The following is a 460,073-nucleotide window of genomic DNA, read 5'->3' as shown; positions in this document are numbered from 1 at the left end:
CGGTCTTCGATATCTGCGATGGCGGCGGCCTGCTGTTCGGCAGTGACGCCAGCGGGCCAGACGATGTTGGCACGGCTGAGAACAGAGAAGCGACGGGAATAAAGCAGACCATCAACGCGGTCCACGCCGTTTGGCGCTTCGCAGTCTTTCAGGCAGACGCCATGAACGATCTGGCTACCGTCCGTCGCGGCCGGGTCCCACGCGACCAGCTTGCCGAGCTTGTCGCCGGCCGGCGCTTGCTCGGTACCGGCAATCCTGCCGACGAGCTGGCCGAGCTTGACCAGGCGGGCAGCGCCGCCAGTGCCGCCGAGCAGCGTGCCAACGGCGCGTGAGATTTCAGGATCTACTTCCTTCTTCAGCAGCGTGGACATGCCGGGGGTCTGCTGGAATTTCATGACAGGCAAAGTGCCCATGGTTCTTTCCTTTCGAAAGGAATTGGAGTTTCAGGGGTGGCGCGCGGAGCCGATCAGCTCTGTTTCATCTTGGCGGCGCGGGCATCCATGCGAGCGGACAGACCGCCCTTTGCCTTCGGCTTGCCGTTCTGCTCGCGGTTGAGGTTCTCCGCATTCATCATGCGGCGCGGAGGCTGGTATTCTTCCTCGCCGGCGTCCGCTTTAGGCGCGACAGAAAGTGTAGCCTTGGCGGCCTCAACAGTGTTGCCGGCGTTGAACAGATGCTCGGCAAGCGCCTCGCGGCCCTCGGCTTCATCCAGCGCCATGATGGCGGCGCGGCGTTCGCGGTCTTCTTTGACTGCATCGCTTGCGGATGCCGTCAGCCTTGCGACCTGTTCTTTCAGGCCATTGAGTTCCGTTTCAAGCTGCTCGGCGCGCTCTTTATCGGTCATGATAATTTCCTTTGGAGGGTTTGGCGGTTGGGTCTTCGGCGGATGGCTGGATGCCATCGACCATTTTTTTGTCTTCGCCAGCGCAACCAGTTTTTTGGGCGCGTGCGCAAACAGGCTGTAATCGAAGGCGGCAACCGGCTTTGCCTTGTCGGTGGCCGTCGCATCGGCGAAGCCTTCGGCAACCGCTTGATCCGGCGTGAACCAGCGTTCCGCCTTCATGATTTCGCGGCAGTCTTCGACGCTCTGCCCGGACTTTGCCGCGTAGACGCGGGCATAGGATGTTGCCAGCGCTTCTAGCGCTTCGATTGTCTTGCTGTGTTCGCTGGAGTTTCCGAAGGTGAAGCCGCTCGGATCATGGATCATCATCACGGAGCCGGCCGCCATGGTGACGGTTGCGCCGGCCATAGCGATCAGCGAAGCGGCCGACGCGGCAATGCCTTCGATAACAATGTTCGTGATGCCAGGGCGAGCCGACAAGAGCGCATGGATTGCAGCGCCTTCCGTCGCAACGCCGCCGCCCGAATTCAGATGAACATCGAGGTCGGACTCGCTGTCGATCTGAGAGAGCGCAACGATCACATCAGCGGCGGTAAAACCGTCATCGTAGTAATACTCGCCGACATAGCCGGAAAGCCGAAGCTTTCCGTCTTCAAGAATTGCAGCCATTTGGGATTACCTCAGTAGGGCCGGAAACGACCGCTGATAGCGTGCCGCCGAATTTTGGGTTTCTCGCCGCGCGCAATCTGGCAATTGCGGAGGGCTTCATTCAAAGCGCGCTGCACCTGGTCGAGCGAGGCGGTGGAATAGCGCATCATGTCTTCGCCGAACCGGCCTTCCGTCATCATTTCGCCGGTCAGCAACGCTTCCTCGACGCGGCGCAGTTTGGCTGCGCGCGCGCACCAATCGATATTCACGGGATCGTCACTATCAGCCATCAAGCGGCGTCCTTTGCTGGATCACGGTTGCCGACAGCAGCGGCCCCAAGCGGCCCGCCGCCCCCGCCTTGCGAGCGGCCAAACGGATGGGGAACGCCTGCGGCTTCAAACATCTTCTTTTCGATGCCGAGCTGTTCGATCTGTTCCTCGCCGTTTTTGCCGGCCTGAGCGCATTCGTCGTGAAATGTGGAAATTCCAGTTTCCAGACGAATCTTGACGGCAAGAGCCGCTTTGTAGTCATCGGCAGATGGCGCAGCCGGTCCGCTCCATTCAGACTGGTAAACGCTTTCGCGGTCCCGGCTGAAGGCCGCATATCCGCCCTTGAATGGAATGACCTTGCGAAAGATCATCTCATCAAGCCAGCGCTCGAAAACACCCTGAAGGAATGGGGCAACGATCCGCGAGCGCCGGCGCATGACGATGGGCCAGATGGTGGCTACGGCCATGCGAACGGACGAATACGAGGCGTTGGAATGATCCATCGCCAGCGCCTCGTATGTAATGCCGAGGCAGCGGGCGATTTCCTTCAGGAGACTTTGGAAGAACGGCAGATATTGAGCACCCGGCGTTGCCGCTGTGTGCATCTGGAAAGTTTCGCCCGGTCCAAGATGATTGATGCGTCCAGACTCGGACATCGAAATGCCCTTGTTCTTCAGGGCATCAATGCGATTGCCCCAAACATCCATCAAGTCTTCCTGCAGGCCGCCGATGAATTCGCCCCAATCGCCCTCATAACCTTCGGGCGGCTCCATATCGGCAAGCGTCCGGATGGCATCGAAAGCCGTCTCACTGGGTTCGGGGCTGTTGATCGTCGCGGCGAAGATGGTTTGCATCAGCGCCGTGGCCAGCGTTGCATCCGCAAGCTGGTCGGATTGTGCGATGACCTTCAGCGCCGGCGCAATGACCGAAATCCCGCGCGGGCTGTTGAGGTTGGCGGCGCGGTCCATGACATGGACAACGTCAGCCCCGTCGATAGTCCGATCGGACTCGATGCCGTTTTTGCGGACACGGAACTTGTAGCCAATCGCCCTATTGTGTTCGTCATGGTAGACGCCCTGATCAAGCCCCTCGCTTTCGTTGGTCGTGCGGGGGCAACGATGCGAGGCGAGAACCGAAACCTTCAGGCCGATATTTAGGCCGAGGCGGCGTTGCACATCCAACGGCAATTGATCGAGAACGGCAAAGCCTTCACCCGTGGCAAGGAAGCTTCGCAGAAGCGCTTCCGCCATATCCGCAATCGTCGCCTTGCCGGCGAGATCGCATTCCTTGGGGTTCCACGCAAAGTGCCGCCAAGCCCGTTCAACCTTGCGGCACCACGCCGAGGCCTGCTTTTTGGTGTAGCCAAAAGCTTCGAGCTGGGAGCGCAGATTGAGTTTGAGTTCGTCGCCGATGGTATCGGTGATGATCTGTTCAACCGCGCCCGATATCCAGCCGCTGTTCTGCATGAAGTCGAAGGCAAGAGCCGAGGCGCGTTCGGCCGACTCGCGAACATCGAGCCGGGCATCGCGCGTGACGGCGCGGCGCATGGCAAGGGTTCCTGCCGTGTCGCCGCGCAGATACCGCGCAGTCATCTTTCGCGCCAGCGGCTTGCTTGGGGCCGGGGCTGATACCCGAACCGAATTCGCCTTGACGCGATGGCGAGGTTTTTCACTCAAGAGTATGACCCCCAACGTTTGCGCTGACGCGGCTTTTTGCCGGTTGCTGGCGCTGGTTTCGGTTTTTGCTTGCTGAAGGGGCTTTCATCGGCCAGGTCGAACAAGTCGTTTATCTGTTCCGGTGTGCCGTGAAGATCACGGAGCAAATCGGCCCAGCGGTCCGTTGTCAGCCGGCGCTTGTTTTCGAGGTGCCAAGCCAGCGCGTAGGCGTAAACAGTCACGTCAAACCAGTCGTTCTGGCGACCGTTGATCTTTTTCCATTTGCGCCCAGCCTTTGGACTGACCAGCTTTTTAGAGCTGCGCTTGAGGCTGGTTCGCGCCTCTTCGGCCTCATCGACCAGCCGTTCGGCCGTCAGCTCCTGAGCGAATTCACTGTCGCAAAGGTTGGCGGCAAAATGGATGGTGCCCCGTGGCCACTGTTTATCCTCGCCGACGCCTTGCACCAAGTTGGCGAGAGCGGCGGTAACGGCAGTTTTCACATCGTAGAGGCCGACCGGATAAAGCAGAACTTTCGCAATCACGCGGTTGCGATGGTCCTTGATATCCTTCTTTTTCGGCGTTCCGAGCCATGGCAGGCCGATGGGTTCGCGACCGTCGAGGGCAAGCACATTCGGCCGGCCGGCGCAGAACCGGTAAACGCGATCCGTTGCCCAACCGGTATCGACACCGGAAATGTCGATACTCTTTTCATTACCGCTCGCCGTGACATAGGTCCGCGAGAGCGCGTCTGAAAGCTTGATCCAAGGTTCGTCCGACTTGTCGGGCGATCCCTCGAAAACCTCGCGGTCGATAAGGCAATGTTGCCCGCGCGGGCCGATGGCGTAGACACCCCACTTGATGCCGTAGCCTTGAACGTCAGCCGCCGAGACCAGCAAAGCCGCCCATTCGGGTATGACGTTGTTCGGTATGGCCTCGTCGCGGGCCGCCTGGACGATCTTTTCGTGATCGATTTCCTCGCCGCCCGGATCGTATGGCAACGCCAAATCCTGCTGATAGAACGTCTTCAGCTTTGTGGTGTTGCCTTCGGCGTCTTTCCAGCGCTTCCAGATTTCAGACCACTTTTCGCGCGGCGCATAAGCCGCCCAAAGGTGATAGCTCGGTTGCCAGTCTCGGCACCTGCCCTCTAGCGGAGGGCATTGCCATTTCGGCAGATCGGCCGGCGCTATCGCGAACGGCACGGGATTTTCATCCTCCTGAACACGCCGCGCGATCCAGTGCGCCTGTTCTTCCATCTGGCGCTTGTGGCCATCAAGGATAGGTTCGTTACATCTGACGCAACGCATGTGGACCGGCAGGCCGCGTTCCGCATCCGGACCGCGCATCTGATCGAATTCGAGCGCCTGATAGGTGCCGCAATGCGGACAGGGCATGTAGCGGTAACGCTGGTCGCCTGCCTCGAAATCTTCGGTAATGGCGCATTCGCCAGCGATGCCAGGTGTTGACCCTTGCCATTCCTTGGCAAGATCGCCGTACATCTTCTGACGCGCTCGCGCCTGACCGCGGGGACTGCCGCGACCGTCAACATCGGCCGGGTAGCCCGTGACTTCGTCCATCGCCAGATACTTGATGGACACCATCTGCAAGCCCTTGGAAGAACCTGCATTGACGATCTGGCAGAAGCCACCGGCATAGCGCTTGAACGCGGACGTGCTGCCTTGTTCGTCGCGGCTGTTAACCGGCATCACCTTATGAGCGATGCGGGGCGATACCTCGATTGTCGGCTGCAATTTGATGCGGTTGAACTTCGTCGCTTCTTCCAGCGTCGGCAGCACGATCATCATCGAGCCGGGCGCTTGATCCACGATGAAGCAGAACCAGTTTTCAATTGCGGTCGATTTGCCGAGCTGGGCGGCCCAGCGGCATGTGACGCGCCGCGCCGGATGATCCGGATGCAGGCAATCTTGCGGCTCGCGAAGATATGGAACGCGGTCCGTCAGGAAGTCACCCGGCCACGGCGAACCCGATTCCGGCGACACCTTGCGATAAGCGTCGGAAAATTCGCTGATCGTCAGGTCTTCGGTTGGCCGGCTGGCGGCGGCCATCCCGCGAAACAGGACCAATGCGCCATGGGTAAGCTCTGGAAATCGTGCGCGCGCATCGTGAATGGTCACTGTTAAGCCCGCCTTGATTACTCTTGCTGAACGAGTTCACCGCCCTCGGCTTGGCGCTTCAGCGCTTCAAGCTGCTTTGTCACCTGCTCATTGAAGGTCGCCAGACCGAGTTTGGCGAAGCCCTTCAGGGCGAGGCGAACGGTTCGTTCGTCCCAGCCGAACTTGAGAGATAGCGTTGCGGCTTCTGGCTCGATGGCGCGTTCGAATGCGCTTTGCATCAAGGCAACTGCATCGCGGCCGGCCTGATCGACCTCATCAACATTGGTGAGTTCGCCCCGTCGCTTGGCGAGGTCCATTTCCTTCAGCTCGGCGTCGGCGAGCGCTTTACGAGCGTTGCCATCGGCCTGCGTTTTGTTGCGATTTTGGACGCCGCCCGAGGATGGTGCCGGGCTGGCCACGCTGCTGAAGAGCGATCCGGCCGGAGCGGAACGGATGCGAATGTTGCCGGATCGATGTTCGACCAAGGCGATGTAATCAACCTTGTTCGACTTTCCGTCTTCGCGCAGCGGCAACGCTTCCGCGTGCTGCTTGAGGTAGCGTGAGAGCGTCGAACGATCCACCTTGTCGCCGGATTGCGTCAATCGCGCCGCCGCTTCGGTGATGGAAATCCAGTCTTCGTCCATCAAATCCATCCGTGCAAGCGTGCGTGCATCGTGCGTGTATGCGTGTACCGCTTTTCGAAAGTGCAACTAGTGAAATCCCGCAGTACCCCAGTCCCGTATGGTCGATTTTCTTCGAAAACGGTCCCTAAATGGGGGGGTGGGGGTGCCGCCCCTCAAAGGGGGCAGGGTCGAAGGGGGTCAGGGGACCAGCTTATCAAGCACCGCCGAAACGCGTTGATCAAGCAACGGAGCGGCGATCCGATGGAAGGCGGCGGCCGTCGCGCCCGATAACATCTCCACCGGAATGAAGACACCCGACCGGGCAAAGGTGATCTTGCTGCCCGACGAATTCAGCCGGTAGAAGACATGGCCGTTGAACGCGGGAACCTCTTTGCGATCCGGGAACAGCCCGCCCCGCATGAAAGTACCGGGGTAAAGCGTTGCCTTGCCGAATGGCCTTGCCACCACACCAGACGGGGTTTCCTTCGGCCGAAGATACTTGAGACGGATGTTTCCGCCCCGCGTCGTCATATCGTAGATGTACCGACCGGGCCGAGCTGCCGCAGGATTGCCAATCGCCTTGACGATAACCTGCCGTGGCAAGCCGGTCTGTTTCGTCAGCTCACGGATGACAACCGTTTTCGAGCGGTTGCCCACCTGGTTGACGATGCGAGGCAAGACTTTCGGGAATTGCGCATTCAGCGTCTGAAGGCGCTTGCCGTACTTGGCGAGGTTTCTATCGGCCCATTTCACGGACAGAACAGCCATCGTCAGATTATCCCGGAAGTTGCCTACACCCTATGCCAACGAAAAAGGCGACCGAGTTAGGGTCGCCTTCGCTCAAGTCCGCCTTTGGATATAGCTGTCGCACTGGCCTTGAATCGGCCTCTCTGGCGAGAGGGTCAAGGCAGGGTCTACCCGGCATACCCGCGTGGGAGGTTTTAACTCCACTCGCCGGTCGAGACCGGCGCGCTTGCACAGGATCAGCAGATCATCCTGTGCTATGCATAGTCACAACTTTTCGAGCAATGCAAGAGAGGTTTCGATAGGTGTTACCGCGCCAAACATCTCTACCGACACAATGGCCCCGGTCGCGATACGCTCCCCGTCAACCACCTTGTCCTTGCGGAGTTTGGCGACGTGACCACTGAAACCGGCGAACGGTCCGCTGCCAAAGCAGACCCTGTCACCACGTCGGAAGCTCTTGCAGTGCTCCAAATCAAGATCAATCTCTTGAGTACCGAAGAGCTTGAATCGATTCATTTCCTCGTCTGATACACGATGCGGCTCAATCATGCCGCCGACGAAGCCCGCGACACCTTCCAGCCGCGCAATACCGCAGACTGCTGCGGGCGAGTAAACCATGTTGACCAGCACATAACCGGGCATCATAGGCCGCATCAGATCGTGGATGACGCGACCGCGAACGACCTGTTTACCGCAATTCTCCATGGGCAAAAAAACATTGACCCCGGCTTTGCCGAGAGCGTCTTCAACAGCTTTTTCAGCTTTGTGCTTCGTCTCAACCACGAACCATTCGTGCTTGCCCGGCTGATTCTCCGCCGCCATTGAAAGCATGGTGACGGTCAGTCGCTTCTTGTTCTGCATCTGGTCGAACAGAGACGCAAAGCGCGTTAGGTCATAAATCTCCGGGTTGACCGGCTTGCTGGCGGCATAAATCTTCACGTTATGCATCATTGGAGCGTCCCTCGTTGATGGAGATAAGGAAATTGGAAAGCGCGGCATCAACAGCCGCTTCGAGATCGTCAGTCCCGTCATCGACAGCCGGGAGATAGACCCATTCGGGCGCATGCTCGATGAAGGGCCAGCCATTGCGCTCATGCAGGCGCTTCCACGCTGCAAACACATCGCTGTCGCGGTGCACCTGCCGGAAGTCCTGCACGAAGGGGAGAAGCGCGAGCGAAGTGGTGTAAGGTTCCCTGCGCCGGGCATGGTCCCGCATGGCGCTGACGACCAGCCAACCGTTGTCACGGCGCTTTTCGTGCACAAGCTGTTCGCGGGAAATCATGCCCTTGGCGATGCGGGTTTCGTCGAAGGTGGTCAGGTGCAGCGGGCCGGTCGGCTCTTTTGACAATGCCTCAAGCCGCGTTCCCATCCAGAGCTTACCGCAAACCTTTGCTATGCCCCGCGTCTGTACATGCTCCGCAAGAGCATGTTCCGGCAGGTCACGCCAGTGGCGGTTCTTGAGATAGACCGCTGCGGCCATCAGTTCGGAAGGCTTGGCCCAACGGAGATAAGCTGGCGTCCGCTCTACGCATTCGATCCGATCTTCTGGCGAAAGCGCGAACCATGCATTGCGGGCATACACCACATCGCCCTTTTTCCACGTCGCAAACCAGAGCGTGAAAGCGTGCTCAATCTTCTTTCGATCAACCTTTTTCAAAACGCCCTCTTCCGCGTCAGCGGAGGGAGAGTTGTTTGGAAGAGTATCTGGAAGAATCTTATCTTGGTGGAACTCCTCCACCACCTTCCGGTCGTCATTTCCACCACCTTCGGGAACCATTTCCACCACCTTTTCGGCGGAACGTGGTGGAGCTGCTCCACCACCTTGACGGGTCGCGGTATCATTGGAACGTGGTGGAGGATTTCCACCGCCTTCATTGTCTTCGATACCGGCTGCATTGCCGGAAAGGTCGCGGCCCGGCCAGCGCGCCACGTATTCGTTCCGCTTCCATTTCTGGCCGCGAAAACCGTGTTGCGTCACAACGATCCAGCCGCTCTGTTCGGCGATTTCGAGGTGTTTCATGACGGTTTTCTTGTCGAGGCCCGTCAGGTCCACAAGGTCCGAAATTGGCGGGTAGCAGGAACCGCCGGTCGCATCCATTTTTAGGCCAAGCGTATGCAGCACAAGGCGCGTAATAGGTGGCAGGCCGGATTTGGCAACCGCGTGCCGCCAAGACCATGCACGCGACGTTGCGCCGTGATCTGGTTCCATCACCGCACACCGCCTTTCCGCACCACGTCGCGCAGGAAAGAGCGCACGGCGTGCACCCCGAGAACGACCGTATGCGGCAACCCGCCGTCCGGCAGGCGCGTGGCGTTGATGGCCGCAAATTCCACGTCCAACGCGTTCACGCCGAGCGAGAAATGCGCTGCCTGCAAAACCCGCCGAATGTCGGTATGGTCGCGATAAATGACACCCTGCGGCGCGCGCAAAAGCCAGTCCGCGCGCGCCGCATCCGTCTGGCAGTCTGCCAGAAGTTCAACAATAGGCATGAGTTCGGTCATCGGCTGATTTCCCGCTCCACCTTGCGCGCCAGAACGCGGTAGCTGTCCATCGCCTTGCAAAGATCGCCCTGCGCCCGCCGCTGCTCGGCAGCAGCCTTTTCGGCGCGGGCGGTCGCTTCCTCGCAGGCGCGGAACGCAACCTCCACCTGCGCCGTCTCTTTCAGGAACTCGTCATAAAGCGGGTTCGAACCTGCCGGGCCGAAGAACTGTTCGCGCACCTGCGCCACCCAATCGCGCGGCACGCCCAAATCTTTCGCCACGGCGGCATCCGTCCAGGGGGATTTGTAGGCGTCCTTGGCGTAAACCTCATCCAGCTTGTCATTGATGATGCGCCGGTCCTCGCGGCTCATTTCGCGGGGCTTATCTGCAATCGTCGCTGCGGTGTCCGCCATGGCTTTCTGTCCTTTACGCTTGGCAGGGCTGGCGTGGTGCGGGCAAAAATCCTTGCGCGGATTGTTGCCGACCACCCATCCCTTGTTCTGGAAATGTTGAGTTGCCGCGATTGGCGGCTTGCGATTGACCCCGGTTTGATGCGGGAAATAGGCGACAGCGCCGCAGCAAGCGCAGGCGATCTGCATGGCCTTCGTGGACTTGTCGCCGTAGGAAATCGGAACTTCTGGAAAGATGCGGTCGCTCACACGGAAACCCTCTTTTTCCACACGTCGAAATCCGTCCGCAGCTCGATGAAAACCGATTGCGCCCGTTCGTCCGTGTTGAGTTGTGTTTTGCTGGCGATGCCGATCAGGCTCTTAAGCACCGTGTCGGCATGGCCTTCGTTGTAAATCGCGCGCGTCTTGTCCCGCATTTCGAGGAAACGGTGAAACAGCGGCTCCGCGCAAAGCCGGTCGGCCAACCCGGTAAAGTCACCCTCGCGAAGAGCAACTTGACGTGCCTGCGCGCCGTGGTGACGGACGCGAATGGCCTCATAGGATGCAAGGCGTTCGCGTGCCGCCCGGATTGCTTCCTCGTTCCCGGCGGAGATCGCCGCCGCAAGCCGAAGCTTCGCCGTGTGAATTGCCGGGCCGAACCGGTCTGTTTCGATTGCCCCGAGTTTGACCGCAAGCGCGCGCTTCGAGAGGGCGATATCGAAATGAACCCAACTGGCGTTGCGGTGCGAGCCGAAAGAGAGAACCGGATGGCCCTGAATCCACTTCCGCTGGACGCGAATGCGGTCCGCCATGGCAAGCAGTTCGTCATCCGAATCCGCCCACATGTGGCACATCACCATGTTGCCGAAAGGAGCGCGCATGTCGTCGACGTAAACGCTCATGCAGCGTCTCCGAGGGCATAACCGCCCCATTGCAACGCCGCCGCATCGGCAATACCCGGATGGGTTTGCGACCGAATTTTCCACCTGTCAGCACCCGGAGGAGCGCGATGCACGATAGACCAGCGCTTATGCTCGTCTGTCCCCACCTTTGGCGGAACAAGCCGGTTCGTTGCCACCAGCGGCGGTAAACCGCGCAAATAGAACGAAGTCGCCTTGAAGGAAGGATCGCCAAAATGCCACGGCTGCACGGTCTGCGCCGCTTTGTGATAGTTGCGGATTCGCATTTTGGCATAGCGATGCATCACGGGATTTTCGACGGCGATGCGCTGTATCGGTGCATTCCAGCAATCGGAGAACAAAGCAGCCCCTTCATCCAGGAGCCGCCACATGATCGCCAGCTTTTCATCGCGGGAAAGCAGCGCCCACGCGGCACGTTCCGCGTCCATTGCTTCATTCGGTGCGTTTGTTGGCGGCTCTTTCAGCCACCGCACACCCGAATTACAAAGCCGGGTACAGGGCGGGTGCATCACCGCCAGCAAGTCCCACCCTTCATTCAGGAGATCGCGGACATCACAGATGATATGCCGATTACTGCCATCGTCAGCAGGCAACAGGTCACAAGACCAAACATCATGGCCGAGAGCTTCAAAGGCCCGACGAACAACGCCGGACGTTTCACACCCGATCAGAACCTTGAGCGGCTTTGCGACTTTGAAATGTGTTTTCTGAAAGGAAACCGTCATGCCGCCTCGCTTTCCGCCGAGGCGGCAGCTTCCTGAGGCTGAAATTCCTTCCAGTCCACGCGGCGAACGATGGTGGCGTTGCCGTAGCTGCCGTCCTCGTTTCGCTCCCAAACAAACCACGCCGTGTTCATGCGGCTGGAGGCTTTATTGCCCTCCCATCCGTCACGGTGCATCATCGGTAGGCGGCGCTTGAAGACGTAGACGCGCGCGGGCGGGCAATCGTCCATGACGAAATTCCGGTCGTCATCCGCGAAACCGGCAAGGAAATTCAGATTGAGCAAAAGCGCCATTTTGTGCGGCTGGTAGACCCGCAGGGCATGGGCCACGAAAGCGTTCAGCACGTCGCCGTAAGGCGGGTTGGTGACGATATCGTATGAGCCGGCTTCCGGCGGTTGCGAGGCCAAGAAGTCCTGCACCGCCTGCAATTCGCCGTTGCTGTCCGCCGTGCCGTAATCGTTGATATCGGCCAGCACCACGGCGTAGTGATACGCTTCGAGCATGCGCGAGATCGCGCCGCGCCCGCAGGCTGGTTCCAGCACGCATGCTGTGAATTCTTCCAGCGCCAGCAGCGTAAACATCGCCTCCGGCGGAGTTTCATAAAGGTTTGCGCCGCGTTCTTCTTTCGTGGCGCTCGCTGTGCCGACCGCTGCGCGAAGATTGGCTTTTGTCGGTTCCAATCCGGCGGCAAGACGCGCCTCAATGGCCCGTTCGACAATACCGGGTTCGCGATGCTCCGCCGCTGCGAGTTTGCGGGCATCGTGAATTTCCTTATAAGAAAGTCCGGCATCATCGACAGAAAAAACCTTTCCATCGGGAAGGTTTTTCGGCCTGCCTCGCGTGGCTGCTTCGCCAGCCGCCTGCGCCTCGTCCCATTTGTCGGCAATCAAGATTTTCGCACGGGCTTCGATCAAGAGCGCGTCGGCCTGCATGCGCCGCGCCTTGGCGACCAGCTTTTCGGTTGCGCCGATTTGTTCGGCGAATTGCGCGGCGGTTTTGGCCTGATTATAGGCGACCGACGCAACAATGCGGGCGTTGATGACATCGCCATCATCCAGCAGCGCCCGCGCTCGTTCCACTGTGGCGACCAGACCGGACGCATCCGCGACCGGCACCACGGCGGTTTCCGTTTCGCGTTCCGGCATGTCGCCCGGCTCCGCAATGCCTTCCAGCATGGCAAGCATTTCGCGGGCGCGGTCGGTCGGGTAATAGGTTTTCCCGTTCTTCTTGTCCCGTGACAGGTAACCGTTACTGACTGACTTGTTTGCCGCAATGCTCTGCTGTTGCGATTCGACCGTCACCATGCCGTCGCGAACGGCGGCGGTGATGACGACAAGGGCGCTTGGGCCGGGCTTCGGGAGTTTCACTTGCTTGTAAGGGGCCATCAGTGCGCCCTCATCAAACGATCAAGATACGCCTGTCCCAAGCCGGTCAGCTTGGCGGTCTCACCATCGGCGGTGATATGGACGTAGCCGCAGTGGCGGCACTCTTCGGCGAGCCGTCGCCGAACGGGTGTGTAAAGCTCCAGCGTGCCGCGCTGGAATTTCACCTCGCGCAAAAAGCCCCTTGCACTATCGGACAAGGGGCGCTTCATCAGTTCGGTGATGGCCGGGTCGGTAAGGCGCTTCATTCCGCACCCCCGACGACGCTAAGCCCGACCTTGTGACCGCCATTGGCTTTCACGCTGGCGAGCGCTTTGCGAAACGCCGCCAAGCCCGCTTCCAGTTCCGCCGCATCACGGTCCATTTTCGTGGCTTCGGTTGGCGTCACCACCATGTCCGCAATCGCAACCGCACCGCCGGAGATCAAATCGCCAGCCTTGCGGACCATTTCGGAATAGGTGACGACGACGCATTGTTCGGCGGCGCGCTCGCCCTCCGAATCCGACAGCCGCCGCCCGTTAAGCTCCGCCATGGCAGAGGTGACAACCGGCACGCCGCATTCGCTTTCCAGCGCATAAACGGCGTGCAGCGGCATCAATTCCGGGTCGGTCGCGTTGTTCATGCGCCCGATATGGCTTTTCGAAATCGAGGAAACGTCCGCCGCACGCTCGATGCCGCCCACGAGGCGGATAAGGTCACGTTGCGCGGCTTTGATACGGTGAAACCATGCGTTTGAAATCATGAGACAATACCTTTCCCGCGCCGGGAAAATCCCGGCGTTTTTCCCGTGGTGGGAATTGATTGGAGGTGACAGTTTCAGGGCGTCAGGAAACTACGGAGGCCCACATGCAAAACGAGAGTTACCCGCGCCGGGCGAGAAGAAGGAAAGTGCACCGGCGCGGGTCGCAGCAGGCCGGGAGGATTGGCCGCGCGAAAAGGAAACGAGGCCGTTCATTCTGCCGCCTCGTGAAAGATTGTTTTGGACGGACGGTAAACAGAATTGGGCCATTCAAGATCTTCTGGCCAATGGTTCGAGAGCCAGCAGGTCGCCGCTTCCAGTCGGCGGACCCCAACGTCAGCGCCATTCCGGATTGCAGCCAGCCGTTTTCCATCGTTGAAAATCTTAGACGAAAGCGTTGCCTCAGCGAGGTGAGAGGCCTCGCCGTATCGGTCGGCAACAATGAAAAAGGCGGTAATAGTGAGCATACGCAACGGTATGCGGTACATATACCTAGTTGTCAACGGTTTATATACCGCTTGCCGAACTCGCGCCGACGGTAAAGATACCGCTATGAGCAAAGAAAATACCCAGAAGCGGCGTGAAGAGCTTGTCGCCAGAATCCACGAAAGGCTTGACGAGCTTGGCCTTTCGCGAAACGCCGCTGAACTCCAAGCATTTGGTAGGGCGGGGACCATTCGCAATTGGGAAAGGCCAGACAAGAATGTCTTACCGCGGACCGACAGCGTCGAAAAATTGGCCCCCGTTCTGAAAACAACCGCAACTTGGCTGATGTACGGAAACGATGCACCGAAACTCGTCAGTAGTTTTGATCCCGACGCTCAGGATTCAGAGGAAGATAATGGCGATTGGAACGATCGGGTTCGCCCAGCCGCCTTTATTAATGGTGGCCTCCACTACAAAGGAAGAATTGAAGGCGCATCGCCAGAGTTTCCAGCGGCCGCAGGCGCTGGCCAAGGCCATACGCTGGATGACCGCGCAGCCCGTGTTGAAACTAGGGGGATAGCAACAGGTCATCCGGTTACGTCGGAATGGGTTATTCCACCTGATTTTGTGCGTCACGGCCTAGGGGCTACACCATCACAAATCGCCCTCATACCCGTGGTTGGTCATTCCATGGAACCGCGCCTTTATGCGGGCGACAGGGTGATGGTGGACCTTTCGCAATCGGCTTACGCAGGTGACGCCATTTACGTTATCAATGATGGCGACGAGGTGATGAAGGTCAAAACCTTGAGTAAGATTGCAGGCTCCAATCCGGCGCGCTTCCGCATTATTTCAGAAGCTGCACCGGATCGTTTCGATGAATTGCAACATGATGATTTCAGGATAATCGGCCGGGTCGTCGGTCGCTTTTCGAGGATGTGAGAATGAGACAATCACTCGATCACGCAAACATTGTGGAGCAGGTTAACCGGCTATACGAAAAACTCGATCAACCGGCAACGAAGGGCGATCTATTGAAGCTGTATGCCGCACTCTCACTCAATCAGGAACTGATCCTTGATGCGATGACGGCACTTTCGGCGATGGTTACAAATGATGAGGTATCTGAAAAGTATAACAAGTTCGGAGAAACATTTAACAATACAAATAGTTTTATCACTAAAGAATTGCAGGCTCTAATCAGAGCGGCCAAAGAGGGGGTGGACGATGAGTGACAACAATATTGTCAACCTATTCTCAAGATTTCACGATCAACAAGAAGCTAAATTGCGTGCGCTGACCGAGGGGAAGTCCTTGAAATCAGGCGGTGGCGGTGGCACATTTGATGGCATGGAAACACGTGTCAAATCTCTCGAAGACGACATGAAGGAAATTAAGGGCGATCTCAAAACGCTCCTTAAGGACGTCGCTGAAATGAAGGGAATGCTGAGAAGCATGCCTTCTGCGGAGTCGTTCGGCCATTTAAAAGGCCGCGTCGATAGCCTTCCTACAACCGCAAAGGTAGCTACAATAATATCAATTGCTGTCGGACTAATGACCCTAGTTACGCGGTGGCAAGACGTGATTTCTTTTTTTAGGCCACACGTCTGAGTTTTAATCAGTGATTCCATTGCCCAACCCCGCCGGAGCAGCGGGGTTTTTTATTGTCCTGATATAGGTACAAATACCGTTTTGGATGTTGACAACGGTACATGTACCGAAATACGTTCCGTCCGTTCAGGCCGTTCAACCTCGTTGCGGCTCTGGCAGACGGCCGGGCGGCGCACCCTCGAAATGTAAACCTGCCGCCCGGCTCCCTCAACAGGATGGAGACAAGGCATGCATATCAATACCGCGAACGACACCGACCTGAAGCAGGCGATGGCGGAGGCCATCCAGCGCGTGGGCGAAGGCTGCACGAAAGCCGACCTGCGGGAATGGTTTACGGCTGAGGAAATCAATCGCTGCGGTGATGCAGCTATTGCGCGGTTCCACGACATGCGTGTTCAAGACGCGCGCATTGCGGCCTGAAACGTCCGCTCTGGTTTCCGCCTCACGCGAGGCGGTTTCCCGAACGGATGGAGACAAGCTTGATCCAGATTTCACCCATGATCTCGACAGATTGCCCGCAACAGCAAACGTCAGCTTATGGCCGGTTCTTTTTTGCCTGCGTTTGCGTCGTCCTCATCCTCGCCATTATCGCCGGCTCAGCGCTTTGCGCCGCTAGCCTCGCTGAGATCAAACGCCGCCAGGTCGCGGCACCCGGAACGCAGGAGGGCGGTGAATGAAAAAGCCAAGCGCCGCCGACCAGGTAACCGTCCTCTCGTTTTGTTTCGTCGCGCTCACCGCATTTAGTGAAAACGCGCTGTCACCAACACAAAAACGGTGGGCGCGACAGCGTGCCGAGAATTGCCTTTGGGCGCTTGGTATTGCCGAATTTAAAACGGATCGCGCAATGTATACCGCTCGCGCGCTTGAAGAATCCAAGAGGACCCTTGACCTGGAGGCCACCAAACTTTTGACGGAGAACATGCGATGACAGCCGCCGCCGAAGCAAGACCGGCTGGCGCTTGCCCATTGCCGTCCGTTCTTGGGTTAAACCGCGAGCAAGCCGCCGCCTACATTGGCGTTTCCAAATCCCTGTTTGACGAAATGGTGGCCGATGGCAGAATGCCGAAGCCGAAGAAGGCAAATAGCCGCACCATTTGGGACAGGCGGTCGCTCGAAAGAGCCTTCAGTCGCTTGCCCGGAGGGGAGGGCGATGAAACAGAGGAATGGGATTTCGCGTAAATGCCCAAGAAATTTGCAAAAAAATATGTAGTCGAAGATCGAACCGGGGGCAGTCTCCGGTTTTATTTTCGGCGCAAAGGCCAACCGAAAGTTCGACTGCCGGGGTTGCCCGGCACCGATGAATTCAATGCTGCATACTACGCTGCATTAGAGGGCGTCCAGAAAGAGGAAATCACCGGCCCGAAAATGGCAGGGAAGGGGACATTCCGCTGGCTATGCCAGCTCTATTTCCAGAGTGCGGAATACAAACAACTGGACACCAAGACGCGCTATCGCCGCAAGCTCATCGTTGAGGCTATGTGGAAAGAGCCAATCAAAATGGGAGACAAGAAGCTATTTGAGGATGTGCCGGTACCTGCATTTACTGCAAAAGCCGTTCGCGCTCTACGGGACCGGAAGGCGGAAACGCCAGATGCTGCGAATAGCTGGCTTAAGGCGTTACGAGCAATATTCGGCTGGGCGACAATGCCCGCCGTTGAACTTTGCGCGACCAATCCGGCCCGAGACATCCCCTATTTCAAAACCGGATCGGAAGGCTTTCACTCTTGGACTGCGGAGGAAGTTGACCAATTCATCGCAAAACATCCCATCGGGACGAAAGCTTATCTGGCCTTGATGTTGATGCTTTATACAAGCCAGCGCCGTAGCGATATCGTCCTGTTCGGAAAGCAGCACATGACAAAGGGTTGGCTCCGGTTTGTCCAGGAGAAAGACAAGAGGAGGAAGCCCCGCAGATTGGAAATGCCGCTGCATCCAAATCTTGTGAAGGCTATCGAGGCCGGGCCGTGCGGTGATCTGACCTTGCTCGTCACCGAGTTCAACAAGCCCTTCACGTCGAATGGCTTTGGCAACTGGTTTCGGAAACGGTGCGATGAAGCCAAGCTTACGCATTGCAGCGCCCACGGGCTGAGAAAAGCCGCCGCTGCGCGGCTTGCAGATCGCGGCGCGACCGAGCACCAGATTATGGCTATCACCGGCCATACAACGTCGAAAGAGGTAATCCGCTACACCAAGGCGGCTCGCCAAAAGGTGCTCGCAAAGAGCGCCGTAAAGCTCATGGATCAGGCTGTAGACGACAGCGACGACTGACCAAAAGAAGAACAAAAGTGTCCAACTTTTCTAGGTGGTATGAACTACTTGGACACTTCGGAAAAGAAAACCTAAGCAAATCAATGTGATTTTTAGGTAATGGTACCCCAAGCCGGGATCGAACCAGCACTCCTTTCGGAACCGCATTTTGAGTGCGGCGCGTCTACCAATTCCGCCATTGGGGCAACGGTGGTAATGCCACGGCGTCTATCATGGTGAGGGCCATGCGTGCAACCCCAAAGCTGACTTATCCTTTTGAATTGCGCGTGTTTGCGCGGCCGGTTTTCCGTCCTTGCCGGGGCCGCCGATCAAAATGTTACGGTCGGTGGCTGTGCCGGATCGCGACACCTGCAGTTGCGGCATTAAGGTAATATTAGGCACCTCTAATAAATTAGAATATACGCAATTACTAATTGAATTATGATGTCCGGGTGGAGTTTCCACGCGGGGCGGGAATGGCCAAACTCATAGGGAGGAAATTATGAGGGCTTTTTCTCGCAATTTATTACTGTCCGCCTGCCTGATCCTGCCGGTCCATGCCCATGCGCTGGATATCGGGATCGGCGGTGAGAATGGGGTTAATGCCAGTGTGGGTGGCAACGGCAGCGGCGGGCTCGGGGTCGATGCCTCCGTTGGCGGCAGCGGTGGTGTCAACGCCAGTGCGGATGTCGGCGGCAGGAGCGGCGGCGGATTGGGCGCGGATGTCAACGCTTCGGTCGGCGGCAGCAATGGGGTCAATGCGGATGTGAATGCATCCGTCGGCGGTTCCAGCGGCGTCAATGCGGGCGTGAACGCCTCCGTTGGCGGGTCGAACGGTGTCAATGCCAATGTCGGAGCCAATGTCGGCGGCTCGAGCGGGGTGGGCGTTGATGTCGGGCTGGGCATTGGCGGTTCAAGTTCGCCGGGTAATCCCGGCAATCCGGGAAATCCTGGGAACCCGGGAAGCCCTAACAATCCCGGCACATCGGGCCCAATGACGCCTGGCGCCATGCGTCAGGTCATTCAGGCCTATAACGACATGTCGCGGACCGAGCAGATCAAGCTCGCCCGCCGTTGTGTCGATATTCTGGGCGGCGGATACGATGCGGCTCTGACGCAATTGTGCAAGATGATCCGGACGGCTTCGCGCTGAAGCGGGCTTTACCCGCATCATAAACTCCGAAGGGCGCCGCTGGCGTCCTTCGGATCAATTGCCCTTGCGTCCGAAGGACAGGATCTTCTGCCGCAGGCTGCGGGCGAGGTTGCGGGTGTTGCGGTACATGTCCACCTGCGTGGAAACCTGCCGCACGTCGCGGTCGCTGTTCTGGGCAAGCCCCACCACCAGCGTGCCCATTTCCTGGCGCTCCTGCCAGAAGCGGCTCATGATCGGATGATCGGGCACGGCGCAGCTGTCGCTGCGCAGGATATTGGCGTCATCCAGATGCCAGTCGGTCAGTTTCTGCACCAGCAGCTTGCCGGGAGAAAATTGCGCATAGCTCTCGTCGAAAGCGGTTTTCCACGTATAGGCCTCGCCCGCCGTGATGAAGACGACCATGGAGGCGATGGCGCTGCCATTGAGATCGATGGTGTGGATACGCACCGCATCGGCCTCGGCCAGATTGGTGATCGCCTCGCGGGCAAAGGCGGCGCGATAACGGTCGTTGACCAGCGCGGTGCGTTTACGCCCTTTCCAGCCGCTCGCCTCCAGCGCCAGAAATTCCTCCATGCGATAGCGCACGTCCTTCGGCTGCCGGGTAACGGTATAGGCGAGGGGCCCAATTTTTTCGAGCTGGCGCCACTGCCTGTTCATTTCACGCAGATGGTGCGGTGCAAGGGCGTTTTGCAGGTAGGCCCTGCCATCAAGCAGGCTTTCCAGCATCGGCCGGTGATAATTGCCTGTCGTCGTCACCGGCAGGTTGCGGCTGAGCGCGATGGCTTTGAACATGCGGGCAAAAGGCCCTTCCAGCCTAACATCCGGCAACACCAGAACGTTGGGCAGACGCATGTTGCGGTCGGAAAGGGCGTCGAAAAGATTGTCGAGGGTTTCGGCGGCCCCTTCGGTATCAACCAGCGGCGTACCAAGCGGCCCGAACGGATTGGCCCAGACGCGAATAATGGAAGGGCCGATGGAAAAGCCGGGCTTTTCCACGGTGAAAGGCATCAGGAAGCGCATGCGGCTTCTGGCGCCGTTCTCATCGCGAATAAGCGCAAAGCGCACGGATTTGTCCTCGATCCGCGGCATGGCGGGTGCGAGAAGCCGTCCGGTGAAGAAGACATTCGCCTCCATCACGCGGTTGGACAGAAAGTCGAGTTCTTCCTGCATGTCGTAACCGAGCTGACCCGGATAGATGCAGAATTCCCGGCCATCGCGCCCCACGCGTCGGCTGCTGTCGGCTACGGGACGGTCACGCTCCGCAGACGCCATCAGTGCGGCGATGCGCGGGTCCTGAAAATCCGGATTCTTTGGATCGCTGGACATGCTTATCGTTACACCGCCTTCCCAGTGTTTTGGCCCGCCCGGGGATCGTTGAAGGCAAAAAGGACGATCCCGAGTGTGCGGCGAATGGCAATATGCAATAGCACAGCTTCTATGCACATGGCTATCGCCACCGCTGCCGCGGCCCCTGCCAGACCATAGACCGGAATGAGCGCCATGTTGAGTGCAATGTTGCAACCGAAGATAATAATATAAAGCACGACGCACAATTTTTGTTTGCCGGCCATATTCAGCAAGGTTTCTCCCGGGCCTATCAGCGCTTTGGCGAGAAAACCGGCGAAAAGGAAAAACATCAGCTCGTAGCCCTGAACGAAGCCGGGACCGAAAAGCGATAGCAGGAACGGGCCGGCCAGAAGCACCACGCTGCCGACGGCAAGCGACGGCCAGAAGGCCCAGCGCGCGGCCTGGCTGGCGAAACCGGCGAGCCCCTGCCTGTCATTGGCAGACATCAGGGCGGCCAGACGCGGGGCGGCTGCCGCCTGCACGGAGAAAAACACGAATTGCATCAGCACGATGGTCTTTGCCGCGGCGAAATAAATGCCCACCTGATCCGGCGGCAGATAAAGCCCGACAATCACCACATCGGAATTGGTCATCAAAAACCCGATGCCGTCGATCAGGAACATCGGAAAGGCGAACCTTATCCAGTGGCGAAAATGAACCCTTCGGGCCGTGCTGCGGAAATGCCGGTTGAGCCGGCGGTCCATGAAGACGAAATGGAAAAGCGTGGTGACATAGGTGGCAAGAAGGGCCGTGAGCATGGCCGTCGTCGCGGTTTTTTCCGCTCCGAAACCGATTGCCACCAGCATGAACAGCAGGATCAGCACCGGGCGGATAATATAGGTGGGGCTGAGAGCGGAAACCGCCCAGCCATTGGCGCGCGCGGTGCCGTTCAGCACATCGCCCAGCGCCACCATCGGCAGGGTGAAAAGCGCCAGCGAAACGGGAATGAGATAATAGGAGGCGATGCGCTCGCCGAAGAAATACAGAAAAACGAAACCGAAAATCGCAAGCGCGCTGGCCGAAAACATGGCGAAGACACGCGCCGTCGAGGTCAGTCCCATGATCTTGTCATGGGCATCCTCCATACGGTAGCCGGGTAAAAACCTGATGACGGTCGTGTGAAAACCGAGACAGGAGAGGTTGCCGAACAGGATCACCAGAACCCAGACAAAGGCGAACAGGCCATATTCGAACTCCCCCATCAGGCGGGCAAGAATGATCTGCGAAATGAAGGCGATGCCGGCGCTGACGATGCGCACCGCAAATGCAACCAGCGCCATGCGCTGCGCACGGGAAACCTCATCTCCGCCGGAAAGAAGGACGGCGACCTTCGCTACCAGCGGCGAAAGCTTCGCGCGCAGGCCTGCGGGTAAGGCTTTTTCCGCCGTGTTGAGGATAGCCATGATCCACACGCCATCATTTCCAGTTGAATAGGCAAGCCGATTATACGCGCTTCATCCTTAACGAAGGGTTTGGGAGGCGCCGGCCTGTGTGCCAATATCCTCCACCTTCTTCGGCCCGCGGATGCCATTGAACAGGAAAAGGGCGAGTGGGCTGAGGCGTATCGCCTGATGCAGCATATAGGCCACCAAGGTGGTGGCCACGACGATGATGGCGAATTCCACGATTGGCGGCAGCGCAATCAGGATGAAGAGCGTTCCGAAGGCGTAAATCAATGGATGGTGAAACAGGTAGATGGTGAAGGATGCATCCGTCATGCGTCTGGCAAAGCGGTTTGGCCCGTCGAAATATCGGCAGGCGAGGTCAATCAGCAGACGGCTCGTGGCCACCGCCGCAATTGTCGACACCAGCACCAGCAGGGCCGAATTCGAAAGGGGATTTTGCAGGCGCAGGGTTACCGCGGTTGCGATGGCGCTCGCTGCGACGATGCCGGTGAGAAGACCCGTCTGGCGAAAGCGGTGAAAGAGGGCGCGATCACGGTGTAGCACGGCCCCGACAAGGAAAAATGGCAGGTAGCGCGCATAGGGGTCGGAAGCGCGTTCATAGAGAAGAAAGAAACCGCTTGCGGTCCTTGCCGCAAGCAGGCCGGATCCGTAGATCATCAATTCCCACAAAACCGGAAGGGTGCAGAGCGCTGCGAAAAACAGTGTGACATGTCGCTGCCGCAGGCTGTCGAACCAATCTTTCGCATATGCCAATGGCTTATGTTCCGTAAGAAACAGCAGGCCGGCAAGCAGAATGGAATAGACGATAAGGGCCGGCAGGAACCACAGATGCATGATCCACTGTTCGCTCGGATGCAGCAGGCCTGGTAGGCTCTCCAGCAGCCGGTCGGCCGGGATGTCGCCCTTGGCGACACCGGCCAGTTGCAGCAGGAAAAGCTGCAATGGCCCGAGCAGAAGGACTGCCACAATAAAGGGCACGCCGAGGCGCAGGAAACGCTGCCTGAGCCAGCGCATCTTGCCTTTCTTGCCGATAACCATGATGGAGAAATATCCGGCCACTACAAAAAAAGCCGGCATGCGGAAGGTGGAGAGCGCGGCGCCAAGCGCGCTCAGGAGCGGGCTGGTTTCAAAATCCTTGATGTCCCATGGCAAGGCATGGCTGTAGATGAGGGAGGCGTGATAGGGAATGCCGAGCAGCATGAGGAGAGCCCTGAGCGGGTCCCAGTAATGCTCGTAGTCTGATTTGCCCGGTTGCATTTTTCCCCCGCGCCGCAAACGCGATCAGCAGCGACCAGCACGACTATTGGTGGAAAACGCTAATAAATTCTTCACGCGCCGGAAGGGGTGGGCGGAGCCTTTTTCTTGGGCATAAGGTCAAGGACCAGCGCACAGCCCAAAATGATGATGCCGGCGCCGAAAAGCTGGGGAAGCGAAAGCGGCTCATCCAGCACCAAAGCACCGACGAGAACCGCCACGACGGTGACGGCGAATTCAACGCTGATCGCTTTGGTTGCGCCGATCGAAGAGACCAGCTTGAAATAGGTGATGTAGGTAAGGCCGCTCATGACCACCGCCTGTATCAAAAGATAACCGTAATCGATGAGATCAGGTGTTCTCGGCAGTGGGACCACCAAGAGAAGCGGCAGGGTCATCAGGCCGCCTGTCAGGAATGAGCCTATGGTGATTTCCCAGGAACCCACGCCCTTCAGGTGGCGGCTGGCAAAATTGCTGCCATAGGCCGCGCAGATGCAGGCGGCGACAGCAGCGGCGCAGCCGATGATGAAGGTGGTTGTAACGGGAACGGCGGGAAAACCGACAAGCAGGACTATGCCGGCAAAACCGATAACGAGACCGGCAATGCCCTGACGCGTCAGACGCTCAATACCCCACAGCTGAGAGATGAGCATGGAGAAAAGCGGAATGGTCGCCACCAATATGGCGGCCATGGCGGTGCCGATCTGGGGAGTGGCGTAGGACAGGCCGATCAATTGCCCCGCGACCGTTGTTGCCCCGACAACCGTAAAGGCGCGCCAGCCGGCCGAGAATCTCAGCTTTCGACGCACCGTCCGCGCAATGAGAAAGAGGGCGGCAGCGGTCATGAGTGAACGAAGCGTGACGGCGCCGATCCAGCCGAAGGCTGCTACGACTTGTAAAAGCAGCAGAAAAGAAACTCCCCACGCGAGCGCGAGAAAAATATAGGCGGCGAGATCGCGAGGGGCCATGGAAGCAGTTTCCAGAAAATGATCAGGCTCCCTTATGGAAAGCGCCGAGACCAGTCAACAGCCGGCACACCGGCAATGGCCCGGCCCAAACAAAATCGCCCGTAACGCGGGTTACGGGCGATTGATTTCAGGCTGACAACAAGCGCCTTACGCCTGTTCGTAAACGCCGTGGCAGTGCTTGTATTTTTTGCCGGAGCCGCAGGGGCACATTTCGTTGCGGCCGATACGGCCCCAGGTGGTGGGGTTGTTCGGATCGCGTTCCTCGGCCGGCACGAAATTGACGGGCGTGGGCTGCATGCCCTGCGCCATTTCATCTTCGCCCGTATTGGGGTCGAGGTGATGCGCGGTCATTTCCGGCAGTTCCGGCTGCTGCGGTTCCTGCTGCACCAGTTCCACACGCATCAGCTGGGCGGTAACGGCCTCGCGCAGATTGGCGAGCAGGGCCTGGAACAGTTCAAAGGCTTCCGCCTTGTATTCCTGCAGGGGATCGCGCTGGGCATAACCGCGGAAACCGACGACGGAACGGAGATGATCGAGATTGACGATATGTTCGCGCCACAGATGGTCGATCGTCTGGAGAATGACCGAACGTTCGACATAGGTCATGATCTCGGGGCCGAAACGCTCCGCGCGCTCGGCGGCGTATTTGTCGGCCGCCTCGGTGACGCGCTGGAGAATATCGTCCTCGGCGATGCCCTCTTCCTTGGCCCAGTCCTCTACCGGCAGGTCGAGGTTCAGGAACTGGGCGATGCCGGCCTTGAGGCCTGCAATATCCCACTGTTCGGCATAGGCATTTTCCGGAACATGCTTGGTGACGAGCATCTCGATGACTTCGTGGCGCATGTCGGCTGCGGTTTCGCCGATATTGTCGGCTTCCATCAGCTCGAGGCGCTGATCGAAGATCACCTTGCGCTGGTCGTTCAGCACGTCGTCATATTTCAGAAGGTTCTTGCGGGTCTCGAAGTTGCGGGCTTCGACCTTCTTCTGGGCGCGTTCCAGCGCCTTGTTGATCCACGGATGGACGATTGCTTCGCCTTCCTTGAGGCCGAGCTTCTGCAACATGCTGTCCATGCGCTCGGAACCGAAGATGCGCATCAGGTCGTCCTGGAGCGACAGGTAGAATTTCGAACGGCCGGGGTCGCCCTGACGGCCGGAACGACCACGCAGCTGGTTGTCGATACGGCGGCTTTCATGGCGTTCGGTGGCGATGACGTAAAGACCGCCGGCGGCGAGCGCCTTTTCCTTCAGCACCTTGATCTCGGCGCGGATGGCCTCTTCCTTGGCGTCAAGCTCCGGACCCGGCTCCATGCCTTCCAGCTCGCGCTCGAGACGCATCTCGACGTTGCCGCCGAGCTGGATGTCGGTACCGCGGCCGGCCATGTTGGTGGCGATGGTGACGGCGCCGGGAACACCGGCCTGCGAAACGATATAGGCTTCCTGCTCGTGGTAACGGGCGTTCAGAACCTGGAAGTCGGAGAAACCGGACTGGCGCAGCATATGCGCAAGAAGTTCGGACTTTTCGATGGAGGTCGTGCCCACCAGAACCGGCTGACCGCGCTCATGCGCCGCCTTGATCTCGGTGATGATCGCCTGGAATTTCTCCTCGCCGGTGCGGTAAACCTCGTCGTCCTCGTCGATACGCTGGATCGGCAGGTTGGTCGGCACCTCGATGACGTCAAGGCCGTAGATGTTGCCGAATTCTTCCGCTTCCGTCGAAGCCGTACCGGTCATGCCGGCCAGCTTTTCATACATGCGGAAATAATTCTGGAAGGTGACGGAGGAAAGCGTCTGGTTTTCCGGCTGGATCTGCACCTTTTCCTTGGCTTCGAGAGCCTGATGCTGACCTTCGGAATAACGGCGGCCCGGCATCATGCGGCCGGTAAACTCGTCGATGATGACGATCTCGTCGTTGCGGACGATGTAGTCCTTGTCGCGGGTGAAGAGCTTGTGGGCCTTCAGCGCGTTGTTGATGTGGTGGACGATGGCGACGTTTTCGACGTCGTACAGCGATTCGCCCTTGAGCAGACCCGCCTGCCGCAGCAGGTTTTCGAGCTTTTCGGTGCCTTCTTCGGAGAAGTTGGCCGAGCGCTGCTTTTCATCGATTTCGTAATCTTCCGGTGTCAGCAGCGGAATGAAGGCGTCGATGGTGTTGTAGAGGTCGGAACGGTCGTCCAGCGGGCCGGAAATGATGAGCGGCGTGCGTGCTTCGTCGACCAGGATGGAGTCGACTTCGTCGACGATCGCGTAGTTGTGGCCGCGCTGCACCATCTGGGCGCGGTCATATTTCATGTTGTCGCGCAGATAATCGAAGCCGAGTTCGTTGTTCGTCGCGTAAGTGATGTCGCAGGCATAGGCCTCGCGGCGCTGGTCGTCATCCAGCCCGTGGACAATGACGCCGGTCGTCAGCCCGAGGAAGCGGTAAAGCCTGCTCATGGTGGCGGCGTCGCGCTGGGCAAGATAGTCGTTGACGGTAACGACATGCACGCCCTTGCCGGCGAGCGCGTTGAGGTAGACCGCAAGCGTCGCTACCAGCGTCTTGCCTTCACCCGTCTTCATTTCGGCGATGGCGCCGCCGTGCAGGATCATACCACCCGTCAGCTGCACGTCGAAGGGACGCATGTGGAGAACACGGCGCGATGCTTCGCGGGCCACGGCAAAGGCCGGGATCAGCAGGTCGTCCAGCGACTTGCCGTCTGCCAGCTGCTGGCGGAATTCGGCGGTCTTGGCCGCCAGCGCCTCGTCGGAGAGCGCCTTGGTGGCCTCTTCAAGCGCATTGATGGCTGCGATCTTGCTTTTATAGGAGCGGACGCGGCGATCATTTGCCGAACCGAACAACTTGCGGGCTATACCGCCGAGACTGACCATCTTACTGGCCCTTTCTGAAATTCCGTTTTGCCGGGCGCTTTTCTCCGTCACGCTGTTTTCAGCACAAATGACGGACTTCGCCCTTCAACGTATCTGGACGCGAGGTTGCGTGACAGATAAGAGGGGGGGCAAATGATGTCAACGGTTCTGCCCGTTACAGAATGGCCACAATCCGGTGTTTGGAAGTTTTTTCAGAGCCGGAAACCATGTCTGGAGCCGGCATTGTCCCCGAAAGGTTCAAAATGTTGCGCTATAATAAAATTGCGGCTGCGGTGATTGTGGCCACGCTCGGCCTCCAGCTTCCGGCTTTCGCACAGGAAGACAAGGTTGTCGCCAAGGTTGGCGATCTGGAAATCCACCAGTCCGAACTCGACCTCGCCATGAGCAACCTCGATCCGCAGCTCGCGCAGCTTCCCGACGAGCAGAAGAAGGTCGCAGCTCTTTCCGGCGCGATCGACGTCAAGCTTCTGGTAAAGAACGCCAGCGCCGAAGGTCTGGAAAAGACTGAAGATTTCAAGAAGCGCATGGAATTCATCCAGGACCGTGAGCTGCACAACGCCTATTTCCGCAAGCACGTGGTCGAAGCTGTCACCAATGATGAGGTGAAGGCGCGCTACGACAAGGAAGTCGCAGCCCTGCCGCAGGAAGAAGAAATCAAGGCCGCGCACATTCTCGTCGCCAGCGAGGACGAAGCGAAAGACATCATCAAGCAGCTTGATTCGGGCAAGGATTTCGCAGCCCTCGCCAAGGAAAAGTCGACCGATTCCAACAAGGATGACGGCGGCGACCTCGGTTGGTTCGGCAAGGGCCGCATGGTGCCGGAATTCGAAGAAGCCGCTTTCGGCCTCGAAAAGGGCGCTTACACCAAGACCCCGGTGAAGACGCAGTTCGGCTTCCACGTCATCAAGCTGGAAGACAAGCGCATCGCCCCGCCGCCGGCTTTCGAGCAGGTCGAGCCGCAGGTTCGTCAGCTTGTCATGCGTGACAAGTACGTTGCCCTCATCGAGAAGGCAAAGGCTGACCAGAAGATCGAAATCATGGATGAGACGCTGAAGAAGGGCTACGACGAAGCCTCGAAGGAACAGCAGGCTCAGCCGCAGCAGTAAAAATTCAGGTTACGGGGCGGCTATGGGCCGCCCCGTTTCATCTCAGGCATTCCCAGATCCTCTTTTCCAGAATTTCAGGCGCTTCCCATGTCCGTTGCCGTTTCCCCGCTCGCTCCGAAATCCTATCCCGACATGCCCGCGCTGCGCGGTGTTCGCATGGCGACGGCCGCCGCCGGTATCAAATACAAGAACCGCACGGATGTTCTCCTGATGGTGTTCGACGCGCCGGCAAGCGTTGCAGGCGTCTTCACCAAATCGAAGTGCCCCTCGGCCCCCGTCGATTTCTGCCGCGCCAATCTCGGTGGCGGTGTGGCGCGTGCCGTGGTGGTCAATTCCGGCAATGCCAATGCTTTCACCGGCCTCAAGGGCAAGGCCGCAACCGAGTTGACGGCGAAGTCCGCCGCCGCCGCCGTCGGCTGCTCCGAAGGTGAGGTTTTCCTCGCATCGACTGGCGTGATTGGCGAGCCGCTGGACGCCACCAAATTCGCCGGTGTTCTGGGCGATATGAACGGCATGGCCGAAGCCGATTTCTGGCAGGAAGCCGCCAAGGCGATCATGACGACCGATACCTATCCGAAGGTCGCGACCCGCACTGCCGAAATCGGCGGCGTCATCGTTACCATCAACGGTATCGCCAAGGGCGCCGGCATGATCGCGCCTGATATGGCGACGATGCTCTCCTTCGTGGTGACGGATGCGGATATCGAGCCCGTCGCCCTGCAATCCCTGCTTTCCGCCGGTGTCGGCCCCACCTTCAATTCCGTGACGGTCGACAGCGACACCTCCACCTCCGACACGCTGATGCTGTTTGCCACGGGTGCTGCGGCTGAAGACGGCCAGGTGAAGGTGACGAGCGCCGATGACGAGCGCCTTGCCGGCTTCCGCGCTAGCCTCAACGATCTTCTGAAGGACCTTGCCTTGCAGGTGGTTCGCGACGGCGAAGGCGCGCGCAAGATGGTGGAAGTTACTGTCACTGGCGCGGAAAACGATGCCGCCGCCAAGAAGATCGCCCTTTCCATCGCCAATTCGCCGCTGGTGAAAACCGCGGTTGCCGGCGAAGACGCCAATTGGGGCCGCGTTGTCATGGCCGTCGGCAAATCCGGCGAAATGGCCGACCGTGATCGCCTCGCCATCTGGTTCGGCGGCGTGCGCGTGGCCGTGAATGGCGAGCGCGATCCCGACTATTCGGAAGCGGAGACCACCGCGGTGATGCGTCTCGAAGACATTCCCGTGAAGGTGGATATTGGTCTCGGTCAGGGCACGGCCACTGTCTGGACCTGCGATCTCACCAAGGAATATGTTGCGATCAACGGCGACTACCGGAGCTGACCGTTGGAGCCGAAGAGAATGCAGGACAACAAGGCCGTTAATCTGCCGCTGGTTCGCCGTCTGGAAGCCGTCAGCTTCCGGGCATGGCCTGCCTCGTCGGTGATTTATGACGGCAGCTGGCAAATCCGCCTGACGGGTTCGCATCCCTCCAAGCGGATCAACTGCGTGGTGCCGCTGGACCCTTCCGACTACGGAAACAGTGCAGTACGGCTGGAAAAGGCGCGTAAGCGTTTCGAAGATTTCGGCAGACCGCTGGTGGTGCGCGAAACGACGCTGATGCCGCCACAGCTCAGGGATTTTCTGGTGAATGACGGCTGGTCCGTGTTCGAAGAGATCATGGTCATGACGGCCGATCTTTCCAGCATGGAACTGCCGGAAACGCTGGTCAGCCTGCCAAGCCACGATATCGGCCGTTTTGTCGAGGCGAGTATCAAGGTGAGCGACGGCGACCCGGCGCTGCGCCCGGCGATTGCGGAAATCGTGAGCTCGATCAAGCCGACGCTTGGCCTCTTTATCAATGAGGAAGTGGAAGGCAATCCGCTCGCGACCGTGATCTGTGTTCAGGATAATGATCTCGCCGGCATTCTCTCGCTCGATGTTGTGAAATCGCAGCGCAAAAAGGGTCTCGGCACGCAGATTCTGTCCTCCGCGCTGCGCTGGGCCAGAATAAGCGGTGCAAAAAGCGCCTGGCTGCAGGTTGATATCGCCAATGCGCCGGCAATCGCCCTTTATGAGAAGTTTGGCTTCTCCGAGGCTTATCGTTATCGCTACTGGCGCAAGGGGGCAGGCGAATGAGCGAAGCGGGCAAAAAAATTCTGCTGGTCGCCGCCTGCGCGCTCCTCGATCAGGATGGCCGCATTCTTCTGGCGCAGCGTCCTGAAGGCAAATCGCTTGCGGGCCTGTGGGAGTTTCCGGGCGGCAAGGTGGAGCATGGCGAGACGCCCGAGGAAACCCTTGTGCGCGAACTGGACGAGGAACTGGGTATCAAAACCAAGGTCGCCTGTCTTGCGCCGCTGACATTTGCCAGCCACACCTATGAGACCTTTCACCTCCTGATGCCGCTTTACGTGTGCCGCCGTTATGAGGGCATTGCGCATGGCCGGGAAGGGCAGGCGCTGAAATGGGTAAAGCCGCAGGCTCTGCGTGATTACCCCATGCCGCCGGCCGATGAGCCGCTCATCCCCTTCCTGCAGGATCTGCTATAAGCTGGCGGCGTGCCGTTTGCGCGCAATTCGGTAGGGATATCAGCCTGTCGAGTACGCACTCGTCGAGTGCGAGGCTGCTCGCCTCAGCATGACGTCATCCTCGGGCCTTTCCCAGCGATCTATCCACCCTTGTAAGATCATTCCGTCACAGCTTCGTGAAAATGCCCTGTTGCCAGCGCTTTGCCGTACCAAAACGGGGCTGTGTTAAGAGATCGTTCAGCACCCTCTGGCAGATTGTTAAGCTAAAGAAGCGGTAAACTGCGCGAGACGAGGTTGGTCATGAACGAGGATTTCTGGAAGACGGTGGAAGGTCGTCATTTGTATTCCAACAAATCCCGTCGCACCGGCGTACTCAATGTGGCGCTGTTGTTCGGCACGGCGGTTATCGCCCTTTCCCTGATCATCACCCCCATGCTTGCCGGAAAATCCACGACGCGCGTCGCGCAGTTTCCCGAAAATTACGACATGATCAGCACGGGCTCCATCAAGAAGACCGATATCGGCAAGACCTATTCCATCCGTCGCAGCATCACCCAGCCGATGCCGGAGATGCCCTGCGTGGTCACGGGTTACAGCAACGAGAGCGGTTGCTGATCGTTTACCATCAACGGTAACGGATTCCTCACGTCATCGACCTAGGATGGTGTTGATTTCAACAGGGCAGATGCCGGTTGTCGAAACGCACCGGATGGTGGATGGGGAATATCCTGTGCCGCATTTTTTTATCAATTTTTGCAAAAACGAAGACGGTGCGACAGCGATTGAATATGGCCTGATCGCGGGGCTGCTTTCCGCCGCCCTCATCGCTGGGGCAGGTGACATCAGCACCAATATCAATGCCGTGTTTCAGTTCATCGTAGACACTTTTGCTAAGTCGAACCCGTAGGGCTGATCGCTCAGAACAGCTTCACCTCTGTTGTCTTCAAGGCATCGGCAAGCCGCACCTTGGCGGAACCGGGCTTTAGCGGTTTCTGCTGGCTTTCGTGTGGCGCCCAGCCTGATACGTAAATAATCGAAAATGTCGCCCTTATCCGCCCGTCAGCATCTGAGTACCGCTCGGCGTAAAGCTCCGCTGCGCGCAGGAAAAAGGCGCGGTTGAGCGGTTTTCTGCTGCGGCTTGCCAGCGGGTTGGCCATACCCATGGCGCGCAGGTCGCGCATCAGCGGGAAAATCGAATCGTAGCGCACCGTGTAGCTTTCCGCATCGGTAACCGGGAGCGCAAACCCGGCGCGCTGCAAAAGCGCGCCGACATCGCGTACATCGGCGAAAGGAATGACACGCGGGCTGGCGCCCCCGGTCAGTTCGGCCTCTGCCGTCAGCAGCACATCGCGCAGTTCCTGCAGGGTGCCGCTGCCGGGAATGGCGCCGAGAAACAGGCCATCCGGTTTTAATGCCCGCCGGATCTGGATCAGCGCGCCGGGGGTGTCGTTGGTCAGATGCAGGGCAAGCGGTGAAACGATGAGATTGGTGGAGGCCTCTTCAAGCGGCAGATGCTCCATGGAAGCAACCTCGGGAACATTCGCATCCGTTGCAAAAGAGCTTTCGGTTTCGATACGGCGAATGGTGTCCACCTTGCCGGTCTCCGCCAGGCGTCGCGCCGTGACGCCGGTTCCGCCATGAAGTTCGATCGCGGTCTCGAACTGGCGCTCGACGATGGCGAGCCTGTCGGCCAGCTCTTCGGCCGCCATATCGAGAAGAAACAGGGCCTTGTCATCGCGTCTGGCCCACGCCCGGTGACGGTTTTGTTCGATCAGGGCCTGGTCAAAGAGAATATCCATCATCTTGCCTGCTCGGCCTTAAGCGCCTTTGGGATCGGCGGGCCGTATCGTTGGTCTCATGCCGCTGCGGGCATCATCTTCCCCGTGTCGGGATAGAACTATCGCTCTCGCAAAGGCACCCGTTCGGCGGTAAAGTCAACCTCATGGGCGCTGGTGAAAGTCTGTTTTCGGGGTTGTTGTCGAGGTCCGCGGCCGTGCCGGCGGCAGTGGGGGACATGTGGCGCGCGGCCTTGCGTATGGTTTACCCGCCAACCTGCGCGGGTTGCACCCGCATGACCGGTGGCGAGGGCGCCTTATGCGCGGATTGCTGGCGGGATGTGGGCTTCATCGGTCGCCCCTTTTGCGAGGTTCTGGGCATTCCCTTCGCGCGGGATCACGGAGACGGTTTTGTGAGCGCGCGGGCCATTGCCGAACCGCCGCCCTTTGACCGGCTGCGTGCCGTCGCAAGCCATGATGGAACCGCCCGCAAGCTCGTGCACCGGCTGAAATATCAGGACCGGACGGATCTCGCCCGCCTGATGGCGCTGTGGATGCTGAGGGCAAGTGACGGGACGGTGGATGCCTGTGATTGCATCGTGCCCGTTCCATTGCATCGTCACCGTTTCCTGCGCCGCCGTTTCAATCAATCCGCCGAGCTTGCGCGGCATCTGGCCAAGGCCGCCGGCAAGCCCTTGCTCGCCGGCGCGTTGCTGCGCGTGAAGCCGACGGAGCGGCAGGTGGGGCTTTCGGCCCTTGCCCGGCGGGACAATATGCGCGGCGCTTTCTCGCTTGCGCCCGGCCGTGAAGGTGATGTCCATGGCAAGCGCGTGGTGCTGGTGGACGACGTCTATACCACTGGTGCAACGGTGGGTGCGGCAAGCCGCGCCCTGCGCAAGGCCGGTGCCGCGGATGTGACGGTTTTGACCTTTGCAATGGCCATTTCCGGCCCTATATGAAACCTGAATGACATGACTTTATCGTGCGTTTTACCGCACGTTTGCGAGGGCTTTGAAAACATGGCACCGGTAACGATCTATACGCGGGATTTTTGTGGTTATTGCGCGCGCGCCAAGGCGCTGCTGGACAGCAAGGGCGTGGATTACGCCGAATATAACGCCACGACGACACCGGAATACCGGCAGGAAATGATCGAAAAATCCGGCGGCACAACGTTCCCGCAAATCTTCATCAACGGCGAGCATGTGGGCGGTTGTGATGATCTGCACGCGCTGGAGCGCGCCGGTAAGCTGGACGCGCTGCTGGCCGCCTGATCGGCCCGATTTGCGGGCATGGAGGATGTGATGAGTTTCAAGGCTGCCGCCATTCAGATGCGTTCCGGCGTCGATCCGGCAAAAAACGCCGTCGATATGGAACGGCTGGTGCGTGCGGCTGCAGCCGAGGGCGCCGTTTATGTGCAGACCCCGGAAATGACGGGCGCCATCCAGAAGGACAGGCAGGCGCTGCGCGCGCAATTGCGGGATGACGATGGCGATATCATCGTTGCGACGGCCGCGCGTCTCGCCCGTGAACTCGGTATTCATGTCCATGTCGGCTCGACTGCGATTGCCCGGCCGGATGGCAAGATTGCCAATCGCGGTTTTCTCTTCGCGCCGGATGGTTCGCGCATCTGCAGCTATGACAAGATCCATATGTTCGATGTCGATCTCGACAATGGTGAAAGCTGGCGCGAAAGCGCTGCTTATCAACCCGGCGAAGTCGCGCGCATTGCCGAACTTCCGCTGGCGAAATTCGGCTTTGCAATTTGTTACGACGTCCGTTTTCCGCAGCTTTTTCGCGCTGAAGCGCTGGCCGGTGCAGAGGTTCTGACGGTTCCGGCGGCGTTCACCAGGCAGACGGGGGAGGCGCATTGGGAGATCCTGCTGCGCGCCCGCGCCATCGAAAATGGCGCTTTCGTCATTGCTGCCGCGCAGGCCGGCGTGCATGAGGACGGGCGCGAGACCTTTGGCCATTCCATCATCATCGATCCCTGGGGCAAGGTTCTGGCCATTGCCGGCGGCGCCGGAGAAGAGATCATCTTCGCCGAGATCGACACGTCGATGGTGGCGGCTGCGCGTGGCAAAATTCCCAATCTGCGCAATGCCCGCGAGTTCGGGCTGGACACTGTCATTCCCCTGAAACCTGCCGGAGGTGAAGCGGCGTGATCCGTTATGCGCTGGCCTGTGAAAAGGGCCATGAGTTCGAAGGCTGGTTTGCCGGTAGCGACGATTTCGACAATCAGTTGCAGCGCGGTTTCCTGTCCTGCCCGGTCTGCAATTCCGTGCAGGTATCAAAGCTATTGATGGCGCCTTCGGTCTCTACCGCCCGCAAGAAAGACGAACGACAGACGCTCGCCATGGATACGGCCAGAAAAGAGGCGATGGCGAAAATCCGCGAGGCTGTCGCCAATATCCGCGCCAGTGCCGAGGATGTCGGCGATAAATTTCCCGAAGAGGCGCGCAAAATCCATTATGGCGAAGCGGATGAGCGCGGCATCATCGGCAATGCCTCTGCGCAGGAAGCCAGGGCCCTGCTGGATGAGGGTATAGAGATCGCGCCGCTGCCGGTCTTACCTGATGACGTCAACTGAATTTCTTTAGAATGACATCACTCAGATCGCGCCCGGCGTTAGCCTTACGCCGGTCGTTTCGCCAGCATCATGTAGTTGACCTCCATGTCAGGTGAAAGATTCCAGCGGTCCTGCAGCACGTTGTAAAAGACGCCGGTGCGGTGGATGATATCCATGCCGCTTGCCACCAGCGGCCTCTCGAGTTCTTCCGGACGAACGAGCTTTTCATATTGATGAGTGCCGCGCGGCAGCCAGCGCAGCACGTTTTCGGCGGCGAAGATTGCCAGTGCCCGGGCTTTGAGCGTGCGGTTGATGGTGGCCGCGAACATCAATCCGCCAGGCCGCACCATCTTCGCGCAGGTGGTGACGAAGAGATCGACATTGGCCACATGCTCGACCACCTCCATGTTGAGGATGACGTCGAAGGTTTCGCCGGCTTCCTGCAACTGTTCGGCGGTCACGGCGCGGTAGTCAACGCTTATCCCGCTTTCGCGGGCGTGGGTGGAAGCGATGCCGATATTCTTTTCCGAGGGATCGGCGCCCACCACATCCGCGCCCATGCGCGCAACGGGTTCGGAGAGAAGGCCGCCGCCGCAGCCAATATCCAATATGCGCAGCCCTTCCAGCGGGCGGTGCGCCTTCGGGTCGCGGCCGAAATTGTCGCAGATGCGGTTGCGGATATATTCGAGCCGCACCGGATTGAACTTGTGCAACGGGCGGAACTTGCCGGTCGGGCTCCACCATTCCGCAGCCATCGCGGAGAAGCGATCCACTTCGCTCTGGTCGACGGTCGTCTGTGCGGTTTCGCTCATGGTTCTGCTCCATATTGCTGTTGCATTGAAGTCGGATGATTGCCCCCCGAAGTCAAGACCGGCCGTCCATTCCGGCGGTAATTTGTCGGGCGCTCATTGCCGCAGGTGGAACTGATACGCCCCCTCATTTGTTTCATGCTGCGTTCATGCAGCAGCGCGTATTTTCCGATCGTGGCAGTATGCGGAACGCATACTCGTCCATCGAAAATGGTGGATGCCGACAAGGGCAAAGCGGGCCTTTGCTTGAGGAGAAAGAAGTGAAGAAAAAACTGTTTGGCGCAATTGCGCTGGTGGCCATGCTCGCCGCGCCGGCACTTGCCGAGGCTGCGACTCGCGGTTTCGCCACCGCGAATGTGAATATGCGCTCCGGCCCGAGCACGGCCTATCCGGCTGTTGTGGTGATCCCGAATGGCGCGCCGCTCACCGTCCACGGCTGCCTTTCCGATACGCCCTGGTGTGACGTCTCGTTTGTGGGCGGTCGCGGCTGGGTGGCCGGGCGTTACATTGCCACGACCTACCGGCAGAACCGGGTCTATGTCGAGCCGCGTTATTACCGCGATCTTGGCGTGCCGGTGATCACCTTCGAGGTCGGCCGTTATTGGGACCGCTATTATCGCGACCGCGACTTCTACCGCGAGCGCGACCGCTGGCGTCGTCCGCCGCCATCAGGCGGTTACTGGAACGCCCCGCCGCCGAGCGCCGGATGGGATCGCCCGCGTCCGCGTGACGAGTGGCGTGACGGACGCCGGGACGACTGGCGCGATGGTCGCCGCGACGAGTGGCGTGATCCCCGTCAGGGCGGTGGCCCCAATGACGGACGTTGGGAACGTCGTTACGGCGACTGGAACCAGGGTGACAGAAATCAGGACAGACCGCGTCGCGATGACGATCGCCGGCGCTGGGAAGATGAAAACCGGGATCGTAATCGCGATCGCCAGCCAAATCAGAATGAGGGCCGGCTCCCTGCCGAGCGCCGCCAGTGGGATGACCCGCGCCGTGCGCCTGCATCAGAAGATCTTCGTGATGGCTGCCGGGTCGGTGATCCCGGTTGTAGCCCGCGCTAAACAGATGAAGCCCGGCGAGATTTCGTCGGGCTTTTTCATTGGTGGCTGCAGCTTGATGTCGCCAGCCCTTATTTCGTGGCGGCAGCCTTGCGGGCACGGCTCTTGGGTTTTGCCGGGGCTTCCGCTTCCGATGCGTTTTCGACAGTCGCGGCCTTGGGAGCGGCCTTCTTGCGCGTTGCGGGTTTTGTCGCTTCCGATGTCTTCAGCAGCGAAAATTCATGTTTTGCCTGTTCCCAGTGGTGCGCGTCACGACCTTGGGGATGGCCTTCCTTTTCCCAGAGTGTATATGCCCGTTTGCTGATCCATTCGTGTTCCGAAACCTGCATGCTCGTCTCCCGTTGCTGTTTACAGCGCCTTTGAGAAGGCGACATTTCGCTTGGTCCGGCACACGCTCGACAGGAATCAATGCCGGCATTTCCAGACCCATTACATGCCATGATTTTCCGGGCGTCAAGCAAACATGCTGCATTGCGAAATCGGATTTTTGGCATTTTCTGCCCGTTAAAGCGGTTTGAGCGAAAGACGTTCCTGCAAGAGAAGATCAACGTTGCGTGATCGGCCCGAGGCCGCCAAGATGGCCGCATAAATGGGCAGCGGAGGAGGCGGTCTTGGAACAGACAACGGAAGCGGATGCGCAGGTCATCGTTAAGAAGCGGGGAGGGGCTGGCATCATTCGCCTCAACCGCCCGAAGGCGATCAACAGCCTGACGTTGCCGATGGTGCGCGACCTGTTTCAGGCGCTTCAGCGTTTCGAGGAGGATCCGGATGTTTCCTGTGTGGTGTTGAGCGGGGAAGGCGACAGGGGGCTCTGCGCCGGTGGCGATGTCCGTATCATTCACGATCTCGGTAAGGCGGGCGACCCGCAGGTGCTTGATTTCTGGCGGGAAGAATTTCCGCTCAACTATCGCATCGCCCGCTTCGGCAAGCCCTACATTGCCCTGATGGACGGTATCGTCATGGGCGGCGGTGTCGGCATTTCAGCCCATGGCAGCCACCGCATCGTCACCGAACGCACAAAACTCGCCATGCCGGAAACCGGCATCGGTTACTTTCCTGACGTCGGCGGCTCCTGGCTGCTGCCACGAGCGCCGGGCGAATGCGGCACCTGGCTGGGGCTGACGGGCAACGCCGTTACTGCCGCCGACGCCGTCTATGCCGGCTTTGCCGATCATATTGTTCCTTCGGACCGTCTCGACGGTCTGGTCCAAGACCTGTCGAAGGCCGCGGATATGGACAGCATCGAGACGGCGATCACGGCGCAGGCAGTTGAGGCCGATGAAGGCGTTTTATCCATAAATCGGGATATCATCGACGCGACATTCCGTTTCGACACGGTTGAGGAGATTTTCGCCGCGCTTTCGGCGCGACAGGATGCGTTTTCGCGCGAGACCCTAGAGGTCCTGCAAAAGCGCTCTCCCACCAGTCTGAAACTGACCCTGAAGCTGCTGCGCCTCGGCCGCGAAAGCGCGAGCCTCATCGAATGCCTGGAGCGGGAATTTGCCGCCGGTACGGAGATATTGCGCCAGCACGATTTTTACGAGGGAGTGCGTGCGGCTCTGGTCGACAAGGACCGCAATCCCCGCTGGCAGCCGGCACGGCTGGAAGAGGTGCGGAAGGATGACCTTGCGCCCTATTTTGCCGGGCATTCCGGCAATCTGTTTCCCGATCATCGCCTTTAGGATGGCGCAAAAGAAATCCGGCTTCTTGCCGTATATGAAATCATCCCCTTTGGAAGCGGTTCTCTTTGGGCGAAATTTCCAATCCGCGTGCCTGTAAAGCACGTCTGTTTCTCGCAGCTGTTGCCGTCGCCCGCTATGTTGAGCACCATTCGAATTGCCGGGGGTATTCATGAAACGTCTTCTCATTATCGGTACTGCTGTTGCCGCTCTTTTTGCAGGTGCGGCGCAGGCGCAGTCTCCGACCACCATCCTCAACGCATCCTACGATGTCGCCCGCGAAGTTTTTGCGGCCGAGAACGAGGCGTTCATCAAGCAGCATCCGGGCGTAACCGTCGACCAGTCGCATGCCGGCACCTCCAAGCAGGCGCGCGCCATTGTCGAGGGTCTTGAAGCCGATGTTGTCACCTTCAACCAGGTGACCGATGTCGATTTTCTGGTGAAGCAGGGCTTTGTTTCGGCCGATTGGAAGAAGGATTTTGCAAACGACGCATCGCCGTTCTATTCCTTCCCGTCCTTCCTCGTGCGCGCCGGCAATCCCAAGGGTATCAAGGACTGGGACGATCTCGCCCGTGACGATGTGAAGATCGTTTTCCCCAATCCCAAGACCTCGGGTAACGCCCGTTACACCTATCTCGCCGCTACGGCTTACGCCAAGGAGAAGTTCAACGGCGACGAGAAGAAGGTCCAGGAATTCGTCAAGAAAATCTTCGACAATACGCCTGTTTTCGACACCGGAGGCCGCGCCGCCACCACCACTTTCGTGGAACGCGAAATCGGTGACGTGCTGATCACCTTCGAAGCCGAGACCCGCGGCATCGCCAAGCAATATGGCGCCGACAAGGTGGAAGGCGTTGTGCCCTCCGTCAGCCTGCTCGCCGAATTCCCGGTGGCCGTGGTGGATAAGGTGGTCGACAAGCGCGGCTCGCGTGATCTGGCGAAGAGCTATCTCGACTTCCTCTATACCGAGGAAGGCCAGCGCATCGCCGCTGAATTCGGCCACCGCGTTCACAATGAAAAGGTCGTTGGCGAATTCAAGGATAAGTTCCCCGCCATTCGCCTCGTCAATGTCGATGACGTCTTCGGCGGCTGGGACAAAATCCAGAAAGAGCATTTTGCATCCGGCGCGACGCTTGATACGCTTTACGGCAGCCGTTAATCACAACGACAAAGAACAGATAAAGGACCCGGCGGGAAACTGCCGGGTCGCTTTTTGATTGATGGGGGCGGGTTTGAAACGGAATGTTCTGCCGGGGCTTAAATTGTCCCTCGGCGTTACCCTGACTTATGTCGCCATCATCGTGCTTCTGCCGCTCTCGGCGCTGGTGTTCAAGGCGGCAAGCCTTGGCCCTGCCGAATATTGGTCGATCATCTCTTCGCCGCGCGCCGTCGCCAGTTATCGTGTTACCGTGCTCTGTGCGCTGGCCGCCACGCTGTTCAACGTCATTTTCGGGGTGGCGCTTGCCTGGGTGCTGACACGTTACCGCTTTCCGGGCTGGCGCATCGTGGACGCCATCGTCGATCTGCCGTTTGCGCTTCCCACCGCCGTTGCCGGCATTGCGCTGACGACGCTTTTTGCGGGCAACGGCTGGTTCGGCTCGGTGCTTTCCCAGTTCGGCATCAAGGTGGCCTATACGCCGCTTGGCATCATGGTGGCGATGGCCTTCACCAGCCTGCCCTTCATCGTGCGCACCGTGCAGCCGGTGCTGGAAGACCTTGATCCGGCGCTGGAAGAGGCGGCGCAATCGCTCGGCGGTTCCGATCTCGAGATTTTCCGCAAGATCATCCTGCCGCTCCTGACGCCGGCGTTGCTCGCCGGTCTGTCGCTGTCCTTCGCCCGCAGCCTCGGCGAATTCGGGGCGATCATCTTCATCGCCGGCAACCAGCCGTTTTCGACGGAGATCACCGCGCTGCTGATCTTCATCCGGCTGGAGGAATATGATTATCAGGCGGCCGCCGCCATCGCCTCCGTGCTGCTCATCACCGCCTTCGTGATGCTGGCGGTGACCAATTACCTGCAGGCGCGTGCGCTTCGTTACACGGTGAGGGGCTGAAACATGAGCGCCGTTTCTTCACATCGCAAGCCGCCGCGTGTTGGTGATGCGCCTCTTGTTCGCCGCAGCCTGATCGCCTTCGTGCTCGTCATAGGCGCCCTGCTGGTCGTCGCACCGCTTGTCATCATCGGCGTCGAGGCCTTTTCGCAGGGCTGGAAGGTCTATTCCGCCACCATCACCCATCCCGATACCCGCCACGCCATCATGCTGACGGTATTGACGGCGCTGATCGCCGTGCCTGTTAATACCGCCTTTGGGGTCGCGGCCGCATGGGCGATCACCAAGTTCGATTTCCCGGGCCGGCGCTTCCTGCTGGTGCTGATCGAAATACCCTTTTCCATTTCACCGATCGTCGCCGGCGTCGCCTATCTCTTCGTTTACGGCCTTCAGGGGTTGTTCGGCCCGTTCCTCGATGCGCATGACATCAAGATACTCTTTGCGCTACCCGGCATCGTCATCGCCTCGATGTTCGTGACCGCGCCTTTCGTGGCGCGCGAACTGATCCCGCTGATGCAGGCGCAGGGCCGTGATCTTGAGGAGGCGGCGACCTCGCTTGGCGCATCCGGCTGGCGCACCTTCTTTTCGGTGACCTTGCCGAATATCAAATGGGCGCTGCTTTATGGCGTCGTGCTGTGCAACGCCCGCGTGATGGGTGAATTCGGCGCGGTATCGGTCGTATCGGGCAATATTCGCGGCCAGACCAATACGCTGCCGCTGCATATCGAGCTGCTTTACCACGACTATCAGACGGCCGGCGCCTTCGCGTCAGCCTCCATCCTTGCCTTGCTCGCCGTCGTCACCATCATCGCCAAGGTGGCGCTGGAACGACGCGGCGCCGGGCGCGGGGCCAAGAAGACCAACGGCGACGTCGCCATCGCCACGGAGACCTGATTCCCATGAAAATCCGCCTCGAAAATGTGGTGAAGACCTTCGATACCTTCCGCGCCGTGCGCGATGTTTCGCTGGATATCGAAAGCGGCGAGCTTCTGGCGCTGCTCGGTCCCTCAGGCTCCGGCAAGACGACGATTTTGCGCATGGTCGCCGGTCTCGAATATAGCGATGGCGGCCGTATCTTTTTCGGCGACGAGGACGCCACCAATATTCCGGTGCGTGACCGCGGCGTCGGTTTTGTGTTCCAGCATTATGCGCTTTTCCCGCATATGACTCTGCATCAAAACATCGCTTTCGGCATGAAGGTCTCGAAGGTGAAGCGGGACAAGGCGGCGATCGACGCCCGCGTCGGGGAGCTTTTGCGGCTGGTGAAGCTTGATGGTCTGGGCGACCGTTTCCCGGCGCAGATTTCCGGCGGGCAGCGGCAGCGCGTGGCGCTGGCGCGTGCGCTTTCGGTCGATCCAAAGGTACTTCTGCTCGATGAGCCTTTCGGGGCGCTGGACGCCAATGTGCGCCGCGATCTTCGCCGCTGGCTGCGCGAGATTCACGATTCGCTCGGCATCACCACGATTTTCGTGACACATGACCAGGAAGAGGCGCTCGATCTTGCCGATCGTGTCGTCATCCTCAATCAGGGCGAAATCGTACAGGAGGGCACGCCGAAGGAGGTCTGCCGCCAGCCGAACAGCGCCTTCGTCATGCGCTTTCTGGGTGATGCCAACCGGGTCTCCGGCGTGGCGCGCGGCGGCAAGGTCTATGTCGGTGACAATGAGCTGCCTTTCTCCTATGCGCAGGGCGATGGCGCCGTCGATATCTATGCCCGCCCCGGCGATCTCGAATGGGAAGATCTGCATGAGGGCATTCCGGCCTCGGTGGCGCGGGTTCTCGACCGGGCGGGTGAACGCCGGGTCATCGCCAGCACCGATGGCGGCGACATCCTGGAATTTGACGTGCCGCCGGAAAACGACGTCGCCGCCGGTGACCGCGGTTCCGTCATCATCCGCCGGGCGAAGATTTTCCCGGCGGCGTGAGCCGTTCTCAAACCAGAAGTTCGAAGGCGCTTTCTGCCACAAGCTTGCCATTGATCATCAGATCAACCCTGTGAAGGCCGGGATAGTGTTTGCGGGTGGTGAAATTACGTATGGCGCGGCTGATCGACAGCGCGCATGTCTCGCCGGGCTGAAGCTCGATTTCTTTCCACTTGAAGACCTTCGCCGATGCATCGCCGCTCTTCTTCACGTAGTGCACGGCGTAGTCGATCACCAGTTTCTGCGAGCGTTTCGCCGTCGAGGTGAAAGAGGCTGAAATCCGCACAGGGTTGCCGAGAGCCACCTTGTCCGGCGTAACCTGAAATGCCGCAAGGGAAATTTCCGCTTCCTCATGCGCGCCAAGATGGGCAAGAGCGGCTGCATCTCCCTTCTTGATCAAGGTGCGCAGGGCCTGGCGTGTAATCCAGCGCGTATGCGGATTTTCCTTCGGCCATGCATCGATGAGCGCCAGCACGAAAGCGGGATTGTCCTTGGTGATGTCGTTCAGATGATTGGCGACGGATTTGCGCACATAAAGCGCCTCATCGGCTTTCATGGCCTCGAGGATACCAGTGACCGGGGATGGATCGTCGATCAGGGGTTTGAGCTGGAACGACCATGGCAGGCGCGGCCGGCAGCCCTCGCTCGCCAGCCGCCGCACATGCTCATTCTCGTGCCGTGACCACGTTTCCATCACGGCAAGGGTGCGGGCCATATCCTTCTGCAGGAAATGACGGATGGCGAATTCCGAGGAGCCGAAACGGGTGAAATAATGCAGCGCTTCCATGGAAAGGTCGAAATCATCGAGGCCGTAAAGCGCCACATATTCCGGCAGCGAAATGGAGGCGAAGCCGTTGCCGATACCCGGCGCTGCGGCGGTCAGGATTTCGATGTTGCGGGCATAGTCGCCGGGAAGCGTCGCATGCAGGCTTGTCGCCACCTGCCGCATACGCTGCATGATCCCCAAGGCCTCGAGGTTTTCGGTGGCGAGCGCCATGAAGGCTGAGATGTCAAACTGCGGATGGACGGCCCTGGTCTGATCGGCGATGTGCCGCAGTTTCTCTTGGTTGAAGATTTCCTTCAGTGCCGGTGCCGCCTTGTCGCCCATATCGCCCTCAAAGTTCACTTTTTGTTCTTTTACGGCAGGATGAGACTGGAGGCAAGATAGTGCTGAGCAACTTTCAGGGAGTGACAATGGATCGAGTGATTGCGGCTTCGCCTTCTCCCCGTCGGGAGAAGGTCGCGGCAGCGGGATGAGGGGGTGCGCGCAGAGATATGCGGAGAGCTTGCCCCCCCCCTCATCTGACCCTTCGGGCCATCTTCTCCCCGGCGGGGAGAAGAAATTTCGGAAAACTCAGCTCATCTGGCTGACGAACTTGGTCTCCAGATAGGCCTGAACCGCTTCCGAGCCGCCTTCCGTACCGTAACCGGAATCCTTGATGCCGCCGAAGGGGACTTCCGGAAGCGCAAGGCCGTTATGGTTGATGGTCAGCATGCCGGCTTCAACCTGCTGGCCAAGTGCATGCGCGGTCTTGACCGAACCGGTGAAGGCGTAGGATGCAAGGCCAAATGGCAGGCGGTTAGCCTCGGTGATGGCGTCATCGAAGCTCGAGAAGCGGTTGATGATCGCGACCGGGCCGAAGGGCTCGTCATTCATGATCTTGGCTGACGTCGGCACATTGGCGAGAACCGTCGGCTCGAAGAAATTGCCCTTGTTGCCGATGCGGCGTCCGCCGGTCTTCAATTCTGCGCCATGGGAAACGGCGTCGTTGATGAGGCCTTCCAGTGCCGGAATGCGGCGCTCATTGGCGAGCGGGCCCATGATGACCCCATCTTCGAGACCATTGCCGACCTTGATGGCCTTTGTCGCTTCCACGAAACCTTCAAGGAAGCGATCGGCTACGCCGTCCTGCACGAGGAAGCGGGTGGGGGCGACGCAGACCTGACCGGCATTGCGGAACTTGGCAAGCGAGGTCACTTCGATCGCCTTGTCGATATCGGCATCGTTAAAGATCATGACAGGCGCGTGGCCGCCCAGTTCCATCGTGGCGCGCTTCATGTGCTTGCCCGCAAGTGCGGCCAGATGTTTTCCGATGGGCGTGGAGCCGGTGAAGGATATCTTGCGGATGACCGGATGCGGGATCAGATATTCCGAAATCTCGGATGGAACACCGTAAACGAGGCCGATGACGCCGGCCGGTACGCCCGCATCCACGAAGGCGCGGATGAGTTCGGCCGGCGATGCCGGTGTTTCCTCGGGCGCCTTGACAATGATGGAGCAGCCGGTGGCGAGCGCTGCGGAAAGCTTGCGGACGATCTGGTTGATCGGGAAGTTCCACGGCGTGAACGCCGCCACAGGGCCGACCGGCAGCTTGATGGCAAGCTGCGAAACACCGCTCGCGCGGGCCGGGATGACCTGGCCGTAGGTGCGGCGCGCTTCTTCGGCGAACCAGTCGATGGTGTCGGCGGCGCCCATGATTTCGGTGCCCGACTGCGCCAGCGGCTTACCCTGCTCGCGCGTCATGATATAGGCGATCTTGTCCTTGCGCTCGCGCAGAATGTCGGCAGCCTTGCGCATGATCTTCGAGCGCTCGTAGGGGGAGGTGTCGCGCCACAGCTTGAAACCGCGCTCAGCGGCGGCAAGCGCCAGATCGAGGTCTTCCTTCTCGGCGTGCGCAATCGCACCGATGATCTCGTCGGTCGCCGGATCGGACACGGCGATCGTCTTGCCGGAAACGGCGTCTCGCCATTCGCCATCAATGAGAAGTTTGATGTCGGGATAGGTGTGCATAGGGGCTACCTTCATGATGCGGCCGATACGGCGGAAGCCGTCCGGCCCGGAGACGTGAACAGAATTGTCCTGGCCGGACGAACCGGCATCGCGGCTTTCGCTGCGCGGAACATGTGTCTGGATATTTCCGACAAGAGGCTTCTGGAATTGCCGGAAACGGAAACGACAGCCTTTATATTAAGTTGCGGGCGGTATGTTTCAACCGTGTGCTCCGGCAATCGTCATGATTTTTCTGTGACGCGGGATTTGTCATTCGTCATTTCAATCCGGCGTGGAGATGGGGCGTCGCATGCCCGGCCGCCTCAAGCGAATCAGATGAACCTGTGCGACGGCGAAGAGTCTCTCGCCACAATTCGGCCTTTGTCGCACCTGACGAATTATCTCGAGGGGTCTCAGGGGCTTGTCGCCTGCGTCATAACAGGGCGTCGAGTGTAAAAAAATACAATAAGACGGAAAAATTATCCAAAGGGTTTACTCAAAACCTAGAGAAAATACGGATAAAATCTCAGTGAGGATATAACATCAGTTCCTGATATATATTGCTAACGTCGGTTCCTTTGACCTTCAAAGGTTGGCGAAAACCCTCGACCTGAACGTTATCGATGGAGAAAAAGTATGAGTTTCGCCCGGGTAGTTCTCAGTGCGTTCTTGTCGCTTGCGTGGCTTTCCTGTGCCGAAGCCGGGGAAATTGCCAAACCGCAAGGAAAGCCGATATTAACCATATCCGGAAACGTCAGTAATACGAATGCCGATGGCGCCGCGGTATTTGATCGTGACATGCTGGAAGCGCTCGGCATGGAGACGGTGGAGACGACGACGCCCTGGCATGACGGCCGCGTCCGTTTCGATGGTGTCTCGCTGGCGAAATTGATGGATGTCGTCGGAGCAAAGGGCACCAGCGTCACCGCGGTCGCTCTCAACGATTATGTCAGCACGATACCTATTGAAGATTTTAAGAAATTTAACGTTATCCTGGCGATCAAGCTGGATGGCAATTACATGACAGTTCGCGAAAAAGGCCCGTTGTTCGTCATCTATCCCTATGACAGCGACCCGGAGCTGCAGAAGCAGACCTATTATTCGCGGTCCGCATGGCAAGTTGCCAAACTGATAGTGGAATAAAGGTGCCGTTTGCGAAAACTTGTGGCGGTGATCATCTGTTGCTTCGTTCTGGCAACGGGCTATATCGCTTTCGTCATTGCCGAGCGGCAGACCGCTCTGCAGAAATTCGCCCGCTACAATGATTCCTGGGCCGTAAGCCAGACCGTAGCCGAATATCTGCGCCTCCAGAACAAGCTGGCCGTCTTTGCGCTCAATCCCGGCAAGATCGACCGGGACGAGTTGCAGCTGCGTCTGGACATCATGCTGAGCCGCCTTGAGCTTCTGAAGCAGGGCAATCTGGGCGCTTTCATCGACGAAAAGCAGCAGTGGCGGGATCTTGTGACCCGTCTTGATGCCGTTTTGGCCCGTCTGGAGCAGCAGGTGAACAACCTTAATCCGGCCGATGTGCCGGATCTGCTTTCGGCAATGAGCGCGCTTGACGCACCGATGACGACGCTGGCCTCGTCTTCCGTCGCTTATGACGTCAATCTCATCGATACGGCCCATGAGGATGTGCGAAAGCTGCATATCGTTTACACCGCGCTGGCGGGCGGCCTCATCCTGTGCGGTATAGCACTTGTCATATTGCTGCTTCGCCAGAACGATCTCCTGAACCGGGCGCAGAAAAGCATGCGCGGCCTGACGGACGATCTGCGTGCCGCCACGCTGGAATTGCAGGCGAAGAATGTCCGGCTCGAGCATGATGCCTATCACGATGCGCTGACGGGCCTGCCGAACCGTGCGTTGTTCCGGCAGGAATTGATCGAGAGGTTGCGCCGATCCTTCGGCGGTACGGGAACGACGGCCATCCTTCTCCTCGATCTCGACGGGTTCAAGGACGTGAACGACACGCTCGGCCACGATGCGGGCGATGCGCTGCTTCAGGCCGTGGCGCAGCGCCTTTCGGCCATTGGCGGCGATTATGACATGGTCTGCCGTCTGGGCGGCGACGAGTTCGCCGTCGTCTCCGACGATCTGAACGAAGATGCCGCCCGCCGCCTTGCCACCAAGCTCATCGACCAGATCAGCCGCACTTACCAGCTGGGTGAGCAGGAGGTCAAAATCGGCACCTGCATCGGCATCGCCATATCGCACGGCGCCGTCGATGCCGATGAATTGTTCAAGCGTGCCGACTTGGCGCTTTATGAGGCCAAGGCTATCGGTCCCGGCCGGGCGAGCGTTTTCAAGGTCCGCATGCAGAAACAGCTGACCGAGAAGAAATCCTTCGAGGCCGATCTGCAGACCGCGCTGCAGAACGACGAGATGGAAGTCTATTACCAGCCGCAGGTGGCGACGCAGACCCGCAAGCTCTGCGGCTTCGAGGCGCTGCTGCGCTGGAAACATCCGGTGCGGGGCGATGTGCCGCCCAGCGTGTTCATTCCCGTGGCGGAAAGAACCGGTCTTATCCATTCGCTCGGAAAATGGGTGATGGAGACCGCCTGCCGCGAGGCGATGGGCTGGGACGAGGACATGAAGGTGGCGGTCAATCTGTCGCCGGTTCAGTTCCACAGCACGAACCTCATCCAGAACGTCATGGGCGCGCTTGAGAAAAGCGGGCTGGAGCCAAGCCGGCTCGAGCTTGAAATCACCGAATCGATCCTGCTCAACAAAAGCGACCAGACGATCAACACGCTGTCGCGGCTGAAGGCCGTCGGCATCAAGATCGCGATGGATGATTTCGGCACCGGCTATTCATCGCTCGCCAATCTGCGCGGCGTACCCTTCGACAAGATCAAGATCGACCGCTCGTTCCTGCGCGATATCACCAGCGATCGCGATGCGCTGGCGATCGTGGAATTTGTGGTGGGTGTCGGTCGCAGTCTGCGGATGACGACGATTGCCGAAGGTATCGAGACGGAAGAGCAATATGAATGCGTCAGGCGTTTGGGTTGCGACCAGGTTCAGGGATATCTGATCAGCAGGCCATTGCCGGCCAAGGAGCTTGTAGCCTGGAGTTCCGTCTGAGACACGTCTGTTGTGACGGCGGCCGTATCTTGAATTTTTACCAAGTCATATTGTTGCTTGCGAAAACCGATACCGGTTGCCGCAACGATGCTGTAGAGCATTCCCGGTCGATATGTGATCATTCTGACAAAGCGGCCGGGTTTTGCGAAAAGGCTTGAGACATGGAAATACTGGACGTGCATGGAGTTGCCCTGCCTCTTTCTTCCAACGAGGTGTCGCCCGTCATCTGGCAGGCGCTGACCGACGGCAGCTACGAGGCGAAAGAGGCCCGCAGCGTCCTGAAAGCCATCAAGCCCGGCGATCGTGTGCTGGAGCTGGGATCCGGTATCGGCATCATCACGTCGATCATTGCCGGCATTGAGGATGTTTCCGTCTGGGCTTTCGAGGCCAACCCCTCCACGGCGGCGCTGGCAGAGCGGGTAATCAAGGCCAATTGCCGCGGCAATGTCGTGTTTTCGCAGGGACTTCTTACCGCCGACGAGCCGAGCTCCTATCCTTTTTACGTCCGCAGGGATCTCTGGATGTCGTCCATGGACGAAAACCAGGGCCCCTATGAAAAGCGCATCGAAATCTCCTCCGCCAACATCGATGAATTTATCGCCAGCCGGGGCATTACCGCGCTTGTCATGGATATCGAGGGCGCAGAACGCGACCTGCTCGGCAGGGCCGATCTGACCGGCGTGGAGCGGATATTCGTGGAGCTGCATGACCATCTTTACGGTCTCGCCGGGGTTCGCGATATCATGCAGGCGCTGACCGCCAAGGGATATGCCTATGATCCGCGAGGTTCACGCGGGCCCTGCGTCCTGTTCTCAAAGGACGAGAGCCCGAGAGAATACGATCCCGAGGTGGACTGAGGCCGAGGGTCGCGTCGAATTCAAGGAACCGTCCGCCTGTCATCTCGTTCTTACCCGTGCATGAGGGCGTGGAGCGGGTGGACGCGTGTGCCGGAATGGTATGCGGTTCGAAAAGATAATTTCATAAACAGCAATTCATTCTCAATTATTGTTGCAATTGTCGCAACCGTTATCCTGCGTCATCATCCCTCCATCAAACCGGCGCACAACAGGCTGCACCGGAGATGCCAACGCAACCGAAGGAGAAACGATCATGGGCTTTGTTAAGACGACAGACGGAACCGAAATCTTCTACAAGGACTGGGGCCCGAAGGACGCTCAGCCGATCATGTTCCACCATGGCTGGCCGCTCTCGTCCGATGACTGGGATGCGCAGATGCTGTTCTTCGTTTCCAAGGGTTTTCGCGTCGTCGCCCATGACCGCCGTGGCCATGGCCGTTCCGCCCAGGTTGCCGACGGTCACGATATGGACCACTACGCCGCCGACGCCTTTGCCGTCGTCGAAGCTCTCGATCTGAAGAACGCCGTCCATATAGGCCACTCCACCGGCGGCGGCGAAGTCGCCCGTTATGTCGCCAAACATGGCGAACCCGCTGGTCGCGTTGCCAAGGCCGTCCTCGTTTCCGCGGTGCCGCCGCTGATGCTGAAGACCGAGGCCAATCCGGAAGGCCTGCCGATGGAGGTTTTTGACGGCTTCCGCTCGTCGCTTGCCGCAAACCGTGCGCAGTTCTTCCGCGATGTACCGGCCGGCCCGTTCTACGGCTTCAACCGCGATGGCGCGACTGTTCATGAAGGCGTTATCCAGAACTGGTGGCGGCAGGGCATGATGGGCGGCGCAAAGGCCCATTACGATGGCATCAAGGCATTTTCGGAAACCGACCAGACGGAAGACCTGAAGAATATCAGCGTTCCGACGCTGGTTCTGCATGGTGAAGACGACCAGATCGTGCCGATTGCGGACTCTGCCCTGAAATCGGTGAAGCTGTTGAAAAACGGTACGCTGAAGACCTATCCCGGCTTCTCGCACGGTATGCTCACCGTCAATGCCGATGTGCTGAATGCCGATCTTCTGGCCTTCATCAAGGGCTGATCCTTCTGCAAAATCATAATGCGGCCGACCATTCGGCCGCATTTTGCGTTTCGCATCAGGCTATGTGGCCTCGCCAGGCATTGCGGTAAGAAGCGAGACCGGGAATGTCGTGTGGCGTGAAACGGCGCTCGCGACCGGCAAGCGGCTTGATGCCGGTGAGCAGGGCCGCACCAGCGCTGGTGCCCGTGGACCCTTCGACCGCCGTTACTTCGGTCGCTGCAAAGCCGGTCAGCGCCTTCAGATAAAGGGTGTTGCTGGCGAAGGGGCCTTCTACAAGGATCGGACCTTTCCGCCCGATGAGCGAGAGGCTACATTCCGTCATCAGCGCCAGATAAAGCGACGTCGCTGCGTGCCGTTCCGCCGCTGTGGCATTTTCATCGCCGATCCAGTGCGCTGCCTTGTCCGGAAAGGGGCCGGAGCCGCTGACGACGCTCGGCAGCAGCATCATGCCCCTGTCAACCACACCGCCGAGAGCCGCGTCTATCGCTTCGTCTTCCGTTGTCCCGAATTGTTGCGCCAGCATTTCATATTCCCTGCCGCCCATGAAGCGGGACGAGGGAACGGGACGGCCGAGCGCATCGACATTCAGGAGTGTGTCACGGGTGGGATCGAGTGCACCCGCCGCGCCGCCGATGGCGAAATTTACCACCCAGGTGCCGGTGGAGACGACCGAAAAATCACCGTCGCGGCGCAGAAGATGCGGCAGGAGCGACGCGTTGGAATCGTGGATGCCACAATAGACCGGCATATGCGGGGAAAGACCGGTTTCCAGCGCCAGCGACGGGCGGATTGTTCCCAGCACATCGAAAGCGGAGCGGACCGGCGCCATCAATTGCTCGATGCCGAGACGCGCGACGAGCGAGGAGAAACTTTTCCGCCGCGGGCTCCAGAGATCCGTATGGCAGCCGAGCGAGGTCGTTTCCGTGGCCTGAACGCCGGTCAGCCGCCCCGCCCAATATTGCGCATAAGTGACGATGCTGCGCACTCTGGAGAAATCGTCCGGAAAGGCCGTTTTCTGGAAATGGATTTGTGCGCCGAGGTTCAGCCCGACGGGTAGCTGCGGCGAGCCGGTCTCGGCAAAATCGGGCCTAATGCCACGATAGGCTGCCTCAATGGCTGCGGGATAGCCGTGTTCATAATCGAGCACCGGCATGGCGAGATCGCCGTTTCCATCGAGAAGTGCTGCCGAAGCGCCATGGGTGGTGATGGAAATCGCATCGAAGCCGGGCTTCTGGCCGAACCGCTGAAGCGTGGAGAGAATGAAACGCCAAAGCATCTCCACATCGTAATGCGGATAAATTCCATCGCGAAGGACGGGGTTCGCCTGTTTCTCAGCGGCAATCTCCTCGCCGTTGCCGGTGTCGATGACGACGACCTTGGCATTGGTCTTGCCGATATCGATGACCGCGACGCGGCCCGGTTTGATGCTCTCGCTCATGGCAGGTGGAACACCGTCACCAGATCTTTTGCGACCGGCGAATTATCGGGATTGCTCTCCATGATATCGGCCATATGCGCCCACCATTTCTTCATCACGGGATGATCGGGCAGTGCCGCAATGCCGTGGTTCTTCGGGCGCGTCAGCACGCCGAAGAGGATGTTGGTTTCCGGGTCGAGATGAATGGAGTAATCGCTCACACCCGCATCATGCAGCAGCGCCACCAGTTCCGGCCATATCTCGTCATGGCGCTTTTTATATTCGGCCTCTTTTCCGGGAAAGAGTTTCATCTTGAAGGCGTGTTTTTCAAGTTCCGGCATGGCTCAGCCTCTCATGGCCCGAAGGCGGCGCACAACGATGGGGATGGCGATGGTGATGATCAAAAGCAGGCCGACGAAGATCGACATGACGATACCAGGCACATTGAGCAACCCAAGCCCAAAGGTGACGAGGCCCATGACGAAAGCCGCAATAACGACGCCCGCGATGGTGCCGGAGCCGCCGAGGATGGAAACGCCGCCCAGCACCACCATGGTCACCACCTCAAGCTCCCAGCCCTGAGCGATTGACGGGCGGGTGGAGCCGAGCCGCGAGGTAAGGCAGACGGCGGCGATGCCACTCATCAGGCCGGTCAAAAGGAACAGGATGAACTTCACCCGCTCGACCGGAATACCCGAAAAACGGGCGGCGAAGGGATTATTGCCGATCACATAGACCTGCCGGCCGAAATTGGTGGCGTGTAGCAGAATGGCGAAGATGACAGCCATTGCAAGGAACAGCACGAATTCGAAGGAGATGACGGAGAAGACGTAGCCCTGACCGAAATAGGCGAAATCCGCCGGATATTTGCCATAGGCCTGATCGCCCAGCACCATGTAGGAAATGCCGCGAAACAGGCTCATCGTGCCGATGGTGACGACGATGGATGGCAGTTTCAGTCCCGCAACGAGAAAGCCGTTGAAAGCCCCGCATAAAAGTCCGGTGCCGATGCCGATGGCGACGAGGCCGGGTGTGCCGACACCCATCTGAACTGCCGCACCCATGGCGGTGGAAGCGAGCGCGATGATGGCGGCGACGGAAAGATCGATTTCACCGGCGATGATGAGGAGCGCCATGGCGAAGGCGATGATCGCCTTTTCCGTGAAATTGAAGGTCGCATCCGACAGGTTCCAGGCATTGAGGAAATAGGGCGAGGCCAGCGAATTGGCGATGAAGATGAGGATCGCAACGCCAAGCAGCAGTACTTCCCAGCTGGCCATGATGCGGCGTAGCGGCGTGCCGAGCTTGTCTGGAATGATGCGCGGATTCTGCGCTGGTTGAGGCGTCGTGCTCATGCTGCGGCCTCCCTGGCCTGATCGCTTGCTGCGCGGTCACGCAGGATGATACGGCCTTTTCGAGCTTCGGCGCGGGCGTTGAAGACGACGGCGAGCACGATCACCACGCCGGAAATCGCCATCTGTGCGAAGGGTGAAATGCCGATGACGGGCAGGGCGTTCTTGATGACGCCGAGGAACAGCGCGCCGAGCACCGCACCCGCCACCGAGCCGATGCCGCCCGCAATCGAGATGCCGCCGATCACATTCGCCGCCACACTGTCCAGCTCGAAACCGGCGGCGATGTCGACATAGGCAACCGCGTAACGCGATACCCAGAGATAGCTGGCGAGGCCGGCAAGTGCGCCTGACAGCACGAAGGCGAAGAAGCGCGTGCGGCCGACATCGATGCCCGCATAGACAGCCGCACTCGGATTACCGCCCGACGCATAGGCCGAACGGCCGAAGGAGGTGCGGCTGAGCACCAGCCAGGCGCCGGCGATGATGAGAATGGCAACCCACGAAAGAACCGGCATGCCGAGGATCATGGTGCGCGGCACGTTGAGGAAGGTGGGGGAAAGCTGGTGGGCATTCACCCAGCCGCCGCCCGACAGCACGAAAGCCATGCCGCGATAGATCGTGAGCGTGCCGAGCGTGACGACGATGGGCGGAATGCCGAGCCACCAGACCAGCACGCCGTTAAGCGAACCGAGAAATGCGCCGATGCCGACCGCCATGACGATGAGAAGCGGCAACGGAATGCCCGGAAAGGCGGCATTGGTCATCGCCACAGCCATGCCGGTGAAGGCGAGATTGGCGGCAACCGAAAGATCGATGGATTTGGTGAGAATGACGGCCATCTGGCCAAGCGCCAGAATGATGAGGATGGAGGTATCGTTGAAGATGTTGACGAGATTGGCCGGTCGGCCGAAGCCGGGGGCGCGCAGCGCAAAACCGGCGATCATGATGACAATGATGCCCGCCAGCAGCCATTCGCGATTTTTGAGTAGACGTTGCATGGTTTTGCCCCCTCTCAGGCGTTGCCGGTGGCGGCGCGCACCAGCTTTTCCGGAGAAAAATCGGCGCGTTCGAACTGGCCCGCCATCAGGCCTTCGCGCATCACGATGGCGCGGTCGGACATGCCGAGGATTTCGGGAAGTTCGGATGAAATCATGATGATGGAGAGCCCTTCGGCCGCAAGCTCGCTGATGAAGCCGTGCACGGCGGCCTTGGAGCCGATATCGATGCCCTTGGTCGGTTCATCGAGAATGATGACCTTGGGCTGTGTAGCGAGCCATTTTCCAATCACCACCTTCTGCTGGTTGCCGCCCGAAAGCGTGCCGACGGGCACCGAGAGGGCGGCGGCGCGCAGATCGAGCCGCGAGGCATATTTGCGTGCCAGCGCGAATTCATTGGCGGCGGCCAGAAACCCCTTGCGCGAAGTGCGCGCAAGAGAGGGTAGCGACATGTTCTGGTAAATCGGCATTTCGAGCGCGAGACCGTGGCGGCCGCGCTCTTCAGGCACATAAACGATGCCGGCGCGGATCGCATCTTCCGGCGAGCGGATGGTGAGCGATTCGCCATTGAGTGTAATCTGTCCGCAGGCCGGGCGGGTAATGCCGAACAGCGACTGGCAGAGTTCGGAGCGGCCGGCGCCGATCAGCCCGTAAAGGCCGAGTATCTCGCCCTTGCGCAGCTCGAGCGAAATATCGCGGAACTCCGTCTGATGGGAATAATCGCGCACCGAAAGAACTGTCGGACCAAGGCTAACGGCCTGCTTGGGAAAGGCGTTCGTCACGTCGCGGCCTACCATCAGCCGCACGATCTCGTCCTGCGGTGTGGCCGCAAGATTGCCCGCGCCAACCATCCTGCCGTCCCGGAACACCGCGTAATTTTCGGCGATCTCATAGACTTCATCAAACTTGTGGCTGATGAAGAGGATCGCCTTGCCCTGCCGCTTCAGGTTTTCAACGATGCGGAAGAGATCGTCGATCTCCTTGCGGGAGAGGGCGGCCGTCGGTTCGTCCATGATGACGATGCGCGCCTCGACGGACAGCGCGCGGGCGATTGCCACGAGGTGGCGCTGGGCAATGGAAAGATCTTTCAACCGGATCGTCGGATCGATGGTGCTTTCGAGCTGTTCCAGCAGTACCTTTGCGCGGGCATTGATGGTCTTCCAGTCGATCAGGCCGAAACGGCCCTTTGGCGCATGACCGAGGAAGATGTTCTCCCCCACGGAAAGCTCATCGAACAGCACGGTTTCCTGGTGAATGGCGGTCACGCCGGCGTCGATGGCGTCCTGCGCGCTGTGAAAATGGACGGGCTGGCCGTCGAGAAGGATTTCTCCCTCGTTAGGACGGTAAATGCCGGTGAGGATTTTGACGAGCGTGGATTTTCCCGCACCGTTCTCGCCGATCAGCGCGGTGACCTTGCCGGGATAAAGCGCGATATCGACGCCATCCAGCGCTTTGACGCCGGGGAATATCTGGCTGATGCCGCGCATTTCGAGAATGGGCGTGGCGCTCGAAGCCTCTGTCATGTTGATGGTTTGGGGTTCAGCACGCATCATCAGGTATTACCGGTCATTTTGAGTGAAGTGATTGGGGCCATCCCCCTCTGCCCTGCCGGGCATCTCCCCCTCACGGGGGGAGATCGGCAAGCGGATAGCACCCTGCCTTATGGATCGAGCGGGTGCGGCATATCGATCTCCCCCCTTGAGGGGGAGATGCCCGGCAGGGCAGAGGGGGGCGCCCTCCGCACACTGCCGTCACTTCTCAGATCAGAAAATCTTCGAGAACTGATCGATGTTCTTGGCGTCGTAGATGAACGGATCAGCCATCGCCGCTTCGCTGTTTTCGCCAACCTTGATCTTGCCCATGCGACCGGCTTCGATTTCCGAGCCCGGCTTGCCGTCTGCTTCGCCCTTGACGAGGCGATAGGCGATCTGGGTGGCGGAATAACCGAGGTCGATCGGGTTCCAGATGGCGAATTCCTTGGTCGCGCCGGACTTGATGGCGCCGGCCATCTCTGAGGGTAGGCCAAGGCCCGTCACAAACACCTGACCGATCTTGCCCGCATCCTTCACGGCCTGCGAGGCGGCGAGAACGCCAACCGTCGTCGGCGCAACGATGACCTTCACATTCGGCTGCGAGGAGAGCAGGCCCTGTGCTTCGCGGTAGCTCTTGTCGGCGAGGTCGTCACCGTAAACTGTCGTGACGAGGTTGAGGCCTGGGAAATCCTTCAGCTGCTTTTTCATCTCGTCGATCCAGATATTCTGGTTCGTGGAGGTGGTGGTGGCCGAAAGAATGGCGAAATCGCCCTTGCCGCCTTCCAGATGCGATGCGGCAAGCTGCAGGCACATCTTGCCGATCAGTGCGTTGGACGAGGGGTTGAGCTGGAGAATGCGGCCCTCAGGCGCCACGCCGGAATCCCAGGAAATGACCTTGATGCCGCGCTGGGCAGCCTTTTTCAGCGCCGGAACGACAGCGTCAGGGTCGTTGGCGGAAATGGCGATGGCGTCGACACCCTGCGCGATCAGCGAATTGATGACTTCGATCTGGCCTTCGGCCGTGGTGCTGGTCGGACCCGTATAGATGATCTCGACGCCGCCGAGGTCCTTTGCGGCCTCCTGCGCGCCCTTGTTGGCGGCTTCGAAAAAGCCGTTGCCGAGTGATTTGACCACGAGTGCGATCTTCACATCGGCTGCCTGGGCAACGCCGCCCATTCCTGCGACGGAGAGCGCCGCGCTGAGCGCCAGAGCGCTCGTCAATGTTCTGCGTGTAAGTTTCATGTCCCTTTTCCTCCCGTTTTGAACCTTTTTCCTCCCTTCGGTGCTCCTCAGGCGACCGAAGAAGAATCCTCTTCATCCGGTGGGGCGGCTGTCTTGCCATCCCTCACCGCGCCGACGACCAGCAATTCGACGCCGGCGTCTTCCACCATCCTCGCCGCCTCATCGGAAATCCCGTCATCGGTAATGATGGTCGAGACATTTTCGAGCGGGCATAAAATCAGGCTGGATCGTTTTCTGAATTTCGAAGAATCGACCATCACGATCAGCTCTTCCGCCTGTCGCATCAGCTTCTGCTCGCTCTGGATAACCAGCGCGTCTGACTCCATGATGCCGAGAGCGCCTACGCCCTGCGCACCGAGAAAAATCCGCCGTGCATAAAAATTGCGGATCGCATCGTTCTCGAAAGGCGACAGGATAAGGCTCTGGTCGCGATAAATCGCGCCGCCCGGCACGCTGACATTGCATTTGGAATGTTTGACAAGATGCTCGGCGATGGCAAAAGAATTGGTCATGACCTGCAGGCGGCGCGCCGCCATGTAATGCACCATCTGGAATGTGGTGGTGCCGCCATTCAGAATGATCGCATCGCCATCGTGGCACAGATCGACCGCTTTGCGCGCAATTGCGCGTTTCTTATCGATATTGACCGATTCGGACACACGGAATGGCCTTGCGGCCAGATTGCCGAGCTGCGGCGGATGCACCGCTTCCGCCCCGCCGCGCACGCGGCGCAACTTGCCCTGAACATGGAGCGACGCGATATCCCTGCGGATCGTCGCTTCCGACGCATCCGTCAGTTCGGCAATATCCTGCACCGTCACAACAGCTTTTTCCTGCGTGGCGCTCAAGATGATGCGATGGCGTTCGCGTTCGTGCATGGGGTCCTCCTGATTGTGATTATTCGCAATCTCTTTACGTTGTCAATCAAGAACGATCAAATTAATCAATATCGCGCTGCAACATGAAAATTTATGATCGTTTTTGATTGACATTGTGCTTTTGGATGCGCGATATCTGCCATCAAAGGAGGCGGGCCGGTATCGGCTCCGCGAATGCAGACAGATATTGGGAGGAAGACATGACGGGAAAATCCCGCCTTCTCGAAAGCCGTTGGGACGATGCCTATGCCAAAACGCTCGATGAGCCTGGCAAGCTGCTTTATCGCTCCAATCTGCTGGGCGCGGACAAGCGCATCACCAATTACGGCGGCGGCAATACATCGGCAAAGGTGCTTGAGGCCGATCCGCTGACGGGCGAGAAGGTCCGCGTCATGTGGGTGAAGGGTTCCGGCGGCGATGTCGGCACCATCAAGCTCGATGGCTTTGCGACGCTTTATCTCGACAAGCTGGAAGCGTTGAAGGGTATTTACAAGGGCGTGGAAGATGAGGACCGCATGGTCGGCTTCCTGCCCCATTGCACCTTCAACCTCAACCCGCGCGCCGCCTCCATCGATACGCCGCTGCACGGTTTCGTGCCTTATGAGCATGTCGACCACATGCATCCGGATGCGATCATCGCCATCGCCGCTTCGAAGAATTCGAAAGAATTGACGCAGCAGATATTCGGGGAGGAGATCGGCTGGTTGCCCTGGCGTCGTCCGGGTTTTCAGCTCGGTCTCGATCTGGAGGCTTTCGTCAAGGCCAACCCCAGAGCCAAGGGCGTTGTGCTGGAAAGCCACGGCCTGTTCACCTGGGATAATGACGCCAAGGCGTGTTACGAGCTGACGCTCGCCATCATCAACAAGGCGATTGAATGGTTTGCCGCCAAGACCGAAGGCAAGACGATTTTCGGCGGTGCTGTTTCTAAAAGTCTGCCCGTTGCCGAACGCCGCGCCATCGCTGCCCGACTGATGCCGGAAATCCGTGGCCGCATCGGCCGCGAGGAGCGCAAGCTCGGCCATTTCGACGATCAGGACGCGGTTCTGGAATTCGTCAATTCCAAGGATTTGAAGCCGCTCGGCGCGCTCGGCACCTCCTGCCCTGACCATTTCCTGCGCACGAAAATCCGCCCGCTGATCCTCGATCTTGATACCGCACATCCTGATGTGGACGCGTTGATGGCGGGTCTCGACAAGGCGCTGGAGGCTTACCGCGCCGATTATACGCGCTACTACGAAGCCTGCCGCCACGACAATTCACCTAATATGCGCGATCCGAATCCGGTGATTTTCCTGATCCCCGGTGTCGGCATGCTGTCCTTCGCCAAGGACAAGGCGACGGCCCGCATCGCCGGCGAGTTCTACGTCAACGCCATCAATGTCATGCGCGGCGCTTCCACCGTGTCCGACTATCAGGGTCTTCCCGAGCAGGAGGCCTTCGATATCGAATATTGGCTGCTGGAAGAGGCAAAGCTGCAGCGCATGCCGAAACCGAAGAGCCTTGCCGGTCGCGTGGCTTTTGTTACTGGCGGCGCTGGCGGCATCGGTCGTGCAACCGCCGAACGCCTGGCGGGCGAGGGCGCCTGCGTGGTGCTCGCAGATATTGACGAGACGGCGCTGGAAGCCGCCAAGGGCGATTTCGTCAAGCGTTACAGCACCGACGCGGTGCGTACGGTCAAGCTTGACGTGACGCAGGAAGATGCCGTTACTTCCGCTTTTGCGGAAGCGAGCGTGGAATTCGGCGGCGTGGATATTCTCGTTTCCAATGCCGGCATTGCCTCTTCCGCTCCGGTGGAAGACACGACGCTTGCCATGTGGAACAAGAATATCGACATTCTCGCCACGGGCTATTTCCTCGTTTCTCGCGAAGCGTTCCGGCTGCTGCGGCGTCAGAATCTCGGCGGTAACGTCGTGTTCGTCGCCTCTAAAAACGGCCTTGCCTCTTCGCCCAATGCATCTGCCTATTGCACGGCGAAGGCTGCGGAAATTCATCTGGCCCGTTGCCTTGCTCTGGAAGGGGCGGAAGCGGGTATTCGCGTCAACACCGTCAATCCCGACGCCGTGTTGCGTGGCTCGAAAATCTGGAACGGCGAGTGGCGCGAGCAGCGCGCGGCCTCGTCCAAGATCGAGGTGACCGATCTGGAGGAACATTACCGCAAGCGCTCGATGCTGAAGCTCAATGTATTCCCGGAAGACATCGCCGAAGCGATCTACTTCCTGGCGTCCGACGCCTCCGCCAAGTCAACCGGCAACATCATCAATGTCGATGCCGGAAACGCGCAGAGCTTCACACGATAGGATGGGACGGTAACAGGCGGCGGCGTCGCCGTCATTACCGGGGGAGGAAGAGATGACCGACACGAAAATCGCCGTTGATGTGATAGCGGCCGAAAATGACAAGCGCGCCGCTGCGCTGAAAGACGACTACGAGGCGCTTGGAAACCAGCTTGCGCGCCGCAATATCGATATCGACGCAGTCACGGCCAAGGTGGCGGAGTTTTTCGTCGCTGTCCCATCCTGGGGCGTCGGCACCGGCGGCACCCGCTTTGCCCGTTTTCCGGGTGCGGGCGAGCCGCGCGGTATTTTCGACAAGCTGGATGATTGCGCCGTCATCAACCAGCTGACGCGGGCAACGCCGAATGTTTCCCTGCATATTCCGTGGGACAAGCAGGATCCGAAGCGGTTGAAGGCCCATGCCGATGCACTCGGCCTCGGCTTCGACGCCATGAATTCCAACACTTTCTCGGATGCGCCGGGCCAGAGCCATTCCTACAAATATGGCTCGCTCAGCCACACGGATGCCGCGACGCGCCGGCAGGCTGTTGAACACAACATCGAATGTATCGAGATCGGCAAGGCCATCGGCTCGAAGGCGCTGACGGTTTGGGTGGGCGACGGCTCCAATTTCCCGGGGCAGAGCAACTTCACCAGAAGTTTCGAGCGTTATCTTGCGGCCATGGCCGATATCTACAAGGCGTTGCCAGATGACTGGCGCATCTTTTCCGAACACAAGATGTATGAGCCGGCCTTCTATTCCACCGTCGTGCAGGACTGGGGCACCAATTACCTCATCGCCAATACGCTCGGCGAAAAGGCCTTCTGCCTCGTCGATCTCGGCCACCATGCGCCGAACACCAATATCGAGATGATCGTCGCGCGGCTCATCCAGTTCGGCAAGCTCGGTGGTTTCCACTTCAACGACAGCAAATATGGCGATGACGATCTGGATGCCGGCTCAATCGAGCCATATCGCCTGTTCCTCGTCTTCAACGAGCTGGTGGATGCCGAACATCGCGGTGTGGAGGGTTTCCATCCCGCCCACATGATCGACCAGTCGCACAATGTGACGGACCCGATCGAAAGCCTGATCTCCAGCGCCAACGAAATCCGCCGGGCTTACGCGCAGGCGTTGCTGGTGGATCGCGCGGCTCTCGACGGCTACCAGCGGGATAATGATGCGCTGATGGCCTCCGATACGCTGAAACGGGCCTATCGCACGGATGTCGAGCCGGTTCTCGCCAGGGCGCGGCAACTGGCGGGCGGTGCGATTGATCCGATTGCGACCTACCGGGCGAGCGGTTATCGCCGCCATGTTGCGGCGGAACGCCCGGCTTCGGTGGGCGGCAGCGGCGGGATTGTATAGTCGCTAGCTTTGCTGGACGTGCAAACCCTGTGGTCAGGCCGAGTATATTGCTGAGAGCTGAAGCCTCGCCTCAACCTCTCCACCGTCATCCTCGGGCTTGACCCGAGGATCCACAACCCCACGCCATGGATCCTCGGGTCAAGCCCGAGGATGACGCCGTGCTGGGGTGTGATCAGCGCTCAGCCCGGCTTTATCACTCACCCGAAGGCGCTTGCCTGCGAACCTGAAACGTGTGCTCCGGCCCCGGAAACGCGCCGGAGCGCACCTCATCGGCGTAACTTGCCGCTGCCTCAGAAACGGTCGCCCCGAGATCGGCGAACCGCTTGACGAATTTCGGTTTGAAGTCGGTGAAGAGGCCGAGCATGTCGTCGGAGACGAGCACCTGCCCGTCGCAGGCCGGCGATGCGCCGATGCCGACCGTAGGTGCGGCGAGTTTTTCGGTCAGTTCGCGGGCCAGCGGCTCGACGGTGCCTTCCACGACGATGGCGAAGGCGCCCGCCTGATCGACTGAAATTGCGTCACGCCAGATCTTCTGCGTTTCCGCATCCGAATGTCCGAGCGAGCGGAAACCGCCGGCGGTGTGCACCAACTGCGGCATCAGACCGACATGCCCGAACACCGGAATGCCGCGGGCGACCAGAAAGGCGATGGTCTCCGCCATCTCCTCGCCGCCCTCCAGCTTCACGCCATCGCAGCCGGTTTCCTGCATCAGCCGCACGGCGTTGCGGAACGCCTGTTCCTTGGATTCCTGATAGGTCCCGAAGGGAAGATCGACGATGACGCAGGCATGTTCGACGCCGCGCATGACGGCGCGGCCATGGGCGATCATCATGTCCAGTGTGACGCCGACCGTCGTGTCCATGCCGTAAAGCACCATGCCGAGGGAATCGCCGACCAGGAGCAGATCACAATGCGGATCGAGCAGGCGGGCAATCGGCGTCGTATAGGCGGTCAGGCAGACGATGCGCGCGCCGCCTTTCATCTGCCTGATGGAGGCTGTTGTCAGCCGCTTGGGTTTTCCATGGGCGCTCATTGGGCAGCCTCCGGTTGATCTATCTTGACGCGCCCGATGACGCGCCCGATGACGCAGTTGTCGAGGAGCCTCGTGCTGCCGACCCTGACGAACAGCGCCACCAGCACCGGTCCCGCCTGCAATGAGGAAACGGGGGCGAGCGTATCGGGATCGCGCACCGCGACGACTTCCGGCGACGCCAGCGGCTCGGCGGCGATGAATTTTTCTATGGCCGCCTCGAATGCGGCGGGGTCGTCGAAGCCTTCACCATAAAGGCGTGCCGCTTCATCCAGAGCGCGCGGCACGATCACGGCGGCGGCACGTTCTTTGGGGTTTAGATAAACGTTGCGAGACGAACAGGCGAGCCCGTCGGCCTCACGCACGGTGGCGACGGGCACGACCCTGACCGGCTGGGCGAGGTCCTCTACCATGCGACGGATCAGTGTTACCTGCTGATAGTCCTTCTCACCGAAATAGGCGGCATCCGGCTGGACGAGGTTAAAGAGCTTGGTCACGACGGTCGTGACACCGGCGAAATGCCCCGGCCGCACCGCGCCTTCCAGTTGGCTGCCTAGTTCGGGCACGTCCACGACGGTCTGCATCGGGCGCGGATACATCTCGGAAACGTCGGGCGCGAAAAGAATGTCGACGCCTGCCTCTTCCAGCAATGCGCTGTCGCGGGCGAGATCGCGCGGGTAACGGGCCAGATCCTCATTCGCGCCGAATTGCAGCGGGTTGACGAAGATCGAAACCACTGTCACGTCGTTTTCCGCTTTGGCTTGGGCAACAAGCGTCAGATGACCGATATGGAGAAAGCCCATGGTCGGCACGAAGCCGATGGTCTTGCCCGCACGGCGAAAAGCTGCGGTGGCCTCCCGCAATTCGGCGACGGTTTTTACAAGCTGCATGGGTCTCCTCCGGCTCCCCCAATCGCGGTCCGGCGAAAGGTGCTGGATAGAACGCGATTTGCCCAACGGGGTCAACGCACGCATCGGGATTATATCGATTGACCCCAGGACGACTTTCGAAAAAATCGGTGCTCGGGCAGGAGTGGTCGCGATCACTCTACCCAGAGCGGCTTCCTTTTTTCGGCAAAGGCCAATCGCCCTTCCCGCGCCTCGTTGCTGCCGCTGATTGTGGCGATCACGCTTTCGGCAAAGGCGAGCCGCTCAGCGGACGGCATATCGCGCATCGTCAGCAACGCCGCCTTTCCGGCCGCGATCGCGCCCGGCGCATTTTGCCGCAGCCGGGTGAGAATATCCTCGACCACGCCGTCGAGTTCGTCCGACGGGACTGCCCTGTTGACGAGGCCAAGGCGCTCCGCGTCGGAAGCGTTGATCGGGGCGCCGAGATAGGCCATTTGCTGAAGCTGGCCCAGTGGCATCTTCGCCAGAAGCTTCGCCGCCACCATGGCCGGAAAAAGCCCGACGCGCACTTCCGGCAAACCGAATTCGGCATGAGCGGCGGCATAGGCAAGATCACAGGCGGCGACGATGCCAAGCCCGCCGGCCAGAACCCGGCCATTGATGCGTGCCATGACGATCTTGTCGCAGCCATCGATGGCGCGCATCACATCGGCAATGGGGTTCGTTCCATCAGGCGAGAGGAACATGCCGCCGGCGCTTTCCTTGAGGTCTGCCCCGGAGCAGAAACTGCGGTCTCCCGCGGCCGTTATCACCACGGCGCGCAGGCCGCCATCACTCGATGCCGCGCGGATGGCCTTCGCCAAGGCGTCCGTCATCGCAGCATTCAACGCATTGTGTACCTCCGGCCGGTTGAGCGTCAGCCAGAGAATGTCCTTGCGCCTTTCGCTCAGCAGTTCATCCGCCATGCGTGTCACCCCTCCTGTCTTGCCGCAAGCAGCGCCTTGCCGGCGCGGGCCGCATTCGGTCTGCCGAGATGCAGGCTGATCCAGTCGCCGGTTTTCGCCACTGCCATAAGGTCGATACCGGTTTTAATGCCAAGCCCCTGCAGCAGATAAACGACGTCTTCGGTGGCGACATTGCCGCTGGCGCCCGGCGCAAAGGGGCAGCCGCCCAGTCCGGCGACGGAACTGTCGAAGACGGAGATACCTTCATCCAGCGAGGCCAGCACATTGGCGACGCCCTGCCCATAGGTATCGTGGAAATGCATGGCGATTTTTTCGCGCGGAATGTTGGTCGACACCCGTTCGATGACGTTGCGAATATACGCGGCCGTGCCGATGCCGATCGTATCGCCGAGCGAGATTTCGTAACAGCCCAGCCCGATAAGCGCCTCGGCCATTGCCGCCACCTCATCGGGCGCGACCGCGCCGTCATAGGGGCAGCCCGCAATGCAGGAAACGTAACCGCGTATGAGGATGTTTCGCCCGCCCGCCGTCTCCGCGACATCGCGCAGGCGCTCGAGGCTTTCGGCGCGCGAGCAGCCGATATTGTGCTGGCTAAAGCCTTCGGAGGCGGACACAAAAACGGCGATTTCCGTCACGCCGGCTTCAATGGCGGCCTCGAAACCTTTCATATTGGGAACGAGCACCGGATAGGCGGTGCCGGATCGTCGTTTGAGGCCCTGAAATACCTCCTTCGAGTCAGCCATTTGCGGCACTTTTTTGGGCGAGACGAAAGCGCCCGCTTCCACCGCAGTCAATCCGGCTGCGGCCAGCCGCTCGATCAGCTCGATCTTGATGGCGGTTGGAACCTCGGCGCTTTCGTTCTGCAGGCCATCGCGCGCGCCCACTTCGACGATTTTTACCGTTCGGGGCCAGCTCATGTCATGCTCCCTCCGGTTCGAAATCCACCAGCACCGCACCGGCCGCGACCATATCGCCCTCGACGCAATTGATGGCCGTGACCGTGCCTTTCGCCGGTGCGCGGATCGTGTGCTCCATTTTCATCGCTTCCATCACCACAAGCGCCTCGCCGGCCTCAACCGCAGCACCTTTCCGGCTCAGCAAAGCGCGGATAACGCCGGGCATGGGTGCTTCCAGACCACCGGCATGGGTGGAGGAATCCTCGATATCGACGGGATCAGGCTGGGCGATGCGATAATGCTCGCCGTCCAGAAAAAGCGCGTAACTGCCGCTTTCTGCAAAAAAATGGCCCTGCCTTTTCCTGTCTTCCACGGTTGCACGGAGTTTGCCGTCGTCCGAGAGGCTGCCGTGGGCGCTGATCGTCCGTCCGTCGATGGCAAGCGAAAAGCCGCCCGCCTCATGCGTGACGCCGACGTTAAGCGGCTGGTTTTCAAAGGTGAAATACAGCGTTTCCCGCGACGGCGCGTTGAGGCGGAAGGCGGCTGCCGTGTTCCACGGGCTATAGGGATCGGCCTCTGAACCTGACTTTCCGTTTTTCTGCCGCGAGAGCAGCAGGCCAAGCGCGGCCGCGGCTATCTCGTTCCCGTCCTTCGGAGCCGGGGCAAAAAGCACGGCTTCATTGCGGGCTATGAAGCCGGTGTCGAGATCGGCGTTGGCGAAGGCCTCAATTCCCGCAAGCCGGGTCAGAAAGGCGGCATTGCTGGCGACGCCGCAGATTGCCAGATTTTCCAACGCCAACCGCAGACGCCGCACCGCCGATGGGCGGTCACGATCCCAGACGATCAGCTTGGCGATCATCGGATCGTAATGCACGGTAATGGCGTCCCCGGCGCGGATGCCGCTGTCTATCCTGACGTGAGGGCCTTGATCGGGAAAAACGAGATGGCTGACCGTGCCGATCGACGGCAAAAAATCATGCGCCGGGTCTTCGGCATAAACCCGGGCCTCGATGGCGTGGCCGTTTATGCCGAGATCCGCCCAGCCTTCCGGCAGAGCCTCACCATCCGCAACACGGAGCTGCCATTCGACCAGGTCGAGACCGGTAATATATTCCGTCACCGGATGTTCGACCTGAAGCCTCGTGTTCATTTCCATGAAGTAGAACTCGCCTGATGGGTCGAGCAGGAATTCCACGGTTCCCGCGCCGCGATACTCAATGGCGCGGGCAGCGGCGACGGCCGCCTGATACATGCGTTGCCTGAGCGTATCGGGCAAGCCGGGGGCGGGGGCTTCCTCTATGACTTTCTGGTGGCGGCGCTGGATCGAGCAATCGCGCTCGAAAAGTGAGAAACAATTGCCGTGGCCATCGGCAAAGACCTGCACTTCCACATGGCGCGGCCGCTCCAGATATTTTTCGATCAGCATGCGGTCATTGCCGAAGGCGGCGAGCGCTTCGCGTTTTGCACCAGCAAGTTCCGCCGCAAATTCGCGTTTCTTCCGCACGATGCGCATGCCCTTGCCGCCGCCGCCGGCTGAGGCCTTGAGCAGAACGGGATAACCTATGGCGTCCGCTTCACTGCGCAGCCGCTCTTCCGCCTGATCCTCACCGTGAAAGCCGGGAACGACGGGAACGCCCGCCTTCGCCATCAGCGCTTTCGCCTCGCTTTTTCCACCCATGGCGCGGATCGCTGCTGCCGGCGGGCCAATGAAAACAAGACCGGCGGCGGCACAGGCTTCGGCGAAACCTGCATTTTCCGAGAGGAAACCGTAACCCGGATGGACCGCTTCCGCGCCGGTCGCTTTTGCGGCGGCGATGATTTTTGCGCCGTCGAGATAGGAGGCACGTGCGGGTGCGGGGCCAATGGCGATTGCCTCGTCGGCCAGGGCCACATGCATGGCGTCGCGGTCGGCATCCGAATAGACCGCGACGGTGCGGATGCCCATCTTGCGGGTGGTGCGAATGATCCGGCAGGCGATTTCGCCCCTGTTGGCGATCAGTATTTTCGAGAACATCGTCGCCTCACATCCTGAATATGCCGAAACGGGTGGGTTCTATCGGTGCGTTGAGCGCAGCGGAGAGACCGAGGCCAAGCACGAGGCGGGTATCTCTGGGGTCGATGATGCCGTCATCCCACAGCCTCGCGCTGGCATAATAGGGATGGCCTTCCCGCTCGTATTTTTCCCGGATCGGCTGCTTGAACGCCTCTTCGCCTTCCTTCGACCAGTGGCGGCCATCGGCCTCGATACCATCGCGGCGGATTTGTGCCAGAACAGAGGCCGCCTGTTCGCCGCCCATGACCGAAATGCGGGCGTTGGGCCACATCCACAAAAAGCGGGGCGAATAGGCGCGACCGCACATGCCGTAATTGCCGGCACCGAAGGAGCCGCCGATGATGACGGTGAATTTAGGCACTTTGGCGGATGCGACGGCGGTGACGAGCTTGGCGCCATCCTTGGCGATACCATCAGCCTCATAGGCCTTGCCGACCATGAAGCCGGTGATGTTCTGCAGGAAAACCAGGGGAATACCGCGCTGGCAGCAGAGCTCGATGAAATGTGCACCCTTCAGCGCCGATTCCGAAAACAGGATGCCGTTATTGGCGATGATGCCGACGGGATAGCCATGGATATGGGCGAAACCGCAGACTAGCGTCGTGCCGTAAAGCGCCTTGAACTCGTCGAATTCGGAACCATCCACCAGACGCGCGATGATCTCGCGCACCTCGAAAGGCTTGCGCGTATCGGCGGGAACGATGCCGTAAAGTTCTTCCGCCGGATAAAGCGGCTCCGCTGGCTCGCGAATATCCAGTTCCACCTGTTTGCGGCGGTTAAGGGTTGAGACGATCCTCCGGGTCAGCGAAAGCGCGTGGCGGTCGTCGTGGGCGTAGTGATCGGTGACGCCGGATTGTCGCGAATGCACATCTGCGCCGCCGAGTTCTTCCGCGCTCACCACTTCGCCAGTTGCAGCCTTCACCAGCGGCGGGCCGCCGAGAAAGATCGTGCCCTGATTTTTGACGATCACGGACTGGTCGCTCATGGCAGGTACATAGGCCCCGCCCGCCGTGCAGCTGCCCATCACCACGGCAATCTGGGCGATACCCTCCGCCGACATATTGGCCTGATTGTAGAAGATACGGCCGAAATGATCGCGGTCGGGAAACACCTCGTCCTGATTGGGCAGGTTCGCACCGCCGGAATCCACGAGATAAATGCAGGGCAGGCGGTTCTCAGCGGCGATTTCCTGCGCGCGCAGGTGTTTCTTGACCGTCAGCGGATAATAGGTGCCGCCTTTTACCGTCGCATCATTCGCGACGATGACGCATTCACGACCCGAGACCCGGCCGATGCCGGTGACGATGCCGGCGGCGGGAACGGGTTCGTCATAGACTTCATAGGCCGCAAATTGCGACAATTCGAGAAACGGGCTGCCGGGATCGAGAAGCGCCTCGATCCGGTCCCGCGCGAGCAACTTGCCGCGTGATAAATGCCGTTCGCGCGCCTTGTCGCCACCGCCCCTCGAGATTTTTTCGACGTGCTGCCGCAGGTCATCCACCAGCCCCGACATGAAGGTGACGTTGGCCGAAAAGGTGGGGTCGCGGTTCAGACTGGATGTTAGCTTCATCGCGATCCTCACCCGTTGCCTTTGACCAGTTCGCGGCCGATCAGCATCCGGCGGATTTCGCTGGTGCCCGCGCCGATTTCATAAAGCTTGGCGTCCCGAAGCAGCCGACCCGCCGGACTTTCATTGACATAGCCGGAACCGCCGAGAAGCTGGATCGCATCCAATGCAACTCGCGTCGCCCGCTCGGCGGCAAAGAGGATCGCACCTGCCGCATCCTGCCTTGTGATGCGGCCATTGTCGCAGGCGCGCGCCACGGCATAGACATAGGCGCGCGACGCATTCATGGCCGAATAGATATCGGCAAGCTTTCCCTGCACGAGCTGGAATTCGCCGATCGGCTTGCCGAATTGCTTGCGCTCGCGGGCATAGGGCAGCACCAGATCGATAGCCGCCTGCATGATGCCCACCGGGCCTGCGGCCAGCACGGCGCGCTCGTAATCCAGCCCGCTCATCAGCACCGTCACGCCGTCATTGAGGCGTCCGAGAATGTTTTCTTCCGGCACCTCGCAATCCTCGAACACCAGTTCCGAGGTGGGTGAACCGCGCATGCCGAGCTTGTCGAGTTTTTGTGCCGGTCGAAAACCCTTGAAGCCCTTCTCGATCAGAAAGGCCGTGATGCCGCGCGGGCCAGCGGACATATCCGTCTTGGCGTAGACAACCAGCGTATCGGCCTCGTGGCCGTTGGTGATCCACATCTTCGCGCCGTTCAGGAGATAGCGGTCGCCCCTGCGTTCCGCCTTCAGCCGCATCGACACGACATCCGACCCGGCTTCCGTCTCGCTCATCGCGAGCGAGCCGACATGCTCGCCGGAAACCAGCTTTGGCAGATATCGGCGTTTTTGCTCTTCCGTGCCCCAGCGATGAATCTGGTTGATGCAGAGGTTGGAATGCGCGCCATAGGAAAGGCCGATGGAAGCCGAAGCCCGGCTTATTTCTTCCATCGCCACGCAATGGGCGAGATAGCCCATGTCAGCACCGCCGAATTCCTCAGAAACGGTGATGCCGTGCAGGCCCAGTTCGCCCATCTGCGGCCAGAGCTTTCTTGGAAATTGGTCGTCGCGATCGATCTCCGCCGCTAGCGGGGCTATTTTATCGTCGGCGAATGCTCTTGCACTGTCGCGCAATGCTGCGATTTCCGGGCCGAGATCGGCGTCGAAAATGGCGGCGAGGTTCAAACTCATCGCGTCTCCTCCTCCGGACGGCCGTTCGTCTCCGTCCTCTCGTCAGCGGCCAGCACCTCCTCCGTGCCGGCAACTCTCATTTATGGCGCGTCACCTCCGGTGAAGGCGGCGGAACGGCGCACGAATGTCTTGATGGCGAAATTGGACTGGATGCGCGACACGCCGGGAACCGTGGTCAGGAAATCCAGAAGCTGCTGATAATGCGGTAAATCCCGCACCATGGCATGAATGAGATAATCGGAACTGCCGCTCGTCTGGTAACCGCCCACCACTTCCGGAATGGAGGCGACATGGTGCTCGAACGTCGTCAGCGCTTCCTTGATCTGCCGTTCCAGCGTGACGGAAATGAAGACGCCCATATTGCCGAGCAGCCGGTTCTCATCGAACACGGCGGTATAACCGCGAATGATGCCTTCCTCTTCCAGCTTGCGCACGCGGCGCAGCGTCGGCGTGAAGGAAAGACCGATCCGGGCCGCGAGATCGCGCCAGCTCACCCGCCCGTCATCGCCGAGCACATGCAGAATCTTCTGGTCGAAACTGTCGAGCTCAATCATGGATCATTTGCTCTATGATATGACTAATTGTTGGATCAAAGATATCGCCAATCAAAAAACTGTCAATCAAAATAGCTTTGAAATGAATTCGAGATAGTGATAGCGTTCACGTCAGTCGAGGTCTGGAGGAGATCACGATGACGGTCGTTCTCTCGGTAGGAGGATGGCCAAGGGAGGTGAATTTGGCTGTGCATGACCCTGTCGTTATCGTCGGGGCCGCCCGTACTGCTATGGGTGGGTTCCAGGGCGAATTCAAATCGGTGGCTGCGCCCGATCTCGGGGCGGCGGCGATCCGCGCGGCCGTCGAACGGGCCGTAATTTCACCCGCTGATATCGACGATGTGCTGATGGGCTGCGTGCTCTCGGCCGGTCAGGGGCAGGCTCCAGCGAGACAGGCGGCCATTGCCGCCGGCATTCCCAACTCGATTGGCGCGACGACTATCAACAAGATGTGCGGCTCAGGCATGAAGGCGATCATGCTGGCGCATGACCAGCTTGCGGCGGGAAGCTCTTCCATCGTGCTTGCGGGCGGTATGGAAAGCATGAGCAGCGCGCCCTATCTGCTGGATCGCGCCCGCAATGGCTATCGTCTCGGCCACGGCAAGGTCATTGACCACATGTTTCTCGACGGCCTTGAGGACGCCTATGACAAGGGCCGGCTGATGGGCACTTTCGCGGAAGATTGCGCTCAAGACTATCAGTTCACGCGCGCCATGCAGGATGACTATGCGCTGGCCTCGCTGGAACGGGCGCGACGCGCTATCGCGGACGGTGGTTTCGAGGCGGAAATCACGCCCGTTGGTGATGTTGCCGTAGACGAGCAGCCGGGGAAGGCCCGCCCGGAAAAAATCCCGCAACTGAAGCCCGCCTTTCGCGATGGCGGAACGGTGACGGCGGCGAATTCCAGCTCCATTTCCGATGGCGCGGCCGCTCTTGTTCTCATGCGCAGATCGGAAGCGGAAAGGCGCGGTCTTTCACCGTTGGCGACCATCGTCGGTCAGGCCGCCCATGCGGATGCGCCGGCTAAATTTCCGACCGCGCCTGTGGGGGCGATGAAAAAGCTGTTCGAAAAAACCGACTGGTCGGCGAAGGATGTCGATCTGTTCGAAATCAACGAGGCCTTTGCCGTAGTCGCGATGGCGGCGATGCGCGATCTCGATCTGCCGCATGAAAAGGTGAATGTGCATGGCGGCGCCTGTGCGCTCGGCCATCCCATCGGGGCTTCGGGTGCACGCATCGTCGTCACCTTGCTGTCCGCCTTGCAGAGTCACGGGCTGAAGCGCGGCGTGGCCGCCGTCTGCATCGGCGGCGGCGAAGCGACGGCGCTCGCGTTTGAACTGCACTAAGGGAGGCGGCGATGATCCTGAATGAAGCCCAGCAGCAGATCAGGGACATGGCCCGCGATTTCGCCCGTGAGCGGCTCGCCCCCGGTGCTAGCGCGCGCGACCGGGAAAGCCGCTTCCCGAAAGACGAGTTGAAAGAGATGGGCGAACTCGGTTTCCTCGGCATGCTGGTCTCCGAGGACTATGGCGGCTCGGAAACCGGTGCCGTGGCCTATGCTTTGGCGCTGGAGGAGATCGCCGCCGGTGACGGCGCCTGTTCCACCATCATGAGCGTTCACAATTCGGTCGGCTGCGTGCCGATCCTGAAATTCGGCACGGAAGACCAGAAGCAGCGTTTCCTGCCGAAGCTCGCCGCCGGCGAATGGATAGGTGGTTTTGCGCTCACTGAACCGCAGGCCGGTTCCGACGCCTCCAATCTCAAGACCCGCGCCCGGCGCGACGGCGACCGTTATATTCTCGACGGCGCGAAACAGTTCATCACATCAGGCAAGAATGGCGACGTCGTCATCGTTTTTGCCGTCACCGATCCGGCGGCGGGCAAGAAGGGCATCAGCGCCTTCATCGTACCGACCGATACGCCGGGTTACGAGGTGATCAGGGTCGAGGAGAAACTCGGCCTGCATTCGTCCGATACCTGCCAGATCGCCTTTACCGACATGGCGGTCCCGGCGGAATTGCGGCTTGGTGAAGAAGGGCAGGGGTATCGCATCGCGCTCGCCAATCTGGAAGGCGGCCGCATCGGCATTGCCGCGCAGGCGGTTGGCATGGCGCAGGCAGCCTTTGAAGTGGCGCGGGATTATGCCCGTGAGCGCAAGGCCTTTGGCCAAGCAATCATCGAGCATCAGGCGGTGGCGTTTCGGCTTGCGGATATGGCCACGCGGATTACGGCGGCGCGGCAGCTGGTGCTGCATGCGGCGGCGCTGAAGGAAGCTGGTGAGCCCTGTCTTTCGGAGGCCTCTATGGCGAAGCTCTTCGCATCCGAAATGGCCGAGCGCGTCTGCTCGGACGCCATCCAGATTCACGGCGGTTACGGCTACATGGCGGATTATCCGGTGGAGCGGATCTATCGCGATGTGCGCATCTGCCAGATTTACGAGGGAACCAGCGATGTCCAGCGGATGGTGATCGCGCGCAACCTCTGAGAATTGTTTCGTCGTCTGGAGGAGATGGCGATGGGAGGAGTAGAATGGATATAACCGAAACACCACATCTCAGCCTGCATGTTCCAGAGCCTGCCGTGCGGCCCGGCGACCAGCCGGATTTCTCCAATGTGAAGATACCCAAGGCCGGCTCCGTGCCGCGCCCGGAGGTGGATGCCGCGCCCGAAAGCATGCGCGATCTCGCCTATTCGATTATCCGTGTCCTCAATCATCAGGGCGAGGCCGTTGGGCCGTGGGCGGGGCTGCTTTCGGATGACGACCTGCTGGTGGGCCTCAAAAACATGATGCGGCTTCGGGCTTTCGATGCCCGCATGCTGATGGCGCAACGGCAGGGCAAGACCTCCTTCTATATGCAGCATCTGGGCGAGGAAGCGGTCAGCTGCGCCTTCCGCAAGGCGCTTTCCAAGGGTGACATGAATTTCCCGACCTACCGGCAGGCGGGACTGCTCATCGCTGATGACTATCCGCTCGTCACCATGATGAACCAAATCTATTCCAACGAGCTGGACCCGCTGCACGGGCGGCAATTGCCGGTTCTCTATTCCTCGAAGGAACATGGCTTCTTCACCGTTTCCGGCAATCTCGCCACGCAATATGTGCAGGCGGTCGGCTGGGCGATGGCCTCGGCCATCAAAGGCGATACGAAAATCGCGGCCGCCTGGATCGGCGACGGCTCGACGGCGGAGTCGGATTTTCACTCGGCAATGGTTTTTGCCTCCACCTACAAAGCTCCGGTCATCCTTAATATCGTCAATAACCAATGGGCCATTTCCACCTTTCAGGGCATTGCGCGCGGCGGTTCCGGCACCTTTGCGGCGCGCGGGCTGGGTTTCGGCATTCCGGCGCTTCGGGTCGATGGCAATGATTATCTCGCCGTTTATGCCGTGGCGCGCTGGGCGGTGGAGCGGGCGCGGCGCAACCTCGGCCCGACGCTGATCGAATATGTGACCTATCGTGTCGGCGCGCATTCCACTTCGGATGATCCAAGCGCCTATCGCCCCAAGACGGAGTCGGAGGCATGGCCTCTGGGCGACCCGGTTCTGCGGCTTAAAAAACATCTCGTCCTGCGCGGCGTCTGGTCGGATGAACGGCACCGGCAGGCGGAGGCGGAAATCGCCGACGAGGTGCTGGAAGCCCAGCGCGAGGCGGAAAGCCACGGCACGCTGCATGAGGGCGGCAAACCGCCGAAAAAGGATATTTTCGAGGGCGTCTACGCCGAGATGCCGCCGCATCTCGCCCGCCAGCGCCAGAAGGCAGGGTGGTGAGACATGACAAGAATGACGATGATCGAAGCCGTCCGCAGCGCCATGGATGTGTCCATGGAGCGCAGCGACGATGTCGTGGTTTTCGGTGAGGATGTGGGCTATTTCGGCGGGGTCTTCCGCGCCACGCAGGGGCTGCAGGGAAAATACGGCAAGACCCGCTGTTTCGATGCGCCGATCAGCGAATCCGGCATTGTCGGCACGGCGATCGGCATGGCTGCTTATGGTCTGCGCCCTTGCGTCGAAATCCAGTTCGCCGATTACATGTACCCCGCCTATGACCAGATCACCCAGGAAGCGGCGCGTATCCGTTATCGCTCCAATGGCGACTTTACCTGCCCGATCGTTCTCCGCATGCCCACCGGCGGCGGGATTTTTGGCGGGCAAACGCACAGCCAGAGCCCCGAGGCGCTCTTCACCCATGTCTGCGGGCTGAAGGTGGTGGTCCCTTCCAATCCCTATGACGCCAAGGGGCTGCTGATCGCATCCATCGAAGACCCCGACCCCGTGATGTTTCTGGAGCCGAAGCGGCTTTATAACGGTCCCTTCGACGGCCATCACGACAGGCCGGTAACGCCATGGTCCAAGCATGATATGGGGGAGGTGCCGGAAGGGCACTACACCATTCCCATCGGCAAGGCCGAAATCCGCCGCCCCGGAAACGATGTCACCGTCATCGCCTATGGCACGATGGTGCATGTGGCGCTGGCGGCGGCGGAAGAGACCGGGGTGGATGCCGAGATCATCGATCTGCGCAGCCTCTTGCCGCTCGACCTCGATACCATCGTGAAGTCGGTTTCGAAGACCGGCCGCTGCGTCATGGTGCATGAGGCGACACTCACTTCCGGCTTCGGTGCGGAAGTCGTGTCGCTGGTGCAGGAACATTGTTTTTATCATCTGGAAGCCCCCGTCGTCCGCGTCGCCGGCTGGGATACGCCTTATCCCCATGCGCAGGAATGGGACTATTTTCCGGGACCTGCCCGCGTCGGGCGAGCCCTTGTCGAAGTCATGGAGGCCTGATTATGGCGGAATTTATTCTCACTATGCCTGATGTCGGTGAAGGTGTGGCGGAAGCCGAACTGGTGGAATGGAACGTCAAACCGGGCGATCTCGTCCATGAGGACATGGTGCTGGCCGCGGTGATGACGGACAAGGCGACGGTTGAAATCCCCTCACCCGTGGCGGGTGTGGTCACCTGGCTTGCCGTGACGGTTGGAAACACCGTGCCGGTGAAGGCGCCGCTCCTGCGCATTGAAACCGATGTCGCAGCCGTCGCGCCCAATGGCAGCATGCCGGAAGCGGAAGCACCCATCCAGATGACGGAAGCGCCTGCCGACATGACGGACACGCCGCCACCCATTGAAACACAGCCGACGGCGCGAGAGCCCGAGGAGGCGCCACCGGCGCCCGCAGCCGAACTGCACCATAAACCGCTGGCATCCCCCGCCGTCCGCCAGCGCGCGGACGATCTCGATATCGATCTGGCACAGGTCAAGGGAACGGGCCCAGACGGGCATATTACCCATGCCGATCTCGACGGTTTTTTAACCGTGCGGGGGCGGCCTGAACGCCCCGAGCCGATAGCGCCCCACGATAGCGCCGTCGAGGAGGTGAAGGTGACCGGGCTCAGGCGCAAGATTGCCGAGAAGATGGTGCTTTCCGCCTCCCGAATTCCCCACATCACCTATGTCGAGGAAGTCGACGTGACCGATCTGGAGGATTTGCGGGCGACCATGAACGGCAACCGCCGTTCCGGGCAACCGAAGCTGACGATCCTGCCGTTTCTGATGCGCGCGCTGGTGAAAGCCGTTGCGGATCATCCCGGCATGAATGCCACCTTTGATGACGAAAAAGGGGTCGTCAGCCACTATGAAGCCGTTCATATCGGCATCGCCACGCAGACGCCGTCGGGCCTGACGGTCCCGGTCGTGCGTCACACGGAAACGCTCGGCCTCTGGGAATGCGCAGAGGAAGTCGCGCGCGTTGCAGAAGCCGCCCGCACCGGCACGGCGCATCGGGAAGAACTAATGGGCTCCACCATCACCATCAGTTCGTTGGGAGCCCTGGGCGGCGTCGTTTCGACACCCCTCATCAATCACCCCGAAGTGGCGATCATCGGCGTCAACAAGATCATGACGCGGCCGGTCTGGGATGGAATTCGCTTTGTGCCGCGCAAGATGATGAACCTGTCTTCCAGCTTCGATCACCGTGTCGTCGACGGCTGGGACGCGGCGGTCTTCATCCAGGCAGTCAAGGCACTGCTGGAGAAGCCCGCGCTGATTTTCATCGAGTGAAGGAGACCGGCGACCACTCCGTCACGCGCTTCTCATCCCTGTGCTCGTCACAGGGATCCTTCTAGCCCAAGCCCTTGGGTTGAAAGGGGTCTCTCCGCCGCGCAGACACGCGTCGGCTGGATTTCTGTGACGAGCAGAGGAATGAGGGGGTGAGTTTTTAAGCCGCCGTTTTCGACCTTCACGGAACTGTTTCGCTGTCGGTATAGGCTTGCGTTCGTCATCTTCGGGTATAGAAGAGAAGAACGAGAAGCATGTTTTCTCACCATGATCATAGTGGCGGAAGAGGGCGCTCCGGTGCCCGGCGGTCCGCCCTCCGCCGGCAACCGAACGAAGAAGGTCCTCCCATGCAAACTCCCAAACCCGTTGTCCTGACTATTCTCGATGGCTGGGGGCTGAGTGAGGACAAATCCAGCAACGCGCCTGTTCTGGCGAACACGCCCACCATGGACCGGCTTTTCGCCACCTGCCCGAATGCGACGCTGACCACCTTCGGCCCGAATGTCGGCCTGCCGACCGGGCAGATGGGCAATTCCGAAGTGGGCCACACCAATATCGGCGCGGGCCGCATCGTTGCCATGGATCTCGGCCAGATCGATCTGGCGATCGAGGATGGCAGCTTTTTCCGCAATGCGGCGATGCTTGATTTTGCCGCCAAGGTAAAGGCCGCGGGCGGCGTGGCGCATCTGATGTGTGTGGTTTCCGATGGCGGCGTCCATGGCCATATCCTCCACGGCCAGGCGGCGGTGAGGCTGATGATCAGCCACGGCCTGAAGGTTGTGGTGCATGCCATCACCGATGGCCGTGATGTCGCGCCGCAATCGGCTGAAGATTTTGTGGCGGCGCTGGTAGCGAGCCTGCCGCAGGGGGCAAGCATCGGCACGGTAATCGGCCGTTATTATGCGATGGATCGCGACAATCGCTGGGAGCGCGTCGAGAAAGCCTATGACGCCATGGTTCTGGCGAAAGGCGAACACGCGCGGGATGCGGTGAGCGCCGTTGCCCAGAGCTACAAAAACAATGTCACCGACGAATTCATCCTGCCGACAGTGATCGATGGTTATGAAGGTTTCAAGGCTGGCGACGGCCTGTTCTGCCTGAACTTCCGCGCCGACCGTGCCCGTGAAATCCTGCTTGCCATTGGCGCCAATGACTTCGACGGTTTTCCGCGCGAAAAGCCCGTGCTTTCAGCGCTGCTCGGTATGGTCGAATATTCCACCCGCCACAGCGGTTTCATGACGACGGCCTATCCCAAGCGCGATATCGTCAATACGCTCGGCGCCTGGGTGGCAAAGCAGGGGCTCACGCAGTTTCGCCTCGCCGAGACGGAAAAATATCCGCATGTCACCTTCTTCCTGAATGGCGGCAAGGAAGAGCCGGAAGTCGGGGAAGACCGCTTCATGCCGAAATCCCCGAAAGTCGCGACCTACGACCTGCAGCCTGAGATGAGCGCGCCCGAGGTGACGGAGAAATTCGTCGAGGCGATCGGCAAGGGTTACGATCTGATCGTCACCAATTACGCTAACCCTGACATGGTCGGCCATACCGGCGATCTGCAGGCCGCAATCAAGGCCTGCGAAGCCGTGGATCGCGGGCTTGGTGCGGTCGTTGCCGCGCTCGAAAAAGTGGGTGGCGCGATGCTTGTCATTGCCGACCACGGCAATTGTGAAACCATGGTCGACCCGGTGACAGGCGGCCCGCATACGGCGCACACCACCAATCCGGTGCCGGTGATCCTTTTCGGTGGACCGGAAGGTGCAAAGCTGCATGCTGGTATTCTCGCCGATGTCGCGCCCACCCTGCTGCAACTGATGAACGTGCCGCTGCCGCCGGAAATGACGGGCAAGAGCCTGATCGACCTCTAATCAAACGCAGTCGCGCGGCAGCATTCCAGCCCCGCGCGACTGCCCGTTTCCCGCGTTCGGGACGAGCGTCTGTGCTATGGCTGTTTTGCGTAGAGACGGTCGTGGACCAGCATCCCGGCAATCATGGCGCAGACGAAAAGAACGACCGGCGTCAGCCCGAGGGCGAAAGCCGATAGTGCCGGGCCGGGACAGAAACCGGCAAGCCCCCAACCGATGCCGAAAATGGCCGAGCCTGTTATGAGCGGCCGGTCTATGCGGGTTTTGGCGGGAAGGCTGAAATCCTCAGCGAGGATGGGCTTGGCAAGACGTCGGCTGAGCAGCACACCCGGCACGGCGACCATCACTGCACCGCCGAGAACGAATACCAGGCTCGGATCCCAATGGCCGCTCGCCACGTCGAGAAAGCCGGAAACGCGGGCGGGATCGACCATGCCTGACAGCGAGAGGCCGAAGCCGAACAGCGCCCCTGCGGCCAATGCCAGGGCAACACGGGCCACGACCGGATTTTTCATGACAGGGCTCCTGCTATCGTCGCGGCACAGATGCCTGATATCAGGAAGGTTACGGTCGCGGCGATGGAGCGCCGGGAAAATCGCGCCAGCCCCATGATGCCATGACCGGACGTGCAGCCGGAGCCCATGCGCGTGCCAAAACCCACCAGCACGCCCGCAATAAGGATGAGCGGCCATGGTGCAGCGATGGTGATGGCAGGCAGACGGCCGAATGCCGTGGCGTAGATATAAGGTCCGGCCAGCAAGCCGGCGACGAAGGTGAGATCGGCAAGACGCCGCTCCTTGCCGAGCATTTTGCCCATGATCCCGCTGATGCCGGCAATACGGCCGTTAAAAAGAAACAGCATAATACTGGCAAGACCGAGCAACATGCCGCCGAAAAGAGAGGGCCAGTAGGGGCTCACAGGGTCTCCTCCTCCGGCGCGCAGAATATGGTGTAAAGGGCCTCGATCAGTTGCGCTGCTTTCGCTTCGCTCAGTTGGTAGAAGATCTGCTTGGCGTCGCGCCGGGTTTCGACCACGCCGGCTTCCCGCAGCACGCCCAGCTGCTGGGAAAGCGTCGGCTGGCGGATATCCAGCTTGACCTCCAGTTCGCCGACGGAAAATTCCCCCTGCGCCAGCGTGCAGGCGAGCATCAACCGCGCCGGGTGGGCAAGTGTTTTCAGAAGCAGCGCGACCTCGACAGCCCTCTCCTCCATGGCGGGAAGGGGAATTTCAGCAATGTGCGGGGTCTTTTCCAGCGCGTTTTCCTTTACCATGTGCTGCCCTCCAGCACGTCGAGCGGGAATTTCAGATAACGTTTGCCATTCGCTTCCGGCTCCGGCAGGCGGCCGCCGCGAATATTGACCTGCAGGGCGTGCAGAATGAGCTTTGGCATCGGCAATGTGCGATCCCGTGTTTCCCTGAGGCGGATGAAGCCCTCCTCCGTCATGCCGGCCAGATGCGGATTGCTGCGCTTCTGTTCGCCGACCGTGCTTTCCCATTTCGGAGCGCGGCCACCGGGCTGATAGTCATGGCCGGTGAAAATCCGTGTTTCGTCGGGAAGGGCGAGAATATCCTGAATAGACGCCCAGAGTTCTCTGGCGCTGCCGCCCGGAAAATCGGCGCGCGCAGTGCCTGAATCGGGCATGAAAAGCGTATCGTGCACAAAGGCGGCATCTCCCACCACATAGGTCACGGAGGCCAGCGTATGCCCGGGTGAAAACAGCACGCGCGCTTCCAGGGAGCCGATATTGAACCTATCGCCCGCCTCGAACAGCCGGTCCCATTGCGAGCCGTCGGTTTCGAGATCCGGCCAGTTATATTTCTCCTGCCAGAGCCTCTGTACGCCGGTAACTTTCGCGCCGATCGCCGTCTGCGCACCGGTCTTCTGCTTCAGGTAATGGGCGGCGGAAAAATGGTCGGCATGGGGATGGGTATCGAGAATCCATTCCACCGACAGGCCCTCGCTCGCCACATAATCCAGAATGGCGTCGGCATTCATGGTTCCGGTTGCACCGGACTTCTCATCGAAATCATAGACCGGGTCGATAATGGCGCAGCGCTTGGTCGCAGGATCGGAGACGACATATTGCACGCTCCAGGTGCGCGGATCGAAGAACGCCTTGACGTGTGGAACCGCCGCCGCGCGTCGCTCCAGCCAGCGGGTGGCGCCGGAAAGGTCAAAGCCGTGCGCCTTGCCGAAAGCCGCGATGTCGCCCCGCTCGATGCGTCCATCCAGCGCTTCGCCGAGAACATGAAGGGTGAGTGCGCGCGTGCCGCCCTTGCAATGGGCGAAAACGGGGCCGTCCGCTTCCGCCATTTTCTGCTGGAAGGCGCGGATATCGGCTTCGGAGATGGTGGGGCCGCTAACCGGGATGAAAGCATAGGCCATGCCTGCCGCGCCGGCGGCGCTTTTTTCCTGCGCATTGCCCGGCTGACCGGGCTCTTCCCCATCAGGCCGGGCGTTGATGATGCTTTTATAGCCTTGGGCGGAGAGCGACTGGAAATCGGCGATCATCGGCTGGCCCGCAACGGTCAGACGCTCGTTGATCTTCACGGCATTCATCGGCATCTCCTGTTGTAATAAATTAATATATATTATTATATAATATATATTGTTTGTTTGCAAGGGGCAGCGAGCGTCTTCGTTCCGGATATCTCCCGCTGGATTTCAAGAGAGATTCGGGAGGAAACCCTAGAGACGGGATTTCTTCGTTTTGTGACGGATGAGCGGAGATTGCCTGTATTCGGCATGCAAAAACATGCCTTGTGCCTGAAAGCACTCAGGCACAAGGCATTTCCCCGGAAGCCGGTTCGAACTTCGGCTCGTTTCAGACGGCGAGCCTGCGGCGTGTCGCTTTCCAGCCGAGACAGATGGCTGCAACAAGCAGAACCGTCTGGGCGACCACAAAGGGCGGTTCATTGCCGTTCGGCGCCAGGTTGTTGAGTGTTTCGACCTTGAGAAATGCCTGAACGATCAACACGAACATATTGAGATAAAGGCTGATCGTGGCGGTTATCGTATAAATAATGCGCGCCCTGCCATTCAGACCGTATCCGTAAAGCGCAACCAGTGCGATTGCCAGAACGATGGTCGAGATGATGCCGACGCCGAGTGCCGGCGTGAAATTTCCGATTGGAAACAGAAAGCCAGTGAGTGTGGTGGCGAGCGTGGTGACGAGGAAAAGCGCCATCATGCGCGGCATCCACCGCCCCGCCGCATAAGCGGGCAGGGCGATCAGTCCGGTTACGATACCAATGAGGCTCAGGGCAACGTGCAATGTCGTGAATTGGGGAATGGTCAGTCCGAGGATCATGATGCGTCTCCCTCTATTCGGTTTGAGTTGCACGATACCGGCTGGCGGCAAGTGCATGCGACAGATTGGGCCTCAATGCTGCGCGGGCTGCAAGGAAATTTTCGAAATCGGCCGCATCCGGCAGCGAAGGAATGGTCAGGGTCTCGCCAAGATCGAGACCGGCAAGGGCCGCATCCACCATCTCGTAAACATCCATGACCATGGCGGCCGGAATGGCCTCGAGCCGCTCCTCTTCCCAGATCGCCGTGCGGGTAATACCCGGCAGGACACCCTGAACCCGCACGCCGGACGGGGAAAGCTGCGCCTGCAGCGCTTCGGTGAAGGCGAGCACAAAGGCCTTGGTTGCCGGATAGACGGCGGTAAATGCCGCCGGCATCAGGGCCGTTACCGATGTGATGTTGATGATCGTGCCTTTGCCATCGGCGGCAAGCCGCGGCGCGATCGCCGCTGCAAGCCGGGTGACGGCAAGGATATTGAGGTTGATCATCGTCGTGACATAGGCCGGGTCCAGCGCCGTGATGGCGCCTTCACCGGCAATACCGGCATTGTTGACGAGGCCTGTGATCCGCCGGTCATCGCGCAGTCGTGCCTCGACCTTTTCGAGGTCTTCTGCTCTGGAAAGGTCGGCGGAGAGAACCTCGACCGCGATATGGTGATCCTTCTCCAGTTGGGTTGCCAGTGTCTTCAGCTTTTCGGCGCGCCGCGCCACGAGGATGAGATCATGGCCGCGTTTTGCCAGACGTTCGGCATAGACCGCGCCGATGCCGTCGGATGCGCCGGTGATGAGAAATGTATTCTGTGTCATGTCCCGTGTCTCCTGTGTCCGGTGGTTTCAGGCGTTGATGAAGGCGAGGAGGTCGGCGTTGAAGCGGTCCTGATGGGTCTGCGTCAGGCCATGGTCGGCGCCTTCGTAGATTTTGAGGACCGCGTGTTTGACGATCTTGACCGTGGAGAGTGCCGAAGCGCCGACCGGCACGATCTGGTCGTCATCACCGTGCAGAACCAGCGTGGGTTTGTCGAAGGCCTTCAGATCCTGGTGGAAATCGCTTTCCGAGAAAGCGCGAATGCTGTCGAGCTGACCCTTGAGCCCGCCCATCATGCCCTGACGCCAGAATTCGTCGCGGATGCCTTGCGAAATCACGGCGCCTTCGCGGTTGTAACCGTAGAAGGGAATGGTCAAATCCTTGAAGAACTGGCTGCGATTGTCGTAGGTGCCCTTGCGGATGCCGTCGAAAACATCGATCGGCAGGCCGATGACATTGCTTTCCGTCTTCAGCATCAGCGGCGGCACCGCGCCGATGAGGGCGATCTTGGCGACGCGGGCCGTACCATGGCGACCGATATAGCGTGTGACCTCGCCGCCGCCGGTGGAATGGCCGACCAGAATGATGTCGTGAAGATCGAGCTGTTCGATCAGTTCGGCCAGATCGTCGGCATATTGATCCATGGTATTGTTATCCCAGACCTGGTCGGAGCGGCCGTGGCTGCGGCGGTCATGGGCGATGGTGCGGAAACCCTGATTGGCAAAGAATACCATCTGCGCATCCCACGTATCGGCGCTGAGCGGCCAGCCGTGGGAGAAGATGATGGGCTGGCCGTCTTTGCGACCCCAGTCCTTGTAGAAGATGTGCGTTCCGTCTCTGGTGGTGATCGTTGTCATGGCTCTCTCTCCTGTTGCAGGGAGCTTGCTTGCGTCCCGTGGGAATAGAGATACTCTGGAGACAGCCGGGGCCGGATTGGCGCTTTTGACAGAAAGCGAGCCGAAACTGACAAAACGGGGGTGTGGGCGCATGGCGGGTGTAACGGGAAGCGCGCTGGAAGTCGGTCTCGTCCTCTATCGGGACTGTCAGATCGCCATGGTACATGGCATCACCGATCTTTTTGCCATCGCATCGGTATTTTCCCAGGATCGCGGCGGGCCGAAATTGCGGGTCAGCCACTGGAGCATGGGTGAGGGCGGTGAATTTTCCCGCTGTCACGACACTCATTCCGGGCACTCAGGACATCCCGACATTTTCGTTGTACCCGGCCGGTTGACGGGGCCTGCTGAAATCGAGGAAGCCGAGCCTTACGCCCGCTGGCTGCTGGATCGGCATGCGCAGGGGGCGACGCTCGCCGCCAGTTGCGGCGGCTCCTTCATGATTGCAGCCACGGGCCTCCTGTCCGGCCGCCCGGCCACCACCCACTGGCTGTTTGCCGAGCGTTTCCGCGAGCGTTTTCCCGATATCCGGCTGGAGATAGACAAGATCGTCATCGAGGATGGCGATATCATCACGGCTGGCGGGCTGATGGCGTGGACCGATCTTGGCCTGCGCATCGTCGACCGGCTGCTTGGACCTTCGGTGATGATCGAGACCGGCAAGTTCCTGCTGATCGATCCCTCGGGGCGTGAACAGCGCCATTATAGCAGCTTCGCCCCAAGGCTGACGCATGGCGACGAGCCGATCCTGAAGGTGCAGCACTGGCTGCAGGCCCGCGCCGGGCGGGCGACGAGCGTTGCCGACATGGCCGGCCATGCCGGGCTGGAGGAGCGAACCTTCCTGCGCCGCTTCAAGGCCGCCACCGGCATGAAGCCCATCGAATATGTCCAGCATCTGCGGGTCGGCAAGGCGCGGGAATTGCTGGAATTCACCCGCCGTTCGGTCGATCAGATCGCATGGTCGGTGGGTTATGAGGATGCCGCCGCCTTCCGCCGGGTGTTTCACCGTATTCTCGGCCTTTCACCGGGTGAATATAGAAACCGCTTTTCCAGCAGTTCGGCCATGGCTGCGGCGTGAGGCTGCCAACCGTCCCGGTGGGGCGAAGGCCCGGCCCTTGCAATGTGGCGGGTGTTTGCTAACATGCCAGACAAGTTTAAAACAGGTGGGCCGGAATGGACGTTGAGAGCAGCACGAAGCCGGGAGTATCGCTCGCGGCGAAAATCAGCTCCGCATTGCGGCGGGATTTGTCCGAAGGCGTTTTCCGCCCCGGCGACCGTCTTCCGAGCGAAAGTGCGCTCACACGGGAATATTCAGTGAGCCGCACGGTGGTGCGCGAAGCCATCGCTATTCTGCGTGCCGACGGCCTCGTTGAAGCCCGCAAGGGCGCGGGCGTTTTTGCCGTCGAAGTAAAGCCGGCCAAGGAGCTGCCTTTTAACGACCTGGCCGTGGGACGGATTTCCTCGGTGATCGAGTTGCTGGAATTGCGCACCGTCTTTGAGGTTGAATCCGCCGGGCTTGCGGCATCGCGCCGTTCCGCGGTGCAGGTGGAGGCGATTGTGGATGCGCACCGGCGCGTCGGCGACTGTCTCGCCGCCGGTTTGCCGACGCGGGACGCTGATTTCGAGTTCCATCTGGCCATTGCGCAGGCGACGCAGAACAGGCGGTTTCCCGAGTTTCTTCAGCTCATTCGCTCCGGCATCATTCCTCGCGGCGAATTGCAGGGGGCTGCGCCCGGATCGCGTCCGAAGGACTACAACCTGCATCTCCAGGAGGAGCATGCGAGGATTGTCGACGCCATCATCGAAGGTGATGCCGATGCCGCCCGCCAATATATGGCGGCGCATCTGCGCGGCAGTCTTGAGCGCTACAAGGTGCTTCTGCGCTCCCGCACTGCCGCTGAGTGATCCAGAAATTGATTAGGAGTCAATAGGTTACACGGTCGACCGCCGATAAAAGGCTAGCGAGGCGGCGAGCGTCAGAAGCGCGCCGCCGCAAATCCGGTCGAGCCACAGGGCTCCGGATTTCCGCAGTAGCCGGACGGCCTGCGAGCCGAGCAGGGCATATCCGAACATCACGATGAAATCGATGCCGGCGAAGATCAGCGCAAGCGCCGCATATTGCTGGATCTGCGGCGCGGCGGGATCGATGAATTGCGGCAGGAAAGCGGAAAAGAACAGATATCCCTTGGGGTTGGTGACCGCCACGAGAAAACTCTTGAGGAAAATCGAGTTTGCGGAAGCAGCCCCGTTGGCCTCTGCCGGTTGAAGGGCGCCATCGAGCATGCCTCTTGAGCGCAAAAGCATGATGCCGAGGAAGGCTAGATAGCAGACGCCCACCCATTTGACGACGCCGAACCAGAATTCGGAGGCGGCAAGCAAGGCCCCCAATCCTAGTGCTACTGCGCCGATCAGGACAAAATCCGAGAGAACAGCGCCAGCCATGCCGATCATGGCGCGGCGTACTCCGAATCTTGAACCATTTGCAAGGGCGAGCAAAACGGTAGGGCCGGGCGTGACAATGCCGATAAAGGCGACCACGGCAAATGCCAGAAGTGTCACGTCAGCCATATTTTTCCTCCCCTGAAGGCGCGGATGTCATCGGCATCATCGCCGGAGCAGGCGTCCGCGCATTCTGCGAGGTGGGAGAATACAGGCTTTTGTGGGTACCGCAACGCAGGTGCTTTTCCCAAAGCAAAACGAAAGCCCGACGGCTTCGGCGCGCCTTCAGCTTCCTGGGCGATACGGATTTCGCCGGTACTCGCTTGACAGCCTCCAACACCTGTGACAACTTGCGAGTAGTTGTCAGACAGGATTGCGCTTTGGTCACTTGCGCAATCGATCTCTGGCAAGGGAGGAACCATGCCAAAAAGACGCCTTTCGCTGTATGGCCTGTCCGGCCAGATCGGAAGTATTGCGGTCACGCTGCTCGGATTGCTGCTGCTGACCTTTTTCATCGGCCGCCTGATGCCCGCTGATCCCGTGCGGGCCATCGTCGGCGAGGACGCGACCCGCGAAACCTATGAGCAGGTTTACCATGCGCTCGGTTTCGACCGTCCGCTCTGGCAACAATTCATCTATTATCTCGGCGATGTGTTCACCGGCGATTTCGGAACCTCGATCCGCACGGGCCAGCCTGTCATCCAGGATATCATACGCGTCATGCCGGCGACGATGGAGCTTGCGACCTTCGCGATCCTGATCGGCGCTGGCCTTGGCATTCCCATGGGCGTTTATGCCGCGGTCAATAAAGACCGCTGGCAGGATCATCTGGTACGCGTGCTCAGCCTGTTTGGCCATTCCATGCCGATCTTCTGGACAGGCATGATCGCGCTGATCGTTTTTTACGCCCATCTCGGCCTTGTCGGCGGCGGTGGCCGCATGGACCAGTTCTACATCGGTCTTGTGGAGGAGCGGACCGGCTTTCTGCTGATCGACAGCCTGCTTGCGGGCGATATGGAAGTCTTCTGGTCGGCCATCAATCACCTCATCCTGCCCGCCGCTTTGCTCGGTTATTCCTCCTCGGCCTATATCACCCGCATGACGCGCAGCTTCATGCTGGACCAGCTGGGCCAGGAATATGTGACGACCGCCCGCGTCAAAGGCCTGTCGCAGCGGCAGACGGTGTGGCTGCATGCCTTCGGTAATATCCGGGTGCAGCTCGTCACCATCATTGCCCTTGCTTACGGTTCGCTGCTGGAAGGCGCGGTCCTTATCGAGACCGTCTTCGCCTGGCCGGGTTTCGGGCAATATCTCACCAGCAACCTTATCATCGGTGACATGAATGCCGTGATGACCTGCGTGCTTATCGTCGGCGTCATCTTCATCGGGCTCAATCTCCTGTCCGACATTCTCTACCGCTTTTTCGATCCGAGGACCCGCTGATGACGGCCCGTGCAGAAACTTCCTCTCGCCTTCCGGTCCCCTTGAACGCGCTGAAGAACATCGTTGTCTTCCTGCTGAAAAGCCCGACATCGGCTTTCGGTCTGGCCGTCCTGCTGCTGCTCGTCATCGCCGCTATTTTCGCGCCCTGGCTTGCGACGCACGACCCTTACGCGCAGGATCTCGCCAAGACGCTGCAGCCGCCGGGTAACGGCCATGTCTTCGGCACGGATGAGTTGGGGCGAGATATCTATAGCCGCCTTCTCTGGGGCGCGCGCATCACGCTCACCATCATTTCGCTGGTGTCGATCATCGTCGGCCCGGTCGGTCTTCTGGTCGGCACCGCGTCGGGCTATCTCGGCGGCAAGTTCGACACGGTGATGATGCGCATCACGGATATTTTCCTGTCCTTCCCGAGCCTCATCCTGTCGCTCGCCTTTGTCGCGGCGCTTGGGCCTAGCCTCAACAACGCGATCATCGCAATCGCGCTCACCTCATGGCCGCCGATCGCACGGCTTGCCCGCGCCGAAGCCATGACCTTCCGCAAGGCGGATTATATCGCCGCCGCGCGGCTTCAGGGTGCCTCGCCGCTACGCATCATCGTCAAATCGATCATGCCCATGTGCCTGCCTTCGGTCCTCATCCGCCTGACGCTGAACATGGCGACCGTCATTCTGACCGCCGCCGGGCTTGGCTTCCTCGGCCTCGGCGCGCAGCCGCCCTTGCCGGAATGGGGAGCGATGATCGCGACCGGACGCCGCTATATGCTCGACAGCTGGTGGCTCGTCACTTTCCCCGGCATTGCGATCCTTTCCGTCAGCCTCGCCTTCAACCTCCTCGGCGACGGCCTGCGGGATGCGCTCGATCCGAAGCAGATGAACCGGAAATAGGGCCATGGAAAAACCAATCCTCGACGTCGAAAATCTTCGCATCCGTTATGGCGGTTCGCCCACCGAGGCCGTGCGCGGCATCTCCTTCACCCTTGGCCGGGAACGGCTCGGCATTGTCGGCGAAAGCGGCTCGGGTAAATCCACCGTCGGCAGGGCCTTGCTGCGCCTCCTGCCATCGGCGACGATAACCGCCGACAAGCTTGATTTCGATGGTCTCGATCTTCTGTCGCTCAGTGAGAAGGAGATGCTGAAGGTTCGCGGACGGCGCATGTCGATGATCCTTCAGGATCCGAAATTCTCCCTCAATCCCATCCGCCGTGTCGGCGATCAGGTGACGGAGACCTATCTGCGCCACTTCAAGGCTTCGAAATCGGAAGCCCGGGAAAAGGCGCTCGCCATGCTCGATGCGGTGAAAATCCGCGACGCCGCCCGCGTCTACGAGCAATATCCGCACGAGATTTCCGGCGGCATGGGCCAGCGCGTCATGATTGCGATGATGCTGCTTGCCGATCCCGATCTTGTCATTGCCGATGAGCCCACCTCGGCGCTTGACGTGACGGTGCGGTTGCAGGTGTTGAACATTCTCGACGGTCTCGTGCGTGATCGCGGCATCGGCCTCATCATGATCAGCCACGATCTCAACCTCGTGCGTAATTTCTGCGACCGGGTACTTATCATGTATGCCGGACGCGTGGTGGAAACGCTTGCCGCACGCGATCTCGATCAGGCGCAGCATCCCTATACGCGCGGCCTGCTTGCGGCGCAGCCGCGCATCGGCGGCGCGCGCGCGCCGCTTGCGGTGCTGGATCGCCGCCCCGAATGGCTGGAGGAGAAAGTGTAATGGCCGTTTCCGTTGAAACCCGCGATCTTTCCATTACCTTCGGCAGCGGGCACACGGCGCTGAAAGTGCTGCCTTCGGTGTCCTTTCGCGTCGAGCCGGGCGAATGTTTCGGGCTGGTCGGCGAAAGCGGTTCGGGCAAATCGACCGTATTGCGCTGCGTATCAATGCTGAATGATTTCTGGAGCGGCGAAATCCTCATCAATGGCAGGTCGGTTCGCGACATGCCGCTGATCGAGCGATGCCGTACCCTGCAGATGGTGTTTCAGGATCCCTATGGGTCGCTGCATCCGCGCCAGTCGGTGCGCACCGTTCTCGGGGAATCGCTCTCGATCCACAAGCTCGGCGACCGCGAAGAGCGCATGCGCAAGGTGATTACGGATGTCGGTCTGCCAGTGTCGTTCCTCGATCGCTTCCCGCACCAGCTTTCCGGCGGCCAGCGGCAGCGCGTGGCGATTGCGCGTGCGCTGATCCTTGAACCGTCGCTGCTTCTGCTCGACGAACCAACCTCGGCGCTTGATGTCTCGGTGCAGGCGGAAATCCTCAACCTGCTGCAGCGCCTGCGCGAAGAACGCGGCTTCACCTATATCATGGTGACGCACGATCTCGCCGTGGTCGACCACATGTGCGACCGCTTCGCCGTGATGCTACGCGGTGAAATCACCGAAATCCTGCCGCGCGAGGCCATCGCCGGAAACGGCGCGACGCATCCCTATGCGCGCGAACTGATTGGCGCCTCACTGGAATATGAAGGCGCGTGACAGCTCCCAAAGCGTGATCATCCTCCTCCGGTGCATCACGAATAATAAAATCCTCCTTCCTTGCCCGGCCTTCAGTGCCGGGCAATTTTTTGGATGGTGTTTCGCTCGGATGGGCTGGAAAACAGAAAAGGCGCGGTGTTGGCCACGCCGATGGTGATGGATAGAGGCCGGAAATTTCCCTTCCGTCATGCTCGGGCTTGTCCCGAGCATCTACAACCGAGCGATTTTACGATACGTGGTTGGATCCTCGGGACGAGCCCGAGGATGACGTGGCGTGTGAGGGAGGATTTCCGATAGTCTCGGAAATCCAGTTGGAGGTCACCGCTCCTTGCTCACTTCTTCAAAGCGCGAGAGCCAGGGGCTGACGATCATGCCCTTGATATCGCTGCGGAAGGCGGCGGTGTCGATGACTTCGGAGAAGGGCTGGATGGACATCACGATCTCGTCCATATAGGCCTGCAGGTTCTCATAAAGCTTCGTCTGTTTCGCCACGTCGCGCTCGACCAGCGCTTCCTCAATCATCTTGTTCAGCTTCTCATCGAAGAAACTGGTGCGCCAGCTCTGATAATTGGTGAGCTTGGCGTCATCGGCATTGTTGGGGTTATAGGCGATCGAGCGCAGGTTGTTGTCCGGATGCGGCTGCTGGCCGCCGCCGCCGCGGCCAAGCAGCAGTTCGAAATTCCGCTCGCGCATCGCGCCGTAAATCTGGTCGCCGGAACCGCTGATCAACTCGGCCTGAATGCCGGCCTGGGCCAGCGTGTTCTGGATCGCCGTTGCCGCCTTCATGAAGGGATCTTCCGAAAGAACGCGCAGCGTGGTCTTGAAACCATTGGGATAACCAGCCTCGGCCAGAAGCGCCTTGGCTTTTTCGACATCGAGCTTGTAGCCTTGATCGGGCAGCGCGCCCATGACACCGGTGCTGAGAGAACGCTGGTGCAGCTTGCCGTAATATGGCATGACCGCCTTGTCGAGGCCGTCGTAATCGATCAGGTAACGCAAGGCCTCGCGCACCTTCTTGTTCGCGAATTTCTCATCCTTCATCGAAACGCTGAGGTAATAAAAACCGGAGCCGGGCGTGGATTCGATGGTGACGGCCTTGTCGGCCTCAAGCGATTTCAGGTCCGGGGCCTGCAGGGAGTAGGCAACGTCGATATCGCCCTTTTCCAACATAAGCCGCTGCGACTGCGATTCCGGCAGATGGCGCATGAGGATGCGTTTCATCTTGGCCTTGTCACCCCAATAATCGTCGTTGCGGGTGAGGATGATATATTCGTTGGACTTCCATTGGGTGAGCTTGAAGGGACCGGAACCGGCGGAATTCAGCGTCAGCCATGCGCCGCCGAGATCGCCGTCCTTTTCATTGGCAAGCGCAGTCTGGCTGTCGATGATCGAGCCCGGACCATTCTGTGCAAGAATCATCAGCAGCAGATTGGGATCATCGGGCTTTGGAATATTGAGCACGAAGGTCTGGTCGTTTTCGGCAACGAAGAGCTTGTCGGCCTCTTCCAGCTTGAAACCGCGCGTTTTGAGGAAAGACGATTGCGCCAGATTGCGGGCGAGCAGCCGCTTCAGGCTCCACGCTACGTCCTTTGCCGTTACGGCGTTGCCGGAGGCGAATTTGGCGTCGCCGCGCAGGTGGAAACGGATCGATTTCCGGTCCTCGGCGATCTCCCAGCGTTCGGCAAGGCGGGGCTGGACGCTGCGATCTTCAGGGGAAAGCACGACCAGCGTGTCATAAACGTTGTTGAGAACCTGCACGGTCTCGCGGCCGGTAATGGCGGCGGGATCAAGGGTCAGGATGTTGCTCATGGTCGTGGCGACGATGAGCTGGTCTTTCGGCGTTTCGGCGAAAACACTGAGCGGCATCGCGCCGATCAGCAGGGCGCCAAGCGCTGCGGTTGCAAGAAAATGTTTCATTTTTCCTCCCAATACGGCCGGTTCATACGGCCTTTCCACGTTTTGATCCACGCGCCTGGTTCCTCCACAGGTGTCGCATGATCAGCCAAGAATCTCTCTGACCGGGTCTGCGAGCGCCCGACCGATTGCGGCCGTTGCCGGCGCATCCAGATGCACGCCATCCACCGGTGAGGCGCTGGCGACCGATCCGGCATCGAAGAAGTGATGCCCCAGTTCGGCGGCGAGTTTGCGGTAAAGCGGCGCAAGCCGTAGCGATTGCGCGATATCCCGCCCGCCGGCCGGCTCTTCGCCAGGACCTGCAACGCAGGGCGGCGGGGCGACGATCAGCAGTTTCGGCACTGCCTCGCGCGGTTTGTAGATGAAGGTCTCGACGATCTGCGCCAGTCGCCGCATACCGGCAACCGCCGCTTCCGCGCGTCCGCCATGCACCGGTTTGATGTCGTTGGTGCCGAGCATGATGATGACGAGATCGAGCGGCATATGGCACGACAGCGCGACTTCAAGCGCCCGCGCGCCATTGCGGCAGGCGGGGCCGGTATGATCGTCATAACAGGTGGTGCGCCCGCCAAGGCCCTCGGGGTGAACCTTCGCCTTTCCCGCGAGCTCTGCCTCCAGTACCTCCGGCCAGCGGTGTTCGGCCGGGTGCCGGAGGCCCGTTGCCGGGTCTGCGCCCCAGGTGAGGCTGTCTCCGAAGGCGAGCACGGTTTTCATCGCCCGTTACCTCACCCGGTTGTTGTCGATGAAGGTAAAATCGATGTCCTCGCCAAGGCCCGGCCGATCAGGGACATGCACGAAGCCGTCGCGATCCATCGGGTCGGACAGTGACTTCAGATAATCGTGGCCGTCATCATATTCGAGGAAGGGGTGCAGCAGGCCACGCTCGTACCAGCGGCAATTCTTGGTGGCGGCGACAACGTGCAGGTTCATGGCCGTGTTGCCATGCACTTCGCATTCCATGCCGAAAGCCTCGGCCAGATGCATGGTCTTCAGCGCCGGGGTGATGCCGCCGACATCGTTGACGCCGGTGCGCAGAATATCGCAGGCACCGGCCTTGATCCATTCTGCCCGATGCCAATGCTTGCCGGCCGCACTTTCAGGGCCGACGACGGGAATATCGAGATTGTCGGAGAGCCACTTGTAGGAGGACAGCGACTGCTCATCCATCGGCTCTTCGATCCAGTCGAAGCCGAGTTTTTCGAGACCGCGCCCGAGAGCCAGCGCGTCGGTGCGGGAATACCAGTGGAAGGCGTCGATCATCAGCCGAATATCAGGGCCGACCGCCTCGCGCACGGCCGCGCAGGCCTTGAGATCCATCTTAACATCCGGCGCCCAGCTTACTGGCGGCATCCAGGTGTGCAGCTTGATGCCCTTGTAGCCACGCTTCACCAACGTTTCGGCAAAGCGGCCATAGTCTTCCGGCGTTGCCAGTCCGCCTTCCAGCTCGTCGCCGCACATGATGGAGCCATAGGCCAGCACCTTGTCGCGATAACCGCCGATCAACTTGTATACAGGTTGCCCGAGCGAGCGGCCGGCAAGGTCCCACAGCGCGCAATCCACCACCGCCAGCGTGCGGTCCGTCAGCTGTGCGGCCGAACCGCGCTGCCAGTGGGCAAGGTCCTGCCACAGCCGTTCCCGGTCGCGATGATCCTCACCGATCAGGACTTTCTTGACGAATTTTTCAATGACATGCGGGCGAACGATCTCCGGCGCGGTGAAGGAATGACCTTCCTGACCATCTTCCGTGCGGATGGTCAGCATGGCCTGTTCCACCTGATGCGCCGGACCCGGATGCGCGTGGCCGGCACTGTCCGAGTGCCGACGGGTCGTCGTGCGGAAAACACGGACCTCGACGTCGGTGATGATCATAATTCCTCCCTCATGCAGGTATGGCAGCGTTTGCAGCTGCTGCAATGTCATACATGTATGCGCTATTTGTCAACATGTATGATAATCTGTATTACATGTTGTCACAGGAAATCAAGGCCATTTGCGCATGGTGTTGCACAGGGCTTCGGTGTGAGAGGGCGGTGCGGGGGAGATTTTGTCTCTTCGCAGAAGAAAATCTGACGGGACGCGTGGGCGCGGCCTATGCCTACCGAATTAATCCATAATTTTAGTAGACTATTGAATCGCGCAATGATCTTTCAACAATGACCGGGACTATAAACGAACATGCCGTGCCAGCCGTGCCTGTCGTCATGCATTCTGCGTGAGCATGCGTCGCATTGAGCTGCTGTCCCGCAACAAGGATGGTTGCATCTGCGGCGCTGAGCTTCAACACTCATTTCCGGATGCACAACCATGCCTCTTTCCCATATCTCCCATTTCGCCTTTCTCGTTCCCGGCAATTATCAGGACAACGATCCGGCGCAGGGGCTGGAAGAAACCCTGCAGCTTTTCGAAGTCGGGGAGGCGCTGGGTTATCACAGCGCCTGGGTTCGCCAGCGCCACCTGGAACGGGGTGTTTCCTCGGCGGCCACTTTCCTTGCGGCGGCATCGCAGCGCACCAGCAGGATCGGACTGGGCACCGCCGTCATTCAGCTTGGTTACGAAAACCCCTTCAGGCTGGCGGAAGATCTGGCCACTGTGGATGTGCTGTCGCGTGGGCGGCTGAATGTCGGGGTTTCCGTTGGCGCACCACCCTTCGCCCATCTCATTTCTGACTATGTCGATACGGCGCCCGATGCCGATTACGGCCACGCCCGCGCCGAAAAGCTGGCGAGGGCCCTGAGATCGGAACCGCTGTCCAGCGAGACGGAAGCGGGCAATGCGGCCGGTGCGCAGGTGCCGCGCCTGCGGCCAGTCGCCGAAGGGTTGTCGGATCGGTTATGGTATGGCGGCGGATCGCAGAATTCCGCTCGCTGGGCGGGCAAGGCAGGGTTCAATCTTCTAACGGGCAATATCGTCAGCGGCGAAAATACCGATGATTTTCTGATTGCCCAGGCTGCTCTCGTTGCTCGCTTCCGGCAGGAATGGGCGCATGAGCGTCAACCGCGTGTCGCTCTTGGCCGCGTGATCCTGCCGACGGATAGCGCCAGCCCCGCGACCCGCCGCCGTTACGAGGAATTCGCCGCCGAGCGCGACAAGCGTACGACCACGGCGCATGGCGCGCGCCGCACGCTTTTCCTGCCCGATATCGTTGGGACGACGGACGAAATTCTGGAGAAACTGTCGCGTGATCCCGTTCTGCCGCTCGTCTCGGAGTTCCGTCTTGAACTACCCTATGAGTTCCAGCCGGAAGATTATCGCCAGATCGTCACGGATTTCGCTTCCGTCCTGCCGCAGCTTTCCGGCGGGCGGCCTGTTTTGAAAGTGGTGACGGGCCAATAATTTCCCGCTTCCGCCATTCCAGCTTTCAGGGGAGCGGTGGACGTGTGGCGCTTCACCTGCGCCACATCCTATTCAGTCGGGATAGGGCAGGCCATAGCGGTCGCGTATCGTCGCGCCTTCGTATTCGCGCGGATAAACGCCGCGATCCTGCAGCACCGGCACGACCTTTTCGACAAATTCAGCAATATCGTCTGGCGCACGCGGCGGCTGCAGGGTGTAGCCGTCCACCGTGCCATCCTGCCAGAGATCGATGATGCCGTCCGCCACATCTTCCGGTGTGCCGAGCAGCAAACGGTGGTGTCCCTCAGAACGACGCACGGCCTCGCGGGCTGTGAGCTTTTCGTGGGTCAGCAGATCGGAAAGGCCAAGCCCCATGCCCACCGCCCATTGGCGGTTCTGGTCCGGGATGAAGCGTTCTGCATCGAGTTTCGCATCGGGGTTGAAGTCGCGAAGATCGATGCCGTTTTCCCTGGCGAAACGCGCCAGCAGACCGTCTTCCGAACCGGCTCCACTGTATAGTTCGTGTTTGCGCAACGCTTCTTCCCGGGTCTCGCCGAGAATGACGACAAGACCCGGCACGATGCGGATGCCGGAGGGATCGCGGCCGAGAGAGGCAGCGCGGTCGCGGACCTTTTTGCCGAAGGCCTGGCCCGCCGGCCGGGACAATATGTTGCAATAGATGATCTCACCATGGCGTGCGGCGAGATCGATGCCGCCTTCGGAGGCGCCGGCCTGCGCAATGACGGGATGCCCCTGCGGTCCGCGTGGAACGTTGAGCGGGCCTTTTACATGGAAATATTGCCCCTCGTGATCGATGGTTTCGGCCGTCGCCGCATCCCAGAAACGCTCTTCAGGTACCTCGCCTTCGCGGCGCGGATCCCAGCTCGACCACAGTTTTTTCGCAACATCGAGAAATTCGGTGGCCTTGGCATATCTCTCGTTGCGCGGCGGCAGCGGGTCATTGCCGAAATTGGCGGCGACATTGGGATTGAAAGAGGAGACGATATTGACGATCAGCCGTCCGCCGGTGACGAGATCGATGGACTGGGTTCGTCTGGCAAAGTTGTAGGGCGAATTATAGGTGGAGGATACCGTTGCCACAAAGCCGATATCCGGCACCTGCGCGGCAAGCGATGTCGAGAGAATGAGCGGATCGATGGTGTGAAACGGCCGGCTTGCCGGGTCGGTCAGCAATGCGGGATGGTCAGAAAGGAAAACGGCGTCAAACCGGCCTTTGTGGGCCAGTTCCGTCAGCCGCCGGTAATAGCCGATCTCGTTGATGTCGTGCCGATTTCCGCTCCTGTATTTCCAGGCGTTAGCGAGATATCCGGTCGTGTTGATGCCGACATTGAGATTGAGCCGGCGTTTGGTCTTGCTCATGCTTTTACTTTTTCTTCTCGATCTGCTGGGATTTCCGGCCCTGGCCGGCGCAATTGCGTGAAAGCGTAACAGCCGGGCTTCGGGCCGCGAGTTAAAAATCCTTGCTGCTCGGAGAAGAAAAACTTTCATCAGTAGCGGCGCCCAAGCCGCGGTCGACGTAAGGAGCAGATAGAGGCGCGGTTGGCGATCCGACCCGAAATCCGGCCACTATCGAAAGGATATTCCGTTATCCCGGTGTGGAAGTGACAAGATGGAAACGAATTTCCTCAATCGCGCCTGAAATAGTACACTTTATCTATAGAAAATATCTTGTGGCGTGTAGCGTGCCGTTCAGATCGAAATTTCGAGGATGAACGCCATGGCTGATGCAGCCCTTCGCCAGATAACCCAACCGGTAACCGTGTGGTATACACGCTGCCCGGCGCCCACCCCGCTCTCCATCGCGGCGCAACTCGGCTGGATTGAGGACAGTTTCGCCACCCATGGCATCTCCGTTTCCTCCATTCGCGATGCGGCCGATCCGGCCATTCGCCAGAGCCATTTTGACCATCGTCTGGACTGGTCCTTCCGTCAGGGCGGCAATATCCCGCCGATCTGGGCGAAATCCGGTGGCCGGAAAACCCGGCTGGTGGGGCTGACGAGAACCGATGAGTTTCAGGCCGTCATTGCTTTGCCTGCAAGCGGGATAAGCAAGGGCAGCGACCTGAAGGGGCGGCGCATCGGTTTGCCGAAGCGCCCGAACGAAACCATCGATTTCCAGCGCGCCACATCGCTCAAGGGCATCGTGTCTGCGCTGACGGTCTCGGGTCTTTCCGTCAAGGAGGTCGAGCTTGTCGATCTCACCGCTAAAGAACCGGTGCTGCTCGGCCCGGCGGATGAGCGGTTTCACGGTCTGCGCCGTCGGCTTCCCTATGGCGAAGAAATTGCAGCGCTGTACCGGGGCCAGATCGATGCGTTTTTCGTCAAGGGAGCGGAAGGCGTCACCGTCGCCAATCTCATCGGTGCGCAGGTCGTCGTATCGACGGGCTTTCACCCTGATCCGAAAATCCGCATCAACAACGGCACGCCCCGCCCCTTGACCGTGGACGCCACCTTTGCCGATGAGCGGCCCGATCTGGTGACGGAGCTGGTGGCTACGGTTCAGCGTGTCGCCCAATGGGCGAATGACTATCCGGCGGAAGCCGTGCGTTTCATCGCCCGCGAGATCGGCGTCAGCGAGGAGGCGGTGATTGCCGCGAATGGCACGGATGTGCATCGCAATCTGAGGCTCGATCTCGATCCGGCCGAACTGGATGCGCTCAGCCACTTCAAGGATTTCCTGCTGGAATGGAAATTCATCCCCGAAGATTTCGATGTGCAGGAATGGGCTGATCCCCGCGCGCTTTCTTTACTGCAAGACGCCACGCAACACAGCGCCGGAAAGTGAGGGAGCCATGGCATCCACCATTCTTGTGACAGGTGCAACCGGCAGGCTCGGGCGACGGGTCGTCAGCCGTCTTTTGCAAAGTCAGGCAGAGGTTCGCGTGCTGGCCCGCCGGCGAGAGGGCGCGCTGAAGCTCTGGGGCGACAGGGTCGATATTTCGGAAGGCAATTTTTCCGATCCGGCCAGCCTGAAGGAGGCGGCGCGGGGAATAGACCGGTTGTTCCTGCTTTCCCCTATCGGAGAGACGCTCGCGGCAGACCAGAAGGCGGTCATCGATGCCGCTCTTTCCGCCGGCGTATCGCGGATCGTGAAAATATCCGGTTCCGACTGGACCATTAAAAATGCTGCGCGCTCCATTTCGGGGGCGGCCCATAGGGAGGTGGAACAGCATCTGGCTGCTAGCGGCATCGCGCATGCGGTGCTGCGACCGAACGCCTGGATGCAGGTTGCACTGGAGCCCGTTGTCGCCGCGCTGCGCAAGGGGGAGGATGTGCCCGCCCGCTTTGGCGATGCGGCCGTCTCCTTCATTGATGCCGACGATATTGCCGACGTTGCGGTTCACTCCCTGACATCAAGCGCGCTGGTTTCAGGTACTTTTGTGCTGACCGGCAGCGAAGCCCTGACGGCGCTGGAAATCGCCCGCATCGCGGCGCGTATCCTGCATCGCCCTGTCGGCATTTCGCATCATGCCGCCCCGGCCTTTTCGCCCCCTATCAGCGCCTTTGAACAGAGGGCGATCGGTGAGTTCGGAGAGCTCATCCGCGAAGGTCTCGCGGCATCTGTCACCGATACCATCCACCAGATTACGGGCCGTCTACCCCGCGGCATCGAAGATTATCTGCGCGCCCGGCTGGCGACGACCGCCCCGCAGGGCGAAAATTCCGAGGGAGAAAAGACATGGCGCTGACCGTTCCATTGCCCGAAGGTCCCGAGCTGAAAGGTCTTGAACTGAAAAGCCCGGCCGATTTTGAAGACAGCCCGCTCAGCCGCGCGGTAAAGCAGCCGCTGATGCTGGGCCTGTTCCTCAATCTGCAGGACATCAATTTCTCCAGCCTGCCGACCAGCAACAGCTGGACCTTCGATTACAACGTCGAACTGGTGAAGCGTGCGGAAGAGCTTGGTTTCGAAATTGCTTTCAGCCGAACGCAGTGGCTGCCCAAGGGTGGTTATGACGGCGAATCCTCGCTTGACAGCTTCATCGCGCTCGGCGCCATGGCGGCGGTCACGAAGAGCATTTTGCTGATCTCCACCATCCATGTTCTCTATGGGCCTCTGCATCCGTTGCATCTCGCCAAATATGGCGCGACGCTGGACCACATTGCTAGAGGACGATGGGGCATCAACATCGTCACCGGCCACCGCGCCGTTGAGCATGAAATGTTCGGCTGGCAGCGGATCGACCACGACAAGCGTTACGACATGGCCGGCGAATTGTTCGATGTGCTTCATCGCCTGTGGGGCGAAACCGAAAATTTCTCCTATGAAGGCAAGCTCAATCCCTGGGCGATCAACAATGGCTGGATCACGCCGAAACCCGCCTTCGGCCGCCCGCCGCTGGTGACGGCGACCGGTTCGCCCGCTGGCATCGATTTCGCGGCGCGTCACTCCGATCTGGTTTTCGTCACCTCGCCCGGCGGTGCGCATATAGACAGTGCGCTGGAAACGCTTCCCGATCATGTCGTCACCATCAAGAACCGCGCCAAAGCCTATGGCCGGCAGGTGAAGACACTCATCAACCCGATCATCGTCAGCCGCGACACGGAGAAAGAAGCGATCGCCTATGCCGACGCCATCGAAGCGGGAAAACCGCAGCCCGGCACGCGCGCCTTCGCCACCAATAATTACGACAGCGACGCGCATGCCTGGCGCGGCCGCGGCGATATGCGCCACAAGCAGGGCCGCAATCTCGGCGGCAATATCGAAATCATCGGTTCGCCGGAGCAGGTGGTCGAGCAGCTTGTCGGTCTGAAAAAGGCGGGGATCGATGGCGTTCAGCTCAATTTCTACGATTTCCGCGAAGACCTCGACTATTTCGCCGAGCGCATTCTGCCCTTGATGAAGGAGGCTGGCCTGAGGCTCTGACGTCTTTCCAGCCCTGATTTTCCATATCCGAAGCCAACCCTTCGCAATCGCCCGATTGCGAAAACGATATTTTTTGCCCTGAGGAGATACCGTGAATATCGCCGTCGATCCCATCAAAACGCCCGCTCCTGAAATCCTTGATCGGATCGGGACCTATGTTCCCGAACTCGTCTCCATCCGCCACGATCTGCACCAGCATCCCGAAATCGGTTTCGAGGAGGTGCGTACTTCCGGCATCGTCGCCGAAAAGCTCGCTTCATGGGGCATCGAGGTACATCGCGGTTATGGCAAGACCGGCGTGGTCGGTGTGCTGCGCGGCCGGCATGCGGGCAACCGCTCCATCGGGCTGCGGGCCGATATGGATGCCCTGCCGATGCCGGAGGAAACCGGTCTGCCCTATGCGTCCGTCTATCCAGGCAAGTTCCACGGCTGCGGGCATGATGTGCATACCACCATCCTGCTCGGCACCGCCCGCTATCTGGCGGAAACCCGCGATTTTGCCGGCACAGTGGTGTTCATTTTCCAACCGGCCGAAGAGGGGCTGGGCGGTGCGCGCGCCATGATTGCCGACGGGCTGTTCAAGGATTTTCCCGTTGACGAGATTTACGGGCTGCACAATTCCACCCATGCCGCGCCCAATCACCTGAAAGTTTCGCCGGGCACCATTCTGGCAGGAGCGGATTTCTTCGATATCCGGTTGAAGGGCAGGGGCGCTCACGCTGCGCATCCCGATGTCTCGCGCGATCCGGTGCCGGCGACGGGTGAGCTTATCCAGGCGCTGCAGACCATTGTCAGCCGAAACGTGTCGCCGACCGATCCTGCCGTGCTTTCGATCACGCGTATCGAGGCGGGATCAGCCTATAACGTCATTCCCGAAACGGCCGCGATTGCCGGAACCGTGCGGGCCTTTTCCGACAGCGTGCGCGAAACCATAAGACAGCGCATCCGCACCATCTCGGATCATATTGCCGCCGCCCATGGCCTCACCGCCGAGGTGGATATTCGCGACATATTCTCGGTCCTGACCAATGATGACGCATCGGTGGATGTCGTCGCCGACGTGGCGCGCGAGGTTTTGGGAGATGAGCGCGTTTCCACGGAACCCGGCCGCTTCATGGGCAGCGAGGATTTCGCCGATCTCCTGAAACACGCACCCGGCGCGTTTTTCACGCTTGGCCATTCCGGCACCGTGCCCGCCCATAATCCCGGTTTCATCGTTGACGACGACATCCTGCCCGTCGGCGCCACCTTGTTTGCCCGGCTGGTGGAGACCCGGCTGAAGGCTGCCTGAAAATTTTAAAAACAAATCTGCAAGAGGAAACATCCATGGATATTACAAGACGTAAGACATTGCTTCTGAGTGCTGCCCTTGCCGGGGTCGTGCTGCTGCCGTCCTTGCCGGTGCTGGCGGCGGAAACGCCGAAGAAAGGCGGGATCGTTACCCTTGCAGGCCTTGGCGAGCCGACGACGCTGGTGCCGCTTTCCGATTCCAACACACGAACCCGCGCCATCTCCACGAAAATCCTCGAAGGACTGGTGCGGTTCGACAGCGAGTTCAAACCGCATCCGGTTCTGGCCGAAAGCTGGGAAACTTCCGACGACGGGCTGCGCTACACTTTCAAGCTGCGCAAGGGCGTCAAATGGCATGACGGCAAGGATTTCACGTCGCAGGACGTCAAATTTTCCCTGCTGGCCTTCAAGAAGGTTGGCCCGCGCGGACGCATCACCTTTGCCAATGTTGCCGATATCGAAACGCCCGACCCGCTGACGGCCGTGGTGGTGCTTTCCAAACCCGCACCCTATCTCTTGAGGGCGCTGACGGGCGGCGAAACGCCCATTCTGCCGGCCCATGCCTATGCTTCAGAAAACTACAATGAGAGCCCGAACGGCAATGCGCCCGTTGGCACCGGCCCCTTCGTGTTTGAGGAATGGAAACGCGGCAGCTTTGTGAAGCTGAAGAAGAACCCGAACTACTGGCAGGCCGATCTGCCCTATCTCGACGGTTTCGTGGCGCGCTTCGTCGCCGATGCGGCCTCCACCACCATTTCGGTCGAAACCGGTGAGGCGGATTACACCGCCGATGTCTCCTACAGCGATCTGGAGCGGTTGCGGCAAAATCCGAAACTTGCGGTGGAGGTCTATACCGACGCCTATCTCAACAACGCCGCCATATTCGAGTTCAATCTGGAGAACCCGATCCTCGCGAAGAAGGAAGTCCGCCACGCGCTGGCCCATGCCATCGATCGCGATTTCATCAACGATGCCATCTTCTTCGGTACGGCCAAACCAGCCGGTTCAAACATCCCCGCGGTTTTCGCCGCCTATAATAACGAAAAGCCTTTCACCTATCCCTTTGATCTCGCCAAAGCGAACGAGTTGCTGGACAAGGCGGGTTATCCGAAGGGCGCGGATGGCACCCGCTTTTCGCTGCGGCTCGCCTTCCTGCCGTCAGACGTCTTTCGCAAAACCTCCGAATATCTGCGTTCCTCCTTCGGTAAGCTCGGCGTGAAGGTGGATATCGTTGAAGGCGATCTCGCCACCTTCATCAAGCGCGTTTACACTGAACGCGGTTTTGACCTGACGGTGAACGGCATCAGCCGACTGTTCGATCCGACCGCGGGCGTGCAGCGCCTCTATTGGTCCGACGGCATCAAGAAACCCGCGCCCTATGTCAATGCCGCCCACTACAACAACCCCAGGGTGGACGATCTTTTCCGTGCCGCTGCGATTGAAGTGGATGAAACGAAACGGGCGGGGCAGTTCCACGACATCCAGAAAATCACCGGCGACGAATTGCCGAATTTCTCTATCGTCGCCCTGCCGACCGTCATTCTGCGCAACACCAGCCTCCGGTCCCTCGTGACGACCATCGACATTGCCTATGGCGATCTGTCTACGGCGTGGAAAAGCGAGTGAGGGAGAAAATCTGACGATCCGGCGGAGCGAGAGTGATGACGAACTTTCCTCCACGTTCGACGTCATCCTCGGTGTTGCACCGAGGATCTGCCACGGCATCCTAATCTTGTCGATTGCAGATGCTCGGGGCAGGCCCGAGCATGACGAAGGAGAGGTTTTTCCCTCACTGTCAGCCAATATTAACCCGGCAATTTTGCCGGGTTTTTTATTGTCGAAATCCACCCTCGATCCTTTTTTTGCCTTCGCGCAGCAACGCCGTTTTCGGGAAAAACGTTGCGTGCGGCAAGGTCTGGCCGGAACAGTGATGCCTGTTATCGGAGCTCTAAAAAATCAAATTCTTCAATAATTTAGCGCGAAGGAATTCTTCGTTTCAAAGCAAGAATAGCTTTCTGGACCTCTGCTTTTCCCGCCGGCACTGTGTTCATGAAATCTCACCCGCAAATGATGGATGCCATGGCCAAGGATACGCTTTTTTTGATCGCTCCCGGTTTCGAAGACCCCAAGCACCCCGGTGTCCGGTTCGTCTGCCCGCATTGTAACCAGATCGAAGGACTGCTTGCCGCCTTTCCGGACCTTGCCGCTGGCATCGATATCCACCGAGTCGGTTTTCAGCGCCCGCGCGAGGCGGTCATCGCCGCCGTGGGGGAGGAAAACCAGTCGCTGCCGGTACTCATCTTTGCTGGCGATGCACCCGGTGACGCGACCGCAAGGGGCGACACGCACTTCATTCAGGACACCAAACGTATTTTGCAAATCCTCGCCGAGCGCCACGGGTTCCCGCAGCTGCATTGAGCTGCCGCACCTCGCATATCGGATTTTTTCGGAGACAGACATGACCTTTTCCCGACGCCAGTTTCATAAAATTACACTCGCCGCCGGCGCATTCGTGGCGCTTCCGGGCGGTTCTTTCGCTGCCGCCGAAGAGCCGGTTTCGGGCGGCACGCTCAAGATCGTTTATTTTCCCGAGCCGACCCAGCTCGTGGCGATCAATACCAGCGCTGGCGGCCCGCAGTTCATCGGGTCGAAGATTTACGACGGGCTTTTGACCTATGATTACGAGCTTTCGCCCAAGCCGAGCCTTGCCAGGGAATGGAGCGTTTCGGCCGACGGGCTGGAATATGTCTTCCACCTGCAGCCGAAGGCGAAGTTTCATGACGGCAAACCGGTGACATCGGCGGATGTGGAATTTTCCATCCTGCGGCTGAAGGAGGCCCATCCGCGTGGCCGGGCGACTTTCGCAAATGTCGAGAGCGTCGATACCTCCGATCCGCTTGTTGCGAAGGTGAAACTTTCCAAGCCGGCGCCGGGCCTGATTACGGCGCTCGCCTCCTCGGAATCGCCTGTTGTGCCGAAGCACATCTTCGAGACCTTCAAGCCAACCGACAATCCGAAGCCGGCGCAGATCATCGGCAGCGGTCCCTTTGTGCTGAAGGAATGGGTGCCGGGCAGCCATATTCTGCTGGAGAAAAATGCTGATTACTGGGATGCGCCGCGCCCTTATCTCGACCGCGTCATCATCCGCCTCATCAATGATGCGGGCGCGCGCGCTGCGGCGCTGGAAACCGGGGAAGGCGACATTGGCCCCAACCCCGTCGCTCTTGCCGACCTGGAACGGCTGAAATCCATCCCGACGCTGAAAGTGGATGACCGCATCTATGCCTATGCCGGCCAGCAGAACCAGCTGGTGATCAATCTTGAGAACGAATATCTGAAGGAATTGAAGGTCAGGCAGGCCATCGCCCATGCCATTGATGTGCCGGCCCTTATCGATACCGTGCTCTACGGTTATGCCGTGCCGTCGCCGTCGCCGATCAGCCCCGGCCTTGCGAAGTTCCACAATCCGGATATCGGTTTTGCCAAATTCGACGTCGCGCTGGCGGAAAAACTGCTGGATGAGGCGGGCTTTCCGCGCAAGGACGGCGGCAAGCGCTTCAAGCTCAGGGTCACCACCAACCCGTTCAACCCGCAGACCTATTCGGATTTCATCGCACAGGCGCTTTCGAAGATCGGTATCGAGGCGGATATCCAGAAGTTCGATTTCGGCACCTATGTGAAGGTGGTTTATACCGACCGCGCCTGGGATCTTTCGGTGGAATCCCTCTCCAATACCTTCGATCCGACGGCCGGCGTGCAGCGCGTCTACTGGAGCAAGAACTTCAAGATAGGCCTGCCGTTCTCCAATGCCAGCCATTACTCCAATCCGGAAGTGGACAGGTTGCTGGAGGCGGCGGCGGTGGAGCCTGACATCGAGAAGCGCGCCGCCTTCTTCAAGGAATTTCAGGCCGTTGTCGCCAAGGATCTTCCCGTCATCAATCTGGTCTCACCCATCCAGCCGGTCGTCGGCAGCGTTCGCATCAAGGATTATGCGACCGGGGCGGAGGGGCTGAGCGGCAATCTCGCCAAGGCCTGGGTGACGAAGGAGGCGTGAGCCTCCTCACCTTTCAGTTCGTAGAGCGAAGAAGAGGTCATTTCCATGAGCAGAAAATCCGAAAAGCTGGTTCTCAATGCGTTCATCTATCCGGGCGGACATCATGAAGCAGCCTGGCGCCACCCCGATTCGGAGCCCCACCGCGTCACCGACATAAAGCTCTATCAGGATATCGCCCGCAAGGCCGAGGCGGCAAAGCTGGACGCCATCTTCTTTGCCGATGCGCCGGTGCTGGACGCCAATATTCGCTATGCCGCCCGCCACCGGCTGGAGCCGATCACCATGCTGGCGGCTCTGGCCGCCGTCACCGAAAAGATAGGCTTCATCGCCACGGCGTCCACTACCTATTACGAGCCGTATAATCTTGCCCGGCTGTTCGCTTCGGTCGATCATATCAGCGGCGGCCGCGTGGGCTGGAACATCGTGACGACCTCGGCGGATGCGGCGGCCGGCAACTTTAACCTCCAGAAGCATCCGCCGCATGCCGATCGATACCGTCAGGCTATTGAATTTGTCGACGTGGTGACGAAGCTCTGGGATAGCTGGGAAGATGACGCCATCGTCGCAGACAAGGAGAGCGGTCTGTTTGCCGAGACCGACCGCATCCATCCCGCCAATCATGACGGCGAATTTTACCAGGTGCGCGGCGCGCTGAATGTGCCCCGTTCACCGCAGGGGCGGCCGGTTTACGTCCAGGCCGGCTCCTCGGAGGAAGGGCGCGGCTTTGCCGCCCATTATGCCGAGGCGATCTTTACCGCGCATCAGACTTTGGAGAGTGCGCGGTCTTTTTATTCCGATATCAAGCGGCGGGTCGCGGCCACCGGACGCAACCCCGCCCATGTGAAAATCCTGCCGGGTATCAGCCCCTTCATCGCTTCCACGGAAGAGGAGGCGCGCAAGCTGGAGGCTTCCTTCAACGATCTCATCCAGCCGGCCTTTTCGCTCAAGCAATTGCAGCGCATCACCGGCATAGATCTCTCCTCCGCCGATCTCGACAAGCCTTTGCCGAAAGAGGCCGTGGAAGCGACGCGGGCGCAGGCGGACAGCAGCCGCCATCAGCTGGTTCTCGATGTCATCGACAGGGAAAATCCGACGATCCGGCAATTGCTGCACCGGCTTGCCGGCGGGCGCGGCCACAAGGTGATTTCGGGAACGCCGGAACAGGTGGCGGACTGGATAGAGAACTGGTTCCGCGAAGGCGCTGCCGACGGTTTCAACATCATGCCGCCCTGGCTGAACGGTGGGTTTGACATCTTCGTGGATGAGGTGGTGCCAATCCTGAAACGGCGCGGTCTGTTCCGCGAGGAATATGAGGGTGATACGCTGCGTGATCACTATGGCCTGCCCCGGCCGGAAAACATTTACGCGGCAAGAGAGTTGCAAAGGGAACGCGCCTGAGGTGGGACGGGCGTGTTCAGGCGGCGGCCTCAAGAGAGCGCATATCCTCGCGCAACAAAGCGAGTAGAGATGCAACCTCCGGCAGCCGCCGCCTGTCAGGACTGGTCAACAGGTGATAACGGCTGGCGGTCGGTTGCGGCGTGCCAAAGGGGGCGATCAGCCGCCCGGTTTTCAGGTCTTCGGAAATCAGCGAGTGACGCACAAGACCAATGCCGTGGCCGGATGAAATCGCTTCTATCAGTGCGGTCTGGCGTGAAAAACGCGGACCCGTCGCCGAAAGCCGGAGTGGAATGCGGCAGGCGCGAAGCCAGTTTGCCCATTCGAATGCCGGGTCCAGGCCATTGCCGCGCAGCATAGCAAAGCCGAGTTCCCGCAACCGCTCCGGTTCGCCTGCAAGCCCATGGCGGGTCGCGAAATCCGTCGTGCAGACGGCGCTGACCGTATCGGTGAAAAGTGGCTCATGGATGAAACCGGGAATTTGCACCGGGGTAGCGACGATCGCGCAATCGGCATCGAAATGGGTGAGGTCGATGGCTTCACCATCAAGGGATTCGATGGAAAGCTCGACGTCTCCCAGCGCCGGAACGATATTTCCTAGCCGCGGTGCCAGCCAGCGGGCGGCAAAGCAGCCCTCGGCCAGAACCTTCAGCTGCGGTCGGGCGTTCGAAACCATCAGGTCGGAAAGGCTGCCGATCATGGTCTCGAAGGCATCTGCAAGGCCGGGATAAAGCGCGCTGCCAGCGTCAGTCAACAGCAACTCACCGCGCTGGCGGCTGAAAAGCGGCTGACCGAGATGGGTTTCGAGAATGCGGACCTGCTGGCCGATGGCAGCGGTCGAAACATGCAGTTCCTCCGCCGCCCGCGAAAAGCTGGCGTGGCGGGCGGCCACGACAAAGGCGCGCAAGGCCGTCAGCGGCGGCAGCCGGGAAAGTGTCGGCAGGCGAAAAGCCGTCCGGCTCCCGGCGGGAGCGACAAACTCCGTTCTCATTGCTAATTCTCCATTGCCGCCTGTATCCTCCGCATGGTCAGAATACCCGGCCTTCCCTAAGGTGCGTCGTGGTGCCGTTGAGGTAATAGTCACCGATCACGCGAGCCTTGTGGGCAAGCGGATTGTGGTTGTAGACCGTGCGGATGTTGCGCCAGTGACGGTCGAAATTCCGCTCGCTTGACGTTGCCGAGCCACCACCGAGTTCGTAGAGATTGGTGGCGACCGTCAGCGAAAGCTGCGAGGCGATGATCTGGGTGCGGGCGGTGGCGAGCGAACCCTCAAGCAAAGCCGCTTCTATCGCCTCTTCGTCGCCGCTGGCGAAGGCTGCGGCGGTCCGGTCGAGCGTTCTTGCCGCCTCGCGGATCAGGGTCTTGACCGCGAAAGCGCCGGCGCTGATTTCGCCGAGCATCTTCTGCACGAAGGGATCCTGATTGGCTGTTTCCGCGCTGCTGTGGAGCGTGGTGCGCGCCTGCCGCAAGACATAATCGACGCCGTCCTTGAGCGCACCCTGAACCGCGCCGGCGGCGGAGGCGGCGAGATGCAGCTGCCGCATGGCCGAGCTGTGGCGGCCGATCTGGCTGCCGAGCTTGCGGGTCGTCAACTCATGCGGCAGCACTTCGACATTCTCAAGCAGGACGCCGCCGCTCGCCGTCATGCGCTGGCCCATGCTGTCCCAGTCATCGAGAATGGTGATGCCGGTGCGATCAAGCGGAATGAGCACGCCGATCGGCTGGCCGTCGTCACCGATGGCGCTGAAGGTGCCGAAATCGGCAAAGGCCGTGCCGGTCGCATACCATTTGCGGCCATTCAGGCGATAACGCTCGCCGTCGGCGCTGAGACGCGTGGTGATTTCACCGGGGCGCTTGGTGCCCTGTTCGGTGCTGGCGCCCGCGAAGAGCTTGCCGGCGAGAACATGTTCGAGATGCCGCCGGTCCTCCAGTTCGATGGGGGAGAGAGCGAGGTTCTCGGTGAAATTGAAATGGCTGCGAAGTGCGTGCGGAATATTGCTGTCGGCTTCGCCAAGGATCATCAGCACCTCGATGTAGTCCGCAATCGAGCCGCCCGGTCCGCCCTTGGCTTCGGGAACACGCAGCGTGCCGATCTTCGCCTCCTTGATAAGGGCGAAGATGTCGAAGGGAAGTTCCCGCTGGCGTTCGCGACGGGCGGCATCCTTTGCCGCAATAGCCGCAATGTCCTTTGCCCGGGCCAGAATTTCGTCCCGGCTCGGCACGCCGGCATTGTCGGTGGTGGTTGTCTGCAGTTTCGGATTGGACATTGCGCTTTTCCCTGAGCGGATGTGAGAGCCTGCGGCACGGTCGCGCCGCAGGCATGTTCGTCTGTGGACGATCAGGCGACTGCGCGCGGCTTCAGCGCCGGGCGGTGTGCCGGTTCGATATTGCGCGGCACGCGGCCTTCGACGGGATGGCTCGGATCGTTGAAACCGGGTGTGGAGGGATGGCCTGTCGTGACGAGGCTATCGACCAGCGCCTCATCTTCCGCATCGATCTTCACATCGAGGGCGCGAACGTAACCGTCCCAATGCTCCTCGGTGCGCGGGCCGGTGATCGCGGCAGTGACGAACTTGTTGTTCAGCACCCAGGCGAGCGCAAAATCCGCCGCCGAAACGCCCTTCGCTGCGGCGTGCGCCGCAACCTTCTGAGCGATTTCGACCGATTCCGGACGCCATTCCGTTTCCAGAACACGCTTGTCGCCACGGCCGACGCGGGTATCGGCGCCCGGCTGCTCGCCCGGCTGATATTTGCCCGTCAGCACACCACGCGCCAGCGGCGAATAGGAAACGACGCCAAGACCATAGTGATTGGCGGCCGGCAGCTGCTCGGCTTCCGCCGTGCGGTTGACGATGTTGTAGAGCGGCTGGCTGGCAACGGGCCGGTCGATGCCGAGCTGATCGGCCAGATGCGAAATTTCGGCGATACGCCAGCCCCGGAAGTTCGAAACGCCGAAATAGCGCAGCTTGCCGGCACGGATAAGATCGGCAATGGCGCGTACCGGCTCTTCCAGAGGCGCGTCGAAGACGGCGCGGTGGAAATAGAGGATATCGATATAGTCAGTGTTGAGACGACGCAGTGAGTTTTCGACGGTCTCGATCACCCACTTGCGCGAATGTCCGCCGAGGTTCGGACCCTTGGTATGGGAATTGACGAATTTCGTCGCCAGAACCCAGTGGTCGCGACTGGCCTTGATGCCGCGGCCGACAACTTCTTCCGACTTGCCGTCGTGATAGACATCGGCTGTGTCGATGAAATTGATGCCCTGCTCGCGCGCCTTGTCGATGATGCGGAAGGCCACGTCATCCGGCGTCGGGCCTCCGAACATCATCGTGCCGAGGCTCAGCGGTGAAACTTTCAGCGCGCTGCGTCCGAGATAGCGATAGTCGACCATTATGGTTGCTCCTTCAGTTTATTGGGTATGGTGGCAAGCCACGGCGTGGTTCTTGCCGAAAAGGGTGTAGTCCGGCGCTTTTTCGCGACAGAGATCGGTGGCGAGCGGGCAGCGGGTGTGAAACCGGCAGCCGGATGGCGGGTCGTGCGGGCTCGGCAGATCACCGGAAATGGGGGCTGCCTGCTTGCGGCGAGCGGGATCGGGAACGGCTGCGAGAAGCGCACGGGTATAGGGGTGTTTCGGCGACGCCCAGAGTTCCGATGTCGGTGCGCTTTCGACGATCTTGCCGAGATACATGACCAGCACGCGATCGGAAAAATAACGCACCACGGACAGATCGTGGGAAACGAAGAGATAGGAGAGCGAAAGCCGCTTCTTCATCTCCACCAGAAGGTTGAGAATCTGCGCCTGTATCGACAGATCGAGCGCCGAGACCGGCTCGTCGCAGACGACCAGTTCCGGCTCCAGAACGAGCGCGCGGGCAATGCCGATGCGCTGGCGCTGACCGCCGGAAAATTCATGCGGATAACGGTCGAGCGAATCCGCTGGCAGACCGACTTGCGTAACGATGGCTTCGACAATCTCCCGCTGGCGCGCCCGGTCGCCGATGCCATGCACCTTCAGCGGGCCGGTGAGGATGGTGCGCACCGTCTGGCGCGGGTTGAGCGAGGCGAAGGGGTCTTGAAAGATCATCTGGATGCGGCGACGGATGCCGCGCAGTTCGGACGATGTCATTGCCGTGACGTCGGCGCCCTTGAAGGTGATCCGGCCCGAAGACGGCTCGACCAGCCGCATCAGCGACTTGCCGAGCGAGGATTTGCCGCAGCCGGATTCACCCACGAGCGCCACGGTCTCGCCCGCTTCGATATTGAGCGAGACGTCATCGACGGCGCGCACGGTGCCGCGTCCGCCCGTGTAATGGGTGGACAGGCTATGCACTGACAAGAGCGTCATCGGATACTTCCTTGGATGTGGGAGCAACGAAGGGGCAGGCGGCGTAACGACCTTCCGAAATATGCCGCAGCGGCGGTACGAACTGCCCGCAGAAACCGCGGGCGCTCGGACAGCGTGGTCGGAAGGCGCAGCCGCGCTCCCCCGTGGCGGAAACGATGGAACCCGGAATTTCAATGAGCGGCCCGTCGCGATAATGCTGGCCATCTTCCGCGCGCGGAGAGGCCGCAAGCAGACCGCGCGTATAGGGATGGTAGGGGTTCGAGAAAACCGGTTCCGGCAATCCCTCCTCCACCTTGCGGCCGGCATACATGACCATCACCCGGTCGGCCCATTGGGCCACGATGCCGAGATCGTGGGTGATGAGGATGACGGCCATGTTGAGATCGCGGCGCAGATTGTCGAGCAGCTGGAGGATCTGCGCCTGTATCGTCACGTCGAGCGCGGTTGTCGCCTCGTCGGCGATCAGCAGTTTTGGATTGCAGGCGACGCCGATGGCGATCATGACGCGCTGGCGCATGCCGCCGGAAAGCTGATGCGGATAATCATCCACCCGGCGGCGGGCGTCGGGAATATTGACCAGTTCCAGAAGCTCGATTGCGCGTTTGCGCGCCTGATACCGGTCGATCCTTTCATGGATGCGCAGCACCTCGATGATCTGTTCGCCGACCGTCAGCACCGGGTTCAGCGACGTCATCGGTTCCTGAAAGATCATGCCGATATCGCGGCCGCGAATGCCGCGCCATTGCCGCTCGGAAAGCGGCAGAAGATCGCGGCCTTCGAGCAGAACCCGACCGCCCGTCTTGGCGTTTGATGGCAGGAGGCCGATCAGGCCGAGCGCCGTCAGGGATTTGCCGGAGCCGCTTTCGCCGACAATGGCCAGCATTTCACCCGGGCTGACGTCGAAACTGACGCCTTTTACAGGCTGGGCCGAGCCGAAGCTGACGGACAGATCATGGACTTCAATCAGTTTGCTCATCGGCGTTCCTCCGAAAAACGGGGGTTGAGCGCATCGTTGAGGCCGTCGCTGATGAGGTTCAGCGAAATGACGGTGAAGACGATGGCAAGGCCGGGAAGGGCGGTCAAGTACCAGGCGGTGCGGATGACATCGCGGCCGGAACCGATCATCGACCCCCAGGAGACGCGGTTGGGGTCGCCAAGCCCCATGAAGGAAAGGGCTGCTTCCATGAGGATCGCGCCCGCCACCATGACGGAGGACGTGACGATGATAGGCGGTAGCGCGTTGGGCAGGATTTCCTGAAAGACGATGCGCGCATGGCCGTAACCGAGGCTGCGGGCGGCGAGCACATAGTCCTTTTCGCGGATGGCGCGGAATTCCGCGCGGGTAAGGCGCGCCACCAGCGGCCAGGTGATGATGCCGATAGCCGATGTGACCGTGGTGACGGAGGGCTGAGCGATGGCGACGAGCACGACGAGCAGCACGAAATTCGGCAGGGTCTGGAAGATTTCGATCAGCTTCACGAGGATATCGTCGATGACACCGCCGAAGTAACCGGCGAAGGCGCCAACGGCGATGCCGATCGTCAGCCCGATCAGCGTCGCCACGACACTGACGGTGAGCGAGATACGCGCGCCGTGCACAATGCCGGCCAAAACATCCCGGCCCATGGAATCGGTGCCGAGCGGATAGGCGGCATTCTGGCCGGGCCAGAGGAACGGGCGGGCCACCATTTCCAGGGGATCACCCGGGTAGATCAAGGGGGCGATGAGTGCGGTGATGATGACGGTGGCGAGAAACAGCAGGCCGACGATGGCGTTGGGATTGGTGAGGAAAATCTTCAGTTCCCGCCGCAGGCCGCGCCGAGGCACGGAGACGGAGCGGGCCGAAAGTGCATCCGGCGCATGGATATAGGGCCAGACTTTTTCTTCCGGCTTTTTCGGTCTGGGATTGGTCTCTTCAGCGCCGAGTTCGGCCGTGTCGAGAACCGCTGACGTATGGGAGGAATTCATCGGCTTTCTCCGATGCGGGGGTCAAGCCATGCCTGCAACAGGTCCACGGCCGCATTGACGATGATGACGACGAGGGAAGAGAGCAGCAGAATGCCGAGCAGCACGCTGAAATCGCGCGCCATGACGGCTTCGAAAGCAAGACGGCCAAGGCCGGGCCAGCTGAAGACGGTTTCAACCACGACAGCGCCGCCGAGCAGGCCGCCAATGTGCATGCCGGCCATGGTGGTGATGGGGATGAGCGCGTTGCGCAGGATATGGCGTGTGGTGAGCCTGATCGGCGAAACGCCCTTGGCGCGGGCCGTGCGTACATAGTCCTGCGATTTCACTTCCAGCATCGCCGCACGGGTGAGGCGGGCATAGATGGCGAGAAAATAAAGCGCCAGCGACAGGGCAGGGAGAACGATATAGCGAAGCCTGTCGAGAAAGGCTGCAAAACCGGTAAGACTGCTGCCAATGGTGCTGTCACCGCCGGACGGAAGCCAGCCGAGCTTCACCGAAAAGGTCAGGATCAGCATCAGGCCGATCCAGAAGCCCGGCACGGAATAAAAGATCAGCGATCCGATCGAAATGATCCGGTCCGGCAGCTTGCCGGAAAACAGCGCCATGATGGAGCCGAGGAACACGCCGACGAAAATCGCAATACCAAGCGCCGCGCCCATCAGTGCGAGCGTGCCCGGCAGACGCTGGCCGATGAGATCGGCCACCGGCATGCCGTAACGGGGCGAAAAGCCGAGGCTGAACTGCGCGAGATTGCCGAGATAATTCATCAGCTGTTGCAGAACGGGCAGGTCCAGTCCGAAACGATTGCGGATTTCCGCCATGGTCTCGACCGTCGCCGAACCCGCTTCCGCCGCCAGCACATCGGCCGCATCACCCGGCGCGAGCTGTAGCAGGAAAAAGTTCAGAATGACGATACCGAGAACCGTCGGAATGGCCTGAATGGCCACCCGCCTCGCCTGCGATAAAATCCTTTTCGAATTCGACATCGGCTCCAGTCCGTAAGCGTGAAATCATGAAATCGGGCCCGTTGGGGTATTGGTATTAGTTGACTAATTTTATGGAATTTGTCAAAGAGTAATAGAATTATTTTCTGAAATTTACGGAAATAAGCGCCATAAAGAAAAGATAATTCCTATTTATGAGAATGGTTGGTTCTTCATGCCAAGCGCGCTCTCGTCTGCGGAACAAACTTCTTCCTAAGCGCAACTGTTGAGTTTTGCCGGTTTTTCGCCGGTTCAATCAAGGAGAGAGTATCGAATGACTGTTTTCAACCAGACAACGCGGCGTGGATTTCTGCTGGCGTCGGTGGCGCTTGGTGTGGTGTCGTTGCCGGGGCTGAAGCTGAAGGCTGCAGAGCCGGCCCGTGGCGGCACGGCCACCCTGCTCATCTCATCGGAGCCGCCGGTACTGACGACGATTGCGCACACGGCCTATAATTCCGTCTATATATCGCCCAAGGTCACCGAAGGGCTGCTGACCTATGATTTCGATCTCAATCCCAAACCGCTCCTGGCCAAATCATGGGATGTGAGCGCGGATGGCCTTCGTTACAGCTTCAAGCTTAGGCCCGGCGTGAAATGGCATGACGGCAAGCCCTTCACCTCCGCCGATGTGGCATTCTCCATCAATACCATCAAGGAAGTGCATCCGCGCGGTCGCAATACATTCCTGAATCTCACTGCTGTCGAGACGCCGGACGAACTGACGGCGGTTCTGGTTCTTTCCAAACCCGCACCGTACCTCATAACGGCGCTTGCGGCGGCCGAAACGCCAATCGTGCCGAAACATCTTTATGAGGGTACGAAGGTGACCGAAAATCCGGTCAATCTTGCACCCATCGGCACCGGACCCTTCAAATTCAAGGAGTGGGTGCGCGGCAGTCATATCGTTTTTGAGCGCAATGCCGATTATTGGGATGCGCCGCGTCCCTATCTCGACAAGCTCATCGTCCGCTTCATTCCTGACGCTTCTGCCCGCGCGATTGCCATTGAAACCGGCGAGATCGATCTCGCCCCCAGCACGCCGGTCGCCTATAGCGATCTCGACCGGCTGAAGGAACTGCCGAGCCTCGGCTTCGAGACCAATGGCTATCAATATACCAACTCGATCAGCCGCGTGGAATTCAACCTCGAAAAGGACGTGTTCAAGGATGTACGCGTTCGCCGCGCCTTCGCGCATGTGATTGACCGCAACGTCATCTTCAACACGGTTAATTACGGTTATGGCGCGACGATCACCGGCCCGATCAATCCGAAGCTGACGAAATGGTTCGTGGATGATCTGAAAACCTATCCGATCGATCTGAAGGCGGCGGAAGCGTTGCTGGATGAGGCCGGATACAAGCGCGGCGCGGATGGCATCCGTTTCAAGCTCAATCTGGATTATGTGCCGAGCACCGAAGCCTATCCGCGTGGTGCGGACTATATTCGCCAGGCGCTGGCGAAGGTCGGCGTGGATGTGACGGTGCGGACGCAGGATTTCGCCACCTATACCAAACGCATCTACACGGATCGCGATTTCGATTTTGCCTATGAGGGCATGAGCAATCTCTTCGATCCGACTGTCGGTGTGCAGCGGCTTTACTGGTCCAAGAACTTCAAGAAGGGCGTACCCTTCTCCAATGGTGCGGCTTACAGCAATCCCAAGGTGGATGCGCTGCTGGAGGCCGCAGCCATCGAGATCGATGCGGACAAGCGCGTCGCGCAATGGAAGGAAATCCAGCAGATTCTCGTCGATGATGTGCCGGCAATCGATATCGTCGCAGCACCCGAGATTACCATCTTCAACAAGCGCATTTCCGATCACACCATCGGCGCAGAAGGCGTGGCGGGAAGCCTCGCTTTCGCGCATATCGCCGCATCCTGATCGTTTCGCCAAACCCGGCTCGCCCTTTGGTGCGGGCCGGGATGTCCCTTCAGTCGACAGGCACCGCAGCATCGCTTCTGGTGCCATCGTTTTCATTGAGGCCAAAGCCATGAGCACGACACTTTCCGAAATCTGGTACACACGCTGCCCGGTGCCCACCCCCGTGGGGCTGGCGGCACAGCTCGGTTATCTCGGCGAGACCTTCGAGGAGGTCGGCATAACGCTGAAATCCATCATCGATTCGCCTGACCGTTCCGTCCGCCAGAGCCATTTCAACCACACGCTGGAATGGTCTTTCCGCCACGGCGGCAATGTGCCTCCCATCCGCGCCCGCTCGGAAGGGCGCAATACGCGTCTCATCGGGGTTACCTGGACGGATGAGTTTCAGGCCATCATCACCCTGCCGGAAACGGGTATCCGTTCGCTTGCCGATCTGGTTGGCCGTCGTTTCGGTGTGCCGCGGCGGCCGGAGGGCATCGTTGACTTCATGCGCGCGACGGCGCTGAAGGGCATCGTTTCGGCGCTTTCGCTGGAAGGGCTGAGGGTCGAGGATGTCGAGCTCAGGAACGTCGTCATCAAGGATTCGGTGCTGGCCTCGCAGGAAGGGCCGTCGCTGTTCGGGCTCAAGCGCCGGCAATCCTTCGGTGAGGAAATCATTGCGCTGCTGCGTGGCGAGGTCGACGCGATTTTCGTCAAGGGAACGGCCGGCATTGCCGCCGCCAACCTGATCGGCGCGGTGCAGGTGGCGGAGTTCGGTTTTCATGCCGATCCGAAAATACGCATCAATTCCGGTTCGCCCCGGGTGCTGACGGTCGACGGACGGCTTGCCGATGAGCGCCCCGATCTGGTGGAGCGGCTGGTTGACGCCATCACCAGGGCCTCTCTCTGGGCGGAGCAGCATCCGGAAGAGACGCGCCGTTTCATCGCGCGCGAGGCCGGCGCGACTGAGGAACAGGTTCTGGCCGCCAATGGAGCTGAGGTTCACCGCCATCTCGGTCTCGGCCTTGATGCCGACCTCGTGGCAGCTGTGGGGCACTACAAGGACTTCCTGCACCAATGGGGTTTCCTAGAAAACGACTTTGATCTTGGCGACTGGATTGACGATCGTTTCGTCACGGCAAATGAAAGGGCGGTGGCATGAGCGTTGCACTTTCCGCCGTTGCGAACGCGCCGGCGCAGCGGACCGATCCCGTCGCCATCGCAACCGTGCTGGCCGGGGATTTCAGTCTGACGGCCGCAGACCGCGACAAGAGCGGTGAATTCGCTGCCGGTAATTTTGAGGCGCTTTTCAAATCAGGCCTGCTTGGTCTCGTCACGGCTGAAAAGGATGGCGGCTGGGGCGAGGGCATGGAAACGGCCCATGCCGTCATCACGGCCATCGCCAAGGGCGATCCGTCGACCGCTCTCATTCTCGCCATGCACTACAGCGTTCATGCCGCGATCCGGCGCGGCAAGTGGCCGGCGGCACTTGCCGCCAAGGTGCTGGCCGCCAATAGCAAGGAGCCGGCGCTTTTGAACAATGCGCAGGCGGAGCCGGGCGTTGGCTCACCGGCCCATGGCGGCCTGCCGGAGACGACGGCGCGGATCGAGGGCGATGTCTGGGTGGTTAATGGCCGAAAGAGCTTCGTCACTGGCCTGCCGGGTCTGAAATGGGCGATCGTGCTTGCCGTGACGACGGAAGAGACGCCGCGCCTCATCCAGCTTCTGGTGCCGCTCGACGCGCCGGGCATCGCCCAGGAAAAAGCATGGGAAGCGACCGGCATGTATGCCACCGCCAGCCATGATCTGGTGCTTGAAGAGGTGAAAGTGCCGCTTGCCGATATCGTTGCCGAACAGCCGGCGGACGAGCCGCTGCGGCGCGATGAGGCAGATGGCTATAATTTCTTCGTGCTGCTGGCTTCCGTCTACCACGGTGTCGCGCTGTCGGCGCGGGACGATCTGTTGAGCCACCTGAACGGCCATGTTCCGGCAAGTCTTGGCGCACCGCTGTCCTCCATCCCGCGCATTCAGGAAGGTCTCGGCCAGATCGAGGTGCTGCTGGCGGCGAACCGGCGTCTGCTTCTCTCCCTCGCCCGCGACATCGATGCGGGCGAGAGGGTGGGAACCGATGCGCTGGCCGTTCGCCATGTGGTGATCGACAATGCGGTGGCGGTGACTGATCTGGCGCTGGAGCTTGGCGGCAATCGCGGCCTGCGCCGGGATTACAATCTTGAACGCCACCACCGCGATGCCATCACGGCAAGGGCGCATGCGCCGCAGAGCCATATGATCCGGACGATTCTCGGCCGACAGAGCATCAAGGCGGCGGGTGGCTGATCAATGAAACAACAGGGCGGCCTTGTCTGAGGCGGGCCGCCCATGTTCAAGCCACGCCAATCAATCCCGCAGCAGCGGCAGCAGGCTGTCGCCCTGCCTTTCGATTTCCTTGAGATAGGGCGTGTCGGAAAGCACGAAATGGGTGATGCCAAGCGCGCGGTATTTGCGCAGGGACGCGGCGACATCTTCCGCCGAACCGACAAGCCATGTGGTTCCCGCCCCGCCGCCGCCGAATTTGCCTGGCGCGGTATAGAGATTGTCGTCCAGTACATCGCTCTGACGGTGCAGATCCAGCAGGCGACGCTGGCCGACAGCGACGGCCTGAAGGTGGTCGTTCCAGCGTACGCCGTTGTTTGCGGCCATCTCGGCAACTTTCGCTTCCGCATCGCGCCAAGCCTCGGCCGTGGTTTCGCGCACCAGCGTGGTGATCCGCAGGCCGAATTGCAGCGGCGGCAGATCGCGGCCGAGCTTTTCACTGAAATGTCTGAGCCGCTCGATCCGTTCGCGCACGCCGGCGAGCGGTTCTCCCCAGAAAAGCTGCACATCGGCCTCGGTTGCGGCAACCTGCTCGGCTGCTTCGGAAGCGCCGCCGAAATAGAGTTTGGGATGCGGTCGGCCTTCGCGTGCGGCGATACGTGGCGAGACGGTGGAGTTCGTCACCCGGAAATGGTCGCCATTAAAAGTGACGTTTTCCTCGGTCCAGAGCCGCCGTACCAGCCGCATGAATTCTTTCGTGCGCCCATAACGCTGCGCCTGATCACCTTCCTCGTCGCCATAGGCGGCAAGCTCATCCCTGCCGGAGACGATGTTGATCCGCACCCGGCCGGCGGAAAGCTGATCGAGCGTGGCGACGGCCGATGCGAGGTTGGCCGGCTTCCAGTAGCCGGGACGGATAGCGATCAACGGCTCGAATGTGGTGGTGCGCGCCGCAAGTGCTGCCGCCACCGTAAACGTATCCGGACGTCCCCAGCCGGTGCCGATCAGCGCGCCTTTCCAGCCATGGGCTTCAAGCGCCCTGGCATGGCTCGTCAACGTATCGAGACTGTTGTGGTTTTCGCTGACGGCGTCGCCCCGGTGGCCGGGTTTGACGTCGTTGGGGATGTACCAGAGAAATTCGCTCGTGCTGTTCACATTATCCGCCTGAATTTTCGTTTTATGTTGCGGTGGAATGGCTCTGCCGATGTTTTGCCTTCACCACTGGGGCTCGCGGAGGCGCAAGCCTCCACTGGTGCGAGAATGGCAAAGCGGCGGCGGCCCGGCCAAGCAGTGACGTTTCTTTTGTCATCCGGCAGGGGAAAAGCTTTCCGTCTGGAAAGACTATATTGCACATATTTTCTATATAAAAAATTTGAGGAAATGATTCCCTCTCATCGACATTATCCCCATCAAGGAGAAAGCATTTTCTGCTCTACCGAAATAGTCTGGATCTATTTTTCTCCTGCGTCCGAAAGGTGAGCAAGGCAATAGTCGACTGGAATCGCGAAATTCACCATGCTTGCCATACACCGCCCACAACTCACGGAGCAGGCATGTGTACCACCTTGATTGTCCCCGGCCTGAATGGTTCGGATGAAGGACATTGGCAACGGCACTGGTTGCTGGATGATCCCGAAGCGCAACTGGTCGATCAGGACAATTGGCAATGCCCGGTTCTTGAGGACTGGCTTGACCGTCTCGAGGCAGCGCTGGCGACAGTCGACAGCGCTTATATCGTCGCCCACAGCCTCGGTTGCCTGCTGGTGGCGAATATGGGGTCTCGACGCTCTGCTGCTAAAATCAAGGGCGCGCTTCTGGTTGCACCCGCTCATCTCGACCGCGTGGAGGCGATGCATCCCTGTATCGTCCGGTTCGGCGCGTTTCCGCAACAGCCGCTTGCTTTCCCCAGCCTCGTCGTGGGCAGCATGAACGATCCCTATATGGATGCCGAAGAGCTCTCGCGCAGTGCGAGCCTGTGGGGAAGCGGCCTCATCAATCTCGGCGCCGTCGGACATATCAATATTGCCAGCGGTTACGGACGATGGCCTGAGGGTTATGCTCTTCTCGAGCGGTTGAAGGCGGATGGCGCACCTGCAAAGGCGGTGGCCGGATCGAGACTGCGCAGATTGACTGCCCTGGGCGACGCGCATTTTTAGAGAAAGACCGGGGGTTTCCAGCCTTCCTTGCTAAACGCGATAGATGGCGGTCGGTTTATCGCTCTTTTCGATTTTTGGCATTATTTACAAGCCGGCTGCGGCAGGCGCTTCGAAGCGCGGCCATCAGCGCCTTTTCCTATTTTTGTATCGCACCGCTCGGGGTGACGGCCGAACTCGGCAGCATTGTCAGAATGACGGGGGGTGCGGCGGGTTGGGCGTCGGAAACGCTTGCGGGACTAGACACCGTGCGAGGGTGCATCAGCGCCGTTAAAACAGCGATCTTGTCGCCGAACGGCGTTTTTATCCTGGGACTGATGTTCGCGAGTCTCGCTTCCGTGCTTTCAGCAGGGAAATTTCAGCCCGCATGGCCTTCCGCCGGTGGGTTGGCGGCACGGTTTGCCGGTGGCGTTCTGATGGGCTGGGGCGGCATGACCGCGCTTGGCTGCACTATTGGCGTGTTTTGTCAGGCATCCATGCGGGCGCGCTTTCCGGCTGGGTGTTTCTCGTTTTTTGCGGTTTGGGCGCATTTGCCGGCCTTTTTCTCAAGCGCCGGTTTGCCTTGCCATGGGGCCGGACGCTTGAAATTTATCACCATGGTTAGATGAGGCGGCGACGGCCCATTCTCGGCGGCCGGAAACGGATTTTTTCCCGTCGCCGCAACCGTAGTCCACATTTGCCGGTCATCCTCCAATTATAGAATAGTAATTTTATGGAAAATATTGACGATTTCAGACCGTCGCCCGAGGATAAGGGAGTTGAGCAAAGGAGGCGCACATGCCGCAGGGACTTCATGCGTTTACTTTCGATCTGTTCGGTTTGACCCGGCGCCAGCCGCGTGGCGAGGAACAGGTTAGTCTTCATCCTCTGGATCATTCCGGACGCATCAGGCAGGAGAAAAGCGATCTCGAACTCGAACGGGAAGAGATCTGCGAAATGAACTTTGCGATGCTCGGCCTTTATCCGGTCTTCTGACGACCATTAACGAAGGCTCCTTTCCCCTTCAGAGCGCCGTTTATCGGGGAGAGAAACTCTCTTCGCCGGATGGAAATTGGAACAAAATTTCTTAAACGCGCCGGGGAATTGGCTACCCTTTTATCATCAAATCGCATTGCCCGAGGGCAGATTGCAAAGGACCTGCCGATGAGCACACCCGATAAGCCACTCGATTTTCTGTGGTTCATACCCACCTCAGGCGATGGCAGCTATCTAGGCTCGGATGATCTTTCGCGCCCTGCCGATCCCGGCTATTTCCGGGAAATAGCCCAGGCCGCCGATCGGCTGGGTTATTCAGGCGTGCTCATTCCCACCGGCGTCGCCTGTGAAGAATCCTTCATTCTTGCGGCCAATCTCGCCGCCTATACCGAAAAGCTGAAATTCCTCGTCGCCATCCGTCCGGGCGTCGCTTCGCCCGCTTATTATGCGCGGCTTGCTTCCACGCTCGATCGCGTTTCCCATGGCCGGCTACTGCTTAATATCGTGGTCGGCGGCAGCGCCCAGGAACTCGCCGGCGATGGTATTTTCCTGCCGCATGACGAGCGTTACGATCACGCCGGCGAGTTCTTCCAGGTGTTCAATTCGCTGATTGAAACCGGCAAGGGAAACCTCGACGGCAAATATATCAAGGCGGTGGACGCAAAACTCGGCCTGCCGCCGGTGCAGGAACCGCGACCGCCGCTTTATTTCGGCGGTTCCTCCGATGCCGGCATCGAGTTTTCGGCCGGTATCACCGACAAATATCTGACCTGGGGTGAGCCGCCAGCGCAGGTGGCTGAAAAAATCGCCAAGGTGCGCGCCGCCGCCGCCAAAAAGGGGCGGGAGGTCACCTTCGGTATACGCCTGCATTTCATCGTTCGCGAAACAGACGAGGAAGCATGGGCCGATGCCGAGCGGTTAATCTCGAAGCTTTCCGACGAAACCATCGCATCCGCTCAGGAGGCTTTCTCCAAGGCTTCGGATTCCGTCGGGCAGGCGAGAATGCGGGCGTTGCACAATGGCCGGCGCGACCGGCTGGAAGTCTCCCCGAATTTGTGGGCGGGCATCGGTCTTGTCCGTTCGGGTGCAGGCACGGCGCTGGTCGGTTCGCCGAAGACGGTGGCGGCGCGGCTTAGGGAATATCAGGCGCTGGGCATCGATACCGTCATCGCCTCGGGTTATCCGCATCTGGAAGAAGCCTATCGGCTATCCGAACTGCTGTTTCCGGAAATCGGGCTTGGTGGGCCCCGTAACCAGATACGGTCCTCTTTCGGCGCGAAACAGGTTTTCGGCGGCGGCGGTCATGGCGGCAACGTCAAGCTGGTGTCCGGATCCTGATTTATCGACGGGAGGCGGCTTAAATCCTTCTTCCGTTTCGGTAGACATCCTTGCGACGCAATGAAATCAGGCAACGGTATATAAGACATTATTTCTATAGAATATTATCAATATGGAAAATGATGTCTATTTCACCCCCCGCCACCGCTGCTAGCTATTGAACAATTCAGCTGTTTTCAGGAGCAACCCGATGACATTGCAATATGCAGCCAAGGATCAACACTTCATCAACCTCCGCGACCCGGTCGCCGGCAAGGCGGCGGATGCCGACAGCCTCAAGGCGGCGCTGAGAACGTTGGGCGGCGGTGTCAGCGTGATTACGGCGGGTGAGGGCGACGAGCGAACGGGGGCGACCGTGACTTCGGCCACCGCTCTGTCGGTCGATCCGCCGCGCATTCTGGTAGCGCTCAACCGTTCCTCTTCCACATGGCCGGTGGTGCAGCGTTTCGGCCATCTCGCCGTCAACATCATCGGGGCGAACCATCAGTTCATTGCCAATCAGTTTGCCGGCATCGGCGGCCTGAAGGGCCCGGATCGGTATCGCGGCGCTGAATGGACGCGGCTGTCGAGCGGCGCGCCCATCCTCGAAGACGCGGTTGCCGCGATCGACTGCACCATAGAAGAGACGATCGAACGGCACAGCCATGTCATCGTCATCGGCAAGGTGGAGGCGATCCGCATCGGCTCCGGCCATTCGCTGCTCTATCAAAACGGCCGCTATCATTCTCTGGACTGAGCGCCGGCCGTTCGGCGCTTTCACTTTGTCATTCTTTGAGGGAGTTGAGCATGGGATCTGTTACGCCTCTCGGCGAAAGACTTCGTTTCGTTCCTCCACGCCTCGGCGCGGATATCGATGTGCTGACCGTTGCCCGGACAATTGCTGAAAATTGCGCGGTTGAAAGTCCCGGGCAAATCCATGCGCGGATCGCCCGTTCCGGCCTTCTTGCTCTTTCCGTTCCAACCGAACTCGGCGGGGCGGATATCACCAATGATGTTCTGTCACAGGCGCTGGCCATCATTTCCGCAGCCGATGCGGGGGCGGCGCATGATCTCGTTGAACATTTCACTGCCCTTGAATTCATCCGAAACGCGGGTAGCGAAGATCAGCGCAAGGCGCTCTTCGCCCGTCTCGATCTTGGCGAGACCTTCGCGCTGGCAATATCTGCCGCTGAACTGGATCAGGCGGTTGTGGTGACGGAAGACGACTACGCCCTGCGGCTGCCCGATGAAGTTGCGGGGTCGGTCAAGGTCGATGCGGACTGGATTGTCGCGCCGGCTGTCAACACGGTCGGACAGCCCCTGCTTGTCGTCCTGCGCAATCGCCCCAATACGTCATGGGAGGGTCTCTTGCGCGCCGATCAGGTGGTGTTCCTTGCCCAGGGGGCCGGGAACCTGGCCGCTTCCGTTTCCACCCTTTTGAAAGCCGCGGTGGCTCTGGGGCAGAAGCAGCGTGAGCTTACAGCGCTCTTGATCGACAGGATGGCGGATGAGGGCGCGGCGCGGCCCGTGATAGGTGAAATATTTCTCGCCATCGAACTCCTGAAGGCACAGATAACCAGCCTTGCGGCCAATATCGATGCGGCGCAGGTGGGGGCGGAGAACGTCACCTTTCGCTCGGTCCGCAACAATGCCATCACGCTTGAAATCCTGATGGCGCGCCTCGGTCTTGTTGAAGGCGTCAGCGAAGCCGGGCTGATCGCGTCGCTGGACAGTGATCTGCGCAAGCAATGAGCGACGCTCTGTCGTGAAACCCGAACGAGGGGCCGTTCGAAATTCTATTCGCCGGCCGGAATAGAGCGGGCATCCTGCCCGTCCTTCGCCACGAATTGCGCAAGCGTCATATTGTCCAGAATGGTTGCGATGGCGTCCCGCACGTCCGTCATCGAAACCCTGACCTGACAGGTCTCGGGATCATCACAGTCGTCACAGGCTTCAAAGGCCGTGCGGCTTGCGCAGCGGATGGGAGCCAAGGGTCCATCCAGCGTACGGATAACCTGCCCGATCATGATTTCGGATGGCATTTTCGAGAGCGAATAACCGCCATTTGGGCCCTTCTTGGAGCGCAGAATGCCGCTATTGCGCAGTTCCAGCAGAATAGTGTCCAGGAATTTTTTCGGGATGTTGTTGCGGGTCGCAATCTCTGTCACAAAGGCGGTCTCGCCCTGGGGCAACCGCGCCAGATCGACAAGAGCCTTTAATCCGTATTTGCCTTTTTTGGTCAACATCGCACGATCCGAAAAGAGAGTCGGCACAGTTTACAGTGCCGGGCCATATTATTCCTTACTTACTAAGTAGTTTTTAGCGAATTCCGGCGCAAGCCCGTTTCGCCTGCGTTTGGCGCTGAAAGCGGCCTGTTGCCACCTAATTGAGACCTGGCCCCGGCATTGTCAGTACGGGCTTTCGAAAACATCACTGAAAACAATATTTTCTCTGATCGCGCCGCAACGTGGAACGATCATCCTTTATTAGAATATAAAATCGGTAGACAAAGTATGCATCAATGATGCGAGGTGATGATGTATACACTCAGTTTGCTGGACAAGAGCCCGGTTTCAACGGGTGAGGACGCGGCGAGCGCGTTCCGCGACACGATCAATCTTGCCAAACGCGCCGAAGAGCTGGGTTATCGCCGTTTCTGGGTGGCCGAACATCACAATTCGCCGGAACTTGCCGGTTCCGCGCCGGAGGCGCTGGTTGCATGGATACTGGCGAAGACCTCCCGCATCCGCGTTGGCTCGGGCGGCGTCATGCTGCAGCACTATAGTCCTTACAAGGTTGCCGAGGTTTTCAACGTCCTGTCGTCGCTTGCACCCGGCCGGGTCGATCTCGGCATCGGCAAGACACCGGGCGGGTTGCCGCTTTCGACGTCGGCCTTGCAGCAGGCCCATGATCCCGCCCGCAAGCCGGATTTCGAAGCGGCCTTCGGTGAACTCACCACATTTTTATCGGGCGCCGCACCGCAGGATCATGCACTGGCCGGGCTGCAGGCAACACCTGCGCCGCCGGTCGCGGCAGAGAGATTTCTGCTCGGCGCCAGCCCGGAAAGCGCAAGGCTTGCAGCTTCACGAGGATGGAATTTCGTTTTTGCCGGCCACCTCAATGGTGATCCGGAGGTTCTTCGCCGCAGCCTCTCGGCTTTCCGGGAGGAGAGCGGTGGAGCTGCCCCGATCCTTGCCCTGTCGGCTTTTGCGGCCAGCGATCCGGCCCATGCGGCGAGACAGGTCGAAGGTCAACGCATCTACCGGGTATTCCTCAGCGACGGCAGAGCGTTCAACCTCGGTCGCCGCGAGCAGGCGGAGGAATTCGCCCGCCAGTCCGGCGATGCCGACTATCGCATCGAAGAGCGCAAGCCCAACGTCCTGCATGGCGGGCCGGAGGATATTCACAAGGCGCTTCGGGCGCTTTCCGAAGAGCACGGCATCGAGGAATTCATCATCGAACCGCCCCATGTCGGGGCTGATCAGCGGCTTGCCTCGGTCGAACTCTTGGCCCCACATCGCCTTTCCCGGGCGGCATAATTTTCTCTCAGGAGGGAATGACATGACGAGAAAGAAAATCCGTTTCGGCATCATGCTTCAAGGTCCCGGCGGGCACATGAATGCCTGGCGACACCCCAAAAGCCCTGTCGATGCCAGCGTCAACTTCGACTTTTTCAGAAAGAACGCGCTGAAGGCGGAAGCAGCCGGCATCGCCTTCGCCTTCGTGGCGGATGGGCTCTACATCAACGACAAGTCCATTCCGCATTTCCTCAACCGGTTCGAGCCGCTGACGATCCTTTCGGCGCTCGCCGCCGTTACTTCGAAGATCGGCCTGGCGGGAACCGTTTCGACCTCCTACAGCGACCCCTTCACCATTGCCCGCCAGTTTGCCTCGCTCGATCTTTTGAGCGGCGGCCGCGCCGGGTGGAATGCCGTGACGACACCGCTCGAAGGCACGGCGAAAAATTACAGCCGCAATCATCCCGAACACGCGCTGCGTTACGAGATCGCCGACGAATACCTCGAGGTTATCAAGGGCCTGTGGGACAGCTGGGACGATGACGCTTTCCTGCGCAACCGCGAGACGGGACAGTTTTTCGACCGCGCCAAACTCCACACCCTCGGCCACAAGGGCCGCTTCTTCCAGGTGGAAGGCCCTTTGAACATCCAGCGTTCTCCGCAGGGTCAGCCGGTGGTGTTCCAGGCAGGCTCGTCCGATGCCGGCATCGGTCTTGCGGGCAAACACGCGGACGCAGTCTTCACCAATTCCGCTTCGCTGGAGGAAAACCAGACCTTCCTCAAGCGTGTGAAACAGAGCGCCGTTGCGCAGGGCCGGTCCGCTGCCGATGTTAAGATTTTCCCCGGCATCGGCCCGATTATTGGCGAGACGCAGGAGGAAGCGGAGGCGAAATACGACGTCATCCGCAACCTCATCACGACAGAGGATGCGCTCGCCTATCTCGGTCGCTTCTTCGATCATCATGATTTCAGCGCCTATCCGCTGGATGAGCCTTTCCCCGAACTCGGCGAGATCGGCAAGAACAGCTTCCGCTCGACGACCGACCGCATCAAGCGACGGGCCAAGGAAAAGAACCAGACACTGCGCGAGGCGGCGCTGGAGGCTGCGACCCCGCGTGAAGGCTTCATCGGCACACCGGACAAGGTGGCCGACGAGATCATACGTTGGGTGGAACACGATGCGGCCGATGGCTTCATTCTGGGCTTCCCGGTGATTGCCGAGGGACTGGACGATTTCATCCGCCTCGTCATTCCGGTGCTGCAGCGGCGCGGTTATTTCGATCCGCATCTGGAAGGCGCGACATTGCGGGATCATCTCGGTCTGCCTTTCCGGGAAAGCGTCTATGCCCGCGGCGAAAACGCGTCGGACAAGGCCATCGCCTGAGCTTGCAGCCGGGCGGCGTTCATCACTGCCCGGCGCATATTTCAAGACGCGGCGCGCAGAGGCCCCGCGCAGGAGACAGAACCATGAATATCCGCATTGACGGCGCGCGTCCGCAGGACGATGCCGAACGGGGAATCCTTGCCTTCATCGAAGAGAGCATCGCCATACGGCATGATCTCCACCGGTATCCGGAGCTTTCGCTCAAGGAGACGCGCACGGCGGCGCTCATTGCCCGTTATCTCCTGTCTTTCGGATATGAGGTTACGGAGGGTGTCGGCGGCCACGGCGTCGTCGCCACGTTGAGGCGCGGTCATGGCGATAAGCGCGTCGGCATTCGCGCCGATATCGACGCCCTGCCCATTATCGAGGAAACCGGCCTTGCCTATGCCAGCCAGACGCCGGGCGTCATGCACGCCTGCGGTCATGATGGCCATACCACCATCCTGCTTTCAGCCGCCCGTTATCTTGCCGAAACATCGAATTTTTCCGGCACGCTGACGCTGATCTTCCAACCCGCCGAGGAGATCGGCGCCGGTGCAAGGGCGATGATAAAGGACCGGCTGTTCGAGCGGTTTCCGGTCGATGCGGTCTTCGGCCTGCACAATTGGCCGGGTGTCGAGACCGGGCAGTTCGGCTTCGTCGAAGGTCCTGCCATGGCCTCCGTCGACAAGGCGAAGGTGCAGATCATCGGCAGGGGCGGGCATGGCGCGGCGCCGCATGAGACGGTCGATCCGGTTCTCGCCTCGGCAAGCTTCATCACCGCCCTGCAAAGCATCGTTTCGCGCAATGTCGATCCGCGCGAAATGGCGGTGCTGACGGTCGGCTCCATCCATGGCGGAACCGCCTCCAACGTCATTCCCGAGAGCGTCGAGCTGCAGATCACCGCCCGGGCCTTTTCGCCCGCCGTACGTGACAGGCTGGAAGAGCGGCTTCCGGCGCTGGCCAGAGCGCAGGCGGAAAGTTTTGGCGCAAGGGCCGATGTCTCCTATGCCCGCGGTTTCCCGCCGGTCATCAATCACGCCCCGCAGACGGCCTTCGCCCGTGAGGTTGCCAAAAGGCATTTCCCGTCCGCGCAGATTGCCGAAGCGTTCCAGCCGCGGACGGCGAGCGAGGATTTCGCCTTCATGCTGCAGGAGCGGCCCGGCTCCTATCTGTTCGTCGGCAACGGCGACAGCGCCGCGCTGCACAGCCCCCGCTACGATTTCAACGACGCGATCATCGCACCGGCAGCGCGCTTATGGGTGCGTCTGGCGGAAGCATACCTCTCCTGACACGAAATTTAGGACAAGGACATGAGCGACAGTTTTCTCTACACATCGGTCAAGGATCCGCTCGCAACGCCGCTTCTGGAGGAGTTGCTGTTTGAATATGACAGCCGTTACGGCACATTTTTCAACGCGGAAGGGGCGAAGGCCGAGCTGAACAAATATCCGCCGGAGGCCTTCAGCCCGCCATCGGGTAATTTCCTGCTGCTTCTGCGCGAGGGTAAGGCGATCGCCGGCGGCGCCTTCATGCGCTACGATCACGAGACGGCCGAGTTCAAGCGCGTCTGGACCCACTCGGCCCACCGCCGGCAGGGGCTTGCGAAAATCGTGCTTCAGGAGCTGGAGCAGCAGGCGATCCGGCAGGGTTACGCCCGCGTTTATCTGACCACGGGTTTCCGCCAGCCGGAAGCGGTCGGCCTCTATCTCACCAATGGCTATCGCGCCTTGTTCGATACATCGGCCGATCCTGAAACGATCAGGTCGCTCCCTTTCGAAAAGTGGCTTGCCGAGAGCGTCTCCGCCTCCATTGCGGAAGGCGCGTCAATACCGGCTGCCCGACCGCGACCTGCTCCGGCCCACCCGTGAAAGGCTCTTTCCTATGACAATAGCCTCTGATTTTCCGCATGTTGCATTGAACGAACCGAAGGCCAGTCCAGTCGAGAGCGGGCCGGTCAAGGGTGGGTATTCCCATTTCCGCATCGTTCCGGCCCGTTATCCCTTACGCACAGTGGGAACGGTCTTCTCCGTCCTCATCATTGCGGCCGTTCTGCATTCAGTTTTCGGCAATCCGCGCTGGGGTTGGGATGTCTTTGCGGAATGGTTTTTCGCTGAACCCGTGCTGGTCGGCTTAGGACGGACGCTGCTGCTGACGGCGCTCGGTGCGGTGCTCGGCTTCGCGCTGGGAACGCTGCTGGCGCTTGCCCGCGTTTCCCGCTCGCCGCTGCTGGTCGCTGTATCCTGGACCTATATCTGGATTTTCCGGTCGATCCCGCTGATCGTGCTTCTGCTGATCCTCAACAATCTCGGTTATCTCTATGAGACCGTCACGATCGGCGTGCCCTATACCGGCGTCAACTTCATCAGCTGGAATACGACGCAGCTGATGACGCCGTTTGCGGCGGCCGTTCTGGGGCTGACACTCAATCAGGCCGCCTTCGCATCCGAAATCGTTCGCGGCGGCATTCTTTCGGTTGATCAGGGACAGCTTGAGGCTGCCGCAGCGCTCGGCCTTCCGCGCCGGCGGCAGGCGTCTCGCATCGTTCTGCCGCAGGCGATGCGCTCCATCCTGCCCACCGCTTTCAACGATATCATCGGCCTCGCAAAGGGCACGTCGCAGGTCTATATTCTCGCCCTGCCGGAGCTGTTCTACACGATCCAGATCATCTATCGCCGCAATCTGGAAGTGATCCCGCTGCTGATGGTCGCAACCGTCTGGTATCTGGTGATCCTGACGGCGCTTTCCATCGTGCAGCACCATATCGAACGGCATTTTTCGCGCGGCGCGCTGCGCAACCCGCCGCCCTCGCTGTTTGCCACGCTCTACCGCACCTTCCTGCCGCGCAAGCCCCTATCTGAAGTGGTGGAGACGGCGGCGCCTGCGGTTGCCTTGTCCCAACGCCCCGCCACCGCCAAGACGGGAAGTTTCCAGCTCGGCAATCGCGGCGGTGCGGTCAATATTCACGGTGTTTCGAAATCCTTCGGAACGCTGAAGGTGCTGGACGATGTCAGCCTTTCCATTCCGGCAGGCAGCGTCACCACCATTCTCGGCCAGTCCGGCTCCGGCAAGTCCACATTGCTGCGTTCCATCAACCACCTTGAGCGTGTGGATGACGGCTTCATCGCCATAGACGGCGAGCTGGTCGGTTATCGTCAGAAGGGCGATACGCTTTACGAACTGAAGGAACGGGAAATCCTGAAACGCCGCGTCGAAGTGGGCATGGTGTTCCAGAGCTTCAACCTCTTCCCGCATCTGACCGCGCTTGAAAACATCGCCGAAGCGCCGGTCGTGGTTCGCGGCATATCGAAAGAGCAGGCCGAGGCCGAGGCGCGCGATCTTCTCGCCCGCGTTGGCCTTGCCGAAAAAGCCGGCGCTTATCCGCGCCAGCTTTCCGGCGGCCAGCAGCAGCGCGTGGCGATTGCCCGGGCGCTGGCCCTGCGGCCGAAGGTGCTGCTCTTCGACGAGCCGACATCCGCGCTCGATCCTGAACTCGTCAACGAGGTGCTTGACGTCATCAAGGAGCTTTCCCGCTCCGGCGTCACCCTCATCATCGTCACCCATGAAATCGGTTTCGCCCGCGAAGTTTCCGACAGGGTCGTCTTCATGGAACAGGGCCGCATTCTCGAAACGGGCACGCCGGAGAAGGTCTTCAACAACCCGGACCACCCGCGCACGGCTGAATTCCTCGCAAAAGTTCTCTAATCAACAACAAAGGAAACACTCGCATGGCATTTTCATCGAAATTATTGTCCCTGCTCGCCGGCGGTCTTTTCACCGCCACCGCCGTGCTCATCCCGGCTGCGCACGCGCAGGAAGTGGACCTGTCGCCGGAACAGAAGGGCCGAGTGCGCGCCGAAAAGGTGGAAGAGGCGATCAAGCTTCTACCCGCTGGCCATAAATTCATCGCCGATGGAAAGCTGACGGTCGCGACCGTGCCCTTCCGTCTGCCGCTGGTGGATTATGCGAGCGACACGAAAACGCCGATCGGCGTGGAGCCGGATATCGCCCAGCTCGTCGCCGACAGCCTTGGCCTTGAGCTGCAACTTGTTCCCATCGCCTGGGCCGACTGGCCGCTCGGTCTCACCTCCGGCAAATACGACGCCGTCACCTCCAACATCACAGTCACGGAAGCCCGCAAGGAAAAATTCGATTTTTCCAGCTATCGCAACGATCTGCTCGGCTTTTACGTGGGCAATAACAGCAAGGTCACATCAATCGGCAAGCCCGAGGATGTCGCCGGGCTGAAGGTGATCGTCGGCGCCGCCACCAATCAGGAACAGATCCTGCTGAAATGGATCAAGGACAACAAGGCCAAGGGTTTGGCCGATACCGACGTGCAATATTATGACGATCAGGCCGTGCTTGACGTTGCCCTGCAATCCGGTCGCGCGGATGCCTATCTCGGCCCTAACGCAACCTCTGCCTTCCAGGCGGCAAGCCAGAAGAAGACGAAGCTCGTCGGTACCTTCTCCGGCGGCTGGCCGGAGGCCGCGGAAATCGCCGTCGCTTCGAAAAAGGACGCGGGCATCGCCGAGGCCATCACCGCCGCGCTGAACGCCCAGATCAAGAACGGCAATTACGGCAAGGTTCTCGCCCGCTGGAATCTCGGCTCGGAAGCCATCACCGAATCCCGCACCAATCCGCCCGGCCTGCCGAAGAGCTGAGTTCTGGTTTGCTTGCCAAAAGCTGAGTTGAAGGTGGGACATCACTCAGCCGGTAGCGCGGGCATCCTCCCGCCCGCGCCGCCTCCGTCCCGCAATCATTCTATCGGGAAACCACAATGACCTTCACCTCTCGTCTCGCCACGGCCACGCTCGGTGCTTTTCTGTCCGTTGCCGGTTTCGCATCGGCTTTTGCAACGGATGTCTTCGATCTGTCGCCGGACCAGCCCGGCCGCTTCAGGGTTGAAAAAGACCCGGGTGCAATTGCCGCTATTCCCAAGGATTTCAAATTCGTCACGCCGGGCAAACTCACTGTCGCGGTCGCACCCGGTGGGCCACCGCTTGCAACCTATGCGACGGACGCAAAAACGGTGGTCGGTGCAGACCCTGATTACGCCCTTGCGGTGGCTGATAGCCTTGGCCTCGAGCTGGAACTGGTCGCCGTGGCCTGGGCGGACTGGCCGCTCGGGCTTGCTTCCGGAAAATACGATGCTGTCATCTCCAATGTCGGCGTGACCGAACAGCGCAAGGAAAAGTTCGATTTCTCCACCTATCGTCAGGGCCTGCACGGATTTTTCGTTAAGTCGGATAGCGGCATAACCGCCATCCGCGAGCCGAAGGACGCGGCCGGCCTGAGGATCATCGTCGGCGCTGGCACCAATCAGGAGCGCATTCTGCTGAAATGGAGCGACGAGAACGTCGCCGCCGGGCTAAAGCCGATTGAGCTGCAATATTACGATGACGAAGCCACACGGTTTGTGGCGCTTTCTGCGGGGCGGGCGGATGTGATCGTCCAGCCGCATGCGCAGCTGGTTTTCATCGCCGCACGCGACAAGACCATCAAGCGCGTCGGAACCCTCTCCGCTGGCTGGCCGGAACGGTCCGATGTCGCCATCACCACCCGCAAGGGCTCGGGACTGGCCGATGCGCTGACGCTTGCCACCAACGATCTGATCAAGAGCGGCGCTTACGCGAAGATCCTGGATCGCTGGCAGCTATCGGAAGAAGCCCTGCCGGAATCGTGCACCAACCCGCCAGGCCTGCCGAAAAGCTGACCAGGCTAATAAATGCGGCGGACGGCAATACCCGCAGGCTCAGGCCTTGCGGGTATTGTTTTGTCCGTCAGCCCTGGGCGGGAAGGGCGCGAAAGAGCTGTCGCAATTCGCCGACAAAGGGCTTGAAGAAACGCGACAGCGGCCGGGCCGTGTTGGTGGAAACGGCGACATTCATCGTCACCTCAGGCATGAATGGGCGCACCGTCACTCCCTCGAAACTGTTCCACCGCACCAGGCCGTCGACAAGGGCGATGCCGATACCGCCACGCACCAGCGGCACAGCGCCGACCGACGAGGTGACCTGCACCGAGACATCACGCATAAGCCCGTCGCGTTCGAAGACCTCGTTCAGCTGCGGGCCGATCTCGTCCGCATGGCTGCCGTAGGAAATCAGCGGCCTGCCGGCGAGGTCGCGGGGCGTCACCGTCATCATCTCGGCCAGGGCATCATCATGCCGCATCACCGCCACAACAGGCACGGAGGCAAGAATTTCACTGCGCACTGTTGGTGCCTGAATGGTGGACAGCGTTACCGCAAAATCGATGTCTCCCAGCAGCAGCTGCTCGGCAATTTCCTTTTTGGGCAGGGCGTTGAGGTGGATTTTGACGGTCGGATGCGTCTGCCGGAAAGCGAGCAATGCTTCAGGCAGCACGGAATAGGTGACCGGCAGGCTGGCCCCAATGCGCAGAAGGCCAAGCTTGCGCTCGCCGATGGTGCGCGTCAGTTTTTTCAGCACTTCCAGTTCACGGAAAACCCGGTCGGCATCCTCGTAGATCAGATGCGCTTCCATCGTCGGCACCAGCCGCCCGCCGATGCGCTCGAACAGCTTGTAACCCAGCTGGCTTTCCAGATGGTGCAACACCTTGCTGACGCCGGGCTGGGAAACGGCAAGCGAATTGGCAGCCGCTGTCACGGAGCCGTCGCGCATGATGGCGCGGAAAATTTCAAGCTGTCGGGCGTTCATGGAAACCTCCGGCGTCATCTCTTCCATAACCCAAGGTTCTGTTCAAGGGACCATTTGCGATTGGCAGGAAACCTCCTGCCGTGGAAATCTGTGACGGTGCAGGAGAGGTGCCTGCGAAGGTTTTGGTAAAGGAAACGCGGATGCTTGCCAGATTCAGGCGCATCGCCGAAGAGCGACGCGCGGTTTGCCCTGTCCTGATCGACGGCATGCCGGTCGAGGCGCTGGAGGGAGACACGGTGCTGACGGCGCTGATGCTGTCGCGCGGGTTTGCCCACCTTTCGGAATTCGCCGATGGCAAGCGGGCAGGTTTCTGTCTGATGGGCGCCTGTCAGGATTGCTGGGTCTGGACCGGGGAAGGGGAGCGGCTGCGCGCCTGTTCCACCGCCGTTCGCCCGGGCATGGATATCAGAACCGAGGTTCCGGAGGGGTTATGGCAGATTTGCGCGTCGTGATCGTGGGCGCCGGCCCCGCCGGTACGCGTGCCGCCGAGACGCTGGTGCGGGCTGGGCTTCGCCCCATCGTCATCGATGAGGGAGATCGCAGCGGCGGCCAGATCTATCGCCGTCAGCCGCAGAATTTCAAGCGCTCCTATACCGCTCTTTACGGCAGGGAAGCGGACAAGGCGAAGGCTCTGCACGACACATTCGACGGGCTTTCAGACCATATCGATTACCGCCCGCAGACCCTGGCATGGGCAATTCGCGACAATCGCATTCATATTCAGCGCGCAGAGACATCCGAAGCTCTGGATTTCGATGCCCTCATCATTGCATCGGGTGCGACCGACCGCATCATGCCCTTGCCGGGCTGGACGAGGCCGGGTTGTTTTTCGCTTGGCGCGGCGCAGATATCCCTGAAGGCGCAGGCCTGCGCGATAGGGCGGCGGGTGGTTTTCATGGGTACGGGGCCGCTGCTTTATCTCGTGGCATATCAATATATGAAGGCCGGCGCAGCGCCCGTGGCGGTGCTGGATACCACGCCATTCTCCACGCAGATCAAGGGCCTGCCGGGGATGGCGGCGCGACCATTGCAGCTCTTCAAGGGCTTGCGGCTTGTCGCGGCGCTGCGTGCGGGTGGGGTGAAGATTGAACGGGGTATCGTGCCGATAGAGATTATCGGCGATGCTGAGAGTGGCGTGACCGGCATTCTCTATCGGGATGCGTCCGGTAAGGAAAAGCGCCTCGCCTGCGATGCCGTCGGCATGGGCTATCATCTGCGGGCGGAAAGCCAGCTTGCCGATCTTGCCGGTTGCCGCTTCTCCTTTCATCCGCTGATCCGGCAATGGCTTCCGGATGTGGACAATATGGGACGGAGTTCCGTGCCTGATGTCTATCTGGCGGGCGATGGCGTGCGTATTCTCGGTGTAGATGGTGCGGAAGCTTCCGGCCGGCTCGCCGCCTTCGCGTTTCTTGAGGATCAAGGTTTGAAGCCGTCCCGTGCGGAGATCGGCCGCTATCGGAAACAGCTGAAGGCCGCGAGCCGCTTTGCGCAGGGAATGGCCCGGGCCTTTCCCTGGCCGCACCAGATGGCGCAGACACTTGCCGATGATACGATCATCTGCCGCTGCGAGGTGGTAACGGCGGGCGAGTTGCGCGCAAGCGTGACCGCCACGGGCGCAACGGAGGTCAACCGCTCGAAAGCTTTCTCGCGGGTTGGTATGGGGAGATGCCAGGGCCGGTTCTGCGGGCAGGCGGGACAGGAGATTGTCGCCGCCGCCTCTGGTCTATCGGTGGAATTGGCCGGACGGCTGCGCGGGCAGGCGCCGGTGAAACCGCTGCCGCTGGCGATTGTGAAGGGAGGCGATGATGCGTAACTCGCTTGCAGAGGCCGATGTCATTATCGTCGGCGGCGGCATTGTTGGAACCGCGACGGCGTTTTTCCTGCGGCAACGGGGTGTCAGCGTCATTTTGCTGGAGCGTTTCCTCGTCGGCCAGCAGGCGAGCGGCACCAATTTCGGCAATGTCCGCCGTCAGGGCCGTTATCTCGGGCAGCTTCCGCTCGCCAACAGATCGCGGGATATCTGGAGCAGGATCCCGCAATTGACCGGTGCGGATGTGGAATTCATGCCCGTCGGCCATATCCGGTTTCTCTGGGCGGAAGAACAGATCGCCGTGGTCGAGAAATATCGCGACGATGCCGCGCAATATGGTCTGGAATTACAGATCCTCTCGCGCGAGGCTGTCAGGCAGAAATTCCCCTTCATCGGACCGGAGGCGGTTGCGGGATCATGGTCGCCGCATGATGGTCACGCCAATCCGCGCCTCGTTGCGCCCGCCTTTGCCCGCGCGGCGCGGCGAGATGGTGCAACCATCGTGGAAAATTGCGAGGTTCTGGCCATCGAAAAGGCGGGCGAGGATTTCCGGGTGACGACGGCGGAAGGGGAATATCGCGCGCCCTCGGTGCTGGTCGCCAGCGGTGCATGGGGCGGCGGGTTCGCCGGCGCCCTGGGAGAGGCGGTGCCGCTGGAGGTGGCCGGCCCGCAAATGGGTGTGACGGAGCCTTTGCCGTGGTTCATTCACCCTGTTGTCGGCGTCTCCACCAAAATTCCCGGAGAGGTCATCTATATGCGGCAAATCCCGCGCGGAAACGTCATTTTCGGCGGGGTGAAACGATCCGCCGCCGCGCTGGACGAGCGCCGGGCGAAATATGATCCCGCCGGGCTCGATGCCCAGTTGCGGCAGTTGCTGCGGCTGGCGCCCGCCTTGCGTCATGCCCGGCTGATCCGCACCTGGTCCGGTGTGGAAGGCTATATGGCCGACGATCTGCCGGTTATGGGGGAAAGTGCCGCAACCTCCGGCCTTTATTACGCCTTCGGCTTCAGCGGCCACGGTTTCCAGATCGGGCCGGGTGTTGGCGACGTGATGGCGGAGCTGATAGCGACCGGAAAGACCACGACGCCGATTGCGGATTTTCACATCGGCCGTTTCCGTAGCGGTGAGCGTGTCGCATCCCCCTAAGGCAGGGTCAGAAATCGGCGACCTTGCCCCAGGACGAATCAAGGAAACGGCTGGGGTGATAGGGGGCGGCATCGACGATCGGGTTCGAGCCCGTCACGATATCGGCGATCAGACGGCCGGCACCGGGTCCGATGCCGAAACCGTGGCCGCTGAAGCCGGCGGCGAGGATGAAGCCGGGCAATTCGCTGGTTTCGCCAATGGCGGGCACACCATCGGGCGTGCTGTCGATGAAGCCCGCCCAGGCGGCGGAAATCCGGGTTTTACCGAGAGCGGGCAGAAGCTTCAGTGCCCTTTCATGGGTCTCGCGGATGGCGGCGGCATTGGGTTTCGGATCGAGAATACGAACCCGTTCCATCGGCGTCGGCGCATCGAGCCGCCAGCGTTTCAGCGTCTCGTGGCCGCCGCGAATGCCTTCCAGCCCGCCCGGCCGCAGGCTTCGCCAGCGCTTGAGAAACATCGGAACAAATTCACGGGAAAATCGCATCTGCTGCGCCGTCGGGTCGATGCGACCGAGGCCGCTGATGGCAAGCGTATAACCGCCGTTATTCCGGCGCGTTACGGAAACATCTTTTGTATGCAGCGCATCCGGCAGGCCTTCAGCACCTGATGTGACCGACAGGATGGAGGAGCGAACGGAAGCCTGCGGGAAACGAATGCCGAGCTGGCGGCAAAAGGACGACGCCCAGGCTCCGCCGGACATGATGGCGGCTTTGGTGCGGATCGTGCCTTTTTCGGTCACGACGGCGCTGACACGGCCGCCTTCCGTCTCAAGCCCGCGTGCGGCGCAATTCTGATGCACCGTGCCGCCCAGTTTGATGATGGCGCGCGCCACGGCGGGCGCCGCCATGGAAGGATCGGCCGTCCCGTCTGTTGGTGAAAACACGCCGCCCTTCCAGCGTTTGCCCGTAGATCGGCCGCGTTCGCTCGCCTCATCGGCGCTCAGCATATGGGTCGTCACGCCTGCGGTAATGGCAAAATCGCGCCAGCGCGCCCAGCCGGCAAGCTCGGCTTCATTGTCGCTCAGATAAAATAGCCCACAGCGGCGAAAACCAGTGTCCTCGCCGCTCTCTGCGCCAAACTCTTCCCAGAGCGCCAGGCTCTTGGTGGAAATCGGCAATTCGCGGGCGTCCCGGTTTTGCTGCCGGCACCAGCCCCAGTTGCGGCTGGACTGCTCCGCCCCGATCAGGCCTTTTTCGACCAGCGCCACTTTCAGGCCGCGCCGGGCGAGATAATAGGCGGCGAAGACGCCGACGATGCCGCCGCCGATAATGACGGCGTCCGCAGATGTCGGCAGTTCCGGCGATGTCGTGATCTGTTGCAACGGGGCGGGCATGGTCGGACTCCTTATATTTGTCCTAATTTACCCTAGCTGGCGTGTAAACGCTGCCAGACTGGGCGTCTTGCCGGAATCTCATGCTGTTGGTGGCCACGTCTGCAACTCTTTATGCTGCATCAAAAAAACATCTCCACGTCGACAGGGCGCACCCATGTGGTAAGATTTCCGATACCGCGCCAGAATTTTATGCCGCGTGTTCAAAAAACAAAAAAGGGGTTCCGCACGTGATGAAACTTGACCGGATCGATATCAAGATCCTCTATGAACTGCAGAAAAACGGTCGCATCACCAATGTCGAGCTGGCGGAGCTTGTCAATCTGTCGCCAAGCCCCTGCCTGATGCGGGTAAAGAAGCTGCAGGCGGAAGGTTATATCGAGGGGTATTCGGCGCAGATCAACATCAACAAGCTCGGCCAGACGCTGACTGTTTTCACCGAGATCACGCTGAAGAACCACCGCCAGATCGATTTCGCCCGCTTCCTCGGCGTTGTCGAAAAGATCGACCAGGTGGTGGAATGCCATCTCGTTTCGGGCGGTTACGATTACCTGCTGAAATTCGTCACCTCGGGCATCGTCGAATACCAGTCGATCATGGAGCGGCTGACCGATATGGATGTCGGCATCGACAAATATTTCAGTTTCGTGGTGCTGAAATCACCCATCATTAAATCGCATATGCCGCTGACCAGCCTGTTTCCGCTTTGAGGTGTGAGAAAACGGCCCTTTGCAGGGCCGTATCATCCCGTTCTCACCTCTTCGAAAACGCCCGCACCAGCTCCGCATCCTGCTGGAGGTTGTCGAGCCATTTCGGGTCGAGTTTCGGCACCGAGGAGAACAGCAGTTTCGAATAGGGGTGGGTCGGCGACTTGATCGCTTCCGTCTCCAGATGCTCCACCTTCTGCCCGCCATACATCACGACGATTTCGTCACATATGGTCTCCACCACCGAAAGATCATGGCTGATGAAGATATAGGAGAGGTTCAGTTCCCGCTGCAGTTCTCCGAGAAGATCGATGATTGCGGCCGCGACCACGGTATCGAGCGCCGAGGTGATTTCATCGCAGATGATGAGCGATGGTTCGGCCGCAAGCGCCCGGGCGAAATTGACACGCTGCTTCTGCCCGCCGGAAAGGCCGGAAGGGTGGCGGTGGCGCACCGAGCGCGGCAGCTTCACCATATCGAGAAGCTGGTCGATCCGCGCATCGCGCGCCTTGCCCTTCATACCGTGATAAAAGGTAAGCGGCCGGCCGAGGATGTCCTCGATAGGTTTGGACGGGTTGAGTGCCGTGTCGGCATATTGGAACACGATCTGCATGCGGCGAAGCTGATCGCTTGTCCGTCGGCGCGCATCGGCATCCAGTTCCTTGCCTTCGAAGATCACATGGCCGCCTGCCGCCGGCAGAATGCCGGCAATGGCGCGCGCCAGTGTCGATTTTCCGCAGCCGGACTCACCGATAATGCCGAGATTGCGGCCGGGATAGACCGAGAGGCTGACGGAATCCACCGCACGCACCAGCGGCATCCTGTCTCCGCCCTTCGTTCCATATCCGGCGATCAGCTCCTCTATATCCAGGAGGGGCGTGGCCTGTTGCTGTTTGACGGGTGTGACAACGCGCGCCTTGTCGTGAAAAGCCGTCAGCAGTTCTTTCGTATAGGGGTGCTGTGCATTTTCTAGGATATCCGCCGTGGTGCCGGTTTCCTGCACCTCGCCGCCTTTCAGCACCACGATCCGATCGGCAATCTGGGCGACGACGGCAAGATCATGCGAGACATAAACGCCGCCGATACCGCCCTTGCGCATTGCCGATTTGAAGGCGCGCAGCACCTCGATCTGGGTCGTGACATCGAGCGCTGTGGTCGGCTCGTCGAAGATCACCAGCTTCGGATTGCCGATCAGCGCCATGGCGGCGGAGAGGCGCTGAAGCTGGCCGCCCGACACCTGATGCGGGTAGCGCTCGCCGATGGTCTCAGGGTTGGGCAGCGACAGGGCCTTGAAGAGTTCCATCGCCCGCACCCGCGCCTCCTGCGACGGCATCAGATGGTGGATGCGGGTGACTTCGATCACCTGATCGATGATCCTCTGTGCAGGGTTGAAGGCGGCGGCCGCACTTTGGGGCACATAGGTCACTTTCGTGCCGCGGATCGTCGCCCGCTCGGCTTCGGAAAGCTGCACCATGTCGCGACCCGCCACCTTGACGCTGCCGCTGGAAATGCGGCAACCCGGGCGGGCATAGCCCATCAGCGTCAGCGCAATGGTGGTCTTGCCGGAACCGCTTTCGCCGATCAGCGCAACGATCTCGCCATCGGCGATGTCGATGTCCACACCCTTGATGATGTCGATGCGGCGTCCGGAATCGGTGGTGGCCTCGACTTTCAATCCGCGGATTTCAACGAGATTGCTCATTATTCGCTCCTGTCGCGGATTTTCTGCGGCAGATTGTCGATCAGCAGGTTGACGCTGATCGTCAGGCTGGCGATCGCCAGGGACGGGAATATGACGGCGGGCGCCGCGAACGGCAGGCCGCCGATGTTCTCACGCACCAGCGCACCCCAGTCCGCATTCGGCGGCTGCAGGCCAAGGCCAAGGAAGGAGAGGCCTGACAGCAGCAGCACGATGAAGACGAAACGCACGCCAAGATCGGCCAGCACGGGACGGACGATGTTCGGCAGGATTTCGGAACCGATGAGGTAGAGCAGGCTTTCGCCGCGCACGCGGGCGACGGTGACGAAATCCATGGTGTTGACGTTGACGGCAAGCGCTCGAGCGAAACGATAGGCGCCCGGCGTATAGATGACCGAGAGTGTGATGATCAGCACCGGTATGGACGAGCCGACGGCGGCGACGACCACGAGGCCGAAAAGCTTGCTCGGAATGGAGTTCACCGCATCGAGAAACCGGCTGAGCGCCGCATCGAACCAGCCGCCGATGACGGCGGCGCACATGCCGAGCACGACGCCGGAGGTGCAGGCGATGGTGACGGCTGCGAGCGATATGCCGACCGTGAAACGCGCGCCCATGAGAATGCGGGAAAACACGTCACGGCCGAGATAATCGGAACCGAGCCAGAGATCTGATGTCATCGGCCCGAAATAATCGAGATCGACGATTTCACCGACCGGATGCGGTATGAGATAGGGCGCCAAGATTGCGACCATGGCCCAGGAAAAGATGATGAGAAAGCCGAAAACGCCGACTGCGTTGATCTTGTAACCCAAACGCGAAGTCCCCGAATTTGTTTTGATATTGTCGGCCATCAGCGCAGCCTCGGATTGGACATGATGGCGATGATGTCAGCCGTCGTGATGAGGAGGAGATAACCGACGCAGAAGATCATCGCGCAGCTCTGGATCAGCGGCAGGTCGCGGGTTGCGACGCCATCCACCATCAGCTTGGCGATGCCAGGATAATTGAAGATAGTCTCAACGATGATGACGCCGCCGACGAGATAGGAAAGCGACAGCGCCACCGCATTGACGATGGGGCCGAGCGCATTGGGAAGCGCGTGGCGAAGCACGATGCGCATGCGCGGTGCGCCCTTCAAAAGCGCCATTTCGACATAGGGCGTATCCAGCGTTTCGATGACGGCGGCGCGGCTCATGCGGATCATCTGCGCTGAGACGACGAAGGTCAGCGTGATGACCGGCATGGCATAGACCCGCAGAACATCGAAAAGCGTGTGAACCTCGCTGACCAGCGACAGCGCCGGCAGCCATTTCAGGTAGACGGCGAAAAGCAGCACGGCGAGTGTGGCGATCATGAATTCCGGCACCGAGATGACGCCGATGGTCAGCACGGTGACGGCCCGGTCATAAAGCGTTCCGCGCAGCATGGCGGAGCTGATGCCGAGGGTGAGCGCCAGCGGCACGGCGATGATGGTGGTAATGCCGGCAAGCTTCATGGAGTTGACGAAGCGTGGACCGATAAGATCGGCAATCGCCATGTTGTTGGCATAGGACGTGCCGAGCTCGCCATGCAGCAGGCCGAAGAGCCATCGGACGAAACGCAGCAGGGCAGGATCATCGAGATGCATGGCGGTGCGCAGGCCCGCCACGGCCTCCGGCGTTGCCGCCTGGCCGAGAAGGATCGTCGCCGTGTCGCCGGGCAGCAGGCTGGTGGCGGAAAAGACGATAAACGACACGATCAGCAGCGTCGTCAGCATGACGACCAGCCGCCTGGCGATAAGGGACAATATCCGGCTGTTCATTCACATGCTCCTGCGACCTGCCTGATTGTGGAGGCTTCCCGCATCCTGCGGAAAACGTGCCGGGCGCATTTTCGCGCCCGGCCCCATGGTCTATCAGGCTTCAAGCCAGACGTATTCCGCGAAGGAATAACCCATCATGCCGCCGAGCGGATTGGCTTCCAGCCCCTTCAGCTTGGAGGTGATGGCGTCGACATTCGAAATATAGGCGGGGATGATGGTGCCGGCTTCGTCGGCGATCATCGTTTGCAGTTCGAAGTAGATCTGCTTGCGCTTCTCCATATCGAGCATGCCGCGTGCTTCCAGCATCAGCTTGTCGAATTTCGGCGACTTGTACTGGCTTTCGTTCCACGGGGCGTCGGAAGCATAGAGCAGCGAGAACAGGATGTCCGGCGTCGGGCGCGGGTTGATGTTGCCGAAATGGACCGGCGCCTTCAGCCAGTAATTGCTCCAGTAACCGTCGGAGGGAACACGCTGCACATCCAGCTTCACGCCGATTTCGGCGGCCGAAGCCTGGATGATCATCGCCATGTCGACCGACGAGCTTGCTGCATCCGATGCGATGACCGGAATGGACTGGCCGATGAGGCCTGCCTTCTGGAAGTGGAATTTCGCCTTCTCCGGATCGAAGGCTTTCGGCTTGAGATCCGGATTGTGATAGGGGTTCATCGGCGGAACCGGCTGGTCGTTGCCGACTTCACCGAGGCCGCGCAGGGCCGCCTTGACGATCTGCTCGCGATTGACGATCGACTTCATACCGGCAATGAAATCGGCATTGTTGCCGGGCGCCTGGTCGAGACGCATGTTGAGGTTGGTGTAGTTGCCCGATGTCGTCTTGGACAGAACGACACCTTCCTGCTTGTCGAGCAGGCGAAGCGCACGCGGGTTGATGGAGGCCGCGAGTTGGATATCGCCCGAGAGAAGGGCGTTGACGCGGGCATTGTCGTCCGAAATCGCCATGAATTCGAAACTGTCGATGTGCGGGCCGCCCGACTTCCAGTAATTGGTGTTCTTGGCCATGATCGAACGGACGCCCGGCTCGAACTTTTCGAGCTTGAAGGCGCCGGTGCCGTTGCCCTTGGAGAAATCCGTGGTGCCATCGGCAACGATCATGAAATGGTGCAGAGCCAGAATGGATGGCAGGTCGGCATTCGCGTTCGCCAGCGTGATTTCGACCGTGCTCTTGTCGAGAGCCTTGAAGCCGGTCATCTGCGCGGCAATCTTGGCGACCTTGGAGCCGACGGCCGGATCGAGATGGCGCTTCAGCGAATAGACCACGTCGTCGGCGGTCAGGGCCTTGCCGTCATGGAAGGTGACGCCGGAACGCAGCTTCACCGTCCAGGTCTTGGCGTCCTTCGTTTCGATAGCTTCGGCCAGCTCCAGCTGCGGCGTGCCGGAAACATCGAGGAAGCTCAAACGGTTATAGAGCGCGCAGCAACGAACATAATCCGTCGAAAGCGAGGCTTTCGCCGGGTCCAGCGTATCGGCGGTGGAGGAGGACCAGCCGGCGGCCTTGAGCGTGCCGCCGGAGACCGGCGTTGCGGCCACGGCATTTGAGGCGCGACCGAGAATGGCCGAACCGGCGGAAAGGGCGACACCACCCGCCAGCAGCATGTGAAGCAGTTCGCGCCGCGTTGCGCCGCGTCGGATCGCCTGTTCAACGGCGGCATCGTCGGAGCGGGTCCAGTTTGTAATCCTGTCACTCATGGTCTTCCCCTTTTGTATGATTTGTTGAAATGCATCTGTAGAAATTTCAGGCATGCCGCATCCCAGTTCGCGGCGCGCCACTGGCGGTGCGGCTTAACCGCCCGCTTGCCTTGCGGCGTCAGCAAGGCCGGCCATGGAGGTAAAGTGATAGTCCGGCTCGGTGAAGTTTTCCGGTTCGATGGTGCCGCCATATCCCTTCTGGGCGTGACGCCGCTCGATCCAGCAATTGGTCATGCCCAGTTTCCGGGAAATGCCGATATCGTGATACTGGCTTTGCGCGACATGCAGAATGTCATCCTTCGATGCGCCTTCGCTCTCCACAAAAGCGAAAACCTTTTCGAAGAATGCAGGATCGGGTTTTTCCGTGCCGGTATCATCCGCCGTGAAGGCCGCATGAAAGGGATTGCCGAGCTCCTTCGAGAAATATTCGAAGGCCCAGCGCTGGGCATTGGTCATGGCGATGAGGCGATGCGTCTTGGCAAGCTCGGCCATGGCGGCGCGGCTGTCTTCAAAGCCTTTCCAGCTTTTTGCCGCGTCGCGCAGGCGCTCGCCGAAAGCGCGTTCCGCCGGCAGTCCAAGTTGCGGAGCGATGATCAGGTAGACACGGACGAGGTCGTCCGGAAACAGGTCGGTCGCATCTGAGTAACGGGCTGTGCGATAAAGGGCGAGCGCCTTTTCACCATCGACCTCCACGCCGTTTTCCGCGCCGATTGCGGCTAGGGTCGATTTCAGGCCACCTTCGAAATCGATGAGAGTTCCCACCACGTCGAAGCTCATATATTTGAAGTCGCTCAGTTTTTTGGGCAATGTCGGTCTCCGCTTTGCCGCCTTGGCCTCTTGGGGAGGTTGCGGCAGATTATTCTGTTCCCGGACGGGATCCTTGCCCCGTTCCCATTTGTAATTACGCCCTTTTTTATGGCGTTTAGTGCCATTTGCATTAATAGTTTGGCACTTTCGGCACGCCGGATACGCCGAAATGGATCGGCTCTTCGGCAGAATATTGCGAATATGCGGTGCGTTGCGACATTTCGAGAGGGTGCCGCAACGCTGCCTTTCTATCACCTCAGGCCATGGCGGCCCTGACGGCCGGGTCTTCGAGTGTCTGGTCGAGCGTCTTCAGCGTCCGCTCGACAATGGCGTCGATCTCACTATCGGTGCAGCAGAGCGGCGGCGCATAACCAAGAATGCCGTTTGCAAAGGCGCGCACGATCAGGCCGTTTTCCCAGGCGCGGTCAAAAACCTTGCGTGCAGGGGCCGCTGCAGCCGGCAGCGGCGTCTTTTTGTCCTTGTCGGTCACAAGTTCGATGGCGGCAAGCATGCCGCGGCCGCGCACATCGCCAACAAGCGGATGGTTTTTCAGGCCTTCCAGGCCGGCCATCAGCCTTTGACCGGCACGGCGGCCGTTTTCCAGCAGTCCACCCTCGTAAAGTTTCAGCACTTCGAGACCGACGGCGGCGCTGACAGGGTGGGCGGAGTAGGTGTATCCATGCCCCACGGCGGCATCGCCGGCAAAGTCCGCTATTGTATCATAGACGTGATCCGCCATGAAGACAGCGCCCATCGGCACATAACCTGACGTCAGACCCTTTGCGGCCGTGATGAAATCAGGCACGATGTCCTCGTCCGTGCAGGCAAAGAGCGGTCCGGTGCGGCCGAAGCCGGTGATGACCTCATCGGCGACGAAGAGAATGCCGTAGGAACGGCAGAGGTCGCGCATGGCCTTGATCCAGCCCGGCGGCGGCACCAGAACGCCGCCCGAGCCCTGAATGGGTTCCGCATAAAAGGCGGCGACCCGGTCCGGGCCGATAGCCTCGATCTTGTCTTTGAGAATTTGCAGGGAGGAGGCGATGATCGCGGCCGGATCACTGCCGGCCGGATTGCGGTAGGCATAGTGCGACGGAATTTTGTGCTGCCAGTCATAAGGCACGCCGAAACCCGCATGGAAAGCGGGCAGCGCCGTCAGGCCCGATCCGGCCGTTGTGGAGCCGTGATAACCCTGTTCGATGGAAATGAACTGATCGCGCTGCGGCTGACCTTTCGCGTGCCAGTAATAGCGGATGAAGCGGATGGTGCTGTCCACCGCATCGGAACCGCCAAGCGTGAAATAGACATGGTTGAGATCGCCCGGCGCACGGTCGGCGAGTTCGGAGGCAAGCCGGATAGCCGGTTCGCTGCCGATGTCGAAATAGGCGGTGGCATAGGGCAGCTCACGCATCTGTTTGGCTGCCGCTTCGACGATGCTGTCATGCCCGTAACCGGCATTGACGCACCAGAGGCCGGCAAAACCGTCGATGAGCTGGTGACCGGTCATGTCGGTGACCGTGGCGCCGCTTGCCGATTTCAGCACCCGCACACCAAGCTTCTCATGGCCGCGGAAGGAGGAGACGGGATGCACCAGATGGGCGCGGTCCAGTTCGATCAGTGAATTGCTTAACATGGGTCTCTCCAGATTCAGCCCAGTGCCTGGCTGGTCAATGCGAATGTTTTCAGTTTTTTGTCGGCGGGGATTTCTTTTGTCGACCGGCGCATGGCGATGCCGCCGCCGACATGGGCAAGGCCGTGCTCGGCAAGCCAGGGGCCTAGACCGGTATCGGCGGTGGTATCCACGCGCAGGAATGCGCCGGGGCGCTCGGAAACGGCAAAGGCGATCAAATTCTTAGCGATTTCAGCATTGTCCGCCACGACCGGGCCGATGACCTCGCCGCGCCCGAAGGCACGAAGTGCGGCAAAACCCCTGATGACGCCCTGTTCCTCGACGATTGCGAAACGTGCCCTGTCGGCAAGCGCTGCAAAGAGCGCCGTGCGATCGGCGCCGAAAGCCTGCGCATCGAGTGCCGCAAGCGCGGATGGATCAATGGTCTCGACCCAGTTGACACCGGCTGGCTTGTCGGTCGTCACCGGAATTCCCTGATGTTGAAGCACCTCGCCGCAGGCGACGAAGCCCAGTTTTTCATAGAGCGGCAGACCGTCCGCCGTGGCGATCAGACGGCATTCGCGGTCTTCTGCTGCGTCCATTGCCGCCTGCATCAGTTGACGCCCGAGGCCACGGCCGCGCATGCTCTCATCCACGATCACCATATTGACGGTGGCGCAGCTTTCTCCGAGAAGCGTCGCCATGGCGGTGCCGACGACGCGGCCGTTCTCAACGGCGACAAAACCCTTGCTCAGGGAAAGGACCAGCGCCCAGTCCTCCTTCCGGTGCGGCCAGCCGGCCTGGCGGGAAAGTTCAACGGCCGCGTCGAGGTGGTCCGGTTGAAACATTTGGATATCGATCAGGCTCGCCTGCATGCCGGAACTCCGTTTTTTCTTACTCTTCATTGATAGACTGACGCCGGAAGAAGATTGTCCCGACAAATGGGAAGGTTCGATATGTTTCGCTGTTGCTTTTATCCGCCGCCGCATCTTATGCCGCGTCCTGTTCGCATCGGTCGATAAAGCTGGGGCAGGAGAAGGCTGTCGGTTTGCCCCAGCGCAACTCTCTGCCAAACTGGCGGCTGGATACGCAACAATCTGCTTTCGTGACCGGCAATTGCGGTGCGCCGATCAGCCAAAGGCCTCTATGATCTGATTATTGCAGCCACCACCAATCCCCAAGCAAGGATGACGACGACATGACCATCTTCCGCCCCAAATACATCACATTCGATTGCCACGGCACGCTCATTCATTTCCAGATGGCAGAGGCTGCCCGCGATCTCTACGGTGATCGTCTGGGAGAGGCGGAGATGGAAGAGTTCATCAAGAATTTTTCCGCCTATCGTCTGGACGAGGTCATGCATGACTGGAAGCCTTATGCAGACGTCGTTCACAATGCCCTGTCGCGCACCTGCAAGCGCAATGGTGTAGCTTTCAAGGATGAAGATGCTGCAATGGTCTATGAGCGGGTTCCGACGTGGGGGCCGCATGCCGACGTTCCGGCGGGTCTTTCCAAGGTCGCCAAGGAAATCCCTCTGGTCATTCTGTCCAACGCCATGAACTCACAGATCATGTCGAATGTCGCCAAACTGGGCGCCCCGTTCCATGCCGTCTATACGGCCGAGCAGGCGCAGGCCTATAAACCGCATTTCAAGGCTTTCGAATATCTGTTCGACATGCTCGGTTGCGGCCCGGAAGAAATCCTGCATGTGTCGTCCTCCTTCCGCTACGATCTGATGTCCGCCCATGATCTCGGCATCAAGAACAAGGTCTGGGTCAACCGCGGCCATGAACCTGCAAATCCGTATTACGGGTACACGGAAATTTCAGACATTTCCGGTCTTGCGGGCGTTGTCGGACTGTAAGAGAGGACATCGATCATGAAGCTCGTCTCCTATTGGCACGACACGGCGCCCCTGTTTGCGGGGGCGGCGCAAGGTCCTGTCGAAGGCCATTATGATGTGGCCGTCATCGGTGGCGGCTTCACGGGTCTCGGTGCCGCGCGTCAGCTTGCAAAAGCCGGCGCGCGCGTCGTCGTTCTGGAAGGGCAGCGCGTGGGCTGGGGCGCTTCGGGCCGCAACGGTGGCCATCTCAACAATGGCCTTGCCCATTCCTATCTCTCCGCCAAGGCAGAACTCGGCAAGGAGCGGGCCATCGCGCTATACCAGGCGCTGGATGCTTCGATCGACACGCTGGAAAGCCTGATCGCCGAGGAAGGGATCGATTGTAATTTCCGCCGGGCCGGCAAGCTGAAAATGGCTTCGAAACCGCAGCATTTCGAAAGTCTGGCGAAGAATTTCGAGGCTGTTCATGCCGAGGTTGATCCCGATACGGCGCTTCTGTCGGCTGCCGATCTCAAGGCGGAAATCGGCTCTCCCTTTTATGGCGCCATGCTCTCGAAGAAGAGCGCGATGATGCATATGGGCCGCTATGTGGCTGGCCTTGCCGAAGCCGCCAGCCGCCATGGCGCGGTGATCTTCGAAAAAGCGGCGGTGACGAAACACATCCAGAACGGCAAGATCCATGAACTGGAAACTGCCCGTGGCAAGGTCACGGCCAACAATGTGCTTGTCGCGACCGGCGCTTACACGCCCTCCGGTTTCGGTTATTTTCGCCGCCGCATCATCGCGGTGGGCAGTTTCATCATCGCCACGCGACCGCTGACGGATGCCGAAATCAAGGCTTCGGTTCCCGGCAACCGCACCTATGTCAATTCCATGAACATAGGCAATTATTTCCGGCTCTCGCCTGACAACCGGTTGATCTTTGGTGGCCGCGCGCGCTTTTCCGCAACTTCGGATCAGCGTTCCGACTCCAAAAGCGGTGCGATCCTGACGGAAAGCCTGCATCGCATCTTCCCGCAGCTTGCCCATGTGCCGATCGATTATTGCTGGGGTGGACTGGTTGACATGACCAAGGACCGTTATCCGCGCGCCGGTTTTCATGACGGTGTGTGGTACGCGATGGGCTATTCCGGCCACGGTGCTCAACTCTCGACACATCTCGGCATGATCATGGCAGACGCCATTCTGGGGCGGCCGGACAACAATCCGCTGAAGGGGCTGGACTGGCCGGCGGTGCCGGGGCACTTCGGCAAGCCCTGGTTCCTGCCGCTGGTGGGATTCTATTACAAGATGCTGGATAAGATCCAGTAGAAGATGGCGGCCTTCCGTTATTCGGATTTCCGATGAATCCCCGCCCAAATTTGACGTCGTCCTCGGGCTTGTCCCGGGGATGCAGGTCCGTCTCCTAAAATCAAACCGTCGCACATGCTGGGGAAGGGTCCGAGCATGACGGGAGGTTTGCGGGTTTTCCATTAACGTCACAGCGGCCCTTTCGGCCGCTTTTTGTTGCACCGACAAAAAAAGAAGGGCCGCAGAGCGGCCCTTTAGGCGGGGATGAGAAAAAGGCTCAAGTGAGCCCACCGATATGGAAGGTCTTAATCTCCAGATATTCCTCGATACCGACCTGCGCGCCCTCACGGCCGAGGCCGGATTGCTTGACGCCGCCGAAGGGAGCGACTTCGGTGGAGATGAGGCCGGTATTGAGGCCGACCATGCCGAACTCCAGCGCTTCGCCCACACGCCAGGCGCGCTTGAGGCTCTCGGTATAGAAATAGGCGGCAAGGCCGAAGGGCGTGCCATTGGCGATGGCGAGTGCTTCTTCTTCCGTCTCGAAGCGGAAGAGCGGCGCGACGGGCCCGAAGGTCTCTTCGCTTGCCAGAAGCATGCCGGTCGTGGCGTCCGTCAGCACCACCGGCGCCGTATATTGCGGACCCTCCGGCAGATTGCGCGGCTTGGTGATGATCGTCGCGCCCTTGGAAACGGCGTCGTCGATATGGGCGCGGATCTTGGCGATGGCCGGCTCGTTGATCATCGGGCCGATGGAGACCCCCGCTTCCGTGCCGGGGCCGACCCGCATGGCATCGACGCGATCCGCCAGTTTTTTCGCGAAGGCCTCGTAAACACCAGACTGGACGAGAATGCGGTTGGCGCAGACGCAGGTCTGGCCGCCGTTTCGAAATTTCGAAATGAGAGCGCCTTCAATAGCGAGATCGAGATCGGCATCGTCAAAAACGATGAAGGGCGCATTGCCGCCCAGTTCCAGCGACAGTCGCTTTATGCTGTCGGCGGCGCCACGCATCAAAAGCGAGCCGACACGGGTGGAGCCGGTGAAGGAAATTTTCCGAACCGTTTCGTTGGCCATGATTTCGTTGCCGATTTCCGTCGGCATGCCGGTGACGATGTTAATGACGCCCGCGGGAATGCCAGCCCGTTCGGCAAGAACGCCGAGCGCCAGAGCCGAATAGGGCGTAAATTCCGATGGCTTGATGACCACGGTGCAACCGGCCGCGAGTGCGGGCGCGACCTTGCGGGTGATCATGGCGTTCGGGAAGTTCCATGGCGTGATGATGCCGCAGACGCCAACAGGCTCCTTCAGCACCACGATGCGCCGGTCCGGCGTCGGTGAAGGAATGGTGCCGCCGCCAATGCGCCGCGCCTCTTCCGCAAACCATTTGACGAAGGATGCGCCATAGCGGATTTCGCCCTTCGCTTCCTCAAGCGGCTTGCCCTGTTCCGTGGTCAGGATCAGGCCGAGATCGTCTATATGCTCGATCATCAGCGCAAACCATCTTTCGAGAAGCGCCGCACGCTCCGCATGGGTCTTCTTCTTCCACGGGCCGAATGCGGTGTTGGCGGCCTCGATGGCCGCGCGCGTTTCCGCGCTCCCCATATCGGGAACGGTGCCGATCACGGCCTGTGTCGCGGGGTCGATGACATCGACCGCCTTGCCCGACGCCGCCGCTTTCCATGCGCCGCGGATCAAGCCCGTCTGGCGAAAGAGTTCCTTGTCCTTCAAGCCCTGCATCATAATTCTCCGAAATCAGTCGAGTGCCGCGAGAACCGCGGCGGTGATGGCGTCTGTCTTGTCCTTGCCCGGCACCGTGCCGATGCCCCGGCCGGTCGCCGTTTCCAACGCCGCCATGATGCGCACTGCTGCATCCTTTTCGCCGAGATGCTCGAGCATCATCGCCCCGGACCAGATGGCGGCAATGGGATTGGCGATGCCGAGATGGGCGATATCGGGGGCCGATCCATGCACCGGCTCGAACATGGAGGGCGCGCTGCGGTCGGGGTTGATATTGGCGGAAGCGGCAAACCCGAGGCCGCCCTGAATGGCCGCGCCGAGATCGGTCAGAATGTCGCCGAAAAGGTTGGAGGCGACCACGACATCAAGGCTTTCCGGGGCCATCACCATGCGTGCCGCCATGGCGTCGATGTGATAGCTGGAAACCTCGACATCGGGATATTCGGCAGCGAGCTTGTGTGTCACCTCGTCCCAGAAGACCATCGAATATTTCTGGGCATTGGACTTGGTAATGGAAGCGAGCTTGCCGCGACGCTTCTGCGCCTGCTCGAAGCCGAAGCGCAGGATACGCTCCACGCCCTTGCGGGTGAAGATCGAGGTTTCGACGGCGACTTCATCGTCGGTGCCCTGGTGCACGCGGCCGCCCGCGCCGGAATATTCGCCTTCCGTGTTTTCGCGGATGCAGAGAATGTCGAATCCATCCGCCTTCAAAGGTCCCTGCACGCCGGGCAGAAGCCGGTGAGGGCGGATATTGGCATATTGCACGAAGGCCTTGCGGATCGGCAGCAGCAGGCCATGCAGCGAAACCGAGTCCGGCACTTGCGCCGGCCAGCCGACTGCGCCGAGCAGAATGGCGTCGAAGCCGCGCAGGGTTTCGATACCGTCTTTCGGCATCATCGCGCCGGTTTCCTTGTAGAAGGCGCAGGACCAGGGGAATTCCGTGCCCTCAAGCGCAAAACCGGAACCCTTGGCGACGGCGTTGAGCACCTGCCATGCGGCATCAGTCACGCTTTTGCCGATGCCGTCTCCGGGAATGAGTGCGATGCGATGCATTTTCAAGACGTTTCCCCTGTTACAGTCCGATGAGGACACTTTTGCTCTTGCGGTTGGCCAGATAAGCCTCGCGGCCGAGATCCTTGCCGATGCCGGAGCGCTTGTAACCGCCTGTCGGTAAGATGTGGTCGCGGGAGCGGCCGTAACGGTTGACCCAGATCGTTCCCGCCTGAATGGCGCGTGACAGGCGCATCACACGCGAGATATCACGGCTGAAAAGACCCGCCGCCAGACCGTAAGTCGGATGATCGGAAAGCGCCAGAGCCTCTTCTTCCGTCCGGAATGTCTGCAGCGTCAGCACCGGCCCGAAGATTTCTTCGGTGACGGCGGGAGATGTCTGGTCGACATTGGCGATCAGCGTCGGCTGGTAGAAATAGCCGGGGCCGTCCATGATCGCGCCGCCCGTCAGGCATTCGCCGCCATGGGCGACCGCGGCCTGCACGATACCGTCGATGCGTTTGCGCTGCACCTCGGAGATAATAGGTGAATATTGCGTCGTCTCGTCCCATGTCGGGCCGGGCTTCACCGCCTTCATGCGGGCGATGATCGCGGCGGAAAGGGCATCTGCCGCACTTTCTTCAACGATAATGCGGGAACCGGCCACGCAGGCCTGCCCGGCATTGGAGAGAATATTGCCGGCAATGGCCGCCGCCGCTTTTTCGATATCGGCATCGGCAAAGACCAGTTGCGGGCTCTTGCCGCCGAGCTCCAGCGTCATGGGCTTGATGCCGGTGCGGGCGATATTGGCCATGATGGCGGCGCCCGCGGCCGTGGAGCCGGTGAAGCTGACCTTGGAGATATCAGGGTGCCCGGTGATGGCATTGCCCGTCACGGGCCCGTCACCCAGTACGATATTGATGAGACCGGCGGGGAGCCCGGCCTTGATCGCCAGCTGTGCCATGAAAATGCTGGAGAACGGCGTCATTTCAGACGGTTTCAGCACCACGGCATTGCCGGCGGCAAGCGCCGGGCCGAGCTTCCAGCCCGCCATGGAGACGGGGAAATTCCATGGCGTGATGGCGCCGACGACACCATAGGGTTCGGTCATGATCATGCCGAGGCTCGCATCGTCGGTCGGCACCAGATCGCCGCCTTCTTTGTCTGCGAATTCGGCGAAGAAACGGATTTGCTCGGCGGTCACGGCGATATCGCCTGTTATTAGCTGGCCCACGGGCCGCGTCGAGGAGAGCGCCTCGATTTTTGCCAGCGTCTCGGCTTCCTGTTCGATCAGGTCGGCCCAGCGCTGCAAGACCTTCGTGCGCTCACGCGGGCGCACGCCGCCCCAGTTGCTGGTCTTCAACGCGGCCCTGGCAGTCTGCACCGCTTCATCGACCAGCGCTGCATCCGCCTTGGGACAACCGGCATATCCAACGCCATCGGATGGGCGATGCATATCGATGCCGTTTGCAGCCGTAATCAGCCGGTCGCCGATGAAGTGGCCGATCGGCAGGGACAAGCTGTCTGGATCGAAGCTGAGCGTCATGTGGAATCCTCTCTGGATATGCCCCAACGCTAATCCCTGACGGCAAGCAGCATCGACCGACTGCGGCGTGGGCGGTGAATGAAAATCCTGTTTTGCCACCGGCAGACAGCGCAATCTTCGGCGGCGAAGGCAGGCCGCCGCTCAAACGCCGTAGCGTGCACTTATCCGGTCGAAAATCCCGGCCATCCGCTCGCAAAGAGGGCGGGGATCGTCGCCTTCGTTTTCGACCGCTTCAAACACCCGGTGTTTCAGGAAGAAACGCCATCCCACCGGCGATTTTTGCAGGAATTGGGTCAGAAGGTCATAACGTTCCCGAGTCCAGACCGCCTCGAAGGCAAGCCGCTCCGGTCCGTAGCTGATGATATCGTCCGTCTTTCGGCGCGGTGCGGCGCGCAGGGTGGCCGTCGTTTCTTCATCGATCTCATCACCGATGAGCGCGACCCCGTAATGTCTTGCAGCATTTTCTGCCGAGACCGCACCACGCCGCACATCGCGAAGCACGGCCTGCTGCGGGCGGGTGAAGGGGTCACCGTAACCGCCGGCTCCCGGTCCGATGACACGAATGACATCGCCCGGACCGCAATGGACGATATCGGTATTGCCGAGCGAGATTTCGCCCTGCGTATCGGGGTTGCGGAGAAAGCGGGAAATCAGCCCCGGGCCCGCGCCATTGACGCCCCAGCTTGCCATCAGCGAGCGATTGCGGTTGCGTGCCGTGACCACCGTTTCCGGTGAGGATATTTCAAACTCCATGATGGCCGAAAGCCCGCCGCGAAAACGGCCCGCCCCGCCGGTATCGCGTTGCAACCCATAACGACGGAAGAGGATCGGCACTTCCGCTTCGCTGATTTCAATCGGCGTGTTGCGCAGAAAACCGGTGGCGCCGCCGGCGCCGTCGCTGCCGTCGCAGAAGGGCGTGCCGCCGCCACCGCCGCCAACCGGGCCGATGGAAGCCATGACCGGGCGGCCGTTCCGGTCGCTGGTCTTGATGTTCATGATGGCGTTTCCGCCGGGTGAGGCGGCGGGAATAAGCTCCGGCAGGGCTTTTGCGAAAGCGCCGATGGTGACGATCTGGGTCATGGCGCAGGTGAGCGAGCGCATGCCGACAGCGGCCGGGCGTTGACAATTGACGATCGTGCCTTCCGGCAGCACGGCCCGTACCGGGCGCAGGGTGCCGGCGTTCAGAAGCAGGCTGTTGTCGAGCGTATAAAGTACATAGGTCAGGCCGACCATGACGAGTGAATGCCGCTCGCGACCGCCGGTCGGCATGTTCAGCGACGAGCCGAGCTGCGGATCGCTGCCGGTATAATCGAGGATCGCCTCGCCGCCGCGGATTTTCAGCGTCAGCGCCACGCGGCATGGCCGGCCGCCAACGGAATCCTCATCGGCATAGTCGGCAAAGAAGTAATCGCCATCGGGAACCCTGGTGAGGATTTGCCGGGTCTGCTCTTCCGCATAGTCGAAAATCTGGCGCACACCGTCCAGAAAATCGTCAAAGCCGAAACGGGCGACGATCTCCTGCATCTTGCGTTCGCCGATGTTGACGGAGGCGATCTGGGCGTGGAGGTCGCCGATATTCTGTTCCGGCATGCGAACATTGGCCTTCATCATGTTGATGATGAAGGGGTCGAGCCTGCCTTTGCGAACGAGCTTGACCGGCGGGATGCGCAGGCCTTCCTGCTCAATTTCGGAAAGCGAGCGGGACAGGGAGGCGGGAACTGCGCCGCCGACATCGGTATTATGAATGTGCCCGACCACGAAACAGGCAATTTTGCCCTCATGGAAGACCGGTTTCCAGATGTGGATATCCGGCGAGTGGGTAGCGACGAAACCGCTATAGGGGTCGTTGGTGATGCAGATATCGCCGTCTTCATACTCCTCGAACATGGAAATCAGCGGCGCGTAGTCGATGCCGCTATACCAGGGCGCACCGAATTGCCGCGGATTGGCGAAGGCCAGCCCCTCGCGCGTCACCACCTGGCAGGAAAAATCCTCGGTTTCCTTGACGAAGGCGGAATGGGCGGTGCGCATCAGCGTAAAGGCCATGGCGTCGGCGGCGGCAGAGCAGAAATTGGCAAGGACCTTGAGATTGCGGCGATCGATGGCCATGGATCAAAACTCCCTCTTGGTAATGACGAGATTGCCGAAACGGTCCACATGGACGGAGAAGTCGGGCGGCACCACGGTTGTGGTGTCGTCCTGAAGGATGATGGCGGGACCATCGAAATCGTGTCCGGCCGCCAGATCGGCACGATGATAGATAGCCATGTCGTGTTCCATGCCGCCAAACCAGCCTTTCGTGTGGAAGCGCGGCGTTGCGGGGCCGGTGGCCATGCCTGTCTCGCGAAGCGGCGGCTTCGGCGTTCGACCGGAAACGACGAGCCTGAGGTTGACCATCTGCACGGCCGCCCGTTCATCGAAATGACCATAAAGGCGGGCATGTTCCTCGTGGAAAGCCTTGTTGATGGCGTCGGCGTCGCCTTTGCCCAGCCATTCCGGCTGCAGCGTGGTTTCGATTTCGTAGGACTGGCCGCGATAGCGCATGTCGGCGGAAAGCCGCATGTCGCAATCCCCGCTAAACCCCTGTTCCTTCAGCCAGTTGCGCCCGGTCTCCTGCATTTCGGCGAGAAGGGGGGCGAGATCAGAGGCCGCCCTGTCATCCACATCGCAATAGGTGGTGCGGATGAAATCATTCTTGAGATCAGCAATCAGGCCGCCGAGCGCGGAAACGACACCGGGGGTGGGCGGCACCACCACACCTTTCATATCCAGTTCGCGGGCAAGGAAACAGGCGAGCATCGCGCCCGCGCCGCCGAAAGCGAAGAGGTGAAATTCGCGCGGATCGATGGCGAAGCGGGAGGTCAGGGCGTTCACCTCCGCATACATGCCCGAGACGGCGATATCGACGATGTTGCCGGCGAGCGCCTCGACGGAAAGGCCGAGTTTTTCGGCGAGCGGCAAGAGGGCGGCGCGCGCTGCGGCGTGATCGACGGTCACTGCGCCATAACCGAGCGGCATGTGGCCGATGAGATTGGCGGCCGCCATGGCATCCGTGATCGTCGGGCGGTCGCCGCCCCGTCCGTAACAGGCCGGCCCCGGCGTCGAACCGGCACTTTCCGGTCCGACCTGCAACAGGCCGAGACTATCCACCCACGCGACCGAGCCGCCGCCCTGGCCAACGGAACTGACGGAAACGGAGGGAACATGAATCTGGAAATCGCCGATCAGCTCACCGACCCCATATTGGGCCTCGCCATCAAGGATAACGGCCACATCGGCGCTGGTGCCGCCAATGTCCAGGCTCATCACCCGGTCAAAGCCGCTGGCCTTCGCCAGATAACCCGCGCCGATAACGCCGGAGGCAGTGCCGGAGAGGATCATCTGCACACATTCGCGCCGCGCCTGATCGATGCCCATGACGCCGCCATTGGTCTTGGTGATGAGCAGCGGACAGGCAATGCCTTGGCTGCGCAGCACCGTTTCAAAACGGTCGAGATAATGTGCGACGCGCGGCTGGACATAACCGCTGATGACGGCGGTGACGGTGCGCTCATATTCGCGGATGATCGGCCAAGTCTCGGCAGAGGAGACCACCGGCAATTGCGGTGCGATGCGTTCGATCATCACCTTCACGGCCCGTTCGTTTTCGGGGTTACGGTAGGAATGCAGGAAGGCGAGCACGATGCCGTCGCAACCGGCTGCAATTGCGCCGTCGACCGCCTTCGCCACATTCTCTTCGTTCGGCGCGAGCTTTATCTCGCCGGTCGCCAGCATGCGTTCGGCTATGCCGAAAACCCGTTCACGCGGGATCAGCGGTTCCGGTCGCACGGAATAGAGATTGTGGATCTGCGGGATTTTCAGGCGTGCAACATCGAGCACGTCCTCGAAATTTTCGGTGGTGAACAGCGCGACGTTCTGGCCGTTGCGCTGGATCACCGTGTTGACACCGACGGTGGTTCCATGGGTGAAATAGGAGACGTCCTTCGCTTCGATGCCGTCGCGCTTTTTCAGCGTATCGAGTGCGAGAAGGATTTCTTCTCCCGGCGCATCGGGGCGGGAAAACACCTTCAGGGTGGAAAGCGAGCCGGTCCCATCGTCAAACACGGCAAAATCCGTAAATGACCCGCCCACATCAACGCCAATGCGATATCCCATCTCTTCCGTCTCCTTTTCCAGTGCTGATGATGCTGTCATCGGGACCGGAAAAGGGCCAAGCATTTATGGGGTAAGGGTCATAGCTCCAGGTTATGATGATGGCCGACATGACGTGCAAGTCAGGCTGATCAGCCTTCGCCGGGTTTCGGCACCGTCATGTAATATTCGGGATGCGGCGCGGCGCGATAGCCGGCCTTTTCGTAGACACGATGGGCGTCGCGGGTCGCGAGCATCCAGCTCGACACCGTTGAAAGCTCCGGATGCCTGCGTATCTCGGTGGCGATCCAGGAAGCAAGGCCACGACCGCGATGATCCTCCACCGTGAAGACGTCGCGCAGATAGCCAAAAACGGCATAGTCAGTCACCAGGCGGGCGAAGGCGGCCATGGAACCGTCGGGGGCATAGACGCCGACCGGCAGCGAATGCGAAAGCGCCCGCTTCAGCCGGTCGGCGGTCATTCCCTGCGCCCAGTAGGAATCGCGGGCGAGAAAACCATGGACCAGATCGAAATCCACACGCGCCGGATCGGTGCTCAGCACGTAGCCGTCGCGGGTGATTTCGAAAATGGCCGGTTCCCAGTTCATCCGTTCACCGTAACATAGATCTTGCGGACGGTTTCAATGGTTTTCCAGACGCCGACGAAGCCCGGCTTCATGACGAAACTGTCGCCCGCCGTATAACGCAGCGGTGCGCCGCCTTCTGGCGTGATTTCGATGACGCCTTCGAGAATATGGCAGAATTCGAAGGTTTCGCCCTTGATCGAGCGGCTTTCGCCCGGCGTTGCTTCCCAGATGCCGGTGTGGACGGTGCCGTTGCGGGCTTCGTCCAGCGGCCAGGTCTTGAAGGAGGGATCGCCGGAAATGAGGCGTTCCGGCAGGGCCTTGGAAGCTTTCGGTTCGAAGGCGGGATGGGTGTCGATGGTCTTGAGAAGCGGCATGGGTGTCCTTTCGTGGAACGGGATGATCAATATCCGCGGTTGCGGTCGACGAGGCCGAGCGGCTCAAGGCCGGACTGGTATCGTTTGATGTTCTCGACAACGGTGCGTGCTGCCGAATGCGGCTGGGTGACGCTGGCGATATGCGGCGTCAGGAGAATTTTCGGATGGGTCCAGAAACGATGGTCTTCCGGCAGCGGTTCGGGTTCGGTAACGTCGATGACCGCGCCCGAAAGCCCGCCGCGATCCAGCGCGTCGATGAGGGCGTCATGGTCGAGCTGCCTGCCGCGCCCGGCGTGAACGAGGCCGGCGCCTTCTGGAAGCATTGCCAGACGTTCGTCGTTCAGAAGCCCCACGGTCTCTTCTGTCAGCGGCAGCAGGCAGACGAGAATATCGCTTGTCGAGAGGATGGCGGCCAATCCAGCTTCGCCGTGATGGCAGGTGACGCCGTCGATCTCGCGCGGGGAACGGCTCCAGCCGGAAAGCGGAAAACCGAAGGCTTTCAGCCGTTCCAGCGCCGCAACGCCCAGCATGCCGAGACCGAGAACGCCCACGCGGCACTCTTCGGCCTGACGCTGTGGCAATGCCTTCCAGAGTTGCTGGCGCTGCTGTTTTAAATAGATCGGCAGGTTGCGGTGAAGCGCCAGCACGCCAAGGCTCACATATTCCTGCATCATGCGGATAATGCCTTCATCCACCATGCGCACGACCTTCACATGTGCCGGGACGGCGTCGATGTGGAACTGATCGACGCCCGCACCGATGGAAAACAGGATTTCGAGATTGCGGTAGCGGCCGATATCATCAGGCACGGTCCAGGTAATGAGGTATCGAACCGCATCCGCATCAACGCTGGCGGCATCCATCGAGAAGGGCAGCTCCGGCAGGTCGCGGGCCAGGGCCTGCCGGAAAATCTCGCCGCGCTTCGCGTCGGAATTGAAGAAAAACGTCATCTGATATCCGTGGTTCCGAAGGTTTAAACCGTGCAGCGGTTCGCCAGTGTTTCCAGCATTGACTGGCAGGCCGAAAGTTCGCCGGCCGTTATGAATTCGTCCGGCTTGTGGGCGCGGCCGATATCGCCCGGACCGCAGATGATGGCGTCGATACCGGCCGCCTGAAAAAGCCCGGCCTCCGTGCCGTAGCTGACGGCGGCGATGCAGGGCGCGCCGGTCAATTCTTCCAGAAGCTTCACGAGCGGTGCATCGGCGGCGAGGGACAGCGCCGGATAATCGCTCATCGGTGCCCATTCTATGTCGATGCCCTCAGCGGCGAGCGCTTCGACGCCGTCACGCACCGGTTGGAGCAGGGTGAGCGGCGACACACCGGCAATCGCCCGTGCTTCCAGTTCGATGGCGCAGAGATCGGGAATGATGTTGATCGCCTGTCCGCCTTTCACCGTGCCGATCTGCAGGGAGGAATAGGGCGGCTCGAATGTCGCTTCGAAGGGACCCTGGCTGAGAGCCTGTGCGGTCTCGACCGCCTTTGCCATGATGCCGGTCATCAGATGGACGGCGTTCACGCCCTGATCCGGCCGCGAGGAATGGCCGGAGCGGCCGCGAATGGTGATGCGTGCAGCGGCCTTGCCCTTGTGGGCGCGCACGGCACGCAGATTGCTCGGTTCGCCGATGATCGCGCCCGCCGGTTTTGCGCATAGTTCCGGCAATCGGGCAATGAGGTGCGGGACGCCGCGGCAGCCCGCCTCCTCGTCATAGGAAAAGGCAATATGAATGGGGCGATTCAGCGCCATGCACGAAAATGCCGGTGCCGCGGCGAGAACCGTGGCCAGAAATCCCTTCATGTCGGTGGTTCCGCGTCCGTAAAGACGCTCGCCTTCCGCTCTCAGGGTGAAGGGATCGGAGGACCATTCCGGCTCACCGGCAGGCACCACATCCATATGGCCAGACAGAATGTATCCGCTGGTATCTGTCGGCCCGAAGCTGGCGAAGAGATTGGCGCGGTCACCCTCCGGGCCGGCAAGCAGCGATACTTTCGCGCCGTGACTATCCAGATAATCGGCGATCCACCCGGCGATATCGCCATTTGGGGTTCCGACGACCGATGGGAAGCCGACAAGACGCTCCAGAATTTCGATTGCGTTCATGGCTGTCTCCGCCGCTTCAACGTCGAAAATCTTAGAGCGGCCGGCGGCGTTTATCTGCTGAAATAGGGGTGTTTTCGGTAGATTGTTGTGTCTTTCCAGCGCTTTCGGAAAATTCCTGCCGGCAAGGCTGGTTATCTTCGGATGTCGTGGGCTGGGTTGCCGGGATCAAGGTTCCGCGCCGGAGGGAATGAGAGCCGTTTGTCATGGAGCTGCTCAAGGTCGATAGTTTCGAGTTGCGAACCGTGGATATCGCCGATGTGGAGGCCGATCATCTGCATGCCCTCTCCATGGCTGTCGGATGGCGATATCACGCGAATGAATGGTGTTTCCTGCGTCAATGCGGCATCGGCCTTGCCGCGCTTGACGAAATCGACCGCGTAGTCGCAACCGCCATGCTGTTTCCTTATGATGAAGGTTTCGCGACGGTCGGTATGGTCATCGTTTCCCCGCGTTTGCAGGGACAGGGCGTTGCACCGTGGCTGATGGGGCGCCTCATGGCAGATTACCCTGACGCTGCATTGCGACTGAACGCCACGGAAGCGTCACGGCGGCTTTTCGCCCGGCTGGGTTTTGCCGGAGATGCGGAAAAAGTACATCTCCTTCGTGGCAAGGCGCGCTGCCTTGCCGAGATGCCGGCGCTCGGAAGAAAACAGAGGATCGAGCCGCTTTCGGGGGACCATTTGTCCGCTGTTGCGGATCTGGATCAGGCGGCTTTCGGTGTCTCGCGCCAGCGCGTCCTGCAGCGTCTCCTGCGGGAAAATAAGGGTTATGGCCTGTTCGAGGCGGATCGTCTCGTGGCCTTTGCATTGCGACGCGCAGCGGGGCGGGGCCATATTGTCGGCCCGGTCGTTGCGAGCGACGAGACGGTGGCCATCATGCTGGTCAGGCGGCATTTTTCCGATCTGGACGATCAGCTCGTCCGTCTTGATGCCGTTCGTGACAGTGGTCTTCTGACCGATTTCCTGACGCAATCCGGCCTGGTGGTGATCGAAACGCTTACCACTATGTCGAAAAACGCGCCGCAACCGGCCGGCTCTGGTCCCGCAATGATTTTCGCCCTGGCTGGCCCGTCTTTGTGCTGAGGTGCGGCACTATCGCAATTGACGCCCCGCCCGTTGCCCCTTATGTGAGAAAGCGACGGTTCCTGCAGCCGAAAGGCGAAGGGATTAATAGGGAACATGGTGCGGGCGATCTTTTTCGCCCAATGCCGTGGCTGCCCCCGCAACTGTAAGCGGATTGTCGTTCATCCCCGTGACGCTTCAAGGCGTCATGCCACTGTATTCTCCGGAATGCGGGAAGGCAGATGAGTGACGCAAATCCGTGAGCCAGGAGACCTGCCGTCAAAATATGAACCATCGTTACGGGCGGGGAAGCCCGGAGGAGGAGATTGTAATGTTATTTCATAACATTTGGTTTGCGTCCCGTCGTCGTTCTCCGTACAAGACGTCCCGCTGTTGCTGCGCGTTCTGACGCCTGCTGCTCTGGAATAAGTTACTTTCGACTGGAGAACACATGTTTCATTCTAGACGCCTGCCGGTCCATGCCGGCTTTCTGGCCGCCGTGTTTGCGGTTTTGCCTCTTGCCAACGCTAACGCTGCCGAAACGACTTACCCCCTGACGATCAACAGCTGCGGTCAGGAGATCACCTTCAAGCAGGCTCCCGCCCGCGCCGTATCCGTCGGCCAGAGCACGACCGAGGTTCTTTACCTGCTCGGCGTTGCCGACAAGGTCGTCGGCACCGCGCTGTGGATCGGCCCGGTTCTGAAGGGTTACGAAGAGGCCAATGCCAAGGTCGAGCGACTGGCCGATAATGATCCAAGCTTTGAGGCGGTTGTCGGCAAAAGGCCAGACCTAGTAACAACGCAGTTCCAATGGCAGATCGGCCCTGAAGGCGTCGTCGGAACGCCGGCGCAATTCGCCGAACTCGGCATTCCCGTCTATACCTCGCCTGCCGATTGCGTCGGCAAGGATAATTCCGGCGGTGGCGACGGCGTGCGCAACACCGGCTTCACCATGGATCTGATCTATCAGGAAATCCGCGATCTCGCCAAAATCTTCAACGTGCAGGATCGCGGCGAGGAAGTCGTTGCCGACCTGAAAAAGCGTGAGGAAGCCGCCCGCGCCAAGATCGCCTCGGCCAATGGCAAGCTTTCCGCCGTCTTCTGGTTCTCCAGCGCCGAGCTGGATATCGACCCCTATGTGGCCGGCCGTAACGGCGCGCCCGGTTACATCATGTCCGCACTGGGCTTGAAGAATGTCATCGAAAGCGATGAGGAATGGCCGACCGTCGGTTGGGAAACCATCGCCAAGGCAAATCCGTCCGTCATCGTCGCTGGCAAGATGGACCGCCGCCGCTTCCCGGCTGACGATGTCGCCGTCAAGCTGAAGTTCCTCGCCACCGATCCCGTGGCCAGCATCATGCCCGCCGTCAAGGAAGGTCATGTATTCGAAATGGATGCGCAGGCGATGAACCCGACCATTCGCACCATTGAAGGCATCGAAACGCTGGCTGAAGCGATTTCGGCTGCCGGCCTCGCCAAGTGAACGGTCTTTCCGTCCATTTCGGCAGGGCTGGGCTGGCTTTCGCCGCGCTCGCCCTGCTGCTCGTCGCGCTGATGGCCGGGGCGGCCATCGGCGAGACCGCCATTCCTTTTGACGTCGTGGCGAAAACCATCGCCAATCGTGTCTTCCATGCGGGTTATCCGCTGGAGCCGCTGGATGAGGGCATTGTCTGGAGTTATCGCCTCAGCCGCGCCGTCGTTGCCGCCTGCTGCGGGGCTTCGCTGGCGCTCGCCGGGGCGGTGCTGCAATCGCTTCTGCGCAACCCGCTTGCCGATCCCTATATTCTCGGCATTTCCGCCGGCGCCTCCACCGGCGCCGTCGCTGTCGCGCTTCTGGGTTTCGGGGCAGGGTTCCTGACGATGCCGGCCGGCGCGCTCATCGGTGCTTTTGTGGCCTTTTCTTTGGTCAGCCTTCTCGCCGTGCGGGCGGGACATGGCAACAGCGCCATCATTCTGGCGGGGGTGGCGGGTTCGCAGCTGTTCAACGCCATGACTTCTTTCATCGTCACCAAATCCGCCAACGCGGAACAGGCGCGTGGCATCATGTTCTGGCTGCTCGGCAACCTCTCGGGCGTGCGCTGGCCGGATGTCTGGCTGGCGCTGCCGGTCAGCCTTGCGGGGCTGGCGGTGTGTCTCTGGTATGCCCGCGCGCTGGATGCCTTTGCCTTCGGCGGTCAGGCCGCCGCTTCACTCGGCATTCCCGTGCGTTGGGTCTATGCGGTGCTGATCTCGGTTTCCGCAATCATGACGGCGGCGATGGTGTCGCTGGTCGGCTCAATCGGTTTTGTCGGGCTCGTCATTCCGCATGCCGCGCGCATCTTTGTCGGCGTTCGCCATGGCATCTTGCTGCCGGTAACGGCACTGACCGGCGCGGTTTTCATGATCGTCGCGGATATTCTCTCGCGCATCGTCATTCCGGGGCAGGTGCTGCCCATCGGCGTCATCACCGCACTCGTTGGCGCACCCGCCTTTGCCTTCATCCTCGGGCAGAAGAGGGGGCGGTCATGAAGTTATCCGCCCACGACCTGCATTTCCATGCGGGCACTATCGATATCGTACGCGGCGTTTCGCTCAATGTCGGTTCCGGGGAGTTTCTGGGCATCATCGGCCCGAATGGTTCCGGCAAGAGCACGCTGCTTTCCATGCTGGCGGGAATTCGCAAGCCTCGCCGGGGGCACGTTACGCTTGGCGATGAGCCGCTTGCCTCGCTGGGACGCCGCGACCTTGCCCGCCGGCTCGCCTTCGTGGAGCAACAGGCCGAAACCACCGAGCGCATCACCGCACGGCAGGCCGTGGAGCTTGGACGCACGCCCTATCTCGGACCGCTTTCCGCCTGGTCGCAGAATGATGACGCCATTGTTGATGCGGCACTTGCCAATGTCGACATGGCCGACAAGGCTGAGCGCAACTGGCATCATCTTTCCGGCGGCGAACGCCAACGCCTGCACATTGCCCGCGCATTGACGCAGGAGCCGCATATCCTGCTGCTGGACGAACCGACCAATCACCTCGACATAGGCCACCAGATCGGCCTGCTCGATCTGGTGCGCCGGCAGGGACTGACAGTGGTTGCGGCGCTGCACGATCTCAATCACGCCGCTATGTTCTGCGATCGCGTCGCCATCATGCATCGGGGCGAGATGATCGCGGCCGGCCCGCCGCGGGACGTTCTGACACCGGCGACAATAGCCGAGGTTTTCGGAGTGGAATGCGTCGTCACCACGGATGAGGGCGGCTTTTCCCATATTCGTTTTCTGCCAGCCCATGGGCGGGCCGAGCACCCAAGGAAAGTATTGGCACGATGATGACATTGACGAGGCTCGCGAACGCCGCTGCAAAGACCAGACTGTTTTACGCCGCTGCCGCAATTGCCGTGACGGTCATGGGCTTTCCGCTTCAGGCTGTAGCCGAGACTTTCGAGGTGAAAATGCTGAACCGGGGCGAAAAGGGACCTATGGTATTCGAGCCCGATTTTCTCGAAATCGCGCCCGGCGACCGCGTGCGCTTTGTGCCCACCCACAAGAGCCACAATGCCGCGACCATTGACGGCATGGTTCCGGACGGTATCGAAGGGTTCAAAAGCCGGATCAATGACGAGTTCGAGACCGGGTTCGAAAAACCGGGCTTTTACGGCATCAAATGCTCGCCGCATTACGGCATGGGCATGGTCATGCTGATCAAGGTGGGCGATGCGACCCTGCCGCAGAGCTACAGGACGGTGGACGTGCCGGGTCGCGCCAAACCACGGTTCGACGATCTTTTCGAGCAGGCGGAAAAATAGAACAATGTCGGAGGCTGAGCTGCGGCGGTTGATGCCGCCTCAGCTTTTGCCAGTAACGTCCGGCTTCACCGCACATACCGCATAACGATGCTGCAGTCCGCGCAGGATGCCTTTCAGCAGGCTGAAGTTCTTCGCCTGGGCGCGGTGAATGGCCTGAAGCTCCTGATCGATCGAGACGGGTTCGAAACCGGTCGTGCGCAAGAGCGCCGCGACATCGCCGGCCCTTGCGCCGTTCGAAAAATAGACCCGTGAGAGGATGCTGTTGAAGGTGTTTTCCGGGTCCGCCGGCTTGTGCGGCTGGTCCGGTTTGACGAGGCCGATGTTTTCGAGGCTGGTCGCCAGTTTCTTCACCAGCTTTTCGCGCCAGCCGGTATTCACGAAATCGCCGTCAACGATCAGAAGCCGCCCGCCGGGTTTCAAGACACGGAACCATTCGGCAAAACTTGCCTGCGGGTCCACCAGCGTCCAGACCAGATGGCGGGTGATGATGACGTCGGCGCTTTCATCCGGCTCCATGGTGTTTTCGGCATCGCCGACGAAAAAGCGGATGTTGCGCCCACGGCTTTTCGCCTTTTCCCGGGCGAGCGCCAGCATCGTTTCCGACCAGTCCATGCCGGTGACCTGAAAACCGAGATCGTCCATGAGGTGGGAGATGACGCCGGTGCCGCTGGCGAGATCAAGCGCCTTGCGGCCCTCTCCGCGGCCCAGATGTTTCAGGATAAGCGCGTGCCAGGCTTCACGCTCGTCTTCGGAGAAAATTTCATGCCCGGGCGAAAGGTCGAAAGTCGCGGCGCGGCCGGACCAATAGGATTTGATTTCGTCTCTCAGACTGTCGTTTTTGCCATATTGGATAGTATCGATCATCGGTGTTCAGCTCATGTACCGGTCAGTTAAGAATGGCTCTAAAACATAAATGTTGACTAGTACAGTCAGAAAATAATACAGCCGCGCCAGTCAACACTGGAGAGCAATATCCGATGCGCATCTCAGCCAAATCTGCGGCACTTGCCCTTGGCCTTCTCGTATCCGCCGCATGGCCGGCATTCGCCGAAAAGGTCACCGTCAAGGATGTGACCGGCCGCGATGTCGAGGTCAATGTGCCGGTATCGCACGTCATCCTCGGCGAAGGTCGCCAGATTTATTTCCTGGCTGCGCTCGACAAGGAAAACCCTTTCCAGCACGTCGTTGGCTGGCGCGACGACCTGGCGAAAGCCGATCCGGAAACCTACGCCGCCTATCTCGCCAAATATCCCGAGATTGCCAAGCTGCCGACTTTCGGCGGCATGAAGGACGGCACGTTCGATATCGAGCAGGCCGTTTCGCTGAAGCCTGACGTGATCCTGATGAATATCGACGCCAAGACGGCGACCGAAGAAGCGGGTTACATCGAAAAGCTCGCCAAGGTCGGCATTCCGCTGGTTTACGTCGATTTCCGCGAAAAGCCGATGGAAAATACCGAGCCGAGCATGCGCCTCATGGGCCAGCTGACCGGCAAGGAAAAGATCGCCGAGGACTTCATCAAATTCCGCGCCGACTCCATCGCCAAGGTCACCGATACGCTTGAAAAAGCCAATCCGAAGAAGCCTGTCGTGTTCATGGAGCGCGCCGGCGGTTACTCCGACGATTGCTGCATGTCTTTCGGCAACGAGAATTTCGGCAAGATGGTGGAGCTTGCCGGCGGCATCAACATGGCCAAGGACATCATTCCCGGCACCTTCGGCAACGTCAATCCGGAACAGATCATCGCCTCCAACCCGGAGCAGGTCATCATCACCGGCGGTAACTGGAACGGTTATGTTCCGGGCGGCAACTGGGTCGGCGTCGGTTATGGCGCGGATCTGAAGGAAGCGCATCGCAAGCTTGAAAACCTGACCAAGCGTCCGGCTTTCACCGGCGTGCAGGCGGTGAAGGACGGCAATGTCCACGCCATCTGGCATCAGTTCTACAATAATCCCTATCAGTTCGTGGCCATTCAGGAGATCGCCAAGTGGCTGCATCCCGACCTCTTCAAGGATATGGACCCTGAGGCGACCTTCAAGGAGCTGCATGCCCGCTTCCTGCCGCTCGACTACAAGCCCGGTTACTTCGTGTCGCTGAAGGACGCCAAATAATACAGGGACGGTGAAGGGGAGCGCCGTCCGACCGATGGGTAAAGCCGCAGCCATGCGGCTTTATCGCTTTGTTTTGGAACTCAATGAGGACTTCTCATGCGGCTCAACGCTCTCAGGCATCTTGCGGTGCTGGCCTTCTCCCTTCTCGCCATGACGGCTCATGCCGGGGAAATCACCGATGTCACCGGGCGCAAGGTTGAGATGGACCTGCCGGCCAAGCGCGTTATCGTTGGTGAGGCCCGTCAGGTGCACGTCATCGCGGCGCTCAAGGGCGAGCAGACCTTTGACGCCATTGTCGGCTGGCGTGACGATCTTCTCAAGAAGGATCCCGACAGTTATGCCGCTTATGTCGAGCGTTTTCCGCAGATCGAGAAACTGCCGCGTTTCGGTTATGTGCCGCAGGGCGATTTCAGCCTGGAAACCGCCATCACCCTTTCGCCGGATGTGATCACCCTCAACCTGGAAGCGGAGAAGTCCGCGAAGGAAAGCGGTTTCGAAGAAAAGGCCGCCGCTGCCGGTATCAAGATCATCTATCTCGATTTCCGCATCGATCCTGAAAAGAACAGCGAGGCCTCGGTCGAGATTCTCGGCAAGCTGTTTGGCGCTGAAGAGCGCGCCAGGGAATTCATCGCCTATCGCCGTGCTGAAATCGCCCGCGTGACCGACCGGCTCGCCAGCGTCAAGGACCTGAAGCGCCCGAACGTCTTCATCGAACGCGCGCCCGGCATTTCCGGCGAAAACAATTGCTGCCGCACTTTCGGGCCAGTCAATTTCGGTGCGATGGTCGATCTTGCCGGCGGTCACAATATTGCCGACGGCATCATCAAGACGACGTTCGGCGATCTCAATCCCGAGCAGCTCGTGATTGCCGATCCGGACCACGTCATCGTCACGGGCTCCAACTGGGCGGCCGAATCCGACATCAACCAGTTCGTTCCTGTCGGACGCGGCGCGGATATGGCCCTTTCCCGCGAGAGGCTCGCCAACCTGATGAAGCGCACGCCGTTTCCTGAACTGAAGGCCGTGAAGGAAGGCAATGTCCACGCCGTCTGGCACCAGTTCTATGGCGCACCTTACGAGTTCTTTCCGATCCAGCAATTCGCCAAGTGGTTCCATCCCGATCTCTTCGCCGATCTCGATCCGGAAAAGAATTTTGAGGAGTTTCACCGCAAATTCCTTCCCGTCACCTACAAGCCGGGCTACTTCGCCTCGCTGGAAAAAGGTTTGAACCAATGAGTTCGCTGAATGAAAGCGCGGTTGGCATCAGTGGGCGCGATCAATATCGCGCCCTTGCCGCGCGCAGGATCATCATCCTCTTCGGGCTATTTATCGCCCTGTGTTTCAGCATGGCCGCCGACATGGCGCTCGGCCCGGCGCGCTACACGCTTTCCGAGGTTCTGGCGACGATTGCCGATCCGGCTGCCGTCGGAAACCAGCTCCGGGTGGTGATCTGGGATATCCGCATGCCGATCGCGCTGATGGCAGTCACTGTCGGCGCGTCGCTTTCGGTTGCGGGCGCACAGATGCAGACCATCCTGTCGAACCCGCTCGCCAGCCCCTTCACGCTCGGCATTTCCGCCGCGGCAAGCTTCGGTGCGGCGCTGGCGCTGGTTGGCGGCGTGGCGATCTTTCCGGGCGCGGTGCATTACATGGTGCCAATCAATGCCTTCATCATGGCGATGGTCGCGGCCCTTTTCATCCATTTCGCCTCGACGCTTCGCGGGGTGACGGTTGAAACCATCGTGCTGCTTGGCATCGCGCTGGTGTTCACTTTCAACGCGGCGCTCTCACTGCTTGAATATCTGGCGTCTGAACAGGCGCTTGCCGCCGTGGTTTTCTGGACTATGGGCAGCCTGACCAAGGCGACCTGGGACAAGGTCTATATCACGGCCGCCATCCTCCTCATCACCGTGCCGATGTTCATGCGCAATGCCTGGGCGCTGACGGCGCTGAGGCTGGGCGATGACAAGGCGGCCAGCATGGGCATCAATGTCCGGCGGCTGCGGTTGACGACCATGCTGACGGTCAGCCTTCTGGCGGCCATTCCGGTTTCTTTTGTCGGCACCATCGGTTTCGTCGGGCTGGTCGGTCCGCACATCGCCCGCATGGTTGTTGGCGAAGACCAGCGTTTCTTCCTGCCCGGCTCGGTGATCTGCGGCGCGCTGCTTCTGTCGGCAACCTCGGTCATCAGCAAGATCCTCATTCCCGGTGCGATCCTGCCGATCGGTGTCATCACCGCGCTTGTCGGCGTACCCTTCTTCTTCGCGCTTATTTTCGGCAACAGGAGACGCGCATGGTAGCGCTCGCACTGAAAGATGTCGGCGCCGCCTATGGGCGCATCACTGTACTCTCCAAGGTCGGCATCGATACGCTGGAAAGCGGTAGTGTTACGGCCGTAATCGGCCCGAATGCCGCCGGCAAGTCCACGCTTTTCAAACGCATCGCCAGCCTGATTTCCGGTCCCGGTCTGGTCGAGCTCTCGGACACGGCGCGTGGCAACCGCGCCATCTGCTATATGCCGCAGGATACCGGTGCGAACGCCGTGCTGACTGTCTATGAATCCGTGCTTCTTTCCGCCAAGCAGGGCGGCGGCTGGCGGGTTCACGATGATGAGCTGTTCGAGATCGATGCCATTCTCAAGGCGCTGAAAATTCACGATCTGGCTTTCCGCGGTCTCGGCGAGCTATCCGGCGGCCAGCGGCAGCTTGTTTCGCTGGCGCAGGCGCTGGCCCGCAAGCCGGAGGTACTGTTGATGGATGAGCCGACCTCCGCGCTCGATCTCCATCGGCAGATCGAAGTTCTGGGCTTCGTTACCGATCTTGCGCAGAAGACCGGCATGATCGTGCTGATTGCCCTGCATGACCTCAACCACGCGCTTCGCTATTGCGAAAATACGATGGTGATCGCGCGCGGTGAAATGGTGGTGAGCGGCAGTACGGAAGCGGTGATAACCCCTGAAATGCTGCGCGATATCTATCGCATCGATGCCCGTATCGAGCCCTGCTCGCAGGGCAGACCCATGGTCATCGTCGACGGGGCCATCTGACAGATCAAGATCCGGCCGTATGAGCGGCCGGGTCCGCTTACCGCAGACCGCACAAATTCTTGAAGATATTAGTCATGAAATATCTGTTCGAGCCATGGTTTGGATGCTAGAGCTTTGAACGGCAAAACTGCGCGGCCATTCGGGGGACGGCAGGTTTCGTCGATCCCCTCAAATTTCTCTCGGTTGAGACATGGGCATACGGGAAGATGACAAGCGTTATAACGCTTACGTCGCGCATAGGGTCGACCTGATCAAATATGCCACCCTCATTCTGGGGTCGCGGGCGGATGCGGAGGACGTGGTGCAGGAAGCATTCCTGAAATTCGTTCCCGAGGCGTCCGGCAATCCTTCCAATCTCAAATCCTATCTCTTCCGCATCGTTCGCAATCTTGCGCTCGACAATATCAGGCGCAGCCGCCAGGATCTCAGGGAGCGGCCTGACGATACGCCGTTCTGGGGCATGCCGCAGGACAGTGGTACGCCGGAGGAACATGCGCTTTTCTGCGACGAAGTCCGGCAGATGCGGACTATTTTGGCCAGCCTGCCGGTTCAGGCGCGGGTGGCATTGGAAATGCACAGATTCGGTGGTTACAATATGGAAGAGATTGCGCGTCACCTTGGCGTGTCCGTGGCCAGCGCACACCGTCTGATCAAGGGCGGCATTGCCGCGATCACCAGAGAAATGAAGTAAATAGTCCTGATTGTCCCGCCCAGTGAAAAAAAACTCTTCGTCAAACGTCTTTATAACAATGCAGAAGACGACGCTCCTGCTGCGCGCCCCAAAGGAACTGGCCCGGTTCAATGACCACTGATCCAGAGAAAAAGATTGAACTGCCGGCCGGGAAGGCGGAAGAGGCGGCCGACTGGCTGCTGCGTTTGCAGTCGGGCTCAGCCGAACCGCGGCTGAAGACGGACTTTGAAAAATGGCTGGCGGCTGCGCCGGCAAACCGTCTCGCCTGGGAACGAACATGCAAGACGTGGCGGAACCTCGGTCTGGTAGAGCCGGAATTCAAGAGCCTCTGGGAAGATGCGCCGCATCTGCCGGGTGAGTCCGCGATAAAGCCGCAGCGGCGGCGTTGGTCCGGGCGGCATTATGCCGGCGTGGCCGCAGCGGCGGCGTCGCTCTGTCTTGTAGTGCTGTTCGTTCCAGCATTTTTCCTTCGCCTTGAGGCTGATTATCAGACCACCACCGCAGAAAACCGCACCATAACGCTGGAAGACGGCAGCAAAGTGCAGCTCGCGGCGGCGAGCGCGCTTTCAACGGATTTCACGGATGGCCATCGCAATGTGACGGTGCTGAAGGGGGAAGCTTTTTTCGATGTCGTGCCGGACAAAACCCGTCCCTTCGTCGTGAAGGCAAAAAACCTGACCGTTCAGGTGCTGGGCACGGCTTTTGACGTCGACCTGACGGATGGAGTGACGCAGGTGGCGCTTGTGCATGGTTCCGTGGAAGCGTCCTTCCGCAATGCGCCGTCAACGCGGCTTGTGCCGGGCGAGATGTTGATCGTCGACGCTTCCGGCGCAATCCGCAAAGAGAGTGTTTCCGTCGAGGATATTGGCGGCTGGCGCAACGGTGAACTCTACGTGGTCGACGCGACGATAGGTTCGGTCGTGGAGCAGATCCAGCGTTACCATCAGGCATGGCTGACGATGGCCGACAAGCGGCTGGCCGAACAGAGGGTGACAGGTTTTTACGATCTGCGCGACCCGGATCGCGCGCTGGAGGCGCTGGTGGAACCCTATAAGGGCAAGGTGCATGCGATTGGCGGCAGCGCACGCATCATCACCCGTTTCTGAAACACTCCGAAACAAAAAATAATATTTATTTTCAGTAGTTTATAAAATTTCTCCTGAAAGCCTGAAAAAAATCGACGAGGCAATCGTCTTTTTGTTGAGTAATCCGGTCAAGATATATCCGGAGCGAAAGACAGGAAGACAAAAGCAATATGCGCCTCCAGACATGCAAGATCGGTTCACAGCGAAAAGCGGCAAAGCGGGCGCGCAGGGGCGTGCTGCTGGCGACAACGGCGATCGCCGTTTCATTCGCCGCGCCTATTTTTGCCCAGACCGGTACTGACATCGCAAATTCTCAGCGCCCCGCTGGTGAGCAGGGGGCAACGCGGCCATTCAATATTCCCGCCCAGTCACTATCCTCCGTCGTGGGCGCTTTCGGGCGTCAATCCGGCCTTCAGGTCACACTTGCCACGCCGTCTGCCGGCAATGTGCGCACCAATGCCGTCACCGGCAGTTTCACGGTACGGGATGCGCTGTCGCGGTTGCTGGCGGGAACGGGGGTCAATTTCCGCATCACCGGAAATGGCAGAACCGTGATCATCGGCACGGGACAATCGACTGTCGATCTCTCGGGGACGGAGGGTACGACGGTTCTCGAAACCATCACCGTGACCGGTAAAACCGGTCGCAATTCCATTGCCGGCTCTGGTTATCAGGGCACGCCCGACTGGGTTTACGAAACGCCTGCCAGCGTCAGCGTCGTTGGCCGTGAGGCGATCCAGTCGGCCGGCGTGCGCAACACGCGTGATGTTTTCAACCGGGTTTCGGGCGTTTATGCGGGCGAAGGCAACGGCAGCTTCCCAACCGTTTCGCCCAATGTGCGTGGTTTGCAGGAAAGCGGCCGCGTGGTCGTCTCCATCGATGGCGCGCGGCAGAACGCGCAGCGTGGCGCGGCTTTCGGCGGCGCGACGAGCTACACCGCAAGCGCCGGGCAGGGTTATGTCGATGTCGCCTTCATCCGTGCCGTCGAGATCGAAAAAATAACCAATGCACGGTCGGGTAACGCCGGGTCTCTGGGCGGCAAGGTCGAGTTCCGTACCGTCAGCGCCGATGATCTGATTGCCGCAGGTGAGAACAAGGGCGGGGAAGTGAATGTTTCCCGCGGCACCAACGGCTATGATTTTCAGGGCTCTGTTCTCGGCGCCGTCCGCTCGCCGGACGCTCCTCTCTCCTTCGTAGCCGGCTACAGCCGCACGATCATGGATGAATACAAGATCGGAACAAAAGGCGAGGCCCGAAGCACCGCGCTGACGATGAAAGACCTGCTGGGCCGCGATGGCTGGTCGACCTTTTTCAAGGGTGAAGGCGACTTCGGCGACGTGAAAGCGTCGCTATCCTGGATGCATCAGGAGAATGATTTCGTTCAGGGCGCTTCCACGGTGATCGACCGCGAAAGCGTGCGAAACGACAGCGTCGTCGCGAAACTGGACTGGGATCCGGAGAGCGAGCTCATCGACTTCAAGTCGTCGCTGTGGCTGAACGATAATATGACGCATGAATTGCGGGCGGCGCGTACTTATGCGGTAGAGACGAATCTCGACATGGGCCTGCGCAGCTTCGGCGGCAGTCTGGAAAATACCAGTCGCTTTGACACGGTGGCGGGCGGGCTTAGCCTGAATTATGGAGCGGAAGCCTTCCGCGATATTGCCACATCCGTTGCGACAAGCGCCAAAATCGCGGAAAATCCCTCTTTCGCCAGCAGCTACACGTCATTCAGCCCGGCCGGGCGGCGCGATGTCGCCAGCCTGTTTTTGAACGGTGAACTGGAGCCGGCCGATTGGATCACCTTGAGCGGCGGCGTACGTTACGACTGGTCGCGTCTTAAGGGATCGGCGACCTACTATAGCGTTAAGGACACAACGGTAACGACGAGTGTGCCCTGCGATCTGGTGAAAAATCATTATACGCCTCTGGACTATTTCAATCAGGTCTTTCGTCCCGCCAATCCTCCGTCGTGGGCCTCGCGATATAACGTTTTTCTCGCTAGCGTCTGGCCGCGCACGTCAGCCAACTGCATGCCCGGAACAGGTATAACCACCAATACGCCCGTCACAGAATATCCCGCGCACAATGTCGATATCGATCGCACCTACAGCGCCTGGCTGCCCTCCGCCACAATCGAACTGAAACCCGTCGACTGGTTCCGCCCCTATGTGAGCTATTCCCAGAGCCTGCGTCCGCCGACAATTCTCGAGGCTTTTTTCGCCGGTGCGCGTCCGGGCGATAGCGCCGGATACGAATATGCGCCGAACCAGGCCCTGCGCGCCGAAAAAGCGACGACCTATGAAATCGGTGCGAATATGAGCTTCGATGGCGTGCTGCTGGACGACGATTCCATCCGCATCAAAATGGCCGCCTTTCGCCGAGAGGTGAAGGACTACATCGCTCTCGGTTATCTCGTCACGGATCAGGTCCTCGACCGCACCTATACCAGCTTCGTCAATCTTGATGGCACGACCTATATGCGCGGGCTTGAATTCGAGGGCAACTATGATGCCCGGCGTTTCTGGCTCGGCGGCTCGGCGACGTTTCTGAAGACGGAATGGCCTGAAAAGACACAGGTCTTTTCCAACAGCACGACCACGACAACGGGCGAAATCGTCGCCTGGCCGGGCGACGTCGCGCCCAAGGTGAAGCTGACGCTCGATGGCGGCATGCGTTTCTTTGATGAGAAATTCTCGCTGGGCGCAAGGCTCAACCACGTCACGCCGACGCAGTCGCGCACGCTCGATACGGAGGGCAATCTGCGTGAGGTGACCGATCCCTACACGACGGTGGATCTCTACGGTTCCTATGCCTTCAACGACAAGGCCACGCTTCGCTTCGCCGTCAACAACCTGACGGACCGCAAATATATCCCGGCAGCCAGCGCCTACACGGCGCCGGGCCGCACCTTTATCGCGACGATGAATGTGAAGTTCTGAAACGCGGAAGAAATTCTCCGGGCTGGGTTGCAGCCCGTCCCGGAGATGAAACGCCTTCGCCACAGGACGAAGGTACCTCTATTGGCCAGCAAAGGAGTACACCTATGGCTACCACAATTCAACTGACGCAGTCTTCCTCCGACCTCATCGGTTACCTCAACGGTTGGACGAGCGGTTTCGGTTCGACCTATGGTGCGTTCTACGACGCTCAGACCAGCTCTCTCGCCACCACCACCATCGATCCGAACACGACCTATGAGGCGTGGGGCGATGGCAGCTCCGGCGGCAAGGGCATCGTCATGAGCGGCGCTCTGCAGTACTCCCAGGGCAACCTGACGGGTTCGGTCGACAGCATCGTTCTCGGCACCGGCTACAGCCAGTCCACGAGCGGCATCGCCGTCAACCAGCAGGAACTGCTGATCGATCCAGACAGCGCCTACTCGCTCGCCGGTGCTCGCGATCTTCTCGATCTCGCGGTTTACCAGCTTGCCCGCTTCGGTTCGCTGGCCGGCTTCTATGATTATTTTGCCGCTACCGGCACGGTGATCGAGGACACGGCTGCCTCCAACACCCTGACCGGCTTTGCCGGTGCGGATACTTTCGTATTCTCTGGCGGTAATGATGTCGTGCAGGCTGGCCCGGCCGGAACCTACGGCTATCAGGATGGCACGGATACGCTCGATGTTTCCGCCTGGGGCGCAACTTCGGTGGACGATTTGTTGTGGTATAATGATAATGGAAATGCCGTTATCCTTTCTGCAGCAGACACTTCCGTCTCCATCACGCTGAATGGCGTCGATGCAAATGTACTCGACGCATCGGACTTCATTTTCGCCAGCGCAACGGCGCTTGCCGCGTAAAGGAAAAACAGGCTGTGGGCTTTCAAAACCACCAGCAGACGCCGCCGCAGTCCCTCACTGCGGCGGTTGTTTCGCCCCTTAAAAGCACGTTTCTCGGCGTCGCGCTCGTCAGCGGCGTGGTCAATATACTCGCGCTCACGTCGCCGCTCTTCATGCTGCAGGTTTATGACCGGGTGCTGGCAAGCGGCAGCCTGCCGACACTGGTCGGGCTCGCTCTTCTCGCGCTTGGCCTTTACGGCTTTCAATGCCTGCTTGATATCATCCGCGCGCGCGTCCTGATCCGTATCGGCGAAGACTTCGACATGCGCCACTCCGGCAAGGTGCATGATGCGGTAGTGCGCCTGCCGCTCGTCAACCGCATGCCGGGCGATGGTCTGCAGCCGTTGCGCGATCTCGATAATGTGCGCGGTTTTCTGTCCGGCACGGGGCCGACTGCGTTTTTTGATCTGCCGTGGATGCCGCTTTATCTCGGCATATGTTTTCTGTTTCATTTCTGGATCGGCGTCACGGCCCTTGCCGGCGCGATATTGCTCGTCTCCCTTACGATCCTCACCAATATCTTCTCGCAGAAGCCGATCCGCGACACCATGGTGGAAAACATGGCCCGCAACCGGCAGCTGGAGGCCTCGCGCCGCAATGCCGAAGTCGTGCAGGCCATGGGGCTGGGTGGCCGGCTTGGCAAACGCTGGCGGAATTCCAACGAGGCCTATCTCGCCGCCAATCGCAAGGCAGGCGACGTGGCCGGCGGTCTCGGTAATATTGCAAAATCCCTGCGCGTGGTGCTGCAATCGGCCATTCTTGCGGTTGGGGCATGGCTTGTCATCAACCAGGAAGCCTCCGGCGGCGTGATGATCGCCAGTTCGATCATGATGGGTCGGGCCTTGGCGCCCGTTGATCTTGCCATTTCCAACTGGAAGTCCTTCGTGGCCGCCCGCCAGAGCTGGGCGCGCCTGAGGGAGCTTTTCGCGCAGATGCCGGCCAATGCCGCCGCCATGGCGCTGCCGAAGCCTGAAAAGGAATTGCGGGTCGAAAACGTCACCGTCGTTCCGCCGGGAGAGAGAAAGCCGACGGTCACCGGTCTCGGTTTTATCGTGAGCGCTGGAAACGCACTCGGCGTCATCGGCCCCTCCGGCTCGGGTAAATCCACCCTCTCGCGCATTCTCACCGGCGCCTGGATGCCGGCTGCCGGCAAGGTGCGACTGGACGGCGCAAGTTTCGATCAGTGGGACCGGGAAGCGCTCGGCCGTCATATCGGTTATCTGCCGCAGGGCGTGGAGCTGTTCGACGGCACGATCGGTGAAAATATCTCCCGTTTCGAGGATGATCCCGATCCTGACGCCATCATTGCGGCGGCCAGGGCTGCCGGCGCGCATGAGCTGATCCTGCGTTTCGAAAAGGGATATGACAGCGATATCGGCGAGGCGGGTTCGGCGCTTTCCGCTGGGCAGCGCCAGCGCATCGGTCTTGCCCGGGCTCTTTATGGCGATCCCTTCATCGTCGTGCTGGACGAACCCAACGCCAATCTCGACGCGGAAGGCGAAGCCGCCGTGGTGAAGGCGATTTCTTCGGTTAAGGCGCGGGGCGGTATTGCCGTCGTCGTCGCCCACCGGCCGAGCGCCATCGGTGCTGTCGATTTCATTCTGATGATGGAAGAGGGACGGATGAAGGCCTTTGGCCCGCGCGACGAGGTGTTGTCGAAAGTGCTGCGCGCTCCGCCGGCGCAGGCGGCCAAGGGATTTACCGCATCCGCTCAGACAATCTCGCCGCTGCGCGTTGTTGCCAATGCCCAGCCCCAGGTTGCTGTGTTGGAAGAGGTCCGTGAAGAGAACAGCCAGGAAGGAGATGCGGATGTCAAACATTGATCAGCGCAGCCATGTGTCCCGCTCCATCCGCAAACATCTTCTTGCCGGTCTTGCCACCGGCGTCGTGCTGCTTGGCGGTGTCGGCGGATGGGCCGCGACGACTAATCTTGCCGGCGCGGTGGTTGCCTCGGGCCATCTGGTGGTGGATTCCTATACGAAGAAGGTGCAGCACCCGAGCGGCGGTGTCGTCGGTGAAATTCTGGTGAACGAGGGCGACAGGGTGAAGGCCGGCGATGTGGTCATGCGCCTCGACGCGACCCAGACCCGCGCCAATCTCGCCATCGTCACCAAACGTCTGGATGAGTTGAATGCGAGGATGGCAAGGCTGGAGGCCGAGCGTGACGATCTGCCGGAACTCGTCTTTCCGCAGACTCTCATCGTGCGAAAGGACGATCCCGATGTCGCCTCCGCCATGCGCAGTGAAACCAAGTTGTTCGAATTCCGCAAATCTTACCGCGAAGGGCGCAAAGCGCAGCTTTCGGAACGCATCACCCAGTTCGAACATGAGATCGAAGGGCTGAAGGCGCAGGAAGTCGCCTATGATAACGGCCTCGCCGTGCTGGAGGCGGAAATCACCTCGCAGAAATCCCTGCGCGAACAGGGTGTCGTGTCCGTGCAGCGGCTGAACAGCCTGCAGACACAGGCCGCGACATTCGGCGGCGAGCGCGGCGAAAAAATCGCCTATCAGGCGCAGACGGCGGGCCGCATCACCGAAACCAGGCTGCAAATCCTGCAGATCGATCAGGAGCTGCGCACCGAGGTCGGTCGGGAATTACGCGAGATACAGGCCCAGATGGGGGAATTCGTCGAGCGCAAGGTCGCCGCCGAAGACCAGCTGAAGCGCATCGATATCGTCGCGCCGCAGTCCGGCATGGTGCATGAAATGGCCGTACATACCGTGGGCGGCGTGGTGACGCCGGCGGATCCGATCATGCTCATCGTCCCTGACGGCGATGAGCTTGCGCTGGAGGTGCAGATCGTGCCGAAGGATATTGATCAGCTGCAGGTGGGGCAAAAGGCGATGTTGCGCATGACTGCCTTCAACCAGCGGGTCACGCCGGAACTGGAAGGCCATGTCAGCCGCGTTGCGGCTGATATCACCACCGATCAGCGCAGCGGTCTCTCCTATTATCTGGCCCGGATTTCCGTGCCGGTCTCCGAGCGGCAGAAGCTGAACAAGGCGCCGCTGGTGCCGGGGATGCCGGCTGAGGCCTTCATTCAGACCAGCGAAAGAACGGCGCTGTCCTATATCGCCAAGCCGCTGACGGACCAGATCAGCCGCGCCTTCCGGGAGGAGTAGGAATCCGAGCCGACTTCCGGGCGTTATCCGCCTTCGCCAAAACGGAAGCCGGCGAACCCTTTCGTCTGCGTCGGGATCGCCCAGACGCCGCCCGAAGATGGCGCTTTCGCAAGCCGGTCTTCGGACATGTTGTGGCGATGCGATGTCAGGAATAGGATATTGAAATCGGCCCCTCCGAAGCAGGGCATGGTGGGGTGCGGGACAGGAGCGTTGATCACATCCGCCAGCTTGCCGTCGGATGTGAAAACGTTGAGCAAGCCCGCTGACACGCCCGCGCTGTAATAGTTGCCGCTGCTATCGAGACAGCCGCCATCGGGTCTTCCTGTCTCTTCCGTCATCTGGGCCACCAGCACGCCCTCATCGAACCTGCCGTTGCTGCTGTCGAATTTTCGCCGGCGTATCCATTTCTGGACGGAATCGCTTTGCCACATGATCGATCCATCCTGGGAGAAGGCGAGCCCGTTGGGGCATGTCAGCCCGGTCTGCATGCGCTCGGCGTTCTTTTCGGTGATCCGCCAAAGTTCGCCATATGGCTGCATGTCCGGGAGCGGCACATTGTGCATGGTTCCCACCCAGAAAGCGCCGTCAGGGCCGATCCGTCCGTCGTTCAGCCGGCAGGGGATGCCGTCCGGTGCCGGAATGGAATGGAGGAGACGCGTTTTTCCGCTTTCCGGGTCGAGGGTGATAATATCCATACCGCAGGCGACGATGAGATCGCCGTTCTGACAAAGCCCGAGGCTCGATACCGTGTGGGGAAAAGACCATTCGCGATAGAGACCCGGCTCAAGCGCTGCAGACCGCACCGTCCTGCCGAGGATGTCGCACCAGAAAAGCACCTGTCGCCGCTCGTCCCAAACAGGGGATTCCGCAAGTGTGCTCATCGTGTCGCAAAGAAGTTTCGCCTGCGACATGGCAAGCGTTTGTCCGGGATTTGCCGTATTCATGGTGCTCGAACCGTTGAAAAAGATGCCGCAGAATTATTCGAAATAGTCCTGATGGTTCTCGAAAACCTGCGAAAGAATGCCGAGGACACGCCTTAAGTGCTTGCGCAAATCGTCGGCCGCACGGGCTTCGTCCCCCGCCTTGATCGCGTCGTAAACCGCCTCATGTTCGGAGAGCAGGCGTGCCATATGCGCCTCGTCGGTGATGGCGAGTGCGCGCAGGCGATCCAGCCCCGCCTTTTCGCGGATCAACAGCGTTTCCAGTCTCTCGAGACCCGTTGCAGCGGCAAGCGCGCTGTGGAACTGGTCGTCATGCACGCGGAAAGCCTTTCTGTCTCCGCGGCGCATGGCCTCGCGCTGGCCGTTCAGGGTGTGTTCGATCTCCAGTTCGGCCTCTGCCGTCAGGCCGATCTGGCAAAGCCTGCTAACCGCTGCAACCTCCAGAGCCTCGCGGATGAATTGCGCGCTGCGGATGTTCTTTTCCGATAATCGCGAAACATAGGTCCCGCGGCTTGGCAGGGTGACGATCAGGCCGTCATCCCGCAGGCGGCTCAGCGCTTCGCGCACCGGCGTCCGGCTGGAACTGAAGGATTGACCGATTTCGTTTTCCGAAACGGCCTGGCCGGGAAAAAGCTCCCGCGAAAGGATGGCCGATTTCAGCGCGGAATAGATCTGGTCAACGACCGGACGGTGAAGGTCCAGTCGTTCCATCGTCGGCACGGTGCCGCCTGTTACGGGAATTTTCGGCATTTACCCCTCCAGCGTTTTCATAACCGGTATACCGGAACACAAGTGTGTTGACAACCGGCATACCGGTATGCAAATGATTGCGCATTGGGAAGGAGGCTCCCGAAATGCAAAATATCAAGACCTGCGTCATCGTTGGTGCCGGAATGGTGGCGAAGACGCATGTGCTTGCCTGTACGGCAAGCCCTGAGAAAATTCGCCTGAAGGGAATCGTTGATGGCGGTTCCGGCCGCGCCAGGGCATTGGCCGCGGAAGCGTCGAAACACACCGGATATGAAGTCATCGTTTATTCCTCGATCGAGGAAGCGGCGCGTGATGCGGATGTCGATTTCGCCATCATCGCGACGCCGCCCAATGCCCGCATCGATATCGTCGGAAAGCTCGCGAAAGCGGGCAAGCACATCCTGATGGAAAAACCCGTCGCGCGGAATACGCAGGAAGCCGACGGTCTTGTCGCCCTCTGTCGTGACGCGGGCGTCACGCTTGGCATCATCTTCCAGCACCGCATGCGGGCTGCATCGCAGAAAGCCCGTGAGCTTGTCGATGGCGGTGCGCTCGGAGCGCTGGGCCTCTGCGAAATTTCCGTGCCCTGGTGGCGCGCGCAATCCTATTACGACGAACCGGGCCGCGGCACCCTGGAGCGCGATGGCGGCGGCGTTCTGATCTCCCAGGCAATTCATACGATCGATCTGGCGTTGAGCCTCACGGGGCCGGTCGCCCGTGTTCAGGCCATGGCGGCCACGACGCGTTTCCATCGCATGGAAACCGAAGATTACGTTTCTGCCGGTCTGCGCTTCAAGAACGGCGCTGTCGGCTCGCTCGTCGCAAGCACCGCAAGTTTCCCCGGCGCTGCGGAATCGATCCTCCTGCATTTCGACAATGCCAGCCTGCGGCTCGCCTCCGGCCTGTTGCATGTCGACTGGCGTGATGGCCGGCACGAGACTTTCGGCGGCGCGGCCGCCGGCACGGGCGGCGGCGCCGACCCGATGGCTTTCACGCATGAATGGCATCAGGGTGTCTTCGAGGATTTCGCAGACGCCATCTCTTCAGGACGCCCGCCGGTCGTTACCGGTGACGCGGCTCTTTTGTCTCACAGATTGATCGACGCGATCATCAACTCGGCCGACATCGGCAAGGAAGTGGAACTGCAGGATGACTAAATCAATCAAGTTCGTCGCTCTTGGCATAGAGCACCGGCATATTTTCGGCATGGCCCAGAATCTGCGGGACGCTGGCGCGGAATTTGCCGGCTGGTGGACCGAAGGCGAACCCGATGTCGTGGAAGGTTTCGTCAAACGCTTCCCGAATGTGCCGCGTGCGGCATCGAAGGAGGCCCTGCTTGCGGATGGTACCATCGACCTCGTGGTGATTGCCGATATCCCCTCCAAGCGTGCCGACCTCGCCATCGCCGCCATGGAAGCCGGCAAGGATGTCATGTCCGACAAGCCAGGCTGCACCACCTTCGAACAGCTCGATCGCCTTCGCCAGACCGTGGCCAAGACCAAACGCATCTGGACCGTCGATTTCTCCGAGCGTTTTGAAGTTCCGAGCGTGACCAAGGCGGCTGAACTCGTCGCGCAGGGCGCCATCGGCCGCGTCATTCAGACCGTCGGCCTCGGCCCGCATCGTCTGAACCGCCAGATCCGTCCGAAGTGGTTCTTCGAGCGTGAAGCTTACGGCGGCATCATCACCGATATCGCCAGCCATCAGATCGACCAGTTCATGTTCTTTACCGGCTCGACCGAAGTGGAGATCGTGGCTGCCACCGTTGCCAATTATGCCAACCCTGATGATCCGGGCCTGCAGGATTTCGGCGAAGTCGTGCTGCGTGGTGACAAGGGCCACGGCTATATCCGCGTCGATTGGTACACGCCCGATGCGCTGCCGACCTGGGGTGACGGCCGCCTGACGATCCTCGGCACCGAGGGTTACATCGAGCTGCGCAAATATGTCGATGTCGGCAATACGGAAGGCACAGACCGCCTCATTCTCGTGAATGGCGATCGCTGCGAGTATATTGATGCTTCCGGTGCTGGTCTGCCCTATTTCGCCCGTATCTGCGACGATATCCGCAACCGCACGGAAACGGCAATGACGCAGGAACACGTCTTCAAGGTCTGCGACCTTTCGCTTCAGGCACAGGCCAAGGCTGAGGGAGCCTCGAAATGATCGGTGTTGCCATCATTGGCGCCGGCATCGGCGCCCAGCATCTGAGCGGCTATCGGGCGCTGCCCAAACGCTTTGTCGTCAAGGCGATCTGCGATCTCGATCTGGAGCGTGCCCGCTCCGTCGCCGGCGATGATACCTCCATTCGTTTGACCACCGATCTCGATGAGGTTCTGGCCGATGAGAGCATCCAGCTCATCGACGTGTGTCTGCCGCCGCACCTGCATTTCCCTGTCACGCTGAAGGCGCATGCTGCGGGCAAGGATGTGGTCTGCGAAAAGCCGCTGGTCCGCTCGCTGGAGGAGGCCAACGCGCTGATCGACTCTGTCAAGAAGACCGGTCGCGGTGTGTTTCCGGTCTTCCAATATCGTTTCGGACACGCCATGCGGCAGATGCGCGCGCTGATCGATGCCGGTCTTGCGGGCAAGGCCTTTGTCGCAAGCTCGGAAGTCCATTGGAACCGGGGCGCCAGCTATTACGACATTCCGTGGCGCGGTACGTGGAAGGGAGAGTGCGGCGGCGCGATCCTCGGCCACGCCATCCACGCCCATGATCTTCTCTGCCACGTTCTCGGCCCGGTCGACGAAGTTTTCGCCATGGCTGATACGCGCGTCAACAAGATCGAAACCGAAGACTGCGCGGCGCTCAGCTTCCGCATGAAAAGCGGTGCGCTGGCGACGAGCTCGGTCACGCTCGGTGCGGCCGAAGATACCTCGCGTCTTCGCTTCTGCTTTGAAGGGTTCACGGCCGAGAGCGGCACGCTGCCTTACCGCCCGGCTGAAGACACATGGCGTTTCATCGCCCGTGCACCGACCACGCAGGATCAGATCGACGCTGTTCTGGCAACGGTGGCCGATGGCGAAAACGGCTTTGCCGGTTTTGTCGAAGCCATTGCCGACGCGATGGAAGGACGCGGCGGCAAGGAAGTCACAGTTCATGACGGCTTGCAGTCGATCGAACTCGTCACCGCCATCTATCGCTCGGCCAGGGAAGGAAAGCCGGTTCGCCTGTCCGACGCCGCTGAAGGTGAGTGGATCAAGGGCTGGGCCCCGCGCGCATCCGCCAACGCATAATCATCTAAGGGAGGAAACCAGATGACCAGAAAATACAGCATGGCATTGGCGCTCGCTATTGGCGCAGCGTCCTTTGCCGGCGCCGCCCAGGCGGCGCAGGAAGTGCGCTTCACCTGCGCTTATGACGGCAATGGCTGTGAGATCCTCAAGGACATTCTCGCGCGTTATGAAAAGCAGCATCCGGACGTCAAGATCGTCACTGACGTCGTACCCTACAAGGCGCTGCTGGAAGGCCTGCCCGTGCAGCTCGCCGGCGGCAGCGGCCCGGATTTCGCAACCGTAACCGACCTTGGTGGTCTCAACCGCTATTATCTCGATCTTACGCCCTATGTGGACGCGAAATATTGGGAAGACAATTTCTCGAACGTGCTGAAATGGTACCGCAGCGGCCCTGACGACAAGGGCATCTACGGCATGCACACCCAGCTCACCATCACCGGCGCTTTCATCAACCGCACCCTGTTCGATCAGGCCAACGTGGCCGTGCCCGGCAAGGATGCAACGCTGGATGACTGGGCGAAAGCTGCTAGTGCCGTCGCCAAGGCAACCGGTACGCCCTATCCGATGGCCATCGACCGTTCCGGCCACCGCATTGCCGGTCCGGCCATTTCCTATGGCGCAAAGATTTTCGACGCCGATGGTAAGCCCATTCTCGTCGATGAAGGCTTCACGACGTTCGTGAAGAAATTCGTCGAATGGAACAAGGACGGCACCATGGCGCGCGACGTCTGGGCCGGACAGGGCGGCAACACCTATCGTGACGCCGCACAGGAATTCATCAACGGTCAGCTGGTCTATTATTATTCCGGCAGCTGGCAGACCGCGCGTTTCGACAGCCAGGTCGGTGATGCGTTTGACTGGGAAGTCGTGCCGCAGCCCTGTGGCGGCTCTGCCTGCACCGGCATGCCCGGTGGCACCGGCGTTGTCGGCTTCAAGCAGACCAAGAACCCGAAGATCGTTGCTGACATCCTGAACTTCCTTGCTCAGGATGAGAATTATCTCGACTTCACCGTTCGCACCCGCAACGTTCCGGCCCACAAGGCCGTGGCCGACAAGGGTGTGACCTATACCGGTGCGACGCCTGCGACGCAAAAGGCCATGAACGCCTGGCTGGACCAGATCCCCAGCCTCAGCCCGATTGCCTACACCTATCAGGGTTACAAGAACAATCGCGCCATGTTCAACATCTCCGTCCAGCGCATCACGCAGGCCATCGTCGGTGAAAGCACGGTTGATGAAGCCATGGCCCGCGCGAAGACGGACCTTGAGGAAGCGTTGAAACAGGCGAAGTGATCCATCGCCTTCCGGCGCGGTGCATGCCGCGCCGCGCCGGATCGAAGGAGGACCCTCATGTATAAATTTCTTGCGCCCGTGATGGGTATCGTCGAACTGCCCTTTGCCTTCCTTCAGAAGGTTCTCGGCCACCGGCGGATTGCCTGGGTGTTTCTCACACCCAACCTGATCCTGTTCGCGGTCTTCGCCTTTCTGCCGATCGTGCTGAACATGGCCTATTCCGTGACCGGCAGCGAACACATATTGCTTTCCGAACGCCCTGCCGTGGGCGGCGAAAATTTCTCGGTCCTTCTTTCCTGCCAGAACTACCTCGACCCCAATTCCTGTCAGCGCGACCTGTTCTGGCGCTCCGTCTGGAACACGGTTTTCTTCGTGGTGCTGCAGGTGGGTTTCATGGTCGGCTTTTCGCTGATCACGGCCATCGTACTTAACCGCGATATACGGGCGCGGGGGTTCTTCCGTGCCGTCTTCTTCTTCCCCGTGCTGCTGTCACCCGTCGTTGTGGCCTTGATCTGGAAGTGGATTCTCCAGCGTTTCGGCGTTCTCAACGCCGCGATGGAAGGGCTCGGCCTCGGTTCGGTCGACTGGTTGCTCGAAGCCAATCTTGCCTTCGGCTGGTCGGTCTTCCTCTCAGTCTGGGCGCATATGGGCTTTTACACGCTCATTCTTCTGGCCGGTCTGCAGGCGATCCCGCGCGATGTCTATGAGGCGGCGCAACTCGACAAGGCAAGCCCCTGGCGCATCTTCCGGCGCATTACGCTGCCGCTGCTTGCTCCCACCATGCTCGTCGTTCTCGTCCTGTCGCTCATCAAGGGCGTGCAGACCTTCGATGAAGTCTTTGCCTTCACGGGCGGCGGCCCGGGTTCGGCGACCACCTTCATCATTCAGTTTATCTATCAGACCGGCTTTGCCGGGACGCCCCGCAATTTCGGCCTTGCGGCTGCCGCTTCGCTGCTGCTCGCCGTGGTGCTCGTGGTGCTGACCGCCCTGCAATTCCGGGCAAACAGGAGCAAGGTCGATGGCTAGGATTGGCGCATTTCTGACCCGTACGCGCGGCCGTAACGGCAAGCTGCACTGGACCGACTGGCTGTCCTACGCCTATCTCGGCGTGGCCGTGCTGATGATGTTCGGTCCCGTCGTCTGGCTGGTGCTCTCCTCGTTCAAGACGGAAGCCGATCTCCAGCGCTTCCCGCCGCGCCTCCTGCCCTATAGCCAGGAAACGGTGGTGGTGGACGGGCAGGCAGCGCCGCTGCCGGCCTATGTCGACAAGGATGGCCGCAAGTTCGGCATGATCAGGCGCATCGGCCTCGTTGCCCAGGTGGTTGATCCCACAAAGCCCACTGAAGTCCTGAAAATGCAGTTCAACGAACTGAAACCGGCTGAAAAGGTGGCGCTCGCCACGGAAAACTACACCGAGCTTTTCCAGCGCTTCAATTTTCCGCTCTATTTCTGGAACTCGACCTTCATCACGGTGACCTCAACCCTCATCATGCTGATCGTCAATTCCATGGCGGCCTTTGCGCTCTCGAAATACCAGTTCAAGGGCAGGGGCGTGGTGCTGGCGCTGGTTGTCGGCACGCTGATGATCCCGCAGACCGTCGTGCTGGTGCCGCTGTTTCTCATCACCAGCCAGCTGGGCATGATCAACAGTCTCTGGGGCGTCATCATTCCCGGTGCCGCCACCCCGACCGGTGTCTTCCTGCTGCGGCAATATATGCTGACGATCCCGGATGAAATCCTCGATGCCGCCCGCATGGACAAGGCCAGCGAATGGAAGATCTACTGGCGCATCATCCTGCCGCTTTCGGCGCCGGCGCTTGCGGTTCTCGCGATCCTTGCGATCATGTGGCGCTGGAATGACTTCCTCTGGCCGCTGATCGTGCTGACCCGCAACGACAACTTCACCCTGCAGCTGGCGCTCAACTCCTTCCAGGGGGAGATGACGACGGAATGGAGCAACCTACTGGCCATGACGGTGCTGACGCTCGCGCCGATCGCGCTGGTCTTCATGTTCCTGCAAAAATACATCGCCACCGGCATTGCATCGACGGGCGGCAAATAATCCTCAGGGAGGAAACACGACAATGGCAAGTATAGAGCTTCGTCAGGTCAAAAAGACTTATGGTGCCCTCGATGTGATCAAGGGTGTCGATCTCGATATCAAACACGGCGAATTCTGCGTTTTCGTCGGCCCTTCCGGCTGCGGCAAGTCGACCCTGCTGCGCATGATCTCCGGTCTCGAAGAACTGAGCAGCGGCGATATCGTCATCGGCGGTGACGTGGTCAACACCGTGCCGGCCGCGGATCGTGGTCTCGCCATGGTGTTCCAGTCCTATGCCCTCTATCCGCATATGACGGTGCGTGAAAACCTGTCCTTCGGGCTTGAGAATATCGGCACGCCCAAGAAGGACATCGTCGAGAAGATCACCCAGGTGGCCAAGATGCTGCAGATCGACCAGCTTCTTGAGCGTCGCCCGAAGGATCTGTCCGGCGGTCAGCGTCAGCGCGTCGCTATCGGCCGTGCGGTGGTGCGCGAGCCGCGCGTGTTCCTTTTCGATGAGCCTCTTTCCAACCTCGATGCGGAACTGCGCGTCGACATGCGCGGCGAGATTTCCAGCCTGCACCGGCGTCTCGGCAATACCATGATCTATGTGACGCATGATCAGGTGGAAGCCATGACCATGGCCGACAAGATTGCCGTTCTGCGCGCCGGCAAGCTCGAACAGTTCGGGGTGCCGCTTGATCTCTACAATCGCCCGGCCAATCTCTTCGTGGCGGGCTTCATCGGTTCGCCGAAGATGAACTTCTTTGCTGGCGAAGTGACTTCGGATGCAACGCCATCCCTGAAGATCGCGACCGGCGAGTTGATCCCGCTACCGCAGACCGGTTTTGCCTACAAACCCGGTCAGAAAGTGACGCTCGGCATCCGCCCGAACCATGTGCAGGCAGGTGGCGAAGGCGCACTGACCATGTCTGTGCGCACCGCCGAACAGCTGGGCGGCGAATCCTACCTCTACGGTACTCTCGGGGATGGCACCCGGGTGACGCTGCATCTTTCCGGCCAGACCTCGACATCGGCGGACGAAGTCATCCGCCTGTCGGCGCCGCTGGAACACATCCATCTTTTCGATACGACGAGCGGGCTGACGCTCCGGCAGGACTGACAGCTCCAGGCGCAACCCGCAATGCAGGACCATTGACATGACCGATAAAAAACTCCGTTCCGACCGCTGGTTTGCGCCCGACGACCTGCGCAGCTTCGGCCACCGCTCGCGCATGATGCAGCTTGGTTATGCGGAGGAGGATTTCGTCGGCAAACCCGTCATCGGTATCCTCAACACATGGTCGGAGCTCAACACCTGTCATTCGCATTTCCCCGAGCGGGTGAAGGATGTGAAACGCGGCGTGCTGCAGGCTGGGGGCTTCCCCGTCGAAATGCCGTCGCTCTCGGTCGATGAGAGCTTCACCAAGCCGACATCGATGCTCTACCGCAACATGCTGGCGATGGAGACGGAAGAAATGATCCGCTCGCATCCGCTCGACGGCGTGGTGCTGATGGGCGGTTGCGACAAGACGACACCCGGCCTCGTGATGGGTGCGATCTCGGCCGGCGTGCCGATGATCTATCTGCCTGCTGGTCCGATGTTGCGCGGCAATTATGCCGGGAAAGTGCTCGGTTCCGGTTCGGATGCGTGGAAATATTGGGACGAGCGCCGTGCCGGCAACGTCACGGACGAGGAATGGCGCGGCGTGCAGGGTGGCATCGCCCGCTCCGCCGGTGTCTGCATGACCATGGGTACCGCCTCGACCATGACCGCCATCACCGATGCGCTTGGCCTCACCCTGCCGGGAGCCTCCTCCATTCCGGCGGTGGATGCCGAACACCAGCGCATGTCGGCGGGTTGCGGCCGGCGTATCGTGGAGATGGTGGGCGAGGAGCTGACGCCGGACCGTATCCTGACCGCGACCGCGTTTCGCAATGCCGCCATCGTCGCCATGGCGACTGGTTGCTCCACCAATGCCGTCGTGCACCTCATCGCCATGGCGCGCCGCGCCGGCGTGCCGATGACGCTGGATGAGCTGGATGAGCTTGGCCGGGTTACGCCGCTGATCGCCAATGTCCGCCCCTCCGGCAAAGACTATCTGATGGAGGATTTCTATTACGCCGGCGGTCTTCGGGCATTGATGAAGCAGCTGGAAAGCCGTCTCGACTGTTCGGCTCTGACGGTGACCGGCCGCAGCATGGGCGAAAACCTCGAAGGCGCGAAGGTCTACAATGACGACGTTATCCGCTCTCTCGATAACCCCGTCTATGCTGAAGGCTCGCTTGCGGTGCTGCGCGGCAATCTCTGCCCTGACGGCGCCGTCATCAAGCCCGCCGCCTGCGATCCGAAATATCATGTGCACGAGGGCCCGGCGCTGGTCTTTGACAGCTATCCGGAGATGAAAAAGGCGATCGACGACGAAAACCTCGATGTCACACCGGATCATGTGATGGTGCTGCGCAATGCCGGTCCGCTCGGCGGCCCCGGTTTTCCAGAATGGGGCATGCTGCCGATCCCCAAGGCGCTGATCAAGAAGGGCCACCGCGACATGGTGCGCATTTCCGATGCCCGCATGTCCGGCACTTCTTATGGCGCCTGCGTGCTGCATGTCGCGCCGGAGAGCTTCGTCGGCGGCCCGCTCGCGCTCCTGAAAACGGGCGATATCGTGCGCCTCGACCTGCCGCAGCGCCGCCTCGACATGCTGGTCAGCGAAGAGGAAATCGCCCGGCGCCGAGCGGCGTGGCAGGCGCCCGCGCCGCGGTACGAACGCGGTTATGGTTATCTCTTCTCCAAGCATGTCACGCAGGCCGATCAAGGCTGTGACTTCGACTTCCTGCAGACGGATTTCGGCCGCACCGCCGGCGAGCCCGATATTTTCTAAGGGGGCCATATGTTGAAGCGATTGCTCATCACCGGTGCCGGCGGCAAGCTGGGCAGCATGCTGCGCGGACGGCTTGGCCATGTCGCCGAAACCATCCGCCTTTCTGACGTCGTTGATATCGGTTCGCCAGCACCTCACGAGGAACTCGTTCGTTGCGCGCTCGAGGACGGGCAGGCGGTCCATGATCTCGTCAAGGGTTGCGACGGCATCGTCCATCTCGGCGGCGTTTCCGTCGAGAGGGCTTTCGACCCGATTGAGTCTGCCAATTTGCGCGGGGTCTACAATCTCTACGAGGCGGCGCGGCTGAACGGCCTGCCGCGCATTCTTTTCGCCTCCAGCAATCATACGATCGGTTATTATCCGCAGGGCAAACAGCTTGCCCCCGATACCCCCTTTCTGCCTGATGGTCTTTACGGCGTCTCGAAGATTTTCGGCGAGGCGATGGCGAGCCTCTACCATTCCAAATTCGGTCAGGAGACCGCCATCGTCCGGATTGGCTCTTGCGAAGAAAAGCCCTCCAACTGGCGGATGCTGTCGACCTGGCTGAGCTACGGCGACTTCGTTTCGCTGATCGAGGCCACCTTCTGCGCGCCGAAGCTTGGATGCCCGGTCATCTGGGGCGTTTCCGCCAATGATGACAGCTGGTGGGATAATTCCCATGTCGATTTTCTCGGCTGGCAGCGGCGCGATAATGCCGCGCGCTACCGCGCGGAAATCGAGCGCGATGTGCCGCGTCCCGATCCCGAGGCTGCGATCGCAAAATATCAGGGCGGCGTCTTCATAGACGAGCCCATTCACAGGACTTGAAACACATCCATCCGCCCATTGCGAGGAGACAGATATGAACAATGAAACGCGCGAAAAACTGACGACTATTTCCGTCGCCACCCTGGCGACGGCGCTTTACAAGCGCGGCCTGCGCAACCAGGTCATCCAGGGCGTGCGCCCGCTTGGCTACAAGGGCAAGAACATGGTCGGCCCCGCATTTACCCTGCGCTACATGCCGGCCCGCGAAGACCGCAACCAGCTCGTCGAATTCCGCAATCCCGCCCATCCGCAGCGCGTCGCCATCGAAACCTGCCCGCCTGGCCACGTGCTTGTCATGGACAGCCGCAAAGATGCGAGCGCCGCCTCGGCAGGCGATATTCTGGTGACCCGCCTGATGGTTCGCGGCGGTGCGGGCATCGTTTCCGATGGCGGTTTCCGTGATGCGGCCACCATTGCCGAGCTGGATATTCCAGCTTACCACACCCGTCCTTCCAGCCCCACCAACCTGACCAAACACGAGGCTATCGAAATCAACGGCCCGATCGGCTGCGGCGATGCGCCGGTTTTTCCCGGCGACATCATCGTCGGCGACGCGGATTGCGTCATCGTCATTCCGGCGGGCATTGCCGACGAAGTGGCGACCGAGGCGGTGGAAATGACGGCCTATGAGGATTTCGTGGTGGAACAGGTCAAGGCCGGCCAGACGATCATCGGGCTTTACCCCTGCACCAAGGAAGAACATCAGACGGCTTTTGCGGAGTGGCGCAAGAAGAACAACCGCTGAACCTTATAGCCAGCCCAGTGCTTTCGCCGCGCGGATCGCCTCCGCGCGGCGTTTGCAATCCAGCTTTCGGAACAGGTTGCCGAGGTGAAACTTCACCGTCACTTCCGAGATGTTGAGCGTCTGGGCGATCTTCTTGTTCGACATGCCGCTGGCCAGCAGTTGCAGCATCTGCGCTTCCCGCTGCGAAAGCCCGCCATGCAGGGCGCGCGCCTGCGGTGAATTCACCGAGGCGGCGAAAATCGACAGCGCGGTGCGGACATCGGAAGAGGTTTCGATGAAGCTGCGGATGCGGCGATTGTTCAGAAGCGGCGACAGGAACACGCGCTCCTCCGACAGCACGCCGCTGCAGCCAAGGCGGGTTGCCGATTCAAGGGCTGTGAGGATATGGGCGCGGGCGGCGGCATTGTCGCGACGCTGGTGCGCGGCATAGCTCTGCCATATCCTGAGCGCGACTTTCTCGCGGTTGGTGACCTTGGGATTGGCGATCATTGCGTCGATCTGCCGGGAGAGATAGGCGCGCGGCGTGAAAAGATGCACCGCATCGCGCAGCCAGGCCATGACATAGGCGATTTCATCGCGCCGCGTCAGCCGGGAGAGATCGTCATGCGCACTTTCCACCCAGTTGCGGCCCATCGGCATGCGGATCGCGGAAAGGGTCGCAGCCGCATCCGCCCAGCGGTTGGCATTCTGATAGGCGAGAGCCGTCCTGATTTCCATCATCGCGTGGAATTGCAGCCCTTCCGACAGATGAATCCACAAGCCATCGAGAAAGCCCGGACGAACGGTCATCGGAAAATGGTCGATCAAAACCTGCGAAGCATAATGCAGGGCAAACTGCATGAGGCTCGGCCATATCTCGGCCGCAGCAAAATGATCGAATTCATGTTCGACGAAATGCAGGAGATCGCGGGGCTTTCCGGCCTCATAGGCAAGGCAGGCTTCCGCCAGCCGCAGCATCCGGAACTCCTGCACCGCATCATGCGGCACCTGTTCCAGCCGCGCGCGGGCTTCCTGTGCTGCGTGGCGCGCCAGAAGTACATCACCGCTCATCAGCCGCAGCACGATCTGATGCAGGTGGATGAAGAATTCCAGCAGGGGCTGCCCGCCCATCTTGCGCAGATAGATCAGCGCACGGGCAGCAGCCGCCTCCGCCTCGCGGAAATTGCGGCGGCGAATTTCGAACTCCAGCAGCGCATTGTAATAGGCCGCCCACTTGCCGTGATCGTCCATGGGATAATCGGCCATGAACTCGGCGAGACGCGTTATCACCGCGTCATTGGGCGTCAGGTCCTCGGCAATCATCAGGTTCAGCCGGAAGGTGCGGGCGGCAAAGGAAAACCGCGAACCACGGGCGAGCACTTTCAGCGGATCAAGATAGTCCGATCCGAGGCTTTTACCGAGCAGGTGGCGCACGCGCTGCAATTCGCCCTGTTTCAGCAATGCGCGGGTGACGGCAAAGAGCACGGTTTCATTCGTTGCGATCATATCCTGCGAAAACCGCATGATGATCTCGCGAAACCTGTCGACGCTGCTTCGGTAGATCAATTCGCGGCCATGGGCGCGTTCAAGAATTTGCGCGGCATGGGTCTCGTAACCGCGATCGAGCAGCATCGCCATGGCCGCGAGCGCATGCCCCGCCTTTTCAAAAGCCGATGCGACCTCCACCACGGCGCTGCCGGCCTGCAAGGTGGCGAGACGTTCTCGCGCAGCAAGGGTCAGAAGCCGTATCAGGGTGGGGTGATTTTCGGGGCTTCCAGTCAGGAAGGGCGGCAGCAGTTCTGTCCATTCCGCCTCGGGTTCTGCGGAGGGGTTTTCGAGCCAGAACGAAAGCTCAACCGTCTGGGTGGGCGAAAGATGCGGCAGGTAGTTTTCCCGAAGATAGTCGGCACACAGCTTTTCATCCGGATGCCGGGCGAGCGACAGAAAGGCCGGCCATCCTGCATAGTCCTCCAGTACCAGACGCCGCTGTTGAGGGGGGAGGCTTTCGGTTTCATCTCGCCCTAGCACCAGCTTATCCGGGCCGATGGTAAGCGAACCGTGATGCAGGATCTGCCGGGCCAGTCCGCTGATCCGTTGATCCGGGCGGCAGGCAATGACCAAAAAACGCACCGTTTCCAGAATGGCGGCGGGCATGCGCACCGCCCGCGCGAAAACCGGCACGTCCCATAGAAGGCAGTCATTTGCGGCATCATCGCTTCGCGGCTGGTGCGTGCGACATATCTGCGTTCCCAACTCCTTTGCCAGCATTTCCAGCAGCACGCTTTTTCCCGCGCCCGCCGGAGCGCGCAGGAAGATTACGCCGGCGGTTTCGCTGGCGATGCGGCGGCAGAGGCGGGTGCGGGGCAGGAGCGTCATTCACACAGCGATAGGGTATTTAAGCTTGAAAACCTATACTCATCTTTCAAAAAACTATACCTTTCGGCGATTGTTCGAAAGGACATGTGGTGAAAACTTGTGCTCAGGCAACTGATGCACAAGGAACGTTCCAACGATGCAGCAACATCCGCTGGTCGCGATTTTCAACAGGCTCGGCGCTTTCGTGCTGGTCATGATCGCCCTGTCCATCATGATTTTCGTTCTCGCCCGCGTGGTGCCGGGCGATCCCGCCCGCATGGCGCTGGGGCCGGCGGCAACGCAGGAACAGGTGGATGCGCTGCGCGGCGAGATGGGTCTCGATAAACCGCTCGCCGCCCAGTATCTCGACTATATCGGCAATGCCCTGCACGGCGATCTCGGTTTTTCGCTGGTTTCCCAGCGTCCCGTCACCACCGATCTGGCGCAGACCGTTCCCGCGACCGTCGAACTTGTTCTGGTCTCGGTCATCTTCATGTTTGCCGTCGCCATCCCGCTCGGCGTCATCACCGCGCATTATCGCGACCGGCCGCTGGACCATATCGGCCGCATCCTGTCGCTCACAGGCGTGACGATCCCGAGCTTTCTCTTTGCGATCACGCTGCAATTGCTCGCCGCCCGCTTTCTCTCCGGCTGGCCGATCATCGGCAGGCTCGATCACTCGCTCGGCTGGCAGGGCGGCCCGACGGGCTTCATCCTGATCGACGGGACGCTTGCCGGACGGTTCGATGTGGTGCTGGATGCGCTGAAGCACCTTGCGCTGCCGGCCTTTGCGCTTTCCATGGCCGGCATCGGCCAGATCACCCGCATCACGCGTTCCTCGATGATCGAGAACCAGCGCAAGGATCACGTGCTCACCCTGCAAAGCTTCGGCGTGCCGGAGCGGGTCATCATCTTCCGTTATCTCTTGAAGCTCTCCTCCATCGCGCCGCTGACGATCATGGGGCTCGAATTCGCCTCGCTGATCGGCAATGCCTTCGTGATCGAAATGGTCTTCGCCTGGGGCGGCTTCGCTTCCTACGGGCTGAACGCCATCCTGCAGAAAGACCTCAATGCCGTGACCGCCGTGGTGCTGGTGGCCGGCCTGTTCTTCATCGTTGCGAACCTGATCGTGGATGTCCTGATCTCGATCATCGACCCGCGCCTGCGCCGCAAGGAGGCTCGCTGATGGCTGATATGAAAATGCTCGAACCCACCGATCGGGGCCTAAGCGCCGGTTACATGATGTGGTATCGCTTCAGCCGCAACCCGGCGGCGGTCATCGGCTCGCTGATCCTCCTGTCGGTCCTGATTCTGGCGATCTTTGCGCCCTGGCTCACGCCCTATCCCAAACATATCGGCGCTGTCGTCGATTTCCGTGCCCGCCACATGCCGCCGGATCTGGAGCACTGGTTCGGCACGGACAAGGCCGGACGCGACATTTTCTCCCGCACCATCTTCGGGCTCAGGGTCTCACTTCTTCTCGTCATCGGCGTGCTCGGCATTTCGGTCCCGGTCGGCACGGTGCTTGGCCTGGTCGCCGGGTATTTCGGTGGCTGGACTGAAAAAATCATCAGCGGCCTGACGAATGTAATGCTGGCCATGCCGCCGCTCGTCATGGCGCTGGCGGTCTCCAACCTGCTGGAACCCACCTTGATGAACGCCATGATCGCGATCACGCTGCTATGGTGGACCTGGCACGCGCGGCTGATCTATTCGGTGTCGAAGTCCATCGCCTCTGAAGACTACATCGAAGCCGCGCGTCTTGCCGGCGCCGGGCCGCTGCACATCCTCTTCCGCGAAATCCTGCCCAATTGCGTCTCGGTCATATCCGTCAAGACGACGCTGGATGCGGCTTTCGTCATCCTCTTCGGCGCGACGCTGAGCTTCCTCGGTTTTGGCGTCAAGCCGCCGACCCCCGATCTCGGATCGATGGTTGCCGACGGGCGCCAGTTCATGCCGGATTTCTGGTGGGAAGTCCTCTGCCCCGGTGCGGCCGTGCTTTACGTGACGCTGGGTTTCAATCTGCTGGGCGACGGCCTGCGTGACATGTTCGACGTGGAAAGCTAAAGCCATGACTGAACCGCTTCTCAAGGTCGAAAATCTCAACGTCACCTTCACCAATTATGGCCGCACGCGCCAGGTGTTGCGCGATGTCGCCTTTACGGTCGCCGCTGGTGAGCGCGTGGCGCTGATCGGTGAAACCGGATCGGGTAAATCCGTCACCGCCAAGGCGATCATCGGCACTTTGCCGAAGAATACCTCGATCACCTCCGGTGCGATCGTGATCGATGGCCGGGATGTGCTTGCCCTGCCGCGCAGGGAACGGGAGGCGCTGAAGGGCACGGCATTTTCGCTGATCATGCAGGACCCGCTTTCCTCCTTCAATCCGGTCTTCAAGATCGGCACGCATCTGGACGATGTCATGCGCTTTGCCGACAAGCGCGACGGCATCAACTCGTCCAAGGCGGAGCGTCGCACCCGTATCGCAGCGGTTTTGCGCCGCGTGCAGCTAGGCGATACCGAGAGGGTCATGAATGCCTATCCGTCCGAGCTTTCGGGCGGCATGCGCCAGCGCGTGCTGATCGGACTTGCGCTGCTGCACCAGCCGAAGCTCCTGATCGCGGACGAGCCCGGCACGGCGCTCGACGTCACCACACAGGATGAAATTCTCAATCTCATCAACCAGCTGGTTGCCGAAGAAAACATGGCGCTGCTGATGATAACCCACAATCTCGGCGTCGTGCGCAAGGTGGCGGACAGGGTCGTGGTGATGCACCATGGCGATATCGTCGAGACCGGTCCCTGCACGCAAATCCTGCATGCTCCCGCTGCGGATTATACGCGGTCGCTGCTGGATGCGGTGCCGCCGCTCTACGGTCCGCGCGTTACCGATCTGGCGCAGAGCACGCGCTCGCCGATCGTTACCATCGAGGGCCTGAACAAGATTTACGGCAGACGCAACGGTTACCACGCCGTGCGCGATGTGAACCTGACGCTGAAGGACGGCGAAATTTTCGGTCTTGCGGGCGAGTCCGGTTCTGGAAAAACCTCGGTCGCCCGGATGATCATGGGACTTTCTCGCCCGACCTCCGGCAATCTTGTCATCGACGCCCCGGCGCCTGAGCGCGGCAAGCGGCTGACGCAGATCGTCTATCAAAATCCGGGCACTTCCCTCAATCCGAAGCGCACCGTCAGGCAGACGCTGACCCTGCCGCTGAAATCCATCGGCATGGATGGGCCTGCGCGTGAAAGCCGTATGCAGGAACTGATGGGGCTGGTGCGGTTGCCGCAGTCCTATCTCGGCAAATACCCTCATGAACTCTCGGGCGGCCAGAAGCAGCGCGTGGCGATTGCCCGCGCGCTGGCTGCCGAGCCGAAAATCCTCATCCTCGACGAGCCGACGGCCGCGCTTGATGTCTCCGTGCAGAAGACCGTTATCGACCTTCTGCTGCAGCTGCGGGAGGAGCTTGGCCTGACCTATCTGATGATCTCGCACGACCTGTCGCTGATGCGCAATTTCTGCTCGCGCATCGCCATCATGCTGCGTGGCGAGATCGTCGAGGAAGGGGTGACGTCTGCGGTTTTCGCCGAGCCGAAGCATCCCTACACCCGCGCCCTTATCGCGGCGATCCCCGTCGTCACCGACGAGGAAGAGCGTCTGAAACCCACCGTGACCGAGGAAGAGCGCATGCGTTTCCTCGTAAAAACGACCGATTGATAAAAGAGGAGCCTGACGTGTATCGCGTTGGAATTGACGTCGGCGGCACGAATACCGATGCCGTTGTGTTACAGGATAAAACCGTTCTGGCGGGGGTGAAGGCCTCCACAACAGAGGATGTGACGTCCGGTGTCATCGAAGCCCTTGAAAAGGTGATCGAGGCGTCGGGCATCGACAGGGCGCGCATCGGCGCCGTGATGATCGGCACCACGCATTTCACCAATGCGGTGATCGAGCGGCGGCATATGGACGAGGTCGCCGCCATCCGGCTCGGCCTGCCGTCGGGCGCTGGTTTGCCGCCCATGGTCGACTGGCCGGATGATCTGAGAGAAATCGTCGGCAACCATGGGTATCAGGTCCGGGGCGGATATGAATTCGACGGTCGAGAAATCTCAGCCCTTGATGAGGACGAAATCGTCCGCATCGCCGCCGATATCCGCGCCAAGGGCTTGAAGGCTGCCGCCGTCACCTGCGTTTTCAGCGGCATCAATGATGCGATGGAAGTGCGGGCGAAAGAGATCCTTCAGGAGCGCTGCCCCGGCCTGCCGGTGGTCATGTCCAAGGACATCGGCCGGCATGGCCTGCTCGCCCGCGAGAGTGCGGCGATCATGAACGCCAGCCTCCTGTCTCTCGCTGACCGCACCGTCGCCGCTTTCGGCGAGGCGCTGAAGGCAGCGGGGATTACCTGCCCGTTCTACATCACCCAGAACGACGGTACGCTGATGGCGGCGGATGTGGTGCGCGGCTTCCCCGTGCTCACCTTCGCTTCCGGCCCGACGAACTCCATGCGCGGCGCCGCCTTCCTCACCGGCCTCAAGGACGCCGTGGTCGTGGATGTCGGCGGCACCACCTCCGATGTCGGGTCGCTGTCGCATGGCTTCCCGCGCCAGGCGTCCACGACCGTGGATATTGGCGGCGTGCGTACCAATTTCCGCATGCCTGACGTCTTCTCCATCGGTCTTGGCGGCGGGTCGCTGGTCGTCAATGGCGACCATGGCCTGACCGTCGGACCGAAATCCGTCGGTTACCGTGTTCGTCGCGAAGCGCTCTGCTTCGGTGGCTCGACCCTGACGGCGACCGATATCGCCGTTGCGTCCGGCAAGGCGGATGTCGGCGAAAAGGCGCTGGTTTCCAGCCTCGACAAAAAGCTTGTGGATGCGGCTGTCGACAAGATCAACGACATGCTCGAGTCCTGTGTGGAACGCAGCCGCATCTCGTCATCGCCGGTGCCGGTAATCGCCGTTGGCGGCGGTTCCATTCTGATGCCTGACCGTATCGGTGATCTGGAGGTCATCCGGCCTGAGAATTTCGCGGTGGCGAATGCCGTCGGTGCGGCGATCGCGCAGATCAGCGGCGAGACCGACCGCGTCTTCTCGCTGGTCGAGGGGCGCACGCGTGAGAGCGCGCTTGCAGAGGCCGAGACCGAGGCGCGCGAGAAGGCGATTGCGGCAGGCGCACTGGCCGAAACACTGGAAGTCATCGAGCGCGAGGACATGCCGCTTGCCTATCTGCCCGGCAATGCCACCCGCATTCATGTGAAAGTTGTTGGAGAAATGGGAGCCAATCATGGCTGAGACGCGCAAGCTGAAATATGACGAAGCGGCATTGCGTACGCTGACGCGGGAAGATCTTGACGCGCTGGAAATCGGTGCGGGCATTCTCGGTACGGGCGGCGGCGGCAATCCCTATCTGGGCAAGCTGCTTGCACTCGAGGCCATGAAGGCCGGTTACGAGATGAAGATCCTTGCGACAGACGCCATCGAGCCGGACGCGCTTTGCATGTCCATCGGCGGCATCGGCGCGCCGGTGGTCGGCGTGGAGCGCATCCGCGAGGGCCGCGAAGGCCTGCGTTGCCTGCGCGCCATGGAAGAGCTGATCCGCACGCCGGTCGATGCCATCGTCTGCGAGGAAATCGGCGGCTCGAACTCGATGAACCCGCTGGTGACGGCCGCACTTGGCGGCTTGCCGATCCTCGATTGCGACGGAATGGGCCGGGCATTCCCGGAAATGCAGATGACGACCTTCTCGATCTACGGGCATAGTTCGACGCCATCGGTGATGTGTGATCTGCACGGCAACGCCGTCATCTTCAGCCATGCCGTTTCCGAAGTCTGGCACGAGCGCATGGCGCGCGCCTGCGTCGTTTCGCAGGGCGGTGGCGCGATGCTGGCGACCGCGCCGATGCAGGCTCATTACGTGCACCAATACGGCATTCCGAAAACCTACACCAAGGCGATCGCCATCGGTGAGGCGGTGATCCGCGCCCGCAAGCAGCAGGAAGACCCGATTGCGGCGGTCTGCGCGCTTGAAGGCGGACGACGCATCTTCAATGGCAAGATCACCGATCTGAAGCGTCATTTGCGCGGCGGTTTCGCCGTGGGTGATGTCGAGCTTTCGGGCTTCGACGATTGCTCGGGCCAGACGGCGAGCGTGGCGATCCAGAACGAATTCCTGCTGTTCCGCCGTGACGGCAAGGTGGAAGTGACCGTGCCGGACCTGATCGTCCTGCTCGATGTCGACACCGGTTATCCGATCACCACCGAAGTGCTGCGCTACGGCCAGCGCGTGGCCGTCATCGCCATCCCCTGCCACGATCTTCTGCGCAGCGCCCGCGCTCTCGAGGTCGTTGGACCGGCCGCATTCGGTTACCCGGACATTCCTTTCTCACCGCTGCCCCTCCCGGTCAGCAAGGCTGCCTAACCATAAGCGGGCAAATGACCCGCAATAAAGAGGAGAACGACAATGAAAATGCCAGGACTTTCTTCCCGCCTTGCCGTGCTTGCGCTCGGCACGGCAATCGCGTTGCCGCTTGGTCCTTCCGCTGCTTTTGCGGAAGATAAGGTGTCGGTCGCGGTCAATACCATGCAGATATTCAGTTCGCTCGACCCGGCGAAGGTGACTGACTATACCGGCTACATGGCCATCGTGAACATGTATGACGGCCTGACCACGGTGAACGCCAAGGGCGAAATCGTGCCGCATCTGGCGAAGTCCTGGGATATTTCTGAAGACGGCCTGACCTATACCTTCCATCTTCGCGACGACGCGAAGTTCCAGGACGGCACGGCGGTGAAGGCTGGCGATCTCGTCTGGTCCGTGCAGCGCCTGCTCGGCATCAACAAGGGACCGTCGAACCTCATCGTCGGCGTGCTGAAGCCCGAAAACGTTACCGCGCCTGACGATGCGACGCTCGTCATGAAGATCGAACGTCAGTTCTCGCCCTTCATGGCGGCGACGCCGCTGATGATGGCGCTGAACAAGACGCTGATCGAAGCCAATGCCAAGCCCGAAGACAAATGGGGCGAGGCCTATGTCGGCGAACATTCCGCCGGTTCCGGCCCCTACAAGCTCGTCAGCTACAACCGTTCTGCCGATATGGTCATTGCCCGCAATGCGGACCATTTCCTTGGCTGGACCAAGGGCAAGCCGATCGACGAAGTACGCTTCGTCCAGACGAGCGACGACGCCACCGTGAAGGCGCTGGCTGAAAAGGGCGAACTTGGCCTTTCCTCGCACGGTCTTGGCAACGACACCTATGAATCCATCGGCCGGATGAAGGGCTACAAGCTGATCCAGACCCGCACCGCCGGCGGTTTCGTCATCAAGCTCAACACCAAGGTCTATCCGACCGATGATGTCCACGTTCGTCGCGCCATTGCCTATGCGACGGATTACAAGACGATCCAGGAAGTGATCTATCCCGGTTTCGACATGCAGGGACCGCTCTCCGACGCTTTCAAGGACGCGCATAACAGCGATATCCAGCCCGGCGTCTACGATCTGGAAAAGGCGAAGGAAGAACTGGCGAAGTCGAAATATGCCGGCCAGAAGATCACGCTCGTCAACAGCTATGTCGCTTCGCTGGCCTTCGAGGCGGAAGTGGCACTGCTTTTGCAGTCCAGCCTCGAGCAGATCGGCATTACGCTCGACATCAAGCCGGAGCCGTGGAACCGCATCGTTGAACTGTCCTCCAAGCCTGAAACGACGCCCGCATCGACGCAGGTGAACATCTCGCCCACCTATCCGTCGCCCGATGCGATGTTCTACAACCAGTACCATTCCAAGGCCTCCGGCACCTGGATGTCGATGGAATGGCTGCAGAACGCGGAAATCGACGGGCTTATCGACAAGGTCCGCGCCACCACCGATGTCGGCGAGCAGAACGCCACCTACAAGGAACTGCAGACGAAGATCGCCGATCTCCAGCCGGATGTCTGGGCGGTTGCACCGAACCGCCGTTATGCGGCGAACAAGTGCCTTCAGGGTTACGAGTTCATTCCCATGCAGAGCTGGGACCTGAACTTCTCCAACTTCCATTGGGACTGCAAGGCAGAGTGATTTCCGCCTTATGAAAACCGGCCCCGCCCAAAAAGGCGGGGTTGGCCAGACTTGGAACTTCAAAGGGAAGGAGCATCGCCTGCGGCCGGAAAGGCTGTGGCATGCCCGAGGATGACGCATGATCCAGGAATTTTCCGAAGACGATATCGAACCTCTTGCCACCGGCGCCTGGATTCTGGGAACCGGCGGCGGAGGCAATCCCTATATCTCGACGCTCAATCTGCGCCGTCTTTATGCCGAGGGCAGACGCGTGAAGGTCATGGATCCCATGGCGCTCGCCGATGACGACATGGTTGCCGTCGTCTCCAAGATGGGCGCGCCGCTTGTCGGTCAGGAACGGCTGGGAGACCCCGTTCATCTGGCTCGCGCTGTCGAGGTCATGGAGGATTATCTCGGCAAGCCGTTCCGGGCGATCATGAGCGTTGAAATCGGCGGTTCGAACGCACTGTCGTCTTTCCTCGCCGCCGCCATGCTCGACCGGCCGGTCGTTAATGCCGATGCCATGGGACGCGCCTATCCCGAAGCGCAGATGACGTCCTTCGCCATCGGCAATCTGCCGATGTTTCCGCTGTCGCTGGTCGATGTACGCGACAATGAGGTGATCGTGACGCGCGCGGCTTCATGGAAGTGGATGGAGCGCATCTCGCGCAAGGTCTGTACCGAAGTCGGCTCCACCGCCGCCACCTGCAAGGCGCCGCGCACCGGCAAGGAAGTGAAGGAATGGGGCATTCATTACACCGTCACCAAGGCGACCGAACTCGGGCGCGCGGTGATGGAGGCGCGTGCGCGCCATGACGATCCGGTTCAGGCGGTTCTCGACCATGAGGGCGGCAAGCAGCTGTTCCGTGGTAAGGTGGTGGATGTCGCCCGCGAGACCACCGGCGGCTTCCTGCGCGGCAGCACGACCATTGAAGGTATCGAGGCCGACCGGGGTTCGCGCATGGAGCTGGCCTTCCAGAACGAATGGGCGGTCGCCTTCCGCGATGGCCAGCCGGTCGCCATGACGCCGGATCTGCTTTGCCTTCTCGATACTGTTTCGGGCAGCGCCATCGGCACGGAATCGGTGCGTTATGGCCAGCGTGTCACGGTTGTCGCCCTGCCGGCGCCGGAACTCTTGACGACGCCTGCCGGCATCGCCGCCGTTGGCCCACGCGCCTTCGGTTATGACATTGATTTCAGATCGGTATTCCCATGAAACGCATCGGTATTGACGTTGGCGGCACCAATACGGATGCCGTTCTGATCGATGGAGACGCCATCGTAGCCTCGATCAAGGTTCCGACCACGCAGGATGTCCTGTCCGGCGTGAAGGCGGCATTGAGCCACGTGGCGGGCCATGTCGGCGCGGCGGATCGCCCGATCGACGCGGTGATGATCGGCACGACGCATTTCACCAATGCGGTGGTGGAGCGCGCCCGACTGGAGCGGGTCGCGGCCATCCGCATTGCGTTGCCAACAGGCTCTTCGCTGCCGCCCATGTGCGACTGGCCGAAGGATCTGCACGAGGCCGTCGATCCAATGATCTTCATGGTTCATGGCGGCCATGAATACGACGGCAGCCCGCTGGTGCCGATGATCCCGGATGAAATCCGTGAAGCGGCGATGAAAATCCGCGATGCGGGCATCACTTCCATCGCCATTTCAGCGACCTTCTCGCCGCTGACGACGGAGTGCGAGGTGAGGGCGGCGGAGATTGTCCGTTCGGTCATTCCCGACGCGCGCATCACGCTTTCCCACACGCTCGGACGCATCGGCCTTCTGGAGCGCGAGAACGTCGCACTCCTGAATGCCGCCTTGCAGACGCTTGGCAAGACCACTGTTCAGGCATTTTCGGATGCGCTGCGCGAGGCCGGTGTTAAGGCGCCGTTCTATCTGACCCAGAATGACGGCACCGTGGCGCTCGCGGATGTCGCGGCGGCCAACCCCGTGCACAGCTTCGCCTCCGGCCCGACCAATTCGATGCGCGGCGCTGCTTTCCTCACCGGGCTTTCCGACGCCATGGTGGTGGATGTCGGCGGCACCACCTCCGATATCGGTTGCCTTGTCGGCGGGTTCCCGCGTGAGGCGAACAATATCGTTCATATTGGCGGGGTGCGCACCCTTTTCCGCATGCCCGATCTTCTGCCGATCGCGCTTGGCGGCGGCACCATTGTCGATCCGCAGACAGGCAAGATCGGCCCGCGCTCGGTGGGGTATCGCATCCTGACCGAAGCCCGCGTTTTCGGCGGCGAGACACTGACGACATCGGATATCGCCGTTGCTGCAGGCCTGATCGAGATGGGCGACAGGGATCGTGTGAAGGACCTCGATCCGGCTTTCGTGCAGGCCTCGCTCCAACGTATCCGTGACATGGTGGCCGACAGTTTCGACCAGATGAAGACATCAGCCGAAGACGTGCCGCTGGTTGCGGTCGGCGGCGGCGCATTCCTGATACCGGAGCAGGTGCCGGGCGCATCCGAGGTGCTGCGTGTGGAAAATGCAGGCGTTGCCAATGCGCTGGGTGCTGCGATGGCGCAGGTGTCCGGCGAGGTGGATCAGGTCTTTTCCGGGTTGAGCCGCGACGAGGCCCTTGCGAAAGCCGAGACCGAGGCGCAGAACGCGGCGGTCGCATCCGGCGCGGAGCGGGGAAGCCTCAAGACGCTTGAGGTGGAGGATATTCCGATCGCCTATCTTCCGGGTGGCGCGCGGAGGGTCCGCGTGCGCGTTATCGGCGATATCGCCTTTCATTGATGGCAAGAGGCCCTGCCGATGGCGGGGCGACGAGGGAGTGAGCATATGACGAAGATCGCACTGGCCATTCACGGTGGTTGCGGCGTGATGCCGGAAGACAGCATGACTTCAGAGGAGTGGGCAGCTGCGCGCGACGATCTGGCAGCGGCGCTGCGCGCCGGTTACGGCGTGTTGAAGGCTGGCGGAACCGCGCTTGAAGCGGTCGAGGCGGCGGTCGTCGTCATGGAGGACAGCCCGCATTTTAATGCGGGGCATGGCGCGGCCCTCAATGAGAACGGCATTCACGAACTCGATGCCTCGATCATGGACGGTGCCACACTGGCGGCGGGCGCGATCAGCGCCTCCCGCGCCATTCGCAACCCGGTGAAAGCGGCCCGTGCGCTGATGGCGGATGAACGTGCCGTCTATCTGACGGGTGAGGCGGCTGACCGCTTCGCAAAGGAAAAGGGTCTGACCACTGAGCCTCAATCCTATTTCACCACGCAAAAGCGCCTTGAAGCGCTGGCGGCAATGAAGCGCCATGCCGCCACAGGCACGGAAGCGACGGAAAACGAAAAGCACGGGACGGTCGGCGCGGTGGCGCTTGATGCTGCGGGGCATCTCGCGGCGGCCACTTCGACCGGCGGTTACACCAACAAGCCGGATGGGCGGGTTGGCGACAGCCCGGTGATCGGGGCCGGCACCTATGCGCGTGACGGCGCCTGCGCCGTTTCAGGCACGGGCAAGGGTGAGTTTTTCATCCGCTATGTCGTCGGCCACGAGATCGCGTCCCGCGTTGCCTATCTCGGGCAGGATCTGGAAACCGCCGCCGGCAATCTCGTCCACAAGGATCTGGCGCCTTATGAGATCGGTGCCGGTCTCGTTGCGATCGATGCCGAAGGTGGCATTGCCTCACCTTACAATACCCCCGGCATGTTCCGCGGCTGGGTGACGCCATCAGGAGAGGCATGCGTGGCCACCCACGACAGGATTTATGAGGTGGAATTGTAGCCGGCAACCATACCGGCTACCTGGCGACGCCAAAAAAACGGTGACATCTAGGCTCAACGGCGGCAAAACGTCAGAACCGAAACCGGCTCGTCTCTTCACCCATGGTGCTGGCCTCATGAACATCAAGCAGCTCGAAGTTCTGCGCACGCTTCTTTCCACCGGCTCGACCATCGCCACTGCCAAGGCCATGGGGCTCAGCCAGTCCGGCATCAGCCGGCTTCTGGCGCAGCTTGAGGCGGATTTGTCGCTGACGCTGTTTGCCCGTGACAAGGGGCGGCTGATCCCGACACCGGAGGCGGTGCTGCTTGCGCGGGATGCGGAGAACGTACTGCTTGCGGTCGATCGCATGTCCGGCCACGCCGAGGATCTGCGCAATGGCGCGGCTGGCCCGGAAATCGTCCGCATCGGCCTGCCGAGCAGCATGTGGGAAAATTTCGCGCCCGCCATGCTGATCGATTATGTCAGGGATTTTCCCGGCGTTCGCATCGAGACATTTTTCGAAACGACGACCGCCATCAACAAGCTTGTCGGCGAGCGGGTGATCGATCTTGGTTTCCTGCGGATGGAGGGCGAGATTGGCCCGGGCATCGATGTCGAGCGTGTTGCGACCGGCAAAAGCGTCTGTGTGGTCCGGGAGGATCATCCGCTGGCCGCGCTTGACGAAATCACCGTCAAGGACCTGCGCAACATTCCGCTCATTCTGATCGGCCGCCAGCGGCCGAACCGCATGGCGCTCGATCAGGTTTTCAAAAAGGCCGGCGTCAAGCCGATGGTGAAGATCGAGACCCACACCAACAGTTCCGCCTGCGCCTATGTGGCGCATGGGTTGGGAGTGACGATCATCAGCAGTTTTTATGCTAACCTCTACAGGCACCTTCCCGTTGTCGCCCGGCCATTCGTTCCCCAGGCGACGCAGGAGTTCGGTCTTGCCCGCGCCTCCGGCGCACCCTTATCCATCGCGGCACAGGCGCTGAGCGATGCCCTGAAGCGAGAAATTCAGCTTTCGCAAAAAATCGACTGAAAACGGGGTTTTGGGCGGAAAATCTCATTGTCCTCATCAGGATCAAACGCGCCGTCATTCTGCATAGATATATGACGTTTATGCATAATATTGCGCCTTATTTATCAATCCGTCATAGTCGCCAGCAACGAAACCGATAGAGGCGGGGCGCTAATCCCGGCCATCAATCGTGGGGAACCGATGATAAGATTCATACTGAGCCGTCTTTTGATGGCGCTGCCAACGATCGCATTCGTGTCGATCACGGTTTTTGCGCTCATCCGCTTCATTCCGGGCGATCCGGCTGCCCTGATGCTGGGCGACATGGCGCAACCGGAACAGATCGAAGCCATGAGGACCGAACTCGGCCTCGACAAGTCCATGCCGCAGCAGTTCGTCATCTGGGCGGGCAATGTGGTGCAGGGCGATTTCGGCCACTCCATCGTCAATGACGAGCCGGTGCTGCCGCTGGTCGTGTCGCGCTTCCTCGTCAGCGCCGAGATCGTTGTGGTTGCCGTGCTGCTCGCCAGCCTGATTGCGGTTCCGGCTGGCGTGATCGCCGCCTGGAAGCAGAACAGTCTGACCGATCTTGCGCTGGTGGGAACGGCAACACTGCTGCTGTCCATTCCGACATTCTGGCTGGGCCTTCTGCTTCTTCTGTTTTTCGGCCTCAAGCTCGGCTGGCTGCCGGTGCTGGGATATGTGTCGATCAGCGACAATCTGGTCGGCGGCATGCTCTATCTCGTCCTGCCTGTCATGACGCTGGTGATCCATGAAATGGGCGTCCTGATCCGCATGGCGCGCGCCTCGACGCTGGAAGTGCTGCGGCTGGATTACATCACCCATGCCCGCGCGAAGGGTCTTTCGGAAAGCGCGGTTCTCTGGCGGCACGCCTTCAAGAACGCCTTTGGCCCGACATGGACGATGATCGGCCTCATCCTCGGCAATCTCCTCGGCGGCATCGCTGTCATTGAGACCGTGTTCACCATTCCCGGCCTCGGACGGCTAATGGTCGACAGTATTTTCGCGCGCGATTACCCCGTCATACAGGGATGCCTGCTGTTCGTTTCCCTGTCCTATGTGCTGGTCAACCTCTTCGTGGACCTTCTTTATCCCCTCTTCGATCCGCGGGTGGTTGCCGAATGAAAAAATTCACACTCAACGGGCTTATCGGCGGCTTTCTCATTGCCCTCCTGCTCATCACCTCCGTGACCGGCCTGTTCTGGACACCCTATGACCCGATGAAGCTCGGCTTTGCCTCGCGTCTGGCCGCACCCGGTGCCAGCCATCTTCTCGGCACTGACGAATTCGGGCGCGACGTTTTGAGCCGGCTGATGGTCGGCGCGCGCGCCAGCGTCTGGATCGGTTTCCTGACGGTCAGCTTCGCGACGATCTGCGGCACTCTGATCGGTCTCGTCAGCGGGTATGCGCGGGGCTGGGTGGATGGCGTCATCATGGCCATCAACAATGCGCTTCTGGCCTTTCCCGGCATTCTGCTGGCGCTCGGCCTTCTCGCGGTTTTCGGCGCAAACCAGTACGGCATCATCTTCGCACTCGGCATCGCCTATACACCATCCATGGCCCGCGTGGTGCGCGGCGCCGTGCTTTCTCTGCGTGAGCGGGAATTTATCGAGGCGTCGCTGGTGATGGGCAATGGTGAGATTTACACCATGTTCCGCCATATCCTGCCCAATTGCATAGCGCCGATCACGGTTCTCGCCACCTCCATGTTCGGCTGGGCCATCCTGTCGGAAAGCGCGCTGTCCTTCCTTGGCCTCGGTGTGCCGCCGCCGGCCCCCACCTGGGGCAACATGCTGGCCGCCGGCCGGCCCTTCATCCAGCAGGCCGTCTGGCTCGGGCTTTTCCCCGGTCTCTGCATCGCGCTGACACTGCTCGGCATTAATCTTCTGGGCGATGCCCTGCGCGACAGGCTTGACCCGCGCATGAGAGGTCTCAAATGACTGATAATAAACTTCTCACCGTTCGCGGTCTTTCGCTCGAAGTCGCCAGAACCGGCCACCGGGTGGTCAAGGATGTCTCCTTCGATATTGCGCCTGGTGAAATTTTCGGCATCGTCGGTGAAAGCGGCTCGGGAAAGACGCTCGCAACCCGCGCGCTCATCTCGCTTCTGCCTCCGGCGATCGCCGTCACCGGCGGATCGGTCGTTTACAAGGGAAAGGACGTGATGTCCCTGCCGGTCAGGGAGCTTCGACGCCTGCGCGGCGCGGAGATCGGCGTCGTTTTCCAGGAGCCGATGACCTCTCTCAATCCGTCGATGACAATCGGCCGGCAGCTGGAAGAAGGCCTGATCCTTCACACGAAACTGTCCCCGGAAGAGCGCCGCGAGAAAATTCTCGACATGCTGCGGCGGGTGGGCATCCGCGACCCCGAAGGCGCGCTGACGGCGTATCCGCATGAGTTTTCCGGTGGCATGCGCCAGCGCATCATGCTGGCGTCTGTCATGCTCCTGAAACCCGCTTTGCTGATCGCCGACGAACCGACAACGGCGCTCGATGCGGTCATCCAGCGCGATGTCATGGAACTGATGGTCGAGCTGACGCGGGCGGAAGGCACTGCCGTTCTCCTCATCAGCCACGATCTGCCGATGGTGGCCCGTTATACCAGCCGCATCGTGGTGATGGAAAAAGGCGCAATCGTCGAACAGGGCCGTACCGAAGACCTGCTGGATGCGCCGCAGCATCCCTATACGAAAAAGCTGCTTTCCTCCCTACCATTCCGCGGCGAGCCGCGCAGCATCGACACGTCCAAAGCACCGATGGTTTCGGCGCGCGATATCGTCGTCGATTATGCCGGCCGCAAATCTCTGCTGAAAAAGGCCAAATCAAAGCGGGCGCTGCATGGCGTCAGCATCGACATTCACGAGGGCGAAGTCGTGGCGCTCGTTGGCGGCTCCGGTTCCGGCAAGACGACGCTTGGCCGGACCATTGCGGGGCTCGTGCAGGAGAGCGAAGGGCATATCCGCTTTCAGGGGCGGGAACGCAAAGAGGACTGGAACGACTATCGCCTGAACTGCCAGATGGTGTTTCAGGATCCCTATTCCTCGCTCGATCCGCGCATGACCATTCAGGCGCTGGTGGAGGAGGCTCTGCGCCTCGTGCCCGGTCTCGACGAGGCCGCCAAGCGCAAGCGGGCGCTGGAAACGCTGGAAGAGGTGGGGCTTGGCGCTGACTATGCCGCCCGTTACCCGCATGAGCTTTCCGGCGGGCAGCGCCAGCGCGTGGCCATTGCCCGCGCCATTGCCCGTCGTCCGCGGTTTCTTATCGCCGACGAACCGGTTTCCGCGCTCGACGTGACGGTGCGGGCGCAGGTGCTCGATCTCTTTTCCGATCTGCAGAAACGCTACGGCTTTTCCTGCCTGTTCATCAGCCACGATCTCGGCGTGGTCGAACAGGTGGCGGACCGTGTCGTCGTCATGCAGGACGGCCGCATCATCGAAGAGGGCGACCGCGACACGATTTTCGACAGCCCGAGAGAGGCCTATACGCGCCGGCTCCTCTCGGCCATTCCCGCCCTCGACCAGAATGAAAAGGGCGGTGTGACACTGAAATGGCGTCTGGAAGAAGAAGTTTAACAGGAAGATGATAATGACTGTGGCTGCCCAACTGAATGCTATCTGTGATGCACAGCCTTTCGTGACGCGATTCATGGTGCGCAATCTCCTGACCGGCGAAGAGATCGGGCGGGGAGAAAACGAGGAGACGCCATCGGGCAGCACCCGCAAGACGTCGATCATGATGGCCGTGCTCAAGGTGGCCAGCGAAAGGCGGATCGACCTCGACCAGCCCGTCACCTATGAAAAGCGGCTGGCGGAAGAAGTGGCGAGCGGCATGTTCCGTTATATGACGCCGGGCATCGTCATTTCGCTTCGCGATGCCGTCGCCGGCATGATGGTGCTGAGCGACAATGTCTGCACCAAGATGGTGCTGGAACGGCTGACGCTGGAAGAAGTGGATGGCTATTGCAAGGCGCTCGGCATGGCCAACACGCACCACCGTTTCCTCATTCCGCCCTTGGCGCTCGCGGCCGATCATCCGCTGAAGACCGTTACCACCACCTCGGCGGCGGACCAGGTTCTGCTGCTTCAGACCATTCTCGATGCGCAATCTTCGCCAGAGGCGCAGGCAAAGCTCGGCTGCAGCCCGCAATTGTGCGAGTGGGCGATGCAGACGCTGAAAAACCAGATATTGCGCTATGGAATCCGCTCCCGCCTGCCTTTCGAGGCCGTGGTGGCGAGCAAGAGCGGCCGCGGCAAACGTGGGCGCATGGATGCCGGCATCGTCTACAGAAATGGCGCGCCAGCCTTCATCATCACCGCCTATACGGATGACGTGCCGCAAACCATGCCTGACGGCACGCCGGGCTATACCATCGCGCTCGAAACGATCGGCCGGCTGGCGCAGGCCTGCTGGGATGGCTTTTAATCACTCACAATCAACGATAACAATGAGGGTAGAACAGTGAAAAAACTTCTTCTCGCAGGCGTTGCCCTGCTCGTGACCGCCAATATCGCCGCTGCACGCGATATCACCATTGCGCAAAGCTCGGATCTGCGCAGCAACAATCCGGGCGTGAACCGCGACGGCAATACGGACGGGGTGATCCTGCACATCGTCGAAGGCCTTGTCGGTTATAACAATGCCGGCGAGGTGAAGCCGCTTCTTGCCGAAAGCGTCGAGGTTGCGCCTGACGGCCTGACCTATACGTTCAAGCTGCGCAAGGATGTGAAATTCCACAATGGCAAGCCGCTCACCGCGGAAGATGTCGTCTGGAACTGGACACGTTATCTGAAGCCGGAAACAAAATGGACCTGCCTCAACGATTTTGCGGAGGGCGGGGCCGCTCACGTCACCGGCGTCAAGGCCACCGATGCATCCACGGTCGAGATCACGCTTGAAAAGCCGTCTGGCGTTTTCCTTGGCCTCATGTCGCGACCGGAATGCGGTTATACCGGCATGATCTCGCCGGAATCGATTGCTGCCGATGGCAGCTTCGCCAAGCCGATCGGGACAGGGCCGTTCCAGTGGGACGAGTGGAAGAAAGGCGAATATATTCGCCTTTCCAAATTTGCCGATTATGTTTCGCCGGCAAATGACGGCAAGCCGGATGGTATGGTCGGCTCCAAGCGGCCGCTGGCCGACGGCATCAAGTTCATGGTCATTCCAGATGCTTCGACGGTGAAGGCGGGTCTTGAATCCGGCGTGCTCGATACGGCCGAGATTTCTCCCGATCTCATTCCGGAGTTCAAGACCAATGAGAAGATGCAGCTCATCGTCGCCCGCAACAACGGCAAGAACCTCTTCTACATCCAGACCCGTGACAAGGTGCTGAGCAATCCCGGCGTGCGCCGCGCCATGGCGATGGCGCTCGATCTCGACGAACTGGTTGCTGCTGCATCGAACGGTACGGGTGAAGCCAACGGTTCGATGGTCTCGCAGGATTCGGTCTATTTCGACGAGACCCAGAAGAAGCGTCCGGCCTATGACATCGAAGCGGCCAAGAAGGAGCTGGAGGCAGCCGGTTACAAGGGCGAGCCGATCTCGATCATCGCCAACAAGCGCGGCAACGTGCCGAGTTTCCCGGCCGCCGTCATGGCGCAGGCGATGATGCAGCAGGCGGGTCTCAACGTGCAGATCGAGGTGCTGGACTATGCCACGCAGGTGGATCGTCGCCGTTCCGGCAATTATCAGGTGATCTCGCAGTCGGTCGCTCCGCGTCTCGACCCGGCACTGATGTACGCCTTCTATGTCGGCAACAAGGATAAGAACGCATCGCTGATGTGGGATGATCCGAAGGCGATCGAACTGATGAAGGCGGCCTATGTCGAGGCCGATCAGACCAAGCGCCAGAAGATTTTCGACGAGTTTCACGAACTGATGCTGAAGGAAATGCCGGGCATCTTCCTTTACGACATGGTCGATGTCTGGGGCGCGACGAAAAAGCTGAAGGGCCAGCCGGTCTGGCAGTCGAACGCCCGTCTCTGGGAAGTCTCGGTCGACAACTGATCTACTATGACCGCGCCGGAGGCGGACTCTGGCGCGGTCTTTCCATCATAGAGCGTAAGGATTTGGCGGAGTTTCCACCGAAGCGCTTGCGCGTGCCCGCAAAGGGCGGAAATGCGAGGACAAGCCATGAACCGTGACGCCGTGATGTCGATTGCCGCTGCAGTCGAGGCAATGAAGCCCGATTTCACCACCCTAAGTGACAATATCTGGGATTTTGCCGAGCTGAAATTCGAAGAACGGCAATCTGCCGGTGTCCTGGCTGCCGCGCTCGAGGAAAATGGCTTTGATGTTCGCCGCGGCGTGGCAGGCATGGAAACGGCCTTTATCGGCGAATTCGGCAGCGGCAAGCCGGTCATCGCCTTCCTCGGCGAATTCGATGCGCTGGCCGGCATGAGTCAGTTGGCCGATGTGGCGCAGGTGCAGCCGCGCGAGGCAGGCGCCACCGGCCATGGATGCGGCCACAACCTGCTTGGCGTCGGCTCATTGATGGCCGCTATTGCGCTCGCCCGACATCTGAAAGTCAATAATCTTCCCGGCACCGTGCGTTATTACGGCTGCCCGGGCGAAGAGGGCGGTTCCGGCAAGACCTTTATGGTGCGCGCCGGCCTGTTTGATGATGTCGATGCGGCGCTGACCTGGCACCCGGCACCTTTCAACGGCGTACGCTCAACCAACAATCTTGCCGTGCTGGAATATTTCTACCGTTTCAAGGGTGTTGCGGCCCATGCCTCCAACGCCGCCCATCTAGGGCGTTCGGCGCTCGATGCCGTCGAACTCATGAATGTCGGCGTCAACTTCCTGCGCGAACATATGCCGCAGGATTGCCGGGTGCATTATGCGATCACCGATACCGGCGGCAAGGCGGCGAATGTGGTGCAGGCGAAGGCCGAAGTACTTTACCTGATCCGCGCCCCGGAAATGCGCCAGGCGCTCGATCTCGCCGCACGGGTGGACAAGGTGGCGCGCGGCGCGGCGATGATGACCGAAACCGAGGTGGAGATCGTCTTCGATACCGCCTCCACCAACCTTCTGCCCAACATCACGCTGGAAACGGCGATGCATGAAAACATGGTGGCGCTTGGCCCTGTCGCCTTCGACGAGGCGGATATCGATTTCGCCAAACGCATTCAGGATACTTTCACCGACGAGGCGATCAAAAGCAGCATCCGGCTCTACCAGATAAAGGGCGATGTTTTTTCCAACCGGAAGATCGACGGTTCGACACCGCTGCATCTCGGCCTGCGGGATTTCGAGGGACAGTCGCATTTCCGGGCGGGTTCCACCGATGTCGGTGACGTTAGCTGGGTCACGCCAACGGCGCAGTGCTGGACGCCGGCCTGGGCGATCGGGACCAATCCGCATACCTGGCAGGTCGTGGCGCAGGGCAAAAGCCCTGCCGCACACAAGGCCATGGCGCATGCCGCCAAGGCAATGGCATCGACAGGCCTTGCGCTGATGACCTCGCCGGAACTGCTCGCCAATGCCAGGAAGGAGTGGCAGGAAAAGACCGAAGGCAGCAACTATGTCTGCCCGATTCCCGCCGATGTCATGCCTGGCTCCCACCAGTAAGGCGCTACGCACATCCTTTTTGCCGCCGTCCGTCTGCCGCAGATTTCCACAGGCGGCATGGTGAATCGCATGAACGTTCCAAGATGAAGAAATCCGATGCGCCGCCGGCCTTCTGAAAAGAGGGCCGGCGGATTCCGGTTTGGAATAAATCTTCCATCTCAGCCGAGTTCATCCTGGCTCCGAACCGGGAGGCGTAATTTCAACGGCTTATGGCTTCCCTGCCTCAAGGGCAGGACGAGGCAAACGGAGCTTCAGCACCTTCATCGGCAATCCCGTCTGGAACGCTCGTCCGCTTGAATGTCCAATCATCACGGCCTTGTGCGCCGCTCCACAGCTGGGCTGCGAAGAAAGCATTGACGTTCGAACCAAAAATGGAATAAATATATCGAACAGACAGAAAATCGGTTTCATTATTCCGTTTTCTGAATGTGAGGAGGTTGCGGCGGGCTTTCGGGTTCGCCTCCGGCTGGGAGAGGCGGCGCCGGACGCCATGGAGGAGAAAAACAATGAGGAAATTTATCATCGGCGCAGCCATGTCTGTGCTTCTCGGCACTGCGGCCCATGCGGAGACAGTCGGTGTCTCGATGGCGCTGTTCGACGACAACTTCCTGACCGTGCTGCGCAACGGCATGCAGGATTATTCCAAGGAACTGAAGGGCGTCACCCTGCAGGTCGAGGACGCGCAGAACGACGTCGCCAAGCAGCAGAGCCAGATTCAGAATTTCATCGCATCCAAGGTCGATGCGATCATCGTTAACCCGGTTGATACGGATGCTACGGCGGCCATGTCGAAGCTTGCCGCCGATGCCAAAATTCCGCTTGTTTACGTCAACCGCCAACCGGTGAACGTCGACAGCCTGCCTGATGGCCAGGCCTTCGTCGCTTCCGACGAAACCGTTGCCGGCACGCTTGAGGCCAAAGAGGTTTGCCGCCTTCTCGGTGGCAAGGGCAATGCGGTCATCATGATGGGCGAGCTTTCCAACCAGGCTGCGCGCATGCGCACACAGTCTGCGAAGGATGTTTTGAAGACTGACGAGTGCAAGGGCATTTCCGTGGTTGAAGAGCAGACCGCGAACTGGCAGCGCACGCAGGGTTCCGACCTCGTGACCAACTGGCTCTCCAGCGGCATCGAGTTCAACGCCGTCATCGCCAACAACGATGAAATGGCGATTGGTGCTCTCCAGGCGCTGAAGGCCGCGGGCAAGGACATGAAAGATTATGTCGTCGCCGGCGTGGATGCCACGCAGGATGCTCTCGCCGCCATGCAGGCGGGCGATCTCGACGTCACGGTCTTCCAGGATGCGGCGGGGCAGGGCAAGGGTGCTCTCGATGCCGCGCTGAAACTCGTCAAGGGCGACAAGGTCGAGAAGAAGGTCTACATTCCTTTCCAGCTCGTCACGCCTGAAAACGTCAAGGACTACGTGGCCAAGAACTAACGCCCCCTTCCGGCATCTGCGCCTGTTTCAGGTGATCCCGGCGGCAGATGCCGGTTCCCGACAGCACTGGGGAGCAAGCTTCGGTGTGAGCGGATTGCGATTGGATTTCAGTGAATTCAAAGTGTTACAGCGCCCTTGTGTCGTGATAGGCACGGCGCTGTAAGCCTCCCCGGAGGCAAGGTGCGCCCTCTGGCAAAACCCTATCTCCGGTCATTTTTGTCTATTGTGGAGGGTGAGATGGTCGTCAGTCCATCGACAATGGCCGCCGTGCGCGCCAGCGGAGCCGTGCCGAATGCGGAGTTTCTTCTCGCAGCGGATGGCGTACGCAAGGAATTTCCCGGCGTCGTGGCGCTCGATGATGTGCAGTTCCACCTCAAGCGCGGCACCGTGCATGCGCTGATGGGCGAGAATGGCGCCGGCAAATCGACGCTGATGAAGATTCTCGCCGGCATCTACCAGCCGGACAACGGCGAAATCCGCCTGAAAGGCGCGCCGATCCGTCTCGATTCCCCGCTCGATGCGCTGGAGAACGGCATCGCCATGATCCATCAGGAACTGAACCTGATGGCTTACATGACGGTTGCGGAAAACATCTGGATCCGGCGCGAGCCGAAAAACCGGCTGGGCTTCATTGATCACGGCGAAATGTATCGCCGCACCCAGACGCTGCTTGAGAGGCTGGGTATCGATCTTGATCCGGAAACCCGCGTTGGTGAGCTTTCGGTGGCAAGCCGTCAGATGGTCGAGATCGCCAAGGCGGTTTCTTACGATTCCGACGTTCTCATCATGGACGAGCCGACATCTGCGCTGACGGAGCGCGAGGTCGAGCATCTCTTCCGCATCATTCGTGATCTCAGGGAGCGCGGCATCGGCATCGTCTACATCACCCATAAGATGAACGAGCTGTTCGAGATCGCCGATGAGTTCTCGGTTTTTCGCGACGGCAAATATATCGGCACCCATGCTTCCACCGATGTGACGCGTGACGACATCATCCGCATGATGGTTGGCCGGGAAATCACCCAGATGTTCCCGAAGGAAGAGGTTCCGATTGGCGACGTCGTTCTGTCGGTCAAGAACCTGAACCTCGATGGTGTCTTCCATGACGTCTCCTTCGATGTCCGCGCCGGTGAAATTCTCGGCGTTGCGGGCCTTGTCGGCTCGGGACGGTCCAATGTGGCGGAAACAGTATTTGGCGTGACGCCCGCTTCCTCGGGAACGATAACGATTGATGGCAAGCCGGTTTCGATCGACAGCCCGACAAAGGCTATCAGTCACCGCATGGCGTTTCTGACGGAAGACCGCAAGGATACGGGGTGCCTGCTGATCCTCAATATTTTGGAGAACATGCAGATCGCCGTCCTGCAGGACAAATATGTCGCCAATGGTTTCGTGCAGGAAAACGCGCTTTCGGAAGCCTGCGAGGACATGTGCCGCAAACTCCGGGTCAAGACGCCGCATCTTTACGAGCGTATCGAGAACCTGTCCGGCGGAAACCAGCAAAAGGTTCTGATCGGCCGCTGGATGCTGACCAAACCGCGCATTCTCATTCTGGATGAGCCGACGCGCGGCATCGATGTCGGGGCGAAGGCCGAAATCCACAAGCTGGTTTGCGAGATGGCGCGCCAGGGCGTCGCCGTCATCATGATTTCCTCTGAAATGCCGGAGGTTCTGGGAATGAGCGACCGCATCATGGTCATGCATGAAGGTCGGGTGACGGGCTTCCTTGATAGAAGTGAAGCCACGCAGGTGAAAGTGATGGATCTCGCATCGCGGTGAGGCGCGCCGGGATTTCTCGAGGAGGAACGACTATGAATACGAACGCCGCCGCCAACACGGAGTTGGATGCAAAATCCGGACGCAAGCCGCACCGGCGCATCCCGCCCGAGGCCAATATATTTTTCGTACTGATCGGCATTGCGCTGGTTTATGAAATTCTCGGCTGGATTTTCATCGGCCAGAGCTTCCTCATGAACCAGCAGCGCCTGACGATCATGATCCTGCAGGTTTCCGTCATCGGCATCATCGCGGTTGGCGTGACCCAGGTCATCATCACCGGCGGTATCGATCTTTCCTCCGGTTCCGTCGTCGGCCTGACGGCGATGTTGTCCGCCAGCGTGGCGCAATCCTCCACATGGCCGCGGGCGCTTTATCCGGGACTGACCGATCTGCCTTTCTTCATACCGCTCGCGGTCGGCATATTGGCCGGCACCCTGGCGGGGTTCATCAACGGACAGCTCATCGCGCGCACCAAAATTCCGCCCTTCATCGCAACACTCGGCATGATGGTGACGGCGCGCGGTCTTTCCAAGTGGTATACGAAGGGCCAGCCGATCTCCGGCCTGACCGACGGTTTCAATTTTATCGGCACGGGCATCTGGCCGGTGGTGGTATTCCTTGTCGTCGCCGTCATTTTCCATGTGGCGCTGCGTTATACCCGCTACGGCAAATTCACCTATGCCATCGGCGCCAATCAGCAGGCGGCCCGCGTTTCCGGTATCAATATCGAGGCGCATCTGATCAAGGTCTATGCCATTGCCGGCATGCTCGCCGGTCTTGCTGGTGTCGTTACCGCTGCCCGCGCGCAGACGGCGCAGGCCGGCATGGGCGTGATGTATGAACTGGACGCCATCGCCGCAGCGGTTATTGGCGGCACGTCGCTCGCCGGCGGCGCCGGCCGCATTACCGGAACGGTGATCGGCACCATCATTCTCGGTGTCATGACGTCGGGCTTCACCTTCCTCAGGGTGGATGCCTATTATCAGGAAATCGTCAAAGGCCTTATCATCGTGGCTGCGGTCGTCGCCGACGTCTACCGCCAGAAAAAACGCGCAAAGCGCTAAATCCTCCTCCCAGAACTTGGGGCAGGCCTTCAGGCTTGCCCCTTTTTTGTGTTCTTATGGGCCAAGGGGATCAGCAGCGGTTCAGACCTTGCTGTTTCGATAGTCGTGGACGGCCTTGCCGAAGGCCTCGAACAATGCCCGTGAGGGTGCGTCCGTCTCGGCCCAATATTCCGGATGCCACTGCACACCAACGGCGAAGCCCTTGGCGTCGATGACGGAGACGGCCTCGATGGTGCCGTCCGCCGCCGTCGCTTCCACCTGCAGACGGGGCGCGGTTTCGGCAATCGCCTGCCGGTGCAGGGAGTTGATCTGGATTTCGCCCGACATGCCGAGATGCTGTGCAATGCAGGAGCCTTCGCGCACATGCACCGGCTGGCGGATGGCGAAGGCCACATCGCGGTCGTCGTGTTCCGGCTTGCGGTGGTCCCATATGCCGGGCTGCTCCTGAATTTCCGAAGCAAGCGTACCGCCGAGCGCGACGTTCAGTTCCTGAATGCCACGACAGATGGCCAGCATCGGAATACCGCGCTCGATGGCGCGACGGATGAGCGGCAGGCTGGTGGCGTCGCGAGCCTGATCGAACGGGCCGTCGCTCTCCTGCGCTTCTTTTCCGTAAAGGGAAGGGTGCACATTGGTGGCGGAGCCGGACACGAGCAGGCCGTCCACCCGATCGAGAATGGCGTCAACCTCGTTTCCGTCCTCGAAGGCCGGGATGATGAAGGACATGACACCAGCCACTTTCAACGCGGCGGAAAGATACTGGTTCTGCGCGGCGTGCCAGTCGGCCCCGGTGAAATGCCTGATGTCGGCGGGTACGGCGATAATTGGTTTTGGCATGGTGGCTCCGGGACGAATCTTCGAAATTTGTGCGACTGCCGGCTGGCCAAGTCAAGCACGCGTTTTGCGTTCCGACTATCCCGTATGCGCCTAAAGTATAAGGCGGTGCCGGGATATTTCAGTTGTAAATAAAATGCGAAGCAGAGTTTCGGAAAATTCCCGAAAAGGCAGGTTTCTCCGCGATTAATTCTTGGTGCGGGTGCTTGTCAGCCGGGCGGTAACCGTGCTTACTTTGCTGCGATGCCTGAACAGCAACGAGGGGAATTCAAAGCTGCGGGCAGCGTTCATATCTGGGAGGATATAGATGGATCGCCGTTCCTTTATGAAAAAAGGTGCGCTTGCGGGAGCTGCCACGGCAGCCTTGGCCGCGCCCGCCATTGCACAGCAGAATACCAAGATCAACTGGCGCCTGACGTCGTCGTTTCCGAAATCGCTCGACACGATCTATGGCGGCGCCGAGGATATAGCCAAACACGTCGCTGCAGCCACTGACGGCAATTTCACCATCCAGCCCTTTGCCGCGGGTGAAATCGTGCCCGGCTTGCAGGCGGCCGATGCCGTGTCGTCAGGCACGGTGGAAATGTGCCACACCTGCTCGTATTATTACGTCGGCAAGGACCCGACCTTTGCCATCGGCACGGCGATACCCTTCGGCCTCAACGCCCGCCTGACAAACTCATGGTTCTATGAAGGTAACGGCAACAAGCTGCTCAACGAGTTTTACGCCAAACACAATCTCTACGGCATGATTTCAGGCAATACCGGCGCGCAGATGGGCGGCTGGTTCCGCAAGGAAATCAACACTGTCGACGATTTCAAGGGCGTGAAGATGCGCATTGCCGGGCTCGCTGGCAAGGTAGTGGAAAAACTCGGCGTCGTGCCGCAGCAGATCGCCGGCGGCGACATCTATCCGGCGCTGGAAAAAGGCACCATCGACGCAGCGGAATGGGTCGGTCCTTACGACGACCACAAGCTCGGCTTTCAGAAGGTGGCGAAATATTACTATTATCCCGCTTTCTGGGAAGGCGGCCCGGTCATCCATTCCTTCGTCAACCTGGACAAGTGGAACAGCCTGCCGAAGAGCTACCAGACGGCGCTGCAGGATGCCTGCGCCTTCGCCAACACCAGCATGATGGCGAAATACGACGCGAAAAACCCGATCGCCATCAAGCAGCTGGTGTCGGAAGGTGCGGTATTGCGGCCCTTCAGTCAGGAAATCCTCGAGGCCTGCTACAAGGCCGCACTGGAAGTGTACGCCAATATTTCGGCCTCCAATCCGGACTTCAAGAAGATTTACGAGGACCAGGTTGCCTTCAAGCGCGAAGGTTATCTGTGGATGCAGCTGGCGGAATACACGTTCGATACTTTCATGATGATCCAGCAGCGTAACGGCAAGCTCTGATTATTCGGTGACGGCGGACCGGGCAAAGGCCCTGGAGACTTCGGTCTCCGGGGTTTTTGTTGTGCGCGCATGCCTTCATGCATCCGACAACAAAGGATGATTTAGGATCGGGTCTGTTGCGAGCAAAAGCAGCAGGCTCCGTGACCAACCGGAGTGTCGGCGGGGATTGGCCACGCCGACCTCGGCAAAAGCATTGCTCTCAACTGTGGAGGTGATGCGATGTGGAAAACGCTGAGCATTGCATTCGTCATTAGGAAATACCGGACAGGCTGATCAGTGACTGTCCGGTTCAATTTCTAAAGAGAATAAACGGAAGGCAGGGGTGCAACCCTGTCTTCCACTCCGCAATCATAGGCGTTTCGCCATGTCCTTACAAGACAGCTCTTACGGCCCGATCTTCGGTGGTTCGCCGAGATTTGGCATGCCTGGCATCCCGCCCGGCTGGCCGAAATTGGGCATGGTGTTGCCACCCTGATTGCCAAATGAGGGTATCTCGATCTTGATGGAATTCAGATCGACTTCGGGTGTCTTGTCCAGCCAGTAGGTAACGGATTCCGGCCAGAAGATCACGATGGCGACGAGGATGAGCTGCATGCCGAGCCATGGAATGGCGCCCATGTAGATATCCGACGTCTTGACGGTCCGAGGTGCGATGGAGCGCAGGTAGAACAGCGCAAATCCGAAGGGCGGGTGCATGAAGCTCGTCTGCATGTTGATGCAGATCAGCACGCCGAACCAGATCAGGTCGATACCGAGCGCCTGCGCGATCGGGGCCAGCATCGGGATGACGATGAAGGCGATCTCGAAGAAATCGAGGAAGAAGGCGAGGAAGAAGATGAAGATGTTGACGAAGATCAGGAAGCCGATGGGGCCGCCCGGAATGCCCGACAGCATGTGTTCGATCCACAGCGAGCCGTCCATGCCCTGAAAGACAAGCGAAAAGCAGGTTGCGCCGACCAGAATGAACACCACCATCGAGGTGATATGCATGGTGGAATGCATGCCCTGCTTGACGAGATCCCAGCTGAGGCGACGGTGTGCGGCGGCCAAGGCCATTGCGCCTACGACGCCGAGGGCGCCGGCTTCGGTGGGCGTTGCAAGGCCGAGGAAGATGGTGCCGAGCACGAGGAAGATCAGCACGATGGAAGGGATCATGCCCGCCAGCACGCGGAACACCAGCTTACGGTCGAGTTCGCCGCGCGCTTCCGGCGGCAGCGCCGGCAGGTCCTTCGGCCGCACGATCGACATGAACAGGATGAAGAGCATGAAGATGGCGACTTGCAGGATGGAAGGACCGATGGCGCCGAGATACATGTCGCCCACGGATTTGCCGAGCTGGTCGGCAAGAACGATCAGAACCAGCGAAGGCGGGATGACCTGCGTGATCGTTCCCGATGCGGCGATGACGCCCGTGGCAAGCCGCGGATTGTAGCCGTATTTCAGCATGATCGGCAGTGAGATGACGCCCATGGTGATGACCGAGGCGGCAACCGTGCCGGTAATTGCGCCAAGAATTGCGCCGACGATGATGACGGCATAGGCGAGACCGCCGGGAATGGCGCCGAACAGTTTGCCGGTCCCTTCAAGCAGATCTTCCGCGAGTCCACATCGCTCGAGGATTGCGCCCATGAAGGTGAAGAAGGGAATGGCCAGCAGAAGGTCATTTGAGACGATGCCGAAGATGCGCAGCGGCAGCGCCTGAAGAAAGGCCGGTGAAAAATGCTCGGTGAAGATGCCGATGATGCCGAAAACGAGACCGACGGTGGCGAGCGAGAAAGCCACCGGAAATCCGTAAAGCATGAAGATGATCATGCCGAGGAACATCAGTGGCGGAAGAATACCATATTCGAACATGGGAATATCCTGAAGGTTCAGATCGGTGTGATCATTGCAGGGGTTTTTCGTACTTCGTATCGAGCGCATAAAGCCCGTTAAGGGCCCCTATGCGCTTGATGAGTTCGGAAAAACCCTGAAGAACCAGAAGGGCGAAACCGGCGAAGATGATGAATTTCACCGGCCAGCGGATGAGACCGCCGGCATTGGAGGACATTTCGTTCTGATGCCAGGACAGGCTGAACATGGGCCAGGAAAGCCAGGCGAGGTAAAAGCAGCCGGGCAACAGGAACAGCACGATGCCGATAATATCCACCCAGATGCGGCTGCGCGGCGAAATCGCGCCATAAATGATGTCCACCCGCACATGTTCGTTCATGCGCAGCGTATAGGATGCGCCGATCAGCACGATGAAGGCGAACATGTACCACTGGATTTCCAGCCAGCCGTTTGAACTGTAGTTCAGGGCGTAGCGGACCATGGCGTTGCCGGCGCTGACGAGGCAGCAGATGAGCACGAGATAACCGGCGACCTTGCCCAGAGCTTCGCTTGCAAGGTCTATCAGCGCGCTTAATTTTAGAAGCGACTTCATATAACTTCCCCCTCTTCCCTTTTCGGGCCCTTTGCGGGTTTATGGCGGAGAGCAAAGCCCGGTATCCCTGCTGCAGCCACGCCTCCACGTGCTTCCGCTGCCACAGGTTCCAGAGTTCCTCCCCACAGAATCCCGTGTATGGTCAGGCGGTTCGAAAAGCAACCAAAACCGCCATGAAACAGCTCGACCGAGCGCCCTTTTCAACCGTTTGCGAAAGAATGTTGCCCTATGGGATGTTTTGCCCGGTTGAGCGGCCGCGATGCGTGCCGTTGGCGCACTTTCACGCAGAACGCATTGCGCTTTTCGCTGACTTCATGTTACCTCTGGCTACGGAGAATCCGGCATGGCCCGGTGATCGTCCACGGGTAGATTTGGCCGTACGGCGGGCATGACGGATGGAGCAAAGGGGAAGCGGAATGAGCGAACACCACACGGGTCCGGTCGAAGTTGGCGCCGAGATGAATTACGCCGAGCACGAAAAGACCTATAACGGTTTTCTGGCCCTGACGAAGTATGGCACCATGTTGCTGTGCGTGCTGATGCTGGCCATGGTCGCGGGGTTCTTCACCACTGCCGGCTTCCTTGGCGGTCTGGTCGTCTTCGTCGTGCTGTCGGCCGCGGGTTTCTTTCTGCTGCGCTGAACAATCCCGTTCATGAGTGGTTTCCGTTCGGGGAACCGGGCGATGCCGGATAACCGGAGAGGCCAAGCCATGAAGCGCCTGTTTTATTGTTTGTTTCTGCTGGTGGCGATTGCGCATCCTGCTTTGGCGCGTGATCTTTCGCCTGCCGAGCAGGATAGCCTTCGCACACGGATAGAGCGGTTCAGCACGGCTTTGAATGCACAGGATTTCGAGCTTGTCGGCACGACCGTGCCGCCGAAAATCTTTGAGTTCATCGCACGTGACGCGGGTGTTACCGTGGAACAATTGCGCGGCGCCTTGACCACGCAGATGCAGATGGCGCTTGCGGCGGTCAAGATAACCGAATTCACCATGGATGCGCAGGCAATCACGCTTGCGCAAACGCCTGACGGAACGCCCTATGCGCTTGTTCCGACGAAGACGGTGATGGAAACCGGCGGCCAGACGATCGAGGCGAAATCCCACACGCTGGCGCTGATGGATGGTGCGGACTGGTACCTGCTGAGGGTCAGCGACCAGCAGCAGGTGACCATCTTGCGCAAGGTCTACCCGTCCTTTGCCGAGGTGGAATTTCCTGATGATTCCATGCAGCCGGTGAAATAGACCGGCCTCTTTCGTTCAGGAGAAACGCCCCGGACGGAACGGGTCGACCGAAATTGCCGTCTCCTCGCCGCTGGCCAGCTGCGTCACCAGACGGGCGGTGGCTGCGGATTGTGTCAGCCCCAGATGGCCATGGCCGAAGGCATAGATGACGGAGGGCGTGGCGCGGGCCGTTCCGATGACGGGAAGACAGTCCGGCATGGACGGGCGGAAGCCCATCCATTGTTTTCCATCCTCCAGCTTCAGCCCGGGCAGGAACCGTCCAGCCTTCTTCAGCATCGCCTCTGCACGGCGGAAATTCGGTTTCAGTTCCAGCCCGCCAAGTTCTACGGCGCCGCCGACACGGATGCCCGTCGCGAGCGGGGTGACGACAAAGCCATGATCGTTGAAATAAAGCTGGCGCGTCAGGTTGAATGCGCTGGCGGGAAGGGTGGTGTTGTAGCCACGTTCGGTTTCGAGCGGCACGATGTTGCCAAGCGTCGCGGCAAGCTTCCTCGACCAGGCGCCGCAGGCAATCACCACTTTGTCGGCATCAATCTTGTCGCCGTTTTCAAGCGTAACGATCGTGCTTTCGCCAACGGCATCGATGCGTTCGGCTTCGCCCTTGCGCAGGCTGGCGCCACGGGCAATCACCAGATCGAAAATCGCGCGGGTAAAATCATAGGGGTCGGAGACCTGCAGGCCATCGGGAGAGAATATGGCGTGGCGGAACTGCGGCGCGAGACCGGGTTGCAGTTCTTCGATTTCATTGCGGCCGACGCGTTCAAAGGTGAAGCCGGCGCTTTCCTTCTCGTCCCAGTCCTTGCGGGCAGCGTTGAGGCTCGCCTCACTGTCGTAAAGATCGAGCGTACCGGTTTTTGAAACGAGGTGCGAAAGTTCCGGCATTGCGGCGATGTGGGCCATTTCCAAGGCCGACAGCCGGTTGATCTCCGTCAGTGACTTCAGCCCGTGGCGGAAGTTACGCTCGGCGCTGGCGCGCCAGAAACGCCACAGCCAGGGCGCGATCTTCGCCCCATAGGCGGGCGGCACGCTGAGCGGGCCGAGCGGGTCGAACAGCCAGCGCGGCGCTTTTCTCATGATGCCGGGAGCGGGAATGGGTATGATTTCCGGGAAAGCCAGAATACCGGCATTGCCGGAACTCGCCCCCCGGGCAACCTCGCCGCGCTCCAGAAGCACCACCTCGCGCCCGGCATTCTGCAGATAAAGCGCCGCCATGGAACCGATAATGCCGGTGCCGATCACCAGCACATCGCATTTCAGGGTTTTGGTCATCGGCGCTCCTGCAACACAAATCTTTCAACCCGCCATAACAACTAATGCCGCCCGGATGAAAGGCCGCATCGTGTCGCTGGCGCAGAAATATCAGCACTGTGGCAAATAAGCGGTCCCAAATAGACAAGGCGAATATAGTCGCCGCGAAGCACATCTGCAGTCGATTCAGGCTCCGGATTTATAGTTATATGGCATCATTAATCGCAATTTAACGGTGTCACGCTAGTTTCGCGTGCAGACGGGCCGACCGTTCTTCATCTTTATATTTCGGGGATGGGGAAGGTCTGCATATGGATTACTGTTGGGGGTTCAAAAAAGATGTCTCACTTTTCTAAACTCGGTCTGGACGCTTATGCGGTGCTTGATGCGCTCAGCCGCTCGCAGGCCATCATCGAGTTCGATCTGAACGGCAAGATTTTGAAAGCGAACGATAATTTCTGCAAGGCTGTGGGTTATCAGCAGTCTGAAATCGTTGGGCGCTCCCACAGCATGTTCCTTTCTTCCGAGGATGCGGCCTCGCCTGAATACGAGGCCTTCTGGGCAAAGCTGTCGCGCGGCGAATACGATCAGGGCCAGTACCGGCGTCAGGCCAAGAATGGCGACGAAATCTGGATTGAGGCCTCTTACAATCCGGTGTTTCGTTTCGGTAAGCCTTACAAGGTGGTCAAGATTGCAACCGACATCACCGCGATCAAGCGCAAGAGCGCCGAGGATGACGGCAAGCTGGCAGCGCTTTCCCGCGCGCAAGCCATGATCGAATTTACGCCCGACGGGAAAATCCTCAGCGCCAATGAGAATTTCCTCGCGACGCTCGGTTACACGGCGGAAGAGATCATTGGCAAACATCATCAGATGTTCTGCGAGCCGGCTTATGCCCAGTCCCAGGACTATCGCGATTTCTGGAAGGAACTCGGAAAGGGTCAGTTCTCGACCGGGCAGTTCATGCGGTTTGGCAAGGATGGCAAACGCGTTTTCATTCAGGCCTCCTATAATCCGATCATCGATGACCGAGGCCGCGTCTTCAAGGTGGTGAAATTTGCTTTCGATGTGACGGACCGGATGCACGCGGTCGAGGAACTTGGTGCTGCGCTTGAGCGGCTTTCTCAATGCAATATCCGTATTACGCTGGACAAACCTTTTGTCGGCGAGTTCGAAAGACTGCGTTGCGATTTCAATAAATCGATCGCCGAATTCCAGAAGACGCTGGAAAATGTTCTCGGCCAGACCGGAGACCTGACCCGCAGCAGCCAGGAAGTCAGCGAAGCCTCCGTCAATCTGGCCGAACGCTCGCGCGAGCAGGCGGTTGCGCTGGAGGAAACGTCTGCAGCACTCGAGGAAATCACTGCGACGGTCCGGTCATCGACTGAGAATATGAAAGAGACGCGCAAGCTCGTTCAGAGCGCGCGGGCATCCACCGTGGCCTCCACCGAGGTCGTGGAACGGACGGTCGATGCGATGCAGCGCATCGAGACGGCGTCGCGGGAAATCAGCCAGATCATCGGCGTGATCGACGAGATCGCCTTCCAGACCAACCTTCTGGCGCTGAATGCCGGCGTGGAAGCAGCGCGGGCCGGCGACGCGGGCAAAGGTTTTGCCGTGGTGGCGCAGGAAGTGCGTGAACTCGCCCAGCGTTCCGCCAATGCCGCAAAGGAAATCAAGGCGCTGATCAACAATTCCGGCACCGAGGTTCTTGAGGGCGTCCGGTTGGTGGGCGAGACCGGCACGGCGCTGAAGCAGATCGACGCGCTGGTCAGGCACATTGACGGTAACGTCGACATGATCGCCAAGGCGGCGGACGAACAGGCTGTCGGCATCAGCGAGATCAACAAGGCGGTCAATCGGCTGGACCGGATGACGCAGGAGAATGCGGCGATGAGCGCCCGCACCACCGTGATCAGCACCACACTGGCGCAGGGTGCCGATGCGTTGGCGCAGCTTGTCAGCCTGTTCAAGTTGAACCGCCGCACGACGCAGCGCGAAGACGGTTCTTCCGTCCGGTCGGAGTCTCCGAATACCGCCCGGCGCAATCAGACGTCGGCGCGGGCGGCATAAAGATCGCGCCCAAGCGCCTCTTAGGCGCAGGAACCAGATTTGGTGGATGCGGATGCCTCTGATCGGGCATCCGCATAAGGTTATCCCCGCAGAGCCGGTCGTGCGATACCGAGATGGTCGCGCAGGGTCGAGCCTTCGTAGTCCTTACGGAACAGGCCGCGTTCCTGCAGGAGCGGAACGACCTCGCGGTTGAATTCCTCCAGCCCGCCGGGGAAGAAGGGCGGCATGACGTTGAAGCCGTCTGCGGCGCCGTTCTCGAACCATTGCTGCATGCGGTCAGCCACGTCTTTCGCCGTGCCCATGACGATGTGGTGGCCGCGGCCGGCGGCAACGCGCAGCGCCAGTTCCCGGATCGTCAGCTTTTCACGGCGCGCCAGTTCGGTCAGAAGTTCGGCGCGGCTGCGCAGCTGGTCGGAAATCGGCAGGTCCGGCAGTGGGCCGTCGAGATCGTATTCGGTAAGGCTGTGGCCGATGCGTTCTTCAAGCAGCGGCATGGCGCTCTTGATATCGGTCCAGCGATTCAGCTCCTTCAGCTTCTCGCCGGCCTCTTCAAAGCTCCTGCCGATGATCGGCATGAAGCCGGGCATCACGGCGACGCTGGCCGGATCGCGGCCGAATTTCTCCACGCGCGCCTTGAGGCTGGTATAGAAGGCCTGCGCTTCGGAGATTGCCTGCTGGGCGGTAAAGACGATATCGGCGGTGCGGGCGGCGAGGTCCTGTCCCGGGCCGGAGGAGCCGGCCTGGATGAGAACCGGATGGCCCTGCGGGGAACGCGGGATGTTGAGCGGTCCCTTGACCGTGAAATATTTGCCTTCGTGGTTGAGAATATGGACCTTTTCCGGATCGACGTAACGGCCCGCCTGCTTGTCCTTGACGAAAGCATCGTCATCCCAGCTGTCCCAGAGGCCGCGCACCACATTCACGTATTCTTCCGCCACGGCATAACGCTCGTCATGCTCAGGGTGGTCCTTGGAGAAATTGGCCGCCGTGCGGGCGTATGAGGTGGTGACGATGTTCCACGCCGCGCGGCCGTGGCTCAGGTGATCGATGGAAGCGAAGGCGCGGGCGGTGTGGTACGGCTCGCCATAGGTGGTGGAGGCGGTGGCGGCCAGACCGATCTTGTCAGTCACCATGGCAAGCGCTGCAAGCAGCGTCAGCGGCTCGAAGCGCGCGATCATCGAGGGATGGGCGTCGACGCCGCTGGTGAGGCCATCTGCCAGGAAAACCATGTCGAACTTCGCCGCCTCGGCCATTTTCGTAACACGGGTGAGCAGATCGAAATTCTCGCTGCCGGCTTCCGCATCCGGGTGACGCCAGCCGGAAACGTGGTGGCCTGCACCCTGCAGGAAAAGGCCCAGATGCATCTGTCTTTTGCGTGTCGTGGTGGTCATGGGGATCATGCCTTCATGTCGGTCGAGTTATATTTGCGATACCAGAAGCGTTTCGAGCTTCCTGAGGTCGGCTGCGGTTTTCATGGACCGCACCAGTGCCGGAATGCTGGCGAATTTTTCATTGCCGCCGGTCGCGTCGGCAAATTTTTCGGTCGGGTCATCGATGCCGGGGAGGCCGTCGACACGGCGCGAGAGCACCGTGCCATCCTTCTTCGTGACGTCGATGACCACGAAACGGGTGGTCGGATCGGGCGAGAGGCGGCGGGCGGTCTCGTCATGCCGGCGCGAGACCCTCGCGGAAAGGGCAAGCAGGTCGGTGCGTGTCGGATGCTCGTCGAAATGGCCGATCCCGAGTGCTCCATCCGTCAGCGCTGCGGCAAAGACATATTCGGCGCTGAAGCGCGCATCGATGCCGGTGCTGGGCGTGGCCGGTCCAACGAGGGCGGCATCGCCGCCGGGCGGGAAGGTGATGGTGACCGCCTCGACCTCATCCGGTGCCAGACCATTGCTGTTGCGGAGCGCCAGCGCGCCGACGGCAACGGGATGGCTCGCGGTGCAGCAGGGAAAGGCCTTGAGCGTCAATCCGGGAGAAACGATCTGCCAGGGTGCGCCCCAGCCGGAGAGAATGCGTTTCGGCTGCTCTGCACCAAAGGCGAAAGCGGAGTAAAAGCCGATGGGATTCTCCAGAAAATCCGGCGCGCCCTGAAAACCGGATCGCGCCAGCCGCGCGGCGGTGAGGCCGGCGCGCGTGGCGAGCCCTGCATGCAGCGGTTTCGCGTCATAGCCGAATTGCAGGCGAAGTCCGGCCGATTGCGTGGCGGCAAGGCCAAGCGCTACGGCCGTGGTCTGAGGATCGAATTTCAGGATATGCGCAATCGCCGCCGCAGCGCCGATGGGGCCGAGCGTGGCGGTGGCGTGGAAGCCGTTTTCGTAATGCTTGGTCCCGAGCGACAGGCCGAGACGCGCCATGGTTTCCAGCCCGACGATATAGGCCGCGATGAACGCGTCCGCCGTGGAGCCTTCCTCTACCGCGATAGCCAGCAAAGCGGGAATGATGGCGACCGTCGGGTGGCCGCGCACACTGCCATGGACGTCGTCATAGTCAAGCACATGCCCCGCATGGCCGTTGATGAGGGCGGCGGTAAAGGCATCCGTGCGCAGATCATGGCCGATAATGCCCGCCGTGCCCGTTGTGCCCGGTGTAAAGCTGTCGATCAGGATTCTGGTGCTTCTGTCGGCAGCTCCGCCCAGTACACAGGCGAAAAAGTCGATCAGCGCCGTGCGGGCGATGGCAACCGCCTCATCGTCGCGCGACGGATCGGAGGCAGCGATGGCTTCGGCCAGATGAAGCGTGAGTTTCTCGTCGGCGGTCATGGTGTCAGATCCCTTCGCCGTCAGCGACCCGCGCCACCTGTCCTCCGAGACCCTTGACGAAGGCATTGATGCGCGGATTGGTCGACCTGTAGAAGATGTGCTCCGGCGTGCCCTGATCGACGATCAGGCCGTTTTCGGTGAAGACGATATTATCACTGATTTCCTCGGCAAAACGCATTTCGTGGGTGACGAGAATGCTGGTCATGCCGTCATTGACGAGATCACGAATGACGGCGAGCACCTCGCCCACGGTTTCCGGGTCGAGCGCGGAGGTGACCTCATCGAAGAGCACCAGTTCCGGCCGCATCGCCAGCGCCCGGGCAATGGCCACGCGCTGCTGCTGGCCGCCGGAAAGCTGGCCGGGATAGGCATCGACTTTCTGGGAGAGGCGTACTTTTTCCAGCAGTTCACGGGCGTGGCGTTCTGCTTCCGCCTTCGGCGTGCCGAGGATTTTGATCGGCGCAATGGTGATGTTTTCCATGACCGTCAGATGCGGGAAGAGGTTGAACTGCTGGAAGACGATGCCGATGCGCTTGCGTAGTGCGATACGCTCCGCTTCGGTCTTCAACAGGTCTACGCGGGTGCCGCCGACGGTGATCTTGCCGGATTGCGGGATGAGCAGGCCGTTGATGCAGCGCAGTATGGTGGATTTTCCGGAGCCGGAAGGGCCGATGATGGAGACGGCGTCGCCCTTGTTGACCGTAAGATCGATGCCCTTCAGAACCTGATTGTCGCCGAAGGACAGGTGTATGCCTTCCAGTTCGACCAGAGCTTTTGCGGCGGTTTGTGGTGCGGGTGCGGACATGGCTTGTTCCAATCAGCGGGAAGCGAAGCGCCGCTCGAGGCGCTGCGTGAAACGGGAGACGGGATAGCAGAACAGGAAGAACGCCATCAGGACAGTGAGATAGACCACGACGGTGAAATCGTTGCGCTGCACGGCGGTGCTGGCGTCTGTCGCGGCATGCAGAAGCTCATGCACGCCAACCAGCGAGGCAAGCGCGGTGCCCATTGTGATGGAGGCATAGAGGTTCATCCATGGCGGCAGCGAGCGCTTCACGCATTGCGGCAGGATGATCCAGCGCAGCGTCTGATTGCGCGAAAAACCAAGGCCCTGCGCGGCCTCCCATTGCGCGGTGGGGATGGACTGGATGGCGCCGCGGGTGATTTCGGCGATATGGGCGCTGGCCGGAATGGCGAGACCGACGACGGCCTTGATCCAGTCCGGGAAGGGAATGTAGTTGCCGAAAGCGACGATCTCGAAGGGGAAGATGTAGGTCGCGGCAAAGATCAGCACCAGATGCGGGGCGTTGCGGAATATCTGCACATAGGTGAGCGCCGGCGCCCGCACGAGACGGTAGGGCGCAAGCTCCATGATGCCAAGGAGAACGCCGATGAAGGTGCCGATGGCGATCGCCAGGATGCTGATCAGCACATTCATGGCGAAACCCTTGGCCAGATAGGGCAGCCATTGCAGCAGCACCTGGCCGAGCGAGGGATCGAGGATCAGCCACAGGATGATGGCAATCAGCACGCCGAGCAGCAGAATGGTGCCGAAGGGCGGCTTCCTTACCGCCTGTGTTGGAGAAACCACCGCACTCATTGACCAAACCCCGGAACAGCAAGACGCCGTTCAAGCCACAGACCGGCCCTTGCGACGATGAAATTGATGACGCTGAAGAAGATGAGGATGACGATCATCAGTTCGACCACATTGTCGCGCTGCGTCCAGATCAGGATCGAGGCATAGGTGATTTCACCCACCGCAATGGCCGAGCCGACCGTAGTGAGCTTCACCAGATTGACGAGGTTATTGATGATGGAGGGCAGCGCCGTGCGGATCGCCAGCGGAAACTCCACATAGCGTAAAATCTCAAAGGAGCTGAAACCGATCGCGCGAGCCGCCTCGATGGTGGTTGCAGGCACCGCCTCGATGCCGCCGCGCAAGGCTTCCGCGTGGAAAGCGGCAATGTGCAGGCCGGTAATGGCGACGACCCAGAAGAAGGGTGTCAGCGGATTGTTCTGTGCGCCGCCGAGTACGTTGGAAATGAGCATGTTAAGCACAAGAAAGCCGCACATCAGCTGCACCAGCGTCGGTGTGTTGCGCGTCAGTTCCACATAGGCGCGGACGGGGCCGGCGAGCCAGGTTTTGCCCGATGTCAGCATGGCTGCGAAAATGAAACCGAAGACGAGGCTGAGCGGCAAGGTGACGGCGACGAGGATCAACGTCATCTTCATGCCGTCGAGCCAGATCTGAACCTCGTAACCGCTGTTCAGAAAGTCATAGTTAAGGCCGAGATGCGCGGCCAGTTCTATGAAGCGCGCTGTAAATGAATCCTGCATCGGAAATCCATGCTGTTATTGCGGGTGCCGCCAGGCGGGCGGCGCCAGAATGGCCTGCCTTGTTATAAAGCAGAAAAGAACGGCAGGCGAAACCGGCCGTTTCTGATGGTTGGGGGAAATCGCGATGATAGCCGCCGCCCTTCCGCCATGCCGGTCCCCGGAACAAGCCCGGGGATGATCCGGCATCCAGCCGCGGCACATCTGCGCCGCAAAGGAGACCCGCGCGATCAAGGACTTGATCGCGCTGGGGGTTGCCCCGGTCCTTATTGCGCGGCGGAAAGCTTCTTTTTCTGCTCTTCCATATAACCGATGCTGGGCAGACGGTTGGCCTTGGCGAATTCGATCATCTTGCCGGAAGCGTGCAGCTCCTTGACGATCTTGTCGAGGGCGGCCTGCGTGTCGGCCTCGCCCTTGCGCAGCCAGATCACGGAATCGGAAGGGATAAGGTCGGTCGGGATCAGGATGCCGTAATCTTTCCACTCGTCGGCGCGGTCCTGAAGCATCAGGCTCAGCGTGCCGTTGACGTGCACGGAAACATCGCAATTGCCGCCCTTCAACGCCAGAAGCGATTCCGGCTGGCTCGGCAGCGCCTTCACCTGTGCGCCATATTGTTCGATCAGCGGCTGGGTGTAGTTGGAGCCTTGCGAAACGCAGGCGATCTTGCCCTTCAGGTCCGGCCAGTCCTTGATGCCACTGTCCTTGCGGCCGATGGCGGCGCCACCCTGGCGGTCATAGGGGGTGGGCACATAATCGAGCGTTTTGGCGCGCTCTTCCGTGTACTGCATGTTGGCGATCAGAATATCGACCTTGCCCTGCTGCAGGAACTGCACGCGGTTTGGCGGCGTCACGGTCTCAGTCACCAGCTCGACGCCGAGACCGGCTGCGAGCGCCTTGGCGACGTCGATGTTGAGACCCTTCTGCTCCTGCGTCTTCGGATCGATAAAGCCGAAAGGCGCGCCGGAGAGAATGACACCGACGGTGAGCTTGCCGCGGCCCTTGATCCGGTCGAGCGTTGCATCCGCGTGGGCTGCGGTTGCCATCGAAGCGATGACAACGGTTCCGGCGATGAGTTTTGCAGCAAATCTGGAGAAAGAGAGGGCCATGGGTATTTCCTTTTGATTGTAGGTGGAAACTACATGAGGCACCCGCCAAGAGCGAGAATTGGCATTGCGCAAAAAATACTATGAATAAAATTGGGTTCCAATAAATCTTTTAGGAAGAAAAATTATCCTAATAATTTGAGATCGTAGAATCTTGTTCTTTGCTTCCGCTATTTTATGTCTGGCCGTGAGGGCGGGAGGATAATCCAGACGCCGTCTGTGGGCCAAATGGCCACAGGGAGAGCGAGCAAATGCCGCTTGTTTCTTCTCCCCGCCGGCGAGAAGTCCGCGGCAGCGGGATGAGGGGGGCAAGCTCTCGGTTTATCGCTAACGCCGCCCCTCATCCGACCCTTCGGGCCACCTTCTCCCCCTCGGGGAGAAGAAACGTGCTGAACGTCCCGGCCCGTCTCAACGACCGGCGTTATAGGCCGCGATTGCCGCCATATTGACGATATCGCTGTCCTTCGCGCCCATCGAGGTGATCTGCACCGACTTGTCGAGGCCGACGAGAAGCGGGCCGATGACGGTCGCGCCGCCCAGTTCCTGCAGCATCTTGGTGGAGATGGAGGCGGAATGGATGGCGGGCATGACCAGCACATTGGCCGGGCCGGAAAGGCGCGCGAAAGGATACTGGCTCTGCATGCGGTGATGGTTGAGCGCCACATCGGCCGACATCTCGCCATCGACCTCGAAATTGACATTGCGCTTGTCGAGGATTTTCACGGCCTCACGCACCTTGTCTGAGCGTTCGCCGGTCGGCTGGCCGAAGGTGGAATAGGCAAGCATGGCAACGCGCGGCTCGTAGCCGAAACGGCGCGCAAGGTGGGCTGCTTCTTCGGCGATGTCGGCAAGGTCCTCCGCATTCGGCATGTCATGCACGGCGGTATCGGCCACGAAGACGGTGCGGTTGCGCGAAACGACAAGCGAAACGCCGATGACGCGGTGGCCGGGCTTGGTGTTGATGCAGCGGCGGATATCCTCGAGCGCCGTCGAATAATTGCGGGTAACGCCCGTCACTACCGCGTCCGCATCACCCATCGCCACCATGCAGGCCGCGAAATGGTTGCGGTCGTTGTGGACCAGGCGCTGCACGTCACGCAGCAGGAAACCGCCGCGCTGCAGACGCGCATAGAGATAATCGACATAGGCATCGACCCGGCTGGAAAGGCGGGCGTTGGTGATCTCGATATTGGCGCGGTCGAGATCGATGCCGGCGCGCTCCGCATTGGCCTTGATGATATCGTCACGGCCGAGCAGGATGGCGGTGCCGAGGCCCTGCGCAGTGAAGGAAATCGCCGCGCGCATGACCTGTTCTTCTTCGGCTTCCGCAAAAACGACCCGTTTCGGAGAGCGGCGCACGCGCTCGTAAAGGCGCTGCGTGGTCGATGCCATCGGGTCGCGGCGGGCGGAAAGCTCGCGGGCATAGGCGTCGAGATCGGGCAGTTCCCGGCGGGCGACGCCGGTTTCAATGGCAGCCTTGGCGACAGCCACCGGAATGGCCGAGATCAGACGCGGATCGAAGGGAACCGGAATGATGTATTGCGATCCGAAGCGGGGGCGGTTGCCCTGATAGGCGGCGGCCACATCGTCAGGCACATCTTCGCGGGCGAGGTCCGCCAGCGCCTGTGCGGCAGCGATCTTCATCGCGTCGTTGATCTGGCTGGCGCGAACATCGAGCGCACCGCGGAAGATATAGGGGAAGCCGAGGACATTGTTGACCTGGTTCGGGTAATCCGAACGGCCCGTCGCCATGATGGCGTCGTCGCGAATGCGTGAGACTTCCTCGGGGGTGATTTCGGGATCCGGATTGGCCATGGCGAAAATGATCGGTTTCGGCGCCATGGAGCGGATCATCTCTTCGCTGAAAGCGCCCTTCTGCGACAGGCCGAACACCACATCCGCACCCTTCATGGCTTCGGCCAGCGTGCGGTTGCTGGTTTTTACCGCGTGGGCGGATTTCCACTGGTTCATGCCTTCGGTGCGGCCTTGGTAGATCACGCCCTTGGTGTCGCAGAGCGTGATGTTTTCAGGGTTGAAACCCATGGCCTTGATGAGGTCCATGCAGGCGATGGCGGCAGCACCGGCACCGTTGCAGACGAGTTTCGTCGTCTTGAAGTCGCGGCCGGTCAGTTCGATGGCGTTGATGAGGCCGGCGGCGGCGATGATGGCGGTGCCGTGCTGGTCGTCATGGAAAACGGGAATGTCCATCAGCTCGCGCAGGCGGCTTTCGATGATAAAACATTCCGGCGCCTTGATGTCTTCCAGATTGATGCCGCCGAAGGAGGGGCCGAGGTAACGCACGCAATTGATGAATTCGTCGGCGTCTTCGGTATCGACCTCAAGATCGATGGAGTCGACATCGGCGAAGCGCTTGAACAGCACCGACTTGCCTTCCATGACCGGCTTGGAGGCGAGCGCGCCGAGATTGCCGAGACCGAGGATGGCGGTGCCGTTGGAAATGACCGCCACCATGTTGCCGCGCGTGGTATAGTCGTAAGCGGTCGCCGGATTTTCGGCGATGGCTTTTACCGGCACGGCCACGCCAGGCGAATAGGCAAGCGACAGATCCCGCTGCGTCGCCATCGGTTTGGTCGGGGTGATTTCCAGTTTCCCGGGTCTGCCTTCCGCGTGGAAATCCAGGGCTTCCTGATCCGTAACCGATGTTCTTGTGCTGGCGGGTTTCGTCGTGTCGGACATGGGCTGAGCGTGCTTTCCTGTCAATATCAGTGTAAAAATATCAGCCGTTGTTATTGTATTTTTCGCGCGCCTGCCAAGCCTTGAATGTTGTTCAGTGCAGCAAATTTAAGCGTGATGAAATTTGTGGCCGATTCAATCGATTAATTCCTGTCTTTCGTGTCAGAGGCTTGGCCGATAGGCTTGACGAGCCATGTTCACGAAGGCTTCGACATGCAGGGCGAGGGCGCCACGCCTGACGACCAGCACACAATCGGACCACGCGTCCGCGCTTTCCAGTGGCACGCCGGCAATGCCCCTTGCGGAACGTACGGTGGTTTCCGGCAGGATGGAAATGCCCGCCCCCGCCTCCACGAGCGCGAGGATCGTATTGACGTTGGCGATGCGCATGCCGATTTCCGGCGCGCAGCCTGCATCCTCAAAAAGCGAAAGCGCGCTGCTGCTGAGACCAAGGCCAATTTCGTCAACCGGCAGCAGCAGTTTTTCGCGCACGATATCGCCGACCGAAATCCGCGAGCGGTTGGCGAGTGCGTGCCGTTCCGGCAAGGCGACGCAGAGTTTCGAGCGATCGAAGGGCATGGCGCGCAAGGTCTGCGGCAGCGAGGGAAGGGGCGCGCGAATGAAGGCAATATCGGTCTTGCGGGTCGCCACCTGCTCGATCAGTTGTTCCATCGTCATGCCGGGCAACAGTTCAAGCGTCACATCAGGGTGTTCATCGCCATAGCGGGTAATCAGCGCCGGCAGTTTGCGTTCCGCCATGACACTGGTGCCGTAACCGATGCGCAGCGTACCGAGCTGGCCACGCCTGATCTGCTGCGCCTTTTCCAGCGCGCCTTTGGTGCGGGCAAGGATTTCTTCCGCCTCGATGAGCATGGATTGGCCGGCCGGCGTGAGTTCCACACCGCGATTGATGCGGTGAAAAAGCTTGAAGCCCAGATTCTCCTCCAGCTGCCGGATGCGCTGGGTCACGGCAGGCTGGGCGATGCCAAGCTGCAGGGCGGCGGCGCGAAAGTTTCTGGCCTTTGCGGCTTCCACGAATATTGTGAGTTGGCGAATATCCATCGGCGGACAGGTCTTTGTGTTGTCGGACTTGGTGTGATATAAGTATAGCTTATCAAAATTGCCCGTCTTGCGCATTGTCATCTTGTCGCAGGCGACGTTATACCGCAGCCAGTGTTTCGGTCGTCTTTGCCGCTTATGCGGGCATTGGCGATGCGAGCCGGGGAGGATTTGTTCAAGCACCTTGTCCGCCGTCCATGGGGCCGGCGGTTACCTGCAGTGAATGGGTCAAAATGACAGTCACGACGGAAGTCTTCCCCACTATTGTTCCCCGTTCAGCCGCGCCGCCTCGGGCGCACCTTCGCCTGGCCGCAATGGCCGCGGACTGTCCCGGCTTTACCGGGCGCTGAACGATCATCGGGCTTCAGCCTTTTTGGCGGCTCTTCTAACCGGACATTCTTTCATGGGTAATCCAGCAACTTCATTATCGCTCCCAGCCAGATTATGGCTGTTGGTGCTCGGCGCGGTCATCATAGCCGCAGGCCTGTTCTTCGCCATTGGCGGCGGCCAGCTCGCGGCACTCGGCGGCAGCCTTTACTTCATTGCGGCGGGTATCGCGCTGATAGTCTCCGGTCTGCTCATCCTGTTGCGCAAGCCTGCGGGCGCGCTTCTCTTCGGTCTCGTCGTCGTCCTCACCGGCGTCTGGGCGGTGTGGGAAGCCGGATTGCACTTCTGGCCGCTTATTTCCCGCCTTCTGGCGATAGGTGTCGGCGCCGCTGTCGTTGCGCTCTCCTATCCCCTCTTGCGCCGTGCCGCAGGCAAGACCCCGGCATATGGCACTTCTTTCGCCATTGCCGCCATTCTCGCCATCGCTTCCGGTGCCGGTTTTGCTGGCATGTTCGTGCCGCATCCGACCGTCGCCTTCAATGGTGAGGCGGCCGCGCTGACGCCGGTAACCCCGGAAACCGAGCAGAAGAACTGGGAGCATTACGGCAATACATCCGGCGGCAGCCGCTTTGTCGCGCTCGACGAAATCACCCGTGACAACGTCAAGAACCTCGAAGTCGCATGGACTTACCATACCGGTGACACCCCGATCAGCCCCGGCGCGAATGGTGCGGAAGATCAGGAAACGCCGCTGCAGGTTGGCGACACCGTGTTCCTTTGCACGCCGCACAATAATGTCATCGCTCTCGATGCCGATACCGGCGCTGAGAAATGGAAGACGGAAATCAATGCGAAATCCTCCGTCTGGATGCGCTGCCGCGGTCTTGCCTATTTCGACGCCAAGGCGCCGCTGAAGCAACCGACCGCACCAGGTTCCACGCCGGTTACCCCGGCAATCGTGGCTGAAGGCGCGCTTTGCCAGCGCCGTATTCTGATGAACACCATCAATGCGGAACTGATTGCGCTTGATGCCGACACCGGCGCGTTCTGCCCTGACTTCGGCACCAATGGCCGTGTCGATCTGAAGATCGGTCTCGGCGATGCGCCGGACCCGCAATATGTGCTGACCTCCGCGCCTACACTGGCGGGAACGACCGTCGTTGTCGGCGGTCGTATCGCCGACAACGTACAGGTGGACATGCCCGGCGGTGTGATGCGCGGTTTCGATGTGGTGACCGGCGCGCTCCGCTGGGCCTTCGATCCCGGCAACCCTGACATCACCGGACTGCCGCCCGAAGGGCAGACCTACACACGCTCCACGCCCAACGTCTGGGCATCCATGTCCTACGATCCGGAGCTGAACACCGTCTTCATGCCGGTCGGCAGCCCTTCGGTGGATTTGTATGGCGCGACGCGCACGCCGCTCGACCATAAATATGGCGCTTCGATGCTGGCGCTCGATGCCACCACCGGTCGGGAAAAGTGGGTCTATCAGACAGTTCATAACGACCTCTGGGACTTCGATGTCCCGATGCAGCCAAGCTTCATCGATTTCCCGAAAGCGGATGGAACGACTGTTCCGGCATTGGTCTTCGGCACCAAGGCGGCGCAGATCTATGTTCTCGACCGGGCGACCGGCCAGCCGCTGACCAAAGTTGAAGAAGTTCCGGTCAAGCCCGCCAATATTCCGAACGAGCGCTATGCGCCGACACAGCCGCGCTCGGTCGGCATGCCTGAGATCGGCGCGCAGACCCTGACGGAAGCGGATATGTGGGGCGCCACCCCGTTCGACCAGCTTCTTTGCCGTATTGCCTTCAAGGGCATGCGCTACGAAGGGCTTTATACGGCGCCGGGTACGGACCTTTCCTTGTCATTCCCGGGTTCGCTCGGCGGCATGAACTGGGGCGGTCTTTCGACTGACCCGACGACGAACACCATTTTCGTCAATGACATGCGCCTCGGCCTCTGGATTCAGATGAAGGAAGCCGCACCCACCAAGGCAACGGCAAGCGGCGGCGAAAGCGTCAATACCGGCATGGGCCTCGTGCCTATGAAGGGTACGCCCTATGCCGTCGACAAGAACCGTTTCCTTTCGGCTCTCGGCATTCCCTGCCAGGCTCCGCCCTATGGGACGATGACCGCGATCGACATGAAGACACAGAAGATCAAGTGGCAGGTGCCTGTTGGTACCGTCGAGGACACCGGGCCGCTCGGCATCAAGATGGGTCTGCCGATCCCGATCGGCATGCCGACGCTCGGCGGCACGCTCGCCACGCAGGGCGGTCTCGTCTTCATCGCCGGCACGCAGGATTATTATCTGCGCGCCTTCGATACGGCGACCGGCAAGGAAGTCTGGAAGGCCCGCCTTCCGGTCGGCAGCCAGGGCGGTCCGATGAGCTACAAGTCTCCGAAGACCGGCAAGCAATATGTGGTTATCTCGGCCGGCGGCGCACGCCAGTCGCCTGATCGTGGCGACTATGTAATCGCCTATGCATTGCCGGATTGATTCTGGTTTGATCATTCTGAAAAAAGGAACCCCGGGACGTTATCCCGGGGTTTTTCTTTTCCGTGAGCCGGCGTGAGCAGCCATTCCGTGCGGAACCTCACTCTCCCTCCTGCGTTAGGAAAACGGGGCCTGCCGGCAAATTCGCCGCCATTCACCAAGCTTTCACAAGGCGAATTTATGAGCTTGCGCTTATCCGCCCGTGAACCGATGATGGCGGTATTTCGAAATATGTATATTGTCCGGCGCGCCGGGAAATTTTTAGAGTTGGAAAGGTTTTATTGTGAAGGAACAATCTCGAAAGATCACGCCGGTTCTTCTTGCTGGCGGTGCTGGTTCCCGGCTTTGGCCGGTATCGCGCGATCAGTTGCCCAAGCAGTTCCAGCCGCTGGTCGGCAATCTTTCGACCTATCAGCAGACGCTGCAGCGGGTGGGCGACAAGAGCCTTTATGCCGAACCGCTTGTGATCACCAACGAAGATTTCCGTTTCTTCGCGCGCCGCCAGGCGGAAGAGATCGATCTGCCGGCAACGGTAGTGCTGGAGCCCGCCCGCCGCGACAGCGCCGCCGCGATGGCCGCCGCCGCGGTGCTGGCCGAGCGCCGCGAGCCCGGATGCCTGGTGCTGGCGCTTGCCGCCGACCATGTGGTGCTCGATGCCCACAAGTTTTCGGATGCCGTGAAGCTCGGCGCAAAAGCCGCCGATCAGGGCAATATCGTCGTCTTCGGCCTCGTGCCGACCGAGCCGCGTACCTCCTACGGTTACATCAAGCCGGGCGAGGCGATCGACGGCGAGGAAGACCTCAGCACCGTGGATGCCTTTGTGGAGAAGCCGGATGTGAAGACGGCGATCTCCTATCTGGAAAAAGGTTATCTCTGGAATTCCGGCAACTTCCTGTTCCGTTCCGATGTGATGATCGCCGAGCTGAAGGCCTTCGCGCCGGAAATCCTGGCGGCGGTGACGCAGGCCGTCGAGCAATATGAGAGCGACCTCGGTTTCGTGCGCCTGCATCAGGAAAGCTTCGAGGCTTCGCCGAAAAACTCCATCGACTATGCGGTGATCGAGAAGACCAAACGCATGGCGGTGGTGCACGGCCATTTCCGCTGGTCGGATATTGGCAGCTGGGATGCGATCTGGGAGATTGCCGACAAACGCGGCAATGACAACGCACTGGAAGGCAACGGCGTCTTCATCGATTCCGAAGGCTGCCTCATCCACTCCACGCAATTGCTGACGACGGTGGTGGGTGCAAAGGACATGGTGGTGGTGGCCACCAAGGATGCGGTTCTGGTGGTGCCGAAAAACCGGGTGCAGGATGTGAAGGGGCTGGTAGAAAAGCTGAAGGACAGCGAACACGCGCCACAGACGCAGACCCACAAGCGCGTCTACCGCCCCTGGGGTTATATCGAACATATGTATGTGGACGAGCGCTACCGGGTGGGCCACATCACGGTCGATCCCGGCCACCGCATCTCGTTCCAGAAACATTACCACCGCTCGGAACACTGGATCGTCGTGAAGGGAACCGCGACGGTGACGATCGGCGAAGAAACCCGGCTGCTGACGGAAAACCAGTCGGTTTATATCCCGATCGGTCAGCCGCACCGGCTTGCCAATGAGGGGCAGATACCGCTCGAGCTGGTCGAAATCCAGACCGGAGCCTATATCGGCGAGGATGATGTCATCCGCATCGAGGATGATTACAAGAGGCAATAGAGCTGTTGCCAATGCCGAGGGAACATAAGGCGAGGCGGACATAGGTCCGCTTCGCTTTTTTGGTTCAAGCGGCCAGCGCGTTCACGCAATGGGCAAAGCCGTGGGACAGCATCGCCGCTTCCAGTCCCCGACGCCAGAATAGCCACCCGAAGATGAGGCCGGGAACGAAATTGCCGAGCAGCACCGCAAGGACGAGCGCCGGTTGAGGCTGAGCAGCGATCGTGAACAGAAAAGGCAGGTGGCCCGCGGCAAAGAGAGCTGCGGCGATTGCGATGGCTGCCCACACTGTGGATGGTCCAATCTGTCCGCTTCCCGTCATGCGCCAGAGGGCCCATGCAAAAAACGACATCAGGCCCCACCGGGTCAGCAGCTCTTCCGTGATGCCGCCATATAAAATCCGGGTCGCCAGCGGGACATCAAATCTGGTCATTTTTGCCAGGGTTGCCGCATCCGTGACCAGGGGCAGGATCACCGAGGAATAGATGATCATCAACACGGCGACGGCAATGCCCGCCGCAAGCGCAGGCGGCACCTGTCTTCGCAGCACTGCGCGCGCGCTGTCACCATTCAGCAGGCTATCGATCAACGGGGCGCCAAGCCCGAGTTTCACGGCCAGAGCCTGACCGGTCGCCACCGCCGCAAGGGTCAGGATTGCGGGCTGGACGAGGATCAGCAGACGCATCGCCAATGAAACCTGCTGTCCCGGGATGAGCTGCTCAAACGTTGCCAGTAAAAGCGATGCGACACCGGTCAATCCGATGATCAAAAGAATATGCCAGCGTTTCATGGTCTCTTTCGCCTGTTTTCCTCACCATGGGGTTTGTAAATGACCGGCATTGCGTGTGGATTACGCGGTCCAATCCCCTGTGTCGCCTGGCTGTTCGGCATATTTACCGCCCGTTCGAAATGCCTCCTGACGGTGGTGGCGAGATTCGTATTTTAGGCGGTTGCCTAATCAAAAATCTTCGCATACGTTCCAACTGCAACGTTTCAGTGAGGGAGGAGACTCATGCGAATGCGTGTTATTTCTGCGGCTTTTCTGGCCAGCGTCATGATTCCGGCGGGTATCGCCGGGGCCACCGATCTTGAGGTGACCCATTGGTGGACATCGGGCGGCGAAGCCGCTGCCGTCGCCGAACTGGCCAAGGCTTTCGACGCGACCGGCAATAAATGGGTGGACGGCGCGATTGCCGGTTCGGGTGGTACAGCCCGGCCGATCATGATCAGCCGCATCACCGGCGGCGACCCGATGGGGGCCACCCAATTCAATCATGGCCGGCAGGCTGAAGAGCTTGTTCAGGCAGGTCTGATGCGCGATCTTTCCGATGTTGCCGCAAAGGGTAACTGGAAAGAGGTGATCAAGCCTGCAAGCCTGCTCGACAGCTGCACCATCGACGGCAAGATCTATTGTGCACCGGTCAATATCCATTCCTGGCAATGGCTGTGGCTTTCCAATGAAGCCTTCAAGAAGGCGGGCGTTGAAGTTCCGAAGAACTGGACGGAATTCGTCGCAGCCGCACCGGCGCTGAAAAAGGCCGGCATCCAGCCGCTCGCGCTGGGCGGCCAGGCATGGCAGGCGAACGGCTTGTTCGACACGCTGACGCTTTCGATCGGCGGCAAAGATCTTTATCAGAAGGTCTATGGCGACAAGGATGCCGAAGCGGCAGCCGGGCCTGAGATGGCCAAGATTTTCGCGGCTGCCGTCGAGGCGCGCGACATGGCCAAGGGCACCAATGTTCAGGACTGGAATCAGGCCACGAATATGGTGATAACGGGCAAGGCCGGCGGCCAGATCATGGGCGACTGGGCGCAGGGCGAATTCCAGCTCGCCAATCAGAAAGCCGGCACGGACTATTCCTGCCTTCCTGGTCTTGGTCTTAGTGAATACCTCACCACGGGTGGCGACGCCTTTTATTTCCCGGTTTTGAAGGACGAGGCGAAAACCAAGGCGCAGGACGTGCTTGCCGCAACCATTGTTGATCCGAAAACGCAGGTTGCCTTTAACCTGAAGAAAGGCTCGCTGCCGATCCGCGGCGATGTCGACCTCAATGCAGCCAATGACTGCATGAAAAAGGGTCTGGCAATTCTGGCCAAGGGCAATGCGCTGACCAGCACCGACCAGCTGATTTCTGCCGATACGCAGAAACAGAAGGAAGACCTGATGGCGGAGTTCTTCGCGGGCTCGATGTCGGCGGAAGACGGGCAGAAGCGCTTCGCGGACATTATCGGTTCGGCTGACTGATTGTAATCTCTCCGGATCGGGGAGCGGTTCACCGCTCCCCTTTCCAACGTCCGGCTTGCGCCAGAACAGTTGGCGCTGGCCGGGGTTTCACGCGGCGGGCTTTTTGCTCGGTCGTTGACTGTAACGTTACAGGAGGAGGTAACATGGCAGGTCAAACGCGCTCAGGGCGTCCCAACCAGCTTTTCCGCAATCTCAATTCCAAGATTGCCTCCATTCCCATGATCCTGACCGCCATGGTGATCTTTCTCGGCGGAACGATCTGGACGGTGATTTATTCCTTCACCAATTCCAAGCTTCTGCCGCGGGCGAGCTTCATCGGTTTTGACCAATATGAGCGGCTTTGGGCCGCGCCGCGCTGGATCGTGTCCATCCAGAATCTTGCGATATATGGCGTGCTGTCGCTGATCTTCAGTCTCGTCATCGGCTTCGTGCTGGCGGCGCTGATGGATCAGAAAATCCGGTTTGAAAACACCTTCCGCACGATATTTCTTTATCCCTTCGCCTTGTCCTTCATCGTCACCGGCCTCGTCTGGCAGTGGCTGCTGAACCCGGAATTCGGCATCCAGTCCGTGGTCCGCTCGATGGGTTGGGAAAGCTTCACCTTCGATCCGCTTTATAATTCCCAGATCGTCATTTACGGTATCCTGATTGCTGCGCTCTGGCAGGGCACGGGGCTTGTCATGTGCCTGATGCTGGCCGGTCTTCGCGGTATCGATGAGGACATCTGGAAGGCAACGCGCGTTGACGGCATTCCGATGTGGAAGACCTATATCCTCATCATCATTCCCATGATGCGTCCGGTCTTCATCACCACGCTCGTCATCATCGCCAGCGGCATCGTCAAGGTCTACGATCTGGTGGTGGCGCAGACCAGCGGCGGGCCGGGCATCGCCTCCGAAGTGCCGGCGAAATATGTCTATGACTACATGTTCCAGGCGCAAAATCTGGGGCAGGGCTTCGCAGCCTCGACTATGATGCTTCTGACCGTCGCCATCATTGTCATCCCATGGGCCTACCTCGAATTCGGAGGCAAGAAGCGTGGCTAATATCAGCACATTGAACACGGTTGTCGCCGCAAGCGATGCGGTTGCCCAGGACCTTTCCGGCCCGCGCGGCAAGAAACCGAGGAAAACCTTTTCCCGTCGCAACATCATTCTTTACGGCACGCTGTTCGTTGCCGCCGCCTATTATCTGCTGCCGCTTTACGTGATGGTCGTCACCTCGCTAAAGGGCATGCCGGAAATCCGGCTCGGCAACATTTTCGCACCGCCAGTGGAAATCACCTTTGAGCCCTGGGTGAAGGCCTGGGCCAATGCCTGCACGGGCTTGAATTGCGACGGCCTTTCACGCGGCTTCTGGAACTCGGTGCGCATCCTCGTGCCGTCGGTCGTCATCTCGATCATCGTCGCTTCCGTCAGCGGTTACGCCATCGCGAACTGGAAGTTCAAAGGGTCGGAACTGTTCTTCTCGATCCTCATCATCGGTGCCTTCATCCCCTATCAGGTGATGATCTATCCGATCGTCATCGTGCTGCGCGAAATGGGCGTTTACGGCACGCTGACCGGCCTCGTCATCGTGCATACCATCTTTGGCATGCCGATCCTGACGCTGCTGTTCCGCAATTATTTTGCGTCGCTGCCGGAGGAACTGTTCAAGGCGGCTCGTATCGATGGCGCCAATTTCTGGCAGATTTATTTCCGCATCATGCTGCCCATGTCACTGCCGATCTTCGTCGTGGCGATGATCCTGCAGGTGACCGGCATCTGGAACGACTTCCTGTTCGGCGTGGTGTTCACGCGGCCGGAATATTACCCGATGACCGTGCAGCTCAATAACATCGTCAACTCCGTGCAGGGCGTGAAGGAATACAACGTCAACATGGCCGCAACCCTTCTGACCGGGGCTGTGCCGCTGATCGTCTATTTCGTCTCCGGCAGGCTTTTCGTCCGCGGCATTGCTGCAGGCGCAGTAAAAGGTTGAGTTATATGAACAAAAGCGTTTCCATTCGCGATCTTTCCCTGTCCTTCGGCGCCGTCACCGTGCTGAAAGACCTCAATCTCGATATTTACGACGGCGAATTCCTCGTGTTGCTCGGCTCTTCCGGCTGCGGCAAGTCGACCCTTCTCAACTGCATTGCCGGGCTTCTGGAGCCGACCGACGGGCAAATCTTCATCAAGGACCGCAACGTCACCTGGGAAGAACCCAAGGATCGCGGCATCGGCATGGTGTTCCAGTCCTATGCGCTTTATCCGCAGATGACGGTGGAGAAAAACCTGTCCTTCGGCCTTCAGGTCGCCAAGGTACCGAAAGAGGAGATCGACCGGCGCGTGAAACGGGCGGCGGGCATCTTGCAGATCGAGCCGCTTTTGAAACGCAAGCCTGCCGAGCTTTCTGGCGGCCAGCGCCAGCGTGTGGCGATTGGCCGGGCGCTGGTGCGGGATGTGGATGTGTTCCTGTTCGATGAGCCGCTCTCCAACCTCGACGCCAAGCTGCGCTCGGAACTGCGCGTCGAAATCAAGCGGCTGCACCAGTCGCTGAAGAACACCATGATCTATGTGACGCACGACCAGATCGAGGCGCTGACGCTGGCGGATCGTATCGCCATCATGAAAAGCGGCGTCATCCAGCAGCTGGCCGATCCCGTCACCATCTACAACAAGCCGCGGAACCTCTTCGTCGCCGGCTTCATCGGTTCGCCCTCGATGAATTTCCTGCGTGGCGAATTGATCGAAAAAGACGGCAAGGTGGTTTTCACCACCAACGGCGTCAACTTTTCGCTGGACGGTTATCAGTCGGAGACGCCGCTTATCGCCGGCCGCGCGGTGGTTCTAGGCGTTCGCCCCGAACATGTGCGCGTCGATGCCGATATTGTTGGCGGTGAGGTGCACGAAGCGATCGTTGATATCGAGGAGCCGATGGGCGCCGACAATCTGATCTGGCTCAAACATGCCGGTCATACCCTGTCCGTGCGCGTTGGTGGCCACCGTCGGTTCTCTCCCGGCACGAAGGTCCGTCTCGGCCTAGACCTTACCATGGCCTCGCTGTTCGACGCGCAGAGCGAAGAGCGGCTTTAGGAAGGTCTCGTTTTACCCCCCAACACCATCCCAAGCACCCACATCTCTATGGAGGAGATAATGACAGAACTCGGTTTCCAGCTTTACAGCGCCCGCAATTTCCAGCCTTTTTCCGACATTCTGAAAAAGCTTTCGGCGGCGGGTTATAAACATGTCGAAGGTTATGGCGCGATGTATGCCTCGCTGGATGAAGCTGGTCTGAAAGGTCTGCGCGCCGAACTCGACGCCAACGGGCTGACCATGCCAACCGGCCATTTCGGTCTCGATCTTCTTGAGGGTGATCCGAAAAAGGCGCTGAACATCGCCAAGGTACTGGGCGTGGAGGCGATCTATTGCCCTTATCTGATGCCCGACCAGCGCCCGACAGATGTCGCAGGCTGGTTCGCCTTCGGCAAGCGCCTGCAGGAAGCCGGTAAGCCCTTCGTGGATGCCGGGCTGATCTTCGGCTGGCATAACCATGATTTCGAGTTCAAGACGCTTGACGATGGCTCGACGCCGCAGGAGCAGATTTTTGCCGGAGGCCCGGACCTGAAATGGGAAGCGGATATCGCCTGGATTATCAGGGGCAATGCCGATCCGCTCGCCTGGATCGAGAGCTACGGCAAGCGCATCACCGCCGTGCATGTCAAGGATATCGCGCCCGCGGGAGAGAATGCGGATGAGGATGGCTGGGCCGACGTCGGCCATGGTACAGTGGACTGGAAGGGCCTCGTTGCCGCGCTGAAGGCGAAATCCGCCACGAAACATTTCGTGGTCGAGCACGACAACCCGAAAGATATCGACCGGCTCATCACCCGCTCGATCGCATCGTTCAAAACCTATTGAGTTTCAATTTTTCGGAGTTTTATCATGGCCAGAGATCTTGGCGTCGGCATCATCGGATGCGGCAATATCTCGTCTGCTTATTTCTCGCTGGCGCCGCTCTTCAAGGGCATCAAGGTGCTTGCCTGCGCCGACCTCAACCGCAATGCGGCGGAGCTGAGGGCGGAAGAATTCGGCGTTGTCGCGCAGTCCATCGAGGAACTGCTCGCCAACAAGGACATCGACGTGGTGGTGAACCTCACCATTCCCGCCGCGCATTTTCCGGTGTCGAAAGCCGCACTTGAGGCGGGCAAGCACGTCTATTCGGAAAAGCCGTTGGTGCTTTCGCTGGAAGAGGGGGAAGAACTGCGCCGCATCGCCCGGGAGAAGAACCTTTCCGTTGGTTGCGCGCCGGACACCTTCCTCGGCGGCGCGCATCAGCTCGCCCGGCAATATATCGACGAGGGCAAGGTCGGGCGCATCACGTCAGGCACCTGCCATGTGATGAGCCCCGGCATGGAGATGTGGCACCCGAACCCGGGCTTCTTCTTCCTGAAGGGCGGTGGGCCGATCCTCGATCTTGGTCCCTATTATGTGGCGAACCTCATCAACCTCATCGGCCCGGTCAAGCGCGTCGGGGCATTGACCTCCATGGCCAATCCCACCCGCACGGTGACCAGCCAGCCGCTCAACGGCGAGGTCATCCCGGTTGAAACGCCGACCAACATCCATGCGCTGCTGGAATTCGTGAACGGAGCAACGATCACGCTTTCGGCTAGCTGGGACGTGTGGTCGCATCGCCACGCCAATATGGAGCTCTACGGCACGGAAGGCTCTATCTACGTGCCGGACCCCAACTTCTTCGGTGGTGTGGTGGAAGCGAGCGGGCGCGATAAGAATATCCAGCCGCTGGAAGACTGGGCGCATCCTTTCGGCATCGCCAACCAGGAAAGCCCGAACGGCCCGCGCGCCAATTACCGCACCGCAGGCCTTGCCGATATGGCGATTGCCATTCTGGAAGGCCGTGATGCCCGTTGCTCGCTGGATCGCTCCCTGCATGGCATCGACGTGATGACCTCCATCCTCAAATCCGGGGAAGAAGGGCGCTTCATCGAGATGACCACGACCTGCACTCAGCCGTTAGCGCTCGGCATTGAAGAGGCGCAGGCGCTGCTGCGTTGATGTGACGACCGATCAAACAGGCGGCGGAGGCGACTCCGCCGCTTTTTTGTTTCAGCGGCAACGGCGCGGCGGCGCTAATATCGTAAGCTCTTCACAATCCCTTCGCTTTGGTTTAAAGCCGCGCCGTATCCGGTCGCAGCCCACCCGGTCAAAACAAGGGATCCTAAATTATGAAAACCATCGTCATCTGCTCCGGCGGATTGGACTCCGTTTCGCTTGCGCATAAAATCGCAGCGGAGCATGAACTTCTCGCTCTCGTCTCCTTCGATTATGGCCAGCGCCACAAGAAGGAACTGGATTTCGCCGCCGATTGTGCGAAGCGTCTCGGCGTGCCGCATCATGTCATCGACATCAGAACCATCGGTGCGCATCTCACCGGCTCGGCGCTGACGGACGACATCGCGGTGCCGGATGGGCACTATGCGGAGGAGACCATGCGCTCCACCGTTGTGCCGAACCGCAACGCCATCATGCTTACCATCGCCTTCGGTCTGGCCGCAGCACAACAGGCGGATGCGGTGGCGATCGCCGTACATGGCGGCGACCATTTCATCTATCCCGATTGCCGGCCGGGCTTTATCGACAGTTTCAACGCCATGCAGGCGCACGCGCTGGAAGGTTATGCTGATGTCAAGCTTTTTGCGCCCTATGTCACGGTCTCCAAGGCGGCGATCGTCACCGACGGTGTGAAATACGGCACGCCCTTTGGGGAAACGTGGTCCTGTTACAAGGGCGGTTTGCGCCATTGCGGACGCTGCGGCACCTGCGTGGAACGGCGCGAGGCTTTTCATCTGGCCGGCGTTACCGACCCAACCGACTACGAAGACCCGGATTTTTGGGTAGCGGCGACCCATGCCTATGCGGCGCAGGAGGTGCGCTGATGTTCCGCATCACCAAGGAGTTTCACTTCTCCGCCTCGCACCAGCTGAAAAGCCTGCCGGCTGATCACCAATGCGCCCGTCTGCATGGGCATAATTACATTGTCGAGGTCGAACTATCGGGTGAAGAACTCAACGTTCATGGTTTCGTGCGCGACTATCACGAACTTTCACCACTGAAGCGCTATATCGACGATCATTTCGACCATCGCCATTTGAACGACGTTCTCGGCCATGACCGCGTGACGGCGGAATACCTGGCGAAGCACTTCTATGACTGGTGCAAGGATCGCCTGCCGGAAACCAGCGCCGTGCGGGTGAGTGAAACCGCCAAGACCTGGGCGGAATACCGGCCATGACGGCGGCTGCACAGAAAGTTGCAGCGAAGGAAACGGCAATCCGCATCAGCGAAATCTTCGGTCCGACCATTCAGGGCGAGGGGCCGCTGATTGGCCTGCCCACCGTTTTTGTGCGCACCGGCGGCTGTGATTACCGCTGTTCCTGGTGCGATACGCTGCATGCGGTCGACAGCGAGTACCGCGATACGTGGAAACCGATGCCTGTCGAGACGATCTGGCAGGAGGTGTGTCGGCTTTCCGGCGGCGTGCCGCTGACGGTGTCGCTCTCCGGAGGCAACCCCGCCATCCAGCCGCTCGGGGCTTTGATTGCGAAGGGTCAGGGCGAGGGCTATCGTTTCGCGCTGGAAACGCAGGGCAGCATCGCGAAAGACTGGTTCGCCGATCTCGACCATCTGGTGCTGAGCCCGAAACCGCCATCGAGCGGCATGGAAACAGACTGGCAGGCATTCGAGAACTGTCTTGCCACCGCCGGCGATGGACCGCAGGTGGCACTGAAAATCGTGGTTTTCGATGATGCGGATTATGCCTATGCCAAGACGGCATCCGCTCGCTTTCCGCATCTGCCGGTTTACCTCCAGCCCGGCAACCACACCCCGCCGCCGCCCGATGATGACGACGCCCGCGTGGATATCGATGGGGTCATGGACCGGATGTTGTGGCTGGTGGAGAAGGTCAGCGAAGACCGCTGGTTCTCCGCTCGCGTGCTGCCGCAACTGCATGTGCTGTTGTGGGGGAATAAGCGCGGCGTGTAGATTGTGCGGGAATGAAATTCCACGTCGTAGTCCGCGTCTTTGAGAAAGCGCATAGCGGATTGAGCGAGCGGGTTCCACTTGTTTCTTCTCCCCGCCGGGGAGAAGGTCGCGGCAGCGGGATGAGGGGGCAAGGGTAGCAGTATTCGGAGAGCTTGCCCCCTCATCCGACCCTTCGGGCCACCTTCTCCCCCTCGGGGAGAAGAAACATGCGGCAACGTCGTGCCGCATATTGTTCTTTCACATCAGGCCGAAACGGCCAGTTCGCGCCTCTCCCGATCCGCGATGATCGACAGATCGAGTACCTTCTGCAGATTGGCCGCATGACGGAAATCCGGATCGGCGGGGCCGCCCTCCATCACCGCCTTGGCGAATTTTTCGTAATTCGTCGGCACCGGGTCGACATCGATGGTCTTCCAGATCGCCTTCTCCACATCCTCACCAATGCAGGCCCGCAGGCTGGAATAGTCAGGCGTGTGGATCACTTCCAATGCGCCCTTGTCACCATGGATGCGCAGGCGGAGTTCGTTGAGGTGGCCCGTCGCCCAGCGGCTGGCGTGGATGACGCCCATGGCGCCGTTCTCAAGCTCGGCGGTCATGGTGAAGCTGTCATTGGCGTCGAGATCGTAGACGCCGATCTTGTTGCCCTCATATTTGTCGAAGGTCTTCAGCCGCGTGAAGATGCGCTCCACATCGCTGCCCGCGCCATAGGAGGCAAAGTCGAGAATGTGGATGCCGACATCGCCCAGCACGCCGTTGGAGCCGTGCTTGGTAGAAAGCCGCCACAGCCACTTGCTCTCCGTCATCCAGTCGCCCCAGGCCTTGGAAACGAGCCAGCTCTGGAGATAGGAGGCTTCGAGATGCCGGACCTTGCCGATCTTGCCCGCCAGCACCATCTCGCGTGCCGCCTGCAAAGGGGCGACATTTCGATAGGTGAGGTTGACCATGGCGACGAGGCCGGCCTTTTCGGCCGCATCGGCCATTTCGGCGGCCTTGGCGTAGTTTTCCGCCAGCGGCTTTTCGCAGAAGACGTGCTTGCCGGCCGCCAGCAGCTTCAGGCTGGTGGGGTGGTGGATGGCGTCAGGCGTGACATTCGCCGCCGCGTCGAATTCACCCCAGGCGATTGCGTCATCCAGCGAGGTGAAGGAGAGCGGAATGTTGTGGCGGAGCGCGAAGCCCCGCACCACCACATCGTCCACATCCACCGCAGCCACCAGTTCGACACCGGGGATTTGAGAGAAATAGGTGGCATGGTTGTTGGCCATGCCGCCGGTTCCGAGAATGAGAAGTCTCATGGCTTTTTACCTGTAACCTGCTTCGCCTGCCTTGTGCAGCTTGGGGCCGCGTTCCTCGATCGGCTCCAGCGCCTTGTCGACGGGAACATTGGGGGCAGCGTGGATGCTCGTCAGTGCGCCGGCCGGATTATATGCCCATTTCACCGAATTGCTGATGACCTTTTGCACATTGGCGTCGTGATAGGTCGGATAGGTCTCGTGGCCGGGGCGGAAATAGAAGATGTTGCCCGCGCCGCGACGCCAGGTGAGGCCGGAACGGAAGACTTCACCGCCCTGGAACCAGGAGATGAATACGGTTTCCAGCGGCTCCGGCACGGAGAACTGCTCGCCATACATTTCTTCGTTTTCCAGCTCGAAATGCTCGGGCAGGTCGGCTGCGATCGGGTGGCGCGGATTGATCGTCCACAGACGCTCGCGTTCACCGGCCTCGCGCCATTTCAGTGCGCAGGGCGTACCCATCAGCCGCTTGAACGGCTTGGAGAAATGGCCGGAATGCAGGACGATGAGGCCCATGCCTTCCCAGACGCGCTTGGCGACGCGCTCGACGATCTCGTCCTGAACCGCGCCGTGGTCCTTGTGGCCCCACCAGACAAGAACGTCGGTCTTGTCCAGACGCTCCTGCGAAAGGCCGTGTTCCGGCTCCTGCAGCGTGGCGGTGGTGGCGTTGATCTCAGGGTTCTGGTTCAGCGCGTCGGCAATGGTGTTGTGCATGCCGTTTGGATAGATCGAACGCACCGTCTCGTTGATGTGTTCGTGGATATTTTCGCCCCATACAACGGTGTTGATGGTCATTTTCATGCTCCTCGGTGAAAGCCGGGACCTTGGGTGATCCCGGCGAAAGTTGAATGTTCAGGCTGCACCCCGGGCGGGGTTGCGGGCTAATGCCCGGCCTTGCGCGTCGAAACGGTGGATCTGCGCCGCATCCGGCACGATGGCGATGCGTTCGCCCGCCTTGCGACCGGTCACACCCTCCTCGCGAACGACGATGGGTTCGCCGGCGCCAATCTCGACATAAATGTAGCTGTCCGATCCCAGCATTTCCGAGTGGACGATCTCGCCGCTCCAGCCGTTGCCATCGGTGGCGATGGTGATGTGTTCGGGGCGGATGCCGATGGTCGCGGCTCCTTCCGTCTCGGCATATTTGCCGGCAAGGAAGTTCATCTTCGGCGAGCCGATGAAGCCGGCAACGAAGGTGTTGACCGGGCTTTCGTAAAGCTCAAGCGGTGTGCCGATCTGTTCGACGCGGCCATCGCGCAACACGCAGATGCGGTCGGCGAGCGTCATGGCCTCCACCTGGTCGTGGGTGACGTAAATCATCGTCGTATCATGCATCTCGCGGTGCAGCTTGGCGATCTCCAGCCGGGTTGCGACACGCAGCGCCGCATCGAGGTTGGAGAGCGGTTCATCGAACAGGAACACCTTCGGATCGCGAACGATGGCGCGGCCGATGGCGACACGCTGGCGCTGGCCGCCGGAAAGCTGCTTCGGCAGGCGTTCCAGATAGGGCGTAAGCTGTAGCATCTCGGCTGCCGCTTCGACGCGCTTTCTGCGCTGTTCCTTGTCCGCACCTGACAGCTTCATGCCGAAGGCCATGTTCTCGAACACGGTCATATGCGGATAAAGCGCATAGGACTGGAAGACCATGGCGACGCCGCGCTTGGCGGGCGGCAGGCGGTTGACGGCTTCTCCGTCAAAGGAGAGCGTGCCGCCAGTGATTTCCTCGAGCCCGCAGATGAGGCGTAGCAGCGTGGACTTGCCGCAACCGGAAGGGCCGACGAAAACCATGAACTCGCCGGAGCGGATGTCCATGTCGATGCCCTTGATGACATCGAAGGCGCCGAAGGATTTGCGAAGATTGCGCAGTTGAATGGTGGTCATAAGTTTTCTCCTAGCCTTTGACGCCGCCGGCGGTGAGGCCGGAAATGATGCGTCGCTGGAAGATAAGAACGAGGACGACGAGCGGGGCGGTGACGATGACGGAGGCCGCCATGATCGTTCCCCAGGGGATTTCAAACTGCGAACCGCCCGAAAGAAGTGCGATGGCGACGGGCACCGTGCGCTGTTCGTTCGATGAGGTGAAGGTGAGCGCGAAGAGGAACTCGTTCCACGCCGCAATGAAGGCGAGGAGCCCTGTGGTGACGAGCGCCGGCCACATCAGCGGCATGAAGACCTGGGTGATGATGACCCATGGCGTTGCGCCATCGACGATTGCCGCTTCCTCGATTTCGATCGGCAGGTCGCGCATGAATGTCGTCAGCACCCAGACAGTGAAGGGCAGAGTGAAGATCATGTAGGAAAAGATCAGCGCGAGCGGCGTGTTGAAGATGCCAGCCCAGCGGATCAGTTCGAACAGGCCGGCGAGAACGGCGATCTGCGGGAACATCGAAACCGACAGGATGGTGAGCAGAAGCAGCGAGCGGCCCCGGAAGCGAACGCGAGCCAAGGCATATGACGCCGTTACCGCAAGGAACAGCGACAATACGACGACTGAAGATGCAACGAACAGCGAATTGCCGAGATTGCGCAGGAACGTGCCGTTGCCGATGACGAAGCTGTAATTGGTCAGCGAGAATTCACGCGGCCAATAATTGACCTGGAACAGCGCCGAGCCGGATTTAAGACTCGTCAGGATCGCGTAGTAGAACGGGAATACCGAAATCACCATGATGATGGCGACCAGCGCATAAAAGGCGGTGGTTTTCAGGATGCTTGGCAGGGTCATCGCGAAGCTCCATCGGTGTTGACGCGCCCGAGCCACATATAAATCACTGTGATCGAGGCGATGATGAGAAACAGCATGGTGGAGGCGGCGGCGCCATAGGCGAACTTGTCGAAATCGAACAGGTTCTCACGCGCCAGCACCGACATGGTGCGGGTCTGGGCGTTATTCGGCGTCAGAATGTAGATGAGGTCGAAGACGCGCATCGCATCCAGCATGCGAAAGATGACGGCGACCATGAGGGCCGGCCGGATCATCGGCAGGGTAACGCGGAAGAACACCTTGACGGGGTGGATGCCGTCCACCTTCGCTGCCTCATACATGTCCTTCGGCACCATCTGCAGGCCGGCGAGGATGAGCAGCGCCATGAACGGCGTCGTCTTCCAGATATCGACGATCAGCACGGCGACCATCGCGGTATCCGGATTGGCTGTCCATGCGATCTTGTGGGAGATCAGCCCGAGATTGAGGAAGAGGTCGTTCAAGATGCCGAACTGGTCGTTCAGCATCCACGCCCACATCTGCGCCGAGACGATGGTGGGAATGGCCCATGGCACGAGGATGGCGGCGCGCACGAAGCCGCGTCCTCTAAACTCGGCGTTCAGAACCAGAGCGACGATGAGGCCGAGCACGGTTTCGAAGCTGACCGAGAGGATGGTGAATTTCAGTGTGTTCAGAACCGCACCCCACCAGGCGGGATCGGCCAGAAGGCCGCGATAGATCGTGCGGCCGCTGCTGAGCGTGATCCAGCTCAGGTAGTTCTTGAAGCCGACGAACTGCGCACCGTCGAGATTGGTCAGCGATGCGTCGGTGAGGCTGAACCAGACAGTGCGCACAAGCGGCCAGCCGGCCACCAGCGCCAACACCAGAAATGTGGGGGCAAGAAACAGCCAGGCGGATTTCAGCCGTTCCGATTGAAGATCCGAACCGGTGCCGGATGCCGCGACCGGTCTTTGAAGGGTGGTGTCATTCATGGGGACATCTCGCGGTTGGGGCGCGGGAAACGATCAGGCGAGACCGCTTCCCGCGCGAGCCGGATTACCAGCCGTTGCCTTTGAGATCGGTCAGTTCCACCTCGAGCAATTCGAGATTTTCAGCCGCCGTGCCATTGCCGGAGAGCGTGTTGTGGACCGCACCCCAGAACTTGGCCGAAACCTCGTTATATTTTACCTTGGCCGAGGCGGAAGGACGGGGAACAGCGGTCTGGAAGATCGGCTTCCAGGTCGGCATGAAGGGCTGTGCCTCCGCAACGTCCTTGTCGTCGTAAAGCGAGGCGATCGTCGGCATGTTGGAGAGCTGGATCGCACGCATCTTCTGGGTGTCTTTCGATGCCAGGAATTTCACCAGCTGGATGGCGGCTTCCTTGTCGTCGGAATATTTCGAAACGGCGAGGTTCCAGCCGCCGAGTGTCGAGGCAGGTGCTTCGCCTTCTGCGCCTGCCGGCAGCGGGGTGACGCCGAACTTACCCTTGATGGCGCTGTCGGCGCCATTTCCGAGTGCGTAGGCATAGGGCCAGTTGCGCATGAACACGGAATTGCCGGTCTGCCAGACGCCGCGCGCTTCCTCTTCCTTGTAGGCAAGCACGCCCTGCGGTGCGATTGTGCCGACCCAACCCTTGGCGGCTTCGATCGCGGCTGCGGCTTTCTCGTTGTTGATGGAGATATCGCCATTGGTCTCGACGATATGGCCGCCGCCGGCGGATGCGATCCATTCCAGCGCGTTGCAGGTCAGGCCTTCATAGGCGCTGCCCTGGAAGACGAAGCCCCAGAGGTCCTTCTGTCCACCCTCCCGCTCCTTGTCCTGAATTTCCTTGGCAGTCTCGCCCAGTTCCTTCCAGGTTTTCGGCGGCTGCTTGCCGTATTTTTCCAGAAGGTCCTTGCGGTAGAACAGAGCGGGTGCATCGGTAAACATCGGCATGGCGACTAGTTTGCCGTCCACGGTCTGTGACGCAACGATGGAGGGGAAATGATCGCCGATGACGTCCTTGGTCGCTTCGGTCAGATCCACGAACTGGTCGGAGAGCTGCGGCGCCCAGATCACGTCGGTCTGGTAGACGTCGACATCCTTGTTGCCGGCGGCAAGCCATAGCCGGTACTGGCTGAATTGTTCGCTTGATGAAGAAGGCATGGTGACGAGATTGACCTTGTGGCCGGTCTCTTTCTCGAAGGCGGCGATCCGCTCGCGGAAGAACGCGATGTTCTTGCCGGTGGAATTGGCGGCGATGGAAAGTTCGGCCGCCTGCGCCGAAACTGCCGCGGAAAGTACGCTGCCGCACAGGAACAAAGTCTTCATGGAAATATTCATTGTCAAACTCCTCCGTTGACGCTTCCGATTGTCCTCAAAATTGAAAGCGCTTTTGACTGGCGTGAGGCTCTCAAAAGCGGATCAATCTGTCAATACTCTTTCTAATTGTGTGAAAACTCGGCATTTCCGACGATGATTTTGCGGTGTTTGCTTTTCGAAATGACCGACTGTAAGGTTTCAGATGGATAAAAATTGAAATCGTTTTCAATTATTGTCCGCTTGAAAAATCTGCGGCGGCAACGCATGCAGAGGCAAATTGGCGAAAAACATGAAACTCAAGGAATTCGCAGAAAAGGTTGGGCTATCGCCCACCACCGTCAGCCGTGCGCTTGGCGGCTATCCCGAGGTGCGCGAGCAAACGCGGCAACGGGTGATGGAGGCTGCGCTGAAATACGGCTACCGGCCGAATGCCAACGCCGTGAGGCTGGCAACGGGCAGGGCGGGCGCCATCGGCGTCGTCATGGGCCGTTCGGGCGGCGGGCATTTCTTTTCGGAATTCATGGGCGGCATGGCGACCCGTCTGGAACAGGAAGAAACCGACATTCTCGTTAGCGTCACCGTGGACAATAATCTCGATGAGGAGCTGGCGATTTTCAGCCGGCTGGCGGCGAGCGGCCGGGTGGATGGCATCATCGTGCATTCGCCGCGCCCCGAGGATGAGCGCATCGCGCTGCTCAACCGGCTGGGCGTGCCTTTCATCGTGCATGGCCGCTCCAAGACGCCATTCGAACATGCCTGGCTCGATATCGACAACCACGATGTAACCTATCGACCAACGATCCATTTTCTGGAGCGCGGCCATCGCCGTATCGCGCTTATCAACGGTCCGGTGGGGCGCACCTTCGTGCAGGATCGTGAGCAGGGTTTTCGCGACGCCCTGGCAAAACACGGCATTACTCCGGATCCGCGCCTGATGATGAGCGAGCATTTCAGCGAGGATGCCGCTTTTCGCTTTGCCCGCTCGCTGCTGGAGCAGACGCCGCGCCCGACCGCCTTTGTCGCTGGTGCGATGATGACGGCGCAGGGCGTTTATCGCGCCGCAAATCAGCTGGGTCTGACGATCGGCAAGGATGTCTCCGTCATCGCCCATGACGACGTGTTTCCTTATCTCACGCCGGAAAGCATGATGCCGCCGCTTTCCACCACCCGCTCGCCCATGCGCATGGCGGGCATGCGGGTGACGGACCTGTTGTTGCAGATTATCGGCGGTCGTCCGGTTCGTGAGGTTCAGGAATTGTGGCCGGTCGAGCTGATCCTGCGGGAATCGGTCGGCCCTGCCTGAGCTTCTGGTCATAGCTCACTGATTCCACTCCGTTTTGTGAACGTCAGTTGATAACGTTCGCCTTTCGTCATCTATACGTCCGCGCTGCCTCATGTATAATCGGAACAGTTACGGGTGTTATGGAACAGGACCCGGGCCGGCGCGTTGAGGGGACGTGTCGAAGGAGGTGGACGGATGTTTGAATTTTTAAAACCGCAACAGCAGACTGTGATTGATGACGTCGAGGCGACCGGCACCTATGCCGATGCGCTGCTCAACGTTCCGAGCCCGGAACTTACCCGTTCGACCGCGCGCGAGCATGGTCACGAGGCTCATTCTCGCGATTATTGCGAAAACCGGGATATTTCCCGCAGCGCGCTCGGTTTCGCCTGAGCGTCGCAAAAACCTTCTTAAAAAACGGAACGGACCGGCCGTGCCCGCGTTTCCCTGTACGACCCGCAGGGCGGCGCAACCGGACCGAAGGGACCTGACCGGCATTTGACCGATGGGCAAATTGGGTGTTGCGCCGCCCGATTGGCGACGGCGCGAAGGCGTTGTCCAAAGAGATAAAAACGCAGCTTGTGTCCATTGCGGCAGAGCGTGTTTATCAGGAGGCCGCCAATGCAAACCGTTCCCGTCGAGCCCTATCCCGAACCGCCGATGCCCGTGCCGCCGCAGCCGGATATCCCGCCGGTCGAAGAGCCGGAACCCGACAGGCTGCCGGACGAGGCGCCGGTACCCAATCCCGACGAAAATGACGGGCCGCCGAGGGTGCTCTCGTCTTTCACGGGTCTCCATTCTCGAATTTCTTGCTGACGAAAGTCGAGTCCTTCAGCCCGAAGCGCCACGGGTATTCCGTCGCGCGGCTGATGCCGATTCGCCTGCCGCTGGTGATGGCGGCGGCTTCTTTCGGCAACCGCAGGAAAAACGGTGGTGCGTTCAACGGCGCGCCGTCCATCTCCCCCGTAATCGCGAGCGCCTGGCAAAGTCGGCCTGGACCTGAACAGAGAAGTTTCGGCTTGTCAGTTCCCCGGCGCAGTTTCATCATGTCTATACCGGTGATCGGCTCGATGGCGCGCAGAAGCACGGCGGAGCCCGGAGCGCAGACAAAGTTGGCGCACCAGTGAATGCCGTAGGACCGGTAGACATAAAGACGGCCGGCCGGGCCGAACATCGCCCTGTTGCGCGGGGTCTGCCCGTTGAAACTGTGGGATGCCGGGTCGTCTGGATGGTAGGCTTCGGTTTCCACGATGATCCCGCCGGTATTGCCGATGCGGAACTCCGCGCCGATGAGGGCGCGAGCCACATCCACCGCGTCGCGCAGGAAGAAACTCTCCTGCATTTCCGGGCCAAAGGCTTCATCCATCCGGAACCCCTTCTGCTCTGTGTAGTTCTGAAGTCAGCTTATTCGTTTCCCCGCACCGGTTTTGCCGGTGTTTCCCAAACCGGAGGGCATGTCATGCAACTTTCGACGACCTATGTAAAACGCAATAACGGGGTTATCTCCGTCGAGTTCGTCGGCAGCGACGGTGACCAGGTCTCTGTTCGCCTTGCCGATGGTCTTGAAGGGATCGATGATGCGGAGGCCATCAAGCGGGCAAGTGCGGTGCTTGTCCAGCTGACCGCCTTCGGAACGCGCCATGGCGCGGATGCGCCTTCGCAATTCTCCGCTCTCGGTACGGGGCAGGACGAAGCGCCGCACGGCAAGGCGAGCGCCCGCACATCGAAGGATCGCGACATTCTGGAGGAGGAGCTGGAAGAGGGGCTGGAGGACAGCTTTCCGGCGAGTGATCCCGTCTCGGCAACGGTCACATCCATCGCTTCCCGAAAAGGAGGGTTGTAATAGTGGCCGATCGCAAAGTTGCTCTGGTAACCGGCGCAGGCTCCGGCATTGGGCGCGCCGCCGCCCTTCATCTGTCGGCGCAGGGTTTCTCGCTCGGTCTGTTGGGCCGCACCGAATCGGAATTGAATGATCTCGCCCGGGAGATAGACCTCGCATCCGGCTCTTCGAAGGTGCTTGTGGCCGATGTGGCGGATGAGGCGGCGATGCGTCACGCGGTCGCAGCGCTGGTTGGGAATTTCGGCCGGCTCGACGTCGTGGTGGCGAATGCTGGCGTCAACGGCGTCTGGGCCCCCATCGATGAATTGAAGCCGTCCGAATGGGACGACACGATCCGCATCAACCTGCGCGGTACCTATCTCACCGTTCATGTAAGCGTGCCGCATCTGAAGGCGGCCGGCGGCGGATCGATCGTTATCATCTCGTCAATCAATGGTACCCGCACCTTCACGTCGCCCGGTGCTACAGCCTATTCCGTGACGAAGGCCGGGCAACTTGCCATGGCGCAGCAGCTGGCGCTGGAACTGGGGCGTCACCGTATTCGCGTCAATGCGGTGTGTCCGGGCGAAATCGAAACGGCGATCGATGAAAATACCGATATACGCGGGCGGGAAAAAACGGAGGTTCCTGTCCGTTTTCCAGCCGGGGATATTCCTGTGACCGACGGCGTGGCCGGGACGAGCGAGGACGTCGCCGCGCTGATCGGTTTCCTGGCGACGGATGCATCCCGTCACATTACCGGCACGCCGGTATGGATCGATGGCGGCCAGGGGCTGCTCCGATAATCAGGGCGTCCAAGCTCAACGCCAACGGCATCACGGGCTTGTGTCTCTATGATTAACGAATGGGTAACGTCTGTTCACGAGACTTTGTACATGGGCGAGGTTGCCGTGTTGTGGCCACCTTCGATAGTTAAGCGTCTGCCGGAAAGGCGGGCAAATCAGGCGGGCAGAACGATCCATGGGCATGCAGGCATTGCTGGATTTCGCGGTTGCGGGGTTGCGGCATCGGGTAAAAGCAGGGGCAAGAATGGCTGCGATCGTCGCGATCGGCGGCGGACTTGCGGCGTGCACCTCCATGGGCCTCGACAGTGTCAAGAAAGACCCGCCGAAACTGTCGTCCAAGATGATGGCGCAGATGTCGGCCAAGAGCATGCGCCCAGAAAGCCCGGTCCTCGTTCGCATTTTCAAGCAGGAAAGCGAGCTCGAGGTCTGGAAGGTCGACAAGACAGGTAATTACGCGCTGCTCAAGGCCTATCCAATGTGCCGCTGGTCCGGAAAGCTCGGCCCGAAGATGAAGACTGGTGACCGGCAGGCGCCGGAAGGTTTTTATCATGTCTCGGCCGGCATGCTGAACCCGAACTCCCAATATTACGTTTCCTTCAATCTCGGTTATCCCAACCGGCTGGAATCGGCGCTCGGTTACACCGGCGAGGCGCTGATGGTGCACGGCGCCTGCTCCTCTTCCGGCTGCTACGCCATGACGGACGCCCAGGTGGGTGAGATTTACGCTATCGTCGCGCGTGCATTGCAGGGCGGACAGGACCGCTTTCAGGTGCAGGCCTATCCCTTCCGCATGAGCGCCCGGAACATGGTGGCGCATCGGGATGACCCCAATATGCCGTTCTGGAAGACGCTGAAGGAAGGCTACGACTATTTCGAGGTAACGCGCCGGCAGCCCAAGGTTTCGGTCTGCGGCCGCCGTTATGTCTTCAACAGTGAGTTTGCCGGCGGCGAGCCTGCCGATCCGCTGGCGGCGTGCCCGCCGGCCGTCAACCAGCAGGATCCGCTGGTGGCGTCGAAACTCGGTGAAGAGCAACAAAAACTTGCCGCCGCGATGAGCGAGGGAACTTCTGCCCCGCTCAGCGCGTATGTGGACGGCGGCATGCATCCAAGCTTTCGGGCCATTCTGAAATCCAGCGGCGCCAAGGCCATGGCATCGCAGGTTTCCGGCACGAAGTACCCTATCAGCCGCCCGGAGGCGGCGCTGGCAGATCCCTTTGCCAGCGTGAGATGACGTAAATGAGGTTTTTCAATTGAACGAGACGACAACGACCCGGCGGGGTTTCCTGCTTGGAGCAGGTGGACTGGCGCTTGCCGGCCTTGCGGGCTGCAACACAACGGCGCGTGAGGCCGCCCGACCAGCGGCGCCTGCCGAAGACCCGCTGTATGCCGCCATGTACGGTCCGAGGCCTGACGAGCAGTTCCCGCTGCCGGAAATCCCCTATAAGCGGATTCCGCGCCAGTTCCTGCGGCAGATGGTGGCGAACCCGACCGGCGAACGCCCCGGCATCATCGTGGTCGATACGGCCAACCATTTCCTCTATCTCACCTATGAGAATGGTCAGGCGATGCGCTATGGCGTCGGCCTAGGCCGTGCAGGCTTCGAATGGTCCGGCCGCGGCGTCATTCAGTACAAGCGTCAATGGCCACGCTGGACGCCGCCCGATGAAATGGTCGCCCGCCAGCCGGAACTGGAACCCTATAGCAGCCGTAACGGCGGCATGGAGCCGGGCCTCAAGAACCCGCTCGGCGCGCGTGCGCTCTATATCTTCAAGGACGGCAAGGATACGATCTACCGTCTGCACGGCTCGCCCGAATGGTGGACCATCGGCAAATCGGTATCATCAGGCTGCGTGCGCCTGCTGAACCAGGATATCATCGACCTTTATAACCGCGTGCCTGATGGTACGCCGATCGTCGTGACGGCGCTCGGCCCGGCACAGCAGGGCGTGCCGATCGGCCAGGAAGGTGTGCCCGTGGCGCAATATGGCAATGGCGTAATCGGCGACGGCCTGTCGCAGCCGGTGCAGAGCTATTGATCGATGAAGATTGCCCAGACGCCAGAAATGGCGTTTGGCCAATTGCATCGTCCCACCCCGGATCTAGTCCGGCGAAAAGGACGCGTGTTTTCTTGGCGTCATCCTCGGGCTTGTCCCGAGGATCTGCAACCGATTGATCTTATTGGACGTGATTAGATCCTTGGGACAAGCCCAAGGATGACGTCAGCTTGGCGAGATTTGTCACTCATCTGATGACGCCATGCTTAGTTCATGCCCGAGATCGTCACCAACCGCTGCAGCATAGGTCGACATGACGGGGAGAGATATCCCCTCATCACCCATTGCCCTTATGCAACCCGGCGTGTCTCTCCCCGGCTGCCGGCAATTTCCATCTCAAGACGGAAACGCGATACCAGCGCGCGCAGCTTTGCCGTTTCGGCGGCAAGCGTTGCGGAGGCGGCGGTGGATTGTTCCACCATGGCCGCATTCTGCTGGGTGGCGTGATCCATCGAGTTTACGGCCGCGTTGATCTCCGCAAGGCCGGTCGATTGTTCGGCGGCCGATGTGGCTATCGCATTCATATGGCGGTCGATGCCGGCGATGCGTTCGCCGATATCCTTCAGCGCCGTGCCGGTATCGAGAACCAGCTTCACGCCGCTTTCCACCTCGGCGGATGACTGGCGGATATGATCGCGGATTTCGCTTGCGGCCTTTGCCGCGCGCTGGGCGAGATCGCGCACCTCCTGCGCCACCACGGCAAAGCCCTTGCCGGCCTCGCCGGCGCGGGCGGCTTCAACGCCTGCATTCAGCGCCAGAAGATTGGTCTGGAAGGCGATCTCGTCGATGGCGCCGATGATGCCGGTGATCTGCCGTGACGAGGTTTCGATGCGACGCATCGCCTCTTCGGCATGGCCGACCACTTCGACCGATTTCAGCGCGCTTTCGTTTGCGTCTGTGGCGGCGAGCCTTGCTTCCGCGGCGCGCTTGTTGGCGTTCGACACGTTGACCGTGATTTCATCGAGCGCTGCGGCCGTCTGTTCAAGTGAGGCGGCCTGATTTTCCGTGCGGCGGGAAAGATCGCCGGCGCCGGCGGCGATCTCGCGGCTGCTGCCGTCGATGGTGCCGATGCCATTAGATATGGCGAAGAGCGTTTCGGCGAGTTGCCGAACCGAGCTGTTGAAATCGTGGCGCAGGGCTTCAAATTGCGGGGCAAAGGCATCGTCGAGCTGGAAGGCCAGATCGCCGGACGCCAGCCGCTTCAGGCCGGCCGCGAGGCCGGAGGTGGCGATGCGCAACCGCTCGGACGCATCTTCCTCCGCCTGCCGCCGGGTTTCCTCCTGGTCGGCTTCCGCCTGCCGGCGGGCGATATCTGCCTGCTCTTCGAGCGCCCGGTTGGCAATGGCCGCCTGCCGGAATATCTCGACCGCGCCGGACATGGAGCCGATCTCGTCCCTGCGGTCGGTGCCGGAGGGTGGTTGCGACGTATCGCCGGCCGCCAGAATTTCCATGTTCTTCGACAATTGCAGAACCGGTCGGATAATCGATTTGCGGGTGAGAAGGAAAAGTCCGGCCGAGAAAAGCACGGCGAGAACCAGCAACCCCTTCAAAACGAGGTTGATGGTCGCCTTGGTCTTTTCGCTTTCGGCGGAGGCGGCGTCGGAGAGGGCTTCGATCTGGTCGCCGGCCGTTTCCATCGCTTTTTCAAGCGCCGAAAATTGCTGCATGAATTCGGGCATCAGCTTGAGAGCCTCTTCCTGACGGGCGCCGACAAGGCCGACAACCGCATTGGCGGCGTCAATATAAGCAAGAAGCGGTTTTTCGACGCCGTCGATGACGGCCCTGACATCGGTGCCGGCTGACAGAGACCTGTTTTCCTCGATCATCCGCCGGAAGGTGGATTCATGTTCCGCCAGATCGGCTTTTACCGCATTCAGGTCCAGGCCCATCTTTTCGTCGGAAGAAAGAATGGCGGCGAGCACGTCGGAACGCAGCGCGTCGTGCATCATGTCCGCCTGCATGTGGTTGCGAAGCACGTCGGCCGAAAGCGCCACATATTCGCCGTTGCGGTTTAGCGTTTCCGTTGCCCACATGCCGACACCCGTAGCGCTGCCGGCGATGAAAAAGATGGCGACGCTTGCCAATATTGTCTTCTGCTGAATCGACGCCATGGAACGTTCCCGCGCTGTTGGTTATACTGCGGGAAAATAATAGAACATGCTTAATAAATGATCTATTTTGCTATGTTCTTGATAAAAGCAAAAAAAGGCCGCAATTTTTATTGCAGCCTTTGCTTTATTAGAATTTTATATTTTAATTTGCGCGTTTCAGCGCCTCGCCGAGGATCGAGACGATATCGTCGAAATGGGTTTTTTCGGCGATCAGCGGTGGCGAAAGAGCGATGATGTCGCCGGTGACGCGAATAAGCAGGCCGCGCTCGAAGCAATCCGTAAAGACATCATAGGCGCGTGCGCCCGCAGCACCTTCGCGTGACTGCAGCTCGATGCCGGCGATGAAACCGATGGTGCGGATGTCGATGACGTTGGGAAGGCCCTTCAGGGAATGGATGGCGTCGTGCCAGACATCCTGCAACTCCGCCGCGCGGGTGAAGAGACCCTCATCGCGGTAGATGTCGAGCGTCGCGATGCCGGCGGCGCAGGCGACCGGGTGGCCGGAATAGGTATAGCCGTGGAACAGCTCGATCTGGTTTTCCGGCCCATGCATCAGCGCATCATGCACCTTGCGGCTGGTGAAGACCGCGCCCATGGGGATCGCACCGTTGGTCAGGCCCTTGGCGGTGGTGACGATATCTGGCGTAACGCCGAAATAGTTGCTGGCGAAGGTGGAGCCCATGCGGCCGAAACCGGTGATGACCTCATCGAAAATCAGCAGAATGCCGTGCTTGTCGCAGATGGCGCGCAGGCGTTCCAGATAACCTTTTGGCGGCACCAGCACGCCGGTGGAGCCGGCCACGGGTTCGACGATGCAGGCGGCTATGGTTTCCGCGCCATGCAGGGCGACCAGCCGTTCCAAATCGTCCGCAAGCTCTGCGCCGTGCTCGGGCTGGCCCTTGACGAAGCTGTTCTTCGCCGGATCATGGGTGTGGCGCAGATGGTCCGCGGGGATCTGCGGAAAAACGCGGCGGTTGTTGACAAGGCCGCCCACGGAGATACCGCCGAAACCGACGCCATGATAACCGCGTTCACGGCCAATCAGCCGGCTGCGGGTGCCCTGACCGATGGCGCGCTGATAGGCAATGGCGATCTTCAGCGCCGTATCAACCGATTCCGATCCGGAGCCCGTGTAGAAGACACGATCAAGTTTCGCCCCTTCCGGGCCGGGTGCGATTTCCGCCAGCCGCTCGGCGAATTCAAAGGCAACCGGGTGTCCCATCTGGAAGGAGGGCGCGTAATCCATGGTCGAAAGCTGGTGCTTGACGGCGGAGGCGATCTGCTGGCGACCGTGGCCGGCATTGACGCACCACAGGCCAGCTGTGCCGTCGAGAACCTGGCGTCCGTCATTGCTGGTGTAATACATGCCTTCGGCGCTCGTCAGCAGGCGGGGATTGGCCTTGAACTGCCGGTTGGCGGTAAACGGCATCCAGTAGCTGTCGAGTGAGGTGGAATTGGATCGGCTCGGGTTGTCCATGGTGGTCTCCTGTTCGTTACCGGTGATTGAAAGCTATTTTTGCGACTGAACAAGCCCTTTTCTCGCTGTGGCCAAGTCATTGAAAATGCTATAGGCCTCAACACAGATTTTCGATATTTCGAACAAGGGCAACGGGGAGCGGGCATGTCGGTGGATATAGGCGGGCGTTTGCGCCATTTGCGGCTGCGCCACAATATTTCCCAGCGTGAACTGGCAAGACGTGCCGGTGTCACCAATTCGACGATTTCGCTGATCGAATCCAACACCTCCAACCCGTCCGTTGGCGCTCTGAAGCGCATTCTTGACGGCATACCGATCGGCCTTGCCGAGTTTTTCGCTTTCGAGCCGGAGACAAGCCGGAAGGCCTTTTACCGGGCGGATGAACTGGTCGAAATCGGCAAGGGGCCGATCTCCTTCCGGCAGGTGGGCGAGAATGTCTTCGGCCGCAGCCTGCAAATCCTGAAGGAATGTTACCAGCCGGGCGCCGATACCGGCAAGGTGCCGCTGGTTCACGATGGGGAAGAGGGGGGCATCATTCTCTCCGGGCGTCTGGAAGTGACTGTTGATGAGGAGAGGCGCGTGCTCGGGCCGGGGGATGCCTATTATTTCGAAAGCCGCAGGCCGCACCGATTCCGTTGTGTGGGTCCCGTGCCGTGCGAGGTCATCAGCGCCTGCACACCGCCGACCTTCTGATACCACCGGATTTGGCGCTTGGCGCGGCGCGTGAAACGGCTCAGAGGGTAAAGTGGAGAGGATTCGATTGCCAGCTCTCGCATTTTTGCGTAGCTGCCATGTTCAGAATGCACTGTCGCGCCACTATTTTGCCGTCTTTGAGACCTTCTTGCGATTTTTCCATCGTTTTTTATTGGTGCAGTGGCAGTGTCGGGCAAAAAAATCCCCGCTAATATGTCAAATTTTATATGCATTGCCACAATCTTGCTGCGCTGCAACAAACTTTAATAGTCTTTTACAGGCATGTCTGTTCTTGGCGTTCCTGTCTCATCTGCGCAAGTCATAAGAAACACATAAGAAAAGACTGTAGACGCCACAAAACCCAATACATGCCGGCGCCACACCCATGCTCTCAACACATGGCCGCACGCCCATTTGTTGCTTTTTTATGCAACCGTTAATATTGCCCGGACGTTAATCGGCCGCTCGCGCAAGAAATCGCATAGACGGTTATGGGCAATGTGCCTTACAAAAAATCCATTAGCATCAAATTCCGAACACAGACTTGTTATCTCTTTTAGACGGAAAGACGCGCCTCCGGGCACCGACCAATCGCAAAACATAAATGGAGTTCTCTCTATGAAGTCCGCGACCCAATCGGCTGAACAGACACTCAGCAGCTCCGAAGATTTCGATGTCAGTTTCCCTATCGGGGGCATCGCAAAACGCAGCTTCGATATGACATCGGCTGCACTTGCGCTGCTCATCTTCAGCCCGATATTCCTGTTGATCGCCGCGCTGGTGAAATTGTCTGATCCCGGCCCGATCTTTTATGGCCACCGGCGTGTTGGACATAATGGCCGTTATTTCCATTGCCTGAAATTCAGGACGATGGCGATGAACGGTGATGAGATTCTGCGGCAATATCTTGCCGCCAATCCGGAAGCCGCCGAAGAATGGCGCGCCACCCGCAAGCTCAAGAACGATCCGCGCGTTACGGCTGTCGGCGCTGTGCTGCGCAAGCTCTCGCTTGACGAATTGCCGCAGCTCCTCAACATCATCCGCGGCGAAATGAGCGTGGTTGGCCCGCGCCCGGTCGTCGATGAGGAACTGAGCTATTATGAAAGTGCTGCCGCTTATTATCTCAGCACCCGTCCAGGCCTGACCGGCCTTTGGCAGATCAGCGGCCGTAACGATGTATCCTACAAGACCCGCGTCGCTTTCGACACGCAATATGTTCAGAACTGGTCGATGCGGCGGGATGTCTTCATCATCGTCAAGACCATTCCCGCCGTGTGCCTTTCACGCGGAAGCTACTGAAAACCGATATTGAGTTCGGCTTTATCGATCTTCGTTTCGACACGCACCCCGACCGGGATCCCAAGTCCGGTCTTTGGGTGCGTCATTGGTGCTAATCATACCGGCCGCTTTTTGCGGCGCTGCACAGCCGGCCTTGTCCGGTTGCGCGACGGCCGGATCGCCTGCATGGCGATCCGCTAACAGGGAGTTTCCCGATGAACGGCCTTATTGCTGCCGCCCACCGCCCATTTGTGGCCCTCGTTCTTGCCGCTTCCGTCGCCCTTGCCGCGCCGCTCTCCGCAACGGCTGCGGATGGCGCTCAATATAAGCTGGGTACGGCCGACAAGCTGCGTATCCGTGTTGCCGAATGGCAGCCGGCCGATGGCAGCATCCGCAACTGGGACGTCATCAACGGAGATTATTCCGTCGGCCCGTCTGGTGCGTTGTCTCTGCCTTTCATCGGGCAGCTGGATGTGGCGGGCAAGACACCTTCGGAGGTCAGCGAACAGATCGGCGCCCAGCTGCAGAGCAAGTTCGCCCTTCGCAACCTTCCTTCCGCTTCCGTCGAGATCGCCCAGTTCCGGCCGATCTTTTTGAGCGGCGATGTGCAGACGCCGGGTGAATATCCCTATGCCGCCAATCTCACCGTGCTGAAGGCGGTCAGCCTTGCCGGCGGCCTGCGCCGCTCCGACGCCGGGCAGCGTTTTGCCCGTGACTTCATCAATGCCCGCGGCGACGCCGCCGTTTACGACAACCAGCGGGCAAGGTTGCTCGCACGTCAGGCGCGGCTGATCGCCGAGGTCAAGGGTGACACGACCATCGCCAAGACGCCCGAAATGGAAAAGATCGGCGAAATCGACGTGCTGCTGGCCAGCGAAAGCGCGCTGATGAAGTCGCGCACCGAGCGTTACACCCTGCAGCTCAAGGCGCTGACCGACCTGCATGCGCTTTTGCAGAGCGAAGTCGAGTCCCTGAAGAAGAAATCAGAGACACAGAACCGCCAGCTTCAGCTTGCCAATGAGGACCGCGACCGCGTCAACCGGCTGAACGAGCAGGGGCTTGCGTTGTCGCAGCGGCGTATTTCCGCGGAAGAACGCGCGGCCGAGGTGGAATCCAACCTGCTCGATATCGATACGCAGTCGTTGCGCGCCAAGCAGGACATCAACAAGGCGACCCAGGACGAAATTAACCTGCGCAACGACTGGGTGGCGCAGCGCTCCAAGGAATTGCAGGACACCGAAGCGGAACTGGACAAGCTCAATCTGCAGCTGACCACCAGCCGCGAATTGATGTCGGAAGCGCTGGCGCAATCGGCCGAAGCGATCCGTTTCGATCCGTCGGGCAAGTCCGCGACGATCAGCTATGTCGTGGTGCGTGAGGAAAACGGGAAGCCGAAGGAAGTGACGGTGGATGAGAACGCCATGCTTCAGCCCGGCGACGTCATCAAGGTCTCGTCTGAAATCCTGATGCAGTGAGGTTTTTATGCGGATCGCCAAATCGGCGCTGATCGATCCCGAACGCAATGAAATCTACGGAATAACGGCGGTTGCGCTGTCATTCTTCGTTTTCGCCTATTCGTCGCGTTTCGGGCAAATCTCGGTTCTGGCCTATTATGGCATGTGGCTGCCGCTGGTGGTGGTCGATTACCGGCGCGTGCTCGGCAGTTATCCGCGTTACCTGTGGATTTTCGCCTTTGGCATTTTGACCGTTCTGTCCAGCTTCTGGTCGGAGGCGGCGTCAGTGACCATGCGCGCCTCCATCCAGTATATGACACATATCGTCTGCGCACTGATCGCGATGCGGGTGATCTCGATCCGGACCCTGACGCGCGGCGCGCTGATCGGCATCGCCGTCGTTCTGCTCTATTCGCTGCTGTTCGGCATCTATCTCTTCGATGCGCTTGACGGCACCTATAGTTTCGTCGGCGCTTTCTCCTCCAAGAACCAGCTCGGCTTTTATGCCTCGCTCGGCGTCATCTTTGCCGCCGCGTCGGTGCTGGTGCTCAAGCAAAGGGGCATCTGGCTGCCGATTGCCGGCGTCACCGGGCTCCTGTCGGCCTATAGCCTCCTTGCGTCCCAATCGGCCACATCCACTATTACCACGGCGGCGGTGGTCGCCCTCATCATCGGCTTCATTCCCATCGGCATGCTTTCGCCGGCGAACAGAAAGATGACGTTTTTCGTGCTCGGTGGACTCGGCGCATTGCTGGCGGTCGCTTCCCTGCAATTCGGCCTGCTTGACGCCATTCTCGGCATTTTCGGCAAGGATTCAACGCTGACCGGCCGCACCTATCTCTGGCAGCAGGGCATCGAGGCGGCAAAACAGACGCCAATCCTCGGCGTTGGTTATCAGGGGTTCTGGGTCGCGGGTTTTCCCGATGCCGAACGCCTTTGGAACGATTTTTTCATTACCGGCCGCACCGGCTTCCACTTCCACAATACCTATATCGAAACCGTGGTGGAAAACGGCTTTGTCGGCATGCTCCTGCTTGGCATGGTGCTTTACGGAACTTTGCTCGGGCATCTGCGCTCGGTGCTGATGCGCAAGAGCGATCCGCAGGGCGTTATCCTGTTTGCGATCTGCGCTCTGTTTGTCGTGCGTTCCTTCGTGGAGATCGACATCATCTTCCCCTACCAGATTGGCTCGTTCCTGCTTTATTTCGCAGCCGGGAAACTGTGCCTCCCGGCAAGGGCCGAAGAGGGTAGTGAGTCTCACCCGGCGATCGGCATGCGGCTACAGACGAGAGCCTAGAGATAATCCGCCGAGACATGCGGACTGGCGTGGATGAAACTCCACATGTCCTTGCTGACATCGACGATGTCGGCGATCGATTTTTCGAGTTGTCCGATTTCCTTCTCGTCCATGCGCTCGACCTTGCCGTAACGCACCTGGCTGTCATCCTCCACCAGCCGCATCAGCTGTGTGCTGGCGATTTCACCCTTCTCGTCGAAGGAATAGATGCAGTGATTATATTTGTTGCGCGTCTTCGCTTCCTTCTTCAGCCGCGCCATGATGGAGAGGATGGTCTTGCGATCCTTCGCATCAGTTGAGGGAAGCTTCGCCAGGCGCTCGATCAGATCCATACGCGCCCGCGTGGTGTTGAGGGTCAGGAACACGACGATGGCCGCTTCCTTCTCCACTTTCAGGAGATGGACGATCAGATAGATCATCAGGCTTTCGGTGTTGGTCCACACGTAATTCAGCCTGCCGACCAGCAGTAATACGTCCGACATCACCGCCATGCCCGCTTCTCCCACCCCAAAAGAATTATACGGGCATTATATGCCGACAGGGGCGGGATTGACAGTGTAAATCCCTGTTATTTCTTCATCTTTCCTTGAAAGCGCGGGACATGCTGTCGGAGATCGGCTTGGTCAGATATTCGAAGAAGGTACGCTCCGAGGTCTGGATCAATACGTCGGCAGGCATGCCGGGCACGGGATGGAAATTATGGACCTTGGCGATCTCTTCGTCGGGTATCTGGACGCGCACGATATAGACGTCCTTGACCTGAAGGCCGGCATTTTCCTCGATACTGTCGGCCGAAACGTAAAAGACCTTGCCGTTCAGAACTGGCGTGGTGCGGCGGTTGAGCGCTGAGAGGCGGATCGCGGCGGTCTGCCCTTCATGCAGCTGGTCGATGGAGGTTCTGAGCACCTGTGCCTCGAGAATGAGGGGAACATGGGCGGGCAGGATTTCCATGATCGGCTTGCCTGTCGTGATGACGCCCCCAGGCGTGTGATAATAGGCGCGCACCACGGTGCCGTTGACGGGAGAGCGGATGATGGTGCGTTCCAGCACTTCAGCCGCGCCGCGCACCTGTTCGCGCACGCTGTCGAGATCGGATTCTGCGGTTTCCAGCGCATCGAGCGCCGCCTGCTTGTTGGCGTTGACGGCGATGATCGCTTCCTGCCTGAACTTGGCGATCTCCGCCTCGCTCTGGTTCATTTCGCCGCTCAGCCGGGCGATATCACCCATCGCATCGGCAATGGCGCGCTCCAGCGCCAGCATGTCGGTCTTGCGGATGACGCCATCCTTGGCGAGCCTCTCCTTGGAATCGCGCTCCTGCGTCAAAAGCGCCAGTTGCCGGTCGAAGGACTGTTTTTGTCCGTCATAGCCCGCATAGCGGAACTCCAGCGACCGGATGTTCTTGTCGATCAGGTTGAGCTGCTCCTCCAGCTTGACGAGCTTGCTGTGGAACACGATGTTCTGGCTCTGGATGATGGAATTGATATCCGGGTCGCCGGCTTCCTTCATGACGATATCAGGCACCTTGAAGCTTCTTGCGCCCTGGGCCTCGGCACGCAGGCGCACCACGATAGTTTCGAGGCGAAGCCGGCGCAGCTGCAACATGCGTTCATTGGCAAGCGCCGTCGTCTTGTCCAGCGTCAGCAGAACGTCGCCTTCCTTGACCGTCTCACCTTCGCTGACCATCATTTCCTTGATGATGCCGCCTTCCAGATGCTGGACGACCTTGTTGTTGCCGGTGGCGACGAAGCTGCCCTGCGCGATGATGGCTGAGGAGAGCGGTGCGGTGCCGGCCCAAAATCCGAAGCCACCGAAGGAAGCGAGCAGCACGGCAAGACCAATCGAACTATGCAGGCGGATCGAGCGCGGCACTTCGCTATACCATTCGAGCTGGCCCTGGGGTTTGATTTCGGCAATGGCGTTTTTCTTCTTGAACATGATGGTCCTCAACCCTCGATCTGCGGGGACTGGCTGGCCGGGCGACCGTTGCCGGAAAGCGCCTTCAGCACATCCATCCTTTCGCCGAACATGGCGACCGATCCGTCTTTCAGCACCATGATCTTGTCGACGCATTGAAGAAGCGCCGGTCGCTGGGTGATGGTGACGGTGGTGATGCCCTGTCTTTTGGCGTGCAGCAGGGCCTTGGCGAGCGCTTGTTCGCCCTGCGTATCCAGGTTCGAGTTCGGCTCGTCCAGCACCACGAATTTGGGGTCGCCGAAGAAGGCTCGGGCAAGCGCGATGCGCTGTTTCTGGCCGCCGGAAAGCGGTGCGCCGTCTGCGGCAACCACGGTCTCATAACCCTGCGGGAAACCGGCGATCAGCTCATGCACATCCGCAAGCACTGCTGCCTCGTAAATCTGCCGGTCTTCGATATCGTCGCGCATGCGGCAGATATTGGCCTTGATGGTGCCTGGAAAAAGCTGCACGTCCTGCGGCAGGTAACCGATGCTTTCACCGAACTGCCGCTGGTCCCAGTTGCGCAGATCCATGAGATCGAGGCGCACATTGCCTGAAGTGGGCAGGATGGAGCCGACCAGCATCTTGCCGAGCGTCGTCTTGCCGGAGCCGGAATTGCCGATGATGGCGAGCGATTCCCCCTTTTTCAGCGAAAAGGAGATGCCGTTCAGGATCACCTTCTTCTGTGGCGGCGGCACGAAGAGGGATGCGCTCCACATCCAGACGCCCTTCCGGATTGGGCAGGCGCAGGCGTGGGAAGTTCAGCGGCGAATTGATGAGAAGCTGCTTGATGCGGCCATAGGCGGCGGCCGATTTGTTGAATTGGTGCCAGCCCTCGATTGCCCCTTCGATGGGCGCCAGCGCACGGCCGGAAATGATGGAGGCCGCAATCACCATGCCGCCGGTCAGTTCACCTGATAGCGACAGATGCGCGCCCCAGCCAAGCAGCGCCACCTGGGTGATCATGCGCGCCGCCTTGGAAACGCCCGAGAACATGATGTTGCGATCCTGCGCCGCGACATGAGATTTCAGGGACCCTGCGGTTTCGCGCCCCCACATCTTCACCGCTTCCGGTATCATCGCCAGCGCATTGATGATCTGCGAATTGCGCGACATGGAATCGAGGTGGAAATTGGCGCGGCTGAGATAACCGGACGCCTCGGAAAACTGTTTCGCGGTGAAGCGCTGGTTCAGCCAGGCGATAATGAACAGCACGGCGCAGCAGACCATGATGATGATGCCGAGATGCGGATGGACGAGATAGACCACCACGATAAAAAGCGGCATCAGCGGTGCGTCGAGAAAGGCGATGAGGGTGCCGGAGGTGATGAACGAACGCAATTGCTGCAAGTCCTGCAATGTCTGGTAGTCCTTGCCGCTGCCATGCAGGGAGGCGCGGGCGGCGGCCGAAAGGATCGGCGCGCCAAGCTGCACTTCAAGTTCGACGGCGGTGCGCATCAGGATGAAGCGGCGGATGGCGTCCATGAAGGCTTGCAGCAGAACTGCGCCGAGCACGGCAACCGTCAGCATGACAAGCGTATCCATCGAGCGGCTGGTCAGCACCCGGTCCGAGATCTGGAACAGATAAAGCGGGATGGCGAGCAGCAGGATGTTGATGGCGACGGTGAACAACATCACCACCACCATGTTGCGGCGCACGGCGGCGATGCCCTTGGCGAGACTTGCGGCGAAATTGATCGGCTCGCTGCGCTTATGGAAACCGCTCTGGCTTCCGCCACCACCGCCGCCTCCGCCGCCACCGCCATTGTCCGTCGGTTCCTTGCCGCCACCACCCGTTACCGGCCGGCGCTCGTTTTCACGGATCGGTCCTTCATTATTGTCGATGGTCTTGACGAAAGGCAGGTCGGTATTGTCGATCTTGGCATGTGGTTCCGGCGGGGAGACGGGTTGCCGGTCCTTTTCCGCGGGAACGTCGCGCAGCTGTTCCGCCTGTTCCGTTTTTGCATGAGGTTCGGAAAGAGATTGCGGGGGAATGATCTGCGCTGGTGATGAAATGGTTTTTGCGGCCTGTTCCGCGCCGGATAATTGCCGCAGGTTTTCGACGGCTTCATTGATGGCTGAAATACAGGCGTCCGTCAGTTTGCTGTCTTCCGCCTCCTGATCCAGCGGCAAGTCCAGCGAGCGTCCATCGGCAATGGTTTTTCTTGAAATATGATCCATTTTTTATCGGTCCCCTCGGTGATCTCACGGTGTTTGCGGTTCGGCTGGGGCGGGACGCGGTTATTGCCCCGCCAGCCAGATCTACGCGGTCACCGCCTGCATGACGTCGGCCGAATGCGCGTTCGACCAGGACAGGTCGTGACCGGCATTGATGACGCCATTGGATTCGTTTTCGATGGTGGCGGGATCGTCGTGAAGAAAGGCGATGACCTCGTTTGCCAGCTGACCCTGCTGGGGTTGCGAGGTGTCGTTTTCGATGATGCCGCCCTGAATCAGGATGGCGTCGGAATAAACGCCGCCGGCGACATAGGTGGTGGAGCCGAAGCTGTCGTAATCGACGATCTGCGCCAGATTGACCACGGCGTTGCTGCCGGTATCGATGTGGACGGTGGCGTCCTCGTTGTTTTCGAGAACCTTGGCGGCGGCCTGTGTCACGTCGTCGGAATCGCCCAGCACGCTCACCTGCTTGATGATGCTGACATCATAAAGATTGCCGGTGATATAGAGGACGTTCAGCCCCTCATAGCCGGCGAAATTGACGTCATGAGCCAGCGCATCCGGCATGTTGGGGTCGCGCGCGTTGATCGCGTTGACCGTCTGCGTCATGTAGTCAGGCATGGTTTCGAAACGGTCGTTGCCGCCAACATTGTGAATGGCGGCATCGTTCCACAGAAGGTTGTTGCCGGACTGGATGGTGGCGCCATCGGGCGCATCGGGATTGGCGCGCACCCAGTCATTGTCGTAAAGCACGGCGATCTGGCTGATCAGGTTCATATCCAGCACATTGCCGCCGACGATGATCAGGTCGTATTGCATGCCGATGCCGAGGAAATTCGCAATGTTGAGCGCAGCGTTGCCGCCTGTCAGCAGGCTGACGGTAGCGCCCGAGGTCGTTATCGTCATCGTGTCGTTGTCGCTGACGAACTGGTATTGCTCGATCCAGTGTACGAAGGAAACGTCGCCTTCCAGCACGCTGACACGCCAGGCTGTGGGGAATATTGGGGGTTCGCCCGTTTCGTGGCCATCCGCAGCGGCATTTTCCGCACCGGGATAGATGGTGCGCTCGAAGCTGGCGATGTTGAAGGCAACCGTTGCAGCCTGATCTTCCGAGTGCGTGAACACGGAGTCGATTTCGTCCCGGTCGCTATAGATATAGGCCTGGGTTATGGCGTCGATCTGATGATAATCGCCCATGACGGCGGTCACCGAAGTCATGACGCCGGTATTGACCAGAGTAGCGATGTTGGCGACGACGTTGGCGCCTGCGGCGACATCGAGGCTGTTGCCGGCCGGGCTATCCTCATGCAGTGAAACATCGCTCTTTTCCGGCTCTTCCGGCGGCTTGGCGATGCCGCGATCTGGCATGTAGTCGTCGAGCATCGGCTTTTCGCTGGCTATCGAGCCATTGATGTAAATACCGTCGATGTCGTTGCCGGCCAGAACGAAATCCTGGTTCGCACCGGTGCCAAGCGAGGTGACATCGTTTTCGCGGGCATGGTCGATATAGTCGTGCGCGGATTTGGCGAGCGCCTGCAGCGCATCGTAACTATCGGTGCGCTGGAAAACGGAAAAAGGCGTAAAGATAGCTGCTTCATTGTAGAACTCGACGGTACGCTCTGTCACGAAGCTGGTGTCGCGCCACACATAGGGGCCATCAGTCATGTTCAGATAGTCGTCGTCCTGAAGAATATTGACCTGCGCTACATGCGCGATGACCGAGCCGGGGCCGGGGTGAACCACCAGTTCATACTCCTCCTCAAAGGAAAGGCGGCCCGGGAAGCGGAAATGTGCGGCGGAAATGTCGACCGGGATGGCATTTGCAAGCTGCTGCATGTCGTATTCGACAGCGCGGGCGAAATGCGGTCGGATATAGTCAAAATCATAATAGCCGGCGCTGTATTTGACGCCGGGGTCGTAGTCCTGCAGCGGAACGTCGTAGTTCTTGTCGAGCAGCTTTGCCGCTTCATCGTCCGGCAGGCGGTCCGGGTCGGAATGGGCCGGCCCCTCGCTATAGTTGCTTCTCAGACGCGCATCCTCGATCACTGTGTCGAACAGGCCGATGAAATGCGCAATCATGTCCGAAATCTTGTCGATATGCATTGGAGGTCCCTCCCTGATCACCGCGGCAGAGCCTGGGGCTGCGCATGGCACACGTCTCAGAGGCGGTGCTTCGTTTTACGCAAACCCGGTCCTTCAACCGCGAACTGCACCGGCGGGTGCCGGTGCAGCTCTTTTCGTCAAGAGGTGGGTATCAGGAGTGATCCTCACCGACGTCGGAAACATGCGAGTTACCGCCTGTGATCGTGACGTCAACTGCGTTGGAGAGCATGTTGGCGCCCTGCACCAGTTCCAGATGGAAGCCGGAATTTGCAAGGATTGCCGATGCATCTGCAGTGCTGGTGCCTGCGGCGTCGTCGCCGGCCTTGAGGTCCCATCCCTTGCCGTCGATGCCTTCGGCGCCAAACGCGTCACCGGCATTGGCGCTCAGGTGGTTTTCCGCACCGCCATTCTGCATCTTGATGTCGTAGGCTTCATCCTGATCCGCCAGGTGGTTGGCCTGCACCATGCTGAAGCCGGTGTCGTTGCCGTCGCCATTGAGCGAGCCGTTGAGGATGTTGTCAACGTCCAGCGTGAAGGAGAAGTCGTCACCCAGGTTGAAGGTGAGGTCTCCGCCGGCGATGCCGAGATTGCCGACATCCTTGACGCCCGTGATGTTGCCGAAGTCGTCATCCGACTTGTAGAAACTGTCAGCGGAGTTGAAGCTGTCGGAGGTCGTCGTGGTCTTGGTGGAGGTGTCGTTGTCGGAATAGTTGGACGTCTTTGTGTCCGTATCCGTAATGGTCTTCACATTGGTGTCGTTGTCGCTGTACGACTTGCTTTCATAGCTCCAGTCGTAGTCGACCTTGATATCGGTGTTGGTTTCGGTGCTCGTCTTGGTGGTCGTGTCGTTGTCGCTATAGGACTTGCTGTCATAGCTCCAGTCATAGTCGTTGTCGCGATTGTCACCGTTATTGGCGGAAACATCGACCTTGGCGTCCACATCCACATTGGTGCTGTTGTCGCTGTTGTCGTTGTTACGGTTTTCACCGTTTGCGGTGCCGACGTTGCTGTCTTCCACCTTGGCGTCGTTGGTCGCCGTGTTGGCAAAACCATCGGAAAGCGCGCCGATCTTGGTGATATCGTCGCCGGACTTTGGATTATAACCCATTTCGATTTCCTCCGAAAAGCTCGGAGCAGCTTTCGAAATCCCTCTCATCTCAAACGGGATTTTTTCGCGCTTGCTCCGGGTAGCATTGAGATTGATGTTTGCAGATGCACTCGGTACGCATCATCTGCGGTTCGGTATTGACCCGTGACCGGGCTCTTTTCGTTCAGCCGCTGTGCGCTACTCGGTAAAACGGCGCACAAATCCGTTCCTCGCTCCGATGGGGGAGCGCGGTGGCTTCGTCTTTTTCGCTTTGCATATTTCTTGAAAAGGGACCGGCGTTTTCAAACACACGTCAAGGCCGGAGGTGTCTTTCCATCGGCCGCCGTTCAGCGACGGTCAGACTGTGACGCAGAAAAATTGCGCTTCCTAGATATCAATTCGGGCTAAACACATCGGCGCTCATCCCGAATATATATGTCACGAGTGGTGGTCCGGCGGTCCGTTTGCCGGTTTGGCCATAGAAAAATGCCGCGGCGCCGGGAGAAACGCGGCTTTTCGAAAAACATGGTTTATTTCGGTGAGAAAAGGCCATTATCCCAAAAAGGAACAGCCTCGGGCGTCCTTCGCCGGCGAGCTATGTAAAGGGATATCAACTAAAAGTTATATTTTCCCGGATTGCAAAACCACAGCGAAAGCTTTTCCGATGTGTTTGTTTTTGCAGCGGTTACCGGATGAATGATTCTATCTCTGAGTAACCTATTTTGTATGTCAATTGTAAAAAATAACCCGTTTGGGCCATTTATTTACACAGCTTTTCGTATTAGCGTGTGTTAATTAACGGGTGATTAATAATAGTTGACATGGCCTGAGGCGGGGAATCGTCCCTAAAGATCCAGGGGGAAAGATACCCGGCGGACAACAGACTGCACAACCAAAAGAACGTAACGCGTAAGCGCTTTAGGGAGGCGTCAATGTTCATGGGAACTTCAGATTATGCGGCAAAACAAAAAAACGCCGTTGCTCCTATAAATGGAACTTTATTGGTCATCGCGGATCCGGACCTGTTTTCCGAGTGCCTCATGGAGGCGCTGGGCAAAAAGTTCCCCACATTCGCGGTGGTGAGCATAACCTCGTCAGGTCAGATCGAGGACGATTACGGCAACAACGTGCGGTTGGTTTTGCCTTACCGGATGTCGGGTGAGCGTCTTCATGCCGTTCTTTCGGAGGTTCGGGAAAAGCATCCCGACGCGCCGATCGCACTCGTCGTCGAAACCATCGACAAATTCGAGGAGCCGCTGAAGAGGCTGGTGGGAATGCGCGTCATTGATGGTGTGCTGCCGCTCAATCTCAGGCTTGATGTCTTCATGGCGGCCGTCGATCTGCTTATGAAGGGCGGGGAACATTTTCCCGCAGCTCTTCTCGGCAAGCTCACGCCCTATTCGCCTTCCATCAACGGCAAGAGCGTTCAAAGCAATGCCGTGATCGCCAACCGCGCCGATGCCCTTGCTGCGAGCAGGGGTGACGTGGCCGCGCTGACGACGCGCGAGGTACAGATCCTCGACCTGCTTTGCAAGGGAACGCAGAACAAGATCATCGCTGATCGGCTGCATCTGTCCGAGAACACCGTCAAGGTTCACGTTCGCAATATCTATAAGAAAATGAACGTGCGCAACCGCACGGAGGCGGCGTCGCGCTTCTTCAACAAGGACGAAGACACGACCTTCTCCGGCGGCTGGAAGAACTGAGCGTCAGGGCGGCTAGAGCCGTCCGGACGCCAGTTCCCTCCGGTATCTCTTCAGGAGGCTCAGGGCCTCAGGAAGCAGCGGGATTTCTGCCCGAATCCGCTCGGCGAGCAGATATAGGGAGAAGAACCCGAGTAGGACTGCCGCGATGCCGCGGGTGTGCCCGAGGCATCGGCAACAAGCGTAACGGCTGCGTTGCCGGTTTTTTGATAACCGTAGGACGCCTTCGCCGGAGCAACTCGGCTGTTGATCGTGGCGGTATTGGCCGACGCGGTCTTGATGAGAACGGCGTCTTCGACCACGGAGCATGAGGCCGTCGCGAAAGTGAAAGTTACAAGTGCTGCGGCAACAAGCGCAAAACGACAATGGCGGGCTGTTTTGCCGCCATGGGAATAAGGCATTTCATTCATCATGTGTGTCCCCTGAAATCGACTGTCTGTCGCATCTCGCCGGGCGGTTTTGTTCCCGGTGGACCGAGCCTTACAAAACCAGGATAGCCCCGACTGGTTGAGCGAAGCTTGCGCTAATGCTCAATAAGAAAGGCATAATGGAGGCATAGTTAAAAAGTATTAAATCAAGAGGCTATTTTGAGTAATTTTGGGTAATCAATTGTAATATTTCGCTAAAATGAAGTTGACCTGTTTTCTGCCGCGCCTATCATGAAAGTTGAAATTTATCGAATCGAAATATTAAAACCTCCAGAAGAAGTAAAAACCGGAGGATGATATTCAAGATATCGTACAATCGGGAGTTTGATCCAGTTTAGTTGAATCAGCTACGCTGATTCCTCATGGGGAGGAGTGTGTAATGCGTAATTTCGTTCCCAACGAACATGACAATGGCGTCACCATCTACTCCGAGTGGAGGCCTGGCCAACGTGTTCTCGTCAATGGCGGCGCCGGTTTTCTCGGTTCCCATCTTTGCGAACGCCTGTTGAGCTGCGGTCACGAGGTGATCTGTCTCGACGATCTTTCGACCGGGCGCACCGGGAATGTGGCGCATTTGCGGGACAATAAGCGGTTTTTGCTGGTCGAGCACGATGTGCGCAAACCCTATGACATCGATGTCTCGCTGATTTTCAACTTCGCCTCACCGGCGTCACCGCCCGACTATCAGCGCGATCCCGTCGGCACGCTGCTCACCAATGTGCTTGGCGCCGTCAACGTGCTGGAGGTGGCGCGCAGATGCGGTGCAACCGTAGTGCAGTCGTCGACCTCGGAAGTCTACGGCGATCCGCACGTCAATCCGCAGCCGGAAACCTATTTCGGCAATGTAAATACAATCGGGCCGCGAGCTTGTTACGATGAGGGGAAACGCAGCGCCGAAACGCTGTTTTTCGATTATCACCGTAGTTTCGGTGTCGATATCAAGGTGGGACGCATCTTCAACACCTATGGGCCGCGTATGCGCCCGGATGACGGACGTGTGGTTTCGAACTTCATCGTCCAGGCGCTGAAGGGCGCTGACATCACCATTTACGGCGATGGCAGCCAGACCCGTTCCTTCTGCTATGTCGATGACCTGATCGACGGTTTCCTGCGCTTCTCGGCCAAGCCGAAGGATTGCACCGGGCCGATCAATCTCGGCAACCCGAGCGAAATTCCGGTGCGGCAGCTCGCCGATATCGTCATCCGCATGACGGGTTCCCGTTCGCGCATCGTGCATCTGCCCGCCGCGATCGACGATCCGCAGCAGCGTCGCCCCGATATTTCGCGGGCAAACGAACTGTTGAGATGGCAGCCGCGCGTGCCGCTCGAAATCGGCCTGGAAAAAACCATCGTCTATTTCGATGCACTGCTCGCCGGCAAGGCTGTAGCGGAGGCCGTATGAGATGCCCCGCACAATCCTCGTCACGGGCGGGGCCGGATTCATAGGCAGCCACATCTGTAAGGCGCTGGCCCAATCCGGCTTCAAGCCCATCGCTTACGATAATCTCTCGACGGGTCACGCGGATTCTGTCCGCTGGGGTCCCTTCATCGAGGGGGATATTCTGGATCGTGGTCTCCTGAAGGCCACGCTCAGGGAATTCTCGCCGGCCTTCGTCATTCATTGCGCCGCCAATGCCTATGTCGGCGAATCCGTCGAAGATCCGCGCAAATATTACCGCAACAATGTCGGCGGCAGCCTGGCGCTCCTGGATGCCTGTCTCGACCAGAATATCGGCGGGCTGGTGTTTTCCTCCAGCTGCGCCACCTATGGCGTTCCGCCGCAATTGCCGATCCGCGAGGAAACGGCACAGATGCCGGTCAACCCTTACGGGCGAACCAAGCTGATCTTCGAAATGGCGCTCGATGATTATGCCGCGGCCTATGGTCTGCGGTTCGTTGCCCTGCGTTACTTCAATGCCGCCGGCGCCGATCCGGACGGTGAGCTTTACGAACGGCATGAGCCTGAAACCCATCTGATCCCGCGGGCGCTGATGGCGGCTGCCGCACGGCTGCCGCAACTGGATATCTTCGGGGCGGATTACGACACCAGCGACGGCACCTGCATTCGCGATTACATCCATGTCAGCGACCTGGCCGATGCCCATGTCGCCGCCGTCAAATATCTTGCCGAAGGTGGAGAGACGCTGCGCGTCAATCTCGGCTCCGGTCACGGCACATCCGTCGGTGATATCATTCGGGCGATCCACCGCGTGACGGGGCAGGAAGTGCCGGTTCATTTCGGTGCAAGGCGTGCCGGCGATCCGCCAGCACTGTTTGCGGACATAAAGCGCGCGGAAGAGATGCTCGGCTTTATCCCGAAGCGTTCGGATATCGATACCATCATCCGGACGGCCGGTCCCGGTTTCGGACTGGAGGTGCGCTCATGAAAGCCCGTTCCACCCCTTCCGTTCCCTCGGCCCGCGCCGTCGCAGTCACCAGCGATCTGCGGATGCTGCCGGTCTTTGCCGGTTGGAACCGCATGGCCTATCTTCTCGGCATCGGCGGATGGATGGTGACGCTCGCCTATTTCTGGATCTGGTGGCTGGATCGCGATCGCGTCATCGACTGGCCCTATTATACTGTCGTCACGATGACGCTTGCGTGGATCACGCTTCTGCCGTCCTATTTCATCTTTATCTTTCTCAATGCAAGGGTCGTCGACCGGCGCTCCCCTCTGCCGCGGGGTAAGGTGGCGATGGTCGTCACCAAGGCGCCGTCGGAACCCTTCGCGGTGGTGCGCAAGACGCTGCTCGCGATGCTGGAGCAGAAGGGCCTGGAATTTGACGTCTGGCTTGCCGACGAGGCTCCGGATGCGGAAACGCTGAAATGGTGTGGCGCGCACGGCGTTTTCGTTTCCACCCGACAGGGTGTCGCCGAGTATCATCGCAAGAGCTGGCCTCGGCGCACGCGCTGCAAGGAAGGCAATCTCGCCTATTTCTACGACCATTACGGGTATGGCCGTTATGATTTCGTCGCGCAGTTCGATGCGGATCATGTGCCGGAACCGGATTATCTGAGCGAGATCATCCGTCCCTTTGCCGATCCGAAGGTTGGATATGTTTCGGCCCCAAGCATTTGCGACGCCAATGCCGGTGAAAGCTGGGCGGCGCGCGGCAGGCTATATGCCGAGGCGAGCCTGCATGGCGCGCTGCAGCTGGGTTACAATAATGGCTGGGCGCCGCTCTGCATCGGCTCGCACTACGCCGTGCGCACGAAGGCGCTGCGTGAAGTGGGCGGCCTTGGGCCGGAGCTTGCCGAGGATCATTCCACCACGCTTTTGATGAACGCCGGCGGCTGGCGCGGTGTTCACGCCGTCAACGCCATCGCCCATGGCGACGGACCGGTAACCTTTGCCGATCTCATCGTGCAGGAATTCCAGTGGTCGCGCAGCCTGATGACCATTCTGCTGCAATATTCGCGGCATTATGTCCCGAAGCTGTCGCCGCGGCTGAAGTTTCAGTTCCTGTTTTCGCAGCTCTGGTATCCGCTGTTTTCCGGCTTTATGGCGCTGATGTTCGTGCTTCCCGCCGTCGCGCTGATGCGCGGAGATGTGCTGGTCAATGCGTCCTATCCGGCGTTCCTGGCGCACTTCCTGCCGGTTTCGCTGATCATGATCGTCTTTGCGTTTTTCTGGCGCGCCACGGGCGCATTCCGTCCGCATGATGCGAAGCTCTTCAGCTGGGAAGCCATGGTGTTTCTTTTCCTGCGCTGGCCCTGGTCGCTGATGGGCGTGCTGGCGGCAATACGCGACACGATCCGTGGCGATTTCGTCGATTTCCGCATCACGCCCAAGGGCACGCAGGCAAAACCGCCGCTGCCGCTGAGGGTAGTCGCGCCTTACATTCTTCTGGCGGCGCTCAGCCTTGTGGCCATGGTTCTGGCGCCGCGTGAAAACGGGGCGGAGGGGTTCTTCGTCTTCGCCGCCCTCAATGTGGCGATCTATGCGGGCCTTTCGGTGTTTCTGCTCATCCGCCATGCGATGGAAAACGGGGTGCCGAGGCTGCCGGCATTGCGCGGTGGAGCGACCGCCGCCGCCTGTTCGCTGCTGCTGGTGGCGGGGAGCGCCGCAGAACTCAGCTCCCATGCGATCGGCGGGCTGGAGGCCCTGTCGCACGGGCAACCCTATGTCAGTTTTACCGAAACGCGGTTCACGGTCGCCGGCGCGGGCGTGGAAGGTGCCAGATCGGTACGTCTGAAACTGCGCATCGCCGTGCCGGGACTGCGTGGACCGCAGGAAATGCAGGCGGAACCCATCGTGCCGCCGCCGCCGGCGGTGGCAACCGGAGAGATTATGCTGGCCGACAATAGGGTCGGACAATGAAGGAGGAGGCTGTGATGAAAACAACAATAAGCAAATGCGGATTCTCCGCTTTCGTACTCTGTCTTGCGGTGGTCGCGCCAAGCGCCGTCCACGCTGCAGGCGGCACGAAGACGCCGAAACCGCTCAGAACCAGCGAAGTCGTGGACATGTACTTCGACAAGACCTGGAAATGGGAAACGGGCGGCGGACGCTTCATCGCCCAAGACCGCAAATTCGTCGCTGCAACGGAAGAAAAGGGCAAGAAGTCCATCGGTGAAGGCCGCTGGACCGTCGATGCCAACGGCACCCTGTGCATGCGCGCCACCTGGAAAAGTGCGGCAGGAAACGGCAAGGCCGATACCTGCTTCGACCATGGCCGCATTGGCAAGGTGCTCTACCAGCGCAAACAGGGCGGGCCATGGTACGTGTTCCGGCACAACCCGCCACGCCCTGGCGATGAGTTCCTCAAACTCGTCCGCAAGGACGATGTCACGCCGCAGATCGCCGCTTACGACAAGGCGATGACGGCAACAAGGTAGGGAGTAAGGTGTCATGCAGATAACAAGAAGAAAACTTCTGTTCGCAGGTGGTGCCGCCGCAGCCTTTACCGCCGGCATGTATCCGGTGCTCAAGCTCAACGCACAGGGTGTCGCCCCCATGACGTCGACGGGCATGAAGACACTTGCCGACAAAAGACCGACATTGCACGCGGACGGTATCCGTTTCGGCGCCTACGATCCGCACGGCGATTTCACGGCCCAGACCGGGGTGGCGTCGGAACATCTGTTCCTGCCCTGGGAGGACGTGGATCTCGACAGTCTCGCACTTGCGGATGCCTACGCTCTGGAGCGCAAGCGCAACGTGCTGATCACGGTCGAACCCTGGTCCTGGGACGTTAACTGGCGGCTCACCTCCGACGAGTTGCGCCGCAAGGTGATGAGAGGCGACTATGACCAGAACATGCAGGCGATCGCCGCACGCATGTCGGCAATGAAAAGCCCGCTGATCCTGCGCTGGGGACAGGAAATGGAAGACACGTCCGGCCGCTTCTCGTGGTCGGGCTGGAACCCGCGTGATTACATCACGGCGTATAAACGCATGGTGGACATGACCCGCAAGGCGGTTCCCAGCGTCAAGGTGATGTGGTCACCGAAAGGTCTGGATGGTCTGCAGGCCTACTATCCCGGTGACAGCTACGCCGATCTGGTCGGCCTCTCGGTCTTCGGTCTCGAGGAGTACGACAAGATCGAATATGGCGGGCCGAAGACCTTCACCGATCTGCTGCGCAAGGGCTATGGACTTGTCGAAACCTTCAACAAGCCGGTTTGGGTTGCCGAACTGGGTTACGAAGGCGGCGATTCCTATGTTCGTCCGTGGATGAACGACGTGACGCTGAAACAGGCGGATTTTCCAAAGCTGGAAGAGGTCGTCTATTTCAACGACAAGGATGTTCATGCCTGGCCGCACAATCTCGGCAGACCGGACTGGCGCGTCGTGCGCCCGGCCAAGGCCTGATCGACGTCGAAAACCGGCGAGCGGCGATGCCGCTCGTCCGGTGCTCCAATATTAGGTAGCCGTTGCCAGCACGGCCTCGGCCTCATAGATGGCGCAGACGATGTGATAAAAGGTGCTTGCCGGCGCCGGCTCATCGAGCATCGGCCTGTCGGCCGGCCATTTGTCGAACCAGAGACCCTTGACCGGCGTGTCAAGGAAAGGCTGCAGCGCGCCGATGGCGCTGAGACCGGAGGCAAGGTAACGCTGCCGCTCCTCGCCGTTCGTGACGCTCGCCAGCCGCACCGAAGCCTTCAGCCATTCCGTCTGCGGCCATAACCGCGCCAACCCATCATGCACCGAAAAATCGTCGTAGAGGCTCATCACGGCCACCTTTCGGCGCGGGCAGATGCCGTGCTCTTCACCGATCTGGAACAGGCGTTTTGCCTTGTCGATCGCCTCATCATTTCCGCGCAGGCTGCCCCACCGCACCAGAAGCCATGCCCATTCGAACTGGTGGCCCGGCTCCATGATCCGGCCCTTGTCGCTATCATGGGGTGTCCAGTCATGGGTGAAGAACTCGCGCAGCCCGCCATTGCCGCTATCGATGAAACGGGTCAGCGCCAGGCCGGCAATCTCATCGGCAAGCGCCGACCACGGGCCTTGCGGGTCCTGCTGCTCCCAGGCCAGCATCGCCTCGAAAAGGTGCATATGCGGATTGGAACAGAGCGGCGTGCGCGGCGGGTTTTCTTCCTCGAAGCCGGCAATGGGATGTCTGTAGTCGCGCTCGAGGATGGCAAGTATATCGAGCGCCCGGCCGCGCATCTCGTCCCTGCGCTCGGGAAGGCTCGCGGCCGCCTGCGCGGCGGCGAAAAGCGCAAAAGCCTGATTGTAAAGATCGAAGGAGGGGTCGATCAGCCTGCCGGTCTGGTCGGCAAGGTTGCCGTAGAGGCCATTTTCAAGGCGATAGACATTCTCGAACCAGGAGAGCCCGTGCAGCAGCGCTTCTTTCCACGGCCCCTGCCATCCATGCTGGCCGGCGGCGGCGAAACAATAGGCCTGACGCGGCTGCACGCGGGCGCGGCGGTCATCGGAAAAAACCGGCTTCGCATCCTGGCCGAGACGCTCGTAAAAGCCGCCATCCGGGCGGGCCGAACCCGCCTCCCACCACAGGGGCAGAGCGTCTTTATCCAGCCATTTGCGTAATGTTCCGATCTCTTCGGCAAGCGCCTGCGCGATGCTCGGAAATTGCACTGTCATATGATAACTCTCTGTTTTTACAGTTGAATTAAAAAGGTGACCAATAAAAATACGTAATAATAAACGCAAGTAGACCATGGGGCATATTGCGCTGCAACCGTAAAATTATCGGCCTGACAGGACGCCAACCCCTGGCGGCGTCATTGGTTCCACCTTCTTTCGTGGGAGATGCGGGTCGCAACGACGATTCGCGATTCATAAAGTGTCAGAAATTACAACGCAAATTTGAGATTGCTTATTCGTAGTCCTCACGTATTTCGTAGCAATGGTCTGGTCATTAGTGATTCGGTCTCCTTTTAACCTGGGCGGCGTTGGGGAAACAAAGGGGCGCAAGGCAGTGAAATTTTCTGCCTATACTTCATTGCTGTTCTCTGTTGCGGTTCTTTCGGGCTGCAATACTCCCGCGGGCGTTCGGTCGTTCGGGGGCGCGCAGATGGCGTCTCCTTCCGAGGCGCTGGTTTTCCCCCCGCCCGGCGGTCCCGAAATCGTCACCGTGGTCAACCGCACCTATTCCAACGCCGTGGCGCAGCAGGTCATTTTGCGCTCTGAGGCCGCGACCCCCGGGCAGAATTATATCAAGGCTGAGTTTTTCGGCCCGCAACAGGCCGGTGATACCGGTGGCGACGCCCTGGCTTTTTCCGGTTTCCGGGCATCTTCCGTCGCGCGGGAAATCCGCGCCGAGTTTCCGGGCGAAAGCCTCGCCATGTCGCCAAATTACCTGCAGAACGGCTATGGTGCGTTTTCCTATGCCGCCGGCCATGGCCGTGGCGACGATACCTGCCTTTATGGCTGGCAGGACATTCGCTCGCCGGAAAGCATGCGGCAGGACTTCCGCAATCTCGGACGCATCAAGGTGCGGCTGCGTCTTTGCCAGTCGGGGGCAAGCATCGAGCGGCTGCTGGCGGTCATGTATAATTACACCATTACCGGCACCTATGCTTCGCCGAGCTGGAACCCCTACGGCACGCCGCGGGCCGTCGATCAGAATCTCGGGCGACCCGGGAGCCCGATCTATCCCATGAAGGCGGAGGATGTGCCGATGCGGCCCGGCGGCGAAGTGACCTCCAGTGTGCCCGTCCGGCCGGTCCGCCGCGTGGCGGCCGTCACGCCCGCGCAGCCGGAACCACAGCCTTTGCCGCCCGTTGCTGCCGTTAATATCCCATCGCCCACATCGACGGGTTCGCCGGTCCAGCCTGTTCGATCTTCGGTGGCGGGCAGGCGGATGGACGGCGGGCCGGTGGAAAGCAGCCGGCAACCGTCGCAGGTGCCGCAGGTGTCCATTCCCTCGCCAGCTTGTCTGTCCGGTTCGGGAGCGTCACCAGGATGCAGGTGATCGTCGGAACCAGCGGAGAAGGAAGCGCCGAGGCGCATATCGCAAAATTTCCGGGCCGAAATTCCGGATGGGGACGAGAACGGAAAGTTTCTGGATGAACAAGGCCATCACAGTCATTGTCTGGTTGCTTGTGTCGCTTTGCGTTCTGGCCATCGTCACGATGCCGGTCAGCCTGCAGACGCATCTGGTGGCGACCGCGATCTCGCTCATCCTTCTGGCAACGATCAAGAGCTTCAACGGGCAGGGCGCGTGGCGCCTGGTCGCGCTCGGTTTCGGCACCGCCATCGTTCTGCGTTATGTCTACTGGCGTACCACGAGCACGCTGCCGCCCGTCAACCAGCTCGAAAACTTCATCCCCGGTTTTCTGCTTTATCTGGCGGAGATGTACAGCGTCGTGATGCTGGGCCTCAGCCTTGTCATCGTGTCGATGCCGCTGCCGTCGCGCAAGACGCGGCCCGGTTCGCCCGATTACCGACCGACGGTCGATGTCTTCGTGCCGAGCTACAACGAGGATGCCGAACTTCTCGCCAATACGCTGGCAGCGGCCAAGAACATGGACTATCCGGCTGACCGTTTCACCGTATGGCTGCTGGACGACGGCGGCTCGGTGCAGAAGCGCAACGCCAGCAATATTGTCGAGGCGCAGGCGGCGCAGCGCCGCCACGAAGAGCTGAAGAAGCTCTGCGAAGAGCTCGACGTGCGTTACCTGACGCGCGAACGCAACGTCCATGCCAAGGCTGGAAATCTCAATAACGGTCTTGCTCATTCAACCGGCGAGCTCGTGACCGTGTTCGACGCCGACCATGCGCCCGCCCGTGATTTTCTTCTGGAAACCGTAGGCTATTTCGAGGAGGACCCCCGGCTCTTCCTGGTGCAGACGCCGCATTTCTTCGTCAATCCCGATCCGATCGAGCGCAACCTGCGCACCTTCGAGACGATGCCGAGCGAAAACGAGATGTTCTACGGCATCATCCAGCGCGGCCTCGACAAATGGAACGGTGCCTTCTTCTGCGGTTCCGCCGCCGTGCTGCGGCGTGAGGCGCTGCAGGATACGGAAGGTTTCAGCGGCGTCAGCATCACGGAAGATTGCGAAACGGCGCTCGCGCTGCATTCGCGCGGCTGGAACAGCATCTATGTCGACAAGCCACTGATCGCCGGGCTGCAACCCGCCACCTTCGCAAGTTTCATCGGCCAGCGCAGCCGCTGGGCGCAGGGCATGATGCAGATTCTGATCTTCCGCCAGCCGCTGTTCCGGCGCGGTCTCTCGTTTACGCAGCGTCTCTGCTACATGTCGTCGACGCTGTTCTGGCTGTTTCCGTTTCCGCGCACGATCTTCCTGTTCGCGCCGCTGTTCTACCTGTTCTTCGACCTGCAGATTTTCGTGGCTTCCGGCGGCGAGTTTTTGGCCTATACGGCGGCCTATATGCTCGTGAACCTGATGATGCAGAACTATCTCTATGGCAGCTTCCGCTGGCCATGGATTTCTGAGCTTTACGAATATGTGCAGACGGTTCACCTTCTGCCCGCCGTGGTTTCGGTGATCTTCAACCCCGGCAAGCCCACCTTCAAGGTGACGGCGAAGGATGAATCCATCGCCGAGGCGCGGCTTTCGGAAATCAGCCGGCCGTTCTTCGTCATTTTCGCGCTGCTGGTGGTGGCAATGGCCTTTGCAGTTTGGCGCATCTACAGCGAGCCATACAAGGCGGATGTCACGCTCGTTGTTGGCGGCTGGAACCTGCTCAACCTCATCTTTGCGGGCTGCGCGCTCGGTGTCGTTTCCGAGCGCGGCGACAAGTCGGCATCGCGGCGCATCACGGTCAAACGGCGTTGCGAGGTCAAGCTTGAGGGCAGCGACGCCTGGGTGCCAGCGTCCATCGATAACGTGTCGGTGCACGGGTTGCTGATCAATCTCTTCGATAGCGCGTCGAATATCGAAAAAGGCGCGACGGCCATCGTGAAGGTGAAGCCCCATAGCGAGGGCGTGCCGGAAACCATGCCTGTAAACGTGGTGCGGACGGTTAAAGGCGAGGGTTTCGTCTCGATCGGCTGCACCTTCTCACCGCAGCGCGCCGTCGATCACCGCCTGATCGCGGACCTGATTTTTGCCAATTCGGAACAGTGGAGCGAGTTCCAGCGGGTGCGCCGCAAGAATCCCGGCCTTATCCGCGGCACGGCCATCTTCCTGGCCATATCGCTCTTCCAGACGCAGCGCGGCCTTTATTATCTGGTCCGGACGCTTCGGCCCGCCCCCAAGGACGCCAAACCTGTCGGAGCCGTAAAATGATCGGCCGTAAATCCATCCGGGATTCTCTGGCAGTGTTGGTATGGGGGGCTGTTGCGACGGGCGCGATGGCGCAGTCCTCCCCCTTCGACATGTCGCCAGAACGGCCCGCCCAGACTGCTCCGGCACCCGTGCCGCCGTCCGCCATTCCGCCGGCCGTACCGCGCCAGCAGCCTCCTGCCCAGATGCCGGCCCAAACACCGCCTCAGCCATCCGCCCCGCCGCCCTTTGCGGCTCAGCCCGCGCCGGCCCAGCAACAACGCCCCGCCGTTCCGTTGCCGCCGCCTCAGCAAAGCGCAAGACCCGTTCCGGCGACGACCTTGCCGCTCAGCGCCGACAGCCGCCGCCGATACATCCTGCCCTATGAAAAGCTCAGCCTTTCCGGTGAGATCGACCGCCGGCAATGGAGCATCTACCTGACGCCGGAGCAGGTGAATGCCGCCGTTTCGCTCAATATCGGCTATCAGAACGCCATTGTGGTCGCGCCGGAAAACTCGAATTTTCAGGTCAGCCTGAACAATGTACCGCTGGATCCAGCGCGTATCGAAGCGCCCGACAGCGAGGGCAATGTCTCCTTGAAGATTCCGCCGGGCGTCCTGCAGGTCGGCTCAAATGTCGTGAGACTGGGCGTTCAGCAACGCCACAGAACCGATTGCACGATCCAGTCCACCTATGATCTGTGGACCGATGTTGACCCTGCGAGCACCTATATCGGCTTTAATGCCGATGTTGCCGGAAGCTTTGCCAATATCGACGATATTCAGGCAACGGGGCCGGACGGCAAGGCGATGACGTCGATCGAGATTGTCGCGCCGGCACTCGGCAATCCGGCGTTTGCGGATTCTCTCCTGCGTCTCTCACAGGCGCTGGCGCTCAGAACCCAGATGCCGAACCAGACGATCCGTTTCGTGACCGCGCCTTCCACCGAGCGCAAGGCGGGCACGCTGACGGTCCTCGTCGGAACCGCCCGTGAGATTGCAGGCATGGTCGCTACGCTGCCGCCCGAGGCATCGGCGGGTGCTTTTGCCGGCTTTGGCGCGGCAGCACCTGGTGGTCTTTCGCCGCTTTTCGTCAGCGGCCCCACTCCGCAGGCGGTTCAGGCGGCAATAGAGACGCTGTTTTCCTCGATATCGCGTACGCCCGGCGCGCAGAGAACCACCTTTTCGACCCGCAGCTGGCATGCGCCAGATGTACCGCTTGTGATGTCGGACCGCCGTATCGCGCTTTCCGAACTTGGCCTTGAAAGCACCGAATTTGGCGGCCGGCGTTTCCGCAACGAGTTTTATGTCGGTATGCCCGCCGATTTTTATGCCTCGGCCTATGGCGAGGCGTCGCTTCTGCTCGATGCCGCCTATTCGTCGCAGGTATTGCCGGGCAGCCATATCGATATCTACGTCAATGACGAGATCGCCTCGACCGTGCCGATTTCCAACAATGGTGGCGGCATTTTCCGGCATCTGCCGATCAATGTGACGATGCGTCATTTCAAGCCGGGCCCCAACAAAGTCACCATCGAGGCGGTGTTGATGACGGCGCAGGATCAGGCCTGTGCGCCCGGCGCACCCGCCAGCACGACCCCGCGTTTTGCGTTGTTTGATACGTCTGAATTTCATATTCCGGACTATGCACAGATCGGTCGCAAGCCGGACCTCGCCGCAATGGCGGGTGCCGGGCAGCCCTATCGGACCGGTGGAACGCCTGTAGCGCTGTCGCTCGACCGTTTCGATACCGATACCATGTCTGCGGCGGCGACGCTGATCAGCCGGCTGGCGAGCGTGGCGGGGCATCCCATCGACATTGAGACCGTGGCATCGCCGCTGGTGATCGGCGACCGCGACGCGCTGTTCGTCGGAACAATTTCGCAGTTCCCGCAGTCATTGATCGGCCAGTTCAATCTCGTTCCTTCCAGCCAGGTATCCTGGAAAATGGGAACCGGCGTTCAGCCGCCCGCCCAGAGCAGCGAAACCCTCTTCAACGACTGGCGGGAGCGGGTGGATGGCGGTGTCTGGGAAGGGCAGGTGTCGTCTCTTGAGGAGTGGATGAAGCGGAATTTCGATCTGAGTTCGGATACGCTGCGCTTCCTGCCGGCGGCCGAGCAGCCCTATGCGCCACCCGGTAATGTCTCCTTCATGCTGGCGCAGGGCCTCAGCCCTTCCGGCCAAGGGGTGTGGACGCTTGCCACGGCACCGACGTCAGCGGAACTTCTCGACGGCATGGCGGCGATGGCGCGGGAAAACCGCTGGCGCGGTGTCACGGGGCGTGTCGCCGCATACGATGCCTCTGCCGAAAAGCTCGAAACGGTGGAGGTGGAGCGGCCGTATTTTTACGTCACGCGGGCGTTTTCCCTTTCCAACTGGAGGCTGGTCGCCGCCAACTGGCTGTCCTCCAATGTACTTTCCTATTCGCTGGCATTCATCGGTTTCGTGTCTCTCCTCGGCTTCGCCACTTTCACGATGCTGCGCATGATGGGGCGGCATCGATGAAGAACAGGATCTCGAAACTGGCCGGTATTTTCTTCCTGTCCGTGATGGCGGTGTTTGCAGGTATTTCCGTCAGCCGCGCTGCTTCTGTCTCACCGGAAGCGTGGTCGGCCTATAAGGGGGCGTTTCTGGATTCCGGCGGCCGTATCATCGATACCGGCAACGACAATATCAGCCACAGCGAAGGGCAGGGTTATGGCATGTGGCTTGCCGTGCTTGCCGACAACCTGTCCGATTTCGAGCTGATCTGGAGTTTCACACGCACCGAGCTTCTGGTGCGTGATGACGGGCTTTCCGCCTGGAAATGGAATCCACGCACCAGGCCGCACGTAACTGATATCAACAACGCCACGGATGGCGATATTCTGATCGCCTATGCGCTGGCGCTCGCGGCGGGGCAATGGAACCGGCAGGACTATGCCGAAGCATCCGCGGCCATCGCATCCTCGGTCCTCAAAAAGACCGTGGTGCAGCGAGGCGGGCGCACGCTGCTTTTGCCTGCTGTCAGCGGCTTCAGTGAAGGCGACCGGAAGGATGGGCCAGTGGTCAATCCCTCCTATCTGATTTTCGAGGCCTTTCCGGTCCTCAATCTCGTCGCGCCATCGCCGCTCTGGAAGGCGGTTGCCGATGACGGCGTGGCGCAGATCGGCGCATTTGCTTTCAGTGACAGAAAACTGCCGGCCGACTGGGTGTCTGTGAAGACGAAGCCGCAGCCGGCGTCGGGTTTTCCGCCGGAATTCGGTTATAATGCGGTGCGCATTCCGCTCTATCTTGCAATGGCGAAGATGGGCTCTCCGGAGCTGCTTTCCCGTCTGAAAACCGGCATGACGCTGGAAAGCGGCGCTGCCGGAACCTTCGACCTGAAGAGTGGCGCGGTCAAGGATGTCCTGTCCGATCCCGGTTATCGCATCATTCCGGCGCTTGCCGGATGCGCTAGCGGGGGGGCGGCCATTCCCACCGAACTTAAAAATTTCCAGCCAACACTTTATTATCCTTCCACATTGCATCTTCTGGCATTGTCGTTTCTGGCAAGGAATAACGGGGAATGCCGATGAACAAGCCATTGTCGACCTCGGCTCTCATCCTGCTTCTGATAGCGCTCGCTGCCTTCCACTGGCGCGACAGCATTCTCGGACGGGTGTCGGACGTGCATACCTCGGCGGTCGGTGATAACCGGGCCGTGCAGCGCATGTCGCCGTCAGCCAATCCGGCGCAGATCAGCGCTTTCGTCAAAAACCGCGAGATGGCGCAGGTGACTCAGCCCGCGACACCGCCGGTAACGGTGCCGGCGACCGATCCTTTGCCGGTGACGCAGGCCGGCGGGCAAGCACCGCAAACACAGACGGCGCCGGCGCCGGCCCCCCGTACGCCCCAGCCCACATCGGGTAGCATGCCGGAAGTCGATCTCAGCGCGCTGCGCTATTTTGCGGCGAGAGGCGATACCCAGCGCCTTCAGGCTGAAATCGCGCGTCTTCGCACGCTTTATCCCAACTGGACGCCGCCGGCTGATCCTCTCGCCATTCCCGAAAACGGCGATCCGCGGCTCGACGCCATGTGGCAGCTTTATACAGATGGCCGTTATGCCGAGGTGAGAAAGGCGATTGCCGACCGCCAGCAGGCGGAGCCCGGCTGGCAGCCGCCCGACAATCTGACGGGCATGCTCACCCTGGCCGAAGCGCGCCAGCGGCTCGTCAATGCCTCCGATCTCAAGCAATATGCGACGGTGGTGGATACGGCGGCCAACAATCCCGGCCTGCTGACCTGCAGCGAAGTCGATGTCCTGTGGCGGGTGGCCGACGCCTTCGCCAATACCGACCGGATGGGACGGGCGCGCGACGCCTATCTCTACATTCTCAACAATTGCACCGCCGCAAGTGACAGGCTCGCCACGGTGCAGAAGGCATCTGCGCTTCTGCCGGCGGAAATGATGGACGATCTGCTTGCCAGGGAAAAACCTGGCGCAGACGGCCAACTGGAATTCGAACCGGTGAAGAACGATCTCGCCCGCCAGTTCGTGGCCAAGGCCGGGGAAAAGGCGAAAGAAGGCGAAAAGGAAGGGGGCGCCGTCCCCTCCGCCTATGTGATGCGGCTTCAGCGGCTTGCCGAAACCGACAAGCTTGCGAGCGACGCCCTGTTGCTCGGCTGGTACAATATCCGCCAGAAGAATATGACAGAGGCGGAAAAATGGTTCCGCAAGGGGCGGGAAGAGGAAGACAGCGCGTCCGCCTCTCAAGGGTTGGCGCTGGCGCTGATCGACCGTAACGAGCCGCGCGAGGCGGAGGACGTCATGTATAAATGGCGTACGGCTTCCGACGACGCGCTTGCGACCTATCTTGCCGCAACGGCCAATCTTCTCGCGCTGCAGCCACCGGTCGTGCTGCCGCCGGATGTGTTGCAACGTATCGCCGTCGAAACGATGGCGCGTAAGGATGCGGCCACCGCGCAGCAATTTGGCTGGTACTCGCTTGCCTTCCGGCAGACCCCGCTCGCGTTGCAATGGTTCAGCACGGCGCTTGGCTGGAAGCCCGATGATGAGCCGTCCGCCTATGGTATGGCCGTCAGCTATCACGATCTTCGCAATCTCGCCGGTCTGCGTGGCATCCAGCAGCAATGGGCAAGCCGCTCCCAGCGGATCGCCGATGTCGGAACCGCAAGGATGGTCGACCAGTCCGGTCAGACGATTGCCCCCATAACAGCGCCGTCCACTGCCCCACAGGCGACCGCGCCCGTACCGACCTATGCGCCACAGGGCGAGCCGGCGGTAGTATATGCCCCGCCTGTCGTCCAGCAGCCGGAACCTTCACGCAAGCAGGCGCGCCGCCCGGTGCAGGTGCAAAGCGAAGCCAGCGCCGCATCGCGCCCACGCTCCTGCGCGGCCTATCCCGATCCGCAGCGTCTGCCGCCGCAGCAGGCGCTCGATCTCGGCTGGTGCCTGATGGAGACGAACCGGCCGGCGGAGGCGCTGAAAGCCTTCGAAGCCGCCATTGAAGGCGGTCAGTCGACAGTTAAGAGCGATGCCGCCTACGGCCAGAGCCTTGCTTATCTGCGTATGGGCTTGACGGACCACGCCGCCGTTTCGGCGACGAAATCGAGCATGGACCGCCCGCGCGCGACGGAGCTGCAGGTCTCGATCCTTGCTGATCGCGCCGTTTCCGCGTTTGGGTCGAAGCGGTACGCTGAAACGCTTCTTCTGCTCGACCAGCGGGCGCGGCTGGCGGATGAACGAACGGACCTGATGGTGCTGCGCGGCTATTCCTACCTTGCCATGCGCCGTTATGGTGAGGCTGCACAGATTTTCGAAAGTCTGTCGGCTATCGGAAACAGGGACGGCATCCGGGGATTGGCTGCGGTGCGCGCCGCCCGGCCGAGCAATGGTCCGCAGGGCGGCTAAGACAGGCCGGCGCGAAACCGGCTGCTGTTTATTTTGCGTCGGTGAGGTTGCGGATGATACGCATGAAGATGCGTGCTCCGATGCCGATCAGCGCGTCTGGAAAGTCGTAATCGGGATTGTGCAGGTTGGGATAGTCCCTGCCTGCGCCGAGAAAGAACATGGCCGATGATGAAACGGCGCGAAAGCGGCCGAAATCCTCGGAAGCCCGCATGGGCAGCCCTTCTGAACCGTGGGAGATTTTCTCCTCGTCCAACGCCTGCCGGATGTGCTCGACCGCGTCGGGCGCATTTTCGCAATGCAGGAAAATATCGTCATAGGTGATGTCGAGTGTCAGCTTCTGCTCGGCTGCAACCTTTGTCGCCAATGCTTCCGCAGCCTCGCAGAGTTTTTCCATCCGGTCGTCGGTCAGTGTGCGCAGCGTCGCCCAGATTTCCGCATCGGCCGGGGAAATACCGAAAGCGGCTTCGCCCATCACGGCATGGGTGATCGTCACCATCGAAAAATCAGGCTCAGGCGGGAAACCGGAGCCGAGTTCGGCCAAGGCCGGCATCAGCTGAGAGATGGCCCGCATGGGGGAAATGCCGTGTTCGGGCGAGGAAGCATGCGCGGTCTTGCCGGAAAGGCGGATTTTGACACCACGCGACGCGCAGTTGACCGGTCCCTCCACGACGCTGACATGGGCGAAAGGCAGGCCCGGCAGGTTGTGGAGTGAAAAGGAGTAATCCGGCTTTATGTGTTCGAAACGCGGGTCGGCAAGGACGGAGGCGGCGCCCGCACCGGTTTCTTCCGCCGGCTGGTACAGAAGGATGATGCGGCCGGTCTCCGGGCGCTGCCGGGAAAGGCCGAGCGCCAGCGCCGTCAGAATGGTGGAATGGCCGTCATGGCCACAAAGATGGCCCTTGCCTTCGGTGCCGGATCGGTATTCGGCCTCGCTCTTTTCGTGAATGGGCAGAGCATCGAGCTCTGAACGGATCAGGATCGCGGGACCGCTCTTGCCGCTGTCATAAACCGCGGCGACGCCATGGCCGCCGAGCTCCGCAAAAAGCTGGTCAGGCTGCGCTTGCTCGAGAAAGGCACGGATGCGCCGCGCTGTTTCCTTTTCTTCGCCGGAGATTTCCGGATGACGGTGCAGATCATGGCGAAGCTCAACGAGATCGAGCATGTCCTTGTTGGTCAGAAACATCAAAAATCCTTGCAAGTCGTCCGGCCGGTTTTTCCTGCCGCAACTTACAGGGCGTTGCCTTTAATGCAAAACCTTTGGCGGGTGCCATCGTTTGCCCGCCGTTTTCGGCTTGATGGCGAGCGTGACGACATCTGTCGGCAGCGGGCTTTTTGTCTTTGCCAGTTCCAGCCGGGCAAGGGCTGCACGGGCTTTTTCTGCATATTCCAGATGCGCCGCATCATCCGAATGATAATGCTGCAGCCTGTCGAGAATTTCCGCGCCTTCCACCGCCCTTTCGGCGGCAATCAGCGCCACCGCGCATTTGTAAAGCGCTTCCCTGTGGAAGGGTGCGCGATTGGTTACCTGGCGGAAGGCTTCGGATGCCTCGTGGTAGTGCTGTTGCGCCAGTCGCGCCTCGCCGATGCGAAGCCACAGGACCAGGGGTTCCTGTCCTGCGGCCAGAAGGCTGAGAAAGGCGATCTCGGCCTCCCGGAATTCGCCCCGGTCGAACGACAGATTGGCGAGCCCGAATTGCGCGCCGAGATGGTCGGGTGCTGCGGCAAGCACCTGCCTGAAGGCGATATTGGCGGACGCCTTCTGGCCGGTCTTGTAGAGTTTGAGTGCCTGTTCGTAGACAAAACGGATGCTGCGCGGGTGAAGCGTGCCGCCGAGATTGTCTCCCGAGCGGGTGCGGAACAGGGTGCAGCTCAGCTTCTGCTCCTCCGGTCCGAAGAAATATTTGTAAGGCTCGTTGCCGCGCAGGAAATCATAGGTCCTGAAACCCTGCTCGATCGCCCGGCGAATGCAGTGGCCATGCAGCACGAGGCCGGGGGAAGGGGTCTTCCAGTTCTCGTCGCGGCCGGTGATATAGAACAGGATCGACTTCTTCTGGCGGTCGATGATATTGGCGAGTGCCCCCAGCGGCTGGTCGCCGAACCACAGGACCGGGACTTCCAGATCACCGCGGATATAGACATCCATCAACATTTGTCGTGTTGCGCCGATCAGGAGCTCGGTGCGCTCCTTGCCCTTGAACGGCGCCCAGCGGATGCGCCAGAAATCAAACAGGATATCCATATCTCGCTTGATGGTGTCCCTGGTTGCGAAGGTGATGCTGTATTCATCGCCGCCCTCCACCTTTCGCAGGAAGCGCCTGAGCTTTTGACGGGTCTGGCTGCTCATGTGGCTTTCCAGATAGCCGTCGAATGTCTCCGGCAGGCTCACCACCGGGCAGATGCAATTGTTGATGTTGTAGGGATTGGTCGGCATGTTGTCGCGAAACATGACGAGTGGCCCCTGCAGCGCACGGATCATTGCGTCACGGCGCTCCGGCGGGCCGGAGAGGTAATCGAGTTTCAGTTCTGTCCAGTGCTGCTGACGTATGTAGGAGCAGAAGCCGGCAACGGCATGATTTTCATAGTCCGGCAGAGTGATGAAGCCGGTGTAATCCGCCGCCGCATTGCCGGCCATGACGATGCTGTCATGGAAGCGGCCGGTTTTCTTGTCCGGTTCGGTGACGATGCGCAGTGGGAAAAACGCCACATAAGGCGAGCCTTCCGGCCGTTCACGCAGGGCAAGGATGAACCAGCGCCTGCGGCGCGGCATATAATCCCTGAGCCATCCCCAGGAGAGGAAATGCCGGGCATGGGGATCGGCCATGAACACCGCATCCCAGTTTTCGCGGATCGCCTCAAAGCCGGCGTCCGTGTCGATGATATCGATGCGCATTTGTCCCCCTCCCAATACTGATCACACATTCGGGAGGCTTCATTTTATGGGGAAACGGTCGGCTTCAAATATTCCCTTCGGGTGAAAGCCGTACATCAAATGGGATTAGCCCGTCACCGATCCGCCATCGCTGCGCCGCGACAAAAAAGACCTTGTCAGCCGGTGGCAGCGCTCTAACATGCGGGGCTGAATGCGCGGCCGGCTCAACGGTCCGCATGGCACAGGAGTTCTCATATGGCTGTTCCTTATATGCTTCTGACCGGCGCCAGCCGCGGAATAGGGCATGCCACCGTCAAGCTGTTTCAGGAAAAGGGCTGGAGAATCCTCACCGTATCGCGGCAACGCTTTTCCGAGGAATGCCGTTGGCCGTCTGCAAGGGAGAGCCATATTCAGGCGGATCTGGAGGACTTGTCCCGCATTGATGCGCTGGCGGACGAGGTGCGTTCACGGCTGCCGGAAGGAAAGCTTGCGGCCCTTGTGAACAATGCCGGAATTTCGCCCAAGGGTGAAGGCGGAAGCCGCCTCGGTGTAATGGATACGACGGCGGATATCTGGACGCGGGTTCTGAACGTCAATCTCGTTTCGACGGCGCTGCTTGCCCGCGCGCTTTTACCGGAACTTGAGGAGGCAAAGGGCTCCATCGTCAACGTCACATCGATTGTGGGCTCACGGGTGCATCCCTTTGCGGGTGTGGCCTACGCCACATCAAAGGCGGCGCTCGCGGCGCTGACGCGCGAACTGGCGCATGAATTCGGTCCGCGTGGCGTGCGCGCCAACGCCATTGCTCCGGGGGAAATCAACACCGCCATCCTCTCCCCCGGAACGGCGGAACTGGTGGACGCCCAGGTGCCGCTCGGGCGTCTGGGCACCACGGCCGAGGTGGCGCAGACCATCTATTTCCTCTGCTCGGAACAGTCGAGCTACATTAACGGCGCGGAAATTCACATCAATGGCGGCCAGCACGTCTGACACGCTGCCGATCAACCAAATGGAGCCCATATCGATGACCATCCTGCCGAATTCCGTCGAGGCACGCGATATCGCCTATCAGATGCATCCGAACGTCAATCTGCGCAAATTCGAAAAGACCGGCGGTCTGGTGATCGAGAGCGGCGAAGGCATCTATGTGACCGACAGCAGCGGCAAGCGCTATATCGAGGCGATGGCGGGGCTCTGGTCGGTGGCGCTCGGTTTCGGGGAAAAGCGGCTGGTGGAAGCGGCGACGAAGCAGATGCAGAAGCTGCCCTATTATCACACCTTTTCCTACAAGACACACGGCCCGTCCGTTGATCTCGCGGAGCTACTGATCGAGCTTTCGCCGGTGCCGATGTCCAAGGTGCATTTCACCTCTTCCGGTTCCGAGGCCAACGATCTCGTTGCCAAGATGGTCTGGTATCGCTCGAACGCGCTGGGCAAGAAGGACAAGAAGAAGATCATTGGTCGCATCAAGGGCTATCATGGCGTGACCATTGCCTCGGCCTCGATCACGGGCCTGCCGCGCAACCATGAGAGCTTCGACCTGCCGCTGGACCGCATGCTGCACACGGCCTGCCCCTCCTATGTGCATTTCGGCAAGGAAGGCGAGAGCGAAGCGGATTTCACCGCGCGTATCCTTGGGGAGTTGGAGGATATGATCCTTCGTGAAGGTCCCGAAACCGTCGCGGCCTTCTGGGGTGAGCCGGTGATGGGAGCCGGCGGCGTTCTTTTGCCACCGGAAGGTTATTGGGAAGGCGTGCAGGCGATCCTGAAGAAATACGATATTCTGCTGGTCGTGGACGAGGTGATCTGCGGTTTCGGCCGAACCGGCAAGATGTTCGCCTGCGAGACCTATGACATCAAGCCGGACGTGCTTGTCGTCTCCAAGCAGATTTCGTCGTCCTACATGCCGCTTTCGGCGATCATCATGAATGACAGTTTCTACCAGCCGATTGCCGATGAATCCGACCGTATCGGCTCCTTCGGCCATGGTTACACCGCCTCCGGCCATCCGGTCGCAACGGCTGTGGGGCTGGAAAACCTGAAGATCATTCAGGAGCGCGACCTTGTCGGCAATGTCGCCCGTCTGGAGGGCAGGTTCCTTAGCCATCTGAAGGCGCTGGCCGATCACCCACTCATTCATTCCTCGCGCGGTATCGGCCTCATCGGCGCGCTGGAGGTAAAACCATGGGAGGGCATGAAGCCGGGCGATACCACGCTTGCGCTTGCCGCCGCCATCGAGGAGGAGGGTGTCATCACCCGGCCGATCGGTGAATCCATCTGCTTCTGCCCGCCGCTCATCATTACGGCCGAACAGCTGGACGAATTGTTTGCCGGGGTGAAGCGTGGTCTCGACAAGATTGCGGCCGCGCGAGGCTGAAGACCCTTATAATGGCGCCGGTCGGTTTATCCGGCCGGCCCTATCCCCGGTAGGCCACAAGCACGGCGCCGCAGGCGATCAGCAGCACGCCGAGCCAGTTGGGCAGCGAGAGCCTTTCGCCCAGAAACAGCACTGCAAATACGGCGACAAAAACGACGCTCAGCTTGTCGATAGGCGCGACGCGGGCGGCATCGCCGAGCTTCAGCGCCCGGAAATAACATATCCACGAGGCGCCGGTGGCCAGACCCGAAAGCACGAGGAAGGCCCAGGTTTTGCCCGAGATGGTGGAAGGCTGCTGCCAGTTGCCGGTGATGTAAACCATCAGGCCCGCAGCCGCGAGAATGACGATGGTGCGGATGAAGGTGGCGAAATCGGAATTGACGTTTTCGATGCCGATCTTGGCGAACACGGCGGTGAGCGCCGCAAAGGCCGCCGACAGCAGCGCCCAGAATTGCCAGGCCAGAAACAGGTTCTTCATGCCGCCACTCCGCTTATCGCATTGGTCAAGCTTCGGCTCTATAGCATCTTTCGGACTATAAAAACCCCCGGTGATGGGGCTGGCCTGAACAATTGAAAGCCCGGCGCATCCAGTTGATGCGCCGGGCTTTCTGTATGTGCCTGCCCGGAAAAAACCGGGACAGGCCGGACCTTGGGAGGTCGTATTATTCGGCCGGCTGGACCGAAGCCGGAAGCTGATCCACATCGGCGATGCCGGTGAATTCTTCCTTGCCGCTCAGAACGCGAGCGAGCTGATCCTGATCCAGTTCGCCTTCCCAGCGGGCGACGACGATGGTGGCGACCGCATTACCGACGAAGTTGGTAAGCGCGCGGCATTCCGACATGAAGCGGTCGATGCCGAGGATTAGCGCCATGCCGGCGACCGGAACCGAAGGCACGACGGAGAGCGTGGCCGCGAGCGTGATGAAGCCCGCGCCGGTGATGCCGGCTGCGCCCTTGGAGGAGAGCATGGCCACCAGCAGCAGCAGGATCTGTTCGCCGAAGGAGAGGTGGATACCGGTTGCCTGTGCGATGAAGAGCGCCGCCAGCGTCATGTAGATGTTGGTGCCGTCAAGGTTGAAGGAATAACCGGTGGGGATGACGAGGCCGACGACGGAGCGCTTGCAGCCCGCCTTTTCCATCTTGCTCATCAGGCCCGGCAGGGCGGCTTCCGAAGACGACGTGCCGAGAACCAGAAGCAGCTCCTCCTTGATGTAGCGGATAAGCGCGACGATGGAGAAGCCGTTGTAACGGCAGACAGCGCCGAGCACCACGAACACGAACAGGAAGGACGTGATGTAGAAGGTGCCGATGAGCATTGCGAGGTTGGTGACGGACGAGATGCCGTATTTGCCGATGGTAAAAGCCATGGCGCCGAAAGCGCCGATGGGGGCAGCCTTCATCAGGATCGCGACCAGCTTGAAGATCGGATACATCAGGGCATGCATGAAATCGGTGACGGGCTTGCCCTTTTCACCGACGATGCCGAGCGCGATGCCGAAGAGAACCGAGAAGAACAGCACCTGCAGGATGTCGCCGCTGGCGAAAGCACCGACGATGGTGGTCGGGATGATGTTCATCAGGAAGCCGGTGATGGTCTGCTCATGGGCCTTGTCGGCGTAGGTCGCGACAGCCTTGGCATCCAGTGTGGCGGGATCGATGTTCATGCCGGCGCCCGGCTGCACGGTGTTGGCGACGATGAGGCCAACGATGAGCGCAAGCGTGGAGAATACCAGGAAGTAGATCATGGCCTTGCCGGCCACGCGGCCCACCTTCTTCATGTCGTTCATGCCGGCGATGCCGGTTGCGACGGTGAGGAAGATGACGGGAGCGATGATCATCTTGACGAGGCGGATGAAGCCGTCGCCGAGCGGCTTCAGCTGTTCGCCGAAGGCCGGATAGAAATGGCCGAGCGCGATACCGGCGATGATGGCCACCAGAACCTGAAAATAAAGGTGCTTGTAAAATGGCATTTTGGCGTGGCCTGCGGCCACGGCTGTCGTATCGATCATGTTTTTTCCTCCTCGGCCTCACCCTGCCTTTATTGGCCTCCCGGGATCGCCGTGTCGTTGACGGCTTCGCGCCGATTGCGGAGTCATGTGCAATACGCATGCCAGACTTGTTTATTTGCCGTAACCGGCTGATTTCAAAAGTAGTTTTTATTGAGGCTTTGCTGGCTCACGGACGTTTGTGCGGAATTCCGGACAAAATCTCTTGCGGTCTGTGTGTAAATCCGCACAATTGACGCATGACCTATCAGGATCAGGCACCTCATTCCCAGGCGAAGCGGCGGGCGCAATGGCTGGCGCTGGCGGGCCTGTGGCTGCTCGTCAGTCTTGGTGTTCTCCTGGTGGCCGATGAGTTCGCCCGCAACCAGGCGCTGCGGGTGGCGGGTTCCGACGCTGCCACGGACGCCGAACTGAAGATCGCGCTCCTGAATGTTGCGCTGGAGCGGCCGCGCGCCATTCCGCTGGTCCTGTCAGGAGATCCCGATCTTGCCGTGGCGCTGGATGGTGGTGGTGCTCCTGCCCTCGATCGGCTGAACCGCAAGCTGGAAGGGCTGATTGAAGGGACGCAATCCTCGGTGATCTATGTGACCGGGCCGACCGGATTGACCATTGCGTCGAGCAACTGGCGGCAGGCGGACAGCTTTGTCGGCTCTAATTATGCTTTTCGCGAATATTTCCAGGCGGCGATGAAGACCGGCATGTCCGAACATTATGCGCTTGGCAATGTCAGCCGCCGGCCAGGTCTTTATATCTCCCGCCGTATCGATTCCGCCGACGGGCGGCCGCTTGGCGTCGTCATCGCCAAGGTCGAGTTCAACCGGCTGGAGACCGACTGGAACATCGGAGGCAAACCGGTCTATGTGGTCGACAGAAACGGCGTCGTGCTGATGACCAGCGTGCCGGAATGGCGCTTCAGGACCGTCGCGCCGATTGATGAGGCGCAGCGGAAAATCATTTCCGAGAGCCTGCAATTTGGCAATGAGGCGCTTTCAGCCTTGCCATTTCGCGCGGCGCGGCGCTCAAGCGAGGGCGTTCCGCTCATTCATGTCGATCAACCGGGGAGCGAGCGCGGCGATTATCTGCAGCTCGAAATGCCGGTTCCGACCACTTCATGGACCCTGCATTATCTGCAGCCCGTGGCGCCGGCGCTGAACGCCACAATCCGCGAGGGCAGGGTGGTGGCGCTGGCGACGCTGATGCCGCTGATGGCGCTTTCGGCCCTGTGGCTGTGGCGCAGGCACAGGGCGCTTAAGGAAAAGGAAGAGGAACAGCGCGCCCGCACCGAGCTGGAAATGAAGGTGCAGGAGCGCACCCGCGACTTGACCAGAACCCGCGATCACCTGCAGGCCGAAATCGCCCTGCATGAAAAAACCACCGGTGAGTTGCGCAATGTGCAGCACGAGCTGGTGCAGGCCAACCGCCTTTCCATCCTGGGGCAGGTGGCGGCGGGTGTGGCGCATGAGATCAACCAGCCGGTGGCGACGATCCGCGCCTTTGCCGATAATGCCCGCACGCTGCTGAAACGCGACCGCATGTCCGAGGCCACCGAAAATCTCGAAAACATCGCGGCGTTGACCGAGCGCATCGGCACGATTACCGGCGACCTGAAAATATTGGCCCGCAAGGGCCGCACCGCCGCCGAACCGGTCAGCGTTCGCTTGGTCATCGAGGGTGCGGTCATGCTGTTGCGCAGCCGCTTTTCTGGGCAGATGGATGCGCTGGATATCGTATTGCCGGATCAGGACCTGAAGGTGCTCGGCAGCCGTATCCGGTTGGAGCAGATCCTCATCAACCTTCTGCAAAACGCGCTGGAAGCCACTGAAGAGACTGGGGCGGCCCGTGTCGAAGTTCGTGTGCGCGAAGAAGGCGACATGGTCGTGCTTTCCGTCAGCGACAATGGCACGGGCATTCCCGAAGCCATCCGCGCCCAGCTTTTTTCGCCATTCAACACATCAAAGGAAAGTGGCCTCGGCCTCGGTCTCGTCATATCCAACGATATTGCTTCGGATTATGGCGGGCGTATCGAGGTGGCGACCAGCAAGGCGGGCACATGTTTTTCCGTATTTCTGAAGCGAGCATGACATGACGGCGGACGGAACCATATTCCTGGTGGATGACGACTCGCAGCTGCGCAAGGCGATGGTGCAGACGCTGGAACTTGATGGATTGCCGGTCACGTCGTTTTCTCGTGCAGAACAGGCGCTTGCGGCTCTGAACGAGGATTTCGACGGCGTCGTTATCACCGATGTGCGCATGCCGGGCATGACCGGGCTTGAGTTCTTCGACCATGTGCGCAAGATCGATGCCGATCTGCCTGTCATCCTCATCACCGGCCATGGCGATGTGCCGATGGCCGTCGATGCGCTTCACAACGGCGCTTATGATTTTATCGCCAAGCCATTTCCCGCCGAACGCATAGTGGAAAGCGCGCGCCGGGCGCTGGAAAAGCGCCGGCTGGTGCTGGAAAACCGCGCCCTTCGCCGGGCGGCGGGACAGGCGGAGGATGATCTGCCGCTGATCGGTCAGACGCCCGCCATGGAGCGCCTGCGCACCACGCTCCGGCACATTGCCGATACCGACGTGGATGTGCTGGTGGCTGGCGAGACCGGCAGCGGCAAGGAAGTGGTGGCGACGGCCCTTCACCGCTGGAGCAAGAAACGCTCGAAAGGTAATTTCGTGGCGCTCAATTGTGGGGCGCTGCCGGAAACGGTGATTGAAAGCGAGCTTTTCGGCCATGAACCGGGAGCTTTTACCGGCGCGCAGAAAAAACGCGTCGGCCGTATCGAACATTCAAGCGGCGGCACCCTGTTTCTGGATGAGATCGAAAGCATGCCGCTTGCGGTACAGGTGAAGATGCTGCGTGTGCTGGAAATGCGCGAGGTCTCGCCACTCGGGTCGAACGAGGAGCGGCCGGTCGATATTCGCGTGGTGGCGGCGGCCAAGGTCGATCTTGGTGATCCATTCGAGCGCGGCACCTTTCGCGAGGACCTCTATTACCGGCTGAATGTCGTGACGCTGTCAATACCGCCGCTGCGCGAACGCAAGGCGGATATTCCGCTGCTGTTCTCCCATTTCGTCACGAAGGCCGCCAACCGTTTCAACATGCCGGTGCCGCAGATCAGCTCGGGCATTTCCCGCCGCCTCAATGACCATGACTGGCCGGGCAATGTGCGCGAACTCGGGCATTTCGCCGAAAGGGTGGTGCTTGGGTTGGAGGTGGAACCAGCGGGAGCGCCCGCATTACAATCCGCGCTCCCCGCCTCCGGCACCCTGCCGGAGCGCATGGACGAGATCGAAGCGCGTATAATCCGCGAAACGCTGGAACAATCGAATGGCGACGTGGCGGAAACCATCGCCACGCTCGGCATTGCCCGCAAGACCTTTTACGACAAGCTGCAGCGGCACGGCATCAACCGGGCGGATTATGTGAAGAGTGGCGCGGCGTGAGCCGGCGCGTGGTTCAGGTTGACGCCTGATGAAAAGCCGCGGATGTTTCCGTCCGCGGCCTGACAATAACGATCGTAATTGCGCCGAAGGTCGGCTTGATCAACCCGCTACGCAGAAATGGCGCTGGCCGTCATAATCCGTATAGGTCCCGGTGCGGGAATTGAAGCTCCGGTAACGCTGCGAGCAATAGTCGTACCAGGCGTTGGTCCAGGGTTCGATGGTGCGATAGGTGGCGCGCTGGCCGTAAACCGGGCGGCTGTCATAGACAGGTTGCGGGCGATAGACCGGGGCGGGGCGATAAACAGGCTGCGGCTGCGGCCGATAATAACGATAGTCCGGCTCTTCGTAGACGTAGCTCGGCTCATAACGACGGGGCGGGTCGATATAGACGCGCTCATCATCCACCGGCGCCGGGCGCGACATTGCGGAGCCGACGGCGACACCGGCGGCAAGACCGAGCACACCGCCCAGAATGGCGGCGTCGCGACGATCATGGCGGTCCCAGTCGCCAGCGGATGCGCTGCTCAAGGGAGCAATGGTAGCGGCGGCGACAGCGATTGTCAGAACTGTTTTAGCTGCAAAGGACGACATGGTGTGTTCTTCCGTACAGGTGGCAGGGCGCTGCCAGTTGCAAATTCGATGGTTAAGGAAATACAGCCCGGCTGCTGAACGGGCGCTGAATGAATTGTGGCGGACCGGCGGCGGCCCGCAATTCCTGTTTGCGCGCGCCGTACTTCGCGCTAGAACTCAAGATCAAACAGGACGCCCCGATGAGCCTTTCCCAGATAACCGTCAATTCCGACACCTCGCATGAAGACCGCGCCCAGGCCATTCGCGATACGCTGCGTGACGCCATTGTCGATCGCAGGCTCGCACCGGGCACGAAGCTGTCGGAATCGGAAGTGGGAACGCTGTTCGATGTCAGCCGCACGGTGGTGCGCGCGGCATTGCAGATGCTGGCTTACGAAGGGCTGGTGAAGGCGGAACGCAACCGGGGGGCCTTCGTCTCCAATCCGACGCCGGACGAAGCGCGACAGGTTTTCGCCTCGCGCCGGCTGATCGAACCGGGCGTCGTGGATGCGGCAATCGAAAAAATCACGCCTGCGGCTGTGACACGGCTAAGGGAGCATCTGGTGCAGGAAAGCCGCCACCAGCATGAACGTGGCCCGAGCGCCAGACGCGCGGAAATCAAGGCATCGGGCGATTTCCACCTGATGCTGGCCTCGCTTGCCGGCAATGCCATTCTGGAAAAATTCATGGACGAACTGGTCGCCCGCTCGTCGCTGGTGATCGCGCTTTATGGCCGCTCGGGTGTCTCGAGCTGCGGCCACAATGATCATGCCGATCTCTTGGATGCGCTGGAGGTAAAGGATACGGCAAAGGCCCGCGCGCTGATGTTGCAGCATCTCGACCACATCGAGGCCGACCTTGACCTGCGCATGATGGAAGGTCTGGCGCTGAAGGATGCGCTGGCGCTCTGATTGACTGCCCATCCCGTCTCGCGGGACGGGGATGGGCGGACTAAACTCGTATCAGGCGGCGTAACGGCTGATCGCCAGATCGTGCGTATCTATCTCGGGCTTGTTCCCGCTGATGAGATCGGCAAGCACCCGTGCGGAGCCGCAGGACATGGTCCAGCCGAGCGTGCCGTGGCCGGTATTGAGATAAAGATTGCTGTATCGGGTAGCGCCGATGACAGGCGTACCATCCGGCGTCATCGGGCGCAGGCCGCACCAGAATTTCGCCTGGGTCTGGTCACCAGCCCCGCCGAACAGGTCTTCCACCGAATGAGCCAGTGTTTCCTGCCGCGCGGCCGGCAAATCCTTGCTGAAGCCGGCGATTTCAGCCATGCCGCCGACGCGGATGCGTGAGCCGAGCCGCGTGATCGCCACCTTGAAGGTCTCGTCCATGACCGTGGAGACGGGCGCGCGCTCCTCCTTCACGATCGGAACCGTGATTGAATACCCCTTCACCGGGTAAACCGGCAGAGTAAGGCCAAGCTGGCGCAGGAATTGCGGCGAATAGCTGCCGAGTGCGGCGACGAAAATATCGGCCTCCACCAGCCCCCGGGTGGTTTCCACCGCCTTGACGCGTCCTGCTTCAACGATGGGGCGCATGATGCCGGTATCGTAAAGGAAGGTAACGCCGGCTTCTTCCGCCATGCGTGCAAGTTCAGTCGTGAACATGAAGCAATCGCCGGTTTCGTCGCCCGGCAAACGCAGGCCGCCGACGATCTTCTCCTTCGCGGGCGCGAGGCCGGGTTCGACGGCGGCGCAGCCGTCACGGTCGAGAATCTCGAAAGGCACGCCGCCCGCAGTCAGCACGTCGACATCCTTGCCGATGGCGTCGAACTGCTTCTGGGTGCGGAACACCTCAAGCGTGCCCTGCATGCGCTGGTCATATTCGATGCCGGTCTCTTCGCGAAGCGCCATCAGGCAATCACGGCTATATTCGGCAACGCGCACCATGCGGCTCTTGTTGATGGCATAACGTGCCGAGGTGCAGTTGCGCAGCATCTGGCTCATCCAGCGCCAGGCGGCGGGATCGGCCGTCGGGCGGATGATCAGCGGCGCGTGTTTCATGAACAGCCATTTCATCGCCTTGACCGGAATTCCGGGGGCGGCCCATGGAGAGGAATAGCCGGGCGAAACCTCACCAGCATTGGCGAAGCTGGTTTCCAGCGCTGCGGCAGGCTGGCGGTCGATCACCGTCACCTTGTGTCCGGCTTTTGCCAGATACCAGGCGGAGGTCACGCCGACGACGCCGGCTCCGAGGATAGTGACGTTCATGATCGTCTCACTTATGGCTGACAGATGTTGAAGCGATTGCCGGGGTTTCGCCCGGCTGAATATAGGTGCGGCGGTAACGGCGTCCGAGCCCGGTCAGGATTTCATAGGCGATCGTGCCCGCATCGTCGGCGATGTCTTCCAGCGTCTGGTCTGGCCCGATCATCTGCACGAGACTGCCTTGCGTCAATGTGTCTTCGGGCAGGGCGGATATGTCGAGAATGATGCTGTCCATCGAAACGCGGCCCGCAATCGGCAGGCGCACGCCGTTATACCACGCTGCGCCGTGATTGCTGAGCGAGCGCGGCAGGCCGTCAGCGTAACCGGCGGCGATGGTTGCCAGGCGCGTCGGACCGGCCGCTTCGAAGGAACCGCCGTAACCGACCAGCGAACCTGCGGGAACCGTGCGTGTCTGGACGACGGCGAGATCGAGACGAACGACCGGCTTCATCGGATTGGGACGGGCAACAGAGGGAGCGCCGCCATAAAGCGCGATGCCGGGGCGCAGCAGGTGGTTGTGGTAATCATTGCCCAGAAAGATGCCGCCGGAGTTGGAAAAGCAGACCGGTACATCAGGGAACGCAATGGCGCCTTTGCGCATCACTGAAAGCTGCGTGGCATTGGAGGCATGGTCCGGTTCATCGGCGCAGGCGAGGTGGCTCATGACGAAGGCGATGTCGATACCATCAAGCAATTGCGGCTGTGAGGCGAGGACTTCAAGCTCTTCGGGGGAAAGGCCGAGACGGCACATGCCCGTATCGATCTGCACGGCGGCAGCAAGTCTTTTGCCAAGCTTCTTGGCGTGGGCCGACCATTGGGCGATCTGCTCCAGCGAGTTCAGAACGGGAGTAACGGCCATGGCGGCACAGGAGGTCTCATTGCCGGGCTGAAGACCATTGAGAACAAAAATCCGCGCTTCTGCCGAAAGTCGGAGCCTGAGCGCCAGCGCTTCATCGATATGGGCGACGAAGAAATTGCGGCAACCCGCCTCGAACAGGACCTGCGAGACGATATCCGCACCAAGGCCATAGGCATCGGCCTTGACGACCGCTGCCGTCTGCGATGCTGGCGCCATCGCCGCAAGCGCCAGATAATTGTCGCGCAATGCGCCGAGATCGATGGTCAGATGGCCGCTTGCACCACCGGCTGCCTGCTGGCGGCTGATCTGCATGTCCATGTCGTTCACCCTCATTCTTATCTCATCAGGGTATTGCAACGATTATCGAATTTCTTGGCGATTGTTCGAAGGAAATGCGATAGAGTTCGTAATCACGCAATTTTCTTTTGCTAATTGGAATCTTCTATGTCGTCCCTCGATGCGACCGACCGCCATATCATCCGTCTGCTTCGGCTCAATGCCCGCATCAGCAATGCCAAGCTTGCTGCAGAGGTCGGACTTTCGGCATCCGCCTGCCTTCGCCGGGTCGATATTCTCGAGCGGGAAGGGATCATCCGGGGCTATACGGCGCTGACCAGCGGCCTTGCCGGCGGCGAGGTGATTTCGGTCATCGTGCAGATCACGCTGGATCGGCAAACAGAGGATTTTCTCAACCGTTTCGAAAACGCGGTGCGGCGATATCCGGAAATCCGCGAATGTTATCTGATGACGGGCGGCTCGGATTATTTTCTGCGCTGCGAGGCGGAAAGTGCGGGGGATTTCGAGCGTATTCACAAGGAAATTCTGTCGAAACTGCCGGGGGTTTCGCGCATTCATTCGAGTTTTGCGATCCGGAATGTGCTGGCGACGCCGAAGGCGCGGTAGCGTGGAGCGTATGGCTTACCCCCCTCTGTCCTGCCGGACATCTCCCCCTCAAGGGGGGAGATCGGATGGAGCCACCGCTTGTTCCCTCGCAATCATTTACTATCAATAAAGCGGCGTCACTGAATGCCGTGGGCCAGCCACTTGTCGATCTCCCCCCTTGAGGGGGAGATGTCCGGCAGGACAGAGGGGGTAAGCCCCGCACTCTGCACTAACTCCACCACCGATAAAAATGATGCACCGGCCCCCGCCCATGTCCAACGGCAAGCCCCCGCCCGGCATCGAGCGCCCCGCTCAGATACTCCTTCGCAAGCCCCACCGCTTCCCGCAACTCACAACCCCTGGCAAGATAAGCCGTGATCGCCGCCGCCAGCGTGCACCCCGTGCCGTGGTCATTCTTCGTCTCCACCCGTGCGACGGAAAGCGCCTGCATGGCGCCGTCCGCAAACAGATAATCCGTACTCTGCGGCCCCTCACCATGGCCGCCCTTGATGAGCACGGCTTTCGTACCCGCTTTCAGGATCGCCTCGGCCTGACGGGTGATCTCCTTCTCCGTCGTGGCCATCGGTGTGCCGGTCAGCAACGCCGCTTCCGGCAGGTTCGGCGTGACGATGGCGGCGAGCGGCAAAAGCTCGCGCCGCAATGTCTCGATGGCATCTTCATGCAGCAAACGGTCGCCTGACGTCGCCACCATGACCGGATCCAGCACCACAGGCTGTGATTGCTGCCGAAGCCGTTCGGCGATGGCGGCGATGGTTTCGATCCGCGATACCATGCCGATCTTCACCGCATTGACGGCAAGATCGGAGAAAACCGCGTCCATCTGCGCGACGATGGTGGCCACGGAAATATCCTCCACCGCGGTCACGCCTCTGGTGTTCTGGGCGGTTATGGCGGTGATGACGCTGGCCGCATAGGTATCAAGCGCTGAAAAGGTCTTGATATCAGCCTGAATGCCCGCGCCGCCGCCGCTGTCGGAGCCGGCAATGGTCAATGCAATTGATGTCATGGTTGTCTTGCTTTCAGCGTTGCGTCAATTGCGGAGCGGAAGTCCTTGGCTGCACTGGCAATATCGCCCGCGCGGAAAATGGCGGAAATGACCGCGACACCATCCGCCCCCGCCTCGATGACGGAGGGTACGCGCGCAAGATCGATGCCGGCAATGGCGCCCACCGGCATATCCGGCCGCCATTCCTTCAGAAGGGTGCGCAGCGTCGAAAAACCGTCGATGCCGACCGGCTTGTCCGGATTGACCTTGGAAACGGTTTCGAACACGCCGCCGATGCAGGCATAATCGACGGGCATGGAGGCCGCCCGTTCGGCATCGGTGCGATTCTTGACGGTGAGGCCGATGATCGCCTTTTCGCCGAGAATGCGCCTTGCGGTCTTCGCATCCATGTCGTCGGCGCCGAGATGCACTCCGTCCGCGCCAGAAGCGAGCGCCACATCCACACGGTCGTTGATGACGAGCGGAACACCGGTGCCGGCGATGGCCTCATGAATGGCGCGGGCGTTTTCGATCATCTCCCGCGTCGAGCCGTTCTTGTCGCGATATTGCAGAATGGTCGCGCCATTGAGTGCGGCGGCCAGAGCAAGCTCCGGCAGCGGCGCGACATCGCCAAGGCTTGCGTCTACCAATGCGTTGAGGCGGTAATCAACCTTGTTCATGCTCTATCCTCGCGTGATTGATGATGTCCTCACCGGAAATTTCGGAAAGCGCATCCAGAAATGCCGGTTCGAATGTGCCGGGGCCTCCGGCGCGTCTGGCGGCGAGTTCGGCGGAAACGCCTGTCACGGCAAGGGCGGAGGCCGCCGCCGTCAGTGCGTCTTTTTCCACCGCCATGAAGGCGGCGATGACGCCGCCCGACAGGCAACCAGTGCCAGTCACCTTCGCCATCCACGGATGGCCATTGACGATCCTGACGCTGCGGGTCGTGTCGCTGAGGTGATCCACAGGCCCGGTCTCTATCCTCACCACATCAGGCACATCGCCGATCATGCTCATTTCGGCGTGATTACCGCGCACGATGGTCGGGGAAAGTGCGATGAGTTCGCGCGCGAACTCCAGCCGCGACGGCGAATAGTCGCAATGCACGGGGTCGACGATCCACGGCTTGCCCGATGCATTGGCGATCTCGATCGCCAGCCGGATGACCTTGCGCCGTTCGGCATCCAGTGTGCCGAGATTGACGGTCAGCGCATCCGCCTTGGCCACGAAGCTCTCGATTTCCTCGAGCGACGTGGTCATGGAAGGAATGCCGCCGACAACAGTTATGCCGTCTGCGGTGAATTTCTGCACCACGGTGTTCATCAGGCAATGTACGCGCGGGCGCGTGTTGCGCACGCGCTCCAGTATGTCGGCGGCCTTTGTTGCTGTTGGATAAGTCGTGGTCATGGCTGTTGCAGCTCCACGGCAATGTCGTCCGCCGCCGGCGCCTGCTTGATCAGCTGCATCTCCCGCATGAAAGCGCCGAAACGGGCATAACGGGTGCGGTCGAGTGCGGCGGGGCGCTTGGCGAAACGCGGTAGCGTGTCGAAGAAGGCCTGCTTGTTCAGCGCGTCATCAAGGTTCGGATAGGCCTTGATGAAAAGCTGCCAGGCTTCCTGGGGGTGGTTGGTGATGAAGATCGCGGCCTGTTCCACGGCGGAGAGGAAACGCGGCAGGCGGCTGTCTTTTACGAGATCGCGATGGGTGACGAAGATCAGCTCGTCATAGGCCGGCACGCCATGTTCCTCCGGGAAGAAGGAGCGGCCTTCATGTCCCTCCAGCTTCATCTGCGTCAGCTCGAAATTGCGGAAACCGCCAAGCGTGGCATCCACCTTGCCGGCGATCAGCGACGGCGAAAGCGAGAAGTTGACGTTGATGAGTTCGACATCATCCTTCGTCAGCCCGTCCTTTTCCAGCATGCGCTTCAGCATGGCATCTTCAAAGCCGGAAACGGAAAAGCCGACCTTCTTGCCTTTCAGGTCCTTCAGGCTCTTGATCGGCCCATCGGCGAGAACGGTGACGGTGTTGAGGGGCGTTTCGACCAGCGTACCGAAACGCACGAGCGGCAGGCCGGCATCGTGATCGAGATAGAGGTTCGGCTGGTAATGCACGCCGATATCGGCCTGTTTAGCCGAGACAAGACGCGGCACGGCGGAGGGGTCTGCGGGCGGAACCAGTTCCACCTCCAGCCCGGCATCGGCAAACAGGCCGCGTTCCCTGGCGATCACCATCGGCGCATGATCCGGATTCACGAACCATTCGAGCAATACGGTGAGCTTGTCGGCCGCCTGGGATTGCATGGGTGCTAGTGCGCTTGCCGCCGCGACGACGAGGGAAAGAAGAGTTCGTTTCATGGTGCCGAAAGTCTCCGCAAATATCTGAAAGGAGTGGTGTGTTCTGTTTCTTTGGCCCAGGGGGCGAGATGGGCTGTTGAGAGATCGACGATAAGCCGCAGCAGCACTGCCATGACGGCGAGAATGGCCATGGCGGCGAACATGGTGTCGGTCTGCATCCGGGCATTGGACTGGATCATGACAAATCCGAGCCCTGCGGATGCGCCCACCCATTCGCCGATGACGGCGCCCAGCGGGGCTAGCGGCGCCGCCACTCTCAAGCCCGAAATCAGCGAGGGTAGTGCGAGCGGCACGCGCAACCGGGTGAGGACCTGCCAGTGGCTCGCCTTTGTCAGCGAGGCGGCGTCAAGGATGGCGCGATCCGTGCGGTTGAGGCCATCAGTGAAGGAGGAAGCGACCGGGAAGAAGATGATGATCGCCGTCATGACCACTTTCGAGGCCATGCCGAAACCGAACCAGAGGACGAGAATGGGGGCGAGCACGAAGACCGGAAAGGCCTGCAACACCAGAACCATGGGCCAGACGAGGCGGCCGAGGCGCGGGATGGCGGCAATGGTGAAAGCGACGAGAATGCCGGCGGCGATGCCTGCCGCAAGCCCGAGCGCCATTTCGCTGAGCGTCACCATCGCCTGCCCGAACAGGAAGCCGGGCTGGCGCAGGAAAGCGCCGGCAACATCAGCGGGCGATGGCAGGATATAGCGGGGTGGCGCAAACAGCCACGTCCCCGCCTGCCAGAGAACCAGCAGAAGACCGACACCGTTCAGCGCATGGGTGGCACGCATGGGCCGGACCTCAGACGCAGACGCACCGTGTGCGAAGGGCGGAAGGTTTCAGCATCATCATTCGTCTCCAGATGTGACAATCACGGAGATCAGGGCAAAGCGGAGAAGAGAAAGGGCAGCGCCCCCTGGGCGCGACAGTTCCGTTCCTACGCCGGCATGACCCGGATCAGGTTCAAGGGTCCGGCTCAACGCCATCTCAGCACCGTCTGGTGCTCCCCTCGGAAGAGTTTGTTTTGTAAGTCAAGTTTCATAAATGTCAACGTCGCGCCGCCGATCCGTCGTCGGGCGCGATCGCGGATACGTATCCATCTGCGTATTAGTTATTAAGGAAATTAGATTTATCGAAAATTAGTTATCTCTTGAAACTGCATTTCAATATTGTATGACTAATTTAGCCCCGGGAAAGATTATTGGGGGCGAATTTGAAGAACTTCTGGCAGGACAAATCGGGAAATTTCGGCATTCTCAGCGCCTTGTTGATGGTGCCGCTGATTGGCGCCGCGGGCGTAGCTCTTGATGTGACGCACGGCATGGCCGTCAAATCGGACCTGCAGATGGCGGCGGATGCCGCGGCGCTCGCGGTGGTTGCCGATACGTCGTCGAGCGTTCACAAGGCAAAGGAAATGTCGAGTGACGGCGTCATTACGCTTGGCGGCGATGAGGCCTCCGCATTCTTCGAAAGTAATGAGAGAGCCAATCCCGACTACAAGCTCCTGTCTCTCGACGTGTCGGTGATCAAGCGCGGTAACGCCATTGAATCGTCGGTTGGCTTCAAGGCATCCGTCGGCACGACGCTTTCACGGGTTCTCGGAGAGGATATCATCACCGTTTCGGGCAAGGCGACCGCCAAATACGAGACGGAAACATTTAGCGACTTCTATGTCCTTCTGGATAACACCCCCTCGATGGGCGTTGGCGCCACGCCGGCCGATGTCGCCACCATGGTTGCGAATACGAGCGACAAATGCGCTTTTGCCTGTCACATCGTGAAAGACGGGGTGGTGGACAAGAACAGCTATTATTACAAGGCCAAAAGCCTCGGGGTCACGACGCGCATCAATGTGGTGGCGCAGGCCACGGCAAGCCTTATGGACACGGCGAAGTCCACCCGCAAAAGCAGCAATCAATATCGCATGGCGGTCTACACTTTCGGAGAGAAAGCCGAAGATACGAAGCTGCTCGAAGTCGTTCCCTTGACGTCGGATCTGGCGACCGCGAAGAAGAAAGCCGGTGAAGTCGACCTGATGTCGATCCCGAAGCAGGGATTTAACAACGACCAGCAGACGGATTTCGACCGGGCACTCACTCAGATCGGCGACAAGATCGGCAATTCTGGAACCGGGGCGAGTTCGGCCAGCCCCGAGAAGATTATCTTCTTCGTTTCAGACGGTGTCGGCGATAGCTACAAGCCATCCAGCTGCACCAAAAAGACGACCAGCGGCCGCTGTCAGGAGCCGATCGATATCAAATATTGCACGAAGCTGAAGGAAAAGGGTTTCCGGATCGCCGTGCTCTACACCACCTATCTGCCGCTGCCTACCAATGACTGGTATAATAGCTGGATCGAGCCCTTTCAGCCGGAAATCGGCGCACGCATGCAGCAATGCGCTTCTCCGGGCCTGTTTTTCGAAGTCAGCCCGTCGCAGGGCATCAGCGATGCGATGACCGCCCTGTTTAAAAAGGCTATCACATCACCCCGTCTGACGGGGTGATGGACAACGAACCCGCTATCGTTCAGCCGATGGTGCGAAGCTGTTCGAACAACTGACGATGGCTGCTATCGGCACGGTAGAATATCGCCGGCTCGCCGAGCGGGGCTTCGACGGTGACGTCTCGCCCGCCGCGATAATGCGCGCCGCTCCATAGATGCACCCATTCGCCGTCGCCCGGAAGATAGAGCGAACGTTGGGTTTCTCCGGCTTTCCAGACCGGTGCGACAAGCATGCCCGCCCCGTAGAGATAGCAGTCCTGGATGGCGTAGGTCCGCCGGTCATCCTCGTAATGCAGGAAGAGCGGGCGTTGCACCGGCAGGCCTGTCTTGGTCGCTTCCACGGAGAGCGACTTCAGATATGGAGCCAGCGCGACATAGATGGATGTCATGCGGGCAAAATGGGCAAGAACCGCCTCATCCTGATCGATCTGAAGATTGTCGCGCGGCCTGTTGCCCTCATGGGTGCGCATCACCGGCGTGAAAGCGGCCATTTCCGTCCAGCGCATAATGAGTTCAGCGGTCCTGACATTGCCGAACAGGCTGGTATAGCCGCCGATGTCGGAGTGGTGATAGGCATTGCCCATGAGGCCGGAGGAAAGCGCGCCGCAGATGACGGTGACCAGGCCGTCGTGACGGGAGAAGTCGACAGACTGGTCGCCGCCCCAGATCAGCGGGCAATGGGCCTGCACGCCGGTGAAGCCGGCACGCATGAAGAACAGCGCTTCGCCGGTCTTTCCCCGGCTCTCGACGGCTTTCGCATTGACCTCGGCCCAGAGTGTTGGCCAGGCATTGTGCATCAGCTTGGCGTCGACGCCGTTGGAAAGCGTGATATCGATCGGCAGATATTCGCCGAAATCGGCCATCCAGCCGGAAAGGCCAAAATCCAGCATGTTTTTGCCGATGATCTCCTCGGCGAACCAGTCGGCGGCGGCCGGGTTGGTGAAATCGACCACGCCGCAATCGAATTCACCGAAATCCACCAGCGCCGTTTTGCCCTCGGCGTCGGTTGCGAAATAGCCGGCTTTTTCGGCGACCGGGAACAGCGGGCCATCGACGCAGAGATAGGGGTTCACATAACCCAGGAAGCGGACGCCCTGATCGGAGAGTTCGGCGATCTTCTGGCGCAGATGCGGATAACGCGTATCATTCGCCTGCCAGTCCCAGAACAGGCGCGCGCCAAAGGATGTCTGGCGAAGCCCCACCCAGTCCTCGCACCAGAGGCCGGACACCTTCGTTCCGGCCGCGCGGATTTTCTCCAGCCGGGCAAAGGAGTTGGCGCCGTCCTTTAAGCCGATGATCGCACCATTATAGACCCATTCCGGCAGTTGCGGCTGACGCCCGAACCGCAGTGAAAGCGCGGACACGGTATCGGTAAAATGATCGCCGGTGAAGAATTCGATCTTTTCGGGGATGGCCCAGATTTCGATCTCGTGGAAATCGCCATTGCGGAAATCGAAGACCGAATAGGCGCTTGTTTCCACATGCAGCGCATATTTGCGTGATGAGAGCCAGGTCGGCTGCGGGTAGTTGGTGTTGTAATAATCGCCGCCCGCCTTGCCGCTGACGTCGGACTTGAAAGTGATCTCGGTGGTCTTGTCGCGGCCGACCCCCGGCTCGGAGGTCCAGAGCGGGAAACGACGGCCGCGCATGTCGAAATAGGACATCTGCTCGCCGCCGCCCCAGACATGCTCGTCCGTTTCTGCAACGATGCGCAGCCAGAGGCGGTTGATGGTCTCGTCCAGCGCCGTCAGCAGGATGGCGTTACCGTCGAGCGTCAGGCGAAGGCGCGGCGCCTGTCCCGGCGCGGACGAGAGCGTGACGCTGTCACCGTTGACCTCCGCATGGCGCAGTGCGGTTCGCTCGATGACATAGTCCTCGATATCGAAATTGCCGCGATACATGTCCATCCGCTCCTTGCCGAAACCGGCGAAGAAGGCCGGATTATCGGGCGAATGGGAAAGTAAGGTGCGGTTGCCGATCGCGAGCGTGAAGCCGTCTTTGGTCGTTTCGAAATGCATGACTTAACCTTTTAGCCCTTGAGACCACCGGCGGTGAGGCCCGAGACAACCCGTTCCTGGAAGATAACGATCAGGATCGCGACCGGCACGATGCCGACCACCAGCGCTGCCGAAATGACCGGCCAGGGGAAGGCGAATTCACCCTGATACAGCTGGATGCCGACGGGAAGCGTGCGGAGCGCCGGATTGGAATTGAAGGACAGCGCCAGCAGGAACTCATCCCAGGCATTGACGAAGGCAAGGATGCCAGCGGTGAAAACGCCCGGCGCGCAGAGCGGCACGACGACCTTGAACAGCGCGCCGATGCGGGTGCAGCCGTCGATCATGGCGGCGTTTTCGAGATCGCGCGGAATGCTTTCGAAGAAAGAGACGAGCATCAGCGTGCAGACCGGAAGAGAAAGGACCGTGTAAGGCAGGATCAGCGCCGTCCAGCTGTTGAGCAGGTTCAGCGCCCGCATGATTTCGAACAGCGGCACCAGCAGCGTCACCAGCGGGAAGGTGGAAACGGCGATGATGAGTGAGAGGATCAGCGCCCGGTATTTGAGGTTGAGCCGCGCCAGCGCATAGGCCGCGAGGACCGAAATCAGAATGGTGAGCGCGGTGGAGAACAGGGCCACCATGAAGCTGTTGAACAGGAAGAGGTGCAGCGGCTGGTCGGAAAAGGCCTGCATGTAGTTGGCAAGCGTCGGCGCATGCGGAAACCAGGTGATTGGCTTCACCGTTAGTTCCGCTTCGGTCTTCAGCGAGGTGAAGAGGATCCAGATTGCCGGGAAGAGGCCGTTGACCAGCAGGATGGAGGCCGCGATGAAGCGCAGCGGCTTGCCGGAAAAGACGGAGGACAGACCGGAATTTGCAACGGTGCTCATGGGATCAGTCCTTCGTCCTGATGATGCGGAGATAAACGGCGGTAACGCACATGGAGAGCGCAAACATCATGACCGCCAGCGCCGAACCGTAACCGAGATCAAGGAAGGAAACGGTGTTCTGATGGATATACATGGCAAGCGTTGTGGTGGATGTGCCGGGCCCGCCGCCGGTCATCATGTAAGGAATATCAAAGGTCTGCAGCGCCGTGATTGTACGGAAGATGAGGGCGACGACAATCGAGGGCTTGAGGAGCGGCAGGGTGATTTCGAAGAACTGGCGGATTTTGCCGGCGCCATCCACATCAGCCGCTTCATAGAGCGAGCGCGGAATGGTCTGCAGGCCGGCGAGGATCATCAGCGCCATGAACGACGAAGTTTTCCAGATGATCGTCAGGCAGATGGCCGCAAAGGCCCAGTTCGGCGAATTGAACCAGATGATGCCTTCAAAGCCCAGCCGGTTGAGTACATCATTGACCACGCCATATTCGTAATGGAAGAACCATGCGAAGATGAGGCCGGCGAAAGAGAGCGGCAACGCCCAGGGAATGAGCAGCGAAAGCCGCATCGGCCACTGCATGGAAAAGGGGAGGTTGGCGAGCAGCGCCAGCCCGAGGCCCATGAACAGCGCGCCGGGCACGGTGATCAGCGTTATCAGAACCGTATTCCAGGTCGTTTCCCAGAAGATCGGATCGTCAAACATCGCCGCGTAGTTTTCAAAGCCGATGAATTCCGCCGGCAGACCTGATGTCAGCGACAGACTGAAAAACGAGGTGTAGACGAGCCGCGCCACCGGATAGACGATGATAAGCGACAGCAGGATCGCCGCTGGCGCCAGCAGAAGCACGGCAAGCGACCGGTCGCCGAGATCGAGCCACCGCGTCCAGCGCGGCTGTGGTTTTTCGTCCACCCGAACCATGGTTCTATCAGGCATTGTCACCTCTGCCACTCCCGCAACTGGATTCACGTCATCGTCTCCCGATCGGACCGGTTCATATCCGGCCCGTTTATCGCGCCGTTCAGGCGGCTTTGTTCCTGTCAGTCGAAACGGCCGGAAAGGGCATGGTTTGCATGCCGCCTTCCGGCCCAAAGCTTAGCGCAGAACGCGCCGCAGACGGCTTTCCATCTGCTTTGCGCCGTCTTCCGGCGTCATCACGCCGGCAAGCACGCCGTTGACCGTGGTGCGGATCGTCTCGCTGACCTCGTTGTAACGTGGCGTCACGGGGCGGGCCTTTGCCGTTTCAACGACGGGCAGGGCATCCGCGAACCAAGGGATCGTCTTGGTCACGTCGGCATCCTTGTAGAGTGCGGCATAGGTGGGCAGAAGGGCGGCGTTGATGGCCATGAACTTCGACACATCCTGACCCGAGAGATATTCCACCAGCTTCTTGGCTTCATCCTGCTGCTTGGAATAGGCGGAGACGCCGAATTCCCAGCCGCCGAGGCAGGTCGTCTGCTCGCCGCCCTTGACGGCGGGCAGGCGGGCGACGCCGACCTTGTCGTTCACCTGCGATTCCTTGCCCTGGAAATGGGTCCAGGCGTAGGACCAGTTGACGGCGAAGAGAACCTTGCCGGCCTGGAATTCCTTGCGGGTATCGTCGGTCGCCACTTCCGAAATGTTCTTCTTGGAAATGCCTTCATCGACGAAGCTCTTCCACAGCTTCAGCGAATCCACCGCAGCCTTGTTGTCGAAGTTCAGCTTGCCGTTCTCAACCAGAGACTTGCCCTCGCTCCAGTAGGGCAGGAGGAAGGTGCAAACCGCGCCTTCGATCGCCTTGCCCTGGAAGGACAGGCCCTGAAGCTCGGGGTTCTTTTCGCCTTCCATCACCTTTTTGGAGGCTTCCTTCAGCTCGTCCCAGGTGGTTGGCGGCTTGATGCCGTATTTGTCGAGCAGGTCCTTGCGGTAATAGAGGAACATGGAGTCGGCGAAGGCGGGCAGCGCCACGATCTTGCCATCCACCGTGTTGGCTTCCGCATAGGTCGGCAGATAGGCCGACAAATCTTTGCCGGCAAAATCGCTGGTCCAGCCGGCTGTGGCGAACTGTGCCGGGCGGATGACGTCGAGCATCAGCACGTCGAGGCTGGAGTCCTTGGCCGACATCACGGTGTTGAGATATTGCGCCTGCATTTCCGAGGTGTTGCCGCCGGTCTCGATGACCACCTTCACACCCGGCGTCTTGGCCTCATATTGATCAAGCGCCTTGCGCCAGACATCGGGCTGATGCTGGCTGGAAACGAAGATTTTCAGTTCGGTATCGGCAAAGGCCTGTCCCGAAAACGCGAGCATGGTCGCGCAGAGCGCTGCACCCATGAGGGCTTGGCCCCCGATAGCTTTGAATGTCATGTGTTCCTCCCGTTATTAAACCCTTGGCCGCAGCGTTTTTTGCTCGGCGATCAATGAATCGAGCGTTCCGTTGTCGCGTCGAAAAGATGGACCTTGGATGGATCGACGCCGATCCGCAGTTCCTCGTTCGGCGTCGGCCGAAGCTGCGGCGGCATGCGTGCGGTCAGCGCCGCATCGCCAAGGCTGAAATGGACGAGCGTGTCCGAGCCCAATGGTTCCACCACCTGCACCTTGACCGCAAGCTGCGTGTCGAAGCCCTCGACGGGGCCGAAATGTTCCGGGCGAATGCCGACGATGACTTCACGCCCGTCGAGGCCCGTTTCGCGGGATGGCCGGATGGCGGCCATCGGCAGGGAATTGCCGTCGGAGAATGCCAACCGGTCGCCGCTCACCCTTGCGCGGGCGAAGTTCATCGCCGGAGCGCCAACGAAACCGCCGACGAAGACGCTTTCAGGCCGGTTATATACCTCGTCAGGTGTACCGACCTGCTCGATATCGCCGCCGCGCAGGATAACGATGCGGTCCGCCAGCGTCATGGCCTCCACCTGGTCGTGGGTAACGTAGATGATAGTCGTGCCGAGCTGCTGGTGCAGACGCTTGATTTCCGTGCGCACCTGTCCGCGCAGTTTGGCGTCGAGGTTGGAAAGCGGCTCATCGAACAGGAAGACCTGCGGACGGCGCACGATGGCGCGGCCCATGGCCACACGCTGGCGCTGGCCGCCGGAGAGCTGGCCGGGCCGCCGGTCGAGAAGGTGCTCGATGCCGAGCATCCTCGCCGCCTCGTCAATGCTGGCATTGGCCTGCGATGCGCTGACACCGCGCACCTTCAGGCTGAAACCCATGTTTTCGCGCACCGTCTTGTGCGGATAAAGCGCATAGTCCTGAAATACCATGGCGATGTCGCGCTCACGCGGCGGCAGCCGGTTGACGACACGGTCGCCGATCCTCACCTCGCCGTCGGTAATGCTTTCCAGCCCCGCAACCATGCGCAGCGTCGTGGATTTGCCGCAGCCGGAAGGGCCGACGAACACGACGAATTCGCCATCGTTGATTTCAAGGTCGATGCCCTTGACGATGCGAAGCGCACCGTAACTCTTGTCCAGCTTGCGCAGGCTGACCGAAGCCATATTTTCCTCCTCACGACCGGCGCGTCCAGAATTTGAATGGACGCAATAGCCGGTATCAACCTTCAAATTCCACGCATCGCATCTTCGAAAATCGATCCCGATTGTCTGGCGATATCGTGGGATGGCGAAACGCCTGTCTCCCTGAGGTCGTGATATTACCTTTCATAAAAAGGAAATCAATAGTGTATCAATTTTATTTCTGACAGAAATCAAAAACTATTAACCCATTGATTAAAAGAAATATAACTGCAAAATCAGCCCAACGGCAGGCTGCTGCTTGCTTGCCTCCCGTCAAATTCTTTCATCCATGTGGATCACGCGAAATTTGCGCAATCTCAACGTATGCGTGAAACGTATCGTGCGACGGTATGGTCGAACCAGGTCCATGAAACTTCGGCCACGGCGCCATCCTGCGCCTGGCTGAGGCGCAGAACCCGCGGCACCGAAACGCCGGCTTTCTGGCCGAAAACCTCGGGAGCCCATTCGGGCACGTCGCCGAGATCGATGCGATCCTCCGCCTTCGATATCCAGAGGTTGAGGCGGGTGCGGTAATAGAGGTAGAGGGATTCCGACATGTTCTCGATGGCGATTGTGTCGACGTAAGAACCATCAAGCCAGATCTCCTCGATGGCTGCGGGTTTGCCGGCGATGCGCCGCAGGCGGCGGATCCTGTGCCCTTCCGCCGATGTGCCGAAAGCGGGCAGGTCAGCGGGCTTGGCAAGGCGGGCCACATCCAGAACCTCCGCCGTCGGCAGGCCGCCGCCTTCGATCAGTTCGAGGCGGAAGAAGGCATAGACGCTTTGTGGATCGCTGACGGCGCGGATGTAGTTGCCGGAACCCTGCACGCGCTCCAGAAGGCCGCGCTCCTGCAGTTCGGCAAGCGCCTTGCGCAGCGTGCCGACGGCGATACCGAGATCTGCCGCCATATCGCGCTCCGGCGCCAGCTTCTCGCCATCGATCAACCGGCCCGCCGCCACTTCGCGCACCAGCATTTCGGCGATCTGCATATACATGGGCAGGCTGCCACCAGTGTGTTTCATGTACCGTTTCCTCCCCCGAAACAAAAATTGATACATCATTGATTTACATATTTCTTGATGTTATGCAAGAAAAACGAGAGCGGCCTTTAGGAGGAATTGCATGACCGTCGTACCCGTTACATCCGCTGATCTCGATGCTGCCGAGGTCTCCTGGTTTTCCGCTTTGTGTTCCGATGACTACGCCTATCTGGGCGTGCCTGACGGCAGCCTGCGCTCCAGCTTCGAGCATTGCTCCGACATCGTCAAAAAAGCCGAAGAACTCGGCTTTCGCAACATTCTCTGCCCTTCGTCCTATCAGGTCGGGCAGGATACGCTGAGCTTTGTGGCCGGCTGCGCGCCGATCAGCGACCGCATCAATTTCCTCGCCGCGATCCGCTGCGGCGAAATGCAGCCGATTATGCTGGCCCGAACCGTGGCGACGCTCGATCACATGCTGAAGGGTCGCCTGACGCTCAACGTCATCAGCTCCGATTTCCCCGGCGAAGTGGCAGACAGCGCCTTTCGTTACAAGCGCAGCCACGAGGTCGTTGAGATTCTGCGTCAGGCCTGGACCCGCGACACCATCGACCACGACGGCGAGATCTACCAGTTCAAGGGTGTGTCGACCGAACCGGCAAGACCCTACCAGCAGAATGGCGGCCCGCTTCTCTATTTCGGTGGTTACTCTCCCGATGCGCTGGAACTCTGCGGCGCACAATGCGATGTCTATCTGATGTGGCCCGAGACGAAGGAGCAACTGTCGGACCGCATGCGCGCCGCCAATGAGCGCGCCGCCGCCCATGGCCGCACGCTGGACTACGGCCTGCGTGTCCATATGGTCGTACGCGATACCGAACAGGAAGCCCGCGAATATGCCGAACATCTGGTTTCGAAGCTGGATGATGAATATGGCCAGCTGATCCGCAGCCGCGCTCATGACAGCGGTTCGCTCGGCGTTTCGCATCAGGCGCGGGCCCGCGAACTCGCCGACAAGTTCGGTTATGTCGAACCCAATCTGTGGACCGGCATCGGCCGGGCGCGCTCCGGCTGCGGCGCGGCTCTGGTCGGCTCGACGGATCAGGTTCTTTCGGCGCTGGAGGACTACCAGAAGATGGGTATCCGCGCCTTCATTCTTTCCGGTTATCCGCATCTTGACGAGGCGGAACATTTCGGCACCAAGGTTCTGCCGCAGATGAAAACCTGCTCCCTGCCGCATGCTTACGGTCGGGTGCCTTCTGAAACGCCGGCCACGCCGCTCGGCAACGGGGAACGCCACTGATGGAACGCATTGCTCTTTCCGACAAACTCGAACTCAGCCGCATCGTCTACGGCATGTGGCGCATCGGTGACGACGCCGACACTTCACCGGCCCATGTACAGGCGAAGATCGAGGCCTGCCTCGCGCAGGGCATCACCACCATGGATCAAGCCGATATCTACGGCGGATACACGGCGGAAGCCATTCTCGGCGCCGGCCTGAAGGCTGCACCGGGTCTGCGTGACAAGATCGAAATCGTCACCAAATGCGGCATCGTCGCGCCGGCCGGGCGTCACTCAGCCGCGCGCGTCAAGCATTACGATACGACGGCCGGCCACATCAACGCTTCGCTCGAGGCATCGCTTCGCGACATGGGAACGGATCATGTCGACCTCCTTCTCATTCATCGCCCGGATCCGCTGATCGACGCGGAAGAAACCGGCAAGGCGCTCGATGCGTTGGTGGCGTCGGGCAAGGCCAAGGCCGTCGGCGTCTCCAACTTCCGCCCTTGGGACTTTTCCCTGCTGCAATCGGCCATGAGCAACAGGCTGGTGACCAACCAGATCGAGATGAGCCTCCTTGCGACGGATTGCTTCACCAACGGCGATCTCGCCTTCCTGCAGGAAAAGCGCGTTTCTCCGATGGCATGGTCACCGCTTGGCGGCGGTTCGCTGTTCTCTGGCGCGCATGGCGGAACAATGGCTGCCCTGCAGCGCATCGGTAAGGAACAGGGCGTTGATGCGACGGCTGTCGCGATCGCCTGGCTGCTGCGTCATCCGGCGAAGATCGTGCCGGTCCTCGGCACCAATAATCTCGAGCGGATCAGAACCGCAGCCGATGCGCTCAACGTGACGATGGACCGCCAGACCTGGTTCGAACTTTACACCCTTGCGATTGGAAAAGAGGTGCCGTGATGACAGTGGCAGAGGCGATCAAGATGCCCAATGAGCATGTATTCGTTCCCGGCGGGGAAAACAGCCGCAGCTTTCGCAATGCGCTCGGCGCTTTCACGACAGGCGTGACTGTCGTGACCGCCACCACGCCGGAAGGCCCGATCGGCATGACGGTCAACAGCTTCGCGTCCGTCTCGCTCGATCCGCCGCTGGTGCTCTGGTCTCCGGCCAAAAGCTCGTCCCGTTATCAGGCCTTCAGCGGCGCGACTCATTTCGCCATTCATGTGCTGAGCGCCGATCAGGACGTGCTGAGCGCCCGCTTTACCCGCAACGGCCGCGCCTTCGACGATCTGGATTGGGAATTGAACGACGAAGGCGTGCCGGTCATCCCCGGAACGCTTGCCCGTTTCGAGTGCCGACAGGCCGCCGCCCATGATGCGGGCGACCACACCATCATCGTCGGCGAGGTACTGCGCGCCGCGCATCGTGATGGCGATCCGCTGTGTTTTTCGGGCGGCACCTTCGGTCGCTTTGCCCGGCAATAACGGAACCTTCGGTCATTCCAGACTTTTTGGTATCAGTGACGCCGTTATTATTGAAACACTCCACTTTTCTAAGGAGCGCGCTGGTCGCGCTCCTTTTTGCAAAGTAAAATAGCATTCTTCTCTTTTTATACTGACGCTGATCTCTCAAACCGGGTTAAGTGGCTGCAAGAGATGATTCGCCGGACCTAACGGGCGAAACGATGCGTCGATGATGGAGAGGTGATGGCCGGTGGTTTCTTGCGGGAAGAGGCGTCGAAGGCCGGCTCAGGTTTTAGGCCCGTCCGACAGTTCCTCTTGCGGGCATCAACGAGCCTCTTTGCGCTGGCGTTGTCCTGTGCCATCGCGCCTGCTGCATTTGCAGAATCCATCGCCTGGGTTGGCTCTTCCTCGGATGACTGGTTCTCGCCAAGCAGCTGGTTTGGGTACACGCGTGTGCCGGGAGCGAACGACCTCGCCGCCATCAACGCTCCAGGCCCGACAATAGCCGCCGGGCGTGTCGCAGAAATCGATGAACTCGGCATTGGCATTACTCTGAACGGGTCGCTGTCAGTGGAGGGCGGCCTTAAGACTTCCAATACAAAACTCGGCAACGAGGATTTGGTCGAGGGCACGTTAAATTTTTCCGGCGGCGATTGGTCGAACAAACATGACATATTTATTGGCGGCGTAGGCATTGGGGAACTCTCCCTCACCGGCAGCAGGGCGGTCTCCGGTGGGAATGTCTACGTGGGTGGCGGTTCGGGCCATGGTTGGCTCACTCTCAACAATCTATCGAGTTTCGATAATACCGGCGCCACTTTTGTCGGTGTCGCGGCGGATGATGGCTTTGATCAGTTGCAGATTCTGGGCGCGAGCACGTTCAAGACCGGCGGATTTGTGGTCGCAGATGGTATGGATTCTGTAGGCACCGTCTCCGTAGAGGGGAACGGGAGCAGCCTTACCGTGTCGCAGGACATGGTGATTGGCCACGGTGGTGAGGGGCTTCTGACGATCTCCAGTGGTGGTGTTGTCAAGAGTCTTGCGACCACCATCATCGGCAATCTCGCCACATCGAGCGGAGGTTCGCTGACCGTCAACGGCCGTGGTTCCATTCTAGAAACCTCCGGCCCCTTGATTGTTGGCAATGAAAGCTCGGCAAGTATGTTTGTCGGGACGGCGGCGGAGGTTATCAGTGGCGCTGTCGTGATCGGCCGGCATTCGGTCGGTCAGGCCACCGTCACGGGCAGCGATTCCCGGTGGATCACGGGCAATCTGAGTATTGGCGGTGATGAGAACGATTCTGGCGGTGCCGTCGGTGATGGTACAGTCGATGTAATGGCGGGCGCTACCATCAACAGTGCCTCGGTTCAACTTGGCGCCGTCTCGGGTGCCAGGGGCTCCGCCACTGTTGATGGCGCGGATTCTACCTGGACGATCGGAGACGACGGCCTTTCTGTCGGCCTTTCCGGCTCTGGCTACCTGAGCGTCAAAGCCGGCGGTCATGTCGGATCCGTCAACACGGTTGTCGGGGCAAATGAGGGGAGTAATGGTTCTATCACGGTTTCCGGGGCCGGAAGCACCTTCAACAACGCCGGCGATCTCAATGTGGGTTGGGAAGGCGACGCTTCACTGCATGTCGATACCGGCGGCACGGTAACAAGCGACAGCGCAATTGTCGGCACAAAATCGATGATTGCCGTGGTGAACATCAGCGGCGGCGGTTCGACCCTGACGCTCGCTAAGACGCTGATCGTCGGATATGAGAACGCTACCGTGGGAGAGGTTTCCGTCATGACCGGCGGCGAAATCCGGGCGAGCGAGCTTTCGATCGGCGAGTTTGGCGGTTCTTCCGGCAAGCTGAGCGTTATCGGAGCGGGTTCGATCGTTACCGTCTCCGTTGACAGCAATCTCGTCAATTCCGGTTCAACCTATGTCGGGTGGCGCGGCGGTGGAAATTTAACGGTGACCGATGCCGGTTCTCTCGACACAAATCGCCTGTTTGTTGGCACGCAGGCTGGATCAAACGGCTTCCTGCATGTTGGTGGTATTGGCTCGCAGGTTGAGGTCCACGATGCTCTCGTGATCGGTGGAGGCGGCAACGGTTCAGTCGAGGTGACTGGCGGCGGCGCTCTTGCGGCCCACACTATTGTCATCGCGGCGGCGGCAGGTTCCACTGGCGTCTTGAACATAGGCGCCCGCGCGGGATTGACGGCGCGAGCGGCGGGTGAGGTTGACGCTGCTGGAATCGTTTTCGGCGCCGGCAACGGCAGTATCGTTTTCAATCATTCGGAAGCTGATTATGGCCTCTCCGCGAATATTTCGGGGGCCGGACGTGTTGTCGCGGAGAATGGTGTCACCACGCTCGCAGGCCATAACAGCTACTCCGGCGGCACCACCATATCTGCCGGTACCTTGAAAGGCAGGGCGACAAGTTTTGGTTCTGGTCAAATCGCCAACAGCGGGCAACTCGTTGTGGATGGGGCAGGCACGCTTTCAAATAGTCTCACCGGTTCCGGTACTGTCGAAAAGACGGGCGGCGGCAACCTCGTTCTTGCCGGCAACAACAGCTATTCCGGGACAACGACGATTTCCGCCGGCACGCTGACTGGAGCGGCAAAAAGTTTTGGTTCCGGCCAGATCGTCAACGATGCGCAGCTCGTCGTGGACGGGGCAGGCACATTTTCAAATGTCGTCAGCGGCACCGGCACCTTTGGAAAGACCGGCGACGGCAATCTGGTCATGACCGGCAATAGCACATATTCAGGCGCAACCGAGGTTTCATCGGGCAAGCTCAGCGTCAACGGCGCTCTCGCGAGCGCCGTTTCCGTCCGCAGCGGCGCGACGCTTGGTGGTTCCGGCACCATCGGCGGGCTGACTGTCGCTTCCGGGGGCACGCTGTCGCCCGGCAATTCAATCGGCACCTTGACATCGACCGGCGACGCGAGATTTCTCAGCGGCTCGACCTATGCTGTTGAAATCGACGCGACGGGCAATTCCGACAGGATTGCCGTCACCGGTACTGTCACCATCGACAACAATGTCAAACTCGTCGTCACGCCGCTTGCCAGTCATTCAGCCTATAGTCTCGGCACGCAATATCCGATCCTGACGGCAACGGGCGGTATTGCCGGCACCTTTTCCGGCGTGGACGAGAAATTCGCTTATTTGATTGTGGACGTCACAAAGAGCATGGATAACGGCACGGCATATCTCTCCTTTAGCCGCGCATCACAGGACCCCGGGCTTCTTGCCTCTGAGACATCGTCGGAGAATGCCCAAAACGCCGCGAATGCCGTTGAGGCGGCACGGGAAGATCCGGCGCTTTATCAGGCGGCATTGTTTCTGGGGCAAAATGAAACCCAATCCGCCTTTTCGCAGCTTGCCGGCGAGCTGCATCCGTCACTGGCCATGGCGTTGATAAATCGCAGCCAGCTAACGCGGGCTGTCATTCTCGAGAGGTTGCGCAGCGCCTTCGACGGCGTGGATGCGCGTGCGATCACGCCCGCCGGCAATGCGACGGGCAGGAGCGGAATGCAGCGTGTGGACGAGGGTTCTCTTACGTTCTGGTCCAATGGATTCGGATCGCGCGGCCGTGTCGACGGCGATGGAAATGGCGCTACGGTGGATATCAAAGGCAAGGGCGTCCTTATCGGCCTGGATGGGGATTTGGATGACGGCCTGCGTGCTGGTGTTGCCGCGGGTTACGGCCACGACAGCATAAGCCAGAAGTCCGCATCGGCGGATGTGGATAGCTATTATGTGGCAGCTTATGCGGGTCTGACGAACGGTCCGGCATCGCTGCGTCTTGGCGCGACCCATGCCTTTCAGGATATCGACACGCGCCGCGCTCTTTCCTTTTCAACATTGCAGGAAAATCTCACGGCCAGCTATGGTGCATCCACAACGCAGGCCTTTGCCGAGGCCGCCTGGCGTTTCGACCTCGATCGCACCGTCATCGAGCCCTATGCCAATATCAGCTATGTGAACCTGGAAACGGAGGCCTTTGGCGAGAGGGGCGGTGTTGCCGCAGTATCGTCCGGTTCGGCCAGTCATGATCAGCTATACACGACGCTTGGTGCGCGTTTGCGTCGGGATATTTCGTTGGACGACATGTCCGGGCAGGCGACGTTCGATATCGGGTGGCGGCACGCCTATGGTGACCCGTCAGTGGTGAGCACATTGTTTTATACCGGCGGCGATGGATTTTCCGTCGCAGGAACAGCGATGACGCAGGATGCCGCGCTGCTTAACCTGGGGCTCAGCTACGATCTCGCTCCTTCCGCCACTTTGACATTCCGTTATGGCGCGGTCTTTGGGGCAGGAGTGCTGGATCAATCCGCTTCGGCCGAACTGGGAGTCCGTTTCTGATGTCGTTCAGACCACACAAGTCGCGGAATGTGGCGCTTGCTGTTGCAGTCTTCGCCGGGGCCATGGCGGGTGACGCCGGTGCGCAGGAAGCCGCGAACCCGGCCGTGCCGCTGCATGAAGTTCATGGAAGCTGGCAACTTGCCTGTGCCGCACCAGTGAAAAAAGATCCCGCCGATCCGAACACCACGCAGACGGCGCCGGCCAAACCGCTCTGCGCCATCGCGCAGGTGCAGCTTGAGGAAAAAACCCGCAAACTTGTCGTCTCGGTCGAATTCCGGCTTGATGATTCCAAAACGCCGGGACAGCTCTCAGGCACCATCGTCCTGCCGTTCGGCCTGGCTGTCACCAAACTCTTTTCGATAAAATCCGGCAATGTGCGGCTGCAGGAAGTGCAGGTGAGCACCTGCCTTCCTGTCGGCTGCGTCGTGTCTTTCACACCCTTCGTCGAACTTGTCTCAGCTCTGGAAACAGGCAAGACGCTGACGATCGAAGCCCCGGATCTGCAGGGAAGAACCGTCTCATTCCAGCTGCAGTCGGCTGGTTTTTCCGAGGCGTTGAAGCGCCTCGGAAGCCTGTATTAAGCCGCGACGGAATCGGGTTCTGCGGCGTCTTCCGGCTTTTGCCGTTCAGCATGTTTCTCGGCTGATTTTTTGCGGGAAAACAGCCCGGTGAGAAAGTGGCCAAACCTGTCCATTTCCACGAAGATGACGGGGGTGATAAACAGCGTCAGCAATTGCGAGACGATGAGGCCGCCAACCACGGCGATGCCGAGCGGCTGGCGCAGTTCCGAACTCGCGCCCGAGCCGAGTGCAATGGGCAGTGCGCCCAGCAATGCGCAGAATGTCGTCATCATGATCGGCCGGAACCGGCGTACGCAGGCTTCGTGAATGGCGGTAGCCGGCGGTTCGGCCTTTTCGCGCATCAGTTCCACCGCCACGTCGATCATCATGATCGCGTTTTTCTTGACGATGCCGATCAGCATCAGCAGGCCGATCAGCGCGATGATCGAGAAATCCATGCCCATCACCTTCAGCGCCACCAGCGCGCCGAAGGCCGCCGCCGGCAGGCCGGAGAGGATGGTCAGCGGGTGGATGAAGCTTTCGTAGAGCACGCCGAGAACCACATAGATGGTCAGCACCGCCGCCAGAATGAGGATGCCGGTATTGCCCTGGCTCTGCTGGAAGATTGCCGCCGTGCCGCCATAGCTGGTGAAGACATCCTGCGGCAGGCCTATCGTGCTCTTGATCTGATCGATCCGGCTTGTGGCATCGGAAAGCGCTACCCCATCCGGGAGGTTGAAGGATATCGTCGTGGAGACGAGCTGGCCCGTCTGGTTGATGGTGACAGGCGCTTGCGTGCGGGTGAGGGTGGCGAAGTTGGAGAGCGGAACCAGAACACCTGATTTCGCCGAGAGAATGTTGATATCGCTGAGGAAATCATCATTCCACGGTTTCGAGCTGTCAAACTCCACAATCACGTCGTAGCTGTCGCCGGTGGACTGGATCTGCGCCGCCGTATAACCGCCAAAAGACATTTCCAGCGTCTTGCGCAGCTGGTCATTGGTGATGCCGAAGGCGGCCGCCTTTTCCGGATCGACGGAAATCGTTGCGGCGATCGCCCCATTCTGGGCGTCCGAGGTGACTGATGTGAAGGTGTGGTCGCGGCGCATCGCTTCCATCAGCTTGTTCGACCATTCATTGGTCGTGTCGGCATTCAGGCCCTGAACGACGAGCTGGTATTGGCTGGCGGAGCTGCGCCCGCCGAAACGCAGGCTCTGCTGTGGATTGATATAGGTGCGGATGCCCGCCACTTTCGATGTGGCCTGCCCAAGTTCCGTGAGCACCTGGCTGAGTGGCGCGCGTTCTTCCTTGGGCTTCAGCTCGACGAACATCGAGCCATTGTTCAGCGGGTTACGGGAATTGCCGCCGACAATGGAGGTGACGTGCACCACCGCCGGATTCTTGCGGATCTGATCGGCGACCTGAGCCTGCAAGTCACGCATCGCCGTGTAGGAAATATCCTCACGCGCCTGTGTCGAGACTGAAAGACGGCCAATGTCTTCCTGGGGAAAAAAGCTGGAGGGCAGGGTTTCGAAGAGATAAAGCGATGCCGCGACCGAGGCGAGGAACGATGCCAGCACGATGCGGCGATGGGAAAGGCACCAGCCGACGGCGCGGCCATAGGCGCGCAGCGTGCGTTCGAAACCCGCATCGAACCAGCGGATGATCGCCGGCGGTCTGGAGGAATGGCCGGAGAGGCGTGAAGCGAGCATCGGCGTCACCGTCAGCGACACCAGCGCCGAGGCCATGATCGCCAGCGTGACGACCATGCCGAACTCGTTAAAGAGCCTGCCGATGACGCCGCCCATCAACAGGATGGGAATGAAGACGGCAACCAGCGAGATGGACATGGAGAGAATGGTGCTGCTGACCTCTGCCGCGCCCTGAAGGGCGGCTTCCCGCATGGGCAGGCCTTTTTCATGCAGGCGCAGGATGTTTTCCAGCATGACGATGGCATCGTCCACCACCAGCCCCACCGACAGGGTTAGTCCGAGCAATGAAATATTGTCGATGCTGTAACCCAGGACATACATCATGCCGAAGGCGGTGATGAGCGACAGAGGCACGGCAAGCCCCGGAATGATGGTTGCCGTCAGGTGTCCGGTGAAGAGATAAATAACCGCCACCACCAGCCCGATGGTGAGGAACAGCGTGAACTGCACGTCCGAGATCGCGTCCTTGATCGCGGTTGAGGCATCATTCATGACGTTGATATTGACTGAAGGCGGTAATTGCTGGCGAAGCGCCGGCAGTTTGGCCTTGATGGCGTCAACAACCTCGACTGTATTGGCATCCGGTTGACGCTGCACGGCAAGAATGATGGCCTGTTCGCCGTCGAACCAGCTGCCGGCATTGGTGTTGTCGATGCTGTCTGTGACATTGGCGATATCGCCGAGGTGAATCCGTGCGCCGTTGGTCGTTGAAACGACCAGCGAGCGGAACGCCTCGGCGTTGGTGCGTTGCGTGTCCGCCTCGATCGTCAGGCGTTGATTTTCGTTTTGCAGGGCGCCGACAGGCACCTGATTATTGGCCTGAGCGATGGCCGTGGTGACGGTGTCGACGCCGAGGCCTCTTGCCTGAAGCTGCGTCGGATCAAGGCCGATGCGCACGGCGTAGGTCTGAGCGCCATAAATACTGACCTGCGCGACGCCTGAAATGGTGGAAAGAAGCGGCGAGATGATGTTTTCGGCGATTTCATCCACCTTGCTGGTGGGCATTTCCTTGCTGTTGACAGCGAGCAGCAGCACCGGCGCATCGGCCGGGTTGGTTTTGCGATAACTCGGCGTCGTCGTCATGTTGCTCGGCAGCTGCCGCTGCGCGCGCGAAATTGCCGCCTGCACATCGGCGGCCGCAGCATCGATATCGCGGTTGAGATCAAACTGCAGCACGATCGAGCTGTTGCCGAGCGTGTTGGTGGCGCTGATTTCGCTGACGCCGGGAATGGTTTCGAACTGCTTCACCAGCGGTGTGGTGACCGAGGTGGCCATTGTTTGCGGCGAAGCGCCTGACAGCGATGACGAGACATTGATCGTGGGAAAATCCACTTTCGGCAGGGCCGCAACGGGCAACAGGCGAAAGCCTGCGAGCCCTGCCAATATCAGGCCTATGGCAAGAAGCGTGGTGGCGACGGGCCGATTGATGCAGAAATTCGGGATCATTGGCCGCCAACCTTTTCCTGCGGAATATTGGCGGCCAGATTGCCCGCCGCGCCGCCCTTGTCGGAAAATTGCTCGACGACGAGCTGGCCATCGGCAAGTTCCGATTGGCCCTCGACGATGATATGCTCTCCGCCATTCAGCCCGCTCGCGATGGCCGTGAGATCGCCATTCGAGCGGGCGACTTCCACCGGCGTCATATGGGCATGATGGTCGCTATCGACGGTATAGACGAAATTGCCCTTCGGACCGGGCCGCACGGCGACCGTCGGCACGACGATCATTTCCTCATCCGAAACAAAATGAGCCGTTACGTTGACGGACTGACCGGGCCATAAAAGACCACGATCGTTCTTGAATTCCGCCTTGGCCAGCACGGTGCCAGAGGTCTGGTCCACCGTATTGTCGTAGAACCGCAGCACACCGCCCATGGGCTCGCCGCCCGTCGCCGCGGGATCGACATCAACAGCGGTGTCTTTTGTCACGCCTTCACGCAATTGCGGCAGATAGCGTTGCGAAAGCCGGAAACTGACCGAGATCGGATCGTATTTGGTGATTGTCACGATATTGACGCCTGCGCTGAGATAGGCGCCGGGGCTGACAGTGATGTCTCCGAGCCGTCCGTCGAAAGGCGCGCGGATTTCCATATGCTCGAGCGTCACCTGATCAGAGGCGAGCGTTGCCTTGTCGGCATCGATCTTGGCGCTGGCGCTGTCGCGCGCTGCCCTGGCCTGATCCAGCACCTGTTGCGATTCCGCGCTTTGCTTGACCAGATTGGCGGCGCGCTGGAAGGCCGCCTCCGTCTGCTCAAGCGTTGCCTGATCGGCGGCGATATTGGCTTTATCCTTGTCGACGGCGGCGCGGGCGATGCGGTCGTCCATCTTGAGGATCAGATCACCCGCCTTGATGTGCTGGCCGTCCTTCGCCTCGATTTCGGTGACGAGGCCGGCCTGAAGCGGTGCGATATTGGTGATGTCGGCCGCAACCGCCCAGCCCGTCGCCGTTGCATCCATCGGCAGCGTCGCCTTGCCGACGGCGATGGTGCTGACGGTGGGTGGCGCGCCATTGCGCCGCCCTCCACCCTGTCTTTGTCCTTGCTGTCGGGCTGGCTGGCCGCTCTGGGCCGATTGCGCCGCCGTTTCGGTGTTCGCCTGCGGCGAAACGCTGGCGAATTGTTTAAGGTAAGGAACTTGGTCGAGCGGCAGTCGATCCCTGAAATACCAGGTGCCGGCGGCTGCAATGGCAAGAACGCTGAGGGCGGTCCAGAAACGTTTCATCTGAAAATTCCGCGTAATGAGAGCGATACATGTTTCCCGAACATGTGCGGTAAGCCTTGGGAGCAGCTTTCCCCCACAAGACACCCAATGCGCTGCGAAATCACCTTAAACTTTTGTAATGGCGGCGACAATGACCGTCGCTACATGCGTTGTCTTTCAGGGGCGGACGATTTGGATTCGTGCCGAAAGCCCATGCTTGATCACGTTCACCTTCACCGCCGGTTCCGGCCAAAGAAAAAGCCGCCTCGTTTCCGGGGCGGCTTTGGTATGGAGCGGCGAGAAGCCGACGATCAGAAGGCTCGGATGGCGTTGCGTGTGGCAAGAACGTCCTCGGCAACATTGCCCGTCGTTGCCGGAACGGAGCCGACGAGATCCAGGAACTTGTAGAGTTCGGTGGCCTGCGAATTGGTGACGTAGATGATGTCGCGATCCTGCATCGGGAACTTGGTGGCCGCGAAGAAGGTCGACGGATCGCGCAGATTGGCGCGGAAGATGACCGGAACGTCCTGTCCGGGGAACTTGGACGTGTTGATGCCGAGCTTCACGAGAAGATCGCGCTTGACGATACGATAGACATAGACCTGAGCGGGGTCGGCACGGGAATCGAGCAGCCCGCCCGCCTTGCCGAGTGCATCCGAAAGCTTGAGATCGGCATCCTCGAACTCGAAACGCCCATTCAGGCCCGAAGCGCCGAAGGCGAGATAGGTGCGGCGCTCACGCTCCACCATGATTGTGTCGCCCGGAACCACATAGATGTTTTCGGAGGGCGTGCTGACGAGGTGGTTGTAGTTGACGCGCGCAGTCTTGCCGCGGCGGATCAGCGTGACATAGGATTCGATATTCGGGGCGCTGAGGCCCTTGGCATAGGAGATGACGTCGAGAACCCGATCTCCTGCTTCCGAAAGCTGAACCTTGGTCGGCTCCTTGACGTCGCCAAGCACGGAGGCCTGCGCGGAGCGGCTGGAAATCTTGGTGATGAGAACCTGCGGCTCGATGGCGCGGTTGGCGAGACGTTCCTCGATCTCGCTCTGCACATCCTCGACATTGCGGCCCGTGGCGCGAATCTTGCCCGCGTAGGGCACGCTGATATTGCCTTCCCGGTCCACCGTCTGGTTCGGCAGGCTGATGAAGTTGCCGGGGCGGCTGCCCGCGTCGTTCGGGATAAACAGGCCGCCGGCCTGGCTTTCAAAGATCGCGACCTGCACCACATCGCCGACACCCATCGGCAGGGCCGGAACGCCACCCTTGCCGCCGCCGAAACTGCCGAGCAGGGTCGTGGTTGTGGTATCGCCGACGTAATTGAGAACGGCGCTGTTGATATCGAGCAGCGCGTAGTCGACACCTGCGGTTTTCTGTTTGTCCTTGGAGGCAAATTTCACGGAAGCGTTAGATTCTATCGACGCTGCATCGGGCCCGGAAGCCGCTGTAACCGTGCACCCCGCCAGTGCTGCGGAGGCAAGCAGAATCGAAACATTCAATAAACGCATTTGGTCCTCGAAATGAATGCCGTCCGAAAAGCAGAAATAATCCGGACATCGTATAAGTTTTTAAAAATAAGCACTTCATAAATGACACTGGTAAAGAAAATAAAAACCGGCATTACATCCGTTCAGCGGAATCGCATCCCGAGATGTTTACGCCTCCCAATCAGGCATATGCCCAGTTTCAGGCGATGCTTCAAGTTCATCATCGCTCAACTGCGCCGAAAAACTTCGGGTGAGGCACGATGTTTTAATCCCCTGATGGTGTCAGTATTGTTGTGCTTCAATATTCAGTCGGCTGCCATAATCTCTTTGATTACCGCATTGCGCTAGTGCAGTTTTGTCACGCTTGCGCGGTTTCTTTTGCGGTTGATTCAATTGAGTTCTAATCAATTGTTTTATAAATGTTTTTATTAGCTCGTTATGCCCGCTCAGCCAGCGCGAAATTCACGGTATCCGCAAATTCCCGCAGGAAACGCTCGCGCGAGAAGCGCGCGGCATTGTTGATGCAGGCGTTCTTGTCGAAGCGATCGGAATTGTCGACGAACTCCTGTACGGCGGCGCAGATCGCTTCCGGTGTCTGCTCACCGAAATAAAGGCCGGTCGGATGGTTGGAGGCGCCGAGAGGAACGACGGTTTCCAGCACGCCACCCTTGCCATAGGCGATGACCGGTGTGCCGAGCGCCTGGGATTCGACGGGCACGATGCCAAAATCATCTTCTGCCGCAAAGACAAAGGCCTTGGCCTCGGCCATATATTTGTGAAGCTCCTCATTGCCGACGAAACCGAGGATTTCGACGTTCGGCGTGGCGATTTCGCGGATACGTTTCATATCCGGTCCGTCGCCGATGACGACCAGACGTTTGTCCGGCATCTTTGCAAAGGCTTCCACGATAAGGTGCACTTTCTTGTAGGGCACCAGCCGCGACGCCGTGACGAAATAGTCACCCTTGAGGTCGGACGGGGAAAGATGGGACGTATCCACCGGCGGATAGATCACGGTGGAATCGCGGCCATAACACTTGCGCACCCGGTTGCGGATGAATTTGGAGTTGACCGTCATCAGGTCGACGCCGTTGGCGGTGCGGATGTCCCACATGCGGATATAGTGAAGAACGGCGCGCGCGATCCATGAGGCGAAGCCGCGCGTCAATCTGGTTTCCTTGAGATATTGGTGCTGCAGGTCCCAGGCGTAGCGGATGGGGCTATGGATATAGGAGACGTGAAACTGGCCCGGCCCGGTGATGACGCCCTTGGCGACCGCGTAGCTCGAGGAAATCACCAGATCATAGCCGCTCAGATCGAACTGTTCGATGGCGAGCGGCATCAGCGGCAGATAGGAGCGGTATTTTTTTCGGGCGAAGGGCAGTTTCTGGAGGAAGGAGGTGTTGACGGGACGCCCGCCGAGAAACCCCCGGTCCCGCTCGCTCATGAAATCGACGAGGCAATAGAGGTCCGCGTGAGGATAAATTTCAAGAAGGTTGTGAAGCACTTTTTCGGCGCCACCTCTGTCGGTGAGCCAGTCATGCACGATTGCCGTCTTCATAATTTCCCCAATAATTTCAACGTAATAAAAATGAATGTTCCGCCTTGGAGTAAAGTTCGGCGGTGTAGAATATCAGGTCTGTCTGCAGCCTTTAAAAATACGGCTGGCGGTGATGAATAGCGTAACGACTAATAAGAATGTGCTGGTATGTATGTGGTGATCTGATGTTGGTCCGATCTTTAATAGCACTTTGTTCGCAAATGCGAAATATCCAACCTTCTTAATTCCCTTTCTTCCTTTACAGCCTAACGCCTGCCGTCATTCCCGCCGTCCCAGCTGGAAGAGTTGGATTTTTTGGTGCGCTGCATTTTGGGTAAAATCCCCATTTTTCCATCACCTTACAACCTGTTGCCGCCTCCCGCGCAAACCTGCCTCCCGTTTCGCCGATCACGGAAAGTCATCGCCATGCCGCATTGTCATTGACACGGCGACGTATCGAGATATTCTGTTATAAAGATGCATATAACATAATAATGGAACACATAAGAGCTGGGAGCTTGACCATGAGACGTAAACTTGCATTTCTCGCCACTGCCGCTTTGCTGTTGGCACCTAACGTAATGATGGCCGCGGAGAAGGGCGGCGTCATCAATGTCGCGACGATCGGTGAGCCGCCGACACTTGATCCCATGGCGTCTACCGCCGATCTCGTCGGCATCGTCACGCAGCATATTTTCGAAACGCTCTATACCTTTGACAAGGGCTGGAAGGTGACCCCGCTTCTGGCGGAAAGCCTGCCCGAGATCAGTGCTGATGGTAAAACCTACACGATCAAGCTGCGGCAGGGCATCAAGTTCCATGATGGCAGCGACATGACGTCTGAAGATGTCGTCGCCTCGCTTGGCCGCTGGATGAAGATCGCCTCGCGCGGCAAGCAGGCAGCCGGCTTCATCGAGAATATCTCCGCACCGAATGCGGCGACGGTGACGATTACCCTCAAGCAGCCCTATGCGCCGCTGACCTCGCTGCTTGCCTTCAACAATTCGGCGGCGATCATCTTGCCCGCTGAAAAGCAGGCGGAGCCCATGGCGGAATTCATCGGCACCGGTCCCTACATGCTGAAGGAGCGCAAGGCCGACCAGTATATTCAGCTCGTCCGTTTCGACGGCTACAAGTCCCGTGATGGCGAAAGCGACGGTTATGGCGGCGCACGCCATCAATATCTGGATGAAATTCGCTTCGTTCCGGTGCCTGATCCGAATACCCGTGTCGAGGCCGCTGTTTCCGGCCAGTATGATTATGTCGATTCCATTCCGGTCGAATCCTTCGACAAGGTGAAGTCCTCGTCGGCGTCGCAGCCGCTGATGCTGAAACCTTTCGGTTTCCCGGTCTTCGTGTTCAACACCAAGGAGGGACTGTCTTCCAAGCTTGAGGTGCGCAAGGCGGTAACCGAGGCGCTGAACATGGAAGACATGCTGGCAGCCGCTTTCGGCAGCAAGGATTTTTACGCGCTTGACGGCGCCTATTATCCCGACAATTTCTCCTGGCACACGGAAGACGGCGTCGAGGGCAATTACAATGTCGGCAACCCGGAAGCCGCTGCTGAAAAGCTCAAAGCGGCCGGTTATAATGGTGAGCCGCTGCGCATCCTCACCAGCCGCCAATATGAATTCCACTACAAGATGGCGCAGGTCGCCGCGGAATATCTGAAGCTTGCCGGCTTCAAGGTGGATATGCAGGTGGTGGACTGGGCGACGCTGACGCAGCGCCGCGCCGACCCGAAGCTCTGGGACATCTATATCAGCCACAGCCCCTTCCTGCCGGAACCGGCGCTGATGGGCGCGCTGTCCACCAGTTCGCCGGGCTGGTGGGACACGCCGGCGCGCAAGGCGGCGGTTGACGCCTTCACCTCGGAGGCCGATCCGGACAAACGCATCGCGCTCTGGGCCAATGTGCAGAAGACGATCTATGCCGAGCTGCCGCTCCTCAAGATCGGTGACTTCAACGCCGTAGCGGCCAAGTCCAACAAGCTGGAAGGCGTCGATCCGGCTCCGTGGCCCTATTTCTGGAATGCCTCGGTTACGAAGTAAGGCCGGTTTGGCAATCGGGTGCCGGGTACTGCATCCGGCACTCTGTCGCCACGGACCTCCTGTCCTTGCCGCGTCTCACCCCTCATTCCTGTGCTTGTCACAGGAATCCAGCCGACGCGCGTCTGCACGGCGAGAGGAGTCCTTCCAGCCCAAGGACTTGGGCTGGCTAGATTCCTGTGACGAGCACAGGAATGAAGGTGGAGTATAAAGCGGACGTGGGAAGAGACGTTCGATCTTACGACCGTGAGTGCCGGAATTGCCGGCGCTCATCGACAACTCTATTCAACCGTCGCCTGATAGCGGCCCATCACGCGCTTTGGAGCATACATACGTGATACGGTATATTTTCCAGAGACTTGCCGGAATGATCGTGGTGATGTTCCTCGTCGTCACCATCGTTTTCGTCATCCTGCGCGTCACGCCCGGAGATCCGGCTGCGGTGATGCTGGGTCCGGATGCCTCGGCGCAGGACATAACGGAGCTGCGCACCCGGCTCGGTCTCGATCAATCGCTTGGCGTGCAATATGTCTATTATATCGGGCAATTGCTGAAGGGCGATCTCGGCCAGTCGATCTTTCTCAACATGCCGGTTGGCGCAGCACTTCTGGACCGTGCGGAACCGACCTTCTTCCTGACGATCTTTTCGCTGCTGATTGCCAGTGCCATCGCGCTTCCCATAGGCATCTATGCCGCTTACCGGCGCGGTTCCTTCGTGGATCAGGCGGCGACCACCATAGCGATGCTGGCGGCGAGTATTCCAAGCTTCTGGCTCGGCCTCATCCTCATGCAGTTCTTCGCCGTCCGGCTCGATATGTTCCCGGTGTCGGGTTATGGCGGTCCGGGCGCAAGCTTCCTCGAGCGCATGTATCACCTGACCTTGCCGGCAATCGCGCTCGGTCTCGTTTCCTCGGCCCTCATTCTGCGTTTCACCCGCGCCTCGATGCTGGATGTTCTCGGTGACGACTACGTCCGCACTGCCAGAGCCAAGGGCGTCAAGGAGCGCCGGGTGGTGATGAAGCATGCGCTGAAGAATGCGCTCATTCCCATCCTGACCGTACTTGGTCTCACCGCCGCCGTGCTTATTTCCGGCGCGGTGGTGACGGAAACCGTCTTCGGCCTGCCCGGCATCGGCAATCTCGTCGTGTCAGCCGTGTTGAGACGCGATTATCCGGTCATTCAGGGCGCGCTTCTCGTCATCGCCGGGCTTTACGTGCTCATCAATTTTGCCATCGACATGCTCTACCTGCTGGTCGATCCGAGGGTTCGTTACTGATGGCCGATATCACCTCCACCGCCCAGCCGGCGCGCAACCCAACCATCCTGTTCATTCGGCGTCTTTTGAAGCGCAAGACGGTCGCCGCCGGTCTGATCGTGCTGCTCGTCTTCGTGTTGCTCGCCGTTTTCGCACCGATGATCGCGCCTTATTCACCGTCGAAACTGTCGATCGTGAACCGCCTGAAACCGCCGAGCGAACTCTACTGGTTCGGCACCGACGAATTCGGCCGTGACGTCTTTTCCCGCACCATCTTTGCCGGAAGGCTATCGCTTCTGGTGGGGGCCGCCGTGGTGGCGCTCTCGGCGTTGATCGGCATCACGCTCGGCCTGCTTGCCGGTTTCTTCCAGAAGCTGGATACGCCGATCGCGCGGTTGATCGATGCCATGATGGCGTTTCCGGATATTCTGCTGGCCATCGCGCTGGTGGCCGCTCTCGGCCCGTCGCTGACGACTGTCATCATCGCGCTCTCGGTCGTTTATTCGCCGCGCCTTGCCCGCATCGTGCGCGCCTCGACGCTGGTGATCCGCGAATTGCCCTATGTGGAGGCGGCCAAGGCGCTGGGCATTTCCACCTTCCACATCATGACGCGGCATGTGCTGCGCAATCTGATCTCGCCGATCCTCGTGCAATGCACCTTCCTTTTCGCCAGCGCCATGCTGGCCGAGGCCGGCCTGTCGTTTCTGGGGCTTGGTGTCAGCCCCGAAATTCCGACCTGGGGGACCATGATCTCCGCCGGCCGCCAATATATCGGCCAGGCGGACTGGATGACCTATTTCCCCGGCTTTGCCATCATTCTTTCCGTGCTCTCGCTGCAAATGGTCGGCGATGGGCTGCGGGACATGCTCGACCCAAGACTGCGAAGGGATTTGTAATATGACGTCCGGTGAACAGGCGAAAACGCCTCTTCAAGCTCCCATTCTTCTCTCCAATGTGAAACCCGTCGGCTTCGGAAAGGGTGCGCCACAGGCCTCGACCGATATTCTGATCGGCGGCGACGGCAAGATCGCGGCGGTTGGGCCAGCCCTTCAGGCGCCCGCGGATGCGCAGCGCATCGATGCCAAGGGCGCATTCATCTCGCCCGGCTGGGTCGATCTGCATGTGCATATCTGGCATGGCGGCACCGATATCTCCATCCGTCCATCCGAATGCGGGGCCGAGCGCGGCGTCACCACCCTGGTGGATGCCGGTTCGGCGGGAGAAGCGAATTTCCACGGTTTCCGCGAATATATCATCGAGCCCTCGAAGGAACGCATCAAAGCTTTCCTCAATCTCGGCTCCATCGGGCTTGTCGCGTGCAACCGGGTGCCGGAACTGCGCGACATCAAGGATATCGACCTCGACCGCATTCTTGAGTGCTACGCCGAAAACAGCGAACATATCGTTGGCCTCAAGGTGCGGGCGAGCCATGTCATCACCGGCTCCTGGGGTGTTACGCCGGTCAAGCTCGGCAAGAAGATCGCCAAGATCCTGAAAGTGCCGATGATGGTGCATGTGGGTGAACCGCCGGCACTTTACGATGAGGTGCTGGAAATTCTCGGCCCCGGCGATGTCGTGACCCATTGCTTCAACGGCAAGTCGGGCTCCAGCATCATGGAAGATGAGGACCTGTTCAACCTTGCGGAACGCTGCGCGGGGGAAGGCATCCGGCTGGATATCGGCCATGGCGGCGCTTCCTTCTCCTTCAAGGTAGCGGAAGCGGCGATTGCGCGCGGCCTTTTGCCCTTCTCGATCTCCACGGATTTGCACGGCCATTCGATGAATTTCCCCGTCTGGGATCTGGCGACGACCATGTCGAAGCTGCTTTCGGTCGATATGCCCTTCGAAAATGTGGTCGAGGCCGTCACCCGCAATCCCGCCTCCATCATCCGCCTCGACATGGAAAACCGCCTCGATGTCGGCCAGCGCGCCGATTTCACGGTTTTCGATCTTGTCGATGCCGATCTGGAAGCGACGGATTCCAATGGTGACGTGTCGCGTCTGAAGCGCCTGTTCGAGCCGCGTTACGCGGTCATCGGCGCGGAAGCGATCGCCGCCAGCCGTTATATTCCAAGGGCGCGCAAGCTGGTGCGCCACAGCCATGGTTATTCCTGGCGCTGACCCCGACTGGAATGGCGGAGGGCATTGCCTTTCGCCTTCCGCAGACACGACGGCATACCCGTCCCGGCATTATGAGGAATTCGCGTGAAACAGTCTTCGCTTGATGCCGAAGGGCATCTTTCGCCCTATGACCGGCTTGCCGCGCTCGGCATCTCCCTGCCGCCGCCGCCGCCGCCGATTGCCAATTTCGTCACCCATGTGGTGGAAGGCAACATGCTTTACCTTTCAGGGCAGGGCCCGAGGGAGGAAAACGGCCATCTTTACGCCGGCAAGGTGGGCGCGGAAATCGGGCTGGAAGAGGCCTATAACCATGCGCGCCTCACCGGCATCAATCTGCTTGCCGTCATGCACGAGGCGCTGGGGGATCTGTCGCGGGTGAAGAAGGTGGTGAAACTGCTGGGCATGGTCAATGCCGTCAGCGATTTCCGCGATCATCCGAGCGTCATCAACGGCTGCTCCGATCTCTTCATCGACGTGTTCGGCGATGCCGGGCAGCATGCCCGTTCCGCCGTGGGTTTCGGCTCATTGCCGGGCAATATCACCGTCGAGATCGAAGCGATCGTCGCGCTCAAGGGGTGAGGCTATTTAATGGTTGCGCCAGCCCATCAGCTTTTCGATCCGCTCCGCCGAGACCCTGACCTGTTCGGTGTAGTGGTTCTCGTCCGCAAGAACCTTCTGCTCCGGCAGAACGATGGAAATCGTCGCAACGCATTCGCCTCTGTTATCGCAGATCGGCGAGGCAATGCAGGCCACGGCGTAATCGGATTCGGCAACCTGTATCGACAACCGGTCATGGAAGGCGGTCGCCGCCGATTGCGACAGTGTTTCCGGATTGATCTCCGCGCGACCGGTCGGCGAAGAGCGGGCGCAGCGCCGGAAAAGTTCGAGACGCTCCGCTTCCGGCAGGTGGCCGACCAGCAGGCGGCCGGACGCGGTCCAGTTCAAGGGAACACGGGTGCCGACGCGCGAGGCAACCTGAAAATGGCTCGGCCCATCGGCCATGGCCAGCACAAGCATATGGTCGCCGTCACGACCGCAAAGCTGCACGGTTTCGCCGGCGTGGCGGCAAAGATCATGCATTTCATGCGTGGCGACACCCATGAAATCCAGCGAGCGGGCATAAGCAAGGCCGTAATGGTAAAGCCGCGCCCCGAGCCAGATGTTGCCATCGGCATTGCGGGCCAGCATGTTCTTTTCTACGAGATCGTCGATGATCACATAGACCGTGGAAAGCGGCGCCCTGACTGCCTTGGCAATCGCGTAAGCGCCGGCCGGCGATCCGGTTTCGTAGAGATAATCAATCACCTGAAGAGCGCGGTCGATGCCGCTGACGCGCGAGCGCTTGGCCCCCTTCGCGTCCGGGTTTTCCGCTGCGTCGGACGGGGCGGTTGAAGGCATTTCGTCCAGTCTGTGGGCGTCCAATTTCCGGCTCCTCATGAATTTTGAGAAGCTATTACATTATTATGGCATATATGTCGATGCCCATCGCATCGCAAAGACAGGAGAAAGACATGACCGAGGATATCAGAAGCAGGATCGGCCTTCGCCCGGTCATCAACGTCTCGGGCACCATGACATCGCTCGGCGCTTCCATCGTCGTTCCGGAAGCGGTTGAAGCCATGGCGGCGATCCTGCCGCAATTTGTCGAGATCAACGATCTGCAGCGCAAGGCAAGCGCGGTGATCGCAAGGCTGACGGGCGGTGAGGCCGGTTTCATCACGGCCTCCTGCTCCTCCGGCATCAGCCTTGCGGTGGCGGGTGCGATCACCGGCAACAATCTTCTGGCCATCGAAAAGCTGCCCGATGTGACGCCGGAAAAGAACGAGGTTCTGGTGCAGATGGGGCATGTGGTGAGCTATGGCGCACCGGTGGACCAGGCGATCCGGCTTGGCGGCGGCAAGGTGGTGCTGGTCGGGCAGGCGACGTCCACTCACCGTTTTCACATGGAAAACGCAATCACCGACAAGACGGCGGCGGCGGTTTATGTCATCTCGCACCATGTGGTCGATTACGGCCTGCTGCATCTTTCCGAATTTGTCGAGATCGCCCATGCCAAGGGTGTGCCTGTCATCGTCGATGCCGCTTCCGAATATGATCTGAAGCTGTTTCTGGCGACGGGTGCGGATGTCGTGCTCTATTCCGGCCACAAGTTCCTCGGCGGCCCCACCTCCGGCATCGTGGCCGGCAAAAAGGAGTTGGTGCGCAACGCCTTCCTGCAGAATATGGGCATCGGCCGCGGCATGAAGGTCGGCAAGGAGAGCATCTACGGCGTCATGGCGGCGCTGGAAGCCTGGGAAAAGCGCGACCATGCCGGCATCCGTGAGCGTGAGACCGGCTATCTCAATCTCTGGAAGGAAACGCTGGATGGCCGCCCCGGCGTGACAGCGCTGATCGAGCCTGATCCGACCAATAACCCGCTCGACAGGCTGCGCGTTATCATCAATGCCGAGGAAGCGCATATCACCGCCTGGGACCTGACGACGGCGTTGGCCAGGGGCAATCCTCCGATCATCACCCGCGACCACGAGGTGGAGCATCGCTATTTCTATCTCGACCCCTGCAACCTTCACCCCGGCCAGGAAACCATCGTGGCGTCGCGTCTGGCGGAGGAACTGGACAAGGCGCGCGCCTCCAACGAGGTGATTGCAACTCCGTTCGACGACCGCAGCCGCCACCGCTTCGACGGCATGCTGCGCTGGCCGGACTAGTAACGACTGCATATGGAACGAGCGGATGCCGCGAGTTTCTTCTCCCCGAGGGGGAGAAGGTCGCGGCAGCGGGATGAGGGGGCGACGTCAGCGATATTCGGAGAGCTTGCCCCCTCATCCGACCCTTCGGGCCACCTTCTCCCCGGCGGGGAGAAGAAATTTGAAGCAGTTCAAACGAGAAGAAAAGAAGGGAACGATCATGACCATGCCGCAGGCCGCACCCCTTGGTGCCAATGAGCCGGTGCTTTCCGTCCGCAATCTCACCACGTCCTTTCACGTGGATGGCGGCTGGAAACCCGTTGTGCGTGATATTTCCTTCGATGTCGGGCCGGGCGAGACGGTCGCGATCGTTGGTGAAAGCGGATCGGGCAAAAGCGTCACCTCGCTCTCCATCATGCGGCTGCTGGATCGTGACAGCAGCAGGGTTCAGGGCGAAATCCTGCTCGGCGGACGGAACCTGCTGTCCCTTTCCGAAGATGCCATGCGGCAGGTGCGCGGCAACGATGTCGCCATGATCTTTCAGGAGCCGATGACCAGCCTCAATCCGCTGTTCACCATCGGTGACCAGATTTCCGAAGCCTTGCTGTGCCATCAGCCCATGTCGAAAGCCGAGGCGCGGGCAGAGACGATCCGTCTCTTGGAAAAGGTCCGTATTCCCTCAGCCGCATCGCGTTTCGACGAGTATCCGCATCGCTTTTCCGGCGGCATGCGCCAGCGCGTGATGATCGCCATGGCGCTTGCCTCGCGGCCGAAACTGCTGATTGCCGATGAGCCGACAACGGCGCTCGACGTCACCATTCAGGGCCAGATTCTCGACCTCATCAAGACGCTGCAGGAAGAGGAGGGCACGTCGGTTCTGTTCATCACCCATGATATGGGCGTGGTGGCTGAGATCGCCGACCGTACCGTCGTCATGTATCGCGGCGAGCAGGTGGAAGTCGGCGCGACGGCCGATATTTTCCATCGCGGCAAACATCCCTACACCCGGGCGCTTTTGTCCGCCGTTCCGGTTCTGGGTTCCATGACGGGTGAGGAAAGACCGCTCCGGTTTCCCATCGTCAACACCACCACGGGGCAAACGCAGCAGCCGGCGCGCCCGGGCGATACCGTCGATGCGAGCGCCCAGCCGGTGCTGAAAGTGGAAGGGCTGACCAAGCGCTTCGACATTCACTCCGGCCTTTTGGGACGGCTCAGCGGCCGCGTGCATGCGGTGGAAAATGTGTCCTTTGATCTGCGAGCCGGCGAAACATTGTCCTTGGTCGGCGAAAGCGGTTGCGGAAAATCGACAACGGGACGTGCGATCATGCGGCTGATCGAGCCGGATGCCGGTTCGGTGGTGGTCAATGGCGAGAATATTCTCGCTCTCGACAAATCAGGCATGCGCGAGATGCGCAAGACGGTGCAGATGATCTTTCAGGACCCCTTCGCCTCGCTCAATCCACGCATGACGGTGGGAGCGGCGATTGCCGAACCCTTTCTGGAGCACCGCATGGGAAGCGCCCGCGAGGCGAAGGACGTGGTGGCCGACATGCTGAAAAAGGTCGGTCTCTCGCCCGATATGGCGGCGCGTTACCCCCACGAGTTCTCGGGCGGCCAGCGCCAGCGCATCTGCATCGCCCGCGCGCTTGCGCTTCAGCCGAAGGTTATTGTCGCCGATGAGAGCGTTTCGGCGCTTGATGTTTCGATCAAGGCGCAGGTTATCAACCTGATGCTGGATCTGCAGCAAAGCCTCGATCTCGCCTTCCTGTTCATCAGCCATGACATGGCGGTGGTGGAGCGAGTCAGCCACCGGGTAGCGGTGATGTATCTCGGCGAAATCGTTGAAATCGGCCCACGTGCGGCGGTGTTTGACAATCCGCAGCATGATTACACCCGCAAGCTGATGGCCGCCGTGCCGGTGCCAGACCCGGACCGCAGAAATACCCGGCGAAATGCCGCGAATGACGAGCTGAAAAGCCCGATCCGCGCGGTCGATTACGTGGTGAAACCGCGTGAGTACCGCGAGGTCTCGCCCGGCCACCTTGTCGCCTGCTAAAGCAGGTTAAAGACCCGGTACGTCGGACGTCGCGAAAGGCACGCGGTAACCACGCTGAAATGTTTCGCGCCGTCCGAGCTGGCGATACCATTGTTGTACTGCCGGAAAATCTTCGAGGTCGATTTTGTGACGCGCGAAACGCGAGACCCATGGCCAGATGGCGATATCGGCTATGGAAAAGTCACTGGCGATGAATTCCCGGCCCGTCAGTCGCTCGTTCAATGTGCGGTAGAGGCGCTCCACATCCGAGGCGAAACGCGTCTCGGCAAAGGGCGCCTGTCCGGCATTATAGGTCAGGAAATAATGGGCGTAACCGAGTGTGGGGCCAAAGTTCGCGGCCTGCCACATCAGCCATTCGGTGACGGTCAGTCGCGCAGCCGTGGAGGCTGGCAGAAGCCGCCCGGCCTTTTCGGCGAGATAGATCAGGATCGCATTCGATTCCGTCAGGATGGTGCCGTTATCGCGATCAACGATCGCGGGGATTTTAGAGCCGGGATTGATGCGGGTATAATCGGCTGAGAATTGCTCGCCTTTTTCGATGTCGATGGCGTGGCTGACATAGGGCAGGCCGAGTTCTTCCAGCGCAATCGAGATTTTCAGGCCGTTGGGGGTGATCCAAGTATAGAGGTCGATCATGCTAATCGAACATCGCCTCGTCTAACGGCAAAGCCCGCCTGCCTTTCTTGCCGGTCACGTCGGAAAGATCCGTATAAAGACCTCGTAATGTCAGAACCAGCTGGACGATGCGCGGATCGGTGACACGGTAGATCACCTGTTTGCCTTCCCGCGAGCCTTCGATGACACCGGCGTCACGCAATTCGGCAAGCTGCTGGGAAAGCGTCGGTTGCTGGATGCCGAGCTCATATTCAAGTGCTGAAACGGAGGCTTCCGTTTCCATGAGATAACAGACGATGGCCAGGCGATTGGCATTGGCGACAAGCTTCAAAAGCTCGCTCGCCTCCACCACGCTGCGGCAGATGAGATTGGAAACCGGTTTCGTCACGACTACAGGCCCATTTTTCAAACTATAAAAAAGTAAATTGTATCGCGATAAATTTCAATGGCTTGATTAATTCCTGTTTGACCAGATCAAGCATTTTTTAAAATCTACAGGATTAGTAGATTTCTCTTTCGCTTTCCGGACAAGGATAGCCAAAACGTTCCTCGAAAACATTCTATAAAAAAGTAGATTGATTGCGAAATGAGGTGTCGACATGAAAATCGGGGTCCATCCCAACAATCTGCATTTGCGGCTCGCCCGGCTCTGGCCCGGCGCCTTTGATGAATTCGATCCGGAATTTGTGCCCTATCGCGAAGGGCGCGATACGGCAGCGCTTCTGGAAAAAGGCGACATTCATTTCGGCGGCACAGGTTCGACGCCGCCCATTGAGGCGGATGCGCGCGGGCTTTCTGCAGCCTATATCGCGGCCTCTGCGCCGAGGCCAGCAAACGGCGCGATCCTCGTGCGGCGGGATAGCCCGATCCGCTCTGCGGCCAATCTTGCCGGAAAACGCATATCGCTGATCGACGGGTCTTTTCATACCTATCTTCTGGCGCGCAGTCTGGAAGGGGCCGGGCTTGGTCTTGCGGATGTGACCCGCATCGAAAGCGGCGACAGCGACAGCCTGCGCGACCTCGTGGAAGGCCGCGTCGATGCCTGGGTGACGATGTCGCCACGGCTCGAAAAAGCCCTGACCCATGAAGAGATCAGCCTTCTGGTCCGTTGCGGCTCCACCATTCCCAACCGCTCGCTGTTCTGGACGCTTGCGCGTCACACTGTAGCACTGGAAAGACGCGAGGCGATTGCCGCCGAACTGGACCGTGTCGGCCGGGCCGTCATGGCGGATATAGACAGGGCCGCAGCCCTTCTTGCCGCCGAGCCGGGCAGCGAAGGCGACGCGCAGTCATGGGCAAAGGTGCTGCGCTCGCGCGATCTTTCGGTGGTGCCCGCCACTGAGAATATCCTTGCCGAACAGCAGGAGGAGGCCGATACGCTTTACAGGCACGGCCATTTCTCTTTACCGGTTCTGACGGGGCAATCAGCCAGCGCGGGAGACGACAGATGAATGTTTTCTGGTACATGTGCGCGCCCGATGGCGCTTATCCCTGGCAACCGGAAGGATCCCGCAAGGTCGATCTCGGTTATTACAAGCAGCTGGCGCTTGCCTATGACCAGCTTGGTTACACCGGTGCGTTGTTTGCCACCGGTGCGCATGACGTCTGGGTTCTGGCAGGCGCGCTGCTTTCCTATACCGAGCGGCTGAAGTTTCTGGTCGCCATTCATCCTGGCCTTGTCGCGCCGACGCTGCTCGCCAAGATGGCGGCGACGCTTCAGGAGTTTTCGCGCGGACGTCTGCTGATCAATGTCGTCTCGGGCGATGCGAAGATGCTCGGCGCTTACGGCATGACCATGCCGCATGACGAACGTTACGATATGGCGGATGAATATCTGCAGATCTGGCACCGTCTTTTTGCCGGGGAGACGGTCGATTTCAAGGGGCGGCATTTCCAGACCGAAGGCGCAAAGTTGGCGCTGCCGGTGGGGCAGGGCATAGAGCCGCCACCGCTATGGTTCGGCGGCTCTTCGGACAAGGCCATCGACGTTGCGGCCAAACATGTCGAGACCTATCTTTCCTGGGGCGAAACGCCAGACCAGATCGGTGCGAAGGTCGATCTCGTCAAGGCGCGGGCGGAGAAACTCGGCCGCGAGCTGGAATACGGTATTCGGCTTTATGTCATCGTCCGCGATACCGATGAAGAGGCATGGGCCGCCGCAGCCGATCTCTACGGGCGTATGGATGAGCGCGCCATTGCCGCCAACCAGCGTTTCGTCGGCAAGACGGATTCCGTCGGCCAGCAGCGCATGACGGCGATGCATGGCGGGCAGAAGCCGGAGAACCTGCGCGATCTCGAAATCGCGCCCAATCTCTGGGCCGGTATCGGTCTTGTCCGGCCGGGACCGGGCACCGCGATTGTCGGCTCGCCCGATACCGTCATCCGCACGCTGGAGGCCTATAAAAAGGCGGGCGTGAATACCTTTATTCTGTCCGGCATGCCATTGCTGGAAGAAGCATTCCGCTTCGGGGAAAAGGTTCTTCCGCGTCTTGATGTATCGCGGGAAGTCTCGTCGGCGAAACAATTCACATGGTCGACCTTGTTCGACCGCGACCTCTCGGCAAAGGCATCGTAAGCATGGCCTTCCGGGAGTGGAGAAAAAAGACATGACGGCAAGTCCGGCAACAACAATTGCACAACGGCGCATCGGCCCCCAACGCGTAGCCGAGCGGGTGCTTGCCGTGCTGGACAAGGCGCTCGGTGCTGTCGCCGCCGCAATCCTTGCCACGCTTCTCGTGGTGGTGCTGGTCAATGTCACCCTGCGTTATCTGTTTCACACCGGCTTTATCGGCGCGGAAGACCTCGGCATCTGGCTGCATGTGGCGATGATCGCGGTCGGCGCGCCGCTCAGTCTCAAAACCGCGCTCGCCATGCGCCTCGATGTTTTCGTGCGGTTTCTGCCTGAGCGTTTTCACGCCGCGACCGAAGTTCTGGCGGATGCATTTTCCTTCGTCGCGGCGCTCATCCTCGCCTTCGGCGGGGTTGAAATCGCGGCAATGCTGGGCGGCACCTCTCCGACGCTCGGCTTGCCGGAATGGGTACGCTTCGGCTTTCTCGGCGCTGGCGGCGCGCTGATCCTTCTCTATCTCGCGCTTCAGCGTGTCAGTGAAGGCAAGGCGCTTGCCGTTCTCGCGTCTCTAGCCATCGCCATCGTGGCCTATGTCGGCCTGCCGGAAGTTTTCGTCGATACGACACTGCCGCCAAGCCTGTTTCTGGCGCTGACGGCGGCGTTGGGGCTGGTGCTGGCGGCACCGCTTGCCCATGCCTTCCTCGCTGCGGCGTACGTGGCGATCGCCTTCGGCAGCACCTTGCCCGAGCCGGCCATCGTGTCCTCGACCGTGACCGGCATGTCGAAATTCCTGCTGCTCGCCATCCCCTTCTTCCTGCTCGCCGGAAGCCTGCTGACGGAATCGGGCGTCGCCAACCAGCTGGTTCGGTTTGCCGCCTCCATGGTCGGCCACAGGCGGGCGGGGCTGGCGCAGACGACGCTGTTGACCAGCGTGCTGTTTTCCGGCGCCTCAGGTTCCTCTGTCGCCAACGCCGCCTTCGGCGCTTCCACCTTCCAGCCGGAGCTCGTCAAGCACGGCTATCCACCGGCGCAGGCGGGTGCGATCATTGCCGCCACCTCGGTGCTCGACAACGTCATCCCGCCCTCCATCGCTTTTTTGATCCTTGCCACAGCCACCAATCTTTCGGTCGGCTCGCTGCTGGTCGGCGGCTTCTTTGCCGGCGGGCTGATGGCGATCTGCCTTGCGGTGGCGATTCATTTGAGCGTGCGCAGCGTCGATACCCTGCCGCGCGCTACGGGAGTTGAGCGCTGGCGCTCCGCCATCGCCGCCATACCCGCCTTTGGCCTCGGCGTCATCGTGGTGGTCGGCATCCGCATCGGCATTGTCACCACCACGGAGGCGGCAGCACTTGCGGCGCTCTACACGCTGCTTCTCGGCTTCGGTTACCGGCTGGGCGCTGGGCGCATTTTCGTGACCTTCCGGCAATCGGCGGGTGAGGCGGCGGCCATCGGCCTGCTGATCGGCACGGCGGGTCCCTTCGCCTTCCTGCTGGCGGTCGACAATGTCTCCGGCCTCGTCACTGACTTCGTGACGTTGCTCGGCGGCAGCAAGATCGCGGTGCTTCTGCTCTCTAACCTCATCCTGCTCGCGGTCGGTCTGGTGCTGGATATCGGTGCTGCCATCCTGCTGTTCGGGCCAATCCTGCTGCCCGCCGCCGTGGCGGCCGGCATCGATCCGATCCATTTCGGCGTCATCCTTGTGGTCAATCTGATGATCCACGGCCTGACGCCGCCGCTCGGCATGCTGATCTTCGTGGTCAGCGGCGTCACGCGCATTCCGGCGACGGCGCTTTTTCGGGCTGTTGTTCCCTATCTCGTCTCCCTTCTCGTTTCCCTCGCCATTTTGTGCGTCTGGGCGATTTTCTTCTAAATCCGGGGTTTTATTCATGACTATTATCGATCGGCGCAATCTCCTCAAATTCTCCGCCATTGGCGCGGCGACGCTTGCCGCACCGGCCTTCGTTCGCACCGCAAATGCCAAAACCCGCAGCCTCACCGTTGCGTCTCTTTTTGCCGACGACAAGCCGGAAACGAAGATCTGGGTGAAGATCAGCGAGCTGGTGGAGGCGAAACTGCCCGGCCGTTTCCGCTTCAACATCGTCAAGAGCGGCGCGCTCGGTGGCGAAAAAGAAGTGGCGGAAAACATCCGTCTGGGATCGGTTCAGGCGAGCCTCTCCACGGTTTCCTCGCTTTCCGGCTGGGTTCCGGAACTGCAGATCCTCGACCTGCCCTTCCTGTTCCGCGATGCCGCCCATGTGCGCAAGGTGGTGACGGGCGAGACTGGCAACGACTTGAAGACGAAGCTCGGCGCGCAGCAATTCGTCGCCGTGGATTTCATCAATTACGGCGCGCGTCATCTTCTGACCAAGGAACCGGTGACCAAGCCGGCTGAGCTCGAAGGCAAGAAAATCCGCGTCATCCAGAGCCCGCTGCACACCAAGCTGTGGAGCGCCTTCGGCACCACGCCGGTCGGTATTCCAATTACCGAAACCTATAATGCGCTGGCGACCGGCGTGGCTGACGCCATGGACCTTACCAAATCCGCCTATGCCGGCTTCAAGCTTTATGAGGTCGTGCCTTATATGACCGAGACCGGCCATATCTGGGCCTCGGGCGTCGTCTATTATGGCGCGACCTTCTGGAACCAGCTGGATGATGAGGAAAAGAAAGTTCTTTCGGAAGCCTCCAGCGAAGGCGCGCAATATTTCAACCAGCTGATCGTTGAAGACGAGACGAAGTCCGTAGAGCTTGCGCTCTCCAAGGGCGGCAAGGTGCTGCAGCCGGAAGCGCTGGATGAATGGCGCAAGGGTGCTCAGGGCGTCTGGCAGGATTTCGCCGGTGTCGTCGGCGGTATCGACAGGATCGAGGCGATCCAGTCCGCCTGAGGATCAGCACTTCCAAATTGGAGAACCCCGCGCGTCGATCGGCGCACGGGGTTTTTGTTGCGCAAGATCAGTGCGAAGCGCCTGAACCGCCGACGGCGACGATAGAATAGGGCTGGCCTTCCACCGCAAGCGTGCGGGTTTCCTTCAGGCTTTCCGCATCCACCACGCGGATGAGTGAATGGCGCGGATCGGAGATCGCGACCTGCCCATCGGCAACGGCCAGACGCGGGCGCGGATCACGCCAATGGCCGTCCTTGCTGTAGGGCTGGGTGACCTTTGCCTTGCGGGTAATCGCGCCTTCCAGCACATCAAGCACATGCAGGTCACCGTCTTCCGTCAGAATATGGGCGTTGCGCGGATTGGCGGGATCGAGGATGAAATCCACGCGCCGGGTCGGCAGCTCCACCAGACGGAAGGCGTCCTTGCTATCAGGATCGATCAGGACGACCTTGTCCTCACCGTAATTGCCGAGGAAGAACTGCATGGATTTGTCGCCAAGCAGTGTGCCGGTATAGGCTTTCGGGAAATCCTCGGGATAGGTCAGCATTTCAAGCTTCGGACCATCGGTGCCGCCCGGGCGGGCAACGAGAATGCCTTCCTTGCAGCCGAAGGCGACAAGCCGTGCGGATGTCGCCTCGCCATGCAGATCGGTGCATGCCGCCTGTTCGCCAACCTGCTTGCCCTCCCTGTCGAGAACGCGCAGCCCTATGCGTGGCGGCAGCGCATCGGGTTTTGTTTCGACCTCGGTATTCGGCACGGAAACCAGAACGTAACGCCCCATCGTCACCGCCACACCATGATGCGGTGCAGTCGTGTCGACGGTGCGGACCTTGGCCTTGCCGTCAAGCAATGCTCCCTCGTCGATTATCTCAGCCTTGCCGCCACGGTCATAAAAGAGGATCGCATGGTCATCATGCGGCACGACGTGGAAAGGGCGCTTGCCTTCGAAGGTGACGGGCAGAAGCGCGGCATCCTCCACATTCAGATCGCGATGCTCACCGTGATCGGAAAAAACGATGCCGGTCTTGATTACATGCACCATGTCGGCATCCGATTGCGTCGCGAAAACCGTCATGCCGGAGGCGCTGGCGGTCAGCGCCGCATAGCCTTTGAGATCATAGCGCCCAAGTTCCTTGCCGGTTTCGAAATCGATTGCGCGCACCACCGGCTGGCTGTGATCGGCGACGAATAGCCGCCATTCCTTGATGCTGTCACTGCTTTCTTCTGCCAGCGCCATGCCTGGAATGAGCGGCGTGGCAAGTGCAAGGCATGTGGCGAGTGCGCTCATGCCGAAATGGTGATGAAGGGAAAATCTCATGGTGTTCCTTCCAGACGTTGTCATCCTCTTGCGGGTTCGAACCGATAGCGGGTCTTTGAGAATGATTGTAATGTTATTACGTTACGAAAGACGTATTAGCATTATGCACAGGGTCCATGTCAACCGACGTGGACGCCGTGCTGCTGAAAATCTGGAAAGTGTATATCGGTGAAGCGTTGAAGCGTCGGGGCTTCCGTGAAAGGCCGCAAACGCGACGTCATCCTCGGGCTTCACCCGGGGATGACGGAAGCGGAGGTTCCGGCGCTGAAGGCAGGCGCATTGCCGCGCCTGCCTTTCAGTGATTAGCGAATGTCTTCCGGCAGAACGTCCGAAGGAATGTTCTGATAAGAAACCGGGCGCATGAAGCGGCGGATCGACATGGTGCCGACCGAAGTTGCGCCGAAGTTCGTCGACGCCGGGTAGGGGCCGCCGTGAACCATGGCTTCGGAGACTTCAACGCCGGTCGGGAAGCCGTTGGCGAGAACGCGGCCCGCCTTGCGTTCCAGGATCGGCAGCAGCTTGCGGCCGAGTTCGGCGTCGCCGGCATCCAGATGCAGGGTTGCCGTCAGCTGGCCTTCGAAGCTCTTGGCGACTTCGATCATTTCTTCCGTGCTTTCGACCGTGACGATCAGGCCGAGCGGTCCAAAGACTTCTTCTGCGAGTGCATGGTTGGCAACCCAGTCCTTGCCGGCAACACGGTAGAGATAAGGTGTTGCATTGCGCAGGTTGCAGGAGGTGGTCAACACGTCGCGCACGCCGTTGCCGGCAGCGATGCGGTCGCGGCCATCACGATAGGCCGAAGCGATGCCATCGGTCAGCATGACCTGCGGGCCGACTTCGGAAAGAGCAGCACGCGCGGTTTCCGCGACCGTGTCTGCCTGCGAGGCAAGAACGACGGCAATGCCCGGATTGGTGCAGAACTGGCCGGCACCCATGGTGAGCGAACCCGCCCAGCCCTTGGCGATGGCTTCACCGCGAGCGGAAACGGCTTCCGGCAGCAGGAACATCGGGTTGACCGAACCGAGTTCGCCGAAGAAAGGGATCGGCTCGGGGCGCTGGGCGCAGAGGTCGAACAGCGCGCGGCCGCCGGCGAGCGAACCGGTGAAGCCGACTGCCTTGATGCGCGGATGCTGGACGAGCGCGGAGCCGACATCGCGGCGGCCGCCCTGGATCAGCGAGAAGACGCCGGGATGCAGATTGTGCTTCTTGACGGCGGCGAGAACGGCTTCGGCAACGATTTCGCCGGTGCCGGGATGGGCGGAGTGGCCCTTGACGACCACCGGGCAGCCGGCCGCCAGAGCCGCTGCGGTATCACCACCGGCGGTGGAGAAAGCGAGCGGGAAGTTGGAGGCGCCGAAGACCGCAACGGGGCCGATCGGGCGCTGCATGAGGCGGATATCCGGGCGCGGCAGCGGCTGGCGATCCGGCAGCGCTTCGTCATGGCGACGGTCGAGATAATCGCCCTTACGGATATGCGAAGCGAAAAGGCGCAGCTGGCCAACGGTGCGGCCGCGTTCGCCCTGCAGGCGTCCTGCGGGCAGGCCGGTTTCGGACGAGCCGATTTCGGTGATGGCGTCGGCGCGGGCTTCGATCTCATCGGCGATGGTGTCGAGGAATGCGGCGCGCTCTTCGCGGGTGGTATAACCGTAGCTCCAGAAGGCTTCTTCGGCTGCTTCTGCGGCCTTGTTCACCAGATCGACGGTGCCGACCGAAAAATCGAAAGCTTCGCCATGTGCAGGCTCGCTGCGGAATTTTGCTTCCGTTGCGACCCATTCTCCTGCAACCAGATGTTTGCCGTGCGGCTTGAAACTCATTGTGCTCTTCCCTGAAAATCTGATCCTGTGTGGAAAATCCACCCGACACCGTGACGCCAGACCGAAAAGCGACAGCGCAAACGCCATCAGCCGCGATCCTCGCCCGGTTGCCTTCTGCCTTAGCCCGTGTGGGGCTTGAGCGAAAGCCGGTTTTTCAACTATCTGACCGAAAAGTGTGATTAATTGGGCGAGGCGTGAAAAAGACCCGCTTCCGTTTACGCACACGGCGCTTTATTGTGACGCCATGATGACAAATAGACTTCCGAAATATGTCGCCTGGTCGGTTCTGCTGCTGATCGTGATCGTTACAATCTGCCCGATCGGATTTCGGCCGCATACGCTGACGACGGTTGGCATAGACCGCGCTGCCGCCTTCGCTTTCTGCTCTGCCGCCTTCGTGCTCGCCTATCCGCGTTATTGGCTGGCGATCATTATGGCGGGCGTTGTCGCGGCTTTCGGCATCGAGGCGCTGCAATTTCTGTCTCCGACACGTCATCCGCAGCTGACGGATGCCGCCGTGAAAGCCGCCGGAGCAGTTGCCGGTGGACTTGCAACCTTCTCCTATCTCTTTTTCCGGGCGCGGTTGACCGCAGGCTGATGGGCCGTCCGCGGTCAATTCTCCTGTTCAGCCTTTGCCGTTCGCAAGACCGAAACGGCTGTGCGACAGCGTGCGCTCGATGCCGCGCAGTTCCGCCAGCCCCTTCAGCCGGCCAATGGCGGGATAACCGGGTTGCGCGCCGCGCGTCAGGTCGTCGAGAATTTCCTGGCCGTGGTCAGGGCGCATTGGAATGGTGTGGTCTTCTCGGCCCTCCGACCGGCGGCGCGCCTCTTCGGTGACGAGTGCGGCGATGACGGCGACCATGTCGGTTCCGCCTTCCAGATGTTCGTCTTCGAAGAAGGAGCAGGGCACGGTGTCCGTGTCGCGCGTCACGTTGCGCAGATGCACGAAATGGATGCGGTCGGCAAAACGGCTGGCGATGAAGGGCAGGTCGTTATCCGCCCGCGCGCCGAGAGAGCCGGTGCAGAGCGTCACGCCATTGGCGCGGCTATCGACCTTTGAGAGCATATGGGCATAGTCGGCCTCGGTGGAGAGGATACGCGGCAGGCCGAGCAGCGGCCACGGCGGATCATCGCCATGGGCGCAGATGTTGATACCGACTTCTTCGGCAACGGGCGTCACCTCGGAGAGAAAGTCGATGAGGTTCTGCTTTAGCCTTTCGCGGTTAATGCCGTGATAGGAGCGCAGCTTTTCCAGAAGCTGGGCAAGCGTATAACCATCCGCCGAGCCCGGCAGACCCGCGCCGATATTACGCCCGAGCGCTGCGATTTTTGTATCCGGCATCTCAGTGAAGCGTTTTGCTGCCTCTTCCTCCAGCCAGTCCGGATAATCGGCCGTTGCGTCCGGGCGCTTCAGGATGTGAATGTCGAAGGCGGCGAAATCGGTAAGATCGAAGCGCATCGCCTTCGCGCCGTGTCTGGTTTCCCAGCGCAGGTCGGTGCGGGTCCAGTCCAGCACGGGCATGAAATTGTAGCAGACAGTGCGGATGCCGGAGGCGGAAAGGCGGCGCAGCGTCTCCTGCCAGTTGGATATGTGGGTTTTCCAATCGCCGGTCTGGGTCTTGATATCCTCGGAAACGGGCACGCTTTCCACCACGTCCCAATAAAGACCGCCGGCCTTGATGGCCTCATGCCGCTTGGCGATCTCGTCCACCGGCCAGACATCGCCGGTGGCGATGTGGTGCAGCGCACTGACAATGCCTTCCGCCCCCGCCTGAGCCGCATCCTGAACCGTGACCTTGTCGACCGGGCCGAACCAGCGCCATGTATGTCTCATCTTAAATCCTCAAATATCATTCTGCGGAAAATGTCAGTTGCACCTTGCAGGCGGCGGATCGGTCTCCGGCCTGTTCGAATGCGGCTTTCGCCTCGCCAAGCGGAAAACTGTGGGAAATGATTGGCCGCACATCGATCTTGCGGGTGGAGATGAGCCCCGCGGCGATGGCGAATTCATCGTGGAAGCGTTGCGAGCCGCGCCATAGGATTTCCTTGCCCACCAGCGCATTGAGCGGAATGGTAATATCGCCGGTCACGCCCACTTGCACGATGGTGCCGCGCGGACGCACGCAGGCGAAGGCGCTGCGGAGCGCGGGGCCAGCGGCGGAGCAATCGAAAATAACGTCGAAATAACCCTTATTGTCCTGATAGGGCAAAAGCGCCTCGGCATCCTTCGCGACATTGATCGTGCGGTCCGCACCCATGGCTGGCGCACGTTCCAGCGCCGCATCGGTCAGATCGGTCGCAACAATGATGCTTGCACCCGAATGGCGGGCCGCAGCGATGGTCAAGAGCCCGATCGGCCCGGCCCCGGTCACCAGCACCTTCGCGCCAGCGAGATCGCCGGCCTGGGCTGCGGCATGCAGGCAGACGGCGAGCGGCTCGGTGCAGGCAGCTTCGGCCGGCGAGGTTGCGTCTGAAAATGTTGCACATTGTTTTGCCGGAACTACGAGCCGGTCGCGGAACATGCCCTGTTCGTGCGGCAGGCGCATGGCGCTGCCCATGAAGCGCATTTCAAGGCAGTGGATCGGCTGACCCTTCAGGCAAAAATGGCAATGGCCGCAGGGCTGCGAGGGATTGACGGCGACGAGCTGGCCGATCGCGAGCCCGCTGACGCCTTCCCCCATCGCCCGTACATGGCCGGATGCCTCATGCCCGCAGATGATCGGTTCACGCACCCGGACCGGGCCAAAGCCGCCATCCTGGTAATAATGGAGATCGGAGCCGCATATGCCGCCCGCCGCCATGGCGAGCAGCACTTCGCCCGGCCCTGGCTCGACGAGGTCCTGCGTTTCGACGCGAATGTCCTTCTGGCCGTATAGACGTGCCACGCGTGTCTGCATGACGATGCCCTCATGTCTGTGTATGGAATGAATGAACCCGCGCGGCGAACCGCGCGGGCAGGGGGTTCGTCAGCGAATCAGGCCCATTTCGGTCGGCAGCCACAGCGTGATGGCCGGGACGAAGGTGATCAGCAGCAATGCGATGAACAACGGCACCAGCCATGGCAGGATGGCCATGGTGGTGCGTTCGACGGAGAGTTTCGCCACGCGCGAGAGCACGAACAGCACCATGCCGAGCGGCGGATGCAGCAGACCGATCATCAGGTTGAGCGTGATGATAAGGCCGAAATGTACCGGATCGATATGGAACTGCAGCACCAGCGGCAGCAGGATCGGCACGAGGATGGTGATGGCCGCAATCGTGTCTAGGAAGCAGCCGACGAACAACATCAAGAGGTTGACCAGCACGAGGAATATCCACTTGCTGTCGGTGATCGTCAGGATCGCCGCAGAGAGAAGCTGCGCCGCCTGGCTGACGGTCAGAAGCCAGGCAAAGACCGAGGCCGCCGCGACGATGAAGAGCACCGAAGCGGTGGTCTCGATCGTATCGAAGGTCGATTTCGCCAGCGTCTTGAAGGTCATCGTGCGGTAACGCACGAGCCCGAGGAACAGCGACCAGAGCACGGCCGCGACGGCTGCTTCCGTCGGTGTGAACCAGCCCATGGTCATGCCGCCGATCAGGATCACCGGCGTCATCAGCGCCATCACGGCGGAGAAGTCGAAATACCAGTCGCAGGCGAGCAGGATGACCAGCACGATCAGGATCGACAGGTTCAGCGACAGGCCAAATGCTGTGAGGACATAGATGCCGAGCGGCACCATCATCACCACGAAGACTTCTATTGATGCACCAAAGATGGTTCTGAGGCTGAAGGGCGTATCGGAGCCCCAGCCCTTGATATAGGCGAAGACCGCAACCGTGATCATCATCAGCAGCGTCATGACGACACCCGGAATGATGCCGGCCATGAACAGCGCGCCGATGGAGACATTCGCCATCATGCCGTAAATGACGAAGGGCAGCGATGGTGGGAAGATCGGCCCGAGCGTCGCGGAAGCGGCGGTGACGCCGACGGCCGCCTCGACCGGATAACCGTGATCCTTCATGGCCTTGATTTCGATGGTGCCGATGCCCGCCGCATCGGCCAGCGCCGTGCCGGACATGCCGGAAAAGATCACCGAGCCGATGATGTTGACCTGTGCCAGACCGCCCTTCATCCAGCCGACGAGCGCGACGGCGAACGAGTAGATACGTCCCGTCACCCCTGCCGTGTTCATGAGATTACCGGCTAGAATGAAGAAGGGAACGGCCAGAAGCGGGAAGCTCTCGACGCCTGCAATCAGGCGCTGCGCCGCTATGATATCAGGCGCGACATTGTAGAACACGATGTAGAGCAGCGAGGCCGAGGCCATGGAAATGGCGACCGGCAGGCCGATCAGCATCAGCAGAAGAAATGAGCCGATAAGAAGCAGCATCTGATCAGTCCCCCGCGCTCTGGAATTCTTCGGGCCGCTCCAGAACGGAATAGCCACGCCGCATATTGTCGATGAAGACCTGCACCGACCGGAAGAACATCAGCACGAAAGCGGCCAGAACCGTGTAGAAGACGATGTTGCGCGGAAGCGCCACGGTCACCATCTCCTCATCTGCGACGATTTCCAGATAGCGCCACATCAGCCAGGATGTGTAAGCGAAGAAGAGGATACGCAGCACATCGACAAGGATCGACATGACGCGGGCCACCTGCGGCGGCACATAGTGATAAAGCACATCCACCTGGATGTGACGCGACATGCGAACGCACATGACCGAGCCCAGAAACACAACGCCGATCAGGCAGTTGATGGCGATTTCTTCCGTCCAGGCGTAGCTGTTGTTAAGCACGTAGCGGGTAAAGAACTGAAGGAAGACGCACCCCGTCATCAGCCAGAAAAGGCCGAGCGTGACCCAGTCTTCGAATGAGTAGACCTTGAGATCAACCTCGGGCGGCGCCTCGTCGAATGTATGGGCGAGTTCCTCAGGCGTGACCTGAGCATGGATTTCCTGCGACATTGAGATATCCCGTCTGGAGAGAAAGGGCGGTGCGGCAAAAGGAGCCGCACCGGATCTTGGCTCACTTGACGGCGCGAATGGCTTCCCAGTCGGCCTTGTCGTAACCGAAGTCCTCGAACTTCACTTTCTCGATGACGTTCTTCTCGAAGTCGGCCTTGTCGACTTCCGCGACGGTCAGGCCGCGTTTCTTGAAGTCTTCGACAAGGCTTTTCTCGCGGCCTTCGATGGTCTTGGTGGTCCGCTCGGCGGCCTGCTGCATGACCTCGGTGAAGATTTTCTTGTCGTCATCGGAAAGCTGCGACCAGAGGTTCTTCGAAATCACCGTGTTGAGGTGGTCGACGATGTGACCGGTCAAGACGATGTTTTTCTGCACTTCGAAGAACTTCTTCGCCTCGATGGTGGTCAGCGGGTTTTCCTGCGCATCCACGGTGCCGTTCTGGAGCGCCAGATAGACTTCCGCAAAGGCAATCGGCGTGGTGTTGGCACCGCAGGCGCGCGGCATAGCGAGATAGGCCGGAACGTCAGGTACGCGCATTTTAAGCCCGGCCATGTCGGCGCAGGCGGCAATCGGCTTGTTGGATGTGGTGTGGCGCGTGCCGTAATAGCTGACGGCGGCGATGTGGTTGCCGGTCTTGTCTTCGTAACCCTTGGCGAGGCGCTTGAAGATGTCGCTCTTGGTATAGGCGATCAGATGGCTCGGATCGCGGAAGATATAGGGGAAATAGGTGACGCCGATCGGCTTGAAGTCACGCGCGGCGAAGCTCGAACCGGAAATGATGATATCAACGGTGCCGATCTTCAGGCCCTGATTGATATCGGCTTCCTTGCCAAGCTGGGAAGCCGGAAAGACGTCAATCTTGTAGCGGCCATCGGTGCGCTTGGCGATTTCTTCGGCCGCCCAGACCGAATCCGTGTGGAACGGCTCGGAGGTTTCGTAAACATGGGCCCATTTCAGCGTGGTCTGCGCCTGCGCCGCCAGAGCGGAAAGCAGGATGGCGGCGGTTGCGCCCATCAAAGTCGACAATCTGATTTTCATTCTTAACTCCTCCCGAATTAAAGCCAGATGTGCTGTTTTTTCCGTCGCCGGTTGCGGCAACGGTCACTCTTCCCCGATCGCTTCCTCCCCGAAGCTTTCGGAAAATCTCTTCTGCGACAGCGTCAGATGCTGCCGCATCGCCTCACGGGCCCCTTCCGGGTCGTTGGCGGCAATGGCGTCACGGATTACCCGATGCTCCTGCACGGCGAGGTTCCAGGTGTGCGGGCCCTCGAAATAGCTGGCGAGCTTTTCGAAAAAGGGTGACAGGCTGCGCTCGTCATAGATCAGGCCGGTAAAGCGATTGAGCGCCGAATTGCCGATGATGTCGGCAATGGCGGTGTGGAAAGCCCGGTCGAGATTGAGCGCCTGTGGCGAATTGTCGAGCGCACCGGCCATGCGTTCGATGATATCGTCAAGCCTGGCGATGCATTCCGGCTTGGCAAGCCGTGCGGCTTCCTCGGCAATCGCGCTCTCGATGATGCAGCGCGCCTGCAGGATTTCAAACGGACCATGCGCATCCGGCACCGTCGGCTTTTCTTTAGCCTGCCTGCCGGCTGCGCTGACATAGACGCCCGAACCCATGCGGATATGGATGTGGCCCTCCACTTCCAGGACGATGAGGGCTTCACGAACCGTCGGGCGGGAAACGCCGAAGCGTTCCGCAAGGTCCCGTTCCGCCGGCAGGCGCTGACCTTCGGTCAGCTCCCCGCTTTCGACGAGCAAACGAATTTGTTCCGCGACCAGCCGGTAAAGGCGGCGCGGCTCCAGAGCCACAAACATGATGTCCCTCCCAGCGCGAAAGTCTCCCCCGATCGCGCAAGCGGTAAGATGGTCTTACCAATTTTATTAGGACGCATTTATGTGGTGCTGTCAATTGGCCGGTGTGGAAAAGTGCGGGGCGAAAGACTTGCGGCCGATACAGAGGCTTGGCATTTGCCTTACTCCGGGGCTTTTTCCATTTCCGCCATTCCGGCCTTGAACCGGAAGCCAATCAGCCCAAGTCATTGGACCGAGGGTGATGGCAAAGTCCGAAAACGTCTCCTCCGTCATGCTCGGGCTTGTCCCGGGCATCTGCAACCGCTCGGCTTTGCGATACGTGGTTGGATCCTCGGGACAAGCCCGAGGATGACGGCGCATGTGTGGGCTGGCTTTCAGCTCTTGCTACCTGCAAGCTTCAAGCCGCCGTCGTCGCCGATGATGACATCCAGCTCACCATACCCGCCAATGGAAAGATGCGGCGTTTCGATCGGGTGGGAATGGGTCACGTTGATGACAACCACCGCGGCGCCCATGCGTTCTCCGGCCTGAATGCCTGCGGGCGCATCTTCGAAGACGATGCAGCTTTCCGGCGCAACGCCCAGCCTTTCGGCGGCCTTCCTGTAACCTTCGGGATCGGGCTTGCCGTTGACGACATCGTCCGCACAGATCATGACGGGTGGCGGAGTGATGCCGGCCGCGGCGAGCCGGCGTTCAGCCAGTTCACGCACGGCTGACGTGACGATGGCCCACTTGCCTGCCGGTAGAGACGAAAGAAAGTCTGCGGCGCCCGGTATCTGAATGATGCCGTCCACATCATCCATCTCGGCGCGCAATATCATATCCGCCTCCGCATCCACATTAAGGCCGGGAATCGCCTCGCGACGGATCACCTCCGAGGCCCGCATGCCGTGAATGCGCTGCAGGAAAGCATTCGGCTCGATGCCATTTGCAACGGCCCACTCCCGCCAGACCCGCTCGACGACGGCGATCGAATTGACGAGTGTTCCATCCATGTCGAACAGGAAGGCCGCAAACTCTTGCGAAAAAATCTGGTTCTGCGGCGGGACTTTGCTGTGCATCTCATTCTTCCGTTGGAACTGTGGGACAGCCCGTATCTACAGTATCGGAAGACATAACGGAATCGCTTTTCCATCCCGGGAATCGAGGGCCGGCTCAAGGCCGGTCGGAAATCGTGTGCCAGAATCGGACGTGCTGCGATCCCGTCGAGTCGAAGTTCCAGGGCGGAGAAGGAGAGGGAGAGCGTGTCTTCGCTGAGACGTCAGCCTGCTGCAAGGATAAGCTGTCATCATAAACATTCGTAGAGGGTAGAATATCGCAAAATCAAAAGGTAACCGAGGTTTTTGAAAGTTCCGCGCGAAGAGTTTCGCATTGGGGATTTTCTTAACGATTTCCCTTCTTTGGGGCCGGCGTTAACCATTTGTTAACCATATTCGAGGTACCTAATTGTCAACGATTTATTTACCAAGATGACCAAAGTGCTAACAGACCAGCGTTCGATCCGTATCAAAGGCCGCTCCTTCCTCGCAGTCGTCCTGTCCCCCGAATCTCCGGTCGATCAATGGCTGGAGAGGCTTGATGATCTCGCCGCCCGTTCGGCGGGCTTCTTTCTGTCGCGGCCGGTGGTTCTCGACGTCTCGGAGCTGTCGCTCGACAAGGCGGGACTGAAGGAACTGCTGGCGGCGCTGACGGAGCGCAATGTCGGCATCATGGGCATTGAGGGCGTTCGCCCCTCGATGATCGAGCCGGGCATGCCGCCATCGCTGAAGGGTGGAAAGCCTGCTTCCGATGTCGAGGTTGAACCGGTCGCCATCGCCGCCGACTTGCCGGAGGAAAAGCCGCGTGCTGCCGGTGAGGTCAGGGCCGTCGTGCAGTCGCTGGTCATCAACGAGCCGGTGCGTTCCGGCCAGTCGATCATGTTTCCCGAGGGCGACGTGACCGTCATCGGCTCGGTCGCCTCGGGGGCGGAAATCATCGCCGGCGGTTCGGTGCATATTTACGGCGCCCTGCGCGGTCGGGCCATGGCTGGTTCGCTCGGCAATGTTTCGGCGCGCATCTTCTGCCGCAAGCTCGAAGCGGAGCTTCTGGCCATCGACGGCGTCTATAAGGTTGCCGAAGACATTGACGACAAGCTGCGCGGCCAGCCCGTTCAGCTCTGGCTGGAAAACGATACGATCAAGGCCGCAAAACTCGGCTGATAACAGATAAACACACAGGAACAGGAGAGAGCCATATGGGGAAGGTAGTCGTTGTAACTTCCGGCAAGGGCGGGGTCGGAAAGACCACCTCGACCGCAGCGCTTGGCGCCGCATTGGCGCAGAATAAAGAGAAGGTCGTGGTCGTCGATTTCGATGTCGGCCTGCGCAACCTCGATCTCGTCATGGGTGCTGAACGCCGTGTGGTTTACGATCTCGTCAACGTCATCCAGGGCGATGCCAAGCTGACGCAGGCGCTGATCCGCGACAAACGCCTCGAGACGCTGTTCCTCCTGCCCGCCTCGCAGACGCGCGACAAGGACAATCTGACGCCCGAAGGTGTCGAATGGGTCATCAACGAGCTGAAGAAACATTTCGACTGGGTGATTTGCGACAGCCCGGCCGGTATCGAGCGCGGCGCGACGCTGGCCATGCGTCATGCGGATGTGGCCGTTGTTGTCACCAATCCGGAAGTTTCCTCCGTGCGTGATAGCGACCGCATCATCGGCCTGCTCGATTCCAAGACGCTGAAGGCCGAGCGCGGCGAGCGCATGGAGAAGCACCTGCTTCTGACGCGTTACGATGCTTCCCGCGCCGAGCGTGGCGATATGCTGAAGGTCGATGACGTTCTGGAAATCCTTTCCATTCCGTTGCTTGGCATTATTCCCGAAAGCACGGATGTGCTGCGCGCTTCGAACGTCGGCGCGCCGGTCACGCTGGCGGATGCCCGTTGCGCGCCGGCCATGGCTTATTTCGACGCCGCTCGCCGTCTGTCCGGCGAGGATATTCCGGTGGTCATCCCGGGTGAGAAGCGCGGCATCTTCTCCAAAATCTTCGCAAGGAGGGCTGCATGAGCATCTTCAGTCTTTTCCGCAAACAGAAGTCGGCACCGCTTGCGCGTGAGCGTCTGCAGGTGCTGCTCGCCCACGAAAGGGCATCGTCCGGCTCCGATCTCGTGGCTATCCTCCGGGAAGAAATTCTCGGTGTCATCGCCAAGCATGTACAGATCGACAGCGACCGGGTGCATGTGAAGATGGATCGCGACGAGCATGTCTCCATTCTGGAGATCGACGTCGAAATCCCGCTCGGCGCGGACCTGCGCGCTGCCTGAAGATGTTTTGCCAAAGACGCCGCCCGCTTCCGGGCGGCTTTTTTATTCCGCCGTCGTGTCGACGGGTTTGCGAAACGCTTCCTCCAGGTCACCTGGCAGCGGGCGTTTCAGGTTTATCCCGTTCGGCGGGATCGGCGCGTTGAACCATTTGTCGTAGATTTTTTCGATTTCACCGCTGGCATAGATTTCGCCGAGCGCCTCGTTGACGGCGTCCCTGAAGCCTGTATCGCCGTGCCGGAGCATCAGGCCATAGGGCTGGGGCGGAGCGAGATATTCGTTGGAGATGACGTAGTATTCCGGCTTGCCCGTCTCGGCGACGAAGGATCGCAGGAGAATATCGTCCATCACAAAGGCTGAGGCGCGGTTTTCCGTCACCATGTCGAAACTGCCCTCCGTGCTGTCATTCTGCAGCACGGCAATGTTCAGCCCCAATTTGCGATTGAGCACGTTCAGCTGGCTGATATTGATGGTTCCCGTCGTCACCACCACCGTTCGTCCGGCAAGATCGGCGACGGTGTTCAGACCACTCGATTTCAGCGCGACATAACGCGTGCCGGTGATGAAGTGGCTGTAGGAGAACCACACGGCCTTGCGCCTTTCCTCCGTATTCGTGCTTGCCACGCATTCCATATCCATCGTGCCGTCATTGAGAAGCATGATGCGGTTGCTGGGGGTGCGCTTGACGAATTCTACCTTCAGTTCGGGCAGGCCGAGCTTTCTCTTGATGGAATCCGTCACCCTCAGGCAGAGTTCGATGCTGTAACCAATCGGTTCCGGCCCGGCGCCAAGATAAGAAAAGGGAATATTGCGATCGGCATAACCGAGCTTGATCGTGCCGGTTCTGGCAATGGTTTCAAGCGTCGGCGGTTGGGCGTCGTCACTGGCCGCCTGGGCGGGCAGAAGACTGAGGAAAAACAAGAAAAGCCATAATGTCGATCTCTGCATCGCGCATCTCCAGCCAAAATAATCCGTCAAAACATCTTCGTGAAAATCGATAGGGGTTGGCGCTTTGCGCTCTCAGTCCTGGTATTCGCTTGGATATTCGTAGGCGTGTTTTAATGACGCGGCCATTGGCAGGTTCAGGTTCATGCCGTTTGGGGGAATGGGCTTGGTGAACCATTTTTCATAGAGGCCGTGAATGGCCGGCCCGGTGAAGATATGTCTGAGGCTTTCATTGACCGCCGCCTTGAAAGCCGGGTCGTTGCGCCGGAAAACCAGGCCATAGGGTTCGGGTGCGCTCAGCGTTTCCTCGGAAAGCGCATAGAGGTCCGGGTTTTCCGATGTCGCCGCCAGCGCCGCGAGCAATATGCCATCCATGACAAAGGCGGACGCCTTGCCGGAAACCACGAGTTCGAAGGCCTCCTCATTGGTTTTTGTCGGCATTACCGAGATGTTGAGGTTCTTCGCCCGGTTGACGGCGTTGAGCTGCTCGATATTGACGGTGCCGGAGGCGGATGTGACGGACCGTCCGGCGAGATCGGCAAGGCTTTTCAGATTGTCCTGCCTGCGGGAGAGAAACTGCGTCGCGGTCATGAAATTGGGATAGGAAAAATCCACGATCTTGCGGCGTTCGCTATTATTGGTCGTGGCCGCGCATTCAATGTCGATCTGGCCGCTGCGGACAAGGATGAAGCGGGTCGCGGGCGTTGCCTTGACATATTCGAGCTCGATGCGGTCGAGCTTCAGCTTCCTGCGAATATCTTCGCTGATCGCCCGACAAAGATCGGTCGAGAAACCGGTGACCTCGCCATCGGGCAATTGATAGGAAAAAGGCGGTTCGGCCTCGCGATAGCCGATGCGGATCTTGGCGGTTCTGGCAATCTGCTGAAGCGTGTCGCCTTCGCTGGCGGCCTGCAAGGAGGTGATGGGAGCAAAGCATGTGAGGAAAAGGCAAAATACTGAAAGACGCATTTTATGTCCTCTGGGCCGGCGGCCGGTTTCTCAAATGGCTTTTTGTGGTGGGCAATAGGTTTCCTGTGTCGGCCGACCGATGTCGCCGAATTCACCCTGCGCAATCGGAGTGATGACGGCGCGGTTCTTGAGAATTCGGGCAAGCGGCGCGGGCTCGGCAAAATAATAGCCCTGCGCTTCGTCGCACCCGGAAAGCTTGAGCGCTTCGACCTGCTCACTGTTCTCAACTCCTTCGGCGGTGACCTTCAGGCCGATCTGTTCAGCCATGTCGATGACGGTGTTGACGATGGCCGAACACATGGGATTGGCCGGCAGGCCGGAGACGAACTCCCGGTCGATCTTGATCTTGTCGAAGGCGACGTGGGTAAGTGTGCTGAGCCCGGCATAACCGGTGCCGAAATCATCAAGAGCGAGGCGAACGCCTCTTTCCTTCAGCAGTTTCAGCGCCCGGGCGCTGCTGTCGCGTTCCAGCATGGCCGTTTCAGTCACTTCCAGTTCAAGCCGCTCCGCCGGGAAGCCGGATGTTTCAAGCGCCCGGTCGACGACAGGGACGATATCATCATTGCAAAGCTGAACGGCGGATAGGTTGACGGCGAGCCTGATATCCTTCGGCCAGGTCATCGCATCCATGCAGGCCTGTGCCAGAACCCATTCGCCCAACGGCCTGATGAAGTTGTTTTCTTCGGCAAGCGTGATGAAGCGGTCCGGGGTGATGAGGCCAAGCTTGCTATGCCGCCAGCGGGCCAGCGCTTCATAAGCGACGATGCGACCGCTCTGCAGATTGACCACGGGCTGGTAATGCAGCTCGAATTCGTGGTTTTCGAGTGCGGATTTCATGTCTATTTCCAGCGCATGCTTGTGCTGCGCCGCCATGTCCATGCCCGCCTCATAGAAAACGAAATAGCCGCAGCCCATGGATTTCGCCCGGTAAAGGCCGAGATCTGCGTGTTGCAGAAGCTGCGTGGCGGATGTGCCGTGGCCCGGCGCGCAGGCAATGCCGATGCTGGTATCGATGCTGATATCGCTGCCTTCCAGGTTGAAATTGCGCGAGACGGCATGCACCACCCGGGCGGCCAGCATCGCCGCATCGCTCTCGCAGTCACCGTTCGTCGATTGGATGATCGCGAATTCGTCACCGCCGAGGCGGCTCACCATATCGTTTTCACCGAGCACGGAGGAAATCCGCGAAGCCACCGCCACCAGCAAGGCGTCACCGGCGGCATGTCCGAGTGTGTCATTGACGGCCTTGAAGCGGTCGAGATCGAGCAGCATGACATTGAAGGGCTGGCCGGACGCCGACAGTTGCTCCAGACGGTTTTCCAGCGTCTTCATCAAAAGCACACGGTTTGGAAGTCCGGTCAGAGCGTCGTGATGGGCCATATGCTCCAGCTGCTGCGCCATATCGCGTATCTGCCGCAGGCGTCCACGCTCAAGAACCGCCTCGCGCAACGTCTCGATGGCGGTGGCCATGTCGCCGATCTCGTCCCTCCGCTCCTGAAACGGCGTAGCGACATCTGTTTCCTCACGGGCAATCCGCAGCGTCGCCTGCACGAGCGCCGGGACCGGTTTCAGGAAATGCCGGGCAATCACGGTCACAAGCACGCCGGTGACGGTCAAGACCACGATCAGGGCGGCGAGCGAATTATAGATCAGCTTGCGCTGCGCGCCATAAAGCGCGTCCGAGCCGCCGATGCTGACGGCGACCGCGCCGATCGGTTTCTTCGTTTCCGTGCTGATGATCGGCAAAAGACCGATATAATGGCTGGATTCGCCGATGGTCGCAAAACCGGTGGAAAAACGCGCGGCGACCGCATCTCTGGAAAAAATGGGATCGGTGGCGAGCGGCTTTTCATCGTCATCGGTGGCGTTGTCGAAGGCCGCCGCGATCTGTCGGAAGCCGGAATCGGCCTCATCATAACGGAAAAGCCAGACGGCATTCTTGGTCTGCGCGCCGATAAGCGCAAGCACGTCGCTGGGGTTGAAGCCGGTGACGAGAATGGAGTCATCATCGCCGATCGGCTTGTCGGTCAATATGCCGTTGACCTGCCCGTCGGTATCGGCGGTGACGCTGACATAGGTATAGATGCTGCGAAGCGTGGCGCTGGCGATCTGCGAATTGACGCGGGCCTGGTTGAGCCATTGCTCGCTGGCGGCGGCGACGAACATGTACCAGCCGACGAGTGCGCCGATGCTGTAGGAGAAGATCACGCCGCCGAGGAATATCAAGGTTATCTTGCTGGCGAGCGACCGCCGCCGCGAAAACCGGCCTGTTTCCGGTTGCGTCGGTGAGCGAAGCGTGTGGCCCGGTTCAACCTGTCTATCTGTCCCGCGATAGGCAGTCTCTTCCATTCGCGATAGTCCCCCGCGATGTCGCGTTATAATTGTTTTATGGAATTTTATAGGGCATGCGTTTCAATGATGTCTGCTAAATAATTCAACAAAGTTTAGAGGCGATTAAGAATTAATCCGTCTTTTTATAGTCGTAGCTTATATAAGAAATGGCGTTCCTGCACCTCAGGTTGAAAAATCGGAGGTTAGAGATGAAGTGTCAAGGATAGACTCTAAAATCCTGCGATCTTCGTCATGTTTCCTGATCCGGCGTCTGGGGGCATAGATGGCGCGATGATTGACCTTGCCAACGGGTCGATAAACGGCATGTTGTGCGCAACATGCCGTTTTCAGGGAAGATATCCATGGCTCACAGAGGCAAAAATATCGCGCAGCTTTCCGTTCTCATCCAGAGCGGCCATCTCGATCCGCGCGCCTTGGCGGAGGAGACGCTGGATGCGATCGGCAATGAGGCCGATCAAGCCATTTTTGTCGAGTTGACGGGCGCGCGGGCCATGGTAGAGGCGGAAGCCGCGTCAAAACGCATTGGCGAGGGCCGCTCCTGTGGCGTGCTTGATGGCATTCCGGTGGCCTGGAAGGATCTTTTTGATCTGGAAGGCATGGCGACCACGGCCGGATCGAAGGTGCTTGCTGACGATGCGCCTGCGTCTCGCGATGCGGATGTGGTGACGGCGCTGAAGCAGGCGGGCATGATCTGCATCGGCCGCACCAATATGAGCGAGTTCGCGTTTTCCGGTCTCGGCATCAATCCGCATTATGGCACGCCACGCAATCCTGCTTCTGCGGACGGTCACCGTCTGCCGGGCGGCTCGTCGTCCGGCGCGGGCGTCACTGTCGCCGCCGGCCTGGTGCCGGTGGCGATCGGCACCGATACGGGCGGATCGGTGCGTATTCCCGCCGCTTTCAACGGTGTGGTGGGTTACAAGGCAAGCCGCGGCCGTTATTCGATGCGTGGCGTTTATCCCTTGGCAAAAAGCCTGGATTCGCTCGGGCCGCTCACGCACACCGTACAGGACGCCGTCTGGGTGGATGCCGCCATGCGCGGCAAGGCGTCTGCCGATCTCTCTCGCGCGCCTCTTTCCGGCCTTTCGCTGGTGGTGCCGGAAACGGTATTTTTCGATGGCATAGAGGATGGCGTCGCAACCGCTTTCGAGCAGGCGGTGGAACGTCTTGTCCATGCCGGGGCTTCGGTGCGGCGGCAGGCATTTCCGATTTTCTCGGAGCTGTTCGATCTGATCAGGGAAAAGGGCGCGCTGGTGACGGCGGAAGCTTTTGCCCTGCACAAGACACGGCTGGAAGGTGCGGATGCCGCGCTCATGGACCCGCGCGTGGTTGCGCGAACGAAGCTTGGTGCAAATATCTCCATGTCTGATTATATCGCCATCATCGAGGCGCGCGAACGCATGACGGCGGCGTTTTCCGGTATGATCGGCATGCAGGAGCTGCTGGTATCGCCGACATTGCCGCATGTCGCGGCCAAGGTCGCGCCGCTTCTTGATAATGATGATGCCTTTTTCGCCATGAATGCGAAAACCCTGCGCAACACCCAGATTGGCAATTTCTTCGATCTCTGCGGTGTTTCTATTCCTTGCGGCACGGGCGAGGCGGGCATGCCGGTCGGCTTGCTGCTTTCCGGTCTACACGGCTCGGATGACCATGTTCTCAGCGTGGCGATGGCGGCGGAAGAGATTATTCGCGGCTGATGAAAAGAAAGGGCGGCCTTGTTTGGCCGCCTCTCAATGCATGCTTCAACGCGCCGCCCAGTTGGCGCCGCGGCGGAACATGGTCTTCATCTGCGGCACGGAAAATTCCTTGGCCTGATGGCCGAGCGCCGAATAGAAGACGCGGCCCTTGCCGTATTTGCGCTTCCACACCACCGGCATCACCACGCCATCGATCCACCAGGCGTGGTCGCCGGTGAATTTCGTCGTGGCCAGCACCTCGTTGGAGGGGTCGACATGCATGTAATATTGCTCCGACGTATAGGGGAAATCGGAAATTCCCTCCATCAGCGGGTCGTCGGGGCGGGTGATGTTGACCGTGTAATCGATGATATTGCCGGGATGGGCGACCCATTGGCCGCCGATCATGAACTGATATTCCACGCATTCGCGGAAACTGTCGCCCGCGCCGCCATGGAAACCGGCAATGCCGACGCCGTTTTCGACGGCGGCTGTGAGGTTCTTGATCTCTTCCTTCTCGATCTTCGACATAGTGACAATAGGCACGACGAGGCTGAGATCGTGCACGGAAGGATCGGCGAAAGCCTCCGTGCTGTGCTCCACATAAACCTTGAAACCGTCTTCTTCCAATATGTCCTTGACGATCGTGGCGCATTCCTGCGGCTCGTGGCCGCTCCAGCCGCCCCATACGATAAGTGCTTCGCGCATTTATTTCCTCCTGCGGATTATTTGCCGAGCTGGCCGTCGACCAGCGATGTTTCGAGCGGGGCGGGGCGCTCCGCTTTGGTGGTGATGGAAACGGTCGTGCCGCTGTCCGACGCCGTCTGGAAGGCTTCCATGACTTCCAGCACATGCAGGGCGAGATCGCCATTGGCGCGGTGCGGACGGTTCTCGCGGATCGCGTAGGCCATATCTGCGACACCGATGGAGCGGTAATTGCCGTCAGCATAGGGCGAGGACAGCGACTGCGACTCGAACTGGCCGCCCTTCTTCAGCAATTGCACCTCACCGCCGAAATGGTTGGGATCGGGCACGATCAGCGTGCCTTCGGTGCCGTAGAGTTCCAGCGGCACATGTTTGTGGCCCGCCACATCGAAACTCATGCCCACCTGCACAATGGCGCCGTTCTCAAAGGCCAGCACGCCGGACACATGGGTGGCGACATGGACGGGGATTTTTTCACCGTTCTTCGGTTCGCTGGTGATGAGGCGCTCATTGCGCGGTGCAACCGCAAAGCCCGCCACCTTGGCGACCGGGCCGAACAGGTTGACGAGGTCGGTAATGTAATAGGGGCCCATATCCAGCATCGGTCCGCCGCCGACCTCGTAATAGAAGGCCGGGTTGGGGTGCCAGCGCTCATGGCCGGGGCACATGAAGGTCGCCGTTCCGCCAACGGGCTGGCCCAGCACGCCCTCATCGATCAGGCGGCGTGCGGTCTGGTGTCCGCCCCCAAGGAAGGTGTCGGGGGCCGAACCGATGCGCAGGCCCTTGGCCTTTGCCGCATCCGCAAGGCGCTTGCCTTCCGTGAAATTGATGCCGAGCGGTTTTTCCGAATAGGCGTGTTTGCCGGCATCAAGCGCGCGCAGCCCCACTTCCACATGCGCCTTGGGGATCGTCAGGTTGACGATGATTTCCACTGACGGGTCGGAGAGAAGCGCGTCGATGCTTTTTGCCTGGAGGCCGAATTCCTCCGCCCGCGCCTTTGCCGCTTCCTCGTTCATATCCGCCAGTCCGCGAATATCGAGAATGGGAAACGACGCCATGGCCTTGAGATAGGCGCTGGAAATGTTGCCGCAGCCTATGATGCCGATACCGACCTTGTTCATATGATTCCTCCCGTAAATCAGAAATGCCTGGGCCTGCTCAACCCTGCGGGCTAGAGCGCCGGCCCGGTTGTGTTCCATGGCGATTCGTAAAGTTCGTAAAGCGCAACGGCCGCGGCCCCCTGCGCCCACAATTCGTCGCTCGCAACATCGAAAACCAGTTCGGCCACGCCGGCCAGCGATGGCGGCACGGCGGCGTTGTAGCTGTTGCGAATGCTGGCGATGAAAGGTTCGCCAAGTTCGAGGCTGGAGCCGGTGATGATGACCCGCGGCGGCGCAAACAAGGTGACGATATTGGCAAGCGTGAGACCAAGCGCCGCCCCGGCGCGCAAGGCTGCCGCGATGAGATCGTGATCTTCAGCCGCAATCAGCGCATGGGCATGCTGCATGCCACGGCCGAGCCGGATCGCTTCGGCAAAACGCCCGTCCACCGGGCGGGAGCCTAAAATGGCGTTTTCGCCCGCCTGGCTCGCCAGCCGCACCGTGCCTTCATTGGCAAGGCCTATGACGAGGTCGCCGAGATTGTGGCTTAGACCACCGGCGCCGCGAAACAGCTGGTTCTGGTGCAGCACGCCAAGCCCGAGTGTCTGTTCGAGCGAAATCAGCACCATGTCTTCGAGGTCACGCGCATGGCCGAACCAGTGGTGGGCAAGCGTGATGGCGTGGGCGTCACTTTCGATGATGGTTGGCGAATTCAGCCGCGCGGTCATTTCCTCGGCGAAATTGACGTTCACTTCGCGCAGGATAGGGCTGCTGCGGATCCTGCCCGTGCGGTGTTCGATGACGCCGGGCAGGCCTAGACAGACCATGTCCACATCCTCAAGCGAAAGACCGGCATCAACGACGCAGCGTCGTACGCCGTCTTCCACCAGATCGGCGATGACGCCGATGGGCTGGCGGTCGACGCGGATCGGCAGGGCAAGGGTTGACAGCACATTGCCGCAGAAATCGGTGACGACGAAAACCATGCGGTTTGCGGCGATCTTGGCGCCCACAACGCGGGCGGCATCCGGGTTCAGTTCCAGCATCACGCGCGGTCTGCCGCGCGCGCCTTCGGTACGGATATCACCGATATGGCGGGTGAGAATCAGCCCGTCATCGAGCAGCGAGGCGGTAATCGCCGAAACAGTCGTGGTGGAGAGCTGCGTTCTTTCGCTGATTTCCACCCGCGAGATCGGGCCATGGCGGCGGATGCTGTCTAGCACGCTCAGCCTGTTGATCGCGCGCATCAATTCGGGGTCTGCGGTCTTCATGAGGTCCTGCTGCGATCGGGTTCGATCTAAAACGAATTTATATCGGATTGCGGATTAAATAACGTCTGTCGGGAGGGGTGTGTCAAGCGGTTTGGGTAAAAAATTGGCAAACCGCCTTGACATCGGGCAGGGTGTGGGGTGAATTAATCCGCATTGGGGAATAAATGGTGAGGAACCCCAGGGAGGATCACGATCATGACGTATTGGCACGCAGGCGCAAGCCTGAGCGGCAGGCGGATTGCCTTTGCCGCAACGACAAGCATAGCCCTGATGCTCGGCGCGGCCAGCGCCTCGGCAGCGACCGTCGTTAAATGGATGCATGTGGAGCTGGACCCCAAATCCGTGGCTGTCTGGGAGGAGATTGCCAAGGAATACGAGGCCAAACATCCAGATGTCGATGTTCAGCTGCAGTTCCTCGAAAACGAGGCCTTCAAGGCAAAATTGCCGACGCTGCTGCAATCCAACGACGTGCCCGACTTCTTCTACAGCTGGGGTGGCGGCGTCCTTGAGGAGCAGTCCAAGACCGGCGCGCTGAAGGACCTGACCGAAGTTTTCGACGCCGATGGCGGCAAGCTGCGTCAGGCCTATAATGCGTCCGCAATCGACGGCCTGTCTTTTGACGGCAAGGTCTGGGCCGTGCCTTACCGTGTCAGCCTCGTCAGCTTCTTTTATAACAAGGAGCTTTTCGCCAAGGCCGGTGTGAAGGCGGAGGACATCAAGACATGGGACGATTTCAGCGCCACGGTCAAGAAGATCAAGGAAGCCGGTATCGTCCCGATCGCCGGCGGCGGCGGTGAAAAATGGCCGATCCATTTCTACTGGAGCTATCTCGTCATGCGCAATGGCGGGCAGGCCGTGTTCGATGCCGCCCGCAAGGGCGAAGGCGAAGGTTTCATGGACCCGGCGATCATCAAGGCCGGTGAACAGCTGGCCGAGTTCGGCAAGCTCGAACCCTTCCAGCCCGGATATCTCGGCTCCACCTGGCCACAGGCGCTCGGCGTCTTCGGCGACGGCAAGGCGGCGATTATTCTCGGTTTCGACAATACGGAAGCCAACCAGCGCAAGAATGCCGGTGACGGCAAGGGGCTCGCCCCTGAAAATATCGGCCGCTTCGCCTTCCCGGTTGTCGAAGGCGGCGCCGGCAAGGCCACTGATACGCTGGGCGGCCTGAACGGTTGGGCGCTCACCAAGAACGCCTCCAAGGAAGCGATCGATTTCGCAACCTTCCTGACCAGCAAGGAAAGCGAAGAGAAGATGGCGACCGCCGGCATGATCCTGCCGGTTGCCACGGGTGCCGCCGGTGCGGTGAAGAACCCGCTGCTGGCGGATTCGGCAAAACAGCTTGCCGCCTCCACCTGGCACCAGAACTTCTTCGACCAGACGCTGGGCGCCGCCGTCGGCCGTGTCGTCAACGATATTTCAGTCGAGATCGTTTCCGGCCAGATGACCTCCGAAGAGGGCGCCCAGCAGATTCAGGACGCATTCGAGCTGCGCTGATCTGACGGTTTCCATGGCGGCGCCGCGAATGTGCGGCGCTGCTTATCTGCCTCCATGAAAGCGGATAGAGATGACGGATATTTCCATGACTTCTGCGTCCATACCGGCGCGCGGCGCGGCAAAGGCCAAGCGCAAGCAAAGTTCGGTCGCGCATGACCGGGCGCTCACCCTTCTGGTGTTTCTGCCACCCGCCCTGCTGCTCTTTACCCTGTTCGTCATCCTGCCCATGGGCGAGGCGGCGTGGTACAGTCTTTACCGCTGGAACGGTTACGGCACGCCGACCGATTTTGTCGGTTTGAAGAATTTCCAGGTTCTGTTCGGCAATGCCGCCTTCTCGCAGGCCCTGATCAATAACGGCCTGATCATCCTTATCTCGATCCTGATCCAGATTCCGCTGGCGATCTGGCTGGCCATGATGCTGGCGCACCGCATTCCCGGCGTCGTCGCCTTCCGGCTGGTGTTCTTTCTGCCTTATGTTCTGGCTGACGTCGCAGCGGGCCTGATCTGGCGCTTCGTTTATGATGGCGACTATGGTCTGTTCGCCGCCATTTCCAATTTCTTCGGCTTCGCCAACCCTTACGTGCTGGCCGACAAGGATGTGGCGATCTACGCCGTACTCGGCGTCATCGTCTGGAAATATTTCGGTTTCCACATGATGCTGTTCATCGCCGGCCTTCAGTCCGTCGACAAGAACGTGCTGGAAGCAGCCGAAATCGACGGCGCGTCCGGCTGGCAGAAATTCCGTTATGTCACGCTGCCGATGCTCGGTTCCACGGTGCGCCTTTCCGTCTTCTTTGCTGTGATCGGTTCGCTGCAGCTGTTCGACATGATCATGCCGCTCACCGGCGGCGGCCCCTCCAACTCCACACAAACCATGGTCACCTTCCTATACACCTACGGCGTCATGCGCATGCAGGTGGGGCTTGGCAGCGCAGTCGGCGTCGTTCTCTTCGTCATCTGCGTGACGCTCGCCTTCGGTTACAAAAGGATTTTCATGCGCCATGACTGACACATCCACTTCCGTCCGCATGCCGCTGCAAACCAAGCTTTATCTTTATATATCGCTGAGCCTGATTGCGGCCATCGTGCTTATCCCGTTGCTCACCACCGCGCTTGGCGGTTTCAAGACGCTGGGAGACCTGCGCGTCAACCCGTTCGGCATTCCGGCCGAATGGCAATGGGCTAATTACGGCGATATTCTCTTCGGCAAGCGCTACTGGCTGCAGATTTTCAACTCGCTGGTGATTGCTCTATTGACGGTGTTCCTGACGCTCACCGTCTCGGCCATGGCCGCCTTCACCTTCGCGCATGTCAAGTTCTTTGGCTCGTCCTTCCTGCTCAATTATTTCCTGCTCGGGCTGATGTTTCCGGCGGCCACCGCCATCCTGCCGCTGTTCATTCGTATCCGCGATCTCGGCCTGCTCGATACCTATTGGGGTGTGGTGCTGCCGCAGGTAGCCTTCGGGCTGGGCATGAGCATTCTCCTGTTCCGCAATTATTTCCGTAACCTGCCGGACGAGCTGTTTCAGGCGGCCTTTGTGGATGGCTGCGGTTATCTGCGCTTCTTCTGGCATATTTCCGTGCCGCTTTCGCGGCCGATCGTGGCGACCGTTGGCATCGTCTCCTTCGTCGGCAGCTGGAACAGTTACATCCTGCCGCTGATCATGCTGAATTCGGAATCTAAATATCCCTGGCCGCTCGGCATCATGGTTTATCGCGGCGAATTCGGCACGGAATGGCAGCTCGTTCTCGCCTTCATCACGCTGACGATCCTGCCGACCGTCATCGTCTTCTTCCTCGCACAGAAACACATCATCGCGGGCCTGACGGCCGGTGCCGTCAAATCGTGACGTGAAAGGAGCAAAACATGGCTTCCGTTGAACTTAAGGATATCCGCAAGTCCTATGCCGCGCTCGATGTCATCCATGGCATTTCGCTTGTTATAGCGGATGGTGAATTCATCGCGCTGGTCGGTCCATCCGGCTGCGGCAAGTCCACGCTGTTGCGCATGATCGCCGGGCTGGAGGAAATCACCGATGGGGATATTCTCATCGGCGACAAGGTGGTCAATGGCATGACCCCGCGCGAGCGCAACATCGCCATGGTGTTCCAGTCCTATGCGCTTTATCCGCATATGACGGTGGCCGAAAACATGGGCTTCAATCTGAAGCTCGCCGGCCAGCCAAAAAACATCATTGAAGAACGTGTTGCGGAAGCCGCCCGCATGCTCGATCTCGGCAAGCTTCTGGATCGCAAGCCTTCGCAGCTCTCAGGCGGCCAGCGCCAGCGTGTCGCCATGGGCCGCGCCGTGGTGCGCAACCCGGCCGTCTTCCTGTTCGATGAGCCGCTTTCCAACCTCGATGCCAAGCTGCGCGTACAGATGCGCAGCGAAATCAAGGCCCTGCACCAGAAAGTTGGCACGACCTCCATCTATGTCACCCATGACCAGATCGAGGCCATGACGCTGGCGGACCGGGTGGTGGTGCTCAATCACGGCCGCATCGAACAGCAGGGCACGCCGCTCGAGCTCTACAAGACACCCGCCAATCTCTTCGTCGCCGCCTTTATCGGTTCGCCGGCCATGAACCTCATCGAGGGCGTGGTCGATGGCGAGGGTGACCAGCCCGCCGCCCGGCTTAAGGACGGCACCGCGATCCGCATTGCCGCCTCCCGCAAGGTCAAGCGCGGTCAGCCGGTAACGATCGGGCTTCGCCCCGAACATATCGGTTCGGCGATCGGCGGCGATATCTCGCTTACCGGACGGACGGTGCTGGTGGAGCCGACGGGTGCGCAGACCCATGTGGTCTTCGAACTGGCGGGCGATCAGGTTACGGCAGTGGTGGATGGTGAGCAGCCGGTCAAGGTCAACACCCCCTTTGCAGCCACCGTGCACCATGAGCGCGTGCACGTCTTCGACAGGACGAGCGGGCTGGCGCTTTAAGCGCCTCCCGTCTTTTAAATGAAATGCGGAAATTCTCTTGCCCCTCCGCTTTTGGGGCTTGTTTGAAAATCACGAGCGGTTAGCTTGGCGCTTGGGAACAAAGCGGGTTACCGCGCAACTGTATCGATGCAGGAGGAGATTTTTATGAGAACGATCAAAGGGCCGGGTCTTTTTCTCGGTCAGTTTGCCGGTGATGCAGCCCCCTTCAACAGCTGGGACGGCATTACCAAATGGGCGGCGGAAAAGGGCTACGCCGGCGTGCAGGTGCCGACCTGGGCCGGGCAGCTGATCGATCTCAAAAAAGCGGCGGAATCGAAGGATTATTGCGACGAGTTCGCCGGCGTCGCGCGCCGGAACGGCGTGGAAGTAACCGAGCTTTCCACCCACTTGCAGGGTCAGCTCGTCGCCGTTCACCCGGCCTATGACGAGGCCTTTGACGGTTTTGCCGCACCGGAAGTGCGCGGCAACCCGAAGGCGCGTCAGCAATGGGCGGTGGAGCAGGTGAAGCTCGCGCTGAAAGCCTCGAAAAATCTCGGCATCAAGGCGCATGCGACGTTTTCCGGCGCGCTTGCCTGGCCGTTCGTTTATCCGTGGCCGCAGCGTCCGGCCGGTCTGGTGGAAACAGCCTTTGACGAACTGGCGAAACGCTGGACGCCGATCCTCGATTACGCCGATGAGCAGGGTGTGGATGTCTGCTACGAAATCCATCCGGGCGAAGATCTGCATGACGGCGTCACGTTCGAGATGTTCCTCGAGCGGGTGAAGAACCACAAGCGCGCCAACATGCTCTACGATCCCTCGCATTACGTGCTGCAATGCCTCGATTATCTCGACAATATCGACATCTACAAGGACCGCATCAAGATGTTCCACGTCAAGGATGCGGAGTTCAATCCGACCGGGCGGCAGGGCGTCTATGGCGGTTATCAGGGCTGGGTTAACCGTGCTGGCCGCTTCCGTTCGCTGGGCGACGGGCAGGTCGATTTCGGTGCGGTCTTCTCCAAGATGGCGGCCAATGATTTTGACGGCTGGGCCGTCGTTGAATGGGAATGCGCACTGAAACACCCCGAAGACGGCGCCCGCGAAGGGGCAGAATTCGTCAAGGCGCATATCATCCGTGTCACGGAAAAAGCCTTTGACGATTTCGCATCTGCTGGCACCGACGATGCGGCCAACCGCCGTATGCTTGGGCTTTGAGAGCATTTCAGGGGAGATATTATGGCTATTGAAGGAAAGACAACCGACAAGGCGAACAAGCGGATTCGCCTTGGCATGGTCGGTGGTGGTTCGGGCGCATTTATCGGCGGCGTTCACCGTATGGCGGCGCGGCTCGACAATCGTTTCGATCTCGTGGCAGGGGCCCTGTCCTCTACGCCGGAAAAATCCCTCGCCTCCGGCCGCGAGCTGGGGCTCGATGCCGAGCGTTGCTATGGCTCGTTCGAGGAAATGGCCGAAAAGGAAGCGCTGCGCGAGGATGGCATCGAGGCGGTGGCGATCGTTACCCCGAACCATGTGCATTATCCGGCGGCGAAGGCGTTTCTGGAGCGCGGCATCCATGTCATCTGCGACAAGCCGCTGACCTCCAATCTGGAAGACGCCAAAAAGCTGAAGCAGGTGGCCGACAAGGCCGATGCGCTGTTCATCCTCACGCATAACTACACCGGTTATCCGATGGTGCGGCATGCGCGGGAACTGGTGGAGGCAGGCGCGCTCGGCACGATCCGTCTGGTGCAGATGGAATATCCGCAGGACTGGCTGACGGAAGCGGTGGAACAGACCGGCGCGAAACAGGCCGTCTGGCGCACCGATCCGGCTCAGTCCGGCGCCGGCGGCTCCACCGGCGATATCGGCACCCATGCCTATAATCTCGGCTGCTTCATTTCCGGTCTGGAGGCGGATGAGCTGGCCGCGGATGTGCATACCTTTGTCGAAGGCCGCCGTCTGGATGACAATGCGCATGTGATGCTGCGCTTCAAGCCGAAGGGCGGCAAGCAGGCAGCCAAGGGGCTGCTCTGGTGCAGCCAGGTTGCGGTCGGTCACGAAAACGGGCTGAAAGTCCGTGTTTATGGTGACAAGGCCGGCATCGAGTGGACGCAGGCCGATCCGAACTATCTCTGGTTCACGAAGCTTGGTGAGCCGAAGCAGCTCATCACCCGTGGCGGTGCCGGGGCAGGGGCTGCGGCAGCACGCGTCACCCGCATTCCGTCCGGCCACCCGGAAGGTTATCTCGAAGCCTTCGCCACGATCTATACCGAGGCGGCGCATGCCATCGAAGCCCGCCGCAGCGGCTCGGCGCTCGATAAGGCGGTTATTTACCCGACCGTCGACGACGGGGTTAAAGGCGTCGCCTTTGTTACCGCCTGCATCGAGTCCGGCAAGAAGAACGGCGGCTGGGTGAAGCTGTAAAACGATGTTGCGACCTCATTCTTCTCCCCGCCGGGGAGAAGAAGCCCCGAAGGGGTAGATGAGGGGGCACGCTTTCCGATATCTCTGACGTACCCCTCATCGCGCTGCCGCGGACTTCTCCCCCCTCGGGGAGAAGGAAACAGGCGGTACGGCCTCGCGTCATCGCTTGGTCCTTTATGCTCAGGACTAGCGGTCAAAGCCGGAAGATGAAGGCTGTGGCGATACGCGGCCGCGATGCAGAGCTTGGTCTGTTCGCCACGAGGTAATCAATTAACGCGGGTTGACTGCGTCTGCGCCCGTTCCGTTATGGGGCAACCGTCCTGAAGTTTGGTCCAGGACGAAACGTTGAGCTTCATCTCGCAGCGCGCGAGATAGGAGCCACCGTCGACCTTCAGGCAGGATATCTGGCCGAGTTCGAACATAGTGCCGCGATTTCGGCATTTGCAATTATGGGCATCCGCCAAGGCAGGAATAAGGGCCATGATCAGGCCAAGTATGAGCACTCCAGTACGCATGGCTGAGGCTCCAAAGGATATCCTGCCAGATTACTCCTGTCCGAGGGCATAGTCAAAAACGGCTTTTGCCTGATGATGCGCGCCCTTTGCGGGCAGCAGCGCTGCGAATTCCCCCGCTGTCACCCGATCAAAATCGCCCTGATATCATTCACATTCGTCAGGGTCGGACCCGTCACGACAAGGTCTCCTGCCGCCTTGAAAGCGGTGTAGCTGTCGTGGCTTACGAGCGACTGACGCGGATCGACACCGGCTTCGCGCATGCGGGCAAGCGTATCCGGCGTCACCACAGCACCCGCCGCATCCTCGACGCCGTCTATGCCGTCGCTATCGCCGGCAATGGCCCAGATGCTGCCCGCGCCCTTCAGCGTCAGTGCGAGGCTCAGCAGGAACTCCGTGTTGCGGCCGCCCTTGCCGGCTTGCCCCTTGCCAATCGTGACCGTGGTTTCGCCGCCGGAAAGCAAAACGGCCGGGCCCTTGACCGGCAGGCCCTTGCGACTGGCGGAGAGCGCTATGCCGGCCATGACAGCCCCGACATCCTTGGATTCGCCTTCCAGCGAATCCCCGAGGATGAGCGGCGTAAGCCCGAGTTTCACGGCCTCATCCGCTGCCGCCTGCAAGGCGAGCGAAGGAGCGGCAATGAGCTGGATATCCTCGTCGATATCGCCGGCCTTCGGGGTTTCCTCGCCTTTTTCTAGCACCTTGCGCACGTTTTCCGGAAGATCGAGCGCATAACGGGCGATGATTTCCCGCACGGTTTCGATGTCGCTCGGATCGGCAACTGTCGGGCCGGAGGCGATTTCCGAGGGGTCGTCGCCCGGCACGTCGGAAATCAGCAGCGAAACAACCTTGGCCGGTCTGGCGGCCAGCGCCAGCCGTCCGCCCTTGATGCGGGAGAGGTGCTTGCGCACGGCGTTCATTTCGGAAATCGTCGCGCCGCTGGCAAGCAAAGCGCGGTTGACGGCCATCTTGTCCGCAAGTGTCATGCCTTCGGCCGGCGCCACCATCAGCGCCGAACCGCCGCCGGAAATCAGCGCGATCACCATGTCGTCGGCAGTCAGCCCTTCAACGGCGGCGAGAATGCGTTTTGCCGCTTCCGCGCTCTTATCGTCGGGCACGGGATGCGAGGCCTCGATGATTTCGATACGCTCGGTCGGGACGGCATGGCCGTAACGCGTGACCACCACACCCGAGAGATCGACATGTGGCCATGCCGCTTCAAGCGCTGCGGCCATGGCGGCCGAGGCCTTGCCGGCGCCCACCACCACGCAACGACCTTTGGGCGGGGAGGGAAGGTGGTGTTGCAGCACCTTTTCCGGATCGGCGCTGGCGACTGCGGCCATGAAAATGCGGTTGAGGGCGTCTCTTGCGGACGTGTCGTTCCATGCGCTCATCGGTTCATGCTCCGATCCAAAGGAAGCCGAGCGCAAACAATGCCGGCAATGCCTGAATGAACAGGATCTTCATATTGGCTGTCATGGCGCCGAAAATACCGGCCACCAGGACGCAGGTCAGGAAGAAAACCTTGAAGCTCAGCCCTTCATCGCCCTGCGTGAGCCCATAGATCAGCCCGGCTGCGAGAAAGCCGTTATAAAGGCCCTGATTGGCGGCAAGCACTTTCGTCTGCCGGGCAAAATCCGCCGAAAGACCGAAAGCCTTGCGGCCGGCCGGCTTTTCCCACAGCAGCATTTCCAGAATGACGATGTAAATATGGATGGCCGCAACCACGGCAATCAGAATGCTGGCGATCATCGGCGGTTTCCTCCAAACCATGATATCCGTCGCCGTTGTCTGAACAGGCGGCGAGCGGACACTTCCGTTTTAACGGCGGGACGAAGGGCTGCAAGGCCAGAATCTCCTCTTCCCGTGCAAACTGTTGAAGAGCGGCAACCTGTTGCTTGACTCTTTGCTGAAATAGGAACAAAACAAGAACAATAGAGATGAATAACCGGAATTGAAACCTGTCATGCCATGCAAAAGCGCGCGGATCAGTTGCTCGTTGTCGAAGAGCTGCGTGAAAGGCTGGAAAGGATCGGTAACGGCCCTGAGCGGCTGCACGAGACCTTGCCTTTCGGCGTGGATGCCATCGACCATCGCCTGCCGGGAGGCGGGCTCAAGCTCGGCTGCCTGCATGAGGTAAGCGGCGGCGGCAATGGCGCTGCCGATGGCGCGGCGGCCGCCCTTTTTGCGGCTGGTGTGGCGGCGCGGCTTTCCGGCAAGGTTTTATGGTGCGTCACCCGGCGGGATCTGTTCATGCCGGGGCTGACGCAGGCTGGCCTGTCGCAGAACCGGCTCATCATTGTTGAATGCCGCGATGAGAAGGGCGTGCTCGACTGTTTCGAGGAGGGTTTACGCTGCAATGGTTTCGGTGCGGTGATGGGTGAGGTGGCGAAACTGCCGATGAACGCCTCGCGGCGGCTGCAACTGGCGGCGGAAACCTCCGGTGTTACCGGCATCGCCATCCGCCGCTTCCGGCGCGCGGCCGATGCGGCGCTGTACGGCGAGCCGACGGCGGCGGTGACCCGCTGGCGCATCTCCGTCCGTCCTTCTTCGCCCTTGCCGGTGCCGGGGGTGGGCAGGCCGCGCTGGTTTCTGGAGCTTTTGCGATGTCGCGGCGGCGAAAGCGCTGAATTTGAAGTGGAAGCCTGTGATGCAAAGGGTCGTCTCGCTCTACCTGCCGACATGGCCGACGGATCGCTTCCGGCGTCTTTCGGGAGAGAACGCGCCGCCGGTTGAAAAGCCGCTGGTCATGATCGGCCGCCAGGGCAGCCGCCGGCTGGTGCTGGCGCTCGACAAAGCGGCAAAGGCGGCGGGCATCCGGCCCGGCACGCCGGTCAGCAAGGCGCAGGCGCTGGTGCCGGGCCTTCTGGTGGAAGATCTGGATGCAGCTGGAGATGCCCGCGCCCTGCAGCAGCTGGCCTTTCATTTTCTGCGCATCTATGCCCCCATTGTCGCCGCCGATACGCCTGATGGGCTGGTGCTGGACACGGCGGGAGCGGACCATCTGCACGGCGATGAGACGCTGATGCTGAGCGGCATGGTCAACCGCCTGCATGCCGCAGGCTTTGCCGCCCGCGCGGCCATTGCCGATAGCTGGGGCGCTGCCCATGCGCTGGCCCGCTTCGGCCGCGAGCAGATCAGCATCATACCGCCGGGCGGGCAGCGGGCGGCGATCAGCGGCTTGCCGCTTGCTGCGCTGAGGCTGGAGGAGCGTATCGTTTCCGGGTTGAAGGTGCTCGGCTTCCGCAGCATCGGCGAGCTTGCCGAAGCCCCGCGCGCGCCGCTGACCCTGCGTTTCGGTCCCGAACTCGTCCGTCGTCTTTCCCAGGCTTTCGGGGAGATCGGCGAACCTATCGAACCGGTGCGCGTGGCCGAACTGGTGGAGGTGCGGCGCGCCTTTCCCGAGCCGATTGCGGCGGCGGAAACGATTGCCCGTTATACGCAGAAGCTGGTCACGGGGCTTTACGCAGCACTTGAAAAACGCGGCCTCGGCGCCCGCAGGGTCGATCTGGTGCTGCACCGGGTCGATAGCGGCCTGCAGGCGGTGCGCGCAGGCACCTCCAGACCGGTGCGCGATATCAAGCAGCTTGTCCGGCTTCTGACTGACCGTATCGATACCATCGATCCCGGTTTCGGCATCGAGATGATGGTGCTGACCGCCACCCATGCTGAGCCGCTTCTCGCCGTGCAGGCTCGCTCCTCGCTTCTGGAGGAAGGACGTGCGGACATCGCCGATACGGTCGATGTCATCCTCAATCGTGGCCACAGGGTCTATCGTTACGCGGCGGTGGCGAGCGATGTGCCGGAACGCTCCGTTGCCCGCGTTGCGGCGCTTGCATCTGAGGATATGCTCGGCTGGCCCGGCCACTGGCCGCGCCCGGTCAGGCTTTTTGCAAGGCCGGAACCCATCGAGACGCTGGCGCTGCTGCCGGATCATCCGCCGCGTTATTTCATCTGGAAAGGCGTGCGCCATAATGTGCGGCGCGCTGACGGGCCGGAACGGGTGTTCGGCGAATGGTGGAAACGCGACCGGGAAAAGGCAGCCGTGCGCGATTATTTCACGGTGGAAACCGAAAGCGGCGAACGCTTCTGGATTTTCCGTTCCGGTGACGGAGAACATGTCGAGACGGGCTCGCAGGGCTGGTTCATCCACGGGGTCTTCGCATGAGCACCCCCCGTTATGCCGAGCTGCAGGTGACCACGCATTTTTCCTTTCTGCGCGGCGCAAGCTCCTGCGAGGAGCTTTTCGAACAGGCCAAAAACCTCGGCATCGAGGCGCTGGGTATCGTGGATCGCAACAGCCTTGCGGGCATTCCCCGCGCTTACGAGGCGGCAAATACCTACGGCATCCGGCTCGTCATCGGTTGCCGGCTCGATCTGGATGACGATCTTTCCGTACTTGTCTACCCCATGGATCGCCCGGCTTACGGTCGGCTTTGCCGGCTGCTTTCCGTGGGCAAGAAAAGGGGCGGCAAGGGCAAGTGCCGGCTGACATGGGACGATCTCGTCGCCTATGGCGAAGGCCTGATCGTGGTGTTGCTCGCCGATCTTGCGGATGATCTCTGCGCGCTTCGCCTGCGGCGGCTGAAAGCTGCTTTTGCGGATCGCGCCTATATGGCGCTCAGCCTCAGAAGACGTCCCAATGACCAGATGCGGCTTTTCGAATTGTCGAATATGGCTCAAGTTGCAGCTGTACCGACGGTGGTCACCAATGATGTGCTGTTTCATGTGCCCGAGCGGCGCATGTTGCAGGATGTCGTCACCTGTATCCGGCACAATTGCACCATCGACGAGGCGGGTTTCCGCCGCGAGCGGCATGCCGACCGCTATATGAAGCCGCCGGAGGAAATGCACCGGCTATTTGCCCGCTACCCCGAAGCGCTGGCCCGCAGTCTCGAAATCACGAAGCGCTGCAAATTTTCACTCAAGGAACTGGTCTATCAATATCCCGAGGAGCGCAGCCTGCCGGGGCTGACGGCGCAGCAGGCGCTGGAGAAGATGGTCTGGGAAGCGGTGCCGGGGCGGTATCCGCAAGGTTTACCGGAGAAGGTGGAAAAGGCGCTCAAGCATGAGCTGGCGGTTGTCGGCAGGTTGCAATATGCCTCCTATTTCCTGACCGTGAGTGCCATTGTCCGTTATGCGCGTTCAAAAGATATCCTATGTCAGGGGCGCGGTTCGGCAGCCAATTCGATTATCTGTTTTGTACTTGGCATCACCGCCATCGACCCCGCTCTTTTCAGCAATCTCGTCTTCGAACGTTTCGTTTCCGAAAACCGGGGAGAACCGCCTGATATCGACGTGGATTTTGAGCACCAGCGGCGCGAGGAAGTCATCCAGTGGGTCTATGACACTTACGGCCGTGACAAGGCGGCGCTCTGCTCCGTTGTTACCCGTTATCGTGGGCGCGGAGCGTTGCGCGATGTCGGTAAGGTTCTGGGCCTACCGGAAGATCTGACGAAGCTTCTATCCTCGCAGGTCTGGCGCTGGAGCGAGGGTGTGGGTGAAAAGCAGGTGAAGGAACTGAACCTCAATATGGAGGATCGTCGCCTGAAGCTTGCCTTCGAATTGGCCAACCAACTTGTCGGCACACCGCGCCATCATAGCCAGCATCCGGGCGGCTTTGTGCTGACCCATAACCGGCTGGACGAACTGGTGCCGATCGAACCCGCCGCCATGGATGATCGCCAGATCATCGAATGGGACAAGGACGATATCGATGTCGTGAAATTCATGAAAATGGATTGCCTGGCGCTCGGCATGCTCTCCTGCATGAAGCGCGGCTTCGATCTGCTGGAGGCGCGCACTGGAGAGACGTATGATCTCGCCGCCATGCCGCCGGATGACGGTCCCACCTATGCCATGATCCAGAAGGCCGATACGCTCGGCACATTCCAGATCGAGAGCCGGGCGCAGATGTCGATGTTGCCGCGCCTGAGGCCGAAGGAGTTTTATGACCTCGTCATTCAGGTCGCCATTGTTCGCCCCGGGCCCATTCAGGGGGATATGGTGCATCCCTATCTGCGTCGCCGACAGGGAAAGGAGCCGGTTCGTTATGAAAAACCGGAACTGGAAAATATTCTGAAAAAGACGATGGGTGTTCCGCTGTTTCAGGAGCAGGCCATGCGGATCGCCATGGATTGCGCCGGTTTTACCGCAGATGAGGCGGACCAGTTGCGCCGAGCCATGGCGACCTTCAAGAATGTGGGTACCATTTCCAAATTCAGGGAAAAGCTCGTCACGGGCATGGTGGAGCGTGGTTATAAGCAAGAATTTGCCGAACGTATCTTCAAGCAGCTGGAAGGGTTCGGCAGCTATGGTTTTCCTGAAAGCCATGCGGCCTCCTTTGCGTTGATTGCCTATGCCTCCTCATGGCTGAAATGCCATTATCCCGATATTTTCTGTACGGCGCTTCTCAATTCGCAGCCCATGGGGTTTTACGCTCCTGCCCAGATCGTGCGCGATGCGCGCGATCATGGCGTTGAGGTACGCCCGGTCTGTGTCAATAACAGCCGCTTCGATTGCACGCTGGAGCCCACGGGTGAGAAGGATGCGAAAGGTGACGAGCGTTATGCCGTGCGGCTCGGTATGCGCCTGGTGAAGGGGCTTTCCAACAAACATACTGCCGATATCGTCGCCGCCCGGCAGAACCGGCCTTTTGCCTCGGTGGATGATCTCTGGCGAAGGGCGGGTGTTCCGGCCGCCGCCCTCGTCTGTCTGGCCGAGGCCGATGCCTTTCTGCCGTCGCTTTCGCTTGCCAGACGCGAAGCGCTCTGGGCCATCAAGGCCTTGCGCGATGAGCCGTTGCCGCTTTTTGCTGCTGCCGCCAGCCGCGAAAACGCCGTGGTGGATGAGCTTCAGGAACCCTCCATCGCGCTGAGGCCCATGACTGATGGTGGTGAGGTGGTGCAGGATTACGGCCATGTGGGGCTGACGCTGCGCGAACATCCCATGACCTTCCTGCGTCGCGATCTTTCCCACCGCCGCATCGTCACCTGTGCGGAGGCCGTGCGCGCCCGTGATGGCGCATGGCTGGAAACGGCGGGTCTGGTGCTGGTGCGCCAGCGCCCCGGCTCGGCAAAAGGGGTAATCTTCATGACGCTGGAGGATGAGACAGGCATCGCCAATGCGGTGCTGTGGGTGAAAACCTTCGAAAAATACCGTCGCGTGGTGCTGTCTGCCGGCATGGTCGGCATTTACGGCAAGATCCAGCGGGAGGGCGAGGTGGTGCATCTGGTCGCCCACCGGCTGACCGATCTGTCGGAAGCGCTGGCCAGCGTGGGTGAGCGCAACCATGCCTTTCCCCTGCCGCATGGGCGGGGCGACGAGTTCCACCACGGCATTCCGCCGGATGATCATCGCATTATCAGGAAGCGTCCGCCGCCTGCCGTGGATGATGCGGACGAGGTGGAGCGGATAAAGGTCATCTCCCGCAATTTTCACTAAAAGGCGGCTCAGATCACCTTTTGCGCGCCACGATGTAAGGGCGATTGTCATTGCCCTTTGTCGCGTGGATTTCCGTGGCCAGAATGTCGAAGCCACTGGCGTCTATATGCCGTCCGAGCTCAACCGTGCTGAACACGCCCGCATAGGGCGCTTTTCCGATCAAACGCATCGCCGGCAGGACAAGGCGGATAAACGGGTTCATATCCCCGACGCAGGGTGTCTTGGTGATGAACAGCCCCTGCGGCGCAAGCAGGGAATGAATATGCTGCAATGTGTCGGGCAGGTCGCGGAGCAGATGAAGATAGTTGAAACCCAGCACCGCGTTGAACTGCCGAGGGCCGGGCACAAGCGTTTCCACGGTCGCAGCACTGAAAACGAGATTCGGTAGAGCACCGGCGGCGTGTTTTCTTTCCTCGGCGATTGCAATCATGTCGGCGGAAATATCCGTCGCGAGATAGTCTTCGACACTGCCAGCGAGCCGGATTGCCGTCGTTCCGGTGCCGCAACCCAGTTCCAATACCCTGTCATCCGGGTTCAGCAGGGCGCGGGTCCGCTCCAGCGTGCGCTCATATCCGGCCTCATCCGAAATCCTGCCCTTCGCATATTTCCGAGCGGTCCGGTTCCAGAAACGGGCGTCGTCGGCAATATTCATGGCGGATGCTCCCCGGACGGCGTCCTTCCACTTCGGGCGGATATGCTCTCACGCGATATCCTATCCGGTTTGTCTGAAGTTTTTAAGCCGCATCCTCCAGCCCGGCCGTATCCTTCCTGCGGAACTGGCTGGGGGGCGCGCCGAGCACGCGTTTGAAGGCGCGGCTGAAGGAGGCTTCGGAATCGTAACCGAGTTTTTCCGCCGCCAGCGTCACCCGCATGCCTTCGCGCAGCCACAGCCGTGCCTGGTGCATGCGCACGCGCACCACATAACGCGCCGGGCTTTCGCCCACCACACGGGTGAAGCGCTCCGCGAAACTGGAGCGGGAAGCACCCATCAGGGAGGCAAGCTCCTCCACGCTCCAGTCCTTTTCGGGATTGAGGTGGATGGCGGCCAGCACCCGCCCGAGTTCGGGGTTGCGCACCGCAGCCAGCCAGCCGCTGGAATCGCCGCAGCCATACTCCACCCATGTGCGGATCAACGTCGCGGTCAGCACATCGGCAAGCCTTGCCAGAATGCCGCCCGCGCCAACGCGGTTCAGCTCCACTTCGCGCGTCATGGCCTCCAGCAGGTGCGGAATGGCCGGGTCGCTTTTGGCGAGATCGCTGGTCAGCATCACATCCGGCATCAGCTGCAGGAGGGGGTGCAGGCTATCCATGTTGAAACGCATCGAGGCGGTGAAGGCGACAGTATCGCCGCCGGCGCTGGCGCATTGCAGGTCGAAAACGCCCTGGCAGACTTCCTTCTTGCCGAAACGGTCGAAGGGGGTAGGCGTCACATTCTCGCCGCTACCCAATACATGGGCGTGGCCGCGGGGCAGAAGAACGGCGTCGCCGCATGTCAGCGTCAGCCACTCGCCGGAAGGTTTGCGCAATTTCGCCTGGCCGACGCCGATGAAATGGAACCGTGCCGCTTCCTGCTCGGGAAAAGAAGTCGCCCAGGGCGTGGCCATGCGGCACCGGCCGTATTCCACGCCGTCGAGCCTCAGGCCACGCAACATTTCCGTCAGGGCATCATTCATGGCGCTCTCGCAAATTCGGATTTTTGGTTAAGGAATATGGATTTTCTAGCATGGAAACGCCGGGCTGTCACGCATAGCTTACGACCATTGATTTGCAGAGGCTGAGCCGGCCTCCCACCGGTTTCACCATTTTGCCATTCCGTTTCAGAGCGCATCCCGGAAATGCGCATCAGGAGATTTTCATGAACAACCGGACCATAAACGAACTTGAATATGTGCCGCGCAAGACGGAGCCGGATGCGAAGTGGGCCGCCGTGGTTTCGCTTTCGCTCGGCGTCTTCGGGCTGGTGACGGCGGAATTCCTGCCGGTCAGCCTTCTCACGCCGCTTTCGGCCGATCTCGCCGTCAGTTCCGGCATTGCCGGCCAATCCATTACCGTCACGGCGCTGGTTGCGGCGGTCGCCGGCCCCGGCGTCGTCATCGGTACACGCAGCATCGATCGCCGCTGGACATTGCTCGGCCTCACCACGCTGCTGATCATCTCCAGCACTTTGGCCGCCTTCGCAAACGGCCTCTTCATGCTGTTTGCCTCGCGCGTCCTGCTCGGCATCGGCCTTGGCGGCTTCTGGGCCATGTCCGCGGCGCTGGCACTGAGACTCGTACCGCTTGATAAAATGCCGCGTGCCATGGCCATCATCCTCACAGGAGTTTCGGTCGCCACCGTCTGCGCCGCGCCCGTGGGCGCGTGGATCGGCGCGACACTTGGCTGGCGTTCTGCCTTCGTGGTTGCGGGTGCGCTCGGTGTCATCGCGCTTCTCGCGCAATTGCTCACTGTTCCGTCGCTGCCGCCGGCTGGCGCACCGGGTCTTTCCACCATGTTCCGCCTGTTGCAACGGCCGCAGGTCCGGATCGGCCTTCTGACGACGCTGTTCATCGTTGCGGGTCACTTTGCCGGCTTCACCTATGTCCGTCCGTTCCTGGAAGATGTGACGCTTCTTGGCGTCGAGGCGATTTCGCTCGTCCTTCTGGTTTATGGTGTCGGCGGCTTTTTCGGTAATCTCTTCGGCGGTTTCCTCTCCGAGAAAAACACGGCATGGGCAGTGACGTTCGCCGCCACCCTGATCGCCGCATCGGCTTCCGTTCTGGTCGTGGCGGGTGCGTCGCCCCTGATTGCCGGCCTTGCCATCGCCTCCTGGGGTTTTGCCTTCGGCGCACTTCCAGTCAGCGTGCAGAGCTTCATCACCCGGGCCGCTTCCGACGAAGCCGAAAGTGCCGGCGCGCTGCTGCTCACCACGTTCCAGATCGCGATTTCCAGCGGTGCGGTTCTGGGCGGTCTGCTGATCGATCTTCAGGGTGCGACGATGGTCTTCGTCTTCGTGGCGATTGCCGCCCTTCTCGGTGCTTCGCTGATGGCGTCGCGCCGCGGTGTGGTCCCGCAGGTCGAAGCGTCGCAGGGGTAAGCCAAGCCGCGACAAAAAAGACCCGCCTTCGAGCGGGTCTCACGAGAAGCGCAGGCGTTATCGCGTCTTTAGGGCGCCTTGATCGCGTTCTGCGTCCGGTCCTTGCCTACCTCGATCACATGGCGCATGGCTTTCACCGCCGCATCCGCGTCACGCGCCGCAATCGCGTGTACGATACGCAGATGATTGGAGGCGATCTCGGCGATGGTGCCGGGTGAAGCGGCCGGTGACGAGAGCTGGAAGGATATCGCAAGTGCGGCTTCGATCAGCCCGCTTGCCGAGCGCATGAAGGGGTTGCCGGACATATGCGCGACCGCAAGGTGAAATTCGAGATCGACCTTGGCGATGCTTTCCGGCGTATGTTTCGGATTGTCGAATTTGGCGGCGATGACGTAAAGGGAAACGATATCGTCATTGGAGGCCTGCAGCGCCGCTGCTGCTGCCGCCGCCGGTTCCAGCGCCAGGCGGATCTCCGCCAGATGCGTGACGAATTCCTGATCTATGCCGGCCTCGCAGCGCCAGCCCAGCACGTCGGGATCGAAGAAGTTCCAGCTGGAGCGGTCTAGAACGCGGGTGCCCACCTTGGCCTTGGGTTCCACCAGCCGCTTGGCCGCCAGCGTCTTCATGGTTTCGCGCAGCACGGTGCGGGAGACGCCGAACCGCAAGGAGAGTTCGGCATCATTGGGCAGCAGGGAGCCTTCCGCAATCCTGCCCGAGACGATGGCGCTGCCGAGTTCGGAGACCACATGGGCGTGGCTGTTCCGGCGTTTTCGCCCGCTTATCGTCGTTTCGAGCAGCCCCAAGCATGCCTCCCTTGGCAATTATGCCGGATGTGGTCCGGCCAGTCTCCTGTTTGAATACCAGATGATTGCGCGCTGCAACACGATGAAGACGAAAAGCAGCACACCGATGACGATTTTCGTCCACCAGGAAGAAAGCGTCCCGTCAAAAACGATGTAGGTCTGGATCAGCCCCTGTATCAGAAGGCCGATGAAGGTTCCCGCCACCAGCCCCGTACCGCCGGTCAAAAGCGTCCCGCCGATGACGACGGCGGCGATGGCGTCCAGTTCCACGCCCACCGTCGCCAGCGAATAACCTGACGAGGTGTAGAGCGTATAAACGATGCCGGCGAGGCCCGACAGGAAACCTGACAGCGCATAGATGCCGATGGTCGTTGCTCCGATCGGCACGCCCATCAGCTCGGCCGACTGCGGATTGCCGCCGAGCGCATAGACATTGGCGCCGAACCGGGTGCGGCTGGCGATGAGCATGCCTGCGGCGAAGACGAGAAGCATCAGCATGGCCAGCGCCGTCAGCCTGCCGCCGCCCGGAAAGCGGAAATAAAAGCCCTGTATCGCATCGATGAAGGGGTGCGAGATCGGCACAGACTGGGTGGAGATAAGGTAAGCAGCACCACGCGCCAAAAACATGCCCGCCAGCGTCACCACGAAAGGCGGGATCGACAGGAAGCGGATCATCGCCCCCATCAGGCAGCCGAACAGCGTTGAGACCGCCAGCACGATGGCGAAGGCCAGCAGCGGATGGATGTTATAGGTGCCGACCATGACCGCCACGAAGACGCTGGTGAAGGCGATGACCGAACCGATGGAGAGATCGATGCCGCCCGACAGGATGACAAAGGTCATGCCTACAGCCGCGATGCCGAGAAAGGCGTTGTCGGTCAGAAGATTGCCGATCACGCGCGTTGACAGGATAGACGGATATTGCAGCACGCACAGCAGATAGGCGACCACGAAGATCGTCAGCGTGGTGAGGAAGGGGAGATTGCGGCTGTGGATCATCGCGCGGTTCCTTCCTTGGTCATGCCGTTGGTGGTGACCGGTTTGGGGTGCGGCTTGGGCGGTCTGACGAAGCCCAGAACCGCCACGATTGCCGGCGATTGCAGTGTGAGCACCACCATGATGATGCCTGCCTTGATGATGAGGTTGAATTCCGGCGGAAAGCCCGAAACGAGGATGCCGGTATTGATGGTCTGGATGATGAGCGCGCCGATCAGCGACGCCGTGATGGAAAAGCGGCCGCCATTCAGCGATGTGCCGCCGATCACGACCGCCAGGATCGCGTCCAGCTCCAGCCACAGCCCGGCATTGTTGGCATCCGCGCCGCGAATATCGGCGGTCACGATCATGCCGGCGATGGCCGCGCAGAGGCCGGAGACGGCATAGACGAAAAACAGCAGGAAGCGGGCCCGCACGCCGGCGAGCGCCGCTGCACGGCGATTGATGCCTGTGGCCTCGATCAGGAAACCGAGCGCGCTTTTACGCACCAGAAGGCCGATCAACAGCGCCGCCGCCACCCAGATGATGACGGGCAGCGGGATGCCTGCGAACGAGCCGGAGCCGATGGCGGCAAAGCTGTCATTGTTGAAGGTGAGAATGACACCCTCGGTAATAAGCTGGGCGATGCCGCGCCCGGCCACCATCAGGATCAGGGTGGCGATGATCGGCTGTATGTCGAGAAGGGCGACCAGCACGCCGTTCCACAGGCCGCAGGCAATGCCCACCGCAAGTGAGATGACGATGACCGAGGGAATTGAATGGCCATTGCTGATGAGCGTGGCCGCGACCGCGCCGCAGATGGCGATGACCGCGCCGATGGAAAGATCGATACCCTTGGTGGCTATGACCAGCGTCATGCCGATGGTCAGCAGAGCCACGGGAGCGGCGCGCACGAGAATATCCACCAGACTGCCATAGAGCCGGCCATTCTGGAAAGAAACATGCAGGAAACCCGGCGAAATGATTGTAATTGCTGCCAGAATGATAAAGAGCGCGGCAAGCTGGGGAGCAAGTCTTTTGAAGCGTCGCGTCACAGCCACCATCATGCCGCCTCCGTTTTCGCCGCATCCGCAATTGCCCGCATGATGTTGTCGGCGGTCACTTCGCTGCCTTTCAATTCACTGACATGGCGGCGGTCGGAAAGCACGACCACACGATGCGCAACGGCCGTCAGTTCTTCCAGTTCGGAGGAGATGACGACGAGCGACATGCCTTCGCCGCAGAGTTTTTCGATCATTTTGAGAATTTCCGCATGCGCGCCGATATCGATGCCGCGTGTCGGCTCGTCGAGTATCAGCAATCTGGGCTGGGTGGCGAGCCAGCGCGCCAGAATGGCCTTCTGCTGGTTGCCGCCGGACAGGAATTTGATCGGCCGGTTAGGGTCGGCCGGGCGGATATCGAGCGATTTGATGAAGCTTTCGGCAAGCTCCGCCTTCTGTCGGCGCGATAGTGGCCGTGCCCAGCCCTGCCGCGCCTGAAGCGCCAGAGCGATATTATCGGTGACAGAAAAGTCGCCGATAATGCCGTCCGTTTTGCGCTCTTCCGGACAGAAGCCGAACCCGGCCGCAATGGCGGCCTCGGGAGACGAAATCGCCGCTGGTTTTCCGTCAATCATCGCCGTGCCGGTATCGGGACGGTCGATGCCGAACAGCAGGAAGGCGGTCTCCGTTCGGCCGGAGCCAAGAAGACCGGCGACGCCGACGATCTCTCCCGGCCGGATGCCGAGATCAAAGGGGGCGATGCTGCCGCGCTTGCCATAGGCTTCGAACCGGATTGGCGGCTCGCCCTCGGCGACCGTATCTTCGGTGGCCTGATGCTCGTGGGTAATATGCTGAAGCTCGCGACCGAGCATCATCGAAATGAGTTCGGACCTCGGCAGGCTGCCGATGTCGCGGGTGCCGACGAGGCGGCCATTGCGCAGCACCGTCACCCGGTCGGCAATATCATAGACCTGATTGAGGAAGTGGGTGATGATGATGATGCCGATGCCGCGGGCGCGCAGGTTTTTCAAAACCCCGAACAGCATCTCGACCTCATGGGCGTCGAGGCTGGCGGTCGGCTCGTCGAGCACCAGCACCTTGCCGGAAAGATCGACGGCGCGGGCAATGGCGATGATCTGGCGGATAGCGACGGAATAGCTGGAAAGCAGGGCGTTGACGTCGATGGAAAGCCCGTATTGGGCGAGCAGCGCCTGCGAATTCTTCTGCATCGTGCTGCGGTCGATCAGCCCGAAGCGGCGCGGCTGGCGGCCGAGAAACAGGTTTTCGGCAACCGTCAGATTTTCGAGAAGGTTCACTTCCTGATAGACCGTGCCGATGCCAAGCGCCTGCGCCTCGCCCACATTGGTGGGCGAGATTTCGCCGCCCTCCAGAAAGATCGAGCCGCTGTCGCGGTGATAAACGCCAGTAAGGATTTTGATGAGCGTCGATTTGCCCGCGCCGTTTTCGCCAAGCAGGGCATGGATTTCACCGTGCCCGAGCGAAAAATCGACGCCATCGAGCGCCGTGATCCCCAAAAAGGATTTGCCGATGGCGCGTGCTTCCAGAAGTGGTGCCGTTTCGGACATTGAGCAGGTTCCGCATGAAGAATGCCATGATGGAGCGGCACGAACGACGCGCCGCTCCTTCCGAAGAATAGGGTATCAGTAACCCAGACCCTTCTTCGCCTCGTAGACCTTCATCGGATCATCGGATGCCGTATAAAGTTTGGATTCGGTTTGAATCCACTTCGCTGGCGCCTTCTTGTCCTTCAGATAGGCTTCGAGCGCGTCGAAGGCCGGGCCGGCCATGTCAGGCGTCAGCTCGACGGTCGCGTTGGCTTCACCGGCTGCCATGGCCTTGAAGATGTCAGGCACGGCATCGATGGAGACGATCTTGATGTCGGTTCCGGGCTTCAGGCCGGCTTCCTTGATCGCCTGGATCGCACCGACGGCCATGTCGTCATTGTGGGCGTAGACCGCACAGATGTCCTTGCCGCCGCCTTCGGCCTTGATGAAGCTTTCCATCACTTCCTTGCCCTTGGTGCGGGTGAAGTCACCCGTCTGCGAGCGTGCGATCTTGATGTTCTTGTGCGAGGCAATGGCTTCTTCGAAGCCCTTCTTGCGGTTGATGGCGGGCGAAGAGCCGGTCGTGCCCTGCAATTCCACCACCTTGCAATCCTTGGAGCCGACGTCCTTGACCAGCCAGTCGCCGGCAACCTTGCCTTCATGAACCTGATCGGAGGTTACGGCGGTCAGGTAAAGATCGTCCGGAGCCTCGATCTGACGGTCGAGCAGGATGACAGGGATTTTTTCTTCCTTGGCTTCCTTCAGCACGGCGTCCCAGCCGGTTGCGACGACCGGCGCGATCAGGATCGCGTCCACGCCCTGCGCGATGAAGCCGCGAACGGCCTTGATCTGGTTTTCCTGCTTCTGCTGCGCGTCGGCGAATTTAAGCGTGACGCCGCGCTTCTCTGCCTGCTGTTTGGTGACGGTGGTTTCAGCCGCGCGCCAGCCGGATTCCGAACCGATCTGCGAGAAGCCGACGGTAAGCGATTTGGCGGAAACACTTGATGCAAGGCACAGCGAAACGGCGACAGTAACTGTCGCGAGAGCTTTTCTCATCTTAATCCTCCCAGAGATGATGTCAGCGTGACGCCAACACTATGAGCATATAGTAATACTCTTGAAAAGAGGCATTTTCGCATATTTCAATTTCAGAATGGTGTTCCTGACCTCAGATTTTGAAATATATTAATTAATATCAAATGGATAAATGATTCATGTTTTGTGGTTCAAACACCCGGTATTGCTGCTGCTCACACCGCTATAGCGCTTGACAGCATATGGCTTCGTCTAATAGTAATACAAATAAGAAGATGATTTTTGCCGGAATTTCGGGCCTTGCGATCGGAATTCAATCGGCAAAAGAGGGAGGGAGATTCCTTTGCGCAATCCTGCGATGGCCGTAAATGCCGAAAAATATTCGGTTAAAGCCGCAGAGCAGCCCAAGCCTACTCGTCTGGGCTCTCACTGTCGGTTATGCGTGATCTCCGAAAGCTGATTCCATTTTCCTTGCGCACAACATAAGCTTGTCGCATTTCGTAATATTTTACCGTTGGCCACTTCCGGCTGGAGACCGCATCATGACCAAATCCGACAATCTGCCCGCAACCCAAGGCAAGGGAGGCAAGCTTCGTTCGCGCGCGTGGTTCGACAACCCCGCCAATGCGGATATGACGGCGCTTTATCTCGAGCGTTACATGAATTTCGGCCTGAGCCAGGCTGAACTTCAGTCCGACCGCCCGATCATCGGCATTGCGCAGACCGGCTCGGACCTTTCGCCCTGCAACCGCCACCATCTGGAACTGGCTAACCGCCTGCGTGAAGGTATCCGTGAAGCGGGCGGCATCGCCATCGAATTCCCGGTGCATCCGATCCAGGAAACCGGCAAGCGTCCGACCGCCGGTCTCGACCGTAACCTTGCATATCTCGGCCTCGTGGAAGTGCTTTATGGCTATCCGCTCGACGGCGTCGTTCTGACCATCGGCTGCGACAAGACCACGCCTGCCTGTCTTATGGCGGCGGCCACCGTCAACATTCCCGCGATTGCCCTTTCCGTCGGCCCCATGCTGAACGGCTGGTTCCGTGGCGAGCGCACCGGTTCCGGCACCATCGTCTGGAAGGCCCGCGAACTGCTGGCAAAGGGCGAGATCGATTATCAGGGCTTCGTCAAGCTCGTCGCTTCGTCGGCCCCGTCCACCGGCTATTGCAACACCATGGGCACGGCAACGACCATGAACTCGCTCGCCGAAGCGCTCGGCATGCAGCTTCCGGGTTCCGCCGCCATTCCGGCGCCTTACCGCGACCGTCAGGAAGTGTCCTATCTCACCGGCCTGCGCATCGTTGAAATGGTCAAGGAAGACCTCAAACCTTCTGACATCATGACGAAGGATGCCTTCATCAACGCCATCCGCGTCAACTCGGCGATCGGCGGCTCCACCAACGCGCCGATTCACCTGAACGGCCTAGCACGCCATGTCGGCGTCGAACTGACTGTCGATGATTGGCAGACCTATGGCGAAGACGTGCCGCTGCTCGTCAACCTGCAGCCGGCCGGCGAATATCTCGGTGAGGATTATTACCATGCCGGCGGCGTTCCGGCAGTCGTCAACCAGCTGATGACTCAGGGGCTCATCAAGGAAGACGCGATGACCGTCAACGGCAAGACCATCGGCGACAATTGCCGTGGCGCCATCATCGAAGACGAAAAGGTCATCCGCCCTTACGACCAGCCGCTCAAGGAGCGTGCGGGCTTCCGCGTTCTGCGTGGCAACCTGTTCTCCTCCGCCATCATGAAGACGAGCGTGATCTCGGAAGAGTTCCGCAACCGTTATCTCTCCAACCCGAACGACCCGGAAGCCTTCGAAGGCCGCGCCGTGGTGTTTGACGGTCCGGAGGATTACCACCACCGCATCGACGACCCGTCGCTGAAGATCGACGCCAACACCGTCCTGTTCATGCGCGGCGCCGGCCCGATCGGTTATCCGGGTGCTGCGGAAGTGGTGAACATGCGCGCACCGGACTATCTGTTGAAGGAAGGCGTCAATTCGCTGCCCTGCATCGGCGACGGCCGCCAGTCCGGCACGTCGGGCAGCCCGTCCATCCTCAATGCATCTCCCGAAGCTGCGGCCGGTGGCGGTCTCGCCATCCTGCAGACGGGTGACCGCGTTCGCATCGATGTGGGTCGCGGCAAGGCCGACATCCTGATATCAGGTGAGGAACTGGCCAAGCGTTACGAGGCGCTTTCCGCCGAGGGCGGTTACAAGTTCCCTGACCATCAGACGCCATGGCAGGAAATCCAGCGCGGCATCGTCAGCCAGATGGAAACCGGCGCGGTTCTGGAGCCAGCCGTAAAATATCAGCGCATCGCCCAGACCAAGGGCCTGCCGCGCGACAACCACTAAGCAAGGCCGTTTCGGCTGACCGCTTTTTAATCAGCCCCGGGGTAGAACCCGGGGCTGAAGCATTTTAAGCGCCGTGCTCCGCAATCGCGTGAACTTTGCGGGCGGGCGAAGAGCACGATGTTTTCGTTGCTTACCTGCCTACTTCCCCGATGGGGCTGGCGGCTTTCCCAGATACGGCAGGAAGAACATGTACAGCCCGCTGAAAATAAGCAAAGTCAGCGGCAACAGCGGAGCATAGACGATCACCGATGGCGTCGGACCGAAGGCCATCGAAACGAAGTTCGCCAGAATGGTGATGGTTAGCAGAATGCCCAGCCACCGATGGCTCTGCCTTATCCAGTTTCGCAAGATCAAAGTCGCCCCCAAGAAAATGCATCCATGATGGAATGTGACACATGGCGCTTCAGCGGGCCTGAATGAGCTTCCAGCCATTGCCGGAAGGATCGCGGAAGCTCGCATCCACCGAGCCGTAGCGGGCGATCGGTTGCTGGGTGAATTCGACGCCGCGTTTGTGCATGGCGTCAAAGGCTTTCTGGCAATCCTCGACCACCAGAACCAGCGGCGGCATGGCGCCTTTGGCCACGGCTTCGTTCAGATCTTGCGCCGTGGCATCGTCAACGGTCGGAGCCTGCGGCCGAAACAGGCCCAGCTGGAAATCCTGTTGGTCCGGGTGCTGCACGGTCAACCAGCGATAATCGCCGTTGCGCGCGTCGGTGTGCACACGAAATCCAAGTTTTTCGACGTAGAATTGCAGCGCTTCGTCCTGATCACGAACGTAAAGCCCGACAACTTGAACACCATTTTTCATGAGATATCTCCCTTTCGCTCGTCGTGCCTAGCGCTTTTCGTTCGCCGGCGCTTCTCCGAAACTGCGATTGTGAGATGAGGGCGATTTGCGGCGCTGACGAAGCAATGGGGAACCTGCTCGAGATCGGCGGGCGAAAGCCGCATCCCGCGCCGCAACTCACTCGGATTTTCCCCCGTCACATCGCGGAAAACACGGCCAAAGGTGCCGATGCTGTTCCAGCCGGTCTGCAGCGCGATTTCGATGATCGCAAGGTCCGTGTCACGCAGAAGCGCCACGGCGCGCTCCACCCGGCGGGTCAGCAGATAGCGGTGAGGGGGTATGCCGAAGGCATCGCGAAACGATCTCGCGAAATGGGCCTGTGAGGCGCCGCTGACACTGGCAAGTCGTGAAACAGGCCACGCCTCATGGGGCGCGGCATCCATATGATCCCTGGCGCGCAGAAGGCGGCGCAGCAGTTTCAAGTCTCTGTTTGCAGAGTTTTTGTCATTTCCGGACGGGCGCATGCGCCAATCATTGAATGAACCGGTGGCCCTTGGCAAGTTTCACGCGCGGCAGGCCGCCGAGACCGCTTAGATCACCGGATAAAGCGACCAGAAGAACAACTCATATTCCTGGTCGCGGTCATCGTCATGCGACTCGTCATCAGGTCTGCGCGGCGTTTTGTCCTGAAACTCGGTTTCCACCCGCTCGTTGACGACGGGCATCCTTCGGCCGATGCCAAAGAGGTCAAAGGAGAGCATGTTGAACCCTGCTACCATGGCCAGTTCCCTTCTTCACGCGAGTTAACGGTGTGTTAAGTTTCGCGCGTTGCCATGATTTCGTCAAGATTGACCGAGGAATTTGTCTACCATTTTTAACAACAATGTCGTGACTGACGTTTCACTGCTGCCGGATTTTGCGCAATGAATGTTTATCGCCATCTTCACACGCGGTTCGGATCGGCGTCAGAATAGGTTTTTTCGGTCGCCTCCAGCGCGGAATCGGTGTCCGCAGCATGGCCGAGGCTTTTCAAGGCGCTGGAGAAGGCCACGATATTGGCTTTCACCGCCTCCGGATGCGCCCGCCGGCCGGTGTGGTTGAGCCTTATCAGCCGTTCCGCGCCGGGGCCCACTCCGGCGGAAATATCCGCGCCATGCTTTTGGGATGCAGCGGCGAGGAATGTCTTGGCTTCGACGGTATCCGGCAGGATAGCGGTGGAAACGAGGGCGGAGGCGTGCGGCTCCTCTACCCAGGTTGGAATACCGAGCGCCCTGATGCCGTTCCGGGTGGCCGCCGCCGCCCTTTCGTGGCGCTCATTGGCGGATGCCAGACCTTCCGCCTCTATCCGGTCGAGGGTGGCCTCCAGCGCATAAAATTCCAGCGGCGCGGGCGTTCCGGGCAGCGCGCCGCGGCCGGCATCAAGCCAGAGTTTCTTCTGGTCCAGAAGCGAGAGCATGGAGTTGTCAGGTGCACCACCATGGGAAAGAAGCTCCCACGCTTTTTCGCTGACGGAAATGGCGGAAACCCCGGCCGGCCCGGCCAGCGCCTTTTGCGGGCCGATGACGGCGATATCGATGCCCAGCCGGTCAGCCTCGAAGGCATGTCCGCCGATGGACGCGACGGCATCAACGAGGGGCACGATGCCCCTTTGCCGAGCGAGTGCGGCGATGGCGGGCAGGGGGTTGAGAATGCCGCTTGCCGATTCCGCGTGGACGATGGCGAGAAGATCGAAATCCGGCCCTTCGTCCAGCGCCTGCTCCACCTCCTTCAGTGTGACCGGCTTCGCCGGGCTGGCCGTCAGGTTGCGCACCGTCGCGCCGCCCCTTTCCAGCCAGCCGCCGAACCATGCGCCATAGGGGCTGGTAACGATGTTGAGCGCCCTCAGGCCCGGTCGCGCAAGGCTTGTCGCCGCTGCCTCAAGCGCCAGCACGGCTTCCGCCTGTATGAGAAGGACGTCGTTCTCCGTGCCCATCAAGGCTGCCAGCCGGTCGGCAAGAGCGGCATAACGCTCCGCAGGAAAAGCGGGTGGGTCGAGCAGCAATGCATAATCGGGAACGGGCATGTCTTTTCCTTACGTGGTGATGGTCAGGCGCGGCGCGGCGTCTATCAGGGTTCTGGCGGTCGAGGATTGCGGCGCGGAGACGATATTTCCCGTCCTGCCGATTTCAACGATCCGTCCCGCTTCCATGATGGCGACGCGGTGGCAGACGGCGCGGATGACTGCGAGGTCGTGGGAGACGAAAATACAGGAAACGGCCGTCTCGCGCTGGATTTCCACCAGAAGTTCGAGGATTTGCCTGCGAACTGAAACATCCAGCGCAGAGACGGCTTCATCCAGAATGAGAAGCGACGGCTTGAGTGCAATGGCCCGCGCGATCGCGACGCGTTGCCTCTGTCCGCCGGAAAGCTCGAAGACCGAGCGGCTGGCATAGCTGGCGGGCAGGCCCACGCGCTCGAGGAGACGGCGTATTTCCGCTGCACGCTCGCGTCTTGCGACCATGCGATGAATGCGCAACGGCTCGCCGATGGCATCTTCGACGCTGGCGCGCGGATTGAATGCGCCATGCGTATCCTGAAACACCATCTGCATGTGCTGGCGGGCGGCTCGAAGCTTCCCGCCGTCAAGCGCCAGCCAATCGCGGCCTTTGAAATGGATCGTGCCTTCGTCAGCCGGGATCAGCCGCATCAGAATGCGCGCCAGCGTCGATTTTCCGCAGCCGGAGGGACCGGCAAGTCCCAGCGTCTCACCGGGCTGAAGCGAAAAGGAGATATCGGAAAGCGCCGCCACCGTTCTTGCGCCGGTGCGATAGGTTTTCGACAGTCCGTCGACGCTCAGAAGGGCTTCGTTCATGACGCGGCCTCGCTGATGAGCGGCGGGGTCGAGAGATCGAGATAATCGGCAAGCAGCGCACGCGTATAGTCATGGGCGGGTTTGGAAAGCACCCGCCGTGTCGGTCCATGTTCCACCAGCAGCCCCGCGCGCAGAACCGCGATCTCGTCGGCAAGGCTGGAAGCAAGGCCGATATCATGGGTGATGAAGACCAGCGTTTTGTTTTCCTGTCGCACCAGATCGTCCAGCAGCGTGGCGATGGCGGCTTGGCTGACAGTATCGAGCGCGCTCGTGGCCTCGTCGGCAATCAGGATCGAAGGACTGGCGGCAATGGCGGCGGCAATCGCCACGCGTTGCCTCTGGCCGCCGGAAAGCTGGTGCGGATAGGCGCCGAGCAGATGGGAGGGATGCGGCAGCCGCACCCGCTCCAGAAGGTCGCGGGCAAGATCGCGTGCTTGCCTCCATGACAGGCCGAGATGCCGCACGGCCCCTTCCGCCACCTGTTCGCCGATGCTGAGAACCGGGTTGAGTGTCGCGCCAGTATCCTGAAAGATCGTGCCGATATCGCGCCCCGGCAGCGGCCTGCCGTGAAACAGGCCGCTATCGCGGCTCCAGGAAATATCACCGGAAATACGCGCGTTGCCTGGGAGAAGCCCGGCGATGGCTCTGCCGAGCGTGGATTTTCCCGAACCGCTTTCGCCGATGATCGCCAACCTTTGCCCCTGCCGGATGGTCAGCGCGACATTCTGCAACGCCGGCGCATTGCCTGTTGCATAAAAAACGCTGAGATCGTCGATCCGGCACAGCGCATCGCCGCTCATGGCGCTTGCCTCCTCGTCGCCATCGCCCTGTTGATGCCTTCTGCTAGAAGATAAACGCCGAGAACCGTGACCAAAAGGCCGATGCCGGGGATGACGGACAAAAAAGCGGCCGAGCGCAGGACGTTGCGTCCTTCCGCGATCATCGACCCCCAGGTGACGATATTGGGATCGCCGAGCCCGAGGAAGGACAGTGCCGCCTCAGTCAGTATGGCGGCCGCGACGATGATGGCGGCGAGCGCCAGAACCGGCGGCAGCGCGTTGGGCAGGATCTGCCTGAACGCAATCTCCAGCGGACGCATGCCGATGGCGCGCGCGGATTGCACATAATCGCGTTCGCGGATGCTCAACACCTGCGCCCGCATCAGCCGCGCCGGATCCGCCCATGCGCCGAGCGCAATGGCGAGAATGACAATGGGCATGGAGGGACCGATGGTGCTGACGAAGGCGAGTGCGAGCAGGAAATTCGGCACGATCTGAAAGGCGTCGGTGACGCGCATCAAAGCTTCATCCACGAGGCCGCCGGCAAATCCGGCAATGGTGCCGATGACGGTGCCGATGACCAGTGCCGCGGCGGCGGCGCCCATGCCGACGAGCAGGGAGGCCTGCGCGCCATGGGCAAGTTCGGCCAGCACGTCGCGGCCCAGCCGGTCGGTGCCGAGAGGCAGGGCGGCGTCCGTAAAGGGCGCGATCAGCGGTTCGCCGACAATGGCCAGCGGGTCGCCCGGAAAGAGGAGGGGGGCGGCGAGCGCCGTCATGGCAAGCAGCACCAGAATGATGGCTCCTGTGGCGCCTTCGAAACTGCGCAGCAGCCGGAGAGCGAAACTCATGCCTGTCGCTCCCCGCTGCCGATGCGCGGATCGAGGACGGCATAGAGAATATCGACGGCGAGATTGACGAGGATGACGAAGACGGCGCTGGTCAGAATAATGCCCATCAAAAGCGGCGTGTCGCGGCCGCTGACGGCTTCCTGCGCCAGCCTGCCAAAGCCGGGAATGGCAAAGACGCTTTCGATCACCACGCTGCCGCCCAGCATGGTTGCGGCCTGCAGGCCGAGCACGGTGACGAGCGGAAGAGCGGCATTGCGCGCGACATGGCGCAGCACGATCCGCCGTTTGGAAAGCCCTTTTGACCTGGCGAACAGCACGAAATCCAGCGGCCAGACCGCGGCCATGGCGGTGCGCATGACGCGCAGGAAAAGCGCCAGGTAGATGAGGCCGAGACTGGCGACCGGCAACACGAGATGACGGGCAATATCCAGCGCCCTTGCAAATCCCTGCTTGCCCGAGGCGATGGTTTCGATGCCTGAGGTGGGTAGCCATTTGAGTTGAACGGCGAAGACGATTGCGAGCACGAGGCCAAGCCAGAAGCCGGGCGTGGCGTAAAGCGCCAGCGAAAGCGTTGAAAGCACGCGATCCGTCAGCCCGCCGGGACGCGCACCGGCCACGATGCCAAGTCCGGTGCCGAGGATGAAGGCGAGTATGGTAGCGCTGCCCATCAGGAGAAGCGTGTTCGGCAACCGTTCGAGGATCAGCCCCAGCACCGGCCGGTCGAAGGCAAGCGACCAGCCGAGATCGAGCCGCAGCACCGAGCTGGCATAGAGCCAGAAACGGGCAAGCACCGAACCGTTCAGGCCATATTGCTCGCGCAATACATCCCGCAGCCCGGCATCGCCGCCGCCGATGGAGACGAGATAGGCATCCACAGCGTCTCCGGAGGCATTTTCAAGCAGCACGAAGGTGAAGACGAGAACAATCAGCAGCACCGGAATGGCGCTGACTGCCCGTCGCTTCAGCAATGTCGTTGCACGCTTCACGGCGCGTCCTCAGGTGTCGACCGTCGTATCCGCCCAGTTGGAAACGGCCCAGCGGGGATTGCTGGCGACATGTTTGACCGTATCGCGCGCCACCGTGATGAAACCCCATTCGGCGACGTTGATCAGCGGCAGATCGGCGGTGACCTGCTTCTGGAAATCCTTGTAAAGCGCCGTGCGTGCCGCCGTATCAACCGTTACCGCCGCCTTGTCGATCAGTTCGTCCAGCGTCTTGTTCTCGTAACCGCCCTGATTGGAGAAGCCGACACCCGCCGGAATGCCGGAACGCACGAGAATCGTGGTGGAAATCGCCGGATCGCCGCGGAAGACCGGCGGCGCGATCGCGAGGTCGAAGGCATGATCGGTGTAGACGGCCTTCTGGTGAGCTGCTGAATCATTATTGACCAACTCGGCATCAATGCCGATTTCCTGCAGCGCCTGACGAAGATAGGAACCGAACTGTCTGGTTTCATTGAAATAGGGAGCCGGAAGAAGTTTCAGGGAGAAACGTGCTCCGTTCGCGCCGCGCGCATAACCCGCCTCGTCCAGCAGGGCATTGGCCTTGGCCACATCGAAATCATAGGTCTCGACATCGTCGGTATAAAATTCCGGCGCGTTTTTCGGCACCGGGCCTGTGGATGCCGTGGCGTAGCCGAGGAAGACTTTGTCGATGACGAATTTTTTGTCGATGGCGTGGGCGATGGCCTGTCTGACCTTGAGATCGGCCAGTTCCTTGCGGCGATGGTTGATTTCGACCACCAGCTGATAGGTCAGCGCCTCGTAACCATCGGCGATGACCTTGATGCCCGCTACCTTCGAGATGCGGTCGAGATCGGCCAGAGGCACGGCGGAAAAGGCGGCGAGCTGAATTTCCTCTGCTTCGAGCGCGGAAGCCGCTCCCGCCCGGTCCGGCAGGACGCGGTAGATGATCTCCTCCAGCTGCGGCTGCCCCTTGCCCCAGTAATTCGGGTTGCGGGTCAGGCGATAATATTCGCCGGGCTTGTATTCGGCAAAGATGAAAGGCCCGGTGCCGACCGGTTTGGTATTGGCCGGGTTGGTGGCGATATCGGTGCCTTCATAAAGATGTTTCGGCACGACGCTCGTGACGACCGGCAGCGCGTTGCGGATGAGCTGGAACGGCGTTGGCTTGGAGAAGCGGAAGATCGCCGTGTGTTCATCCGGCGTGTCAACCTTATCGAGATTGGCAAAGACCAGCCGTCCGAGGTTCTGCAATGGTTTCCAGACGGAGAGCGCCGAAAAGGCAACGTCCGCGGAGGTAAAGGGTTTGCCATCATGCCAGGTCACGCCCTCACGCAGCTTGAAGGTGGCGCTTAACCCGTCATCCGATCCCGCCCATTCGGTTGCGAGGCGCGGTTCCAGGCCGTCCTTGCCGTTGAAGGAGGCTTCGGCCAATGGCTCGATAATCTTGCTGGCAATATAAAACACGCCGTTTGAGGCGACGATCGCCGGATTGAGGTTCTTCGGCTCCGAATCGGCCGCAACGATCAACCTTCCGCCGGGCGCCGCCTGCTGCGCAGCGGCAATGCCCGCCAGCCCCGTGGTTGCGGCAAGAAGAAGCGAGGTCTTGAGAAGCGAGCGACGGGACAGGTGGACAGGCGACATGATTCACTCCGGAAATGAGGGCTGGGCGGGCCTTTCCGCTTGGTCCGCGGCCGGCCGATCTTAAGGCTGCAACCTCGGCAGTGTCCACGTTAATTCGCGGGCTTTACAGCAATGATTTTACGTTGCGAGGGCCTTTGCGGAAACAATATGCTTTCCGGCGGTACTGCGCTTTTCTCACCTTGCCTTCTTGCCCTCGGTAATGCTCTGAAAATTTGATATAACCCAATAAAATTAAGTGGTTGGAATGCCGTTACCTCGATGGCATGTGCCCCGTGCCGCCTGTGGACGGAACGAAAATCTGCCGCGTCGACCCCGTTTGGAAAGGGGTAATTAACCTTTATTTTTTATTTCAGGGAGACCGAAATATGTACGTTTATGATGAGTGTGCACGCTGCCATGAGCTTCTCCCGATCCAGATTCCAGAATTCGTCCAATAGCGTAGGGGAGGGGAGCGAGAAGGCTCGTCATGCCGGCGGCCAGTCGGTTGCCGGTCAACAGACGGCGGCGATGAAGGCCGGCGCGGCACCCAAGCCGAATGCCGATGTCAGCGCAGCCGACGCCATCGAAGGCCGCGCCGAGATGCCCGGCTGGCAGAATGCTTTTGTGCTCGGCCCGAATGTCCGTTTCACCCGCACGCCGGAAAGCGCGTTTGCGCGGCGCGTGCCGGTCGAGACCCCCAATATTCCGGAGGAGGAAGTCCCGGCTGTCGCTCCGCCTGAAGCAGTGGAGCCGGAAGTGGTGGAGCAACAACAGGCTGTGCAGCAGGAGGTTGCTCCTGTCAATCAACCAGCCATAAAGCCGGCGGAGCAGCGCATGCCGCCGCCGCGCATGCCGTTCCTGCCGCAGCCGCCGGATGCCCGGGGCGCGAGGGCGCTGACCTACAAATTGCGGCTGGAGCTCGCCCGCAAGCAGGCGGAAGAGGCGGCTGCTGCTGCCCGGATGCCGGTTCAGACGGAGATTTCCGTGGCTGCAGAAGCGGCTGCGCAGCAGATATTCTCGCCGGTTCAGCCGCCATCCGTCGAGCCCGCCATCGATGCAGTTCAGACCACCGCACCGCAGGCCGTCATTCCGGCTTTCGCCGCCCATCTGCCGGATGAGCTGTTCTGGGAAGTGATGACGCTTGATCTGCCGGGCAGCGCCGGCGAGGGCGTCTCAGCGTCCGCGCGCGCCGCTCTTGCAAATTCGGTCACGGCACCTGCTGTCGTCGCGCCGGTCGCCTTTGCATCGCCAGCAGCCGCTGCGATCGTACTTTCATCCGAGCCTCCCGTCGTCACCGTGCCGGGCGGTTCCGCAATTCGGCTTTACCGTGAGATCGGCGTGCGTCAGTCCGTCGTTCCCGCCGCCATCGCGGTTGCTGAACAGGAAATCGCGCCGCCGCCAGTCGCGGAAGCGCCTATGGTGGTCGAGACGCAGAGACCTGTGGAGCAGGTTCAGCCGGTGGAGAAAATTGCGGCCGAGCCGCGTTTCACCGTCCGCGCGCCCATCCAGGCCTCGCAGCCGATGTTTCGCGAAGCGCCGATCTTTGCCGAAGGCGAATATGAATACCCCTCCATCGATCTTCTGCAGGAAGCCCGCGTCCAGCAGACCACGACCATGACGCCGGAAGCGCTGGAGCAGAGCGCCGGACTTCTCGAAAGCGTGCTGGAGGATTTCGGCATCAAGGGCGAGATCATCGATGTTCGCCCCGGCCCTGTCGTCACGCTGTACGAGTTCGAGCCCGCCCCCGGCGTCAAGTCCTCGCGCGTCATCGGCCTCTCGGACGATATCGCCCGCTCCATGTCGGCGCTTTCGGCACGTGTCGCCGTTGTGCCCGGCCGCAATGTCATCGGCATCGAACTGCCGAACCCGGTGCGTGAGACGGTTTATCTGCGCGAGCTGATCGAAGCTACCGATTACGCTGAAACCCGCCAGAAGCTTGCGCTCTGCCTCGGCAAAACCATCGGCGGCGAACCTGTCATCGCCGAACTGGCGAAGATGCCGCACCTTCTGGTCGCCGGCACCACCGGCTCCGGCAAGTCGGTTGCCATCAACACCATGATCCTGTCGCTGCTCTATCGCCTGAAACCGGAAGAGTGCCGCCTGATCATGGTCGATCCCAAGATGCTCGAGCTTTCGGTTTATGACGGCATCCCGCATCTTCTGACCCCTGTCGTCACCGATCCGAAAAAAGCAGTCATGGCGCTGAAATGGGCCGTGCGCGAAATGGAAGATCGCTATCGCAAGATGTCGCGTCTCGGCGTGCGCAATATCGACGGTTATAATGCAAGAGCCGCTGCCGCCCGGGCCAAGGGCGAGACCGTATTCTGCAACGTGCAGACCGGCTTTGACCGCGCCACCGGCGAGGCGGTTTACGAGCAGGAGGAAATGGACCTTACGGCCATGCCTTACATCGTCGTCATCGTCGATGAAATGGCCGACCTGATGATGGTCGCGGGCAAGGAAATCGAAGGTGCGATCCAGCGCCTGGCGCAGATGGCGCGCGCCGCCGGCATCCATCTCATTATGGCAACCCAGCGCCCGTCGGTCGATGTCATCACCGGCACGATCAAGGCGAACTTCCCGACCCGCATCTCATTCCAGGTGACGTCGAAGATCGACAGCCGCACCATCCTTGGCGAACAGGGCGCGGAGCATCTGCTCGGCCAGGGCGATATGCTGCACATGATGGGCGGCGGCCGCATTGCGCGTGTCCACGGCCCCTTCGTTTCCGACGAGGAAGTGGAAAAGGTGGTCGCGCATCTGAAGACGCAGGGACGTCCGGAATATCTCGGCACCGTTACCGAAGACGCCGACGAGACCGACGAAGAGGTGGAAGAGGAAACCGCTGTTTTCGACAAGTCCGCCATGGGTGAGGACGATAGCGATGATCTCTACGAGAAGGCTGTCAAGGTGGTGATGCGCGACAAGAAGTGCTCTACATCCTATATCCAGCGCCGCCTGTCCGTGGGCTATAACCGCGCCGCTTCGCTGGTCGAGCGCATGGAACAGGAAGGCATTGTCGGGCCTGCCAACCATGTCGGCAAACGCGCGATTATCGCCGGCGAACGCTCTTCTTACGATGCCATGGGAGCGGAAGACTGATTGAGCCCTCGGGGCGCGCGATATTCGATTGCAAAAACGCGCCCCGTGAATAGCTTGTGCGGCATGGGTTCTGGAATTGGGAGGATTCCCTCATGGCGCACAGCAATGAAAAAGCCACCGTTCTGGCGAGTCTGGATGAGCTGGAGCGGTTTTGCCGCACCGTTTTCCTGGCCGCCGGCACTGATGACGAAACGGCCGATGCGGCGACACGCGCCATGATGCATGGCACAAGGCTCGGTGTGGACAGCCATGGAGTTCGCCTGCTTGCCCATTATATTACCGCGCTCGAAGGCGGGCGTCTCAATCGGCGGCCGCAGATAGCCCGTGTTTCCGGCTTCGGCGCAGTGGAAACGATCGATGCCGACCACGCCCATGGCGCCCGCGCCACCTATGCGGCCATGGACAGCGCCATGTCGCTTGCGGAAAAATTCGGCATCGGCGCGGTGGCGATCCGTAACTCCTCACATTTCGGCCCGGCCGGCGCCTATGCGCTGGAAGCTGCGCGACAGGGTTATATCGGCCTCGCCTTCTGCAATTCGGACAGTTTCGTGCGCCTGCATGATGGCGCCATGCGTTTCCACGGCACCAACCCCATCGCCATTGGCGTGCCGGCAGCAGATGACATGCCCTGGCTGCTGGACATGGCCACCAGCGCGGTGCCCTATAATCGCGTTCTGCTTTACCGGAGCCTCGGCCAGCAGCTGCCGCAAGGCGTCGCCTCTGATGGAGACGGCGTCGATACGCGCGATCCGCATGCCGTTGAAATGCTTGCCCCGGTCGGCGGCGAGTTCGGGTTCAAGGGTGCGGCACTTGCGGGAATGGTGGAGATTTTCAGTGCTGTGCTCACGGGCATGAAACTCAGCTTCGATATCGCTCCCATGGGCGGGCCGGATTTTGCCACGCCGCGCGGGCTTGGGGCCTTCGTTCTGGCGCTGAAGCCGGAAGCCTTCCTGGAACGGGAGGCGTTCGATGAGGGCATGAAACGTTATCTCGAGGTCCTGCGGGAATCCCCCGCGCGGGAAGACTGCAAGGTCATGGCGCCGGGTGACCGGGAGTGGGCGGTGGCCGCAAAACGGGAAAGGGAAGGGGCTCCTGTCGATCCCGTCACGCGAGAGGCGTTCTCGGAACTCGCGGCAAGATTCTCGGTTAGTCCGCCCGCCTATCATTAAATCTGCCTGCGGCTTTCCGTCTTCAGCCCAGAGTCAGGCGGGGCGCAGCAGCATGTTCGGGTGCGGATAGGCGGCGGCGGCCGGGCTCAGCCTTTCGGCGACGACGGGGCGGCCGATATAATAACCCTGCGCGTAGTCGATCTCCATCTGCCGCACCAGCCTTAGCTGTTCCTCAGTCTCCACGCCTTCAATCAGGATCCTGTGGCCGCGGTTGCGGATGAGGCGGATCATGTCCTGCAGCATCGCCCGGCCGCGCGGGGTCTTGCTGTCATGCAGGAAGGAGCGGTCGATCTTGACGGTATCGAAATCCGTCATGCGCAGCCACGAAAGGCCTGCGAAACCAGTTCCGAAATCATCCAGCCAGATATTGATGCCGAGCGTCTTCAGGTCGTTCAGACACCGCAGCACGTCCGAATGCATTTCCATGTCGACGCCTTCGGTGATTTCGAAGGCGAGCCTGTTGCCGGCAATGCCGGCCTCCACGAGAATGGCCGCGACCGAGGTGGCGAAACCGGGATTTTTCAATTGCATCGGCGAGACGTTGACGCTGACGACAGCGACCTTGTCATCGGCCAGTATCTGTTTGCAGACGGTCTTGATGGTCCACAGGCCCAGTTCCATGATCGTGCCGGTGCGCTCGGCAATCGGAATGAAAATACCGGGTGCAACAGGGTTCCCGTCCAGCAGGCGAAGCCGCATCAGCGCTTCGACCCCTGCTGTCTCATTGGTCGAGACGTTGAGAATCGGCTGGTAGACGAGGGAAACGAGGTTTTCCGCAATGGCGATTTTCAGCAGCGCGGCAATGTTCTCTGTCTCGTCGCTGGTCTGCGGATCATCGGGATCGAACAGCTTCATGCAGTTGCGGCCGTTGCCCTTGGCAATATAGAGCGCGCGGTCGGCTTCATTGATGATCTTTTCCAGCTTGCCGTCCGGATTGGGGCGGGTGAAGGACGCACCGATGCTGACGGTGACGATGAAGGTGCCGTCCCGGCGCTGGTCATGGGCGAGCGACAGGTTTTCAACGGTGTGGCGGATCGTCTCGGCCAGCTCGCCAACCTGCTGCTTGGACTTGAACGGCGCGAGCACGATGAATTCCTCACCGCCATAGCGGCCGATTGAGGCGCCGTGTTCGGTGATGGCATCCTGCAGGGCGGTGCCAACAGTCATCAGGCATTTGTCGCCTTCCTGATGGCCGTAACGGTCGTTGTATTTCTTGAAGAAGTCGACGTCGATCAGGAAAACGGCAAAGCCTTCTTCCTTCCTGATCCAATTGTCCCACAACAGGCGCAGATGATGATCAATGGCGCGGCGGTTCTGAAGGCCGGTCAGGGAGTCGGTGTTGGAAAGCCGCAGCAGCGCCTGGCCACGCTCGTCCGCCGCCTTCTGCTGCGCCTTCGCCTCCAGCCCGTTCACGAAGACGTGGTAGCGCTCCCGGTTCAGGTTCCAGTTCACGTAGGAAGTGAAGACGAAGCAGGAAATGTAGAAGGTGCCGAAGGCGAACTTGTAGAACGAATCTTCGGGAAACTGTGTCGCCGCCAGAAAATAGGTAACAAGAATAATGCCCGAAGACACCAGCGACAGATGAAAGCGGAAGGTGAAAAACAGGTTGGCGCCCATCATGAAGATCGCCCCGAAAACCATGTAATAGGACATGTTTTCGGTATTGTCGGTCAGCAGCGAAGGTAATAGCCAGCCGATATAACCCATGACGAGAGCGGTGGCGCAGGTAATATCAAGCGCCGCAGTGCTGGCGCCATTGCGCAGCTGAATTTCCAGCGTCAGCAGCGATGAAATGACGACGGCGAAACGTGCGAGAATGGTGTAAGATGCGACGTCGGGTATCAGAATGATGTCGGTTGCGGCAAACAGCAGATAGATGAAAACAGCGGTCCACAGGCCCCGTCGGATTGAACCACGGCGGCTGCGCTCACCTTCCTGCTGGTAAAGGGCAAGAAGTTCCTCAGAAAACCGGGACTCCGGCCGCCGATAGTCTTGCTGTCCACTCACCTCTCCCAATGTGTGCTTCATGCACTTTCCCATAGTGTTGCGTATACTTTATTAAGTAACTGCTTATTCCACTTTTCCGTGTGCTGTCGCACCCAGTGCGGGTTCCCGTCGATCTCTGCCGATGTGCGCGGAGAACATGGAAAGGAAGAACGCATCATACGTTCGCAACATTAAGTTTCACTAAATCGCGTATCCGCTTTCTCCCGTACTTACGAGTGTGACCAAAAAAATACGCTAATCTACTAATGTATCCCTACACCGCACAAAAATCGAAAGCGAGTGGCCTTCCGTCTCCCAGAAACGTATAGTTAACAATGTGTTAATACTGGAGGCTGAAGTGGTGCGGGTAAAGAAGAAAAATCTTGACGGGGCAAGTCTGATTACCCCGGATACTGTCGCAAAAGAGATTTTTGCACGCAGGACGGAAACATTCGATGAGCAGTTCGCAGTTGCGAAAGCAGAGGTGGCGCTCATTCTCGAATTGGCACAACAGCAATTCGACAATCGTGTTTCAGCACGTGAGATAATACATAGAACGGCGGGCGCACTTCATGGCCTGCGGGAAAATCTCCACTCCAGCGTGTGGGCTGAACTGATTCCGCTGGTACAGAATCACCCCGTTTCGAACCATTTTCTGGAGGACCCGTTCACGCGGTGGTCTTTCGAAAAGCCGCGGGGTTATTCGGGCGATGCGCAATTGCTCGATTTCATTTATGGTCACGACAGTGTTGCCGAACTGGTGAAGAAGGCCACGCCGCTCGGTGCGGCCCTTTACGATTACACGAAGGACGCCAGTTCCTCGGTCGCCGTGCGCGAGCGGCGCGATTTGCTGACACGGTTCGTTGACGAGGCCGCAGCCCGGCACGGCAATGAGACGGAAATCCTCACCATCGCGTCCGGCCATCTGCGCGAGGCGGATGCCTCCGTGGCGCTGAAAGAGGGCGGGATCAAGCGCTGGGTGGCGCTCGATCAGGATCCCTTGAGCGTCGGTTCCGTCGCCCGCGATTTCAACGGCAGCTGCATCGAGGCGATCGATGGTTCCGTGCGTGATATCGTGCTGCGCACGCAGGAACTCGGCACTTTCGACCTGATCTATGCGGCCGGTCTTTACGATTATCTGAACGACCGCGTGGCTATCAAACTCACGCGCCGCTGCATGGAGATGCTGAAACCCGGCGGCATGTTCCTCTTCGCCAATTTCTCGGAAGACATCGTCGTCGACGGTTATATGGAGACCTTCATGAACTGGGCGCTGCTATTGCGCTCCAAGGCGGATATGTGGCGGATCGTCAATGCAAGCGCCGACCCTTCCAGCATCGAGGCGGAGGTGTTTTTCGGCGAAAACCACAATATCGTCTACGCGACGATGCGTAAGAAGGCGTGAGACCTCAAGGTCGATAGAAAGCTACCCTCGGCACTCGTTCACGGGAAGCGAGCGAGTGCGCCTTTCGCCTTCTCCCCGCCGGGGAGAAGGTCGCGGCAGCGGGATGAGGGGGCAAGGGTCGTGAGATGCGGAGAGCTCGCCCCCTCATCCGACCCTTCGGGCCACCTTCTCCCCGTCGGGGAGAAGAAATGGGCGGAGACGCCGTGCCCCATCTCTTTGCTTGCGACTTCCTGTTCCCCGCCTGTCCGCCGCCAATAACCATTTGATTAAACGCCGTCGCGGGCCTAAGAATCCGCGCCGAATGCGTTGCAGAATGGAATGGCTGAAATGAAGAGATATTATTCGGATATGGGTGGTCTGCCGGGGCAGACGGAACTTCTGTCGAGCAAGGCGGTGTTCAAGACCGCTTATGCGGTCATCCCCAAAACCGTCATGTCCGATATCGTGACAAGTGTGCTGCCGCACTGGACCGGCACCCGGGCCTGGATCATCGCCCGGCCGATGACGGGTTTTTCCGAAACTTTCGCGCAATATATCGTTGAGGTGCAGCCCGGCGGCGGCAGCGACCGGCCGGAACCGGACGCACGGGCCGAGGCGGCGATCTTCGTCGTTGACGGCGAAATGACCGTGGAGTTCGAAGGCGTGCAGCATGGCCTGCGAGAGGGTTCCTTTGCCTTCCTGCCTGCCGGCTCCCGCTGGCAGCTTCGCAATTCGGGCAAGGCGCCTGTCAAGTTCCACTGGGTCCGCAAGGCGTTTCAGGCGGTCGAGGGTCTGGAGCCGCCGCCGGTGATCTTCACGCATGAAGATGACAACACTCTCTCGCCCATGCCCGACACGGACGGCAAATGGGCAACGACCCGTTTCATCGATCCGGAGGATGTACGTTACGACATGCACCTCAACATCGTCACCTTCGAGCCGGGCGCGACCATTCCCTTCATGGAAACCCATGTGATGGAACACGGCCTTTATGTGCTGGAAGGCAAGGCCGTCTACCGGCTGAACGAGGATTGGGTGGAAGTGCAGGCGGGTGACTTCATGTGGCTGCGCGCCTATTGCCCGCAGGCTTGTTATGCGGGTGGACCGGGCCGCTTTCGTTACCTGCTCTACAAGGATGTGAACCGGCACGTGAAGCTCTGGTAACGGGCATCATAGTCACAGAACCCGGGAATTATCGCGCAATCCGAAGGTTTGCGCGATAAATGCTTGCGTTAAATCGAATATCTCTAATAAATCCGGTGATGCGGGCGGCCATTGCCGCCCCGCACCCTTTCGGCCTTCATCCGCATTTACCTCAAGAAGAATGCCCGCATGAGTGAGACGATCGATACCAACATCTTCAACCTCGCGCCCGTGGCGATGTGGATAGAAGATTTCAGCGACGTGAAAAGCCAGTTCGATATCTGGCGGTCGCAGGGCGTCGAGGATATCAGGACGTTTCTTCTCGAAGATTTATCAAGGGTTGCAGCCTGCTCCCAGAAAATCCGTGTGATCAAGGTCAACGCCAGGACGCTGGAGCTGTTCGAGGCGCGTGATCAGGCTCATCTCGTTGACAATCTGCACCGGATTTTTCGTGACGACATGCTGGAAAGCCATGTGAACGAGCTTTCCGAACTCTGGGCGGGCAAGACGGAATTCACCAGCAACGCGGTCAATTATTCAATCGGCGGCAAGCGGCTGGATATTCAGTTGCGCGGCGCGGTCATCCCCGGCCACGAAGAAACACTCGGGCGGCTGCTTTTGACCACCGAGGATGTGACGGAGCGGGAGGAGGCCCGCCGCAAGGAGCGTCTCAACCGCCGTTACGCCGAAGGCATGTTCAAACATTCGCCCGTTTCCCTGTGGGTGGAAGATTTCAGCCGGGTGCGGCGATTGATCGAGGAGGTCAGGGAGCGCGGCATCATCGATTTCCGCGTGTTCATGGATGTTCATCCCGAATTCGTGCGGCAATGCATGAGCGAAATTCGCGTCATCGACGTCAACCGCGCGACGCTCGACCTGTTCTGCGCGCCGGACCGGCAGGTTCTGTTGCAGCGGCTTGGCGATATTTTCCGCGGCGAGATGGAAAAGCCGTTCCGCGAACAGCTGATGGAGCTTTGGAACGGCAATCTCAACCACCATCGCGAGGTGGTGAATTATGCGCTTGACGGTTCGGAGCGGCACGTTCTCCTGCATTTTTCCGTTTTTCCGGGCCATGAGCACGACTGGTCGCTGGTGCAGGTGGCGCTGACGGACATTACCGCGCGCAAAAAGGCTGAAGCCTATCTCGAATATCTCGGCAAGCACGATGTGCTGACCAAGCTGCACAACCGCGCCTTCTATTCGGATGAGTTGAACAGGCTGGAACGCAACGCCCTCAGGCCGGTTTCTGCGATTGTCATCGATCTCAACGGCCTGAAGGACGCCAATGACAAGCTGGGGCACGATGCCGGTGACGCGTTGTTGCGGCGCATGGGCGAGGTGCTGAACGGCGTGGTGACCGCGCCGAACCATGCCGCGCGTATCGGCGGCGACGAATTCGCCATCCTTCTTCCCGGCGCCGACAAGCAGGTTGCCGCCGCCATGGTCGAAACCGTTTATGAGCTGCTGAAGATCAACAACCAGTTCTATTCCAGCGCGCCGCTCAGCCTGTCGCTGGGTGTGGCGACCAGCGAGGCCGGCGAGACGATGGAATCGCTGGTGCGCCGCGCCGATATGAATATGTACGAGCAGAAGAACGCCTATTATGCGGCCCTGCGCAACAGATCCGCCGATAATAGCGACACGACGAATAACGGTGCGCCGGAATCCACCTCGCTGAAGCGTCTGTTCTAAGGGGGGAGGGCGTCTGGGACATTCCCTCAGCCCCGACGTCATCCTCGGCCTCGTGCCGAGGATCTAATCACGTCGAATAAAATCAATCGGTTGCAGATCCTCGGGACAGGCCCGAGGATGACGTCGAGAGAATGTTTATCTCCGGAATCTAAACCGCACAGCGGTGGCTTGGACGTGACGGAAGCAGCGGAAAGCTTCATTCGTCCGGCTGTCGCCTCCGGCCCGTCGCAATATGTCCTGCCTTGAACGCCAGTTAGTCCTCCGTTCCCAATTACAGCGCCCCTGTGCAAACCGTCTCACGCCTTCACAAGCGCGTGAGATGGCTTTTGCACTGCAACAATTTCATTGCCAAATTTTACATACGTCTTAGTATGTATGTAAATGTGACCTTTTTTATGGATTCGGAGCGCAGTATGGCGAACAGATTGAGGCAGATCGCGGCGGTGTTGTTGACGGGCATCGTTTTGGTCGGATGTAGCGATGAGCAGGCCTCAGCGCCCGGCGCGCCGCCGCCCGGTGCCGTGAAGATCGTGACGGTGAAGCAGGAAGAGCTTCCCATTACCAACGAATTGCCCGGACGCATTGCGCCGACGCGGCTTGCCGAAGTGCGCCCGCGTGTCTCCGGCATCATCGTGGAGCGGGTATTCGAACAGGGCTCGCTGGTACAGGAAGGGGATGTTCTCTACCGGATCGATCCCGCGCCGTTTCAGGTGCGTGTCGACAGCGCCGAAGGCACGTTACGCCGGGCGCAGGCCGCGCAGCTTCAGGCGCGGCAGACCGCCGACAGGCAGCAGCAGCTGCGCCGGTCCAATGTTGGTTCCCAGCAGGAGTTTGACAATGCCATCGCCCAGCTGGCGCAGGCCGATGCCGAGGTGGCCGTGGCCGAAGCCGGCGTCGCGGAAGCGAAGCTCAATCTGCAATATGCCGATGTCAAAGCCCCGATCGGCGGCCGGATCGGCCGCGCACGTATTACTGAAGGCGCACTTGTCAGCGCCACCGGCTCGGAAAATCTGGCGACGATCCAGCAGCTTGATCCGATCTATGCCGACTTCACCCAGCCGGCCGCCGATCTCATCCGGCTGCGCAAGGCCCTGCAGGATGGCAAGCTGATGACCGGCCCGAACGAAGCCGAAGTCAATCTGCTGTTTGATGACGGCAGCCGCTACCCCGTTCCGGGTCGCCTGCTGTTTTCTGAAGCCGCGGTAGATGAAACCACCGGTCAGGTGACGCTGCGCGGTGAATTCCCGAACCCGAACGGCGATCTGCTGCCGGGCATGTATGTGCGCGTGCAGATCCAGCAGGGCATCCAGAAAGCCGCCTTCGCCGTGCCGCAGCAGGCGGTTCAGCGCGATGCCGGCGGTCAGGCCAGTGTGCTTGTCGTTAATGCCGAAGACACGGTTGAGCAGCGTCGCGTCAGCGTTGGCCGCTCCGTCGGCGATCGCTGGGTAATTTCCGAGGGCCTGAAGGATGGCGACCGCGTCGTGGCCGAAGGTTTCCAGAAGACCGCTCCGGGCGCGAAGGTGAAGCCGGAACCGTGGTCTGATGAGGCCGATGTCGCCACTACCGCCGGCAGTGAGAGCGCGGCTCCCGCTGCGAAGCAATAAGGACCGATTTTATGGCACGTTTTTTCATCGATCGGCCCATTTTTGCCTGGGTCGTCGCCATCTTCATCATGCTGGCGGGCCTGCTTGCCATTCCCATGCTGCCGATTGCGCAATATCCGAATGTCGCCCCGCCGCAGATCTCCGTCTCGACCACCTATCCGGGCGCGTCGCCGGAGGATATTTACCAGAGCGTCACGCGTCCCATCGAAGAAGAGCTGAACGGGGTTCCCGGCCTGATCTACTTCGAATCGACGTCGGAATCCTCGGGTCGCATTTCCATCAACGTCACCTTTGCGCCGGGCTCCAACATCGGTGAAGCCCAGGTGGAGGTTCAAAACCGCATTGCGCGCGTCGAACCCCGCCTGCCGCAGGCGGTGACGCAGCAGGGCCTGCGCGTGGAGCAGGCGGGCACGTCGTTCCTGATGATGGTGGCGCTCACCTCCGTCGACGGCAACACGGATGCTATCGGTCTCGGCGATTATCTCAGCCGCAACGTTCTCGGCGAGTTGCGCCGCGTTCCCGGCGTCGGCAGCGCGCAATTGTTCGCCACCCAGCGCTCCATGCGTATCTGGATGGACCCGGACAAGATGCTGGGCCTCAGCCTCACCTCGAACGACGTCATCGGCGCCATTCAGGCGCAGAATTCGCAGGTTGCCGCTGGCCGCATCGGCGCATCGCCAAATCCCATCGGCCAGCAGATTTCCGCAACGGTCAACGTGCAGGGCCAGCTCACCTCGCCGGAAGAATTCGGCTCCATCGTGCTGCGCGCCAATCCGGACGGCTCCTCCGTGCGGCTGCGCGATGTCGCGCGGGTGGAAGTGGGCGGCGAAAGCTATAACTTCTCGAGCCGCCTGAACGGCAAGCCGAGCGCCGCCATCGGCGTGCAGCTTTCGCCCACCGGCAATGCGTTGCAGACCTCCGAGGGCGTTCGCGCCACCATGGAGGAACTGTCCCGATATTTCCCGCCGGGTCTGGAATATGAAATTCCCTATGACACCAGCCCCTTCGTGAAAATCTCGATCCAGAAGGTGATCAACACGCTGGTGGAGGCGATCATCCTCGTCTTCGTGGTGATGTTCGTCTTCCTGCAGAATATCCGCTACACCATCATCCCGACACTGGTGGTGCCCGTGGCGCTGCTCGGCACGTGCGCCATCATGTATGTCTCGGGTTTCTCGATCAACGTTCTGACCATGTTCGCCATGGTTCTCGCCATCGGCATTCTCGTCGATGACGCGATTGTCGTCGTCGAGAATGTCGAGCGCATCATGGCGGAGGAGCATCTGTCGCCCAAGGAGGCCACCCGCAAGGCGATGGGCCAGATTTCCGGCGCGATCATCGGCATCACGCTGGTGCTGACGGCCGTGTTCGTGCCCATGGCCTTCTTCCCGGGCGCCGTCGGCATCATCTACCAGCAGTTCAGCCTGACCATGGTGGTGTCGATCCTGTTTTCGGGCTTCCTTGCTTTGTCGCTCACGCCCGCGCTCTGCGCGTCGTTCCTGAAGCCCATCAAGGCCGGGCACCATGAGAAGAAGGGCTTCTTCGGCTGGTTCAACCGGGGCTTCGACAAGGCGTCGCACAAATATTCCTCGTCCGTCGGCAGCATCATCAAGCGTTCCGGCCGCTTTATGGTCATCTACGCGGCTTTGCTGGCCGGTCTTGGCTGGGCGTATATGCAACTGCCGAGCTCGTTCCTTCCAAACGAAGATCAGGGCTACCTGATCGTTGACATTCAGGCGCCGGCGGAAGCCAGCAGCGACCGCACCCTGCAATCCATCCAGCAGATCGAAAAGATCTTCATGGAAGAGCCGGCGGTGGATCGTGTGATTGCGGTTTCGGGGTTCTCCTTCTCCGGCTCCGGCCAGAATGCGGGTCTCGCCTTCGCCACCCTGAAGGACTGGAGCGAACGCGGACCGAACGATTCCGCCGCCGCCATATCGGCGCGCGTCAACGCCAAGCTGTGGGGTCTTCCGGACGCCATGTCGTTTGCGCTGTCGCCGCCGCCGATCCAGGGCCTCGGCAATTCCAGCGGCTTCACCTTCCGCCTGCAGGATCGCTCGGGCGCGGGACAGGCGGCTCTCAGCGCTGCCGGTGCGCAACTGATGGCCGCGGCCCGTCAGAGCCCCATCCTCGCGGGTCTTCGTATCGAAGGCATGCCGGATGCGGCGCAGGTCAATCTCATCATCGACCGTGAGAAGGCCAATACGTTCGGCGTCACCTTCAGCGACATCAACGCCACCATCTCGGCCAATATGGGCTCGTCCTACGTCAACGACTTCCCCAATGCCGGCCGCATGCAGCGCGTGACGGTGCAGGCGGAACAGGGCCAGCGCATGAAGACGGAGGATCTCCTGAACCTCAACGTCCGCAATGCCAATGGCGGCATGGTGCCGGTGAGCTCATTCGCCACGGTGGAATGGGTGCGCGGTCCCTCGCAGGTGGTCGGTTACAACGGCTATCCGGCTGTGCGTATCGGCGGCCAGTCCGCACCGGGCTATTCTTCCGGTGACGCCATTGCCGAAATGGAGCGTCTGGCGAGCGAATTGCCTGCTGGTTTCGGTTTCGAATGGACCGGGCAGTCGCTGCAGGAAATCCAGTCCGGTTCGCAGGCGCCGGCGTTGATTGGGCTCAGCGTTCTGTTCGTCTTTCTTCTGCTGGCAGCGCTTTACGAAAGCTGGTCCATTCCGCTCTCCGTCATGCTGGTGGTGCCGCTTGGCGTCATCGGCTCGGTGGCGGCTGTCATGCTGCGCGGCATGCCGAACGACGTCTACTTCCTGGTGGGCCTCGTCGCCATCATCGGCCTGTCCGCAAAGAACGCGATCCTGATCATCGAATTCGCCAAGGATTTGCGGGCGGAAGGAAAATCCACCTATGATGCGACGGTGGAGGCGGCGCACTTGCGCTTCCGGCCGATCCTGATGACGTCGCTTGCCTTCTCGCTCGGCGTGCTACCAATGGCGATCGCCTCCGGTGCGAGTGCGGCGAGCCAGAACGCCATCGGCACCGGCGTTCTGGGCGGCATGATCTCGGCGACGATCCTCGCGATCTTCTTCGTCCCCGTCTTCTTCGTATTTGTCATGAATATTTTCGGGGATCGGAAGAAGGAGAAAGAGATTGCTGCTGACGCCGTATCGCCGGCGGAATAAAACGAGTGTGGAGGCCGGGCTAAAAGTCATTTGAATGCGTTCATCTGATTGACAGCGCGGTACTGCAAAGAAGGCACGGTGCGAAAGCGCCGTGCCGCGATTGGAAGGAGACATCAGCATGCGCCGAACCAAGGCCGAGGCAGAAGAGACGCGTCAGGCGATCCTTGCCGCTGCCGAGCGGGTGTTCTTCAAAAAGGGCGTTGCCAACAGCTCCCTCGATGAGGTGGCGGCTGCGGCCGGCGTCACGCGCGGAGCGATCTACTGGCATTTTTCCAGCAAGAGCGATCTCTTTATCGGCCTCTATCAATCGGTGTCCCTGCCGGAATCGGATCTGCTCGATTTCGGCGACCCCGACGTCAAGGGGCTGGCTCTGCTGGCCAAGATCGAGGAAGCCGCCTGCAAATGGCTGACGCTTCTTTCAAAAGATGAACAGCGCCAGCGCATCATGACCATCAGCCTGCGCACCAATTACTCCGATGAGTTCGCTCCGGTGCTGCACGCACAGGAAGAACTGGACCGGTATCACAAGGATCGGCTTGAGGGCGCTTTCGCGCGGGCGCAGGCGGAAGGTGCATTCAACGACAACTGGACGGCGGACTCTGCGCTCGACGCGCTCTACTGGCTGCTGAAGGGCATGTGCTCCGACTGGCTGCTGTTCGGCAAGCGTTTCGATCTGGCCAGGGAGGGCGCCGAAGCTGTGCACCGTCTGATGAAGGGGTTCAAGCGCTCCTCCGCATCCTGACAGGACTTTCGGGACCTTCGGGTCTGCGGTTCATACGGTCAAATTTGAGTGTATTCTAAAAGACCAGCGAAAATTGCTTTACGTACCTCAAAACGAACGCTAGCTTCTTCTTCGAGCTTTGGGAGGAGTTCGCAGATGGTCATTTCAAATAAAATTAAGGGGCAAGCGCCGTCCGTTCCTACCGGACACCGGTGACGGCACATGGCTTTTGCTGACGAATCTCCAGACCATGCCCTTATCCGGACGGTTGGGCTGTCGAAGTCTTTCGGGCCGGTACAGGTTTTGAAGGATATCGAGATCGCGGTGCGTGCCGGTGAGGTCCACGCGATCATAGGCGAGAATGGCGCCGGCAAGTCGACGCTGATGAAGCTTCTGGCCGGCAATGAAAAGCCGTCGGGCGGGGAAATCCGCATCGATGGCGAAGCCGTGACGCTGAGCGGCCCCGTGGATGCCGAACATCGCGGCATTGTTCTCGTGCATCAGGAAATATTGCTGGCGCCCGATTTGACGGTGGCGCAGAACATTTATCTCGGCCGCGAAGTGCGCAGAGGCGCCATGGTGGATGACCGCGCCATGCGCGCCGGCGCCCGCAAGGCGATCGCCGATCTTGGCGGTACGATCGATCCGGACGCCATTGTCGGCAGCCTTTCTATTGCCCAGCGGCAGCTGGTGCAGATCGCCCGCGTTCTGCTCGTGCCGCATCGCGTGGTCATTTTTGATGAGCCGACGGCGAGCCTTACGCCCATCGAAACGGATGCGCTGCTGAATGTCATCAGGGACATCCGGGCAAAGGGCGTGGCCGTGCTTTATATTTCGCACCGTCTGCCTGAAGTGAAGGAGATTGCCGACCGGGTGACGGTTCTGCGTGACGGCAAGCTGATCGCTTCCCATCCGGCATCGGCGCTGGAGCCTGCCGATATGGCGCGGCTCATGGTGGGGCGCGACGTGGCCAAGCTTTATCCGGACCGCGCCGCCGGCGGCGAGCACGAGCCGGTTCTGCAGGTGGAGCATTTTACCGTTCCGGGGTATGCTCAGGATGCCGGTTTCAGCCTGCGCAGGGGCGAAATCCTTGGTTTCGCCGGTCTGGTCGGCGCCGGCAGAACGGAACTCATGGAAGGAATACTCGGCCTGCGCGCCGGGCGGGGAACCGTGCGGCACCACGGCGGGCCGGTGCATTTCGCAAAGGCGGAAGACAGCCTGAAGGCCGGCATCGTTTATCTGAGCGAGGACCGCAAGGGCAAGGGGTTGCTGCTTGGCAAGGATCTGCGGATCAACTTGACACTGGCCTCGCTCAGGAAATTCAGCCGGATGTTCCAGATCGACACGCGGCGCGAAACGGCGGCGCTCGATGATGCGGTGCGCGATTTCGATATTCGCACTGGCCGCAAGGATTTGCTTGCGGGCCAGCTCTCCGGCGGCAACCAGCAGAAGCTGCTGCTCGCCAAGATGATGCTTCTCGATCCCTCCATCGTCATCATCGACGAACCGACACGGGGCATCGACATCGGCACCAAGGAGCAGATCTACCGCTTTATCGCCAAGCTCGCGGATGAGGGGCGTTCGATCATCGTCGTTTCCTCGGAAATGCCGGAGCTGATCGGTATCTGTGATCGTATTCTGGTGATGCGTTCGGGCAGGATCGTCGGTGAGGTGACCGGCGAGCGCATGACCGAAAACGACATCGTGGCGCTGGCGACGGGCGTTCATACGCAGGAACCTGCCTGAGCGCCCGTGTCCTGAAAAATATGGCCTGATAAAAGAAACTGAGGGAAAACATGACTGAGGCCGCATTTGATAACGGCAAAACGCCGAAGACCTCGAAGGACTGGGACCTGCGAGCGGTTGCGCCTTTTGTGGCGCTGGCCCTGCTTCTGGTTCTCGGCGCCATCGCCAATCCCAATTTCATCGGCATCGACAATCTGTTGAATGTCGTCACCCGCAGCGCCTTCATCGCCATCATCGCGCTCGGCGCCACTTATGTCATCACGTCAGGCGGGCTTGATCTGTCGGTCGGCGCCATGGTTGCATTTGTCGCCAGCCTGATGATCCTGTTCATGAATAGCGGCGTCATCGCCAGTCCGCTCTTGATGCTGCTCACCGCCATGGCTCTGGCGCTCGCCATCGGCGCGGCCTGCGGGCTGACAAACGGCCTCATCACCACGGTCGGCCGCATCGAGCCCTTCATCGCCACGCTCGGCACCATGGGCATCTATCGCGGGTTGACCACATGGCTGTCACAGGGCGGCGCGATCACGCTGCGCAATCCGGAAATCCAGACGCTGTATCGCCCGGTCTATTTCGGCAATGTCCTTGGCGTGCCGGTGCCTGTCATCGTCATCTTCGTCACCGCCGCAATAGCCGCCTTCGTGCTTTACCGCACCCGCTATGGCCGGCATCTCACGGCCGTCGGCTCCAGTGAGGATGTGGCGCGTTACTCCGGCATTTCGGTCGCACGGGTCCGCACCATCGCTTATGTGGTGCAGGGGCTCTGCGTCGCCGTTGCGGTGCTGCTTTACGTGCCGCGTCTCGCCTCCACCTCGGCCACGACAGGCATGTTGTGGGAGCTGCAGGCCATCACCGCCGTCGTCGTCGGCGGCACGGCGCTGAGAGGCGGGGTAGGGCGCATCTGGGGTACCATCTGCGGCGCCTTCATTCTGGAGATCGTCGGCAATATCATGATCCTGTCGAACTTCGTCAGCGAATATCTGATCGGCGCCATTCAGGGCGCGATCATCATCATCGCCATGCTGGTGCAGCGTTCGCTCAGCCGCAGGTGACGTATCACGCCGCGCGATGAGGGGCACGCGCGGTTGAAGGAGGAACGCCCCGGTCTTGGGAGGAAAGAGACTATGCGTAGTAAATTCATCGGTGTGGCCTTTGCCGCGCTGGCCACGGTGCTTGCGGGTTCAGCGCATGCGCAGGACAAGAAGGTCACCATCGGCGTGTCCATTCCGGCGGCCGACCATGGCTGGACGGCGGGCGTCGTTTATCATGCCGAGCGTGTGGCGAAGCTGCTGATGCAGGAGCATCCGGGGCTCAACGTCATTGTCAAGACGTCGCCGGATGCCGCCAATCAGGCGAACGCGCTTCAGGACCTTGCCGTGCAGGGGCTTGACGCGCTTGTCGTGCTGCCATCCGATCCCGATCCGCTGGTCAACGCCATCAAGGAGATCAAGGACAAGGGCACCTTCGTCGCGCTCGTCGACCGCGCGCCGAGCGTCAACGACAATTCGATCCGCGATCTCTATGTTGCCGGCAACAACCCGGCGCTTGGTCAGGTGGCCGGCGAATACATCAAGAAGACGACGCCGGATGCCGAAGTTGTGGTTATTCGCGGCCTGCCGATCCCGATCGACCAGCAGCGCCAGGATGGTTTCGACAAGGGTATCGCCGGCTCCAGCGTCAAGGTTCTCGACCGGCAATATGGCAACTGGAACCGCGACGACGCCTTCCGCGTGATGCAGGACTATCTGACCAAGTACAAGAAGATCGACGTGGTCTGGTGTCAGGATGACGACATGGCGATCGGCGTGCTGGAGGCTATCCAGCAGGCGAAACGGACCGATATCCAGTATATCGTTGCGGGCGCCGGTTCCAAGGACATGATCAAGAAGGTCATGGATGGCGACAAGCTGGTCCCGGTCGATGTGCTCTACCCGCCGGCGATGGTGGCGACAGCCATGCAGCTGACGGCCGGGCATTTCTACGATCAGGTCCCGGTCGCGGGTGAGTATATCCTCGATGCGACCCTGATCACCAAGGACAATGCCGAGCAGTTCTACTTCCCGGATTCGCCGTTCTGATCTGACTTTCAGCCAGCATCGACGCCCGCCGCAAGGCGGGCGTTTCATTTGGTGGCTTTACCCGTTCTTCCTGAACCACGCCGAGAGATAATCGACAAAGCTGCGCACCTTGGCGGGCAGGTAGCGGCGATGCGGATAGACCGCATAAATGCCCCTGTCCTTGGAAATATAATCGTCAAACAGCGTCACCAGTTCACCGGACTGGATGTAAGGTCGGGCGATGAAATCCGGTACCAAAGCGATGCCGAGACCGGCGCGCGCCGCGCGCAGCGTCGCCTGCGGGCTGTTGACCTCGATTGGCCCGCTGATGGTGACGGAATTCGAGCCGCCATCCGGCTCCAGATACCGCACTGTATTATGAAAACGCGTATTGGTGTCGATGATGAAGGGAACGCGGGAGAAGTCCTGTGGGCCATCGAGCGGCCCGTGTTGCGCCACGAAATCGGCCGTCGCCACCGCATAGACCCGGAAATCGGAAAGCTTGCGGGCAATGAGGCCCGAATCTTCGAGCCGGGTGATTCGAACCGCGAGATCGAAACCTTCCTCGATCAGGTCGACGAACCGGTCTTCCGCGACAATTTCCAGCGACAGTTCAGGATTTTCCTTGGCAAAATCGATCAGGCTCTGGCCGACATCCGCATCGATGAAGGTGCGGGGAACGGAAATCTTGAGCTTGCCCTTCAGATCGGCATTCTTTTCACGCACCAGATCGGCGAGGTTATCGATCTCCTTCAGAATATCGGAGGCGGTGCGGTAATAGGTGTGGCCGGCTTCCGTCAGCGAAAACTGCCGGGTGGTGCGGTTGAGGAGCAGCGCGCCGAGATCATCTTCCAGTTCCCGCACATATTTGGACAGAAGCGCCTTGGAGCGCCCGGTCTTGCGCGCTGCGGCGGAAAACCCCTCAGCTTCGACAACATCGATAAAGGCGCGGATGCGGGTCAGCGTGTCCATGAAAATCCTCCAGTTCGTTCCACATAATTGAACGCTGAAAGGCGACTGTTCAACCTTAAAATCGCTGCTGAAAAAATCCGCGACATGATGAAAAAATCCTCTTGATTATGACGGCGAATATTCTTATCTCCCGTGCTGCCCAAAGTCGCACGTGCCCATGTGTGTCCGCCGAGTCCTCGATGTGGTGAGGATTTAGGTAAGGTACCTGGAACTAACCCCTCCAGTCGCTATTCCGGCCAACCGGGAAATGCGAGGACATATGAAGCAACGACGGTGCGGGCCTTTCTGGTTCTCTGCCGGCTTTCCATCAGCCGGGGTACTGAAGAGGCACACCATCATTGCCTGAAGTGCGGTCGGGTCATTCCCTCCAATCGATGGCAGACAAAGCCGAATGATGCTCTGGCAGGGCGTCGTTCACATTCGCGCCTTGAGCGTATGTTATCGAATCTGCGCCTCCACCGGCTGATTCGTATGCATATCTCGAGCGTCCTTTGTCCTTCGGATTTTTCCGGAGCCGGTTTAACAGGGAATATATCGATGACGACTGCACGCATTCTCGACTTCATCAAGACCCGACGTCCCGAAGGCCCTTGCCTCGTGGTTGATCTCGACGTCGTGCGCGACAATTTCAACGCTTTCCGGCATTCCCTGCCGAACAGCGCCATCTATTACGCCGTCAAGGCAAACCCGGCTCCCGAAATCCTGAAGCTGCTTGCTTCGCTCGGCTCCAACTTCGATTGCGCCTCCGTGGCTGAAATCCAGATGGCGCTCGACGCGGGTGCGACGTCCGACCGTATCTCCTTCGGTAACACCATCAAGAAGGAACGCGATGTTGCGCGCGCCCATGCGCTCGGCATCGATCTCTTCGCCGTTGATAGCCATGAGGAAGTCGAGAAGGTTGCCCGCGCCGCTCCCGGCGCACGCGTGTTCTGCCGCGTACTGACGGATGGCGAAGGCGCCGAATGGCCGCTGTCGCGCAAGTTCGGCTGCGTGCCGCAGATGGCTGTCGACGTTCTGGTCTATGCACATCAGCTCGGCCTCGAATCCTACGGCGTATCCTTCCATGTCGGTTCGCAGATGATGAATCTCGACGCATGGGATGCGGCGCTGGCCGATGCCAAGCGCGTCTTCGCTTCGCTTGCCAAGCAGGGCATCCACCTGCAGATGGTCAACATGGGTGGTGGTTTCCCGACCAAGTACCTGCGCGACGTTCCGGCTGCCGAAGAATACGGCCAGGCGATCGACACGGCGCTGCGCAAGCACTTCGGCAACCAGATCCCGAAGACGATCATCGAGCCGGGCCGCGGCATGGTCGGCAATGCCGGCGTCATCAAGGCGGAAGTTGTTCTCGTGTCGCGCAAGTCCGACAATGACAACCACCGCTGGGTATTCCTCGACATCGGCAAGTTCGGCGGTCTCGCCGAAACGATGGACGAGGCTATCCGTTACCCGATCCGCACCGAGCGCGATCAGGACGAGATGGAGCCCTGCGTTCTGGCCGGTCCGACCTGCGACAGCGCCGATGTGCTTTATGAAAAGAACATGTACCCGCTGCCGGTCTCTCTGACCATCGGCGACGAAGTTCTGATCGAAGGCACGGGCGCCTATACGACGACCTATTCGGCAGTTGCCTTTAATGGCTTCGAGCCGCTGAAGGCTTACGTCATCTAAGCGTCGGAAAATCCGATCATTAAAAGTCCGAACGCCGTCCGCTGAGCAGGGCGGCGTCTCGACCAAGCTTCCGTTCCGGCTTTGCCGATTGTGCTGATGCGCAAATCCCTGCTTGCTGCACCTCTTCCAGCCGAGGAAAGCGTGTCGGCGGGCCGGAACGGCTCCACCATTTTTTTATCAAGGGCCGCGTGTGGGCGGTAGTGTGACGGGAGGCCAAGGATGGCCGCTCTTTTGAATTCGGTACGGGCATTTTTCACACCGCAGACATTTCATGTCGATCAGGAAAATCCGGGCGATGTCGTCGCCCGTGAGAACCTCTTGGACCGCGCCATGGGCGCAGGCCGCCGCCGCAAGTCTTCCGAGAAGCTGCGCGCCGGCCGCGTTCCGGCCGAAGGCCTGGCGCTGGTCGCCCGCGATGAGGATGGCCACGTCATCGGCACGGTGCGCCTGTGGAATGTCGAGGCCGGCATCTCCCGCGAAGGTCGCGCCATCGAAGCGCTGCTGCTCGGCCCGCTGGCTGTCGATGCCGCCCATGAGGGCAAGGGCATCGGCTCGGCGCTGATGCGTGCAGCGATTGGCGAAGCCACCAAGCGCGGCCACGGCGCCGTTCTTCTGGTTGGCGACGCCCCTTATTACGAACGTTTCGGCTTTTTCGCTGACAAGGCCCAGCATCTCATCATGCCTGGCCCGTTCGAGCGCAGCCGTTTCCTGGCGCTGGAACTGAAAGCCGGCTGGCTGGAGGGCGCTGCCGGTCTGCTCGTGGCAAGCGGTCGCAGGCTCTCGGCCTGAGACGAACCTCGCTGCTGATATAAAACCCCGGCCCAAGCCGGGGTTTCTTGTTTCTGCTATATGGCCATGGGATCGGCCGTTGCCCGCCCATAATTTCCCGGGCGCCTCTTGCGCGCAAAAATTTACGGGTATATACCCGAGACAAATGCCAAACGATAGTTGCCACTGCATCCTCTTGCGCAAAGCATCCCGTAAGGTCTCGTCCTATTATGACGAGGCCCTGGCGCCGCTTGGCGTCAATATCGGTCAGTTCAGCCTGCTGCGGAACATCAACCGCACCGCGCCCGTCTCGCTAACCGATCTGGCCGCGCGGGTGGAACTGGATCGCTCCACCGTCGGCCGCAACGCCAAGGTGCTGGCTCGTATGGGTCTGGTGGCCATCGGCCACGGTGAGGACCAGCGGGAAGCGATGCTGACGGTGACGAAGGAAGGCCACGCAATCCTGAAGGCGGGTGCGCCGCTCTGGGATGGGGTGCAGGATGAAATCGAGGCCCGGCTTGGGCCCGAGAAGACAGCACAATTGCAGGAACTGCTCGCAGCCCTGTAATTTTTGGGGATATGCGGGTATCTGCCCGCAATATGGGGTATATACCCGCAAAATATCGGCCACGGCCGCTGGAAAGGGAATTGATCATGCTCTCCACACGCCTCGCCAGCTGGATGGCCGGCAGAAATCTGCATTATGGCTGGCTCGTTGCCGCAACCACCTTTCTGACCATGCTGGCCACCGCCGGTGCGATGGGATCTGCGGGGGTGATGATCCAGCCGCTGCACAAGGAATTCGGCTGGGATATTGCTGATATTTCTTCCGCAATGGCTGTCAGGCTGGTGCTTTTTGGCCTGCTTGGGCCTTTTGCCGCCGCCTTCATGAATCATTTCGGCGTCCGGCAGGTGGTGTCCACCGCGCTTGCCCTGATCATGGGCGGCATTGTCGCCTCATTTTTCATGACCGAGGTATGGCAATTGCTGCTGCTCTGGGGCGTGGTGATCGGTGTCGGCACCGGCATGACCGCCCTGGTATTGGGCGCCACCGTGGCGGCTCGCTGGTTTTCCAAGCGTCGCGGATTGGTGATCGGCCTCATGACGGCGAGCAACGCCACCGGCCAGCTGGTCTTTCTGCCGCTGCTGGCGGCGCTGACGGAAGCCTATGGCTGGCGAACCGCCCTGACCCTGTCCGTCGCGGTAATTGCCACCGCCATGGTCCTTGTCCTGCTTTTGATGCGTGACCATCCGGCCGATGTCGGCCTGCCGGCCTATGGCGAGACAGTGGTGGCAAAGCCGGTCAAGCAGGATCACAATCTTCTTGCCACATTGCTATCGCCGCTGGTGACGCTGAAGAGCGTATCGGGCAATCCGGTCTTCTGGGTGCTGTTCGGCACATTTTTCGTCTGCGGGCTTTCGACCAACGGTCTCATCCAGACGCACTGGATTTCTATCTGCGGCGATTTCGGCATGGCTGCAGTAACGGCGGCGGGCACGCTGGCGGTAATCGGTATTTTTGATTTCTTCGGCACGATTTTCGCCGGCTGGCTTTCCGACCGGTTCGACAATCGCTTCCTGCTGTTCTGGTTCTATGGTCTGCGGGGCCTGTCCCTGCTCTACCTTTCCTTTTCGGGGTTCAGCTTCGTGGAGCTTTCGGTCTTTGCCGTCTTTTACGGGCTGGACTGGGTAGCGACCGTACCGCCGACGGTGAAACTTGCCGCCGAGAATTTCGGCCGTGAAAAAGCCGGTCTCGTTTTCGGGTGGGTCTTTGCCGGCCACCAGCTGGGAGCCGCCACCGCCGCATTTGGCGCCGGTTTCTTCAAGAGCGACTTCGACACCTATATGCCCGCGCTGCAGATTGCCGGTCTGATGTGCATGATCGCGGCCGTCTCGGTGCTGCTTCTGCGCAAGCCCGGTTCCGCGAGCCTCACGCCCCAGGCCGCGTGAGAAAGGTGATGCACTGAAAAAGGCCTGCCGATGCAGGCCTTTTGTATTTCCCAGAATATGTGCCGGGCGCGCAGTGTACCGCTCATAGACCGCGAATGTATCTGTTGCGAAATTATCACAATGCGCGCCGGTTCTCAGTTCCCTTGCGCGATCCGTATCCCGGTTTGATCCATCTCAATCGGCCTGCCTTTCCCGTCGTCATAGTGGCTCCCAAGCGGTTGCGGCAGGCGACGATTCGCAGTCCCGCCGTCATCAGCCGGTTTCCGGGGACTTGCCCGGCTGCGGTGCGCTACAGGAGAGATGGAATGACGAACAGAAACAGAAAAATCGCCCTGCTTGCCAGTGTCATGGCTGGTGTTGCGGCCACGCTGATATCCGCTAATGCCATGGCGGCCGATCTGGCCCCGGCAGCGCCGGCGCCCACCGCGGAAGAGGCGATTGCTGCGGCAAGCCCGTGGATGCTGCGCGTGCGTGGTCTCGGCGTCATCACCAATGATAGCGGCAGCGTCGATGGTGTGCCGGGCGCCGGACTGTCCTATTCGGATACCGTAATTCCCGAACTCGACATCAGCTATTTCTTTACCGAAAACTTTGCGGCCGAACTCATCCTCGGCACCACCTATGCCAAGATCAATGGCGAGGGCGTGCTGGCCGGCACGCCCGTCGGCAAGACCTGGCTTCTGCCGCCAACGCTGACGCTGCAATATCACTTCACCGATTTCGGCGCCTTCAAGCCCTATATCGGCGCGGGCGTGAACTATTCGCTGTTCTACAACCAGTCGGAAAAGCCCGGTTTCAGCAATCTCGACGTGAAGAACAAGCTCGGTGCTGCCGTGCAGGTCGGTTTCGACTATATGCTGGACGAGCATTGGGGCGTGAACTTCGACGTCAAGAAGATCTTCCTGAAGACCGACTGGACCGCGGAACTCGGCGGCACGCCGATCAGCGGCAAGGCGAAGCTCGATCCCTGGCTGATCGGCGCGGGTATCACCTATCGCTTCTGAGCACGGTTCGATGTTGCGCCGCCTTTGACGGGCGGCGCTAGATCGGCTATAGGACGGCCACGGGCGTAAGAGCCCCGGCCGTCCGCAGGCGTTTGCGCCCCTGGTGAAGCTCTTTCCTGAATAACGGTCATCCCCCATGTTTTGCATGTCGTCGATGGCAACGCGGACCCCCTTCGGAACATTCGGCATGCGCATGTTGGAGAACCGTTATGAACGTGTCCAAACCGCTTCCCGCGCTTGAGGGTCTGAAGGAACAGGCAAAACGCCTGCGCGCCGCCCTCGAAGGTGAGGGGCAGGCAATCAACCATTCGAAGGCGCTGGAACTCATCGCTGCGCAATATGGCTTCCGCGACTGGAACACCCTCCACGCAGCGACCGGCAATCGCCCCGCCTTCAATCCCTATCTTCTGGGCTCAAGGGTGGAAGGCTTTTATCTTGGCCAGCCCTTCGTGGCCTCCGTTCTGGGCGTGCAGGCGCTCGGCGGCGATCCCGAACGCTACCGGCTGACCCTGCATCTCGACGATCCGGTGGATGTGGTGACTTTCGAAAGCTTTTCCACCTTCCGTCAGCGGGTTCACTGCAACGTCGACACCTCCGGACGCACCGTGGAGAAAACCTCCAACGGCCGGCCGCAGGTGGAACTGGTCTGGTAGGGGGAGGCCAAAGGTTAAATGCGGGCATCCACCAGATGTCGGTCAGGACACTTACCTGCCCTTAAAGCTCTCCTTCGTCATGCTCGGGCTTGTCCCGAGCATCTGCAACGTCGTGATTTTGTTCACCGTGATCAGATCCTTGAGACAAGCCCAAGGATGACCTCGAGCGAAGGGTATGTTTGTCAGCGATCTGACCGAATGGCGGGTGTCTCGCCTTCCGTCAAAAAGCCTAAATCCGCTTGCCCGACGCATCGAATAGATGGAAATCCTTTGCCTGTGCGGCGATTTTCAGTGTTTCGCCGATGCGCAGCTGCGAACGACCGTGGACGCGGAAGATGATGGCGGTGCCATCCGCGAAGGAGCCGTGCACATAACTTTCCGCACCCACCAGTTCCACGGCGTCCACCTGCACCGTGCCGCTGAAGGCTGCGTCCGCAGGGGCTTCGTCGGCAAGTGTGATGTCCTCGGGGCGGATGCCGAGTGTGGCGACGCCTTGCGGCAATGCAGTGGTTCCCTGCACCGACCAGCCGGAGGAGCCGTTGGACGTCGCCGCGCCGTGGTTGAGCAGGTTCATCGAGGGGGAGCCGATGAAGGTGGCGACGAAGGTGGTGGCCGGTTTTTCGTAAAGCTCGATCGGCGTGCCCATCTGCTCGATGCGGCCGGCATTCAGCACCACCAGCCGGTCTGCCAGCGTCATGGCCTCCATCTGGTCATGGGTAACGTAGACGCTGGTGGTGGCGAGCGAGCGTTGCAGGCGGCGGATTTCGACGCGCATCTGCACGCGCAGCTTGGCGTCGAGGTTGGAGAGCGGCTCATCGAACAGGAAGGCGGCGGGCTTGCGCACGATGGCGCGGCCCATGGCCACACGCTGGCGCTGGCCGCCGGAAAGCTGGCGCGGCCTGCGCTCCAGGAACTGTTCGATTTCCAGCGCCTTGGCCGCCTCGGTGATACGCCGATCGATCTCGTCCTTCGGCGTGTTGCGGTTCTTCAGGCCGTAGGCAAGGTTCTGCCGCACCGTCATATGCGGATAAAGCGCATAATTCTGGAACACCATGGCGATGTCGCGGTCCGACGGTTCGAGATCGTTGACGACGCGATCACCGATGATGATCTGGCCGCCAGAAATGCCCTCCAGTCCGGCAATCATGCGCAGCAGGGTGGATTTTCCGCAGCCGGAGGGGCCGACGAGCACGATCATCTCGCCGTCGGCGATGTCCATCGATACGCCCTTGATGGCCTCGACATTGCCGCCATAAACCTTGCGGACGTCTTTTAGCGCAATTTTTGCCATTACTTCTCGGTCTCCACCAAACCTTTGACGAACCAGCGCTGCATCAGCACCACAACGATAACAGGGGGGATGATGGCGAGGATCGCCGTCACCATCACATAATTCCAGGGCGTCGAAGCGTCGGTGAAGTCCACCATGCGCTTGAGGCCGATGATGATCGTGTTCATCTTGGCGTCGTTGGTCACGAGCAGCGGCCAGAGATATTGGGTCCAGCCATAGATGAACAGGATCACGAAGAGGGCAGCAATATTGGTTTTCGACAGCGGCAGCAGGATATCGCGCATGAAGCGGAACGGCCCGGCATTATCGATACGCGCCGCCTCGACCATTTCACCGGGAATGGTCAGGAAGAACTGCCGGAACAGGAATGTTGCCGTCGCGGACGCCATCAGCGGCAGTGTCAGTCCCGCATAGGTGTCGATCAGCCCAAGATCGACGATGACCTTGTAGGTGGGCAGAATGCGCACCTCCACCGGCAGCATGAGCGTGATGAAAATCATCCAGAAGAAGCCCATGCGGAAAGGGAAGCGGAAGAAGACGATGGCGAAGGCCGACAGGAAAGAGATGACGATCTTGCCGATGGCGATGGCGAGCGCCACGACGAAGCTGTTGAACAGCAGCCGCTCGAGGCTGACACCGACAACCCTTTCCACGCCGCCGACCATGGCGTCAGTATAATTTTCACCGAGATGGCCGCCGGGCAGCAGCGACATTGGCGGGCGGATGATGTCGTTCGACGTCATCGAGGAGGCGACGAAGGTGTAATAGATCGGGAAGGCCACAATGATGATGCCGAGAACCAGCATCAGATGGGCGATCACGCGGGCGACCGGGCGATTTTCAATCATGGGAAATCCTCAGCCGTAATGCACGCGCTTCTCGACGAAGCGGAACTGGAAGGCGGTCAGCGCAATGACGATCACCATCAGGATCACGGATTGCGCGGCGGAAGAGCCGAGATTGAGGTTTACGAAGCCATCATTATAGACCTTGTAGACCAGCGTTTCCGTGGCCTTTGCAGGCCCGCCGCCGGTCACGGCATGGATGATGCCGAAGGTATCGAAGAAGGCGTAGACCGTGTTGACGACCAGCAGGAAGAAGGTTGTCGGCGCAAGCAGCGGAAAAACGATGGTCCAGAAGCGCCGCGAACCGCGCGCGCCATCTATAGAGGCCGCTTCCAGCAATGATTTAGGAATTGCCTGCAAGCCTGCGACAAAAAACAGGAAATTGTAACTGATCTGCTTCCATGCGGCGGCCGCGACGACGAGCAGCATGGCCTGATTGCCGTTGAGCAGCGGGTCCCACATGATACCGTTGCGGCGCAGGATGTAGGAGAAGGTTCCCATGGCCGGGTTGAACATGAAGAGCCACAACATGCCGGCCACGGCGGGCGCGACGGCGTAAGGCATGATCATCATGGTGCGGTAAAAGCCTTTACCGCGCACCACGCGGTCCGCCGCTGTCGCCAGAAGCAGCGCCAGCCCCATGGAGACGAGTGCGGTCAGGATGCTGAAGATGACCGTGACCTGTAGCGAGTTCAGATAGCTTTCATCCGAGAGCACGGCAGAAAAATTGGCCAGCCCGACGAAATTGCTGCTCAGCCCGAAGGCGTCCTCGCGCATGGTTGACTGGTAGAGCGCCTGACTTGCGGGCCAGAAGAAAAAGATCACCGTCAGGATGATCTGTGGCGCGACCAGCAGATAGGGTAGGATCTTGTTGGGGAATACGACGCTTTGCACGGCGATCTCCTGATGAGATGGGAATACCGCCCGCACCTGATAAGGATGCGGGCGGAGCAGGGGATCGTTTAGTTGCCGGCAGCCTGCTTGATGGCTGCATCACCGCGCTCTACGATCTTGTCGAGAGCCGTTTTGGCATCCTGCTTGCCGGCCAGCATCGCCTCGAACTCTTCGTTCATGATGTCGCGGACCTGCGGCAGGTTCACGAGACGAACGCCCTTGGAGTTTTCTGTCGGCGGCTTGCCCATCATCTGCAGCAGCGGCGTTTCGCGGGCAGGGTTCTTGTCATAGAAGCCGGATTTCTTGGTTTCCTCATAGGCCGCGATCGTCACCGGCATGTAACCGGAGACCTGATGCAGGCGTGCCTGAATCTTGGTCTGAGAGAGGAAATGGAAGAATTCGGCCACACCCTTATATTCGGCTTCGCTCTTGCCGCCGAAGACCCAGAGGCTCGCGCCGCCGGGAATGGTGTTCTGCGGACCATGGCCCTCATAATAGGGAAGCTGGCCGATGCCGTAATTCATGCCGGTCTTGACGATATCGCCAAGGCCGCCTGAGGATTCGGTCAGGATGCCGCATTCGCCGGACATGAACAGCTGCTTGGCTTCCGAAGTGCGGCCGCCGTAACGGAAGACGCCGTCTTTCGCCAGATCGGCAATCGCCTGGAAGTGTTCAACGAAGAGCGGCGCGTTGACCGCAAGCTTGACATCGGTGCCACCAAGCCCGTTTTCATTGCTGCCATAGGAAACGTTGTTCCACGCGGCGAAGTTTTCAGTCTGAATCCAGGTGAGCCATGTGGAGGTGAAACCGCATTGGGCGGCACCGCTTGTCTTGATCTTCTTGGCGGCTTCGAAAACTTCCGGCCATGTCTTCGGCGGGTTGGCGGCATCGAGGCCGGCCTTCTGGAAGACATCCTTGTTGTAATAGAGGATCGGAGAGGACGAATTATAGGGGAAGGACAGCATGGTGCCGTCAGGCTTGGAATAATAGGCGACGATGCCGGCCAGATATTCGTCCTTGTTGAAGGTATAACCGCCTTCCTTCAGCACATCCGCCACCGGTTTGATGGCGCCGGCGGCACCCATCATCACGCCAGAGCCGGCGTCGAAGACCTGAATGATCGCGGGCGGCTGTTTGGCGCGGAAGGCGGCGATGCCGGCATTCAGGGTTTCCGGATAGGTGCCCTTGAAGACGGGCGTGATCTTGTAGTCTTTCTGGCTCTCGTTGAACTCTTTCGCCAGCGTATCCACGACCTCGTTATTGGCGCCGGTCATGGCGTGCCACCACTGGATTTCCGTTACTGCATATGCATTCGATGTGACAAAAAACGAAAGCGCGGATGCCGCGGCGAGGCGGTAGCTGAGTTTTTTCAAGGTGATTCCTCCCATTATGAAAACAGTAAAAGATACAGCCCCTTAATTGCAGCCTATCCTCCTCGATCCGGCTGCGGGCGATCTTTCCTGTATTAGCGCTACCGATTAAAAGCGAACTCTAACGAAAATGCAAGAGAACGTGGAACGATTAAAACGAAAGTGAAGGAAACGGATTTATTATTCCATTTCCTTCGTTCCGTGGTTTTTTCATGCGCCCGAGAGTTGGGAGCATGTGGATATGCCCTTTTCCTCCCCGGCATAAGGGAATTGCTCTTGCCGGAACTCCCCTAATCACCATTGATATGTTATTACATTACATATTATGGTTTCGTGAATTTTATGGATAGCGAAGGTGTTGGCGTGTTTGGAATGAAGCGGAAGAAGGCGGTGGAGCGCAGAGGCGACGCAACCGTCGCGCCATCCGTCAGCACGGTGCCGGTCACCCTGCTGACGGGTTTTCTGGGGGCGGGCAAGACGACGTTGCTGAACGAGCTTCTGGCTGAGCCGGCCATGCGTGATGCTGCGGTTATCGTCAATGAATTCGGCGCGGTGCCTATTGATCACGGTCTGGTGCGGACGGGTTCTGAACGATATTTCAGAACGACGACGGGCTGCATCTGCTGTACCGCCACCAGCGATATCCGGACCTCGCTTTACGAGCTGCATCAGGCCTTTCTGGAAGGGGTGATGCCTGAGGTATCGCGCGTCGTCATCGAAACCACCGGCCTTGCCGATCCCGCGCCGATCATCAACAGCCTGATCGCCGGCGGCACGCCGGCGCTTGGCCTGCGCGATCACATCGTGGCCCGGCATTTCCATCTTTCGGGCGTGGTCACGGCTTTCGACGTTGTCTCCGGTCCGGCGATGCTCGACAGTTTTATCGAAGGCTGGAAACAGCTTGCCTTTGCCGACCACGTCGTCCTGACGAAAACCGATCTTGCGGATGCCGCGGCTATTGACCGCGAAAGCCTCGCGGATCTCAATCCTGCGGCGTCGTTTCATGACCGTAATGCGGCCGGCTTCGACCTGATGTCGTTATTTAAGGCATCGGATTATTCGCTGCGCGGCAAGCCGGAGGATGCGCCGGGATGGCTTACGGCCGACAGGCTTAGCCTTCATGCCGCCCATCACCACGATATCAACCGCCATGGCGTCGGGGTCGAGGCTTTCGATCTCACCTTTGACGGTGTCCTTGATCCGCAGGCGATTGTCACTTTTCTTGAACTCGTCACCAGCAATGTGCATTCCGGCCTGTTGCGGCTCAAGGGAATTTTCGGTGCGGCGGATGACCCTGAGCGGCCGGTTGTCGCCCATGCGGTGCAGCATCGGCTTTATCCTCTGACCCGGTTGAAAAGCTGGCCGGATGGCGAGCGCGTCACGCGCATCGTCCTGATCGGCATGGATATGCCGCAGCAGCCGATCCGCGATCTGTTCGATACATTGGCCTCGCAGGCGGGGCGGAAGGCATTCCGATGACGGTAAAAACGAATCCGCTTGCACGCAGCGGCTCCGCGATCGTCTCGCGGGCCCGCATCATGAAGGATTGGACGCGGGAACTGCTGCGCCTTTCAGAAGACGACATCGTCTCCGTCCACGAGATTTCCTGCGCGCTGCCGAATTGCCCGCCGAAGGAAACCGTGATCCTCATTCTGTCCGCATCCGGCAAGATCCGGCAATTGTCGGTCCATAAGGCGCTGCTGGATGTAGCCCGTCACGATGTCGTCGAGGCCATTGCCGCTGATGTGCCGTAAGGCCGTGTGAAATGTCGCCCGCTTGACGGCGGGAGCGTCATCCGGCACTTCGGCAAAGACCGTGAGATTCGCGGATGATGAAGGACGGGTAATGGCCGATCTGGCAGTATATGCGGGTTTGTTTCTGACGGCGTTTATCGCGGCGACCATTCTGCCCATGCAGTCGGAGGCGGCGCTGGCGGGCCTCATCCTTCTTAAGTCCCAGCCTGTCTGGCTACTGGTCGCCGTGGCCAGCGCCGGCAATGTTGCAGGCTCCTTTGCCAACTGGCTGCTTGGCCGCGGCATTGAGCGCTTTCGGCATGAACGCTGGTTTCCGGTCGGGGAGGCGGCGCTGGAGCGCGCGCAGAACTGGTATCGCCGTTATGGCAAATGGTCCCTGCTCATCAGCTGGGCGCCGCTGATCGGCGATCCGCTGACGGTTGCCGCCGGCATCATGAAGGAGCCGCTGCCGGTCTTCCTGCTGCTGGTCACCATCGCCAAGGTCGGGCGTTATCTTGTGCTGGCGCTTGTGACGCTGAATTTTCTGTAGTGTTTCGCAAGAAACGCTGCGGCCTGTTTCTTCTCCTCGCCGGGGAGAAGATGGCCCGAAGGGTCAGATGAGGGGGCAAGCTTACCGCATATCGCTACCCTCGCCCCCTTATCCCGCTGCCGCGACCTTCTCCCCGGCGGGGAGAAGGCGAAAGACGCAACCGCTCGGCTGAAATGCGGGCGGTGGAGACAATCAAGCCGCCTGCCGGTCCCAGCTTGCGAAAGGATCCGGCAGGTGCCGCCATGCATCCGGTGTGAATGCCTCGGTATCGATCAGGCAGGCATCGAGCTGCGCGCGGATGCGCGCCTCGTTCATCGGGTCGGAGCCGATGAAGACGATTTCCTGCCGCCGGTCGCCGAAGACCGGATCGAGATAGGGCTTCATCATATCCAGGAACTGCTTTTCGCGCGGCCATTGCTCTTTGGGCACGGCGGACCACCACAGGCCCATCCTGCCGGTGCGAACCAGCGCGCCGGCCTGGCTGATCTCCCCGACATAACGCGGTCGCGTTGCCAGCCAGAAGAAGCCCTTGGCGCGCACCACGCCGGGCCAGGCGCGGTCGATGAAGCGCTGGAACAGCACTGGGTCAAACGGCTTTTGAGCGCGATAGACGAAGGAGCGGATGCCATATTCCTCGGTTTCGGGAATGTGATCCTTGAAGCCGTGCAATTCCTTGAACCATAGAGGGTGTTCTTCAGCCCTGGCGAAATCGAAACGGCCGGTGCCCAGAACCTCCTTCAGCGCCACCTTGCCGAAATCGGCCTCGATGAGTTTCGCATCCGGGTTCAGCCCGACGATGATCTTGCGTGCGGCGTCCCGCTCATCCGGTGTGGCGGTGCCGATCTTGTTGAGGACGACGACATCGGCAAATTCGATCTGCTCGACCAGAAGGTCGACGATGGTTCGGTTGTCACCTTCGCCCGCCGTTTCGCCCCGGTCGGCCAGAAAATCAGACGAACCGTAATCCTTGAGAAGATTGGCGGCATCCACCACCGTCACCATGGTGTCCAGACGCGCGACATCGGAAAGGCTGCGGCCGTTTTCATCGCGAAAATCGAAAGTTGCTGCGACCGGCAGCGGTTCGGCGATGCCGGTGGATTCAATCAGCAGGTAATCGAAACGGCCCTGTTCGGCCAGCGCCCGCACCTCGGTCAGCAGGTCGTCGCGCAGCGTGCAACAGATGCAGCCATTGGTCATTTCCACCAATTGCTCCTCCGTGCGGGAGAGATTGGCGCCGCCATCGCGCACCAGCGCGGCGTCGATATTGATCTCACTCATGTCATTGACGATCAACGCCACGCGCAGACCTTCGCGATTGGCGAGAATATGATTGAGAAGCGTCGTCTTGCCGGCGCCCAGAAAGCCGGAAAGCACGGTGACGGGAAGTTTTTTTGACATGCGGACCTCGTTCTCTAGCAACGGTCGCGTGGACCTCATATTGGCCACGTCAGAAGATCTGGAAACGAGGGGTTCGGGATTTCTCGCTTCCATGAATGTAACGTAATAACATTACATTCTAGTTGTATGTCAACCTGCTATGGCAAAAAACGTCCCGCAACGGAGTGGTCTGCGGCTTGGGGAGCGCGCAACGCCATCTTTCCAATGGTTAATGTTATTTCATTACATATTCGTTTGACGAATGTAATAACATTACATATTACGGGTCATCGAATGACATCCTGCCCCGGAGGGATCGATGAACGATCCGTGCCTTGCCTTCAAAAACCTGACACTTGGATATGCCGGCCGCGCGGCGGTGCATCACCTGAACGGCGATATTGCCAAAGGCTCGCTCACTGCGGTGGTCGGCGCCAATGGCTCTGGAAAATCGACGCTGATGAAAGGCATTGCCGGCATTCTGAAGCCGCTTGGCGGCGAATGCCGGGTGAGTTCAGGTATTGCCATCGCCTATCTGCCGCAGCAATCGGAACTCGACCGCTCATTTCCCGCGCAGGTGCGGGATCTGGTGGCGCTTGGCCTCTGGCCGAAACGCGGCCTGCTGGGCCGCCACCGTCCGGCGGACCGGGCGGCGATGGGCCGCGTGATGGAGGCCGTCGGGCTTTCTGGTTTTGAGAGGCGCAATATCGACTCCCTCTCAGGCGGCCAGATGCAGCGGGCTCTGTTTGCCCGCGCCATGTTGCAGGATGCGCAGTTGATCCTGCTGGACGAACCCTTCAACGCCGTCGACGAGCGTACCGTTGCCGACCTTATGGTGCTGATCAAATCATGGGTGGCGGAAGGGCGCACGGTCCTTGCCGTCCTTCATGACCATCAATTGGTGCGGCAGCACTTTCCCCAAACCCTGTTCCTTGCCCGCAAGCTTGTTGGTCTGGGCACGACTGCCGATGTCCTCAAGGCGGAGAACATCCGGCAGGCGCGGCATTTCCATGAGGCATGGGAGGAAAATGCACCCTGGTGTGAGCCAGCCGACGACCCTTCCGGCCAAATAGTCGCGGCAAGTCCGCAGATGGCATCCGCTCATTCCCATTCCCACTCACACGCGAATTCGAATGCCCATGGCTGATATCTTCATCCAACCCTTCGTCCAGTATGTCTTCATGCAGCGCGCGCTTGCCGGCGCCTTGATCCTTGCCGTCAGCTGCGGTCCGGTCGGGGTGTTTCTCATGCTGCGCCGCATGAGCCTGACGGGTGACGCCATGTCTCACGCCATCCTGCCGGGGGCGGCTGTCGGGTTTCTGTTTTACGGACTGGAAATCCTGCCGATGACCATTGGCGGGCTGGCCGTCGGCCTTCTGGTCGCGCTGGGTGCAGGCGCTGTGTCACGCTTCACCATCCAGAAGGAAGACGCGTCGCTTGCCGCCTTTTATCTCATTTCACTGGCGCTCGGCGTGCTGCTTGTCTCGTGGCGCGGTTCGAGCGTGGATCTCATGCATGTGCTGTTCGGTACGGTGCTCGCGCTGAACAACGAGGCGCTCGGCCTGATCGGCGGCATCTGCATCGTGACGCTTCTGGTGATGATCACCTTCTGGCGGGCGCTGCTGGCGGAATGCCTTGATCCCCTGTTCCTGCGCTCGGTCAGTAACTGGGGCAGCCCGGTGCATTTCCTCTTCCTCGCCATTGTCGTGCTCAATCTTGTTGGCGGCTTCCAGGCGCTGGGAACGCTGCTGTCGGTCGGCCTCATGATGTTGCCCGCCGCCGCCAGCCGCTTCTGGTCCAACCGCGTCGCACCCATGTGCTTCATTTCCATCGGCATCGGCATGATCTCCTGCTTTGCGGGCCTGCTCTTGTCCTATCACGCGTCGCTGCCTTCAGGCCCGGCGATCATCCTTTCTGCGGGCGTCATCTATGCGCTCTCCATCCTCGTCGGCACGCGTGGCGTGCTCAGCGATCTTCTCGGTTCCGGCCGTCACAGAACGGCCTGAAAACAGCGTTCGAAAAAGGAGAATCTTCATGTTCAAAACCCTCCGTCTAGCCACCGGCGTCAGCCTTCTTTCCCTCTCCCCGGTTCTGGTGGCGCAGGCGTCCGCCGCCGAACTCAAGGTCGTGGCGAGCTTCTCGATCATCGCCGATTTCGCCAAAAATGTTGGCGGCGACCGCGTCGAGATCACCACACTAGTCGGGCCGGATGGCGACGCCCATGTCTATGAACCACGCCCGGCCGATGCCGTCGCCGTCAGCAAGGCGGATGTGGTGCTGGTCAATGGCCTGGAATTTGAAGGCTTCCTGAAGCGTCTGATCGACACAAGCGGCACAAAGGCGCCGGTGGTGGAGCTGACGAAGGGCGTGGAACCGCTCAAGCTTTCCGAAGAACCGGCAGGCCATGCGCATCCGGAAGCCGAGGAAGAGGAAGGTCACGACCACAAGGCAGAAGAAGCCGGCCACAAGCACGAGACGACGGAGGCCCATGATCACGATCACGGCCATGAGGGGCATCACCATCACGGCGAGTTCGACCCCCATGCCTGGCAGTCGATCAAGAATGCCGAAATCTACGTGAAGAACATTGCCGGCGCATTTTGCGAGGTCGACAAGGCCGGTTGCGCCACTTACACAGCCAATTCGGATGCCTATATCGCCAAGCTTGCCGCTCTGAACGAGAAGGTGAAGACCGAGATCGCCGCCATCCCGCCGGAAAAGCGCGTCATCATCACCTCGCATGACGCCTTCGGTTATTTCGAGCATGCCTATGGCCTGAATTTCCTCGCGCCCGAGGGCGTATCGACGGAGTCCGAAGCCTCGGCCGCCGATGTCGCGAAGCTGGTGGATCAGGTGAAGCACGACAAGGCTTCGGCAATCTTTGTCGAAAACATCACCGACAAGCGGCTGATCGACCAGATCGCCAGCGAAACGGGTCTGAAAGTTGGCGGCACGCTCTATTCCGACGCGCTTTCGACCGCCGATGGCCCGGCTGCGACCTATATCGACATGATCAACCACAATATCGAGACGATCACGGCGGCCGTGCTCGGCCAGTAAGTTCGACCATATCGCTGTGAGTTCGGGGAGGGTGGCTTGTGCCGCCCTCTCTGCTTTTGTGTTTATGCAATGGCCTTGGAACTCTTCCTTTAACGATTTCCATATTGGTGCTAAAAAGCCTCCTCATGTCCGATGCGCTTCACATCTTCACCGACGGCTCCTTCGACGATGCCTCCAGATCCGGAGGATGGGCGTTCTTGGTTCATGACGCGGGCCACCAAGTCCATTCCGCTTCAGGCAGGACTGTCGGCACATCGAACAATACGTTCGAGGTCCTCGCCGTCCTCAATGCACTATCCTGGATCGCTGTCGAGGCGCCAACGCGGGCTGTCACGCTCTGGACGGATGCCGTTCATGTCATCGAAGGCTGCCGCCGATATAGGGCGATCTGGCGCAACAACGGCTGGAAGCGGATCACGCCTAACCAGCACACTCGCCGAAGGCCGATTCCCGACAGGGAAATCTGGCAGCAGCTCGACAGGCTGCTGGAGCAGCACCCCCATGTGGTCGTGCAATGGTGCAAAGGGCATTCCGGCACTGTCGGCAACGAGCATGCCGATGCTTTGGCGCGTGGAGTGGCCCGCGCGACGGTGACCTAGCCGACAGCCGTCAGTCGCCGCGATTCGGCGGCTTAATCTCTTCACTTCAGTCATCCCGCGTCTCGACCTTTTCCTTATCGAGCTGCTGCGTCGGCACTTTTTACCGCACGCCCAACCACGCAATCACGCAAGGCCACCTGAATCGTTTCAGGTATTCCGCTGCCATTTCGGCGGCGCAACAGGACGTCGCGGAGGAGTGGCGCAACCGGCATCCGTCCTTACCGGTTGACAATCGATTTACCGTTTGAAATGGTAAGATGTCAGACCAATTTAAAGGGAACGTCTTGGACAGATCCGGCCGCGAATTGATGCAGCCTATTCCACCCAGCGACCGCGTGCGCCAGGTTGAGGCTGCACTTTCCGATTATGTCGAGAGAGCGGGGCTGAAGGCTGGAGACCGGCTGCCGGCCGAGCGGGAGCTGATGGTGGCGCTCGGTGTTGGCCGTTCCACGATCCGCGAAGTCATCCGCAAATTTCAGGCGCTCGGCGTCATCGACAGCCGCAAAGGCAGCGGCAATTATCTCTTAAAGCCGATTTCCGCTGCCACCGTGCATATGCCGATCTCGATCGATGCCGAAAGCCTGCGTGATGCGCTGCTGATGACGCTGGAAGTGCGGCGTGGCATCGAGGTGGAGGCCTCCATGGCCGCCGCGCGCCGCCGGACTGCTGAGGATATCGCCACGATGGAAGCGCGGCTCGACGAAATGGAGCGCGTGCATCTGGCCGAGGGAACCTCCGGCAAGGCCGACCTTGCCTTCCATCTTTCGATCTACGATGCCACCCACAACACGCTTTTCAAGCAGCTTCTGGAGCAGATGCGCGAAGGTTTCGAACGTTTCTGGCTGAAGCCTTTCGACCGGCCGGACTTTGCAAGCCGCTCCTTTCCCTTTCACCGCACGCTGTTCAACGCCATCGCCGCCGGCGATGCCGAGACCGCCCGTGAAGAAACACTGAAAATCCTCGCCGTGGTCGAGGAGGATATCAAGGACATGTCGAAATGAACCAAGGCAACGATCTCTTCGATCCCGCCTCCCTGATTGTAGCGCATGACGAGATCCACGCTTTCGAAGCCGTGGTCCCGCCGCTGGTGCAGACCTCGCTTTTTACCTTTTCCAGCTACGATGAAATGGTCTCCACCTATCGCGGCGAAAAGGTGCGGCCGGTCTATACGCGCGGGCTGAACCCGACCGTGCGCCTGTTCGAGGAGATGCTGGCAAAGCTGGAAGGTGCGGAAGATGCGCTCGGTTTTGCAAGCGGCATGTCGGCTATTTCCTCCACCGTTCTCTCCTTCGTTTCGCCGGGCGACCGTATCGTCGCGGTGCGCCATGTCTATCCCGATGCGTTTCGCCTGTTCGGCACCTTCATGCAGCGCATGAATATCGAAGTTGTTTACGTAGACGGCCGCGACGAGGCGGCGGTTGAAAAGGCGATGCCGGGCGCGAAGCTTTTCTACATGGAAAGCCCGACAAGCTGGGTGATGGAGGCCCATGATGTCGGCGCGCTCGCCGCGATTGGCAAGCGCCATGGCGCGGTCACCGTCATCGACAATTCCTGGGCAAGCCCGGTCTTCCAGCAGCCGATCTCGCTTGGCGTCGACCTCGTGGTGCATTCGGCATCGAAATATCTCGGCGGCCACAGCGATGTGGTCTCCGGCGTGGTTGCCGGTTCCAAGGCGATGATCGACCGCATCCGGGCGGAAACCTATCCCTATCTCGGTGGCAAGATGTCGCCTTTCGATGCCTGGCTGCTCATTCGGGGCTTGCGCACCCTGCCGTTGCGCATGAAGGCCCATCAGGCCTCGGCGCTTGATATCGCAACCCGTCTTCATGCGCTCGATGTGGTGGAGAAGGTCTGCCATCCGGGGCTGACGAACCATTTGCCGCCCGGCCTTAACGGCACGTCGGGCCTGTTTTCATTCATTTTCAAGGAAGGGGTGGATGTGCGCGCTTTCGCCGATCGCCTCAAGCTTTTCAAACTGGGTGTTTCCTGGGGCGGGCATGAAAGCCTGATCGTCCCCGGCGAAGTGGTGCTCGAACAGAAGGCGCAGCCGAACTCCGCCCACACCTTCGGCATCAGCGCGCGTTCGGTGCGCCTGCATATCGGACTGGAGGGCACCGAAGCGCTCTGGAACGATCTCGAACCCGCGATCAAGGCGGCCTCCGCCGCCTGACGCGTTTTAAACCTGACGACAAAAAAGGGGAGAACGACATGAAAAAACTGGTAACAGCAGCAATCTTCACCGCCCTGATGACCGGAACGGCGCTGGCGGACACAACCTTGAAACTGGTCGAAGTCATTACAAGTCCCGAACGGACGGAAACGCTAAAGGGCATCGTTTCGAAATTCGAAGCGGCCAATCCCGGCACCAAGGTGGAAATCATCTCCCTGCCGTGGAGCGAAGCCTTCCAGAAATTCGCCACCATGGTGTCGGCCGGCGATATTCCCGACGTGATGGAAATGCCCGACACCTGGCTTTCGCTCTACGCCAATAACGGCATGCTCGAAAGCCTCGAGCCCTATCTCGCCAAGTGGGAGCATACAGCGGGCCTCAGCGAGCGCACGCTGGAACTCGGCCGCGACGTGAAGGAAACGGCCTATATGCTGCCCTATGGTTTCTACCTCAGGGCCATGTTCTACAACAAGAAACTGCTGGAACAGGCCGGCGTGAAGGAGCCGCCGAAGACGCTCGACGAATTCGCCGATGCCTCCAAGAAGGTCGGGGCGCTTCCCGGCAAATACGGCTATTGCCTTCGCGGCGGACCGGGTGGCCTTAACGGCTGGGTCATGTTCGGTGCATCCATGGCGGGCTCGAACGAGTTTTTCACCAAGGACGGCACATCCACTTTCGACAGCCCCGGCTGGGTGAAGGGCCTGACCTATGTGATCGATCTCTACAAGAACGGGCTGGCGCCGAAGGACAGCGTCAACTGGGGCTTCAACGAGATTGTCGCTGGCTTTTATTCCGGCACCTGCGCCTTCCTCGATCAGGATCCGGACGCACTGATCGCCATCGCCCAGCGCATGAAGCCGGAAGATTTCGGCGTCATGACCATGCCGAAGGGACCTGACGGCAAGACCTTCCCGACCATCGGTTTTGCCGGCTGGTCGATCATGTCGGCATCCGCCAACAAGGACCTCTCGTGGAAGCTGGTCGAGACGCTGGAAGGGCCGGAAGGCAATATCGAGTGGAACAAGAAGACGGGGGCGCTGCCGGTGCACAAGTCGGCGGAGAAGGACCCCTTCTATGCCAGCGAGCAGTTCAAGGGCTGGTTCGACGAACTTGCCGACAAGAACGCCGTGCCGACGACGATGCCGACCTATCTTGAGGAATTCGCCTTCTTCAAGGATTCGCTTGTGATCAAGACATCGCAGGAGGCGCTTCTCGGCGATATCACGCCTGAAGACCTCGCCAAGCAATGGGCTGATTACATGACCAAGGCGCAGCAGAAGTTCCTGGCCTCGAAGTAACGACACGGACCGGCCGCGCGGGCGACAATGCCCGTGCGGCGGGTCTTGCCGGCCTTCGCTGCGACAGGCCTTTTCCTGCAATTTTTCGGATCGGTGAGCCGAGAGGCTGGAAAACCCGTCCGTTCCGTCGTCCGATCAGGGAGCGATACAATGTCCTATGCCCATGGCGCCGGGCCGGTGGCCGCGCGCAAACCGGCTGGCAAACCAGCAATGCGAAGGTTTGCCGATTGGGCCGAACCCTGGCTCTACAGCGCGCCCGTGCTGGTGCTCATCGTCGCCGTCATGCTCGTGCCGCTGGTGCTTGGCCTTTCCTATGCCTTTCGTGATGTGCAGCTGCTCAATCCGTTTTCCGGCGGTTTCGTTGGCCTGAAACATCTGGAGGCGCTGTCGCAGGATGCGGCCTTTTACCGGGCGCTGAAGAACACGCTGTGGTGGACGGGCGCTTCCGTGTTCCTGCAATTCTTCTTCGGCCTCATTCTGGCGCTGCTGCTGGACAAGCCCTTTGCGGGCAGGGGGCTGGCGCAGGCGCTGGTATTCCTGCCATGGGCCGTGCCGACCTTCCTTGCCGGCCTCAACTGGGCATGGCTGTTCAACCCGGTCATCGGGCCGCTGCCGCACTGGATGGTCTCGCTCGGGCTTTTATCCGCGCCCAACAATATTCTCGCCGATCCGCGTCTCGCCATGTGGGGGCCGATCATAGCCAATGTCTGGTGGGGCATTCCCTTCTTCGCCATCACCCTGCTTGCCGCATTGCAGGCGATCCCGCGCGATCTTTACGAGGCGGCGGAAATTGACGGGGCAAACCCGCTGCAACGCTTCACCTCCATCACGTTGCCGTTTCTCGCGCCCACCATCGCCATCACCATTCTGCTCCGCACCGTCTGGATCGCCAATTTCGCCGATCTCATCATCGTCATGACCAATGGCGGACCGGCGGACCGCACGCAGATCGTCGCCAGCTACATCTTCACGCAGGCCTTCCGACGTCTCGATTTCGGTTATGCCTCGGCCATCGCGCTGGTGCTTCTGGTGCTGCTTCTGGCCTATTCCATGCTGATCGTGCTGTTGCGCCAACGCCTTATCGAGAAGGACTGACCGATGACATCAAGGATATTCCTCACCCTTGCCCATCGCCTCGCGATCCTCGCCTATATCGCCTTTGCGCTTTTTCCGCTGTTCTGGCTGCTCAAGGTCTCCGTCACGCCGAATGACCTGCTTTACAGCGAAGGTGTGCGGATGTGGCCCTCGCGCGCGACATGGGATCACTATCGTTTCGTCATAGAAAACAGCGCTTTCCCGACGTTTTTTAAGAACAGTGTCATCGTCGCGGGCTCAACGGCGCTTGCCGTGACGGTACTCTCGTCACTATCAGGTTATGCGCTGTCGCGCTTCCGCTTCAAGGGCAAATACTGGATCGTGGCGCTGATGCTGATTACCCAGATGTTTCCGCTGGTCATGCTGGTCGCGCCGATCTTCAAGATGCTGTCGCCGCTCGGCCTCACCAACAGTCTCACCGGCCTCGTTATCGTCTACACGGCGTTTAACGTACCCTTCGCCACCTTCCTCATGCAGTCCTTCTTCGACGGCATTCCGAAGGATCTGGAAGAGGCAGCGATGATCGACGGGGCGAGCCGGTTTACGGCCTTCCGCCAGATCATCCTGCCGCTGACGCTGCCGGGTATTGCCGCCACTCTGGGATTCGTCTTCACCGCCGCGTGGAGCGAGCTTCTGTTTGCGCTGATGCTGATTTCCGGCAATCAGAGCGCCACCTTCCCGGTCGGGCTTCTGACCTTCGTTTCCAAATTTTCCGTCGATTTCGGGCAGATGATGGCCGCGGGCGTTCTGGCGCTCATTCCGGCCTGCCTCTTCTTCCTGCTCATTCAACGTTATCTCGTGCAGGGCCTGACGGCCGGCGCGGTGAAAGGATAATCCCATGGCTTCCATCGAGCTGAAGAATGTCGGCAAGACCTATGGCGACCTTGCGGTCCTGCACGGGGTCGATCTGAAGATCGAGGACGGCGAATTCATCGTCCTCGTCGGCCCATCCGGCTGCGGAAAATCGACACTGCTGCGAATGATTGCCGGTCTGGAGGAGATTTCAGCAGGCGAATTGACCATCGACGGTGAGCGCGTCAACGACCGCAAGCCGAAGGACCGGGATATCGCCATGGTGTTCCAGTCCTATGCGCTTTATCCGCATATGAGCGTCGCCGACAACATGAGCTACAGCCTGCGCCTGCGCCGCAGCACCAAGGAGACAATCGCGGCGGCCGTGGCCGGTGCTTCGGCGAAACTCGGTCTCGATCCCTATCTGGCGCGCCGTCCGAAGGCGCTTTCCGGCGGCCAGCGCCAACGCGTCGCCATGGGCCGGGCCATCGTGCGCCAGCCTAAGGCATTTCTGTTCGATGAGCCACTCTCCAACCTCGATGCACGGCTTCGCGAGCAGATGCGGGCCGAAATCAAGCGCATGCATGCTGATCTCGGCGCTACCTCGGTTTATGTCACCCATGACCAGATCGAGGCGATGACGCTTGCATCCCGTATCGTCGCGATGAATGCCGGCCATGTGCAGCAGATCGGCGCACCGCTCGATCTCTACGATCGCCCAGCCAATCTGTTCGTCGCTGGTTTTATCGGTTCGCCGGGCATGAATTTTCTGGAAGGACGGCTCGGACGGGAGAATGGCGGTAGTTTCGTCGTGCTCGGCGATGGCACACGCCTCGAACTCGGCCGCGACGTGAAGCTTGCCGATGGTGAGCCGGTCACACTCGGTATCCGGCCGGAACATGTCACCGTCTCGCCTGCGGATGGTGCTGTCGAGGCGACCGTCGATCTCGTCGAGCCGACGGGTCTCGGCATCATCCTGCACCTGACCGTGCATGGATTGCCCTTCAAGCTGTTTTCGTCTGATCGGGCGCTGTTGCAGCCGGGCAAGTCCATGCGGGTCGGTTTCCCGCAGGAACGGCTTCATGTTTTTGACCGAAACGGTGTCAGGATCGACGAGGCCTGAACTTAAGGCGTCATATCGCGATGCCCTTGTCATCGAACCTGTGGATTTTGGCATCATCTGGTGTGATGAAGACGGTATCGCCGTGTTTGCATTCGAATTCACCGTCGGTTCTGGCGGTGATGGGGCCGATGCCGGGGACGTCGAGATGCAGGAAAGTGTCGGAGCCGAGATGTTCGGCAACCGTGACCTTGCCCTGCCACAGCCCGGTTTCTTTCGACAGCACCAGATGCTCGGGCCGCACGCCGGCGGTTGCGGCGCCCTTCTGGCGGGCGTAATCGCCGGTCACCAGGTTCATGCGCGGCGAGCCGATGAAGCCGGCGACGAAGAGGTTGGCGGGCGAGCGGTAAAGCTCCATTGGTGAGCCGACCTGCTCGATATTGCCGCGGTTGAGGACAACGATCTTGTCGGCCATGGTCATCGCCTCCACCTGATCGTGGGTAACGTAGATCATCGTTGTCTTCAGTGTATTGTGTAGCTCGGAGATTTCCAGCCGCATGGTGCCGCGCAGCGCCGCATCGAGGTTGGAAAGCGGTTCGTCGAACAGAAAGGCTTTCGGTTCGCGCACGATGGCGCGGCCGATGGCCACGCGCTGG

General features: G+C 60.1%; 406 protein-coding genes, 1 tRNA gene, 1 pseudogene and 2 riboswitches (1 of these 410 running past the window's edge). Of the genes and pseudogenes, 224 read left to right on the top strand and 184 right to left on the bottom strand.

Annotation, left to right across the window (positions count from 1 at the left end; genetic code table 11):
- The 16 genes from WDZ78_RS02040 to WDZ78_RS01965 form a co-directional block, all read right to left on the bottom strand.
- Positions 1-413, bottom strand: partial view of a head decoration protein gene (locus tag WDZ78_RS02040; RefSeq protein WP_425672185.1) — the 5' portion only. 25 nt of this gene lie to the left of the window's left edge; 413 of the gene's 438 nt are visible here — the first part of the coding sequence; the start codon lies at positions 411-413; its stop codon lies beyond the left edge, outside the window.
- Between the two features lie 53 nt (positions 414-466).
- The gene (locus WDZ78_RS02035; protein WP_425672184.1) at positions 467-1,510 is read right to left on the bottom strand and encodes a head maturation protease, ClpP-related; all 1,044 of its coding nucleotides are present in this window, start codon (positions 1,508-1,510) and stop codon (positions 467-469) included.
- 11 nt (positions 1,511-1,521) lie between these two features.
- Positions 1,522-1,779: a hypothetical protein gene (locus WDZ78_RS02030; RefSeq protein ID WP_425672183.1), complete on the bottom strand. Its 258-nt coding sequence runs from the start codon at positions 1,777-1,779 to the stop codon at positions 1,522-1,524.
- The gene (locus tag WDZ78_RS02025) at positions 1,779-3,350 is read right to left on the bottom strand and encodes a phage portal protein (RefSeq protein WP_425672182.1); all 1,572 of its coding nucleotides are present in this window, start codon (positions 3,348-3,350) and stop codon (positions 1,779-1,781) included. The genes WDZ78_RS02030 and WDZ78_RS02025 overlap by 1 nt, the downstream gene beginning before the upstream one ends.
- A gap of 80 nt (positions 3,351-3,430) precedes the next feature.
- Positions 3,431-5,545: a phage terminase large subunit family protein gene (locus WDZ78_RS02020; protein WP_425672181.1), complete on the bottom strand. Its 2,115-nt coding sequence runs from the start codon at positions 5,543-5,545 to the stop codon at positions 3,431-3,433.
- 17 nt (positions 5,546-5,562) lie between these two features.
- Positions 5,563-6,168: a hypothetical protein gene (locus WDZ78_RS02015; RefSeq protein WP_425672180.1), complete on the bottom strand. Its 606-nt coding sequence runs from the start codon at positions 6,166-6,168 to the stop codon at positions 5,563-5,565.
- 177 nt (positions 6,169-6,345) lie between these two features.
- On the bottom strand, positions 6,346-6,915 hold the full coding sequence (locus tag WDZ78_RS02010; RefSeq protein ID WP_425672179.1) for a hypothetical protein: 570 nt from the start codon (positions 6,913-6,915) through the stop codon (positions 6,346-6,348).
- Positions 6,916-7,158: 243 nt separating this feature from the next.
- The gene (nusG, locus tag WDZ78_RS02005; RefSeq protein WP_425672178.1) at positions 7,159-7,845 is read right to left on the bottom strand and encodes a transcription termination/antitermination protein NusG; all 687 of its coding nucleotides are present in this window, start codon (positions 7,843-7,845) and stop codon (positions 7,159-7,161) included.
- Positions 7,835-9,103: a helix-turn-helix domain-containing protein gene (locus tag WDZ78_RS02000; RefSeq protein WP_425672177.1), complete on the bottom strand. Its 1,269-nt coding sequence runs from the start codon at positions 9,101-9,103 to the stop codon at positions 7,835-7,837. Before WDZ78_RS02000 ends, nusG begins: the two co-directional genes overlap by 11 nt.
- Positions 9,103-9,396, bottom strand: a complete 294-nt coding sequence (locus tag WDZ78_RS01995; protein WP_425672176.1) for a hypothetical protein — start codon at positions 9,394-9,396, stop codon at positions 9,103-9,105. The genes WDZ78_RS02000 and WDZ78_RS01995 overlap by 1 nt, the downstream gene beginning before the upstream one ends.
- Positions 9,393-10,034 (bottom strand): hypothetical protein, encoded by a 642-nt coding sequence (locus WDZ78_RS01990; RefSeq protein WP_425672175.1) that lies wholly within the window; start codon positions 10,032-10,034, stop codon positions 9,393-9,395. Before WDZ78_RS01990 ends, WDZ78_RS01995 begins: the two co-directional genes overlap by 4 nt.
- A complete protein-coding gene (locus tag WDZ78_RS01985) occupies positions 10,031-10,666 on the bottom strand; it encodes a DUF4031 domain-containing protein (RefSeq protein WP_425672174.1) in 636 nt (211 codons plus the stop codon). The genes WDZ78_RS01990 and WDZ78_RS01985 overlap by 4 nt, the downstream gene beginning before the upstream one ends.
- Entirely contained in the window at positions 10,663-11,409 is a 747-nt protein-coding gene (locus tag WDZ78_RS01980) for a hypothetical protein (RefSeq protein WP_425672173.1), read from the bottom strand. The genes WDZ78_RS01985 and WDZ78_RS01980 overlap by 4 nt, the downstream gene beginning before the upstream one ends.
- A complete protein-coding gene (locus tag WDZ78_RS01975) occupies positions 11,406-12,791 on the bottom strand; it encodes an SAM-dependent methyltransferase (protein WP_425672172.1) in 1,386 nt (461 codons plus the stop codon). The genes WDZ78_RS01980 and WDZ78_RS01975 overlap by 4 nt, the downstream gene beginning before the upstream one ends.
- The gene (locus tag WDZ78_RS01970; RefSeq protein WP_425672171.1) at positions 12,791-13,036 is read right to left on the bottom strand and encodes a hypothetical protein; all 246 of its coding nucleotides are present in this window, start codon (positions 13,034-13,036) and stop codon (positions 12,791-12,793) included. The genes WDZ78_RS01975 and WDZ78_RS01970 overlap by 1 nt, the downstream gene beginning before the upstream one ends.
- Complete coding sequence (locus WDZ78_RS01965; protein WP_425672170.1) at positions 13,033-13,530, bottom strand: hypothetical protein; 498 nt, start codon at positions 13,528-13,530, stop codon at positions 13,033-13,035. The genes WDZ78_RS01970 and WDZ78_RS01965 overlap by 4 nt, the downstream gene beginning before the upstream one ends.
- Positions 13,531-14,079: 549 nt before the next feature.
- On the opposite strand from WDZ78_RS01965, the gene WDZ78_RS01960 reads away from it, so the two are divergent.
- The 8 genes from WDZ78_RS01960 to WDZ78_RS01925 all read left to right on the top strand — a co-directional run bounded on the left by WDZ78_RS01960 (position 14,080) and on the right by WDZ78_RS01925 (position 17,832).
- A complete protein-coding gene (locus tag WDZ78_RS01960; protein WP_425672169.1) occupies positions 14,080-14,895 on the top strand; it encodes a S24 family peptidase in 816 nt (271 codons plus the stop codon).
- Positions 14,896-14,897: 2 nt separating this feature from the next.
- Positions 14,898-15,188, top strand: coding sequence for a hypothetical protein (locus tag WDZ78_RS01955; RefSeq protein ID WP_425672168.1), 291 nt, complete (start codon positions 14,898-14,900; stop codon positions 15,186-15,188).
- The gene (locus WDZ78_RS01950; protein WP_112361063.1) at positions 15,181-15,564 is read left to right on the top strand and encodes a hypothetical protein; all 384 of its coding nucleotides are present in this window, start codon (positions 15,181-15,183) and stop codon (positions 15,562-15,564) included. The genes WDZ78_RS01955 and WDZ78_RS01950 overlap by 8 nt, the downstream gene beginning before the upstream one ends.
- Before the next feature lie 228 nt (positions 15,565-15,792).
- The gene (locus WDZ78_RS01945; RefSeq protein WP_425672167.1) at positions 15,793-15,984 is read left to right on the top strand and encodes a hypothetical protein; all 192 of its coding nucleotides are present in this window, start codon (positions 15,793-15,795) and stop codon (positions 15,982-15,984) included.
- 59 nt (positions 15,985-16,043) lie between these two features.
- Positions 16,044-16,241: a hypothetical protein gene (locus WDZ78_RS01940; RefSeq protein WP_425672166.1), complete on the top strand. Its 198-nt coding sequence runs from the start codon at positions 16,044-16,046 to the stop codon at positions 16,239-16,241.
- On the top strand, positions 16,238-16,492 hold the full coding sequence (locus tag WDZ78_RS01935; RefSeq protein ID WP_425672165.1) for a hypothetical protein: 255 nt from the start codon (positions 16,238-16,240) through the stop codon (positions 16,490-16,492). The genes WDZ78_RS01940 and WDZ78_RS01935 overlap by 4 nt, the downstream gene beginning before the upstream one ends.
- Positions 16,489-16,743 carry a helix-turn-helix transcriptional regulator gene (locus tag WDZ78_RS01930; RefSeq protein WP_111817999.1) on the top strand — a complete coding sequence of 85 codons (255 nt, stop codon included), beginning with the start codon at positions 16,489-16,491 and terminating at the stop codon, positions 16,741-16,743. The genes WDZ78_RS01935 and WDZ78_RS01930 overlap by 4 nt, the downstream gene beginning before the upstream one ends.
- A complete protein-coding gene (locus tag WDZ78_RS01925; RefSeq protein ID WP_425672164.1) occupies positions 16,744-17,832 on the top strand; it encodes a site-specific integrase in 1,089 nt (362 codons plus the stop codon).
- 100 nt (positions 17,833-17,932) lie between these two features.
- On the opposite strand, the gene WDZ78_RS01920 is transcribed toward WDZ78_RS01925, so the two are convergent.
- Positions 17,933-18,017 (bottom strand) — tRNA-Leu (locus WDZ78_RS01920).
- 296 nt (positions 18,018-18,313) lie between these two features.
- On the opposite strand from WDZ78_RS01920, the gene uppQ reads away from it, so the two are divergent.
- Positions 18,314-18,964, top strand: coding sequence for a polysaccharide biosynthesis GNAT family N-acetyltransferase UppQ (gene uppQ / locus WDZ78_RS01915; protein WP_020012092.1), 651 nt, complete (start codon positions 18,314-18,316; stop codon positions 18,962-18,964).
- Between the two features lie 54 nt (positions 18,965-19,018).
- Here the strand turns inward: uppQ and WDZ78_RS01910 are convergent, their stop codons facing one another.
- The 5 genes from WDZ78_RS01910 to secA form a co-directional block, all read right to left on the bottom strand.
- Positions 19,019-20,290, bottom strand: a complete 1,272-nt coding sequence (locus WDZ78_RS01910; RefSeq protein WP_003507069.1) for a GNAT family N-acetyltransferase — start codon at positions 20,288-20,290, stop codon at positions 19,019-19,021.
- 8 nt (positions 20,291-20,298) lie between these two features.
- Complete coding sequence (gene uppV / locus WDZ78_RS01905; RefSeq protein WP_020012091.1) at positions 20,299-21,714, bottom strand: Wzx-type polysaccharide biosynthesis protein UppV; 1,416 nt, start codon at positions 21,712-21,714, stop codon at positions 20,299-20,301.
- A 57-nt stretch (positions 21,715-21,771) separates the two neighbouring features.
- Entirely contained in the window at positions 21,772-22,974 is a 1,203-nt protein-coding gene (gene mdoC / locus WDZ78_RS01900; RefSeq protein WP_081629668.1) for a glucans biosynthesis protein MdoC, read from the bottom strand.
- 71 nt (positions 22,975-23,045) lie between these two features.
- Complete coding sequence (locus tag WDZ78_RS01895; RefSeq protein ID WP_425672163.1) at positions 23,046-23,939, bottom strand: DMT family transporter; 894 nt, start codon at positions 23,937-23,939, stop codon at positions 23,046-23,048.
- A 147-nt stretch (positions 23,940-24,086) separates the two neighbouring features.
- Complete coding sequence (secA, locus tag WDZ78_RS01890) at positions 24,087-26,804, bottom strand: preprotein translocase subunit SecA (RefSeq protein WP_425672162.1); 2,718 nt, start codon at positions 26,802-26,804, stop codon at positions 24,087-24,089.
- Positions 26,805-27,046: 242 nt separating this feature from the next.
- On the opposite strand from secA, the gene WDZ78_RS01885 reads away from it, so the two are divergent.
- The 6 genes from WDZ78_RS01885 (at position 27,047) to WDZ78_RS01860 (ending at position 31,330) form a co-directional block, all read left to right on the top strand.
- Complete coding sequence (locus WDZ78_RS01885) at positions 27,047-27,910, top strand: peptidylprolyl isomerase (protein ID WP_026364016.1); 864 nt, start codon at positions 27,047-27,049, stop codon at positions 27,908-27,910.
- 87 nt (positions 27,911-27,997) lie between these two features.
- On the top strand, positions 27,998-29,239 hold the full coding sequence (argJ, locus tag WDZ78_RS01880; RefSeq protein WP_425672161.1) for a bifunctional glutamate N-acetyltransferase/amino-acid acetyltransferase ArgJ: 1,242 nt from the start codon (positions 27,998-28,000) through the stop codon (positions 29,237-29,239).
- 18 nt (positions 29,240-29,257) lie between these two features.
- Positions 29,258-30,034 (top strand): GNAT family N-acetyltransferase, encoded by a 777-nt coding sequence (locus tag WDZ78_RS01875; RefSeq protein WP_425672160.1) that lies wholly within the window; start codon positions 29,258-29,260, stop codon positions 30,032-30,034.
- Positions 30,031-30,444: an 8-oxo-dGTP diphosphatase MutT gene (gene mutT, locus WDZ78_RS01870; protein ID WP_020012084.1), complete on the top strand. Its 414-nt coding sequence runs from the start codon at positions 30,031-30,033 to the stop codon at positions 30,442-30,444. Before WDZ78_RS01875 ends, mutT begins: the two co-directional genes overlap by 4 nt.
- 279 nt (positions 30,445-30,723) lie before the next feature.
- Positions 30,724-31,038 (top strand): hypothetical protein, encoded by a 315-nt coding sequence (locus WDZ78_RS01865; protein ID WP_020012083.1) that lies wholly within the window; start codon positions 30,724-30,726, stop codon positions 31,036-31,038.
- Positions 31,039-31,108: 70 nt separating this feature from the next.
- Positions 31,109-31,330 (top strand): Flp family type IVb pilin, encoded by a 222-nt coding sequence (locus tag WDZ78_RS01860; RefSeq protein ID WP_020012082.1) that lies wholly within the window; start codon positions 31,109-31,111, stop codon positions 31,328-31,330.
- 10 nt (positions 31,331-31,340) lie between these two features.
- Here the strand turns inward: WDZ78_RS01860 and WDZ78_RS01855 are convergent, their stop codons facing one another.
- The gene (locus tag WDZ78_RS01855; protein WP_425672392.1) at positions 31,341-32,222 is read right to left on the bottom strand and encodes a methyltransferase domain-containing protein; all 882 of its coding nucleotides are present in this window, start codon (positions 32,220-32,222) and stop codon (positions 31,341-31,343) included.
- 143 nt (positions 32,223-32,365) lie between these two features.
- Between WDZ78_RS01855 and WDZ78_RS01850 the strand changes: the two genes are divergently transcribed.
- Genes WDZ78_RS01850 through WDZ78_RS01835 form a run of 4 tightly spaced genes read left to right on the top strand, consistent with a single transcriptional unit; the run spans position 32,366 to position 34,788 of the window.
- Positions 32,366-33,157, top strand: a complete 792-nt coding sequence (locus WDZ78_RS01850) for a ComF family protein (RefSeq protein WP_425672159.1) — start codon at positions 32,366-32,368, stop codon at positions 33,155-33,157.
- Between the two features lie 60 nt (positions 33,158-33,217).
- Positions 33,218-33,472: a glutaredoxin 3 gene (gene grxC / locus WDZ78_RS01845; RefSeq protein ID WP_020012079.1), complete on the top strand. Its 255-nt coding sequence runs from the start codon at positions 33,218-33,220 to the stop codon at positions 33,470-33,472.
- Positions 33,473-33,502: 30 nt separating this feature from the next.
- On the top strand, positions 33,503-34,363 hold the full coding sequence (locus WDZ78_RS01840) for a carbon-nitrogen hydrolase family protein (protein ID WP_425672158.1): 861 nt from the start codon (positions 33,503-33,505) through the stop codon (positions 34,361-34,363).
- A complete protein-coding gene (locus tag WDZ78_RS01835) occupies positions 34,360-34,788 on the top strand; it encodes a DUF1178 family protein (RefSeq protein WP_077985146.1) in 429 nt (142 codons plus the stop codon). The genes WDZ78_RS01840 and WDZ78_RS01835 overlap by 4 nt, the downstream gene beginning before the upstream one ends.
- 44 nt (positions 34,789-34,832) lie before the next feature.
- Here the strand turns inward: WDZ78_RS01835 and ubiG are convergent, their stop codons facing one another.
- Positions 34,833-35,579, bottom strand: coding sequence for a bifunctional 2-polyprenyl-6-hydroxyphenol methylase/3-demethylubiquinol 3-O-methyltransferase UbiG (gene ubiG / locus WDZ78_RS01830; protein WP_425672157.1), 747 nt, complete (start codon positions 35,577-35,579; stop codon positions 34,833-34,835).
- A 257-nt stretch (positions 35,580-35,836) separates the two neighbouring features.
- On the opposite strand from ubiG, the gene WDZ78_RS01825 reads away from it, so the two are divergent.
- Positions 35,837-36,643, top strand: coding sequence for an SH3 domain-containing protein (locus WDZ78_RS01825; protein ID WP_306957041.1), 807 nt, complete (start codon positions 35,837-35,839; stop codon positions 36,641-36,643).
- 68 nt (positions 36,644-36,711) lie between these two features.
- Here WDZ78_RS01825 and WDZ78_RS01820 read toward each other — a convergent pair whose 3' ends face one another.
- The gene (locus tag WDZ78_RS01820; protein ID WP_020012075.1) at positions 36,712-36,969 is read right to left on the bottom strand and encodes a DUF2934 domain-containing protein; all 258 of its coding nucleotides are present in this window, start codon (positions 36,967-36,969) and stop codon (positions 36,712-36,714) included.
- Positions 36,970-37,251: 282 nt separating this feature from the next.
- On the opposite strand from WDZ78_RS01820, the gene WDZ78_RS01815 reads away from it, so the two are divergent.
- From WDZ78_RS01815 to WDZ78_RS01795, 5 genes are all read left to right on the top strand, one after another.
- On the top strand, positions 37,252-38,322 hold the full coding sequence (locus tag WDZ78_RS01815) for an enoyl-CoA hydratase/isomerase family protein (RefSeq protein WP_425672156.1): 1,071 nt from the start codon (positions 37,252-37,254) through the stop codon (positions 38,320-38,322).
- Between the two features lie 169 nt (positions 38,323-38,491).
- A complete protein-coding gene (gene cysP, locus WDZ78_RS01810; RefSeq protein WP_020012073.1) occupies positions 38,492-39,478 on the top strand; it encodes a thiosulfate ABC transporter substrate-binding protein CysP in 987 nt (328 codons plus the stop codon).
- A 61-nt stretch (positions 39,479-39,539) separates the two neighbouring features.
- Positions 39,540-40,373 carry a sulfate ABC transporter permease subunit CysT gene (gene cysT, locus WDZ78_RS01805; protein WP_020012072.1) on the top strand — a complete coding sequence of 278 codons (834 nt, stop codon included), beginning with the start codon at positions 39,540-39,542 and terminating at the stop codon, positions 40,371-40,373.
- Between the two features lie 3 nt (positions 40,374-40,376).
- Positions 40,377-41,264 (top strand): sulfate ABC transporter permease subunit CysW, encoded by an 888-nt coding sequence (gene cysW / locus WDZ78_RS01800; RefSeq protein ID WP_425672155.1) that lies wholly within the window; start codon positions 40,377-40,379, stop codon positions 41,262-41,264.
- Between the two features lie 5 nt (positions 41,265-41,269).
- The gene (locus tag WDZ78_RS01795) at positions 41,270-42,295 is read left to right on the top strand and encodes a sulfate/molybdate ABC transporter ATP-binding protein (RefSeq protein ID WP_265612511.1); all 1,026 of its coding nucleotides are present in this window, start codon (positions 41,270-41,272) and stop codon (positions 42,293-42,295) included.
- A gap of 7 nt (positions 42,296-42,302) precedes the next feature.
- Here the strand turns inward: WDZ78_RS01795 and WDZ78_RS01790 are convergent, their stop codons facing one another.
- The gene (locus WDZ78_RS01790; RefSeq protein ID WP_425672391.1) at positions 42,303-43,400 is read right to left on the bottom strand and encodes a DNA alkylation repair protein; all 1,098 of its coding nucleotides are present in this window, start codon (positions 43,398-43,400) and stop codon (positions 42,303-42,305) included.
- Positions 43,401-43,646: 246 nt separating this feature from the next.
- Positions 43,647-45,083, bottom strand: a complete 1,437-nt coding sequence (locus tag WDZ78_RS01785) for an NAD-dependent succinate-semialdehyde dehydrogenase (protein ID WP_425672390.1) — start codon at positions 45,081-45,083, stop codon at positions 43,647-43,649.
- Positions 45,084-45,698: 615 nt separating this feature from the next.
- Between WDZ78_RS01785 and WDZ78_RS01780 the strand changes: the two genes are divergently transcribed.
- The 4 genes from WDZ78_RS01780 (at position 45,699) to WDZ78_RS01765 (ending at position 50,096) form a co-directional block, all read left to right on the top strand.
- Complete coding sequence (locus WDZ78_RS01780; protein WP_425672154.1) at positions 45,699-46,205, top strand: molybdopterin-dependent oxidoreductase; 507 nt, start codon at positions 45,699-45,701, stop codon at positions 46,203-46,205.
- Positions 46,206-46,226: 21 nt separating this feature from the next.
- The gene (locus WDZ78_RS01775; protein ID WP_020012066.1) at positions 46,227-48,149 is read left to right on the top strand and encodes a putative bifunctional diguanylate cyclase/phosphodiesterase; all 1,923 of its coding nucleotides are present in this window, start codon (positions 46,227-46,229) and stop codon (positions 48,147-48,149) included.
- A 161-nt stretch (positions 48,150-48,310) separates the two neighbouring features.
- On the top strand, positions 48,311-49,006 hold the full coding sequence (locus WDZ78_RS01770; RefSeq protein WP_425672153.1) for an FkbM family methyltransferase: 696 nt from the start codon (positions 48,311-48,313) through the stop codon (positions 49,004-49,006).
- 253 nt (positions 49,007-49,259) lie between these two features.
- The gene (locus WDZ78_RS01765) at positions 49,260-50,096 is read left to right on the top strand and encodes an alpha/beta fold hydrolase (protein WP_003522568.1); all 837 of its coding nucleotides are present in this window, start codon (positions 49,260-49,262) and stop codon (positions 50,094-50,096) included.
- A 55-nt stretch (positions 50,097-50,151) separates the two neighbouring features.
- On the opposite strand, the gene WDZ78_RS01760 is transcribed toward WDZ78_RS01765, so the two are convergent.
- From WDZ78_RS01760 to WDZ78_RS01730, 7 genes are all read right to left on the bottom strand, one after another.
- Complete coding sequence (locus WDZ78_RS01760) at positions 50,152-51,534, bottom strand: FGGY-family carbohydrate kinase (protein WP_425672152.1); 1,383 nt, start codon at positions 51,532-51,534, stop codon at positions 50,152-50,154.
- A complete protein-coding gene (rhaM, locus tag WDZ78_RS01755; RefSeq protein ID WP_425672151.1) occupies positions 51,531-51,854 on the bottom strand; it encodes an L-rhamnose mutarotase in 324 nt (107 codons plus the stop codon). The genes WDZ78_RS01760 and rhaM overlap by 4 nt, the downstream gene beginning before the upstream one ends.
- A gap of 3 nt (positions 51,855-51,857) precedes the next feature.
- Entirely contained in the window at positions 51,858-52,868 is a 1,011-nt protein-coding gene (locus WDZ78_RS01750) for an ABC transporter permease (protein WP_425672150.1), read from the bottom strand.
- Positions 52,865-53,866, bottom strand: a complete 1,002-nt coding sequence (locus tag WDZ78_RS01745; protein WP_425672149.1) for an ABC transporter permease — start codon at positions 53,864-53,866, stop codon at positions 52,865-52,867. Before WDZ78_RS01745 ends, WDZ78_RS01750 begins: the two co-directional genes overlap by 4 nt.
- 14 nt (positions 53,867-53,880) lie before the next feature.
- Positions 53,881-55,416 carry a sugar ABC transporter ATP-binding protein gene (locus WDZ78_RS01740; RefSeq protein ID WP_425672148.1) on the bottom strand — a complete coding sequence of 512 codons (1,536 nt, stop codon included), beginning with the start codon at positions 55,414-55,416 and terminating at the stop codon, positions 53,881-53,883.
- Between the two features lie 210 nt (positions 55,417-55,626).
- Positions 55,627-56,637 carry a rhamnose ABC transporter substrate-binding protein gene (gene rhaS / locus WDZ78_RS01735; protein WP_425672147.1) on the bottom strand — a complete coding sequence of 337 codons (1,011 nt, stop codon included), beginning with the start codon at positions 56,635-56,637 and terminating at the stop codon, positions 55,627-55,629.
- 47 nt (positions 56,638-56,684) lie between these two features.
- Positions 56,685-57,515: a DeoR/GlpR family DNA-binding transcription regulator gene (locus WDZ78_RS01730; RefSeq protein ID WP_035262536.1), complete on the bottom strand. Its 831-nt coding sequence runs from the start codon at positions 57,513-57,515 to the stop codon at positions 56,685-56,687.
- 200 nt (positions 57,516-57,715) lie between these two features.
- On the opposite strand from WDZ78_RS01730, the gene WDZ78_RS01725 reads away from it, so the two are divergent.
- Positions 57,716-59,812 carry a bifunctional rhamnulose-1-phosphate aldolase/short-chain dehydrogenase gene (locus tag WDZ78_RS01725; RefSeq protein ID WP_425672146.1) on the top strand — a complete coding sequence of 699 codons (2,097 nt, stop codon included), beginning with the start codon at positions 57,716-57,718 and terminating at the stop codon, positions 59,810-59,812.
- 52 nt (positions 59,813-59,864) lie between these two features.
- Positions 59,865-61,157: an L-rhamnose catabolism isomerase gene (gene rhaI / locus WDZ78_RS01720; RefSeq protein ID WP_425672145.1), complete on the top strand. Its 1,293-nt coding sequence runs from the start codon at positions 59,865-59,867 to the stop codon at positions 61,155-61,157.
- Between the two features lie 193 nt (positions 61,158-61,350).
- On the opposite strand, the gene panB is transcribed toward rhaI, so the two are convergent.
- The 8 genes from panB to WDZ78_RS01680 all read right to left on the bottom strand — a co-directional run bounded on the left by panB (position 61,351) and on the right by WDZ78_RS01680 (position 70,254).
- Positions 61,351-62,190, bottom strand: coding sequence for a 3-methyl-2-oxobutanoate hydroxymethyltransferase (gene panB / locus WDZ78_RS01715; RefSeq protein WP_425672144.1), 840 nt, complete (start codon positions 62,188-62,190; stop codon positions 61,351-61,353).
- The gene (panC, locus tag WDZ78_RS01710) at positions 62,187-63,077 is read right to left on the bottom strand and encodes a pantoate--beta-alanine ligase (protein WP_425672143.1); all 891 of its coding nucleotides are present in this window, start codon (positions 63,075-63,077) and stop codon (positions 62,187-62,189) included. Before panC ends, panB begins: the two co-directional genes overlap by 4 nt.
- Before the next feature lie 152 nt (positions 63,078-63,229).
- Positions 63,230-64,000, bottom strand: a complete 771-nt coding sequence (locus tag WDZ78_RS01705) for an enoyl-CoA hydratase-related protein (RefSeq protein ID WP_425672142.1) — start codon at positions 63,998-64,000, stop codon at positions 63,230-63,232.
- A gap of 5 nt (positions 64,001-64,005) precedes the next feature.
- Positions 64,006-64,917: a hydroxymethylglutaryl-CoA lyase gene (locus WDZ78_RS01700; protein ID WP_425672141.1), complete on the bottom strand. Its 912-nt coding sequence runs from the start codon at positions 64,915-64,917 to the stop codon at positions 64,006-64,008.
- A gap of 1 nt (position 64,918) precedes the next feature.
- Positions 64,919-66,910 (bottom strand): acetyl/propionyl/methylcrotonyl-CoA carboxylase subunit alpha, encoded by a 1,992-nt coding sequence (locus WDZ78_RS01695; protein WP_425672140.1) that lies wholly within the window; start codon positions 66,908-66,910, stop codon positions 64,919-64,921.
- A 7-nt stretch (positions 66,911-66,917) separates the two neighbouring features.
- The gene (locus WDZ78_RS01690; RefSeq protein ID WP_425672139.1) at positions 66,918-68,519 is read right to left on the bottom strand and encodes a carboxyl transferase domain-containing protein; all 1,602 of its coding nucleotides are present in this window, start codon (positions 68,517-68,519) and stop codon (positions 66,918-66,920) included.
- Positions 68,520-68,527: 8 nt separating this feature from the next.
- Complete coding sequence (locus WDZ78_RS01685) at positions 68,528-69,700, bottom strand: isovaleryl-CoA dehydrogenase (RefSeq protein ID WP_425672138.1); 1,173 nt, start codon at positions 69,698-69,700, stop codon at positions 68,528-68,530.
- Between the two features lie 80 nt (positions 69,701-69,780).
- Complete coding sequence (locus WDZ78_RS01680) at positions 69,781-70,254, bottom strand: Lrp/AsnC family transcriptional regulator (RefSeq protein WP_003500312.1); 474 nt, start codon at positions 70,252-70,254, stop codon at positions 69,781-69,783.
- A gap of 230 nt (positions 70,255-70,484) precedes the next feature.
- Here WDZ78_RS01680 and WDZ78_RS01675 point away from each other — a divergent pair, with 230 nt between their 5' ends.
- The 6 genes from WDZ78_RS01675 to gpmI all read left to right on the top strand — a co-directional run bounded on the left by WDZ78_RS01675 (position 70,485) and on the right by gpmI (position 78,175).
- Positions 70,485-71,600, top strand: coding sequence for an acetyl-CoA C-acyltransferase (locus WDZ78_RS01675; protein ID WP_425672389.1), 1,116 nt, complete (start codon positions 70,485-70,487; stop codon positions 71,598-71,600).
- 11 nt (positions 71,601-71,611) lie between these two features.
- Positions 71,612-72,739, top strand: a complete 1,128-nt coding sequence (locus WDZ78_RS01670) for an acyl-CoA dehydrogenase family protein (protein WP_020012047.1) — start codon at positions 71,612-71,614, stop codon at positions 72,737-72,739.
- Between the two features lie 44 nt (positions 72,740-72,783).
- On the top strand, positions 72,784-74,022 hold the full coding sequence (locus WDZ78_RS01665) for a 3-methyl-2-oxobutanoate dehydrogenase (2-methylpropanoyl-transferring) subunit alpha (protein ID WP_425672137.1): 1,239 nt from the start codon (positions 72,784-72,786) through the stop codon (positions 74,020-74,022).
- Between the two features lie 3 nt (positions 74,023-74,025).
- Entirely contained in the window at positions 74,026-75,039 is a 1,014-nt protein-coding gene (locus tag WDZ78_RS01660; RefSeq protein ID WP_026364002.1) for an alpha-ketoacid dehydrogenase subunit beta, read from the top strand.
- 2 nt (positions 75,040-75,041) lie between these two features.
- Positions 75,042-76,313, top strand: coding sequence for a dihydrolipoamide acetyltransferase family protein (locus tag WDZ78_RS01655; protein WP_425672136.1), 1,272 nt, complete (start codon positions 75,042-75,044; stop codon positions 76,311-76,313).
- 344 nt (positions 76,314-76,657) lie between these two features.
- Positions 76,658-78,175: a 2,3-bisphosphoglycerate-independent phosphoglycerate mutase gene (gene gpmI, locus WDZ78_RS01650; protein ID WP_425672135.1), complete on the top strand. Its 1,518-nt coding sequence runs from the start codon at positions 76,658-76,660 to the stop codon at positions 78,173-78,175.
- A gap of 74 nt (positions 78,176-78,249) precedes the next feature.
- On the opposite strand, the gene WDZ78_RS01645 is transcribed toward gpmI, so the two are convergent.
- From WDZ78_RS01645 to WDZ78_RS01615, 7 genes are all read right to left on the bottom strand, one after another.
- The gene (locus WDZ78_RS01645; protein WP_020012042.1) at positions 78,250-78,687 is read right to left on the bottom strand and encodes a YeeE/YedE family protein; all 438 of its coding nucleotides are present in this window, start codon (positions 78,685-78,687) and stop codon (positions 78,250-78,252) included.
- Positions 78,684-79,091: a YeeE/YedE family protein gene (locus WDZ78_RS01640; protein ID WP_425672134.1), complete on the bottom strand. Its 408-nt coding sequence runs from the start codon at positions 79,089-79,091 to the stop codon at positions 78,684-78,686. Before WDZ78_RS01640 ends, WDZ78_RS01645 begins: the two co-directional genes overlap by 4 nt.
- Entirely contained in the window at positions 79,088-79,444 is a 357-nt protein-coding gene (bigR, locus tag WDZ78_RS01635; RefSeq protein ID WP_003506973.1) for a sulfite-sensing transcriptional repressor BigR, read from the bottom strand. The genes WDZ78_RS01640 and bigR overlap by 4 nt, the downstream gene beginning before the upstream one ends.
- The gene (gene blh / locus WDZ78_RS01630) at positions 79,438-80,733 is read right to left on the bottom strand and encodes a bifunctional sulfur transferase/dioxygenase Blh (protein WP_425672133.1); all 1,296 of its coding nucleotides are present in this window, start codon (positions 80,731-80,733) and stop codon (positions 79,438-79,440) included. Before blh ends, bigR begins: the two co-directional genes overlap by 7 nt.
- Positions 80,734-80,998: 265 nt before the next feature.
- Positions 80,999-81,484 (bottom strand): hypothetical protein, encoded by a 486-nt coding sequence (locus tag WDZ78_RS01625; RefSeq protein WP_425672132.1) that lies wholly within the window; start codon positions 81,482-81,484, stop codon positions 80,999-81,001.
- A 13-nt stretch (positions 81,485-81,497) separates the two neighbouring features.
- Positions 81,498-82,289 (bottom strand): SDR family NAD(P)-dependent oxidoreductase, encoded by a 792-nt coding sequence (locus WDZ78_RS01620; protein WP_080866904.1) that lies wholly within the window; start codon positions 82,287-82,289, stop codon positions 81,498-81,500.
- A 27-nt stretch (positions 82,290-82,316) separates the two neighbouring features.
- Entirely contained in the window at positions 82,317-83,144 is an 828-nt protein-coding gene (locus tag WDZ78_RS01615) for an alpha/beta fold hydrolase (protein WP_425672131.1), read from the bottom strand.
- Positions 83,145-83,274: 130 nt separating this feature from the next.
- On the opposite strand from WDZ78_RS01615, the gene WDZ78_RS01610 reads away from it, so the two are divergent.
- The gene (locus WDZ78_RS01610; protein WP_026363997.1) at positions 83,275-84,261 is read left to right on the top strand and encodes a GlxA family transcriptional regulator; all 987 of its coding nucleotides are present in this window, start codon (positions 83,275-83,277) and stop codon (positions 84,259-84,261) included.
- A 95-nt stretch (positions 84,262-84,356) separates the two neighbouring features.
- A complete protein-coding gene (locus WDZ78_RS01605; protein WP_425672130.1) occupies positions 84,357-85,088 on the top strand; it encodes a FadR/GntR family transcriptional regulator in 732 nt (243 codons plus the stop codon).
- Positions 85,089-85,115: 27 nt separating this feature from the next.
- Here WDZ78_RS01605 and WDZ78_RS01600 read toward each other — a convergent pair whose 3' ends face one another.
- On the bottom strand, positions 85,116-85,751 hold the full coding sequence (locus tag WDZ78_RS01600) for a LysE family translocator (RefSeq protein WP_425672129.1): 636 nt from the start codon (positions 85,749-85,751) through the stop codon (positions 85,116-85,118).
- 291 nt (positions 85,752-86,042) lie between these two features.
- Here WDZ78_RS01600 and WDZ78_RS01595 point away from each other — a divergent pair, with 291 nt between their 5' ends.
- The 4 genes from WDZ78_RS01595 to WDZ78_RS01580 are packed head-to-tail and all read left to right on the top strand — an operon-like array spanning position 86,043 to position 89,551.
- Positions 86,043-87,065 (top strand): ABC transporter permease, encoded by a 1,023-nt coding sequence (locus WDZ78_RS01595; protein ID WP_425672128.1) that lies wholly within the window; start codon positions 86,043-86,045, stop codon positions 87,063-87,065.
- Positions 87,065-87,952: an ABC transporter permease gene (locus WDZ78_RS01590; RefSeq protein WP_425672127.1), complete on the top strand. Its 888-nt coding sequence runs from the start codon at positions 87,065-87,067 to the stop codon at positions 87,950-87,952. The genes WDZ78_RS01595 and WDZ78_RS01590 overlap by 1 nt, the downstream gene beginning before the upstream one ends.
- Positions 87,953-87,956: 4 nt before the next feature.
- A complete protein-coding gene (locus WDZ78_RS01585; protein ID WP_425672126.1) occupies positions 87,957-88,793 on the top strand; it encodes an ABC transporter ATP-binding protein in 837 nt (278 codons plus the stop codon).
- Positions 88,793-89,551 (top strand): ABC transporter ATP-binding protein, encoded by a 759-nt coding sequence (locus tag WDZ78_RS01580; RefSeq protein WP_020012029.1) that lies wholly within the window; start codon positions 88,793-88,795, stop codon positions 89,549-89,551. Before WDZ78_RS01585 ends, WDZ78_RS01580 begins: the two co-directional genes overlap by 1 nt.
- 318 nt (positions 89,552-89,869) lie before the next feature.
- Here the strand turns inward: WDZ78_RS01580 and WDZ78_RS01575 are convergent, their stop codons facing one another.
- The 3 genes from WDZ78_RS01575 to WDZ78_RS01565 all read right to left on the bottom strand — a co-directional run bounded on the left by WDZ78_RS01575 (position 89,870) and on the right by WDZ78_RS01565 (position 93,334).
- Positions 89,870-91,468 carry an ABC transporter substrate-binding protein gene (locus WDZ78_RS01575; RefSeq protein ID WP_425672125.1) on the bottom strand — a complete coding sequence of 533 codons (1,599 nt, stop codon included), beginning with the start codon at positions 91,466-91,468 and terminating at the stop codon, positions 89,870-89,872.
- 81 nt (positions 91,469-91,549) lie between these two features.
- A complete protein-coding gene (locus WDZ78_RS01570; RefSeq protein WP_425672124.1) occupies positions 91,550-92,179 on the bottom strand; it encodes an SGNH/GDSL hydrolase family protein in 630 nt (209 codons plus the stop codon).
- Between the two features lie 6 nt (positions 92,180-92,185).
- Positions 92,186-93,334: a mandelate racemase family protein gene (locus WDZ78_RS01565; RefSeq protein WP_003506947.1), complete on the bottom strand. Its 1,149-nt coding sequence runs from the start codon at positions 93,332-93,334 to the stop codon at positions 92,186-92,188.
- Between the two features lie 435 nt (positions 93,335-93,769).
- Here WDZ78_RS01565 and WDZ78_RS01560 point away from each other — a divergent pair, with 435 nt between their 5' ends.
- Positions 93,770-94,798 carry an LLM class flavin-dependent oxidoreductase gene (locus tag WDZ78_RS01560; protein WP_425672123.1) on the top strand — a complete coding sequence of 343 codons (1,029 nt, stop codon included), beginning with the start codon at positions 93,770-93,772 and terminating at the stop codon, positions 94,796-94,798.
- A gap of 72 nt (positions 94,799-94,870) precedes the next feature.
- On the opposite strand, the gene WDZ78_RS01555 is transcribed toward WDZ78_RS01560, so the two are convergent.
- Positions 94,871-96,178, bottom strand: coding sequence for an NtaA/DmoA family FMN-dependent monooxygenase (locus WDZ78_RS01555; protein WP_425672122.1), 1,308 nt, complete (start codon positions 96,176-96,178; stop codon positions 94,871-94,873).
- Between the two features lie 358 nt (positions 96,179-96,536).
- On the opposite strand from WDZ78_RS01555, the gene WDZ78_RS01550 reads away from it, so the two are divergent.
- The 9 genes from WDZ78_RS01550 (at position 96,537) to WDZ78_RS01510 (ending at position 106,425) form a co-directional block, all read left to right on the top strand.
- Positions 96,537-97,604, top strand: a complete 1,068-nt coding sequence (locus tag WDZ78_RS01550) for an ABC transporter substrate-binding protein (protein WP_425672121.1) — start codon at positions 96,537-96,539, stop codon at positions 97,602-97,604.
- Positions 97,605-97,611: 7 nt separating this feature from the next.
- The gene (locus WDZ78_RS01545; protein WP_425672120.1) at positions 97,612-98,508 is read left to right on the top strand and encodes an NAD(P)H-binding protein; all 897 of its coding nucleotides are present in this window, start codon (positions 97,612-97,614) and stop codon (positions 98,506-98,508) included.
- Positions 98,499-99,683, top strand: a complete 1,185-nt coding sequence (locus WDZ78_RS01540) for an LLM class flavin-dependent oxidoreductase (RefSeq protein WP_425672119.1) — start codon at positions 98,499-98,501, stop codon at positions 99,681-99,683. The genes WDZ78_RS01545 and WDZ78_RS01540 overlap by 10 nt, the downstream gene beginning before the upstream one ends.
- A 91-nt stretch (positions 99,684-99,774) precedes the next feature.
- Positions 99,775-100,974: a M20 aminoacylase family protein gene (locus WDZ78_RS01535; protein WP_425672118.1), complete on the top strand. Its 1,200-nt coding sequence runs from the start codon at positions 99,775-99,777 to the stop codon at positions 100,972-100,974.
- A gap of 35 nt (positions 100,975-101,009) precedes the next feature.
- On the top strand, positions 101,010-102,599 hold the full coding sequence (locus WDZ78_RS01530) for an ABC transporter substrate-binding protein (protein WP_425672117.1): 1,590 nt from the start codon (positions 101,010-101,012) through the stop codon (positions 102,597-102,599).
- Positions 102,565-102,945: a hypothetical protein gene (locus WDZ78_RS01525; RefSeq protein WP_425672116.1), complete on the top strand. Its 381-nt coding sequence runs from the start codon at positions 102,565-102,567 to the stop codon at positions 102,943-102,945. The genes WDZ78_RS01530 and WDZ78_RS01525 overlap by 35 nt, the downstream gene beginning before the upstream one ends.
- Positions 102,946-103,040: 95 nt before the next feature.
- Positions 103,041-103,391 (top strand): DUF3088 domain-containing protein, encoded by a 351-nt coding sequence (locus WDZ78_RS01520; protein WP_425672388.1) that lies wholly within the window; start codon positions 103,041-103,043, stop codon positions 103,389-103,391.
- A 40-nt stretch (positions 103,392-103,431) separates the two neighbouring features.
- Positions 103,432-105,027 carry an ABC transporter substrate-binding protein gene (locus tag WDZ78_RS01515; protein WP_425672115.1) on the top strand — a complete coding sequence of 532 codons (1,596 nt, stop codon included), beginning with the start codon at positions 103,432-103,434 and terminating at the stop codon, positions 105,025-105,027.
- A 45-nt stretch (positions 105,028-105,072) separates the two neighbouring features.
- Positions 105,073-106,425 carry an LLM class flavin-dependent oxidoreductase gene (locus WDZ78_RS01510; RefSeq protein WP_425672114.1) on the top strand — a complete coding sequence of 451 codons (1,353 nt, stop codon included), beginning with the start codon at positions 105,073-105,075 and terminating at the stop codon, positions 106,423-106,425.
- Between the two features lie 16 nt (positions 106,426-106,441).
- Here WDZ78_RS01510 and WDZ78_RS01505 read toward each other — a convergent pair whose 3' ends face one another.
- From WDZ78_RS01505 to WDZ78_RS01475, 7 genes are all read right to left on the bottom strand, one after another.
- Positions 106,442-107,413, bottom strand: a complete 972-nt coding sequence (locus WDZ78_RS01505) for a LysR substrate-binding domain-containing protein (RefSeq protein ID WP_020012014.1) — start codon at positions 107,411-107,413, stop codon at positions 106,442-106,444.
- A gap of 37 nt (positions 107,414-107,450) precedes the next feature.
- Entirely contained in the window at positions 107,451-108,689 is a 1,239-nt protein-coding gene (locus WDZ78_RS01500) for an acyl-CoA dehydrogenase family protein (protein WP_425672113.1), read from the bottom strand.
- Positions 108,690-108,760: 71 nt separating this feature from the next.
- Positions 108,761-109,816, bottom strand: a complete 1,056-nt coding sequence (locus WDZ78_RS01495; protein ID WP_425672112.1) for an aldo/keto reductase — start codon at positions 109,814-109,816, stop codon at positions 108,761-108,763.
- An 18-nt stretch (positions 109,817-109,834) separates the two neighbouring features.
- Positions 109,835-110,770 (bottom strand): ABC transporter ATP-binding protein, encoded by a 936-nt coding sequence (locus tag WDZ78_RS01490; RefSeq protein WP_026363991.1) that lies wholly within the window; start codon positions 110,768-110,770, stop codon positions 109,835-109,837.
- A complete protein-coding gene (locus WDZ78_RS01485; RefSeq protein ID WP_020012010.1) occupies positions 110,748-111,746 on the bottom strand; it encodes an ABC transporter ATP-binding protein in 999 nt (332 codons plus the stop codon). Before WDZ78_RS01485 ends, WDZ78_RS01490 begins: the two co-directional genes overlap by 23 nt.
- Complete coding sequence (locus WDZ78_RS01480) at positions 111,743-112,738, bottom strand: ABC transporter permease (protein WP_425672111.1); 996 nt, start codon at positions 112,736-112,738, stop codon at positions 111,743-111,745. The genes WDZ78_RS01485 and WDZ78_RS01480 overlap by 4 nt, the downstream gene beginning before the upstream one ends.
- Positions 112,735-113,724, bottom strand: coding sequence for an ABC transporter permease (locus tag WDZ78_RS01475; protein WP_425672110.1), 990 nt, complete (start codon positions 113,722-113,724; stop codon positions 112,735-112,737). Before WDZ78_RS01475 ends, WDZ78_RS01480 begins: the two co-directional genes overlap by 4 nt.
- A 271-nt stretch (positions 113,725-113,995) precedes the next feature.
- Here WDZ78_RS01475 and WDZ78_RS01470 point away from each other — a divergent pair, with 271 nt between their 5' ends.
- The 3 genes from WDZ78_RS01470 (at position 113,996) to WDZ78_RS01460 (ending at position 117,919) form a co-directional block, all read left to right on the top strand.
- On the top strand, positions 113,996-115,603 hold the full coding sequence (locus tag WDZ78_RS01470) for an ABC transporter substrate-binding protein (RefSeq protein WP_425672109.1): 1,608 nt from the start codon (positions 113,996-113,998) through the stop codon (positions 115,601-115,603).
- Positions 115,604-115,712: 109 nt separating this feature from the next.
- Positions 115,713-116,744, top strand: coding sequence for an ABC transporter substrate-binding protein (locus WDZ78_RS01465; RefSeq protein WP_425672108.1), 1,032 nt, complete (start codon positions 115,713-115,715; stop codon positions 116,742-116,744).
- Positions 116,741-117,919 (top strand): acyl-CoA dehydrogenase family protein, encoded by a 1,179-nt coding sequence (locus tag WDZ78_RS01460; protein WP_425672107.1) that lies wholly within the window; start codon positions 116,741-116,743, stop codon positions 117,917-117,919. The genes WDZ78_RS01465 and WDZ78_RS01460 overlap by 4 nt, the downstream gene beginning before the upstream one ends.
- A gap of 60 nt (positions 117,920-117,979) precedes the next feature.
- Here the strand turns inward: WDZ78_RS01460 and WDZ78_RS01455 are convergent, their stop codons facing one another.
- Entirely contained in the window at positions 117,980-119,050 is a 1,071-nt protein-coding gene (locus tag WDZ78_RS01455; RefSeq protein WP_020012004.1) for an LLM class flavin-dependent oxidoreductase, read from the bottom strand.
- Between the two features lie 398 nt (positions 119,051-119,448).
- Here WDZ78_RS01455 and WDZ78_RS01450 point away from each other — a divergent pair, with 398 nt between their 5' ends.
- The 6 genes from WDZ78_RS01450 (at position 119,449) to WDZ78_RS01425 (ending at position 124,092) form a co-directional block, all read left to right on the top strand.
- Positions 119,449-120,051 (top strand): alpha/beta hydrolase, encoded by a 603-nt coding sequence (locus tag WDZ78_RS01450; protein ID WP_026363989.1) that lies wholly within the window; start codon positions 119,449-119,451, stop codon positions 120,049-120,051.
- Positions 120,052-120,125: 74 nt separating this feature from the next.
- Complete coding sequence (locus tag WDZ78_RS01445) at positions 120,126-120,656, top strand: YeeE/YedE thiosulfate transporter family protein (RefSeq protein ID WP_244559853.1); 531 nt, start codon at positions 120,126-120,128, stop codon at positions 120,654-120,656.
- 169 nt (positions 120,657-120,825) lie between these two features.
- A complete protein-coding gene (locus WDZ78_RS01440; RefSeq protein WP_020012002.1) occupies positions 120,826-121,023 on the top strand; it encodes a hypothetical protein in 198 nt (65 codons plus the stop codon).
- A 168-nt stretch (positions 121,024-121,191) separates the two neighbouring features.
- Positions 121,192-122,361, top strand: a complete 1,170-nt coding sequence (ssuD, locus tag WDZ78_RS01435; protein WP_425672106.1) for an FMNH2-dependent alkanesulfonate monooxygenase — start codon at positions 121,192-121,194, stop codon at positions 122,359-122,361.
- A 190-nt stretch (positions 122,362-122,551) separates the two neighbouring features.
- Positions 122,552-123,097 (top strand): flavin reductase family protein, encoded by a 546-nt coding sequence (locus tag WDZ78_RS01430; protein ID WP_020012000.1) that lies wholly within the window; start codon positions 122,552-122,554, stop codon positions 123,095-123,097.
- Between the two features lie 50 nt (positions 123,098-123,147).
- The gene (locus WDZ78_RS01425) at positions 123,148-124,092 is read left to right on the top strand and encodes an acyl-CoA dehydrogenase family protein (protein WP_425672105.1); all 945 of its coding nucleotides are present in this window, start codon (positions 123,148-123,150) and stop codon (positions 124,090-124,092) included.
- Positions 124,093-124,136: 44 nt separating this feature from the next.
- Here the strand turns inward: WDZ78_RS01425 and WDZ78_RS01420 are convergent, their stop codons facing one another.
- Positions 124,137-124,586, bottom strand: coding sequence for an RrF2 family transcriptional regulator (locus WDZ78_RS01420; protein ID WP_003506886.1), 450 nt, complete (start codon positions 124,584-124,586; stop codon positions 124,137-124,139).
- A gap of 288 nt (positions 124,587-124,874) precedes the next feature.
- Here WDZ78_RS01420 and WDZ78_RS01415 point away from each other — a divergent pair, with 288 nt between their 5' ends.
- From WDZ78_RS01415 to WDZ78_RS01385, 7 genes are all read left to right on the top strand, one after another.
- A complete protein-coding gene (locus WDZ78_RS01415) occupies positions 124,875-125,879 on the top strand; it encodes an LLM class flavin-dependent oxidoreductase (RefSeq protein WP_425672104.1) in 1,005 nt (334 codons plus the stop codon).
- A gap of 22 nt (positions 125,880-125,901) precedes the next feature.
- Positions 125,902-127,242 carry an LLM class flavin-dependent oxidoreductase gene (locus WDZ78_RS01410; RefSeq protein WP_425672103.1) on the top strand — a complete coding sequence of 447 codons (1,341 nt, stop codon included), beginning with the start codon at positions 125,902-125,904 and terminating at the stop codon, positions 127,240-127,242.
- An 83-nt stretch (positions 127,243-127,325) separates the two neighbouring features.
- A complete protein-coding gene (locus tag WDZ78_RS01405; RefSeq protein ID WP_425672102.1) occupies positions 127,326-128,513 on the top strand; it encodes a M20 aminoacylase family protein in 1,188 nt (395 codons plus the stop codon).
- A gap of 21 nt (positions 128,514-128,534) precedes the next feature.
- Positions 128,535-129,092 (top strand): GNAT family N-acetyltransferase, encoded by a 558-nt coding sequence (locus WDZ78_RS01400; protein ID WP_020011995.1) that lies wholly within the window; start codon positions 128,535-128,537, stop codon positions 129,090-129,092.
- 13 nt (positions 129,093-129,105) lie between these two features.
- A complete protein-coding gene (locus WDZ78_RS01395) occupies positions 129,106-130,926 on the top strand; it encodes an amino acid ABC transporter permease/ATP-binding protein (RefSeq protein WP_425672101.1) in 1,821 nt (606 codons plus the stop codon).
- A gap of 23 nt (positions 130,927-130,949) precedes the next feature.
- A complete protein-coding gene (locus tag WDZ78_RS01390; protein ID WP_425672100.1) occupies positions 130,950-131,888 on the top strand; it encodes an ABC transporter substrate-binding protein in 939 nt (312 codons plus the stop codon).
- Between the two features lie 116 nt (positions 131,889-132,004).
- On the top strand, positions 132,005-132,940 hold the full coding sequence (locus tag WDZ78_RS01385; protein WP_425672099.1) for an ABC transporter substrate-binding protein: 936 nt from the start codon (positions 132,005-132,007) through the stop codon (positions 132,938-132,940).
- A 67-nt stretch (positions 132,941-133,007) separates the two neighbouring features.
- Here WDZ78_RS01385 and WDZ78_RS01380 read toward each other — a convergent pair whose 3' ends face one another.
- Complete coding sequence (locus WDZ78_RS01380; RefSeq protein WP_425672098.1) at positions 133,008-133,931, bottom strand: LysR family transcriptional regulator; 924 nt, start codon at positions 133,929-133,931, stop codon at positions 133,008-133,010.
- A 113-nt stretch (positions 133,932-134,044) separates the two neighbouring features.
- Between WDZ78_RS01380 and WDZ78_RS01375 the strand changes: the two genes are divergently transcribed.
- Genes WDZ78_RS01375 through WDZ78_RS01365 form a run of 3 tightly spaced genes read left to right on the top strand, consistent with a single transcriptional unit; the run spans position 134,045 to position 136,861 of the window.
- Positions 134,045-134,356, top strand: coding sequence for a (2Fe-2S)-binding protein (locus WDZ78_RS01375; RefSeq protein ID WP_425672097.1), 312 nt, complete (start codon positions 134,045-134,047; stop codon positions 134,354-134,356).
- Positions 134,335-135,717: an FAD-dependent oxidoreductase gene (locus WDZ78_RS01370; RefSeq protein WP_425672096.1), complete on the top strand. Its 1,383-nt coding sequence runs from the start codon at positions 134,335-134,337 to the stop codon at positions 135,715-135,717. Before WDZ78_RS01375 ends, WDZ78_RS01370 begins: the two co-directional genes overlap by 22 nt.
- Positions 135,710-136,861, top strand: a complete 1,152-nt coding sequence (locus WDZ78_RS01365) for an NAD(P)/FAD-dependent oxidoreductase (protein ID WP_425672387.1) — start codon at positions 135,710-135,712, stop codon at positions 136,859-136,861. The genes WDZ78_RS01370 and WDZ78_RS01365 overlap by 8 nt, the downstream gene beginning before the upstream one ends.
- 7 nt (positions 136,862-136,868) lie before the next feature.
- On the opposite strand, the gene WDZ78_RS01360 is transcribed toward WDZ78_RS01365, so the two are convergent.
- Positions 136,869-138,194, bottom strand: coding sequence for an NAD(P)/FAD-dependent oxidoreductase (locus tag WDZ78_RS01360; protein ID WP_425672095.1), 1,326 nt, complete (start codon positions 138,192-138,194; stop codon positions 136,869-136,871).
- A 230-nt stretch (positions 138,195-138,424) separates the two neighbouring features.
- Here WDZ78_RS01360 and WDZ78_RS01355 point away from each other — a divergent pair, with 230 nt between their 5' ends.
- Positions 138,425-138,901, top strand: coding sequence for an Lrp/AsnC family transcriptional regulator (locus tag WDZ78_RS01355; RefSeq protein WP_003506856.1), 477 nt, complete (start codon positions 138,425-138,427; stop codon positions 138,899-138,901).
- Positions 138,902-138,944: 43 nt separating this feature from the next.
- Here WDZ78_RS01355 and WDZ78_RS01350 read toward each other — a convergent pair whose 3' ends face one another.
- The 7 genes from WDZ78_RS01350 to WDZ78_RS01320 all read right to left on the bottom strand — a co-directional run bounded on the left by WDZ78_RS01350 (position 138,945) and on the right by WDZ78_RS01320 (position 147,393).
- On the bottom strand, positions 138,945-140,600 hold the full coding sequence (locus WDZ78_RS01350; RefSeq protein WP_425672094.1) for an ABC transporter ATP-binding protein: 1,656 nt from the start codon (positions 140,598-140,600) through the stop codon (positions 138,945-138,947).
- Entirely contained in the window at positions 140,600-141,451 is an 852-nt protein-coding gene (locus WDZ78_RS01345; protein WP_020011985.1) for an ABC transporter permease, read from the bottom strand. The genes WDZ78_RS01350 and WDZ78_RS01345 overlap by 1 nt, the downstream gene beginning before the upstream one ends.
- Complete coding sequence (locus WDZ78_RS01340) at positions 141,451-142,401, bottom strand: ABC transporter permease (RefSeq protein ID WP_020812187.1); 951 nt, start codon at positions 142,399-142,401, stop codon at positions 141,451-141,453. The genes WDZ78_RS01345 and WDZ78_RS01340 overlap by 1 nt, the downstream gene beginning before the upstream one ends.
- A 93-nt stretch (positions 142,402-142,494) precedes the next feature.
- Positions 142,495-144,105, bottom strand: a complete 1,611-nt coding sequence (locus tag WDZ78_RS01335; RefSeq protein WP_003506850.1) for an ABC transporter substrate-binding protein — start codon at positions 144,103-144,105, stop codon at positions 142,495-142,497.
- A 93-nt stretch (positions 144,106-144,198) separates the two neighbouring features.
- A complete protein-coding gene (locus WDZ78_RS01330) occupies positions 144,199-144,912 on the bottom strand; it encodes an HAD-IA family hydrolase (protein WP_425672093.1) in 714 nt (237 codons plus the stop codon).
- Positions 144,913-145,168: 256 nt separating this feature from the next.
- Entirely contained in the window at positions 145,169-146,542 is a 1,374-nt protein-coding gene (locus WDZ78_RS01325; protein ID WP_020011981.1) for an aspartate aminotransferase family protein, read from the bottom strand.
- A 14-nt stretch (positions 146,543-146,556) separates the two neighbouring features.
- Positions 146,557-147,393: a GNAT family N-acetyltransferase gene (locus WDZ78_RS01320; RefSeq protein ID WP_425672092.1), complete on the bottom strand. Its 837-nt coding sequence runs from the start codon at positions 147,391-147,393 to the stop codon at positions 146,557-146,559.
- Positions 147,394-147,716: 323 nt separating this feature from the next.
- Here WDZ78_RS01320 and WDZ78_RS01315 point away from each other — a divergent pair, with 323 nt between their 5' ends.
- Positions 147,717-148,385, top strand: a complete 669-nt coding sequence (locus tag WDZ78_RS01315) for a haloacid dehalogenase type II (protein WP_425672091.1) — start codon at positions 147,717-147,719, stop codon at positions 148,383-148,385.
- A gap of 15 nt (positions 148,386-148,400) precedes the next feature.
- Positions 148,401-149,675, top strand: a complete 1,275-nt coding sequence (locus tag WDZ78_RS01310; protein WP_425672090.1) for an NAD(P)/FAD-dependent oxidoreductase — start codon at positions 148,401-148,403, stop codon at positions 149,673-149,675.
- A 256-nt stretch (positions 149,676-149,931) separates the two neighbouring features.
- On the opposite strand, the gene WDZ78_RS01305 is transcribed toward WDZ78_RS01310, so the two are convergent.
- The 9 genes from WDZ78_RS01305 to argE form a co-directional block, all read right to left on the bottom strand.
- Positions 149,932-151,389 carry an NAD-dependent succinate-semialdehyde dehydrogenase gene (locus WDZ78_RS01305; protein ID WP_026363983.1) on the bottom strand — a complete coding sequence of 486 codons (1,458 nt, stop codon included), beginning with the start codon at positions 151,387-151,389 and terminating at the stop codon, positions 149,932-149,934.
- A gap of 15 nt (positions 151,390-151,404) precedes the next feature.
- Entirely contained in the window at positions 151,405-152,448 is a 1,044-nt protein-coding gene (locus WDZ78_RS01300; protein ID WP_425672089.1) for a tartrate dehydrogenase, read from the bottom strand.
- A gap of 13 nt (positions 152,449-152,461) precedes the next feature.
- Positions 152,462-153,925 carry an aldehyde dehydrogenase family protein gene (locus WDZ78_RS01295; protein ID WP_425672088.1) on the bottom strand — a complete coding sequence of 488 codons (1,464 nt, stop codon included), beginning with the start codon at positions 153,923-153,925 and terminating at the stop codon, positions 152,462-152,464.
- 141 nt (positions 153,926-154,066) lie between these two features.
- On the bottom strand, positions 154,067-156,034 hold the full coding sequence (locus WDZ78_RS01290) for a hydantoinase B/oxoprolinase family protein (protein ID WP_020011973.1): 1,968 nt from the start codon (positions 156,032-156,034) through the stop codon (positions 154,067-154,069).
- Between the two features lie 3 nt (positions 156,035-156,037).
- On the bottom strand, positions 156,038-158,080 hold the full coding sequence (locus WDZ78_RS01285; RefSeq protein WP_425672087.1) for a hydantoinase/oxoprolinase family protein: 2,043 nt from the start codon (positions 158,078-158,080) through the stop codon (positions 156,038-156,040).
- 128 nt (positions 158,081-158,208) lie between these two features.
- On the bottom strand, positions 158,209-158,664 hold the full coding sequence (locus WDZ78_RS01280; RefSeq protein WP_020011971.1) for a GNAT family N-acetyltransferase: 456 nt from the start codon (positions 158,662-158,664) through the stop codon (positions 158,209-158,211).
- Positions 158,661-159,017 (bottom strand): cupin domain-containing protein, encoded by a 357-nt coding sequence (locus WDZ78_RS01275; RefSeq protein WP_003524651.1) that lies wholly within the window; start codon positions 159,015-159,017, stop codon positions 158,661-158,663. The genes WDZ78_RS01280 and WDZ78_RS01275 overlap by 4 nt, the downstream gene beginning before the upstream one ends.
- A gap of 26 nt (positions 159,018-159,043) precedes the next feature.
- Entirely contained in the window at positions 159,044-159,967 is a 924-nt protein-coding gene (locus WDZ78_RS01270) for a 2-hydroxyacid dehydrogenase (protein WP_020011970.1), read from the bottom strand.
- A 23-nt stretch (positions 159,968-159,990) separates the two neighbouring features.
- Entirely contained in the window at positions 159,991-161,115 is a 1,125-nt protein-coding gene (argE, locus tag WDZ78_RS01265; RefSeq protein ID WP_425672086.1) for an acetylornithine deacetylase, read from the bottom strand.
- 203 nt (positions 161,116-161,318) lie between these two features.
- Here argE and WDZ78_RS01260 point away from each other — a divergent pair, with 203 nt between their 5' ends.
- The 5 genes from WDZ78_RS01260 to WDZ78_RS01240 all read left to right on the top strand — a co-directional run bounded on the left by WDZ78_RS01260 (position 161,319) and on the right by WDZ78_RS01240 (position 165,957).
- Positions 161,319-162,197 carry a GNAT family N-acetyltransferase gene (locus WDZ78_RS01260; protein WP_425672085.1) on the top strand — a complete coding sequence of 293 codons (879 nt, stop codon included), beginning with the start codon at positions 161,319-161,321 and terminating at the stop codon, positions 162,195-162,197.
- 39 nt (positions 162,198-162,236) lie between these two features.
- A riboswitch (cobalamin riboswitch) is annotated at positions 162,237-162,471 on the top strand.
- Between the two features lie 156 nt (positions 162,472-162,627).
- Entirely contained in the window at positions 162,628-163,659 is a 1,032-nt protein-coding gene (locus tag WDZ78_RS01255; protein WP_425672084.1) for an ABC transporter substrate-binding protein, read from the top strand.
- Positions 163,656-164,684, top strand: coding sequence for a FecCD family ABC transporter permease (locus tag WDZ78_RS01250; RefSeq protein ID WP_020011966.1), 1,029 nt, complete (start codon positions 163,656-163,658; stop codon positions 164,682-164,684). Before WDZ78_RS01255 ends, WDZ78_RS01250 begins: the two co-directional genes overlap by 4 nt.
- Positions 164,681-165,481, top strand: a complete 801-nt coding sequence (locus WDZ78_RS01245) for an ABC transporter ATP-binding protein (protein ID WP_020011965.1) — start codon at positions 164,681-164,683, stop codon at positions 165,479-165,481. Before WDZ78_RS01250 ends, WDZ78_RS01245 begins: the two co-directional genes overlap by 4 nt.
- Positions 165,478-165,957 (top strand): pseudoazurin, encoded by a 480-nt coding sequence (locus tag WDZ78_RS01240; protein WP_425672083.1) that lies wholly within the window; start codon positions 165,478-165,480, stop codon positions 165,955-165,957. Before WDZ78_RS01245 ends, WDZ78_RS01240 begins: the two co-directional genes overlap by 4 nt.
- Before the next feature lie 39 nt (positions 165,958-165,996).
- Here the strand turns inward: WDZ78_RS01240 and WDZ78_RS01235 are convergent, their stop codons facing one another.
- Positions 165,997-166,821 carry a class I SAM-dependent methyltransferase gene (locus WDZ78_RS01235; RefSeq protein WP_425672082.1) on the bottom strand — a complete coding sequence of 275 codons (825 nt, stop codon included), beginning with the start codon at positions 166,819-166,821 and terminating at the stop codon, positions 165,997-165,999.
- 113 nt (positions 166,822-166,934) lie between these two features.
- Between WDZ78_RS01235 and WDZ78_RS01230 the strand changes: the two genes are divergently transcribed.
- The 10 genes from WDZ78_RS01230 (at position 166,935) to WDZ78_RS01185 (ending at position 179,854) form a co-directional block, all read left to right on the top strand.
- On the top strand, positions 166,935-168,068 hold the full coding sequence (locus WDZ78_RS01230; RefSeq protein ID WP_020011962.1) for an ABC transporter substrate-binding protein: 1,134 nt from the start codon (positions 166,935-166,937) through the stop codon (positions 168,066-168,068).
- 96 nt (positions 168,069-168,164) lie between these two features.
- Positions 168,165-169,304, top strand: coding sequence for an ABC transporter substrate-binding protein (locus WDZ78_RS01225; protein ID WP_020011961.1), 1,140 nt, complete (start codon positions 168,165-168,167; stop codon positions 169,302-169,304).
- Complete coding sequence (locus WDZ78_RS01220) at positions 169,301-170,368, top strand: FecCD family ABC transporter permease (RefSeq protein WP_425672081.1); 1,068 nt, start codon at positions 169,301-169,303, stop codon at positions 170,366-170,368. Before WDZ78_RS01225 ends, WDZ78_RS01220 begins: the two co-directional genes overlap by 4 nt.
- A complete protein-coding gene (locus WDZ78_RS01215) occupies positions 170,362-171,114 on the top strand; it encodes an ABC transporter ATP-binding protein (protein ID WP_020011960.1) in 753 nt (250 codons plus the stop codon). Before WDZ78_RS01220 ends, WDZ78_RS01215 begins: the two co-directional genes overlap by 7 nt.
- 190 nt (positions 171,115-171,304) lie before the next feature.
- The gene (locus WDZ78_RS01210; RefSeq protein WP_425672080.1) at positions 171,305-171,805 is read left to right on the top strand and encodes an RNA polymerase sigma factor; all 501 of its coding nucleotides are present in this window, start codon (positions 171,305-171,307) and stop codon (positions 171,803-171,805) included.
- A gap of 110 nt (positions 171,806-171,915) precedes the next feature.
- On the top strand, positions 171,916-172,911 hold the full coding sequence (locus tag WDZ78_RS01205; RefSeq protein ID WP_020011958.1) for a FecR family protein: 996 nt from the start codon (positions 171,916-171,918) through the stop codon (positions 172,909-172,911).
- A gap of 149 nt (positions 172,912-173,060) precedes the next feature.
- Entirely contained in the window at positions 173,061-175,832 is a 2,772-nt protein-coding gene (locus tag WDZ78_RS01200; protein ID WP_425672079.1) for a TonB-dependent hemoglobin/transferrin/lactoferrin family receptor, read from the top strand.
- Positions 175,833-175,936: 104 nt separating this feature from the next.
- Entirely contained in the window at positions 175,937-176,692 is a 756-nt protein-coding gene (locus WDZ78_RS01195) for a hypothetical protein (RefSeq protein WP_020011956.1), read from the top strand.
- 14 nt (positions 176,693-176,706) lie between these two features.
- Complete coding sequence (locus WDZ78_RS01190; protein WP_020011955.1) at positions 176,707-178,554, top strand: type I secretion system permease/ATPase; 1,848 nt, start codon at positions 176,707-176,709, stop codon at positions 178,552-178,554.
- On the top strand, positions 178,541-179,854 hold the full coding sequence (locus tag WDZ78_RS01185; protein WP_425672078.1) for an HlyD family type I secretion periplasmic adaptor subunit: 1,314 nt from the start codon (positions 178,541-178,543) through the stop codon (positions 179,852-179,854). The genes WDZ78_RS01190 and WDZ78_RS01185 overlap by 14 nt, the downstream gene beginning before the upstream one ends.
- 23 nt (positions 179,855-179,877) lie before the next feature.
- Here the strand turns inward: WDZ78_RS01185 and WDZ78_RS01180 are convergent, their stop codons facing one another.
- Positions 179,878-180,798, bottom strand: a complete 921-nt coding sequence (locus WDZ78_RS01180; protein ID WP_425672077.1) for an SMP-30/gluconolactonase/LRE family protein — start codon at positions 180,796-180,798, stop codon at positions 179,878-179,880.
- Positions 180,799-180,831: 33 nt separating this feature from the next.
- The gene (locus WDZ78_RS01175) at positions 180,832-181,545 is read right to left on the bottom strand and encodes a GntR family transcriptional regulator (RefSeq protein ID WP_020011952.1); all 714 of its coding nucleotides are present in this window, start codon (positions 181,543-181,545) and stop codon (positions 180,832-180,834) included.
- Positions 181,546-181,649: 104 nt separating this feature from the next.
- Here WDZ78_RS01175 and WDZ78_RS01170 point away from each other — a divergent pair, with 104 nt between their 5' ends.
- The 10 genes from WDZ78_RS01170 to WDZ78_RS01125 are packed head-to-tail and all read left to right on the top strand — an operon-like array spanning position 181,650 to position 192,552.
- A complete protein-coding gene (locus WDZ78_RS01170) occupies positions 181,650-182,702 on the top strand; it encodes a Gfo/Idh/MocA family protein (protein WP_425672076.1) in 1,053 nt (350 codons plus the stop codon).
- Positions 182,695-183,711, top strand: coding sequence for a Gfo/Idh/MocA family protein (locus tag WDZ78_RS01165; RefSeq protein ID WP_425672075.1), 1,017 nt, complete (start codon positions 182,695-182,697; stop codon positions 183,709-183,711). The genes WDZ78_RS01170 and WDZ78_RS01165 overlap by 8 nt, the downstream gene beginning before the upstream one ends.
- Entirely contained in the window at positions 183,708-184,781 is a 1,074-nt protein-coding gene (locus WDZ78_RS01160) for a Gfo/Idh/MocA family protein (protein WP_425672074.1), read from the top strand. The genes WDZ78_RS01165 and WDZ78_RS01160 overlap by 4 nt, the downstream gene beginning before the upstream one ends.
- 21 nt (positions 184,782-184,802) lie before the next feature.
- Positions 184,803-186,074 (top strand): ABC transporter substrate-binding protein, encoded by a 1,272-nt coding sequence (locus tag WDZ78_RS01155; protein ID WP_080866878.1) that lies wholly within the window; start codon positions 184,803-184,805, stop codon positions 186,072-186,074.
- A gap of 57 nt (positions 186,075-186,131) precedes the next feature.
- Positions 186,132-187,100 (top strand): carbohydrate ABC transporter permease, encoded by a 969-nt coding sequence (locus WDZ78_RS01150; RefSeq protein ID WP_020011947.1) that lies wholly within the window; start codon positions 186,132-186,134, stop codon positions 187,098-187,100.
- Complete coding sequence (locus WDZ78_RS01145) at positions 187,093-188,136, top strand: carbohydrate ABC transporter permease (protein ID WP_020011946.1); 1,044 nt, start codon at positions 187,093-187,095, stop codon at positions 188,134-188,136. The genes WDZ78_RS01150 and WDZ78_RS01145 overlap by 8 nt, the downstream gene beginning before the upstream one ends.
- A gap of 22 nt (positions 188,137-188,158) precedes the next feature.
- Complete coding sequence (locus tag WDZ78_RS01140; RefSeq protein WP_026372504.1) at positions 188,159-189,238, top strand: ABC transporter ATP-binding protein; 1,080 nt, start codon at positions 188,159-188,161, stop codon at positions 189,236-189,238.
- A 37-nt stretch (positions 189,239-189,275) separates the two neighbouring features.
- Entirely contained in the window at positions 189,276-191,000 is a 1,725-nt protein-coding gene (gene araD / locus WDZ78_RS01135; RefSeq protein WP_425672073.1) for an L-arabinonate dehydratase, read from the top strand.
- A 9-nt stretch (positions 191,001-191,009) separates the two neighbouring features.
- Complete coding sequence (locus WDZ78_RS01130; RefSeq protein WP_020011943.1) at positions 191,010-191,807, top strand: NAD-dependent epimerase/dehydratase family protein; 798 nt, start codon at positions 191,010-191,012, stop codon at positions 191,805-191,807.
- Positions 191,808-191,841: 34 nt separating this feature from the next.
- The gene (locus WDZ78_RS01125; protein ID WP_020011942.1) at positions 191,842-192,552 is read left to right on the top strand and encodes a ribonuclease activity regulator RraA; all 711 of its coding nucleotides are present in this window, start codon (positions 191,842-191,844) and stop codon (positions 192,550-192,552) included.
- Positions 192,553-192,555: 3 nt separating this feature from the next.
- Here WDZ78_RS01125 and WDZ78_RS01120 read toward each other — a convergent pair whose 3' ends face one another.
- Positions 192,556-194,907 carry a response regulator transcription factor gene (locus tag WDZ78_RS01120; RefSeq protein WP_425672072.1) on the bottom strand — a complete coding sequence of 784 codons (2,352 nt, stop codon included), beginning with the start codon at positions 194,905-194,907 and terminating at the stop codon, positions 192,556-192,558.
- A 136-nt stretch (positions 194,908-195,043) separates the two neighbouring features.
- Between WDZ78_RS01120 and WDZ78_RS01115 the strand changes: the two genes are divergently transcribed.
- From WDZ78_RS01115 to WDZ78_RS01040, 16 genes are all read left to right on the top strand, one after another.
- On the top strand, positions 195,044-196,072 hold the full coding sequence (locus WDZ78_RS01115) for an ABC transporter permease (RefSeq protein ID WP_425672071.1): 1,029 nt from the start codon (positions 195,044-195,046) through the stop codon (positions 196,070-196,072).
- Positions 196,072-196,953 (top strand): ABC transporter permease, encoded by an 882-nt coding sequence (locus WDZ78_RS01110; protein WP_425672070.1) that lies wholly within the window; start codon positions 196,072-196,074, stop codon positions 196,951-196,953. The genes WDZ78_RS01115 and WDZ78_RS01110 overlap by 1 nt, the downstream gene beginning before the upstream one ends.
- A 4-nt stretch (positions 196,954-196,957) precedes the next feature.
- A complete protein-coding gene (gene nikE, locus WDZ78_RS01105; RefSeq protein ID WP_425672069.1) occupies positions 196,958-198,604 on the top strand; it encodes a nickel ABC transporter ATP-binding protein NikE in 1,647 nt (548 codons plus the stop codon).
- Positions 198,605-198,621: 17 nt separating this feature from the next.
- On the top strand, positions 198,622-200,178 hold the full coding sequence (locus WDZ78_RS01100) for a hydantoinase/oxoprolinase N-terminal domain-containing protein (protein WP_425672068.1): 1,557 nt from the start codon (positions 198,622-198,624) through the stop codon (positions 200,176-200,178).
- A complete protein-coding gene (locus WDZ78_RS01095; RefSeq protein ID WP_003500509.1) occupies positions 200,171-201,304 on the top strand; it encodes a DUF917 domain-containing protein in 1,134 nt (377 codons plus the stop codon). Before WDZ78_RS01100 ends, WDZ78_RS01095 begins: the two co-directional genes overlap by 8 nt.
- Positions 201,305-201,346: 42 nt before the next feature.
- On the top strand, positions 201,347-202,942 hold the full coding sequence (locus WDZ78_RS01090; protein WP_425672067.1) for an ABC transporter substrate-binding protein: 1,596 nt from the start codon (positions 201,347-201,349) through the stop codon (positions 202,940-202,942).
- A 118-nt stretch (positions 202,943-203,060) separates the two neighbouring features.
- Positions 203,061-204,137: a DUF917 domain-containing protein gene (locus WDZ78_RS01085; protein WP_020011935.1), complete on the top strand. Its 1,077-nt coding sequence runs from the start codon at positions 203,061-203,063 to the stop codon at positions 204,135-204,137.
- A complete protein-coding gene (locus WDZ78_RS01080) occupies positions 204,134-205,672 on the top strand; it encodes a hydantoinase/oxoprolinase N-terminal domain-containing protein (RefSeq protein WP_425672066.1) in 1,539 nt (512 codons plus the stop codon). Before WDZ78_RS01085 ends, WDZ78_RS01080 begins: the two co-directional genes overlap by 4 nt.
- A 45-nt stretch (positions 205,673-205,717) precedes the next feature.
- Positions 205,718-206,662 (top strand): isoaspartyl peptidase/L-asparaginase family protein, encoded by a 945-nt coding sequence (locus tag WDZ78_RS01075; protein ID WP_425672065.1) that lies wholly within the window; start codon positions 205,718-205,720, stop codon positions 206,660-206,662.
- Positions 206,663-206,777: 115 nt separating this feature from the next.
- Entirely contained in the window at positions 206,778-207,683 is a 906-nt protein-coding gene (locus WDZ78_RS01070) for a LysR family transcriptional regulator (protein ID WP_020011932.1), read from the top strand.
- Positions 207,684-207,863: 180 nt separating this feature from the next.
- On the top strand, positions 207,864-208,808 hold the full coding sequence (locus WDZ78_RS01065; RefSeq protein ID WP_425672064.1) for an ABC transporter permease: 945 nt from the start codon (positions 207,864-207,866) through the stop codon (positions 208,806-208,808).
- Entirely contained in the window at positions 208,805-209,623 is an 819-nt protein-coding gene (locus WDZ78_RS01060; protein WP_425672063.1) for an ABC transporter permease, read from the top strand. Before WDZ78_RS01065 ends, WDZ78_RS01060 begins: the two co-directional genes overlap by 4 nt.
- Positions 209,620-211,254: an ABC transporter ATP-binding protein gene (locus tag WDZ78_RS01055; RefSeq protein WP_425672062.1), complete on the top strand. Its 1,635-nt coding sequence runs from the start codon at positions 209,620-209,622 to the stop codon at positions 211,252-211,254. The genes WDZ78_RS01060 and WDZ78_RS01055 overlap by 4 nt, the downstream gene beginning before the upstream one ends.
- A gap of 13 nt (positions 211,255-211,267) precedes the next feature.
- Positions 211,268-212,104, top strand: coding sequence for a serine hydrolase (locus WDZ78_RS01050; RefSeq protein ID WP_425672061.1), 837 nt, complete (start codon positions 211,268-211,270; stop codon positions 212,102-212,104).
- Positions 212,105-212,140: 36 nt separating this feature from the next.
- Positions 212,141-213,685 carry an ABC transporter substrate-binding protein gene (locus tag WDZ78_RS01045; RefSeq protein ID WP_425672060.1) on the top strand — a complete coding sequence of 515 codons (1,545 nt, stop codon included), beginning with the start codon at positions 212,141-212,143 and terminating at the stop codon, positions 213,683-213,685.
- A gap of 126 nt (positions 213,686-213,811) precedes the next feature.
- Positions 213,812-215,254, top strand: a complete 1,443-nt coding sequence (locus WDZ78_RS01040; protein WP_020011926.1) for a M20 family metallopeptidase — start codon at positions 213,812-213,814, stop codon at positions 215,252-215,254.
- A gap of 223 nt (positions 215,255-215,477) precedes the next feature.
- Here WDZ78_RS01040 and WDZ78_RS01035 read toward each other — a convergent pair whose 3' ends face one another.
- Positions 215,478-215,789 (bottom strand): hypothetical protein, encoded by a 312-nt coding sequence (locus WDZ78_RS01035; protein WP_020011925.1) that lies wholly within the window; start codon positions 215,787-215,789, stop codon positions 215,478-215,480.
- Here WDZ78_RS01035 and WDZ78_RS01030 point away from each other — a divergent pair.
- The 3 genes from WDZ78_RS01030 to WDZ78_RS01020 all read left to right on the top strand — a co-directional run bounded on the left by WDZ78_RS01030 (position 215,761) and on the right by WDZ78_RS01020 (position 219,533).
- Entirely contained in the window at positions 215,761-216,690 is a 930-nt protein-coding gene (locus WDZ78_RS01030) for a sugar ABC transporter substrate-binding protein (protein WP_003506747.1), read from the top strand. The two genes, WDZ78_RS01035 and WDZ78_RS01030, sit on opposite strands and share 29 nt — an antisense overlap.
- A gap of 237 nt (positions 216,691-216,927) precedes the next feature.
- Positions 216,928-218,469 carry a sugar ABC transporter ATP-binding protein gene (locus WDZ78_RS01025; RefSeq protein ID WP_026363978.1) on the top strand — a complete coding sequence of 514 codons (1,542 nt, stop codon included), beginning with the start codon at positions 216,928-216,930 and terminating at the stop codon, positions 218,467-218,469.
- A gap of 32 nt (positions 218,470-218,501) precedes the next feature.
- On the top strand, positions 218,502-219,533 hold the full coding sequence (locus WDZ78_RS01020) for an ABC transporter permease (protein WP_003510336.1): 1,032 nt from the start codon (positions 218,502-218,504) through the stop codon (positions 219,531-219,533).
- An 81-nt stretch (positions 219,534-219,614) separates the two neighbouring features.
- Here WDZ78_RS01020 and WDZ78_RS01015 read toward each other — a convergent pair whose 3' ends face one another.
- On the bottom strand, positions 219,615-220,370 hold the full coding sequence (locus tag WDZ78_RS01015) for a gamma-glutamyl-gamma-aminobutyrate hydrolase family protein (protein WP_020011922.1): 756 nt from the start codon (positions 220,368-220,370) through the stop codon (positions 219,615-219,617).
- A gap of 304 nt (positions 220,371-220,674) precedes the next feature.
- Here WDZ78_RS01015 and WDZ78_RS01010 point away from each other — a divergent pair, with 304 nt between their 5' ends.
- On the top strand, positions 220,675-221,772 hold the full coding sequence (locus WDZ78_RS01010) for a TRAP transporter substrate-binding protein (RefSeq protein WP_020011921.1): 1,098 nt from the start codon (positions 220,675-220,677) through the stop codon (positions 221,770-221,772).
- A 384-nt stretch (positions 221,773-222,156) separates the two neighbouring features.
- On the opposite strand, the gene WDZ78_RS01005 is transcribed toward WDZ78_RS01010, so the two are convergent.
- Both WDZ78_RS01005 and WDZ78_RS01000 read right to left on the bottom strand, forming a co-directional pair.
- Positions 222,157-223,626: a TRAP transporter large permease gene (locus WDZ78_RS01005; protein WP_020011920.1), complete on the bottom strand. Its 1,470-nt coding sequence runs from the start codon at positions 223,624-223,626 to the stop codon at positions 222,157-222,159.
- Positions 223,627-223,657: 31 nt separating this feature from the next.
- Positions 223,658-224,197 (bottom strand): TRAP transporter small permease subunit, encoded by a 540-nt coding sequence (locus WDZ78_RS01000; protein ID WP_020011919.1) that lies wholly within the window; start codon positions 224,195-224,197, stop codon positions 223,658-223,660.
- 416 nt (positions 224,198-224,613) lie between these two features.
- Between WDZ78_RS01000 and WDZ78_RS00995 the strand changes: the two genes are divergently transcribed.
- Both WDZ78_RS00995 and WDZ78_RS00990 read left to right on the top strand, forming a co-directional pair.
- Positions 224,614-224,838: an aa3-type cytochrome c oxidase subunit IV gene (locus WDZ78_RS00995; protein ID WP_020011918.1), complete on the top strand. Its 225-nt coding sequence runs from the start codon at positions 224,614-224,616 to the stop codon at positions 224,836-224,838.
- Between the two features lie 69 nt (positions 224,839-224,907).
- The gene (locus WDZ78_RS00990) at positions 224,908-225,441 is read left to right on the top strand and encodes a hypothetical protein (protein WP_026363977.1); all 534 of its coding nucleotides are present in this window, start codon (positions 224,908-224,910) and stop codon (positions 225,439-225,441) included.
- Between the two features lie 15 nt (positions 225,442-225,456).
- Here WDZ78_RS00990 and WDZ78_RS00985 read toward each other — a convergent pair whose 3' ends face one another.
- Entirely contained in the window at positions 225,457-226,710 is a 1,254-nt protein-coding gene (locus WDZ78_RS00985) for an NAD(P)/FAD-dependent oxidoreductase (protein WP_425672059.1), read from the bottom strand.
- 318 nt (positions 226,711-227,028) lie between these two features.
- On the opposite strand from WDZ78_RS00985, the gene WDZ78_RS00980 reads away from it, so the two are divergent.
- Positions 227,029-228,762 (top strand): methyl-accepting chemotaxis protein, encoded by a 1,734-nt coding sequence (locus WDZ78_RS00980; RefSeq protein WP_425672058.1) that lies wholly within the window; start codon positions 227,029-227,031, stop codon positions 228,760-228,762.
- A gap of 80 nt (positions 228,763-228,842) precedes the next feature.
- Here the strand turns inward: WDZ78_RS00980 and WDZ78_RS00975 are convergent, their stop codons facing one another.
- The 8 genes from WDZ78_RS00975 to WDZ78_RS00940 form a co-directional block, all read right to left on the bottom strand.
- Positions 228,843-230,162 (bottom strand): LLM class flavin-dependent oxidoreductase, encoded by a 1,320-nt coding sequence (locus tag WDZ78_RS00975; RefSeq protein ID WP_020011914.1) that lies wholly within the window; start codon positions 230,160-230,162, stop codon positions 228,843-228,845.
- A gap of 18 nt (positions 230,163-230,180) precedes the next feature.
- Positions 230,181-231,527 carry an MmgE/PrpD family protein gene (locus WDZ78_RS00970; RefSeq protein WP_425672057.1) on the bottom strand — a complete coding sequence of 449 codons (1,347 nt, stop codon included), beginning with the start codon at positions 231,525-231,527 and terminating at the stop codon, positions 230,181-230,183.
- Between the two features lie 4 nt (positions 231,528-231,531).
- Positions 231,532-232,332 carry an amino acid ABC transporter ATP-binding protein gene (locus WDZ78_RS00965; protein WP_020011912.1) on the bottom strand — a complete coding sequence of 267 codons (801 nt, stop codon included), beginning with the start codon at positions 232,330-232,332 and terminating at the stop codon, positions 231,532-231,534.
- 12 nt (positions 232,333-232,344) lie between these two features.
- Positions 232,345-233,127, bottom strand: a complete 783-nt coding sequence (locus WDZ78_RS00960; protein ID WP_020011911.1) for an amino acid ABC transporter permease — start codon at positions 233,125-233,127, stop codon at positions 232,345-232,347.
- Complete coding sequence (locus WDZ78_RS00955) at positions 233,124-233,867, bottom strand: amino acid ABC transporter permease (protein WP_003510310.1); 744 nt, start codon at positions 233,865-233,867, stop codon at positions 233,124-233,126. The genes WDZ78_RS00960 and WDZ78_RS00955 overlap by 4 nt, the downstream gene beginning before the upstream one ends.
- Before the next feature lie 263 nt (positions 233,868-234,130).
- Positions 234,131-234,970 carry a transporter substrate-binding domain-containing protein gene (locus WDZ78_RS00950; RefSeq protein WP_003510308.1) on the bottom strand — a complete coding sequence of 280 codons (840 nt, stop codon included), beginning with the start codon at positions 234,968-234,970 and terminating at the stop codon, positions 234,131-234,133.
- A 405-nt stretch (positions 234,971-235,375) separates the two neighbouring features.
- Entirely contained in the window at positions 235,376-237,664 is a 2,289-nt protein-coding gene (locus WDZ78_RS00945; protein WP_003510306.1) for an NADP-dependent malic enzyme, read from the bottom strand.
- Between the two features lie 159 nt (positions 237,665-237,823).
- Complete coding sequence (locus WDZ78_RS00940) at positions 237,824-238,798, bottom strand: LysR family transcriptional regulator (protein WP_425672056.1); 975 nt, start codon at positions 238,796-238,798, stop codon at positions 237,824-237,826.
- A gap of 325 nt (positions 238,799-239,123) precedes the next feature.
- On the opposite strand from WDZ78_RS00940, the gene WDZ78_RS00935 reads away from it, so the two are divergent.
- Both WDZ78_RS00935 and WDZ78_RS00930 read left to right on the top strand, forming a co-directional pair.
- The gene (locus tag WDZ78_RS00935; protein WP_425672055.1) at positions 239,124-241,553 is read left to right on the top strand and encodes a glucose/quinate/shikimate family membrane-bound PQQ-dependent dehydrogenase; all 2,430 of its coding nucleotides are present in this window, start codon (positions 239,124-239,126) and stop codon (positions 241,551-241,553) included.
- 280 nt (positions 241,554-241,833) lie between these two features.
- Positions 241,834-243,264 carry a mannose-1-phosphate guanylyltransferase/mannose-6-phosphate isomerase gene (locus tag WDZ78_RS00930; RefSeq protein ID WP_209692043.1) on the top strand — a complete coding sequence of 477 codons (1,431 nt, stop codon included), beginning with the start codon at positions 241,834-241,836 and terminating at the stop codon, positions 243,262-243,264.
- A 64-nt stretch (positions 243,265-243,328) separates the two neighbouring features.
- On the opposite strand, the gene WDZ78_RS00925 is transcribed toward WDZ78_RS00930, so the two are convergent.
- Positions 243,329-244,051 carry a CPBP family glutamic-type intramembrane protease gene (locus tag WDZ78_RS00925; RefSeq protein WP_020011907.1) on the bottom strand — a complete coding sequence of 241 codons (723 nt, stop codon included), beginning with the start codon at positions 244,049-244,051 and terminating at the stop codon, positions 243,329-243,331.
- Between the two features lie 222 nt (positions 244,052-244,273).
- Between WDZ78_RS00925 and WDZ78_RS00920 the strand changes: the two genes are divergently transcribed.
- The 9 genes from WDZ78_RS00920 to queE all read left to right on the top strand — a co-directional run bounded on the left by WDZ78_RS00920 (position 244,274) and on the right by queE (position 252,552).
- Positions 244,274-245,506 (top strand): ABC transporter substrate-binding protein, encoded by a 1,233-nt coding sequence (locus tag WDZ78_RS00920; RefSeq protein WP_026363975.1) that lies wholly within the window; start codon positions 244,274-244,276, stop codon positions 245,504-245,506.
- Positions 245,507-245,649: 143 nt separating this feature from the next.
- On the top strand, positions 245,650-246,552 hold the full coding sequence (locus tag WDZ78_RS00915) for a carbohydrate ABC transporter permease (RefSeq protein ID WP_020011905.1): 903 nt from the start codon (positions 245,650-245,652) through the stop codon (positions 246,550-246,552).
- Complete coding sequence (locus WDZ78_RS00910) at positions 246,545-247,486, top strand: carbohydrate ABC transporter permease (RefSeq protein ID WP_026363974.1); 942 nt, start codon at positions 246,545-246,547, stop codon at positions 247,484-247,486. The genes WDZ78_RS00915 and WDZ78_RS00910 overlap by 8 nt, the downstream gene beginning before the upstream one ends.
- Before the next feature lie 5 nt (positions 247,487-247,491).
- Positions 247,492-248,580 (top strand): ABC transporter ATP-binding protein, encoded by a 1,089-nt coding sequence (locus WDZ78_RS00905; RefSeq protein ID WP_425672054.1) that lies wholly within the window; start codon positions 247,492-247,494, stop codon positions 248,578-248,580.
- A 60-nt stretch (positions 248,581-248,640) separates the two neighbouring features.
- The gene (locus WDZ78_RS00900; RefSeq protein ID WP_026363973.1) at positions 248,641-249,405 is read left to right on the top strand and encodes a sugar phosphate isomerase/epimerase family protein; all 765 of its coding nucleotides are present in this window, start codon (positions 248,641-248,643) and stop codon (positions 249,403-249,405) included.
- 24 nt (positions 249,406-249,429) lie between these two features.
- A complete protein-coding gene (locus WDZ78_RS00895; protein WP_425672053.1) occupies positions 249,430-250,563 on the top strand; it encodes a Gfo/Idh/MocA family protein in 1,134 nt (377 codons plus the stop codon).
- A gap of 170 nt (positions 250,564-250,733) precedes the next feature.
- A complete protein-coding gene (queC, locus tag WDZ78_RS00890; protein WP_035220981.1) occupies positions 250,734-251,444 on the top strand; it encodes a 7-cyano-7-deazaguanine synthase QueC in 711 nt (236 codons plus the stop codon).
- Positions 251,444-251,800, top strand: a complete 357-nt coding sequence (queD, locus tag WDZ78_RS00885) for a 6-carboxytetrahydropterin synthase QueD (protein ID WP_425672052.1) — start codon at positions 251,444-251,446, stop codon at positions 251,798-251,800. The genes queC and queD overlap by 1 nt, the downstream gene beginning before the upstream one ends.
- Positions 251,797-252,552: a 7-carboxy-7-deazaguanine synthase QueE gene (gene queE, locus WDZ78_RS00880; RefSeq protein WP_425672051.1), complete on the top strand. Its 756-nt coding sequence runs from the start codon at positions 251,797-251,799 to the stop codon at positions 252,550-252,552. The genes queD and queE overlap by 4 nt, the downstream gene beginning before the upstream one ends.
- A gap of 242 nt (positions 252,553-252,794) precedes the next feature.
- On the opposite strand, the gene WDZ78_RS00875 is transcribed toward queE, so the two are convergent.
- The 6 genes from WDZ78_RS00875 to WDZ78_RS00850 form a co-directional block, all read right to left on the bottom strand.
- Positions 252,795-253,844 (bottom strand): Gfo/Idh/MocA family protein, encoded by a 1,050-nt coding sequence (locus WDZ78_RS00875; protein ID WP_026363972.1) that lies wholly within the window; start codon positions 253,842-253,844, stop codon positions 252,795-252,797.
- A 6-nt stretch (positions 253,845-253,850) separates the two neighbouring features.
- On the bottom strand, positions 253,851-254,636 hold the full coding sequence (locus WDZ78_RS00870) for a ThuA domain-containing protein (RefSeq protein WP_425672050.1): 786 nt from the start codon (positions 254,634-254,636) through the stop codon (positions 253,851-253,853).
- A gap of 57 nt (positions 254,637-254,693) precedes the next feature.
- On the bottom strand, positions 254,694-255,722 hold the full coding sequence (locus tag WDZ78_RS00865; protein WP_425672049.1) for an ABC transporter ATP-binding protein: 1,029 nt from the start codon (positions 255,720-255,722) through the stop codon (positions 254,694-254,696).
- A 10-nt stretch (positions 255,723-255,732) separates the two neighbouring features.
- Entirely contained in the window at positions 255,733-256,566 is an 834-nt protein-coding gene (locus tag WDZ78_RS00860) for a carbohydrate ABC transporter permease (RefSeq protein ID WP_425672048.1), read from the bottom strand.
- The gene (locus WDZ78_RS00855) at positions 256,563-257,537 is read right to left on the bottom strand and encodes a carbohydrate ABC transporter permease (protein ID WP_020011893.1); all 975 of its coding nucleotides are present in this window, start codon (positions 257,535-257,537) and stop codon (positions 256,563-256,565) included. Before WDZ78_RS00855 ends, WDZ78_RS00860 begins: the two co-directional genes overlap by 4 nt.
- A 64-nt stretch (positions 257,538-257,601) precedes the next feature.
- Positions 257,602-258,867 (bottom strand): ABC transporter substrate-binding protein, encoded by a 1,266-nt coding sequence (locus WDZ78_RS00850; protein WP_020011892.1) that lies wholly within the window; start codon positions 258,865-258,867, stop codon positions 257,602-257,604.
- A gap of 268 nt (positions 258,868-259,135) precedes the next feature.
- On the opposite strand from WDZ78_RS00850, the gene WDZ78_RS00845 reads away from it, so the two are divergent.
- A complete protein-coding gene (locus tag WDZ78_RS00845; protein ID WP_425672047.1) occupies positions 259,136-260,149 on the top strand; it encodes a substrate-binding domain-containing protein in 1,014 nt (337 codons plus the stop codon).
- 174 nt (positions 260,150-260,323) lie between these two features.
- Complete coding sequence (locus WDZ78_RS00840; protein ID WP_020011889.1) at positions 260,324-260,521, top strand: hypothetical protein; 198 nt, start codon at positions 260,324-260,326, stop codon at positions 260,519-260,521.
- Between the two features lie 251 nt (positions 260,522-260,772).
- On the opposite strand, the gene WDZ78_RS00835 is transcribed toward WDZ78_RS00840, so the two are convergent.
- Both WDZ78_RS00835 and WDZ78_RS00830 read right to left on the bottom strand, forming a co-directional pair.
- Positions 260,773-260,916, bottom strand: coding sequence for a hypothetical protein (locus WDZ78_RS00835; protein ID WP_020011888.1), 144 nt, complete (start codon positions 260,914-260,916; stop codon positions 260,773-260,775).
- Positions 260,913-261,494, bottom strand: coding sequence for a DNA-3-methyladenine glycosylase (locus WDZ78_RS00830; RefSeq protein ID WP_020011887.1), 582 nt, complete (start codon positions 261,492-261,494; stop codon positions 260,913-260,915). The genes WDZ78_RS00835 and WDZ78_RS00830 overlap by 4 nt, the downstream gene beginning before the upstream one ends.
- A gap of 93 nt (positions 261,495-261,587) precedes the next feature.
- Here WDZ78_RS00830 and WDZ78_RS00825 point away from each other — a divergent pair, with 93 nt between their 5' ends.
- The 4 genes from WDZ78_RS00825 to WDZ78_RS00810 all read left to right on the top strand — a co-directional run bounded on the left by WDZ78_RS00825 (position 261,588) and on the right by WDZ78_RS00810 (position 264,789).
- A complete protein-coding gene (locus WDZ78_RS00825; protein WP_020011886.1) occupies positions 261,588-261,971 on the top strand; it encodes a hypothetical protein in 384 nt (127 codons plus the stop codon).
- Positions 261,972-261,973: 2 nt separating this feature from the next.
- Positions 261,974-262,753, top strand: a complete 780-nt coding sequence (locus tag WDZ78_RS00820) for an SDR family oxidoreductase (protein ID WP_020011885.1) — start codon at positions 261,974-261,976, stop codon at positions 262,751-262,753.
- Between the two features lie 175 nt (positions 262,754-262,928).
- The gene (locus tag WDZ78_RS00815) at positions 262,929-263,984 is read left to right on the top strand and encodes a L,D-transpeptidase family protein (protein WP_026363969.1); all 1,056 of its coding nucleotides are present in this window, start codon (positions 262,929-262,931) and stop codon (positions 263,982-263,984) included.
- Between the two features lie 19 nt (positions 263,985-264,003).
- Entirely contained in the window at positions 264,004-264,789 is a 786-nt protein-coding gene (locus WDZ78_RS00810) for a L,D-transpeptidase (RefSeq protein ID WP_020011883.1), read from the top strand.
- Positions 264,790-265,097: 308 nt separating this feature from the next.
- On the opposite strand, the gene WDZ78_RS00805 is transcribed toward WDZ78_RS00810, so the two are convergent.
- On the bottom strand, positions 265,098-266,918 hold the full coding sequence (locus tag WDZ78_RS00805) for a methyl-accepting chemotaxis protein (protein WP_020011881.1): 1,821 nt from the start codon (positions 266,916-266,918) through the stop codon (positions 265,098-265,100).
- A 142-nt stretch (positions 266,919-267,060) separates the two neighbouring features.
- Positions 267,061-268,395, bottom strand: a complete 1,335-nt coding sequence (locus WDZ78_RS00800) for an aspartate aminotransferase family protein (protein ID WP_020011880.1) — start codon at positions 268,393-268,395, stop codon at positions 267,061-267,063.
- A gap of 144 nt (positions 268,396-268,539) precedes the next feature.
- Between WDZ78_RS00800 and WDZ78_RS00795 the strand changes: the two genes are divergently transcribed.
- From WDZ78_RS00795 to WDZ78_RS00780, 4 genes are all read left to right on the top strand, one after another.
- On the top strand, positions 268,540-269,088 hold the full coding sequence (locus WDZ78_RS00795) for a cupin domain-containing protein (RefSeq protein WP_003523802.1): 549 nt from the start codon (positions 268,540-268,542) through the stop codon (positions 269,086-269,088).
- Between the two features lie 618 nt (positions 269,089-269,706).
- On the top strand, positions 269,707-270,387 hold the full coding sequence (locus WDZ78_RS00790; RefSeq protein ID WP_020011879.1) for a sugar transferase: 681 nt from the start codon (positions 269,707-269,709) through the stop codon (positions 270,385-270,387).
- Positions 270,388-270,581: 194 nt separating this feature from the next.
- Complete coding sequence (locus tag WDZ78_RS00785) at positions 270,582-271,841, top strand: polysaccharide biosynthesis/export family protein (RefSeq protein ID WP_425672046.1); 1,260 nt, start codon at positions 270,582-270,584, stop codon at positions 271,839-271,841.
- 7 nt (positions 271,842-271,848) lie between these two features.
- On the top strand, positions 271,849-273,117 hold the full coding sequence (locus tag WDZ78_RS00780) for an O-antigen ligase family protein (RefSeq protein WP_425672045.1): 1,269 nt from the start codon (positions 271,849-271,851) through the stop codon (positions 273,115-273,117).
- Here the strand turns inward: WDZ78_RS00780 and WDZ78_RS00775 are convergent.
- The 5 genes and pseudogenes from WDZ78_RS00775 to WDZ78_RS00755 all read right to left on the bottom strand — a co-directional run bounded on the left by WDZ78_RS00775 (position 273,114) and on the right by WDZ78_RS00755 (position 280,459).
- On the bottom strand, positions 273,114-273,608 hold the full coding sequence (locus WDZ78_RS00775; protein WP_425672044.1) for a hypothetical protein: 495 nt from the start codon (positions 273,606-273,608) through the stop codon (positions 273,114-273,116). The genes WDZ78_RS00780 and WDZ78_RS00775 overlap by 4 nt on opposite strands.
- 85 nt (positions 273,609-273,693) lie before the next feature.
- Positions 273,694-275,052 carry an HlyD family type I secretion periplasmic adaptor subunit gene (locus WDZ78_RS00770; protein WP_425672043.1) on the bottom strand — a complete coding sequence of 453 codons (1,359 nt, stop codon included), beginning with the start codon at positions 275,050-275,052 and terminating at the stop codon, positions 273,694-273,696.
- A gap of 8 nt (positions 275,053-275,060) precedes the next feature.
- A pseudogene (locus tag WDZ78_RS00765) lies at positions 275,061-277,251 on the bottom strand (type I secretion system permease/ATPase).
- Between the two features lie 81 nt (positions 277,252-277,332).
- Positions 277,333-279,351, bottom strand: a complete 2,019-nt coding sequence (locus WDZ78_RS00760; protein ID WP_425672042.1) for a hypothetical protein — start codon at positions 279,349-279,351, stop codon at positions 277,333-277,335.
- A 151-nt stretch (positions 279,352-279,502) separates the two neighbouring features.
- Positions 279,503-280,459, bottom strand: coding sequence for a hypothetical protein (locus WDZ78_RS00755; RefSeq protein ID WP_020011872.1), 957 nt, complete (start codon positions 280,457-280,459; stop codon positions 279,503-279,505).
- A 911-nt stretch (positions 280,460-281,370) separates the two neighbouring features.
- Between WDZ78_RS00755 and WDZ78_RS00750 the strand changes: the two genes are divergently transcribed.
- A complete protein-coding gene (locus WDZ78_RS00750; protein ID WP_026363968.1) occupies positions 281,371-282,144 on the top strand; it encodes a helix-turn-helix domain-containing protein in 774 nt (257 codons plus the stop codon).
- Positions 282,145-282,203: 59 nt separating this feature from the next.
- On the opposite strand, the gene WDZ78_RS00745 is transcribed toward WDZ78_RS00750, so the two are convergent.
- Positions 282,204-282,554 (bottom strand): hypothetical protein, encoded by a 351-nt coding sequence (locus WDZ78_RS00745; protein WP_425672041.1) that lies wholly within the window; start codon positions 282,552-282,554, stop codon positions 282,204-282,206.
- 394 nt (positions 282,555-282,948) lie between these two features.
- Between WDZ78_RS00745 and WDZ78_RS00740 the strand changes: the two genes are divergently transcribed.
- The 5 genes from WDZ78_RS00740 to WDZ78_RS00720 are packed head-to-tail and all read left to right on the top strand — an operon-like array spanning position 282,949 to position 288,384.
- Positions 282,949-283,971 carry a UDP-glucuronic acid decarboxylase family protein gene (locus tag WDZ78_RS00740; protein ID WP_425672040.1) on the top strand — a complete coding sequence of 341 codons (1,023 nt, stop codon included), beginning with the start codon at positions 282,949-282,951 and terminating at the stop codon, positions 283,969-283,971.
- A gap of 1 nt (position 283,972) precedes the next feature.
- Entirely contained in the window at positions 283,973-284,956 is a 984-nt protein-coding gene (gene galE / locus WDZ78_RS00735) for a UDP-glucose 4-epimerase GalE (RefSeq protein WP_020011868.1), read from the top strand.
- Entirely contained in the window at positions 284,953-286,890 is a 1,938-nt protein-coding gene (locus WDZ78_RS00730; RefSeq protein WP_425672039.1) for a glycosyltransferase family 2 protein, read from the top strand. The genes galE and WDZ78_RS00730 overlap by 4 nt, the downstream gene beginning before the upstream one ends.
- Before the next feature lie 14 nt (positions 286,891-286,904).
- Positions 286,905-287,408, top strand: coding sequence for a DUF995 domain-containing protein (locus WDZ78_RS00725; RefSeq protein WP_026363967.1), 504 nt, complete (start codon positions 286,905-286,907; stop codon positions 287,406-287,408).
- Between the two features lie 13 nt (positions 287,409-287,421).
- Positions 287,422-288,384: a glycoside hydrolase family 26 protein gene (locus WDZ78_RS00720; protein ID WP_425672038.1), complete on the top strand. Its 963-nt coding sequence runs from the start codon at positions 287,422-287,424 to the stop codon at positions 288,382-288,384.
- A 51-nt stretch (positions 288,385-288,435) separates the two neighbouring features.
- On the opposite strand, the gene WDZ78_RS00715 is transcribed toward WDZ78_RS00720, so the two are convergent.
- Positions 288,436-289,620, bottom strand: coding sequence for an AGE family epimerase/isomerase (locus WDZ78_RS00715; RefSeq protein WP_425672037.1), 1,185 nt, complete (start codon positions 289,618-289,620; stop codon positions 288,436-288,438).
- A gap of 337 nt (positions 289,621-289,957) precedes the next feature.
- On the opposite strand from WDZ78_RS00715, the gene bcsN reads away from it, so the two are divergent.
- The 5 genes from bcsN (at position 289,958) to WDZ78_RS00690 (ending at position 299,105) form a co-directional block, all read left to right on the top strand.
- The gene (gene bcsN, locus WDZ78_RS00710; RefSeq protein ID WP_026363965.1) at positions 289,958-290,953 is read left to right on the top strand and encodes a cellulose biosynthesis protein BcsN; all 996 of its coding nucleotides are present in this window, start codon (positions 289,958-289,960) and stop codon (positions 290,951-290,953) included.
- Positions 290,954-291,047: 94 nt separating this feature from the next.
- A complete protein-coding gene (gene bcsA / locus WDZ78_RS00705; protein ID WP_425672036.1) occupies positions 291,048-293,237 on the top strand; it encodes a UDP-forming cellulose synthase catalytic subunit in 2,190 nt (729 codons plus the stop codon).
- Positions 293,234-295,717, top strand: coding sequence for a cellulose biosynthesis cyclic di-GMP-binding regulatory protein BcsB (locus WDZ78_RS00700; protein ID WP_425672035.1), 2,484 nt, complete (start codon positions 293,234-293,236; stop codon positions 295,715-295,717). Before bcsA ends, WDZ78_RS00700 begins: the two co-directional genes overlap by 4 nt.
- Positions 295,714-296,769 (top strand): glycosyl hydrolase family 8, encoded by a 1,056-nt coding sequence (locus tag WDZ78_RS00695; protein WP_425672034.1) that lies wholly within the window; start codon positions 295,714-295,716, stop codon positions 296,767-296,769. The genes WDZ78_RS00700 and WDZ78_RS00695 overlap by 4 nt, the downstream gene beginning before the upstream one ends.
- Positions 296,760-299,105 (top strand): cellulose synthase, encoded by a 2,346-nt coding sequence (locus tag WDZ78_RS00690; protein ID WP_425672033.1) that lies wholly within the window; start codon positions 296,760-296,762, stop codon positions 299,103-299,105. The genes WDZ78_RS00695 and WDZ78_RS00690 overlap by 10 nt, the downstream gene beginning before the upstream one ends.
- A 28-nt stretch (positions 299,106-299,133) precedes the next feature.
- Here the strand turns inward: WDZ78_RS00690 and WDZ78_RS00685 are convergent, their stop codons facing one another.
- Together WDZ78_RS00685 and WDZ78_RS00680 are read right to left on the bottom strand one after the other, a co-directional pair.
- The gene (locus tag WDZ78_RS00685; protein WP_425672032.1) at positions 299,134-300,288 is read right to left on the bottom strand and encodes an amidohydrolase; all 1,155 of its coding nucleotides are present in this window, start codon (positions 300,286-300,288) and stop codon (positions 299,134-299,136) included.
- 60 nt (positions 300,289-300,348) lie between these two features.
- Positions 300,349-301,995 carry a GNAT family N-acetyltransferase gene (locus WDZ78_RS00680; protein ID WP_425672031.1) on the bottom strand — a complete coding sequence of 549 codons (1,647 nt, stop codon included), beginning with the start codon at positions 301,993-301,995 and terminating at the stop codon, positions 300,349-300,351.
- 234 nt (positions 301,996-302,229) lie between these two features.
- On the opposite strand from WDZ78_RS00680, the gene WDZ78_RS00675 reads away from it, so the two are divergent.
- Positions 302,230-302,964 carry an SDR family NAD(P)-dependent oxidoreductase gene (locus WDZ78_RS00675; RefSeq protein ID WP_020011856.1) on the top strand — a complete coding sequence of 245 codons (735 nt, stop codon included), beginning with the start codon at positions 302,230-302,232 and terminating at the stop codon, positions 302,962-302,964.
- Positions 302,965-302,998: 34 nt separating this feature from the next.
- Entirely contained in the window at positions 302,999-304,351 is a 1,353-nt protein-coding gene (locus WDZ78_RS00670; protein ID WP_026363963.1) for an aspartate aminotransferase family protein, read from the top strand.
- Between the two features lie 40 nt (positions 304,352-304,391).
- On the opposite strand, the gene WDZ78_RS00665 is transcribed toward WDZ78_RS00670, so the two are convergent.
- Both WDZ78_RS00665 and WDZ78_RS00660 read right to left on the bottom strand, forming a co-directional pair.
- Positions 304,392-304,829 (bottom strand): EamA family transporter, encoded by a 438-nt coding sequence (locus WDZ78_RS00665; RefSeq protein WP_425672030.1) that lies wholly within the window; start codon positions 304,827-304,829, stop codon positions 304,392-304,394.
- A gap of 184 nt (positions 304,830-305,013) precedes the next feature.
- Positions 305,014-306,360 (bottom strand): dicarboxylate/amino acid:cation symporter, encoded by a 1,347-nt coding sequence (locus WDZ78_RS00660; protein ID WP_425672029.1) that lies wholly within the window; start codon positions 306,358-306,360, stop codon positions 305,014-305,016.
- Positions 306,361-306,596: 236 nt separating this feature from the next.
- Here WDZ78_RS00660 and WDZ78_RS00655 point away from each other — a divergent pair, with 236 nt between their 5' ends.
- Together WDZ78_RS00655 and WDZ78_RS00650 are read left to right on the top strand one after the other, a co-directional pair.
- On the top strand, positions 306,597-308,438 hold the full coding sequence (locus tag WDZ78_RS00655; protein WP_425672028.1) for a sensor histidine kinase: 1,842 nt from the start codon (positions 306,597-306,599) through the stop codon (positions 308,436-308,438).
- Position 308,439: 1 nt separating this feature from the next.
- A complete protein-coding gene (locus tag WDZ78_RS00650; protein WP_020011851.1) occupies positions 308,440-309,804 on the top strand; it encodes a sigma-54-dependent transcriptional regulator in 1,365 nt (454 codons plus the stop codon).
- A 99-nt stretch (positions 309,805-309,903) separates the two neighbouring features.
- Here the strand turns inward: WDZ78_RS00650 and WDZ78_RS00645 are convergent, their stop codons facing one another.
- Positions 309,904-310,395: a BA14K family protein gene (locus tag WDZ78_RS00645; RefSeq protein WP_026363962.1), complete on the bottom strand. Its 492-nt coding sequence runs from the start codon at positions 310,393-310,395 to the stop codon at positions 309,904-309,906.
- A 179-nt stretch (positions 310,396-310,574) separates the two neighbouring features.
- Between WDZ78_RS00645 and WDZ78_RS00640 the strand changes: the two genes are divergently transcribed.
- Positions 310,575-311,285: a GntR family transcriptional regulator gene (locus WDZ78_RS00640; protein WP_425672027.1), complete on the top strand. Its 711-nt coding sequence runs from the start codon at positions 310,575-310,577 to the stop codon at positions 311,283-311,285.
- Between the two features lie 51 nt (positions 311,286-311,336).
- On the opposite strand, the gene WDZ78_RS00635 is transcribed toward WDZ78_RS00640, so the two are convergent.
- Positions 311,337-312,593: a D-amino acid dehydrogenase gene (locus WDZ78_RS00635; protein WP_087745607.1), complete on the bottom strand. Its 1,257-nt coding sequence runs from the start codon at positions 312,591-312,593 to the stop codon at positions 311,337-311,339.
- 7 nt (positions 312,594-312,600) lie between these two features.
- Positions 312,601-313,767, bottom strand: coding sequence for an alanine racemase (gene alr, locus WDZ78_RS00630; protein ID WP_026363961.1), 1,167 nt, complete (start codon positions 313,765-313,767; stop codon positions 312,601-312,603).
- A gap of 126 nt (positions 313,768-313,893) precedes the next feature.
- On the opposite strand from alr, the gene WDZ78_RS00625 reads away from it, so the two are divergent.
- Positions 313,894-314,352, top strand: a complete 459-nt coding sequence (locus tag WDZ78_RS00625; RefSeq protein ID WP_003500727.1) for an Lrp/AsnC family transcriptional regulator — start codon at positions 313,894-313,896, stop codon at positions 314,350-314,352.
- 208 nt (positions 314,353-314,560) lie between these two features.
- On the opposite strand, the gene thiD is transcribed toward WDZ78_RS00625, so the two are convergent.
- Genes thiD through WDZ78_RS00600 form a run of 5 tightly spaced genes read right to left on the bottom strand, consistent with a single transcriptional unit; the run spans position 314,561 to position 318,473 of the window.
- Positions 314,561-315,358 carry a bifunctional hydroxymethylpyrimidine kinase/phosphomethylpyrimidine kinase gene (gene thiD / locus WDZ78_RS00620; protein WP_425672026.1) on the bottom strand — a complete coding sequence of 266 codons (798 nt, stop codon included), beginning with the start codon at positions 315,356-315,358 and terminating at the stop codon, positions 314,561-314,563.
- Complete coding sequence (gene thiE / locus WDZ78_RS00615; RefSeq protein ID WP_020011845.1) at positions 315,355-316,017, bottom strand: thiamine phosphate synthase; 663 nt, start codon at positions 316,015-316,017, stop codon at positions 315,355-315,357. Before thiE ends, thiD begins: the two co-directional genes overlap by 4 nt.
- Entirely contained in the window at positions 316,004-316,744 is a 741-nt protein-coding gene (locus WDZ78_RS00610) for a hydroxyethylthiazole kinase (protein ID WP_425672025.1), read from the bottom strand. Before WDZ78_RS00610 ends, thiE begins: the two co-directional genes overlap by 14 nt.
- A complete protein-coding gene (locus WDZ78_RS00605; protein ID WP_020011843.1) occupies positions 316,741-317,691 on the bottom strand; it encodes an ABC transporter substrate-binding protein in 951 nt (316 codons plus the stop codon). The genes WDZ78_RS00610 and WDZ78_RS00605 overlap by 4 nt, the downstream gene beginning before the upstream one ends.
- Positions 317,688-318,473, bottom strand: coding sequence for an ABC transporter permease (locus WDZ78_RS00600; RefSeq protein ID WP_425672024.1), 786 nt, complete (start codon positions 318,471-318,473; stop codon positions 317,688-317,690). The genes WDZ78_RS00605 and WDZ78_RS00600 overlap by 4 nt, the downstream gene beginning before the upstream one ends.
- A 126-nt stretch (positions 318,474-318,599) precedes the next feature.
- A riboswitch (TPP riboswitch) is annotated at positions 318,600-318,702 on the bottom strand.
- Positions 318,703-318,895: 193 nt separating this feature from the next.
- Between WDZ78_RS00600 and WDZ78_RS00595 the strand changes: the two genes are divergently transcribed.
- Positions 318,896-320,185, top strand: a complete 1,290-nt coding sequence (locus WDZ78_RS00595; protein ID WP_425672386.1) for a pilus assembly protein TadG-related protein — start codon at positions 318,896-318,898, stop codon at positions 320,183-320,185.
- Positions 320,186-320,207: 22 nt separating this feature from the next.
- Here the strand turns inward: WDZ78_RS00595 and WDZ78_RS00590 are convergent, their stop codons facing one another.
- The 6 genes from WDZ78_RS00590 to WDZ78_RS00565 all read right to left on the bottom strand — a co-directional run bounded on the left by WDZ78_RS00590 (position 320,208) and on the right by WDZ78_RS00565 (position 327,576).
- Positions 320,208-322,202 carry an alpha-glucosidase gene (locus tag WDZ78_RS00590; RefSeq protein ID WP_425672023.1) on the bottom strand — a complete coding sequence of 665 codons (1,995 nt, stop codon included), beginning with the start codon at positions 322,200-322,202 and terminating at the stop codon, positions 320,208-320,210.
- A gap of 11 nt (positions 322,203-322,213) precedes the next feature.
- Positions 322,214-323,068 carry a carbohydrate ABC transporter permease gene (locus tag WDZ78_RS00585; protein WP_425672022.1) on the bottom strand — a complete coding sequence of 285 codons (855 nt, stop codon included), beginning with the start codon at positions 323,066-323,068 and terminating at the stop codon, positions 322,214-322,216.
- A gap of 4 nt (positions 323,069-323,072) precedes the next feature.
- Positions 323,073-323,984, bottom strand: a complete 912-nt coding sequence (locus WDZ78_RS00580; RefSeq protein WP_020011838.1) for a carbohydrate ABC transporter permease — start codon at positions 323,982-323,984, stop codon at positions 323,073-323,075.
- 174 nt (positions 323,985-324,158) lie between these two features.
- On the bottom strand, positions 324,159-325,409 hold the full coding sequence (locus tag WDZ78_RS00575; protein WP_026363959.1) for an ABC transporter substrate-binding protein: 1,251 nt from the start codon (positions 325,407-325,409) through the stop codon (positions 324,159-324,161).
- A gap of 50 nt (positions 325,410-325,459) precedes the next feature.
- Positions 325,460-326,536, bottom strand: a complete 1,077-nt coding sequence (locus tag WDZ78_RS00570; protein ID WP_026363958.1) for an ABC transporter ATP-binding protein — start codon at positions 326,534-326,536, stop codon at positions 325,460-325,462.
- Positions 326,537-326,871: 335 nt separating this feature from the next.
- Positions 326,872-327,576, bottom strand: coding sequence for a GntR family transcriptional regulator (locus WDZ78_RS00565; protein WP_425672021.1), 705 nt, complete (start codon positions 327,574-327,576; stop codon positions 326,872-326,874).
- Positions 327,577-327,676: 100 nt separating this feature from the next.
- On the opposite strand from WDZ78_RS00565, the gene WDZ78_RS00560 reads away from it, so the two are divergent.
- The 5 genes from WDZ78_RS00560 to WDZ78_RS00540 all read left to right on the top strand — a co-directional run bounded on the left by WDZ78_RS00560 (position 327,677) and on the right by WDZ78_RS00540 (position 335,179).
- A complete protein-coding gene (locus WDZ78_RS00560; RefSeq protein WP_020011834.1) occupies positions 327,677-328,834 on the top strand; it encodes an LLM class flavin-dependent oxidoreductase in 1,158 nt (385 codons plus the stop codon).
- Complete coding sequence (locus tag WDZ78_RS00555; protein WP_020011833.1) at positions 328,834-329,727, top strand: aldo/keto reductase; 894 nt, start codon at positions 328,834-328,836, stop codon at positions 329,725-329,727. The genes WDZ78_RS00560 and WDZ78_RS00555 overlap by 1 nt, the downstream gene beginning before the upstream one ends.
- Positions 329,727-330,251, top strand: coding sequence for a flavin reductase family protein (locus WDZ78_RS00550; protein WP_003506438.1), 525 nt, complete (start codon positions 329,727-329,729; stop codon positions 330,249-330,251). Before WDZ78_RS00555 ends, WDZ78_RS00550 begins: the two co-directional genes overlap by 1 nt.
- Positions 330,252-330,473: 222 nt before the next feature.
- On the top strand, positions 330,474-334,598 hold the full coding sequence (locus tag WDZ78_RS00545; RefSeq protein ID WP_425672020.1) for an autotransporter domain-containing protein: 4,125 nt from the start codon (positions 330,474-330,476) through the stop codon (positions 334,596-334,598).
- A complete protein-coding gene (locus WDZ78_RS00540) occupies positions 334,598-335,179 on the top strand; it encodes an invasion associated locus B family protein (protein ID WP_425672019.1) in 582 nt (193 codons plus the stop codon). The genes WDZ78_RS00545 and WDZ78_RS00540 overlap by 1 nt, the downstream gene beginning before the upstream one ends.
- Here the strand turns inward: WDZ78_RS00540 and WDZ78_RS00535 are convergent.
- The 4 genes from WDZ78_RS00535 to WDZ78_RS00520 all read right to left on the bottom strand — a co-directional run bounded on the left by WDZ78_RS00535 (position 335,176) and on the right by WDZ78_RS00520 (position 342,617).
- Positions 335,176-338,316 (bottom strand): efflux RND transporter permease subunit, encoded by a 3,141-nt coding sequence (locus WDZ78_RS00535; protein ID WP_425672018.1) that lies wholly within the window; start codon positions 338,314-338,316, stop codon positions 335,176-335,178. The genes WDZ78_RS00540 and WDZ78_RS00535 overlap by 4 nt on opposite strands.
- Positions 338,313-339,590, bottom strand: coding sequence for an efflux RND transporter periplasmic adaptor subunit (locus WDZ78_RS00530; RefSeq protein WP_262514535.1), 1,278 nt, complete (start codon positions 339,588-339,590; stop codon positions 338,313-338,315). Before WDZ78_RS00530 ends, WDZ78_RS00535 begins: the two co-directional genes overlap by 4 nt.
- A 290-nt stretch (positions 339,591-339,880) precedes the next feature.
- Positions 339,881-341,077 carry a polysaccharide biosynthesis/export family protein gene (locus WDZ78_RS00525; RefSeq protein WP_020011828.1) on the bottom strand — a complete coding sequence of 399 codons (1,197 nt, stop codon included), beginning with the start codon at positions 341,075-341,077 and terminating at the stop codon, positions 339,881-339,883.
- A gap of 415 nt (positions 341,078-341,492) precedes the next feature.
- Positions 341,493-342,617, bottom strand: coding sequence for a glycosyltransferase family 4 protein (locus WDZ78_RS00520; protein WP_020011827.1), 1,125 nt, complete (start codon positions 342,615-342,617; stop codon positions 341,493-341,495).
- Between the two features lie 503 nt (positions 342,618-343,120).
- On the opposite strand from WDZ78_RS00520, the gene WDZ78_RS00515 reads away from it, so the two are divergent.
- From WDZ78_RS00515 to WDZ78_RS00495, 5 genes are all read left to right on the top strand, one after another.
- The gene (locus tag WDZ78_RS00515; RefSeq protein WP_425672017.1) at positions 343,121-344,647 is read left to right on the top strand and encodes an ABC transporter substrate-binding protein; all 1,527 of its coding nucleotides are present in this window, start codon (positions 343,121-343,123) and stop codon (positions 344,645-344,647) included.
- Between the two features lie 331 nt (positions 344,648-344,978).
- Positions 344,979-345,920: an ABC transporter permease gene (locus WDZ78_RS00510; protein WP_035243569.1), complete on the top strand. Its 942-nt coding sequence runs from the start codon at positions 344,979-344,981 to the stop codon at positions 345,918-345,920.
- Entirely contained in the window at positions 345,920-346,795 is an 876-nt protein-coding gene (locus WDZ78_RS00505) for an ABC transporter permease (RefSeq protein WP_020011824.1), read from the top strand. The genes WDZ78_RS00510 and WDZ78_RS00505 overlap by 1 nt, the downstream gene beginning before the upstream one ends.
- A gap of 1 nt (position 346,796) precedes the next feature.
- Complete coding sequence (locus WDZ78_RS00500) at positions 346,797-348,020, top strand: amidohydrolase/deacetylase family metallohydrolase (RefSeq protein ID WP_425672016.1); 1,224 nt, start codon at positions 346,797-346,799, stop codon at positions 348,018-348,020.
- An 84-nt stretch (positions 348,021-348,104) separates the two neighbouring features.
- On the top strand, positions 348,105-348,599 hold the full coding sequence (locus WDZ78_RS00495; RefSeq protein ID WP_020011822.1) for a RidA family protein: 495 nt from the start codon (positions 348,105-348,107) through the stop codon (positions 348,597-348,599).
- 6 nt (positions 348,600-348,605) lie between these two features.
- Here the strand turns inward: WDZ78_RS00495 and WDZ78_RS00490 are convergent, their stop codons facing one another.
- Entirely contained in the window at positions 348,606-349,418 is an 813-nt protein-coding gene (locus tag WDZ78_RS00490) for an IclR family transcriptional regulator (RefSeq protein ID WP_425672385.1), read from the bottom strand.
- A gap of 113 nt (positions 349,419-349,531) precedes the next feature.
- Between WDZ78_RS00490 and WDZ78_RS00485 the strand changes: the two genes are divergently transcribed.
- Both WDZ78_RS00485 and WDZ78_RS00480 read left to right on the top strand, forming a co-directional pair.
- Positions 349,532-350,728: an aminotransferase class V-fold PLP-dependent enzyme gene (locus tag WDZ78_RS00485; RefSeq protein WP_425672015.1), complete on the top strand. Its 1,197-nt coding sequence runs from the start codon at positions 349,532-349,534 to the stop codon at positions 350,726-350,728.
- A gap of 199 nt (positions 350,729-350,927) precedes the next feature.
- A complete protein-coding gene (locus WDZ78_RS00480) occupies positions 350,928-352,763 on the top strand; it encodes a dipeptide ABC transporter ATP-binding protein (RefSeq protein WP_425672384.1) in 1,836 nt (611 codons plus the stop codon).
- A gap of 6 nt (positions 352,764-352,769) precedes the next feature.
- Here WDZ78_RS00480 and WDZ78_RS00475 read toward each other — a convergent pair whose 3' ends face one another.
- Both WDZ78_RS00475 and WDZ78_RS00470 read right to left on the bottom strand, forming a co-directional pair.
- On the bottom strand, positions 352,770-353,399 hold the full coding sequence (locus WDZ78_RS00475) for a glutathione S-transferase family protein (RefSeq protein ID WP_425672014.1): 630 nt from the start codon (positions 353,397-353,399) through the stop codon (positions 352,770-352,772).
- Position 353,400: 1 nt separating this feature from the next.
- A complete protein-coding gene (locus tag WDZ78_RS00470; RefSeq protein WP_003500789.1) occupies positions 353,401-353,766 on the bottom strand; it encodes an ArsR/SmtB family transcription factor in 366 nt (121 codons plus the stop codon).
- Between the two features lie 211 nt (positions 353,767-353,977).
- Between WDZ78_RS00470 and WDZ78_RS00465 the strand changes: the two genes are divergently transcribed.
- The 4 genes from WDZ78_RS00465 to WDZ78_RS00450 are packed head-to-tail and all read left to right on the top strand — an operon-like array spanning position 353,978 to position 358,832.
- Positions 353,978-354,829, top strand: a complete 852-nt coding sequence (locus WDZ78_RS00465) for an ABC transporter substrate-binding protein (protein ID WP_425672013.1) — start codon at positions 353,978-353,980, stop codon at positions 354,827-354,829.
- Positions 354,826-355,953, top strand: coding sequence for an LLM class flavin-dependent oxidoreductase (locus tag WDZ78_RS00460; RefSeq protein WP_020011816.1), 1,128 nt, complete (start codon positions 354,826-354,828; stop codon positions 355,951-355,953). Before WDZ78_RS00465 ends, WDZ78_RS00460 begins: the two co-directional genes overlap by 4 nt.
- Before the next feature lie 31 nt (positions 355,954-355,984).
- On the top strand, positions 355,985-357,817 hold the full coding sequence (locus WDZ78_RS00455; protein WP_425672012.1) for a TRAP transporter large permease subunit: 1,833 nt from the start codon (positions 355,985-355,987) through the stop codon (positions 357,815-357,817).
- 16 nt (positions 357,818-357,833) lie between these two features.
- Positions 357,834-358,832 carry a TRAP transporter substrate-binding protein gene (locus tag WDZ78_RS00450; RefSeq protein ID WP_425672011.1) on the top strand — a complete coding sequence of 333 codons (999 nt, stop codon included), beginning with the start codon at positions 357,834-357,836 and terminating at the stop codon, positions 358,830-358,832.
- A 67-nt stretch (positions 358,833-358,899) separates the two neighbouring features.
- On the opposite strand, the gene aztD is transcribed toward WDZ78_RS00450, so the two are convergent.
- Both aztD and WDZ78_RS00440 read right to left on the bottom strand, forming a co-directional pair.
- Positions 358,900-360,150: a zinc metallochaperone AztD gene (gene aztD / locus WDZ78_RS00445; protein WP_425672010.1), complete on the bottom strand. Its 1,251-nt coding sequence runs from the start codon at positions 360,148-360,150 to the stop codon at positions 358,900-358,902.
- A 302-nt stretch (positions 360,151-360,452) separates the two neighbouring features.
- Positions 360,453-361,964 (bottom strand): aldehyde dehydrogenase (NADP(+)), encoded by a 1,512-nt coding sequence (locus WDZ78_RS00440; RefSeq protein WP_020011811.1) that lies wholly within the window; start codon positions 361,962-361,964, stop codon positions 360,453-360,455.
- A gap of 244 nt (positions 361,965-362,208) precedes the next feature.
- On the opposite strand from WDZ78_RS00440, the gene WDZ78_RS00435 reads away from it, so the two are divergent.
- Positions 362,209-362,562 (top strand): hypothetical protein, encoded by a 354-nt coding sequence (locus WDZ78_RS00435; RefSeq protein ID WP_060724974.1) that lies wholly within the window; start codon positions 362,209-362,211, stop codon positions 362,560-362,562.
- 27 nt (positions 362,563-362,589) lie between these two features.
- Here the strand turns inward: WDZ78_RS00435 and uxuA are convergent, their stop codons facing one another.
- From uxuA to WDZ78_RS00400, 7 genes are all read right to left on the bottom strand, one after another.
- Positions 362,590-363,798, bottom strand: a complete 1,209-nt coding sequence (gene uxuA / locus WDZ78_RS00430) for a mannonate dehydratase (protein WP_020011809.1) — start codon at positions 363,796-363,798, stop codon at positions 362,590-362,592.
- A gap of 16 nt (positions 363,799-363,814) precedes the next feature.
- On the bottom strand, positions 363,815-364,861 hold the full coding sequence (locus WDZ78_RS00425) for an L-idonate 5-dehydrogenase (protein ID WP_425672009.1): 1,047 nt from the start codon (positions 364,859-364,861) through the stop codon (positions 363,815-363,817).
- 69 nt (positions 364,862-364,930) lie between these two features.
- Positions 364,931-366,337 carry a TRAP transporter large permease gene (locus WDZ78_RS00420; protein ID WP_112951234.1) on the bottom strand — a complete coding sequence of 469 codons (1,407 nt, stop codon included), beginning with the start codon at positions 366,335-366,337 and terminating at the stop codon, positions 364,931-364,933.
- A gap of 4 nt (positions 366,338-366,341) precedes the next feature.
- Positions 366,342-366,914 (bottom strand): TRAP transporter small permease, encoded by a 573-nt coding sequence (locus WDZ78_RS00415; protein ID WP_425672008.1) that lies wholly within the window; start codon positions 366,912-366,914, stop codon positions 366,342-366,344.
- Positions 366,915-366,975: 61 nt separating this feature from the next.
- On the bottom strand, positions 366,976-367,950 hold the full coding sequence (locus WDZ78_RS00410) for a sialic acid TRAP transporter substrate-binding protein SiaP (protein WP_026363948.1): 975 nt from the start codon (positions 367,948-367,950) through the stop codon (positions 366,976-366,978).
- 63 nt (positions 367,951-368,013) lie between these two features.
- Positions 368,014-368,730 (bottom strand): FadR/GntR family transcriptional regulator, encoded by a 717-nt coding sequence (locus tag WDZ78_RS00405; protein WP_425672007.1) that lies wholly within the window; start codon positions 368,728-368,730, stop codon positions 368,014-368,016.
- Positions 368,731-369,101: 371 nt separating this feature from the next.
- Positions 369,102-369,788 (bottom strand): HAD family hydrolase, encoded by a 687-nt coding sequence (locus WDZ78_RS00400; protein ID WP_020011803.1) that lies wholly within the window; start codon positions 369,786-369,788, stop codon positions 369,102-369,104.
- A gap of 408 nt (positions 369,789-370,196) precedes the next feature.
- On the opposite strand from WDZ78_RS00400, the gene minC reads away from it, so the two are divergent.
- The 3 genes from minC to minE are packed head-to-tail and all read left to right on the top strand — an operon-like array spanning position 370,197 to position 372,033.
- Complete coding sequence (minC, locus tag WDZ78_RS00395) at positions 370,197-370,925, top strand: septum site-determining protein MinC (protein ID WP_162690285.1); 729 nt, start codon at positions 370,197-370,199, stop codon at positions 370,923-370,925.
- Positions 370,926-370,960: 35 nt separating this feature from the next.
- Positions 370,961-371,776, top strand: a complete 816-nt coding sequence (gene minD, locus WDZ78_RS00390) for a septum site-determining protein MinD (RefSeq protein WP_003506498.1) — start codon at positions 370,961-370,963, stop codon at positions 371,774-371,776.
- Positions 371,773-372,033 (top strand): cell division topological specificity factor MinE, encoded by a 261-nt coding sequence (gene minE / locus WDZ78_RS00385; RefSeq protein WP_003506500.1) that lies wholly within the window; start codon positions 371,773-371,775, stop codon positions 372,031-372,033. The genes minD and minE overlap by 4 nt, the downstream gene beginning before the upstream one ends.
- A 42-nt stretch (positions 372,034-372,075) precedes the next feature.
- Here minE and WDZ78_RS00380 read toward each other — a convergent pair whose 3' ends face one another.
- From WDZ78_RS00380 to WDZ78_RS00370, 3 genes are all read right to left on the bottom strand, one after another.
- Positions 372,076-372,978: an amino acid ABC transporter substrate-binding protein gene (locus WDZ78_RS00380; protein WP_425672006.1), complete on the bottom strand. Its 903-nt coding sequence runs from the start codon at positions 372,976-372,978 to the stop codon at positions 372,076-372,078.
- A 72-nt stretch (positions 372,979-373,050) separates the two neighbouring features.
- Complete coding sequence (locus WDZ78_RS00375; RefSeq protein ID WP_425672005.1) at positions 373,051-373,944, bottom strand: amino acid ABC transporter substrate-binding protein; 894 nt, start codon at positions 373,942-373,944, stop codon at positions 373,051-373,053.
- A 30-nt stretch (positions 373,945-373,974) separates the two neighbouring features.
- Positions 373,975-376,293: an EAL domain-containing protein gene (locus WDZ78_RS00370; protein ID WP_111792436.1), complete on the bottom strand. Its 2,319-nt coding sequence runs from the start codon at positions 376,291-376,293 to the stop codon at positions 373,975-373,977.
- Between the two features lie 344 nt (positions 376,294-376,637).
- Here WDZ78_RS00370 and WDZ78_RS00365 point away from each other — a divergent pair, with 344 nt between their 5' ends.
- The gene (locus WDZ78_RS00365) at positions 376,638-377,996 is read left to right on the top strand and encodes an amidase (protein ID WP_425672004.1); all 1,359 of its coding nucleotides are present in this window, start codon (positions 376,638-376,640) and stop codon (positions 377,994-377,996) included.
- 45 nt (positions 377,997-378,041) lie between these two features.
- Here the strand turns inward: WDZ78_RS00365 and WDZ78_RS00360 are convergent, their stop codons facing one another.
- The 3 genes from WDZ78_RS00360 to WDZ78_RS00350 are packed head-to-tail and all read right to left on the bottom strand — an operon-like array spanning position 378,042 to position 381,051.
- On the bottom strand, positions 378,042-378,683 hold the full coding sequence (locus WDZ78_RS00360) for a ThuA domain-containing protein (RefSeq protein WP_003506506.1): 642 nt from the start codon (positions 378,681-378,683) through the stop codon (positions 378,042-378,044).
- A gap of 17 nt (positions 378,684-378,700) precedes the next feature.
- The gene (locus WDZ78_RS00355) at positions 378,701-379,801 is read right to left on the bottom strand and encodes a Gfo/Idh/MocA family protein (protein WP_425672003.1); all 1,101 of its coding nucleotides are present in this window, start codon (positions 379,799-379,801) and stop codon (positions 378,701-378,703) included.
- A gap of 50 nt (positions 379,802-379,851) precedes the next feature.
- A complete protein-coding gene (locus WDZ78_RS00350) occupies positions 379,852-381,051 on the bottom strand; it encodes an ROK family transcriptional regulator (RefSeq protein WP_003506508.1) in 1,200 nt (399 codons plus the stop codon).
- A gap of 195 nt (positions 381,052-381,246) precedes the next feature.
- On the opposite strand from WDZ78_RS00350, the gene WDZ78_RS00345 reads away from it, so the two are divergent.
- From WDZ78_RS00345 to WDZ78_RS00320, 6 genes are all read left to right on the top strand, one after another.
- A complete protein-coding gene (locus tag WDZ78_RS00345) occupies positions 381,247-382,548 on the top strand; it encodes an ABC transporter substrate-binding protein (RefSeq protein WP_026363945.1) in 1,302 nt (433 codons plus the stop codon).
- Between the two features lie 70 nt (positions 382,549-382,618).
- The gene (locus tag WDZ78_RS00340) at positions 382,619-383,557 is read left to right on the top strand and encodes a carbohydrate ABC transporter permease (protein WP_060724715.1); all 939 of its coding nucleotides are present in this window, start codon (positions 382,619-382,621) and stop codon (positions 383,555-383,557) included.
- Entirely contained in the window at positions 383,550-384,398 is an 849-nt protein-coding gene (locus tag WDZ78_RS00335) for a carbohydrate ABC transporter permease (RefSeq protein WP_004438848.1), read from the top strand. The genes WDZ78_RS00340 and WDZ78_RS00335 overlap by 8 nt, the downstream gene beginning before the upstream one ends.
- Positions 384,399-384,415: 17 nt before the next feature.
- Positions 384,416-385,489 carry an ABC transporter ATP-binding protein gene (locus WDZ78_RS00330; protein ID WP_425672002.1) on the top strand — a complete coding sequence of 358 codons (1,074 nt, stop codon included), beginning with the start codon at positions 384,416-384,418 and terminating at the stop codon, positions 385,487-385,489.
- 144 nt (positions 385,490-385,633) lie between these two features.
- On the top strand, positions 385,634-386,686 hold the full coding sequence (locus WDZ78_RS00325; protein WP_425672001.1) for a sugar phosphate isomerase/epimerase family protein: 1,053 nt from the start codon (positions 385,634-385,636) through the stop codon (positions 386,684-386,686).
- Between the two features lie 21 nt (positions 386,687-386,707).
- A complete protein-coding gene (locus WDZ78_RS00320; protein WP_425672000.1) occupies positions 386,708-387,895 on the top strand; it encodes a Gfo/Idh/MocA family protein in 1,188 nt (395 codons plus the stop codon).
- Between the two features lie 266 nt (positions 387,896-388,161).
- Here the strand turns inward: WDZ78_RS00320 and WDZ78_RS00315 are convergent, their stop codons facing one another.
- The 3 genes from WDZ78_RS00315 to WDZ78_RS00305 form a co-directional block, all read right to left on the bottom strand.
- Positions 388,162-388,410 (bottom strand): hypothetical protein, encoded by a 249-nt coding sequence (locus tag WDZ78_RS00315; protein ID WP_425671999.1) that lies wholly within the window; start codon positions 388,408-388,410, stop codon positions 388,162-388,164.
- A gap of 119 nt (positions 388,411-388,529) precedes the next feature.
- The gene (locus WDZ78_RS00310) at positions 388,530-389,801 is read right to left on the bottom strand and encodes a glycerate kinase type-2 family protein (RefSeq protein ID WP_425671998.1); all 1,272 of its coding nucleotides are present in this window, start codon (positions 389,799-389,801) and stop codon (positions 388,530-388,532) included.
- A gap of 4 nt (positions 389,802-389,805) precedes the next feature.
- The gene (locus WDZ78_RS00305; protein WP_020011788.1) at positions 389,806-390,159 is read right to left on the bottom strand and encodes a DUF1304 domain-containing protein; all 354 of its coding nucleotides are present in this window, start codon (positions 390,157-390,159) and stop codon (positions 389,806-389,808) included.
- 219 nt (positions 390,160-390,378) lie between these two features.
- Between WDZ78_RS00305 and WDZ78_RS00300 the strand changes: the two genes are divergently transcribed.
- Genes WDZ78_RS00300 through WDZ78_RS00290 form a run of 3 tightly spaced genes read left to right on the top strand, consistent with a single transcriptional unit; the run spans position 390,379 to position 395,850 of the window.
- On the top strand, positions 390,379-391,143 hold the full coding sequence (locus WDZ78_RS00300; protein ID WP_020011787.1) for an ImuA family protein: 765 nt from the start codon (positions 390,379-390,381) through the stop codon (positions 391,141-391,143).
- Positions 391,058-392,575, top strand: coding sequence for a Y-family DNA polymerase (locus tag WDZ78_RS00295; RefSeq protein WP_425671997.1), 1,518 nt, complete (start codon positions 391,058-391,060; stop codon positions 392,573-392,575). The genes WDZ78_RS00300 and WDZ78_RS00295 overlap by 86 nt, the downstream gene beginning before the upstream one ends.
- Entirely contained in the window at positions 392,572-395,850 is a 3,279-nt protein-coding gene (locus WDZ78_RS00290) for an error-prone DNA polymerase (protein ID WP_425671996.1), read from the top strand. Before WDZ78_RS00295 ends, WDZ78_RS00290 begins: the two co-directional genes overlap by 4 nt.
- 13 nt (positions 395,851-395,863) lie before the next feature.
- Here WDZ78_RS00290 and WDZ78_RS00285 read toward each other — a convergent pair whose 3' ends face one another.
- A complete protein-coding gene (locus WDZ78_RS00285) occupies positions 395,864-396,502 on the bottom strand; it encodes a class I SAM-dependent methyltransferase (protein ID WP_425671995.1) in 639 nt (212 codons plus the stop codon).
- An 82-nt stretch (positions 396,503-396,584) separates the two neighbouring features.
- On the bottom strand, positions 396,585-397,523 hold the full coding sequence (locus tag WDZ78_RS00280; protein WP_425671994.1) for an AraC family transcriptional regulator: 939 nt from the start codon (positions 397,521-397,523) through the stop codon (positions 396,585-396,587).
- Between the two features lie 182 nt (positions 397,524-397,705).
- Between WDZ78_RS00280 and WDZ78_RS00275 the strand changes: the two genes are divergently transcribed.
- On the top strand, positions 397,706-398,923 hold the full coding sequence (locus WDZ78_RS00275; RefSeq protein ID WP_003506535.1) for an MFS transporter: 1,218 nt from the start codon (positions 397,706-397,708) through the stop codon (positions 398,921-398,923).
- 68 nt (positions 398,924-398,991) lie between these two features.
- On the opposite strand, the gene WDZ78_RS00270 is transcribed toward WDZ78_RS00275, so the two are convergent.
- The 5 genes from WDZ78_RS00270 to ytfQ all read right to left on the bottom strand — a co-directional run bounded on the left by WDZ78_RS00270 (position 398,992) and on the right by ytfQ (position 404,323).
- Positions 398,992-399,726 carry a FadR/GntR family transcriptional regulator gene (locus tag WDZ78_RS00270; protein WP_020011781.1) on the bottom strand — a complete coding sequence of 245 codons (735 nt, stop codon included), beginning with the start codon at positions 399,724-399,726 and terminating at the stop codon, positions 398,992-398,994.
- Positions 399,727-399,744: 18 nt separating this feature from the next.
- The gene (gene yjfF, locus WDZ78_RS00265) at positions 399,745-400,725 is read right to left on the bottom strand and encodes a galactofuranose ABC transporter, permease protein YjfF (RefSeq protein ID WP_003506538.1); all 981 of its coding nucleotides are present in this window, start codon (positions 400,723-400,725) and stop codon (positions 399,745-399,747) included.
- The gene (locus tag WDZ78_RS00260; protein ID WP_425672383.1) at positions 400,722-401,765 is read right to left on the bottom strand and encodes an ABC transporter permease; all 1,044 of its coding nucleotides are present in this window, start codon (positions 401,763-401,765) and stop codon (positions 400,722-400,724) included. Before WDZ78_RS00260 ends, yjfF begins: the two co-directional genes overlap by 4 nt.
- Positions 401,765-403,288 (bottom strand): sugar ABC transporter ATP-binding protein, encoded by a 1,524-nt coding sequence (locus WDZ78_RS00255; RefSeq protein WP_060726863.1) that lies wholly within the window; start codon positions 403,286-403,288, stop codon positions 401,765-401,767. Before WDZ78_RS00255 ends, WDZ78_RS00260 begins: the two co-directional genes overlap by 1 nt.
- Positions 403,289-403,363: 75 nt before the next feature.
- Complete coding sequence (gene ytfQ / locus WDZ78_RS00250; protein WP_003506544.1) at positions 403,364-404,323, bottom strand: galactofuranose ABC transporter, galactofuranose-binding protein YtfQ; 960 nt, start codon at positions 404,321-404,323, stop codon at positions 403,364-403,366.
- Positions 404,324-404,844: 521 nt separating this feature from the next.
- Here ytfQ and WDZ78_RS00245 point away from each other — a divergent pair.
- Positions 404,845-406,665: an IlvD/Edd family dehydratase gene (locus WDZ78_RS00245; RefSeq protein WP_020011778.1), complete on the top strand. Its 1,821-nt coding sequence runs from the start codon at positions 404,845-404,847 to the stop codon at positions 406,663-406,665.
- A gap of 138 nt (positions 406,666-406,803) precedes the next feature.
- Here the strand turns inward: WDZ78_RS00245 and WDZ78_RS00240 are convergent, their stop codons facing one another.
- The 10 genes from WDZ78_RS00240 to WDZ78_RS00195 all read right to left on the bottom strand — a co-directional run bounded on the left by WDZ78_RS00240 (position 406,804) and on the right by WDZ78_RS00195 (position 414,536).
- Positions 406,804-407,031, bottom strand: coding sequence for a hypothetical protein (locus WDZ78_RS00240; RefSeq protein WP_425671993.1), 228 nt, complete (start codon positions 407,029-407,031; stop codon positions 406,804-406,806).
- A 37-nt stretch (positions 407,032-407,068) separates the two neighbouring features.
- Positions 407,069-407,473 (bottom strand): VOC family protein, encoded by a 405-nt coding sequence (locus tag WDZ78_RS00235; protein WP_425671992.1) that lies wholly within the window; start codon positions 407,471-407,473, stop codon positions 407,069-407,071.
- Positions 407,470-407,976: a helix-turn-helix domain-containing protein gene (locus tag WDZ78_RS00230; protein ID WP_425671991.1), complete on the bottom strand. Its 507-nt coding sequence runs from the start codon at positions 407,974-407,976 to the stop codon at positions 407,470-407,472. Before WDZ78_RS00230 ends, WDZ78_RS00235 begins: the two co-directional genes overlap by 4 nt.
- A 66-nt stretch (positions 407,977-408,042) precedes the next feature.
- Positions 408,043-408,231 (bottom strand): hypothetical protein, encoded by a 189-nt coding sequence (locus tag WDZ78_RS00225; protein ID WP_003506556.1) that lies wholly within the window; start codon positions 408,229-408,231, stop codon positions 408,043-408,045.
- 164 nt (positions 408,232-408,395) lie between these two features.
- On the bottom strand, positions 408,396-409,514 hold the full coding sequence (locus tag WDZ78_RS00220; RefSeq protein ID WP_425671990.1) for a pyridoxal-phosphate-dependent aminotransferase family protein: 1,119 nt from the start codon (positions 409,512-409,514) through the stop codon (positions 408,396-408,398).
- A gap of 9 nt (positions 409,515-409,523) precedes the next feature.
- Positions 409,524-410,303: an ABC transporter ATP-binding protein gene (locus tag WDZ78_RS00215; RefSeq protein ID WP_425671989.1), complete on the bottom strand. Its 780-nt coding sequence runs from the start codon at positions 410,301-410,303 to the stop codon at positions 409,524-409,526.
- Positions 410,300-411,103, bottom strand: a complete 804-nt coding sequence (locus WDZ78_RS00210; protein WP_425671988.1) for an ABC transporter ATP-binding protein — start codon at positions 411,101-411,103, stop codon at positions 410,300-410,302. Before WDZ78_RS00210 ends, WDZ78_RS00215 begins: the two co-directional genes overlap by 4 nt.
- Positions 411,100-411,930, bottom strand: a complete 831-nt coding sequence (locus WDZ78_RS00205; protein ID WP_425671987.1) for an ABC transporter permease — start codon at positions 411,928-411,930, stop codon at positions 411,100-411,102. The genes WDZ78_RS00210 and WDZ78_RS00205 overlap by 4 nt, the downstream gene beginning before the upstream one ends.
- Positions 411,927-412,916, bottom strand: a complete 990-nt coding sequence (locus WDZ78_RS00200) for an ABC transporter permease (RefSeq protein ID WP_026363941.1) — start codon at positions 412,914-412,916, stop codon at positions 411,927-411,929. The genes WDZ78_RS00205 and WDZ78_RS00200 overlap by 4 nt, the downstream gene beginning before the upstream one ends.
- Positions 412,917-412,925: 9 nt before the next feature.
- Positions 412,926-414,536, bottom strand: coding sequence for an ABC transporter substrate-binding protein (locus WDZ78_RS00195; protein WP_020011768.1), 1,611 nt, complete (start codon positions 414,534-414,536; stop codon positions 412,926-412,928).
- 375 nt (positions 414,537-414,911) lie between these two features.
- Here WDZ78_RS00195 and WDZ78_RS00190 point away from each other — a divergent pair, with 375 nt between their 5' ends.
- On the top strand, positions 414,912-417,617 hold the full coding sequence (locus WDZ78_RS00190; RefSeq protein ID WP_425671986.1) for a DNA translocase FtsK: 2,706 nt from the start codon (positions 414,912-414,914) through the stop codon (positions 417,615-417,617).
- A gap of 92 nt (positions 417,618-417,709) precedes the next feature.
- Entirely contained in the window at positions 417,710-418,786 is a 1,077-nt protein-coding gene (locus WDZ78_RS00185) for an Ldh family oxidoreductase (RefSeq protein ID WP_425671985.1), read from the top strand.
- A 33-nt stretch (positions 418,787-418,819) separates the two neighbouring features.
- On the opposite strand, the gene WDZ78_RS00180 is transcribed toward WDZ78_RS00185, so the two are convergent.
- Positions 418,820-420,814, bottom strand: coding sequence for a putative bifunctional diguanylate cyclase/phosphodiesterase (locus WDZ78_RS00180; RefSeq protein ID WP_425671984.1), 1,995 nt, complete (start codon positions 420,812-420,814; stop codon positions 418,820-418,822).
- 316 nt (positions 420,815-421,130) lie between these two features.
- On the opposite strand from WDZ78_RS00180, the gene WDZ78_RS00175 reads away from it, so the two are divergent.
- The 9 genes from WDZ78_RS00175 to WDZ78_RS00135 all read left to right on the top strand — a co-directional run bounded on the left by WDZ78_RS00175 (position 421,131) and on the right by WDZ78_RS00135 (position 434,286).
- Entirely contained in the window at positions 421,131-422,177 is a 1,047-nt protein-coding gene (locus tag WDZ78_RS00175; protein WP_020011764.1) for a class I SAM-dependent methyltransferase, read from the top strand.
- A gap of 318 nt (positions 422,178-422,495) precedes the next feature.
- Positions 422,496-423,320, top strand: a complete 825-nt coding sequence (locus WDZ78_RS00170) for a bifunctional allantoicase/(S)-ureidoglycine aminohydrolase (RefSeq protein WP_425671983.1) — start codon at positions 422,496-422,498, stop codon at positions 423,318-423,320.
- Positions 423,321-423,488: 168 nt separating this feature from the next.
- On the top strand, positions 423,489-424,991 hold the full coding sequence (locus tag WDZ78_RS00165; protein ID WP_425671982.1) for a diguanylate cyclase domain-containing protein: 1,503 nt from the start codon (positions 423,489-423,491) through the stop codon (positions 424,989-424,991).
- A 413-nt stretch (positions 424,992-425,404) separates the two neighbouring features.
- A complete protein-coding gene (locus tag WDZ78_RS00160; protein ID WP_425671981.1) occupies positions 425,405-426,595 on the top strand; it encodes an efflux RND transporter periplasmic adaptor subunit in 1,191 nt (396 codons plus the stop codon).
- 11 nt (positions 426,596-426,606) lie between these two features.
- The gene (locus WDZ78_RS00155) at positions 426,607-429,741 is read left to right on the top strand and encodes a multidrug efflux RND transporter permease subunit (RefSeq protein WP_425671980.1); all 3,135 of its coding nucleotides are present in this window, start codon (positions 426,607-426,609) and stop codon (positions 429,739-429,741) included.
- Positions 429,742-429,859: 118 nt separating this feature from the next.
- The gene (locus WDZ78_RS00150) at positions 429,860-430,483 is read left to right on the top strand and encodes a TetR family transcriptional regulator (protein ID WP_020011759.1); all 624 of its coding nucleotides are present in this window, start codon (positions 429,860-429,862) and stop codon (positions 430,481-430,483) included.
- 201 nt (positions 430,484-430,684) lie between these two features.
- Positions 430,685-432,208, top strand: a complete 1,524-nt coding sequence (locus tag WDZ78_RS00145; protein ID WP_026363936.1) for a sugar ABC transporter ATP-binding protein — start codon at positions 430,685-430,687, stop codon at positions 432,206-432,208.
- Positions 432,209-432,258: 50 nt separating this feature from the next.
- Positions 432,259-433,260, top strand: a complete 1,002-nt coding sequence (locus WDZ78_RS00140; protein WP_087745533.1) for an ABC transporter permease — start codon at positions 432,259-432,261, stop codon at positions 433,258-433,260.
- A gap of 72 nt (positions 433,261-433,332) precedes the next feature.
- On the top strand, positions 433,333-434,286 hold the full coding sequence (locus tag WDZ78_RS00135) for a substrate-binding domain-containing protein (RefSeq protein WP_174039848.1): 954 nt from the start codon (positions 433,333-433,335) through the stop codon (positions 434,284-434,286).
- 57 nt (positions 434,287-434,343) lie between these two features.
- Here WDZ78_RS00135 and WDZ78_RS00130 read toward each other — a convergent pair whose 3' ends face one another.
- The gene (locus WDZ78_RS00130; protein ID WP_003506591.1) at positions 434,344-435,237 is read right to left on the bottom strand and encodes a LysR family transcriptional regulator; all 894 of its coding nucleotides are present in this window, start codon (positions 435,235-435,237) and stop codon (positions 434,344-434,346) included.
- A gap of 537 nt (positions 435,238-435,774) precedes the next feature.
- On the opposite strand from WDZ78_RS00130, the gene odc2 reads away from it, so the two are divergent.
- The 6 genes from odc2 (at position 435,775) to WDZ78_RS00100 (ending at position 441,283) form a co-directional block, all read left to right on the top strand.
- The gene (gene odc2 / locus WDZ78_RS00125; protein WP_004445074.1) at positions 435,775-436,908 is read left to right on the top strand and encodes an ornithine/lysine decarboxylase; all 1,134 of its coding nucleotides are present in this window, start codon (positions 435,775-435,777) and stop codon (positions 436,906-436,908) included.
- A gap of 219 nt (positions 436,909-437,127) precedes the next feature.
- Positions 437,128-437,697: a GNAT family N-acetyltransferase gene (locus WDZ78_RS00120; RefSeq protein ID WP_425671979.1), complete on the top strand. Its 570-nt coding sequence runs from the start codon at positions 437,128-437,130 to the stop codon at positions 437,695-437,697.
- A 145-nt stretch (positions 437,698-437,842) separates the two neighbouring features.
- Positions 437,843-438,244 carry a MarR family winged helix-turn-helix transcriptional regulator gene (locus WDZ78_RS00115; protein WP_020813347.1) on the top strand — a complete coding sequence of 134 codons (402 nt, stop codon included), beginning with the start codon at positions 437,843-437,845 and terminating at the stop codon, positions 438,242-438,244.
- Between the two features lie 86 nt (positions 438,245-438,330).
- Positions 438,331-439,626, top strand: a complete 1,296-nt coding sequence (locus WDZ78_RS00110; protein WP_425671978.1) for an MFS transporter — start codon at positions 438,331-438,333, stop codon at positions 439,624-439,626.
- A 305-nt stretch (positions 439,627-439,931) separates the two neighbouring features.
- On the top strand, positions 439,932-440,630 hold the full coding sequence (locus tag WDZ78_RS00105; protein ID WP_020011753.1) for an OmpW/AlkL family protein: 699 nt from the start codon (positions 439,932-439,934) through the stop codon (positions 440,628-440,630).
- A gap of 209 nt (positions 440,631-440,839) precedes the next feature.
- Positions 440,840-441,283 carry a glyoxalase superfamily protein gene (locus WDZ78_RS00100; protein ID WP_425671977.1) on the top strand — a complete coding sequence of 148 codons (444 nt, stop codon included), beginning with the start codon at positions 440,840-440,842 and terminating at the stop codon, positions 441,281-441,283.
- 229 nt (positions 441,284-441,512) lie between these two features.
- Here WDZ78_RS00100 and WDZ78_RS00095 read toward each other — a convergent pair whose 3' ends face one another.
- The 4 genes from WDZ78_RS00095 to ugpB all read right to left on the bottom strand — a co-directional run bounded on the left by WDZ78_RS00095 (position 441,513) and on the right by ugpB (position 445,692).
- Positions 441,513-442,574: a sn-glycerol-3-phosphate import ATP-binding protein UgpC gene (locus WDZ78_RS00095; protein WP_020011751.1), complete on the bottom strand. Its 1,062-nt coding sequence runs from the start codon at positions 442,572-442,574 to the stop codon at positions 441,513-441,515.
- Positions 442,574-443,422, bottom strand: coding sequence for a sn-glycerol-3-phosphate ABC transporter permease UgpE (gene ugpE, locus WDZ78_RS00090; protein WP_003506733.1), 849 nt, complete (start codon positions 443,420-443,422; stop codon positions 442,574-442,576). The genes WDZ78_RS00095 and ugpE overlap by 1 nt, the downstream gene beginning before the upstream one ends.
- 9 nt (positions 443,423-443,431) lie before the next feature.
- Positions 443,432-444,313, bottom strand: coding sequence for a sn-glycerol-3-phosphate ABC transporter permease UgpA (ugpA, locus tag WDZ78_RS00085; RefSeq protein WP_425671976.1), 882 nt, complete (start codon positions 444,311-444,313; stop codon positions 443,432-443,434).
- 68 nt (positions 444,314-444,381) lie between these two features.
- On the bottom strand, positions 444,382-445,692 hold the full coding sequence (gene ugpB / locus WDZ78_RS00080; protein WP_425672382.1) for a sn-glycerol-3-phosphate ABC transporter substrate-binding protein UgpB: 1,311 nt from the start codon (positions 445,690-445,692) through the stop codon (positions 444,382-444,384).
- 363 nt (positions 445,693-446,055) lie between these two features.
- On the opposite strand from ugpB, the gene WDZ78_RS00075 reads away from it, so the two are divergent.
- The 3 genes from WDZ78_RS00075 (at position 446,056) to WDZ78_RS00065 (ending at position 447,966) form a co-directional block, all read left to right on the top strand.
- Positions 446,056-447,162 (top strand): CobW family GTP-binding protein, encoded by a 1,107-nt coding sequence (locus tag WDZ78_RS00075; protein WP_425671975.1) that lies wholly within the window; start codon positions 446,056-446,058, stop codon positions 447,160-447,162.
- A complete protein-coding gene (locus WDZ78_RS00070) occupies positions 447,159-447,437 on the top strand; it encodes a hypothetical protein (protein ID WP_425671974.1) in 279 nt (92 codons plus the stop codon). The genes WDZ78_RS00075 and WDZ78_RS00070 overlap by 4 nt, the downstream gene beginning before the upstream one ends.
- A 91-nt stretch (positions 447,438-447,528) precedes the next feature.
- Positions 447,529-447,966, top strand: coding sequence for a YqaA family protein (locus tag WDZ78_RS00065; protein WP_020011746.1), 438 nt, complete (start codon positions 447,529-447,531; stop codon positions 447,964-447,966).
- Between the two features lie 192 nt (positions 447,967-448,158).
- Here the strand turns inward: WDZ78_RS00065 and zigA are convergent, their stop codons facing one another.
- Entirely contained in the window at positions 448,159-449,364 is a 1,206-nt protein-coding gene (zigA, locus tag WDZ78_RS00060) for a zinc metallochaperone GTPase ZigA (RefSeq protein ID WP_425671973.1), read from the bottom strand.
- A 298-nt stretch (positions 449,365-449,662) separates the two neighbouring features.
- Between zigA and aztA the strand changes: the two genes are divergently transcribed.
- From aztA to WDZ78_RS00010, 10 genes are all read left to right on the top strand, one after another.
- The gene (gene aztA, locus WDZ78_RS00055; protein WP_425671972.1) at positions 449,663-450,490 is read left to right on the top strand and encodes a zinc ABC transporter ATP-binding protein AztA; all 828 of its coding nucleotides are present in this window, start codon (positions 449,663-449,665) and stop codon (positions 450,488-450,490) included.
- Positions 450,483-451,349 carry a zinc ABC transporter permease AztB gene (gene aztB, locus WDZ78_RS00050; RefSeq protein ID WP_026363934.1) on the top strand — a complete coding sequence of 289 codons (867 nt, stop codon included), beginning with the start codon at positions 450,483-450,485 and terminating at the stop codon, positions 451,347-451,349. The genes aztA and aztB overlap by 8 nt, the downstream gene beginning before the upstream one ends.
- Positions 451,350-451,377: 28 nt before the next feature.
- Positions 451,378-452,403 carry a zinc ABC transporter substrate-binding protein AztC gene (aztC, locus tag WDZ78_RS00045; RefSeq protein WP_425671971.1) on the top strand — a complete coding sequence of 342 codons (1,026 nt, stop codon included), beginning with the start codon at positions 451,378-451,380 and terminating at the stop codon, positions 452,401-452,403.
- A 125-nt stretch (positions 452,404-452,528) separates the two neighbouring features.
- Positions 452,529-453,002 carry a ribonuclease H family protein gene (locus WDZ78_RS00040; RefSeq protein WP_425671970.1) on the top strand — a complete coding sequence of 158 codons (474 nt, stop codon included), beginning with the start codon at positions 452,529-452,531 and terminating at the stop codon, positions 453,000-453,002.
- Between the two features lie 308 nt (positions 453,003-453,310).
- On the top strand, positions 453,311-454,003 hold the full coding sequence (locus tag WDZ78_RS00035; RefSeq protein WP_425672381.1) for a FadR/GntR family transcriptional regulator: 693 nt from the start codon (positions 453,311-453,313) through the stop codon (positions 454,001-454,003).
- Entirely contained in the window at positions 454,000-455,172 is a 1,173-nt protein-coding gene (locus WDZ78_RS00030; protein ID WP_425671969.1) for a PLP-dependent transferase, read from the top strand. The genes WDZ78_RS00035 and WDZ78_RS00030 overlap by 4 nt, the downstream gene beginning before the upstream one ends.
- Before the next feature lie 38 nt (positions 455,173-455,210).
- A complete protein-coding gene (locus WDZ78_RS00025; RefSeq protein ID WP_425671968.1) occupies positions 455,211-456,470 on the top strand; it encodes an ABC transporter substrate-binding protein in 1,260 nt (419 codons plus the stop codon).
- A 150-nt stretch (positions 456,471-456,620) separates the two neighbouring features.
- Positions 456,621-457,565 (top strand): carbohydrate ABC transporter permease, encoded by a 945-nt coding sequence (locus WDZ78_RS00020; protein ID WP_425671967.1) that lies wholly within the window; start codon positions 456,621-456,623, stop codon positions 457,563-457,565.
- A 3-nt stretch (positions 457,566-457,568) separates the two neighbouring features.
- A complete protein-coding gene (locus WDZ78_RS00015) occupies positions 457,569-458,399 on the top strand; it encodes a carbohydrate ABC transporter permease (protein ID WP_003499970.1) in 831 nt (276 codons plus the stop codon).
- 4 nt (positions 458,400-458,403) lie between these two features.
- Positions 458,404-459,480 (top strand): ABC transporter ATP-binding protein, encoded by a 1,077-nt coding sequence (locus WDZ78_RS00010; protein WP_025595914.1) that lies wholly within the window; start codon positions 458,404-458,406, stop codon positions 459,478-459,480.
- 10 nt (positions 459,481-459,490) lie between these two features.
- Here the strand turns inward: WDZ78_RS00010 and WDZ78_RS00005 are convergent.
- Positions 459,491-460,073, bottom strand: a 583-nt coding sequence (locus WDZ78_RS00005) for an ABC transporter ATP-binding protein (protein WP_425671966.1), incomplete at its 5' end; no start/stop codon positions are given.

It is taken from the genome of Agrobacterium sp. M50-1 (genome assembly GCF_049843495.1).
GTDB lineage: Bacteria > Pseudomonadota > Alphaproteobacteria > Rhizobiales > Rhizobiaceae > Agrobacterium > Agrobacterium radiobacter.
The sequence above is the reverse complement of the archived record's forward strand: the minus strand, read 5'-3'. Positions and strand labels throughout refer to the sequence as shown.

Excerpts from the sequence above, each read along its gene's own strand:
- WDZ78_RS00205 (WP_425671987.1), bottom strand. The coding sequence starts at position 411,930 with ATGAGTTTCGCTCTCCGGCTGCTGCGCAGTTTCGAAGGCGCCACAGGA.
- WDZ78_RS00105 (WP_020011753.1), top strand. The coding sequence starts at position 439,932 with ATGACGAACAGAAACAGAAAAATCGCCCTGCTTGCCAGTGTCATGGCT.
- gpmI (WP_425672135.1), top strand. The coding sequence starts at position 76,658 with ATGCAAACTCCCAAACCCGTTGTCCTGACTATTCTCGATGGCTGGGGG.
- WDZ78_RS01480 (WP_425672111.1), bottom strand. The coding sequence starts at position 112,738 with ATGAATTCCTCCCATACGTCAGCGGTTCTCGACACGGCCGAACTCGGC.
- WDZ78_RS01005 (WP_020011920.1), bottom strand. The coding sequence starts at position 223,626 with ATGTTCGAATATGGTATTCTTCCGCCACTGATGTTCCTCGGCATGATC.
- WDZ78_RS00245 (WP_020011778.1), top strand. The coding sequence starts at position 404,845 with ATGACCAAATCCGACAATCTGCCCGCAACCCAAGGCAAGGGAGGCAAG.
- WDZ78_RS00985 (WP_425672059.1), bottom strand. The coding sequence starts at position 226,710 with ATGACCAAAACCCTGAAATGCGATGTGCTGGTGATCGGCACCGGCATT.
- WDZ78_RS01670 (WP_020012047.1), top strand. The coding sequence starts at position 71,612 with ATGATCCTGAATGAAGCCCAGCAGCAGATCAGGGACATGGCCCGCGAT.
- WDZ78_RS01415 (WP_425672104.1), top strand. The coding sequence starts at position 124,875 with ATGATGTATACACTCAGTTTGCTGGACAAGAGCCCGGTTTCAACGGGT.
- WDZ78_RS01680 (WP_003500312.1), bottom strand. The coding sequence starts at position 70,254 with ATGATTGAGCTCGACAGTTTCGACCAGAAGATTCTGCATGTGCTCGGC.
- WDZ78_RS02035 (WP_425672184.1), bottom strand. The coding sequence starts at position 1,510 with ATGGCTGCAATTCTTGAAGACGGAAAGCTTCGGCTTTCCGGCTATGTC.
- WDZ78_RS00905 (WP_425672054.1), top strand. The coding sequence starts at position 247,492 with ATGAACAAAAGCGTTTCCATTCGCGATCTTTCCCTGTCCTTCGGCGCC.
- WDZ78_RS00290 (WP_425671996.1), top strand. The coding sequence starts at position 392,572 with ATGAGCACCCCCCGTTATGCCGAGCTGCAGGTGACCACGCATTTTTCC.
- WDZ78_RS01760 (WP_425672152.1), bottom strand. The coding sequence starts at position 51,534 with ATGAGCGAGAGCATCAAACCGGGCCGCGTCGCGGTCATCGATATCGGC.
- WDZ78_RS01020 (WP_003510336.1), top strand. The coding sequence starts at position 218,502 with ATGAATACGAACGCCGCCGCCAACACGGAGTTGGATGCAAAATCCGGA.
- WDZ78_RS01405 (WP_425672102.1), top strand. The coding sequence starts at position 127,326 with ATGAATATCCGCATTGACGGCGCGCGTCCGCAGGACGATGCCGAACGG.
- rhaS (WP_425672147.1), bottom strand. The coding sequence starts at position 56,637 with ATGAAACTTACACGCAGAACATTGACGAGCGCTCTGGCGCTCAGCGCG.
- WDZ78_RS00635 (WP_087745607.1), bottom strand. The coding sequence starts at position 312,593 with ATGAACGTCACTATCCTCGGAGCCGGCGTCGTCGGCGTGACCTCCGCC.
- WDZ78_RS00515 (WP_425672017.1), top strand. The coding sequence starts at position 343,121 with ATGAGACGTAAACTTGCATTTCTCGCCACTGCCGCTTTGCTGTTGGCA.
- WDZ78_RS01945 (WP_425672167.1), top strand. The coding sequence starts at position 15,793 with ATGCATATCAATACCGCGAACGACACCGACCTGAAGCAGGCGATGGCG.
- WDZ78_RS01170 (WP_425672076.1), top strand. The coding sequence starts at position 181,650 with ATGCAAAATATCAAGACCTGCGTCATCGTTGGTGCCGGAATGGTGGCG.
- WDZ78_RS00600 (WP_425672024.1), bottom strand. The coding sequence starts at position 318,473 with ATGCGTGCCACCCATGCGCTGAACGGTGTCGGTCTTCTGCTGGTTCTC.
- WDZ78_RS00010 (WP_025595914.1), top strand. The coding sequence starts at position 458,404 with ATGGCTTCCATCGAGCTGAAGAATGTCGGCAAGACCTATGGCGACCTT.
- WDZ78_RS00850 (WP_020011892.1), bottom strand. The coding sequence starts at position 258,867 with ATGAATATTTCCATGAAGACTTTGTTCCTGTGCGGCAGCGTACTTTCC.
- WDZ78_RS00305 (WP_020011788.1), bottom strand. The coding sequence starts at position 390,159 with ATGATCGCCAGCATTCTGATTGCCGTGGTTGCGGCCATCCATATTTAC.
- WDZ78_RS01530 (WP_425672117.1), top strand. The coding sequence starts at position 101,010 with ATGGATATTACAAGACGTAAGACATTGCTTCTGAGTGCTGCCCTTGCC.
- WDZ78_RS00525 (WP_020011828.1), bottom strand. The coding sequence starts at position 341,077 with ATGCGTTTATTGAATGTTTCGATTCTGCTTGCCTCCGCAGCACTGGCG.
- WDZ78_RS00140 (WP_087745533.1), top strand. The coding sequence starts at position 432,259 with ATGACTGAGGCCGCATTTGATAACGGCAAAACGCCGAAGACCTCGAAG.
- WDZ78_RS00130 (WP_003506591.1), bottom strand. The coding sequence starts at position 435,237 with ATGGACACGCTGACCCGCATCCGCGCCTTTATCGATGTTGTCGAAGCT.
- yjfF (WP_003506538.1), bottom strand. The coding sequence starts at position 400,725 with ATGATCCACAGCCGCAATCTCCCCTTCCTCACCACGCTGACGATCTTC.
- WDZ78_RS01400 (WP_020011995.1), top strand. The coding sequence starts at position 128,535 with ATGAGCGACAGTTTTCTCTACACATCGGTCAAGGATCCGCTCGCAACG.
- WDZ78_RS00665 (WP_425672030.1), bottom strand. The coding sequence starts at position 304,829 with ATGAAGAACCTGTTTCTGGCCTGGCAATTCTGGGCGCTGCTGTCGGCG.
- WDZ78_RS00870 (WP_425672050.1), bottom strand. The coding sequence starts at position 254,636 with ATGACCATCAACACCGTTGTATGGGGCGAAAATATCCACGAACACATC.
- WDZ78_RS01255 (WP_425672084.1), top strand. The coding sequence starts at position 162,628 with ATGTTTCATTCTAGACGCCTGCCGGTCCATGCCGGCTTTCTGGCCGCC.
- WDZ78_RS00275 (WP_003506535.1), top strand. The coding sequence starts at position 397,706 with ATGAACAACCGGACCATAAACGAACTTGAATATGTGCCGCGCAAGACG.
- WDZ78_RS02030 (WP_425672183.1), bottom strand. The coding sequence starts at position 1,779 with ATGGCTGATAGTGACGATCCCGTGAATATCGATTGGTGCGCGCGCGCA.
- WDZ78_RS01130 (WP_020011943.1), top strand. The coding sequence starts at position 191,010 with ATGTTGAAGCGATTGCTCATCACCGGTGCCGGCGGCAAGCTGGGCAGC.
- WDZ78_RS01850 (WP_425672159.1), top strand. The coding sequence starts at position 32,366 with ATGGGCGCTGGTGAAAGTCTGTTTTCGGGGTTGTTGTCGAGGTCCGCG.
- WDZ78_RS00100 (WP_425671977.1), top strand. The coding sequence starts at position 440,840 with ATGAACGTGTCCAAACCGCTTCCCGCGCTTGAGGGTCTGAAGGAACAG.
- WDZ78_RS01395 (WP_425672101.1), top strand. The coding sequence starts at position 129,106 with ATGACAATAGCCTCTGATTTTCCGCATGTTGCATTGAACGAACCGAAG.
- WDZ78_RS01785 (WP_425672390.1), bottom strand. The coding sequence starts at position 45,083 with ATGCACACCTATCCCGACATCAAACTTCTCATTGATGGCGAATGGCGA.
- WDZ78_RS01085 (WP_020011935.1), top strand. The coding sequence starts at position 203,061 with ATGATCCAGGAATTTTCCGAAGACGATATCGAACCTCTTGCCACCGGC.
- WDZ78_RS00660 (WP_425672029.1), bottom strand. The coding sequence starts at position 306,360 with ATGATCGATACGACAGCCGTGGCCGCAGGCCACGCCAAAATGCCATTT.
- WDZ78_RS00685 (WP_425672032.1), bottom strand. The coding sequence starts at position 300,288 with ATGTTTCTGACCAACAAGGACATGCTCGATCTCGTTGAGCTTCGCCAT.
- minC (WP_162690285.1), top strand. The coding sequence starts at position 370,197 with ATGACCAAAGTGCTAACAGACCAGCGTTCGATCCGTATCAAAGGCCGC.
- WDZ78_RS01050 (WP_425672061.1), top strand. The coding sequence starts at position 211,268 with ATGACTGTGGCTGCCCAACTGAATGCTATCTGTGATGCACAGCCTTTC.
- WDZ78_RS01390 (WP_425672100.1), top strand. The coding sequence starts at position 130,950 with ATGGCATTTTCATCGAAATTATTGTCCCTGCTCGCCGGCGGTCTTTTC.
- WDZ78_RS00995 (WP_020011918.1), top strand. The coding sequence starts at position 224,614 with ATGAGCGAACACCACACGGGTCCGGTCGAAGTTGGCGCCGAGATGAAT.
- WDZ78_RS01010 (WP_020011921.1), top strand. The coding sequence starts at position 220,675 with ATGGATCGCCGTTCCTTTATGAAAAAAGGTGCGCTTGCGGGAGCTGCC.
- WDZ78_RS01490 (WP_026363991.1), bottom strand. The coding sequence starts at position 110,770 with ATGACGCTCTTGTCAGTGCATAGCCTGTCCACCCATTACACGGGCGGA.
- WDZ78_RS01875 (WP_425672160.1), top strand. The coding sequence starts at position 29,258 with ATGCAGGACAACAAGGCCGTTAATCTGCCGCTGGTTCGCCGTCTGGAA.
- WDZ78_RS00355 (WP_425672003.1), bottom strand. The coding sequence starts at position 379,801 with ATGAACAAGGTCGGTATCGGCATCATAGGCTGCGGCAACATTTCCAGC.
- WDZ78_RS00925 (WP_020011907.1), bottom strand. The coding sequence starts at position 244,051 with ATGAAACGCTGGCATATTCTTTTGATCATCGGATTGACCGGTGTCGCA.
- WDZ78_RS00285 (WP_425671995.1), bottom strand. The coding sequence starts at position 396,502 with ATGAATATTGCCGACGACGCCCGTTTCTGGAACCGGACCGCTCGGAAA.
- WDZ78_RS00980 (WP_425672058.1), top strand. The coding sequence starts at position 227,029 with ATGTCTCACTTTTCTAAACTCGGTCTGGACGCTTATGCGGTGCTTGAT.
- WDZ78_RS00945 (WP_003510306.1), bottom strand. The coding sequence starts at position 237,664 with ATGTCCGACACGACGAAACCCGCCAGCACAAGAACATCGGTTACGGAT.
- WDZ78_RS00755 (WP_020011872.1), bottom strand. The coding sequence starts at position 280,459 with ATGGGTTATAATCCAAAGTCCGGCGACGATATCACCAAGATCGGCGCG.
- WDZ78_RS00370 (WP_111792436.1), bottom strand. The coding sequence starts at position 376,293 with ATGGAAGAGACTGCCTATCGCGGGACAGATAGACAGGTTGAACCGGGC.
- WDZ78_RS01175 (WP_020011952.1), bottom strand. The coding sequence starts at position 181,545 with ATGCCGAAAATTCCCGTAACAGGCGGCACCGTGCCGACGATGGAACGA.
- WDZ78_RS01510 (WP_425672114.1), top strand. The coding sequence starts at position 105,073 with ATGAGCAGAAAATCCGAAAAGCTGGTTCTCAATGCGTTCATCTATCCG.
- WDZ78_RS00505 (WP_020011824.1), top strand. The coding sequence starts at position 345,920 with ATGGCCGATATCACCTCCACCGCCCAGCCGGCGCGCAACCCAACCATC.
- WDZ78_RS00365 (WP_425672004.1), top strand. The coding sequence starts at position 376,638 with ATGGCTCACAGAGGCAAAAATATCGCGCAGCTTTCCGTTCTCATCCAG.
- WDZ78_RS00180 (WP_425671984.1), bottom strand. The coding sequence starts at position 420,814 with ATGAAGCACACATTGGGAGAGGTGAGTGGACAGCAAGACTATCGGCGG.
- WDZ78_RS00350 (WP_003506508.1), bottom strand. The coding sequence starts at position 381,051 with ATGAAGACCGCAGACCCCGAATTGATGCGCGCGATCAACAGGCTGAGC.
- WDZ78_RS01575 (WP_425672125.1), bottom strand. The coding sequence starts at position 91,468 with ATGAAACATTTTCTTGCAACCGCAGCGCTTGGCGCCCTGCTGATCGGC.
- WDZ78_RS00375 (WP_425672005.1), bottom strand. The coding sequence starts at position 373,944 with ATGCGTCTTTCAGTATTTTGCCTTTTCCTCACATGCTTTGCTCCCATC.
- WDZ78_RS00235 (WP_425671992.1), bottom strand. The coding sequence starts at position 407,473 with ATGAAAAATGGTGTTCAAGTTGTCGGGCTTTACGTTCGTGATCAGGAC.
- aztD (WP_425672010.1), bottom strand. The coding sequence starts at position 360,150 with ATGAGATTTTCCCTTCATCACCATTTCGGCATGAGCGCACTCGCCACA.
- WDZ78_RS00225 (WP_003506556.1), bottom strand. The coding sequence starts at position 408,231 with ATGGTAGCAGGGTTCAACATGCTCTCCTTTGACCTCTTTGGCATCGGC.
- WDZ78_RS01840 (WP_425672158.1), top strand. The coding sequence starts at position 33,503 with ATGAGTTTCAAGGCTGCCGCCATTCAGATGCGTTCCGGCGTCGATCCG.
- WDZ78_RS00550 (WP_003506438.1), top strand. The coding sequence starts at position 329,727 with ATGACAGTGGCAGAGGCGATCAAGATGCCCAATGAGCATGTATTCGTT.
- WDZ78_RS01295 (WP_425672088.1), bottom strand. The coding sequence starts at position 153,925 with ATGACGCTCAGCTTCGATCCAGACAGCTTGTCCCTGCCGATCGGCCAC.
- WDZ78_RS00110 (WP_425671978.1), top strand. The coding sequence starts at position 438,331 with ATGCTCTCCACACGCCTCGCCAGCTGGATGGCCGGCAGAAATCTGCAT.
- thiE (WP_020011845.1), bottom strand. The coding sequence starts at position 316,017 with ATGAACAAGGTTGATTACCGCCTCAACGCATTGGTAGACGCAAGCCTT.
- WDZ78_RS02025 (WP_425672182.1), bottom strand. The coding sequence starts at position 3,350 with ATGACTGCGCGGTATCTGCGCGGCGACACGGCAGGAACCCTTGCCATG.
- WDZ78_RS00500 (WP_425672016.1), top strand. The coding sequence starts at position 346,797 with ATGACGTCCGGTGAACAGGCGAAAACGCCTCTTCAAGCTCCCATTCTT.
- WDZ78_RS00035 (WP_425672381.1), top strand. The coding sequence starts at position 453,311 with ATGCAGCCTATTCCACCCAGCGACCGCGTGCGCCAGGTTGAGGCTGCA.
- WDZ78_RS01820 (WP_020012075.1), bottom strand. The coding sequence starts at position 36,969 with ATGCAGGTTTCGGAACACGAATGGATCAGCAAACGGGCATATACACTC.
- WDZ78_RS01350 (WP_425672094.1), bottom strand. The coding sequence starts at position 140,600 with ATGAGCAATCTCGTTGAAATCCGCGGATTGAAAGTCGAGGCCACCACC.
- WDZ78_RS01090 (WP_425672067.1), top strand. The coding sequence starts at position 201,347 with ATGAAAATGCCAGGACTTTCTTCCCGCCTTGCCGTGCTTGCGCTCGGC.
- WDZ78_RS00440 (WP_020011811.1), bottom strand. The coding sequence starts at position 361,964 with ATGAGTTTCAAGCCGCACGGCAAACATCTGGTTGCAGGAGAATGGGTC.
- WDZ78_RS01930 (WP_111817999.1), top strand. The coding sequence starts at position 16,489 with ATGACAGCCGCCGCCGAAGCAAGACCGGCTGGCGCTTGCCCATTGCCG.
- WDZ78_RS00625 (WP_003500727.1), top strand. The coding sequence starts at position 313,894 with ATGTCGTCCCTCGATGCGACCGACCGCCATATCATCCGTCTGCTTCGG.
- WDZ78_RS01665 (WP_425672137.1), top strand. The coding sequence starts at position 72,784 with ATGGATATAACCGAAACACCACATCTCAGCCTGCATGTTCCAGAGCCT.
- WDZ78_RS01185 (WP_425672078.1), top strand. The coding sequence starts at position 178,541 with ATGTCAAACATTGATCAGCGCAGCCATGTGTCCCGCTCCATCCGCAAA.
- WDZ78_RS00020 (WP_425671967.1), top strand. The coding sequence starts at position 456,621 with ATGTCCTATGCCCATGGCGCCGGGCCGGTGGCCGCGCGCAAACCGGCT.
- WDZ78_RS00590 (WP_425672023.1), bottom strand. The coding sequence starts at position 322,202 with ATGCATTTCGAAACGACCAAAGACGGCTTCACGCTCGCGATCGGCAAC.
- minD (WP_003506498.1), top strand. The coding sequence starts at position 370,961 with ATGGGGAAGGTAGTCGTTGTAACTTCCGGCAAGGGCGGGGTCGGAAAG.
- WDZ78_RS01065 (WP_425672064.1), top strand. The coding sequence starts at position 207,864 with ATGATAAGATTCATACTGAGCCGTCTTTTGATGGCGCTGCCAACGATC.
- WDZ78_RS01285 (WP_425672087.1), bottom strand. The coding sequence starts at position 158,080 with ATGGGATATCGCATTGGCGTTGATGTGGGCGGGTCATTTACGGATTTT.
- nikE (WP_425672069.1), top strand. The coding sequence starts at position 196,958 with ATGACTGAACCGCTTCTCAAGGTCGAAAATCTCAACGTCACCTTCACC.
- WDZ78_RS00540 (WP_425672019.1), top strand. The coding sequence starts at position 334,598 with ATGTCGTTCAGACCACACAAGTCGCGGAATGTGGCGCTTGCTGTTGCA.
- WDZ78_RS01925 (WP_425672164.1), top strand. The coding sequence starts at position 16,744 with ATGCCCAAGAAATTTGCAAAAAAATATGTAGTCGAAGATCGAACCGGG.
- WDZ78_RS01860 (WP_020012082.1), top strand. The coding sequence starts at position 31,109 with ATGCCGGTTGTCGAAACGCACCGGATGGTGGATGGGGAATATCCTGTG.
- WDZ78_RS01570 (WP_425672124.1), bottom strand. The coding sequence starts at position 92,179 with ATGAAAACCGTGCTCGCCTTCGGAGACAGCCTCACCTGGGGCGCAGAC.
- WDZ78_RS01980 (WP_425672173.1), bottom strand. The coding sequence starts at position 11,409 with ATGACGGTTTCCTTTCAGAAAACACATTTCAAAGTCGCAAAGCCGCTC.
- WDZ78_RS01555 (WP_425672122.1), bottom strand. The coding sequence starts at position 96,178 with ATGAGCAAGACCAAACGCCGGCTCAATCTCAATGTCGGCATCAACACG.
- WDZ78_RS01150 (WP_020011947.1), top strand. The coding sequence starts at position 186,132 with ATGTATAAATTTCTTGCGCCCGTGATGGGTATCGTCGAACTGCCCTTT.
- ssuD (WP_425672106.1), top strand. The coding sequence starts at position 121,192 with ATGAGCACACCCGATAAGCCACTCGATTTTCTGTGGTTCATACCCACC.
- WDZ78_RS00965 (WP_020011912.1), bottom strand. The coding sequence starts at position 232,332 with ATGTCCGCACCCGCACCACAAACCGCCGCAAAAGCTCTGGTCGAACTG.
- WDZ78_RS00790 (WP_020011879.1), top strand. The coding sequence starts at position 269,707 with ATGAAGTCCGCGACCCAATCGGCTGAACAGACACTCAGCAGCTCCGAA.
- WDZ78_RS00040 (WP_425671970.1), top strand. The coding sequence starts at position 452,529 with ATGTCCGATGCGCTTCACATCTTCACCGACGGCTCCTTCGACGATGCC.
- WDZ78_RS00720 (WP_425672038.1), top strand. The coding sequence starts at position 287,422 with ATGCAGATAACAAGAAGAAAACTTCTGTTCGCAGGTGGTGCCGCCGCA.
- WDZ78_RS00955 (WP_003510310.1), bottom strand. The coding sequence starts at position 233,867 with ATGCAGGATTCATTTACAGCGCGCTTCATAGAACTGGCCGCGCATCTC.
- WDZ78_RS00580 (WP_020011838.1), bottom strand. The coding sequence starts at position 323,984 with ATGGTTCGGGTGGACGAAAAACCACAGCCGCGCTGGACGCGGTGGCTC.
- WDZ78_RS01200 (WP_425672079.1), top strand. The coding sequence starts at position 173,061 with ATGCGCCTCCAGACATGCAAGATCGGTTCACAGCGAAAAGCGGCAAAG.
- WDZ78_RS00680 (WP_425672031.1), bottom strand. The coding sequence starts at position 301,995 with ATGCGCATCGATATCATCGACACGGACGCCGGCTTTGAGGCGATCCGC.
- WDZ78_RS01425 (WP_425672105.1), top strand. The coding sequence starts at position 123,148 with ATGGGATCTGTTACGCCTCTCGGCGAAAGACTTCGTTTCGTTCCTCCA.
- WDZ78_RS01430 (WP_020012000.1), top strand. The coding sequence starts at position 122,552 with ATGACATTGCAATATGCAGCCAAGGATCAACACTTCATCAACCTCCGC.
- WDZ78_RS01780 (WP_425672154.1), top strand. The coding sequence starts at position 45,699 with ATGAGTTTCGCCCGGGTAGTTCTCAGTGCGTTCTTGTCGCTTGCGTGG.
- WDZ78_RS00640 (WP_425672027.1), top strand. The coding sequence starts at position 310,575 with ATGAGCCTTTCCCAGATAACCGTCAATTCCGACACCTCGCATGAAGAC.
- WDZ78_RS01235 (WP_425672082.1), bottom strand. The coding sequence starts at position 166,821 with ATGATCGATACTATCCAATATGGCAAAAACGACAGTCTGAGAGACGAA.
- ugpE (WP_003506733.1), bottom strand. The coding sequence starts at position 443,422 with ATGATTGAAAATCGCCCGGTCGCCCGCGTGATCGCCCATCTGATGCTG.
- WDZ78_RS00065 (WP_020011746.1), top strand. The coding sequence starts at position 447,529 with ATGGCCGATCTGGCAGTATATGCGGGTTTGTTTCTGACGGCGTTTATC.
- ytfQ (WP_003506544.1), bottom strand. The coding sequence starts at position 404,323 with ATGAGAAAAGCTCTCGCGACAGTTACTGTCGCCGTTTCGCTGTGCCTT.
- bcsA (WP_425672036.1), top strand. The coding sequence starts at position 291,048 with ATGAACAAGGCCATCACAGTCATTGTCTGGTTGCTTGTGTCGCTTTGC.
- WDZ78_RS00345 (WP_026363945.1), top strand. The coding sequence starts at position 381,247 with ATGACGTATTGGCACGCAGGCGCAAGCCTGAGCGGCAGGCGGATTGCC.
- WDZ78_RS01115 (WP_425672071.1), top strand. The coding sequence starts at position 195,044 with ATGCAGCAACATCCGCTGGTCGCGATTTTCAACAGGCTCGGCGCTTTC.
- WDZ78_RS01210 (WP_425672080.1), top strand. The coding sequence starts at position 171,305 with ATGGGCATACGGGAAGATGACAAGCGTTATAACGCTTACGTCGCGCAT.
- WDZ78_RS01230 (WP_020011962.1), top strand. The coding sequence starts at position 166,935 with ATGCGCATCTCAGCCAAATCTGCGGCACTTGCCCTTGGCCTTCTCGTA.
- WDZ78_RS01215 (WP_020011960.1), top strand. The coding sequence starts at position 170,362 with ATGGTAGCGCTCGCACTGAAAGATGTCGGCGCCGCCTATGGGCGCATC.
- WDZ78_RS00330 (WP_425672002.1), top strand. The coding sequence starts at position 384,416 with ATGGCTTCCGTTGAACTTAAGGATATCCGCAAGTCCTATGCCGCGCTC.
- WDZ78_RS00520 (WP_020011827.1), bottom strand. The coding sequence starts at position 342,617 with ATGAAGACGGCAATCGTGCATGACTGGCTCACCGACAGAGGTGGCGCC.
- WDZ78_RS00215 (WP_425671989.1), bottom strand. The coding sequence starts at position 410,303 with ATGAACGAAGCCCTTCTGAGCGTCGACGGACTGTCGAAAACCTATCGC.
- WDZ78_RS01525 (WP_425672116.1), top strand. The coding sequence starts at position 102,565 with ATGGCGATCTGTCTACGGCGTGGAAAAGCGAGTGAGGGAGAAAATCTG.
- alr (WP_026363961.1), bottom strand. The coding sequence starts at position 313,767 with ATGGACATGCAGATCAGCCGCCAGCAGGCAGCCGGTGGTGCAAGCGGC.
- WDZ78_RS00900 (WP_026363973.1), top strand. The coding sequence starts at position 248,641 with ATGACAGAACTCGGTTTCCAGCTTTACAGCGCCCGCAATTTCCAGCCT.
- WDZ78_RS01290 (WP_020011973.1), bottom strand. The coding sequence starts at position 156,034 with ATGGCCATCGATCGCCGCAATCTCAAGGTCCTTGCCAATTTCTGCTCT.
- WDZ78_RS01025 (WP_026363978.1), top strand. The coding sequence starts at position 216,928 with ATGGTCGTCAGTCCATCGACAATGGCCGCCGTGCGCGCCAGCGGAGCC.
- WDZ78_RS01315 (WP_425672091.1), top strand. The coding sequence starts at position 147,717 with ATGACCATCTTCCGCCCCAAATACATCACATTCGATTGCCACGGCACG.
- WDZ78_RS00950 (WP_003510308.1), bottom strand. The coding sequence starts at position 234,970 with ATGGCCCTCTCTTTCTCCAGATTTGCTGCAAAACTCATCGCCGGAACC.
- WDZ78_RS00230 (WP_425671991.1), bottom strand. The coding sequence starts at position 407,976 with ATGCGCCCGTCCGGAAATGACAAAAACTCTGCAAACAGAGACTTGAAA.
- WDZ78_RS01015 (WP_020011922.1), bottom strand. The coding sequence starts at position 220,370 with ATGCCAAAACCAATTATCGCCGTACCCGCCGACATCAGGCATTTCACC.
- WDZ78_RS01695 (WP_425672140.1), bottom strand. The coding sequence starts at position 66,910 with ATGTTCTCGAAAATACTGATCGCCAACAGGGGCGAAATCGCCTGCCGG.
- WDZ78_RS01580 (WP_020012029.1), top strand. The coding sequence starts at position 88,793 with ATGGCCGTTTCCGTTGAAACCCGCGATCTTTCCATTACCTTCGGCAGC.
- argJ (WP_425672161.1), top strand. The coding sequence starts at position 27,998 with ATGTCCGTTGCCGTTTCCCCGCTCGCTCCGAAATCCTATCCCGACATG.
- WDZ78_RS01120 (WP_425672072.1), bottom strand. The coding sequence starts at position 194,907 with ATGACGCTCCTGCCCCGCACCCGCCTCTGCCGCCGCATCGCCAGCGAA.
- WDZ78_RS00115 (WP_020813347.1), top strand. The coding sequence starts at position 437,843 with ATGCCAAACGATAGTTGCCACTGCATCCTCTTGCGCAAAGCATCCCGT.
- WDZ78_RS01160 (WP_425672074.1), top strand. The coding sequence starts at position 183,708 with ATGATCGGTGTTGCCATCATTGGCGCCGGCATCGGCGCCCAGCATCTG.
- WDZ78_RS01040 (WP_020011926.1), top strand. The coding sequence starts at position 213,812 with ATGAACCGTGACGCCGTGATGTCGATTGCCGCTGCAGTCGAGGCAATG.
- WDZ78_RS01995 (WP_425672176.1), bottom strand. The coding sequence starts at position 9,396 with ATGACCGAACTCATGCCTATTGTTGAACTTCTGGCAGACTGCCAGACG.
- WDZ78_RS01195 (WP_020011956.1), top strand. The coding sequence starts at position 175,937 with ATGGCTACCACAATTCAACTGACGCAGTCTTCCTCCGACCTCATCGGT.
- WDZ78_RS01615 (WP_425672131.1), bottom strand. The coding sequence starts at position 83,144 with ATGACAACGATCACCACCAGAGACGGAACGCACATCTTCTACAAGGAC.
- WDZ78_RS00535 (WP_425672018.1), bottom strand. The coding sequence starts at position 338,316 with ATGATCCCGAATTTCTGCATCAATCGGCCCGTCGCCACCACGCTTCTT.
- WDZ78_RS00190 (WP_425671986.1), top strand. The coding sequence starts at position 414,912 with ATGATGAGTGTGCACGCTGCCATGAGCTTCTCCCGATCCAGATTCCAG.
- WDZ78_RS00740 (WP_425672040.1), top strand. The coding sequence starts at position 282,949 with ATGCGTAATTTCGTTCCCAACGAACATGACAATGGCGTCACCATCTAC.
- mutT (WP_020012084.1), top strand. The coding sequence starts at position 30,031 with ATGAGCGAAGCGGGCAAAAAAATTCTGCTGGTCGCCGCCTGCGCGCTC.
- WDZ78_RS00825 (WP_020011886.1), top strand. The coding sequence starts at position 261,588 with ATGCAACTTTCGACGACCTATGTAAAACGCAATAACGGGGTTATCTCC.
- WDZ78_RS00545 (WP_425672020.1), top strand. The coding sequence starts at position 330,474 with ATGGCCGGTGGTTTCTTGCGGGAAGAGGCGTCGAAGGCCGGCTCAGGT.
- WDZ78_RS00280 (WP_425671994.1), bottom strand. The coding sequence starts at position 397,523 with ATGAATGATGCCCTGACGGAAATGTTGCGTGGCCTGAGGCTCGACGGC.
- rhaI (WP_425672145.1), top strand. The coding sequence starts at position 59,865 with ATGACCGACACGAAAATCGCCGTTGATGTGATAGCGGCCGAAAATGAC.
- WDZ78_RS00170 (WP_425671983.1), top strand. The coding sequence starts at position 422,496 with ATGGCTGAAATGAAGAGATATTATTCGGATATGGGTGGTCTGCCGGGG.
- WDZ78_RS00690 (WP_425672033.1), top strand. The coding sequence starts at position 296,760 with ATGCCGATGAACAAGCCATTGTCGACCTCGGCTCTCATCCTGCTTCTG.
- WDZ78_RS00405 (WP_425672007.1), bottom strand. The coding sequence starts at position 368,730 with ATGTTTGTGGCTCTGGAGCCGCGCCGCCTTTACCGGCTGGTCGCGGAA.
- WDZ78_RS00310 (WP_425671998.1), bottom strand. The coding sequence starts at position 389,801 with ATGAGCGCATGGAACGACACGTCCGCAAGAGACGCCCTCAACCGCATT.
- WDZ78_RS01595 (WP_425672128.1), top strand. The coding sequence starts at position 86,043 with ATGCCAAAAAGACGCCTTTCGCTGTATGGCCTGTCCGGCCAGATCGGA.
- WDZ78_RS00730 (WP_425672039.1), top strand. The coding sequence starts at position 284,953 with ATGAAAGCCCGTTCCACCCCTTCCGTTCCCTCGGCCCGCGCCGTCGCA.
- aztC (WP_425671971.1), top strand. The coding sequence starts at position 451,378 with ATGTTCAAAACCCTCCGTCTAGCCACCGGCGTCAGCCTTCTTTCCCTC.
- WDZ78_RS00095 (WP_020011751.1), bottom strand. The coding sequence starts at position 442,574 with ATGGCAAAAATTGCGCTAAAAGACGTCCGCAAGGTTTATGGCGGCAAT.
- WDZ78_RS00970 (WP_425672057.1), bottom strand. The coding sequence starts at position 231,527 with ATGACCGCCGACGAGAAACTCACGCTTCATCTGGCCGAAGCCATCGCT.
- WDZ78_RS01730 (WP_035262536.1), bottom strand. The coding sequence starts at position 57,515 with ATGCACGAACGCGAACGCCATCGCATCATCTTGAGCGCCACGCAGGAA.
- WDZ78_RS01865 (WP_020012083.1), top strand. The coding sequence starts at position 30,724 with ATGAACGAGGATTTCTGGAAGACGGTGGAAGGTCGTCATTTGTATTCC.
- WDZ78_RS00700 (WP_425672035.1), top strand. The coding sequence starts at position 293,234 with ATGATCGGCCGTAAATCCATCCGGGATTCTCTGGCAGTGTTGGTATGG.
- WDZ78_RS00530 (WP_262514535.1), bottom strand. The coding sequence starts at position 339,590 with ATGAAACGTTTCTGGACCGCCCTCAGCGTTCTTGCCATTGCAGCCGCC.
- WDZ78_RS01690 (WP_425672139.1), bottom strand. The coding sequence starts at position 68,519 with ATGAAGCTAACATCCAGTCTGAACCGCGACCCCACCTTTTCGGCCAAC.
- WDZ78_RS00815 (WP_026363969.1), top strand. The coding sequence starts at position 262,929 with ATGGGCATGCAGGCATTGCTGGATTTCGCGGTTGCGGGGTTGCGGCAT.
- uppQ (WP_020012092.1), top strand. The coding sequence starts at position 18,314 with ATGAGGGCTTTTTCTCGCAATTTATTACTGTCCGCCTGCCTGATCCTG.
- WDZ78_RS01705 (WP_425672142.1), bottom strand. The coding sequence starts at position 64,000 with ATGGCGGATGAACTGCTGAGCGAAAGGCGCAAGGACATTCTCTGGCTG.
- WDZ78_RS01260 (WP_425672085.1), top strand. The coding sequence starts at position 161,319 with ATGGAGCTGCTCAAGGTCGATAGTTTCGAGTTGCGAACCGTGGATATC.
- WDZ78_RS01975 (WP_425672172.1), bottom strand. The coding sequence starts at position 12,791 with ATGGCCCCTTACAAGCAAGTGAAACTCCCGAAGCCCGGCCCAAGCGCC.
- WDZ78_RS00565 (WP_425672021.1), bottom strand. The coding sequence starts at position 327,576 with ATGAAACACACTGGTGGCAGCCTGCCCATGTATATGCAGATCGCCGAA.
- WDZ78_RS00465 (WP_425672013.1), top strand. The coding sequence starts at position 353,978 with ATGAAAATCGGGGTCCATCCCAACAATCTGCATTTGCGGCTCGCCCGG.
- queE (WP_425672051.1), top strand. The coding sequence starts at position 251,797 with ATGACGGCGGCTGCACAGAAAGTTGCAGCGAAGGAAACGGCAATCCGC.
- WDZ78_RS00165 (WP_425671982.1), top strand. The coding sequence starts at position 423,489 with ATGAGTGAGACGATCGATACCAACATCTTCAACCTCGCGCCCGTGGCG.
- thiD (WP_425672026.1), bottom strand. The coding sequence starts at position 315,358 with ATGACATCAATTGCATTGACCATTGCCGGCTCCGACAGCGGCGGCGGC.
- bigR (WP_003506973.1), bottom strand. The coding sequence starts at position 79,444 with ATGGTAAAGGAAAACGCGCTGGAAAAGACCCCGCACATTGCTGAAATT.
- WDZ78_RS01620 (WP_080866904.1), bottom strand. The coding sequence starts at position 82,289 with ATGACACAGAATACATTTCTCATCACCGGCGCATCCGACGGCATCGGC.
- WDZ78_RS01125 (WP_020011942.1), top strand. The coding sequence starts at position 191,842 with ATGAACAATGAAACGCGCGAAAAACTGACGACTATTTCCGTCGCCACC.
- WDZ78_RS00300 (WP_020011787.1), top strand. The coding sequence starts at position 390,379 with ATGCAAAAGCGCGCGGATCAGTTGCTCGTTGTCGAAGAGCTGCGTGAA.
- cysW (WP_425672155.1), top strand. The coding sequence starts at position 40,377 with ATGAGCGCCGTTTCTTCACATCGCAAGCCGCCGCGTGTTGGTGATGCG.
- WDZ78_RS01605 (WP_425672130.1), top strand. The coding sequence starts at position 84,357 with ATGGACGTTGAGAGCAGCACGAAGCCGGGAGTATCGCTCGCGGCGAAA.
- WDZ78_RS01895 (WP_425672163.1), bottom strand. The coding sequence starts at position 23,939 with ATGGCCCCTCGCGATCTCGCCGCCTATATTTTTCTCGCGCTCGCGTGG.
- odc2 (WP_004445074.1), top strand. The coding sequence starts at position 435,775 with ATGACGACTGCACGCATTCTCGACTTCATCAAGACCCGACGTCCCGAA.
- WDZ78_RS01520 (WP_425672388.1), top strand. The coding sequence starts at position 103,041 with ATGATGGATGCCATGGCCAAGGATACGCTTTTTTTGATCGCTCCCGGT.
- WDZ78_RS01955 (WP_425672168.1), top strand. The coding sequence starts at position 14,898 with ATGAGACAATCACTCGATCACGCAAACATTGTGGAGCAGGTTAACCGG.
- WDZ78_RS00485 (WP_425672015.1), top strand. The coding sequence starts at position 349,532 with ATGACCGAGGATATCAGAAGCAGGATCGGCCTTCGCCCGGTCATCAAC.
- WDZ78_RS00715 (WP_425672037.1), bottom strand. The coding sequence starts at position 289,620 with ATGACAGTGCAATTTCCGAGCATCGCGCAGGCGCTTGCCGAAGAGATC.
- queC (WP_035220981.1), top strand. The coding sequence starts at position 250,734 with ATGAAAACCATCGTCATCTGCTCCGGCGGATTGGACTCCGTTTCGCTT.
- WDZ78_RS01960 (WP_425672169.1), top strand. The coding sequence starts at position 14,080 with ATGAGCAAAGAAAATACCCAGAAGCGGCGTGAAGAGCTTGTCGCCAGA.
- WDZ78_RS01155 (WP_080866878.1), top strand. The coding sequence starts at position 184,803 with ATGACCAGAAAATACAGCATGGCATTGGCGCTCGCTATTGGCGCAGCG.
- WDZ78_RS00650 (WP_020011851.1), top strand. The coding sequence starts at position 308,440 with ATGACGGCGGACGGAACCATATTCCTGGTGGATGACGACTCGCAGCTG.
- WDZ78_RS01500 (WP_425672113.1), bottom strand. The coding sequence starts at position 108,689 with ATGTCCAATCCGAAACTGCAGACAACCACCACCGACAATGCCGGCGTG.
- WDZ78_RS00875 (WP_026363972.1), bottom strand. The coding sequence starts at position 253,844 with ATGAGACTTCTCATTCTCGGAACCGGCGGCATGGCCAACAACCATGCC.
- zigA (WP_425671973.1), bottom strand. The coding sequence starts at position 449,364 with ATGTCAAAAAAACTTCCCGTCACCGTGCTTTCCGGCTTTCTGGGCGCC.
- WDZ78_RS00935 (WP_425672055.1), top strand. The coding sequence starts at position 239,124 with ATGGGTAATCCAGCAACTTCATTATCGCTCCCAGCCAGATTATGGCTG.
- WDZ78_RS01645 (WP_020012042.1), bottom strand. The coding sequence starts at position 78,687 with ATGAAAAATCCGGTCGTGGCCCGTGTTGCCCTGGCATTGGCCGCAGGG.
- WDZ78_RS01035 (WP_020011925.1), bottom strand. The coding sequence starts at position 215,789 with ATGGCTGCGCCGATGATAAATTTCCTCATTGTTTTTCTCCTCCATGGC.
- WDZ78_RS00750 (WP_026363968.1), top strand. The coding sequence starts at position 281,371 with ATGTTCATGGGAACTTCAGATTATGCGGCAAAACAAAAAAACGCCGTT.
- WDZ78_RS00575 (WP_026363959.1), bottom strand. The coding sequence starts at position 325,409 with ATGACATTCAAAGCTATCGGGGGCCAAGCCCTCATGGGTGCAGCGCTC.
- WDZ78_RS00845 (WP_425672047.1), top strand. The coding sequence starts at position 259,136 with ATGAAACTCAAGGAATTCGCAGAAAAGGTTGGGCTATCGCCCACCACC.
- WDZ78_RS01655 (WP_425672136.1), top strand. The coding sequence starts at position 75,042 with ATGGCGGAATTTATTCTCACTATGCCTGATGTCGGTGAAGGTGTGGCG.
- WDZ78_RS01060 (WP_425672063.1), top strand. The coding sequence starts at position 208,805 with ATGAAAAAATTCACACTCAACGGGCTTATCGGCGGCTTTCTCATTGCC.
- WDZ78_RS01495 (WP_425672112.1), bottom strand. The coding sequence starts at position 109,816 with ATGGTCGACTATCGCTATCTCGGACGCAGCGCGCTGAAAGTTTCACCG.
- WDZ78_RS01790 (WP_425672391.1), bottom strand. The coding sequence starts at position 43,400 with ATGGGCGACAAGGCGGCACCGGCACTGAAGGAAATCTTCAACCAAGAG.
- WDZ78_RS00315 (WP_425671999.1), bottom strand. The coding sequence starts at position 388,410 with ATGCGTACTGGAGTGCTCATACTTGGCCTGATCATGGCCCTTATTCCT.
- WDZ78_RS02015 (WP_425672180.1), bottom strand. The coding sequence starts at position 6,168 with ATGGACGAAGACTGGATTTCCATCACCGAAGCGGCGGCGCGATTGACG.
- WDZ78_RS01885 (WP_026364016.1), top strand. The coding sequence starts at position 27,047 with ATGTTGCGCTATAATAAAATTGCGGCTGCGGTGATTGTGGCCACGCTC.
- WDZ78_RS00895 (WP_425672053.1), top strand. The coding sequence starts at position 249,430 with ATGGCCAGAGATCTTGGCGTCGGCATCATCGGATGCGGCAATATCTCG.
- WDZ78_RS00015 (WP_003499970.1), top strand. The coding sequence starts at position 457,569 with ATGACATCAAGGATATTCCTCACCCTTGCCCATCGCCTCGCGATCCTC.
- WDZ78_RS01355 (WP_003506856.1), top strand. The coding sequence starts at position 138,425 with ATGAAACTTGACCGGATCGATATCAAGATCCTCTATGAACTGCAGAAA.
- WDZ78_RS00770 (WP_425672043.1), bottom strand. The coding sequence starts at position 275,052 with ATGTTCAAGAAGAAAAACGCCATTGCCGAAATCAAACCCCAGGGCCAG.
- WDZ78_RS01590 (WP_425672127.1), top strand. The coding sequence starts at position 87,065 with ATGACGGCCCGTGCAGAAACTTCCTCTCGCCTTCCGGTCCCCTTGAAC.
- secA (WP_425672162.1), bottom strand. The coding sequence starts at position 26,804 with ATGGTCAGTCTCGGCGGTATAGCCCGCAAGTTGTTCGGTTCGGCAAAT.
- WDZ78_RS00400 (WP_020011803.1), bottom strand. The coding sequence starts at position 369,788 with ATGCACAGCAAAGTCCCGCCGCAGAACCAGATTTTTTCGCAAGAGTTT.
- WDZ78_RS01225 (WP_020011961.1), top strand. The coding sequence starts at position 168,165 with ATGCGGCTCAACGCTCTCAGGCATCTTGCGGTGCTGGCCTTCTCCCTT.
- WDZ78_RS02000 (WP_425672177.1), bottom strand. The coding sequence starts at position 9,103 with ATGGAACCAGATCACGGCGCAACGTCGCGTGCATGGTCTTGGCGGCAC.
- WDZ78_RS01855 (WP_425672392.1), bottom strand. The coding sequence starts at position 32,222 with ATGGATATTCTCTTTGACCAGGCCCTGATCGAACAAAACCGTCACCGG.
- WDZ78_RS00150 (WP_020011759.1), top strand. The coding sequence starts at position 429,860 with ATGCGCCGAACCAAGGCCGAGGCAGAAGAGACGCGTCAGGCGATCCTT.
- WDZ78_RS01360 (WP_425672095.1), bottom strand. The coding sequence starts at position 138,194 with ATGCCCGCCCCGTTGCAACAGATCACGACATCGCCGGAACTGCCGACA.
- WDZ78_RS01770 (WP_425672153.1), top strand. The coding sequence starts at position 48,311 with ATGGAAATACTGGACGTGCATGGAGTTGCCCTGCCTCTTTCTTCCAAC.
- WDZ78_RS00145 (WP_026363936.1), top strand. The coding sequence starts at position 430,685 with ATGGCTTTTGCTGACGAATCTCCAGACCATGCCCTTATCCGGACGGTT.
- WDZ78_RS01245 (WP_020011965.1), top strand. The coding sequence starts at position 164,681 with ATGAAGTTATCCGCCCACGACCTGCATTTCCATGCGGGCACTATCGAT.
- WDZ78_RS01030 (WP_003506747.1), top strand. The coding sequence starts at position 215,761 with ATGAGGAAATTTATCATCGGCGCAGCCATGTCTGTGCTTCTCGGCACT.
- WDZ78_RS01420 (WP_003506886.1), bottom strand. The coding sequence starts at position 124,586 with ATGTTGACCAAAAAAGGCAAATACGGATTAAAGGCTCTTGTCGATCTG.
- WDZ78_RS00990 (WP_026363977.1), top strand. The coding sequence starts at position 224,908 with ATGAAGCGCCTGTTTTATTGTTTGTTTCTGCTGGTGGCGATTGCGCAT.
- cysT (WP_020012072.1), top strand. The coding sequence starts at position 39,540 with ATGGGGGCGGGTTTGAAACGGAATGTTCTGCCGGGGCTTAAATTGTCC.
- WDZ78_RS00785 (WP_425672046.1), top strand. The coding sequence starts at position 270,582 with ATGAACGGCCTTATTGCTGCCGCCCACCGCCCATTTGTGGCCCTCGTT.
- WDZ78_RS01325 (WP_020011981.1), bottom strand. The coding sequence starts at position 146,542 with ATGTTAAGCAATTCACTGATCGAACTGGACCGCGCCCATCTGGTGCAT.
- WDZ78_RS00695 (WP_425672034.1), top strand. The coding sequence starts at position 295,714 with ATGAAGAACAGGATCTCGAAACTGGCCGGTATTTTCTTCCTGTCCGTG.
- WDZ78_RS00645 (WP_026363962.1), bottom strand. The coding sequence starts at position 310,395 with ATGTCGTCCTTTGCAGCTAAAACAGTTCTGACAATCGCTGTCGCCGCC.
- WDZ78_RS01165 (WP_425672075.1), top strand. The coding sequence starts at position 182,695 with ATGACTAAATCAATCAAGTTCGTCGCTCTTGGCATAGAGCACCGGCAT.
- minE (WP_003506500.1), top strand. The coding sequence starts at position 371,773 with ATGAGCATCTTCAGTCTTTTCCGCAAACAGAAGTCGGCACCGCTTGCG.
- WDZ78_RS01145 (WP_020011946.1), top strand. The coding sequence starts at position 187,093 with ATGGCTAGGATTGGCGCATTTCTGACCCGTACGCGCGGCCGTAACGGC.
- araD (WP_425672073.1), top strand. The coding sequence starts at position 189,276 with ATGACCGATAAAAAACTCCGTTCCGACCGCTGGTTTGCGCCCGACGAC.
- WDZ78_RS01240 (WP_425672083.1), top strand. The coding sequence starts at position 165,478 with ATGATGACATTGACGAGGCTCGCGAACGCCGCTGCAAAGACCAGACTG.
- WDZ78_RS01950 (WP_112361063.1), top strand. The coding sequence starts at position 15,181 with ATGAGTGACAACAATATTGTCAACCTATTCTCAAGATTTCACGATCAA.
- WDZ78_RS01585 (WP_425672126.1), top strand. The coding sequence starts at position 87,957 with ATGGAAAAACCAATCCTCGACGTCGAAAATCTTCGCATCCGTTATGGC.
- WDZ78_RS00860 (WP_425672048.1), bottom strand. The coding sequence starts at position 256,566 with ATGACCCTGCCAAGCATCCTGAAAACCACCGCCTTTTATGCGCTGGTC.
- WDZ78_RS01180 (WP_425672077.1), bottom strand. The coding sequence starts at position 180,798 with ATGAATACGGCAAATCCCGGACAAACGCTTGCCATGTCGCAGGCGAAA.
- WDZ78_RS00075 (WP_425671975.1), top strand. The coding sequence starts at position 446,056 with ATGAAGCGGAAGAAGGCGGTGGAGCGCAGAGGCGACGCAACCGTCGCG.
- WDZ78_RS00025 (WP_425671968.1), top strand. The coding sequence starts at position 455,211 with ATGAAAAAACTGGTAACAGCAGCAATCTTCACCGCCCTGATGACCGGA.
- WDZ78_RS01660 (WP_026364002.1), top strand. The coding sequence starts at position 74,026 with ATGACAAGAATGACGATGATCGAAGCCGTCCGCAGCGCCATGGATGTG.
- uppV (WP_020012091.1), bottom strand. The coding sequence starts at position 21,714 with ATGGCTATCCTCAACACGGCGGAAAAAGCCTTACCCGCAGGCCTGCGC.
- WDZ78_RS01460 (WP_425672107.1), top strand. The coding sequence starts at position 116,741 with ATGAGCGTTGCACTTTCCGCCGTTGCGAACGCGCCGGCGCAGCGGACC.
- WDZ78_RS00135 (WP_174039848.1), top strand. The coding sequence starts at position 433,333 with ATGCGTAGTAAATTCATCGGTGTGGCCTTTGCCGCGCTGGCCACGGTG.
- panC (WP_425672143.1), bottom strand. The coding sequence starts at position 63,077 with ATGCAGCTTGTAAAAACCGTCGCCGAATTGCGGGAGGCCACCGCAGCT.
- WDZ78_RS00425 (WP_425672009.1), bottom strand. The coding sequence starts at position 364,861 with ATGCAGACACGCGTGGCACGTCTATACGGCCAGAAGGACATTCGCGTC.
- WDZ78_RS00155 (WP_425671980.1), top strand. The coding sequence starts at position 426,607 with ATGGCACGTTTTTTCATCGATCGGCCCATTTTTGCCTGGGTCGTCGCC.
- WDZ78_RS01725 (WP_425672146.1), top strand. The coding sequence starts at position 57,716 with ATGACGGGAAAATCCCGCCTTCTCGAAAGCCGTTGGGACGATGCCTAT.
- WDZ78_RS00775 (WP_425672044.1), bottom strand. The coding sequence starts at position 273,608 with ATGGCGGTGATGTCGGACGTATTACTGCTGGTCGGCAGGCTGAATTAC.
- WDZ78_RS01685 (WP_425672138.1), bottom strand. The coding sequence starts at position 69,700 with ATGAGTTTGAACCTCGCCGCCATTTTCGACGCCGATCTCGGCCCGGAA.
- WDZ78_RS00320 (WP_425672000.1), top strand. The coding sequence starts at position 386,708 with ATGGCTATTGAAGGAAAGACAACCGACAAGGCGAACAAGCGGATTCGC.
- WDZ78_RS01565 (WP_003506947.1), bottom strand. The coding sequence starts at position 93,334 with ATGATCATCACCGACGTCGAGGTCCGTGTTTTCCGCACGACGACCCGT.
- WDZ78_RS00475 (WP_425672014.1), bottom strand. The coding sequence starts at position 353,399 with ATGATCGACCTCTATACTTGGATCACCCCCAACGGCCTGAAAATCTCG.
- WDZ78_RS00260 (WP_425672383.1), bottom strand. The coding sequence starts at position 401,765 with ATGGTGGCTGTGACGCGACGCTTCAAAAGACTTGCTCCCCAGCTTGCC.
- WDZ78_RS01740 (WP_425672148.1), bottom strand. The coding sequence starts at position 55,416 with ATGATGCGTGCTGAACCCCAAACCATCAACATGACAGAGGCTTCGAGC.
- WDZ78_RS00410 (WP_026363948.1), bottom strand. The coding sequence starts at position 367,950 with ATGAAAATCAGATTGTCGACTTTGATGGGCGCAACCGCCGCCATCCTG.
- WDZ78_RS00855 (WP_020011893.1), bottom strand. The coding sequence starts at position 257,537 with ATGAATGACACCACCCTTCAAAGACCGGTCGCGGCATCCGGCACCGGT.
- WDZ78_RS00070 (WP_425671974.1), top strand. The coding sequence starts at position 447,159 with ATGACGGTAAAAACGAATCCGCTTGCACGCAGCGGCTCCGCGATCGTC.
- WDZ78_RS01610 (WP_026363997.1), top strand. The coding sequence starts at position 83,275 with ATGGCGGGTGTAACGGGAAGCGCGCTGGAAGTCGGTCTCGTCCTCTAT.
- rhaM (WP_425672151.1), bottom strand. The coding sequence starts at position 51,854 with ATGCCGGAACTTGAAAAACACGCCTTCAAGATGAAACTCTTTCCCGGA.
- WDZ78_RS01270 (WP_020011970.1), bottom strand. The coding sequence starts at position 159,967 with ATGACGTTTTTCTTCAATTCCGACGCGAAGCGCGGCGAGATTTTCCGG.
- WDZ78_RS01795 (WP_265612511.1), top strand. The coding sequence starts at position 41,270 with ATGAAAATCCGCCTCGAAAATGTGGTGAAGACCTTCGATACCTTCCGC.
- ubiG (WP_425672157.1), bottom strand. The coding sequence starts at position 35,579 with ATGAGCGAAACCGCACAGACGACCGTCGACCAGAGCGAAGTGGATCGC.
- queD (WP_425672052.1), top strand. The coding sequence starts at position 251,444 with ATGTTCCGCATCACCAAGGAGTTTCACTTCTCCGCCTCGCACCAGCTG.
- WDZ78_RS00415 (WP_425672008.1), bottom strand. The coding sequence starts at position 366,914 with ATGTCGCAGGAAATCCATGCTCAGGTCACGCCTGAGGAACTCGCCCAT.
- WDZ78_RS00560 (WP_020011834.1), top strand. The coding sequence starts at position 327,677 with ATGACCGTCGTACCCGTTACATCCGCTGATCTCGATGCTGCCGAGGTC.
- WDZ78_RS01465 (WP_425672108.1), top strand. The coding sequence starts at position 115,713 with ATGAGCACGACACTTTCCGAAATCTGGTACACACGCTGCCCGGTGCCC.
- WDZ78_RS00865 (WP_425672049.1), bottom strand. The coding sequence starts at position 255,722 with ATGACCACCATTCAACTGCGCAATCTTCGCAAATCCTTCGGCGCCTTC.
- WDZ78_RS01765 (WP_003522568.1), top strand. The coding sequence starts at position 49,260 with ATGGGCTTTGTTAAGACGACAGACGGAACCGAAATCTTCTACAAGGAC.
- WDZ78_RS00480 (WP_425672384.1), top strand. The coding sequence starts at position 350,928 with ATGACCATGCCGCAGGCCGCACCCCTTGGTGCCAATGAGCCGGTGCTT.
- WDZ78_RS00960 (WP_020011911.1), bottom strand. The coding sequence starts at position 233,127 with ATGAGTGCGGTGGTTTCTCCAACACAGGCGGTAAGGAAGCCGCCCTTC.
- WDZ78_RS01540 (WP_425672119.1), top strand. The coding sequence starts at position 98,499 with ATGGCGCTGACCGTTCCATTGCCCGAAGGTCCCGAGCTGAAAGGTCTT.
- WDZ78_RS00760 (WP_425672042.1), bottom strand. The coding sequence starts at position 279,351 with ATGCATATCGACAAGATTTCGGACATGATTGCGCATTTCATCGGCCTG.
- WDZ78_RS01505 (WP_020012014.1), bottom strand. The coding sequence starts at position 107,413 with ATGAGAACGGAGTTTGTCGCTCCCGCCGGGAGCCGGACGGCTTTTCGC.
- WDZ78_RS00380 (WP_425672006.1), bottom strand. The coding sequence starts at position 372,978 with ATGCAGAGATCGACATTATGGCTTTTCTTGTTTTTCCTCAGTCTTCTG.
- WDZ78_RS00725 (WP_026363967.1), top strand. The coding sequence starts at position 286,905 with ATGAAAACAACAATAAGCAAATGCGGATTCTCCGCTTTCGTACTCTGT.
- WDZ78_RS01970 (WP_425672171.1), bottom strand. The coding sequence starts at position 13,036 with ATGAAGCGCCTTACCGACCCGGCCATCACCGAACTGATGAAGCGCCCC.
- WDZ78_RS02010 (WP_425672179.1), bottom strand. The coding sequence starts at position 6,915 with ATGGCTGTTCTGTCCGTGAAATGGGCCGATAGAAACCTCGCCAAGTAC.
- WDZ78_RS01000 (WP_020011919.1), bottom strand. The coding sequence starts at position 224,197 with ATGAAGTCGCTTCTAAAATTAAGCGCGCTGATAGACCTTGCAAGCGAA.
- WDZ78_RS01965 (WP_425672170.1), bottom strand. The coding sequence starts at position 13,530 with ATGATTTCAAACGCATGGTTTCACCGTATCAAAGCCGCGCAACGTGAC.
- WDZ78_RS01370 (WP_425672096.1), top strand. The coding sequence starts at position 134,335 with ATGGCAGATTTGCGCGTCGTGATCGTGGGCGCCGGCCCCGCCGGTACG.
- WDZ78_RS01600 (WP_425672129.1), bottom strand. The coding sequence starts at position 85,751 with ATGGCTGACGTGACACTTCTGGCATTTGCCGTGGTCGCCTTTATCGGC.
- WDZ78_RS00670 (WP_026363963.1), top strand. The coding sequence starts at position 302,999 with ATGACCATCCTGCCGAATTCCGTCGAGGCACGCGATATCGCCTATCAG.
- WDZ78_RS01110 (WP_425672070.1), top strand. The coding sequence starts at position 196,072 with ATGGCTGATATGAAAATGCTCGAACCCACCGATCGGGGCCTAAGCGCC.
- WDZ78_RS01070 (WP_020011932.1), top strand. The coding sequence starts at position 206,778 with ATGAACATCAAGCAGCTCGAAGTTCTGCGCACGCTTCTTTCCACCGGC.
- WDZ78_RS01380 (WP_425672098.1), bottom strand. The coding sequence starts at position 133,931 with ATGGAAGAGATGACGCCGGAGGTTTCCATGAACGCCCGACAGCTTGAA.
- WDZ78_RS01550 (WP_425672121.1), top strand. The coding sequence starts at position 96,537 with ATGGCTGATGCAGCCCTTCGCCAGATAACCCAACCGGTAACCGTGTGG.
- WDZ78_RS01335 (WP_003506850.1), bottom strand. The coding sequence starts at position 144,105 with ATGAGTGACAGGATTACAAACTGGACCCGCTCCGACGATGCCGCCGTT.
- WDZ78_RS00915 (WP_020011905.1), top strand. The coding sequence starts at position 245,650 with ATGGCAGGTCAAACGCGCTCAGGGCGTCCCAACCAGCTTTTCCGCAAT.
- WDZ78_RS00555 (WP_020011833.1), top strand. The coding sequence starts at position 328,834 with ATGGAACGCATTGCTCTTTCCGACAAACTCGAACTCAGCCGCATCGTC.
- WDZ78_RS00605 (WP_020011843.1), bottom strand. The coding sequence starts at position 317,691 with ATGAAACGAACTCTTCTTTCCCTCGTCGTCGCGGCGGCAAGCGCACTA.
- WDZ78_RS00920 (WP_026363975.1), top strand. The coding sequence starts at position 244,274 with ATGCGAATGCGTGTTATTTCTGCGGCTTTTCTGGCCAGCGTCATGATT.
- WDZ78_RS01365 (WP_425672387.1), top strand. The coding sequence starts at position 135,710 with ATGCGTAACTCGCTTGCAGAGGCCGATGTCATTATCGTCGGCGGCGGC.
- WDZ78_RS00780 (WP_425672045.1), top strand. The coding sequence starts at position 271,849 with ATGCGGATCGCCAAATCGGCGCTGATCGATCCCGAACGCAATGAAATC.
- WDZ78_RS01985 (WP_425672174.1), bottom strand. The coding sequence starts at position 10,666 with ATGAGCGTTTACGTCGACGACATGCGCGCTCCTTTCGGCAACATGGTG.
- galE (WP_020011868.1), top strand. The coding sequence starts at position 283,973 with ATGCCCCGCACAATCCTCGTCACGGGCGGGGCCGGATTCATAGGCAGC.
- WDZ78_RS00805 (WP_020011881.1), bottom strand. The coding sequence starts at position 266,918 with ATGGCGTCGATTCAGCAGAAGACAATATTGGCAAGCGTCGCCATCTTT.
- WDZ78_RS00795 (WP_003523802.1), top strand. The coding sequence starts at position 268,540 with ATGTCGGTGGATATAGGCGGGCGTTTGCGCCATTTGCGGCTGCGCCAC.
- WDZ78_RS01700 (WP_425672141.1), bottom strand. The coding sequence starts at position 64,917 with ATGAGCTGGCCCCGAACGGTAAAAATCGTCGAAGTGGGCGCGCGCGAT.
- WDZ78_RS00220 (WP_425671990.1), bottom strand. The coding sequence starts at position 409,514 with ATGCCCGTTCCCGATTATGCATTGCTGCTCGACCCACCCGCTTTTCCT.
- WDZ78_RS00940 (WP_425672056.1), bottom strand. The coding sequence starts at position 238,798 with ATGCGCAAGACGGGCAATTTTGATAAGCTATACTTATATCACACCAAG.
- WDZ78_RS01345 (WP_020011985.1), bottom strand. The coding sequence starts at position 141,451 with ATGGCCGACAATATCAAAACAAATTCGGGGACTTCGCGTTTGGGTTAC.
- WDZ78_RS01560 (WP_425672123.1), top strand. The coding sequence starts at position 93,770 with ATGCCTCTTTCCCATATCTCCCATTTCGCCTTTCTCGTTCCCGGCAAT.
- WDZ78_RS00975 (WP_020011914.1), bottom strand. The coding sequence starts at position 230,162 with ATGATCCCCATGACCACCACGACACGCAAAAGACAGATGCATCTGGGC.
- WDZ78_RS01375 (WP_425672097.1), top strand. The coding sequence starts at position 134,045 with ATGCTTGCCAGATTCAGGCGCATCGCCGAAGAGCGACGCGCGGTTTGC.
- WDZ78_RS00120 (WP_425671979.1), top strand. The coding sequence starts at position 437,128 with ATGGCCGCTCTTTTGAATTCGGTACGGGCATTTTTCACACCGCAGACA.
- WDZ78_RS00800 (WP_020011880.1), bottom strand. The coding sequence starts at position 268,395 with ATGGACAACCCGAGCCGATCCAATTCCACCTCACTCGACAGCTACTGG.
- WDZ78_RS01095 (WP_003500509.1), top strand. The coding sequence starts at position 200,171 with ATGGCTGAGACGCGCAAGCTGAAATATGACGAAGCGGCATTGCGTACG.
- WDZ78_RS01320 (WP_425672092.1), bottom strand. The coding sequence starts at position 147,393 with ATGCAGGCGAGCCTGATCGATATCCAAATGTTTCAACCGGACCACCTC.
- WDZ78_RS00325 (WP_425672001.1), top strand. The coding sequence starts at position 385,634 with ATGAGAACGATCAAAGGGCCGGGTCTTTTTCTCGGTCAGTTTGCCGGT.
- mdoC (WP_081629668.1), bottom strand. The coding sequence starts at position 22,974 with ATGCAACCGGGCAAATCAGACTACGAGCATTACTGGGACCCGCTCAGG.
- WDZ78_RS01675 (WP_425672389.1), top strand. The coding sequence starts at position 70,485 with ATGGGTGGGTTCCAGGGCGAATTCAAATCGGTGGCTGCGCCCGATCTC.
- WDZ78_RS00455 (WP_425672012.1), top strand. The coding sequence starts at position 355,985 with ATGACGGCAAGTCCGGCAACAACAATTGCACAACGGCGCATCGGCCCC.
- WDZ78_RS01545 (WP_425672120.1), top strand. The coding sequence starts at position 97,612 with ATGGCATCCACCATTCTTGTGACAGGTGCAACCGGCAGGCTCGGGCGA.
- WDZ78_RS01305 (WP_026363983.1), bottom strand. The coding sequence starts at position 151,389 with ATGCAGGGCTTGAAGGACAAGGAACTCTTTCGCCAGACGGGCTTGATC.
- WDZ78_RS01515 (WP_425672115.1), top strand. The coding sequence starts at position 103,432 with ATGACCTTTTCCCGACGCCAGTTTCATAAAATTACACTCGCCGCCGGC.
- WDZ78_RS00030 (WP_425671969.1), top strand. The coding sequence starts at position 454,000 with ATGAACCAAGGCAACGATCTCTTCGATCCCGCCTCCCTGATTGTAGCG.
- WDZ78_RS01440 (WP_020012002.1), top strand. The coding sequence starts at position 120,826 with ATGCCGCAGGGACTTCATGCGTTTACTTTCGATCTGTTCGGTTTGACC.
- WDZ78_RS00585 (WP_425672022.1), bottom strand. The coding sequence starts at position 323,068 with ATGAGCACCGTTGCAAATTCCGGTCTGTCCTCCGTCTTTTCCGGCAAG.
- WDZ78_RS01410 (WP_425672103.1), top strand. The coding sequence starts at position 125,902 with ATGACGAGAAAGAAAATCCGTTTCGGCATCATGCTTCAAGGTCCCGGC.
- WDZ78_RS00460 (WP_020011816.1), top strand. The coding sequence starts at position 354,826 with ATGAATGTTTTCTGGTACATGTGCGCGCCCGATGGCGCTTATCCCTGG.
- WDZ78_RS00610 (WP_425672025.1), bottom strand. The coding sequence starts at position 316,744 with ATGACCACGACTTATCCAACAGCAACAAAGGCCGCCGACATACTGGAG.
- uxuA (WP_020011809.1), bottom strand. The coding sequence starts at position 363,798 with ATGAGACATACATGGCGCTGGTTCGGCCCGGTCGACAAGGTCACGGTT.
- WDZ78_RS00420 (WP_112951234.1), bottom strand. The coding sequence starts at position 366,337 with ATGCTGCTTCTTATCGGCTCATTTCTTCTGCTGATGCTGATCGGCCTG.
- WDZ78_RS01750 (WP_425672150.1), bottom strand. The coding sequence starts at position 52,868 with ATGAGCACGACGCCTCAACCAGCGCAGAATCCGCGCATCATTCCAGAC.
- argE (WP_425672086.1), bottom strand. The coding sequence starts at position 161,115 with ATGAACGCAATCGAAATTCTGGAGCGTCTTGTCGGCTTCCCATCGGTC.
- WDZ78_RS00335 (WP_004438848.1), top strand. The coding sequence starts at position 383,550 with ATGACTGACACATCCACTTCCGTCCGCATGCCGCTGCAAACCAAGCTT.
- grxC (WP_020012079.1), top strand. The coding sequence starts at position 33,218 with ATGGCACCGGTAACGATCTATACGCGGGATTTTTGTGGTTATTGCGCG.
- WDZ78_RS00195 (WP_020011768.1), bottom strand. The coding sequence starts at position 414,536 with ATGTCGCCTGTCCACCTGTCCCGTCGCTCGCTTCTCAAGACCTCGCTT.
- blh (WP_425672133.1), bottom strand. The coding sequence starts at position 80,733 with ATGAATGCCGTGAAGATCAACGAGCGTCTGACCGTTGCGGGCCAGCCG.
- WDZ78_RS00360 (WP_003506506.1), bottom strand. The coding sequence starts at position 378,683 with ATGCGCGAAGCACTTATCGTATGGGGCGGCTGGAGCGGCCACGAGCCG.
- WDZ78_RS01280 (WP_020011971.1), bottom strand. The coding sequence starts at position 158,664 with ATGAACTGGGAACCGGCCATTTTCGAAATCACCCGCGACGGCTACGTG.
- WDZ78_RS00340 (WP_060724715.1), top strand. The coding sequence starts at position 382,619 with ATGACGGATATTTCCATGACTTCTGCGTCCATACCGGCGCGCGGCGCG.
- WDZ78_RS01340 (WP_020812187.1), bottom strand. The coding sequence starts at position 142,401 with ATGAACAGCCGGATATTGTCCCTTATCGCCAGGCGGCTGGTCGTCATG.
- panB (WP_425672144.1), bottom strand. The coding sequence starts at position 62,190 with ATGAGCGCCCATGGAAAACCCAAGCGGCTGACAACAGCCTCCATCAGG.
- WDZ78_RS00830 (WP_020011887.1), bottom strand. The coding sequence starts at position 261,494 with ATGGATGAAGCCTTTGGCCCGGAAATGCAGGAGAGTTTCTTCCTGCGC.
- WDZ78_RS01485 (WP_020012010.1), bottom strand. The coding sequence starts at position 111,746 with ATGAGCAAACTGATTGAAGTCCATGATCTGTCCGTCAGCTTCGGCTCG.
- WDZ78_RS01205 (WP_020011958.1), top strand. The coding sequence starts at position 171,916 with ATGACCACTGATCCAGAGAAAAAGATTGAACTGCCGGCCGGGAAGGCG.
- WDZ78_RS01910 (WP_003507069.1), bottom strand. The coding sequence starts at position 20,290 with ATGTCCAGCGATCCAAAGAATCCGGATTTTCAGGACCCGCGCATCGCC.
- WDZ78_RS00655 (WP_425672028.1), top strand. The coding sequence starts at position 306,597 with ATGACCTATCAGGATCAGGCACCTCATTCCCAGGCGAAGCGGCGGGCG.
- WDZ78_RS01470 (WP_425672109.1), top strand. The coding sequence starts at position 113,996 with ATGACTGTTTTCAACCAGACAACGCGGCGTGGATTTCTGCTGGCGTCG.
- aztB (WP_026363934.1), top strand. The coding sequence starts at position 450,483 with ATGGCTGATATCTTCATCCAACCCTTCGTCCAGTATGTCTTCATGCAG.
- WDZ78_RS01055 (WP_425672062.1), top strand. The coding sequence starts at position 209,620 with ATGACTGATAATAAACTTCTCACCGTTCGCGGTCTTTCGCTCGAAGTC.
- WDZ78_RS00160 (WP_425671981.1), top strand. The coding sequence starts at position 425,405 with ATGGCGAACAGATTGAGGCAGATCGCGGCGGTGTTGTTGACGGGCATC.
- WDZ78_RS00675 (WP_020011856.1), top strand. The coding sequence starts at position 302,230 with ATGGCTGTTCCTTATATGCTTCTGACCGGCGCCAGCCGCGGAATAGGG.
- WDZ78_RS00450 (WP_425672011.1), top strand. The coding sequence starts at position 357,834 with ATGACTATTATCGATCGGCGCAATCTCCTCAAATTCTCCGCCATTGGC.
- WDZ78_RS00840 (WP_020011889.1), top strand. The coding sequence starts at position 260,324 with ATGTTTGAATTTTTAAAACCGCAACAGCAGACTGTGATTGATGACGTC.
- WDZ78_RS00185 (WP_425671985.1), top strand. The coding sequence starts at position 417,710 with ATGGCGCACAGCAATGAAAAAGCCACCGTTCTGGCGAGTCTGGATGAG.
- nusG (WP_425672178.1), bottom strand. The coding sequence starts at position 7,845 with ATGATGCATAACGTGAAGATTTATGCCGCCAGCAAGCCGGTCAACCCG.
- WDZ78_RS01310 (WP_425672090.1), top strand. The coding sequence starts at position 148,401 with ATGAAGCTCGTCTCCTATTGGCACGACACGGCGCCCCTGTTTGCGGGG.
- WDZ78_RS00255 (WP_060726863.1), bottom strand. The coding sequence starts at position 403,288 with ATGTCCGAAACGGCACCACTTCTGGAAGCACGCGCCATCGGCAAATCC.
- WDZ78_RS00570 (WP_026363958.1), bottom strand. The coding sequence starts at position 326,536 with ATGGCTTCGGTCAGCCTGCGCAAGCTGGACAAGAGTTACGGTGCGCTT.
- WDZ78_RS01745 (WP_425672149.1), bottom strand. The coding sequence starts at position 53,866 with ATGCAACGTCTACTCAAAAATCGCGAATGGCTGCTGGCGGGCATCATT.
- WDZ78_RS00490 (WP_425672385.1), bottom strand. The coding sequence starts at position 349,418 with ATGCCTTCAACCGCCCCGTCCGACGCAGCGGAAAACCCGGACGCGAAG.
- WDZ78_RS01220 (WP_425672081.1), top strand. The coding sequence starts at position 169,301 with ATGAGTTCGCTGAATGAAAGCGCGGTTGGCATCAGTGGGCGCGATCAA.
- WDZ78_RS01080 (WP_425672066.1), top strand. The coding sequence starts at position 204,134 with ATGAAACGCATCGGTATTGACGTTGGCGGCACCAATACGGATGCCGTT.
- WDZ78_RS01935 (WP_425672165.1), top strand. The coding sequence starts at position 16,238 with ATGAAAAAGCCAAGCGCCGCCGACCAGGTAACCGTCCTCTCGTTTTGT.
- aztA (WP_425671972.1), top strand. The coding sequence starts at position 449,663 with ATGAACGATCCGTGCCTTGCCTTCAAAAACCTGACACTTGGATATGCC.
- WDZ78_RS00745 (WP_425672041.1), bottom strand. The coding sequence starts at position 282,554 with ATGATGAATGAAATGCCTTATTCCCATGGCGGCAAAACAGCCCGCCAT.
- WDZ78_RS01140 (WP_026372504.1), top strand. The coding sequence starts at position 188,159 with ATGGCAAGTATAGAGCTTCGTCAGGTCAAAAAGACTTATGGTGCCCTC.
- WDZ78_RS00435 (WP_060724974.1), top strand. The coding sequence starts at position 362,209 with ATGATGACAAATAGACTTCCGAAATATGTCGCCTGGTCGGTTCTGCTG.
- WDZ78_RS01625 (WP_425672132.1), bottom strand. The coding sequence starts at position 81,484 with ATGATCCTCGGACTGACCATTCCCCAATTCACGACATTGCACGTTGCC.
- WDZ78_RS00210 (WP_425671988.1), bottom strand. The coding sequence starts at position 411,103 with ATGAGCGGCGATGCGCTGTGCCGGATCGACGATCTCAGCGTTTTTTAT.
- WDZ78_RS01475 (WP_425672110.1), bottom strand. The coding sequence starts at position 113,724 with ATGTCGAATTCGAAAAGGATTTTATCGCAGGCGAGGCGGGTGGCCATT.
- WDZ78_RS01075 (WP_425672065.1), top strand. The coding sequence starts at position 205,718 with ATGACGAAGATCGCACTGGCCATTCACGGTGGTTGCGGCGTGATGCCG.
- cysP (WP_020012073.1), top strand. The coding sequence starts at position 38,492 with ATGAAACGTCTTCTCATTATCGGTACTGCTGTTGCCGCTCTTTTTGCA.
- WDZ78_RS01275 (WP_003524651.1), bottom strand. The coding sequence starts at position 159,017 with ATGCCGCTTCTCAAGACCATCGACACCCATCCCGCCTTCGAACCGAAA.
- WDZ78_RS00295 (WP_425671997.1), top strand. The coding sequence starts at position 391,058 with ATGCAAAGGGTCGTCTCGCTCTACCTGCCGACATGGCCGACGGATCGC.
- WDZ78_RS01385 (WP_425672099.1), top strand. The coding sequence starts at position 132,005 with ATGACCTTCACCTCTCGTCTCGCCACGGCCACGCTCGGTGCTTTTCTG.
- WDZ78_RS01450 (WP_026363989.1), top strand. The coding sequence starts at position 119,449 with ATGTGTACCACCTTGATTGTCCCCGGCCTGAATGGTTCGGATGAAGGA.